Raw genomic sequence first — 437,899 nt, 5'->3', positions numbered from 1 at the left:
CGGCCTTCGAGCAGATCGTCGGCAGCCCGAACTGCGCCTCGAAGCGGTGGGTGTACCGCCAGTACGACCACGAGGTGCAGGTCCGCACGAGCGTCCTGCCCGGCGACGACGCCGCACTGCTTGCCGTCCGCGAGGCCGGGACGGGGCTGGCGTTCTCCGCCGGCGCGGACCCCAACTGGACCGACGCCGCACCGTACGAGGGCGCGCGCGCCGTGGCGCTGGAAAACGCCACCAACGTCGCCGCGAAGGGCGCGACGCCCCACGCGGCCGTCGACTGCCTGAACGGCGGTAACCCCGAGAAGCCCGACGTGTACGGCGGCTTCAAGGGCATCGTCGACGGGCTGGCGGACATGTGCAGCGACCTCGACGTGCCGGTCGTCGGCGGCAACGTCTCGCTGTACAACGACTCACAGAGCGGCCCTATTCCGCCCACGCCGACGCTCGCGCTGGTCGGGGTCAAGGACGGCTACGACGCCCCGCCGCTATCGCTGTCCGGCGAGGGAACGCTCGTCGTCGTCGGCGACACCGCACTGGAAGGCGAGGCCGACCCGCGACTCGGCGGCTCCGAGTACACCGCGCAGTTCGGCGGCACCGACCGCTTCCCCGACCTCCCGGCGGACGCGACGGGGCTCATCGAGACCATCGCCGCGGTCGCCGACGCCGACCACGTGCTGGCGAGCCACGACGTGAGCCACGGCGGGCTAGCGGTGGCACTGGCGGAGATGGTTCACGAGGACGCCGGCGCGTCGGTCGAGATCGAGACGGCCGAGCGCGGCACCCGGAAGCGGCTCCTGTTCAACGAGCGGCCCGGCCGCGTCGTGTTCGAGACGACCGATCCGGCGGCGGTCCGGGAGGCCTTCGACGGCGTCGCCCCGGTGACGGAACTAGGTGAGGCAAACGGCTCCGACCGGCTCGACATCACCGTCAACGACGAGACGCTGCAGTACGACGCCGCAGAGATCGGCGACCTGCGCTCCGTTATCGAGGACGAACTGGCCTGATTACCAGCGGATCTCGAACCGCGCACCGCCCGACTCGCTTTCTGTCACCGTCACCGTCCAGCCGTGGGCTTCGGCGATACTCTGGACGATAGAGAGCCCGAATCCCGTGCCGGAGGCGTTTGTCGTATAGCCGTGTTCGAACACCTGTGCTCGGTCGTCCTCCGGAATGCCAGGGCCGTCATCGGCGACGAAGACACCGTTCTGTCCGGTCGGACCCAGGTCGGCGACGACAACGGCAGTATCCGGTTCGGCGTGTTCCACGCTGTCGTCGGACCCCGTCCGACTGCTTGTGGAACCATGTTCGACACTGTTTCGAAACAGGTTCTCGAACAACTCCTGGAGCCGTTCCGAATCTGCCTCGACCGTCGCGCCGGCGTCGACCGTCAGCGTCGCATCGGCTGTCTCGACCTGGTCCCACGCATCGGTTGCAATCGTCGCCACGTCGACCGGAGCCGTCTCACCGACGACCTGTCCCTGGCGGGCCAGCTCCAGCGTGTCATTGAGCAGCCGTTCCATCCGGTCTTGGGCCCTGGAGATGGCATCCAGGCGCTCGCGGATTCTCTCGTCGTCGACAGTGTCGAGCAAGTGATCGGTCTGGCCCACTGCGACGCTCAGTGGATTCCGCAGGTCGTGACTGACGATGCTAACGAACTCATCGAGCCGTTCGTTCTGGTGTTTCAACTGCTGCTCACGACGCTTTCGCTCGGTGATGTCGGTGTATATACCGTACCCTTCCACCTCGCCACTCTCCCGAGTGACGATAACGCTCCGAAACAGGTACGTCCGCACCTCGCCGGATGCGGTCGCCCGCTTGACCTCCTGCTCGGACTGGCCGGTGTGTTCCCACCAGTCCGTCGCGATGGCTGTCGGGTCGGCCTTGGGTGGCGCAAGCAGCGCTTGAAGCTCCGTCCCGACCACGTCAGCCCAGTCGTAGCCGAACGCCGACTCGAAGGCCTCGTTGACCGACTTAACGCGAGGCTCCCGTTGGTCGAACTCGACGACGACGGCCGGGTTCGGGATATTCTCAAGCAGGGCGTCGAATCGGTCCTGGGCCGCGAGCTGTACGCGGAGTTCGCTTGCGACGAGGGCGATGTACCCGTCGTAGTCATGCTGGATGACCTCGCAAACATCACGGGCGTCCATGTTCGTCATCGCTCGGTCGTCCGCGAGCCCGAGGTCGCCCATCGCCTCGTCGACCATGGTCGATGCTTTCTCGACCCCGACCGTCTCCGCGAACTTTGAAACGAGGGTAGCCCGGTCCATCTGTTACTCCGGTAGTGCGAAAACGACGGTGGTCGTGTTGTGAAAGCCACTGAGCTGTCCGGTCTGCATGCACAGCTCCCCGTACGTCTCGAACCCGGCGAAGGGGGCGGCGAGTCCTTCTGTCAACTCGTCGACGGCGTCTGGGAACGCGTCTTGCAGGGAGACTCGCCGACAGGCACAGTCGTAGACGAACGCGCCGGCGATGTCGCCCGCACTCATCGCCAGCGTGTCGTCAGCGGCCCGCCTGGCGGAGGTTATCTGTTCCGCACGGCTCCCGTACATCACGCGGAGCACGGTGCCTTCGGGGATATCGACGGCGAACTGCAACGACCCCGTGGACTCGTTTGCAGCGCGTGGCCAGCGTATCTTGTAGCCGTCGCCCTGATCGATACCGAACTCGTATGCCGCCATCAGCATGGTCAGTTCCTCGGAGTCGGTCGACAGGTCGTCGACCGACGTGTCGAAGGTCTCTGCGACGGAGTCTCGAACGGCGTCTTTCCACACCTCGAAGGCCGGCTCACCGCCGAGTTCGTGGACCACGTTCCCGGATGCCTCTGTCACCTCCCATGGGTCCGAAATCGGTTCGTGACCATGGGAAACGGAGATGACTGCCCGTTTCGTTCCCGACACCTGTGTAAGTACCAGCGCGTCTTCGGCAACCGTCTCACCACAGAACACCGGTGTCGACTCCATCTGGTAGTTGTCCGAGGCCGCCCCGCCCGCGAACCCGACGTGTGGACCCAGCCGGCGCTGGATCGCAAGCGACAGGCGTTCGCCGACGCCGGAAAGCCCGTCATGGAGCACAAGCGCCGACTGGTACGGGTACTCGGTACCGTCCGGTAGCGCTCGGACCGCGTCTCTGACGGTCCCCTGGATGTTGTCGCCGAGACCGGTTGCCATAGCCGTATCGAACCGGAACGCGTCGCTCGTCACGAGCACAACGGCGACGCCGCTGTCCATCGTCCGCTCTTCGGTGAACGTGCCAGAGGCCGTACAGCCGATGACGGCTGTCTCGTCGTCGACAGCGTCGGTGACGGCTGCGAGAACGGCCTCAGGGTCCAACTCAGAGTCGGCGAACACCTGACAGAAATCCACCCGCTCGGCGTCCAGGCGTTCGCGGGCGGTCGTTGCCGCCGCACGGCCGGCGCGGCGTCCTGCCGTGGCGGTCGACGTGCCCGTCGCAATCGCCGTGCCGGCGTCCGATCCTGGCGACATATTATGCCCTGTTATTCACCGAGTAACTTATAGACTCCACCAAAACTGGTCCACGAAACGGCGACTCCGGTCCGTATACTCCTCGGTAATCGCCAGTTAACCATTTCGAACGAACCGGCGCTACAGAGTTCGAGCCGACTGCGGCAGTCTCAGGCCAGCGCCAGCGCGATACCGAACGTAAGCACCAGTCCGACCAGCAGTACGCCGAGCCCTGTGCCGACCTGGGACATGGTGAACGGGCTCTGTGGGGCCGTCGACCGAAGCGGCGGTTCTCGTGCGGGGAGTTCGACGTGTTCGGGGTCGTAGTCCGGCCGGTCCTCCTCGTGGTGGTCGTCTGCCATGGGCGATGGTTCTGGAGCGTTGTACGTGTAGCTGTCGGATTACCACTGACCAATTGCCCTCACGCTTGCACCAGTCGAAACGGTCAAACGGCGCTGTTGCGAAGCCCCGACCAAGAAATGACGCTCACGAAGCGAATCATCCCCTGTATCGACGTGGACGTGGACGAGAACGGGGACGCGGCGGTGTACACGGGAGTCAACTTCGAGGACCTGGAGTACACCGGTGACCCGGTGGAGATGGCCAAGGCCTACAACGAGTCCGGAGCCGACGAGTTCGTCTTTCTGGACATCACCGCCTCCGCCGAGGGGCGCGAGACGATGCTCGATACGGTTTCGGCGGTCGCTGACGAGGTGTTCATCCCGCTGACTGTCGGCGGCGGTATCCGAACCCGCGCCGATATCAAGGAGACGCTGCGAGCCGGCGCGGACAAGGTGTCGATCAACTCCGGCGCTATCGCCGAACCCGATCTGATCAATGAGGGCGCGGCAGCCTTTGGTAGTCAGTGTATCGTCATCTCCGTCGACGCCCGCCGGCGCTTCGACGAGGAGGGCGAGTACTACACCGAGGTCGACGGCGAGTCCTGCTGGTTCGAATGCACCGTCAAGGGTGGCCGTGAGGGAACCGGACTGGATGTCATCGAGTGGGCCACCGAGGCGGAGGAGCGCGGCGCCGGTGAACTGTTCGTCAACTCCATCGACGCCGACGGGACGAAAGACGGCTACGACATCCCGCTGATGACGGCCGTCTGTGACACCGTCTCGACGCCGGTCATCGCTTCTTCGGGCTGTGGCGGCCCGGGGGACATGGAAGAGGTGTTCGTCGATGCCGGTGCCGACGCCGGCCTCGCCGCCTCCATCTTCCACTTCGGCGAGTACTCCATCGCCGAGACCAAGGAGTATCTCGATAGCAAGGGGATCCCGGTCCGACTGTAACGCCGTCTCCGACTTAGGGTAGCAATATTAAACACACATACTTGTCAGTATACCTTCATGTAGAAGTTCGTTCGTAGCCTCGGATGTCTCGGTTTTCCCCGCGTCTCGACGTTCGATATCCGTTCTTGCTGTCAGCAGTCACGCCCATCCCAGCCCCTGGCAGCAGGTGTCAACGGGGTCGAACGGCCCGATGAATCAGCCTGTGACTGAGCGACCATGGGGGAACGTCTCCCCGGAACCGCAGCACTGCGGCTCGGCACCGGGCAGGTTTTATCCGCCCGACACGGAGAATCAGCAATGAAATGGCGGTGCGAATGGTGTGGCAAACCCCACGAGGAAGACGAGCCGCCGTGTGACAACTGCGGCCACGGCTCCTTCGAGGAGGCCGTGACGCAGGTCAACGAAGAGGTCGTCGAGGGCGGACCCAGATGGGTCTGTCTGGACTGCGGTCGCCAGCACCAGAAGAACTCCCCGCCGTGCAAGCGCTGTGGCGGGAGTAACTTCGAGCGACGGACGGGACCGCCGGAGGACGACCCGCTCGATGAGATCAAGACCGGCTGGCTGGACGTAGTAGAGACGAAGTACGTGATCGGCTACGCCGCCGTGGCGGTGTTGCTGGGCCTTATCGTGCTCGCTGCTGTGGGCAGTATCGCGCTGCCGGGCTTTGCCTCCGATACCCCTACTGGCCCGCCGCAGGTTGCGTCCCCGGCTGGGAGCGGTGACACTGTCAACTCGCTCTCGCTCGCCGGGGTTGAGGACACCTACCTCGACGTGTACAACGTCCGGCGGTCGGGCGTCGGCGGCGGGACGGTCTCTCGGAACGCGAGCATGGACGACGCCGCGGCCTACTACAACAAGGGCCGCGTCGACGCGCGATACGCCAACGCGGAGCCGCCCACGCGGGAGGGTGTCTCTCGGTTCCCCCTCCCCTGTGACCGTCCGACAGTGGTCAGCTACGAAGTGGCCTACGACCGAACGCCACAGTCACTCGACCAGTTCCAGAACGAGACGGCGCTGGCGACCGCGCTCGTCGACAGCTACCTCGAGCGGGGCGACAGGATTCGGAGGGCGGAAGCCGGGCTGATCGGTCTCGATATCCACGTCGGCCCGGACGAACGCGTGTTCGTCACGTACGTGCTCTGCTAGAAGTTACGCGGCGGCTTCGAACGCGTCAGTGAAACTGTCGGTCTTCTCGATGACGGCGTCGGTCCCGTCTTCGAGGGCCGCTAGCGCGTCGACGCCCTCCTCGGTTTTGATGGTCAGTACCGGGTCCGTCTGGCCCCCGGACTGTTCCGGGTTCACGTCGTAGGTCGCCGCCGTGACGCCTTCTGTCTCCAGTAGCGCCCCCTTGATGACGTTCATGAACGTGTGGTCCTCACCGGCGATTTCGATAGAGAGTTCCGTGTCGGATTTGTCGATAACGCGAAGGTCCATACCCACTGTTTGGTCGCCTCCGACCCATCAACGCTTCGCTTCCCGCCCGTTGTCGGTGCGGTCACCAGGCCGAGTGGCGCTCACACGAGCGCGTAGATCATCAGGAGACCGAAGTAGATGAGCACAAGCGCGCCCAGCGCCTGGAGTCGGAACGTCGAAAGCGACTCCTCCTCGTCGTCGTGAGCCGCCCGGAAGGCCTCGATCTCCGCGTCGTCGAGTTCGTTGGGATGGGCCAGACCGCGGTGGAGCGCGAGCCATGACTCGCGGGCGAACGGCCGGCCGCAGTACGCACAGGTGTAGGCCGTGGCGTCGGCCGGGACGTCGTAGGCTGCTCCGTCATCGGTGCTTGTCGCTGCCGTATCAGCCGCCGTCTGGGTTGCTGTGTCAGTCATAGATGGGGGAGTGCCACCTCCGGTTGGGAGACGACCCAGAGACTCGTCATGGTGTAGAACACCATAACCGCGATGAAGGGGTACTGCGACCGAATCGCCTGCAGCCGCGCGGGGAACAGGTCGTATGCGGCGGCGTGGGCCACCCAGATTGCGACCAGGTGGCCGGCGATAACCGACGTGAGCGCGACTGCGCCGAACCACTCCGGCAGTTCGACGGTCGGCACCGTCGCCGGATCCGCGAACGGCGACGCAAGCGCGACGGCCAGCGAGGGCGCGAGCACGAGGAAGTACCCGAGGTAGTGCGCGAAGTGGTAGCCGACGGCGATGGCGACGAGCGGCGGCGCGAACCGCTGTGCGAGAACCGCCGGAGACAGATACGTGTCCGACATGTCGCGGGAGAACCGGACCGCGAGCCGGTACACGCCGAGGAAGCCGGCGAAGCCGATCCCGAGCGCGACCGGATACAGGAGGTGCGGCGGGACGCCGGCGTCGACGAGTGGCGTCGTCAGGTCCCGCCAGGCCGGCGTCGTGACCAGCCCGTCGTAGGTCGTGACCCACAGCAGGGCGACCACGAACGCTACCTCGTCGGGGCCGTCGACCAGCCGCGGCGTCGAGAGGTCCATGCCGGGAAGCCGAAGTCGGAGTCCGTCCTCGTCGCGACCGATGGGCGCAAAGCGACCGTAGTAGCGGAACACCCGCTCCACCGGATCGGCGTGTGCGAACCAGTCGTCAGGTCCGAACACGAGCGCGCCCGTAAGCGTCAGCACGGCGTACCCGGCGACGACCGACGCGAGCAGTCGCGGCTGGTCGGCGAGCGGGCTGACGACCTCCAGCCACACCAGCACGAGCAGGCCGCCGACGGCGGGCCACGACCCGACGCGGGCGGGGTAGGGGCGGTCGAGCGTCGGGAGGAGTCCGGCGAGCGTCTTGAACGGATTGAGCGTCGCCCAGGCGTTGCCCACGAGATACGTCGTCATCGCCAGCCCGGCCCACCAGCCGACCCAGACGAGCAGTATCGCGAGGTTCGTCCGGGCGTTCGTCGGGCCGAGGAAGCCGACGACGAACACCGCGGCGAGTCCGGCGAGCCCGATGAGTTGGCCGGCAAGCCCCAGGACGCGCTCGAAGCCGCCCGACAGCGGCCGCCCCCAGTCGTGGATGCGCTCGATGAACGCCCGGTCGGTGACGAACGAGGCCAGCAGGAACGACGCGCCGACGGCCGCACCGCCGGTACTCAGGAAGAGCCACGTCGGTATCGTCAGCGATTCGCGACCGCCGCCGGCGAGACTGCCGCCGTGTGCGCTCGCCGTCCCCGTCGCGGCCAGCAATCCCAGCCCACACATCACCAGCGCGGCCGTGCGACGCCTCCCAGATGTCATCGTCGGCAGTTGGGCCTTCGCCCCCGTGTAGCTTCCGGGACGCCGCCGCGTCACGCGCTCGGGTACCGGGTTGGATGCGGAACACGCCGCAGGGAATTGGATGGGCTTTTAGTATTCCGTTCGCAAGGGCCCTAGTATGAGTGTCTCCGATGAACACGCGGACGACGGGCACGGGGAGCATCACCTCCCGGCGACGGAGGACTGGCCCCACGGGTTCGGCGAGGCCAGCTGGTGGCCCTTCGTGACGGCGATCGGTGGTTCGGGCATCTACATCAGCGCGGCCCTGCTCGTGCTCTCGATGGGCGAGAACGCACTTGTCAGCCAGACGGTCGGGGCGGGCGCGATGGCCGGGAGCGTCGGCATCTTCCTCGTCGGCCTCTACGGTTGGCTGTACCACGCCTTCGTTTCGGACTTCTGGGAGCGCGGCACGGACTACCACTCCGATAAGACGCTGAAGTTCGCGATGCTGTTGTTCCTGGGGACCGAAATCGCCACCTTCGGCGCTGGCTTCGTCTACTACTTCATCGTTCGCGGCGGCGAGGTCTGGACACAGGCGGCAGTGCCCGAGGTGTTCGGCTCGCTAGTGATCATCAACACGCTGATCCTAGTCGCCAGTTCGGTGACGCTTCACTTCAGTCACCTCGCGCTCCGGAACGGAAACCGGGGTCGGTTCCTGAAGCTCCTTGGCGCGACGCTGTTGCTTGGTATCGTCTTCATCGGCGGGCAGGTGTACGAGTACTACGAGTTCATCGTCCACGAGGGCTTTACCGTCGGTGGCGGCATCTACGGCTCCGCATTCTACGGCCTCACAGGGCTCCACGGACTCCACGTCACGATGGGCGCCGTGCTCCTGGGCATCGTCTTCGTCCGCGCGTACTACGGTCAGTACTCGGCTGAACGGCACACTTCCGTCTCCACGGCGTCGATGTACTGGCACTTCGTCGACATCGTCTGGATCTTCCTCGTCGTCGTGCTCTACATGGGCGCGAACCTGGTGTAAGCCGCCGACGAGTTTTAGACGGCCGACACTCGTTTCACACGCATGGACCAGCTAGACGTCAGCGGGAGCTTCGACGTACACGAGTACCGCCACGGGCTCAAGCTGCTGAAAGACGACCGCGGGACGATGACGCTGTCGAACCGGAAGGGGTTCGCCTGTCCGGCCTGTGGCGACGAGTTCGAGACGCTCTTCATCAGCGAGAAGCGGACGAACACCTTCGGAAACCCCGGTTCGCCCTTCTGTCTGGTCCGGACTGACGACCAGCTGCTGGTCCTGACACATTGAGCCGTCACGGTGCCGGTAACAAGGCTTATCCCACCTGATACGATTCGGTGAGGTATGGATCGGATCCTCCCCGCAGTCGGTCTCGCCGCCCTCGTCGTCCTGTCCGGCTGTGTGACAGCGACGGTCGACTCGACAGTGGCCGCCGACGGCACAGTTTCGGAGTACGACCTGACACTCGAGATGTCCCCCTCAGTGTATGACGGCCTCCAGAGCCAGGCCCAGCAGGAGGGCTATGAATCGGTCGAGGGGTATCTCCTGGCCGACGTGAACACCAGTCGGATGGAGAACCACACGTACGAACAGGAGCTAGAGGGTGAGAACGTCACCCTTTCGATGACGTTCACGAACTGGAACCCCGGCCCCGAAAGTGACGTGTCGACCAACGTCAGCGGGGGCAACGTCACGTACGAGGACCGGACGTTCGTCACTGCGAACGAGGACACCGACGTGGCCTTCGGCGACGGCGTCGCGGTCGAGTACCAGTTGACGATGCCCGCCGACATCACGTCCTCGAACGCTGACATCGTGCAGAACGAAACCGCAGTCTGGGAGTACGCGGCCGACGAACCGGTCGACGAACCGATCCGCGCGACCAGCCCCGCGCCGTCGTCGGCCTTCGGCCCGGGCATGGGGATTCCCGTCGCAGTCGTGGCACTGCTCGGGGCCGCACTGCTGGCCAGCCGAGACTGAGCAACTGGGATCGCCCCCGCACCTATAACTTCTTGCACCCGGACTCAGAGACGACAGACCCCGGCCGGGTGGCTGACACTTTGTGCGATAGCGGAAAGCGCGTCGTCGGAAATATATTCGATATTTTATAATGTGTGTTTATTGCTGTTTCGCGCGGACACAGAACGATGCGCGCAGCCAGACTCCACGAGTACACGCATGACATGTCGAACGGGCTCTCGATAGACGAGGTGGACGCACCACAGGTCGCGTCGGGGGACGATGTCGTCGTCGAGGTCGAAGGGGCCGGCTGGTGCCAGACTGACAATCACATCATCGAGGGTATGTGGGAGCAGTACGTCCCGCAGGACCTCCCGATGACACTGGGTCACGAGAACGCCGGGACAGTCGTCGAGACGGGTGACGACGTCGACATCGTCTCCGAGGGCGACCAGGTCATCTGTCATCCGGTCCAGACCTGTGGCACCTGCCGACCGTGCCGACAGGGCGAGACGATGTACTGCGAGAACGACGCGTTCAACGGCCTGACGACCGACGGCGGCTTCGCCGACCAGCTACTGACTAGCGACCGGTCGGTCATCCCGCTGCCGGAGGGCGTCGATCTAGCCGACATCGCACCGCACGCTGACGCCGGTATCACGGCCTACCACGCGGCGAAGAAGGCCGTCGACGGACTCAACCCGGGCGACACTGCGGTCGTTATCGGCATCGGTGGGCTCGGCCACATCGGTCTCCAGTGTCTCGACGCGATGTGTGCCGCCGACCTCGTCGCCGTCGACATCAAGCAGTCCGCCCGCGACCTCGCCGACGACCTCGGCGCACACTACACCATCGACCCCGAAAGCGAAGACGTAGCCAGCGAGGTCGAAGCCATCAGCGACGGCGTCGGCGCGGCGCAGGTGCTCGATTTCGTCGGGGCCGACGAGACGACGGCGCTCGCGCCCGATATCTGTGCCGCCGGCGGCGACCATCACATCATCGGCTACGGGGGTCACATCCACGAACCCGCGCAGGCACTCGTCAACGGCGAGTTCGCCTATCAGGGCAACATCGTCGGCCAGTACACCGAGCTCCAGGAACTGGTCGCGCTCGTCGAGCGGGGTGCGGTCGACCTCCACACGACCCAGTACGGCCTCAACGACGTGAACACCGTCGCACAGAAACTGGAAGACCGGGAGATCGACGGCCGAGCGGTCATCACGCCCTGAACCGTTCCCGAGACGGTATTCCATCGCCTGACGGGGTACCCACCGTCCGGCTCAGCGACCGTCGGCGCGGGTCTGTTCCGTTTCATCGGCCAGGTCGTGATAGCGTCCGAGGAACGCGTCCCGGCTCACGGTCCCGGCACCGGCCGATTCAAGCCGATCTTCTAGCCCGGTCCGGTCGAAGTGGCAGTACTCCCGGTAGCAGGGCTTGCACAGATACTCGAAGGACTTACCGTCGCGGTTCCAGCGGTCCCCGTACTTATCGTATTCTCGGGCGTCCGACCGGGCGACCGTTTCACCGCAGGCGATGCAACAGACGTCTTCATCGGTGGCGCGATGCCAGGCGTTTCTGAAATCCATCAGAACCACACTCCATCTGACCGCCCGCAAGTGTGTCCGTCGTGCCGCTCTCGCGGGCACACCGCAGTCCCCGCCGGTAATCCGTGCTGTGTGACCATCGTTTACGGCTAGAAGTTCCGCCCGGCAGCACGTTGCCGTATCGCATCACTGATGAGGGTGATTTTTATACCGGCTCGCGGAGCACCGCCGGGACAGCGACGCAGCACCTACGGCTGCCGACAAGTCGTCTTCGGTAGAGAACGCGGCTAACTCGTAGAACGGCATTCGAAAAGGGAAGCCGGTGGAGGGATTATGAACCACGGTCGGAGCAACGCTCCTCCCTGATTCAAATCCCTCATTGGCTTTCGCTCGTTACGCTCGTTCCTCGCAAAAAGCCGGTGGAGGGATTTGAACCCTCGGCCTAATCCTTACGAAGGATTCGCTCTGCCAGTCTGAGCTACACCGGCGCGTCGCTCGCGTACATCAGTTGTTGGACGCATAACCGCAATAAGGATTGCGAATCGGGGCCACCGAGAGGGACGTTCTCACTCCGCTCGGGAGCCGACGACGGTGACCGGGTCGTCCGCCTCGAGCAGGACTTGCTGGGAGACGCTGCCGAACACTGCTTTGCCGGTCGGCGACCGCTTTCTGGACCCCATAACGATCTGGTCGGCATCGAACTCGTCGGCCAGATCGATGATGCCGTCCGCGGGCGGTTGCGTCCCCTCGGCCAGTTCGACATCGACCTCGTGGTCTTCGAGGTAATCACGCACGAGGCGAACCGTCGAAATCCGCTCAACGTTGCGTAGCTCCTCGGGCGCTTCCGCCTCTTCCTTGGTCAGTGCGTGGGTGATGACGGCCTTGATCTCGGTGTCGGCGGACGGTAGCTCCGCGACGAAGGCAGCTTGGCCGCGGGCGCGGTCTTCGTCGGCGTCGACGGGAACAAGTATCGTGTACATGTGTTAGCCTCCTAGATACAGGCGTCCGACTTCCTCGTCGTTAAGCAGTTCGGTCCCCGTGCCGGTGAACTTGATTTCACCGCTCGCGAGCACGAAGCCGCGGTCGGCGATAGAGAGCCCCTTTTCGGCGTTCTGTTCGACGAGCAGGATGGTGGTTCCGAGGTCGTTGAGTTGCTCGATACGCTCGAACACGTCGTCGATGAACCGCGGTTCGAGCCCGATAGACGGCTCGTCGAGCATCATCACATCCGGTTCGACCATCAGCGCGCGGGCCAGTTCCAGCAGGCGACGCTGGCCGCCCGAGAGAGTACCGGCTGACTGGCTCCGGAGGTCGTTGAGCACCGGGAACTCCTCGTACAGTTCCTCCGCGCGGGCAGCGGCGCGGTCGTCGTCGTTGAACACGTAGCCGCCCATCAGCATGTTCTCGTGGACGCTCATCCCGGGGAAGACGCTGGCGTCCTGCAGCACGTAGCTCATCCCGTTGGCGAGGTTCTGCTGGGGCGACCGGCCAGTGATCTCCTGGCCGCGGAACGACACCGTCCCGGACTGGACGTCCGCGAACCCGTAGATGCTCTTCATCAGGGTGGACTTCCCGGAGCCGTTCGGGCCGATGAGACAGGCGACCTGTTCGTCCTCGACGGCGATGCTCACGTCGTGCAACACGGTGGTGTTGCCGTAGCCGGCCGTGACGTTCTCCATCCGAAGCACCGTGTCCCCGGTCGGTTCGCTCGTGGCGTCTGGTGTGGATGCCATACTCACTCCCTCCCGAGGTACGCGTCGAGCACGCGCTGGTCGTTCTGTATCTCTTCGGGCGTCCCGTTGGCGATGCGCTCGCCGTGGGCCAGGACGTAGATGCGGTCGGCGATGTCCATGACGAAGTCCATGTTGTGTTCGATGAGGAAGATTGTCGACTCCTGTTCCTCGTTGGCGTTACGGATGTAGTCGATGAGGTTCTCGAGCATCGAGGGGTTGATACCGCCGGCGGGCTCGTCCATCAGCAGGATTTCGGGTTCCGACATCAGCTCCATCGCGAACTCGAGCAGCTTCTGTTGGCCGAAACTCATCCGCCCGGCGCGGGTCTCTGCGAGTCCACCGAGATCGACGTAGTCCAGTAGTTCGTCCGTTCGAGCGAGCAGCGAACTATCGGGGCGGCGCATGAGACTGGAGACGTCGGCGCCCCCCTCCTGGGCCGCAAGCAGCAGGTTCTCGCGGACGGTCATGTCCCCGAAGATGCGAGTCTCCTGGAACATTCGCCCCAGGCCGGCCCGCGCGATTTTGTGCTCAGGCCAGTCCGTCACGTCCTCGCCCTGGAGGTAGACTCGGCCCTCGTCGGGCGTCAGCGTCCCGGTGATGCAGTTGAACAGCGTGGACTTGCCCGCACCGTTTGGCCCGATGAGGCCGACGATTTCGCCACTGTGGATCTCGATGTCCACGTCGTCGACGGCGGTCAGGCCGCCGAAGCGCTTCGTGACACCGTCGGTCCGCAGCACCGCACGGTCGCTGTCCGTGTCGGTCGCCGGGCCGCTCGTTGCCTTACTCATCGGCACTCACCTCCGATCCGTCGTCAGTGTCCGTGGCGGCCATGCCGCCGTGTTTGTAGTAGTCCATCTGGCTGGCGTATTCGCTGAGCGTTCCGACGACGCCCTTGGGGAAGCCGATGACCGTGATGATGACGGCTCCACCAAGCAGGACGAGTTGCCACCCGACTGCGAAGGTCTCAACGAGTTCGATGATGGTGTGGAGCCCGAACGCGCCGATGACCGGGCCGGCGACGGTGCCGGATCCGCCAAGCAGCGCCATCGCGATGAGTTCCACGTTCCACGCGCCGTTGTAGGCCGTCTGGGGGTCGATGAACGTGTTGAACAGACTGTACGCCGCACCGGCAAAGCCCGTGAACAGGCCGGCCAGCATCCACGCGGCCGTCTTGTAGTAGGTGGTGTTGAACCCCATCGCCGTGGCCTTCTCCTCGTCGTCGCGGATGGCGTTCAGAACGAAGCCGAATCGCGTCCCGGAGAGGTAGTAGACGAGCCCCATCTCGACGACGAGAACGCCGAGGAACAGGTAGTAGAAGGTCTCGGCGGACGGCGTCTCAAGCAGTATCTTCCCGCTGGCGCCACCGGTGATGTCGAGGATGCGGGAGACCTGCTGGGCGACCAGCAGGACGCCCAGCGTCGCGATGGCGAAGTAGTGGCCGCGGAGTCGGAGCACGACGATGCCGATGACGCCTGCGAAGGTGACGGCGAGCAAGCCGGCCAGCAGGAACGCGACCGGGAACGCGAGGGCGAAATCCTTCGTCAGGATGGCCGTCGCGTACGCGCCGATACCGAAGAAGGCCATGTTCCCGAAACTGGGATAGCCGGTCTGTCCGCCGACGATGTCCCAGGACAGCGCCAGGATGGCGAACAGGAACATCTCAGTGAGGACGGTCATGTAGTAGCCGCCCTCCAGTCCGAGAACGGGGAACGAAGCTGCAATCAGCGCCCCGAGACCGAGCAGCGGCCAGCCGTAGTCGTCACAGGTCCCGAGGAACCGGTCGACCTGTTCCGGTGGGAGAATCGACCGGAGGACGCCACCGGACTCCTCGTCGGTCGTGCTCATTGCTCAGCCCCCTGGCCGAACAGGCCCTTCGGTTTGAGGATGAGCAGGACGATGAGCAGCGAGAAGCTCACCGCGAGCGTCCACTGCGAGGAGGCGAAGCCGGCGACCAGTTCCTCGACCGACCCGAGCAACAGGCCGCCGATGAGCGCGCCGGGGATGCTCCCGACGCCGCCAAAGACCACGATGATGAAGCTCTTGAGCGTGTAGATGAGCCCCATCTGTGGCTGGATGTTCAGGATGACGGCGATGAACGCGCCGATACCACCGGCGATGGCCGAGGAGACGCCGAAGGTCACCGCGCGTGTGTGTTCGACGTCGATGCCGACCAGCGCCGCGGCTTCGGGGTTCTGCGAGACAGCCCGTATCGCTCGTCCGGTCCGTGTTTTCTGGAGGAACACGTACATGAGCGCGGTGAGGACGAGCGCGCCGGCGAAGGCGACGAGTTTCATCTTCGGGACGACGATGCCAGCGAGGTTCATCGACGGGTCCGCGAAGCTGACCTGAATCGACCGCGGGTTCGCCGACCACGCCTGTATCGCCAGTTGCTGGATGGCGATGCTCGCGCCGAAGGTCACCAGCAGGGTGAGGAAGATGTCGGTTCCGATGACCCGTGAAACCAGCGTCCGCTGGAGCGCGTACCCGATGCCGAACAGCACAGCGATGGCGACCGGGATGGTCGCCAGAAACAGGAGTGGTGACCCCTCCGCGTTCCCGGTGACCAGCGTCAGCACCCAGTAGGAGGTGTATCCACCGAGCATCACCATCTCGCCGTGGGCGAGGTTGATGATATCGACGACGCCCCAGATGAGCGCGAATCCGACCGCCACGCCTGCGAACAGCGCACCGACCAGCAGGCCGTTGACGACGAATTGGGTGGCAGCCATCGCTCTCAGCGCTCGCTCCAGTCAGGCATCGGGTAGATCGGTTCCGACTGTGCCACGTTCTCCGGGTACGTTATCTGGAGGCCAGGGTCGGGCTGCCACTGGTAGACTAGCATGTTCTTGTCGATGACGCCGCTATCGTCGAAGGCGACAGTGCCGTACACCGTCGAGAACTCGGCCTGCCGTATCTGGTCCCGAACCGCAGTCGGGCCGAGTTCGTCGACGTTCTGGAAGGCGTTCATATAGGTGAGGATGACCGCCTCGCCGGCCGCGCTGTGGTAGTCCGGCGTGTAGTCGTAGTTCTCCTCGATAGCCGAAACGAAGTCACCGGTCTTGCCGTACACCGGATCGTCGAAGTTCGCGTTGACTGCCCACGAGGACGGCCCATACATGTAGTCACCGTTCGCACCGGCCTCGTCCTTGAAGGAGTCGTTGAGGCTGCCGACGGTTCCCATCGCCGCGTCGACGTTGACGTTCTGGCTCTCCATCTGGTTGGCCAGGATGATGTTGTGCTTCTGGTGGGCACACAGTAGTAGAATGTCAGCGCCGCTGTCCCGAACCCTACCGAGATTCGTCGAGAGGTCAGACGTGTCCGACGGGAACGTCTGGTCGACGACCAGTTCCAGATCTGTGTTGCTGATTTTGTTACGTGCGCCCTCCGCGGTCGACTGGCTGAACGTGCCGTCTTCGGCAAGAATCGCGATAGACTCCGGTGCCGAGTCCTGCGCGAGGCACATATCGATGTAGCTCTTGGCGTACTTGTTCGCCGTCGGCAGGAGGCCGAAGATCCACTCGTTGCCCTGTGCGAAAATCTCCGGGCTCGCGCCGCCACCTTCGACCATCGGTTTCTGGTTCTGTGCGGCCACGGCGCTCGCGGGCAGGGTCACCGTACTGGAGTACGGTCCGAGCAGGTAGTCGATGCCCTCGCGGTCGATGAGTTCCTGATAGATGGATTTCGACTGGGAGGCATCGGTCCCGTCGTCCCGGAGAACCATCTCCAGTTCGTAGGTGTTGCCGTCGCCGGCCTCGACGCCGCCGGACTCGTTGATGCGCTGGATGGTCAGTTCGTAGGCGTCCTTGTACAGCTGCCCGAGGTCGGCGTTGTCCCCGGTGAGACTCATCGAACCGCCAAGGGTGATGACGTTCGTTCCACTGCCGCTTTCGCCGGTGGAGCCGCCGTCGCTGCCGCCGTCACTGCCACCACTTCCGTCGCCCCCGTCACTACTGCCGTCGCCACCATCACCCGAACAGCCAGCGAGGCCAGTCAGTCCGAGGACACCTGTGCTACCTGCCGCCTTCAGAAACGCGCGTCGGTCTTGTTTTCCAGTCATAGGTCGTTTTGCGCCCGTGTATCAATGATACACGGCCTGTACGGTCCGTTGTCACATACCCTATTAAATGTTAAGGATGTGCTGCCGAGATCGTGCGAATGGTTATAAGTACTCTCTTGCGAACGAGCCACATCAAAAAAGAGGCCTACCAGAGGACGCGCGGCCACAGGACTGCAAAGGAAACGAGGACGAGTCCCGTCAATACGAGCGTCATCAGGACGTTCAGCACGACACCGGCCCGAATCATGTCCCGTTGCTCCAGGTGGCCGCTGCCGAAGACGATAGCGTTCGGCGGGGTGGCGACGGGGAGCGCGAACGCGAAACTCGCCGCGATAGCCCCGGTAACGGTCAGCGTGACGGCTGCCTGTACCGGTTCGACGCCGAGTGTTCCGGCGAGCACGCTTCCGAGGCCGATGAGGACCGGGGCGAGTATCGTCGTCGTCGCCGTGTTCGAGGACAGCTCCGTCACCAGCACGGTGAAGACGATGACGGCGAGCACGACGAGGACCAGCGGCGCGCCGACCAGCGTGTCGAAGACAGTGCGTGCGAGCCACGTCGTCGCCTCAGTTTCGGCGAGCGCGTCCGCCAGCGAGATGCCACCGCCGAACAGGATGATGGTCCCCCAGTCGATGTCGACTAGGTTCTCCCAATCGTCGGCGCCGGAGAGGACGAGTGCCGGGATAGCGAGCAGTCCGACCACCACGAGGTACAGGACGCCGCGATGGCCCGTCAGGCCGAACACGGTTTCGCCCGCGCCGCCGAACAGCGTCACGAACACCGGCCCGGGGAGAAGTCCCTCGAACAGGAACCCGAGTCCGCCGAGAATCCACAGGCCCGCCGTGGCCGCGAAGATGTACGCCGCGCGCCGACCGCTCGGAGAGAGCGGCCCCTCCTCTTCGAGGTACGCGTTCGCCTGCGCTTTTGCCCCGCTCACGTCCTCGACCTCCGGGGGATACAGCCAGAACGTCAGGACGTACCACGTCAGCGGCAGGGTCAACACGACGATCGGAAGCCCGATGACCAGCCACTGCACGAACGATATCTCGACGCCGATGAGCCTGTCGAGAAACGCCACGGCGACGACGTTAGGCGGTGTCCCGATGAGGGTTCCAACCCCACCGACGCTCGCCGCGTAGGCCGTTCCGAGCAAGGTCGCGATTCGCATGTTCGATGCCTCGCCGTCAGGGACATCTCGGCCGACGACCTCGGCAAGCACACCCAGTGCGACGGGCGTCATCATCGCCGTCGTCGCCGTGTTCGACACCCACATCGAGAGAAACGCCGTTGCGACCATGATCGCCAGAATGAGCAGTCGGGGTGAGCGCCCCATCCAGCTAATGAGGTGCAGGGCGATCCGGCGGTCGATGTTGTGGGTCTGGAGCGCCTTCGCGAGCATGAACCCCGCCACAAAGAGGTAGATGAGCGGGTCGGCAAAGCCCGAGAGCGCGGCCTCCATCTCAGTGTAGATCCCGAACACCGTCAGCAACACCGGTATCAACAGCGCCGTCACTGGGAGCGGCAGCGCGTCTGCCACCCAGAGTATCGCCGCAAAGGCCATCGTCGCGAGCGCGTACTGGGCGGCGGTGTCGAGTCCGGGTGGCGTCGGGGCTGCGGCTATCGCGACCGTCGAGGCGAGCGCGACGACGATCGCCGCTGCCGTTCGCCGCGGTCGTGTTCGGCCCGACCAGCTCATGGCCGACCCCGCTGGTCGGTCGCCCCGTCTCGGCGTCCATTGAATGTCCGTTCGGTCATGGTTAGAAGTTCGAAACCAGCACGCGCACCTGCTCGTTGGTCAGCTCCGACCGGTACAGTTCGAACAACACTTCGAGTCGTTGCTCCGAGAGACTCCGGTTGTTGTTCTCCAGCATCGATATGTGTGCCTGCATGATGTCGTCGATTTCCACCTCGACCTCCCGCTGGCCGAACCCCGCCGCGACGCGGAGGAGTCGCCACGCTGTCGGCGAGATGTTGTGGATGTCGATGTCGTCATCCTCGCTCACCTCCATCTGCTACTATTCCCCACCATCAGACGAATGAACATAACTGTTCGTTTCAGCGTGTCAGTCGAACGTCGAGAACGACGTTGTGTTCCTTCGGGGCATACGACCGGACGGTGTGGCGCGTTTCGACCGTCACGTCGTAGGTCGGCTCCGCAGCCGCCCGAATCGCTCGCTCGCCGGGGCCAAACAGGTCGTCCTCGTGCTGGATGTCGTAGTAATGAAGAACGCACTCGTCGGCCGCCAGGCGGACGGCGGTCTCCAGAAACTCATCGGCGCTGTGGGGCAGGTTCATCACGACGCGATCGGCCCAGCCCTCGTACTCTCCAGCAACCTCACGTACGTCGCCGCAGATGCCCGTCACGCGGTCGGCGACGCCGTTACGCCGTGCGTTCGCCCGGAGGTATTCGATTGCCGTCTCGTTGATGTCCGTTCCGACGCAGGTCGCCCCGCGCTTGGCGAACGGAACCACGAACGGGCCGACGCCGGCAAACATGTCGAAAGCTCGCTCGCCCTCGCTGACTTGTTCGACGACCCGATGGCGCTCTGTCGCCAGCCGCGGCGAGAAGTACACCTCGGCGAGGTCGAGGTCGAACGTACAGCCGTACTCCCGGTGGGTGACTTCTGTCCCGTCGCCAGCGAGTACGTCCCAGTCTCGGACCCGCTGTTCGCCCTTGATCTTCGACGCGCGGTTCAACACCGCTCGTACGGGCAGGTCCGAGTCCATGATCGCATCGGCGATCAACCGGGCTCGCTCGTCGTCGTCCTCGTCGACAATCGCGACGTCGCCGATGCGCTCGTAGCTCGGGTCGAAGTCGAGTCCGTCCGCCGGCATCGTCTGGCCTTCGCGGACCGGCGGGTCCGCCTCCACGACGGTGAGGTCCGACGGCACCGCTGTGGGGTCAGTGACGGGGACGTACAGTTGTCCGTCGACGACCGTGATGTCGTAGCCGTCGTCGACGAGGTTTGCCTCGGCGAGGCGCTGGCGCGTCTCTTCGCCGGCCTCGCGGGAAACGCGAACGCAGGGAACGCCCATACTCTCACTCTCCGACCGCAGGCGGTAAGCCTGACGCTTCGCGCCCTTTATCCCCGATGGCGACCCACTCCGGATATGCTCACATTCGTCGGACTGGGCCTCTACGACGAGCGCTCGGTCACGGTCGCCGGCCGCGACGCCATCCGGGACGCCGACCGGGTGTTCGCGGAGTTCTACACGAGTCGGCTGGTCGGTACTGATCTCGAGAGCCTGGAGGACGCGCTGGAGACGACTATCGAACTCAGGGACCGGGCCGGCATCGAGCAGGACCCCGAGCCGATTCTCGCAGCCGCCGAGAGCGAAAACGTCGTTTTCTGCACCGCCGGGGATACGATGGTCTCGACGACACACACTGACCTCCGGCTTCGGGCCGCGGACCGCGGTATCGAAACCCGGATCATCCACGGAACGACCGCCCAGACGGCCGCTGGCTCGCTGACCGGCCTACAGAACTACCGCTTCGGGAAGGCGACGACGCTCCCGTTCGAGGACGCCCACGGCGGTGACGGCGTTCCGGACAGCGTCGTCGCCACCATCGAGGACAACCGGGACCGGGACCTGCACACGCTGGTCTACCTCGACATCAAAGTCGACGACCCTCACTGGGATGAGAGCGATGACACGTACATGACTGCCAGCCAGGCCGCCGCCATGCTGTCCGAGCCGCTCCCGGACACACTCGGCGTTGTCGTGGCCAGAGCCGGCAGTCCGGACCCGCTGATAGCGGCTGATACGCTCGACGACCTCGCCACGCAGACGTTCGGCGAACCGCTACATCTGCTCGTCATTCCCGGTTCGCTCCACCCGCTCGAAGCGGATGCGCTGGAGGCGATTGCTGGAGCAGCGTTAGAATAGCGCCCGTTCCTCCCGCAGCTCAGTTCAGTCGTCACCGGGCGTCGCGGGACTCGACTCCGACTGGTTCTTTTCGAACGCCGTTCCGAGGTCGTACTCCGTGCCCGTCACCAGAAAGAGGAGGTCCTCGACGATCACGGTGAGTTCCGGTAGCTCCCGCATCAGCACCCACGTAAGCCCGACGAGAACGATGACGGAGCCGAACTGCGCCAGCATTCGGTCGACGATGTAGTAGGACACGAGCTGTGCGTCGCTGAGACCGAACACCGTCATGACCGTTTCCGGGAAGAACTGCGCCTTCTGCAGCCCAAAGGCCAGAGCAATTCCGAGGTTCCGGATCAGATTCAGCACGTAGATGATGCTGACGGCCGCGACCAGCACGCGGAGCTTCCGCCGCCACGGTGCGTCGACGGCGAGTATCCCGCCAGCGAAGATGGAGATGCTTCCGATACCCGTACAGGCCAGAATGATGGTGTACGTTATCGGCCGCTCGTTGCTGTCGAACCAGAACGTGTTCTCGTAGGGATACTGCTTCGAGGCGATCTCGATACCGTTGTGCGAGAGCCCGTCGACCACCACCGGGTCGTAGCCCAGTACGGTCATGAGGAAGGCGACCTGCTCGGTGACAATCTCAATGATGGTCTGGCGGAGCGGCCCGATGGTGAGGAACGGCACGTAGATGACGCCCATGAGGCCGATGGCCCGGGTCAACACCAACAGGGACTCCCGGCCGTTCCAGAGCAGATAGCCGGTGTACAGCGACAGGGGGACGGCGACGACGCTTCCCAGGCCCTCGACGACGCTCTTCTGTATTAGAACGAAATGCGGGGCCAGAACGAGCCAGTACGCTGCGAACAGAACCCAGCCGACCGTCCCGACGGGACGGGCCAGCCGCTCGTCGTACTGGGCAACAGCCACGCTCCCCAGAAACGCCGCGAGAACGAGCCACATCAGTGGCTCCGAGACCGTGACCGGGTCGAACGACAGTCCAGCGATGTCGACGCCCGCTTGCAGGACTGTCTCTCTCATTGCTCGTACGTTAGCCAAACCGGCGTATATGTTTTGTCGTTGCGCTACTGTGCGGCGGCGTCGTCAGACCGACCTACCGGCAGCGCCGCCGCTACCAACGTAGCGCGCGAAAGAAAGAACGGTGTTCAGGGACCGGAAGTAGTCCGGTTAGTTGTCGCGTCGGACAGCGAGGAGCGCAGCGGCGACCAGCGCGATGAGCGCGATGGCTGCCGTGAAGCCGGGACCTTCTGCGGCGGTGGTCTCAGCTTCTTCAGTCTCGGTGTCCATTGCTTCGGTTTCCGTGTCCGGAGCTTCGGTTTCCGTGTCCGGAGCTTCGGTCTCGGTTTCCGTGTCCGGAGCTTCGGTCTGCGTTTCCTCGACGATGGTCACGTTCGCGCTGTCCGTGACAGCCGTGCCGTTCGAGGTGTACGGACCATCAGCGTCCGGGAAGTCGTACGCTTCGTTACCGTTGGTGTCGAGGTGCGGCATCGCGACCGCGGTGAAGTCCTCGTCCATCGGCTCGTCGAGCGTGATCGTGACGTCCTCGTGGCTGCCTGCCTCGAGGTAGTCGGAGTTGCCGACGACGTCGCCGGATGCGTTACCGGCGTGGACAGCGATGAAGCCACCCTCGGACAGCTGCGCGCTGTCGACGACGACTTCGCTACCGTCGGATTCCTGGTCACTGATGCTCACAGTGGCCGTGTCGGCCTGAACGATTCGTCCGTCTTCTTCGTCGCTGAAGTCGGAGCTACCGTCAACGTCCAGCGTCTGGACGGTGAAGTTCGTTCCAGCGGAGTAGTCGCTGAAGTCAGCCGTGGCGGTGTAGGTACCGTCAGCGGCGACATCAGTTTCCGGGCGGAGGACGAACGGGTTCGCATCGTTTTCGGACTCCATCTCGACTTCGAGCTCGGAGCCAGGTGCGACGTTCGTCGTACCGCTCACTTCCTGTCCGGTCGCGGCTGAGACCGTGACAACACCGCTGTCGTCAAGGTTCAGCGTTGCGTCGCGCTCGGCAGTGGTGTAGAGTGCGCTGGCACTCGCACTATCGTCGGACACCGGGCTGGAGTCCTTGATAGCGAAGGTAGCGTTAATGCTCGTATCTTCCTCATCGACGAGGTCTTTACCAGAGTCGGTGAATGTGACGCCGGTCGTATCGACAGCGACGAAGTAGGTGTTGTTGTCCGGGTCTTCGACAACATCTACGTTGGTGCTGTTGAGCTGTAGCGTGTCGGCGTCAGCGTTTGCACCGACGTCAGTCCGGTTGACATAGAGCGTCAGACCAGCGGTACCGACACCGTCAGAGGTGTCTCCATCGGCGTCAACAGCATTCAGGAACGCGTTCGTCGTATCACTGGCGCCGTTGTCTTCCTCGTACTCAACAGCACCTTCGACACCGGATGCCTGGATCTGGTGGACGACAACGTCCTCTGCTGCGACGTCGTCGGACTGCGTGAGGTTCACACCGATGCGGTCGTAGACGTCGACATCGTCATTGGTGATGTCGGCGTCGCTCGGTGCGGCCCACGTCTGGATGCTCTCGACAGAGTTCTCATTGAGTCGGAGCGTTCCAACAGAGTCAGGACTGTCAATATTGTTGATGTCGGTTCCAGCCGTCACGTTGATCGAGTAGGAACCAGGCTCAAGTGTATCTTGAGTCAGGAGTGCCTTACCGCTTCCGTCAGCTCGGTCGAAGCTGCCCTCTTCCCGGAGGACATCGATATCGTCGTCACCGGGCACGCTGAGGACGGTGTTACTGTTACTACTGACATCGCTGTTAGCGCTGGACGTTCCAGCGGTGTAGCTGTTGAACTGAACAGTGACTTCGCCGTCACCGTCGTCGTCCGTAACTTGGCCGATGATGGCGTAGTTGTCGTCGTTCGTGCTACCGACGCTGATAATTGCATCTTCGGTGTTGTCGACCTGGACCGTGATGTTGGTGACGTCACCAACTTCGTCCTGCACGGTCGAGGTTTCAAAGCTTGCCTCACCGTCGTCAGACTCGGAGACGTTGATCTGGTCGGATTCGGCCGTGATGCCAGTCGGCTGGTCCGTTACTTTAACGTAGTACGGACTATCGTCGGCACTCACGTTACCGAAGTCGAACACGACGTTTTTGTTGCTCGCCAGTGTATCGAACTGCGGGTTGTTAACGCCGCTATTGAGACTGCTCGTAGCGACCTTCTCATCGTCACTGTTGAACAGCGTCGCGTTGGCTGTTTCGCCACCGCGGTTGATGGACACGTTGACTGCGAGGGTGTCCGTGTCGTCGATGTTGGCGCCGTCGCCGACATCGTCGTCGATGTTCACCTGCATGTCGAGGTCGCTGACGGTGAAGGACTCTTCCTTCTGGTCGTCAACGGTAACGTTGTACGACTGCCCAGTGTCGAGGTCGGATGTCTCAACGACGTACACTTCGCTGTTGTCCGTGTACGTGTCGGATGAGACGATACCGGCATCGTCTTCTTCAACCTCGATGTCCGGGGAGTTGACATTGTCATCCGCGTCAATGTCTTCGACGGCGATGACTTCACCGCGGAAGACGTTCTCGTCACCACTGTAGGAACCAGACGTGGTGAACGTCTGGGTGGTTACGTCGATGTCCTCAGCGACGAGGTCTTCCGTCCCAGAACTCGAAGAGGTCGCTTCGACACCCTCGAGTTTGACTGTTAGATTCTGGCTCGGGCTGATATCGTCCGACAGGCCAATCACAACACGACCGTTTGTGCCGTCCTGAGCTGTACCGGACTCTGTTTGGATCCCAGCGTCGATGCCAGGGTCTGCTTCCCCATCGAGGTAGAGAGTGTAGTCAGCACCAGTGGTGCTTTCATCAATGCTGGCATCGGTCAGCTGATTATCAAGGGCAATCTCCACTTGGGAGGTTGTCCCACCATCATTCGCGCTATACTCTACGGCCTGTGTAATGCCCACGTTCGCGGCGGCGGCTGCGCCACCGGAGAACGCGATGGTCCCGGCGAATACCGAGAAGACCATCAGCGCCGTGAGGAACAGGCTGCGGATTTTTTCGTTTGTATCTGTCATAGTTTGTGTTTGCTATCGGGCGACCCCAGCAGTTTTCCGCGTGGTCGGAACGCGGTCACCGCGACCACGCATAGACCGAACCGGCGTACTCACTTCTGGCGTCATGGGTAGGGGTATCGGTACATTACCCGAAGTGTGGTAAATGCTTTGTGGAAAAGATCTGGTAAGTAGATTACAAGTAATAGTCAGCTAGTAATGCTTTACAGTAGACATGTACTATTAGATTGGAAACCTATTTGACTTGTTTGGAGATAGAGGACTGAATAGTTCGGATACGGAGACTCTCTACCCACCGATTCCAGCGGAATCCAGTTCTTCCGGTCGCCGCCGAAGAGCGAACTGTTCTGTGATTCCGGCGTGGCCAGCGGGCCACCTCCTCTGTTTCGCGAACGGGAACCAAGCCCAGCCATCGATAATTGGTAAGTAAGTAATATACAACTGAATTCTGAACGAGGGACATAAGAGATGACGCAGTTGTACGATAAGCTTCAGGAGTCGCCACAGACCGGCGTCTCTCGTGCAGAGTTGAACTTCGAAGAACGGGCCAAGGTACGGGCGATTCAGGTCACGGGGACAGCGGGGTTAACCCAGACCAACAATCCAGGGAAGTTCACCGACGTGTTCTATCTCGAAGGAGAAGAGAGGGCGGCCGCAGAGACGTTCGCGGATGTGAACGCCGAACTCTTGGACCAAGTCGACTTTGACGCTCGGAACGTTCTCCAAACGAGCCTCTCTCGGGAACTGTACGATCTGATCCTCGACGCTGCAGGCGACCGGGACATCACGAAGTTCCCGACCGTCGTCGTGGAAACACACGCCGATGGGGCACAGTGGGTTATCAACCGGAACCGCTACGAAACGCAGGTGGATCGACGATACACGACGAGCGAAACAGGCACTGCTCGTATCCCACCGACGTCGTCGGCACGAGCGATCTACGAACAGCAGAAGGAGACGATTGCCGAAGCCGACCTCACACCGACGGAAATTGAGGGGGATGTCCGGCAGGTGCTGGATTACTACCGCGTCGCTCCAGCGTTTGACTGTGACCCAGTCACGACTGACGACCAGCAACTAGCTGTTCAGAAACGAACGGAGTAGTACTCCGGCAACGAGCACCGAGTTGGTGTGGTGCTCTTTCTGCGAACTGTTGGCACTGCTGACGTGCGCGCGAAAGAAAGAACGATGTTCAGGGACCGGAGTTATCCGGTTAGTTGTCGCGTCGGACGGCGAGGAGCGCAGCAGCGATGAGCGCGATGAGCGCGATGGCTGCCGTGAAGCCGGGACCTTCCGCTGCCGTGGTCGTGGCTTCAGTCTCGGTGTCCATCGGTTCCGTTTCGGTTTCCGGCGGTTCCGTTTCGGTTTCCGGCGGTTCCGTTTCGGTTTCCGGCGGTTCCGTTTCGGTTTCCGGCGGCTCGGCGGAGACGGTCACGTTCGCACTGGCCGTCACGGCAGAACCGTTCTCGGTGTACGGACCGTCAGCGTCCGGGAAGTCGTACGCTTCGTTGCCGTTGGTGTCGAGGTGCGGCATCGCGATGGCCGTGAAGTTCTCGTCCATCGGCTCGTCGAGCGTGATCGTGACGTCCTCGTGGCTGCCTGCCTCGAGGTACTCGGAGTTCCCGACGACGCTACCCGCGACTTCACCCTCGAGAAGGGAGCCGTCGTGGATGACGATGAAGCCACCGTCGGACAGCTGCGCGCTGTCGACGACGACTTCGCTACCGTCGGATTCCTGATCACTGATGCTCACAGTGGCCGTCTCGGCTTCGACGATCCGGCCGTCTTCCTCGTCACTGAAGTCCTCATCACCGTCAACGTCCAGCGTCTGGACGGTGAAGTTCGTTCCAGCGGAGTAGTCGCTGAAGTCGGCCGTGGCAGTGTACGTGCCGTTGGGACCGACGGTGGCTTCTGGACGGAGGACGAACGGGTTCGCGTCGCTCTCAGACTCCATCTCGACTTCGAACTCGGAGCCAGGCGCGACGTTCGTCGTACCGCTCACTTCTTGTCCTGCAGCGGCTGAGACCGTGACGAACCCGTCCTCATCGAGATTCAGGGTTGCGTCGCGCTCGGACGTGCTGTAGAGTGCGGTGGTACTTGAACCGTCGTCGGTAATCGGGCCGCCTTCCTTGACCGCGAAGGTGGCGTTGAGTTGGGTGTCCTCTTCATCGGTGAGCTGGTCACCGGAGTCGGTGAACTCGACGTCGCTTGTATCGACAGCGACGAAGTAGGTGTTGTTGTCTGCGTCCTCAACAACAGTGAGTGGATCACCCACGCCGAAGTTAACGGGGTCGGCATCCGCGTTTGCACCGACGTCAGTCCGGTTGAGGTAGAGGGTCAGACCAGCGGTACCGGTGCCGTTACTGGTGCTACCGTCAGTGTCAACAGCCTGGCTGAACGCTGCTGTCGTACTACCGGCGCCGTTGTCTTCCTCTTCGTATTCGAGGGCACCTTCGATACCGGACGCCTGAATCTGGTGGACGACAACGTCTTCAACTGCGATGTTGTCCGACTGCGTGAGGTTCTCACCGATGCGGTCGTAGATATCGATATCTTCGTCGTCGATATCGGCGTCGCTCGGTGCAGTCCACGTCTGGATACTCTCAACGGAATTCTCGTTGAGGCGGAGCGTCCCGACCGAGTCAGGACTGGTGACGTCCGGGGAGGTCCCCGCAGTCACGTTCATCGAGTACGAGCCGGTTTCGAGTGTGCCGTCGCTCAGACCGCTTCTCGTGTAATCGCCGCCCTCTTCGAGAACGTCAATATCGTCATCACCAGGAACGCTGAGGACGGTACTGTTACTGTGGTCGCCAGCGGTGTAGCTGTTGAACTGGACAGTGACCTCGCCGTCACCGTCGTCGTCCTCAAGCTGGCCCTGGATGTAGTAGTTGTCGTCTTCCTCGTCGCCAACGTTGATGACGGCGTCTTCGGTGTTGTCGACCTGGACCGTGATGTTGACCACGTCACCGATTTCGTCTTGAACGGTCGAGCTCTCGAAGCTTGCTTCGCCTTCATCAGACTCGGAGACGTTGATCTGGTCGGATTCGGCGGTGACGCCGGTCTGGTTGTCCGTCACGCGGACGTAGTACGGGCTGTCGTCGGCGCTCTGGTTGCCGAAGTCGAACACGACGTTGTTGTTACCCTGCAGGTTCTTTATCTGCGTGGCAACCTTATCATCGTCGTCGTTGAACAGCGTCGCGTTAGCCGGCTCGCCACCACGGTTCGTCGAGACGTTGACCGCGAGAGTGTCATCCTCGTCGATGTTGGCACCGTCGCCGACATCATCGTCGATGTTCACTTCTAGGTCGAGGCTACTCAGCGTGAAGGACTCTTCTTTCACACCGCCAACCGAGATGTTGTACGACTGACCAGTGTCGAGGTCGCTTGTATCGACGGTGTACACTTGGCTGTTGTCGGTGTACGTGTCAGACGTGACAACGCCGCCATCGTCTTCTTCGACCTCGATATTCGGATCGTCGTCGGTGTCGTCAGCGTTAGGGTCTTCGACGGCGATGACCTCACCACGGAAGACATTGTTGTCGCCGCTGTAGCCACCAGATGTGGTGTAGGTTTGTGACGTCACATCGATGTCTTCAGCGATGACTGTACCGTCACCGCCGCTGAGATCTGTGACTTTGATAGTCAGGTTCCGGTTCGGCTGGACGTCCTGATCAAGACTAAATTCGAGGCGTCCAGTAGTCCCGTCGTCAGTCCCGTCAACTGATGTGACATTGTAATTGCCCGGGTTCTCGTTCCCGTCAACATAGACATCGATATTTCCTCTAACGACTGAACTACCAGTTGAACCGTTCAGTGCCAATTCGACTGTTCCATCATTATACTCCACTGCCTGTTCGACGCTGACGTTCGCGGCGGCTGCTGCGCCACCGGAGAACGCGATGGTCCCGGCGAATACCGAGAAGACCATCAGCGCCGTGAGGACCAGGCTGCGGATCTTGTCTGAGTTTCCTGTCATAGTTTGTGTTTGCTATCGGGCGACCCCAGCAGTTTTCCACGTGGTCGGAACGCGGTCACCGTGACCACATGTAGACCGGACCGGTGTACTCACTTCTGGCGCCATGGGTAGGGGTACAGTCGTAACGTTAGCTGTCTATTATAAATGTTTTGTGGTTAGGACATGCAGATGTCATGAACATCTATAATCCAAAACTGCCGTCAACGGCGACGAGAGAGCGATAAAAGTAGCCTGCGCCTCATAACATGCGATTGTCATTCGTCCGTCTGACGCCAGGGATTTACATAACGAGGATGCTGTCGCTGGCTTGAGACGCTAGACTTCCCGAAGGTAGGACTGTTGGCTCAGGAGCCACTTCCCAGAAGTATCGCTACCTGTGTAAAGAGATAGCGAGTTCGGCGGTTACTACGGATAAGTGCCCTCAGTTCGTCACAACTTCGATTTCGCGGCCGTCTGGGTCTTTGGTGAACGCATAGCGGTCGTCGCAGCTCTCGGGGTCGCGGTAGTCCTCGGCGTGACGGTCCATCAGCGTCTCCCACGCGCGATGAAGGTCGTCGGTGCGGACCGCGAGGTGTCCCCAAGCGTCGCCGAGTTCGTAGGACCGGCCGTCGTAGTTGTAGGTGAGCTCGACCGACATCGCCTCGTCGGGGGCGTCCTCGGGCTTGAGGAAGTACAGCGCGAAGTCGTCGAACTCCTCGCGGCGGAACAGGTCGTAGTCGAGCTTTCGGGTATACCAGCCGATAGCCTGCTCGGCGTCCTCGACGCGGATCATGGTGTGGTCGAGCGACCACTTCGCGCCGTGGTCTCGCTCGACGATCTCGATCTCGTGGCCGTCTGGATCTGTGACGAAAGCATAGGAGCCGCCACAGGAGTCCGGGTCGCGGTAGTCCTCGACGCCGGCGTCCATCAGTTCGTCGTAGGCCTCGTACACGTCATCACAGCGGACGGCGATGTGTCCCCACGCGTCGCCCATCGTGTACGAGCGTCCGTCGTGGTTATACGTCAGTTCGAGCAGCGCACCCTCCTCGTGCACGCCCTCCGGACCGAGGAAGACGTTTGTGAAGGTGTCGGCCTCCCAGCGGCCCTTCTCTTCGTAGTCAAGGTGTGTCGTGTACCAGTCCAGCGACGCGTCCAAGTCTTCGACGCGCATCATCGTATGATCGAGTGACCACATACACGGCACATGGTGCGAGCGAGCGAAAAGGCTACCGCCACAGGTGGTTCCGTCCGGATTCGATACCGCGGGTCACTTCGTCGCTGTGTCGGCCCGGATGGCCGGCAGGTAGTACCACCAGGCGACGGCGAGCAGGACGATGGAACCGACCGGGACAGCCACGTAGTTGAGTCGCCTGTTGAATCCCAGAACCACGGGAATCTGGGACAGGCCCGCACCTGCGAGGGCGAGGGCGGTGAGCCGAACGTCCTCGCGCCAGACAACACCGGCAACGGCGCTGGCCAGGGCAAAGGCATACAGCAGGACGCCCGAACCCCACGATTCGATAAACTGCGGGAGTACGCCGGTAAACCGGACGAAGTAGCTGTAGACCGAGAGCAGCTCTGGCGGGTTCGTGTTGAACAGCCCAAACGAGAAAACGAGCGTCAGTTCCGCCCCGATCAGCACCACTGTCCAGGGGACGAGGCCGGCAACGACGACGGCGATAAGACGGCGTCGGGGACCGCGGTCCATATCTGGTTGCGGGGTTCCACACGCATGAACGCATCTACTTTCCCCATGCGTAATTCCGGCGGCCGAGTGAGCTGCCGACGGCGGATTATTACTCGCGTGCACGCGGAGGCCGGCGCGCGACGATCACTAGCGGTTGGCGACAATGCGTAAGATGTCCTCGTCCGCGAGTTCGTGGTCGCGCCCGACCTGCTGTTCGTCGTGCTTGGCACTCGGGCCGGTCACGCGGGCGAAGCGGAACCGCTCGTCGAAGCTCCCGCCGAGTTTCTCGCAAGCGTCGTCGACGGTGTCGCCCTCGCGGAGTATCAGCGGTTCCTCGCGGTCGACACCCCGGCCCGGCTTGTCCATGTAGATCCGGATAAGGCCGAGTTCCTCCCAGATGCGCTCTTTGAGGCTGTCGAGCCCTTTCTCCTCCTCGGCGCTGATGAAGATTGCCTCGTCGGGATCGATGTCCCGCTCCCGGAGTTCGTCTTCGACTTTGGGCAGGTAGTCGGGCTCGATGAGGTCGGCCTTGTTGACGGCGACGAGGGAGGGCAGGTAGACGCGATTGTCCATCACGCCGTCGATGAGCTGGTCGATGTCGATCTGTTCGCCGATGGTCACGTCGGCGTTGACGTAGCCGTGCTCGCGCAGGACGGCTTTGACCGTCTCGTCGTCGAGTTCGACGCCGGAGGCCGTGTTGACTGAAATCCCGTCCTTGCCCTTTTTCCGGACGTTGACCCACGGCGGATCCTGGTCGAGTCGGATCTTGTTCTTGTACAGCTCTTCGCTGAGTCGGTCGTACTGGTCGATCTCGAAGACGGAGATGAGAAAGACGATGAGGTCCGCGGTCCGCACGACGGATAGCACTTCCTTGCCGCCACCGCGGCCGCCGGCAGCGCCCTCGATGAGTCCGGGAACGTCGAGTATCTGGATGTTCGCCCCCTTGTACTTGAGCATCCCGGGATACACATCGAGCGTCGTGAACTCGTAGGCTCCGGTCTCGGACTCGGCGTTGGTGAGGGCGTTCAGTAGCGTCGACTTCCCGACGCTGGGGAACCCGACGAGCGCGACGGTCGCGTCGCCGTGCTTCTCGACGCCGTAGCCACCGCCGCCGCCAGAAGAGGCCTGCTGTTCGAGCTTCTCCTTTTTTTCCGCGAGCTTGGACTTCAGCCGACCGATATGGGCCTCTGTAGACTTGTTGTAGGGAGTGCTGGCGATTTCGTCTTCGAGTTCCTGAATCTCCTCTTCGAGCCCCATTAGGTGTATGTCGGCCCCTCGCACCGAATAAGGCTTTCCTCCCTTGCCGACGCTCCCCCCTCGGTCCGTGTGAACGTTGTCGTCCTGCCGTTCAGAATGGACAAACGACACTCATGTAATTCGACACACCTATAGGCTACCCTCCGTCATGTGTCGATAATGGGAGCGGCGAGTCGGTTCCGCGACAGCACGCAGATACTGCTGCCAGTCGGTGCGCTCGACGGCATCCGCGAGGAGTTAGAACAGCGGTTCACCGTGAGCGTTCACCACGAAGGTGAACAGGTCCGGATACTCGGCTCCCCGGTCGAAATCAAAGATGCGAGCGATTTCCTCGCGCGGCACGGCGTGACGTTCGCCTGAGTTGGCGGCGATTTTATTCTTTGTCGCGCTGGCCGTTCTGTCGATAGGTTCCAAACGGTGAGCGTTCGTGCGTGTGGAGCCCTCACGGGGCGATCCGTGAAACGCAATCCTTTAAACCGCCGCGAGGATTCCACTATGTATGGCTGGAACTATCGAAGTCCTCGTTCCCGGTGGAGAGGCCAACCCTGGCCCGCCACTCGGTCCGGAACTCGGCCCGACACCGGTGGACGTGCAGGCAGTCGTACAGGAGATCAACGACCAGACGGCAGCGTTCGACGGCACCGAAGTCCCCGTGACCGTCGAGTACGACGACGACGGCTCCTTCGAGATCGAGGTCGGTGTCCCGCCGACGGCCGAACTCATCAAGGACGAGGCCGGCTTCGAGACCGGCAGCGGCGAACCGCAAGAGGACTTCGTCGCTGACCTCTCCGTCGACCAGGTCAAACAGATCGCCGAGCAGAAGCATCCCGACCTGCTCTCCTACGACCTGAAGAACGCCGCGAAGGAGGTCGTCGGGACGTGCACCTCCCTCGGTGTCACCATCGAAGGCGAAAACCCACGCGAGTTCAAGGAACGCATCGACGCGGGCGAGTACGACGACGTGTTCGCGGCCGAAGCACAAGCGTAAGTCGGACTGCTGTGCGACTGGCGTGTGTTTTCCCTTGCTTTCGACGCTGTTGAGCCACTGCACTGTCGGCGGGACCCCGATTGACGGCCGGACCCTGAGAACCGGAAACACGCCCGTCAGCGGTCCTTGGGCTGGTTCGACGGGTTTAAGTGTCGCATTGGCGTCTACCCGCACGAGACAGGCATCCGCCTGTTTCACTGACCCGTAGAAGCCGATTGGCGTACTACGGAGGTGAACAATGGCAGATCAGGAAATAGAGAACGCAGTCTCGCGCGCACTCGAGGACGCACCTGAGCGGAACTTCCGCGAAACGGTCGACCTCGCTGTGAACCTGCGCGACTTAGATCTTAACGACCCGTCGAACCGCGTCGACGAGTCCGTCGTGCTTCCTGCTGGCACCGGCCAGGAGACCACTATCGTGGTCTTCGCCGAGGGCGAAACCGCCCTCCGTGCCGAGGAAGTCGCAGACGACGTACTCGACGAGGACGAACTCGAGGAACTGGGTGGCGACGACGACGCCGCCAAGGACCTCGCCGATGACACTGACTTCTTCATCGCGGAGAAGGATCTGATGCAGGACATCGGTCGCTACCTCGGGACCGTCCTCGGTCCGCGTGGGAAGATGCCGGAACCGCTCGACCCCGACGACGACGTCGTCGAGGTCATCGAACGCATGAAAAACACCGTGCAGCTCCGCAGCGGGGAACGGCGAACGTTCCACACGCGGGTCGGCGCGGAGGACATGTCCGCCGAAGATATCTCGGACAACATCGACGTTATCCTCCGCCGTCTGCACGCGGACCTCGAGAAGGGCCCGCTCAACATCGACAGCGTCTACGTGAAGACGACGATGGGGCCTGCGATGGAGGTGGCCTGATATGAGCGCCGAATCCGAACGCAAGACCGAGACCATTCCCGAGTGGAAGCAGGAAGAGGTCGACGCCATCGTAGAGATGATCGAGTCCTACGAGAGCGTCGGCGTCGTCAACATCGCCGGGATTCCGTCACGACAGCTGCAGGACATGCGACGTGACCTGCACGGGACCGCCGAACTTCGCGTCTCCCGGAACACGCTGCTCGAGCGTGCGCTCGACGAAGTCGACGACGGACTCGAAGACCTCAACAGCTACATCACCGGGCAGGTCGGGCTCATCGGGACCGACGATAACCCGTTCTCGCTGTTTCAGGAACTCGAGGCCTCCAAGACGCCCGCACCCATCGGTGCCGGCGAGGTGGCCCCGAACGACATCGTGATTCCGGAAGGCGACACGGGCGTCGACCCCGGTCCGTTCGTCGGCGAACTCCAGAGCGTGGGTGCCGACGCACGCATCCAGGAAGGCTCCATTCAGGTCCTGTCTGACTCGACGGTGCTTGACACCGGCGAGGAAGTCTCCCAGGAACTCGCGAACGTGCTGAACGAACTCGGTATCGAACCGAAGGAGGTCGGTCTCGACCTTCGCGCCGTCTTCGCCGACGGCGTGCTGTTCGAACCCGAGGAACTGGAACTCGACGTCGACGAGTACCGGAGCGACATCCAGGCGGCTGCCGGCCGAGCGTTCAATCTCTCGGTCAACGCCGATTACCCGACCGCGACGACGGCCCCGACGATGCTCCAGTCCGCTCGTGGCAACGCCAAGAGCCTCGCGCTCCAGGCGGCCATCGAGGACCCCGAAGTCGTGCCTGACCTCGTGAGCAAGGCTGACGCACAGGTCCGTGCGCTCGCCTCGCAGATCGACGACGAAGAGGCGCTCCCGGAGGAACTCCAGGGCGTCGAGGCCAACGCGACCACCGAAGAACCGACTGACGACCAAGACGAGGACACCGCATCCGAGGACGAGGCGGACGCCGATTCCGACGCGGCCGAAGAGGCCGACGAGGACGACGATGACGGCGACGCCGGCGACGCACTCGGAGAGATGTTCTAACAACTCACACGACAACAATGGAATACGTATACGCTGCACTCATCCTGAACGAATCGGGCGAAGAAATCAACGAAGACAACCTCACAGACGTGCTCGACGCCGCTGGCGTCGACGTCGAGGAGTCCCGCGTCAAGGCCCTCGTCGCCGCCCTCGAGGACGTCGACATCGAGGAGGCCGTCGACCAGGCCGCTGCGGCACCGGTGCCGGCAAGCGGCGGCGCGGCCGCACCCGCAGAGGGTGACGCTGACGAGTCCGACGAGGCCGAGGAAGAAGCCGAAGAAGAGGCTGCCGACGACGGCGGCGACGACGATGACGACGAGGACGACGAGGCAAGCGGCGAAGGCCTCGGCGAACTCTTCGGCTAATTCGGTCACCACACAGCTCAGTTTTTCTTTCCGCACACCCGGTGAGAGACATCGCTAACGGTCGACTCCCTCGGAAGTCGTCGTGCTGCCCTCCCTGTGAAACGTCGGCGACGAAAAGCGACTGCAAAAAACAGTGCCGCTACGACCGCTTAGCCGCCGAGTGTCACCGTGTCAGAGTCAACCGTAATTGGCGAGTCGTTGCCAGTTGCACCGGTTTCGTCGACGTTCTTGAGGTATATTTCGCCTGTTGCGGTATCGGCCTCGGTGCCGCTAGCTGTCTCGTCGTACACAGTCACCTCGTAGGTGTAGTAGCCGGGGTCGAGATCGACATCGTAGCCCGCCCACGCCGGGTACGGATCGGTATTGGTCAAATCTCCGCTCCCGGCAGTGACCATCTTGGAGCCGGCGAAAACGGTCGACCCGTCGCTTTTGTTTTTGATGGTGAGGCTCACTTCCCGCTCGTCGCCGACAGTTCCGTTGTTTTGCACCTCGACGGTCATCCGTTGCGCGCCGCCGCGGCGTTCGATAAGCCCCGAGGTGTTGTAGGTCTCCGCGCCGATGTTGACTGACTGCGTGTCGTTGACGACGAAGTTCGATTGCCCCACGAAGAACGACTGTTCCGGGGACGTGGAGTTCGACGTTTCGACGTAGTAGGTGTAGTTGCCGCGGCTGGTGGGCATATCGAGCGTAAACTGCCGCGTGTCGCCAGGGGTGAGTATCGTCGACATGGTCTCCGAGTCGACGGTGGTGAACGACGGGCTGGGATCGTCCGTGTTTTTCGCTCGGAGGACAACCGTGTCCGTTCCACCCTTCCCACCGACGTTGGTGACGTTGACGGTTGCCGTCGCGGTGTCGTCGCTGTCGATGACTCTCGGCGCTCGGGCCGAGTCGACTTGCATGAACTGCGCGTCCAGTTCTCCGACGTAGATGTTCCCGCGCCAGCGCTCGTCAGTGTCGGTGAGAGCCACGTCGTACTGGTAGGACTGCTCCGCCGCTTTGCTATCGGTATCCAGTTCGAACGAGACCGTCGTCGTCTCGCCCGGTTCGATCCGCGCTGACTTGCTATCGACCACCGACCCGTCGAACGTGGTTTCGAGGGTTGTCGTTCCGGGGCTGTCGCCCACGTTCCGTACTTCGGCCGTCACATCCGCGTCGCTCGTCTCGTCGACCCGTGCCGGCGCTTCGACGTCGATGATCCGGTATTTCGGGCCGGTTTGGACGTCCTTCTCGATTGCGTTGACCGTGAACAGCACGACGGCGTCGTTGTAGTCCGGGTCGCCTTCGTCCCCAGCGTTCGCCGGGTCCGCGTTCTGTTTCGAGAGTTCGTAGAGGAACGCACGCTCGCCGTCGCCCAGTTGGAGGTACCCCGTGTCGTTCACGCGGCTTCCGAGCGTGTCCCGGATGTCTCGCTGGTACCACTGTGCCTGTTCGAACGCCGGGAGTTCGTCCCCGTCATTCAGGATGACGAGGTTCTGCGGGTTCTCTGTCTGACTGACGGTGGTAGTGTCGTAGCGGTCCCAGTCATTACAGTACATCGTGTCATAGCCAGCCAACTCAATAGAAGGAGAAGTATAGGCATACCTGTCGCAGCCATAGGACTTTGCGAAGACTGAAATTTCCGTTCCGGGTTCGAACGAGTTGGAGTACTGGTACGGGTTCCCGTGCTCGTCGGAGACAAGGCGCTGCTCCGCGTGCGGACCGTTGACATCGCCGTTGTTGTACTCCCGCCAGAGCCCAATCGATTGTGTTCCGGACTCGTTCCTAACGTACAGCGACATCTGCACTGGCGCGTGAATTATGTGTGACTCCCACATCCCTTCTAGATCCGCCCCCTTTAGCGAGACCGAGGCGTTGACAGACTGCTTGATGGTGATCGTCGAGCCGTTGCCCTCGACCAGTGAGTCCGGTTGGACGTTCAGTGTCAACCACCGCGAACGGTTCGCCGTCGAGAACGTCACCGGGTATTTCCCGGGTTCGGAAGGCGCGGTAACCGTCCGATTGAGCGTCACACTCTCGCCGGGGTCGAGCTGTTCGGTCTCTGTCACCATGGCCGTGCCGTTGCGCTTCACGCGCAGCGTCTGCTTCCCTTCGGTTCCACCGGTGTTCGTGACGGTGAACTCGACGCTCGTCTGGTTGCCCGGTGCGACTGGGTTTCGCACGTCCGCGGTAGTGATTTCGAACAGCGGCGGCGGCGATGCACCGACGACGAAGGACCCCGATTGGGTGGCGTCCGGGGTATCCACAACGTAGGTGTAGTGCTGTGGCGAAGCGACCGTTATCGGGCTACTGGTGACCGATGCGGTCCCCGACTCAACCCCCCGTCGTGTCCCATCGAGAGTAAGGCTCGTCGTCTGTGACGTGATGACACTCCCCGTCGAGGCGTTCTCGATACGTACCTCAACAGGGGCAGATTTCCGAATGTCGCCGGTGTTTTCGATTGTCGCCTCAACGGTCGCCGTATCACCACTCTCCAGCCCGCCCGGCGGCGAAACGGACGCTATTTCGAAGACACCTGCGTCGCCGACAACGAAGTAGTGCCCGTCGTCGCTGTATTGCGAGTACGTGTCGTCGTTCGTCTCGACTCCCAGTTCGTACGTTCCGTTCTCGTGGGTCGGCATCGACGGGCCGAAGTCGATGGTCCGACTCTGGCCCGGATCGACCATCACATTACGCGTCGCATTTACGGACCCGTTGACGAGGAATACGACCGCCTGATCCGCGGTCATCTCTCCGCTATTCGTGACCGTGACTGTCGCCGTGGGGACCTGATTCAATCTGGCTCTGGCCGGAATCGAGTTGCCGGTGATATCCAACGATGGGGTACCGGGAACGCTCGTATACTCGATGGTCTCGGCGGCCGTATCGTGATCTGACTCAACAGTGAAGTTGTGTGGTTTCGCTGCAGAGACATCGACCGTGTCGGTCACAGTGGTAGCTTCGCCACCGCCAAGCGTCACCGTCTGTGTCACCGCGCTCGGACTCCCCGAACGGTTGTGCTTCAACGTGATGCGTTGTGTGTCCTTCAGTCCGCCAGTGTTGGTAACAGTCGCCGAAACGGTTGCGTTGCTGGGATCCGATGGGTCCGGCTTCACAGTTATATTCTCGACGGCGAACTTCGAGTTCGACACATCACCGAGTGCAAAGCGGATACGGACGGTTTCGCCGCGATCAACTGTGTCTGGCGTCACGTTGACATACTTGTCATCGTAGGAGCTCCGTGCCCAGTCCGCCCATGCGCGAGCGTAGCTGCTGTTCTCGATAATCAACGTCGCGTTGGCGACCTGCGACGGAATGCACTCATAACTGGGTGACGAAATCGAACCGCTTCGCGCGTCCTCGTAAGACACGTCGGTGAACAGGGCCATCTGCAGTGCCGCCTGGTGTGACCGCTTGGCCGTCGCGTTCGACTGGATCGAAACCGACCCCCCCTCGATCTGCTGTCCCGAGATGTTCGCAAAGGATACCGACAGCGCCCCTTCGTCGTAGTTCACCGCTGGCGGCGACGACATCGTCGCACCCGAGTCGGTCATCCGCCACACGCCCCCGCCTTGGTAACCGACCTGCTGTCCGTTTTTCTGATACCGCATCGTCTGCAACGAGCGGTTCCCCGTCGAACAGGCCGGGCGTCCGTTCAGCGTCAGATTGTACGTCGCCTTGTTCGACACGCCAACGTCTGACCGCACTCGGTCGGGGATCTCGACTGATTCGTCGGTGTTCGACCGCTGGAAGCTCTGGTCAACCGACAGCATCACTTCCTCAGCAAGCTCGACGTTCGCGTCGTCGTTGACATCCCCGATAGTCTGCTGGCCCACTTGCACGATCAGCACGGCACCGACGATAACTACGCTTGCCAACAACACCACACCAAGAACGTGCGATACACCCCGGTCTCCAGCCCCCCGGCTGCCCCACTCGAACATACTCAATTACATACCAACTATTACACATAAATGTACTGTTCCACATTATTTTAATGAAACATCTACCATAGGCTACCAGTCTTGATCTATAGGTTCTCAATCCGGAAGCAGCGTTGCCTCCGGCGGAGGTAGCTGACTCTTCACATTATATTATATTTGTAATACACTATCGATTCGGCGCTAAAACTAAACCGTGGCTGCGATGGTCGAACTAGAGCCGACACAATCCCGGGTATCAGCTCCAGACGGACAAGGCTGCTATTCAGATAGCAGTTCCCTGCTTACGACGGTAAAATTAGGATGGACTCGCCGGGATTTGAACCCGGGGCCTCTCCCATGCCAAGGGAGTGATCTACCCCTGATCTACGAGCCCTCGCGTGCAATGACTGCTTTCCGATGGGATTGCTTAAACCCATCGAAGCACGGGGACATAGAGAACCGGCCCCACGGTCTCGATTCAAACCGGTAATGTGTCCGCCTACCAGAGAGTGCACAAATCCGGTAATCGGAGTTACAGTACGGCCACAATGGTTATAACGCCTGATACCATCCCTACAGTAATCTCAGTTTAGTGAATCAGGCTTATGAACCGTAGGAGAAACGAGACGCAGTCTAATAACCGGCTTGTCGGCGCGTCACTCCGGAGCAAAGAGTGCCGGCGCGGGCAGACGACACTGGATTTCGCAATCGGTATGAGCCTTTTTTTGAGCGTTGTAATTTTCATTTTCCTGTTCATTCCTGGGCTGTTGTCGCCGTTTTCTGCGGGGGTTCAGGAGGAGACAGTCACGACCGACAGAGTGGCTGATGGGCTCACAATGGGGATGCTCGGCTCGCCACAGCAGCCGTACGTTCTAGACGAACACTGTACTCGGGAGTTCTTCGCTGGGAACGCACCACCGTCAGGATGTGGCTACGACTCCGGTGGGAGTACGGAGGAACGGGTCGGGCTCGACCCGGTTCGGGAGAACGTTAACGTCACAATCCGGGGGAACGCGACGGGGACACCAGCCGCCGACGAAATTCTGTGCTGGGACGGAGCAACTGAGGAACTCGTTGCAGCCAGTGGTAGTTGTGGGACGGTACTCACTACTGGTGGGAACCCACCGACAAACAACGACGCCTCGGTCACTGCGCTGCGCGTGGTCTCGCTGAACGGGCAGGATGTCACAGTACGCGTGGTGATGTGGTAGTATGCGCGCGCAGGCACACACGCTCGAAGCAATCGTCAGCGGAATGCTGTTACTCGCAAGCCTGGTGTTCGCGCTGCAGATGACGGCGGTGACGCCGCTGTCCGCGAGCACGTCGAGTCAGCACATCGAGAACCAGCAGCAGGCAATCGGCCACGGCGTCCTCGCCTCCGCGGCGGCAGAAGACGCACTGAAACCGGCTGTGCTCTACTGGGACAACAGCACGGCGCAGTTCCACAACACGGCCGGTGGTCGGGAGTACTACACGAACGGGCCGCCGGACAATCGATTCGGGGAGTTGTTAGAACGCGCGTTCGACCGTCGCGGGATCGCGTACAACGTGTATCTCAGGTTCCAGAACACGCAGGAGAGAACCGTTACGACACGATACATCTACAGCGGCGAGCCGAGCGACAACGCGGTCCGTGCGAGCCATACAATCACGCTCATGGACGACGACCACCTGCGCGACGAGGACGGCACACGAAACAGCACACGGCTCGGCGACCCGACGACCGATTACACGGTTTCCGACACCGGGAAGAACGTCTACAACACGGTCAGCGTGGAGGTGGTCGCGTGGCGCATCTGAACGGCGACGAACGCGGACAGATAATCCTCATCGCCGCGTTAGCCCTGGCGGTGACGTTCATCGGGCTCGCGCTGGTCGTCAACTCCGCGATCTACACGCAGAACCTCGCCAGTCGGGGCGAGATCGCCGGGAGCAACGACGCGCTGGAGATGCGGGCGATGGTTGAGACGAATGTCGGACAAGGTGTCATCGCAGCTAACAGGTACAACCACTCGACCCAAACAACACTCGAAACCGGTGTGCGTGAGAGCATCCGGTCCGTCAGTACACAGACGGAACGCCAGCGGGTCACGAGCGGGACGCTGGTGAACGTCACACTCGCCGGCGCGCCGACCTACGGCACACGGATCGCCCAGACCAACACGTCGCTGTTCGAATCCGGCGAGGCGACACCGAGCGCCAATTGGATGGTCAGAGAGCGGGTCACGCGCCCGGGCGATGGAACGAACGCGACCAGACGGTTCGTCATCAACGCGACACAGCTCCCCAGTTCGGGGAGCGAGTTCGTCGTCATAGCGAACGGCACCGGCGGCAACCCGAAATGGACGATGCGGGTCTGGGGTGACGTCGGACCCAGCGGGACGGTCAACGTGGAAATCGACACACCGAGCGGCACACAGACGTGTGCCGTCCCTATCGAGGAACCGTACGCTCATATCGACGTGACCGGCGGAACAGTCCAGGGCGAACCGTGTCTCGCGCTCCAGGGCGGGAGCTTCGACGGGCGGTTCGCCCACGGCGTCGGCGACGAGTACAACATCACGTTCGAGTCGGGCAATCAGATCAAAGGGAACTACTCGATGGTCGTCCGCGATAGCACGCCGGCCAACACGCTCGATACAGCGCCCGCGTCGCCGTTCAGTACGACCGCGATATACAACGCGACCGTTCAGTACCGCTATGACACGTCGAACTTACGATACGAGGCAAAGATACGGGTGGCCCCGGGTGAGCCAGATGCGTCGTAACCGCGCCGTCTCGACGACGCTGAGCTACACGCTGAGCCTGGCCATCGCCTCGATTCTGGTCTCCGGACTCCTCATTGCCGGCGGCAACTTCGTCGAGAGCCGGCAGGAACAGGTCATCAGGGACGAACTCGAAGTCATCGGCCAGCAGGTCGCCGCCGACATCGCCCGTATCGACCGGCTGGTGGTCGCCGCTGACAACGACCCGACTGCGCGGCTGAACCACACGTTCCCAGAACGGGTGAGTGGCAGCACCTACCGGGTCTCGATTGACGCCGCCGCCGATGAACTCGCCCTCGAATCGACATCCCCTGACGTGTCGGTGACTGTTTCGCTCAAGAGCCGGACGGACCTGGGGGATTCCACCGCTGGCGGCGGTGTGATAACCGTGTTCTACGACGAATCGAGCGGGCAACTGGAGGTGCGAGATGGCTGACCGCGCCGTAAGTGAGGTGTTGAGCTTCGCCCTGGTGTTCAGTCTCATCGTCGCGTCGATCATACTCGTCTCAGTGAGCGGTCTGGGGGCGTTACAGAACGCACGGGACGCGGAGCAGATGGAGAACGCCGAACGGGCGTTCGACGTTCTCTCGGATAATATCGCGGATCTCCACAAACAGGGGGCACCGAGCCGCGCAACGGAGGTTAGTCTCGGCGAAGCCTCGCTCAGGACGGGCGAAAACACGACGATATCGGTGCAAGTCCACGACGGGACTGCCCCCAAAGATGTCGGGACCTGGGAGATACGACCGATCATCTACGCCGGCAATCAGGAGCGAGAACTCGTATACGAGGCAGGAGCAGTGTATCGAACGAACCGGGACGGTGGGGTGCAGAAACGGACACCGCCGATACTCGTCTCAGACGACCGCGTGCTCATCACCGTGGTCGGGACTACCGCCAGTAGCCAGCAGAGCCTGGGCGGGTCGACGGTGCTCGTCCGGACGAACCACCGAAACAGCAACGTCTCGTTCGCTGACACCAGCGGCAACATCGAACACGTCAACGTCAGTGTCGACTCGGACCCACAGCGCGAGGCGCTCTGGCAGTCGTACTTCGAGCGGAAAGGGTTCGCCTGTGGGGCCGACGGCTGGTGTAACTTCACGTCCCCCTCCGGCGGAATCCAACGGACATACGTCGTTTACCACGACATTGCAGTCGAGATTGACCAGTAACCGGTCGACTACCCGCTGGTCACGTTGATCCGGTTCTTCGAGACGTGGAGGTACGTCAGCCGGATGATGTTCGTGTTCTTCGGGACGGCTCGTTCGTTTCTGAGCGCCCGGTCGTAGTGGACCAACCCGCCGTTATCTACCGTGACTGACCCAGCGACGAGGCCGCCGTACAGCTCCGCCTTCTTGATCTGAACAGTGCTGGCACCGACACCGCCGGCGGGTGCGTAAATCACGCCCTCGAACTGCGGGGTATCGGTATCCCCTTCGATGAAGGCGTCGAAGTCCGACTGACCGTACATCCAGAACTGCTTGGAGTTGTTGGCGTTGTCAATGTCGACATTCCCGGTGCGATAGATGTGGAAGTGGTGGCCGCTGGCGGACGTGGCTTCGCCTTTGACGTAGAGGCGGACTTTCCCGTCGCCGTTGACTTTGATCTGCCCGTTGTTCTCGATGTAGACGTAGTCCCGGACGGCGATGGTCACGTCGTCACCACCCGTGTTAACCGTCAGCGTCTCGCCGCTTAGTGTCAGATCCTCCAGATAGTACGTGCCCGCGTCGAGCGTCTGGTCGCCGCTGTCGAGCTGATTCCCCGAAATACTCCCGGTCGCGCTATTGTTGTTGGTACTGCTCGCGTTGGCGACTCGCCGGTTCACCAGGCCGTCGATAGCGCCGGCTCCCTCGACGCCCGAAATCTGTCTGACGTCGCCGTTGACAGTGCCTTTGATGTGCTTCGTGGTCGAGTATTCCACGTCGCGGGTGACGACGCCGCTCCCCTTGACTTCGACCCGATCACCGGATCGAACGGAGCCGTCCACCTCGCTGTTCCCTTTCACGTACACGTCACCGGCTGTGGTGATCGTTCCGAACGAACCCCGTGAGGCCGAGTAGTCGCCAACAGACGAGTTGTAGCTGTCGGTTCGAGCGGGGTCAGTGCCGCTGCCGGAGAGCGTAATCTTTCCGCCGGCAGACGTGGCCGCGACGGCGCTCGTCACTTCTCGCGGCCCCGTCGGCACGACCAGCGTCGTCGTCACGCTGTCGTTTTCGTGGTCGTAGTACGCGTCGCCGTCAGTCCGCTCTTCGAAGTAGCGCCCCCAGGACCGGTAGTACTCACTCTGGACAGTGATGTTGACCGTCCCCGTATCCAGCGGATTGATGTTCCCAGCCGCCTGGTCAGGATACACCTGCGTCGTGCCGTCCTTCGAGATGCTCGCCCGTGAGCCAAGCGACCGGTCGCCACGGACGGTGATGAGTGGGAGCGTCAGCGTCGCGTCGCGGTAGTAGAACTCCGGCGGTGAAACCATGACACTGCCACTGTCGGAACGCCGCCACACCCCGCCGCCCTGATAGGCGACTTTCTGGTTCCCGTTTTCGTAGATGACCGCCCCGAGCCGCTCGTCCATCAGCGTGACTGTCGTCGGCGGCGAAGCCGAGTGGTTGGTGATATTGACGGTCATCCGACCGGCACTGTCGTCGATTCGGTACGAGGACCTGTCCGTCCCGACGAGAGACACCCGCTGGCTGTCAGAGTTCCCAAGCGCCACCAGGGCCGCCTGGGAGTCCAGTTGGGTCATCCCCGTCTCCGCCCGGGAGACGTCGAGCCCGGACTCGGTATCGACCAGCGCCGTCGCTCCCAGGCTGACAACGACGCTGGAACCGACGATGACGAGACTGAGGACCAGTATCAGCCCGAGCGGGGCTGATTGTGCCCGTTGCTGACCCCAGGGGACTTGCATTATCCGACAGTGGTTATCACAGCTGATAAGGTTGCCGGCCGACCGACCAACAGTCGCTACCAACGGCCTTCTATGGCGGCTACAGCGAAAACTGACCGGCGTCAGGTGCTACTAATTTTGATATTGATGCAGTGGGCGTGTCGGCTCTCAGTTGGACGTGATGTTGACGTCGTTCGTCGAGATGTGGAGGTAGGTGATGGCGACAACGCTCGTGTCCTTGGGAATCGTCCGCTCCTGTTTGAGGGCCTGGTCGAAATGGACCCTTCCGCCTTTTTCGAGTTCGACTTCGCTCGTGACCACACCGCCGTAGAGTTCGCTTTTCCATATCTCGAACCTGCTCGTTCCGGTCTTTCCCCCCGGCGCGTAGATGACGCCGGTGACTTTCGACTTATCTGACCCTTTCTTCTCCATCCGGGCTTGGAGGTCGTCTTTTCCGTAGATCCACACTTGCGTCGACCGCTCACTAACCGCACCGGTTGTCCTGATTTCGCTCGCCCGTGTGAAGAAATGATAACCGTCTGCGCTCCCACCCGACGCGGGCGATTCGCCTTTGATATATATCTTCACCTGGTTCGGGCCGGACACCGTGATGTCGTTCCCGGTGTTGAGGCTCACGTAGTTCTCGACGCCAATGATTACGTTTCCACCAGTCGTGTCGAACTCGACGTCGTTGCTCAAGTCGATCCTGTCGACGTGATAGCTGCCCGCAGACAGTGTCGTCGTTCCCTCTGTACCGTCGATAACGCCGTCGTCGGCTATCGTTCCCCCGTTGTCGTTCGACGACGATAGGTCGTCGACCTGTGTGTTGACATGGGAGTTGATATTGGTGGTATCTCCGAACGAGCTGATCTGCTCGTCGGAACAAGAGCCGGAACACGCTCCGTGTTTATCGTCGAACGCGTCCGCCCATTCTACCCGGTCACCGTTGAATGTCATCGAATTACTACTGAATTCGACGCGACCGCCCGAGGTGATGTTTCCATTCAGTTCCGCACTCCCGGTGACGATGACATCACCTGCCGTCGTGAGATTGCCGCCATCACCGGCCTCGGAGGCGTCATATCCGTCCCCGTCTGCCGAAGTATAGCTGTCGGTAAAGGCATCGTTCCCGCTCAGTTTGATCGAACCGGAGTCGCTTGTCGCGGCGACGGCGTTCTGGACCTTTCGCGGCCCCGCAGGGACCTTGAGAATGATCGAAACACGATTGCTATCCGGATGGTACGTCACGTCACCGTCCGTTCGCTCCTCGAAGTATCCTCCCCACGCGCGGTAGTACTCGCTCTGGACGGTAACGTTGACTTTCCCGTTTTCCAGCGGGTTCGTGAAGTTCTCGTTGCGCGTGCTGTTCGGAAAGTACGACCTCGTCCGGTTGTGAGAGATCGACGCGCCGTCTCTGATTGCCCCGGACCCGCTCACTGTCACGAGGGGAAGCGTTAGCGTCGCGTCCCGGTAGTGGAACTCGGGTGGAGAAACCATCACCGACGTTCCGTCGCCGTTGGCCCGCCAGACGCCGCCCCCCTGATACGCGAGTCGCGTCTCGTCACTGCCGTGATAGGCCACCTCGCCCATCGATTCATTGAACACAGTCATCCGGTTCCCGGACGTTGTATTCTGGTAGGAGACGTTCATCCACCCGGCGTCCTCGTCGATACGATAGGTGCTCGAACTGCTCGCGGGAAGAGAGACCTGCTGCACGTCCGTCTGTCCCAGCGCTACGAGCGCGGTTTTGGAATTGAGTTCCGTCAGCGACTTCTCAGTTCGTTCCACGTCAAGTTGCGTTTGCGTGCTCGTAATTGCGTCGGCACCCAGTGCGACCACCGCCGTCGTCGATACAATCATTACCGCAAAAACCAGCGCTAACCCGAGCGGAGCACTTTGCCCACGACTTCCGAGTCCCCGCTCAGCGCTACCCATACTACTCACATCTAACCCGACAAATTACTTAAAATAGATGGGCAAGTTATCAATTGTAATACTGCGAAGAGTTTCGGCTGTGGAGCGGCGTCGACGACGATGTCGGCACTTCCAGACGCGACCGGGAAGCGGAACGGTTTAGTCGCGCCCTCTCAGACAGGGAGATGGGAACAGCACGACCGCAAATCTGACTCGCTGTGGACTTTCACAGCTCGGGATTGCGGCCGTGTTCGGCACTGTACAGTGCCAATACGCCTCGTAACGAGAGCGGTTCGTGCGGTTCCAACCAGATTACAATGGCACGAATGCATACACGCCGCCGCGGTTCGTCCGACTCGGACAAACCGGCGGCAGACGAACCCCCGGAGTGGAGTGACGTCGACGAGGACGCCATCGAAGAGCGCGTCGTCGAACTGGCCGAACAGGGCCACTCGCCCAGCGAGATCGGCCTGAAGCTGCGCGACGAGGGCGTTCAGGGTACGCCGATCCCTGACGTCTCACTCGCGACCGGCAAGAAAGTCACCGAGATTCTCGAGGAGAACGAGGCCGAGCCGGACCTGCCGGAGGACCTTCGGAACCTGCTCGAGCGGGCCGTCCGCCTTCGCGACCACATGGACGAGAACCCCGGTGACTACCAGAACAAGCGCGCGCTCCAGAACACGCAGGCGAAGATCCGACGCCTCATCGACTACTACCGCGGCGACGAAGTCGACGAGGACTTCACCTACAGCTACGACAACGCTGTCGAAGCGCTGGGTCTCGAATAGATGTCGGCGACCGGTCGGGAACCGACACCAGCCACGTCCCCCAGCGACCTCGCCGGGTCGCTTCGCGAGGCCGCCTTCGTGCGCCTCGTCAGCGACGCGACCGGTGAGGCGCTGGCTGCGACTGGCCTGCTGGCACGGGCGCTCGATGACACGCCGTTCCAGGCGAGCGTCGTCCGCCCGTTCGAGGATCCCGACCGGACCACGGAGACGGATATCACTGTCGCCATCGGTCGCACGCAGCCGACCGCCGACGTGACGCTGACCGACCGCGCCGCCGCGACTGCCTTCGAGACCGCCCGCGAGCTTGGCGCGACGACCGATCCCGCGCTCGCCCTGGCCGGCACGATTGCCGCCGGGGCGGTCGACGGGACCGTCGCTGAAGCCGCCGAGCAGGCGGGGCTCGAACACCGGCCCGGGGTCGCCGTGCCGACGGCAGACCTCGCGGACGGGCTGGCCCACTCGACGCTGTTCGTCGCGCCCTTCTCGAGCGACGCCGACACGGCGCGGGCCACGCTCGCCGACCTGGGCCTCGACGCGGACCGGATTCAGTCTGCGGACCTCTCGGCCGACGACCACCGCCGCCTCGCGTCGCTGGTCGCGCTGGCCGTCACCGCGGACGCACCGCCACGGGCCGCCGACGCGGTCCACCGCGCGCTCCGACCAACGGTGGGCGGCCCCTTCGAGACGGTCGGCGGGTACGCCGACGTGCTCGACGCCGTCGCTCGGGAAGAGCCCGGCACTGCCGTCGCGCTCGCACTCGGCCACGAGGCCGTCCGCGAGGACGCCCTGGCCGCCTGGCGCAGTCACGCCACGCGCGCCCACGAAGCGGTGTCAGCGGCGACCACGGGCCGGTACGACGGTCTGTTCGTCGCCCGCGGCGACGCGATGCCGACCGGCACCGTCGCCAGACTGTTCGCGGACTACCGCGCACCGGAACCGGTGACGCTCGTCGTCACCGACACGGAGGCCGCGGCCCGGGCCACGGACGGCCGGGATATCTCCGAGACGATGCACGCCGCCACCGAGACGGTCGGCGGCGACGCTGTCGGGACCGGCAACCGGGCGCGCGCTCGGTTCGACGCCTCGACGGCCGACTTCATCGAAGCGTTCCGGGAGGCAGTATGAGACGGGCGGAGATTCGCACGACGCACGACTCGCCCGAACGCGTCGCACGCGCGGTGCGGCCGGACAACACCGACGAGATGACCACGCGCGTCGAGGGCAACGCCGTGGTCACGACCGTCGAGCGCGACTCGACCAGCGGCCTGCAGGCGACCGTCGACGACTACGTCGTCAACATCCGGGTTGCAGCACAGCTCGCAGACCAACACACACAATCCAACCATGAGTGAACGAAGCGTTTCCAAGCGCACAGAACAGAAACGGTGGTACACCGTGCAGGCTCCCGAGCAGTTCGACCGGGAGGTTCTCGGTAAGACACCGGCAGACGAACCGGACAAGGTGCTCGGACGCACCATCGAAACAACGCTCGGCGAACTGACCAACGACGCCAGCGAGAACAACACGAAGCTGACCTTCAAGATCAACGAGGTCGCCTCGGACACGGCGTACACGGAGTTCATCCGCCACGAACTCACGCGGGACTACCTCCGCTCGCTCGTCCGACGGGGCTCCTCGAAGGTCGAGGCCTACATCACCGTGCTGACCACGGACGACTACCGCGTCCAGATCCAGCCGGTCGCCGTGACGACGAAGAAGGCCGACGCCTCCCAGGAGAAGGCCATCCGCCGGACGATGATCGACCTCGTTCGGGAGACGGCCAAGGACCGTACCTTCGAACAGCTCGTCGACAGCGTCGTCGAAGGGCGCCTCTCCTCGGCCATCTACGGCGAGGCCAAGGACATCTACCCGCTCCGACGCGTCGAGATCAAGAAGACCACGCTCGAAGCGCGGCCGGAAGAAGTCGCCGCCGAAGAGGAGACGGCGGTCGACGTGGACGAGGAAGACGTCGACGTCGAAGCCTAACACGTTACAACACCGACGTTCGATTTTTTCGCCGCAGTGAGAGAACGAGCTCTAGCACGCGGCAAACGGAGCCGATTCTGCGACGTATGATGGGAGACTGTATTTTCGAGTCTGTGACCGATAACGGACAGTACCGCACCGAAAAAGTACGCAGCGCTGACGGAGAAACCGACAGAGAGAGCGCCGCTACTCGCTGCTCGTCGCCGTTTCCGGGTTCTCGGTCACGACGACGGTCCCGACCATCCCGGCTCGCTCGTGTGGGATACAGAAGTAGGGATATTCGCCGAGCACCTCGAAGGTGTGCGTGAAATCGTCACCCTCGAACATCGTCCCGCCGGAGGAACTCCCCCAGTTGTCGCGGGCCGCCTGCTCGGTGTCGAAGCCGCCGGAGGCGAAGTAGTCGGCCTCCTCGGGGATGTCGTCCTCGTAGGCCGTGACCGAGTGGCCCTGCTTGCTCGTGTTGAGCCAGCGGACGGTCGTCCCCGGTTCGACGGCGATGCGAACCGGGCGAAACGCCTTCGCGGACATCCCCACGTCGTAGTCGGTGTCAGCGCTCCCACCGCCGAGGCAGCCGGCGAGCCCTGCGACCGCCGCCGGGCCGGCCGCGCGGAGGAAATCCCGTCGGTCCATACCGTGACTCAGGACCGCATATTCAAAGGCCGCTCGGTTCCGGACTGCAGAAGACCCCGCGGTCAGTCCGTGTCGCTCACTCGAAGGTCAGTCCGTCACGGAGTTCGCGCGCGCCGGCGAGCAGCCTGTCGCGGTCGTCAGCCGTCAGCGTCACGTGCCCCATCTTCCGGAGTTCGTACACCTCGCGCTTGCCGTACCAGTGCAGGTGTGCCCGCGGCGTCTCCAGTACCCCGTCTTCGCCCCGCAATTCTGCCGACTGGCGCTCCGAAACGTCCCCGAGAATGTTGGTTGAGACGGTGGGGAACCGCTGGTCGGTCGACCCCAGCGGCCGGCCGGTGACGGCCCGCAGGTGTTGCTCGAACTGCGAGGTGTGACACCCTTCGATAGTCCAGTGGCCGGAGTTGTGCGGTCGCGGTGCGATCTCGTTGAGCAGAATCTCGCCGTCGGTCGTCTCGAACAGTTCGATGCCGAACACGCCGCGGCCGTCCATCACGTCGAGCACGTCGTGCGCGACATTTCGTGCGCGCTCGCGGACGGCTTCTGACGCTCTGGCCGGCGCGACGGACTCGCGGAGGATCTCCTCCCGGTGAATCGTCTCGGTGACCGGGAACGTGTCCCGTTCGTCCGCACCGCGACAGCCCATGACCGCGAGTTCGCGCTCGAAGTCGACCATCTCCTCGACCATCGCGGGGCCGGCGATGGCGTCGATAGCGTCCTCGACGTCTTCCGGGCCTTCGACGCGGATGTTTCCGCGGCCGTCGTAGCCGCCGGTCCGGGCCTTGAGCATCGCGGGGTAGCCCAGTTCCTCGCAGGCCTCGCGGAGGTCGTCGGCGGTGTCGACGGCGCGGAACGCCGGCACCGGGACGCCGGCCTCGGCCAGCCGGCGCTTCTGGACGAGCTTGTCCTGAATCGTCCGGAGCGTTTCGGGGGCGGGGTGAACCGGCGTCCCTGTCTCCTCGGCGACCCGTTCGAGAACGTCCGGGTCGGCCAGTTCGATCTCGAACGTGAGGTAGTCGGCGCGCTCGGCGAGCTCCCGCAGGGTCGCCTCCTCGTCGAAGTCGCCGACGAGCTGGTCGCGGACGACCGGCGCGGCCGGGCAGTCCGGCGTCGGGTCGGTCACGAGCAGTTCGAGGCCGAGCGGCGCGGCCGCCTCGCCCAGCATACGGCCGAGTTGGCCACCGCCGACAACACCGACAGTCGGTCCTGGTGACGTGAGCGTCATACCGCGCGCTTCCACAGCGTCGGGGTTAAGCGTTCGTTTCTCGGCCGTAGGACTCGTGAACCCACACCGTCATATCGTTCGAGCTGTACTTCGTCCGCATTCGGTGGGTTCGGGGCTCGTAGCCGGCGGCCTCAAGCCGCTCGACGGGGACCGTGCTGTCTATCTGCTGGGTGAGAATTATCGGCGGCTGTCCGTCCTGTGCCCGCTCGGCGAGCGCACCGGGTCGGTTCTCACAGGAGACGTTCACGTCGTCGGCCGCGTAGTACCACGGCAGCGGCAGCGAGTTGTACCACTGCAGACAGGTCGGTCTGGTGTTCCACCAGGAGTCGTTCCACTGGCCGCGGTTCTCCTTGACGTAGGCGTCGTCGCCGTCGTAGGCGTCGCCGCGCTCCCCGTGGTACATTACCACATCGGTGCCGTTTCCGTTGGCCGTCGCGATGCGGTCCATCTCCGCTAAGTCGGCACGGAGCGACTCCTGTGGCTGGGCGTACTGAACCAGCGGATTCCCCTCCAGGTGCTCGTTCGTGTACACCCGCGTTGCGGCGGTATTGACGACGAGTACAGTAACGAGCAGGACGATAGCGGCGGCGATGGCAGCGCCGGTCACGTCATCGGCCGACAGCGATTCGCTCCCCCACCGAATCACGGCGGCGAGTCCGACGGCGGCCGGAATCGACAGCGGGACGACGACGTGGACGGCGAGCCACGGCGCGCCGATGTCGGTCCCGATGGGGTAGCCCAGGATCGAGACGTAGCCGCCGTAGGCCGCGAACGGGACGAGGTGGCGCGGCTCGACCGCCCCAAGCCGGTCGAGTGCGTAACCGAACGCCGAGAACAGGAGCAGCGGCGCCGCGGTGTAGGCCAGCGCTTTCAACAGTATCTCGTAGTGGCCGTCGACGCTCTCGTAGAACGTCTCGATAGACTCGACGAGGCCCGTTTCAGTCGTCGTGGCCTTCTCCGAGGCCGGCGAGAACCACTCGCTGTACTGGTCGACGACCCGCTCCCAGGTGGTCTGGACGAGTTCCGGGAACAGCGACGGGTTCGTTACGCCGGACCAGAAGTTCACGTCGCCACTTGAGGCCGGCGCCGGCGGGTATTCGATGCCTGCGACACCGGCCCCGCGGGGCGCGTAGAAGAACAGTGAGACGAAGCCAAACACCAGCGCGGCGAGGACGATGTGGCTCGCGTACGCCGCGAGGACGGACCCGGCGCTGTCGTGGCGGTCGCGGAACGAGCGAACAGTGTTGACGACAAGCCCCACGTCCGCCCGGACGCGGCCCGACATCCGGCCCCAGATTGCGCCGGCGCTCGGGACGCGCCGGAGGAAGCCGAACGCGTCGCGGTAGCCGTTGGGGAGGACGAGCACCTTCGCCAGCATGAGGCCGGTCGCGCCGAGCCACGTCAGCACGTAGACGATGGCGTTCTCCTTCGAAGCGAAGCCAAGCGCCATGAACGCCCCGACGCCGTAGAGATAGCGCGCCTTGCGGGTGTCGACGAACCGGACGAGCAGGCCGAAGGCGGCGAACATGAACGCCGCGACCAGCACGTCGCTGCGCATGAACCGCGAGAAGTACAGCAGGACCGGATTGAGCGCGAGAAACGCGGCCATGAGGACAGTCTCGTCGGACCGGAGGTGCTCGCGAAAAAGCAGCGCCGTCAGCGGGAGCAGGCCGCCGATAATTGCGACCGGGAGCCGCATCGTGAAATCGGTCGGCGCGGCTACGGTGAACACCCAGCTATCGAAGTGCTGGATGAACGGTCCGTGGATGATGTAGCGGTAGGCGAACGAGCCGGAGTCGCGGAGATGTAGCGCCCAGTAGGCTACGCGGCCCTCGTCGAAGTGGGCGACGCGGCTGCCGAGCGCTGCGACTCTGAGGACGAGTCCGAGAAGCGTCACGGCGACGACGAGCTTCACGGTGGCGCGGGGGTCGTCCGCGAACCAGGACCGGCCCCGGTCCCGGATATCGTGGAGGGCAGACAGCAGGGACGACTCAGCCATACCTGGCTCAAGCACATGGGGCATTAGAATCCTTCTGGTTTCCAACAGATGTTGTACGGCTGACAGACTGTGGTTGACACCGGGGGGAGCAGGACGGAACGGTAGTTCTTTAGTCGCCCCTCCCCGGGTGTCAGGTATGGTGCAGCTCGGACTGGTTGTCGCCCAGTACGACAAACACGGGGCAGTTATCGAGGAGATGGAGCACGGGGCCCACGAGACCGCTGCCGACCATGACGCCGAGATTGTCGCGTCGATCGACGTCCCGGGGTCCTACGACACGCCGCTGGCTGCCGACCGGCTCGCGCGCCGGTCGGATGTCGACGCCGTAGCCGTCCTCGGTGCGATCATCAGCGGCGACACCGACCACGATCAGGTTATCGGCAACGCCGCCGCACAGGGGCTGACCGACGTGTCCCTCGACCGCGACACCCCCGTCACGCTGGGCATCATCGGCCCGGGCATGAGCCAGGACGAAGCCGAGGCCCGAACCGACAAGGGGGCCTCGGCCGTCCAGAGCGCGATCGAACTCGCCACCGAACTCGAACAATGACTATGGACTTCGCTTCCCGCGTCGAACGTGTAGAACCGAGCGCGACCCTCGCGATCAGCAACAAGGCCGCAGAGCTTGAGGCCGAGGGGAAAGACGTCGTCGACCTGAGCGTCGGCGAACCCGACTTCGACACGCCGGAGAACATCAAAGACGCCGCCAAGGACGCACTCGACGCCGGCCACACCGGCTACACGTCCTCCAACGGCATCCCGGAACTGAAAGAGGCCATCGCCGACAAGCTCCACGACGATGGGCTCACTCAGTACGGCCCGGACAACCTCATCGTCACGCCCGGCGGCAAGCAGGCGCTGTACGAGATATTCCAGACCGTCATCGACGACGGCGACGAAGTCGCCCTGCTGGATCCGGCCTGGGTATCCTACGAGGCGATGGCGAAACTCGCCGGCGGGACGCTGACCCGCGTCGACACCGCCGCCCACGACTTCCAGCTCGAAGGCGCGCTGGACGACCTCGCCGACGCCGTCTCCGACGAGACGGAACTGCTCGTCGTCAACTCGCCGGGTAACCCCCACGGCGCGGTGTACTCCCGCGAGGCGATGGAGGGCGTCCGCGACCTCGCTGTCGAGCACGACATCACGGTGATCTCCGACGAGATTTACAAGGAGATCACCTACGACGGCGTCGAAGCCATCTCGCTGGGCACGCTCGATGGGATGGAGGACCGAACCATCACGCTGAACGGCTTCTCGAAGGCCTACTCGATGACCGGCTGGCGGCTTGGCTACTTCGCCGGGCCGGAGGACCTCATCTCCCAGGCCGGCAAGGTCCACTCCCACTCGGTCTCGTGTGCCGTGAACTTCGTCCAGCACGCCGGCGTCGAGGCCATCACGAACACCGACGACGCCGTCGAGGAGATGCGCCAGGCCTTCGCCGAGCGCCGCGAGTTCCTCATGGGCCTGTTCGAGGACCACGGCGTCCACGTTCCCGAGCCACAGGGCGCGTTCTACATGATGCCCGAAATCGCCCCCGACGGGGATGACACGGAGTGGTGCGACCAGGCCATCTCGGAGGCCCAGGTCGCCACCGTCCCCGGGACCGCGTTCGGAACGCCCGGCTACGCCCGCATCTCCTATGCCAACAGCAAGGAGCGACTGCAGGAGGCCGTCGACCGCCTCGCCGAGGCGGACCTTATCTGAAGCGGGAACTGTCGTTTTGCGAACCGTTTTCCCCCGGCCGCTGGAACAGCCGGTATGCGAACCCGAAGAGCGATGCTCGCCCTGTCGGCCGGAACGCTCTGTCTGGCCGGCTGTGAGTCCCCCGGTGGCGGCTCGGACGGCAGTCTCGCCATCGAAACGTCGGACGCGACTGTCGCCCCCGGCGAGACAGCGAGAGTCGAGGTGCAGGCCTCGTCGGTGGGCGTCATGACCTGGCAACTGGCCGAGATCCCCGAGAGCTGGCAGGTGACACACGAGAGCTTCGAGCCGGAGCCGACCGCCGTCCGGGAGTCCTATCCCCCCGAACTGGTCTGGGACCCCGTCGCCGATTCGGTGACCGGCAGTCTGGCTATCGCCGTCCAGGACGACGCGTCGCCTGGCGAGTACGTGCTGGCGGTCGAGGCCGGGACGGACGCCTCGGACGAACGCGTCGTCTCCGAGGCGACGGTCACCGTCGAGGGCTGAAAGAGCGAGGTCGAGAGCGGTTCCGGCCGCGTGACTGTCGGGCGACACAGCCGCCCGGCTACAGGTCGGGCTGCTCCACGTGGCGCTCCCAGAAGGACGGCTGCGTGTACTTCGCGTATGCTCCCTGATAGCCGGCGAGTTCCGCGACTGGCGTGAGCAGGTTCGACAGCGGTTCGAGCCGTTCCTGTCTCGTGAAGACGGTGTTGCCGTCGAGGCGGTCCGCGATGAGGGCCTGCTGGAGCGGGTTCTCGGGGGCGCCGTCGGCGTCGTGAGCCAGGCCACCAAGGGTCGGCAGCACCTGACGGAGCCGGCCCGGCGAGCGAATATGTGTCGTGACGACGGTGCGTTCGTCGGTGTGGTTCTCGAAGGTGTGGGTCACGCCCGTCTCGACGGTGGCCGTCTCGCCCGCCGTCACCTCCCGGTCCGTGCCGTCGAGCGTCATCGTCAGCGAGCCGCGTTCGACCTCGAAGCGTTCGGGACTCTGTTCGTGGTAGTGTTCGGGCGGCCCGCCGTAGCCGGGTCCGAAGACGCTGAGCGTCCGGATGGTGTCGTCCGAGGACTCCAGCGGGATGCCCCACACGGGCCGCGTCGGGTGTGACGTGACGGGGCCGGTTCGCTCCCGGACCCGGTCGGCGAGCCAGCCGTCGGAGTCCAGCTCGAACCCGGTTCCCGGTACGGGGTTGCCACGTGCGTCCAGCGTCCGGCCTGTCGTGACAGTCGACATAGCCTCTAGTTGGGCTGAAACCACGAAAATATTGGCTTCTCAGCAGCGCTCGTCGATAATACGGTCGATGATGTCCCCCGTCGAGAGCAGTCGCTCGGACGCCCGAGCCTCCAGCGGGCTGGCCCGGCGGATGTCGCAGTCGATGCCGCGGGCTGACAGCGCCGCTTCGAGTTGCTCGTCGTCGTGATGCTGATCGTAGCCCAGCGCGATGATGTCCGGTTCGATGCGCTCGATGGGAACGAAGATGTCCTCGGGATGGCCGAGGTGCGCTTTGTCGACCGGTTTGAGCGCGCCGACCATCTCCCGGCGTTGCTCGTCCGGGACGACCGGCGGCTCCTTGTGGGTGACGTTGACCGAGCGGGCGACGATGACGTGCAGTTCATCGCCCATATCGGCGGCGTCTTGCAGGTAGTGGACGTGGCCCGGATGCAGAATGTCGAACGTTCCCTGTGCGACGACGCGGGTCACTGATCGAACTCCTCCTCGCGGAGCTCCGCGTCGATGTCGGCCTGGTCGAAATCGAAAAAGGACTCCTCCGGCGGCTCCACATCGAGCACCGGGAGGTCGACGACCGAGCCGTCGCTGTCAAAGGCCTTCCAGTCGTCGCGGCCGTACGGGTAGCCGACGATGATATGGACGTCGCCGCGACCGAACGTGGCAAGGTCGGCGTCGCTGGGCTTGAGAACGCCGTTCGGATGCGAATGAATTGACCCCGCTGCTCGCATGTCGTTTGGAACCATGCTCGTCTTGACGGTTGCGCTGACCGGGTTCGATTCCGTCCCCGGAATGACCAGTACGTCGGTCAGCACCGTGCCGTCGTCGTCGAGCCCGAGCTTGCTGGCGTCATCGCCCCGGAGAAAGCCCATATACTCGTTGGGATGGGCCTCTTCGGAGGCTGCGAGCGCGAACTCGAGTGCGGACTCCGCGATCCCGAGTATCCCGCTCGTTCGGAACAACCCCATACCACGGGGTCGGGCCGGACGCTTTTTACGCGTTGTGTTCGTCCCTCCGCGGATTCCGAAGAGTACAAACGGGGGAGCACCGAAGGATTGACAAATGTCTTCGCCAACTGGCACCGGTGACGGTGCCACGGTCCCCGACGGCGGGACCATCGTCTACGATCTCGCGGATCAATGCACGACCGATGATCTCGAGGAAGGCGCACTGTACCACGCAACCGTCAACGGCACTGTCGAATACGGCGTGTTCGTCGATCTCTCCGACGCTGTCTCCGGACTTGTTCACGACTCTAATCTCCTTGGCCAGTACGACGTGGGCGATGACCTCATCGTCGAACTCGGTGAGATCCGCCCCGACGGCGATCTGAGCTTCGAGGAAGTACGGGTCGCCGACTACGAGGAACAGCGCGTTGCCCACGGCAACGCGACCACTGTCGACGACCTCGCCGACGCCACCGGTGACACAGTCATCATCGAGGGCCAGGTCGTCCAGATCAAACAGACCGGTGGCCCAACCGTTTTCCAAGTCCGCGACGAGACCGGTATCGTCCCGTGTGCCGCCTTCGAGGAGGCCGGTGTCCGAGCGCACCCCGACGTTGAAATCGACGACATCGTCCGCGTCTCCGGGCGCGCAGAGGAGCGCGACGACGGTCTACAGGTCGAGGCCGAATCGCTGACCGTCCTCGACGGCGAGGCAGCCGACGATATCCAGAGCGACCTCGACACTGCACTGGCTGAGGCCGCCGAACCGGCCGATGTCGAGCCACTGGTCGAGTGGCCCGCCTTCGAGAAGCTGTGGGACGACCTCCGCGAAGTCGCGACCGAACTCCGGAAGACGGTGCTTTCGGGGCGCCCGATTCGCATGCGACACCACGCTGACGGCGACGGGCTCTGTGCGAGCGTGCCGCTGCAGGTCGCGCTGGAATCGTTCATCGCCTCCCAGTACGAGGACGCAAGCGCCCCCCAGCACCTCCTCAAGCGCCTGCCGAGCAAGGCCCCCTACTACGAGATGGAGGACGTGACCCGGGACCTCAACTTCGCGCTGGAGGACCGCACCCGCCACGGCCAGAAGCTCCCGATGCTGCTGATGCTCGACAACGGTTCGACCGAAGAAGACACGCCGGCCTATCGCAACCTCCGGCACTACGACATCCCGGTGGTCGTCGTCGATCACCACCACCCGGACCCCGAGGCTGTCGAGCCGCTCATCGAGCAACACGTCAACCCGTATCTCCACGACGAAGACTACCGCATCACCACGGGAATGCTGTGTGTCGAACTCGCCCGGATGATCGATCCCGATCTCTCGGACGACCTCAAACACGTTCCCGCGGTCGCGGGCCTCTCGGATCGTTCCGAGGCAGAGGCGATGCGCGATTACATCGACCTCGCCGCCGAGAAAGACTACGACGAGAGCGACCTGCGCGATATCGGCGAGGCACTGGACTACGCGACCCACTGGCTGCGCTACAACTCCGGCGAACAGCTGATTACAGACGTGCTGAACGTCGACTGCGACGACCGGGAGCGCCACGGAGAAGTCGTCGAATTCCTCTCCGAGCGCGCCGAACGCGATGTCGAGGACCAGCTCGACGCCGCCATGAGCCACGTCGAGCACGAGCGCCTCGACAACGGCGCGCACCTCTACCGCATCGACGTGGAGAACCACGCCCACCGCTTTACTTACCCCGCGCCGGGCAAGACGACCGGTGAAATCCACGACCGGAAGGTCGCCGAGACCGGCGACCCCGTCATCACCATCGGCTACGGCCCGGACTTCGCCGTCCTGCGCTCGGACGGCGTCCGCCTGGACATCCCGCGGATGGTCACCGAACTCAGCGAGGAGGTCGACGGCGGCGGCGTCTCCGGCGGCGGCCACCTGGTCGTCGGCTCCATCAAGTTCGTCAAGGGCCGCCGCGAGTCGGTCATCGACTCGCTCGTCGAGAAGATGGCCGAAGCAGAGATCGACGAGGAACTCGGCAGTTCGACGGCGCTGCCGGAAGAAGTGTAACGCCGCTCGACACGCGACACCCGTTTTTACGCCTCGAACGAAACCCGACGAGCGGCGAGCCCTGCGACTACGATGAGTCCGAGCAGGGCGACGAGGACCCCGACCGGCGTGTCGAACCCGCCGGCGTCCCAGTCGGTAGCGAAGACAGCGGCAAAATAGTCGGCCGCGTCGCTGCCGTGCAGCACCAGCACGACCTCCCGATTCTCGCTCGCCGCCTGTTCGTTCCAGTTGAGGCTGCCGACGACGACCCGTTCGTCGTCGACGACTGCGCCCTTCGCGTGGATCTTCTCGTAGCGGCCGTCGGGGTCCGCAACTTTCGCCGTCAGTGGTGCGTCGTTGCGGTCGGCCCACTCCCGAAACCGCTGTGCTGTCTGCTCGTTCTCCTCACGGACGTACCACGCGTCACTCAGCAGGAGACGGACCTCGACGCCGCGGGCTGCCGCTCGACGGAGCGCTCGAAGCAGCGGGCTTTCCCAGTTTCCGACCGTCGGCTGGATGACATCGATTGAGTCATTGGCGTCGTCTATTGTCTCCACAAGTTCGCCCTGGGCGTTCTCCGGGGTGACGAGCAAGTCTGTCCGCTGGACGGCAACCGGCTCCGTCTGGAACTCGCTCGGGTACGAGCCCGTCGCTGGCTCCCCTCGTTCGAACTGTCGACCCTGCCGGTACTCCTGCCATGGTTCGCTGTCCGCCCAGCCGGCATCAGATTGGAACGTCCGGTTCAACCCATCGACGACCCGCGACTGTGCCGTGACGACGCCCCAGCCTCGGCTGCTGTTGCCGCCGGTGCCGGCGGGCTTCCAGTTCTCCGTCAGCACGACGGCCCGCCCGTCGGCGACGGCGTACTTCGCGTGGTGGTAGCGGTATCTGGCGCGCGGGCCTGTCATCACTCGGACGGAGACGCCGGCGTCGGACAGTCGGTCGAGGGTGCGGGCTTCCGCGGCAGTGCGGCTACCGACCGGATCGCCTTCAAGCAGGACGCGGACCGTCGCGCCGCGGCGCTGGGCGGCGATAAGGGCGTCTGCGACCCTGGCCGAGGAGAGCGTGTAGCCGGCCAGGTACACCCGCTCGGTGGCGTTCCGTATCGGTCGAACCGGAGCGGCAGGTGCGTCCGGCAGCGCGAACGCGCGGACTTCGTCGCCGGCGGCCCTGACGACCGGGCGGTCCGTTGCACCTAGTGGCCGCCAGTGTATGACTGATCCGTTTACCTCGCCGAGTTCTCCCTCGACAGCGTCCGTATACCGGACGGCGTCGACAGTCTGATTGCCGCGCTGAAGGCGAACCCGCTCGCCGCCGTTTGCCAGGGCGAGATGACCGTCGAGGCCGACGACCGGCCAGTCGGTGAGCCCCCGTGTCTGGTTCGGTGCCGTCGAGAGAGCGACGCGCCCGCGTGCGGTGGTGTTCGGGATACCTGCAGTCCCGTCGCCGTCAGTAATCGCGTACTGCCCGATTTCGGTCCCGTCGGGGATGTCAAGGACGACGAACTCCCCCTCGTCGCCGCCGGTGACGGGGTCCGGATACACTGCGTGAATCGACGGTTCTGCGTGGCCGCTGGCTGTTGTTGCGGCTGAAGTCGCCTGTCCAGTGGCGACGTACGGTGTTGTAGCCACGAGGACGAGCAAGCAGCAGACGAGTGGGGCGAGCGACCGCATCGGGGCGTCTGGCCGCCCGTTCGTTTAAAAAGGTTCCCACACTCATACGGACTACTGTACGTCATTTCCGCAGCCACCGTCGAGACGCCGATGCCGACCGGAAACAGGTACAGCAGTCCGTATCAGGCGCTCGCTGCCTTCTCGGCTTCGGCCTGGACGAGATACGCGCGGTCGTCCGTGTAGCGGGCGGCCTCGTCGAGTGCCGCCTCGGTCCCGATCTGTCGGAGCGCCCACGCGGCGGAGGCGCGCACGGAGTCGCTGTCGTCGGATTTGAGAACGTCGCCAAGCGGCTCGATAGCACGGGTGTCACCGAGCAGGCCGAGGGCTCGGGCCGCGACCGAGCGGACTTCCTCGCTGTCGGCGTCGAGTCGGTTGGCGACCGGCTGGACCGATTCCGCGCTGCCGATAGCGCCGAGCGCGCGCAGCGTTACTTTCTGGAGTGCGGGGTCGCCGTCGCCGTCGATGTAGTCGTGCAGCGTCTCGGTTGCGCGCTCGTCACCGATCTTTCCCAGTACCTCGATTGGCCCTTTGTCGCGCTTCTGGGCGCGCTGGTGCATCGCGTCGAAGGCCGGTTTGGCATCGCTCCCGAGGTTGTACAGGAGGTCGACGATGTACCCGTCGAAGAACTCTGATCCGAGTTTGTCGTAGGCGAACAGGACCTGCTCGAAGTTCCCTTCCTCGGCGTGGAGCTTCGCGGCGTTCCACTCCGGCGGGAAGTCCTTCCGGTTCTCGTTGGTCAGGACGTCGTAGAAGCCGCGGGCGTCGAGTTGCTCCTGTACCGTCAGGTCGTCCCAGACTTCGGCCTCGTCGAGCCCAGTCTCCAGCGCCTCCGCCGCTTCGAGGAGCCCCTCGATGGTCTCCGTGTCTTCGTCGGGGTCGAGGTTCTCGGCCTCGATGGCGTCGGCGACCGTGTCCAGCGCGTCCCCGGCGGCGACGAAATCGCCGCCAGTATCGGCGTCGTGGTCGACGAACTCGGCGCTCTCATCGAGGAACGTCTCGACGGCCTCCTGGGCCTCCGCCTCGCCGTCGTCGGTCCACTCGCTGTCGGTGACGGTGTCCGCTGCGTCGGAAACGATGGTGACTACGTCCTCGGCGTAGGGGCCGCGCTGTGCTTCGAGGTCGTCGCGCAGGTCCGAGAGCTGAGACTCCAGTTCCTCGCGGGGGTCCTCGGCTTCGTCGTCGTCCTCGTCGGGTTCGGGCAGGTCGGCGGCTTCGAGGTCGCTCTCGATGTCGTCGAGGGACGACTCCACGTCGTCGAGGTCGGCCTCCGTCTCTGCGGCCTCTAACGCGTCGCCGGACTCGTTGAGACGCGATTCCAGTTCTTCGGCGGTCACGTCGATCTCGTCTGCTGCCTCGGCGTCGTCCGACGCGTCGGCATCGTCGTCCCCGTTGCTCATGTCGAAGACTGTGTCGGAGCGGGCCAAGAGCGTTTTCCTTTCGAGGCGGGCCCCGAACTGTCGCAGTGCTGTCGTCCGCTGGGCCAACGAGCAAAGAATATGTATCGGGAGTTGCAGTGCCATGGGTAGCGAGCATGACTGACGAGACACCGCCGGACGACGGACAAAACCCGACTGCACCGGAGGAACCGGAAACCGCCGGCTTCGTCGAGTACGGCATCGACGACAAGCCGCCGCGAAAGCAAGCGATACTGCTCGGCGTCCAGCACTACCTGACGATGATCGGCGCGTCCGTGGCGATCCCGCTCGGACTCGCGGGCGCGATGGGGATGTTCGAGGCCGCGCCGGACCAGGTCGGGCGTCTCATCGGGACGTTCTTCGTCGTCTCCGGCATCGCGACGCTCGCCCAGACGACGCTCGGAAACAGATACCCGATCGTCCAGGGCGGGACGTTCTCCATGCTCGCGCCCGGCCTGGCCATCATCGGCGTGCTCGCCCAGCAGGGCGCGGACTGGCAGACCATGCTCGTCGAGCTACAGGGGGCCGTCATTGTCGCCGGCGTCGTCGAGGTGGTGATCGGCTACAGCGGCCTCATGGGAAAACTGAAGCGGTACGTCGGGCCGGTCGTCATCGCGCCGGTCATCGCGCTCATCGGACTGGCGCTGTTTAATGTCCCACAGATAGCGAACCCGAACTTCGGCGACCCCGGGACCGGCCAGAACTGGTGGCTGCTCGGGCTGACGATGCTCTCGATTGTCGCGTGTTCGCAGTACCTCGACCGACGCCACCGCGCGTTCAAGCTCTTTCCCGTACTCTTGGGCATCCTGTTCGCGTGGAGCGTCGCGGCCGTCCTCTCGGTCACCGGCGTCTTCGCCGCTGGCTCGGTCAGCTACGTCTCGCTCGGTTCGGTCACGAGCGCACCGTTGGTCCAGCCCGTCTACCCGTTCCAGTGGGGGCTCCCGCAGTTCACGCCGGGCTTCATCGTCGGGATGTTCGCCGGGATGCTCGCCTCCGTCGTCGAGAGCTTCGGCGATTACCACTCCGTTGCCCGCATTGCCGGTCGCGGTGCACCGAGCAGTCGCCGAATCAACGACGGCATCGGGATGGAGGGTGTCGGTAACGTCTTCGCCGGCATCATGGGCACCGGCAACGGCTGCACCTCCTACACCGAGAACGTCGGGGCAATCGCTATCACCGGCGTCGCCTCCCGCTACGTCGTGCAGATCGGTGCCGCGGTGATGATTCTGGTCGGCTACTTCGGTCCGGCGGGCCAGCTGTTCGCGACCATCCCGTCGCCGATCATCGGCGGTCTCTACATCGTCATGTTCGGGCAGATCGCCGCCGTCGGGCTCTCACAGCTCAAGTACGTCGACCTCGATGCCAACCGAAACGTCTTCATCGTCGGCTTCGCGCTCTTTGCCGGCCTCGCAGTGCCCGAGTACATGAGCCAGGTCGGGCAGGGGATGGACGTCGGCGGTGCGACGGCGCTCCAGCAGGGCCTGGCGGCTGTCCCGGTGCTGGGCGGCGTCCTTGGAACCGATGTCGTTGCGACCACGCTGTTTGTCATGGGCGGCACCGGGATGGTCGTCGGCGGCATCGTCGCCTTCGTCCTCGACAACACCGTGCCGGGGACCCGCGAAGAGCGCGGCCTCGCGGCCTGGGCCGCGCTCACCGAGGACGACAGCGAATACGTCTCAGCGATGGACCGCATCCGCGGCCGCGGCGGCGACCGCCCGCCAGCCGTGAGCGACGACTGACCGTGGACGACGACAACGACGGCGCGACCGCAGACACCGCATCGCCTGTCAGCGACCAGCGGTACGCCGGCACGCTCCGGACCGGCGGGACAGTCGTCCTCGGTGCTGATCGCCTTGTGGTCGACCGTGGCGACAATCCGGTGGTTGTCGACCTCGACGACATCGTCGAGGTAAGTCTTCAGGACGTCGACTGGTTTCTCGCGGTGATGAGCGCCGCGCTGGTCGGGTTCGGTCTGCTGTCACTTGACCGGTCAGTCCTCCTCGGCGGGGCCTTCGCTGTCGCCGGTGCCGCCAGCCTCGCGCTCACCTACCGCAAGCGGTACGCGCTCAGGATACAGGTCACCGGTCGTACCGACCCACTCAGGTGCTTCCCTGCGGACCCACAGACGCTGCTTGCCGAACTGGAAGCGGCCCTAGCCGACTGAGCGGAAACCGCCTACACTTACGCCGGTCCCGGTTCCAGTCGGTCGTATGCCCGCAGACAGCGTCCAGTCGCTCATCGACCAGTTACGCGAAGAAGCCGAAATGGACCGGCCGAACGACCTGACGCCCGATGTCGGCATCGTCATGGGGTCGGACTCGGACCTGCCGACGATGGCCGGCGGGCAGGGCAAGCGGCCCGGGGCCTACGCGGCGCTCGCCGACGAACTCGGCTTCGAGGAGCAGACGGACTACACCAACGCGCCCGAGAGCCGCTTCACGTTCGAGACGTTCGTCTGCTCGGCCCATCGGACGCCGGACCTGATGTACGCGTACGCGGAGACGGCCGCCGACCGCGGCATCGACGTCATTATCGCCGGCGCTGGCGGCAAATCCGCGGACCTGCCGAACATGACCGCTAGCATCGCCTATCCGCTGCCGGTCATCGGCGTTCCCGTGCAGGAGAAATCAGTCGACTCGGTCATCGGGATGCCACAGGGCGCGCCGCTGACCGCGGTCGACGCCGGCAAGTCGTTCAACGCCGCGCTCTCCGCGGCGCAGATTCTCGCACGGCAGTACGACGAGCTCCGTGACCGCCTCGTCTCGTATCACGAGGGCCTCCAGACCGACGTTGGCGAGGCGTCGCGTGACCTCCACGAACTCGGGACGCCCGGATTCAAGCGCGAGTACTGGGACGAGTGATCACCGAGGGGCGTCACGCGTTAGGAGATGCGGCGGATGCAGGTCACTTTTCATCCGAGAGAGCGTCGGCTCTTAAACGACCCACAGGGCCGAAAAACCGAACAATGAACCCTTATATGCGAGTACTTCTAACCGGCAGACGATAGGAGATACCGGAATGAGTAATCCATGGATCGCCATCGGCGCGCTCGCGGTCGTGGCAGTTGCCATCCCAGTCAGCATGATGGCAGTTTCGAGCCTCTTGCGGCCCAGCGTGCCGGAACAAGGCAAACGCACCACCTACGAGTCCGGTGAAGTGCCCACTGGCAGCAGCCAGCAGATCAAGTTCAATATCCAGTACTACATGGTCGCGCTGCTGTTCGTCATCTTCGACATCGAAACCGTCCTCATCTTCCCGTGGACGGTCATCTACCGCGACGCCGTGTCTACGCCCGCGGTGGGGATGACGAAAGTGCTCTTGCCGATGGTCGTATTCATCGGCGTGCTCGTTGTCGGACTCGGTTGGGCCTGGCGTAACGGCGCAGTTCAGTGGGTGCGCAGTCCGCGCGCCACGAAGGGGGCAGACACATATGAGTAGTGACCAGACACCACCGGCCGTCGAAGACGTATCGACACAGGAGGCCCGCATGGGTGACGGGGCCGACGACCGCTTCAACTCGACGCTCCGCGAGGCGTTCGGGTCGACGCCGTTCATCCTGACCAAGTTCGACAAGTTCATGAACTGGGTCCGGGGCTCCTCGATGTTCATGCTGCAGTTCGGGATCGCCTGCTGCAGCATCGAGATGATCCATACCTACGCGATCAAGCACGACCTCGACCGCTTCGGTTCAGGGGTGCCACGCGCGTCCCCGCGCCAGGCGGATGTCATCATCGTTCCGGGGACCATCGTCTCGAAGTTCGCTCCGCGGATGAAGCGCGTTTACGACCAGATGCCCGAGCCGAAGTTCGTCGTTTCGATGGGATCGTGTACCATCTCCGGCGGCCCGTTCCAGGAAGGGTACAACGTCATCAAGGGCGCGGAGGAGGTCATCCCGGTCGACATCCACGTCCCGGGCTGTCCGCCCCGCCCCGAGGCACTCATCTACGGCGTCGCCAAGCTACAGGAGCGCATCGCCGAGGGCGAGTCCTCGCCGGTAACGGTCAAGCCATACGAACTGGAGCAGTTCGGCGACCTCGAACAGGACGAGCTCGTGGACAAACTCGCCAGCGAAATCGACGAGGAGGACCTCGTCATGCGGTACAACTGGAACGACTCTCCTTAAGCCATGAGTTTAGAGAAACCATCACGCGATACGGCGCTCGACGTCGGCGTCACGGAGGACGGCCTCGATTACGACGCGCTCGCGGACCTGCTCGGGGGCCACGTCCTCGACCGCGAACAGCACGTCAACGCGGAGGGGTTCGTCATCCGTCCCGACGAGGTGCAGGAAGTCCTCTCGACGCTGAAAGAGGAGGCCGGCTTCGACCACTGTGCCTGTGTCACGGCACAGGAGTACGACGACCGGTACGAATCCATCTACCACCTCCGGAAGTACAACGACCCGACACAGGAGCTGTCGGTCATCGTCCCGTCGCCGAAGGATGACCCGCACAACGAGTCGGCCGCTCGCGTCTACGACACCGCGGACTGGCACGAGCGGGAGGCCTACGACCTGGTCGGTATCGACTACGACGACCACCCGGACCTGCGTCGCATCCTCCTGCCCGAGACCTGGCAGGGCCACCCCCTGAGCCAGGACTACAACCAGGACCAGCCACAGATCGTCTCCCTGCGCGAGCACGCGAACCCGCTGCAGGACGACAAGCGCAGCGAAGACGATCCGGACACGATGTTCGTCAACATCGGTCCGCACCACCCGGCGACCCACGGCGTGCTCCACGTCGAAACGGTGCTCGACGGCGAGCAGATCGCCGACATCGAGCCGGACATCGGCTACCTCCACCGCTGTGAGGAGCAGATGTGCCAGCAGGGCACCTACCGCCACCAGATCATGCCCTACCCGGACCGCTGGGACTACATTTCCGCCGGTATCCTGAACGAGTGGGCGTACGCGCGCGCAGCCGAGGACCTCGCTGACATCGAGGTCCCCGAGTACGCACAGGTCATCCGGACAATGTCGGCGGAGATGTGCCGGATCGCCTCCCACGAGCTCGCGCTGGCGACGTTCGCGCTGGACGTGTTCGGCGACTTCACCGCCGTGTTCCAGTACGGCATCCGCGACCGCGAGATCGTCCAGAACCTGCTGGAAGACCTGACCGGCCAGCGGCTGATGTTCAACTACCTCCGACTGGGCGGGGTCGCCTGGGACCTGCCCGAGCCCCGCGAGGAGTACTTCGAGAAGATCCGCGACTTCCTCGACGACCTCCCGCACAAGCTCGAAGAGATTCACGACCTCGTCACCGGCAACGAGATCTTCCAGATGCGGTGTGTCGACACCGGCGTCCTCTCCCCGGAGCAGGTCAAGCAGTACGGCGCGACCGGTCCCGTGGCACGCGGCTCGGGCGTCGACTACGACCTCCGGCGTGACGACCCGTACGGCTACTACGACGAACTCGACTGGAACGTCGTCACCGAGCAGGGCGGCGACAACTTCAGCCGCGTCCTCGTTCGCCTCCGCGAAGTCGAAGAGTCGGCCCGCATCATCGAACAGTGTGTCGACCTGCTGGAGCAGTGGCCGGAAGACGACCGCGAGATTCAGGCCAACGTCCCGCGGACGCTCCGACCGGAGCCTGACCAGGAGATCTACCGCTCCGTCGAGGGCGCGAAGGGCGAACTCGGCATTTACATCCGCTCGGACGGAACGGACAAGCCGGCCCGGTTCAAGATCCGCAGCCCGTGCTTCTCGAACCTGCAGACGCTGCCGGAGATGTCCCAGGGCGAGTACATCCCTGACATGATCGCCTCGCTCGGGAGCCTCGACATCGTCCTCGGGGAGGTGGACCGGTAATGCAGTCGGCGCCGTTGCCCGAGACGCTCGCGAACCTGCTGGGACTTGATCCCAACAACACGGTTGTGATGATTGTGATGAGTCTCATCGGGGCCGCGCTCATCGGGGCGCTCATGATGACGAACACGGCGCTTGCCGGACCGTGGGCCAAGCGAAAGATCACCGCCGCGTTCACCGACCGCATCGCCGTCGATCGTATCGGTCCGTACGGCCTGTTCATTATCGTGGCCGACGCCGTTCGCCTGCTGTCGAAGGAACTCATCGTTCCTGAGGGCGTTGACCGGCCTGCGTGGGACCTCGCGCCGCTTGTTATTGCCAGCACTGCACTGCTTGGCTTCGCCGTGATCCCGATGGGGAACGGCATCCAGCTCGCCGACCCCGAGGTCGGCCTGGCGTACGTGTTCGCGACGGCCTCGATGGCCTCCGTCGGCCTCGTGATGGCTGGCTACGCGTCGAACAACAAGTACTCGTTCCTCGGCGGTCTGCGCGCGGTGGCGCAGAACCTCGCCTACGAGATCCCGCTCATCCTGACGGGCGCGTCGGTTGTCATCTTCGCCGGCTCGCTTCAGATGAGCGAGATCGTCGCGGCCCAGCAGCAGTCGCTGATCGGCCCGCTGCCGTCGTGGTACGCGTTCGTGAACCCGTTCGCGTTCGTCCTCTTTATGATCGCGAACCTCGCGGAGGTCGGCCGCAATCCGTTCGACATTCCGGAAGCGCCGACCGAGATTGTCGCCGGGTACCAGACCGAGTACTCCTCAGTGTACTTCGTCCTCGTCTACCTCGGGGAGTTCATCCACATCTTCCTCGGCGGGGCGATCATCGCCACGATCTTCCTCGGTGGGCCGGCCGGTCCGGTCCTGCCGGGTATCGTCTGGTTCCTCATCAAGATCTGGGGCGTCTTCCTGTTCACGCAGTGGGCCCGCTCGGCGGTCCCGCGCGTCCGGATCGACCAGCTTATCGAGATCGGCTGGAAGGGAATGCTGGTGCTCTCACTGGCGAACCTGCTGCTGACCGCGGTTATCGTCGGGGTGACCGTCTGATGACGGCCACACGAACCGACTCACGAGCGACCGGAGGTGACCTGTCATGATTGGAATCCTGAAATCAATGGCGACGACGATGAAACACGCCCTCGACGGGGAGACGTTCACGGTGGAGTACCCGGACGTCGCCCCCGAGGTGAGCCCCCGCTTCCGCGGCGTCCACAAGTGGAGCCAGGAGCGGTGTATCTGGTGTCGGCAGTGCGAGAACGTCTGCCCGAACAACACGATCCAGATCGTGATGGACGAGCAGCGCAACGGCGAGCAGTACAACCTCCACATCGGCCAGTGCATCTACTGCCGGTTGTGCGAGGAAGTCTGTCCGACTGACGCCATCCTGCTGACCCAGAACTTCGAGTTCACCGCGGACACGAAAGACGAGTTCGCTTACGACAAGGAGCAACTCAAAAACGTACCGTGGTACAAGGATATCGACCCGCTTGAGTCACGCGAACCCGACCGGGGCGCGTGGATCGGCGAGGGCGACGGCGAAGTCGACTACCAGTAACTCCTTTTGCGACGGCTTTCAGCGGTTCTCTGTCGGGTCAAGCGATGTTGCTGAACTGTCATCCGTACGTGACTCGCCGAAATGACCGTCCGCTCAGCGAGGTCGCCTTTCCAGTATCACTCCCTGGGTAGAGCTACGGACTCCACCGCTGCAACCTACCAGGTAATTGATGGGCTCTCGCCAGCAGGACGGAAGTGCCCCGAAATCTGGGGGGTCATACCGGCAAACAGTGGCTCTACTGGCGAGACGAAAGAGGAATCTTCAAAGGGACGCCGCAAAGAGTCTCCAAGTAAGATGGCACTGGCAGAGTCAATTGCGTTCGCGCTGTTCGCTATGGTAACGGTGGGCAGCGCTGCGGGCGTCGTGTTAGTCCGGGACGTCTGGCACTCGGCGCTGTTACTGGGCGTGTCACTCGTCAGCGTCGCAGTGTTCTACGTAATGAACCAGGCGGCGTTCGTCGCAACGATGCAGATCCTGGTGTACGTCGGCGGCGTCCTCGTCCTCATCACCTTCGCGGTGATGTTGACTCGTGAGGACGAGTCGGTGATCGAGGTGACACCATGACTACAAAACCCGAACTACAGACCGAGGGGAGTTTCGTTGCGGGACTAGCCGCTGTTGCCCTGTTTGTCGTCCTCGGGGCTGTGTTTATCGGCGTCTCGTTTCCAACACCAGCGGGCTTCGGTGAGGGAGCGGCGATAACCAAGAGCCTCGGCGCGGCACTGTTCGATATCGCCCCGAGCGCGATCATGGACGAGGGCGAGACGGCCGTTCCCGGTGAAGGGTTCCTCGTCGTCTTCGAGATCATCGACATCGTCCTGGTGGCCGCACTCGTCGGGGCCGTCATGCTCGCTCGACGCGAGGTTGCCGGCCAGTCAGTCACGCTCGGTGTCGAAACCAAAGAAGACGAAGAGATGGCCGTTGCCGCTGACGGCGGCCCGGGAGGTGACGACTCATGATTCCGGCCGAGACGTACCTCCTGCTTTCGGCGGCCGTGTTCTGTATCGGCCTGTTCGGCATCCTCACGCGACGGAACGCACTTATCTTCCTGATGTCCGTCGAGCTGATGTTGAACGCTGCGAACATCAACCTCGTCGCGTTCTCGCTGCAACACGGGAACCTCACCGGTCAGGTGTTCAGCCTGTTCACGATGGCACTCGCCGCCGCAGAGGTCGCCATCGGGATCGGTATCATCCTGGTTCTGTACCGCAACTTCTCAGACGTGGACGTGACGAAGGCGACGACGATGAGGTGGTAACAGATGGCTGCATTCACATACGCTCCGGCGATTGTCCTGCTGCCGTTCGTATCGTTCCTCGTCGCGCTGTTCGCCGGCGACCGCATGCCGAAAGGCGGCGCGCTGGCCGGCATCGCCGCGACGGGCGGATCACTTCTGCTATCGATCTGGGTCGCGCTGACGGTGGCCGGTGGTGAGACGTTCAACGAGTTCGTCTACACCTGGACGGCAAGCGTCGAGGCGCTGCAGTTGCGCTTCGGGCTGCTGCTTGACCCGCTGTCGGCGCTCATGCTGCTTATCGTCTGTCTGATCTCGTTCCTCGTTCACATCTTCTCGCTCGGCTACATGAACGACGAGGGCGAGACCGGACTCCCTCGCTATTACGCCGGGCTCGGCCTGTTCACGGCGAGTATGCTCGGGTTCGTCGTCGCCAACAACCTCCTGATGGCGTTCATGTTCTTCGAGCTGGTGGGCCTGTGTTCGTACCTGCTCATCGGCTTCTGGTTCCGCGACGACGGCCCGCCGAGCGCCGCGAAGAAGGCGTTCCTGGTCACCCGCTTCGGTGACTACTTCTTCCTCATCGGCGTCGTCGGCATCTTCGCCACCTTCGGGACCGGCCTCTTCGCCCCGATTACGGAGGGCGGCGAAGTGGTCGCCGAGAGCTTCCCGATGCTGGCCGAACACGCTGTCATCGACGGCGAAACTGCGGGCATCGCGATGCTGGAGACGGTCGGCATGGGCCCCCAGGCCTGGTTCACCGTTCTCGGCCTCCTTGTGCTGGGTGGCGTCATCGGGAAGTCCGCGCAGTTCCCGTTGCACACGTGGCTGCCCGACGCGATGGAAGGCCCGACGCCCGTCTCTGCACTGATTCACGCGGCGACGATGGTCGCAGCCGGTGTGTACCTCGTCGCGCGCATGTACGGCTTCTACGCCATCTCGCCGACGGCACTCGCCGTCATCGCGCTCGTCGGTGGCTTTACGGCGCTGTTCGCTGCGACGATGGGCCTAGTCAAACAGGAACTCAAACAGGTGCTCGCGTACTCCACCATCTCCCAGTACGGGTACATGATGCTCGCGCTGGGGTCGGGCGGCTACATCGCCGCCGTCTTCCACCTGACGACCCACGCCGTGTTCAAGGCGCTGCTGTTCCTCGGCGCGGGGTCGGTCATCATCGCCATGCACCACAACGAGAACATGTGGGACATGGGCGGTCTGAAAGACCGGATGCCGGTGACCTACTGGACGTTCCTCGCCGGGTCGCTCGCACTGGCCGGTATCGTCCCGTTCGCCGGCTTCTGGTCCAAGGACGAGGTGCTGTACGAGGCGCTCATCCACGGCTTCGGCACTGAGGGCGGCCTCGGAACCGCCTACCTCGCCGCGTACGCGATGGGGCTGCTGGCCGTGTTCTTCACCGGCTTCTACACCTTCCGGATGGTGTACCTGACCTTCCACGGCGACGCTCGGACCGACGTTGCACGCGACCCCGAGCCCGTCCACTGGAACGTCAAAGGCCCGCTGACGGTGCTCGGCATCCTCGCCACAACTATCGGGTTCATCAACATGGCCCCGGTCGCGAAGCTCACCGGTGCACCGATCGACTTCCTCCACAAGTGGCTGAACGGGCCGGAGGAGGGCGGCTGGCCCGCACTCCTCTCGACGGACCTCCATCACTACGAGGAACTGCTGCACGAGGTCCCACACGTTGACCCGGCCTACCCGCTGGGCGGTGAAACCGGCACACTGCTGGTCTCGGCGGGCGTCTCGCTCGGGCTGGCACTCGCCGGCGTGCTCGTCGCGCGGAGCCTCTACAGCGGTGCCGACCCGGTCGAGCATACCGACAAGCTTGGCGGTCTGAAGACGCTACTCATGCACAACTACTACCAGGACGAATATCAGGTGTGGCTCGCGACGGGCGTCACCTACCCGCTCGCCCGTGTGATGAACAAGTTCGACCAGGGTGTCGTCGACGGTGTCGTCAACGGCGTCTCCAGCGTGAGCCTGTTCGGCGGCAGCCGCATCCGACGCATCCAGTCCGGCGTCGTCAGCAACTACGCGACGCTGCTGACGCTTGGACTCGTGCTCTTGCTTGCTGCCTTCGGCATCATGGGAGGGTGGTTCTAGATGTGGGTCGCCGCGCTCCTGCTCGTGACCCTGCTGGGAACCGGTCTCGTGTTCCTCTCGCCGGACCGGTACGCCGGAAAGCTCGCCGCGGCTGTCAGTGCGGTTCCGGCGCTTGGCAGCATCTACATGTACTGGGTGTACCTCACGCAGTACGGCGGCACGGGCAACGCGCTGCTGTCGCCCGCCGACATCGCGTTCGGCCAGCAGATCCCCTGGATCACGCTGGGTGAACTGGAAGTGTCGTACTACGTCGGCCTCGACGGCATCAGCATGCCGCTGCTCGCGCTGACGACGGTGCTGACGACGCTCGCAATCGTGTCCGCGTGGACGCCCATCGACGAGCGCCAGTCCCAGTTCTACGGACTGATGCTGTTCATGGAAGTGAGCCTCATCGGTGTGTTCTCCGCACTCGATTTCTTCCTCTGGTTCGTCTTCTGGGAGGGCGTCCTCATCCCGATGTACCTGCTGATCGGTGTCTGGGGCGGACCGCGCCGGAAATACGCTGCCATCAAGTTCTTCGTCTACACGAACGTGGCGTCGCTGATCATGTTCGCGGGCCTGTTCGCGCTCGTGTTCAGCACCGACCTCACGTCGCTGTCCCTGCCTGCGATGGCCGAGGCGTTCCGCACCGCGAGCGGGCTGCCGACCATCGCCGGCGTGAACCTGATGACCATCTCCTTTATCCTGATGTTCTTCGGGTTCGCGGTGAAGGTTCCCGTCTTCCCGCTGCACACGTGGCTGCCCGACGCCCACGTCGAGGCCCCGACGCCGGTGTCGGTCATGCTGGCCGGCGTCCTCCTGAAGATGGGGACCTACGCGCTGCTGCGGTTCAACTTCACGATGCTCGCGGACACGGCGCGGGCGCTCGCGGTGCCGCTCGCCATCGTCGGCGTCGTCAGCGTCATCTACGGGGCGATGCTCGCGCTGGCACAGCGCGACCTCAAGCGCATCGTCGCCTACTCCTCCATCTCGTCGATGGGCTACGTCATCCTGGGGCTGGTCGCGTTCACGCCATACGGCATGGGCGGGGCGACCTTCCAGATGATCGCCCACGGCCTCATCTCGGGGCTGATGTTCATGTGTGTCGGCGTCATCTACAACACGACGCACACACGGATGGTCGGCGACATGTCCGGCCTCGCGGACCGCATGCCCTGGACGGTCGGCATCTTCGTCGCCGCCGCCTTCGGCTACATGGGCCTACCGCTGATGGCCGGCTTCGCCGGGGAGTACTTCATCTTCCAGGGCTCGTTCAACGCGCCGACGCTCGGCGGGGCCGCCCCGGTGCTGACCTCGCTGGCGATGTTCGGCATCGTCATCGTCGCCGGCTACCTGCTGTGGGCCATGCAGCGCACGCTGTTCGGTGCCTTCAGCCTGGAGACGGACTACGAGGTCAGCCCGGCCGCGTTCCACGACGTCGCGCCGCTGGCCGTGTTGCTCCTGCTGGTCATCGCACTCGGTGTCGCGCCGGACCTCTCCTTTGCCATGATACAGGACTCGATTTCACCGGTTCTCGAAATCGGAGGTGGTGCATAGATGGTCGCACTCCCCGACTGGATGGCGCTCGCCCCGGCACTCTCGCTGGGCCTCGCCTCCCTAGTATTGCTGCTGTCGGACTCGATTAACCCGGATACGACGAACACGGGGCTGCTGGCCGGCATCTCGGTGATCGGCTCCCTGGTTTCCTTCGGGTTCGCCGGCTGGTTCATCACCGCCGGGACCGGGATGGTCAACGACACCGGCGTCGCGCTGTTCAACAATCAGCTCGTCGTCGACCAGATGGCCCTGTTCTTCATGGCCATCGTCGGCAGCGTCACGACGCTGGTCGTGCTGGCGAGCTACGACTACGTCGCCGAACACAGCTACCAGGCCGAGTTCTTCGCGCTGGTCTTGCTGTCGGCGACCGGGATGAGCCTCCTGAGCGCGGCCAACGGCTTGGCGTCGGCCTTCGTCGCACTCGAACTGGTGTCCCTGCCGTCTTACGCGCTCGTTGCCTTCCTCAAGGAGAACAAGGGCAGCGTCGAGGCGGGACTGAAGTACTTCCTCATCGGCGCGGTGTCCTCGGCGGTGCTGGCCTACGGCATCTCGCTGGTGTACGCCGCGACGGGCGTCCTCCGGTTCGACGGCGTCGCGACGGCCATTTCCAGTGGCACGATCCAGACCATCGTCGACGGGTCGGTTCAGGCCCAGTCCGGTGAGCCCGCCGTCCCGATGGCTATCCTCGGCGTCGGTATCCTGATGATTATCGGCGGCGTCGCGTTCAAGACGGCCTCCGTGCCGTTCCACTTCTGGGCACCCGAGGCGTACGAGGGCGCGCCGGCTCCGATCTCGGCGTTCCTCTCATCGGCATCGAAGGCCGCCGGCTTCGTGCTGGCGTTCCGCGTCTTCGCCGTCGCCTTCCCGATCGGTGACCTGCTCGCCGCCGGCGGCGCGATCAACTGGGTGATGGCGTTCCAGATCCTCGCCATCGCGACGATGTTCATCGGGAACTTCGCTGCCGCGACCCAGGAGACGGTCAAGCGGATGCTAGCCTACTCCAGCGTCGGCCACGCCGGCTACGTCCTCATCGGACTCGCCGCCGTCTCCGGCTCCGGCGAGGGGCTGAGTCTCAGCCTGAGCGCCGGCATGTCCCACCTGCTCGTCTACGGCTTCATGAACACGGGCGCGTTCCTGTTCATCGCGCTGGCCGAGTACTGGGGCGTCGGCCGCCGCTTCGAGGACTACAACGGCCTCGGAAAGGAAGCACCGGTCGCCTGCGCGGCGATGACGGTGTTCCTGTTCAGCCTCGCCGGCCTGCCGATCGGCGGCGGGTTCTTCTCGAAGTTCTACCTGTTCTCGGCGACACTCAACGTCGGGGCGTGGTCGCTGGCCGCCGCGCTCATCATCAACAGCGCGCTCAGCCTGTTCTACTACTCCCGCGTCGTCAAGGCGATGTGGATCGAGGAACCGACCGGCAGCCGGACTATCGAGTCGTATCCGATGGGGCTGTACACCGCCGTGGTGGGCGCCGCCATCGTGACGGTGCTGCTCGTCCCCGGCTTCAACCGCGTCTCCGAGATCGCGTTCCAGGCCGCGCAGTTGCTGTAACGCGCTGGCTGTTTTCTGTCTTCCCCGAATGACCGGGCAGTGATTACGCTGCCTCGTAGACGAACACGCCGCCGCTCTCACGCTTCTCGACTCTGTCGGTGACTTCGAGCACGTCCAGGTGGCCGACGGCCTCGCTCATCCCGGCGAAATACTCCGTGGCCGGCAGGTCGCCGAACAGCGCCGTCATCACGTCGCTCGGCGTCGTCGCCCCGCCGGAGACGATGTCGGCGACCTCTGCGGTGCGCTGGTCGTGTTCCGCGAGGATGTCGTCAATGCGTTCCTGTGGGGAGTCGACGGGCTCGCGGTGGCCGGTGAGAAAGCGGTCGTGGCCCTGCTCGCGGAGCCACCGGAGGGAGTCGTTAAACGCCGGCAGCACCCGCGGGCGCGTCCCGCTCTCGTCGGGCACCTGGAGGAACGGATTGGGCGTGATGTCGCCCAGCACGTTGTCGCCGACGATCGCTTCACGGCGGCCCTGAAAGTCGTACGAGAAGATTATTTCGCCGGCGGAGTGGCCCTGTACGGTGTCGACGGTGAGCTCGGTATCGTCGACGGTGACGGTATCACCGGCCCCGAGCACGCGGTCGGTGTCGACGCTCTGGGCGTAGGGCAGGAACGCTTCCGGTAGCTGTGTGACCGTCTCGGCAGTCTCGCGTGAGACCCCACAACGCTCGAAGAAATCCGCGAAGTACGACTGCTCGGTGTGCAGTTGCGCCGCGAAATCGCGCATGATCTCCGCTGCCGGCTCGCTGGCGAGGACACGAGCCCCCCGCTCGGCGAACCGGTTCGCCATGCCGAAATGGTCCGGGTGCGGGTGTGTGACCAGGACTTGTTCGATGTCGGCCGGCGAGAGTTCACGAGCCTCGAGCGCCTCGACCAGACGCGACCACGCCTCTTCGCTGTCAGGCCCCGGATCGACGAGGGTTCGTCTCGCGATATATGCGTTAACTGCCCCGACCTGAAACGGCGTCGGAATCGACACCCGTGTGAACATGCCTCCCCATTGCAGGTGGGGGCGCAAAACAGTTCGTACCCGCGGTGCACGTTTACTGCTGTGGACGCCCGCCGTCCATCGGTCAGCCGTGGGGGTGTGCTGTTTTCCGGGCACAAGAGATATATTCGTCCTTCGCGTAAGGTCATATATGAACAAACACTTCGAAGACGCACGCTACTATCTGAAACGCGCCGGCAAGACCGCCACCAGGGGCGTCAAAGAGGAACTCGAACCGGTTGAAGAGCGGTTCCGCGAACTCACCGGGAAGGAAGCAGAGCCAGAACCCAGCCGACTGGAGGCCATCAAAGCAGACCTGAAAGAACTGCAGGGGAAAGCGGAAGGTGAAGCCGAGGAAGCGATTGCCGACGCCCGTGGAAAAATCAGCGAGTACCGCGGCAAGGAAGAGACAGAAGCGTAGTCGGAAAGCAATTCTTAAGGGATGCGCTCGAATAGAGTCGAGTGCGTCGGGTTGGTGATCTAGTTCGGTTATGATACCTCCTTCACACGGAGGAAGTCGGCGGTTCGAATCCGCCCCAACCCATTCTTGCGACGAACAGACCTGAGGAGCAGAATGGTCTGGCGGATTCTGAACCCTGAAAGACGAGCGAAACGAGTCTTTCTTCGGTGAGAAGCCGGCCCCCAACCCATCCGCTCGCTCGACGCTTTTGAACGACAGCGGACCACTGTCTGGGACACTTCCCGCAGTGAAAGTAGTCGCACGGGTCAGTCGTCAGTGTGTCTATGCAGACCCTGTTCTGGCTTCGAGTATGATAAATCCACCAGCAGCCGCCGTCAGCGAGGCTGAACTATGGATAGAGTTCGATTGTATCCGACAGTTTTTACCGCTCGGTAAACAAGGGGGAGTATGACCGAGAGCGAGTCGCGGGCGTCGGCTGACAGGCCGATGTCCGGAGAGATGGTCCGCCATGGGACGGGTGTGAATTCGAACCGTGCGTTTCCAACGGACAGCTATCCGCACAATCTGGACCCGTTCGTCCTGTTCGAGCGGTTCTATATCGACCCCGATAAGGGGTTCCCGATGCACCCCCACCGGGGGTTCGAGATTGTCTCGTACATGATCGAAGGCGGCATGGAACACGAGGACTCGCTCGGCGTCGCAAACACCGCATACGAGAACGATGCGATGCGAATCACGACCGGAAGCGGGATACGTCACTCCGAATTCCCCGCGGATGGGCAGGCCTGTACCGGACTACAACTCTGGGTGAATCTCCCGCAGGCGGAGAAGGACGCTGACCCGGACTACGTCGACGCGACGGCCGACGCGCTTCCGACGGAGGAACGGGACAGCGCGACGGTCACGACGGTTATCGGCGACGGTTCACCGATCAGCCTCTACACGCCGATGGAGTATCTGGATGTTTCCGTAACCGACGCGTGGACGTGGTCGGTTCCGACGGAGTGGTCCGGGTTCCTCTACGGTGTCGCCGGTAGCGGGACGGTCGAGGGACATTCGTTCACTGACGGTGATGTCCTGCCGGTCACTGACGCGCGGTCAGTGGCACTTCGCAGCGATGAATCACTCCGTGTCGTCGCCGTCTCGGGCCGCCCGCACGGCGAGCCGATCCGACAGCGCGGGCCGTACGTTCTGTAAGTGGGCGTCGTTACCTGGTTGAGAGCCACACGTGGGCTTCCGGCCGAATTTTACCAGATGGTAAGACTCTTTTATTGGCGGCCCCTGGCTTGAGACATGGCAGATGTAGCAGTTGTCGGCGGCGGCCCCGCCGGACTGAGTGCGGCACAGTACGCTGCGAAGAACGACCTCGAAACGATCGCCTTCGACACGGACGAGTCGTGGATGCACAAGGCACACCTGTTCAACTACCCCGCCGTGCGAAGCATCAGCGGCGAGGAGTTCCTCACCATCGCTCGCGGGCAGGCCCGCGACCGGGGCGCGACGCTGTACGAGACGGAAGTCACGGCTATCGAACAGACCGACGACGGGTTCGTCCTGACGACGGACGACGACGAGTACACCGCGGCGTACGTCGTCCTCGCAACCGGTGGCGACCGGAGCCTCGCTGAGGACCTCGGCTGTGCGTTCACCGATGAGGACGTCGTCGACGTGACTGTTGACATGGAAACGTCGGTCGAGAACGTGTACGCGACCGGTGCAATGGGTCGGGCGGAGAAGTGGCAGGCGGTCATCGCAGCCGGTGACGGCGCTGCCGCTGTTCTCGACATTCTCTCGAAGGAAAAAGGCGAGTACTACCACGACTTCGACATGCCGTCGGACGTGCCGGAACTCTAGCGATGCAGCCAGAATCTACTACAACAATGAATCCCGCTACTACTTCGATCCGAACTGTTGAAGCTGTCCGTACAGTCCCGGTGGTGAGTTTGTGATGGCACCCGAACTCAACGTCGTGTTGCTCGTCGTCGGCCGCGTCCTCTTCGGTGGCGTGCTCGCCTTCACCGGCCTGAGCCACTTCACACAGACAGAACAGATGGCCGGCTACGCCGAGTACAAGGGCCTCCCGGCCCCCAAATTCTCCGTCCTCGCGTCCGGTGGGCTCCTCATCCTCGGTGGACTCGGTGTGACCGTGGGCGTCTTCCCGGTCGTCGCGGCAGTCGCCCTCGCAGCGTTCCTCATCGTCTCGGCGGTTGCGATGCACGACTTCTGGGCCGTGCCGGACGAGGACCGACAGGACGAACTGAACAGCTTCCTGAAGAACGTGACGCTCGCTGGTGGGGCACTCGTCGTCGCGGCGTCCGCAACCGGAACGTGGGCGCTCAGCGTCGGTATCAGCCCCGTCTAACGCTGTCTTTTCCAGCCCCCGTCTACTGCGGGGGGTACAGCGAGTCCAGAATGAAGTCGTTGATGGCGCGCTTGGCCTCGTCGGGTGCGTCCTCGTGGCCGAGGGCGATCCGTCGCCCCCGGGCCGCGTGAATCACGTCCGTGATAAGCTGCCCCATCAGTTCGGCGTCGACATCGCGAAACGCGCCCTGCTCGATCCCGTCCTCGATGACCGTGGCGATGCTTTCGCGAAGCCGGTCGTAGTGCTCGTTGAACAGCGCCCGGTGCTCGTCGTCGTTTTGGGCGTAGGCGTACAGTTCGTGGTACACCTTCATCCGGTCCCAGTGCGAGAAGTCGTGGAACTCCGGGCCGAACAGGCACCGGTCGATGCGCACATCGAGCTCTGCGCGGGGATCGGTCTCGTCGTCGACTTCGACGCTGCCCTCGTACTGATCGATGATGTACTCCAGAAACGAAGAGATGAGGTCGTACTTGCCGTCGAAATGATAGTGAATCACCTGCCGGGACATGTCCATCTCCTCGCCGATGTCCCGGACCCGCAAGTCCTTGTAGCCGTGCTTGCTCAGCGCCCGAAAGGTGGCCTCCATGATGACCTCGCGGGTGTCCTGTGGCGTGGTCTGCCCGTCCGATTCGCTCATGGCCTATCTTATCGTGGTGGACACATATCCGTTTCTCCATCCGGCGGGGTTAGCGTGTCGCCATCGTCCGAGGTGCGCTCGCCTCAACCCTGTAACCGCTCCACCCTCGCTCACGCGCGTTCGACGAACCGAGCGTCGGCGGAGGTGTGATCTCGGTTGAACGACAGTACCTTCGCCCGGATCACGTCGCCGGCCGACACCGACGACGGCACGTCCTCGGTGAACAGGACGAACCCCTCAACCTTCCCGACGGCGACGCGGTCGCCGGAGTGGTGGTCGGTGAACTCGGCGACCCCGAACTCGTAGGTCTCGCCGAGTTCGACCGGCGGTTCTCGCTCCTGTGCGGCCTCGTGGGCTCGTTTCGATGCACTGCTGGACGAGCGGCGGGTGATCGCAAACGCCAGCGCGAGGCCCACGGCGAGGGCGGCCCCGCCGGCGGCGAGCCAGATCGGTTCCATGCCTGTGGTTGCAGGGCGAACGGATTAGTACCTTTCAAAGTCCCGCGACGGCGCTTACAATCCGAGACGGTCCCGAATACCGCCGCCGGAATCAGAATCCCCGCTCCCGGAGTCCCACTCCGTCGGTAGCTCGGCCGCGAGCGACGTGACCTCGTCGTCGCTGTAGCGGGGGTCCTCCGTCGCGTCGTCGAGCCAGTCCGCCCACTCCTCGGCCGTCATCCGGCCCTGCGAATCGACTTCCCACTGGTCGACGAGCGCCTCCCGGTCGCGGAACGGGATGTCCATGCCGCTGTCGCCCCAGTACAGCGGGGAGAGCGCGAACTCGTGGGTATCGTCCTCCAGCCAGACGAGCCGGTAGGGGTAGTCGTTGTAACAGAACACGTCGTCCGGCGAGACGACATCGCCGTTGGGGAGCTCCAGGGTCCGGGACATTGCGTTGCTGTAGGGGCTACCCACGTTTCAGAGTTATGCGTCGGTAGAAATACGGGAGCAGCCGGATACGCGCCGCTACACGAGCGGGTCACACAGCGCCCACTCGTCCGTCTCGGGATCGAGGTTCGAGGGCTCCGCGCCGCGGTCGGTCACGATGCCGGCGTGGTAGTAGATCGCCTTCAGTTGGAACACAGTCGGTGAGTGATAGACGCTGCCGTCGGTGAGTTCCGAGGGGCGGAGTTCGCCGTCGCCGGTCAGCACCCGCTGGCGGACGGTCTCGTCGCCGCGGAGGAACAGTTCGACGGTGAACTCGGGGTGGAGCGCGTGGAGGTACTCGACGAACTCGACGAGCGACGGGGCGGCGTAGCCGTCCCGGTGGCAGGCGTAGAGCCCGTCGACGAGCAGCTCCGTGGCCGGGTAGTCAGAAACGACGCGCCGGACGAGCTGACCCCACTGGGGCGCGATGTCGATGAACCGCTTCCGGGAGCGCTGCCAGTCCTCGAACCGCCGGAGGGCGGCGTCGAGGTCGCCAACCGTCCGGAGCGCGAAGCGGACGACTTCCCGACCCAGCGGCGTCAGCGTGAGCGACCCCTGGCCGGCGTCGACCAGATTCAGGAACGCTGCGCCAGCGATAGCGCCGTCGACGGCCCCGACGACGTGGCTGGCAAGCAGGTCCCGCGCGTCGCCGTCGTGGTAGACGGCCAGCGGGACTGCGACGTAGTTCTTCGGATGGTTGAGCCCGAAGTTCTGGTCGGCGACGCCCTGGGCACTGGCCTGGAACCGGATCGCCGAGGCGGCGTCCATCGACCCGTGACCGACCACGCGGGGCCGTTCCAGCACTGAGACCGTGCCGTCGGATTCGACGCCCAGCACGCCGACGTTCAGCTCGCGGGCCATCGTCCGCGCGGCGGTGGAGATGCCGCTCCGCGGGGCGGTCAGGAAGGCGACGTTCGCCTCGTTGAGGCGGTCGTGGGCCTGGACGACCCCGCGCTCGGCATCGACGCCACCGTTACCGGTGTACCCCTTCGCCTCGACGGCGATCAGCGGCGGCCGGTCGCCGAGCCGGTCGACGGACAGCAGGTCCGTCGAGAGCGTCTGTACGCCGACGAGGTCGGGATAGCCCGTTCCGACTCGAACGTGGTTGAACGGCGCGAGCGTCGCCTGCACGGACGCTTCGATGGGCGTGTCGTCCAGCCAGCGCCGCTGTGCGAACTGCGTGTCCGCGACGACGTAGGCGTCCTCGCGGTCCGCGAACAACCGGTCTTTCGTCCGGGCGAGTACCTGTGGCTCGGAGAGCCCCGACGCCGCTGTGGCCATAGGCGGCGTTCACACAGGGCGGACATGAGTGTTCTGTCCCCGGATAAGCAGATTGGCAAGCTTCGAGAGACACCTCGGTCTGCGGTAGTGTTATTATCTAACATGAGGAGCAGGGCATATGACAGCACCACTACCGAACAGCGTACGTAACTGGTTCTGGGCCCGGCATTCGAACCCCAAGAGTGGGTGGTCGCGGGTACCGACCGGCACTGTCATCGTGTACGCGGTGTATAAGCGCCGCTGGCGGCTCCTGGCCGCGGCGCTGCTGTGGACCGTTATCAATCCGATCCTGTTCGCACCGCCGGACACCGAGGACGCCTGGATGACCCGCGCCGTGCTGGCAGAGCGGTGGTGGCTCAGGGAGCAGGACAACGGAACGATGGGCCTCGATTATCCGAACGTCTGTAACACCGGCGGCGCGCTGGCGTCGGCCATCGCTCTGTACGCCGCCTGGCGTCGCCGACCGGTCAGCGCCGCGGCCGCCACGCTGGCGATGAGCGGGCTAAAGCTCTGGTGGCTCCGCGAGATCGTACAGCAGTACGACAAACGCGGCCCGGAGTGACCGGCGTTTGCGAAAGCGACAGGGCGTCGAAAAGAGGAATGTCTCTGTTGGTCGTCAGTACTGGTGGAGCGGCTGTTGGCGGATTTTCGCCCGCAACTCCCCGATTGAAGGGTCGCCGTCGCCGCCGAACTGCTGTGTCACGGAGTGGACCTCCTCGCGGGAGATCTTGACGTTCCCCTGCTCGATGACGTCGGCGGGCCGTTCGCGGAGTTCGCGGATCGTCCCGACGGCAAGCAGGAACGGAATCGCCCACGCAGAGAGCGTGTTGCCGCGGGTCTCCGGCATGGCTTCGAGCCACGCCTGCGCGTCGTCAAGGTACCCCTCGGCCCGCTCGGTGACCTGCTCGATGACGGGGACGAGCGACTCGACGTTGTCAGTGTTGCTCACGTCGCTGTGATCGAGCCCCTGCTCGTGGAGCAGTTCCAGCGGGAGGTAGACGTTGTTCTCCTCTTCCATGTCCGTCGCGGCGTCCTTGGCGACGTTGACGAGCTGGAGCAGGAGGGCAAACGAGCGGGCGTTTTCCTCCATCTGGGCCACCTGCTCGTCGGTGGCTTCGTGGGAGACCAGCCCGGTCACCAGCGTTCCGACGGTGCCGGCGGCGTACCAGCAGTACTCTTCGAGTTCGTCCAGCGTCTTGATTCGAAGCCCGCCGGCGTCGGCGTAGCGGTCGACGAACATCGCCATCCCGTCGACGAGTTCCCGGACCGGCCCGCGAATCGTCTGTGTGGAGTGGTCATCGAGGGTGTGAAACACATCGACGATGCGGCCCGCGTTCTCGACGACCTCCCAGTCTGCGTTCGTCGTTGTGGGAATCCACTCCTCGACAGCGTCGTGGAACGACGACACGGTCGTCCCGCTCGACGGTTCGAGCGAGCGGCTGTACGTCTGCAGGAGTTCGGTCTGTACCGCTGGAGGGAGGTGACCGGCGTCCTCGATCGTGTCAGCCACGCGGCAGAGAAGATAGCCCAGACAGATGTCCCGGGCCATCGGTTCGTTGAGTTCCGAAATTGTGAGACTAAACGTCCGCGACACACGATGGACGGCATCGTAGCACCACTCGATGTCTTCCGAAGACGACCGGTCTGTGTGGTTCTGAGACATTCCCGACATCCGGGGTAGGGCATACGATGATAAAAATGGGACGGCTACGGCGTCAGTCTCGTCCCGGTCACGGGTCGGTGTTCCGACAGACTCAGGAGTGTCCGAGCCTAATTTGCGGTATGAACGGCACAGCAACGTGGGGGCTGCGACCGTGAACAATCGGGACACAGCAGTCCTAGTGCTGACGGTTCTCGCTGCGATCATTCTCCCCGGACTCGCGAACTGGGGATTCAGCACGCTCGGCTACCCGTGGATCGGGAGCGCCGTCTGGGCGCTGGGGTACGGCCTCGGCGTCGTTTTCATCTGGTACGAGTGGGTCCGGCCACTCGATATCACCGGTCCAGAGGGTGTCAGCGGTAGCGAGGACTCAGGCGAATAACGCGCTGCTTGACCCCCTTGACTACCCACTATCAGTTTTCTCTGCTAGCGCCGTCCCGGCACTGTCGTATTGCATATATTTCATACAACACCCGTAGTACCCGCCTGGCAACATTTATACCCGTGGTCGGCCCAACGTGAGATATGACAAACGAGGCGCTCGGCGAGGGTCGTCCCGGAACGAAGGGACGCGCCGGGTGGACACGCGAGCAGGCGAGTCGGATCGAGCGGACCGACGACACGGTTGCCCCAATCGTCTACCCGCCCGCGACCGAACAGATTCCGGAGGTCCACATCTGGGATACCTGGTTCCTCCGGGAGCGCGACGGCACGCTGGCGACGGTCGACGGCTATCGGGTCTGTTTCTCGCTGACGGCTCCGTCCGACCTGTTGCCAGGCAAGCGCCACGACGTGGCGACCATCCGCTGCTTCTACTCCGACGACGGCCGCAACTGGCACAACGCCGGCCCGGTGTTCGAGGACGCGCTGGGCCAGCGCCAGTGGGCCGGGTCCGCGCTGTACGACGACGACGGCAGCGTCTATCTATTTTATACTGCAGCCGGCGAGGAAGGGGCTGAAGACCTGACGTACGCACAGCGTATCGTCGGCGCAGGCGGCGGCAGCATCGACACGACCGGCGGGTTCGAGCTCTCCGGTCCGTGGACCCACCACGAACTGCTCCACCCCGACGGCGACCGCTACGAGCGGGAGGACCAGTCCCGCGGGATGATATACACCTTCCGCGACCCGTGGTTCTTCGAGGACCCCGAGACGGCCGAGACGTGGCTCCTGTTCGAGGCGAACACGCCGGTTCCGGAGGGGAGCGACGTCTGCGGTGGCGACGCCGCGTTACAGGAGTTCAACGGGAGCGTGGGCGTCGCTCGCTCGCCGACGGGCGACCCGCTGGAATGGGACCTCGAAGACCCGCTGCTGGACGCTGTCGGCGTCAATCAGGAACTCGAACGGCCCCATATCGTGTATCGGGACGGCCTGTACTACCTGTTCATCTCCAGCCACCTCCACACGTTCGCGCCGGGGCTTGAGGGATTCGACGCGCTGTACGGCTTCGTCGCAGAGGATCTCCGCGGTGACTACGTCCCGATGAACGAGTCGGGGCTCGTCGCCACAAACCCCGAAAACGCGCCGTTCCAGTCCTACTCGTGGATGGCGTTTCCCCACGACGGCGAGGTCCTGGTCCAGAGCTTCTTCAACTACTACGATTTTGACGGCGAGACGCTGGACGAGATCGCCCACCTGCCCGAATCCGAGCAGATGCGCCGGTTCGGCGGCTCGCTCGGCCCGACGCTCCGGCTCGACGTCGAGGGAAGCCGGACGCGCATCATCGGCGCCCTCGGGCACTGGCACATCCCGCTGGCGGGCGAGATACTCCCGCCGACGGACCGCGAACTGATTCGGCGCGGGAAACGCGACGATACCGTTTCCGGGGGCTACGACGCCCGAACCGGGCCTGAGTCGAACTAACGAGTACCGAAACGGTCTTTTCGCAGGAATCCGGCTGGGGCTGTTTACCAGACAGAGTCCAGTTCCCAGATATCCAGCGACGCGATAGTGGCGCGACCGCCGTCGGCCGACAGCGAGATGCCGGTCGCATCATCGCGGGTCGGATATACGCGGCTGGTCAGGCAGTGCCGTTCGTTGGCGAACACCTCGACGACGCTCCCGTCGACGAAGACGCGAAGCGACAGCGGCGCGTCGTACGGTCGGACCCGCATCGTCTGGGTGTCGCCAGTCGCCTGGGGGTCGGTGCTCGACGCCGACCGGTCCACAGCGATTTCGCTCTCGTAGGAGTACCGGATGGGCGTCCGCTCCTCGCCGTCCGGCGATTCGAGGACGGACAGTTCGACGGCTTCGGCGTCCTCAAGTCGAACCGTGGCGCGGAGCTCGAACGACCGGCTCTCGACCGGCAACTGCTCGGTGTCGCCCGCGTCGAGGCGCACCACGTCGTAACTGGTGTTGTCGCCCCGTAGCTCGGTGAGTTCGGGGGCCGGCCGCTGGCACAGGCCGCCGTCGTCGGCCAGGGACAGCTCCCGGGGCAGCGACATCGCGCCGGACCAGCCGGCGTCCCACTGCCCGCTCACGTCGCGGGCTTCGGGGAGCCACCCCCAGGTCAGGATGCGGCCGTCGTCGGTCCACATCGACTGCGGGGCGTAGAAGTCGCCGTGGTCGAGCTTGTCGCGGCGGTCGGCGTCGAAATCGCCGTCCTCGTACGTCCCGAGGAAGTACACCACGTCCTCGTAGTTCGAGATGTGGAGGAGCTGTCGGTCGCCGAAGTCGAGCAGCTCCGGGCATTCCCAGACGGTCCCGGCGGTGTCGCGGTCGCCGGCGAGGATCGGGCCCTGATACTCCCAGTCCCGGAGATCAGCGGACTCGTACAGCAGCGCCGCCCCGCCGCCGCCCTCGATGCCGGCCCCGATGAGCTGGTACCAGGTCCCGTCCTCGCGCCAGACGCAGTGGTCCCGGAACTCTCCTTCCCAGTCCTCGGTCCGGAGCACTTCCGGTTCCGCCGGCAACTCCTCGATGATGGGGTTGTCCGGGTCCTTGTCCCAGGCCGCGAGGTCGTCGTCCGCGGCGGTGGCGATGCAGGGGAGCTGGCGCTTGTCGCGACCGCCCGTGTACAGCACGGTTGGGACGCCGCCGTCGTCGACCGCACAACCGGACCAGCAGCCGTCCCGGTCGGGGCCGTCGGGCGAAGGCGTGAGCGCGACCGGGCGGTCCTCCCAGTGGACGAGGTCGTCGCTGACGGCGTGGCCCCAGTGGATCGTGTTGTGGAACGGCCCGGCCGGGTTGTACTGGTAAAACAGGTGGTAGCGACCGTTCCAGTGGATGAGCCCGTTCGGGTCGTTGAGCCAGTTCGCCGGGGGCGTCACGTGATAGGACGGGCAGTGCGGGTCGTCGCCGAGTCGCTCGCGCAACTGGCCGAACGTGTCGACGTCCTTCGGACGGCCGGTCAGCGGATGTCGTTCGTCCGTCGCCAGGAATCCCAGCGCGTTCTCGATGAGCGTCTCGCGGTTGCCCCGACACACGTCGTGGGTCGGCTGGGCGAACGCCACGGACGATCCGACGCCGAGCACCTGCCCGTCCCCGGGCTCCCAGGAGAGAATCGACATCTGCTTGACCACGTCGGTATCGCCACGGACCGTGCTCGCGAGCACGTCCCCGGACTGGGGTGCGATGGACTCGTATCTGGCGTAGGGGATCGTCACGCCGGCCCCGCGGGTGTGGACGCGAAGGGTGTCGTAGTCCGCGTGGATTGGGTGGTCGGCGTACAGGGCCTGCCAGAGGTGTCCGGTCGGCTCCGGAATCTCCTCCCAGCCGACGGCGTCGGGCGCGACGTCGTCGAACCCGAGCGGTTCGACGGCGGACAGCGCGCTCAGTGTCAGCAGGAGCGAGCTGCCGTCGCGGACGTATGCGGCCAGCGCCGGGGCGTCGTCAAGGATTCGCTCGTCGAACAGTTCGTCCCGATGCCACCAGAGGATATCGTACTCGGTTGGATCGACCGACGAGAGCGCGCATCGCTCGGCATCGTCGACTGCCCCCTGACACCAGTCGTACGCCGCCGCCTGCTCGTCCGTACAGGTGTCGGCGTAGAGACAGCCGATGCGTGGCGAATTTCCCATTGCCTCGGTATCCCTTCCTGAAATATAAAAACATTCGGCAATCGTTTCTGAACGAATATGCACGCTCTTGTGGATTATGTCGTCGATGCGGTCAGCGGAGCGTCCGGCAACCTATCGACGTCGCATCAGCATGGGCCGTCGAAGATTCCGAGCAGTACTGGGAAGGGGCAATAGCCAGAGCAGTGGCTGAAAGCGGACTATCGGTGAGAAAGCGTCGGAACCGGTCAGTGAACGCGGGCGTTGCGGGCCTCGGCCTTCCAGTCGATGACGGTTTCGTGACAACTGGGACAGACGAACTCGGTGAGCTTTGTCGTCTGATCGTTGTATGACATCCGCGTGCCACAGTTGGTACAATCCATTATAATTGTATATATTCTACTGAAGGATATAAATTTTCTCCTGACCATAGTCGGCTCGGGCGGGAGACGGCCTGACACGGCTGAATTATGCTATGTCATTACATGGTGTTGATCAGAAACCCCCAGTCTGTGGCAATAGCGCCACCGCTACACAGTTTCTCCAGGGTGCGGACGGTCGCAGACAACGGACGGCGGGCCGAGAACGGATGGCTAGCGAGGACTACGACCCACCGTGTCCCGTCGGATCGATTTTCGGGTCGGTGCCGTCGATACCGCTCTCGATATCCGAGAGGTCAGTCGTGTCAGTCGGTGACGGCGAGGGTTCGTCGGCGGTCGTGATGTCCAGGTCCGGCGTTGTCCCAGTCTCGTCGAAGCGGTCGTCCACGTCGACGGGTTCGCCATCGAGTCTGGCCTCCGTCCGCGAGAGTCGCTGTTCCACGGCATCCAGTTCCGCTTCAAGGTGGTCGGTGGCGTCCGGATAACAATCCCTGGCGTCCGCCAGCGCGGTTTCGAACGCCGCCCGGGCCGTCTTGTACTCCTCTAACGCGGCGTCGGGCTGGCTGGCGTCGGCGTACCAGTCCCCTGCCTCCATCGCGTCCGTCGCGACCGTCCGCCGCGCGGCGACGAGGTTCTCCGCGACTGTTCCCAGTCGGTCCCGGACCTTCTCGGGGTCGCCGGCGAACCGCCGCTCCTCCGCGCCCCAGTCGAGTTCGAGGACGTCTCGGTAGGCTTCGAGCGCCTCGGCCCAGTGATCGGCGGCGACATCGGGGTCCTCTGCCGCGACAGCCTCGTTGTCGGCTGCAACCGCAGTGCGCAGCGGCGACTGTTCGAGGTCTTCGATGACGGTGTCGAGTCGATCCCGCTCGGCACGGATGTCGGCGAGTTCGGGGACGACCGCCGTCGGGAGCGAAAAGATCTCGTCGTACTCCGCCCGCGCCGCCTCGTAGGCGTCGTACGCCGCCTCGAAATCGTTCCCCCGCCAGTGCTTTTCACCGGTGTCGACCGCCCTTCGGGCACGGCTGCGGCGGACTTCCGCGAGTGTCGCGACGTGACGCTCCCGTACCGTCGCGACACGCCTTTCGAGCGCATTCGCGTCTCCGGGCGGCCCGAATTCGGTGGCCGTCTCGCCGGCCGCGTCGAGTCGGTCCCCGGCTTCCAGCACCGACTCCAGTGCCTGCTCGTGGTCCCCTCGGTCGCGCTGTTCGGTCGCCGTCACGAGGATCCGCTTGACCTCGTCCAGGATGTTCTCGACGCGGACCCACGCCTGTGACGCGTGCGAGAGATACGCCGTCAGGTCCACGAGTCCCTGCTTCCCACAGTGGACCTGCCACTCCGTGTCGCCACATCGCCGAAACGTGATCCGGCCGTGTCCCAGCGATCGGTCGCCCGCAATCTGATCGATATCGACGTGTGGGATGGCGAACCGCGTGTCGCCGTCGTCGTCGCCCACCAGCAACAGGAACCGCTTGTCAGTCACGATCCCGATCATCCGGTAGTTACTTCCTGGTCGCACCGTCTCGCCGGACTCCGACGTGCCGATTTCGATGCCGTGCTTGCGACTGGTGAGGACGAACTGCGCCGTCTCGTCGTCGTCGACGGCTCCCAGTGCCGGCCCGTCGTGGAGATACCCGGCCGAGAGGAGTCCGCCCGGGCCGGTGCCGGTGAGAACGTCAGGCGGATCACCCTCGAAATTATCTAAGTTGATAATTTTTCCCATTATCGGGTAGAATATGCCTGTGGACTTGAGATTCACTTATCTATTCTGATACCGGAGTAGTAAATTAATATGATTAGCGATTATATCATACTGTGATTCGCGGTCGCGGCCACATCCGTCGATTCCACCGTGTGTCGCGTAGGTCCGTCCGTCAGCCGGCAGACGGTTGTCTGACTTGGCTTTAGGTATCATGTCTCCGTAGTCGGCCACATGCCACGTACCCGTCTCGGCGGGGGGTCGTCCCAGGACCGACAGGGCGGTGAACTCTCAACCGACGCGACCCGCCTCGGAATCGATACCGACGTGTTCGAACTGCTTTCGACCGATCACGTTCACAAAATGGCACAGCCCGAGCCCAGAATCGAACAGTGGCTGAACTGCTGGCGGAATCCCTAGTTAGTCTCGACGAGACGCGCCGCGATCCGCTGTGCGCCGATGGTCGGCGCGACGTCCGGTTCGTCGGCGGCGATGACTTCGATGTCGCGGTTCAGCTCCGCGCTGAGTCGCTCCTCGAACTCGTCGACGATGCCGGGGATGCAGGCCATGCCGCCGGTGAGGGCGATCGGCCGGTCCAGTGCTAGCTGGTACACCTTCATGTAGTCGTTTGCCAGTTCCGGCAGGAACGTGTTCGCCAGTTCGTCGACGGCGTCGTCGAGGTACTCGTCGAGCGCATCCATCACCGAACGCTCGATGGTGAACTCGTGTGAGCCGCCGCCGGGCTGCTGGATGATGTCGGTGAACGGCTCGAAATCCACGAAGTCGGCGTGTTCCTCCTTGTATTCGCGGGCAGTCTGATTGTCGATGTTGACCCGGCCCTGGGTCTCCTCCTCGACGTAGTTGGCGATCATCCGGTCGACTTCGTTCCCGGTCACGGCTCCCGTGGTGAAGGGAGCGAGCTGCTCGCCGCGTCGATACGCGGAGGCTTCGAGGTTCGTCGACCCCATGTTGACGGCGACGAAGATCTCGTCGATGGCTTCCAGGTCGTCACCGAACGCCGGGATAGAGCCACACAGTGACTCCGGATAGCTCTCGACGAGTTCCAGCCCGATCGAGGAGTTCTCGATGACATTCTGCAGGTTCTCCAGCCCGGTCGGATTGTCGATAGTCGGGATAGCGTACACGACACCGCTGTTTGCCGGGATGTCGTGCTCCTCGATGATCGCCTCGAAGAACGTCTTGGTCATCTCGGCTCGGTCGGCGTCCTCGGGGAGTCCCGACCGAAGCATGTACTCGACGCGGTCCGGATACTCGCGGGCCGCTTCCTCGCCGTAGAGGATCTTCTCCTCGCCGGTCAGGGCGTCCTCGTACGTCGCCATGCACGTCAGTGTCTTGATAATTCGGTTCTCCGTGCCGTGTTCGCCCGGCAGGGCAATGACGGTCCGGGTGCTCCCGAGTTTGACCCCGACCGGAACAGCGGCAGCGCCGCCTGACGACACACCGGCGTCCGATTCGGACCCGGTGCCGTCGTCCGCATCCTCGTCACTCATATACGGTCGTCCTTGTCGACCGCCCGATATATATCCTCTCCCTAGTATTCAGGACTGATAGCTACCCCCTCGGGTAGCTGCCACTGAAACCCGTCGTTATCAGGGGGTTCGAGGCGAAGAATTGTTACTGAAAACGAAGATTACGTCATCTGGGTGAGCTTCGCGACGTAGACGAGACTCAGCATGTGGTCGTCGACGCTCAGGTCGTTGTCGTCGTTTGTCGCGGACTCGTCGATGCCGAGCAGGTAATCCGAGAGGTCGTCCTGTACGTCCTCGGTTATCCAGTCGATGGAGCGGTAGTAATCGAGCGCTTCGTCGGCCCCCTGATACCCGGAGTGCATCAGCAGGAACTCGAGCCACTCGAAGACCACGAACTCCGCGGCGTATGTCTCGGGCAGTGTCTCGAGGTAGGGCTTCTCCTGGGCGTCGCCACCGAGGAACGGCAGCAGTTCACGGTAGAGTCCGGAGCGGAACGAACTCCCCGCAAGCACCTCGTCGTCGGAGTCGTCCAGCCCCATGTCGAGGTCCGTCGGGTCCGGGACGTCCTCGTCGCTCATCCCGTTCCCCCGCTGACGAGCCATCTTCCGTAGCTCGTCGAGGTCGTAGTCGCGCGGGTTGATGGTCATGATACTGACCCTTCAATCTACACAATCATAAATCTTGCACACCGTCAGACGGCCGTCATGCACGCTTTCACGGGTGTTTCCGACTCGTCCGCGTTCCGTACCCGAGTTGCGACGTTGATAATCGGGACCACATTTTTATAGTGGCTCGGGGTCGACCTGTGGATACTTCGACGATGAACCGGCAATCAGAAACCGGTCCAGCCCGCTTTTGCGTGACCAACGCGAAAGGCGGGACCGGAAAGACGACAGTTGCTATCAACGTAGCCGGTGCACTGAATGACCGCGGCCGGGACGTCCTCTTTATCGACCTCGACCCCCAGGGCAACGCCACGGAAGGCGTCGGTCTGGTCGAGGCATACGACGCCGACCCGCCGACGCTGTTCGACGCACTGACCGGCGACCCATCGGCGCTGGGTGACCTTATCTGTGAGGGCGAGGAGATGGACGTGATTCCGTCGAGCATCGATATGCTCCAGGCCGAGCACGAACTGACCATCGCCGATCTCATCGCCCGGGTCAACACCCAGGGCGGGGATATCGACCAGGCCGCGCTGGCCTCGTTCGCTATCAACATCACGCCGGAGATGGTCACGGGGTCACACGCGCTCGACACGCTCGACCGGGCGCTGTCGACGCTCGATGCCGATTACGACTACGTCATCATCGACTGCCCGCCGTTCTACGGGAAGCTGACCGACACCGGCATGTACGCCGCACAGAACGTCCTCATCCCGGCACTGACTGAAGCCACTTCCGAGCGGGCCATCGAACTGCTGATGGACCAGATGGCCGCGATGGAGCGCCAGACCGACGCATCGATCAATACGCTCGGCGTCGTCGCCAACCGCGTCGAGACCACGTCCGAGGACGAGACGATGCTCGAATGGTTCAACATGGCGTTCCCGGACAGCCCTGTCTGGGAGGTCCGCAAGCGAGTCGCGCTCCAGCGCGCGTTCAGCGCCGGCCAGTCGATTTTCGCGACCGAGGAATCGTGTGACATGGCGGCTGTCTTCGAGGACATCGCCACGGAACTCGACGAGCAGTTCGGCTTTACCGACACAGAGGTACCAGCATGAGTGACGACGAACGCATGGACAGGGCGGAGCGCATCCGACAGATGCGCGAGGGGAACAAGGCAGAAACTACCGACGACACCGAGGAGACGGACGAAGCCTCGCCGGACGCGTCCGGTGAGCAACCCGACAACGAGGGCGAGAGCGGGGAGACAGCAACCGAGGCGACTGCCACGGAGTCAGCCACCGCCAACGAGGACGCGACTGGCGACGCGGCTGCTGCCGATGGACAGGCTGCCAACGACGGCGACAGTGACGCCGACACCGGCGACGCAGCCGCTGACCAGGGCGACACTGACGCGATGGCCGCCGCACAGCGAGCGGCCGAGGCCTCCGCACAGGTGACGACCAACGACACCGACACGGGTGCTGTCGACCAGCCGACGGACGACCTTTCGGCGTCGGCCAACCCGATGCAGGGGCCGACCGGCGTCGAACTGCCGGACCAAGAACTCATCGAGGAGGCGATGGAGGCGAACAACACAGCCAGGACCGAAGGCGGCGCTCGCGCCGCGGCGGTCGACGACGAGTCCACCCAGGCTGAAGAGATGGTCCGGGTGCTTGAGTTCGCTCTCGGCGACGAGTACTACTGTCTCGACATCGACTACGTCGAGGAGATTGTCAAACGCGAGACGGTCACCCGCGTTCCCAACACCGACGACTACGTCGAGGGCGTCGTCGACCTCCGGGGCCAGATCACGACGATTCTCAGCCCCAAGGTGATGATGGACATCGACAGCGACGGCACAGAGAACCTCATCGTCGTCTTCGACGCGGACGTGTTCGAAGAACAGGGCGCGATGGGCTGGATCGTCGACGAGGTCCGGCAGGTCGTTCCCGTCGCCGAATCCGAAGTGAACACCGCGCCGGTCGACGGCGAGTACATCAACGGCGTCGTCGACCGCGACGGCGAAGACGAGTTCGTCATCTGGATCGAGCCCGACGACGTGCTCGACAACGCAACTGCAGACGGCGAGGACTGACGCGCCGTTGTACTGTTTTCCTACTCTTTTCTCGCCGCCCCGTCGCCGAGGTCCAGTTCCTCGCTGACGAGGTCGACCGCGTTTTCGACGGCCCCCACTGTCCCCAGATAGCCCGCGCCGACAGTCGTCTTGAGCGCCAGCGCGGCCCGCCCGGTGAGGATAGAGGGGCCGACCTTCGCCACGGCGTCGTCGCCGACCGAGACGAGCCACCCCGGCACGTCGAACTGGTACTGGGTGAGCCGAGGCTGGAACTCGCCGGAGCCGCCCTCCCTGTTGTCGACGAGCGTCGCGATGTTGTCGGCGGCGACACGGGCCTCGCGGATAGCCGCCGACGCGCTCGCGGGCACGGCCTCGCCGTCGCTGTCGACGACCCGGGCAGCGTCGCCGACGGCGAACGTCGACTTGCCGAGTCGGAGGTCCGCCCGAACGACGGGGCGGTCGGCGTCGAGCGCCGGCGACCCCTCGATACCGCCGGTCCAGACGAACTGGTCCGTCGCTATGTCCGAGCCGTCCTCGAGCGTAATGATGTCGGCATCCGCTCCAGCCACGCCCGTTCCAGTCCTGATTGTCACGCCGACGTCCACCAGCGCGTCGTGGACGGCCGACTGGAACGACGCCGGGAACGACGGCGCGACGGCGTCCTCCTGTTCGAGCAACAGCACCTCGATATCGCTGTCCTCGCGCATCTCGGCCAGTTCGCCGGCCACCTGGACGCCAGACAGGCCCGCGCCGCCGACGACCACGCGGTCGCCGTCCCCGAGGTCGAGGAACCGCTCGCGGATCTCGCGGGCGTCGTCGAGGCGCTTCAGCGGCGTCGCGTGCTCGCGCACGCCCGGGAGGTCGTAGAAGGCCGTTTGCGCGCCGAGACACACTGCACCCACGTCGTAGGACAGGGTCTCGGAGCCGTCCAGCGTCGCAGTCCCTTCGTCAGGGTCGACATCCGTGACCCTCGCCTGTCTGACTTCGCAGTCGAGGACGGCGTCGAGGTCGACGGTGATCTCCTCGGCCAGCGACGGCCGCCGGACGACCCGATGGAGTTCGTGCTGAACGAGGTGGTCGGCCCCCTCGTTGACGACGACCAGCGAGACGCTATCGGGGAGGGTCTGTTCGAGCTTTCTGGCGAGCGTGAGCCCGGCGTATCCGGCTCCGAGAACGGCGACGCGCATACCGCTCGGTTGGGACTAGACGCTGATAGACCTGTCTCCGGAGAGACGCGAGTAGGCGACCATCGCACAATTTATGATCATGCATCCCCCTCGATTAGGCTAGCCTAAAATGGACGACGGCGCCGAGTTACTCGTTGGAGAGCTGTTCCAGTCGTTAGCTGAAGAGGGACGTACGGAGACGCGCGAAGCGCTGTTGGACGTGTATCAGAACAGCGCCGTCCGTGAGCGAGAGGCACTCTCCCGAACGTTGTTGTCCGAGCTGTTGGCCCTGCTAGATGCTCGACTCGACCGCGAAACGGAGGTCGAGATACTGGCGGATTCGGTCGGGTCGCTAACGGAGCGCTTCTCGGCCATGGTCCAGTCGATACCTGCCGCGGTGGTCGTACTGGACGCTGACCGGTCGATTCAGTTCTGGAACGACGGTGCCGAGCGGCTGTTTGGCTGGGACGAGAGCCAGGTAACCGGCCGCTCGTACGCCGACACGCTGGGCGAATCGCCGGAGCCGCTCGACAGGCTGCTGTCGTCACTTGTCGACGGTGAATCGCTCACCGGCGTTGAGTCCTGTCACCGTCACGCCAATGGGTCATCGCTCGACGTACGGCTGTGGGGTGCGCCACTCACCGGCGACAGCACGGACGGTGCATCGCTGTTCGTCCACGACATCTCGGAGCAGAAACAACGCGAGCAGCGGCTTACAGTCCTCAACCGCCTGTTCCGGCATAACATCCGCAACGACGTGACCGTCATCCGCGGCCATCTGGACATGCTCAGCGACGAACGACAAAGTGAGCATATCGACATCATTGCGGACCGTATCGAGGACATCCGTCGTTTGAGTGAGGCGGCACAGCAGATCGAGCAACTACAGCACAGCGACGAGACAGAACAGACCACCTTCGACCCGCGTGCAGTGCTCCGTGATCGAGTCGGCCGCCTACGAGCGGAGCACGCGGCCATCGAACTCCGACAGGACATACAAGTCGAGGGCCGCGTCGTTGGTCACGAACTCTTCCCGTACGCGCTCGATAACGTCCTCGACAACGCAGTGGAGCACAACGACGCTCCAACGCCTCGCATCGATGTGGTAGCCGAGCCAGCGGACCGAAGCAACTGGGTCGTCCTTCGGGTGGCCGATAACGGCCCGGGACTCCCTGAGACGGAGCAGTCGGTGCTGACAACTGGAACGGAGACGCCACTCGCTCACAGCACGGGCACGGGACTGTGGCTCACTCAGTGGATCGTCCGCGAGTCAGACGGGTCGGTTTCGGTGGCTGAGAGCCGGTTTGGCGGAACTGAGGTCGAGATCTACCTCCGGCGGCCAGTCGACTAGTTCAGAACAGCGCCTTGTCCTCGTCGAGAATCTGTGCGGGGCCGCCAACATCCCAGACGCGGGTGTCGACGCCGCAGTCGGCGACCGTCTCTTTGACGCGGCCGACGTACTCCTCAGTCGTATTGATGTAGACGCTCGCGCCGGTGTCGACGGAGAAGTACACCGGCACGTCCTCGGTGTTCCGGAGCTCCCGGACGGCGTTGAATATCTCGATGGTCCGCGGTTGCCAGTACACCCAGCCGGCGGGACCGGTCATCGTTGCGGCGGCCAGCGACAGGGAATCCTTTTCAGCGAGGTCGAAGACGGCGTCGAAGTCGGCCTCGTACAGCGCGTCGCGCATGTCCGAGATCTGGCCGTGGATGTGGGCCATCCGGGACTCGAACATGTGGCTCTCGGCGGCCTCCTTGTGGGCTTCCTCGGTTTCCTTGTATGAGGGGACCATGCCGGCGACGACTCGCAGGTCGTCTTCGAGGTCCGTCTCGATGCGCTCGCTCCGACAGTCCTTGTCGTTCATGCCGGTCCGCAGGTGGGAGAACGCCCCGGTCACCGCGCGGGCGGCCGAGGAAGAGCCACGGCGGGCGACAGTCGAGATTTCGGGTCGCGTCATGTCGAGCCCCGCTGCCTCAACGAGGGCCATCGCCGCGGCGGCAAAGCCCGATGAGGAGGAGCCAAAGCCGATGTTCGTCGGGAAGTTGTTCGCCGACTCGAATCGCACGCCGTGGTCGATCCCTGCGAGGTCGCGGACATGCTCTACGACGGCGTCGATACGTTCGGCTCCACGGCCGGTGACCTCCTCGCCGTCGATGACGTACACGTCTTCCTCGCGGTCCGGGTCGAAGGCGGCCGTCGTCTTCGAGTGGCTCGGCGCGGTACAGACGGAGATGCTGTCGTGATACGGCAGTCGCAGTTCCTCGTCGCGCATCCCGTGGTACTTGACCAGCCCCTGAATCGGATGTGCCTTCGCGGTCGCTTTCATACCTCACCCTTCCGGGCCGGTCACTTTGCTATTGCGAACCGCCGGCGCCGGCGTGGCGTCGAGTTTCAGACGGCCCCTGCTGAGCAGGAATCTTACAGCGTCAGTACTCTGGGTTCTCCTCGCGGATGCCCTCCCGCTTGTTGACGAGGCGGGCGAGCGTGAACAGGGCGTCAGAGAGCCGATTCAGGTAGATGATAGCCGTCTCGTTGACGCCGGCCTCCTCGGCGGCGAAAGAGACACAGCGGCGCTCTGCGCGCCGACAGACCGCGCGGGCGTGGTGGAGCTTCGCCCCGGGTTCCGACCCCGATGGGAGGATGAACGATTCGAGCGGGTCCAGCTCCGAATCGGCCTCGTCGATGAGATCTTCGAGCGTCTCGACGTGGGACTCCTGTATCCGCGGGTCGTCCTCCTCTGGGCTGGGGTTGGCGAAGTCGGCCTGAACGATGTGGAGGTGGTTCTGGATGACGCGGAGCTTTTCGTCGATATCGTCGTGGCCGGTCGGCCTGACGACGCCGACCAGCGCGTTCACCTCGTCGACGGTGCCGTACGCCTCGATGCGACGGCTGTCCTTCGACACCCGCTCCATGTTCCGGAGATCCGTCTGGCCCTGGTCGCCGCGACCGGTGTAGATTGTCATAGCTGAATCTGGAACTGCCAGCGTCTTATACCCGTGGGCGAATCGTTGGGGAGAGCGGCCCCGGGCTCGCAGCCCTCTCAGAGCCGGCGGCGCACTTCCGAGAGCGCAGCCGGAGAGATATCCAGTTCGGCAAACAGTGCCTCGCGTTCGTCGCTGTCCCCGTGACCGGCGACGAAGCCGTTGAGGCGGGCGGCGACCGTCGAATCGACGAACGCGTCGCCGTAGCTTCCTTCGAGTTCGTCGGCGACCACGGGCGTCGACCGGAGCTCGTACTTCTGGTGATACCCCTCCGCCAGGTAGAACCGGTCGAGGGCTTCGATTGCCGTCTCGACGGACTTCCCCGTCCGCGATTCGAGGTCGTCTCGTGTCCGCCGGGCGGCCTCGCGCTGCTGGTCGTCGTGTGTCAGCACCACGCCGCGGTACTGGCGTTTCCGTGCGGCGGAAAACGGCGTATGGTTCGCCCAGAACACGTCCAGCAGGTCCTCGTAGCTCACTGCATCGGGGTCGTACTCGATCTGGACGACCTCGGTGTGGTCGCCCAGCGAGTAGTAGCTGGGGTCCGGTTCGGTCCCGCCGGCGTAGCCGACGCGGGTCCGGACTACGCCCGGCGTCGCGCCGAACCGCGCGTCCGGCCCCCAGAAACAGCCCATGCCAAACGTCGCTGTCTCGGTCGCCGACGGCGGCGGCGATTCAGCGTCGACGGCCAGTTCGGTCGGATGGGTCGGCTCGTACGCGCTCGGAGTCATACTGGACTACAGGGGGCCTAGCGGTTTGCCTGCTTCGACGCCCCGAGTGGAACCGGGAAATTCAACTGTACCCCCGCGGAAACAACTGGATATGGGCCTCGAACTCGAACACTACTGCCCTGAATGCGAAGAGTACCGCGATTTCTGGAAGGTCGCGAGCACGACGATGCACCTGGGGACCAAGGTCAAGTGGCACTGCCCCGAGTGTGACTACGGGTTCGTCCGCATCGACGGCGAAGTCGACACCGGCCAGGCGGCATAGCTCTCCGGAGCGGTATAGAGACCTCTTAGCAGCCGTTTTACACCGCCCCTGAGAGGCATCTGCTACCGATGAGCCTCGACCCGGACGGTGCAGGGAACGCGACCACCGAGCGAACGCAAGCCCCGCGCGACCTGTCGATGACCGTGGTTGAGTACACCGGCGAACCGGACCGCTGTACCGTGTCGCCGCGAGGGCTCTCCGGCGTTGCCAAACTGTCAACGTGGATTACCGTGAACAGGGCGGTTGTTGTGGACCTGGATACGATGCGGTGACCGAGAGTTTTTATCGGGGAACCACGGACCTAGAACTGATGAGTATCGAGGTCCTACTCGTAGACGAGGACGTAGACGTTCTAGAAATCGTCGGTACGTTTCTGGGACAGGAAGACGGGTTCGAGATCACGACGGAGGCCGACCCAGAGGCGGCGCTGGACCTAGCAACTGAGGGTGATTTCGACGCCGTCGTCAGTGACTACAAGATGCCTCGGCTCGACGGAATGGAGCTGTGTGCTGCGCTCCGAGATAACGACGTCGACATCCCGTTCCTGCTGTTTACGGCCCGCGAGCACGACGACGTCGCAGATGCTGCTGCGGAACACGGCGTCACTGCCGTGGTCCAGAAAGGGACCGGCACGGAGCAGTACGGCGTGCTCGCCGACCGAATCCGCGACGCCATCTAGGTATCCATCCGAGGCAGTTCTAGCGTGACGACTGTCCCGCCGTCCCGACCGCTAGCGAAGTCGACGGTACCGCCGTAGGTTTCGGTCACCCAGACGACCAGCCACAGGCCGAGCCCGGTCCCGTGGTGCAGTTGCGTGATCGGTTCGTCGCCGGTCACAACGTCGAGTTCGTGTTGTGGAATCCCCGGACCGTCGTCGGCGACAGTGATCGAGACGGTTCGCGGGTCCGCCTGGACGTCGATGCGGACGGACGGGTCGTCGCCGGCGTGTTCGAGGCTGTTTTCGAGGAGTTCACCGAGGATTCGATGGAGCCGCCCGTCACCTGCCCTAACCGACGCATCCGGGAGGTCTGTCTCGATTTGGCCAGCGTAGCCGTCGCGATACGAGGACACGATATCCGAGATGGCGGTGTGCACGTCGACTGGGTCCGTGCCGTACTGGTCGCGACGAACGGAGCGCTCCATGTCACGTGCGCGCTCGCTCAGCGACGCCATCTCCTCTGCCTTCCGCTGGAGCCTCTGGAGAATAGAGCGGCGGTCCTCGTCGTCGATTCGCTCCTCTAGCGCGTCAGCCATCCCGAGGACGACAGTCAGATCGTTCCGGAGATTGTGCCGAAGGACGCGGTTGAGCAGCTTCAACCGGCGCTCGCGCTCCCGCTGGTCGGTGATATCGGTGTAGATACCGAACCCGCGGACGCTGTCGCCGTCCCGGCTGTACGGCACGCCCCGGAAGAGGAAGTCACGGAACCCCGTCTCGGTCATCAGTCGAAGTTCGGTCTGGAAGGGGTCGCCGTTCGTCCGCTTGTCGTCGAACCGGGGCAGTTCGTCGTGCGTGGTGTCCGGCGGCCGGAGAAGGTCGGAGAGTTGGCTGTCGACGGCCGTGTCCTGACCGTACCCGAACACGTCGGAGAACGCGGGATTGACGGATCTGACGACCGACTCGTCCGCGACCGTCTCGGTTTCGATGACGGCGTCGGGAAGCGTGTTGAACAGGTACGAGAACCGATCACGCTCGTCTTCCAGTTCTGCCCGCGCCTGCTTGAGGTCGGTCAGGTCCCGGACGACGCCGACGGTGCCGCGGAACTGGTCCGCATCAAGCAGCGAAACCTCTATTTCGGCCGGCCGCTGCTCCCCGGCGGCGGTTTCTAGCGTGGTTTCGAGCTGGACCGCGCCGGTTCCGCCCTGCCGGCAGAGGTCGCCGATACGACAGGCGAACTCGTCGATAGCGTCCTGGTCCAGAACAATTCGCGGATGCTGGCCCAGAAGCGACTCCTGCTCGTAACCGAGCCACTCTGCGAGGGGCTCGGTGACCAGCTGGAATCGCCCCTCGTCGTCGAGGACGTACATCATATCACGGACGTTCTCGACCACCGACTCGTACCGCAGCAGGCTCCGTTCACGCTCGACGCGGTCGAACGCCGCGGCCGCATTGGACGCGAGAATCTCCCCGACAGAGACGTCCGAGTCGGTGAACTCGTGGCCCTGTGGCGCGCCGATGCTCACGACCCCGTGGCCACCCATCGGGAGGTACATCACCGCCGTCAGAACGTCGGAGTCGTAGTTGTCGACCCGTTCGAACTCGTCAACGACCAGCGGGTCGTCGCGCTGGAACGCGTCGCCGGGGAACCCCTCGTCGGCGTCGTACACCGGACGTTCCGGGACTTTGTCGCTGGCGGCGGCCGGTCGGAGCGTGTCCGTCTCCTCGTCGTACAGCCTGACGAGCGAGTGGTCGAATCCGAGATCCGACTCGGTCGCTTCGATGACTGTCTCGGCGACCTCCTGGGGTGTCTGGGCCTGCATGAGCGACCGGGTCGTATCCAGGAGCCCGGACAGCGCCTCGTCACGGCGTTTCTGTTCCGTGATATCCCGGATGACGCCTGCGGTCCCGGCGAATCGCTCGTCATCGTCGTACAGCAGCGTCATGTGGTCCTGGGCGGGGAACGAGTTCCCCGATGCCTGCTGGATCTCCAGTTCGAACGATTCCTCGTCGTCGCGGTCCTCGAATATCATCTCCTGGACGATGGATTCGGCGCGCTCGACGACGGCGTCGTTCTTGATGAAGCCGGTGTACGAACCGAGCAGCTCCGCCTCGGAGTAGCCCGTGAGGTCAGTCATCGCCTGGTTGACGAACTCGAAATGGCCCTCGGAGTCGAGCGCGTACACGCCGTCGTCGACCGCTTCGATGATGTTCTCGTACCGTTCGAGTTCGTCCTCCCGACGGCGGCGTTCGAGTTCGCGGTTCACCCACTCGACCAGCAGTTCGAGAAACGCCCGCTCAGAGTCCGAGAACGGCTCCGAACGCGGGTCGCTGTCGGCGAAACACAGCGTTCCGTATGTCGTCCCGTTGACGCTGATCTCGCTCCCGATGTAGCAGGAAACCCCGGCTTCCTGTGCCAGGGTCGGACCGCTCTCCACGTCGGTAGCGTCGGGGACATCGTACATATCGTCGGTCTCAATGACCCGGTTACAGTAGGTGTCCTCGACCGGGGTCGTGGTCCCGGGCTCGAAGAGAGAGTGCTCGCCGGCCATCACCGCGATCTCATGGGTCCCGTCCGCGATCCGGTTCAGAAAGCCAAGCGACACGCCGAGCCGCTGGCATCCGATTTCGAGGACCCGTTCGATCGTTTCGGTCTCGGTGAGCCCCTCTTCGGTCGCGAGCTGCGTTAGCTCCCGCAGTGCGTTGTTCGTCTGTAGTTCGCGCTCCGTGCGATCAGCAGTACTGCCGGTACTCGCAGCGCGGGAGTCAGTCTGCGCCGGCGGGACCGTCGTTGTCGAATCCCCGGATTCAGCTGTCGGCTGTGACTGCGAGTCCTCGTCACGCGTGTCGGCCGCGGCCAGGATAGCAGACACGCGGTCGCCCAGGTCCACGTCGCTCCGGGGGACGTACTCAGTGGCGTCTAGTTGTGTTGCCCGCGCGGCGACGACGCCGTCGGGTTCGGTCGTGGTGAGGACGACCGGGAGCGCGTCTTCCTCCTCGCGTATCGCCGCCAGCACGTCCAGGCCGGTGTCCGCTCCCGGCAGGTGCTGTTCACAGACGACGGCCTCGTAGGCGTGGTCGGCCAGTTCCGACAGCGCGCCCGTCACGGTGGTGACTGTTGTGACCGAGACCGATGCATCAGGTGGGGCTGTGTCCGCGTCCTCGTCGGCAGGACCTACGTACAACAAGTGCGGCGTATCGGACATAGCGTTCCGTTGTAACTGCTATACAACGGGGTGGCATATACGCTCGGGCGGGAGTATCAAATGTCGAAACGAGCGGCTACGTGTCGTCAAGCGCCTGCCAGGAGAGCCGCGGGTTCCGGGCCGCAGTCACCTGGTCGATGCGTTTCGCCGCCGGTCGCGACGGCGCGTCGGCCAGTTCGGCGTCCGAATCACTGGCAACGGCGTTGAACGCGTCCGCCAGCTGATCCAGCGAGCGTTTGGTCTCGCCCTCTGTGGGCTCGGTCATCAGCGCCTCGTCGACGATTTCGGGCCACTTCGTCGTCGGCGGGTGGACGCCGTAATCGAGCATCCGCTTGGCCGCGTCGGCGGCGTCCTGGTCGCCCGCGCTGGCCACGAACTCGTGGTGGAACGGGCCGAAGGGCACCTCGTACTCGATCTGCTCGGCGAGGTAGTTGGCGTTCAGGACGGCCTTCGCGCTGGCGTCCCGCAGGCCCTCGTCGCCAAGCCTTGCGATGTACGCGAAGGTCTTGACTAGTACCGGCCAGTTGCCGTAGAAGCCATGGACTTTCCCGATTGAGTTCGCCGGCTCGTAGTGTTCGTAGTTGCCGTCAGTCTCTCTGACGTGTGGGTTCGGGAGGAACTGGGCCAGTTCCTCGCGGACGCCGACCGGGCCGGCCCCGGGCCCGCCCCCGCCGTGGGGTGTGGCGAACGTCTTGTGGACGTTGTAGTGCATCACGTCGAAGCCCATGTCGCCGGGGCGAGCGCGCCCGAGCAGGGCGTTGAGGTTCGCGCCGTCGTAGTACAGCAGGCCGCCGGCGTCGTGGACGATGTCGGCGATGTGCTCGATGTCGCGCTCGAACAGCCCCAGCGTGTTGGGGTTCGTGAGCATGAGCGCTGCGGTATCGTCGCCGACGGCCGCCTCCAGCGCCTCTATGTCGACGCGACCGTCGTCGCCGCTCGGGAGCTCGACGACCTCGTAGCCGGCCATCGCCGCCGTCGCGAAGTTCGTGCCGTGGGCCGAGTCCGGGATGACGACCTCCGAGCGCTCGTCGTCGTTGTGTTCGTGGTAGGCCTTCGCGATCTGGATCCCGGTGAACTCACCGGCCGCGCCGGCCGGCGGCTGCAGTGTCACGGCGTCCATCCCGCCGATGCGGCCGAGGGAGTCCTGCAGGCGGTGACACAGCGCCAGCGTCCCCTGGACCGTCGAATCGGGCCGGTCCGGGTGGATGGCGGCGTCGGCCCGTGCGGCCACGTCTTCGGTGAAGGAGGGGTTGTACTTCATCGTACACGACCCGAGCGGGAACGGCCCGCTCTCGACGCCGTAGTTCATCTGGGAGAGGCGCGTGTAGTGCCGGGCCAGTTCGGGCTCGGCCGGGTCCGGTAGCGAGAGGGAGTCCCGCGTCAGGTCGTCGGGCAGGGGGGAGTCCTCGATGTCGACCGTTTTGCTCGCCTTTTCGGAGAGTAGCGGTTCGTACAGGTCGTCGCTGTCGTCGGTCCAGCGGGCCTGGTCGTAGTTCACGCGAGACACCCCCGTGTCGAGCGTGAAGCTCGTGGGACGCGATTTGTCCCACGGTGGTTCGCCGAGTAGCGCGAGGCGAAGAGACACCCCCGTGTCGAGCGTGAAGCTCGTGGGACGCGGGGTGTCCCACGGCGGGTCGCCGAACACAGTGAGGCGAGAGTCACTTCGCCACCTCCCGGAACGCCGCGACGAACTCGTCTTCGGTTTCGGCGGTCGTCTCGGTCGCACACACCTGCACCAGGTGATCGTCGACCGCGTGGACCGCGAAGCCCTCGCTCGCGAGGTCGGCCACGATTGCGCTGGCCGGCTGGTCCGTGCGGGCGAGGAACTCCCGGAAGTGGTGGCGGCCGTGAATCGGGGCTTTCACCCCGACGATGTCGTCGAGGCAGCCGGCGAGATCCCGGGCGCGGGTGACACAGTCCTCGGCGAGGTCGACCAGCCCGTCCGGGCCGAGCCACGCGGCGTGCATCGCGGTCCGGAGCGCGACCCACGCCTGGTTCGTACAGATGTTGGAGGTGGCCCGCTCCTTGCGGATGTGCTGCTCTCGCGTCTGGAGCGTCAGCGTGTACGCGCGGCGGTCGGCGGCGTCTTCGCTGGCCCCGACCAGCCGACCGGGGACCTGCCGCAGGTACTCCTCGCGGGTGACGAACATTCCGAGGCCGAATCCGTAGGCGGTGCCGGTTCCCAGCGACGCGGCGTCGCCGACGACCACGTCGGCCCCGACATCGACCGGGCGTTCCAGCAGGGACAGCGCGATGGGGTCCGAGCCGAGACAGAACAGCGCCTCGTGATCGTGTGCCAGATCGCCGACAGCGCCGAGCCGCTCCTCGATGACGCCCCGGACCGTTGGCGACTCGGCGTACACCATCGCGGTGTCGTCGCCTATCTGGTCGGACAGCGCCGCCACGTCGGCGACGCCGTCGGTCATCGGGTAGGAAGCAACCGTGAGATCCGGTCCCTCGGCGTAGTTCGACAGAACGGCGCGCTTGCCCTCCCGGAGATGTTCGGGAACCAGAATCCGGTCGCCGGACACCGACCGGACTCGCTGGGAGAGCGTCGCCGCCTCGCCCAGCGCCGTCGCGTCGTCGTACATCGAGCAGTTGGCGACGTCCAGTCCCGTGAGTTCGACCAGCATCGACTGGAACTCGAAGAGGGCCTGGAGAAAGCCCTGTGCGACCTCGGGTTGGTACTGCGTATAGGAGGTCAGGAACTCCGAGCGGCCGGCGAGGTCGTCGACCACGCTCGGGACGTAGTGGTCGTAGTGGCCGCGGCCGAGGAACTCCGTGAGGTCGGCGTTGCGGCCCAGGAGACCGGCGACTTCCCGGCGCGTCGCACGCTCACTCCGGGCGTCGATACCGAACTCGCCGTCGAAGGCGACGGACTCGGGAACGTCGAACAGCGATTCGAGGTCGTCGGCCCCGACTGCATCGAGCATCGCCGCGGTCTCTGCGGGCGTCTGTGGTGCGTACGGGCTGCCTGTCGCGTGTGAGTCACTATCACTCATTGGAGAACCACCCAGTAGCGCCGGGGTGACATGATATCGGCAGCTAGCGACCGTGTCCACATTAGGTTACTCCTTTCACCCCCCGCAAGGGACCACTGCCACCGAGGGTTACTCGATCTGGTCGCGGTACGCGGCGGGTGAGAGCAGGTCGTCGACTTCGCTCTCGTCGGCGACCTCGACCTCGAGCATCCAGCCGTCACCGAACGGGTCCTCGTTCAGCAGTTCCGGCTCATCGCGGAGCCGGTCGTTGACTTCCGTGACGGTGCCGGAGATGGGTGCGTACACGTCGGACACAGCCTTGATCGACTCCACCACGCCGAAGTCCTCGCCGGCGGTCAGCTCCGCCCCTTCCTCGGGTAGCTCGACGAACACCACGTCGCCGAGTTCGTCCTGTGCGAACGCCGTGATGCCGACCTCGGCAGTGTCGCCGGAGACGCGCACCCACTCGTGTGACTCCAGATATCGCAGGTCGTCGGGAACGTCGAAGCTCATCTATCGAGGAATGGCGTGCTCCTGGTACGTGCTTTCTTCGGTTCGCCGCGGACGACGACGCGGACGGACTCGTCCGGCTCGGCGTACGCCGCCGGGACGTAGGCGAGGGCAATCGGCGCACCCAGCGTCGGACTCATCGTCCCGCTGGTGATGTGGCCGATCGGCTCCCCATCCGGCGTTGTCACGTCGTACCCGTGGCGCGGGACGCCGCGGTCGACGAGTTCGATACCGATGAGCTTCTCTTCGGGACCGTCCGCGGCGACGCCTTCCAGTGTATCCCGACCGACGAACTCCGTATCGAGCTTGACAGTCCAGCCGATACCGGCCTCGTAGGGCGTCCTGGGCTCGTCGACCGGGTGGAACTCCTGTCCGGAGAGCAGAAAGCCCATCTCCAGGCGGAGCGTGTCGCGCGCGCCGAGCCCGCAGGGCTGGCACTCCAGCGCGCCCCAGACCGCTTTCGCGTCGTCCCACGGGCAGAGGATTTCGAAGCCGGGTTCGCCCGTGTATCCCGTCCGAGCGATCAGCGAGTCGATGCCGGCGACAGCCCCGTCAGCCACCTCGAAGCGGGACAGGGCAGAGAGTGTGACATCCTCCGTTTCGGCCGCCAGCAGGTCCGGCGCGTCAGGCCCCTGGACGGCGATCATCGCGTACTCTTCGGTCCGGTTCGTCACAGTCGCGTCCAGCCCACGTTCGTCCCGCTCAGAGAGCCACCGTTCGGTCATCTCCCCGTCGTGCCCGGCGTTCGGAATGAACAGGAACTCGTCGGCCGCGCCTTCCGGCAACCGGTAGACGACCGTGTCGTCGAGCATGATCCCGTCCTCGTCTGTGATGGCCCCGTACTGGGCTTCTCCCGGGTCCAGCACCGTCACGTCGTTGGTGGTCAGCCGCTGTGTCAGCGTCGCCGCGTCCGGGCCGGCCACGGTTATCTGTCCCATGTGCGAAACGTCGAACTTCCCGACCTCGTTCCGGACTGCCTCGTGTTCTGTGCGAATCGACTCGAACTCGACCGGCATCTCCCACCCGCCGAAATCGGTGAACGAAGCGTCGGCTCGTTGGTGAACCGCAGAGAGCGGTGGTGACCGCAGTGACATACGCGGACCTCTCGTACCGCGCGGTCTTACCGTTTGGCCCTTCACCGTCCGCGGACCGTTGATAAATCACATACAGCGATATCAAATCGGCGAGGGAATAGATAGGGCGACGAGATCGGGACTGAAAACGAGCCCTCGCCCTCCGTCACTCGCCTCGCGCCAGCGGGAACGTCAGTTCGACTCGCGTTCCGTCGTCGGGGTCTTCGGCCAGCGTCACGGATCCACCGAGGCGTCGGACAAGCCACGTAACCGCCCACAACCCGAGGCCGCGACTGTGTGCTACTGGTCCCTCCGTCTCCGAAGCCAAGACCTTGCGCTCCATGTCGGGGATACCGGCCCCGTCGGTATCGACCCGGACCGTCACTTGACCTGTCGGTGTCTCTTCGGCCGTAAGTTCGATACTTGGGTCGGACAGATCGCTGTATTCCAGCGCGTTTTCGACAAGAATCTCCAGTATCAGGTCGATAGCCACCCTGTCACCCGATATCTCCGCGTCGGTGGGAGCGACGTCAATGGTGACCCCGGAATGCTGTTCTGCGAGGTCATCCCGGACATCGGTGAGTACCTGCCGGAGGTGGACTGTCCCGCTTCGAAGGTCGTGCTCGATGACCCGGTCGAACGTCCGTACTCGCTCGGCTAACGAATCGAGTTCTTTCGACGCCTTCTCGATTCTATCGATGTGCCCTCTGGCAGCGTCAACGGAGAAATCGGACGAGCTGAGCTCTTCCTTGAGGAGTCTCGAATTACCCCGTATCACGGTCAACTTGTTCCGGATATTATGTCGGAGAATCCGACTCATGACCATTATCCGCTGCTCTCGCTCCTTGTCCTGGGTGATGTCGCGAACGATACCTCGCAGTTTCGGTGTCCCGTCCCGGACGGTTTTTTCAGCCCGGAGACGGAACCAGCGCTCGGTTTCGTCCGCAGTCTGGCGGCGTGCCTCTAGCTCCATTGGTTCGCCGGTCTCACAGCAAGCGTCGATTGCATCGCGAAGGGCCGCTCTATCGTTAGGATGGTACTTCTCAAGCGCTTCCTCAAGCGTCGGGTTATACTCCGGTGTTCCGTAAAGACGCTTCATCCCCGCCGTCCCCTCAATCAGGCCCGTCTCCAGATCAAGCTCCCATCCGCCGACGTCGGCCAGCATCTCCGTCCCGACGAGCCACTCCAGTTCCTCCTCCCGCTGTTTCAATCTCGTTGCGTCGTCCAGGCCAACGACGACACGCTCGACGGTCCCGTCATCACCCAGTATTGGCGCAGCATTACTCGAAAGCCACCGCTCGGTCCCGTCAGCGAGCTCTATCCAGTGCTCGAACCCAAACACTGGGTCGCCGGATTCGAGCACCCGCGTAACCGGATGGTCCGACTCAGGGATCGGGGTTCCGTCTTCGTAGAAGATATTCCATTCCGGTTGGTCGTACCGTCTCCCCGTAATTTCGTCGCGTTCGAGGCCAAGCAGGTCTTCGGCGCGGTCATTGGCCAGCAAGATTTCGCCGGACGGCTCGACGACAACGAGCCCGACCGGACTGATTTCGAACACTCGTTCGATGAGGGCCTGCTTCTCCTCACGCCGCTTGCGCTGCGTGATATCTTCGGCCAGCCACAACACGCGCTCCGTGTCATCGCCGCCAACTGGCGTGACACGAGCCTCGAAGTACCTGTCCCCGTGGTCAAGCGATAGCTGGTACTCGATACGCTGTTGCTCACCTATCTTCAACGCGTCCTCGATGACTGTGTAAAACCGGTCTGCCTGTGCTGTCGAGAAGACCTCCCAGAGATCCGTTCCCAGCAGCGTTTCCGGCCGCTTGAAGAATAGTGCGCCGTTGTGAGCGTTGTGGATAACGTCGACGAAGACGCCGTCAGCATCTAATACGACTGCTGGGTCGGAAATGATCTCACAAAGCCCGTTTAGGACGTCTTGATCGGGAAGAGATTCCTTACTCATGGTGACGAATGTCGAGCAGTTGTTGCCGGTCGACTCTGCCTGGAATTACTATCCGGAACGTGAGGAAGGTACCCTCCTAAGTGTTGTGTAGTCGCGTTTGATATAGCGATCACTGATTTACGACGTGAAACGGCACGCATAAGCGGGGCGGGCGGGGAAAGGGGCGCATGGAGCTGTTTCGTCGGATATTCGGAGAGATAGACTCGCGGCAGCGAGTCGGACTGTTCGTTGACGGGCCGAATGTACTCAGATCGGAGTTCGATGTCGACCTCAACGAGGTCCGCGACATTGCAGCCGAATACGGCCCGCTGGCGTTGACTCGTCTCTATGTCGACCAGAACGCCTCGCCAGGACTCATTCAGGCTGCCGAGGCTCGCGGGTTCGAGGTCCGAACGACCAGCGGCGATGTGGACGTGCGGCTCGCCGTTGACGCGACGGATGCCGTCGCTTCGGGACAGATCGACGTACTTGTCGTCGCCTCGCGGGACACGGATTTCAAGCCGGCACTGGAAGTGGCCGCCCGGGAAGGAGTCAGAACGGTCGCCATCGCGCCAGGTGAGTACGGCCGCTCCGACGCGTTGCGAAACGCGGCGGAAGACGCAGTGACGCTGGATTAACCTCGAGAGCGAGCGAGTGCGATTAACAGTCCTGCAGTGGCTATGAGGGTCACCAGAACCGAAAAACCGGGTCCCGCCGCGTTGCTTGTAGCCGCCTCCGTCCGGACCGGAGTCGGGTCCGACTGTGTCGGTGTTGGTTCGGTCGGTGCTGCCACCTTCTCGACCGGGAGATCAGTATCGTCGAGGTAGTATGACGGGTTCGGATCGTCGGGGTAGCTCGGCGATGCCGCGGTCGTCACGTACCGGTCTAGCCAGTCGTCGAGATTCGTGCCCGCCACGTCGGCGACGATGCTTTTGAACCTTGCCAGCGTGACGGGCTTACTCTCGTCGTTCAGGCGGGCGAATACAGCCATTAACGTCCGTTTACCGTCAGTTTCGGTCCGAATTCGGTGATCCAGCGCCGCGAGGACACGACCGCCCTTGTCGTAATCAACCGTACGGCTCGTTTCCCCCCATGATTCGGAGTCAGCGAGGACGGCGTCCTCGTACCGTGTCGATGCGAACTCCCGTTCGAGCGTGTCGTACTCGATAACGCCTGTTCGAACCCCATACACCGTGTCGTAGTACTGTGCCCCACCTTCGAGGAGCCACTGAGTCTCGTTCGTCGTCCTGAAATCCTGACGAGTGTGGATGTACTCGTGAATGAGCGTCCGGGGGGTAGGGTTCGCCGCGGCGACCCAGAGATCCTGCTGACCGGCGAGTCGGACAGGGGTGGCCCGCCCACCACGGCGTACTGGATCTGGCGCGACGAACACGTTGATCTGTGAAGGCCGGGACCCGACCGAGTAGTTCCGTGCCGTGGGTCCGAGAACATCCATCGGGCCGCGGTCGGACACGGCCACTTCTGACTGGTCCGGAACGATGACATTGAACGTCTGACCGTTGACGAGCGTCGTCTCCTGCTCGTACGGGCCGAAGTATGCGTATCGGCTGCCGGCGTACCCCTCGCCGGCGACGGTGTTAGTTACGTCGACGCGGGAGCTTTCCCCCTCATTCTCCCACTGGCTGGTTACCTCACTCCAGTACCCGCTGTAGGTGTAGGCACTGACGAATGCCCAGTCCCCGGCGTCGACGAAGTCGGAGCCGCCGAACCGAGCGTTCGTTTCGTTGGCCGGAACCGACAGCGTGAGTCTGGGGTGCTGGTCGTTCCTGGCGATGAGGTTGCCGTTGTCGTCTCGCTCGAACCCGTCGTTTTTCTCAACAGTGACGTTCTCCGGCAGGTACACCCCGACGGCCCGCGAATCGAGTCCGGCATCGTATGCTATCGCTATTCGAATCTGACCGGGCTCATCAGGCGTCAGATAGTACGTCCGCGTTACCTCCATCCCGTACTCTGGCCCGCCAGACTGGGACGGGATAGCTGGCTGGTCCGCCGGGACACTGGCCGCGACTCCCATTGAGGCCCCAGCGAGAAGCAGCCAGGCAACTACAACGTAAGCAAAACGCATCGATACGATACGCCAGTTGGTACTACCAGATATGTATTGCGGGACGCCAACTGTTTTTTCCGCCAGTGCCATTGGCCATATATGGACATCAACGACACGCCGGTACTGGACAACCACCTCCATCTCGACCCGGTCAACGGCCGGAACGTCGCGGCAGCCGAGGAGTTCGCGTCCCAGGGCGGAACACACCTGCTGGTGCTCAACAAGCCGTCCTGGCACCTCGTCGAGAAGGCCACCGACGAGGCAATCTTCCGTGAGGTGTTCGACCTCACCGTCGAGGCCGCCCTCGCAGCCGCCGACGTGCTGGACGGCCGCACCTGGCCCGTCCTCGGGGTCCACCCGGCGCTGATTTCGAAGCTCGTCGGCGACGGCTACACGCCGCCGGAAGCGCGCGACATCATGCAGACCGGCCTCGACGTGGCCGCAGAGTACGTCGCCGACGGCGCGGCGCTGGCGATGAAATCCGGCCGTCCACACTACGACGTGGACGACGCCGTCTGGGAGGCCTCGAACGAAGTGATGTGTCACGGGTTCGAACGCGCCGCCGACGTGGGCTGTGCGATACAGCTCCACACCGAGGGCGGCGAAGATTTCGAAGAAGTCGCTCGCTGGGCCGAACAGCGCGGGCTCGACCGCACGCAGGTCGTCAAACACTACTCCGGCGGCCGACTCCGCGGCCCGGTCAAATCAGTACTTGCAGACAAGGACGAACTGGAGGTCGCGGTCGAGTCCGACGGGCCGTTCCTGATGGAGACCGATTATATCGACGACCCGGACCGCCCGGGAGCGGTGCTGGGGCCAAAAACGGTGCCACGGCGCGTCCGGTGGCTGCTCGAAAACGGCCACGAGGACGCAGTCAGAACGGCACACGTCGAGACGCCGAAGGCGGTGTACGGTATCGACACGGAAGCGACGCTGGAGCGGTGAGCGGCGATGGCCACGCGGGTGGAGACGGTTACCCGAACTTACCGGTGATGTAGTCCTCGACGCGCTGGCTGTCCGGGTTCTCGAAGATCTTGTCGGTGTCGTCGAACTCGACGAGTTCGCCACCGGTGAGGAAGACGGCCGTCTTATCCGAGATGCGGGCCGCCTGCTGCATGTTGTGTGTGACGATGACCACGGTGTACTCCGTGGCCAGGTCCTCGATGAGGTCCTCGATTTGTGACGTGGCAATCGGGTCGAGGGCGGATGCCGGCTCGTCCATCAGGACGACCTCGGGGTCGACGGCGATGGCCCGGGCGATACAGAGCCGCTGTTGCTGGCCCCCCGAGAGGTCCAGCGCGGACTCGTCCAGGCGGTCTTTGACCTCGTCCCACAGCGCCGCCTTCTTCAGGGACTGCTCGACGACTTCGTCGATGTTGTCCGTCTTGTCCTGAATGCGGAGGCCGTAGGCGACGTTGTCGTAGATGCTCTTGGGGAAGGGGTTCGGGTGCTGGAACACCATGCCGATTCGGCGTCGCAGGGCGACCGGGTCGACATCGGTGTCGTAGACGTTCTTGCCCTTGAACGTGAGTTCGCCCTCCACGCGGGCGATGTCGATGAGGTCGTTCATGCGGTTGATACACCGCAGGAACGTCGACTTGCCACAGCCCGACGGCCCGATCATGGCCGTCACCTGGTTTTCCGGAATGGCCAGGTCGATGTTCTGGAGCGCCTGCGTCTCGCCGTAGAACACGTCGAGGTCGCGGGACTCGATGACGGTCCCCGCGCTGGTCTGGCCGACCGACCCGCGCTCGCCGTTCTCGTCGAGCCCGCCCTTGCCGGGGTCGGTCGTCACGAGGGAGTCGTCGTCAGTCTCAACGTCGGTGTCACTGGCCATGTCCTGTGAAGTCATTAGTTTGCCTCCTGTTGATATTTGTTGCGCACGAGAATCGCGACGGAGTTCATCGTCAGCATGACGATGAGCAGCGTGACGACGCCGGCCGCGACGACGCCGTACCTGAACTCGTCGCTCGGTTCGAACGCCCAGGCGAATATCTGCATCGGCATCGCCGTGAGCTTCCCGAACAGCCCGCTGGGCGGGGAGAACTTCGTCGTCGCCGCGCCGATCATGATGAGCGGTGCGGTCTCCCCGATGGCCCGGCCGAGCGCGAGAATCGTCCCGGTCAGGATACCCGGCAGCGAGCGCGGGAGGACGACGTTCCGGATGGTCTGCCACCGGGTCGCGCCCATGCCGTATGAGGCCTGCCGCAGCGAGTCCGGCACGGACCTGATCGCCTCCTGTGCGGAGATAATAACGATGGGCAGGATGAGCAGGGAAAGCGTCATCGCGGCGGTGAGCACTGTCCCGACACCGAATCCGGCGTAGGTGAACGGGCCGAGCTGCGACTCGATATTGACGAAGATGCCCAGGCCGAGCAGGCCGTACACCACCGACGGGACGCCGGCGAGGTTCGAGATGTTCACCTTGATAATCCGCGTGATAGCTGCCAGCGGCCCGCTCCCCGGCGCGTATTCTTCGAGATAGATGGCCGCGCCGACGCCGAAGACGAAGGTGAACACGCTCACCAGCACGATGAGGAATATCGAGCCGATGATAGCGGGGTACAGTCCCGCCTCCGCCGCGGTCTGGGACGGACCGCTGGTGACGTACTGCCAGTCGAGCCACGGCGTCGGGGCCGTCGCGCCGATTGTAGTAACGACGGCCTCGCCCGCGAGGAAGCCGAGAACGAGGATCGCGGGGAACGCAAAGGCCGGCCAGCGGTCGCGGGTCCGGGCCGTGTTTGCAACCGTGAATCCGACCGGGAGGCCGAACAGCACGAGACCGATGAGCCAGACCGACCGCGAGATAGCCGGGACGGTGTCGACGAGCGGGACGGCGGCGATCGCCAGCACGGGGAGACCGACGCCGATCCCCAGGCTCCGACGCCGGGAGAAATCCAGCCGTTCAGTCGACAGATACGCGGCGACCGCGGCCGCAGGGACCACGAGCGACAGGAAGTAGACACCGGGTGAACCCAACAGTGCGCCGATAGTGGTCAACACTCCGAGTCCGAGCGTCCCGACGACCGGGCCCAGTAGCAACACCCCGAGCATCGCCAAGCCGACCCAGGTCGCCTTGCGGTCGTACTGGCCGTACACATACAGGCCGACAATCGGACCGACGACGGTGAGGAAGTACGCGAACCACACCTCAGGACTGGCGATGATCGAGAGGATGATGACGCCCGCACCGGTCAACAGCACACCGGCAAGCGTCATACTGAACAGTTCGAACGCCCCCGCGACCACCGCGGGACGAGTCCGGGCGTAGGCGAAAAACGCGAGCAGCGGGACGAGGAGCGTGCCCGTGTACGCCAGATACCACCCGGTTCCGGCGCTTTCCAGGCCGAGCGCGTCCCAGAACACGTAGGCAAGCAACGCGCCGAGCGCGAGGATACCGACGATGGACGCCACGAACGAGACGTATTTGAAAACGATGCCTTTGATCCGGCTGACTTCGCCGAACTCCGTTTCGGTTGGTGATGTCGTGGCCATTTACTCGTAAACCTCCCGGTAGCGACTCGCCACGAGGTCGCTGACGACGTTCATCGCCAGCGTGATGACGAACAGCGTGAGTCCGATAGCGAAAAGCGACTGGTAGGCGGTCGAGCCACCGGAGATGTCCCCCTGGGCGATGTTGACCATCGCAACCGTCATGGTCGCGGAACTCTCGGTAAAGAGGCCGATCACGTCCGCCGGGGCCACGTACGGGATGCCGAAGGCCTGCTGGACGGGTGGGATGTCCGGCGGCTGGGACCCCGCGGCCAGGACGACGGCCATCGTCTCGCCGATGGCCCGCGAGATTGCGAGGATGAACGACGAGGCGATACCCGAGACCGCCGCGGGAACGACGATGGTCAGCGAGACGTTGAACTTCGTCGCCCCGAGACCGTAGCCGGCCTCGCGCAGCGAGTCGGGAACCGAACTCATCGCGTCCTCGCTGATCGAGGAGACCATCGGGATGATCATGATGCCGACGACGATGGAGGCCGAGAGGCCGTTAAACAGCCCCAGCGTTCCGAACTCGGTCCCCAAAAAGCCGTTGAGCCCGGTAATCACGGTGTTCAACGCGGGTGTGACGTAGACGATAGCGAAGTAGCCGTAGACGACGGTCGGGACGCCGGCGAGCACTTCGAGCATCGGTTTGAGTATCGACCGCGTTCGGTCGCTCGCGTACTCACTGAGATATATCGCGGTCAGCACACCGGTCGGGAGCGCGAGCGCGCCCGCGCCGATGGTGATGAGAATCGTCCCGAGGACGAGCGGTAACACGCCGAACGAGACCGGTTCGAGGTTCGGGCTGAACGTCGTGCCGGTCAGGAACTCCAGGACCGGCACTTCAGCGAAGAACTGGGCGGCGTCCAAGACGAGCACCCCGATGATACTCACCGTCGTCAGCACGGACAGGACGGCACAGCCCGCCAGCGCGTATTTATATGCCGACTCACGGACTGACCTGAATCCCCGGTCGCCCGCCAGGTCCGGGGCCTGTCCTTCGTTGCTCATCGGTGTTGTTCGCTCATTCTGTGTATCTCGGGAAAAAGTACCCGGATTGTATCCGTAGTTCTCTATTGTCTATATATCCGACTCGTTACTGGACTTCGTCGATGACGCTGTTGAGGGCATCGAGTTCCTCCTGCATCGCCTCCTCGGTTCGAGGGACGTAGCCGATCTCCTCGGAGACGAGTTCGGTGTTGGCGCTCTGCTCGACGAAGTACCGAGCGAACTCGGCGACGTGGTCCTCCGCGAGCGCACTCTTTTGCGGATACGTAAAGAGGGGACGCGAGAGGGGCTGATAGTCGCCGGCTTTGGCCGTCTCCAGCGAGGGTTCGACGCAGCCGTCGCCGTTGTCGATGCTGAGTGCCTTGACCGCGTCCGTGTTGCTCTGGTAGTAGGCGAAGCCGAAGTAGCCGATGCCGTACTGGTCCTGCTGGACGCCCTGGAGGATGAGGTTGTCCTGCTCGGTGGCCTCGTAGTTACTGGTGTGGTCTGCCTCCTCGCCCAGAATCGCCTCGTTGAAGTAATCGAACGTCCCGGACGTGTCGGCAGCACCGAACCGGTTGATCGGCTCGTCGGGCCAGTCGCTGTTCACGTCGGCCCAGGTCGACGCGCCGTCCGCGCGCCACATCTGTCTGAGCTGGTCCGGCGTCACGCAGTCGACCCAGTCGTTCTCGGGGTTGACGATGACGGTCACTGCGTCCGTCGCGACGTTGATCTCGTGGAACTCGATGCCGTTGTCGGCACAGAGCTGCTCCTCCTCGCTGGTAATTGGCCGGGAGGCGTTGTTGAACTCGGCGTTGCCGACACAGAAGTGGTTGCTGAAGCCGCCACCGGACCCGGTCGAGGAGAGACTGATATCGACCTGATCGTGTTGCTTCTGGAACTCGTTTGCGACGGCCGTCGCCAGGGGGAACACCGTGCTGCTCCCCGTAATCGTGATTTCACCCGACAGCTGGCTGCTACCGCTGCCATCGGTACTGCCGCCGCTGTTGTCAGTGCCTCCGCCACTGCCACCATCGCCACCGGACGACTGCTCGGTACAGCCCGCCAGCGCCAGTGCGCCGATCGCACCGGAACTTGTCAGAAAACGACGACGCGAGAGACCACCGGTCGGTGAATCTGTCATCATCTGATGGAAGATGAAGCGCGGATAAGTACCCTACTATTAGCCCTATATGTGGATATAAATACTATATACTACTATATATTACTTCGAGCGGCCACCATCTCACACGGCTACGCCGGCACAGCGCGTGTCTGAAAGCGATAGACCTCCGATTTGACTGGCAGACCAACAACTATAATTGTGACATTAGTTCACACCCATCGAGCTTTTCGACCGTGTACCGAAATGCCATGGCGGGGGTCGGTCAGAACTCTGGCCGAGGTATATAGTTACGACACTATTTATAAACTATCAGCGTTCATTAGTAGTACTATGGAGACACGCAAAGTACAGCTGACTGGTGGGTCCACGTACACCGTCTCACTACCGAAGGAATGGGCGACGGAGAACGGCGTCGACAGCGGCAGTATCGTCGAGTTCTACGCCGAAGACGACCTACTACTAGTCTCGCCACAGCGCGGCGACGACCACGTCGAGGGGACGCTGGACGTGACCGGCCTCGAAAACAGGCACGAACTCACGCGGGCCGTGATGACGATGTACGTCAGCGGCTTCGACATCATTCGACTGGAAGCCTCGCGGATCACGGCCGAGCAGCGCCGCATCATCCGGGATGCGACACAGGGCCTGGTCGGCCTGGAGATGATCGAAGAGACAGCCGACCGGGTCGTCCTGCAGGACCTGCTTGACTCTTCGGAACTATCTGTTCTCAACGCCATTACGCGTATGCGGCTGGTCTCGTTGACGATGCTTTCCGACGCCGTCGAAGCGCTCATCGAGGACGACGACGACCTCGCAGAAGACGTGATGCAGCGCGACGACGACGTGGACCGCCTCTGGTACATGGTCTCGCGCGTGTTCCGTACTGTGCTCCGGAATCCGACGGCCGCCGACGAGATCGGGTTCCCACGCGAGACGGTGTTCGATTATCAGTCCAGCGCCCGCCAGCTCGAACGCATTGCCGACCACGCCACCAAGATCGCCGGCCTCTCGCAGGAAATCGGCGAGATCACCGGCGAAACCGCCGACCTCCTCGACCAACTGGAAGCCGAGGCCACCGCGGTCCCCGAAACCGCCATGGATGCGCTGTTAGCTGACGACAGCGACGAGGCCGTCGAATTAGCGAACGAAGCCCGCGCTCGGATTCCCGACGTGGACGAAACGGCCCGCGGGGTCGACGGGAAGGTCAGGGAGTTGGACCCACAGAGCGCACAACTGCTTGGCCGCGTCGTCGACTCCCTGTCACGGACTGCCGACTACGGCGGCAACATCGCCGAGAGCGCGCTCCAGAAAGCCGCACCGCGGCCCTGATCGGCGCTGTCGCTCCGCGTCGGTAACCAGTTGAAGAACTGATCGCTCGCCGGATTACTCGATCAGCACGGCGCTGACTTGCCCGTGTTGTCCGGGGCGGGAGGTCACGCGGGCCTGGCCCTCGGACGTGTCGATGATTGCGCCTTTCGTGATGATGTTCCGTCGGGCGTAGTTCGGGTTCGACGGGTTCTCGACCACGTTATCGATGGTCGCTTCGACGGTTTCCGCGCCGTCGGCGATGCTCGCGACGTTGGTCTGGACGGCTCGGACTTTCTGGGTGTTCCCGCGGGCGTCGACGGTCTTCAGTCGCTGCTCGCCGACCTGGGTCTCGACGGTGTCCTTACCGAGTTCGTGCTTCTTCTTCTTGTGGTTCGGTCGTCGGCGTCCGCCTGTCCGCTTGCGAGGGGAGCGTCCCTGGTCTTTCATACGGGAAGGAAGACCCAGCGGCTACTTGAACCGTTCGATGCCGACTCGCCATCGTAATCGTTACCCCCGCGCCGGCTGGTTACTCTGACGATGAGTCTGAAGACGGCCGTCGCCGCGCCGTTCCGCCAGCGTGGAACCGACCGAATGGCGGAGAGCGAGTTCGTCGTCGCGCTCTCGCTGGACCGGAACTGGTTCTCCCCCGACCAGGCCAAGTCGCTGGTCGACGTGGCCGCGAGCGAGGGACTGGTCGAGCGAGACGACGACGATCTGGTCGTCGGCTTCGACGCCACGCACACCGAGGTACCGGACGGGTTCGCGCCGGGCGAGGAAATCCTGCAGTCACGGTCGACGTTCGAGCGGGTGCTCGACGCGGTCGTCGAGGCCGGCATCGAGAAGCAGACCGCCGTCGCCGGTATCAACGCCCTCCAGTCCGACATCGGCGTCACGCTGGAGGCTGCTGCCGTGGTGTACGCGCGTAGCGAGGGTGTCGACGTCGGAGACATCGCTGCGGACGTTCGGGAGGAGCTCTAATGGTCAAAGACAGGATTTCCGACGGCCGGCGGATCGGCCAGTTGCTCGCCTCAGAGCTGACCGGCCTCCAGCGCGGGCCGCTCGCCGACGTGTCCGTCGTCGATGCGAACAGGGACGTAGAACCGACACCGGCGGGCGCGTTCGCCTACCGCGTGACAGCCGACAGTACCGAGGTCGCAGTCGTCGAGGTGACGCCGGAGACGGCCCGACTGGTCCTGGAGCAGGAGCCCGCAACCGTACCGGAACGTGACGATATCACCATCGACGGGACTACTGTCGTCGTTCACAGCGGCGCGGCGGTGAAAGCCGCGGTCGACGTGCTGGAGCAGTCCCTCTCGGGGTAAGACCGCTTTTTCGAACGAAGGAAACGATTGGACTGCGGCTTCGGCCTCAAACACCCGATATCAGTGGCGGCTCGGCTCGGCAATCGCTGCGGACATCCACGCGACGAAGCCGGTGAGGACGAGGACGGAACCGACGACCGCCGTCGCGGCAGCGATAGCAAGGACCAGCGTCGGGAGGCCGAGCGGCGTCCCGACGGCGATGACAATCGGCGTCACGGTGATACAGAGCGAGCCCAGCGCGACGGCCCGGCGCTGTGTCGCCGTCAGTTCGATACCGAGATGGAACAGCGACCCGGGCTCCGGGTCCGGGGCGGCGAGGCCGAGACACAGCAGCGGGACGCCGATAAACACCAGCGTCGCAGCGACGGCGTACGACCAGAACAGCCACTGCCCGGACGCGGGCGCGAGCGACAGCAGCGCACCGACGGCAACGAGTCCGACACCACCGACGAGTCCGAACTGTCGTAGCCGTGGGTCTTCCAGGGCTTCGCTCAGGTCCGGAAGGGTCTCGGCCACATGGCCGACATCCATGAGACGGTCCATGAGCGGGCTTCAACCTGCGGTGTGAAATAGACAGGGGAGAAAATATCAAATCTGATTCCGACGGAGTGACCCACGACGCGAGAAGGAAACGCTTGTGTCGCTGCCAACCGCCGCGGTATCTATGCACTTCTTCGACCGCCTCGCGGACCGCATCGCAGCCGCCGACAGCGTGGTGTCGGTCGGCCTCGACCCGGACCCTGACCGCCTCCCCGACAGCGTGCTGGACGCCGACCTGCCGCGCTGGCAGTTCAACCGCCGGATTATCGATGCGACCCACGAGCACGCCGCTTGCTACAAGCCAAACGCCGCCTTCTACGAGGACCCCGACGGCTGGCGCTCGCTGCAGGAGACCATCGCCTACGCACACGGGAAGGATGTCCCCGTGCTGCTGGACGCCAAGCGGGGCGACATCGGCAACACGGCGCGGCAGTACGCCCGGGTTCTGGACGATGAGGAGGGTCCGGCGGCCGACGCCATCACAGTCAACCCCTTCCTCGGCCGCGACTCGCTGGAGCCGTTCCTCCAGCGCGCGGACAAGGGCGTGTTCGTCCTCGGGCGCACGTCCAACCCCGGCGGTGAGGACCTCCAGGACCTCGAACTGGCCTCCGGCGAGAAACTGTACGAGCGGGTGGTCCACCTCGCGGACCTCTGGAACGGAAACGGGAACGTCGGCCTCGTCGTCGGCGCGACCAACCCCGACGAACTCGAAGAAATCCGCGAACTGGTCCCGGACATCCCGTTTCTCGTCCCCGGCGTCGGCGCACAGGGAGGCGACGCCGAGGCCGCCGTCGAGCACGGCCTCGCCGACGGCGTCGGTCTCGTCAACTCTTCGCGGGGTATCATCTTCGCCGGCGAGGACGCCGACACGCGGCGCGAGGACTCCAGCGATGCGTTCTTCAAGGCTGCCGGACAGTCCGCCAAACAACTCAAACAGCGACTGAACCAGTTCCGCTGATCAAAAGCGGTACGTGTCCACGCCGTCGGGCATGTCCTCCGGCGACGTCCGGTCGCTCGGCTGGCCGACCTCCGCACCGCACTCGACACACATGCCAATATCCGCGTCCCAGTGGCGGTCACAGACGAGTCGCCCGCATCTGTCGCAGGTGTGGTCCACGTCAGGGCGCTCGCAGATTTCACACAGTCCGGCTACACTCATGATATAGTATAGCATACCTGACTGTTTGAATCTTTGGCGGCGTGACTGCAGTAGTTAGTCCAGCAAGGACGGACGCAGATGGCCAGAGGCCCCCGAGACAGCCACGAAGTATTTCCCCGTGGACACTCCTATCTGTATTATGTTGCCACTCCTCCAACTCGGAGCGCTTCCCTCACCGCCGGCGATACTCGTCGGCTTGCTGGCTATCGCCGTCGTACTACTCGTCGGCCGGTTCGTGATGAAAGTGGCGTGGCGGCTCGTCATCATCGCGATCATCGCCGTCGCCGTCCTCTGGATACTCGGAATCCTCGGCTTTCAGGTACTCTAGAGTCCGGAGAGGAAGTTCCGGATCACGTCGTGACCGACCGCGGTCAGGACCGACTCCGGATGGAACTGGACGGCTTCGATGGGGTACTCGCGGTGGCGGACACCCATCACCAGTTCCGTGCCGTCCTCGGCCTCAGTTGTCGCGCTGACGACAAACTCGTCGGGAACGTCCTCGGCGATGAGCGAGTGATAGCGCCCGCCCTGGAACCCCTGTTCCAGTCCCGCAAAAACTCCCTTCCCGTCGTGGTCGATGGGGAACGCTTTGCCGTGAATCGGCTCCGGCGCGCGGCCGATGCTACCGCCGTAGGCGTACACCGCCGATTCGAGGCCCAGACAGACCCCCAGCGTCGGCACGTCGGGGCTGACCTCCCGGAGGACGTCCAGCGTGATGCCGACATCCCGTTCGTTCTTCGGGTGGCCCGGACCCGGCGAGAGGATGATCGCGTCGGGGTCGAACGCCTCGACGTCTTCGAGCGACGCCGTGTTCCGGACGACTTCAGTCTCAGCGTGTTCGGACACGTACTCGACGAGGTTGTACGTGAACGAGTCAAAGTTGTCGACGAACAGCACCCGGAGGTCGTCCCTGACGGCGTCCTCACCAGCCGGCTGTGACGTGCTCATCGGGGCACCTCCTCCGGGGCATCAGCGTCGGCGGACGACTGATCGCCACCGTCCTCGATCTCTTCCAGCGCCGTCAGCACGCCGTCCATCTTCTGCTCGGTCTCGATGTACTCGCTTTCGGGGTCCGAATCGGCGACGATGCCGGCCCCGGCCTGGACGGTGATGCGGTCCCGGTCGCCCTCGTCTTCGACCGTCGCCGAGCGGATGACGATGGCGAAGTCGGTGTCGCCGTCCCAGTCGAAGTAGCCGACGCCGCCGCCGTAGGGGCCACGCGGCGAGCGTTCGAGTTCGTCGATGATCTCCATCGCGCGGATCTTCGGCGCGCCCGAGAGGGTGCCGGCCGGGAACGTCGCGCGGGCGGCGTCGAAGGCATCCTTGTCTTCGGCGAGCCGTCCTGTCACCGTCGACTCGATGTGCTGGACGTGGCTGTACTTGAGGACGTTCATGAACTCCGGGACCCGGACGCTGCCGGCCTCGGCGACGCGGCGCACGTCGTTGCGTGCCAAGTCGACGAGCATGGTGTGTTCGGCCCGCTCTTTCCCGTCGGCGAGCATCTCGCCGGCGAGTCGCCGGTCCTCGACGGGGGAGTTCCCGCGCGGGCACGTCCCCGCGATGGGGTTCGAGACGACGTGGTCGCCAGCGACGGAGACGAGCGTCTCCGGGCTCGCGCCGACGATGGTCAGGTCGTCGTAACCGAGCAGGTACATATACGGCGACGGGTTCACCGCACGGAGCGCCTCGTAGAAGCCCAGCGGGTCGACCTCGCCGTACAGCTCCCGCGTTCGGGAGATGACGCCCTGGTAGATGTCTCCGGAGAGGACGTACTCCTTGGCGCGCTCGACGGCGTCTTCGTACTCGCCCTGCCGGCCGGCGACCTCGTCTTCGCGGCGGAAGCCGCCAGTCGAAAGCGGGGCGAGGTCCGAGAGGATATCTTCGACCCGTTCGGCCTCGGCGACCAGTTCGTCGTACCGCTCGCCGGCGTCCTCGTTCTGGCGGACGACCGGCGTGAACACGAGCGAGACGGTGTCCTCGACGTGGTCGAAGCGGACCGTCGACGTGGTGAGGACGAACTGGGCGTCCGGGAACCGCGAGTCCGGGCGGTCGAGGCCGACCTCGTCGAGCCAGAGGTCGTAGACGGCGTCGTACGAGAGGAAGCCGACGAGGCCGCCTTCGAGGTGCTGGCGGTCCATCTCCGGGAAGTTCCGCAGCGCCACGTCGGGCATCGCCGCCCGGAGATCGTCGACCACGTCGCCGCCGTCGGTCGTCACCAGGTCGGCGTAGCGGTCGTCGAACGCCTCGACCTCGCTCTCGTCGCCGGTCACGGTGACCACGGCGCGCGGGTCGTAGCCGACGAAGGAGAAGCGGGCGTGGCGGTCGTCCGTCTCCGGCGCGAACGCGCCGTCGGGGTCGCTGGAGGCGACCTTCTCGGCGCTCTCCAGCAGGAACGTGTAGTCGCTTGCCGCCACGTCGCTCGTGCGGCCGGTCAGGGCCGCGTACGCGGTCAGCGGCTCCACGTCGACGTCCAGTTCCGCGGCGGTGCGGACGACGACTGGACGGTCCGCCTTGGCGTGTTCGACGAACTCCTCGCGGGAGATGTCGAGGGTCATACCCCGCCCTCCGACGCTCGCGTGGCGTTCCGGACGAACCGGTCGACGGCGTCGCGGTCCTTCTTTCCGCCGGCAGACTCCACGCCGCTCGCCACGTCGACGGCGAACGGTTCGACCGTCTCGACGGCTTCGGCCACGTTCTCGGGGGTCAGCCCGCCGGCCAGCACGACGGGCACGTCCAGCGAGTCGACGAGGTCACGCGTGCGCTCCCAGTCGTGTGTCTCGCCAGTGCCGCCGCCGCCGTCGGCGTCGACCGAATCGACGAGCAGGGCGTCGGCGTGGCTGGCGTAGTCTTCGATGGCCGGCGCGTCACCCTCAACCACAGCGACGATGTCCTGTGTAATTCGGCTGTCGAGGGCCCCGAGTTCCGCCGGCGAGAGGCCGTCGTGGACCTGCACCGCGTCGGGTTCGATCCTGTCGGTGCGCCTGACGGCCTCCTGGACCGTCGTCGGCATCGTCACCAGCACGCTCGTCACGAACGGCGGGACGCCCCCGGCGAGCGTCTCGGCCGTTTCCTCGTCGACCTCGCGCGGTGTATCGACCGGGACACCGTGGATGATACCGACCGCGTCAGCGCCGGCCGCAACGACGGCGTCGCGGTCCGCACCGTCGGTCACGCCACAGATCTTCACGCGCGTCATGCCCCGATCAGGTCGTCGAGTTTGTCGGCCGCCGCGCCCGACTCGATGGCCTGCCGGGCGTGTTCGACCCCCTCTTCGTGCGTGTCGGCGACGCCGGCGACGTAGATGGCCGCGCCGGCGTTGGCGAGGATGATGTCCCGCTTCGCGCCGGTGACTTCGCCCGAGACGATTCCGCGAAGGTCGGCCGCGTTCTCTTCCGGCGACCCCCCGGAGATGGCCTCGATGTCGTGGGTCTCCAGCCCCATGTCCTCCGGCGAGATGGTGTACTCCGCGATCCGGTCACCGGTGACCTCCGCGACGGCCGTCTCGCCGTGGATGGCGATCTCGTCGAGGCCGTCGCCGTGGACGACCAGCGCCCGCTCGACGTCCAGTCGGGCCAGCGCCTCGGCCATCACAGGAACGAGGTCCGGGTCGTAGACGCCCAGTACCTGCGCGTCCGCGTCGGCGGGGTTCGTCAGCGGTCCGAGGATGTTGAAGACGGTCCGCATTCCGAGTTCCTGGCGCGGGCCGATGACGGCCTTCATCGCCGGGTGGAACACGGGTGCGAGCATGAAACCAATGCCCTCGCGCTCGATGGTCTCCTCGACCTCCGGCGGTTCGGCCTCGATATCGACGCCGACCTCTTCGAGCACGTCGGCGCTCCCCGAAGATGAAGAGACAGAGTAGTTGCCGTGTTTGGCGATTGGAACGCCAGCCCCGGCCGCGACGATGGCGCTCGTCGTCGAGACGTTGATCGTGTTGTAGTCGTCGCCACCGGTCCCACAGGTGTCGACCAGCCCCTCTCGCTCGGGCCGAATGGTCCGTGCGGCGTCGCGCATCCCCTCGGCGAAGCCGGCGATTTCGGCCTCCGTTTCCCCTTTCGCCCGGAGTGCCGTCAGGAGCGCACCGATCTGTGCCTCGGTCGCATCCTCGAAGACAGTCGTCGCAACGGCCCGAGCCTCGTCCTGTGTCAAGTCTTCACCGTCAGTGACGCGTTCGATATACTCTTTCATTGTATTCACCAATGGACTCTTTCGTGTTGTGATGTACAAATCCGTACATTGACTTAAGCCTATCGGGAGCCCTATCCACCGACGAACATGTGTGGGCAATCAACAGACAACGTGGCGATACGGAATCCGAAACCTTCAATTACACCCACCGGAAACAATGTGGTGTACCTCGCAGTGAGGGTTCGTGGTCTAGGTCGGTTATGACACCTCCTTGACATGGAGGAGGCCGGCGGTTCAAATCCGCCCGAACCCATCCTCTTAAGGCATTTTCATCCCGGAGCGACAGGTCACTTCGACACCGTCGTGTCACGTCGCTGGGAGGTGAGGGGGTGTGAGCCGGACTGTCGAACTCCGGCCGCCGATTTGCGACTACTGCGGGTGTTTCATCCACGACCGAGACCAGCAGTGTCCGGCTCGTGAGGAGGGGAGGCGGTGTTATCCATGACCGCCGAGTGCCACCTCTGCGGCGGTCCCCCCGACAACGTCGACGGGAACAGCTACCTCTGTGACGACTGTCTCGTCCGACTGGAGAGCCGTACATCGGACGAGACGGCCGAGGCCGACGTCGACGACGCTGACGCTTCCACTGTCGAGACGGGTGTTCTCCCCGAGGACCTCGAAGACCGTGAGCGCTGGATCGCCTGGAAGGAAACCGACGACGGGCGAAAGGTCCCCCGAGCCCCGTGGGAAACCGGCGGCGATGCGTTCGTCAGCGCCCAGGATCCCGCTGTCTGGGTCGACCTCGGAACCGCCGAGGCGTGGCTCGACAAACTCTCCGGGTTCGACCTCGCGTACAACATTCCCGACAGAGACGACCACGAGACGGACCTCGTGCTCATCGACTACGACGACGCACGGGACCCGGAAACCGGCGACATCCACACCACTGTTCGCGAGCACATCGACCGTGCCGACAGCTACGCTGACGTCTCGACGAGCGGGACTGGTGTGCACATTCTCTGTCGCGGGGAGCTGCCCGACGGTGTCAAATCCATCGAGGCGCACCTCCCCGAGGATCCAGACTTCCCCGACGCGGAGATTGAGGTGTACGACTCTGCCCGGTTCATCGCGATGACCGGCACGCACATCGCGTCGACGCCGGCGAAGACGACGCGGTGCCAGCAGTTCATCGACGACCTCGCCGACGAGTACACGACTGTCGCCGAGGGCACGCCCGACGAACTCATCGAAGAACCCGAGAAGACCGCCGCCGAAATCGCCGACGTCGAGACGACCAGCGACATGCAGGACGTGCTCGACGCGATCCAGCACACGGGCCCGCGGGACATCCGCCTGCGCTCGACGGTCACACAGGAGCGCTCCGATGGGACGACGTCGATGGATCCGTCCTGGGCCCAGAGTGAAAGTGGAACGCGACTCGCCCAAGTCGGCGACGGCTGGGTCTACCGCAAGGGTATGGTCGGCCTCGACGCCCTGCAGATCGTCGCCCTCGAAGAGCGCATCATCACCACCGAGACGGAGTATCCCAGTGGTGAGGCCTTCTGGCAGGCCGTCGAAGCGCTTCGCGGCCGGGGCGCGCACATCCCCGAGTTCGAACCCAGCGAGGGCGACATCGACCACACGGCCGTGCTGCCCGGTTCGCTGTCGATCGATACGGCACCGCCGACGTGGGACTGGCAGAACCCCGGCCACGACGACAGTCTCTCGATCGGCGACGCCCGCGCCCGGACGACGGAGAAAATCGCCGGCGCCTACCAGCGCAACGACCAGGTCCTCGTCGAGGCGCTGCCGACGATGGGCAAGTCCTACGGGTCAATCGCCGCCGCGGCTGAGACCGGCGAGCCCGTGACGGTCCTCACCGGGCGTGGCCGGAAAGAGCAGTACGCCCAGTTCAAGGAGTGGTGCGAGACACACGGACTGACGTACAAGGAACTCCCGTCGTTCACCCACGACTGCCCGACGGCCGCCGGCGACCACGGCGAGGAGTGGCGCGAGACGGTGATGGACTGGTATCGTCGCGGCGCCACGCCGAAGGCTATTCACAAGTTCGCCGAGGATGTCCTCGGGAAGCCGCTACCCTGCCAGGTCGATGACGAGGGCAATCACGTCGGCTGTCAGTACGCACACCTGTGGAACTTCGACCCCGAGACCGACGGCAGCGCCGATCCCGACGAGGATGTCCCGATCGACGTGCTCATCGGCCACTACACCCACGCCTACAAGGAGAAAGTCACGACCGGGCGCACGGTCGTCTTCGACGAGTTCCCCGATGGGGCCTACGAGACGACGCTCGCCGGCGACTGGCTCCAGGGCGCGGTGAGTTACTGGCTGTCTACGGTCGACGCCGTCCCGTTCGATGACTACACGGACCTCATCGAGCACCGCGATGACGAGGAGCGGCGTGCCGACGCGCTGGCATGGTTCCTCGACGATGGTGAGGAGGCCCTCGACACCGCCGAGTCGCTGGTGTTCGACGACGACAGCGCCCACGCCGCGGCCCCACTGGCCGCGTTCGCGATCCTCGCCGGCGACGACCTCGGCAACGGCTTCGAGGCCGCCGACCTGCAGGACGTCGGCGCCGCCACGTTCGACCGCGAGACGGGGCAGGTGTCGCTGCTCCAACCGCCGAGTCTCGACTACACGAGTGGCATCGTCGCTCTCGACGGGACGCCGACGAAGCAGATGTGGGAACTCTCGCTGGGGGTGCGGTTGCATCTCCGGCCTGTCCTCAGGGACGCCGAGCGGCGCGAGTACATCTCTGAGGTCCTGAATCTGAATCTCGTCCGGACGACCGATGCGGTCAAGCCCTACAACAGCGCCGACCACGTCACCACCGAGCAGGACGCCGCGCTGCTGGAGGGCATCGCCGAGGCCCACGACGAGCGGCCGTCGCTCATCACGTCCTCGACGGCCGAAGGTGAGTACGACACCGCCGGAGTGACCGACCTCGTCGACGAGACGAAACACTACGGGAACGTCCTCGGATCCAACGAGTTCAAGGAGACGCGACTAGGCGCGGTGATCGGGTCGAACCACTACGGCGACCGGTTCATCAAGAAGTGGGGTGCCTACGCCGGCGAGGCCGTCGAGCGCAACGCCGAGAAAGGCGCGGGGCTCTCCTACACCGGGTTCGGCGACCGCGTGCTGACGCACATGCGTGAGCACGACACGCTCCAGGCGGCGATGCGCTTCGGCCGGGACGGGAACGGCGCCGTCGTCTACGTCCATACGGACACGCTGCCCGACTGGGTGCCGATCGCCGACGAGGGGCGCGTGCTCACCACTTGGAGTGACGGGATGCGCCAGGTCGTCGCCGCAGCGGCAGACCTCCAGGAGTGGACGACTGCCGAGATCGCTGCCCATCCCGACGTCGATATCGGCGAGCGACAGGTCCGGGCCCACCTCACGACACTCGCTGAGAACCACGACGTCGTCGCCCGCGAAACCGACGGCTGTGGGTTCGTCTGGCGCGACGACGGTCTCCACCGCCTCGGGGACCACGGCGAGGTCGAGCTCACGCCCATCGACCTCGACGACCTCAGCGACGAGGAAAGTGCGGAACTCGCGCGTAGTAGTACCTATACGTGGCAGTTCCGCACTCCAGTTGAAACGGAGGGGTTGGTAACGTCTAACAAGGAGGAGACAACGGCGACGAGCGACGACAACGCCGCAGCAGGAGGTGGCCCACCGCCGAATGAGTCAGACTGACCCTGGCTCACGGGGGCATTCGGCCCCCGACGATGAGCCGCAGGACTCGGGCACCACCCACGGTAGAAAGAGAGACTTTTCGGACTTTTCGGACCGTATCGCGCGAGCGCGCGAGACCAGCGGCCGACAGTCGCCGACTGAGACCGCCGTCGCCCAGTGCCAGGCCATCGCCGTCTCGACAAGCCAGCAGTGTCAGCACGACGCACTATCGGGCATCAGGTACTGCGCCGACCACATCGAACTGGTTGACGACCTATTCACGCCCGGAGAATAGCGTAGCGCCCCTCTAAGACAACCTGACGAAAACGCTCACCGAACTATGCAGGTGTAGCCTGTATTTCCTGCCGGAGAGAACTATGAGCACACTCGTCCCGAAGCGGGTCAAGGAAACCCCTGCCAGCGCCCGGCTGGTCTACACCGCCCTCGACGTCAACGGCCCTCTGGAGAAGGAGGCCCTGATCGACGAGACGGGCATCGCCCGGCGCACCGTCAACAGCGCACTCGCCGAACTCCGCGACCTCGGACTCGTCGAAGCGCGGGAGCATCCGGCCGATCACCGGCGGCGACTGTACGCCGCCACGGGGCAATGACTACCCGTCACGACGCCCGTGGGAAGCCGAGCGCACGGCGTAGCCAAGAGCGCCCGGTCCACATGCAGAGCGGCCGCACGCCCCGGTTCCGGCCGAATATCCCGCGAAAAACCCGAGGTGACCGCCTGTGACCGAGGACGCGAGCGCCCACGCACGCGAAGAGGACGACTCCGGCAGCTACGATGACCTGCTCGCGACGCTCGACATGCTGGAACAGGAGGCCCTGCGGAAGGTTGAGAACGGCCGCGTGTACGACGCCGAGAATGAGCGGGTGCGCATCAAGTGGATCCGCATCACGAAGGACGTCATCGCGGAGAAGCGGAAGGTGATGGCCGACCGTGACCTCGAGGAGCTGACCGAGCGCATCGAGCAACTCGAAGAACGCGCCGACGGTGACGTCGTCGCCCCCGCCGGGGTGCGATCATGACCCGACGCTCAAAACGCGAACTGGAGCGAGCGGTTGATGACTTGGACGGCGAGGACGGCTCGTTCGGATTACAGGATCTGTTCTGGGCGAGTCTGAAGGACTACTACGACGGTCCGCTCACACCCGGCGAACAGCGACTTCTCGACAACCCGGAAAAACAGCTCTCGGCACCCGCGAAAGCCCACGCTGAGGCACTGGAGTTCGAACATATGGAGGGTGGTGACGCATGACCCGGCGTTCGAAGCGCGAACTGGAGCGCGCGCTCGAAGATCTCGGGGGTTCGTCGGCTGACGGTATCGACACCGTCACTATCCGCGAGTGGCGCTCCGATCCCGACACGGGCGAACCCGTTGAGTGCTACCGGGCGACTGAGTACCACATCGAAACCGGCGCGTCGCGAGACCTGGACGTCGACGACATCAACGCCCCGGCCGACCCGGAGGGGAGTCGATGACCCGGCGCTCGAAACGAGAGATCGACCGAGCGCTCGATGACCTGGGCCCGCCGCCCGGGGAGTCGACACTCCAGCAGTTGTGGATCGCGAGTCTGAAGCGAGGCGGCGGGGCCGAGCTGTCGGCGTACGAGCAGCGCCTCCTCGAGGAGCCAGAACAGCACCTCTCGGAGCAGGCGCAACGCCGTCTCGCACGACTCCGTTCGTCCAGGAACGGTGATTGCCGATGACGCGCCGCAGCCGTCGCGAGATCGAGCGCGCTATCGAGGATCTTACCGACACCCCGTCATGTGGTGGGGAGATCACCGATGCCGACCTCGGCGTCACTGCGGAGTTTGTCACCTACGAGGCTGACGTCGACGGTGTCGGGCCCGAGGCGCAGTTCCAGACAGTTGTGCCCGGTAAGGAGGATCAATGAGCCCCCGTTGCGATGACCCCAGGAGTCGCGCCCTGCGGCGAGCGAAAGCGGAGTCGTCAGGCCGGGTTGATCCCCTACCCTCGAAAATTTTCCATACTGCCCGCCGGCAAGCGGGCGTTCTCGTATCGCACACCAACCACACCCCGACGCACCAACAGATGAGTCAATCTGACACTAATCATCACCAACAGCGAATCGACTTTCTTGAGGGCCGCGTTTCCGACGAATACCTCAATAGCATCAAGACCGACACGGCCAATCCGAACGGCAGCGCGGAGGCTGACGCCCTGGCCACAAGCGATGCCGGGGCTGTGGAAGCGCTCCGAGCGTTCGACCGTTCCACGCTAGACGACGTCGAGGCGATGCAAGAGACGATCGAGCAGCTCAACACCAAGCTTGATCGGCTCGGTACTGCTCTCCCGAGCAACCGGCGAGAAGAGGTCAAAGCTCAAATAGAGGCACTATCGGACGCCATCGACGCCCACAGCAGCTACCGTAAGAATACCCCCGAAGCTCTCGCCGCTCGAATCGAGGTGAGCCGATGACGTTCGACCCCAAACATGAGCCCGCAAGTAGCCGGCGGCGCTCAAAGATCAAGAAGATGTACAAAAAGCTGGTCAACCGTGGCAATGAGGAGGCCGCTGAGGAACTACGGGACCAAGACTCGACGGCAGCACAGGTCCGTTACCTCAACGATGTCGACTCATTCGATCCAAAGTACGACGAAGACACCGACAACTCGGCAAAGGTCGCAATCAAGAACACCTACGATATCCTCCTCGAATTGGGTCATGACGAACTCGCTGAGGAACTGCGCAGCATCTCCTCTGTGAAGAGAGCGAGACGGTTCGTGATGTCCGAGATCGTCCCAGCCGTCGACGCCGAGATCGAGCCGATGACGGGACGGTTTGAGCCGGCCGAAGACGATAGCCCGTCTGAGGAAGAGGCCAGCGGGTAACGATGTCGCGCCCTGGATCCCGGGAATCGGCGGCCGTCCGGCGGGCGCTTGCCAGGCGCTGGAGCGGCGCACCCACAACGGTCGAGTCGGTGTACGGCGACAGCGACATCGTCACGGTGGTCTACGAGGTCTCCCGGCCGATGGTCGGCACTGTTCACGCGGAGTGTCTCGGCACCGCTGCGCATGCGCTGGCCGCCCTGGATTCGAAGGGCACTGCGCCTGAGGTCCTCCGCGGGGTCTGTCACCTCCCAGAGGCACCGCCCCCGCTCGTGTGGCTGCTCCGGCGTGAGTGGGCCAGTGCACAACAGGCTGGCGAGCTGGACGACGTCGAACTACTCGAGCGCGTCGCCGACACGTCACCGCTGTTCGCCGACGTCGTCGACAACGCACGGAAACACGGAGTCCCCTGACTATGGTATTCGATGAACTCGAAGTTGGCGCAGAGATCAGCAGCAAAGGTTTCACCTCCGGCATCGACCGAATGGAGGCGGCATCATCGGGTCTCAAGAACGCGATGGCGACGCTCTCGGCGTCGACTTCCAGCGCTGCGAGTGGGCTGAGCGATGTCGGCGACGAAGCGGTACAGTCCGCCGGTGAGGCAATGACAGCAGGGTCGAGTCTCGACAACCTCGGCGAAGAGTTGACCGATACGGCGACTGGAGCCGCACTCGCTGCGAACCGCCTCGACGCTGTCGGCGACGAGATGACCGAGGCGGGCGCGAAAGCAGCCACTGCCAGCGCCGGCGTGACCGGCCTTCGCGCGTCGATGTTCGGCCTATCTGGCAGCCTCACGACTGTCCTCCCGGCGGCAACGGGGCTCGCGGGGGCCTTCGCTGCTATCGGGACGGCCAGCGCGCCAGTCGTCACCGGTCTCGCTGGCGTCGCCGGCGGATTCGCCTCCGTCGCAGGCGTTCTCGGTGGCGGCCTGCTCGCCGGCGCGGTCACGCACATGGAGGAGTTGAAGACGGCTGTCAAGACGGCAAAAACGGAGGTGAAGACCGCGATCAAGCCGATCGGCGAATTGTTCGGCCCGGTGTTGCTCCAGGGCGTCGAGGCGCTGCCCACGCTCGCGAAGCGGATCGTCGCGACGACGGGCGACTTGCGCCCGTTCCGTGACGCCCTGCAGGAGATCGGGCAGACAGCGATGACTGCCATCCCCGAAGCAACGGCCGCGTTCGTCGATTTCGGCCGCCAGACGCTGCCAATCTTCACGGGTGTAACGAAGGCAATTCTTAACGGCCTGGCCCCGGCGATCCGGTTCCTGAGTGGGGAGCTGTCTGACCTGCGGTCCGGGTTTGCCGACGTCAGCGGCCCGCTGGAGCAGTTCTGGAAACGGACGGATGACCTGCGCGCGGCGGTTGCGCCGGTCGTTGACCAGATCCAGCGCTTCGGCAAGCTCGCTGTCATCGCGGGCGCAAAGGTTGGCGGGCGGTTGTTGCCGGTGTTCACGCCACTCGTCAAGGGACTGGGCAACGTGCTGACGGCGGTCAATGATACCATCGCCGCGCTGCTGGGTGTCGGCGATGCGACGGACAAAACCGCCACGAAAATCCGGGCGTTCGCCGGCACGCTCAAGACCGCGTTCCAGACGGCGGTCGAGAACGCAGCAGCCACGGCAAGGGGCTTCAAACAGCAGGCCGACAAGGCGTTCGGGAGCCTTCAACCGGTCGTCTCGGACGCCCTTGGGAAAGTACAAACCACGGTCGGGCGCATCACGGGGAAGATGGAGACGACTTGGGACAAGCACGGCGGCAAGGTGAAAGACGCCGTCCGCGACGCGTTCGACTTCGCCAAATCCCACCCGAAGAAGACGCTCACGACGCTGGCGACCGTCATCGTCCCCGGCCCGCTCGGAACGATCGTGCAGGCGTTCAAGGACAACTGGAATGAGGTTAAGCGAACGGTCCGGACAGCGCTGAACTCCATCGAAGACATCGCCCGAACGACGATGCAGTCGTTCAAAACGCAGATACTCACGCCGGCACGTAACACTGAGTCGGAGTTCCGAACCAACATCAATCAGATGCTGACGGAGGGCCGCCAGACGTTCAACACCATTCGCGATATCGTCGGCCGCGTCATGTCGACGTTTCTGACGAACGTTCGCGAAAACCTGCGGTCAGTCAAGCGAATCTGGAAAGCCAACCTCTCGGGCTCGGATGGCATCCTCGCCAACGCCCGGACGGCGTTCAACAGCCTCTGGAACAATATCATCAAACCGACGCTTGACCTCATTCAGTCCGGTTGGGATCTGTTCGGCGACGACCTGATCCGCATCTTCGACGGGGTTATCGGTACGATACAGGTTATCGCCCAGACGGGGATGGATGCGCTGTTGACGGGCATCAACGTCGTCCTCGATCTCATCAGCGGCGACTGGGAAGGGGCCTGGAACAATATCAAGGACTTCTTCCAGCGCACTTGGAACCGCATCGTCGACTGGGCCAAGGAGGATGGGAAGAAGCTCTTGTCTGGCGCGTTAGGTGTCATCATCGACGCGGCGAAAGGTGTCTTCAATTCGTTCTGGGACTGGCTGATTGGCAACTCCTTCTTCCCCGACCTCATCAACGCCGTTGCTGACTGGCTCGAATCGACGGGCGAATCGCTCGTCAGCGGCGCGTTCGACGCGATTGTCGGCGGCATCGAATCAGCACTGGGCAACATCGACCTGTCGAGTATCCAGGACGCCATCCAGAACATCATCGACAAGGCGTCGGAAGCGATTGATACCGTCAAATCCATCCCGAACAACGTCACCACGACCATCACGCGGACGATCAACGAGACGGTCAATGGGCCGGATGATGACGATGACGACGATGGCAGCAGCGGTGGTGGCAGTAACCCCGGTGCCGGTCGAACGGACAGCGGCGGCGGCACCAGCGGCACGTCTGGGTCGGGCGGCGGCGGATCGAACAACGCCTTCGCTGGCTACACCGACGACGCCGACACCGGCGGCGACAGTAGTGGCAGCGACCTCTATGGCGGCGACGACGCCCCCGGCCTTGCTCAGGGCGGGATCGTCACGGGCCCGACGAACGCGCTCATTGGCGAAGGCGGTGAGGACGAGTTCGTCGCGCCGCGCTCGACGATGCTCCGGGAACTCCGTGATGTCGCCGAGAAAGCGATGAGCGGCGGTGGCGGTGGTGACAGTATCGTCATCGAGGAGATCAACGTCGACGCGGACAGCGACATGTCCGAACAGGACCTCATCCGCGCCATCAAGCAGGATCTCACACGCGAACTCAAGCGACTCGAAACTCGCTGAGACACCGCCTCTATCCGTGGGGCCACGGCCGTCAGAAAGCTGTCGCTCACCGACGCCGCAGTGACGGTTAGGCTGATCCATCACCGGCGAACGACTGGAAATAGCGGAAACGGTGGTGTGTTCGCGAAGGACGGTCAGACGGTGGATAACGTGACGTAGTGGCGCTAATTTTTCAATCAGTCATTGACTAACAAAGATCCAGCATATAAAATCAGGGTTTGGACGAATGACAAGCCCTCAACTCCGATCGGTGAAGTCGTACGTGACCACCCCAATCCTGCTCGTTGGACTTATTGCTCTACTTGTGCTGGTCGGGTGGGCACTGAAGAGAAGGAAACCATCACCGTCCACGTCATCAGCACGACGGCCGAAGCCTCCCCGAAACCCCCCTCGCTCAAACTCGGTAAAAGCGGCTAGAAAATGAACACACCGTAGCCAACAGAAGTAGCGAGCAGTTGCCAGGAGGAGCGTCGCCGAACACTCCGAGAGCTTTGCGGGGGTGACGTGGCACTCGAAAACTGCGATGGGGGTTGGGGGGTGATGGCGGACACCACGGATGGGATTCAGGAGTGTCCGCGTTACCGACGAAACCGCACGAGGAAAAGGGTGTTTCGGTTCGTCAGCCGCCGTCTTTGTGGACGTGAATGTGGATATGGATTTCCTCGCCATCCGACGCCACGACGACACCATCGCCGCCGTCGCTCTCAACGCCAGCTCCGACATCGGCCTGGGTTCCACATTTCGGGCAACGGGTTGTATCCTGCCCGACGGCAACTGCGTCTCGGTCGGTATCGAACTCGCTCTCGCATCGGTCACAAGTGACACGCATGGTACAGGTTTTTCTATCGAAGTCGAGTATGGTAATTCTCCGCTCTGCAAGGCTTGCAGGCTGCAAGGCGGTGGATCTGGGAAATCCCCGTCTGGTCAGGATGGGCGCGCACGCCCGGCGATCGTCACCGCCGCGCTCCGATCGCGACAGACCGCCTCGACCGGGCAGTCGTCGGTCGTACACACGACGTCGCCGCCCTCGAGGCGCCCGAGTTCCAAACACTCGTGGCACTGCTGGGTCGTGTACTTCGGATTCACGTAGGTCACCGGCAGGCCGACCTCGAGCGCGACCTCGGCGATGGCCGTCTGGAGCGCCGGCAGCACCCACGCCCCCAGCTCGGTGGCCGTCCGCCAGTCCCAGAGGGGGCGGACGTCGTGTCCCAAGTCTTCGAGCACCAGCAGCGGCGTCGCGAACTCGTCGGCGTAGCGAACCAGCCGATGCGCGGCGTTGAACACCTGCGGCCGGAGCTGGTGGTACATCGCTGCGAAGAGCTGGGCCTCCCCTCTCGTCGTGTCGAACCACGCGCCCTGCAGCGCTCGGGTCGCCTCGACGAGGATATCGTAGCGCTCTCGCAACGGCTCGCCGTCGATCACGAACGCCTCGTCGGGGTCGGCGTCGGCCGGCGCCGCAGCGACGAGGCGCTTCTCACCGACGTCGACGCCGATCGGCGTGTAGCCAGTCGCCGAGACACGACTGCTGGACGGCCTGGGCGTGGAACTCATCGCGACCACGCCACCCAGTCCGCACGGTCGTCGGGGTCACACGCGGCCAGTTCCTTGAGCGTGTCCTCCAGCTCGCTCACCGTGCGGCAGGCATCGAGATTCAGCGTCTCGATGTAGGTGTCATCGGTGGTGTAGACGTCCCACACGCGCCCGGGACCGTCGACGAACTGACGCTGGAGCTGGAGGTCGTAGTACGTCAAGACGGTATCCGGCGTGTGGGCATTCACGAACATCTCCCGCAGCACATCCGCGGGCTCGAAGGCCTGGCCGTCACGCGGCGCAATCGTGTCGAACTCGTCGGGCAGCGTCATCGGGTCACCCCCTCCGCCGTGTCCGGAGCTATTGCGGGCACGTCCTCGTCGAGCGCGTCGGCAGTCGGGCGCCAGATCCAGCCCCGCGGCGTCTCGGCATTCGTGACAACGCCGGCGTCCTTGAGGTCGTTCAGGAGCTTGCGTCGCCAGCGCCGGGAATCACACTTCGAGGCCGTCGTCCCACGGTAGACGACGGGCGCGACGGCGTCGTACAGCAGTTGCAGGTCGGCGGTGCGGGCGCCTGGCGCGCCGATGACCAGCCGATAGAACACCCGGTGGTGGAACGACCACTCCTCGGCGTCGACCGTCGGCCCGGGCCTGTCAGGGAGGCTCACGCCGATCCCTCCAGTTCTGCCAGTCGCTCGTTTTCAGCCTCGATCAGGTCGCGGAAGGTCTGCTTTGACTCGGGGTCGGCATCGACGCTCCGGTACGCGATATCCGACGCGATCCAGGCCGCACAGTCGCCACACAACTGCCCGGTCTTCAGCGCTGGCAGGCCCGCCACTCCGAGCGGATACTCCAGTTCGAACGCAAACCCGGGGTCGACGGCGTCGCCGCACTGGTCGCAGACGCCGTCGGGCAGCGCGTGGTCCTGGACGAACTCGCAAACCGCACAAATAGACGCTTCGAGCGGCGCGATGGGCGCGACCGTCGTCTGGGTGACCATGCTCGCCGGTTTGTCGGCGCCACAGACGTCGCAGTGCTGGGTACCCTCGTCACCGTCGGCGGGCGCCACAGACGTCGCAGTGCTGGGTACCCTCGTCACCGTCGGCGGGCGCTGCGACGGCGCCGGGCAGCGGCGTGGCGGCGAGCGCGACACCTTCGAGGAACGCGCGGCGGTCAGGCATCCGCACCCTCCCACGGCATGCGTCCGTCCGCCCGCGTCACCTCATCGAGGGCGTCGACGAGCGGCACCCCGTCGACAGTGACACGGTTCGCGGCTGACGTATGGTTGTAGAGGAACGTCTCGAAGCCGTCGGTATAGCCGCGTTCACAGACAGCTTGGTAGGCGGCGTACGCGTCTCTCGCGGTCGCCTCGCTGACGTCGATGGTGACGACGGACTCGCCGAAGTCCTCGTATGGCGGACGCATCGGCGCCGGGGGCCAATCGCCAGTCATGCGTCACCCCGCTGAATCTGGGCGAGTGCCTCGGCGAGCGCGTCCAGGGCTTCGCCGTCGAGGTCGATGGTCACTCGGACATCGTCAGCAGCAGCGCGCAGCGTCAAGTGCGGCTCGTGAACGCTGAGTGGCTGGGTGTCTGGAACATCGAGACGCAGCGCAGTCGTCACTTGCGCCGACATTTCGACTCGACCGTCCGTGATGCTGGCCGTCGCGTCGATGTCGTCGACGGTGTCGACTTCGCTCCCGTGCATCAGTCTTCGTCCTCCGTCTCGGACGGCGTCTCGAACCCTTCGCGGTAGCACGGGAAGCATGGCAGGCCGCCCCGGGCGAGCGCGGGGGAGCACTGGCAGTCGTCAGGGCGGTCGTCACTGTCCGCGTCGAGAATCTCGCCGTCATCGTCGGCCACGATGATCCCACCGTCAGCGGCAGCGAAGCGCAGCTCGGCGTCACAGTGCTGCCCAAGATCGGGGTCGACGTCACAGGCAGCTGCGGCGTCGGCGGGGATCGCGTCGACACCCATCGCAAAGCGTGCGCGACGGATGTGCTTGCACTCGACGTCACGAAACTCCGCATCCCGGCACTCACACCGGCCTTCTTGAACGTCCACGACGTACTCGTTACCGGATTCGCTCGTCACCAGGGCGAGGCCCTCCGCACCGCGGGCCTGGCCGACGTCTGGCGTGACGGTGAGGTACTGCTCGAGGGCGCGGCGCGTTCGGTCGGCTATGCTGTCGGTCGATGGGGCAGTCTGAAGTGCCCCGGAATCGTAGGCTGACATGCTTGCTGTAGTCGGCAAGCACGGTCGAGGGCGTACCAGCGCCCGTCGGCCAGTTCTACGTGGCCGAACTCCCGTGCTTACCTACATGTACGTTCGTCACCAACATAAAACTATGGTTGCCATAGATTTATGTCAATGGCGGCCATAGAACTACGTGGAATTTATGACCATACCGGACACCGAAACCGCTATGGGCCGGACTACGATCCAGGTCAGCGACGAGTTAGCCGACGAGTTGCACGACCGGAAGAGCCGTGGCGACAGCTACGAGGATGTGATTTGGCGCCTCACCGACAGAAGCGAAGTCTGGAATGCTGCCCTATCTATGATCGGTGACAGCTTCACAGCTGCCGATGTCGTGGAGCAAGCCGAGTTAGAGATGGCAAACGTTGATGATGTCGAAGTTATTCTGAAAGAAATCGCTCAGAAGGGATGGATTCGTCGGAACAGAAATGAAGACGGTATCTATGAATGGTCCTTCGAAGATCAGAAATTGGACGACATCCGCGACGTCGTCTGTGAACGGAGCGGGAGTGATAGGTAACCAAGCATGAGCAACCCCCCAAAGGATACCGACTATCCCAACCGGAAAGACCCTGAGCAGATAATCGAGGAGAACCGCGACCTCCTCGAGAAAATCGCGGCCGCTGACTTACCGATATCGCAGCGGTGTCGTGATGCCCTGGAGAAATACGGAAGCGATGATGTTGAGTTGGACGTACAGCCACCAGCTGCGGGCGATGAAATTCAATACTGCCCACAGTGCGGCGACGGCGTCGACGTCGGGGATCAGTTCTGCCGGCACTGCGGACACGAGCTGCTGGGGGACTGACTCATGCCAGAAAGGGTCAGTACGAATCAATCCTCATCTGAACCCTGGTCCACTTCCCAGAATTCGCGTTCCAATTCTTCTACGGCTGTGTCATTGATTCGCAGCTCAACATTTACTTCAGAAATATCGCCATATCCGACATTTTCTTGCTCGGCGATTTCAGTCCGAAGAGCCAACTCAAACAGATGTTCAATGGCTTCTAAACGCATTGATGTACATAGGAGCCGAAATAGAGCGGCCAGGCCCCTCGTGTCAAGAAGATCGTCGGTCCCCCCAGGTTCAGAGGGAGTGTCTCGTACAAGATCACCGAGAAGGGCTTCTCGGTTGTCGAGATTGTCCCAATTGGCGAGCAACAAGAAGTCACGCAACGCGTGTCTGACCTCTTCTTGGACGCGCACATGGGTGTATTCGTGATGGGTAGCGCTACTGTCGTTGATCGAGTCAATGATCCGGCTCCGTTCGGTTTCAGCAAGAAAGCCAGTTGTCTCACGGCGGATTTCTTCCCGATCGACTTCGACATCGATCGGTTCAGCGCACGAGCTACAGTAGCGCTGCTTACCGAGTGCCTGAAGTTCGGAATGGCAGGCTGGGCAAGTTTGTCCCATACAGTGACAAGAATCGGGAGCTACGAAAAGCTACACCGCCAGGGCGGTGAGCGGGCATGGTGAAAGCAGTGGCCAGCGTGGATCAGTCTTCGTCTTCAGTTGACTCTACACGTTCCTGTTGTATCCGAACGAACTCAGCGAAATCTTCGTCGGAAATGACGCTGGATGAGAGCATATCGATCATTTGGTCTCGGGAGTATTTTGACGCTAATTCCTCGGGGGTGAGGTCGTCGATTTCCCCACCGATGTCAACATCGATTTTGACCTCCACCCGTTTTGGATCGACCCCTTCGCGGTTCAGGGCCTTGACGATGCCCGCTTCGATTTGGTTAGCGAACCCCTCGGTGGGCTCATCCCCGTCGCTATTCAATCGAAGACCCCGGTACACCAATGCAATAAGGCCGACGATGCCTTCTGCAATCTCTGGCCTTCCGAAAATATGGGACGGATCAACGCTGAATATCTCACGAACATCTTTGTCACGAAGCTGGTCTGATGCAAAAACCAACGGCGCATCAAGAATCCCCTCGCGGACACGGTCGCGGATCCGGACCTGGAGCTTCCGCTTGTACGAGTCAGATACTTGCTCACCGTTCAGAAATTCGCGTTGTTGTGGAGTCAATAGCGACGACGATTCTTTCCCTTCGTCTGCCATGAGACAGTATCTGTCCCGCCAGACTAAATATGTATCGGCGCATAGGGTGATACACACCATGGCACAAAGCGAGGCAACCACAATCCGAGTCAGTCGGGATTTTAAACAGAACCGGCTGGATTCGCTCAAGCCGTTTGAGTCGCTGACCTACGAAGAGTTCCTCGCCGAGATGGCCGATGTCTACGAAGAAAACCAGCAATGACTCTCACGAATCAGGAACAGAGCGACGACGCTGACACCCGCCCAAAGGTCAGTCAGCGACGTCGAACCCGAGCACCGACGACGACAGCGACGCGTGCTCGTCCGGAAATTCGGTCTCCGGCGGCAAAGTCTTTTCGTCGTCATGTTCGGGGCAACTGCGACCCCCAACATGAGTTCGGAGCATACTGACCAATCGAACCGCATCGACCGCGACCTACTCGAAGCCAGTCCCAGCACTGGGTGGGCTGAAACGTACGAAATTCTCAACGCACCGCCACAGATGGATCCCGATCGCCTCGCGGCGATGAACCGCGAGGATCGCACGGAGCGCTACCGCCGCAAACACCGCCATGGAGTGAGTTCATAGATGAGCCAACCCGACCAGTACGAAGTCCAGATCGCCGGAACAGCTGACGGCGGCGACCGCGTCCCCGACCTGTCGCCCCGTGAGGCCAGCGAGCGCTGGCTGAACAAACTCCGCGTCTCGAAGGCAGAGTCGACGGTGTCGTCGTACCACTACCGACAGAAGCACTTTGTCGAGTGGTGCGAGGCCCAGGGCATCGAGACGATCGACGAACTCACCGGCTGGGACATCGAGAGCTTCGAGACCCACCGCCGGGAGCAGGGGCTCTCGCCGCTGTCGCTGAACAAGGAACTCGGGACGCTCCAGAACTTCCTCGAGTACTGTGCACGCGTCGAGCTCGTCGACGAGAACCTGCCCGAGAAGGTCGACCCGCCGGACGTCCCCCGGGACGACCACGTCGACGAGACGCGGCTGCACGCCGATGACGCCGAGGCGCTGTTGGAGTACTATCGCAACAACGCCGACGACCGCGTCCGGTACTCACGCGACCACGCACTCCTCGCGCTTGCCTGGTACACCGGCGCGCGTCTCGGCGGCCTGCGGAGTCTCGACGTTGAGGACTACAACCGGGATGAGGAGTACGTCCAGTTCACGCACAACCCCGACCAGGACACGCCGCTGAAGAACGGTCGCGATGGCGAGCGGATCGTCGGCCTGCCGGGTCACGTCTGTGAGATTCTCAATGGCTACATCGCGAACGAGCGCCACGAGGTGTACGACGACTACGGCCGCGAACCGCTGCTCGCCAGTCAGCTCGGTCGCGTCTCGAAGAACGGACTCAGAGCGTGGATGTACCTCGCGACGGTGCCCTGCCTCCACACCGACTGCCCGCACGGCAACGAGCGCCCAACGTGTGACTTCGTCGACTACAGCGAGGCCAGCAAGTGCCCGTCGTCACGGAGCCCACACCAGGTACGGACGGGATCCATTACCTGGCAGCTAAACCGTGGCGTCCCGCCACAGGTGGTGGCCGACCGCGTGAACACGAGCGTCCGCGTCATCAAGCGCCACTACGACCAACCGACGAAGCTCGAAGAGATGCGAGAACGCCGCCAGGACCACCTCGAAAGTCTTGATTTCGACGATGAGGGGGGTGACGGCGAATGAAAGAAGCGCTTTCCGCCCGAACCCACTACTTCTGTTGCGACCAGTTCGGGAGCGACTGAACCGTCCGAGAGGGTGACTTGGGCCCAGGAAGACGCGCACAACGAAGGAGCACGCCTTCCTTCAGGTCACAACCCGGTTGGACCCGCTGCTACTTCCGTCAAGACAGTGTTTCCGACGCCGGTGTACATCTCGACACGGTCGAAGAAAAGTCAGCAAGCCAACAGACAGTCCAGTACTTTCTTGCCCCAACCGCGTTAGAGTCATCTATATGAGAGATCAGGTCCAGTCGGCTGACGCGTTCGAACAATTCGTGCTGCTGGCAGTCGCGGAACTCGAAACAGCCGGCGAAACACCGGCACACTCCTATCACGTGACGCAGACGGCGAAGGCGCATCTCGCAGATATCGACCGACAGCCGTTCGGCGGCGTCGAGCGCCAGAAGGTCATTTCGGCGCTGGGCCAGCTCGCCGACAAGGGGCTGCTGCTCAACGAGAAGACGGACTCACCGACGGGGAAAGGGCGGCCTGGGTACGAACTGGCTGGGGATCCCGAAGAAGTGCTCGAAGTGCTGTCAGAGACCGACGAGTTCGAACCGTACGTCGAAGCGGTCTGGTCCTCGTAACCGGTTCCCCTCGTTAGACGACGCTCACGCCGCCGCGCTCCTGATCGAGCGCGGGTGGTTGGCCCGCTTCGAGACGCTCGATCCGGTCCATGATCGTGTGGACGACCTCGTCCTTCGTACAGGGCGCGACGTGGACGAGTTCACTGCCGTCGTACTCAGCCAGCCCCATGACGGGCAGTGCCATGGCGTCGTACGCCGACTCCGCCACTTCTGAATCAACGGTCGTGTCCTGGTAGAACGATTCCAGCGAGACGTTGTTGGTCAGCGCCCACTGCTTGAACTCGGCGACGCGGTTCAGGATGTACTTCCCTTCCTCCGTCCGTGCGGCGGCCGACTGCGGTGCGATCTGCTTGCCCCAGACGATGACGTTGAACCCGTCGATCCGGTCGTTCTCGTCGAGTGTTTGGAGACGGTCAATGACCTCTTCCTGGCGTTCGTGTGCACCGGTGGGAAGCATCGACCGGACGTACAGCTCGATGTGAGGTGTCGGGACAGTATCACTCATAGCTATCGGACAGCACTCCCGGCTGACACATATAGATACTGTGAGAAATGTCTGCATAGTACAGATGCGGGCATCAAGGCTGAAAGCGCGTGAAATCAGCAGTTCTTGTGGGCGAGAGTACTTCCAGTTGTAAGACTGAAACAGAAGCAGTTAACAACTGAAACCAGTATACGGTTACTGACTATTCGGCGTTTGACTCGGACGAAAGACCGTGGAGGTTCTCGTGGATGCCGAGAATGAGCGCGGGAACGACAATCATGAAAATATGCTCCTCGATGGGAATCCCGAGCAAGTCGACACCGGTTCGGAGTTTGATCGCGAAGACACCGACGGTGAGCGTGTACCAGTCCCAGACGTAGGCAATCGGATAGAGCACCACAATCGTCTTGGCTGCCATCCGGAGGGCATTCGCACGCCAGAGTAACACGAGGGCAACAGTCCCCCAGACCACCTCTGTGACCAGATAGGTGTAGGGGCCAAAGACACCAATGTCGGGCAGCATACACCGACCTTAGACCCAAGGGCCTAAAGCTTAGTTCGTCTCCCGGTTCCCGGGGACTAAACCAACCTTGATAACCCCACACGTCGAATCTACGAACTGTGAAGAACGATGGATATTGCTGATATCGCCACCAGAGAGTTTGTCGAGGTTGACGCCAACAAGCGCCTGGGGAAAGTCCGGTCTATCTTCGAACGCGAGAACCCTAAGGGTATCATCGTCACGGAAGACGGTGACTACGCTGGCGTTATCACGCAGAAACAGCTGGTCCAGTCCCATGTCGAGGACAACGCGAAAGCGGGGGCGATGACGCGCTCGGCGCCGAAAGTCGAGCGCACCGACGACGTGCGCGAAGTCGCGCGCGTCTTGGTCGAGGGTGGAGTCAAGCTCGCGCCGGTGTTCGAGGCGGGCGAGCTCTGGGGTATCGTCACCGAGGACGATATCCTCGACGCGGTTCTCGACAACCTCGACGCGCTGAGCGTCGAGGACATCTACACGCGGGATGTCATCACGGTGTCCGAGGATACCAACGTCGGGCAAGTCGTCAATCTCCTCCGGAAGCACGGTATCTCCCGGCTTCCGGTGCTCGGCGACGACGATGGCCTGACCGGGATGGTCACGCGCCACGACATCGTCGATGTCGTCGTCCGGGACATGAACAAGACGACGCGGGGCGACCGCTCCGGCGAGATCGAGCGCGTGCTCGACATGCCCGTCTACGACGTGATGAGCAGCCCGGTGGAGACGGCGAAACTCGGCGATTCTGTCGAGGACGCCGTCGCGCGGATGCTCGAAAACGACTTCGCCGGGCTCGTCGTCACGCCGGAAGACGAGAACACCCACGTCGCCGGTATCCTCACGAAAACCGACGTGCTCCGCGCACTGACCTACACCGAGGAGGAACACATGGACGTCCAGATCACGAACATCAAACTGCTGGACACCATCTCCCGCGCGGACATCCGCTCTGACATCGAGCAAGTCGCGGACAAGTACGGGGCGATGCAGGTCCAGCACGCCCACGTCCGGTTCCACGAGCACAAGGAGAAGCTCCGTGGCACGCCGCTCATCCAGTGCCAGATCCGCCTGCGAACTAACAAGGGCCAGGCGGCCGGCTCCGGCGAGGGCTACGGCGCTGAAACCGCCTTCAACGTCGCGCTCGATAAGCTAGAGCGCAACGTTCTCGAACTGAAAGGCGTCCAGGCCGACGAGGAGTACCGCGGCCAGCTCCTCCGTAAACTCGGCGAACTATAACCGGATAATCGGTTTTTATCTACCGCTCGGCGACCTGCACGAGCTGCTTGCCGATGTTCTCGCCCTCGAACAGCCCGAGGAACGCGTCGGGCGCGTTCTCGATGCCGTCGGTGACGGTTTCTCGGTAAGAGATTTCGCCCGAGGCGACCCACTGGCCGAGCTGCTTCGTCGCTTCCTCGAACCGCGGCTCGAAGTCGGAGACGAGGAGTCCCTGGACGGTCGCCCGGGACTGGATGACCTGAGTCAGCTTGCGCGGCCCCATCGGAACGTCCTCGCTGTTGTACAGTGATATCTGTCCGCAGACAGCGACGCGTGCGTCAGTGTTGAGCCGCGTGAACACCGCGTCGGTGATCGGTCCGCCGACGTTGTCGAAGTAGGCGTCGACGCCGTCCGGCGCGGCCTCGTCCAGCGCGGCCTGGTAGTCGTCGGTCGTCTTGTAGTTGATCCCCACGTCGAAACCGAGGTCGTCTTCGAGGAAGGAGACCTTCTCGTCGGAGCCGGCGAAGCCGACGACGCGCGCGCCCTGGAGCTTGGCGAGCTGACCCGCCACGGAGCCGACGGCCCCCGCAGCGCCGGTGACGACGAACGTGTCGCCGGCCGCAGGCTGTGCCACTTCCCGGGTGCCGAAGTACGCTGTCAGGCCCGGCATCCCCAGAACGCCCAGAGCCGTCGAAATCGGTGCGAGTTCGGGATTGACCTGTGTGAGGGTCGGTCCCGGTGCTGTGGCGTACTCCGCCCACTCTAGCTCGCCGGTGACGATGTCGCCCTCGTCGAAACGCGCGCCGCTGGACTCAACGACTTCACCGACGACTGCACCCCGGAGCGCGTCGCCCACGTCCCACGGGTCCGCGTACGATTCGCCCGCCCGCATCCGGTCCCGCATGTACGGGTCGACAGAGAGGTACAGTGTCTTGATGAGCACCTCGCCAGGCCCCGGTTCGGGGACCGCTTCCTCGGAAAGCTCGAACGTATCGTGGTCAGGGGTCCCTTCGGGGCGCTTCGCTAGCCTGTAAACGCGGTTAGTGGTCGACATCACTCTCCGTACACTGGGAATCCGAAAGGGGGCTTCGAAAGGAGAAACAAACACCGGTTTTATAATTTATCTAATAATTATACACAGGTATTGCGTGACCAGCGGGCGATGCATCGCTGGTCGGGAGCGCCCGAATCACACGGCGTAGTGGAAAAACACGTTCGAATCGCAGCGAGGAACAGGAATTGAGCGCGCCGGAGTTACTGGAAGCCGATCCGGCCGCCGGTCCCGGCCTGACGCTGCGGGCTGGAGCCGCCTCTGAACTCCTCTTCCATCTGCTCGTAGTACTCCCGGATGTCGTCGGTGATGGTTGGCCGCACGCTGTCCATCGCCTGCCGGAAGTGGCGCATCTCGACTTCCTCCGCATCGTCGTCCTCACGGAGCGCCTCGATGGCGGCTTCCCGGGCGATGGATTCCAGATCAGAGCCGACGAACCCGTCGCTGACTTCGGCCAGTTCGCGCAGGCTCACGTCGGGCGACAGCGGCGTGTCGTCCGTGTGGATCTTCAGGATCTGCTCGCGGCCCTCGATGTCGGGCTCGCCGATCATCACCAGGCGGTCGAACCGGCCCGAGCGGATCAGCGCCGGGTCGATCATGTCCGGCCGGTTGGTCGCGCCGATGACCATCACGTCCTCCATCTCCTCCAGCCCGTCGAGTTCGGTCAGGAGCTGATTGACGACGCGCTCGGAGACGTTCGACCCCATCTCGCCGCCCCGACCCGGTGCCAGCGAGTCGAGTTCGTCGAAGAAGATGATGGTCGGGGCGACCTGGCGGGCCTTCCGGAACGTCTGCCGGATGGCCTTCTCGCTCTCGCCGACCCACTTGCTGAGCAGTTGCGGGCCACGGACCGAGATGAAGTTCGCGTCGGTCTCGTTGGCGACGGCTTTCGCCATGAGCGTCTTTCCGGTGCCGGGCGGGCCGTACAGCAACACGCCCGACGGCGGCGTCACGCCCATGCGTTCGAACTTCTCCGGGGAGTTCATCGGCCACTCGACGGCCTCCTGGACCTGCTCTTTGGGGCCGCTGAGGCCGCCGACGTTGTCCCAGGACATCTTCGGGAGTTCGACCAGCACTTCCCGCATCGCCGATGGACTCACCTCGTTGAGTGCGCCCTTGAAGTCGTCCCGTTTGATAATCATCCGGTCGATGAGGCTCGGCGGGATGTCCTCCTCGTCAAGGTCGATTTCGGGGAGGTAGCGCCGGAGCGCCTTCATCGCGGCCTCCTTCGTGAGGCTCTCGATATCGGCCCCGACGAAGCCGTGCGTGTCCGTCGCCAGCTTCGCCAGGTTCACATCGTCGGACAGTGGCATGCCGCGGGTGTGGATCTGGAGGATCTCCTCGCGACCCACTTCGTCCGGCACGCCGATCTCGATCTCGCGGTCGAAGCGGCCCGGGCGACGAAGCGCCGGGTCCACGCTGTCGACGCGGTTCGTCGCGGCGATGACGATGACCTGGCCCCGCGATTCGAGGCCGTCCATCATCGTCAGCAACTGGGCGACGACGCGGCGCTCGACCTCGCCGGTCACGTCCTCGCGCTTGGGCGCGATGGAGTCCAGCTCGTCGATGAAGATGATCGAGGGCGACTCCTCGCTCGCGTCCTCGAAGATCTCGCGTAACTGCTGTTCGGACTCGCCGTAGTACTTCGAGATGATCTCGGGGCCGGCAATAGAGAAGAAGCTAGCGGAGGTCTCGTTGGCGACGGCCTTCGCGAGCAGCGTCTTCCCGGTGCCGGGCGGCCCGTGGAGCAACACCCCTTGTGGCGGCTCGATGCCGAGCTTCTTGAAGATCTGGGGGTGTTTCATCGGCAGTTCGACCATCTCTCGCACGCGCTGGATTTCGTTCTGCAGCCCGCCGATGTCCTCGTAGGTGATGCCGCCGCCGGTCTTCTCGAAGCCGGAGATGGGTTCCTCGCGGAGTTCCACTTCGGTGTCTTCGGTGATGAGACAGACGCCCTCGGGCTCGGTCTCGACGGCGATGAGCGGGATGGCCTGTCCGGGCGAGCGCATGAACGGGTGGTTCGTCGAGGACATCACCGGGACGATGTCGCGCTCGACGACCGGCCGTTTCAGTATCTGCCGTTTAACCATCCCGGCGGCGTCGGAACCGAACTGGACCGACGCCTCCTCGGGCGGTGCGAGGACGAGTTTGTCGGCCTTCTCGGCCTCCGCCTTTCGGATGGTGACGCGCTCGCCGATCCCCACGTCGGCGTTCTGGCGCGTGAAGCCGTCGATGCGGACGGTGTCGGTGTTCCAGTCCTGCCGGTCGGCCCGCCACACCTTGGCCGCGGTCGTATCGCTCCCTTCGATCTCGATGATGTCGCCGGGGGAGAGCTTGAGGTGCAACAACGTATCGGGGTCGAGTCTGGCGATACCGCGGCCCGAGTCGTTCGGGTACGCCTTCGCCACTTCCAATTGGACTTCGTTCATAGTAGAGCCTGCTTACAACGAACTCGGGTAGCCCCGGAGATATGCTTTATGCTACCGGCGGGCAAGACGCACGGCGACGGGTTTATATGTTACCTAATAACACACCGCACAGCAGGGAGTAATAGCCCCCGGCCTGGGTGGCAGTGACACAGGCTGCCGCCATCGCCGCGTTTCATAAGGCTGGACGCGATAGCGCCGATATGGTATTTCTCGTTCCCTTCGACGGATCACCGCTCGCAGACGCCGCGCTCGACCGTGCCGTCGCCTACGCTGAAGCGCTCGGCGAGGACGTCGTCGCTGTCGCGTTCATCCCGACCGGGGCCGACTACGCCGAGCGCCGCCGCCGTGTCGACCCCACTGAGGACTTCGCCGCGGAAACCGCCGCAGACGACCTCCGGCGCAAAATCGAGGAGGCGACCGACGACTCCGAACTCCGCTACGACGACGTGAGCGCCCACTCCACCAGCGAACTGTCGACGACGATCAGACAGAGCGCCCGGGACGTCGATGCCAGCGTCGTGTTCCTCGGCAGCGACGACACCGAAGACATCGTCGTCCCCATCGGCGAAGTCACCGACGGCGAGGCCTACGATGTCCACATCGTCCGACAGGCCTGATCCCACCTAGTGGCGCGACCCACTCGGTGGAATCGCAGTATGAGGGCTTTTACTCGCGGGGCGCGACGCCCCGTGTATGCGAACACTCGCTTTCGACGGCCGGATGGGTGCCGCCGGCGACATGCTTCTGGGGGCGCTGCTAGCTGCCGGGGCCGACCGCGAGGCCCTGTCCCCGGTCGAGGACGCACCCTCTATCGAGTATGCCGTCTCCGATGTGGACCGCTGCGGAATTGCTGCGACGCGTGTCGAGGTACTGCTGACCGGCGCTGATAGCGACGGCGCTGGGGGCCACGACCACGCTCACGACGACCACTCACATTCTCACTCCCACGACCATGACGAGGAGCGCAGCCACGCTGAAGACGCCCACTCACATTCCCACGATCACGGCGACGATGAGCACGACCACACCCACGCCGAGGGCCACGGCCCGAGCCGAACGTACGCCGAGGTGGTCGAACTCGTCGAAGAGATGGACCTGCCGACGGCCGTCAGAGCGGACGCACTGGAGATTTTCGAGATACTTGGCGAGGCCGAGGCGTCGGTCCACGGGACGGACCTCGACGGGACGCACTTCCACGAGGTCGGGGCCGACGACGCCATCGCCGACATCGTCGGGGCTTGCCTCCTGCTCGATGACCTCGACGCCGAGCGGGTCGTGACGACGCCGCTGGCGACGGGCGGCGGGAGCGTGGAGATGAGCCACGGCACCTACCCGGTCCCGACTCCCGCGGTAGTCGAGATCGCCGAGCGGGCCGACTGGTCGCTGCAAGGCGGCCCTATCGACAGGGAACTCCTGACGCCGACCGGCGCGGCGATTCTCGCCCACGTCGCGGACGGCACCGAGTCGCTGCCGTCGCTCGACATCGACGCGTCGGGCTACGGCGCTGGCGGGTGGGACCTCGACGACCGTCCAAACGTCCTGCGGGCGATGGTCGGCGACGGCGCGGGGCGGCTCCGCCGCGACGAAATCACGGTGCTCGAAACGAACGTCGACGACGTCCCGCCCGAGGTGCTGGGCGACCTCCAGCGCTCGCTTTCGGAGGTCGGCGCACGCGACGTGTCGATAGTGCCGACGACGATGAAGAAGTCCCGGCCCGGCCACATCGTGAAGGTCATCTGCAGACCGGAAGACGCCGAGCGGGTCGCGCGCCGCCTCGCCGAGGCGACCGGGACGCTCGGCGTCCGCGAGTCCGGGGCCGGCCACCGCTGGGTCGCCGACCGCGAATACGAGACGGTCGCGCTCTCCGTCGACGGCGAGCAGTTCGAGGTGACGGTCAAGATCGCCAGCGACAGCGACGGCACGGTGTTCGACATGAGCGCGGAGTACGACGACGCCGCAGCCGTCGCGGACGCGACCGGACTTCCCGTCCGCGAAGTGATGCAGCGGGCCGAGCGGATGGTTTCGAGTTAACCGCTCCCGTCGGCCGTTTCGTGTTCTTCGTGGTCCGGGTCGTCGACGTCGCCCGTGCTTTCGTCGGTCGCAGTATCGCTGTCGTGTTCCGCCAGGGCCTCTTCGACGGTGAGCGCACCAGTCGCGACCTGCCGAGCCAGTCTCTCGCTGATCGCCCGGTTCGTGTCGCTTTCCTCCCGCGAGCGATCCTTTATCTTCTGGAGTTCGCCAGCCGTGGGCTCGATAGTCCGGCTCTCGATCTCCTCGCCGTCGAGGCGGGCGATGTTGACCGCGGCCAGCACGTCGCCCATGCCGCGCGCGCCGGAGCCGAGATACGGCGTCGTCCCCGTTTCGTCGACCAGCTCCACCGGCACGGACTGGATGTCGTCGATGAGGCGCGCGCCGACGAGCCGCGCACCATCGCCGATGCGAACGACCGGGTCGACGGCGTCCTCGACCTCCTCGCGGACGATTTCGCCGACCTCCGCCGCTGGCACCTGAAACGCTGCCACGACCATGTCGCCGTGAAGGATGGCGACACCCGGACGTTCGCCGGGGTCGATGCCGATGATGGTGCGACCGTCGCCACCGCGAAGCGCCGAGATAACGGCTTCGACGGCCCGCCGCGGCGCGTCCGGGTCCGCCTGCACGACGTCGACGCCGTCGGGGATTTCGACCGACTCCCCGACCGCGATGACCGCGACATCCGCCCCCTCGGGCCACTCGTCGCCCGGTTCGATAGTCGTAAAGGCCACGCCGCGGTCGCGGAGCTCGTTGACGACGCCGTGGTACACTTCGAAGTCCTCGGTGGCGACGACTATCACTAGCCGGCGCTTGGTCGGGCGTCTACTTACCGTTGTGGCCTCCGGCCCCGGAGGGCTTTGTACGAGCGTGCGGATTGTGGCGATATGCCGCCCTCCACCGTCGAGACCGCTGCGGAGCCGTCAGGCGACCCGCTCTTCGCTCTCGTCGTCGGTCTCTACGTCGCGTTGCTGGCGATAGCTCCGACTGTCTTCGGCGTCGCCCGTCTCGTCTCCGGGGACGCGGCCGTGCTGTACGGAACGGTGATAGCGACGGCCACTGTCGGGACTGGCCTCGGCTGGTGGGCGACTGAGCGGTTCGGGAGCCTCTCCCATCGTCTCGGAGCGACGCGGGCGCGCTGGGTCCCCGGACTCCTCGGTCTGGGGTATGCCTTCGCGGGCCTGCTCTCGCTCGACCGGGCCGGTGTTGTCGGCGTACTCGCCATGTTCTCGGGGATTGGCGCGATGGCCCTCGGGAGCGCGTTAGGTGTGATGGCCCGCACGCGATACACTGACGCCCTCCTGGCGGACAGCGAGCGCCACTGTGTGTTCACCGCTGGCTGGCCCAAGGCGGCACGGAACCGACTCTTGGCACTGGTGGTGCCGCTGTGGGCGGTCGGTGTCGCCGGGGTCGCCTCGGTGTACGTCGCACCGGAGCTCTGGCCGCTGACGGTCGCACAGATTCTGATTCCGGTGGGGATAGCTATCTTCATGCAGAGCGAGCCCAGAGAGTACGCCGTCACCGCCGAGGGGCTGGAACAGCGACTCCCCGTCGCTAGACGCCTGCTCCCGTGGACGCAGTACACGGGCTACACCCGCACTGCGGACGCGCTGGTCGTCCACCGGTCATGGTGGTTCGACAGCCGGTTCGCGCTTGAGGACTTGGACGACCCCGATGCGGTTGCGGCCGCTCTGGCCCGCTATCTCTCGGCGGCGTAGGTGCGAGCGTTTTTATCCGAACCTGACCAACCCCTGTCCGTGAGCGAGTACGTCCCGACTGGGTGTGACGCCATCGACGACCTCCTGGGTGGTGGGCTGGAACGCGGCGCGGTCACGCAGGTGTACGGCCCGCCGGCGGCCGGCAAGACCAACCTCGCGCTGTCGGCGGTGATGGAAGTCGCCGCCGCGGGCGACGCCGCGCTGTACATCGACACCGAGGGCCTCTCGGCCGACCGCATGGAGCAGGTCGCCAAGGGCCGCGCACGCGGGACGGCCCAGACCGTGGACGACCTCGCCGGCCGACTCATCATCACGGAGGCGCTGGACTACGACGAGCAGGCCGAGGCCGTCCAGGACGCCGCCGAGTTCGCCGCCGAGGTCGAACTCATCGTGCTGGACAGCGCGACCGGGTTCTATCGGCTCCGCCGGGACGACGAGGACGGCGGCGAGACGCTGCGGGACGTGGCCCGCCAGATCACTCACCTGCTCTCGCTGGCCCGCAAACACGACATTGCCGTCCTGTACACGAACCAGGTGTTCACCGACCCGGACAGCGACCGCTCGACGGCGCTCGGCGGCCACACCCTCAATCACTGGTCGGGCGCAATCGTCCGCCTGGACCGGTTCCGCGGCGGCAACCGCCGCGCCACGCTGGAGAAACACCGCGCCAAACCGGCCGGCGACACGGCCCAGTTCCGCATCACCGACTCGGGACTTGTAGGCGACGATACGCCCGAAAAACCGCAGTAGGCTTTTCATCGAGGGGCACTGCTGTCAGGCGCGCGCCGTCGCGGCGACGGCCGCGTCGCAAGTGCGAGGGACGAGTCGCGCAGGCGAGCGGAGCGAGCCGAGCAACGCAGTCGGCTGGGGAGGCGTGTGGTTGTCGCGGTTTTGTGGCTGTTGTGATTCATGCATACCGCGCGAGCGGAGCGAGCGCGGTTTCGCTCCGAGCGCGGCCGTGGCCGCGACTCGGAGGTCGTTTTTAGCGTAGATTTTTGCAAAGGGGGTTCCCGCAGCGCCGCAGGCGCGAGGAAACCCCCTGCAGTAAAAAGGTACTAGTAAATGAGGTCGTCGTCGTTCTCGACCATGTACAGCGTCCGCGCGGCGATGTTAACGGCGTGGTCGCCGACCCGCTCGATGTCCCGAATGGTCAGCAGGAGGCGGGACACGTCGGCCATCAGTTGCTCGATCTCGGCCTCGCTGGATTCGGCGTCGATCTCGCGCTCGATGAGGTCACGCACGACCGTCTCGGAGGCGGCCTCACAGCGTTCGTCCACCTCGTCGTCGATGTCGGCGATAGCGTAGCACTGGTCGGCGTTCTCGTCGCCGTAGGCTTCCATGGCGTTTTCGACCATCTCAATCGTCACATCGGCGACGTCCTGAATGTCGACCTCGGGGTACACATCGCGTTCAGCAGTGAGCGAGTACTCGCCGAGGTTCGTGGCGAGGTCACCGATACGTTCGAGGTCGGTGATGATTTTGAACGACGCGGCGATAAAGCGGAGGTCGGACGCGACCGGTTGTTGCAGCGCCAGCAGGTCGATACAGTCCTGCTCGAGGTCGAGATACAACTGATTGATCTCGTGGTCGCCCTCGATGACCTCCCGGGCCATCTCCTCGTCTTTCTGTTCGAGCGCGTCCAGGCCAAGCCGGAGCCGCTCGAGGACGATCTCTGACATATAGAGGACGTCCTCGCGAAGCGAGTTCAGCCCCTCCTGATAGGAATCGCGTGGCATAGTCCGGAATGTGCTGGTGGCATGCATCAGCCTTTCCCTTCTCCCAATATCTCCCGATACTGACCGGCGTGACGGTGGGGAAACGAGTGCTATTCAGGGAATAGCGAACTCGACGGCGAGAAACGCTACTGTGACACTGCCTCGGCGTCGTCACGGGGACGGATTTCCAGAGTTGTCGCGTCCCCGAGGGCCGTTCCGCCCGCGACGCGCTCGACGCGCAACACCACGTCCTGTGGCGTTGCGCAGCCACAGCTTACGAACTCGGCCCACTCCTCGCCGACGGCCACCGGTCCGCCGTGCGCGCGTCGGAGGTACTGTTGATAGGTGTCCCCGCGCAGTTCGTCGACTATCCACTCGGTATCGACGCCGGACCACGGGTCCCCATCGGCGACGCTGGGGGCAAACGAGAGCACGATACGGTCCGCAACAGAAGCCATAACTAGCTGAGGCGGGAGCCAGCCTTAGTCCCTTGGGCGCAACTGTGCTGTCTTGCTACAGTTTATTGTTGACCGCTTCCAGGCAGTCGGCCTCGACGAACACCACGACGTGATCGCCGGGTTCGATGACCGTGTCACCACGAGGGATGACCAGTTCGCCGCCGCGGCTGATGGCCCCGATGACCACGCCGGTCGGCAGTTCCTGCACCGATTCCTGGATCGGCCGGCCCGCGAGAATGCTGTCGGTGGATACCTCGATTTCCAGCACCTCGGCGCGGTCGGATTCGATGATGGCCACTTTCGTCGCGTCGTACTCCCGGGTGAACCGCGTAATCTCCTCGGCGGTCGTCTCGCGGGGATTGACGGCCACATCTACGCCGACGGCCTCGAACAGGTCGACGTACTCGCCTGAGTTAACGACAGCGACGGTTCGCTCTGCCCCGAGTCGCTTGGCCAGCAGCGTCACCAGGAGGTTCTTTTCGTCGCTGTCGAGCGTCGCAACCACGGCGTCGGCGTCGGCGACGTGTTCCCGTTCGAGGAACTCTCTGTCGGTCGCGTCGCTCTCCAGCACGGTGGTTCCCTGCAGGTCCTCCGCGAGTTCGCGTGCCCTGTCGTGGTCCTGCTCGACGAGCCGCGGTTTGATTCCGCGATCCTGGAGCAGTCGAGCGGTGTGGTAGCCGACATCGCTCCCGCCAATGATGAGGACGTTTTGGGTCGCATTCGACTCCGGCGCGATTTCGGTCGCGAACAGGCGGACACTCTCGCGGCTGCCGATGACGACGATATCGTCGCCTGCCTTGATGACCGTCTCCCCGCGCGGGATGATGACCTCGTCGTCGCGCAATACGGCGGCGAAGGTCAGGGACTCGTAGCGGTCGGCCTCTGCGACGGTCAGGTTCGTGATGGGACTGGATTCACGCACTTCGAACTCCCCCATCTGGACCTGCCCGTCGACGAACGTTTCCACGTCACGAGCGCCGGGAAGCCCGATGACACGGGCGATGTTCTCCGCGGTGAGCAGGTTCGTCGCGACCATGTGGTCCACACCGAAGGCCCCCCTGGATTTCTCCCAGGTCCGGAGGAACTTCGCGCTCTTGACGCGGGAAATCGTGAACGGGTCGGCGGCCGTTACCGCCGTTCCGCAGGTGACGATGTTCGTCTCGTCGTCGTCGGTACTGGCGATGAGTACGTCGGCTTTCTCGATACCGGCCTCCGAGAGCGTGTCGAGTTCCGCGCCATCCCCCTCGACACCGAGTACGTCGGCCTCGTACATCAGCGCTTCAACACGGTCAGGGTCGATATCCACGACGGCGACTTCGTGGCTTTCTGCGAGGCTCTCGGCGATGTTCGAACCGACCTCGCCCGCGCCGACGATTACGATATACACGGCTGCGCCTCCGCCTGGTACATGTGCATCTGCTTTCCACCGATGGGTCAAGTGTATTTTCATCCGGGCAGCGAACGGCGGGCCCGCCACGTCGCGGCAGACAAGCGCCTGAACCCGGTCGTGGATACGTACTAACGGGCCAAGTCGAGATGTAGCCGTCGAGCCTCTCAGGTCTCGTCTCGGAGCGGCACGTCTAACCAGGGACAGAGGGCTGACCGACGTTGGAACCGTTCAACCGCATCGAACGATTCTTTCGTCTCTTCGATTGCCTTTCGCATACTGGCATAGTCGGTCATACACACTTCGTCTGTCTCCCCACCGTTTGATTATGTGGTTCTTTACGCCCGCTATCTGTCCGGTAGACGCGCACTTCTGTCGGCCGCTCGTGCCGGTCTATTCGTCGACCCCACCTCGGCGACTGTGCCCCAACAGCTACTCCGATCTCTCGTCTGCGGCCCTCTCCAGCACGCAACGGGCGCTTGGCGGAACGCTCGCTGTGGTAGCAGGTGACTACTAACCCGTCGCTGTTGGATGTAACTGTCGCTTCCCGCTACACGGGCAGGCTTAGTAGCTAATTGTAGAGGTGGATGTGGACGCAAGCACGAGTACGAGAAGGTGAACCGCAACGAGTCCGAAAAGCAGTGCCGTCCTGACCGCCGGTGGACTCACAACTGCGACCGCACCTATCGCCACCGTCAGGATACTTGCGACGGTACCGGCTCGAATCCTATCGCTCGACTGTTCCTCGATTGTGCGGGACGCTTCGAACTGGTCTCTGATAGCGTCGAATCTGGGTCCCTGCCCGACCCGCTTTCGGTCTTGGTCGTACTTGACCAGCCCGACAGCGTCGAGCTTGGGCAGGTGTGTCTGGCAGAGTGAAATGTACACGCTGTCGTAGAGTTCGTCACTATCGGTCTCTACATCAGCGACCACACGCGCCACCTGCCGGCCCAGCGCACTGACAGACAACTCCGTCTCGTGTTCGGCGAGACAGTGCAGGCATGCGCGGCGGCGCTCATTCCCGAGGATATCGAAGACCGTCGCGTCGTTGAGGCCGTCCTTGTCTGGGGACACAGTCGTCTCCCCGTCGTCGAGAGTTGCGTCGAGTCCGACTGTCGGTAGCATGCGTTATCGCCCTCCGGATGTACCGCTGTGTGCACGCATCTGTCCAGTGCGAGCTTACGACTCTTGGGTGAGAGCGGTCCGTAGACGGTCAGCGAGCGATTGCGGGGTCAATGCGAGCCGATGGCTCAGCGCCAGCGCTACAAACACCACGCTCACGACGAGCGCGACTGCGACGCCTGGCACTGCGGCCCCGCTGAGTGCGAGGCCACCAACTGCTACCAACGTGGCGCACGCGGTCCCGAGATACCGTCTGGACCACCGTTCATCGACAGACGTGTGAGCCCCTGGTTGGTCGGAGTCAGTGACAGCCTCGGTCGACGGCCTCGACTCCGAAGCAGGCGTCGACAGGAGCGATGGTTCCTCGTCGAGATACCCGTCGAAGGAGTCCGCGAGTGCGGTCGCTTCGACGAGTCCGCGGTCCTGATTGTAGTTGATGACGCCCGCATCGTCCATTTTCGGGAGGTGGGACTGATACAGCGCGATGTAGACGCGCTGGCGCTGTTTCGAGCGGAGCGAGTCGACCGTCGTGTCGTGTTCCAGTGCCGCGATGTGTTCGGCGATATCGCTCATATCGGCCGGCTCATCGCCGGGGTGCTCGTGGAGGTACTTGAGGACCAGGCGGCGGCGACGACACTGGAGGACGTGGAAGAGGTCGTCGCGGGTGAGTTCGTCATCCGACGTGGACTCCGCAGACGACGACTCCTCTGTCGCGGACTCCTCGGTCTCCGTTGTCGTGGGTTCGGAAGTCGTTTCAGCTATCGACATGTTCGCTTCTCCCTTTTCCAGCATCCGACATATACCGGGTCGACTGTTCCGCCGATTGCGACTGTTTCACCGATTTAACGGGTCGATAATGGCCGACTTACTTCAGGACAGTGCACGATAAAACGGTGTTCTGAAGGGCTTTTACACCGATTTATCGGGATTCCGGGGCAGGAAACTTGTTCCATCACTGTTTCACACAGCATACCGAATTGTTTCATCACTACGACGCCGAATAATGTCTGCAGAAATACATATCCGCAGCTGCGGCAGGCGTTGTATATCGGGCTGCTTCTGCCGTTTGTTGGAGGTAGAACGCTCAGAAGGCGGAAAATATCGTTTCTCTGTGTCTGCCGACTATAGCTGTGGCTTCAGCCGCGACTGCTGTGACGGTGACGAACAGTTGCACTCGACGGAAACGCACCCCAGAAACGCCGGGAGTGAACAGTGATGTCACTACCGACCCCGCTATCTGGGCCGTGAGCCGGCTTATCCGCCGGGTGTCGGCGGCTTGATGTCGTCCGCGTGGGGCGAGTTCGCGGCTGCGGGTTTCGCCCGCTCCAGACAGATGAGGTTTTCACGGCCGAGACGGATCTTCACGACTTCGTCGTCGTCGACCATCTTCGAGAGGAGGCGGCTGACCTTCGCTTTCGACCAGTCCGTCGCCTCGACGATGTCGGTCTGGTGCATGCGGCCGCTCTCGGTTTGCAGCATCAGCTTCACGAGCCGCTCGTCGGGCATGAACTCCCGGTCGGCTTGCCCGAAGGCTTCAGCCGCGGTGTCCGCGCCGATACTCGCGCTATCGGACTTCGTCCCGTCCGTGGCTTCGATTTCACGGTTGACCTCGATGATCTCCCGATCCAGTTCGAGGCGGCGATAGATGAACAGTCTGGCCGCCGCGGAGAGCCCCGTGATCCAGCCACGCCTGATCCCCACAACTGTCAGTCCGATCCCGACGAGGAACCCGAGAAGCGAACTCGTGACCCACGCGGGCGTCAGCGCACTGTTCGGGTTCGTTCCCCAGGCGATTTCCTGCCGGTCGGTCAAGAAGTCACCGTCCGAATCGGCCGCGAGCGGGTCCGTTCCGAGGTCCGAAACCTCTCGCCCGTCGCTGAGACCGTCGGCGTCCGTATCAGCGGTGGTTGGAGACGTGCCAGCCGCCAGTTCCGTGCCGTCACCGAGGCCGTCACCGTCCGTATCGCTCTCTGTAGGTTCGGTCCCTGCCTCGAGCTCTGCCCCATCTGCTACCCCATCTCCGTCAGTGTCTGCGACCGTCGGGTCCGTGCCGAGGGACAGCTCCCGCCCGTCTGCGACTCCGTCCTCGTCAGTATCCGCCTGAACGGGGTTCGTGCCGATCTCCAGCTCTCGACCGTCGACGACCCCATCGTTGTCCGTATCCGCGTCGGTCGGGTCGGTCTCCCCGGACGCCTCTCGCTGGTCAGACAGCCCGTCGCCGTCGGTATCAGCGACAGTCGGGTTCGTCCCGAGAGCCAGTTCACGTTCGTCCGAGAGCCCGTCGCCGTCCGTGTCGACCTGTCGCGGGTCGGTGCCCTGTTGAATCTCGGTCCTGTCGGCGACACCGTCTGCGTCAGTGTCCACGGCCGTCGGGTCCGTCCCCTGCTGGTGGACCTCCGCACCGTCCGACAGGCCGTCGCCGTCAGTGTCGGCTTCAGTGAGGTTTATCCCCTGAGACACCTCGTTGCTGTTGTTGAGCCCGTCGCCGTCAACATCACCAGCGCGCTGAATCGGCTGCAGAGACACCGAACGCGTATCCAGCGTGGCGTCTGAGCTCGTGTTGTAGAGAGAGACAGAGAGATCATCGAGTCCCGCAGCTCCGGGGGTCGTGAGGGTTGCAGTCCCGTTCGGGCTGACTGGTGTACACGTCGTCGAACCGTTCGCGAGCGCACAGACCGAGAGATCTTCTTGCGGCGAACTAACGGCCACGGACAGTCGATAGGTACTGGCACGCTCGCCGTCTATTTGTTCCCAGACGTAGGCGGTCCCGTTCGGCCCGTTCCCGACTGCCTGGGTGGGTTCGGCCGACTCGATCACTGGCTCAGTTTCGTTGACTGTCGCCGTGTACTCAGCGTACTGCCCGCCGTCCGTTGCGGCAGCGACACCTACGGAGACAGACGCGACTGTCAACAAAAGCAGCAAAGCGCAGATCCCGCTCACGATTCGGTGTCTCATACAGTACGGGTGTCACAGCGGAGCAATATCCTTTTTGGCCCATAAATACATTGTCACTTCGTGGCACACTTGAAAATACAATGACACGCCCGCAGGTCCACCACTCACTCCTCGGACAGTCCGAGCTCCGACCCGATGACCTGGTCCATCCCGCGCCGAATCCGCTGTGACATCGCCGATGGGGAGATATCGAGCTGGTCCGCCAGTTCAGCCTGCGAGATCCCGCGAGGCACGTCAAAATACCCCTCCTTGTGGGCCGTCTCAAGCGCGACTTGCTGGTCTGCGGTCAGCCCGCACGCGCCGGCATTTGCTTCGCCGGTCGTCCAGTACAGCCGGTCGAGTCTAAACGTAATGTCCCGTTCCGAGCACTCGGAGCGGAACTGCGACAGCGCCGACCGCGACCGAAACTGTGCGTGTACCAGCCACTGCCCTCCCGTGCCTTCCATGTCGAACACCCGACCGCCAGCGCGGACGAGCGACGGCGTGACTCGAACTGCGCTGTCTGCCACCTCGATCCGGTAGACGCGGCTCGTCTCCGTCCAGTCTAATACGACCGGGTCACACACCGTGCTATCTCTCTCCAGTTCTGTCTCGAACTGATCGAGCGTCTCTCCCGCAACCGCTATGACTAGGAAGCTCGACGCCCCATCGTCGACCATTTGCTCCGGACGGACGGTCACGTCCGGACTGCTCTGGATCGCATCCGTCAGAATCAGCTCCGGATGACTCAGACACAGGTCGACGCCGAGGCTTTTCTCGCGTGCCGTCCCATCTGTCTCCGATGGGCTGGCCGGACCGTACCCGGCGCCATCGACTGGCTGGTCCGCCTCGGCCGTCGACCCCTGGTCGCCGGTGTTGCTCATACGGATTCTAGACGAATTGCGCACAAGGCCATTACCACTATACGGATAGTGTCTGAAAATCGAGAGGCTATACTGATAGCCACAGTACGGGTCGGTTATGCTTCACCCCTGCGTAAGTCTTTCATCGGAGGGTGAGCACAATCGGGGAAACGCTCTCACACCTCCGGAATATATCTGTAATATGGGCGACCCAGCGTGTTATCGCGACTACTGCCCGGCCTGTGATGCAGTGCTTACCATCACCGACGGTGAGTGTCCAGACTGTGGCACGAGACTAGAATCTCACGAGTCATAGAGACTATTGAAACGCGGATTGACGTTATCAATAGTCAGTAGGCAGCGGTTGATACAGAAACAACATAGCAATGAAACAGTTCCCGTCGATTCCACGCGCCGATGATGCTCCTGAGGATATCTTTGAAGAGGGCCACCTGTGGATTCTGGAGAAGGTCGACGGGGCGAACATGCGCTTTCAGTTGCAGCAGTCAGGCCTCCTTCGCTTTGGCGACCGGAGCCGCGTCTACGACGACCCCGATCTGATTCCAGAGCCGTACCGCCATGCTGTCCGACACATCCGCGACAACCTCGACCGAGACGCGCTCCGGCGGGCCGTCGACGACATCGAGGCGTACGTTTTCTTCGGCGAAGCGATGCACCACCATACAATCGACTACGACTGGGAGCGCACGCCGTCGTTTCTCGGCTTCGAGGTCTGGTCAACGGCGGACGGCCGGTTCCTCTCGCCGGACGTTGTCGAGGGGATTTTCGACCGCCTCGGTCTTCAGCCCATCAACGCCGTCGAACTCGAACGACGGGCTCAGGAGTTCGATCCGGCCAGCTACGAGATACCGCAGTCAGCGTGGTACGACGGGCCAGCCGAGGGCGTCGTGGTCCGGAACAAGCGCGGCGGCTGGGCAAAACTGCTTCATTCCGATTTCCAGGAGGTTGCGGGGGAGGTCCCGGTCGACGGCGAGGCTTCAATACTGGCCCGCCGGTACGCGACCCAGCAGCGGTTTCGAAAGATCACTGCCAAACTCGAAGACGACGAGCAGGCAGTCACCGTGGAGACGCTCTACGAGCGAACGATTGAGGACATTGTCCGGGAAGAGCACAAACGGCTCTACCACGGCTCGAACCCAGTCGATATGCAGGCGTTTCGCTCCGAAGTCGCGGCGCTGACGCGAGCGTTTCTCGATGAGTCATACGAATGACTGTTGTCGTGGCCCCCGGTGCTCTCGTATTTTCAATTGTGCTGTGCCAAACGCTTTTGCGACGGCTAATAGTACATGAGTGTCATGATTGACCTCCCGTGGGGCCGTGACAGCGACACCGACACAGGTACCGAACCCTCGGACGAGCATCCGGATGCAGACGTCGTCTGTGAGTTCCAGGACGGCACCCTCGCGGTCTACGACGATTATGTCGCGATTACGCGCGTCGATCGCTCGAATTTCGACGACCGAGAGATTCCAGTCGAGGAGATTACTGGCGTCGACTATGACGGTGGCATCACCATAGGTTACATCCAGATCGAGCAGGTCGACATCCCGGTCGAAAGCGGCGGCCTGCTGAGCGATCCGGTCAACCCAAACACGCTGCACTTTGACCGCAGTGGCCGGGAATGTGCAAAAAAGGCTCGTGATGCGATTCTGGAGCGAGCACAAGGGTAGTCTGCCTGCCTATCGTCGGTATTTTCCGACCATGTGATTGCCTGCGCAATCAGCGATTTGTGGCCGATATCGAAGTCGTCTCTCTGACTATTAAACGGAAACAAAAGCGAGGCGAGAAATGGAACACCAACTCACAATGACCTGCTCTGTGTCGGAGGGGAGTTAGCCGAACAGAACGGCCAGTGGCCGGTCACGGACGATCACATCGAGGCTGCACAGGAGCAAGTACAGCATGGTCGACCGGAGAGCAAGACCCGGGACTAATCCGAACGCGCACAGTATATCACTCAAATAAAGATTTGGACGATTTCTTTGAGAATTTCTCGATCAAGTTTACGTAAGATTCGGTGGTGAAGCTTGAATGTTCTAAAATACGGTGTGAGGTTGTCTTTTGAGACGCCTCGGTACAGCGAGAGCCATCGTCACACCGGCGGCGCGTAGCTCTCGCAGGTGTTGACACACGCATCACCACCGACGTATTCGCCCTCATCGTGAATGACCGCTTCTCGCTGCTAGGTCCCGTTGTTCTCGAGTGTATCAGGCGCTAAAAATCCGCCAGTGTAGACGGTCAGAGACCTCTCCTCGCTGTCAGCGAAGAGGAGTCGCACGGCGTTTCGTCAGCGGATTTCGCTGTCACGACGGATCGCTGACCGCTGCCACGGTTGACGGGTGGGAACACCGGTGACTTGTCCTCGGCATGACTTCTATGACCACGTTTCAAGAGATCACGCGAGCGCGACTGGGAGCCGCGCTCGCGGCCTATCAGGCCCGCAGTCATCTAAACCTCGTTGATTTTAACCGGGCCAACGAGGTTGATGGCTGGCACGTCGAGCGTGCTGACGAACTGCTTGACGCGCCGCCGAAGTGATCGGTACGAAACGGTGAGTTCAGCGTCCAATTGGTGGATACTCGGGTTGAAAAAAGAACGCGTAGAACGCGAACAAGAGTTTGTAGAGAGAGAGAAACACCAGTGCGTTGTGATGTAGTTCCGACCTGATCGTGGGTACTCTACTGATCTCCCCGGTACGAGCGGCCGCACTCTGACGGTCGATGTGACGTGACTATCTAGTCGTCCGTGTCGCCTAGCGGAAGAGTCGTCGTCACTGCGTAGCCGAATGCCAGCGCAAATACGGGCCCAAGGGGTGCCCGATACCGGAGGTCCCACGAAACGAACGTGACCGCTGTAACTCCTGCTAGCACGATGACAGGGGATGCCCACATACGAAATAGCCGGAAATCGTTCTTCCAGGCTTGTGCGAGCCCGACGAATCCGACCGCCGTTATCGGCAGATACGTAACGAGGTTGACAGCGATATGCACGGCTGAATGCCGGGGCAAGGCAGGGATAAAAAAGAGCCCCGTCTTGAGAATACCCATGACGAGGAGGTGATGCAGGTTTGACAGCACGAACCCGACAATCCCACCGGTTGCTTCAGAGACGTACGGATAAGCATAACCAGACTCGTAGATGATGAGTTCCCCCGACTCCCAGACATCTAAGAGATAGTACCGCTGAACGGCGTAGGGAATGGCTGCGACGAGGCTCGCTCCACCGAGCAACGGAATCCACCGGGTCGAAAACAGCCCGAGTCGTCGCTTGTCGCCTTTGGGGAAGAGGTCGTACAGGACCCACCCCATGACTATCGGGAAACCATGTGGCCGGGAGACGAGGAGATAGCCCATCGTAGCGAACACTGCTACTCGTGACGCCGTCGTCTCCTCGCGGTGGTGCCAGGCAAGTGCACCCAGAACAAGAACCATCCCGAAAGTGAACAGCGAGTCACTCAGAACGTACACGTCCCACTGGAACGTGTCCCAGAGGACTGCCATTGCGAGTCCGGACAATACTCCTGCCGGACGGTCTACGAGCTCAGTTCCGATTTTATAGATTAGGACGCTTCCGAGTGATGCAAGCAATATCTGGACTATGACCCACAGATCGAATGTCGCTCCCGGAATCGAGAGAACGCTACATAAGGGTACGGTGAATCCACTGTATAGTATCCCCTTGTGACCGAATACGAACGCTACAGGCCCCTCTGTTGCCAGTACCTCGCAGGCGCGGAGATAGCCGTTCGTGTCGGCTCCGACGGCTGTCCCTCCGTAGATCCAGTACGCGGTGCGTGCCAGAAGAGCAACGATGAAAACGAACAGCGGGGCCAATCGTCGATAACGCCGCAAAATTTTCATAAGTGAGTGCTATGATCGATAATAAAAATCCTGTCGATCGGTATTAGATCTCCTCTAAAACGGAGCACGACCGCTCTAATGTAACTACACGTCGGTCAGGTTAAATACCTTCAGATTGGAAAGAAGAACCACCGTAGCATGGTCCGTAACGTGGGTCAAACTGATTGTCGTCCACCGATCGATCGATGACCTCACACACCAGCCCTTGCGTGTTTCAGTTCATCACGCGGCTGCTTAACGGCGGTGCCGAGGCACACCTCATCGAGACCGTTCGTCGCTTGGACGAGTACGATGTCACCGTCGGCCACGGAGCATTCTACCACGATTCTCAGGTTAAGTGTCTCGAACGTGAGGGTATTACAACGAAGACATTTCCGCTCGTCCGCCACTACAATCCCGTGACTGCACCCTTTGCCGTCCTCTCTGTCGCCCGATATCTCCGTCGAAATGACTTCGATATCGTCCATACCAACAGCACAGAGGCAGGTATCATCGGACGGTTCGCTGCCGCCATCGCCGACGTTCCGGTCGTCGTCCACACAGTACATGGTGTTCCGTTTTCCGATGACCGTAACGTCCTGCTGAACCGGTTCGTGCTCGCGGGTGAGCGTCTCGCTGCACGCCACACTGACCGGATCATTACGAACGCGGACGTCATGGCCGAAGAGTACCTCGATCGAGGGATCGGCACGCGCGATCAGTACACGACGATCCCCAGTGGGATCGACCTCGAGCCGTTTCGGGAAGCGTCCCCGGCAGCGGACCTCCCAGGGGAGCGCCCGCGTGTCGCCATGATCGGCCGACTCGCCGACGGGAAGGGATTCGATGTCCTGCTCGATGCTGTAGCCGATATTCGCCAGGAAGCGTCGATCTGTATCGTCGGTGACGGGCCGCTATCCGACAAGCTCAAAAACGAAATCGAAACGCGTGGTCTCGCTGATCGCGTCTCTCTCACGGGCTACCGTGAGGACGTGCCACGTGTGCTCGCGGCCAGCGATGTCCTAGTGTTGCCATCATTCCGTGAAGGAACTCCCCGCGTGATTACCGAAGCAATGGCCGCCGGGCTTCCGGTCGTCGCGACGGACATCGCCGGAATCCCTGAGCAAGTTGAGCACGGCGAATCCGGCTACCTGATTCCCCCAGGTGACGCTGCTGCACTTGCTGATCGACTGAACGAATTGCTGGCCGACCCACGGCTGCGTGAGCGCTTCGGCCAGCGCGGTTCCGAACGGGCGAGCCAGTTGTCCGTCAAGGCGATGGTCGACACAACGACTGATCTGTACGAATCGTTGCTGTCGGAATCCCGGAGAGACACCGGACGCTGATCGCTGGTTCAACCGTCTTGGTCGGGTCTGATCAGTCAGACTCTGACGGTCGTGTGTTCTCACGGTGCTGCATCGCCGGTGTCCGGAACACGATCCGCTCGGACAGGCCGATCGCACCAAAGAGGAATATGACCCAGAGGAACATCTGGCGGTGTCGCATGCCGGTCCCGTAGTTGGCCGTCCCGACTCCGTATAGCGTTACCGCGACGATCAACCCGATCAAGAGACCGACAGTTATCGGGAACTCTCGCTGTGCCAGCCAGTGGACACCCCACACGGCCGCGATGGTGAACCCGATGTTGACGAGTCCCTCGACACTGACCAAAAGATCTGGAACGGTCTCGATCATCCACGGGAACGGTGCATACAGGAAATACGCAGCCCCGATCCAGCTAAACGCCAGCAATTCGAGAACAGTCCTGGGCACTACGTCTGGCAAGTACACGGTCCGACCAAACGCCCTCATATCCCGGATTCGAGCGAGCCGTTTGATTCCGTCCCGTACGAGTGGCAACGCGAGTACGAACCCCGCCACGGAAAGTGCGGTCCCGATCGAAACTGATCGGCTGGGATTCGATGTTCGCTCGATCGCGTGGGCAGCGAGCGCTGCCGCGATTGCCGCAACACATATAACAACGTTATCCGCTCGCATGATGTATGCGATGTACAGCGTAACGCCGGCGAGCGGATACGTGAGTCGGCGCGAATAGTATCGAGACGAAACGACCAGCAGGCGGGTCGCCGTCGTGATGCCGAACAGGACGATCGCCTCGCGCAACACCGTGCTATGGACGGCGACGAAGCTCGGATAGAAGATCATCGGCAAGGCGGCGAGCACACCCGCCTGATGGGAGTGGTACGTCCGGGCGATGAGATAGACGTTATAGATGGCAAACGCGGCTAGTAGCGCGTTCCCGAGGCGTGCATATAATCCACTCGGACCCGGTAACAACCAGAACGGGGCGAGGAAGGACCCCCAGAGGTCGTAAATGTATCCCGCGCCCGGCGTCGTCAGCTGTCCCTGCATGATATTTCCTGCAATAATGCTTGCGACCCTGACGAATCCACGCGCGTCCGCTGTCGAATCCGGGTTGAGCGTCGTGAAGGTCGTGATGACTGCTGCAACAGCCCGAACGAACAACGCGGCGATGAAGACGACAAGCCCTTGTCTCTGTCTCGTGGCCATCTCTCGAAACACTTGCCTGTTCCTGTTGTCCGACAACCCTGAGGCCTTCACTTCGACTATCCTCAGGTTTCCCCTCGACGCACATAAGTACTGTTTTGATCTCTGCGGGGTACTATAATGACCTGCCGGCGTGATCACTCGATATCGGGCGTCCCGAGCAGACTAATCGAGGTATCCTAGTTGCTCCAGTCGATCTGTTACTGTCCCTGCGCTATCGCCGACCATTCCAGACAGATAAGATCGCTCTCCGGGTTCCGGGGCTCGGGTTAGCGCCTTCGCATCACGTAGCTCTGGCGGAATGGTTCCGTCCATCACCGGGGCGGGCCGGTATCCGAACAGTTGCAGCACGAGCGGAGCGACCGCGGTCGCGTCCATTTCGACGTCATCGGCCGGATCGATCGACGGCCCTGCCGCGACGAACAGTCCCTCGTAGGTGTGACTGAACTCGTCTGTCCCCTCGAAAATCGGTTCACGAATGACGTCCGTCACCTTCCATGCCATGCGGTTCGGCCGAAACAAGATATCTGGGGCGGAGCGCTCGTTCGGAACGTCGCTTCCGTGGCGACCGTGTCTGTCGTAGACTGTTTCGAACACCGGCTCGCCGTCGGGTGTGCTGACCTCCCGGAGCGCGTCGACGAGTTCCCTTCGCACGTCTTCGAACTCTTCGGGTGGGATCACCCCGTCCGGGTCGCGCCCGTCGACGTTACAGCGGATCCCGAGCGACGAGACAGACCGGCAGTACGCCTCCGACGCCGACCAGTCGACGTGGTCTGCGGCCTCGAGTATCAGTTCGTCGGGAAACATTCGCCGGACCGGCTTCGCCAGCCCGACGACTGACAGCGCCTTCTCGGCACGCTGGGGCGTGAGACCGAAGCGACGAAACGCCGTCAGTGAGGCCCCGAGGAGCCGGTCGACGGTTGAGGAGTCTCCATCTCCCTCGTCAGCTATCGGCTTCGTCGTTTCGCCCCACGAATGCCGTTCCGATTCAGTAGCGGTCTGTAGCTGTCCCCGGTCTCGGAGCCAGGTATTACACCGGAACGTCCGCTCGTACTCGTGGATCCCGTGGTCGGAGACGACGATGACTGTCGTGTCGTCGTCAGCGAGTGCAAGCAATCTGCCGATCGCCCGATCGACAGCCCGGTACACACGTCGGACGGCGTCCCTGTCATGTCCCATCGTGTGGAATATCGCGTCGGTCCGTTGGAACTGGACCATCATGAACGACCAGTCGTGGCGGTCGGAGAGGGTCTCAGCTGCTGTCACCCGTGACTCGACCAGCCGTTCGTTCTCCGCGATCGTTTCCTCGCGAGTGTCGGTCTTTCGAGCATAAATCCGGTAATCCTCACCGAGTGTCGACTGTGGAGCCGCCTCGCCATCGAGCAAGATATCGCTATTCTCCGGTGCGAGATATCCCGGGACGATACTGCCTGAACTCCGATAGGCCGGGTGGGTCACGGGAACGTTAATCACGACCGGCGTCGCTCCCCCTTCGTCAAGGTAGTCCCAGAGATACGGTACATGAATATCTCTGGCGTTGACCAGCTGCGGTTGCTCACCCGTGTAGTCGTAGAAATCGTAGATGCCGTGGGTCCAAGGGCTCGTCCCTGTGGTGATGGACGGCCAAGCCGACGGCGTCCAGGGCGGGGTCGTTGTCACGAGCGGACCCGAGACGCCTCGGTCGAGTAGCATTTCGAGGTTCGGCATATCGCCCTGTTCCACCAACGGCGTGATCTGCTTGAAGCAGCCGGCGTCGAGACCTATACAGAGAACAGTGTTGTCTGTCATCGTGATAGGAGGGATACGCAGTCGTAGCGTGAGCGGTCCAAAATAGGTGCCGGTCCACCCGTGAGAAGGATCCATTTCGTTTACTGTTCGACACGAGCGGTCCGAAAACGCGTCTTCAAGCGGTGTGTTTTTTCGTAGGCGGCCTCAGATACATATTCGATGACCTCTGAGGAGCAAATCCGGGTCACGTATTTGATCAATACGCTCGGTGTCGGCGGTGCGGAGCGTGGTATGGCCCGCCTGTTTTCGAGTCTGTCGCCCGACCGGTTCGACATCAGGGTTATCGGGATTGCGACTCGCGGCGGGGGCATCGTCGACCTGCTCCCCGATCATGTCACGGTAATCGATCTCGGAATGGACTCCCCACGTGAGGCAACTCGTCTGTGGACTGTCTGGCGTGAACTCTCCGAGACAGATGTGCTCGTCACGTCGCTCTATCACGCGACCCAGGTCGGCCGCGTGCTCGGGACACTCCGCCGGGTTCCCGTCATCTTGAGTTGGCAACACAACGAACGCCTTGAGAGCTCGCTTCGGCAGCGACTGTTCGGCCTGCTGTCCGCTCTTGACACGGCTGTGCTGGCGGACTCGAAGGCGGCCGTGACAGGTGCTGTTGAATCGGGAGTCCCCCCCGAGAAGGTTCATCGCGTACCGATCGCGGGGATCGATCTTGATGAATACGATTCGGTCTCACACGGGCCCCGGGACACCGTCACGGTCGGGACTGTCGGGCGGCTGGCACCGCAAAAAAACATACATGCCGCCCTTGACGTGGCTGCGTCGTTGCAGAACGAGTCCATCGAGTTTCGGATCGCCGGCAAGGGCCCCCAGCGGGACGAACTTGAGAACCGGATACGTGCCGAGTCGATAGACAACGTCACGCTCGAAGGGTTCGTCGACAGTGTCCCGCACTTTCTGGGTGGTCTTGATGTCTACTTTCAGCCCTCTGTTCGCGAAGGGCTCTGTGTCACGGTCATCGAGGCGATGGCTGCTGGATTACCGGTCGTAGGGAGCGCAGTCGGCGGGATTACCGAAACCGTCGTGCCAGGCGAAACCGGGCGGCTCGGAGACCCGTCGTCGACGGACGCCTTCGCGGACGACATCCTCGAATTGAGTGGCGACCACGAGCTTCGGGCTATATTTGGGACTGCCGGGCGCGAGCGCGTTGCAGAACACTACTCTCGGGAGCGATTGGTCGAGGAGTTTCTGGACGTGGTTGAAGAAAGCATTTCAGACACTGGTATGTGACATCGTTCTCTAACCAAACCCATGTATACACTCCAGAGTGTAAAGAACGCGATCGAACAGCCACGATTAGCAATAGCGGAACTAAATCGCATATACCACCAGGGACTGGGCTTCAGGTCCCGTCCGGCCAACCCTGATGACGGCATCGATATCGTACGCGAAGACTGGGATACGCTGATTCTCCTCGACGCATGCCGATTTAATGCCTTCGATGAGTTACTCTCTGATCTTCCGGGAGAACTGACGAGAGTCGAGTCGAAAGCGTCGGCGACAGGTCAGTTCTTGCGTGCGAACTTCTCCGACCGAGAACTCCACGACACGGTGTACGTTACCGCGAATCCACAACTGTACCGGGTCCAGGACGGGACAGACGGTGCTGCGCCGATAAACGTCGATTTCCACGATCAGATCGAGGTCTGGCAGGACAACTGGCATGAAGAACACGGGACAGTCATGCCCGAGGAAGTTACCGAAGCGGCTCTTCGTGCCGCCGAACAGTATCCGCACAAGCGTCTGATTGTCCATTATTTGCAACCTCACACTCCGTACGTCGGGGAGACAGGTATCGGGAAGCTCCCTACGGAATACACAAGCCTCTGGGGTGCTTTCCGCAAGGGCGAGGTCGACGTGGAACTAGAGACAGCCAAAGTGGCTTACCGCGAAAACGTCGAGTTGTTACGTCCACACGTGGCGCGATTGCTATCTGAACTCAACGGGAAAACGGTCGTGACCGCGGATCACGGAGAGTTACTCGGAGAACGAGATTCCCCGATCCCGATCCGTCGTTTCGGTCATCCCGCACACACTGACCATCCGAAACTCATCAACGTACCGTGGCTAGTTCACGAACGAGGATCACGGAGGCGTATCGTTTCTGAACGGCCAAGTGGAGAGACGGACAACAGATCTGTCGATTCAGACGTCGTTGCGAACCGACTTCGAGACCTCGGATACGCCTGATCACAATCGGTAATCAATACAGCTTTCTATTAGGCAAGTTTTAGACGCGTCGTGAGCAAGGGGTTTACGCACGATGCGGGTCTGTTACATCACTAATGGATTAAAAATGGGGCACTACCACTACGCGCAAAACCTGCTTGACGGCCTCACCGACATCGATGACTTCACTATCGATGCGTTCTACCTGAATGAGGACGAAGCAGCGGAGTTCCCTGGCGCAGATTCGATACGAGCCCTGGCCACGACAACCAAACGCACACGTCTGTTGAATATTCTTGCCACGCTTTTTTATCATGTGCAATTTCTCATCTACCTGCTCACCTGTCGGCCTGACGTCGTCCATTTCAATACGGTTTTCCGGAATCAGTACCACACGTACGGATTGGCTCTCTTGGGAAAACTCAGTGGAACTCATGTCGTTCGGACGGTGCACGAAGTGACGGCTGAACGATTACGGGACGTGTCCCGCGTTGAGAGACGGACCGCTTATCGCCATCTCCGAGCATGTGATCATCTGATTGTCCACTCTGAAGACGTCAGAAGAGATCTGCAGTCCAGCGGCGTCGAAACACCAACCACAGTGCTGCCGCATGGCAACTACCTCTTTTTTAGAGAGCATCTAAACCCAGATGCTGACCCGCCACTTCCAATCGAGACTGGACCCGTAGTCATGTTTTTCGGGCCGAAACATCACAAAGGAATCGACCTCTTCGCGGACGCGTTGACGCAGGTCGACACGTCATTTACTATCTGGATCGCGGGGGCCATCGCGGATGATGCCGACGAATACGTTCAGCGAATCGAGTCGCTGCCGCGGACGCACGTCGATAGCGGGTACATTCCCGACGAAGCGATCCCAGACTACTTCCATCACGCGGATGTGGTGGTCTTGCCGTATCGGTCGGGGACCACTAGTGGTGCCGTACACCTCGCCCGTGCGTTCGAGACCGCTGTCGTCACGTCTCCCCTTACATGTTTAACTGATGTCATCGATCACCGTGTAGACGGCTATGTGCTGTCGGAGAACTCGTCGACCGCGCTCGCAGATACGCTCGACGTGCTCGTCTCGTCACCTGAACTGATGCGCGCGCTCGCCGAGACGGGACTCGAAACTGAACGGTCGTCACGATTCGATTGGAGGCGTATCGGAAAAGAAACTGCAAAGACTTATGTGTCAATTTCCTAACCTAGTAATCATCGGTGAGCAATCATAGACGTTTCCAACGTACAGTAAACAGAATCCTTGGTCCGAGCATCCTTGTAATCATGGTGTAAACTGTTTTCGACATAGACTATTTATACGAACGGAGTCTGAAGCTGATGTGAAACGGAAAGCATACCAGGCCCTCTCAAAACTAGGTCAAAGCGTGAGTGACTCTCGGTTGGCTAAAGTGCCACTTATAGAACAAGGATACAGATCGGCAAAAAAACGCTTAGATCCAGAATACATTCAATATGAGGGGTATACCCTACACATTCCTTCTTATGAAACCGTGGCACAGCGGATTTCGGAAGACGGTGCACACGAGAAGAGTGTTAGAGATGCTATTTCTCAGAACTTATCGCCAGGAGATACCGCCATTGACCTTGGAGCACACTACGGCAGTCACACCCTTTCAATGGCAAACTACGTTGGCCCAGGAGGGTATGTTATAGCATTTGAACCCTATCCACAAGCGGGAAAATACCTACAGCGGACCATTGATACAAACTCATTGAGGCAAGTTGAATTGGTCAATCGAGCAGTAGGCAATGATAACTCTTCCGAGGCCATGGTGGCCAATGATTCGAGCACATTTCGATCTATAGATAACTTCTCGGAAAATGGGACTGAAAAGATAGAAATCGATAAGATAAAGCTATCTGCCTTTATGGATAATAAAGAGATAGAGACAGTCGACCTTATGAAAGTTGATATTGAAGGAGGCGAAGGAGAATTATTTGAAGATATACACGACGTTATAGAGAAATTCAACGCAATTGTTCTAGAATATCATAACAATATCGTAAATGAAGAGAGTGGGCAGTTTATATTCAGAAACTTAGAACAGCATGGATCAATTGAAACGGTTTCAGGCCGTCCGATACAGACCCTGAACCAATTCCTAAATTGTGATGAGCACATGATCTGGAAATTAGGATAGATGGATGATTTGAATATAATAAAAAATATGAGGATACACCCCCACACGGACAAGCCGGGTTTATGCAGACATATCCCCGGAACCGGTTATTGTCTGAGTGAAGTTATTGATGTGATATACGACCTGGAATGTTCAATGAGTGGAGTGGTAGCGCTATCTGGAATATAAATATTCAACCAATAATAATGACAGATATAACAATATTACATTTGATCCCGAACTACTCACAAACGAACCTCAAGAAGGGAGTGAGCCAGTATGCTAAATCACTGAGCGAAATGGGACATGATGTAACACTGGTGATTTATGAAACAAAAAAGAACGAAGACGAGAATCTCGATATTCCGAATGTTGAGATAGACCGTATTTCGATACGTGACGAATCTAAGCTAATAAGAACGACTTCATACATATTATCATGCGATACAGATGTGATAATAAGCCAAAACGTACTGGAGAAGAGATATTTAATTTGGGTTGCCCTCGCGTGGGCACAAGGTATAGATTTTCTTATGAAGATCGATTATACACCCGGAATACCACCACTCACACCCAGTATCCGTATAAAGCATCGGGTAAAGTTACAAATTCTATCGGAATTTTGTCGGGGACTGTTTGTACCGACTCAAAACGCCGCCGACGAGTTGGTTTCAATATACCCAAAGTTAGATCATAGGGTTCAGTCACTACCATCTGGATATAATGACGAGTACTTTGTAGAGAGAAAGGAGTCTAATAAGTCCATATTATATGCAGGGCGTTTGGTAAGTGACAAGGGTGTTAGGGATCTTATATGTGGTTTCAATAAAATAAAAGATGAATATAGCAACTGGACGTTGGAAATCGCTGGTGATGGAAAAATATATGACGATATGAATAAAGAAAACGTACAATTCCATGGTCACGTTGAAACACAGGAATTGATCGATCTCTACGCCAAAGCGGAGATATTCTGCCTACCATCTCTCCACGAAAGCTTCGGGAATGTTCTAGTTGAGGCAGCAGGTGCAGAAACCGCAATCATATCAACAGAGGTGGGGGTTGCTCCCGAACTGTTGGACGGTGCAGGTTTGTTTATAAATAAAAGGGATAGTGATGATATAGCCGAGAAATTACGCACTTATATTGACAATGATGATAAAAGAAGGGCCGATGCAAAAAAGTTGAAGCAAAACGCGAAGAACTATAAGATAGAACGGGTAACAAAAATAATATCAGAATATTTATAATGTGGCTTTGTGCTCCTAACAAATCACAGTGCGTCAATAATTGCTACCAAATAAGTTATTTCTGAGTTCTGAGCTGACATATTATCAAGATTAAATGGAAAGGATACAAAATGACCACTGCAATTCTTCTATAATCTGAAGATGATGATCGCTGCAGTATTATATACGTTTCATGTATGGCACATTGTTGATTTCAGACTATTGATCGAAAAGTGTGTCTGAGCGTTTCACTACCCGGTTGTCGATACAGCACCCACCGTAGTTGGAACTCTATGGGATACTATGTCAACTTGCTCTTAGTGACGCCTCGGTAGGGCGAGAGGCGCCGTCATGTCAACATCGCTTGGCTACCGCAGGTATTGAGATGGACTTCGTCGTCGACGTGGACGACATATCTTCGGTTGAATGAGTCGCCCCTTCGGACGTTGGTACGCTCGAAACGTCAATATAGAAGGCAAACGACTCCTGATACCGGTCGAACGGTGGGAGTCGAATCATCGATTTATTTGCGGCTTTCATCAGAACCAGCACTGCTGTCCGTACTGCATTCGGAGTGATCATTACAGGTGGCTTGTCGCTACTGTAGTACGAGCTACACCCTACCGTAGACAGGCCACCCGAATACGCACAGAAGTCGCGCCCACAATCTTCCCTGCAGGGACGTACACTCGGTTGATTTCAACCGGTCCGACAAATCGAGAGAGTTGCATTGAGCGCTTCAGAGCGCTCGATACGCCGGTACGTTGTTTTGGGTGTAAACTCGTTTTCACAATGCAGCTGGCGAAAATTAATGATAGCACTAATAAATAATTAAATTGAGAATAGCTACCACCGGAGTGTAATCTCCGAATGAACGAAAATAGTGCCATCTTGTCGTTTGCTTGTGCGATCACAATTCACATGGGACTACCGCCGAAATTCTCTATGTCCGAGACTCTGATCAGACGGTCAGAACGTCAACTAGAACAGGAAAAACCGTCACGCCGGCGAATCCGATCCAAGAGATACGCTGCGGCTCATTCAGGGACAAATACATCGGGCAAAATCAGCCGTATCAGGCACCGTTGACGCGGTTCGCTTGTCCCATTCGACTCCACAACCACCGTTAACCAGTATCAGTAATCTCCTACACAGGAGCGTAATATTTTATTAATTTTTTACTCCCATTTTTCACGCTGTATTTAAATATGCAATTTTCACTCAATAATCAAGAGGATTAGAATGGACGTTTCGAAACAATTAGGGTGGGAAGATGCAAACCGGAAGGTGTGACTAATCGGATATTAGTTTCAGGCGGAGCGGGGTTTCTTGGCAGTCACCTCTGTGAACGGTTGCTAAATGAAGATCATGAGGTCATCTGTTTTGATAACTTTGGGAGCGGGCAATTGGATAATATTAGTGGTTACAAGGATCATCCCAAATTCACCATTAATGACCGAGATATTCGACTTTCGGGTTCGTTACCTCCGGTAGATCGGATATATCACCTTGCGTCTAGAGCATCGCCAGCTGATTTCACGGATTTCCCGGTTGATATTGCGTTAACAAACACACAAGGAACAAGACGATTATTAGATCACGCTCGAGCATGCGATGCGAGGATGGTTTTTGCCAGTACGAGCGAGGTTTATGGCAATCCAAAAGTCCATCCTCAACCCGAAACTTACACTGGGAACGTGGATATTCGCGGAATTCGGGGATGTTATGACGAATCCAAACGCTTTGGGGAGACATTAACTGTTGCATACCAGCGAAACTACGATATGGATGTTCGGACAATCCGAATTTTCAACACATACGGACCACGGATGCGACCTAATGATGGTCGAGTGGTTCCAACCTTTGTTACTCAAGCCCTTCGAGGTGAAGATCTCACTATCTACGGTGATGGTGAACAGACCCGTAGCTTTTGTTATGTAGATGATCTTATTGAGGGACTAGTTTCTGTCATGCGTGCTGAGGATCCCGAGTATGACGTATATAACATAGGGAAAGAAAATGAACTCACAATAAACGAACTTGCAGAGGAAGTGCTCCAGCTGACCGATACCGATTCTAACATCATATATAAACCCCTCCCTGAGGATGATCCTAACCAACGCCGGCCTGATGTCACTCGAGCCAAAGCAGAACTGAACTGGAATCCTAGGGTGCCACTTCATGACGGTCTAAAGCAAACGATTGACTATTACAAGATTAGCCATCAGATTGGCGACTGAACGCCTCTAATATGCTCGCACACAAAATCAAAAATGCATATTATCGAGGGGGATTAAAAGAAGTATTCCATGGAGCCTGCCGTTTAGGTATAGAAACGGCTATCGGACCTAGAGGGAATATATCGATCGATGGTCGTCAGTTTTTGTACAGGGACAAAATTTCAAATAGCACGGATGAAGTTGAAAATTACTGGGAGTTACCAGTGAAAGATGGACTTGAGCCTCTTCGTGAATCTGAGAGTAAAAATCCTTTTGATAGCACGCAAGAACAGATGGAGTTCGTCCAAACACGCCAGTACTCTTATCGCCCTGATTTTGTATGTGAAGTGAGTGATGTTCGGCTTCTAGGACCCAGCGGAATGGGCGTAACTAAAAATAAAAAAATCCTCTCTGATTCTATTACAATGCCTAACCAACCTAGTCGAATACAGGGTGCGATCCAGCGGGGATATATTCACAATCCATTACTGACTGCTGAAACTCTCCATACAACCTGGCGGTCATCTTGGAGATCTTCACAGACATTAGATTGTGCGTGCTCCCTATTTAATTCCTGGAATAACTATTACCACTGGATTCTTGAACACCTTCCAAAGCTACGAGCAGTTAAATTTTATAAGAAAAGAACTGGCACTATGCCTACACTTATCATCCCAGATAATCCTCCATCATTTATTACGGAGACTCTAGAAATGCTTGGATTTGATCCAGAAGACTGTATTCAATGGGATTCCCCAGCAATGGATATAGAGAGACTCATTTTGCCCGGCTTCCCCGAAGCAAATCCGATGAACCTACACTGGTTGCGAGAAAATCTTAGGACATATGATGGGTCATCTACTAACCTTCCGTCTCGAATCTATATATCTAGAAAAAAAGCTCCAAAAAGACGGATTGAAAATGAATCTGAGCTTGTAAGCCTCCTATCCAAATACGGATTTGAACGCGTGCTCGCAGAAGAGTTATCTGTCAAAGATCAAATTCGATTATTTTCTAACGCAGATGTAATAATAGGGCAGCATGGTGCTGGATTAACGAATATGTTATGGGCCGACGATGCAACTATTTTCGAAATGCACAACGAGGTTATTGTAGACCACTATTATGTACTGGCGAACAATCTCGGACATGAATATGTTCCAATTTCTGCTGAAAGTAAAAACCCGGATAATATTCACTCTGATATGGTCATCAATATTGAAGACATTAACCAGTCACTGTCAGGCCACGTGTGAGAATGTTTAATATTCTTATAATATTGTGTGGAGTTATCGTCCAATTATACATTCGTACTGAGAAGATGTTTTAGCTTTCCCTGCGAATGAATAACTCATTTCCCCGATAACCGGTCTAGAATGATCCTGAATGTCCGGAATCTACGCGTCCCAACCAACAATTAATCATAATAGCACTCTAATGCTGGTTAGCTGGTCAGTTTGACAGACTGTCAATACTACACTGTCCTTTCCTCGATAAGACTTGTCCCGTAGTCGATCCCTGGCACTATCCCGTGTATCAACTCTTCGTCACCCTCGTCGACAACAAGAATATCGGTTTAGACGATTTAAGAGTTGTCTCTCGGTCGTCACAATTACTCCCCATTCCCTATACCGACCGGTACCTGTTTTCACTTCCATGTGAATCGCCAGCCTAACGCTTATCCCACAATACAGCAAATAGAGGTAAGATCAATTCGACGCGTGACGGAGGTACCCACAAGGACGGGATCCGAATTCGGCGCGAGGGGACTGTAGGTTATCAAGGATATCAAAACTGGCGTCACCACACAGAGCAAGACTCGTCAGAAGGCTGTGAAAATGCTCGACGATATGGTCGTGGTGTAAGAGTGAAAGCGGCCGCGAGCCCACGGACGAGCAACTCAGAGACTTGTGGGATCGACCCCGATGACAACACGACCGGGATACCGAACTTTCCGGCTTGATGCAACAAATAGCGCAGGGTGCATCTTCCGGCAAAGACGGTTATCAAGCCGCTAATAAATGTCGGCGGCTTTGAGTGTCGTCGGACGACTGGCGGCCACGACCGAATCTACTACTAACATCTGATCAACAAGGGCAGTCAACGACAAGTTACCATCCCTCTGCACCCGTACAACGGTGCAACGACAGGCTCATCAAGCGGAATAATCCAGCCGCTGCCAAGGTGCTATTCCTTCCTTCGACTCCACAGCTCGTTCTCAGAGTGTCAACAATCTTTTACACAAGGAGATTCTTAAAATGGTGCGACATCATATAATGTGGGATATTCGAATAGTTAGCGGTCCTCACGGAAACCCGTTTGGGAGAACACTAACGAATCCAAATCATTCCAATTATTTTATATATACCCCAAAGCCTCCAACTGACTTTGTGACCCTTCCGATGATAATTGAGAACTCTCTCTGGGCTCTTCTGCTTCAATTACTTTCCGATGGTCTGAATCGGCGACCAGCCACGGTACCTTGACCAATTCTTCAGTGTATGTCTTCGCCGGATGTAAGTGTTCCACAACCGGAATAGGCGATGATCTATCGAATAGGAATTCTCCATGGTCTGCTGTGATTACTGTCTTACCGCGTAGTTGCTCTATAAGATAGCCAGCGGCCGAGACAGCGTGATCAACGTTCTCTCGGTACGCTTCAACCAACGTTTCGGTAGCGAACGAACAGTCACCAGTGAAAGTATCCTGCCATGGTGTAGCCGACTTCTGATGGATTTCCTGGCCAGTTGGGCCAAGATATGGGAGATGTGGAGGGACAATATGAACAATCAATCTTTTATTTGGGTACCTCGCTGCAATTTCGATGGCTTTCTCTGCTGTCGTGTCCGCAGGAATAACATAATCCGCAACGCGAGTGGTATTATGAACTTCGATTGCATCATCCGGTGGACTTTCCCAGAGGTTCTCCAAGTGATGAACATCTAAATTAAACGAATATTTCTTTTGAAATGTTGTGCCTTTGTCGAAGTCTTCCACACCCACGTGATATGGCACGACACTCGCCGAAACGTAGACTGTATCGTGAAGTTTTTCACCAGCGAAATTCGAGTTGAGCCACTCCGGAGTCTGAGACCCTCTAGAGATTTTGTATTCTAACTCGCCTGGTAATTCATGCCTTTTCATTGCCTCTTTGAAAAAGTCGAAGCGACACGAGTCAAGGATCACGAGGTTATCCCAGTCTTCCTCAAAGATGTGGACTCCCTTTTTATTATAGTCCCACCTTCCGTTTCTCGTATACCAAGCTTGGTTGAGACGCCGTCCGACGCTATGTCTGAGCGCATTATCGCTCACAAGCGATGGTAACCGTTTGATAGACCTGATGGGACGATCCAAGACCTCGTCGATGATGGTCTTCGTCATAATTGGTACACTCTCTGATCGAAATTGCTCATACCTTGGAATGGCTCCATTTGCCAACGAGTGGTTGCCGGTATAATTCCATTGTAAAATGTCTCATTCCGATCTTGACGCGGCGAACTTGGGATCACGCCATCTCTGGTTTCAAATTCATGTATCATCGTGTTTTTGTATTTAGCCATGTGTCAACTTGAGATTGGATTTCCGTGGTGAAGCGCTCGGGCCCATAACGTGATTTAGGATCTGGAAGCGATCTTAGTAACTCTTCCTGTCGAGCTTGGGATCGAATAACCTCTTCGATTATATTGATTGCCTCCTTCGGAGACGAATACGTCAAAGCAGTTTCTCTACCCACTATTTCGACCTGTCCCCCTGAGTTAGGAACGAATGGGATCATCCCACTAGCGACCATTTCTGCCACAGCCATGCCAAAGTGTTCGTGCTTTTTCGTATGTAGGCCATATCGAACCGAATTCAGTAGAGAAATTAATCTATCACGGGAAACTTCGCCATGAAATTCTACAAAGTTTAACTCTTTAGCACGGTTTTGAACTTCTAATGCGTATTCGCTACCATCAGGTTGTCCGATTAAGTGGAGAGTCAAATCGTTGCCTTTCTGATTTAGCTGTTTTACAATATCAATTGCCAACCCGGTCCGCTTGTCTGGTGCTATTCTTCCTACGGCCACAAAGCCATTCTCGCGCTCTGTCCATTTTTTTCCCGCTGATTCCCCAGCCTTTACAGGCGGATAGACGACACTGGGTTTGATTCCCCAGCAAGACTCTAGAATGGAGGCCATCCACTCTGAATTAGTTAACATAGGACCGCAACCTAGTTCAAGTCCTGCAATTTTTTTTGCGACTATATCTCGAGTGCATCCGAATAGTTCTTTTTCTTCTTCAGGAGACGATAAACACCGATACAATGGATGGTGAACATACTGTAGAGCCCCACCCGGAACAGTCAACTCATTAAATGCGCTGATTATCCCATCATAGTTCTCGGACCGTTTTCTGACGGCTCTAGCGAAGACTGCATGCCGAATTTTATACATACTCATCCCGTCAGCTAACTTCTCTGCTATGGTACCGAGAAGTTGGACATCCGTTCCACGTGTGTTCGTCATATAGTGATCATCTAGGGTAGTGAAGTCTGGCCGACTAGCAGTGAGGAGTGTCACATCATGTACCGAACACAAGGCATCTATCATATGGAGACATACTGCTTCGGCTCCCCCTCCACGTTCAACGTCTGGATGGTATATTCCAATTTTAGCCATCTTGGTAGAGCACCTCGTCGTAGAAGGATTCTAGTTCCGAAGCCACCTTCGAAGGAGCGAACGTAGCCTCAACCCGCTGGCGACCTGCTTGGCCAAGGTCAGTTCGCAATTCGGGATTAGTAATCAGCCGTTCAAGCGCATCAGCCAAGTCGTCGCTTGAGCGTTCATCAATGACAAGTGCTGTTTCACCAGGTTCGGTGACATGTGGGATTCCTCCTACATCTGTTACAACTGCTGGCAGACCGCAGGCCATCGCTTCCAAAAGTCCCATCCCGAATTGTTCTTCGTTATTCGTCATTGTGACACTCGGGAGAATAAAAATGTCTGAGATTGCATACAAGCCGGGCATCTGTTCGTGAGGAATTCGCTCAAGCCAATTAATCTGATCGTTCTGTTTTATCCGTTCTGTGAGATTTTCGCCCATCATATTTTCTCCAACGAGTATAAGACGAGTTTTATTATATTTGTCTTGTATATTGAAAAACGCCTCAAGGAGATACGGGGTACCCTTCTGTTCAGATGGCCTGTGAACGAATAGTATAGTCGTCTCGTTTGTCGTTGCGGTTGGCAGGTTATATTCTGTTGGAGTATTTTTGATATTTGGCTGAAATTTATCTATTGGTATCGTATTTGGTATGACATCAATCTTTTCGAACGTAACCCCTTCATGGATAAGTGCCCGCTTTCCAGCCTTGGTGGTTGTTGTGATGCCGTCTGCTGTACTGTTAACGAATTTCTTTAGCCACCATAATATGGGATTATGCTGAAATCGTGGATATGGGATGTTTTCGCCAGCAGTGAATGTGAACTTCACATCCTCGTTCCGGGCTGCTAGCGCTGCTTGGATGGAAAAAGCGTTAAAATTCTCATTAGCGTGCAAAACATCGAATTCCTCTACAAGAGATGAAATCCCATAGAGGTATCCTGCAGGTAGTCGTGCCTTCCTTAGGGCGGCAAATCCGAAGTGATCATAATCAAAAAGGTCGTATTTCCCATCAACCCAGGGAAACTTTCGAATAGGAAGGTCAATACCAGATGTGTCATATCGTGACGGATCACTCCCAAACGCGACCACATCGTACTTAGAGTTGCGGTTGAGTTCTTCCCAGACCAGCACGTTCCCATCATCACGAAGATTCTGGCCTTTTATTAATGCTATTTTAGTCATATTCTACGATTTTGAATTAACAAGCACCATAATAAGACAACCATTTGTAATATTGCACATATTCTATCTCCGTTGTATACGTTACACCTACCGTAGAGAATATTTATTCCTTCGATTGGATAGCATACAGTTCCGCATAGGGCCCGCCATTGTCGACCAGTTTAGCGTGCTCACCCTTTTCGACGATCTCCCCATCGTCAACTGAATAGATCCGATCAGCATTTTTTACTGTCGAGAGCCGATGCGCAATTCCGATCATCGCGTAGTCACGATCCATGTCCTCGATAGCGGCTTGCACCTCCCCTTCGAGGTGCGAGTCGAGGTCACTCGTCGCCTCGTCAAGCACCAGCACGTCGGCGTCTTTCAACAGTGCCCGAGCAAGCGCCACTCGCTGTCGCTGGCCACCTGACAGCCGAACGCCGTCGTCGCCGAGTTGCGTCTCGTACCCATCTGGCAGGTCGTTGAAGAACTCGTCTACCTTAGCGATCCGAACTACTCGGTCAAGCTCCGTTTCAGAGACGTCTCGGTTGCCGATTGTGAGATTGTACCGTAGCGTGTCATTAAATATGTGCGGGTCCTGTCGCACGACGGCGATCTTCGAGCGCCACTCGTCAATATCCATTTCGTGAATCCGGCGACCGTTTGCCCGAATCCTTCCCGAGTCGGGTTCGTACATCCGAACTAGCAAAGAGACGATTGTCGATTTCCCGGCCCCGGATTGGCCAACGAACCCGACAAATTCCCCTTTCTCGAACTCGAACGAGATTCCAGAGAGCGCCTGCTCGTCTTGGCCCTGGTACGAGAAATGTACGTCGTCGAATTCGACTGCCTGTATTTCCTCCGGGACAGGTTTCGTCTCTCTCATCGGTTCGGTATTGTGGTCGAGTTCGTCGAGAAACTCCTGTGTTCGAACGAGATGGGGGAGGTTGTTTTCCATCCGATAAAAATGAGTGTTCAACATGCTCGCTTTTGGACCGAGGCGGAACATCGCGAACAGGAACACGCCCAGTGCGCCGAGCGATAGGTTTGCGAACGTGAGTGCGAGATATATCAACACGAAGACTGAGATCGCGGTGAGGAGGTTGTAGAAGTTGTTAATCGCCTGTTCGTTGCGTTGAAGAACGATACTTGAGTCGGCCCACCGATCGGCGGCGTCAACGAAGTCGTCGATGAGTTCATTTTTCAGACCGAACAGTTTCGTGTCCCGGATGCCCTGCGTCCCAGCCTGTGCTGCTTGCTGAATTTGTTCGTTCGCGTCAGCGACCCGGTCCCCGAGTTCGTACCCCGGTTCGATGACGTATCGGAACAACACTGCGAACCCACCAAGAAAGAGAAGAGCAAACGCGGTGAGAGACGGCGAGATGACGAGCGCGACGACGAGATACATAAGCGCGATGAACCCCTGCTCGAACAGGTTTATCGCTATCCTGATCGTCTGGCCAGCGTACTCGGCCTGTGTGACGATCGCGTTCAGGATATGATCGGATCCCTCTCTGTCGAAGTACTCGATGCGCGCATCCAGTGCACTGTTGAACGACCGTATCTGTATGTGTCGCGTATAATCAGCGACGAGCGCGCTCCGGAGCCACCGAACAAAGAACGTCAGCGTCCACCGAACGGTCAGCACGGCGCTCACGCCGACGATGACCGAGCCTAGCGAGAAGGGGATCCCCAGAAACTCGTAAGCACGAACGAACGCCAGCATGACTCCGTCGGCCTGCTGGGCCGGATCGCCAGGCGATTGCACGACCTCGACAATCGGCAGGATGAACCCGAGGCCAACACCCTCGAGTAGCGCGGCGAAGATCCCACCAACAATGATCAGCGCAGTGAGGCGCGGTCGGTACCGGGCAGTCCTGAGCAGCGCCCGGAGTTGCTTGCGCCGACCGATGTCCTCGGTGTCACTCATTGGTAAATGGATTCCTCTCCCGGATTTTATACTCGTCGGTCGATCGCAGTCGTCACGCACAGAAACACCAGTGCGCTGTGGAGCAGAGACACACGATGCTCTGAAATCACGCGGAACGGCCCGGATTCAGGTGGTTCAAAGATTTTCCTAAAGATTCGAACCGAGCCACCCCGTTAGCACAGGACTTGATCGTAACACCGCCATATCTCACTATAATACAATCACTCGTGGACATCGAACACCCTCACGTGATTCGTTCCAAAGAGAGCAGTCACGACTCACTGGCCTCTCCCCCGAACACGAAGTGGAGGACACCGAATCGGAGTACGTCTATCATAGGACGAATACGGTGAGATTCTCGTTCTTGATTTTGTCGATACCGAGGCCACCCTGCTTGTCACTGACAAAGCTATCACTCTATAGAACTCACTCGCTGTCGATAGTGGTGTCTCAGCAGCCTCGCGTATGAGACAGTTGATGGCACCGTAGTGGTATTCTTCAGCGTATTCGCGTCACCGACACCTCTGTTCTGGAAGACAAGTATGGGTACGTATGGCGCATAGTCTTCCTCGACGAGGTCATAGCGGCCCAACGTGCAACGGGCGAAAAAACTAGGAAAATTACCCCGATGGCTGTGATAATTTTGCTATTACAGCTACCCAAACATCTGGCGCATCATCGGATGCATCTCCATGAGCTGCTCTTCGGCGATCTCCTCGTACAGTTTGTACGTAATGGAGACCGTCAGCAGCAGCCCGGTGCCGGAGACGCCGCCGATGGTACCCAGCATGTTGGCCATCACGGCGAGCAGCCCAACCAGGGCACCACCGATGACAGTCACTTGCGGGATATACCGCTCAAGGACCTTCTCGATGACACCGACGTTCTGACGGAAGCCGGGGATCTGCATCCCGGAGTTGTGGATCTGCTTGGCCGTCGCTTCCGGACCCATGTCGGTGGTCTCGACCCAGAAGACGGCGAAGATCGCGCCGCCGACCAGCATGACGAACAGGTCGATCCCGACGCGGGTCAGGATCTGCCACACGGGTTGGGCGGTCCCTTCAAGCCACCACATCCAGTCGCCACGGCTCTGGATGGGGGCGAGGAAGTAGAACAGGCCGCCCGTTGGCTGGCCGTTGGCGTACGTGCCGAGGAACGCCGGCATCGAGCCCAGCTGGGCGTTCAGGATCCGGCCCAGGAACTGGATGTTCGCCTGGAGCGCCCGGACGAGGATCATCGGCAGGACGCTCGCGTAGATGAGCTTGACCGGGAACCGGCCACGGGCCCCTTTGACGCGGGCGTTCGACAGCGGGATCTCGACGCGGACCGACTCGGCGTAGACGACCACCGAGAAGATAAGGACCGTCGTGAACAGCCCCAGCAGCTCGCCCTGGAGCAATACAGTCTGGAGCCCATCAGCAGCCAGCACCGGTCCGGTACCGCGCTGGCCGGTGATGAACAGGTACCAGGTGTAAATGATCCCTTCGCTGTTGCCGATAAACGGCGTCGTCAGGACGCCCCCGACGAGTCGCTGGCTCACGCCGGCGACAATGAACAGGCCGATACCGGAGCCGACGCCCCATTTGGAGATGACCTCGTCCATGAACAGGATGAGGACACCGCCGACGAACATCTGGGCGAAGATGAGCCACTGGACACCGGCCGTGCCGATACCCAGTGAGTTCGCGACCGCCGTGTCAGCCGGGAGGAAGCCGCCGGCAAACACCATCGGGAGCCCGGTGAGGCAGATCATCACGAGCACCAGCAGCTTCTGGAGCCCCTGATAGAGGATCTGGTCCCGCGGGTCGTCTTGGGTGTTCAGCCCGAGCAGGTCCGCCCCACCGAGGAGCTGTAACACGATGGACGCCGTGACGATCGGACCGATACCCAGCTGCATGATGCTCCCCTGGCCGGAGGCCAGAATCGAGGAGAAGCGCCCGAACACCTGTTGGCTGGCGTCGATGTCCAGCCCGAACAGCTTCACGTTCGTCAGGAAGAAATACAGCAAGAGCACGCCCCCTGTCCAGGTGAGCTTGCGCTTGAACGGGACGTGTCCTTCCGGCCGCTGGACTGCGGGCATCCGGACAAGCAGTGGTTCGGCGGTGTCCTTCCAGCTCATCGTTCGTTATTCCTCGTCCGCGTCCGCGTCTTCGTCTGTCTCGGCCTCGGCCTGGCGCTCCTGGCCGAGGTCGGTCAGTTCGACGCTCCCGCCTGCGGCTTCGACCTTCTCGCGAGCGCCCTCGGAGAAGTCGTCGGCGATGAGCGTGAGTTCGTGGCGGACCTGGCCGGCACCGAGTACCTTCACGTAGTCGGCGTCGTCGGCCCCGTCAACGACATCACGCACGTCGACGCGGAAGCCGCCGTCTTCGACTTCGGCGACGTCCTCGGCGGCCAGCAGTGTGACGTCCTCGTCGATCTCGCGGACGTCGATAGTCGCGGCCTCTTCCTGCACCTTCTGCGGGCGCTTGAAGCCGCTCTTGCCGAGCGGTTCGTGGTTGTGGAACTCGTGTTTGTCACGGCCTGCGGCACCGCGACCACCGCGGTGGCCGGCACCACGTCGGTTCTTGTGTGAGCCGCCGCCGTGCGTGCGCGAGCCGCGCTGTCGTTTCTTTTTACTCGTCATTATCGCATCGCCTCCAGGAGTTCGTCGATACCCTCGGTGTCGTGTTTCCCGAGCTGCCCGCCCTCCTTGACGGGGTGTTTGACGCCGTCGTGACCGCCGCGGGGCGGGTGCAGACGGAGCGTCGGGGACAGTCCCTGCTCGCGCAGCGTCGTCTCCTCGGAGAGGAGCGCGAACGCGAGCCCGGAGATGTCGTCGTAGTCCGTGTGCTCGGCGACCCATTCGTCGTCCACGTCAGCGTCGCCCTCGAGCGGCTCGGCGCGCGTCGCCAGGACTGTCTCCAGCGTCTCCTGGCTCGGCTCACCGAAGGCGACGAAGTCGTTGACCTTCGTCACCATGCCGCGGTAGGCGTCCGTCTCGGGGACGAGCGTGCAGTGGTTCACGTGGTGGATGTTGAGCATCTCCAGCGTGTCCTGAATGTCGGTGTGCATGTTGACTTCGCCACGGAGCTGGACGAGTGCGTGCATCACTCGATCACCTCTCGTTTCTCGAAGGTCCGTTCGGGGACGCGCGCCTCGGCCGTGTTCTGCAGGGCGTTGAACGTCGCCTTCGCGAAGTTGACCGTGGTGCGCGTGTTCCCGCTACTGCGTGTCCAGATGTCTTCGATACCGGCGAGTTCGAGCACCTTGCGGACGGTCTCCCCGCCCGCGAGGCCCAGCCCGCGCGGGGCCGGCTGGAGCTCGACCTCGACGCTCCCGGCCTTGCCCTTGGTGCGCAGCGCGACCGTGTGCGGACGGCCACAGCCACACTCCCAGGACCCACAGCCACGGGAGATATCGATGATGTTCAGCTTCGCGATGTCGATAGCTTTCTGGATGGCACCGCCGACCTGGTCGTCACGCCCCTCGGCGTAGCCGATGAGGCCGTCGCGGTTGCCAACGGCGACCACGCAGCGGAACTTCACGCGGCGGCCGGAGTCTGTCATCCGCTGGACCATGTTGATGTCCAGCACTTCGTCTTCCAGGTCAGGAACGAGCTGGTCGACGACTTCCGATTCTTTCAGCGGGAGCCCGGAGTTCAGCGCCTCCTGCATGGAGTCGATTTCGCCCTCGACGACCTGCTTGCCGAGGCGTGTCCGTGGCTCCCATCCGTTGTTAGCACTCATAGTTCGATGTCACCGTCCAGTAGGGTCTCTCGGAGCTCGTCGAAGTGCTCCGGGAGGTCTGCAGCGTCGAAGTCGCCGCTGTACAGCGGCTCCTCGAGCTGCTCGTCGTACTCGGCGATGTGGGCACCGCGCGTGCGCTGCCATTCGGCGAGTACGTCGTCGTTGTGCGGAATGTCCAGGCCGGCGTCGATTGCGCCTTCCTGTATTGCGAATACTTTGCTTCCGGGGGTCGGGCTGTTGAGTCCGATGTCGAGCACTGCCTCCTCGATGCCCGCTTCCTTCGCGCGAAGCCCGGCGAGCAGGCCGGTGAGGTAGGCCGAGGGCATGTTGCCCGTCGGGGCCTCCCAGCCGTACTCGGCGAGGTCGCTCGAGTGAGCGGACGCGAGGGTGTCGTCGCCGTTGGGGCCAAGCGTCACCAGCTGCGCCCTGACGTGTTTATTGCTCTTTCGAGCAACGAGACGTGGCTTACCGGATTTCAACAGGCGCAACCGCTGATGGTAATCGGTTCTGGCCTCGCGGCGTCGCCGCATCGGTACTTTGTATCGTGGTCCTGTCGCCATTATGCGTCACCGTGGTTTGCGTCGATGTAACGTTCGAGATCGGCAACGCTGTCGAACTCGCCACCGCCGGCCTTGTCGTACAGGTCGCGGTACTGCGAACTCGAAAGCGTTCCCTCGTCACGCAGTTCGCGCAGCTTCGTCCGCTGTGCGCGGATGCGTGACTCCCAGTCCTCCTTGGAGTTCTGTCGTGCGCCTGCCTTGCCCTTCCGGGAACCGGCTCCCTTCTGGTGGCCGTACGCACGCTTCTTCTGGCGCTCCCGGGCGCGTCCGCGGGAGTTGCCTTTCTTGTCTTTCGCCTGAACGGCGCCCTCATCGACCAGTTCGCGAACGTCCTCGCGGGTGATCGCGTCGGCGATATCGCCCTGTCTCTCGGGGTCGAACCAGACGCGGTTCTTCCCGACGTCGAGGACGTCAGCCGCGAGTCGCTTCTGTGCGGAGAGATCAGTCATCACTCACTCACCTCGACTTCGACGTAGGTGGGGTTGAGCACGCGGATGCCCGCGTCCTCGGCTGCCTCTTCGATTCGCTCGCGCTTGCGAGCGCCGACCTTCGAGGCGATACGGACGGCCTCGATGTCGCCGTCGACGCCTTCGAGGTCGTCCACGTTGTGCACGCGGACCTCCTCGAAGCCGGACGGGTGCTTGCCGCGAACCGCGGTCGGCGAGCGGAAGCCCGCCTCGACTGTGTCGCCCTTGCCCTTGATGCCGCGGCGCTGCTTCGAGAGCTGGCCGCGGGGCTTGCGCCACGAGGTCGAGACGCGCTTTTTCTTGTGGTGGTCCTGGCGGTTGAACTGCGGCTTGCCGACCCGGTGTCGCTGGGTCAGCAGCCGCGCCTCTTCGTCGGAAAGGTCCGGCGTCTTGTCGGAGAGCCCGCGGGCCTGGAGTTCCGTCTCCACGTCCTCGGCGGGCGCTTCCTCGCCGCCTTCCTCTTCGACTTCGGCTTCGGTCTCGGACTCGACTTCGAGTCCGCCGACGTCGGCCTTGATGCGGGCCGCCAGCGCGTTCCCGATACCGCTGACATCGGCGAGCTCGGACTGGTCGGCGCCGCGGACGGCGTCGACGTCCTCGAAGCCGGCCTCGCGGAGCGACTCCGCCTTGGATGGGCCGACACCGCTGATGTCTGTCAGTTCGGCGTGCTCGTCTTCGGCTTCCTCGGCCACCTGGTCGGGGTCCTCGGCGGGCTCGCCGCCGTGTGGCTGCTCGGACTCGATGTCCGCCTCGGGCGCGTCGCCCTGCGGAAGCCCTTCCTCGTTGGCGTCGGCGTCACTGCTCGTGTTGTCGGGATTGTCCGCCATCAGGCGTCACCTCGGTTCGGTTTTCGGGTGATGTACACCCCGTCCTGGAACACGCGCACGTCCTTGTCGTTGATGCGCGTGAGCTGTTCGATGTCCGCGGCGGTCTGGCCGACGGCCTCGATGTCGGGGCCGCTGATGGTCAGCTCCTCGCCGTCGATCTCGACGTCCGTGTCGCCGTGGATCGTCGTGCGGCGGGGGGCCTTCTCGCCGAGGAAGTTCTCGATGACGACTTCGTCACCCTCGACGTTGACCTGCATCGGGAAGTGAGAGTAGAAGACTTCCATCTCGTACTCCCAGCCCTCGGTCACGCCGTGGAACATGTTCTCGATGTGGCTCTGGAAGGTACCGATCGTCGACATCGTCTTGGCGTTGTCCTCATCGGATTCGATGACGACTGTGTCGCCGTCGACGGACACGTCGATGTCAGGGTACCAGAGCCGACGCGTGACGCTGCCGTTGTCCCCCTCGACGGTGATGTCAAGGTGGTCCTGCTCGGCGTCCACGTCCTCCGGAATCTCCAGTTCTACTCGTGGCATTGTTAGTATACGTACGCGATGACTTGGCCACCGACGCCCTGCTCACGAGCCTCGTAGTGGCTCATGATGCCGTGGCTGGTCGTGACGACGAGGGTCCCGTAGTCACGGGCGGGGAGGAACCGCTTCTCCCACTTCTCGAACTCGTCTGCGCCCGCGGAGTAGCGGGGCTTGACCGGGCCACACTCGTTGATGGCTCCTTTCAGTTCGACTTCGAACTCGCCGGCTTTGCCGTCGTCGACGAAACTGAATCCGTCGATGTACCCGCGGTCGTAGAAGACCTCGAGGACGCTGCCGATCTCGTTCGAAGCGGGCGATACTGTCTGCTCTAAGTGCCCGACGCTTTCGGCGTTGTTAAGCGCCGACAGTGCGTTGGCAAATGGGTCGTTCCCTGTCATTGTTAGCTGTACTTCTTGAAGCCCATACCCCGCGAAATCTCGCGGAAGCACTGGCGGCACAGCCAGATGTCGTACTTGCCGACGAGTCCCTGTTCGCGACCGCAGCGCTGACAGGACTCGAGCTGGCCAGTCCGCTCACTGGATGCCGTCTCGGAATCGGGCTCTTCTGTGGTTTCACTTTCGCTCATTCGCTCACCTCCACGTCGTAGGTCGACTCGATGAAGGCGACGGCGTCCGCCGGGTTGAGTCGATGCTTCGTCGGAATCGAACGCGACGCCTTGTCGCGCTTGGCGACGCGGTAGCCGGGGCGGACGAGGTTGACCGTCACGTCCAGCCCGTAGATTCCGATGCTCGGGTCGTACTCCTGGCTCGGGAACTCGGTGTGTTCCTCGACGCCGAAGCTGAAGTTACCGGTGTCGTCGAACTGGCTCGTCGCCAGCTCGGCGAGCGGCAGCGCTGTCTGGAGGAACTCTTCGGCCATCTCGTCGCGGAGGGTGACCTTCGCACCGATAGGGTCGCCCTCGCGGATGTCGAACTCGCCGACAGTCCGCTTGGCCTTCGTTCGGACCGGCGTCTGCCCGGTGATCTCCCCGAGTATGTCCTCCGCGTTGGCGAGGTCGCGGCCACCGTGGCCGATACCCATGTGAACGACGACCTTCTCGATACGCGGTTCGCGCATCTCGTGGAAGTCGCCGCCGGACTCACTCTCGGAGCTCATTCGTCATCACCCGTGAAGTTCTCGTCGATGACGACGACGTACTCTTCGACCGTCTCGAAGCCACCGGCGGCTTCGCCGCCTTCCGAGGCTTCGTCCGAAGCCTCGCTGCCCTCGTCCTGCGAGACGATCACGTTGTTCTGGGCCGAACCCGGCGTCACCTGAATCTCCTCGATCTCGCCGACTTCGCCCGCGTGGGCGCCGTCGACGGCGGTGACGAGCGCGCCCTCTTCGTACTCGAAGTGGGCCACGATTTCGCCGTCCTCGTTGCCGACGACGATGGAGTCACCGGCGTCGTAGGTCTGGTCGTCCTCGACGATGAGCGTCTCACCGTCGTGGAGGCCAAGCTGAACATCGCCACCGGAGACGTGGGTCTTAGTGACGATCTTGCCGAGCTTGGACTGGGCCGCGTCCGGGTCGATTGCGGTCAGCGCCAGCCGACCACCCTCGCCGGGGAACACGCGGTAGTACTCCTCGCGCTCGGTGAAGGCCAGGATGTCGAACATCCCGACGGGGCGTTCCTCGTCGGAGATGGCCTTCCCGTTGATGAGGACGTTGTCCTCGTTGAGGGCGTAGCGGGCTTCTTTGCGGTTGTCGGCGTAGCCGAGCACGTCCCGAAGAACGATGAGTAGGGGAACCCCGTCCTCACCGTGCGGGCCGGCGCCGGCTTTCACCGTAAACGTCGCGGTCTTGCGCTCTACGGGCCAACTGTTGGGCACCGAGAGTCGCTTCTGGTGGTTACTCATGCGGAATCATCCTCCGATTCGAGACGCGCCTCGCGCTTCTCGTCTTCGAGGTCCAGGTCCGTCACGCGGACGTTCGAGGTGTCAAGCGGTCGCGGGACTTCCTCGCCGTCCGTCTTTTCGAGCGTGACGTCTTCGACGTGGATGACGGCCTTGTCGAGATTGACCTCGAGGACTTCGCCTTCCTCGCCGGCGAAGTCGCCGCGGAGCACCTCGACGGTGTCACCAGCGTTGACGCGGACGTTGCGCTGGCCGTACTCCTCGCGGAGGTCGGCCGAAAGCGTCGCCCGGACCTGCTTGTGCCGCTCGTGAAGCGGGGCACGTCGTTGACTCTTGCGTTGTTTGTCTGGTTGCTTGCTCATGGTTCTATACGATCATCGTCGCTGCTGATGCCACACTGCCGAATCGCTGTGCGACTTCCCGTGCGATGGGACCTTTCAGCTCGGTCCCGCGCGGGTCCTCGTTCTCGTCGACGATGACGGCCGCGTTGTCTTCGAACTTGACGCGGGTGCCGTCGGGTCGACGGATCGGCTTTCGCTGGCGGACGACGACGGCTTCGAGCACCTGGCGACGCATTTCGGGCGTCCCCTTGGTGACCGAGACCGTGATCTTGTCGCCCAGCCCAGCTTTGGGGTGGCGGTTCTTCGTTCCCGAGTAGCCGTGGACGGAAATGACCTTGAGTTCGCGCGCTCCCGTGTTGTCCGCACACGTGATGAGCGAGCCCTTCTCCAGGCCTTGCGTGACGTCAGCACCGAGTGCTTCCATCAGGCATCACCGTCCTGTTCGTCGGCGACCACGCCGACGACGACGTGGCTTTTCGTTTTCGAGAGCGGTCGACACTCTGCTATCGTGACCGTGTCACCGACCGCGAGGTCGAGACAATCGGGTGCGTGAGCCGGAACGCGGCTCCGCCGCTTCATGAAGCGGTCGTATTTCGGCACCTTCACGTCGTACTCGCGCTCGACGACAACGGTCTTCTCCATGTCAGTGGAGGCTACCTCGCCGTTCAGTGTCTGTCCGCGCACGGAGAGCTCTCCGTGGAACGGGCAGTTCTGATCGGCACAGGTTTCCTCCGGTTCCTGTACGTTCAGTCCTAGCGCCATAGTGAATCTCCTGTGTTCTCTGTGCGACGAGCGGGACGCGCGACGAGTCGGTCGCCGTCGACCCGGACTCGCTGTCCGTCAACGGCGAACGAAAAGGTCGCGCTGTCCTTCGGCACGTGCCACACCCGGTCGGCCCCCTCGATTGTCAGCATCTGTGTCGTCTCCATGACGACAGTGCCGCTGATACCGACAGCGTCCGGATTGGACGCTGCGACGACCTCACAGTCGAGGCCGACGAGTTCGTGTCGTGGGAGCGTCTCGGGTGTCAGTGGCATTATTCGTTCTCCTGCAGGTCGCCTTCTTCGCCCTGAATCGTCTTGATGCGGGCGATGGCCTTCCGCAGCTCCTTGATGCGACCGGGGTTTTCCGGTGCACCACCCGCGGCCTGCACGGCCCGGGCGTTCAGCAGTTCGGTCTTCAGGTCGTCGAGTTCCGCCTCGCGCTCGGCGGGCGTCATGTCCCGAATCTCCTGGACGTGCAGGACGGTCATTCGTCGTCAGCCTCCTCGTCGTCCATTTCGTCCATCAGCTCTTCGGCTTCGGCTTCGACGTCCTCGTCGAGTTCCTCGTCGACAGCCTCTTCGAGTTCGTCGACGTCGACGTCCTCGACATCGTCGTCGGTCGGGACTTCGACGTCTTCCTCGACGATCTCCTCGTCGACGAACTCCTCGTCAGCCTCGGAGTCGTCGTCGGCCCCGGCGGCCACGTCTTCGTCGAGTTCCTCGGCCGTCTCGCTGTCTTCGGGCTCGCCTTCGAGGAGTTCCTCGACGGACTCGCCGTCGGTGTCGGCCACGTAGTCCTCGACGTCGACATCCTCGTAGATCTCGAAGTCGTCGGGGAGCTCCGCGTCCGGCGGGATGATCTTGACTCGGACCCCGATGGTACCGAGCTTCATCACGGCGACGCCGACACCGCTGTCGACGATCTCCTCTGCGGGTTCGCCGTTGTGCTTGACGTAGCCGCGGTTGAACTTCTCCACGCGTGAGCGTGCACCCGTGACCTTGCCGGAGAGGACGATCTCTGCGCCGAGCGCGCCCGACTCCATGATACGGTCGATGGTGGTGTGGCCCGCTTTGCGGAAGTACCAGCCACGCTCGAGTGCGTTGGCCAGTCGGTCCGCGACGATGCGGGCGTTGAGGTCCGGCTCGTCGACTTCCTGCACGTCGACCTGCGGGTCGTCGAGGTTGAATCGGTCCTCGAGTTCCGTCGTGATCTTCCGGATGTTCTTCCCGCCCTTGCCGATGACCATCCCTGGCTTCTCGGCTTTGAGCACGATCTGGGTCCCCATCGGCGTCTTGGCGACGTCCATGCCGCCGTAGCCGGCTCGACCGAGTTCCTCTGCGAAGAACTCGTCGATCTGGGTCCGCTGGAGTCCGTCCTCGATGAACTGTTGTTCGTCGGCCATTATTCTTCGACCTCCGGCTCTTCGAGGATGAGTTCGACGTCGACCTGCGGGCTGTTCCACGCCGAGGCACGCCCCATCGCGCGGGGCTTGCGACCCTGCTGCTCGCCGACCTTGTGGGCGGCGACGTGCTTGATGGTCATGGCCTCACCGTCGAAGCCCTGGTGGTCGGCGTTGCCGACCGCGTTCTCGAGCAGGTCGAGGAAGGCCTTGCTGGCCTTCTCCGGGTAGCGTCCGGCGTCCCAGCCGTCGACCTTGCTTTTGTGGCCGACGCCCGAGTTGTGCTGTTTGAACGGAACGGGCTGGTCGCCCTCGATAACCGCCTCGAGGTAGTCGACAGCCTCGCCGGCCGTTTTGCCCTTGATCTCGCGGGCGATGGCCTTGCTGTGCTTGAAGCTCATCTGCCGCTCCCGGAGCATCGCTTTGGCCGTCGTGTCCGGGTCGGCTTCGACTGAGTAACTGATTCCCATGATTATTTGAGCGGTACGAACTTCGAGGAGCGTGTCGCTCCGATACCGGCCTGACCGTGTTCGACACTACTCCGGGTGAGCTGGAACTCACCGAGGTAGTGGCCGAGCATCTCGGGCTCGACTTTGACACGCTCGAAGTTCTGGCCGTCGTGGACGGCGAAGGTCAGCCCGACCATCTCCGGCAGCACCGGCATGTCGCGCAGGTGCGTCCGGATCGGGTCGTTGGCTGTCTCCTCTTCGCCGGCCTCGCGGGCCTTTTCGAGGAGCTTGTGTTTCTCCTCGGTCAGGCCGCGTACGATACTTCGCCGCTGTCGAGCGGGGAGCAGTTCCGCGACTTCCTCGAGCTCCATCTCCTGCAGCTCGTCGAGCGTGTGGCCGCGGAAGGAGAACTCTCCTTCGTGGCCGATTTGATATTCTGAGCTCATTCGTTGCCACCTCGACCAGTTCGCTTCGAGGCGATGTCCCCGACCTTACGTCCTGGCGGGGCGTTCCGCGAGATGGACTTGGGCTTGCCGGGGTGCTGGCGGCCGCCGCCACCGAACGGGTGGTCGACGGCGTTCATCGCCACACCGCGGACGTTGGGCCACTTCGTCCCTCGCGCCTTCATTTTGTGATGCTTGTTGCCAGCCTTCACGAACGGCTTGTCAGTTCGGCCGCCACCGGCGACGACGCCGATGGTGGCACGACACTGCGGGTCAAGCCGCTTCATCTCTCCGGAGGGGAGCTTGACGACCGCGACGTTGCGGTCGTGGGTGAGCAGCTGGGCGTTGACACCCGACGCGCGGGCGAACTTCCCACCGTCACCGGGGCTGGATTCGACGTTGCACACCGGGACCCCCTCTGGGATCTCCGCCAGCGGGAGCGTGTTCCCGGGTGCGATCTCGGCGCTGACGCCGACCTGTAGCTCGTCACCCACCCCGACGCCTTCCGGCGCGAGGATGAGTCGTCGGTCGCCGTCTTCGAACTCGACGGCGGCGACCGGAGCCGAGCGGGCAGGGTCGTGCTCGATATCGACGACCGTGCCGGCGACGACGTCGCCGTCCTCGACCTTGCGGTGCTCCAGATCAGCCTTGTAACGGTGCGACGGAGCACGGAACGTGGAGGTCCCGCGGCCGCGCCGTTGTCCTTGGATTCGTCGTCCCATCGTTAGAACACCCCAATTCTGGAGGCGACTTCTTGGGCGTCGTCGTCCTCTGAGAGGCGAACGACGGCCTTCTTCTCGCCGTCCATCGTGTTCTGTGTGTTGACCTGTTCGACTGTCACGTCGTACTGCTCCTCGACGGCGTCGGCGACGTCGCCCTTGGAGGCGCGGTCGTCGACGGCGAACTGGAGCTTGTTCTGGAAGTCCATGTCGTTCATGGCCTTCTCGGTGACGTGTGGGTGTTTGATGACATCCCAGCTCATCGCTCGGCCACCTCCGCGAGTGCGGATTCCGTGAAGACGGTGAGTCGACCGGGCGCGCCGCCGGGCGCGAGGTCTTCCGTGTTGACCTCGCTTGCGGTCGCCACGTCGGCTCCCGCGAGGTTGCGGGCGGCCTTCGACGGCTCGTCGCTGGTCACGAAGAGGATCGAGGCGGGACGACGGTACTTCCGTCCGCGGGCCGAGCCCTGCCCAGCCTTGATCTTCGTCTCGTCGGCGCGGTCGATGTCAGCGTGGACGTCGAGCGCCTCCAGCAGCGAGACGACTTCCTGCGTCTTGACGAGGTCCTCGAAGTCGTCGGAGACGACGACGGGCACTTCGTCACGGTCGAACTCGTGGCCGCGGTCGGCGACGAGGTCGGCGTCGGCCGTCGCGGCCAGCGCCGAGCGAACGGCCAGCTGCCGTTCCTTGTCGTTGAGGTCGAGCGAGCGGTCCTTCTCGGCTTTCGGCGGGTGGGCGCTTCGCCCCTTGACCGCCTGCGGGACGCGGCGGGCACGGCCGTCCTGCTTCGGGACGTGTGCCTGGCCGCGGCCGCTACCGAAGGACTCCGCCGGCGTTCGGAGGCCGGCGTACTCGTCGGATCCGTAGTCCTGTTTTCGGTTGGCCTGTGCGGCACGTACAGCTTTGCCGATGAGGTCGGACCGAACCGGCGTCTCGAAGACGTCCGGCAGGTCGACCTCGCCGTCTGTGTTGCCGTCCAGGTCGTAGATTGTTGCCTGCATAGGTTATCCCTGGTTCGATTCGTTGGAGACGTAGCGCACCTCGGGGTCGAGGCGCGGCTGGTCGTTCGGACGCACCGCGGGCCGGAAGCGCACCAGGCGCTTGTCCGGACCGGGCACGGAGCCCTTCACGAGCGTGTACGGCCCATCGACTTCGCCGTAGTTGACGAAGCCACCGTCGACGGTCGGTTCGTCGCCGTCGCCGATGTCGATGAGGCGCTTGTTGAGCTCGGTGCGCTGGTGGTAGCCGGTCTGCCCCTGCTGGGGGACCGTCGAGCGCACACGGGACGGGTTCCACGGACCGAGGTTGCCGATCCGTCGACGCCATCCCTGGCGGGCGTGCTTGCCTTTCCGCTTCTGGACGCCCCATCGCTTGACGGGACCCTGCGTCCCTTTGCCTTTCGTGACACCGGCCACGTCGGCGTACTCGCCGGCGCGGAAGATGTCGTTCATGGCGTGCTCGCCACCGTCCTCGACGAGGTCGAGGGCGTGGTCGAGGCGGTCCGAAACGGACCCACCGCCGACGCGAGTCTCCATCACGTCGGGCTTTTTCTTCGGGACGCTCGGGACGGCGTCGGGGACGGTGTGCGTAATGAGTCGCACGTCCCCGAGGTCACCGGCCTCGAGTGCGTCGCGTACCTGTTCCTCAGCAGCGTCCGGGTCGTGGTCCTCCGGAACGTCCAGGGTCCGGTCGAGTTCCGAGTGGAACTCGTCGGTCCAGACTTCCGTCAGCGGACGCTGACCGTACGGCGTGTCTTCGTACGCTCGCAGGGCGACGGCGCGCATCGGCGGCGTCTCGATGACTGTCACCGGGACAGTCTCCTCCATCCCCTCGCGGGGGGAGTTGGGTTCGTCGTTGACGAGCACGACGTGTGTCATGCCTGCCTTGTAGCCGGCGAACCCTTGGACGCCCGGCTGCCCGTCGTCAGACGGCCAGCTGTTGAAGCGAGGCGTCTCGCTCGTCGAGCGCTTGCGCGGGCCGAAGCCCAGCGAGCCTTTGCGTGGTCTGCTTGGTTGTGGCATTCGTTTACTCCGTGAGGGTTAGACAGGTGAGGGAGGCGAACAGAGCTTCTTCCGTTCGCACGACCTCACTGCCCTGGTTCGGAACCGTATTCAGCCAGAGGTCGAACCCTTCTGGTTCGTCGCTCGTCTGGTCTCCCCCGACGGCGTCCGGGGCTACGTCGAGTATCGACGGTAACCCGCGCTCGGGTGCCCCGAAGGCGACGGTCATGCCGCCCTCGGCGTCGCGCCGCTCGGCCAACTGGCCGAGACGGGTCGACGTTACCGGCTCGCCGTATCGCGAGGACGCGATAGTGAGCCCGGCATCGTCGCGCGAGAGTGCCGCATCGAGGTCCGCGGCGACAACGTCGAACCCCGTTGTGGGGGCGTCGACGAGTTTCGCCCGGACCGGCCGTCGCGAAGAGACCCTGACGGTCACGCGCTCCCCCTGTTGCACGTCCATATCCGCTGGGACGGGAAGGGAGATCGGGTGTTGCATGCCGCAATTGACCCGGACGCGCCCATCAGCTCCGACCTCGGTCACGATTCCCTGTCTTAACGACCCCGAACCCTCAGATCCGGAGCCGGTCTGTGAACGCACGCGGAGCGGCGGCAGGACGCCGACGTACTCCAGTTCGTCCCGCTTACCCCACATCTCCTTTCGGAGGTGCGGGGGCGTCGCGGCGTACCGCAGCACGGTTTCGACGAACCCGTCTTCCCACTTGCCCGCCCCGTCAGGGTCGGGGTACACTGTCAGCCGATCAACCCGGTAGACCGCGGCCGCGCGGGCCACGTAACCGAGCTTGCGAGTTGCCTCGCGTCTGTCTTCGGCTTCCCGTGCGAGGGAAGACGGCACGAGTACGCTGGTCGTCATGCCGTGACGCTTCCACGTCGCGCCACTAGACTGTGCCGATATCTCCCCTTCCCGGCCTTAAAAAGACCCCGTTTCGTGATCGCGATGCGGCGCGTTCACATGGTCCGTCATGCCGGTTCGGAACCGATGCACCCATTCGCTGGATTGCCGCTTCCGAAAGCCCATGTCTCGTGACGCCATCACATGATCCACCTCTCAGACGGGCCGTCGATTGCCCTCACTTCCCACGGTTTTCCCCGGAAAACGGAAGGCTTTTTACTCTCACCCCCGCCAGATTTGATTGCAACGAGGCGTTGCGCGCTGGTACCGAGCGGCCGACGGCCGCGAGGGTCAGGGCAAACGAAGTGCGCGCTGGTAGTGTAGTTGGTATCACGTGACCTTGCCATGGTCACAACCTGGGTTCAAATCCCAGCCAGCGCATTTCTCTTCATCCAAACTCCCGAGCGGCGCGTTTTATCGCGCCGCGTACTGGATGCTGTGTAATCGCACTGGATTTGAGCCCTGCCAGTCGCAGCCCGCGAGCGACCACTGGGAGCGAGCGGGAACGTCTGGCTCCGGTTCAAATCCCAGCCAGCGCATTTCTACGACGAACAATTCCACCGAGCACCGCATACGTGTGCTCGTATACTGTGAGTCGTAAGGTCGAACTGGATTTGAAGCCTGTCAGTCGCAGCGCCCACAACGAGCGTAGCGAGTGAGGGCGACCGTCTGGCTCCGGTTCAAACACCGACGGACTTCGTCCGTCGTGACTCGCAATCGCGTCGCGACTGCTCGCTCCCAGCCAGCGCATTTCTGCCGACGCAAACCGATGAGCGGAGCGAGTCGCGTTTTGAGCCGAGATCGTCCTTGGATCTGAATTACGGAAACCTGAGCGGAGCAAGAGCCGCGGCCGCGAACGAGTGGGGATAAGGGTCTGTTTTTCCGCCCAACGCCCTCAACGAATGTCTGTCACAACCAATTTTGACCACCACCGTTTCGTGGGCCTCACCGTCTGTGCGTCCGAGTCTTCACTGTGTAGAGCTATCATCTATCCGCAACAAAACCCGGCAGTTAACAGTCTGCAAGCCAGTTAGAGGGTAAGATGGATTCTGCTGGGGATATCAGTGTACTCGTCGTTGATGACAGTGATTTCTTTGTCGAGATAGCGTCCGAAAAGCTCAGTGACGCACACGGCTTCACCACCAAAACGGCAAGTACAGGGCAGGAAGCGCTTGCATCGCTACGGGAGCAGCGCGTCGACTGTGTCGTCAGCGATTACAAGATGCCAGGCATGGACGGGCTGGAGCTGTGTACGGAAGTTAGTGAGGAGTTCGCCATACCGTTTATTCTACTAACCGGGCAAGGTGGGGAGGACGTGGCCAGTGACGCAATCGGGACCGGTGTCGATGATTACCTTCAGAAGCAGAAAATCATAGACGGGGAACGACTCCAGTTGCTCGCCACGCGGATACGCAACGTTGTCGGGCAACACCGTGCACAACAGAAGTACGAGCAACTGGTCGACAATACACCGGACGAAATCGTGGAGGTCTCCACCGATGGGCAAATCCGTGCAGCGAACAAGTCGATGGCGCGGGCACACGATACCACGCGTCCGGAACTCATCGACTCGCAGTTGTCGGACGCACTACCGGCCGAAATAGCGTCCGACCGCCTCGAATACGGCCAACGCGCCATTACCGCCGGGAGCGCGGTGACGTTTCAGGATTCCATTGGGGTACGTCACTTTCACAACATTGTCACGCCGCTCAGCGAGACTGGGGACACAAACACTGTCCAGTTCATCTCCAGAGAGATTACACAGCAGAAACACGACGAGCAGAAACTCAAAAAGACGAAGCGAGAGCTCGAACAGTCCAACGAGAAACTGGACCAGTTCGCGAGCGTCGTCTCGCATGACCTCCGGAACCCGTTGATGGTTACGAAGGCCAGAGTCGATTTCGTCCGAGATGATGCGCCCACGGAGCACGTCGAGACGATGGAGAGGAACCTCGACCGGATGGAAACGATGATAGACGAATTGCTGACACTCGCTCGTGTGGGCGAGAGCATCACCGACTTGTCTCGGGTCGCACTCGCTGCCGTCGCTGAGGACGCGTGGGAACACACCCAGACAGACGGCGGGACGCTCGAACTGAACCTTACAAGAGACGTCGTGATTGAGACAGACCGTGACCGCCTGCTACAGGTTTTCGAGAATCTCTTTCGGAACGCGTTCGACCACAACGACACGCCGCTGACTATTCGAGTTGGCACACTCGACGATGCGGACGGAACTGGGCTGTCGGGCTTCTATATCGAAGATGACGGCCGCGGCATCCCCCCAGAGGACCGGACGACTGTTCTTGAGCACGGGTACACGACGAGTAACGGCGGGTCCGGATTCGGACTCTCTATTGTCACGGACATCGTCGCCGCCCACGGCTGGGAAATCACCATCGGTGAGGGCCGCGACGGCGGGGCACGCTTCGACATTTCTCTCTGATTCTGCGATGCCCCACGTGACGGATTCGTCCCACAGGTGCCACTCGTTGTTATGCTATCGAAATCGACAGTGTCAGTGCCCGACGAGTAGCAGCGAATTCACACAGCGCACTTCTCTGCCCCGAATTGGAAGGGACCTGTCGCATGGGGTCGCGTAGCCCTTCGTACACACCGTCAGTCGTCGTTCCGGTTCGACGACCTACTACGTGCCGTCGCGGGATATCTGTCCACCAGAGGGTGCATCGTGCCAGCCGAGACCCTGTTATTTCGGTCAGCTGTTCTGAGCGAGACCCGGGCCGCTCTGAGTATGGAGTACCATTATTTGTTGTCCCATCGTCAGTGCGATTGCATGACAGACGAGACGGTCCACGAGTCACAGGAAACGCGGAGTCGAAGAGGGATCGCGTCGTATTTCCGGCGATTGGCGAACAGGCTCAGCCGCGGCGAGCCCGCGCCGGCTGACGAGGAACAGACTGTGACAGTCGACCCGCCGGCCGAATCCGACTTCGAGGTCGAAGTGGAACGCGAGGACGGAACGGTGAGCCTCGAAATCGACATGCAGTGGGAGGAAGCCGAGGGCGAGGTCGAGACCGATGTCGTCGCGAGCAAGGCGACCTTCGAGGTGTACGAAGACAGCGCCGAGCAGTACCGCTGGCGACTCGTCCACGACAACGGGAACATCATCGCCGACAGCGGCGAGGGGTACGCATCTAAGCAGAAGGCCAAACAGGGCCTCCAGAGCGTCAAAAACAACGCGCCCGGCGCGTACGTCGTCGACGAGTCCACGGACGATGAAGCGCCAGACGACGAGGGCGGCAGCAAAGCGACGTTCGAACTGTTCAAAGACAGCGAGGACAAGGCGCGCTGGCGGCTCCGCCACGACAACGGGGAGATAATCGCCGACTGCGGGCAGGGCTACGCCTCCAAGCAGAAGGCCAAACAGGGCCTCCAGAGCGTGAAGACGAACGCTCGCGGGGCACCAGTCGAAGAAGGCGAGTAACCGTTCCGAACAGCGGCGGCTTCGTTACTCCAGTCCGACAGCGATAGCAGCACGCGAGCACCACAGCGGTTAGGTCGCGGGCGCGCGTGGAGACCGATATGACCTGCATAGGGTTTCTCTCGGTCGCACCGGTCATCGAAGGCAGCATGTCCTCGTACGTCGCCGACGCCGTCGCGGCGCTGGAGGCGTTCGACGTCGACTACGAGACGACGCCGATGGGGACCATCATCGAAGCGGAGGACAGCGAGGAACTGTTCGCGGCCACCCACGCCGCACACGAGGCCGTCGGCGAGCAGACCGACCGCGTGAGCACGTTCCTGAAGATCGACGACAAGCGGACCGTCGACCAGCAGGCGCGGGACAAGGTCGACGCCGTCGAGGAGCACCTGGGTCGGGCGGCCAGAAGCGACGCGGCCGAAGGCGGAGACTAAAGGGAAGGGTACCAAAGACGGCGTATGGACAGTCTCAATCGGATGGCCACGGAACTCGTCGACGAGGCCATCGACTTCGCCGATGAGCTCACGATAGACGTACACGCACTGGAAGGCGACGCCGCGGTGCTGGACTTCGGCGTCGAGGTTCCCGGTGCTATCGAGGCCGGCATGCTGCTCGCGGAAATCCAGACGGCCGGGCTGGCGACGGTGCAGTCCACGATGGCCACCGTCGACGGTGCACCGCTGAACCACGTCGAACTGTCGACGGACCACCCGGCGCTGGCCCTGCTGTGCTCACAAAAGGGCGGCTGGGAACTGGCCGTCGACGACTTCCAGGCGCTCGGGAGCGGTCCCGCACGCGCGCTGGTCGCCGAGGAGGAGGCCTTCCAGCGTATCGGCTACCGCGAGGACGCCGACTTCGCCGTGCTGGCCCTGGAGACCGACGAACTGCCGGACGAGGACGTTGCGAGCCAGGTTGCCGAGCGAACCGGCGTCCCCGAAACCGGCGTGTTCCTGCCGTCGTTCGCAACCGCGAGTGTCACCGGGAGTGTCGTCGCCGCAGCACGGGCCGCCGAGCTGGCCGTCTTCAGGCTTGCCGAACTCGGCTTCGACCCGGTGTCGGTGCTGTCGGCCAGCGGCCGCGCGCCGGTCGCGCCGGTCGCCGGCGACGAAGCGACTGCGATGGCCCGGACCACGGACGCGCTCGCCTACGGCAGCGAGGTCCACCTCACTGTCGACGAGTCCTTCGACCGCTTCGACGAGGTCCCGTCCGTCGCAGCCGAAGAGTACGGCGAGCCACTGGAGGGCGTCTTCGAGGGCGTGGACTGGGACTTCGCGGAGCTCCCCGTCGAACTGTTCGGCCCCGCCGCGGTCACCATCGATGTCGTCGGTGGCGACACGCATGTCGTCGGCGAGACGAGCGAAGGCGTGTTAGCCGAGAGCTTCGGCCTGTAATCGGGTATGCGCTACAAGGTCGCGCCGCCGCCCCGCTCGCGCTCGTTTCTGGAGACTGCCAGAGACGCGATTCCGCTCGTCCCCGACAGCGAGGCCGACTGTTGCCGGGCGATACAGACGGCAACCGACGTGTCCAACCGCGAAACGGCCCAGAAGTACCTGGTGTTCCTGCAGGCGCTGGGATTGGTCGCCGAGAGCGACCGGGGCTACTACAGGACGAGGACCGACCCCGACCGGGCGGACCTCGTGACGGCCTTCGAAGAATCAGTCTTCGGCGTCGATGTGCTCCTCGCCGCTCTCAATTCGGAGCCGGTAGATACTGATGATGCGTTCGATGCCCTTCGGGCTGAGATTCCCCGCTGGGAGCGAGAGCGTCACGCTGACTGGGAAGCCGTCTGGCGGGAGCGCGTCGTGAATCTGTTGGAGTGGGCCGTGCTGTTCGGACTTGCCGAGAAGACGGACGACGGCTACCGACGATCAACCGGAAACAGCGAACAGCAGTGAAACGACGGGCCGCTACTCTGCCGGGTCGGTGTCGGTGACGGTCCCGACGCCCTTCGAACTCCCCTCGCGGAAGACGAACTTCTGGCCTTCCTCGACGAGGTAGGAACGGAACTTGAACCGAACCCGGGCCTTGCCGGCGTCGCCTGGAAGCAACTGCCCGCCCTCCGGATAGAAGGCCGCGGCCTCGCTGACTGTCTCGAGGTGGACCACGGGTTCGTAGCCGTCACCGATGCGGGTCGGATGGTTCAACACCATCACCTCGGCCTCGAACTCGCGGACCGGCGACGGGTCAGCGTCGGCCGGGAGCAGGACCATCCCGCGCTCGATGTCCTGCTCGCGGACGCCCTTCAGCGCGATACCGACGATGCGACCGGCCTTTGCCTCGTCGACCCGGTGGTAGTGCATCTCGATGGACCGGACCTCGACCTCGCGGAAGCTCCCGTCCTGCATCGGGCCGAGTAGCAGTTCGTCGCCGGCTTCGACCTCGCCGGACTTGATGGTGCCCGACGCGACCGCACCGACCCCCTGGACGTTGTACGTCCGGTCGACGTACATCCGGAAGTCGCCCACCTCCCCGGCGGTCTTTGGCAGCGCCTCGAACATCTCGTCTAAGTCGTCCAGCCCCTCCTTCGTGACGGCGCTTGTGGTGACGACGGGAACGACGGTCTCGGAGATTTCGTCGATGGCCGTGTCGACGCCGTGGCGCTCGACCCGAAGTGGCGTCTTGTCGACCTCTCGCAGTGCCTGTTCGACGTCGCGTTCGACTTCTGCGACCCGTTCCTCGTCCACCAGATCGGTCTTGGTGATGGCGACAATCGTCGGGAGGTCCGTCGCCAGCAGGATCCCGAGGTGTTCCCGCGTCGTCTCGGTCACCCCGTCGTCGGCCGCGACGGTCAGGAGGCCGTAGTCGAGTTTCTGCCCGACGAGGCCGCGGATCGTCGTCCGGAGCCACGGCTCGTGGCCCACAGTATCGACGAAGGAAACGAGCCGGTCTGATGCTTCGACGACCCGCGCTCGGTCGTCCTTCCGGTGCGGATTGTCCATGCGGATCGGCTCGCCGTCCTCATCGAAGCCGTAGACGCCGTAGGAGAGGTCCGCCGAGAGGCCTCGCTCGACCTCGTGTGGCTGGACATCCAGAAAGCCGCGTGTCCCGCCTTCGCCGTCGTCGGCGTCGCCGGTGACCAGCGACCCCACGAGCGTGGATTTGCCGTGGTCGACGTGGCCGGCGGTTCCGACGACGATGTGGTCGTCGTCCGCGAGGACCGATCCCTCCGAGACGGTCGCGACACCGACGATGCCATCGGAGGCTGTCGACTCGTTCTCCGAGACGCCGTCGACGCCCCACGTTTTCACCTCTTCAATGTGTGCACCGGCTTCCTCTGCCAGCAGGCTGAGTACGTCCATCGACTCGGAGAACTCCGCCGGTGAGATGCCGGCCAGACCGCCGTCGTCGGTGACGCCGACGACGTACGTCGCCTCCCCGTCCCCGGAGAGAACGCGATGGCGGAGCTGCGCTGCGAGGGATTCGAGTCGCCCCTCGGAGAGGTGGAGCTCTTCGGTGAGCCGTTCTTTGAACTCGACGCTGCCGCCCTCCCGCTCGCCGCGGTCAAGCGCGCGCCGGAGGACAGCCCGGTCGGGGCTCATATCCCCTCGTTACCGTGGGGCAGACATAAGCCTTCCCCGGATTTACGGCTCCAGAGCCCTCCTGAATCCAGTGGCTGAGTGTGTCTCTCACAGGAGACCTCGGGCGGATATTTATACGCGAGGACGCGGCCAGCACGGTCCGTGGACTGAGCCGCCACGCGGGGTTCGCGGTCGCGTGACGCCGCCCCGCGTGACTGGTGCTCTCGACGGCGTCACCTGTTCGCCAATCGGGTAGCGACCGTGCAGCGTGTCCGGCGACAATCACGCCTCACGAGAGCCACTCGCTCATCGACTGCTCCGCATACGCGATGCTCACGGTCAGTACAAACATCCCAGCCAGGAGGAGGTATACCGTTACAACGTACCGCGTGGAGTGGGCACCAACCTGTGTGGCGAACCCGCCTCCGGTGAGGAGTATTACCGAGAGGGCGACCGCGTACCGCGCCTTCCGAAACCAGTGCATCAGTCCGTTGTCGAAGGGCGACCGACATCAGGGCTCGGCTAGTGGCCGTGCGTGACGGGATGTCAGTCCCGGTACGGCGCGACCGCTTCGAGAAATCCGTCACCATAGCTCGCGTCCGTCACCCGGTCGGCCCGTTCGAGTGCCGTCTCGTCAGCATTGGCGACAGCCACGGCCTCACCGGCCAGGTCGAACATCTGGGCGTCGTTCGCCGAGTCGCCGACCGCGAGGAACGACTCCGGAGCGAGGTCCAGTTCAGAACACACCGCTTCGAGGCCCGTTCCCTTGTCGACGACCGGGTCCGTCACGTGGTAGGCGAAGCCGGTGTCGAGGACGACGAGCCCGCGCGCCGCAGCCAGTTCCTCTAGGGGTTCGAGCGGCTGGTCGAGCGACACGACGAGTTCCGTCTCGCGCCACCGGTTCGCCAAGTCGACCTGTCCGAAGCCGATGTCGTGGCCCAGGTCGCGATAGGCCTCACCGACCGCGAGCGCCGCCTCGTGGTCGCCCTCCAGCCTGAGTTCGTCGGTGGTCTCGACGAACACTACGCCGCCGTTCTCGGCGACGACTGTCCGCTCGATGCCGAGGAACTCACAGAGCGCAATCGGGAACGGCATCGCCTTGCCGGTGGCGATGACGACGCGTTCGGGCCACTCGCGGAGGACCGGGACAACTCGAGGGTCAAGCGCCCGGCTCTCGTCGGTTAGCGTCCCGTCGATATCAACGATAAGCGGCGGCGTATCGCTATCCATACCTCCGGGTTCGGAGCGGCGTATATGGGAATTGCGGTCAGTCGTCGGTCAGCGTCTCGTAGGCCGCCTGCACCTGCTTGAACTCCGTCTCGCTCCCGCTGTCGGTGTCGGGATGGACCTCTTTGACTTTCTCCCGGTAGGCCCGCTTGATTGTGCTCTGGTCGGCGCCCGGGTCGAGGCCCAGTCGCTTGTAGGCCTCCGCCGGATTCGGTCCCGACGACTGGACGCGCTGTCGGCGCTGCCGGCCGCCCGCTGCCTGGCGACGCTGTCGCCCCTGACGGCGGCGTTGGCCGCCCTGCGTCGCTCGGGAGCGGCGCGCTCGGCGGCCGTCCCGCGGCGGTTCCCACTCCTCCCGTGGGCCGGCCCCGAACCCACCGCGACGGGCGTTCCCCGTGTTCTGTGCCGCCTGTCGCTCGACCCGCTCGTAGAGGCTCGCGGCCATCTTCCCGCTGAGGTGGTAGTACATGAAATACGTCGACGCGCCGAACATGAGCGCCAGAAAGAGCACCGCGGGATTGATCAAGAGGCCCACCGCTGTCAGGACGACTGTCAGGCCTCCGAACACCACTGCGATTCCCTTGGTGAGCCCGTCGTACTGCACGCACGCTTCTTCGGTCCACAGGCCTGTAAGCGTCCCGCCTCTCGCACCCCATCCAGTCCGCCCGCGGACTCGATAGCGGGTATCCTCCCGGATGGGACGAGGGCGGAACAGAGCACAAGTACACGAGACTGGCACCGCACGGACTGATAGACTGGTTCTATCAAAACCGCACTACGGCGGCGTGTCTGACACACCCTTACTCCCTCCCTACGAATTGTTAGTAAGCGTATATCGCTACCCGCAAAACCCCCGCCAGTTTCTACTGGATATCTCGCTCACGTCTGGCGGTTCACGTGATCGGGTTTTCACTTTCACCTCGGTCTGGACAGTATTAAGGAGAATCGACGGCATCTATTCCGTTGTACGCGACTATCGTTTCACGCGTCACCAGCACAGTTCGTCGAGCACCGTAGCCGCGACTCCGGAAACCGCTACGGCCGCCGCCGAATCGCAGACAAGAAGGATTAAACGCTATCGATGAATACGTATTCGCCGCCAGAAATGACAGGATCACGGGTAGCTACGACGAGGGGTATCGACCGACAGACGGCCGCTGTCGGGAGGAGGAGCGGGCGATGAGTAACAGCGACCTTTCTGCCGACGAGATCACGCTCCCGATCAAACGTACCGAGGGTGATACTATCGAAGAGCGACTCACAGGCAACGCCTACCACAACATTCTCCCGGCTCGCTACCTCCGGAAGGATGCCAACGGCGACCTCATCGAGGAGCCCGAAGACCTCTTCGACCGCGTCGCGAAGAACATCGCGCTCGCCGAGGCCGTGTTCGAGGCCAACAAGCAAGGCGTCGATGTACACGTCTCACCCGACCAGCTAAAACCCGACCACCCACGCCGCGACGAGCTCGCCGACGAGGTGTTCGGTAAAGGAACGTCGGTCGACGACGACGTCGAGACCGAACTCTCTGTCTACAACGTCAACAAGTTCGCCTACGAGACGGTCGTGCCGGAACTGCCCGAGGGCGTCCGCGACCACGTCGAATCGACCGCCGACGCCTTCCAGGAGCAGATGGAGCAGCTCTCCTTCATGCCGAACTCGCCGACGCTGATGAACGCCGGCGACGAACTCCAGCAGCTTTCCGCCTGTTTCGTCGACTCACCGGGTGACGACATCGACGACATCCACCAGACCGCCAAGGAGGCCGCACAGGTCTTCCAGTCCGGCGGTGGCATGGGCTATGCGTTCTGGAAGCTCCGCCCGTACGGCGACCCCGTCGGCTCGACTGGCGGTATCGCCTCCGGTCCCATCACGTTCATGCGGACCTACGATCAGATGTGCGAGACCATCGCCCAGGGTGGCGCCCGCCGTGGCGCACAGATGGGCGTCATGCGCGTCTCCCACCCGGACGTCATCCAGTTCATCCACGCCAAGAACAAGGACGTCTCGCTGGCCGAGACACTGCGCCTGAACGACCCGGACGACTTCACGCACAACTCCTTCGCCGAGGCCCTGGAGGAGGCCCGCGACCTCATCGACGACGACGGGAAGGTCCCCAAGCACCTCCGCAACGCCGTCGAGGGCCACCTTTCGAACTTCAACATCTCCGTCGGCGTCACCGACGACTTCATGGAGGCGCTGAAGGCCGGTGAGGAGTTCACCTTCACGAACCCGCGAACGGGCGAGGCCCACATCGTCACCGAGGAGACGAAGGAGCTGTACGACATGTTCGGCCTCGGCGAGCACGTCGAGGTCGGCGAGGAGCTCTCGATTCCGGCCGAGGAACTCTGGGACGACATCGTCGAGGGTGCCCACGAGAACGGCGAACCCGGCGTTATCTACCTCGAACGGGTGAACAAGCAGCACTCCTTCGACGTGGAGGAGCACCCCGACCACGAGATTCTCGCCACGAACCCGTGTGGCGAACAGCCTCTCGAAGAGTACGAGGCCTGCAACCTCGGGCACATCAACCTCTCGACGCTGGCCGCCACGGACGCCCCAGACTGGCGCGTCTGGTCGGAGGCCCACGCCGACGAGTACGATTCGATGGAGGCAGCCATCGACGCGTTCCTCGAGGACGCCATCGACTGGGACGAGTTCGACCGACGCATCGAGCTCGGCACCCGCTTCCTCGAAAACGTCGTCACGATGTCCGACTTCCCGGTCGAGAAGATCGAGGAGAAAGTCAGGGAGATGCGCAAGATCGGCCTCGGTATCATGGGCCTCGCCCAGCTGTACATCCAGCTCGGCGTCGCCTACGGGACCGAGGAGGCCAACGAGATCGCCCGCCAGACGATGCGGCACATCAACCACGGGTCCAAGGCCACGAGCCACGAACTCGCCGAGGAACGCGGTGTCTTCTCCGAGTGGGAGAACTCCAAGTACGCGGACCCGACGGAGTACCCCGAGTGGTTCGAGAAGCAGACCGGCGAGGACGCCGAGGACTGGGCGGACGGCTACCCGATCCGCAACCACAACACCACGACCATCGCCCCGACTGGGACGACCTCGATGATCGGCAACACCACCGGCGGGTGTGAACCGATCTACAACGTCGCCTACTACAAGAACGTCTCCGACGACGTGCAGGGCGACGAGATGCTCGTGGAGTTCGACGACTACTTCCTCCGCGCGCTGGAGGACAACGACATCGACGTCGAGGCCGTCAAACAGGAGGCCCAGGAGCAGATGGCCAACAACGAGTTCGACGGCGTCGACGGGCTGACGACCGTGCCCGACGCTATCGGCGAACTGTTCGTCACCACTGGCGACCTCTCGGCGAAGCAGCACGCGGGTATCCAGGTGGCCTGTCAGGAAGGCGTCGACTCCGCTATCTCGAAGACGGTCAACGCCCCGAACGACTCCACCACCGAAGACGCCGCCGAAGTGTTCGAGTACATCTACGACCACGGCGGCAAGGGCGTCACCTACTACCGCGACGGCACCCGCAGCAAACAGGTGCTGACCACGCGTGCCCAGAACACCGAGTTCTCGGACATGGACGCCGACGAGATCGTCGCCCAGATCGAGGAGGTCTTCGGCGGCATCGAGGGCTTCCTCGAGGACGAGGCCGTCCAGGCTGCCATCGACGACTCCATCGAACAGGTGCTGGGTGTCGCCGACGGGGACGCCGAGTACGCCGAGAAGCAGACCCGCCCGGACGTGCTCCACGGCGTGACCCAGCGGATCGACACCGGCTACGGGAAGCTCTACGTCAACATCAACGAGGACCCCGAGGCCGACCGGCCGTTCGAGCTGTTCGCCAACATCGGCAACTCCGGCGGCTTCACCGCCTCGTTCACCGAGGCGCTGGCCAAGACCATCTCGACGGCACTGCGCTCCGGCGTCGACCCCGAAGAGATCGCCGACGAACTGCAGGGCATCCGGTCGCCGAAGGTCGCCTGGGACAAGGGCGAGCAGATCCAGTCCATCCCGGACGCCATCGGCACGGCCCTGCGTCGCTACCTCGACGGCGACGTCGACAAGGCCTACCCCGACCAGACCACGCTGGAGGAGACCGCGGAGAAGGCCGACCGGGAGACCGAGGCCAGCACGAAGACCCAGACCGACGGCGGCGCGGCCGCCGCATCCGACACGAGTGGCGACCAGCAGGACATCATCGACGCCGGCGAGAGCCCGGAGTGTCCTGACTGTGGCTCGCTGTCGCTGTACTACTCGGAGGGCTGCAAGACCTGCGAGTCCTGTGGCTGGTCCGAGTGCTGAACGCTACCGCCTGATACGCGGATTCGGGTTTCGACGCGCCTGAGACCGTTTCTTTTCCGTTCGTGCTGTATCGCCGCGTTCCGCTACCGGAATTCCGTGACGTTGTACACGCCGGTAATCGTCGTTTCCTCGACAGCCGCCGTGATTTCCGCGCCTTCCTCAGCCGCCGAGTCCGCGACGAGCGTCACCGGCTCGATAGGCTGGCGGCGCAGAAAGGCCGCGATCCGTTCGAGCCACGACGGCTTGCCGCCCTTGCGGCAGACGATGACGTAGCGTGAGTCCGCCAGTGACGCCATCTCGGGCTCGAAGTCGTAGTCCTCGTGGTCGGCCGGCGGGACGACATGGATGACCTCGCCCGCAATCGTCTCGTCCATACCCACGATAGCGACTACAGCGGTATGTGCCGCTCGCTTCGACCATACGCCACAGAAATATCAGCACAAGAACCTATTTATGCCATCTCCATCTCCCGGTGGTATGAGCAGGTCGGCAGCAGTGCAGTTCGCAGTGACGGTCGTGGCGGCGGTACTCATCGGCGTGCCACTCGCAACCGTCCTCACGCCGCCCGATCCGTACACGCAGCTACTCTCTCTGGGAGCGCTACTGGTGGTGACGCTGCCGGTCGCGTACTACCTCAGCTACAGGGGCGGCTACGAGTCGCTCAGGACGCGAGTCGACCAGTAGCGCGACTACGACGTGGTGATTACTCTGGCTACGAGTACTGCTTCGACACCCAACCCGAGGCACCACTGGGGTAGGAGTCGGTCTCCTCCTCGGGCTGGACCTCGCCGCGCTGGTCGACCATCCGGACGACGACGGTGTGGCCGCCCGACGGCGGGTCGTAGGTGTGTTCCCACTGCCGCCACGCGTCCTCGGCAGGGCCGTCGCCGTCGGCCGCCGGCAGTTGGTCCGAGAGCGTTGCGTCCGCCCACGTCTCGCCGCCGTCGGTGGAGACTTCGACGCGCTGGACGCCGCGCAGGCCGGCGTAGGCGTGGCCGCCGATGCGCCGGCGGCCGTCGGGAAGCGTCGATTCGTGATGGAGTTTGGCGACCGGATTCACGGGGCCGGTCCCCTGCCAACCGCGTTTCTCCCAGTAGCCGTCGGCCTCCTCGTCCAGCACCTCGATTTCCGAGAGCCACTTGACGTTTACCTCGCCCCAGTGGCCGGGAACCAGTGCTCGGACGGGGTAGCCGTGGCCGCGCGGGAGGACCTTCCCGTTCATGCCGTAGGCGAGCATCCCGCCCCGGAGCGCGTCGATTGGGAACTCCTCGTAGTAGTCGTCCTCGGCCCGGAGCATGACGCACTCACAACCGCTCTGAATGCCAGCCTCGTCGAGGAGACTATCGACGGGAACGCCGGTCCACAGTGCCGTGTCCGTCTTGTAGCCGTTGAGACTTTCACCGACACAGCGGAGGGTGACAAACCGGTTTTCGGCGTCCATCTCCAGGATGTCCTCGTAGGTGAGCGTGACCTCCTCTTCGACAGCGCCGGTGATGGAGAGCGACCAGTCCGCGGCCGAGAGTTCCGGATCGATGGAGTTGATGTCGACCTCGTAGAAGCTCTCGCTGACTAGCGGATCTATGTCGTCGAGGCCTAGGGAGTAGTCCGCTGCGACAGCGAGCTTTTCGTCGACATCGTTGAGATCGGCCCCCGGCGCATTGAGTGCGGGCGCATCGTCACCCGTCGCGACGACCGATCGTTGGTTGCCGGCCGCGTAGCCGACTGTTGCCGCACCGACGGCCGCGCCAACGGTCGAGAGGGCCCGACGGCGTTTCGAGGAGATGGGCGTCATCGGACCGCCGAGTCCGTCCAGCGCCTGCGCGAGGCCGACCACGGCAGCGGCGGGAACCGCCGGACCGGCCGCGAGGACGACCTCGCCGGTGAGAACGACACTCACGGCCCAAGTTACGACGGCCGTTCCGACGACCGGGAGGGCGCGATTGTTCGCCAACTGGCCGGTGAGGATGGCCGCTCTGGCCGCCAGCGCGATGAACAGCCCCGCGAGGCCAATCGCGAGCAGGAGATTGAGTTGCTGACCGAGGCTACCGAGCGTCGAGATGGCAGTCGAGACGACGACGCCGGGCATCGACCGCGCGAGCGTCCGTTCGATTGGCGAGGCGATGAATGTGGGTGCGTAGCCGGTCACAGCGTAGGAGCCCGCCAGGCCTGCGACGGCGGCGGCAACGCTAACCAGCAGCCGGCCGCCGGGCGAGTCGAGGAGGTCGTCAGTCATGGCTGAACCGACGGCCTACCCGGCAAAAGGGATTGTTCCAATTTCGTCCGGATTCCGTTCCGAAACTCCGGAAGACACAAGCGAGCGGCGGTTTTCTATGGCAACATGGACGAGCAGCCCGGTGGTCGGCCCTGCCCGCTCTGCGAACGGGCAATGTACCACCGCCACTGCAAGTACGTCTGTCCGGAGCACGGCGTCGTGTATGACTGCGCTGACACGTTCTACTGACGATACGCTCGCTGGTTTAATATCCGGGAACAACTAGATAGGTGATATGAGTGGCCACGGGGACGAGATTTCGGTGCTGCACGTCGACGATGACCCCGACCTTGGCGATCTCGTTGCGGTCCATCTGGAGCAAACTCACGGTGATATCTCTGTCTGTACCGAGCGAAGCGCGGCCGATGGGTTAGACCGGTTGTCCGAGCGCGCGTTCGACTGTGTCGTCAGCGATCACGACATGCCGGGTATGGACGGACTCGAATTTCTGAAGGTCGTCCGCGAAGAGTACGAGGAGCTACCGTTTATTCTCTTTACCGGCAAAGGAAACGAGGAAATCGCAAGTGATGCGATCTCTGCCGGCGTCACGGAATACCTTCAGAAGGGCGTCGGGACGGACCAGTACGCGGTGCTCGCCAATCGTATCGAACGGGCTGTGGGAGAGCGACGGGCTAAAACAGCACTCGAAGAGTCCGAGCGGATGCTGTCGACGCTCATCTCGAACCTGCCGGGGATGGTGTACCGCGCACGGAACGAACCCGATTGGCCGATGCAGTTCGTCAGCAACGGTGCAGCGGAGCTAGTGGGCTACAGTTCGGCGGCGTTCGAGAGCGGCGACGTGTCCTGGGGGTCGCTCATTAAGGATTCCGAGATAGAGCGTCTCTGGGAAACAGTCCAGGCCTGTATCGCCGCCGACGAACCGTTCGAAGTCTCCTACCAGATCGAGACGGCCGACGGTGAGACCCGCTGGATGTGGGAGCGCGGGCGCGTCGTCGGCACTGACGACGATGGCGTCGAAATCTTGGAAGGATTCATCACCGACGTAACCGCCCGCGAGGAGCGCGAGCGGGAACTCGCGAATCAACGGGCGTTTACCGAGAAGCTCATCGACTCCATCGACGATATGTTCTACGTCGTCGGTACCGACGGCAGCCTGGTCAGGTGGAACGACACCGTCTCGTCGGTGACCGGCTACACCAACGAGAAGTTGGCGTCGATGGACATTGGGGACATCGTCGCAGATTCCGACCACGAGAAATTATGGGAGGTATTCGAGGAGACGCTTGAAACTGGATACGGAACCATTGAGGCAGGAATCGAGACAGCTGACGGCGAGAGGCTCCAGTACGAATTTAAGGGATCGCTTATCGAAGACGGGCGTGGCGACCTGTTCGGGATTGCCGGTATCGGCCGGGATATCACCGAACGGAAACGTCGAGAGCGGGAGCTCAGGGAGTACCGCACGCTGGTCGAGAACGTCGGGGACCCGATGTATATCCTCGACACCGACGGTCGCATCGAAATGGCAAACGAGGCGATGGCCGCCCATCTCGGGTACGACCGCGCGGAGATCGTCGGCTCGGAGCCAGCCCGGTTCATGCCCGAAGCGGACGTCGAAAGAGGGACAGCACTCATCCGTGACCTGCTTGGCGACGACGAGCGAACGTGGGCTGCTTACGAGATGCGGACGATATCCGCGGACGGGACGGTCCGGATCAACGAGGACAGGATCGCGCCGCTGTTCGACGAGGAGGGGAACTTCGACGGCTCGGTCGGTGTGATGCGCGAGACGACGGAGCGCAAGCAACGCGAGCGGGAACTCGAACGCTACGAGACGATTATCGAGGCCGTCGGCGACCCGGTGTACACGCTCGACGACGAGGGTGTGTTCACCTACGTGAACGAGGCGATAGAGCAACTGACGGGGTTCGAACCGGACGAACTGATCGGCGAGCACATCTCGACCATCATGACCGGCGAGGACATCAACCGCGGAAGCGAGCTCATCCGGACCATCCTGTCTGACCCGACCCGACAGAACGTGACCTTCGAAACGGATATTGTCGACCAGACCGGGAACCACACGCCTATCGAGATCCATATCGCGTTGCTTCCAGCCACGGACGGGGAGTTCAACGGCACAGCGGGCGTCATCCGCGATATCAGCGACCGGAAAGACAGGGAGCGACAGCTCGCGGAGTTCGCCTCTGTCGTTAGCCACGACCTCCGAAACCCGCTGAACGTGGTCAAAGGGCGGATATCGGTCGCCCGGACATCGGGCGACGTATCACACCTCGAGGCGGCGGAGTCCGCGGCCGACCGGATGGACGAACTCATCAACGACCTGTTGACGCTCGCCAGGCAGGGCGAGACGGTCGGCGAGACGGCGATGGTGGATCTCGCTGCCCTCGCAGGTCAGGCCTGGATCGATGTCGAAACCGGCGAAGCCACGCTCGAAAAGATCGGGACAGCGACGATTGAAGCTGACGCGGCACGGCTCCGCGCGGTGTTCGAGAACCTGTTCTGCAACGCTGTGAAACACGGGCGTCGCGCGGACGGCGCCCCGATCACCGTCTCCGTCGGCACAACGGACACCGGGTTTTATGTCGCCGACGACGGCGTCGGAATCCCACCTGAAGAGCGAGATGACGTGTTCGAGCGCGGCTACACCACGAGCGACGCGGGGACCGGGTTCGGTCTGGCAATCGTCGCTGAGGTCGCACAGGCCCACGGGTGGTCGGTGTCGGTGACAGAGAGCGAGAGCGGCGGCGCGCGGTTCGAGTTCACGACGAGTTCGGAGCGCTGACGTGGCGATAGGCCGGCCCCGCAAGCACCAGCACGGCCAGCGCCGCGGAGAACAGCAGGACGTGTGGGAGCGCGTCGATGGTGAGGCCAGTGAGCGTCAGCGACCGCAGCGACGCGCCCGCAGTGACTTCGACCGCGACCCACGGAATCTCGCCGATGAACGTCCCGACAGCAAAGGAGCGCGGCGAGACGCGGGCGAACCCGGCCCCGTAGGAGACAGGGTCCGCGGGCACGGGTGAGAGCCGCGCCGCGAGGACGCCCCGCGTCTCGCCGGTCACCTCGATAATCCGGCGGCCCGAATCACCCAGCCAGCCGAACATCCCGCCCTGTTCGCCGGCACGGAGCGCGAACCGGTAGGGGATGAGGCAGGTGACGAGCGCGCCCATCAGCGCGACCGGGAAGCCGTATTTGATGCCGAGGACGAACCCGACGAAAGCCGACAGCGGCATCGTCGGCCACGCGAAGAACGGGCGAACCAGGTACAGCCCGACGATGACGCCCGCGAGGTAGACAGGGTGGTCGGCGAGATGCATCGTCTGGGCCACCACCCGCTCGGGTGTGAGTAGCGTCGTCGCGATAGCGACGACTGCCACCAGCCCGGCGGTTCCGACCAGCTGTCGCTTCGCGAGGCGGTCCATCTACCCAATCCAGCGGTAGCAATCGACAAACGCTTTGTGGTATCTTTTAGGTTGTTCGGGGTTGAAGCGGCGATTGTGTCCGAGACGCGAGACCCGGTCGAACTCGGCGTCGAGCTGCTCGCCCATCTGGAACACGGGGAGCTATCCGTCGCCGACGCGCTCGACCGTATCGAGACGGTGACGACCAACCCACAGGTCCAGCGCGAGATACTCGACACCGCAGTGATGCGCGGTCTCATCGAACGCGAGAACGGCGTCGTCCGCCCACGGTCACAGGGGTCGTACGTGAATTTCGACAGCGACGTGGTCGTCCGTGAGGGGGAGTTCTCGTGTCAGCGCTGTGGCGCAGCTATCAGTACGGGCCACTTCGTCCAGTTCGACGGCGGCGAACTGGGGCCGTTCGGGTCGACGTGTATTCGGAAAGTGTTGGGGAGAGAGTAGCGAGGTCGTGGCCGCGACCACGACCTCGTTGAGCTGAGCGGCGCAGCCGCGAGGGGCGCGAACGGAGTGGGCGGCCCTCGTTGCTGCGAACGGCGACGGAAGGAGCCGTGGGCAGCGCGATAGCAGGGAGCGGCCCCGGTGGCAGCGAGATCGTGGCTGCGGTCACGACTCGTTAGCCGAGCGGTCCGAAAAGTACGTCTTCAGTCAAAAACAGACGGGTCAGCGGCCCTGGCGGAGTTCTTTGATAAGCTGTTTGATCGTGCGCTCCTGTTTCTGGAGCTGTTCGTTCTGTGCCTCGACAGCGGCGGTCAGTTCGGCGACCTGCGCTTCGAGTTCAGCGATGTCCGGGTCTGCCGAGGTGTCCGGCTCGGCCGAGTCGGTGTCTATGCCGGATGTGTCACTGGATTGTGTCTCCGTTGTGGCTTCGACGGTAGTCCCCTGCTCACTGGTCGCTGCGGTCGCAGCCGGCGTGCTGGTGCTCGCGGATTCAGCTTCAGAATCGTCACCGCCCTCCTCGTCGTTGCTCACAAGCGGGTCGATACCGGATTCGAGACCGAGGCCGTTGCCGGCGTCGTCCGTGCTCTCCTCGGGGTCTGCCCCGACCTTGGCGTTGAGCTCAGCGAGCGAACTGACCTCGTGGTACGCGAAGAGGGATTCTTCGAGGGTTTTTCGGACCATCGGTGCCTGCTCGGACGGTGCTTTGATGCGTTCTGGGCGGTCATTGAACGAGAGCACGACAGCCGTAGCGACGCTGCCTTCCTCGAACTCCAGACCGGTCACGTCGTCGAAGGAGAACGCCTCGTAGTCGGCGTCCCAGGTGACGTTGCCGATGTGCTTGAGCAGCTGGCGGTCGGTAACGACCAGCGTGAGTTCGCTGAATCGGAACACGCCGGCGATGGTCTCGTCGGCGGCGATCCCCCCCGAGACGGTTAGCTTCCCTTCGAGCAGCCGTTCGAGGACGGCGTCGCCGCGGCTGCCAGGGACAGACAGTTCGAGCTTCTCGCTGGTGTATATGAGCGAGAACTTGGTCTTGCGTCGGCCTTCCGAAACGGTGAGCCGTTCGAAGTCGTGCGGATAGCTGGCGACCTTCTCGTCGCTGAGAAGGCCCTCGCCGCGGTAGACGAGCGTCCGGGTGGGTGTGAAACAGGCCGCGTCTTCGTCGCCGAGGTTGACACCGCCCCGGATCTCCTCGTCCCCGAGTTCCTGCTGGACGAGGTCTGGTATCTCCATACTGCCTGCATACCTGCGTGGTGGCTTAAATCCGCGGGTCGATTATCAGCGCCGACTAGAAGCGCACAGCGTGGGACTGCACCACAGTCCCGGTGGAGATGAGAACCTTCAAGACGGCTAACGGCCAACGGCTGAATGCACCCGCGCCCGGGTGGCTTAGCTGGACATAGCGCCGCACTCATAGGGTCTCTCGACTCATGCGGCAGTGCACCCGTCATGACCCCGGGGCGCTCGTCACGCCCCAGACCTGGGCCATGCGGAGATCGAGGGTTCGGAGCCCTCCCCGGGCATTTTCCGAATCACATCGCACCAGCCAGCAGTATCACCGGTCCGCACCCGGACAAACAGTACGTGACTAACCGAGCAGTGCTGCACCGAGCGAGCGGACTGCATCCTCGCCGAGTCACGCCTGAACGATGTCGCGTTTGTTACGACTGTTCGGAGGCTCACACGGTAGTTTCGAAGGAGCAGAATTGTCAGGATCAGCCCGATGAGAGGCCGCCGCCGGGGAACTGCTGAAACACGGCTTCGAAGTCGTCAATCTCTGCGGCCGTGGAGTCGGCTTTTTTACGGAGTTCTTCGAACCGCTCGTTAACGGTCTGGTATTCGGTGCTCGCTTCGAGTTGCGATGTGTTCTTCTGGGTTTCCAGGGTCGCCTTCTTCGAGGCCACCGCGAAGTACTCCTGAACCTGGTCGTCGTACGTGGTCCGGACGAGCATCTCCGAGACAGTGTCGAGGAGGTCCTCGCGGCTGACCGGCTTCGTCAGGTACTCGTCGAATGGCATCTCGACGATGTCGAAGTCAGGGTCGACGGCCGTCACCATCACCACTGCTGGGTCGATACCCTGTTCCGCGATGGTATCGAGGACCTCGTCACCACTCATGTCGGGCATCTGGCGGTCCAGAAAGACGACGTCGACGGACGCGTCGACTAACTGGAGCGCTTCCGTACCGCTGTGTGCGGTCCGAACGTCGTGTGCGGTCAGCAGCCACGTCGAATACAGATCCGCGATGTCTTGCTCGTCGTCGACTACGAGAACCGTTGCCCCTTCTGTCTCGACACTCTCTTTCATTTGTTGACCCTCCTGTCGGCCCACGTACTGCTCTCACTGTGATTTTCCCGAACAGTAAAATAAACCTAGCCAGCGGATTATCGACTCTGAGAATACTATGGTTGGATGGTTGACCGTTCTGCTGTGTGTCTGTTCTGTCACTGCCCAGTGACTCATCCCAGAGCTGTTAACATAGCGGCGACCGTACGCTGTGTGTATGGTGACCGTCTCCGGACCGTGGACGCGCGAGGAGATGGAACAGTTTCTCGATGCCGAAACTGTGCCACTCCGTCTCGGGTGCCGAACGCCCGCAGACAAGCCCTGGATGCTCTCGCTCTGGTATCGGTTCGTAGACGGTGCCTTCGAGTGTGCGACTGGAGCGGACGCGGCCGTTGTCGACTACCTCGACTATGACGACGCCGTGTCGTTCGAAGTCTCGACGAACGAGCCGCCGTACTGCGGCGTCAGGGGCAACGGAACAGCAACGATGACAGCGGACGACGACAAGACAGTGCTCACTGAGTTGTTGCACCGCTATCTCGGCGGAACCGACTCGCCGCTAGCCGAACGACTGCTCGCACCCGACCGCCGCGAGATACAGATTACGATCACGCCCGACCGTCTCCACACCTGGGACTACAGCAACCGGATGTAACAGCCTAGATAATGGGACCCACAGACTCAGCCATGGACACCGACCCGACAGACATCAAATCAATCGCGATAAGCGCGACCGACCTCGTCTCAGCCGTCGAAGCGACTGCGGACGGATCAGAGACCGTGTTACGTGTCACACCGCCGTTCAGCGGCCGGATGCGAGCGCGCCTCCACGTCGTCCAGCCCGACGACGACGATGGAACGATTCACATCGAGCCCGACTCGCTGCTGACCGCGGACGCACCGCCGTATCCGACGCCCGATGACACCGCCGACGAACTCCGGGACTCGGACGACGAGACGTACTCGGTGGAGCGCCATCGGCCCTACCACGAGCAACGACTCGCCGAGTGGCGGGAGTCGCTTCCGGACCACGTCGTCGATAGCACGACACTAAGCGATACAGAACACGACGTAACCGTGTCACTACTCGGTCCGTAATCATGCGTGCGCACCGAACAGAGATGTCAGCTAGAATTGAATTGGTACATCCACTCACACAAGAGCTACGCCGCCAATAAAACGTCTAAGCGACGCTCAGCCGATAGTGAAACGAACTAGTAGAAAACTGCTATGCGTGAAACGATGCGAAACGGGCGGAAACCTCTAGAGGTTATAAGATATCTCCAGTAGAAGCCGGGGATAGGTCCCCCACATGTCAAGTTCGTCCGCATACGAATTACTCGCCCAGTTTGATGAGTTCCTGCCTGAGTTCGACGAGTCACTCGTCCCCGCCGTTCGAGGTATCGCGTTCTGGACAGCAATCGCGCTCCCGTTTCTGTATCTCCCGCTGCTGATTACCGGTCTGAACTCCGGGGCGACGCGGGTCGCGTTCGTCGCGCTCGTCGTCTTCAACGCCGTGACACTGTTTATCGGCCACGCACACAGAGGAAACGACTGAAACGGAACCCTGCAGTGCCGGTCACCACCGTGGATATTGCGGCCCTCCACTCCGCATTGCCGCTGTGACCATACTTTCATCCACCCGGTAGCCGTTCGTGTGCGTATGTCACGGACAGCAGTTATCGCAGGTGTCGGTCCGGGCCTCGGGGAGTCACTGGCCAAAACGTTCGTCGACGAAGGCTGTCAGGTCGGCCTGTTCGCCCGGTCGGCGTCATATCTGGAGTCACTGTCGGCGGAACTCGGCGACGACGCGCTCGCGGTACAGACCGATATCACCAGTCCGGAGCAAGTAGCGGCAGGCTTCGAGCAGGTTCGGGACGAGTTTGGTCCCGTCGACGTGCTCGTGAACCACGCCAGCGGCGGCGCGTGGAAAGGCACGCAGGAAATTACCTACGACGAGTTCCAGCACGCACTTGCCGTCGGTCCAGCAGGCGGGCTGGCCTGTTCGCAGGAAGCCGTCGACGACATGCTGGCCGGCGACGGCGGGACAATCATCTTCACCGGTGCGACGTCTGCCATCCGCGGCCGCGACGGCGCGGTCGGATTCAGCGCCGCCAAGTTCGCCGTGCGCGGGCTGGCCGAATCGATGGCCCGAGAACTCGGACCCGAGGGCATCCACGTCGCCCACGTCGTCATCGACGGCCAGATTCTCCCGTCGAGCGCCGCGGACGCAGTCGACCGCGACGCGGAATCGTATCTCGATCCGGACGAGATCGCCCAGTCGTACTGGCATCTCGTCGAACAGGACCGCTCGGCGTGGACGCTGGAACTCGATCTCCGTCCCCACGTCGAGACGTTCTGAGCGCCTCGGCTCCGATGCCGGCTATTCTTCGAGGAGATCGACCCACTCTCTGAGCGGCCCCCGAATACCGTCGACTGAGATCGTCACGTCGCCGTCGAACCGCCACGTCGCTTGCGGGGAGTCCGAACCGAACCGCATTGGAACGGAGACCGACAGGTCATCGGCCGTGACGTGGAGCGCCTCGTCGCGGTCGACCGTCTCGTCGAGCAACCGTTCAACGGCCAGGCGGAGCTGTTCCGGGTCCGGGTCTGGAAGGTCCGTGGATTGACTCATACCTGTGGCTTGGAACCGAGGCTACCTCCGTGTTGCGTCGAACCGGTCGGTTTGACCCCGCTATTTACGGGTGTGTGGGCCTCAGACGGTTTCGATGGAGCTGGAAACGCCGTACGCCCTCGGGGGGACCTACTACGTCGAGACGGTGTCCGTGGGAAAGCGGACGGACGACGAGACGGTGCGCGATTGCGTTGTCTGTGGCGGCCACGTGTACGCCGACGACTGGCATCTCGTCGTCGGGATCCTGGATACAGACGGCGGTCGACAGCGCCACCACCACTGTAGCGACGACTGCCTGACCGAGTGGCTCAAGCTCATGACAGCTGCCTGAGCGGCGGTGAGTCCGCGGAGTCTTGACGGTGGAACCCGTCGGGAAGATATGGACGAGCGTACGGGCGTGTTCAGGGTCTACCGCGTCGTCGAAGCGGTCCCACACATCAACCTATTCGACACCGACGCGACGCGGCTCTACACCGTGTACCAGTCCGGCTACGGCGAGCGACAGCCGGCAGTCGACGACCTCAGAACGGGTGACCTCGTCGAGGCGACACTCGGCGGGGATCCCGACGACTCGGAGGAAGCCTGGTCGCTGCTTTCGTTCGAGCGCCGCGACCGTGTCGCGATGGACTTTGCAGTGGATGCCGAAGTCCCCGAAGTGGCGGCCGACCTCTGGGAACCGGGTCTCGAACGGCCGGCAAGCGCCGTGCTCGAAGAGGACGGCGAACCGGTCGCAGAGTGTTTCGTGCAGCCGCGCGCACCGCTGCCCGGCGGCGCGTTCGTCCCGAGCGTGCTCACTGGCCTCGTGCCGATGGAGTCGCTGCTGACCGAACTCCCCGGTATCGGTGAACCGCCGACAGATGCGCTCTTTCTCGACCCCGATGCGCCCGATGCCGACTCGTACTCCCGACCCTACGGCGTCGCCGTGCTGTTCACCGCTGGCGCTGAGGACCTACTCACTGAGTTCCGGGAGCGATACGATCTCCCTGCCGACGCCGACAACAGACCCGAGTACGATCCGTACGGGCTGTGAGGGGTCGGAAGGGCGGTCCACCGGAAGCCACTACATCGTGATGACGAGCGGCACCGGAACGAAACAGAGCATGCCCAGAACGAACGTGACCAGGCCGATAGCCCAGCGGCCCGGCCCCAGCGGTGTCTCATCCAGCGGCGTCGCCGACCCGAGCCGACCGAACACCAGCGCGAGGACCCCCCAGAACGCCCACAGTCCGGCCGCTCGGCCCCCCTCGAAGACGACGAGGTAGCCCGCGAGCCCGAACAGGGCGACGGGGACGGCTAGCTGGACCAGCGACAGTCGGTCGCCGAACAGCGACCGGGCGACGTGCGCGCCGTCGAGTTGGCCGACCGGCAGGAGGTTCAGGAAGGTCACGAACGCCCCTACCCAGCCGCCGATGACGACCGGGTTCGGGAGGAGCTGCGGGTTCGCGTACTCCAGCTGTTCACCCATGACTGCGGCGATACCCTGCAACAGGAGCGGATAGCCGAGTTCGATGTTCGTGACGATGCCGCGTGTCACCTCCACCGGCGGGAGCGTCACGCCGATTGCGGTCACGACCACCGTCGCGACGAGGCCCGCCAGCGGGCCGGCGACGCCGATGTCGAACAGCGCCTTCCGGTCGGGGATGTGGTCGTTCATGCTGATGACCGCACCCAGCGTCCCGAGCACGTTTGGGAACGGCAGGAAGTACGGCAGGCTCGCCTCAACCTCGTGGTAGCGGCTCATGATGTAGTGGCCGAACTCGTGAATCGCAAGGATCCCCAGTGCGGCGGCGGCGAAGGGCCACGCCTTGAGCAGCGCTGTCGGATCTTCGAGAACAGACAGCCCATACCAGCGGGTCCCGGCGTACAGCGTCGATAACAGCGTCAGGACGGCGAGCCCGACGTTCAGCCACGGGATTCCGTCGACGCCGAGCGACCGCTCCCGTGCGATCAGCACCCACTCACCCATCTCCCGTTTGAGCGCGACGCGGTACCCGCGCTGACGGAACGCCGGCGCAATGCTGTGGATGACCTGTTCGGACTCGGTCACCGGCTCGCCGTAATACCGGACGCCGTCTTCGGCGGTCCTATCGATCTCGTACACATGGAACGTGTCTGCGAGCGCTTCCGGATCCGGTAACTCCGGCGGCGAGGACTGGGTCGCCATTACTCACGTTTAGGGTTCGACCCGTTTGAACCTGTTTGCTGGCCCACTGCGCGCACGGAGAGCCGTGACCACAGCTGAACCAGTCAGTCCGCGACGGCCTCGTCCGATCCGGTCGCGGCGCCGGGGTCCTGAATCCAGAGGTCGCCGAAAAGGTCGTCCTGCTGGAGGCGGACCTGGCCGCGATGGGCAAGAAAGAGCAGTCCGAGGAACGTCTCGACGCGGGTCCCGCCGGCGGTGTCGACCTCGCGGTACAGCACCTCCTCGCGGCCCTGGTCGTACTGCTCGCGGACGGCGTCGTGTACGTCGGCGATGATGTCGTCGATGTTCTCGGCGTGGGCCGTCCCGGTCACGTCGGCAGCCGACGGCTCCTCGTCCAGTCGCATGTCGTCGGCCCCGCGGTAATCCAGTTCCTGCGTCCCGCGGTCGTACCCGCTCGGGGAGTCGCTGGTGTCGTATTCCCGGGACTCCTTCCACCACGATTCCCGCTCGGCGTCGCGGAGGTCCCGAACGAGTTCGTCGAGCGTTTGTGGCATCCCACGGGCACGCCGGCGTTCGAGCCGACGGTCCATCTCCGACTCCAGCGCGGCGAAGGGGTCCGGTTCCTCGATGGGGGCATCCTCGCTCATCGCCTGCTCCCACGGCTCGACCGGGTCCTCCTCGTCGTTGCCCTCGCCGAGCATCGCGTCGCTTTTCATCCGGATGAGGACGCTCGCGTAGAACAGCGCCCGGCCCGACGTGCGCAGGTCCGCGTCGTCGATGCGCTGGAGGAACTTGTCGGTGACCCGCACCACGTCGATGTCCCACGGGTCGATTTCGCCGTCGTCGGCAAGCTGGACTAGTACCTCGACCGGTTCGACGTCCTCGTCGTCGCTGTCGTCGTCGGTAGCGTCCGCACCTGTAGGTTCGGCTTGCTCCGGGCTGTCATCGTCCGCACCGTCGGACTCACCCAGCAGCGCCGCCGCGTCACCCGACTCGCCGGGCGGGTCACGGTCCTCATGGCCAGTGATGTTCAGCGGGATGTCATCTGCATCGTCTCGCGGGTCACTGCGCTCGCGGGTCACATTCGCTCCCCGCTCGCTACCCCGAGGCGCTTCCTCCGGGCGCGCCTCGCCCTCCCCGCTCGACTGTGCCGAGGAGCCTCCGTCGCGCTGCTCCGTCGGCTCCTCGTTAGTCATCGGCTGGCACCTCCTCGTCACCGTCGTCTGCGCCCTCACCGCTGAGGTCGATGCCGGTCACGGCGCTCACGTTGTCGCCCTGCATCATCACGCCGATGGCCCGCTCGGACCGCTCCAGCATGGCCGAGCGGTGCGAGACGACGACGAACTGGGCGTCGCCGGCGAGTTCGTCGACCAGTTCGCCGACGAGGTCGGCGTTGGCCGCGTCGAGGAAGGCATCGACCTCGTCGAGCGCGTAGAACGGCGCGGGGTTGTGCCGCTGGATGGCGAAAATAAAGGCCAGCGCCGTCAGCGACTTCTCGCCGCCGGACATCGCGTTCAGCCGCTGAATCGGCTTGTCGCCCGGCTGGGCCTTCATCGTCAGCCCGCCCTCGAAGGGGTCGTCCTCGTCTTCGAGGTGAAGGTGGCCGGTACCGTTCGAGAGCCGCTCGAAGATGTTCTGGAACTGGTCGTTGATCTCCGTGAACGACGCCATGAACGTCTCCTTCTTGCGCGCCTCGTAGGTGTCGATGCGCTCCCGGATGCCGTCGGCCTCCTCGACCAGCGTCGCCTTCTTGTCTTCGAGTTCCTGCAGGTCGTCGTTGACCCGGTCGTACTCTTCGATGGCGCGCATGTTGACCGGCTCTAGTTTCTCCATCTCCGTCTCCAGTCGGTCGATCTCCTGCTCGACCGTGTCGTGATCGGGCACGTCCTCGGGGTCGTAGTCGCCGACCTGCGCTTCGAGTTCGTCGATCTCCCACTCCAGGCGCTCCTTGGTCTCCTGCTCGGATTCGAGATCCCGCTCGATCTCGGAGACCGCGGCCTGTTGCTCGTCCCGGGCCTCCTTAGCCTCCTGCAGGTCGGCTTTCAGGTCCTCCCGCTCGGACTTGAGTTCGGCCAGCTCTTCTTCGAGGTCGGCGACGGCCTGCTCCTTCTCGGCTTTCAGCTCCTGTTTCTCGGCGACCTTCGCTTCGAAGTCGTCGATACGCTCCTCGTGTTCCGCCTTGCGGTTCTGGGCCGCCTCGATGTCGTCGTGGAGGTCCTCGATGGCCTCCTCGGCGTACTGCTTCTCGAGTTCGTACTCGTTGAGTTCGGCGTCGAGTTCGTCCTGTCGGTCTTCGAGCGCGTCGATGTCGTCCTTGATCGATTCGCGCTGGTCGGTCAGGTCGGGAAGTTCGGAGTCCTCGACCTCGGCTTCGAGATCGTCGATGTCGCTCTGGAGCGCGTCGATCTCCTCGGTCTTCGATTCGATATCGGCCTCCAGTTCGTCCATCTGGTCGGCGACCTCCTCGCGCTCCGCGGAGATCTCTTCGAGGTCGGCTTCCAGTTGCTCGATGCGGTCACGCGTGTCTTCGAGGGCAGTCTGCTTGCGCTCGATGCTCGTCTCGATGTCGCGGAGCTGCTCGGTCGCGTCGGACTCGCGGTCGCGGGCGTCGTCGAGGCGCTCCTCCACGTCCCGGAGGTCCTCACGCACGTCCGCACGCTCGTCTTCGAGTTCGTTGATGCGCGTGGCGACCCGTTCGAGCTTGCCAGCGCCGCCCGAAAAGGAGTAGCGCGTACCCGAGGACGAACCCCCGGTCATCGCCCCGGACTTCTCGACGAGGTCGCCGTCGAGCGTGACCATCCGGTAGTCGCCCATCAGGTCGCGGGCGGTGTCCATGCTGTCGACGACGACGGTATCACCGAGCACATACGAGAAGATGCCCGCGTACTCGCGGTCGAAGTCCACGAGGTTGTACGCGAAGTCGATGACGCCGTCGGCACTGGGCAGCGACCCCAGCGACCGGTTCTGCATCTGCGTGATCGGCAGGAACGTCGCTCGGCCGGCGCTGCGTGATTTGAGGTACTCGATACAGCGCTGACCGACGCTGTCGTCGTCGACGACGACGTGTGCGAGCCGCCCGCCAGCCGCCGTCTCACAGGCCGTGGCGTACTCGGGGTCAACGCCACCCAGTTGGCCGACGGTACCGTGAACGCCGTCCTGACCGGCGTTGAGAATCGCTGTCACGGCACGCCCGTACGAGGAGTCCCCGTCCTCGCCGGCCTTCGCCTCTAGCTGAGCGTACTCCTGCTGTTTCGCGCTGATTTCGTCTTCGAGTTCGTCGAGGTCAGACTGGAGTTCGCGCTTCTCGGACCGCAGGTCGTCGACGACCTCGCCGATGGTCGCCTTGTTCTGCTTTGCTTTCTCCAGTTCCGTCTGCAAGTCCTCGATGTCGGCTTCGAGGTCGGGAATCTCGGCTTCCGCGTCTTCGATGGCTTCGCGCTTCTCGTCCTCGGCGTTCGAGCGCCGCCGGGCCTCGTCGAGCAGGCGGTCCTGTTCGCGCTGGAGGTCGTTCTTCTCGCTTTTGAGCGTCTCCAGCCGCGAGCGCTTCTCCTCCAGTTCGTCCTTGACCTCCTGGAACTCCTCGCCGACCTCGTCGATGCGCTGCTGGACCTCGGCGAGTTCGGACTCCTTCTCGGCGATGTCGGCTTTGACGTTGGACTTGGCGACCTTCGTCTCGCGGATGTCACTTTCGAGGTCGTCGATGGTCTCCTGCTTGCGGTCGATCTGGACGAACGCCTGCCGGCGCTCGTTCTCGGCGGCCTCGACGGTCTCCTCGGCTGACTCGATCTTGTCCTCCAGCCGGGAGATGTCGCCTTTGATTTCCTCGATCTCGCGCTTGATGGCGAGCTGTTCGTCCTCGCCCTTGCGCTCGATCTCCTGATTGAGTTCGTGGAGTTCGTCTTCCAGCCGGATGACTGCGCCCTGACGCTCGTCGAGCTCCGTCTGGAGCTCCGTGAGTTCGGTTTCGAGCTCGTCGATGGTTTCCTCGACGGCCGCCAGTTCCTCGCGCTTGTCTTCCAGTTCCGCGGCCTTGCGGTAGCCCTCGTACTCCTCTTTCTCGTCGCGGAGGTCCTGATACTTGAGCGCCGTCTCGCGCTCGTCTTCGAGCTGGTCGAGGCGGTCCTGTTTCTCTTCGATGCGGAGTTCAGCCTCGTCGATGCGCTCTTGCACGACCTCCAGCTCGTCGAAGGCGTCGGCCTTCTTCGCGTCGAACTGGGCGACGCCGGCGATCTCGTCGATGATCTCCCGGCGGGAGCCGGCGGTCATGTTGATGATCTCGGTCACGTCGCCCTGCATGACCACGTTGTACCCCTCCGGGGTCACGCCGGCCTGGGCGAGCAGGTCCTGAATGTCCGAGAGGTTGACCGAGCGCCCGTTGATGTAGTAGTACGAGTAGTAGTTGTCCTCGGTCTCTTTGACCCGGCGCTTGATGGCGATTTCGTCCACGTCGCCCACGTCCTCCGTGCCGGCGGCGTTGACGACCTGTGAACGTGACAGCGTCCGGTCGTCGTTGGCCAGAATTACCTCGACGCTGGCCTGGCGTTCGCCGTCGTACTCGGCGTCTTCGTCGGCGTGGCCGGGGTTGTAGATGAGGTCAGTGAGTTTCTCGGCGCGGATACCCGAGGTGCGAGCGAGTCCGAGCGCGAACAAAATTGCGTCGATGATGTTGGACTTGCCCGAGCCGTTCGGGCCGCTGATGGTAGTGAAATCTTCGTAAAACGGGATTCGGGTCTTACGCCCGAAGCTCTTGAAGTTGTCGAGGACGAGCTCTTTGATATGCATGCGGTGGTGTGGCCGACAGCCCTACGCGACGATGATGTCGGACTCCGAGTCCTCTTCGGTCTCGGTCTCCGACGCGGCCTCGGTTTCCTCCCTGTTATCAACCTCGTCGGTATCCTCGGTGTTAGGTGTGTCGGCCTCCGCTGGGGTGGCCGGTTCCTCCGAGTCGGGGTCCTCGGCGCTGAATCCGTTGTCCTCATCGACACTGGCTTCGAGTTCCCGGATACGGACCTTGCATTCGACGAGTTCGTCGGTCAGTCCCTCGACCGACGCTTCCAGTTCTCTGACGCGCGTTTCGAGTTCCTCGACTCGGTTGCCGCACATACCCGTTACCCATCCATTCTGGACACTTATACCTACGTCAGACATTGGCAGTCCGACTGATACATCGTGTTAGATTACCGGGGGGAACAAAGCACGGACCGCACGAGAGAGTCACGTTGAGTAGCGGTTCTGGAGGTACGTCGAGATCTCCTCGACGCGGTCGGCGTCGAAGGTCCAGGAGCCGCGCCACTGGCTGGGGCCTGTCCGCTCCGCGAGGAGTGCCCCCTTCATATCGGCCTCACAGTCCGTGTTGACGACGAACCAGGACTCCCGCAGTTCGTCACTCGGTTCGGTATGGACGGTAGCCTCGGGCAATTCGGAGTCCCGGTCCGAGATGCCGTACAGGTGAACGTCGGTGTCACTGTCGGCCAGTCGGTCGTACACGCGCCGGGTCCCGCGCTCGTCGTTGATACGGGAGAGGTACTGAAATCCGGCATGCAGCGTGTTACGTTCCGCCTGCCACCCGAGCGACTCGACGTGTCGGGAAAGTTCGATGAGCAGCATCTTCTGCTTGCCCGTGACGGTAAACGGGACCTCGTCGAGATGCCGCAACACCGCCGGCGTGTCCACCTCGTCGATAGACCGGGTTCCAGTGACGTACAGGTCAGAATTGACGAGCAACACGGACGCACCGATCTCGCTGATCGACGAAACAGCCAGCTCCGTACCGTCTTCGTCCTCGACAACGACGGCGTTGTCGGGAGCTTCTGCCGATATCTCGCCGGTCTGAACGTCGACCGCCGGCGAATCCACCATCCGTGTGAGCATCCGCACCAGCGGTTCGGGTTCGTCGTCGTTGAACACTGTGAGCGTCTTCTGGCGCACCGGAACCGTCTCAATGAACGTCGAGAGCGCCACACTGTCTCACACAGGGTTATCTATATTGAAAGTGGTGGGGCCGTTATCGGCAGTGAATATCGGACTGGCTGGGCGAGTAGCCGCGGGCGGGGTCGTTAGCCTTTAGCCACGCGCCACCGAACCTCGGACAATGACTGCGCAAGCGTCCGAATCCCGCGAGCTCGCGGCCGTCATCGGGCTGGAGGTCCACGTCCAGCTCGAGACGGAGACGAAGATCTTCTGTGGCTGTTCGACCGACGTGGCCGACGCCGAACCCAACACCCACACCTGCCCGGTGTGTCTGGGCCTGCCCGGCGCGCTCCCCGTGGTCAACGAGGGAGCCGTCGAGGCCGCTGTGAAGGTCGGCAAGGCCATCGACGCCGATATCCCCGAGGAAACCACGTTCCACCGGAAGAACTACTACTACCCCGACCTCCCGAAGAACTTCCAGATCACCCAGTACGACTCGCCCATCTGCCAGGACGGGGAACTGGAGTTCTCCGTCGAGAGCGAGCGCCGCAGCGTCGACATCCGCCGGGCGCACCTCGAAGAGGACCCCGGTTCCATCAAGCACGTCCGTGAGGGCTCCGGCCCGCTGGAGTCCAGGACCTGTTCCATCGAGCGCGCGGACTACACGCTCATCGACTACAACCGCGCCGGGACGCCGCTGATGGAGATCGTCACCGAGCCGGACTTCCGCGCGCCGGGCGAGGTCCGGTCCTTCCTCGAAAAACTCGAAGAAGTCCTCGAATACCTGGGCGTGTTCGACGCGACGCGGGACGGAAGCCTCCGCATCGACGCGAACCTCTCGATGGTCGAGGCGAGCGAGGTAGACGACGCCGGCGACATCGACGAGTCCGTGCTCGAAGACGCCAACCGCACCGAGGTCAAGAACATCTCCAGTCACAAGGGCGCGGAGCAGGCGCTTTCCTTCGAAGCCTCCCGCCAGCGAAAGCTCATCCAGTCGGGCCGCGCCGTCGAGCAGGAGACCCGCCACTTCAACGAAACGCACGGCAACACGGTGTCGATGCGTTCGAAAGAAGAGGAGAAGGACTACCGCTACTTCCGGGAGGCCGACCTGCCGCCGCTTCGGGTCAGCCACTGGAAGGACGAGGTCCCGATTCCGGAACTGCCCGACGCCCGCCGCCAGCGGTTCGTCGAGGAGTACGGTCTCAGCGAGGAGGCCGCGTCGAAGCTCACGAGCACGAAGCAGGTCGCGGACTTCTTCGAGGACGTGGCCGAGCGCTTCGACGCCGACCTGGCCGCGACGTGGGTCGCTGACAACCTGCTTGGCGAACTGAACTACCGAGACATGGCTATCACCGACATCGACGACCGCTTCGACGAGGTGACCCGGCTCGTGGAACTCGTCGCCGAGGACGAGATCACGGCGAAAAACGCCCGCGAGACAGTGCTTCGGGAGATGCTCGACACCGACGACGGCCCCGATACGATTGTCGACCGCGAAGGCCTGGGCAAGACCTCCGGCGACGAGGTCCAGCAGGCTGTCGCGGAAGCCATCGACGAGAACCCCGACGCCGTCGAGGACTACCACAGTGGCGAGGGCGGCGCAATCAACTTCCTCGTCGGGCAGGTCATGCAAAAGACCGGCGGGAGCGCCGACCCCGGCGACGTGAACGGGTTGTTGCGCGAGGAACTGGAGAGCTAAATAGGTCCTCTCTTCTCCTGGACCGACGGGGATTCTGTCACGCTGCCGTCGGCGCTACGGCCAGTCGTCCGGAAGTTCGTCGGCGTGGTTCTCAAGCAGTTCGAGCATCGGTTCGATTTCGTCGAACCGCTCGCCTCGTGACACTTCGTCGGCGTCTCTATCCCAGTTGATGTACGCTAAACTGGCCAGACGTGGCAGGTCGTCGTGGCGGAGTTCGGTTTCAGTACTCCTGGCCCCGGCGCTTCTGGGCAGAAAGTCGACGATCGGCCGTGGACTACTTTGTTTCAACATGAATAGAATCATTCTACGGCGACGGGTAAACAACGCCTCAAACACCCGGTCCATCCCTGTGTCCCATATCGCGTCCGGGATAGAGGTTTCCATCCTGTAACAAGAGACACACTACTGATAATAAATGTCACGATACCGCCGCTCCCTTGCCGAGTTGGTCCTGAATGTCACAGGTGTGTTTAAGCTGGGACCCGTCCCGATAGCCGCTGTGCTACGACTCGCTCGATGCGTTCGATCCAGCGGTCTCACGTCGGTCGTCCGGAATGATAGCGGGGTCTTTCCACAGTAGCGTCACGAAGATCGCAGCAGCGAGCGTTTCGAGCGTTTTGATAGCGGATTCGGTCGGTTCCGTGTTGAAATGGTCCAGGATCAGCAGGGCGGTGCTCCCGCCGTGGTGGTGTCCGTTGCCGCCGGACGACGGCGCGGAGAACCCCTCGACGAGGAAGGCACCGTGCCCAGTGGCGTGCCAGAACACCCAGCCGGCGATGGATGCGACCATGAGGACTGTCCCGGCAATGTAGGCGTTGCGCAGGCCGATGACGCCACGAGTGATGAGATACGGGCCGGCGAGCAACACCGCGGCGAAGGCGACGAACAGGAACGGGCGAGGGTCCGGCGGGAGCCCCCGTCCGAAGAGTCCCTCAATCGCCTGCGCGTAGATGATGCTTCGCGGGAGTCCCCACCAGAGGTGAAACGCCGCCGTCGCGAAGACGAGTGCAGCGGCGGTTCCGCGGAGGAGTTTGGTCGTCCGACGGTTCATACCGACGGTCGGGGCGGCAGTGGCAAGAGTGCGTCGAAAGGGTGGGTTCCGCCGGAGCCGGTCCCGACCCGGCCGGAGTAGTAAGGGCTACCTTCGCGCGAGCGCGAGCGGCCCCGCAAGCGCCCGCACACCCGCGCTGTCGGCCGATTTTCCCGAAAGCCTTTAGAACACCTGACTCCGTAGCGACGGGTAATGACAGAGACAGGTGGTGTCCGATGCGGCTGATTATCACCGAGAAGGACAACGCCGCTCGCCGCATCGCGGAGATCCTCTCGGAAGGGGGGGCGTCCGCGAGCCGGCGGAACGGCGTCAACGTCTATCGGTGGGGGAACACCCGCGTGGTCGGCCTCTCCGGGCACGTCGTCGGGGTCGACTTCCCCGAGGAGTACAACGACTGGCGCGACGTTGAGCCGGTCGAACTCATCGACGCAGACGTGACCAAGGAACCGACGCAGGAGAACATCGTCACGACGCTCAAAGAACTGGCCCGCGAGGCCGACGAGGCCACCATCGCGACAGACTACGACCGCGAGGGGGAGCTCATCGGCAAGGAGGCCTACGAGCTCATCCGCGAGGAGACCGACGCGCCCGTCGACCGCGTGCGCTTCTCCTCGATCACCGAGCGGGAGGTCCGGGACGCCTTCGCCAACCCCGACGACATCGACTTCGACCTGGCGGCCGCGGGTGAGGCCCGCCAGATTATCGACCTCGTGTGGGGCGCGGCGCTCACTCGCTTTCTCTCGCTGTCGGCCCGGCAGTTGGGCGACGATTTCATCTCCGTGGGGCGGGTCCAGTCGCCGACGCTGAAGCTCATCGTCGACCGCGAGCGCGAGATCCAGGCCTTCGACCCCGAGGACTACTGGGAGATCTTCGCCGACCTCCAGAAGAACGGCTCGGGCTTCGAGGCCCAGTACTTTTACGACGACGACGGGAAAGAGGCCGAGCGGGTCTGGGTTGAGGACGACGCCGACGACGCCTACGCCGACCTGACGAGCGTCGACGCGGCGACGGTGACGAGCGTCCGCCGCCGGACCCGCACCGACAGCCCGCCGACGCCGTTCAACACCACCGCCTTCATCTCCGCCGCGAGTTCGCTGGGCTACTCCGCCCAGCAGGCGATGTCCATCGCCGAGGAGCTGTACACCACCGGCTACATCACCTACCCCCGGACCGACAACACGGTCTACCCGGACGACCTCGAAGAGGACGCCCTGCTCGACGAGTTCGTCGGTGCCGGCCACTTCGGCGAGGACGCCGAGAAGCTGCTGGAGCAAGACGACATCACCGCGACCGAAGGCGACGAGGAGACCACCGACCACCCGCCCATTCACCCGACCGGCGAGATTCCGCCGAAGGTCGACCTCTCGGACGACGAGTGGGAGATCTACGAACTGGTCGTCCGGCGGTTCTTCGCGACGGTCGCCGAGGCCGCCACGTGGGAGCACCTCCGCGTCGTCGCCGAGGCCGGCGGCCGCTCGCTGAAGGCCAACGGCAAGCGTCTGGTCGAACCGGGCTACCACGAGGTGTATCCCTACTCCAGCGCCAGCGAGAACCACGTCCCCGACGTGGAGGAAGGCGAGGAACTGGCCATCTCCGAGGTGCGGATGGAAGCCAAGCAGACCCAGCCGCCCCGCCGCTACGGCCAGTCGCGGCTCATCCAGACGATGGAGGACAAGGGGTTGGGGACGAAGTCGACCCGTCACAACTCCATCGAGAAACTGTACGACCGCGGGTACATAGAGGGTGACCCGCCCCGCCCGACGACGCTGGCGATGGCCGTCGTCGAGGCCGCCGAGGAGTTCGCCGACCACGTCGTCAGCGACGAGATGACCGCCCAGTTAGAGGCGGACATGACCGCCATCGCCAACGGCGAGGCGACGCTCGACGACGTGGCCGACGAGTCCCGCGAGATGCTCAAGCGCGTCTTCGAGGAGCTGCGGGACTCCCGCGAGGAGATCGGCGAGCACCTCCAGGAGTCGCTGAAGGCCGACAAGACGCTCGGCCCCTGTCCCAAGTGCGGTGAAGACATGCTGGTCCGGCGCTCGCGCCAGGGATCGTACTTCGTCGGCTGTGACGGCTTCCCCGAGTGTCGCAACACGCTTCCGCTGCCGTCGACGGGCGAGCCGCAGGTGCTCGAAGAGCACTGCGAGGAACACGACATGCACCACGTCAAGATGCTCGCCGGCCGGGACACCTTCGTCCACGGCTGTCCCCGCTGTGAGGCCGAGAAGGCCGACGAGAGCGAGGACGAGGTCATCGGGCCGTGTCCCGAGTGTGGCGTTGCTCCGGCGGAGCAACGAGGCGAAGGCGGCGAAGCCGCCGAAGCGGAGGGTGGCGAACTCGCCATCAAACACCTCCGTTCGGGCTCCCGGCTGGTCGGCTGTACGCGCTACCCCGACTGCGACTACTCGCTGCCGCTGCCCCGCAACGGCGATATCTCGGTGACCGAGGCGTTCTGCGAGGAGCACGACCTGCCCGAACTGGTCATCGACGCCGACAGCGACGACCCCTGGGAACTTGGCTGTCCCATCTGCAACTACGAGGAGTATCAGGCCCGCACCGCCGTCGAAGACCTAGAGGACCTGAACGGCATCGGCTCGGCGACCGCGGAGAAGCTCGCCGACGCCGGGGTGGACTCGCTGGCGGCGCTCCGGGAGGCCGACCCCGACATCGTCGCCACCGAGGTGCAGGGTGTCAGCGCCACGCAGGTCCGGGAGTGGCAGGACGAACTGGAAGCCTGAGATCCGGGCCGACGTGCCTCGGTCAGTCGGCGACGAACGTCACGCCGCCACAGACCGGACACTCGACGGCGTCCGCGTTGTCGGCTGTGACTGTGTCGACGGCACCGTAGACGACCGCGTGTGTGACCGGCTCGGGTATCTGGCGCTCACAGAGCGGGCACTCGACGACGCCGGCACGGAGTCGGTCACGGTCGATGCTGTTGCCGGCGGTCACAGCTGGAGGTGAGACGTGGAACTCGGGCCGTCGTCGTCATCGATACCGCCCTCGTGGGCGAACGTATAGTCGTCGTCCGTGAGGAACACGTCGCCGTGAGTCTCAGAGATCGCGACGCCAGGGAGTGTTGTCCCAGCGGCGTCGCCGTTGTCGCAGCCGCCGTCACAGGCGTCGAACAGCGAACCGTGTCGGGGACAGATGAGCTGGTCTCCCCGCATCGGGACGCCCCGTCCGGTGTCGAACCGCTGTGCTTCGTGCGTACATCGGTTCACCCACGCCTCGACGCCGTCGTCACAGGGGACGAGAACGACCTCCTCCAGGTCGCCGTAGGCGTCTTTGGCGGTGAACAGCCACGATCCGTCCTCGTGGACCGTCTCGACTGTGGTAAGTCGCTGCACGACTGGCGCGTTAGGTTGCTGCCGGTATCAGCGTTACCGTAGTGGCTAGAGCTGTGCGCGTCACTCGCCAGTCTCCGCGGCGATGAGGCGCACCAGTGCGGTAACGAATACTTCGAATAGTCGCCAAATCAGCACACAACTGACGACAAGCACGGCAGTGACGATGGCGACGAGCCAGAGAAGGAGGCCGAACTGCAACTCGGTGAGCAGTCCTGTCGCCAGTCCGACGACGAACCCGCCGACGAAGAGGCCGCCAGCGCCCTGGAGACAGCGGCGTTGCCAGCGGTCGAACGCCAGCGCGTCGTCGGCTCCCAGCAGCGATGGCAAGGCGATGCCGAGTCCGGCACCGCCCAGCGCAAGGACAAAGAAGACGCTGCCGAACAGATACGAGAGCCCGCGGACGAAGTCGTCGCCGGACGACGACGCTGTCGGCATCGCCGAAAAGGAGTACAGCACTGCCACCGTCACGACAGCGCCCGTGAGGACGAGCACGGCCCGAATGGCGGTGACGACGTACCGGCGCTTGTCCGCTGTCATTGTCTGACGATTGTAACATAGCCATCATAAATCTTCGGAGATGTATATATCGGGAGCCGACGCCGGGCGGGACCGCCGGCGCGACCCGCTATGATCGGCGTATCCGAAGCGGTTATACGGCCACGCGCAAGTCTGGCAGGTATGAGCGACTGGGCGGACTGGGACCACATCGTGAAGATAGACCCCGACAAGACGCTGGTCGACGGAGAAACGTTCGAAGACGTCGCGGCGACGGGGACCGACGCCATCGAAGTCGGCGGGACCACCGGGATGACAGAGGAGAAGATGAAGCGGGTCGTCGACGCCTGCGGGAAACACGACATTCCCGTGTATATCGAGCCGTCCAACCCCGCATCGGTCGTCCACAGCGACCGCCACGACGGCTATCTCATCCCGGTCGTGATGAACGCCGGCGACGTGGCATGGATCACCGGCGCGCACAAGGAGTGGATACGCATGGACGACGATATCGACTGGTCGCGGACCTTCACCGAGGCCTACATCGTGATGAATCCGGAGGCGTCGGTGGCGTCCTACACGCAGGCCAACTGCGACCTCGACGCGGACGACGTGGCCGCCTACGCCGAGGCCGCCGAACACCTCCTCGGACAGGAGATCGTCTACGTCGAGTACTCGGGGATGCTCGGGGACACCGACATCGTCGCTGCCGCCGCGGACATCCTCGACGACGCGACGCTGTTCTATGGCGGTGGCATCCACGACTACGAGTCCGCCCGCACGATGGCACAACACGCGGATACCATCGTCGTCGGCGACCTCGTCCACGACGAGGGCGTCGACGCGGTACGAGAGACGGTGAAAGGCGCGAAAGACGCGACGGCGACGGTCAAGTAGCTAGAACGCCAGCCGTTCGAGCAGTCGACCGACGACGCCGTCCGGATGCGTTCTGGTATCGACTTCCATCGATGCGTGGTCGCTGTCCTCGATTGCCGACCACGGTGTCACACCGCTATCTGACGCGCGAGCTGAAAGCCCACCGTTGTTTGCGTGTATGAGGAGGGTTCTGTCGCTGTCAGCCGCGTCTATCGCCGCTGAGAGGTCCTGCCGGTCGACAAAGGTCCGCTCCGTCGGTACGTCACAGAGGTCCAGCAGGTCGTCGTGGTACGCTTCGAGCTGCTGGCGTTCCTCGGCCGACTGGCGCTCGTTGACCGGGTAGAGGAACTTGAGGTCCGCCCCGGTCGCTGTCGCGACAGCGTTGCCGACGCGGACTTTCAGCGGGTCGTACGGGCCGCGGGTGGTGACAAGCGTGACCGTCTCCAGCGCGTCGAAGGGGTGTGCGTCGACAGCGATTGTGTCGCAGTCGGTCTGTTTTCGGATGCGGTCGATACTGTCGCCCAGCAGCGAGTCCTCGAACGACGCGCCCCGTTCCACCAGGAGCACGTCGACGTCCCGCTCGTCGACGGCGTTGGCGACGGCCCGCTCGGGATGGTGGCTCACGAGTTCGCCGTACTCGACGGGAACGTCGAAGTCGGCCGCCAGCGTATCGGTCCGGCATTCGAAGTCGAGATCGTCGGAGGACTGGACGCCCGAGGCGTAATCGAGGGGTTGCTGGTCGGGTACTTCGTCGAACTGGACGACTGAAAGACTGCTGCCGTCTGGCGAGAGCGCGGCCCCGATTTCGAGCAGTGTCGCTTCGCTTTGTCGCGAAGAGCCTTCGGGGAGCGCGACAAGCACGGCGGTTTCCCCCGTCTCGTCGAGTGTCTCTTCGGTCCGGTCGAGGGCACGGTCGCCGATGCTCCGGCGGACGGACTCTTTGATCGCTCCTTCTCTGGTGACCCGCGGTCGAACGTACCCCAGATACCAGATGACGCTACCGACGACGATACCGACGGCTCCCACTATCGCGATCAGGCCCATCTGCGTCAGCAAGGCGAAACCAGTCAGGGTGCCGAATATCGGCGTCCACGGATACAGCGGGACCTCGAAGGAGGGGTCGTAGTCGGGGGCGTCGCTCTCGCGGAAGCCGATGAGCGCGACGTTGATGAGCGCGAACACGAGTATCTTGAAGGCGCTCGCGAGCTTCGCGATCTCCAGAATCGGAACGAAGAGGATGAGGAGCAACATCACGCCGCCGGTCAGCGTGATCGCGGTCACCGGCGTGCCGAACCGGTCGCTGACCGTGCTGAGCAGCTCGGGTGCGAGCCCGTCACGGCTCATCGCGAACGGGTAGCGCGACGAGGAGAGGATACCGGCGTTGGCCGTGCTGACCAGCGCCAGAATCGCCGCGAGAACGACGGCCGCGACGCCGGCGGTACCCAGCGTCGCCTCGGCCGCGTCCGCGATAGGCGTCGTGCTCCCGGCGAGTTGGTCGAGCGGGATGACGCCGACGACGACGGCGACGACAAGGACGTACAGCAGCGTGGTGAACGCGAGCGAGCCGAGCATCCCGAGCGGGATGACGCGGTCCGGATCTTCGACTTCCTCGGCGATCGAGGCGATCTTTGTCACGCCGGCGAAGGAAACGAATACGAGGCCGGTCGCGGCGAAGATACCACTCGCGCCGTACTCCCACATCCCGCCGTAACTCGCGGTGTTGACAGCCGGGCCGCCACCGGCGACAAACCAGCCGATCGCCACGAGCATCACCGCGACGATGCCGATCTGGAGCCGGCCGGTCTGTTCCGCACCGAGGATGTTGACGAGAATGAGAACGGCGGCGAGCGTGATCGCGACCGGGCGGATCGGCAGGTCAAAGAGGAGGACGAGATACGGCACGCCACCGACGAGCGCGAGCGCACCTTTGAACGAGAGGGAGAACCACGTTCCGAGTCCGGAGACCGTTCCGAGTAGCGGCCCCATCGACCGCTCGATGTAAACGTAGGTGCCGCCGGCCTCCGGCATGGCAGTCGCCATCTCGGCCTTGCTGAGTGCGGCAGGGAGCACGAGCACTCCCGCAAGAAGATAGGCGGCGATGATACCGGCCCCGGCGTCTTTCACCGCCAACGCCGGCAGGATGAAGATACCGCTACCGACCATCGCCCCGATGGATATCGCTACCACTGACAGCAGCCCGAGATCGCGTTCCAGGTCCTTGGCCATGGCTACGCGGTTTCGGGCGTCTGGAGTGTCGTTTCGACAGCGCGTTCTAGCTCCGTCGCCAAGATCTGCGAGCTACAGACCACTTCAGAGGCGACTGACTCGAACGCCGATCGATGCTGTGGGTCGTTGAGCACGACGACCACGGTTTCGACATCGAACTGCGTCCGAAGGAGTTGTGTCACAAGGAAGGCACTGCGGTCCGTCTGCATCGAGACCAGGGCGATGTCGGTCGTTTCAGCCCCGCCGTCTCGGAGAACAGCACGTTCCCGCCCGTCACCGACTACCACGCGGGTGTCGTCGGGCGTTTGCCCGGCAACGCCGTCGTGGTCGGTGACGAGACAGGCATTGGCGTCCCGATCTAACGTCGTTACTACCTCGGACCCGACGTGGCGGTTACTGATGACCAGTACCGACGGCGGGTCGACATCGTCGTCCACTCGTTCGCGGAGGCTTGCAAGAGATATCATGGAGTTCGTGCGAGCCGGATATACCCGGCCGACACGACCCCATTAGTTCCGAAACCCGATAAATATCTAGGCTACAATTCCGATTCCGGATCTATATACGTATATAATCACCTTCCGGAAGGTTATACTACTTAGTTTCTGCATCGGGATCAGTGTGCCCGAACTGGTGGAACGGCCGGGTGTACTCGTTCCGGATGAGGTCCTCGTCGACGACTTCCAGTCCGATATCGTTGAGGTCCCTGCCGATGCGGCTCAGGTCGTTTCCATCGGTTCCGACCACCTCGACGTGGACGTTGTCGGCCCCGGTCATGACCTCCCGGATGGCGACGACGCCGGACACGTCAAGCGCCCGCTGTGCGATCTCCTCGCGCTCGTGGATTGGTGCCGTACAGACAATGAGCGTATGGAGTTGATACCCCGCGGCCTCGTAATCGACATCGACATCGTAGCCGGCGATGACGCCGGCCTCTTCGAGTTTGGTGATCCGGTTCCGGACAGTTCGTGCGGAGACGTCCAGTGATTCAGCGATCTCACTCGCTGCGGTGTGTCTCGCGTCCTGCTGGAGCGCGTAGATGATGTTCCGGTCCAGATCGTCGATAGGGTACTCCGGGTCGGCCATAACGGATGTTTTGACGGCAGTCAGTACAAAGGTTCAGGATTCGGCCCCCGCATCGATCCGTCGCGTTCTTGGCCGCTTCTTACCGGTTACTCCGCCACATTCGCAGTTCCGAAGTCCCTCACCGTCTCGCTCCTCGCGGGTCGTTCGTGCCCTCGCTGCTCACGGCTCCCGCCGGTCACCGTTCGCCATACCGAGGGCCGCTCACTACGTTCACGCCCCTCGCCCCGAAAGACTGTTCTTAAGTTACGCCCACAAGAACCAACGTCCATGGAAAACCGAACCTACACGGCGGACGCAACGCCGGGTGACACGGTCACCGTCGCCGGCTGGGTCCACGAGATCCGAGATCTCGGTGGAATTGCCTTCCTCATTCTTCGAGACACCACCGGAAAGATACAGGTCAAGTTCGAGAAAGACGAGATGGACGACGACCTCGTGGAAACAGGGTTGAACGTTCAGCGCGAGTCGGTCATCTCCGTCACGGGCGATGTCGAGGAGGAGCCGCGCGCACCGACCGGCGTCGAAGTCACGCCGGAGTCCGTCGACGTGATTTCGGAAGCCGACCCCGAACTGCCGCTTGACCCCTCGGGCAAGGTCGACGCCGAACTGCCGACCCGCCTCGACAACCGGACGCTCGACCTCCGCAAAGAGGAAGTGAAGGCCATCTTCGAGATCCGCGCGGAAGTCCTCCGCTCGGTCCGCGAGGCGTTCCGCGAGCTCGACTGCACGGAGATCAACACGCCGAAGATCGTCGCCACGGGGACCGAGGGCGGCACCGAGCTGTTCCCGATCACCTACTTCGGACAGGAAGCGTTCATGAACCAGAGCCCGCAGCTGTTCAAGCAGCTGATGGTCGGCTCCGGGCTGGAGCGGGTCTTCGAAATCGGCCCGATTTTCCGCGCTGAGGAGCACAACACGCCGCGGCACCTCAACGAGGCGACCTCCATCGACTTCGAGTCGGCGTTCTACGACCACACCGAGGCGATGGACGCCTGCGAGCACGTCGTCCAGTCCGCCTACGAGGGCGTCGCCGAGAACTGCGGGGACCAACTGGAGGCACTCGGCCTCGAAGACGAGTTCGCGGCCCCCGAGGGCGACTTCCCGCGACTCACCTACGAGGAAGCCCTGGACCGCATCAACGCCACCGGCGAACTCGACGAGCCGCTGGTGTGGGGCGACGACCTCTCCACGGAGGCCGAGCACGTCCTCGGGCAGGAAGTCGGCGAGCACTACTTCATCACCGACTGGCCCAGCGAGATCAAGCCGTTCTACATCAAAGACCACGACGACGACGAAGAGGTCTCGACGGGCTTCGACATGATGCACCCGTCGATGGAACTGGTCTCCGGCGGCCAGCGTGAGCACCGCTTCGACCACCTCGTCGAAGGGTTCGAACAGCAGGGCCTGGACCCGGAAGCCTTCGAGTACTACACCAAGATGTTCAAGTACGGCATGCCGCCACACGCCGGCTGGGGCCTCGGCGGCGAGCGCCTCATCATGACGATGCTCGGGTTGGAGAACATCCGAGAGGCGGTTCTGTTCCCGCGAGATCGTCAGCGTCTGTCTCCCTGAGACAGACAGCGACTCCCTCCGTAGGCGAGGGCCTGAAGGGAGTGAAGGGTCTCGAACCGCCGTAACGACACGCGAGCGCGCGTTTCACACCACTTTCATCCAACAACTGCTACAGTGGAGAGCTGTGGATCTGCGCACCATTCCGGGCCGACACAAGAAAGAGAACGTATTGTTTCTCCCGCTATGCGTTCGCCGCCGCCTGTTTCAGAATCTGTGGCGCAACCACAACTTCGAGCGCGGCGATCCCGAGTGCGACATACCGTATCGTCCCTTCCAAGAAGAGGAACGCGACAGCCGCGACGACCGTGGCGCTGACCAGTGGGATACCGTAGCGAAGGGCTGGGTTTTCGAATGGGGAGGGCATACAGACTAGTCGCTTGGCCGACATAACTTATCTTTTCTGCATCTGCTACTGTGCGGGCAGGGATGGAGAACGGTCAAAATATAGCTGCGGGGATGCAGACAGGACGAATACTGCTCACGTCTCGATACGCTACTCAGTCGTCAGCAGGAGCCGCGCCGCCGGAGCTGATACTCGTCCCGGACCCCGAGACGGTACCTTCGTTGGCGGCCACCCAGCGCAGGAGCAGGAACGCGAAGACGTACTTCGCGAGGATGTCAAGGCCGGAGTAGCCCCACGAGGTGACGCCGACGCTCAGGAGGGCTACACCTTCGGAGCCCAGCGCCCACAGAATCGGATACCCGAGCCACAGCACGACGGTCAGGAGCTTGAGCGTCCCGAATATCTCGCTCGTCCCGGCGGCCTCCGCATCGGCCGGCCACTGGACGAGCAGGACGTACAGCACCGCGACGAAGAACGCGCAGCTGATCCCGTAGAACACCCAGCGCAGCAGGTGCGAGGAGGTGATCAGCGCGGCGGCGAGGCCGGTGACACACATGCCAATGTCCATGGTGATGGCGGTGAACAGCGACGCGATATCCGTGTCAGCCAACAGGCCCAGCGCCAGGAGGATCATCGGCGTCGAGAACGTCCACGTCAGGTAGCGGCCCCACGGCGACAGGACTTCCTGGCCGGCGAGGGCATGGCCCGGCGGCATCTGCAGGAAGCCGACCGTCAGTCCGGAGGCCAGACCGGCGTAGCTGGAGATAGAAACCAGCGGAACCAGCATCGTCGCGACCCAGATGAGTTTCGCGCGCGGCGACTCGATATCCCGGCCCATGAACACGAACAACAGTATCGCAACCCCGGCGAGGGCAATGTTTGCCCACAGCGACGAGTTCAGGAGGAAACTCGACTGTATCTCCTGGAGCACGTCTGACTGTGACGCCTGGAGTACCGTCGTTGCGGTGGTACTGGCAGCTGTCATGTACACTGACTACGAAGAGCATACTTAAAGACGCGTAGCCAAACGGTATCGGTATCGGCCGTTAGATTCGGGTTTCGGAAGGGAGTGGCGGCCCCGGATGTTGCGGTGGACCACCACGCCGGACTGTCCCGGGTTACCCTGACCGTTCAGGTCGGACGCCGGGCATTCACTCCGGGAACAGTTCTTCCTTGCGTTCGATAGCTTCGATACGTGCGATCTCGGCGTCAGTCAGTTCCAGGTCGGCGGCGGCGAGGTTGGTTTCGAGATGCGGCCGCGAAGATGCCTTCGGAATCGTGACGACGTTATCGTAGTTGGTAACCCAGGCGATGCTGACGGCGGCCGGCGACGTATCGTGCTGGTCGGCGATGTCCACGATGGTCGGCTCCTCGAACACGCGGCCGCCGGCCAGCGGTGAGTAAGCGACCAGCGGGTAGCCGTGTTTCTGGGCGTCGGCGAGCAGCGACTCGCGCCAGAACAGCGGATGGAATTCGACCTGGTGTGCGGCAATCCCGTCGAGGTAGTCGCGCGCGACAGCCAACTGGTCCGGTTCGAAGTTCGAGAGGCCGACGTGGTCGGTCAGCCCCGCCTCGCGGACAGCCTCGACAGCGGGCAGCGTCGTTTCGGGGTCGTAGTCGCCACGTGGGCGGTGGACGTACAGGAGGTCGACGGCGCCCAGACCGAGTCGGTCGAGGCTGGCTTCCGCGCTTGGACGGACGGCGGTCGCCCCGAGCGCGTCGATCCAGAGTTTCGTTGCGACGGTCAGATCTGCCCGGTCGGTGTCGGCGGTGGCGATGCCCGCACCGACGACGCTCTCGTTGTCGTATATCTGAGCGGTGTCGAGATGGCGGTAGCCACAGTCGATGGCCGTCCGAACGACAGCCTCGTCCTCGATACCCATCGTGCCGAGTCCGACCGGTGGGAGATCCATGCTCCTGAGTTCGGACCCCTGTTAAAAAGCAGTAATGCTTCCGACAGCCCGCGTTTCCCCAGATGCGGCCTGTCAGTCGGTTAAAAGTCGGTACGCTGCGTGACCGCCTGGGCGTGGTTAGCCCACTTTTCGACGGTGGGTGACCCCCAGTACTTCACCGCGCCGCTTCGCTCGTCGTAGTCGATGAGTCCAATCCGGTGGAGCACCGGTAGGTGCTCCTCTTCGAGTTGTGTTTGGATAGTCGACGGTGACGTGTCTGCGACACCGGCCGTGCTCGCGTCCCTTTGATTCGAAATCGCTGTTGCCAGCGTCTTTACGTCGGTGGCGGTCAGGTCATCCCTCGCAAAGTAGTGACATACAGCACGCCGTCGCCAATCGGCCAGAGCCTCGAACACGTCGTCTACATCGGCCGTAGACAGTGTTCTGTCTGACGGCGTCATCCCACACCACTGGTCACTTCGTGGCCCGCCATTCCTTTGGTTGCCCATTTATGCGAATGAAATTAGTACTCCCCAAGATAGTCAACGCTGTACCTAGAGGGCTAGGTGGCAGCAGAAAACACCAGGCACATTTACCAACAATGTCGATTTAGCTACCTTACTGCATGTCAAATACAGCAGCAACGAGATTTCGCTGCGCTCGCCGGAGATGCTGATGGAGCGTCGGTGAGGCGATACCGAGCGTCTCAGCGAGTTGCTCGGCGTTTGTATCACGGGGCCAGGCGTAGTAGCCGGTCAAGAAGGCTGTGCGAAGGACCTCCTGTTGGCGGTCCGTCAGGTGCTCGCGTGGGTCTGTTTCGACGGCGACCGCACTGCGCTCCTGCTCGCACTCCTGTTTCGCCGTCAGCGTGAAGTCGGGCGTACAGGTGGTGAGTGCCTCCTGTATCGTTCGAGAATCGGCATCCAGCGGCGCCTCGACAGTTATCGAGAGCGTCCCGCCGTCGACGATCAGCGTCCGGCAGCGAGCGCCGACGTCCAGCAGGAGCGACTGGATGGTATCCGCGACTCGCAGTTCGAGAATGCCACCGTCGTCGTCCGCACGGACGACCCGCGAGTCAAGGATCTCCGCGTGAGAGCGGAGTTGCTCCGAGACCGAATCAGCCGGCCCCCCGTCAACAGAGAGATACAGGAGATGGTTCGGCCCGATGTCGACGGACCCGACGGCCTCGATTCGGCAGCCGTACGCGTTCGCCACCGAGACGAGAGGTGTGTCAGGATTTCGCGATTCGAACGTCAGTTCGAGCACGCTGTCGTGGGAGAGCAGCCGTCGGTTCTGGACGGCCGTGAACGCGAAGCCGATCATCTCGCCGAGGACAGCGAAGCTCTCTACGGCACGTGTAGTGAACGCATCCGGCTGGTCGGTGCATACGCACAGGACGCCATGGACGACATCGCCGTGAACCAGTGGGATCGCCGCAATAGACCGGAATCCCCGTTCACCCACAGCGGCTTCCCACGACGCCCCTTCGGACCCACTTTCGACCGTCGTCGTTTGGATCGTCCCTGTCCGGAGCGCTGTTTCGGCCGGCCCGGATTCAGTCCGCTCGTCGCTGGTAATGGCATCGAGACATCCGCCATCGTCGCCAGCAACCGTCTGCGGGATGAGGCTGTCGTTAGTCCCGGTCCGTTCCCCGATCCAGGCCAGGTCCCAGAGTTCGGAGTCGACGATTCGGTCGCATACCGTCTCGGCGATCTCGTCCTGGGTCGCCGTCGTTTCCAACGCACGGATGAGATCCTGAACCAGAACGTTGACTCGATCAAGCGTCACCAGTTCGTCGCGCTGTCGCTCGATTGCGTCCTGGCGTTTCCGTTCTTCCGTGATATCCTGGTGGATCCCGACGGCTCGGATCGCCTCGCCGTCGTCGTTCCACTCGAACACCTTGCCGATGTCCCGAATCCACCGCCAATCCCCGTCTTTTGTCCGCATTCGGAACTCGGACTGATACGTATCGATCTCTCCGGACTTCAGTTCCCCGAGCGCCTGTTCCGCTCGGGCAAGGTCGTCGGGATGGACGAGGTCGGCCCACGTCTCGTAGTGTGGGTCCAGTTCGTCTCTGCTGTAGCCGAGCATCCCGGTCCAGCGCTCATCGAAGGTGACGTCGTTGGTTTTAGGGTTCCAGTCCCAGACGCCGAGCTCCGCACCTTCGAGCGCGAAGTTCAATCGCTCCATCATCTCCTGGTACTCCCGCTCGCGCTCACAGCGCTCCGTGATATCCCGGGCGACGCCGATCAGCCCGTTGTAGTTGCCGTCTTCGTCTCGAATCAGCGTGTAGTTGATCGATACCTCCCGTTCGGTGCCGTCTTTCCGACAAAACGTCAGGTCGACAGTCGTACTTGCCTCCTCGGGCGCGTCGAGCAGCTCTTCGACGGTCGCCTGCCCCTTCGAGAGTTCACCGGGTGCAAGGACTGTCGAGGCGTGTTCGCCACACAGTTCGGCCGGCTCGTACCCGAGGTTCGCCGCAAACGACTCGTTACAGAAGTCGATGACGCCACGTTCGTCGAGCGTGTAGAGCCCGTCCTGTGCCTGCTCGACGAGGAGATCCAGCAACGCCGAGCGGGCATCACGCCGGGCGGTTTCGGTGACGTCTCGCAGCAGGACGAGCGTGAGTCCCCCAGCGGCGTCCGGTAGCTGATACCCGTCTCGAAGGAGATACTGGTCGTGTTCGCCACCGGGGACCCGGACGGCAACCGGTTCGGTCGGGGAACCCCGGAGTCGCTGTAGCTGCTGACGGCCGCCAGGCGTGTCGGGAAGCGCCGTGGCCATGGCGTCGTAGAAGCGCTCGACCCGGCAGGTATCGTCGATGCCGTCAACGAACGCTGACACCGCTTCGCTCGACCAGTGTACCGTCCCGTCGTCCGCCAGCAGGACAGCGATTTCGTCCGCTTCAGCACGCGATTCGATTCCGGACAGCGCGTCTCGGAGTGCGGACTCGGTCCTATCGACCGATGCCGACACGACGCTGACGACCTTCTCCGCCAGAAACGTCACCTGTTCGTTCCCCTGTTTCTTGACGACCGTCTCCGCATCGTCGAAGACAGTCGCAGCGCTGTCCGTCGCAGTGGCGTCGGTGTAGAGGACGACCGGATAGCGGTCGTTCGACACCAGTGGGTCCGGGATATCGTCCAGACCGGCCGGGTCGAGGACGAGACAGGAGACCGCTGTCGACGCGGCAGCCTCTAACGCAGCATCAGTCGTTGCCACGCTCGTCACCGTTATTTCGGCGCTGTGGTCAGCCAGAACCTCGTGTGTCCGCTCTCGTTCCGTCGCATCGGAATCGAGATACACGACTTCGATTTCTCGACTGGCAGTGTCGGTCTGTCTCGCTCCCGCAAACGCGACATCGTCGAGGCCATTCCCAATCATCACCCTGGTATGCTGTTCAATCACTTTACTGAGACGTAATAATTGTTCGGCGGCGACAACGGCGGCCGGACAGCGAACCCGGGCATTCAGCGGCCACGGTGACCGGATGATTGGGTGAGGAACACCGCTCCTGTCGTGGCCTATGGGACAGAACCACCGGCAACCGATGACGGACTGTGTCCAGCTACCACGCCCTCGCTGGCTGGCAGCCCGGCTTTCGGGTTCGGTGACCCGGTATCAGTCGACAACGAACAGCCGCTCTCGGAGGGTTTCAGCGACATCGGTGAGGTGGGCCTGTCCGAACACCGCGACCAGCAGCGCCCCGAGCGAGTTGAACATCGTGTCCCGAACCGTGTCGTCGAGGCCGTGTTGCGCCAGCGGCATCGTGACTCCCGTTTCGGTGGCGACGATATCGAGCGCGAACTCGAACAGTTCCCAGATCACGCCGAAGGAGAGCACGACGATGAAGATGTACACGAAGAAGACGCGCTTGGGGATGTGAATCGAATCGTTGTGGAGATCGATGGTCCGGGCCGTCGTGTACCCGAACGCGGCGATGAGCGAGGCTGACATCGCGTGGGTGAGGTGGTCCCACCAGCCGACCTGTCCGTAGAGCCCGGCCGAGCCGAGCGTGTGCAGGAACACCGCGGTCGTGATCCAGAGGGCGAGCCACGGGTCCAGGGCCAGATTGTAGTTCCGCCGCATCACCGCGGGGAGGAACGTGACGAGCAGGCCGATACCGCCGTTCGTGATCGGCTTCGGTTGGCCGGCGACGATGCCGTAGCCGACCAGCCCGAGCAAGACGAGTTGCATCGCGCGGGTGATCCGCCGCTGGTTTCGCATTGACGGCCGTGGCAGCCTCATCGCCACACCGTCCGTCGGATAGCGCGCCAGAGACGGCGGTCCCGCCGTCTGAAGTAGCCATCGAACAGGACGCCCGCGGCGAGTCCGGCGAGGGTGACGTACAGCCACTCGGTCATCAGCGCCTCGTTAGTCGTGAGATACGTCGTCCCGAGGTACTGGTCGGCGTTCCACCGGAACACCGTCCAGGCCGCCACTGCGGCGAGCGTCGTCAAAACGACGAGCCCAATGGCGAACCAGTGCGTGAGCGTGAGCTCGGTGAACATGTGAAGCTCAACGATGACGAGCAAGGCCAGCGCAGCGAGTGAGAGGTAGCTGGCGAAGGTGCCGACAGTGCCGCCGACGAGCCCGCGGGCCAAGACCGGGAGCAACGCGAGAACGAGCAACTCCCAGGGGAGCATCACGCGCCACTCGCGGAACGCTACCGGCGGCACGAGGACGACGAAGCCGACGACACTGACGAACAGTATCCACGGGTAATCAGCTTCGAGGACGCTTTCGACGAACACGGCCGTGAGAACCGCGACGAGCGCCCACGCGATGATTGCGTTGGTTCGCCCGTCACGAAAGAGCTTCTTGAACGTGTCCTCGAAGTCGATAGTCCCGAGACTACCGTCGGAACGGCCGGACCCATCGCTCATTGCAGTGAACTGCGGGACGACGGAGAATAAACCCAGCGACGTGTTTATACCGGCTACAGCCCCTTGTACAGGTATATGATGCTGCCGACGCATGCGATAGCGGGACTCGCCATCGCGACACCGCTGCTCGTCCTTGCGCCAGACCACGCCGCCGTAGCGCTCGCTGGCGGCCTCGTCGGTGGCGTCCTCCCCGACCTCGACCTGTACTCGGGCCATCGGCGCACGCTGCATTATCCCAGCGGGTACACCCTCGCGGTTCTCCCGGCTGCCGGCTTCGCCGCCATCCTCCAGACACCGCTGCTCATTGCGCTCACGTTCGTACTGATGGGCGCGGCCCTCCACTGCCGGATGGACCGGTACGGCGGCGGCCTCGAACTCCGCCCGTGGGAAGCTACCTCCGAGCGCGCCGTGTACGACCACGTCCGCGGGCGGTGGCGGCCGCCGAAGCGATGGATACAGTACGACGGTGCCCCGTCGGATGTGGGGCTGATGGTCCTCGTGGGTGCGCCGCTGTTCGTCGTTTTAGACGGACCCTTCCGGTGGGTCGTCGCCGCAGCCCTCGTCACCGGCGCGACGTACAGCCTCCTCCGTCGTCGCCTGGCAACTCTGGCGCCGGTCGTGTTCGGTACCGTCCCTGAGTCGATTGCGGCCCACGTCCCGGACCGCTACCGGCAGTAACGCTCGACTGACACGCCGCTTTCGTCACTTCCGCCCCGCCAGAGCGTCCTCGGCAACGCCACGCAGCGTCAGCCACGTGTTGATGCCGGCCCGCAGTGCAACGAGGTCAGACGCCTCGACAGTGAGTTCGACCCGCTGTCCGTCCCGACTGAGGCGCGCCGTCGTCCGGTCGCCCTCGATGTCGTCGATTTCAGGGCGGACGCTCCGAGCGATGGCGCGGGCCCGACCGGTGCTGTCGTACTCGGCGGTGAGGCGGGTCTGGTGTGGCGGAGTCATACTGTTCGAAATGAGTCGTCATCGTAGTAGTCCCCAGAAAAGCCGCGTTGCCGTGGCACAGGAGACTATCGGCCGCGTCACCGGACCGCCTCAGTTGACGTTGATCTCTTTGACGTCGGGCGACCGCTCCTTCAGCAGGACGCGGTGTCCGCAGTACGGGCAGCGAACGCCGCCGTACTCGTCCAGCGTCACGTCGCGCTTACAGCGTGAACACTTGTAGCTCATAGCTGAGAGATAGGGGTGGAGGTCCTTTACTCCTCGTCTTCGGACAGTGCGGCCCGAATGGAGCGTCGAACAGTCTTGCCGCCGGGCGTCTCCGGCTTGTAGCTGCCGCCGGTGAACTTGTAGTCACAGTAGCTGCACTGCCAGATGCCCGTCCCCTGGCGGTCGACACGGTCTTCGCCGCAGTTCGGACAGGCGTGGTCCTCGTTCATCTCCGATTCGATCTCCGCGACGCGGCGTCGGGACACGCGACCGTAGCGAGCGCCGAAACGGCCCGAGCTACCGGTCTTTCCGCTCTTGCTAGCCATAGTGGTCTGTTGTCCGCCGAGCGGCCACATAAGGCCTTCGAGATGCGGTCCGGTCGACCGACGGGCACAGGGATTAACAGGCTCCGTCGGCAACGGCCGACCGACATGGACGAGATACTCGACGTCATCGACCTCGTCGCGGACTCCGGCTTCGAGGGGATCGTCACGTGGCTCGTTCGACTCGTCGGTCTCGTCGCGCTACTGGGCGGCCTCGGTCTGTGGCTGTTCACGGACATGGGGCTGCTCGTCGTACCGGCGGTGCTGATACTCGTCGGCGTCGTCCTGCTCGTCGCCCCCAACATCCTCCTGCTGGCCGCCGAGATAGCCTAGGAAACTCCAAGGGGGAGACGGGCGAACCGCCGTTCGATGGCAGCGTTCGACGGACTCCGCAATCACCTCCAGCGGATCGCGCCGGCCACGAGCGGGCGGCTCACGGCCTTCGAGTTCCTGCTGTCGGGTGCAGCGGCCGGGCTGGTCGGCTGGGGCGGCACGCAGGCGATAACCTGGCTCGACCACGCCGACGGCGCGCTGCTGGCGACGGCCTTGTGGGCCGTCATACTCGGCGGCTTCGTCGGCCTGACGGTCCGTCACGCGCCCGACTCGGTCCGCTTTTCCGATGCGATGTTCGCCTGGGGAACCGTCAACACCGCCGCGATGGCGCTGACGGTCGGCGGCCTCCTCGGTGTCGTCCCCGAACAACTGGCGTTCTGGCACGCGTGGGTCGGCGCGACAGCTATCGGCTACTGCTGGACCGGCGGCGTCCTCGAAGGGGCTGGTCAGCCCGTGCGCGGACGTGGCTATCTTGGTGCGGGCGTTGTCGGCCTCGGTCTGCTAGCCGTCGGGGCCGTCGCGTTTCCGCCGATCGCCGCAACCGGATATCTCGCGCTCGCTGCGCTCCATGCGGGTCCGATGCTACTCGATGTGCAGACGGCGCTACCAGCTATCCACCGGACTGGTGCTGTCGGCGTCGCGGTGACCGCCGTGCTCGTTGCGGGCGTGGTAACTGCCTAACGCTGGGACCGACCGACTCTTGATTCACCATCATCAGGTTCCGGTATGGACATCTCACACCAAGACGTGTTCTGGGGGCTTGCGGCAGTGTTTCTGTTGTTCGGTGGCGGCTGGTTCCTCGTCTCGAATCAGCTACTGCTCGCCGCTTCGATGTTGTTGAACGGTGTCGTCGCCGTCGTCGTCTGGTGGTACACGCGGGGCCAGCCGGTGCAGGTCTGAGCCGCTAGGACAGAGACATTGCAGAAACTACGCGTTCGGTGCTCCCGTGTTGCTCTCCCCACCCAGTCTGTCGAAGGGCAGTACGTCCGGATTTGCGCAATCCCTCCGCGGGAAACAGCGGTCGAGCCGCCGGTCAGCTACTCCTGCAGTTCGGCTTCTCTGAGCGCCTCGTTCAGGTCGGCGCGAACGTGCTCGCCGAGTTCGCGGTCGCCGGCCGTCGTGACGACGCGATTCTCCTGTACGCTGGAGCCGTCGCGGATGAGTACCCGGACGTTGCCGTTGGCGTCGGCGCGGGTCGCCTTCGCCCGGACACCCGTCGGCGAGCTCGCGCCGCCGGCGTCGATTGGACCGGGGATGACCTTCTTGACGTGTGGGTGGCCGGCGACGGTCTGGATGACCCGCTGGCCCGACCGGCCGCCGATGAGCGTCGAGTGGCTCCCGCCGAGTTTCTCCGCGGGCGCGGCGTCGACCACTTCCAGGGCGGGCTCGCCCTGGCGGTCGATAACCCGCTGGACCGGGTCGTCGCCCTCGACGCGGAAGAACTCGTAGTGCAGTTGCGGGCGGACGGCGGCGATGACGTCGCGGTCGCCCGTGACGTACACCTCCTCGGGCCGCTTGCGCCGCACCTCGTCGGCGACGAGGCCGGCGAAGTTGCGGAGTTCGACGACGACAGTTTCATCGCTCCCATCGCCCTCCGGCGTTGTCGTCACCGTACGCTGGCCCACGACTGAGCCGTCCAGCAGCGAGGTCACCGTCGCCCGCTCGCGGTCGAGTTCGAGGACGACGGCGTCCGTATTGGCAGTGTGACAGACCAGGCAGTAATCGCCCGGTCGGTCGAGCGGCGTGGCACACTGCCGACAGTCCATAGCTGTGGCTACGGGTCCGCGCTGATAAGGAAGCCGGTTCGCCGGTTTCGCGACAGTTGGCGTCAGCCCTCGACTTCAATGGTCGCGCCGGGTGGGTAGATCGCGCAAACGTCGGCGTCATAGCCCGCATCGGAGAGGCCGGTCCCGAGCGCGAATACGGTCTCGCCGAGCATCGCCATCGCGGCGTCCCCGCCGGCTTCGGCCACGTCGTCGATGACGCCTTTCACCGCCGGCGTCAGCAGGTCCGCCTCGCGGGAGAACTGCCGGGAGGCCTGCACGAACGTCGACAGCGTCGGCTCCTTCACGACAGTTGAGAGCGCGCGCTCGCCGGCGGTCGTCAGGGTATCCGTGTCGCCGCCGACCACGTCCGCCGTCGATAGCTCGCCGAGCGTGACATACTCGACGCGGCTGCGGGCTGGGATGGCGTCGAGGTAGTTGAACTGCGGCCCGCCGGGTTCGAGTCGGAGCGGCACACCGCCGCGGGCCTGCGCGACAACGTCGCCGAGCCCGGAGCCGGCCTGGACCTCCGCGCCGTGGGCGATGGTCACCAGTTCGTTGTACGAGAGCCCGTGGCCGAAGACGGCGTTGGCCGCCAGCGCAGTGCCGAGCGCCAGCCCGCCGGAGACACCGAACCCGGACCCCAGCGGGAGCGGCGTCTCGGCGGTGACGGTGGCAGTGGTTCGCAGCGCGTCCAGCACTCGTTCGACGGCCTCGACCTCGATTTTCTCGTCGTTCAGCGTCACCTCGGTCTCCGCGCCGCGGCTGACGGTGACGGCAACGCCGTCAGACAGGGCCAGCCCGCCCCCGCGAGAGCCGGTCTCGACCGGGTCATCGCCCCGGTCAACGGTAAAAAAGCCAGTGATGTGGCCGGGAACGAACGCGTGTGCTTCGTCGCTCATTGCCTCCCCGTGGGACTCGGTGGCGTTAAGGATTGGTGGTCGGCCGGTCCGTCCTCACTGGCTGGCGGGCGTTCTCTCCGCTCGGAGCTTCAGGTCAACCGACAGGCGCTTCTCCGACCCGTAGTTTGATGTGTGTTTACACGAGATGACTGTGAAAACATGCCGACAATCAGCGCGCGGCTCCCGAGCGAAGAGAAAGACGAACTGGACGACGTAGCCGAACTGCTCTCCGAGGACCGGTCGACCACGATTCGGAAAGCCCTGCGGGAGGGACTGGAAACGCTCCGGCTTCGGGTCGCCGTCGAGCAGTACCAGTCCGGCGACGTGTCGGCGGCCGAAGCCGCACAGCTTGCGGACCTCTCCATCGCCGAGTGGCTCGACGTGGCCCGCGAGCGAAACCTGACGACGCAGCTTGAGCTATCCGACTTGGAGCTCGACGCCGACACGGCCGCGGAGCTATGACCCGCATCTACGTCGGGCCGACGTCGCTGTACTCGCTGGGCCAGGTGGGGGAACTGTCGCTGCTGGACGCGTTCGACGGCGACATCGTCATTCCCGAGCCCGTCATCGACGATGTCCAGGTCGAACCGACCGCGACGAACCTGACGGAGTACCGCGAGAACGGCATCGACACTGGCGTCGACGAGGCCCACGTCGACCAGGCCGAGTCACTGCTGGGCGAAAAAGACCTGGGGGCCGCTGTGACAGTGCTCGCCGGCGTGTTAGCCCACCGCGACAGCGACGACCGCTCCGCCGTGGCTGTCGTCTCCGAGGATCGTACTGTCCGCCGGATGGCACAGGGGCTGGGGGCGGAAGTGACGAGCAGTTTCGGCGTCGTGGTCCGGGCCGCTATCGAGGACAAGTACCTCAAACCGACCCAGGCGAAGCGGATCGTCAGGCGGATCGATCAACACGGGATGCACCTGACCGGGGAGTTGCGGGAGCGGGCAGTCGGAGAAGTCGCGTAGGTCTGAGAGGATTGTGCGGGAATGGCTTTCAGCGCCGTGTTTCGGACATGGCGGCCCATGGAGCAGCCCTCAGCTGTCCGGCTGCTGAACTTGAAAGCGTGGGTTTAACAGTGCGGCCCCCAACTCTGGAGGTATGCAGGGTAATCTTCCGCCTGAAGCACAGGAGAAGCTCGAGGAACTGCAGGACCTTCAGCAGACAGCACAGCAGGTCGCCGCACAGAAACAGCAGGCCGAGACAGAGCTCCAGGAGTCCCAGACGGCTCTGGACGAGCTCGACGACATCGACGAGGACTCGACCATGTACCGCGAGGTCGGCGAACTCCTCGTGAAGACCGAGTTCGACGAGGCGCAGGATGACCTCGAAGAGAAGGTCAACAGCCTCGAAGTCCGCGTCGAGACGCTCGAAAAGCAGGAAGAGCGCGTGCAGGAGCAGTTCGAAGAGCTCCAGAGCGAGCTCCAGCAGATGCTCGGCGGCGCGGGCGGCGCGGGTCCGGCCGGCGGTCCCGGCGCTGGCGGCGCATAAGGCGATGCCGACAGACGATGAGGTCGTCGAGACAGCCTCGACCGCAGCCGAAGACGTTGTCTTCTCGCGATACGATGTCAGCGCGGTCGAGGACCTCGACGTGACTGTCACCTTCGAAGACGGCGTACTAGACGTCGACGTGTACGTCAACGCGCCCGACAGTCGTCAAGACGAGGCACAGGTCGCGGACGACGCTGCCCTTGCCGCACGGGCCGCCGTCGACGACCTGTTCGAAGAATAGGGACCCGCAACGGAGCGGGCAGTCACTCGGTGTTCTACCGACGCCGCGACCCGTCAGTCGTGGCTGTCAACGGCTGGGTCCCCGGTCCGGTCGCTCGCGAACCCGGTTCGGAACGCAATCCAGCCGAGCACTGAGACGAACAGTATCGGCGGGAGAATCATGAACCCCCATAGCGGGTCCAGTCCCCAGCCAAGTAGCAGGGCCAGGTCGAACAGCCCGATAGCGAGAAACGGCGAGACGAACAGGAGAGCTCGCTTCCGGTTCATCCCGCCCGACGATTCCGACGCCGACGAGTCCTCGTCACCTGCAAGTAGGTCCGCAGTCGTGCGGTCACGGGTTCCATCGTCAGCGTGGACGTTGGACTCGGCGGTGTCATCCATACCCATCACTCGGAGTTCAGCAAGCAAAAAAACCGCGCTTGGTCAGTCGGTCGGGGGAGAGCCGTCAGGTCAGAGGGGATTACGCGTCGCTACCGTCGCCTTCGTCTTCAGTGGACTGTTCGTCGTCCGCATCGGTCTCGTCAGTGGAATCCTCGTTCGCATCCGCGTCGTCAGTGGACTCCTCGTCGGCGTCGTCCGCGTCAGCGTCCTCGGACGCCGATTCGGTTTCGTTCTCGGCCGCATCGCTCCCGTCACCGGGAGTCAGGTCGCTGATCTGTGCGCCCAGGTCACCCGTGAGTTCGCCAGCCTGTTTCTGCCCGATGAGCGTGTGGATCTCGCTGACGAAGTCAGGGACCTGTCCGGGGAGGTCCGACGGCGGGCCGCGCTGGTCGCCTGCCTGACCGGCGTCAGCCGGCGGGCCGCGGCGGTCAGCTGCCTCGGCAGCGCCGCCAGATTCGTTTTCGTCTCCGCTCGCTGTTTCGTTCGCTGCCTGCTCGGCCGCGTCGTTCGCCTGTGCGTTGTCCGCGTGGTCATCAGCCTGTGCGCCTGCTGCGCCGGGGAGTGCCGCCGCCGAGCCCGTGATGACGAGCACGGCAAGCAGGCCGCCGGCAATCGTAGTGAGTTTCATTGTGATCGTTGCCTCCGCTCGTCTCTCTGTCCCAGTGGCATATGAAGGGGGCAAGCCGAAAAGACGAATTAAGCCGAATTCACTCGAATTGAACGTTCTATCGTCCGTTTTAATTCGGTTTAATCCCGATTCAGGGTGGACTCGACGCCCCACCGCATCAAGTCTGGACTGCTGGGCAGGATGGCTGGCGTGCGCGTCGCGCAGTCGGTTAGATTGACGAGGACGGAGCCGGAGTCGGCCAGACGATAGCGGACGGGATAGACCCCTGAAACCGCCCCGGGGTAGCTTTTCATACCCGCGAACCCAACACTGGTCCATGGAACACGATGCCACGGTCGAAGGGGTCGGCGTCGGCGTCAACGAGGAGGGGGGCGGCACGCCGGTCGTCCTGCTCCGTGCACGCGAGGAGATCGTCCCCATCTTCGTCAGCAAGGACCAGGCCCAGTCGATGCAACTGGCGATGGCCGGCGAGCCCTTCGAGCGCCCGCTCACTCACGACCTGCTGGTCGAGATGGTGACGGAGTTCGGGGGGGCCATCGACCGGGTCCGTATCGACGACCTGGCCGACGGGACCTTCTACGGAAAAATTGACGCGGAGCAGTACACCGACGACCGGCGCAAGGACATGGTGTTCGACGCCCGCCCCTCGGATGCCATTGCGATTGCCCTTCGGGTGGATTGTCCGGTCGTCGTAACCGACGACGTCATCGACGAGGCCGGGCGACCGCCGGAACAGTTCGACCAAGGCGGGAGCGGAAGCGAAGACCTCGGGCTGTGAGAACGCGAAACCTTTCTGCGTCTGTCCGCCCTTAGTGCCGTTGATGGGCTACGAATCGGTCATCTTCGACAACGACGGCGTGTTGCTGACGCTGACTGACATGGACGCACACTACGTCGGCGCGCGCCGTGCCTTCGAGGAACTCGGCGTAGTTTCGCCGTCGACAGCCCACGTCGAGGCCATGAGTATCGGCGTGACTGTGCCCGAACTCACCGACATCTGTACCCAGTACGACATCGATCCCGAGCGGTTCTTCCGGGCTCGTGACGAGGCGCTGACCGCGGTCCAGCGGTCGCTTATCCGGGCCGGCGAGAAACGGCCATACGGCGACGTATCCATGCTCGGTCGACTGGACTGTCCGCTGGGCGTGGTCTCATCGAATCAACGGGACACCGTGGCGTTCGCGTTCGAGCACTTCGACATCGGCCACTACTTCGACAGCGTCTGGGCTCGTGAACCAACCGTGGTGAGCCTCCGCCGGAAGAAACCACGGCCGTACTACATCGAACGGGCGATGAGAGATCTCGGCGTCAGTGACGCCCTGTTTGTCGGCGACAACGAGTCTGATATCAAGGCGGCACACCGGGCCGGAATCGATTCGGCGTTCATCCGGCGACCACACCGGGTCGACACTCAGCTCGACGTGACCCCGGACTACGATGTGTCTGGCCTCGAAGACGTAGTTCGAATCGCCGGTCGGCGCAGCGGGAGCGACTGAGCCGTATCCGAACCCAACGGATACGCAGTCATCGCGTTCTGGTACGTATACTGAAAGCAACCTTTCCCATGGCAAGTGCCGTGAAACGGTATGGAGAAGCCGGTCGGTGGAACGGACGAGAACGAACAAGCGGCACGTGACACACCGGCACAGCAGTCTCCCCCTGTGCTGTTGGAGACTCTCGCCGCGCGAATGCCCGAGCCAGTGGTCGTTACCGCCGCTGACGGGGAGATACGGACCGGGAACGATCACCTCTGTGATCTCCTCGACTCGGACCCAGCGGACGTGTTTGGGAGCTCGATAGCTGAGTTCTTCCCGGGATTGAGTGATGTTGACCTCAGAGCCCACTGCAGTCAGTCAGCCGGAGTCCCGGTAACGTCGTCGTGTTCCGTCGGCGACACGGAGCGGTGGGTGGAAATCGCTTTCGAGCCCCAGCAGTGGGACGACGAGGAGTTGTATCTCGGTATCGTCCACGATATCACGGAGCGCCACGAGCGGACGGAGATGCTCGAGCAGTACGAGCGCATCGTCGAGACCATCGAGGACGGCATCTACACGCTCGACGAGTCGTTCACGATGCAGACGGTCAACAGCGCCGTCGAGTCGATGACCGGCTACGACAAGGACACGTTGGTCGGGTCGAACGCGACGCTGCTGGCGGACGAATCGGTCATCGAGGAGGCCGCGGAGATGTCGCGGCAGTTCATCGAGGGCGAACGTGACGTAGGGACGTTGACAACGGACCTCAGAACGGCTGACGGGGACACGCTCCCGATCGAGACCAAGTTCACGACCTACGACCGCAAAGACGGGAGCTACCGGCAGGTCGGCGTCGTTCGGGACATCTCGGACCGGAAGCGGTTCGAGGAGACGCTCGCGGCGCTGCACGAGTCGACCAGGAAACTGCTTCACACGGAAACCAAGACAGCCGTGGCCGAGCAGATACTAGAGACGGCCGTCGACGTGCTGGAACTCCCCGACGTGGAGATCTACCTGTTCGACCGAAGCGACAACACCCTCCGCAGTGTCGGCGACGCCGAAGCGGACCGAAGCGCGTCGGTCGGGCCGGGCCAGAGCACAGTGTGGGACGTGTTCGTGCAGGACAGCGCCGTCGAGGTCGCCCCCGGCGAGAGCATCGACCTCGGAGCGGGACCGGTCACGGCGGACGCGAAGCGGCTCTGCCTCCCGCTCGAAGACCACGGCGTGTTCTACATCGAACTGGGCGAGCAGCACAGCGACGCCAGGACCCGGGAGATGGTGGACCTGCTCGCCGCCAGCGCGGAAGCCGCGCTCGCGCGCGTCGACCGCGAAACGACGCTCCGCGAACGCGAGGCCGAGCGCCGCGAACAGAACCGCGAACTGCGGCGGCTCAAGCAAGTCAACGCGATCATCCGTCGTATCGATCAGGTGCTCGTCGAAGCGGAGACCACCGAAGAGATCGAGCAAGCGGTGTGTGACCAGTTGGCCGAATCCCAGTGGTTCTCCTTCGCCTGGATCGGTCGACAAGATGCGACGGAACTCGTCCCCAGAGCGTGGGCGGGCGACACCGCCAGCTATCTCGACGCCATCTCGCTGTCGCTGGAACGCGAGGGCGGACCGCCGGCCGTCCAGACTGCACAGTCCGAAGCGATGACTATCGTCCCGTCAGTGGCTGATAACCTCCGGGGCGACCACTGGCGGACGGAAGCACTCTCCCGTGAGTTCCAGTCGGCGCTCAGCATCCCGCTCGAATACGACGACTTCGTCTACGGCGTCCTGACGGTGTACGCCGAGCAGGAAGACGGGTTCGACGAGATGCTTCAGGAGGTGTTCGCCGAACTCGGTGAGACCATCGCGAACGCGATACGGGAAGTCGAATCCCGACAGCGACGGGCCGGCGACGGCACTGTCGAACTCGAACTATCACTGTCAGCCCCACAGTCGTTCCTGACCCACCTCTCGGACCGAGTCGGTGTCCCGGTTGTGTGTGAGGGGGCCGTACAGCGGAGCGACGGTACGATCCGTCTCTTCCTCGCTATCTCGGACTGTGACCCGGCTGTCGTCGAGGAGCAGGTGCTGTCGATGGCTCGTGTCGACACCGCACGGGCAATCTCGACCGACCAGTTGGACGGGCTCTACGAGGTTGTCGTGACGGGCCAGACCGTCGCGGAGACGCTACTGGAACGGGGCGGGCGGTTGAAATCGATTCGAACGTCGACAGGCGGACTCACCGTGACAGTCGTCGTCTCGGGTGAAACTGATGTCCGACAGTTCGTCGAACAACTCGGCGAGCGCTACGCGAACGTCAAGCTGATCGCGCGCCGTGACGGTACGCGTTCCGACGGTCAGCGGGATAATACAGTCCGGTCGGCACTGGAGGAGCAACTCACCGATAGACAGCTCGAAGTACTCCAGACGGCGTATCTGAGTGGCTTTTTCGACTGGCCCCGGGAGACGACTGGCCAGGAAATCGCGTCCAGTCTGGACGTGTCACAGCCAACGGTCAACCGGCACCTCCGCGTCAGCGAGCGAAAGCTGCTCGAACTCGTGTTCGGCGATAGCTGATCGGCTGTAATTCTACAGAGAGTGTCGCCACCCGGCGGTGGCGAATATCTTGCAATAGTTACAACCAACAGCATGAGTCGTCGCTATACTGTTAGTGGCCCATCCGACGGGCTGTATCTGTATAGCCACAATCACCTTTTCAATCACCCGTCAAGGGACAAACAGCGACGAACAATGTCCCAGGCAAAACTGGTCTACAGACCAACCCCCAACGAACCGCTGAGCGAAACCATCGTACACGCCGTGGCCGACACGCTGGGTATCGACCCTGTCGACCTCGACGACCGAATCAGTGATTGTATCGACCCTGATGCGCTGGACCGACTGTTCCGTCCCGATACGGACGGCAAGGATCCTGACGGGCTAGTCGTGTTCAGTATGGCCGGCTGTCGTATCGAAGTCGAGGGGAACCGTTCGGTGCTGGTGACACCGTCCCGTGACGTCTCGGTGGCAACTGGGCTCGAAGCGTAATTCGGCTCTGTGTGCGGCTGTTCTGCTAACACTGTCTGACCTTATTTAGAAGGGTCACTGCCGCTTGCGGAGGAGTTATTGTTACCTTATTTTCCTCTCTCGTTTAGGTATCGGCCGTAAATTTCAGTAAGTAGATGTTTATTTTCCGGTAGCACACGAAAAACTGGTACGTAAACTGGAGTAAAGAGATCCAAGTAATTTGTTAATAGTATATTACTAGCATCCTACGCGTCAGTACCACTATAAGCGCAACTTCGCCTCTCGATTGTATGGACCGCGGACAACAACTGATCGAAACCGGCTCGCAGGGCACGGGCAACGAGGCAGTAATCGTTCAACCGGAGGCAAAACCAATGGGTAAAGTCCAGTTAATCGGACATTATTCGGGAGGTGAGTCCGATGAGTGTTGAGTCACCTGCGGCTGATGCACAGGACCTCCTCGAAGAGGTTCGGACAACCAGCCTCCCGGACCGGGTTGTAGAACTTGCAGACGAGTACGAACGGGTCTGTGGCGAGCGTGACCGGTTCCTCTGGCAGTGGATCTACTCGCTGTTCCCCGAGTTCACGCTCTCCTCTGTCCACCCGGACCATGCCGACCACGTCCGGACACAGAAGACGATACTCACGATGTACGTCACGATTCTGGACGACATCGTCGAGAACGACGGGGACCGGGACACCTTCGAAGAGGCCCGACGACTCGTCCAGGACCCGTCGGCCGTGGACCCGAGCCGTGCGGCGGTAAGCGATGACTTCTTCTCCTTTATTCAGCGTGTGTGGCGGGAGTTCGAGGGAGGACTGACCGACGCCCCGCGTGTCGACGAGTTCTACGACGTGTTCACCTACGATATGCGACAGACGCTGAACGCGATGGACTACAGCGCGGTCGTCAACGAGAATCCCCGGATTGCGAACCTCAGCGGGGCCGAAACCTACGGGGCACATAACATGGTAATGTTCCCCTACGCGGCCGTTGACCTCATGTACTCGCCGGAGTTCGAACTCGCTGATTACGGCACGGTCCGGGATCTGATTTGGGACCTGCAGGAGATGGCCCGCATCGGCAACTGGCTCACAACCTGGGAACGAGAAATCAAGGAAGGAGACTACACTGCGGGAATCGTCGTGCTGGCACTTCAGGAAGGGTTTGTCACACCCGAAGAACTGGAAAACCCCGACGGAAAAGCCGAGCTCATCGACAAAATCAAAGCCGAGCAGTTCGAGGCCAGGTTCCGAGACCGGTGGGCTGACATCTACCAATCCGTGCGAAACCGCGAGTTCGACACGGAAAGCGTCGATCTCGACGCGCTGGTGCAGGGCATGGAAACCGTGTTCCAGTACCACGAAGCCAGCCGCGGACACAAGTAACGAAACGACGTTCCGTGGTCCGCGGAGAGGGCCAGACTGATTCTGCGTGCTTGAAACAGGTAGCTGCCGTGCCGTCAGTCGTCGGCGACGAGCGGTTCCTCGTCGTCGGCGACGAGGCGGTCCATCGCGTCGACCATCGCGCGCACGGACGCCCGGGTGATGTCTGAGTCACTGGCGGAGACGACGACGTGATCGTCGCCGCGTGACATCTCTATTTCGACGGTCACGAGCGCGTCCGTCCCGCCCGTGATGGCGTCGACGTGGTAATCTTCGAGCGTTGCGTCGGCGGTGTGAGACAGCGCCACCTCGGCGGCGTTCATCGCGGCATCGACCGGGCCGGAGCCGACTGCTGCTTCCTTGCGTTCCTCGCCGTCGACCGCGAGCCGGACGCTCGCCGTCGGCGTATCGGAGCCGGAAACGGCAGTCAAACCGAGCAGTTCGACACGGCGGTCGCGCGCGTCGCCGGTTACCTCGTCGGCGATGGTCAGCAGGTCGGCGTCGGTGACGCGCTTGCCGCGGTCGCCGATCTCCTTGACGCGGCTGACGATGTCCGAGAGCTGGTCATCGGTGACCTCGACGTCGTGCTCGTCGAGGGCAGCTTCGACGCCGGCTCGGCCCGCGTGCTTGCCGAGCGCGAGTCGGCGCTCGCGGCCCACCTTCTCCGGCGGGTACGGCTCGTACATCGAATCGTCCTTGAGCGTGCCGTCGGTGTGGATGCCGGACTCGTGGGTGAAGGCGTTCTCGCCGACGACTGCCTTGTTGGGCGCCAGCGGGATGCCGGTCCGGTTGGCGATGAGCTGGGCGAGATCGTACACCTCGGTGAGGTCCATCGACTCGACGCCGTAGCCGTGGTCGAGCGCGATGGCGACCTCTTCGAGGGCGACGTTGCCGGCGCGCTCGCCGATACCGTTTATCGTCCCGTGAACGAGGTCCGCACCCGCTGCGATGGAGACCAGAGCGTTGGTCACCGCGAGTCCCAGGTCGTCGTGGGTGTGGGTGCTGACCGGACCCAGATCCGAGAGCCGGGAGACGCATTCGAGGGCACGGTCCGGCGTGGCGTGGCCGACGGTGTCGGCCCAGCAGATGCGGTCTGCCCCAGCCTCGACTGCGGCCCCGAGCAGTTCTTCGAGGTAGTCCAAGTCGGCCCGCGAGCCGTCCTCACCGATTACCTCGACCCAGAGCCCGTGATCGGTGGCGTACTCCACCAGTTCGACGGTATTGTCGACGTTCTCGGCCTTCGAGGTGCCGACCTTCTGCTCGACGTGCTTGTCGCTCGCCGGGACGACGAGGTTGATGCCATCGACACCACACTCGAGCGCGAGGTCGATATCGTTCTGGATACCGCGACAGAAGCTGGTGACAGTGCTGTCGAGGTCGAGCCCCGCGACGCGGGAAATCGTCTCGCGCTCGCCGGGGCCGGTACAGGCGCTCCCGGCTTCGATGACATCGATACGCGCCGCATCGAGCGAACGGGCGATATCGGCCTTGTCATCCGGCGTCAGCGACACGCCGGGGGCTTGCTCGCCATCACGCAGCGTCGTGTCGAGAAACTGTACCTCACCGACGTCTGAGAGGGCACGCATAGCTGGGTGCCCCCCGAATAATGTGTTCTGACTCACAGAAGATGCTCCATCACGCGCCACGAATTTCGCGGCCAGCCGCCTCGCGGCGACTTCCTCTATCCTCCGTCGGGTGTTCCGACATAGTGGTGTCTACTCCAACCTTCATGGTCTAAAAGGTGACGGAACCGACTACCACGCCCCGTACGTGTCCCGTTCAGGATTCAAGACGGACGGTATCACCTTCGGAAACACCCGAAGCCGCGCCACCGGGCAGCTCGATGACGGTGTCCGCGTTCGCGTAGCCGACCGAGCGCCAGGGCTGGAGGGTTTCGACGGCCTGGACCTCTTCGTCGACGAGCCAGAGCACATCCAGCGGGAACCGGACGAACAACATGTGAATGAACTGTCTGCTCGCGCGGTCGAAGGGAAAGACGAGCGCGTAGTCGTCGGGAATCGACGACCGGAACATCAGCCCCCGGCCCTGTTCGAGCATCGACTCGGCGTGCTCCACCTCAGTCGCGAGGGGGCGAGCCGCGCCGTCGGGGTCGTGGACGAGCCGCATACCACCGCGGAAGTCGCAGATAGGGAAAAAGTCTTCTGTCGGAACGGAGGGTTTGAGGGGGCACGGGCATCCACTAGGTCGTATGGAAAAGGCTCCCGGGGGTACGTCCGTCGGCGTCGACGACCCGTACGACCACGTCCAGCGGTGTGACTTCGTCACAAGCGAGGGGAAGTGCCGCTGGGCGCGCGAACACGGCCACCACGACCCCGAGTTCGCCAACGCCCGAAGTGCCGACGACTTTCGCTGTCCGGCAGCAATCGCACCCGACGTCGCGGACGCGGATGCGGAGAAAGAATGGGACTGGGCCGACTGCCCGCATTTCCGTTCCCGGAACCACGACCGGGAGTGCGTCCGTTGCGGACTCGAAGAGCGGCGGATGGCCCACTCCGAGGACCGACCGCTGCTGGAAGAACACCACCTCTCGTACCGCGAGGGTGGCTCCGAGCTATCACACGAGATAACGGTGTTCCTCTGTCGGTGGTGTCACGCGAAGATTCACCAGTCGTGGGCGCGGATCGACGACGACGCGAACCCGGACCCCGAGGCCATCGCACAGCGCGAACAGCGCCGCTCTAAGGAGGAATCGGAGCTGGATTTCGAATCGGCTGCCGACCGCTACGACAATTCGTAGGCGACCTGCTATCAAAATTAATAATTGGTGGCAGACGGATAAGTAGGTACACAGTAACCGACTAGTATAGTGACCCCGCCAGCGCTCACGAAACAGTCGCTGGGGACGGGATATGTCGTCGCGACCGGCGTCGTGATTACCGGCGCATTGCTCGCCCACGGCATGGCTACCGTCCAGCCGTCCCTGATTGACCTGGTCATCCTCGGCGTGGGGTTGACACCGGCGCTAGCCCTGGTAGCGGCGAACTACTGGCTCCCAGTGAGTGGGCTGTCCGGCGATCAGATATGGACCGCCGCGGAGTGGTGCGGGCTTGGTATCGCGCTGTTCACGCTCGTCAAAATCGTCGTGTTGCTCGCCCCGGTACCGCAGTCCTCGATGGTCCCATCGATACTCGCAAGCGGGGTCGCCGTCGGCGGGTTTGGCGGCATTTTGTTCGGGTGGTTGCTCGAACTCCGGCGGTCCCGACGCCGACTCGCCCAGAGCAACGAGGTGTTGTTTCGGGTGCTCCGGCACGACCTCCGGAACGACCTCAACGTCGCGCTCGGACACCTCGGCGAACTGCAGCGGGAAGCAGCAGAGCGTGGAAGCCCCAAGTCGCGTGCACACGTTGAGCAGTTGAGCGACACCATCGACGATATCATCGGCACTACGGAGAAGGCGAGACAGATAGAGTTCGCCTTCGACGCGGACCGGCGCGCACAGCAGCCGATCGACCTCGTGCCGTGTATCAGGGAACAGGCGAAAAAGATCACGCAGTCGCATCCGGAGACGACTGTCGATCTCGACCTCCCGAACCAGTCGAAGGTGTACGCCGACTGGATGCTCGACATCGTGTTACAGAACGTCATCGAGAACGCGGTCGTCCACTGTGAGGCAACCCCGACACTGTACATCTCCGTCGAGGAGCACGGCCGAACCGTGTTCGTTCATATCGGCGATAACTGTCCGTCGATTCCACAGCACGAACGAGATGTCCTCGACAGCGGCGCGGAGACGCAACTGCGCCATTCAAAGGGAGTCGGGCTGTGGCTGACGACGTGGATCGTCGAGAGTTACGGCGGGGCGGTGCACCTCACGACGTCGGACGACGGCAACACCGTGACGCTGGAACTGTGCGGACCGACCGCTCTCGACGAGATTCGCCAAACCCTTCGAGAGTGGCCCTGAAGCCGGACGCGGGGGGAACCGTCGACCGCATCAGGAGATATATACGCCTTCGTAGCCTTCGCGTCAGTAATGACCCGAATCGACGTTATCGACAATCACGGACAGTTCACACATCTGGAGCAGCGCGCGCTCCGGGACATGGGCGTCGACGTCTCGCTCAGGGACAACACGACCCCGCCGGAGGAGATCGACGCCGACGGCATCGTCCTCTCGGGCGGCCCGGACATGGACGATATCGGGAACTGCCCCGCGTACCTCGACCTCGACGTTCCCGTGCTCGGCATCTGTCTGGGGATGCAACTCATCGCCGACGAACTCGGCGGCCGGGTCGGCGGCGGCGAGTACGGTGGCTATGCGGACGTGACGGTCGACATCCTCGACGAGGACGACCCGCTACTGGGCTCGCTGTATCCCGAAACGCGCGTGTGGGCCAGCCACGCCGACGAAGTGAAGGAGGTCCCCCCCGGATTCGAGCGAACCGCGACCTCCGACGTGTGTGGTGTCGAGGCGATGAGCAACACGGATGAGGCGATATACGGCGTCCAGTGGCATCCGGAGGTCGCCCACACCGAAGAGGGCGAGGAAGTGTTCGAGAACTTCCTGTCGGTCTGTGACCAGCAGTCTGTCGCCCGCCAGTGAATGGTAATGTAACTGGTTTTATATCCGCCCGTAGGGAGTGATACATAAATGACGGCGACACAGGGCAATCTCGCCAGCCTTTCGCGGTTTATTTTCCGGGCTCCAACCTGGTACACGAGCCTAGCGTTCGCGCTGGTCATCGCCGCGATGACTGGCATCGTTGCCTTCGACTCACGGTTCATCCTCGACGACGCCTGGCAGGGCGTGTTTCTCATCGGCCTTCCGACCTCAATCGCCAGTGCCGTGACGCCGTGGGTCGACCGGCAGCTGGGCGGGCAGCTAACGCCGAACCGTGCTACCCTGCTTGCGGTCATCTGTGAGCTCATCACAATCGCGATGCTGACCGTCGCCGGCCTTATCGCCATCTTCACCGTTCGCCTCGGACAGAACTTCGTCTTCGACGTGCTGTTGGTCGCGCTGGCCTCGATATTCGCCTTCCGGCTGCTGATACTGATGGCCGTCTCGCGGCACTCGCTGCTGAAAGCGGCGATTCCGGCGAGCGTCCAGACAGTCACTGCTGCAGTGTTACTGGCGATCTACAGCGGGGCCACCGCGTTCATCCTCGAAGACCCGATGCTCCGGGAGTACCTCTCCCGCCCGGAAGAGGTCCCGCCGCAGGTACAGGGATTTCTTCCACAGGATTTCATCATTCTCGCGGTTATCTGTATCATCTACGCGCTGGCAGTCTGGCTGTTCCTGGTCGTCATCGACCAGCCGTGGCGCTCCTCGCTCGGCGTTTCCGCGCTGGATTTCCTCCGTGGCTTCATCGGGCACATCGCCGAGGGCACGCGCGAACTGGAGGAGTTCTTCGAGGAGATCGGCGAAGAAGCCGTCGTCCCGGTCACCGTGTTGTCGGTCCGCCGGCCAGGCGGCGAGGAGAAAGCCCGGTTCGTCCTGCCGATGATTCACCCGGGGCCGATGGGTGAAATCGGTGGCGGCAACCTCCCTCGACGCGTCGCCGAGTCGGCCGACGGCCTGGCCTTTCCGCCACACGCGACCGCCGGCCACGACTTCAACCTCGTCACCGAGCGGGAGGTCGACAAAATCCTGTCGACGGCCGAAACAGCGTATCAGAACCTCGAATACGACGACCAAGCGACGACCGGCCATCGCGTCACCGAGGGCGAGGCCACGCTGACGGGACAGGCGTTTGGCTCCGACGCGCTCGTCGTGAACACGTACGCGCCGGGCTGTGCCGACGACGTGGAGTACGCCGTTGGCCTCTCAGCCATGTCGGAAGCGCGGGTCGACGGGCTGGACGACGTACTCCTGGTCGACGCGCACAACTGCAACGACGGGCTCGAAGGTGATGACCTCGGCCACGTCGTTCCCGGAAGCCAGCGGTCCTTCGATATGCTTCATGGGGCCGGACAGCTCGGACACCTACTCACAGACGCCGAAACCGGGCAACTCCGCTGTGGGGTCGCCTGGGACGAAACCCCCTGGGAACCCGAAGAAGGCGTCGGCCCGCTCGGAATCCGGGTCTGTGTCTTCGAAGTCAACGGCCAGCGGACGGCGTACGTACTCGTCGACGGCAACAACATGGAGCCGGGCCTCCGCCAACGCATCATCGACGCCGCTGAGGGTGTGGATCTGATGGAAGTGATGACCAGCGACACGCACATCGTCAACACCGTCGAGGCCGAGAACCAGGTCGGACAGGCGATCCCCGAGAAAGAGATCGTTGCGCTCATCGGAGACCTCGTCGACAGGGCCGTCGCCGACCTCGAACCCGTCGAGGCCGGGATAGCGAGCGAACAGGCGACCGTAACGGTGTTCGGCAACGACCGGACCGAGACGCTGGCATCGACCGCCAACGCGATGGTTTCGATGGGTGGCGCGCTGGCCGGGGCGTTTATTCTCGTCGTAATGACGGTCAGCGTGCTGATCTTCCTGTTGACCTGAAGGGGCGGCCGAACACAGTCCGTCCGGACCCATCGCTGTCGCTCGGCGAGTCGTTCTGTTAGAAGCGCCGAGGAGGAGATTTGAACTCCTGAGTCCGTGAGGACAGTTGCTCTCGAAGCAACCGCCTTGGCCAGGCTAGGCTACCTCGGCTCACTCGATAGTTCCGCTGTTTGCTCTTTAGGGGTTTCGATTTCGGTCTCGACACCCCTTTATTGGATGGGTAACATGACAGGCTATGGACGCTACCGAGGCAAGCGAGGTGTCGAATCAGATCCTCGACGAGATCGGGAGTGCCGTCATCGCCGACCGCGACTTCTTCGAGACGGTGCTGCTGGGGGTCGTCGCGAAAGGCCACGTCCTGCTCGAGGACGTTCCCGGCACGGGGAAGACGCTGACCGCCCGCAGTGTTGCGACCGCGCTGGGACTGTCCTTCTCCCGCATCCAGTTCACGCCGGACCTGTTGCCGGCCGATATCACCGGGACACACATCTTCAACGAGGAGTCCCGGAGCTTCGAATTCACTGAGGGGCCGGTGTTCGCCAACGTCGTGTTGGCCGACGAAATCAACCGCGCGCCGCCAAAGACCCAGTCCGCCCTGCTGGAAGCGATGGAAGAGGGGCAGGTCACCGTCGACGGCGACACGTACGACCTGCCGTCGCCGTTTTTCGTCATCGCGACGCAGAACCCCGTCGACATGGAGGGAACCTTCGAGTTGCCGGAAGCACAGGTCGACCGGTTCCTGGCCAAGACATCGCTCGGCTACCCTGACGACGAGGGGGAGGTCGAACTGCTCCGGCGCCGCGCCGGCCGGACGACACAGAGCCCGACCGTGGAACCGATACTCGACGCGTCGTCAGTCGAAGAACTCCAGGCGGTCCCGGAGACGGTCACCGTCGACGACGACCTGCTGCAGTACATGGCCGATCTCGTCCGGGCAACCAGGGACGACTACCGCGTGGACGTCGGGGTCTCACCCCGCGGGACCCAGCGGCTGTTCGAAGCGACGCGGGCGATGGCGACAATCGCCGGCAGGGAGTACGTTGCTCCGGATGACATCAAACGGGTCGCACAGCCGGTACTGGCCCACAGGCTCGTGTTGACGCCTGATGCGCGCGTCGAGCAGGTCGACAAGGCAACCGTCATCCAGAGCGTGCTCGATGAGGTCCCCGTTCCGACCGTCTAACCCCACGTCCAGTGGGCGTCCAGCGCGTACCGGTACAGGCCCGTGATGACGATAGCGCCGCCGTTCCCGATGAGGTATGCGACGCCGCCCCAGGTGACAAACGCGTAGAGAAGGCCTAACTGGAGCGGGATGGCCGTCCCGCGGACGAGGTTCGTCTTCCCCATCCCCACCATGTACTCCCTGAGCGTCGAGTGTTGTGAGCGGTGGAACGTCCAGGCGTTGTTGAGCACGTACTGGAACAGAATGGTGATCTCGATGGCGATAGCCGCCCCAATCAGGTAGTTCAGGCCGCCGACGTCGACGAACGACCACAGCAGCGCCGTCTGGACCGACGCCGCGACGACGCCGACGAGGAAGAAACGGACGAGTTGCTGTCGCCGGGCCGGTGTGACGACAGCGGACGCCATACAGCCTTACTGATAACCGAGCGCCTTTAGTCGTGCTGTTATCTCGTCGGACGCCTCGGTGTTTCCGGGCCCCGTCCCGTCGCTGTCGAGTTCGGCGAGGTGTTCGGCGACAGCATCCGAGAGCCGGTCGAGGACGGTCGAAGGCGGGGCGGTGTCCGTCGACTCCGAGCATAGATCGACCTGTTCCTCGGGGTCGTTCGTCCGGTCGTACAGCTCCTGTCGGCCGGATTCCGTGAACTCGATGTACGTGTATCGCTCGTCGCGTGCGCTGAGGAGGAGTTCCCCGTCCGCACGGCTCCGCGGAATCGGCTGGCTTGTCACGCTCTCACCCCGGACCGCTGCGGAGACGATGGGACCGCGGTCCTCGATATCCGCGCCGTGGATAGCTGGGGCGACGGAAGCCCCGTTCCACTCCTCCGCCGACGTGAGTGACAGCAGATCGCACACTGTCGGCGCGATTGTGTCGAGGCCGACCGGGGTCTCGACCGACTGGCCTTCGCTTTCCGGCGTCGAGACGATATAGGGAACGTCGATGAGTTCCCGATAGAGCTTGGGGTAGTGAGCGAGATGGCCGTGTTCGAGGAACTCCTCACCGTGGTCGCCGGCGACAACGACGGCCGTATCGTCCCGGTACCCCTCAGCTTCAAGCGTGTCGAGGAGCCGGCCGACACTGGCGTCGACCTGCCGGACTGTCGCCTCGTACAGCGTCCGGAGCGTCTCTAGCGTCCGGTTGTCGACTTCCCAGCCCAGCCCGGTTCGGAGGTGGGAGCTGAGCATCCGGAGGACGCCGAAGTGGTTGTCCGACACCTCTCGGATGTGCCGCGGGGCCGGCACGTACGGGGTGTGCGTGTCCATGTAGTGGACCCACAGGAAGAACGGCCCGTCGGTCGTCTCTATGAACTCGGTGGCGTGGTCTTCGAGGTCACCCATTCGGGACACGTCGGCGAAGGGCCGCTCGTCGGACCCGCCGCTGAGAACGGTCGCGGCGCGCCGGAACGGCGAGGTTCCCAGCTGGACCCACGCCTGAACGGTCGGATGGGCCGCCAGGTACTTGCTGTAGCCGCCGCTGTCGACGAAGGGCTCAAACTCGTCGAACCCGCGGTCGTACCCCCAGTGGTCGGTGAGAAAGCCGTTTGCGGCGTTGAACCCCGCCGTCTCGATACCGGCATCGGACACCTGCTCGGCCAGCGTCGGCGTCGATGCAAGGCCGATGTCCTCGCTTTCCGCAAACACCGGGCGTGACCCGTGAATGCTAGGGAACGAGAACGGCGTCCAGTTCCCCTGTGCAACAGCGTTTTCGAAGACGACGCCCGACTCGGCGAGCGAGTCCATGACGGGGGAGACGCTGTCAGTGCCACCCAGTGCGTCCGCCCGCAGCGAGTCGACCGTGACCAGCACCACGTTGTTCGTTGCTGGGGCTGTCATTGTCGACCCACACTCCACCCTGATCGTAAAGGTACCGACGTATCGCGTCCGCGAACCGGGGTTTGCACCCAGCACGTACCACCGAATTTTCTCATACCCCCTATACCAGACACTGAATACTGAACGTTCCGGATAAATTCAGGCGGCTATAATAGAACCATACTCTGATAGGGTAGAATTAAAGACTCTCTTCGACAATGGCCGTCCAGAACATATTCGATGACCGACCCGATTCAGTTTCGGTCCTACGACGACCGGGACGCCGACGCCGTCTGGTGTCTCCACGAGTGGGCCATGCGAGCGACCGGAAACGACCCCAGTGACATCCCCGGAACGTCGGACCTGCAAAACGTCGAGACGCGGTATTTCGACACCGGCGGCGCGTTTCTCGTCGGCGTCGTTTCCGCCGCTGACGACGAACTTCCTGAGACGTTCGACGGGAGTCTGGCCGCAATGGGTGGCTTCCTGCCGAACGAAGTCGGCCACGCGGACGAGCGAACCGTGCCCGGCGCGGCTGAACTCCACCGAATGCGGGTCGCCCCGTCCCGGCAACGGCGCGGCTACGGTCGCAGCCTCCTCCACAAGCTCGAACAACAAGTGGCCGCGCGGGGCTACGATGTCCTGCTTGCGACGACATCGCAGAGCCAGCCCGCCGCGGTCGCGTTCTACCGCGACGAAGGGTATCAGGAAGTCAGCCGGTCGACGCAGGGGGCGTACGAACTCGTCCACTTCGAAAAACGTCTCTGACCGTATAGCCGGAGGGCGTTCAGTCGCCGCTGTAGGCGTCGTCGGTGTCCTCGCCGAAGGAGGTGTTGAGCCCGCCCGGACTCTCCCGGTCTTGCTCGCGCATGCTCTGTCGCGTGAACTGTGGCTTGGCGCGGACGGCCTTCTTCGTACGGAACGACCACCACAGCGCCAGGGACAGGCCGACAGTTCCGGCGATGCCGACACCGGTGGCCGGCAGCGACGCCTGCGTGTACAGGAACGCTGTCGAGAACAGCGTGCTCGCGAGCAACATCCCGAGGATGAGTCGCTTCGTCATCGTCGCGAGCAGGCCGTCGGAGTCCTCGATATCGGCCTGTACGCGGAAGTCCTCCCGCTCGACCCTGTCGAGGGCGGACTCCAGTTTCGGCGGGATTCGGACGGCTGACCGGGTCGCATCGGAGACTTCGGTCGCCCGGTCCTCGATGAAGTTCCGGACGCCCTCGGCGAGGTACCCCTCTTCGCGGAGATAGTCGGTGGCGACGCCGATGAAGTCGAAGTCCTCGTCGAGCGTGACACAGACGCCTTCGACGACAGTGGCGACGCGCAAAACGAGCGCCAGGTTCGCCGGGAGCCGAAGCGGGAACTCGTAGATGGTATCCTCGACCTGCTGGATGATCTGCTGGACGCGGTACTGCTCGATGTCCTCGCCACGGGCGTCGGCGATGGCCAGTTCCATCACGTCGCCCATCACCTGCCGGTCGGCCTCCGGCGAGAGCGTCCCCATCTCGATGAGGGCGTCGAGGATGGCGTCGATGTCCTGGTCGGCGACGGCGGCGTAGAAGTCGATGATCTTGTCCTGCACGAACGGGTCGACCCGGCCGGACATCCCGAAATCGTAGAAGACGAGCGTCCCGTCGTCCTGGACTGCGAGGTTACCCGGGTGAGGGTCGGCGTGGAACACGCCGTCGTCGATTATCATCTGGAGGTACGCCCGCTGGAGCGTCTCGGCCAGTTCCGTCCGGTCGATACCGCCCGCATCGAGGCTGTCGATGTCGTTGATCTTCGTGCCCGGAACGTACTCCATCGTCAGGACGCGCTGTGTGGAGTGGGACTCCTTGACCTTGGGGATACAGATACGGTCGTTGTCCCTGAAGTTCTCCCGGATCTCGGTGAGCATGCGGCCCTCCCGCTGGTAGTCCATCTCCTCGCGGATGGTCTTCGAGAACTCGTCGGCCAGCGTCTCCAGCGAGAATGACCGGGAGTCGTCGATGAAATACATCAACAGCGGGAGCGACCAGCGGACGACCCGCAGGTCGGCCTCGACGAGCGTCTCGATACCGGGCCGGCGGATCTTGACGGCGACCTTCTCGCCGTCGACCTCCGCCAGATACACCTGGCCGAGCGACGCGCCGCTTATCGCCTCAGTCTCGAACTCGTCGAAGCGGTCGTCGACGGAGCCCAGTTCGTCCTCGATGACGAGCCGTGCCTCGTCCCAGTCCGCCGGTGGCACCCGGTCCTGCAACTTGGAGAACTCCTCGATGTACTCCGGCGGCAGGACGTCCGGCCGGGTCGAGAGGATCTGTCCGAGTTTGATGAACGTCGGCCCGAGCGTCAGCAGCGAGTCGAGCAGTTGCTGGGCGCGCTTGCGGCGCTGTTCAGGCGTGACGCGGCGCGATGAGCCGACCACGAAGAACCGCTTCCGGTCTCGTGCGTACGCGACCAACAGGGGCAGGAAGTGGCGAGCGACGACGAGGAACCGCCAGTACGCGCGAAGATTCACCGGCTTGCCACCTCTGGGTCAGTCCCCGTCGATCGGGATTGTAGTGCTCGGTGCGGCTGTCGCCTTCGGCAGGCGGAGCTCGAGGACGCCGTTTTCCACGGTCCCCTCCCCGCCCTGCCCGGTCGTGTCCGGCGGGAGCGGGAGCTCGGCGTCGAGGAACACGGAACGGTCCTCGCGGACGAACGTGAACTCCCCGGGCACGTCCTTGGTCCGTTGCCCGTCGATACGAAGACGGCCCCCTTCAACAGTCACGTCGATTGTGTCCGCGGTCACACCCGGCAGATCGAGCACGAGCAGGTATTCGTCCTCGGATTCGAGCACGTCCGCGAACACGGCTTCGGGAAGGTCCCGAAGCGCTTCACGCAGGGCTGGCATACGCCCGTCTAAGTGGTACGCAGTGGTAAACCCGACGGTCTCTGCTACTGCAGGATGACGGAGAGGAGGGCGGCGCTGCCGATCATAAGGGCGACAAGACCGAACACAGTTTCAGCGATAGCGCCGCGAACAATCCGCCGGGCAGTGCCACGCTCGCTGGTGTCGGAGATGACGAATACCGGCGTCCCGTCACCGTCTCCGACGACGGCGTCGACCAGATTGCTCCCCCACGCTGTTGCGGGGCCGCCCATCGCCTGGCCGTACACGTACACGTCTTCACCGACATCCAGCCGGCGCTCGGTGAAGCGCTGCTTGTTCCCCAGGCTGATCTCAGTGACGAGCAGATTCACGGAGCCGTCCTGTGCCTCGACGCCCTCCGTCCGCTCGACGTAGTCGGCCAGGCGCTCGGGGAGTTCAGTTCCAGGGGACACCGTCACCGACTGGGACTCGAACCGCACGTCCGCTCCGTCGGGATCTACTCGGACGCGAGCGTTCCCGTCGTCAACGATGAAATCGACGCCGGCCTGTCCCTCATCCAGCGTCTCCCAACTGGAGTGTTTCCCCGACGACCGGTACTCCTCGACCTCGTAGGTGTAGACCAGACACTCGCTGCCGGTGAAGGGGGCCGTGACTGTCCGGGCGTCCTCGTCGGCGATAGCTGTGCCGGTGATTTCGACGGGGCCCGTGTGCCCGTCGAGCGAGCGCACCGGGACCGGATCGTTCCGGAGGATGTGGAACACCGTTCGGAGTTCCCGGCCGCCGCGGACGAGGAGGAAACCGCCGATGGACAGGAACACGATGGCGACCAGTTGCGGGAGGACCATACGGCCACTCCGAATCGGACCGAACAAAAGCGTTCCCGGTCCATGTGGACAAGTGACAGATGGGCCGTGGCCACTCGGGGCGTTTTTGCCACAGTACCCACTAGCAAGGGTATGGCTGGCTCCCCGCCGTCGGAGGCCGAGTCGCTCGCGCTGGAGACTGCCCGCAGACAGCTCGGTAGCTTCGCCGTTCCCGTCGACCGGACAGACAGGATTCCGCTCTCCGTCGCTGTCGGACGAGTCCTGGCGACAGATGCGACGGCGAACAAACCCGTCGAGGAGGCAGGTATCTCGGTCGATGACACCGTCTTCGACCAGGGGCATCAGGTACGGCCCGGTGACGTGGGACTGCTGCGTGCGACCGGCGTCTCCGAGCTACTCGCCCGCCAGCGACCGCAGGTCGGAATCGTACCGACTGGCGACGAACTCCGGGCGGACGCCAGCGCAGCCCACGAGGTCGAGACAGCGGGGTTCACGCTGGCGCAGTACGTCGACCGGTGGGGCGGGAAGGTGACCTACCGGGACCCCGTCGCCGACGACGCACCGGCGCTCCGGATGGCCGTCCAGCGCGACCTCACCCGTGATGCGCTCGTCATCACCGGGACCGAGCCGGGGGACACGCTTCGAGAGGTAGTTGCGGACCTCGGCGAAGTGTTCACCGACTACGTCGATATCGACCCCGGCCAGCGGACGGGAGTCGCCGTCGTCGAGGACCGTCCGGTCCTGCTGTTGCCGGAGTCGCCGAGTGCAGCCCGTGTCGGTGCGGTACAACTCCTTCGTCCGCTACTGAAGGCGTTTGCCGATGCACCGCTGTCTGAGCATCCGGAGACACGAGCCACGCTGACGGAGCAGGTCGACAGTCAGGGCGCGGTCAGGACGTTTACTCCGGTCGCTGTGAACGACACCTCGGCGTCGCCACTTCCTGGCGTTGACCTCGCTACGGTGACCCGAGCCGACGGTTGGATATCCGTGCCTGCAGACGAAACTGGTATCGATGCCGGAACGACTGTTACCGTGGAAAACTGGGACTACCTCCCCTGAGACGACGCCAGATCGAGCAGCGAGGCGACGCGCCTGTCGCCGCGCACGCACCGACCCATCTCCGCCGGGGACCGCCGACCGACGTGGACCCCGTCGAGGCCCGCGTTCCACGCTGCACCGATGTCTGACGGATTGTCCCCGGCCAGCACGCCGCGGTGACCGCTGTACCAGACATCCATCTCCCGCATCGCCAACTCCACCGGCTTCGGGTCGGGCTTCCAGCCGATGTCGTCGTCACAGCAGACGACCGTCTCGAACCAGTCGGCGATGTCGAGGTGATCGAGCACCGGTTCGGTGAGGTACTGCTGGCAGTGCGTGACCAGTCCGACCGGTGTATCGAGGGTGGCGAGGAACGCCTCGGCGTCGTCGTAGAGATACGTCGCCTCGGCCCGGGAAATGGGGTCTTCCTCCTCGTGGAACAGCCGCCAGAACTCCTGCTGGTCGATATCGCGCTCCGCGAGTGTCTGTGACCGTGTCCCACCGAACCCGTACCAGAGCGCATCCCGCTCCCGGTCCGTGAACTCGACGCCGAGGCGGTCGCCGACGGCACCCATCACTTTCCGGGGGTAGGCTTGCTCGATATCGACGAGCGTCCCGTCGAGGTCGAACAGCCAGAAATCATAGTCGGTGGTCATGAGGGGTGATTTTATTGGGGATTTTCTAATAAAGTCTTTCGGGCCCTACTACCGGCGGTGTTTAGTTAAGGATGAAAAGTGAGGCGAGTGTGATTTCTGCTGTCCATGGCCGAAATCACACGCCTCAACGGTAGTAGCGAGTGGATTGATTTGGATTTTGTGGAGCGTGAGCGGACACCCGAGCGAGCGATGAAGCTCGGTATTCAGATGCACGTTGCGGGACTATCACTTTCGAATACAATATCTGTTCTTGATAAGTTGGGTGTCCAGCGCTCTCGAAAGGCCGTCCACGATTGGGTACAGAAAGCTGATTTACAGCCAGATAGCGGTGAAGCTCCGAATCAGGTTGCGCTTGACGAGAGCGTGATTCGCATCAACGATCAGCAGTACTGGCTGTACGCCGCCGTCGATCCTGACACGAACAGATTTCTCCATATCCGGCTCTTTACCACGTACACTACAGCGCTGACCGAAATCTTTCTCGGAGAACTCCGCGAGAAACACAGCGTCGACGACGCCGTGTTTCTCGTCGATGATGCGGACTGGCTCAAAACAGCACTGCAACGACACGGCCTCGATTTCAGATACGAACTCCACGGAAATCGGAATAGTATCGAACGTGTGTTTCGAGAGGTAAAACGACGAACGTCTTCTTTTTCAAACTGTTTTAGCCACGTCGAACCAGAAACAGCTGAAACATGGTTACGAACCTTTGCCGTCTGGCACAATGCTGCTAACTAAACACGACCCTACTACCAGTTTTGATGCGTATAACACCGCTGTAAACACTGACTACGCAGCGACGTTTCTTTTCACGCCACACGGATCGAGCTGCCGAGGTACTTGTTGAGCACTTCGCTGACCGAATCAGCGTTGAACAGAGCCAGGTCGTCGGCGATTTCGGCTTTTAGCGCGTCGAAGTACGCCTCCTCGGTCCGGAGTTCACGGAACGACGCCGAGACGACCGGGCAGCCGAGTTCGTCCTCGACAAGCCGACGGAAGTGCGGTTCGTCGGCCAGTTCGCCCCGCCAGAGCGTGTCCCGGAAGAACAGCCAGCCACCGGTCCCCGGGGTGTCGGCCGCTCGATACAGCGTCGTCTCGAACCGGTCGGGGTCAGTCCACAGCCCATCCGCGTCCGGCTCCAGCCGGATTTCGACCCGAAAGACGTACCGTGTGGTCGCCCCCTCGGGGTCGGTCGGCCGGAGCGACGCGAGTCCATCGGTGGTGTCCACGGTCACACCGTCAGTCGTGGATGCCGTTCAGCCGCTCGGCGAGATCGATGTCGTTCTCGGTGATGCCACCGGCGTCGTGGGTCGTGAGTCGGACTTCGACCTCGCCCCAGCGGATGGTCATCTCCGGGTGATGCCACGCGTCCTCGGCGAGGCCAGCGGCGGCGCTCAGAAAGCCCGACGCGTCCAAATAGCCGTCGAACTCGAAGACGCGCACGATTTCGTCGGCGTCGCGGGTCCACTCCTCGGGTAGCCGGTCGCTAATCTCTTCATCAGAGAGCAGGTCTGCCATATCGGATACGTCGGACGGCGTGGGCAAAAAGGTGGGCGTGGTCAGTCGTCGGAGAGCCGGTCGAGCATCGCGTTCGGGATCTCGTCGCGCATGCCGTCGGGGATGTCGTCGACCGACATGCCCTGGGTGAACTCGGGCGGGGTGGCCTGGTCCGGGCCGCCGAAGTCCGGGTCGAACAACTGGAGCGCCGTATGAATCGTCGACCAGTCGTCCTCCTCCGCGGCGTCGCGCAGGCTCTTGGTCGGCGCGGCGAGGATCTGCGAGACGATGGCGTCGGCCATCGCTTCGATGACTTCCGCCTGGTCATCGTCGAAGTCAGCCGCCGAGAGCGCGCTGTTTATCTCTGCCGCCTTGACCTGCTCGGCGCTCTCGTACATCGTCGAGATGACCCTGTCAGCGCGCTTGCGCTTGTACTGCGTGAGCAGCCGGTCGAACTCTTCGTCGACGATACGTTCGACCGCTTCAGCGGCTCGCTGCCGCTTGTTCCGCGTTTCGGCGGTCACCGACTCCAGCGCGTCGAGGTCGTACACCGTCACCGACGGGAGTCGGTCCGCGCCGGCCGGAACGTCACGCGGCTGGGCAATATCGACGATAGATACGTCACCAGCATCGCTGAAGGTCCCGATATCGAACACCTGGTCGCCGCTCCCCGTCGCCGAGATGACGGCACTGGCCTCGGAAACGGCCGCTTCGATCCCGTCGAGCGCAACCGCACTGGCGTCGATATCGACCGATTCGGCGACGTGCTCGGCGTGTGGCACTGTCCGATTAGCCACGAGCAGCCGGTCTACTTCCTCGCTGAGCGCCTTCGCGGCGAGTTGGCCCATCTCGCCGGCACCGACGACGAGCGCTGTCCCGTCCGTCAGCGAACACTCCTGTTTGAGCAGGCGAACCGCGGCGGAGGCAATCGAGACGACGCCCTCGTTGATTTTCGTCTCTGTGCGAGCGCGCTCGCCGACGTGGATCGCTTTCGTGACACCGTCTTCCAGCATCGGTCCGATGCCGCCGACACCGCGGGCGGTCTCGTAGGCGGTCCGAAGCTGGCCGAGGATCTGGTCCTCGCCCAGCACAATCGATTCGAGCCCGGCGGCCACCCGGAGCAAGTGGCGGAGACTCTCCTCGTGACCCATCTCGACGACGACATCATCGGGCACAGCGCGGGTAAACAGTTCGAGCGCGTCGAGCCCGTCCTCGTGATCAGAGACGACGACGTACCCCTCGGTGCGGTTACACGTCTGCAGGGCAATCGCTTCCTCGACCTCGGGGTTCGCGAGCAGGGATTCGACGGCGTGGCGCTCGCTGTCCGCCGCAGCGGTCTCTAGTTGGTCGACGCTTGCGCGCTCATGGGAGATACAGACCCCAACGATTGCACCAGTGTCCCCTCTCACGTTTGATCACCAGGTAACTCTCCGATCACGTCTCTAGCTACTTGGTGCCCTTTGTACCTGCCACTATCTAAAGCCTTCCAAACTTCCCGTGACCTGACAACGAGTCTAACGGCGTCACGCCGTTCGGCCGGCGGGACGCCCCGGTCACGGAGGTCCTCGCGGAGGTCGCCAACGAGCTCCGCCATCAAACCGGCGTTGTCGAACTCGTCTTCGACGCGCTCACGGAGGTGCTTCGACAGCGCCGGCGCGCGCCCGCCGGTCGCAACCGCCAGCGTCACGGGGTCGTCCCGCACCGTCGCCGGAACGACGACGCTGCCGAACGACTGGTCCCCGTGGTCGTCGGCTCGATTGACGAGTGCACCGTGGTCCTTGGCAGCCGCGGTGAAGGCGTCGTTCAGGGCCGAGTCGTCCGTCGCGGCGACGACCAGCGCCGGGTCGATCCGCTCGACCCAGTCTTCGGCATCCTCGGGGTCCGGGGCTGCCCGGACCTTTTCGGCGTCCGCGAACGCCCGGTCGGCGAACTCGGGACTGAGGACGACGACGCTCGCCTCCGTGGCGAACGTTCGGGCCTTGCGCGCACCGACCGGACCGCCACCGACGACGAGCACTGTCTCGCCCTCGAAGTCGTGCATGAGCGGAATCATCGGTGCTCCCCTCCTGATCTGGCGCTGCTACACCAAGCGGACACGGTCACGCCGTCTCTGTGTTCTGCCGCGCTCGTTCGTCCAGCCTGATTCCCGTCTTCTTCAGGATGCGCGTCGAGAACAGCGTGTCCCAGTCGTCCTCGGACACGTCCCAGTGGTCGGCCATCCGGTCGCGGACCTGCTGGATGCGCTCCTGGCTCTCCGCTTCGCTTCGCCCGTGGGTCATCGCGAAGAAGTTGTACGGCCAGACGCCGTCGTGGCGCGGCCGCTCGTAGCAGTGGGTCACGAAGTCGAACTCGGCGATGGCCGGCCCCACCTCGTCGATGACCTCGTCGGGCACGTCCCAGACGGTCATCCCGTTCTCGCTGTAGCCCAGCGCGTAGTGGTTCGGGATGACGCCGACGCGGCGGACCTTCCCTTCCATGTTGAACCGCTGTATCGTCTCCAGCACCCAGTCGACGTCGGCGTCGATTTCGTCGGCCACGTCGGCATACGGCGTGGCGGTAATCGGCAGGCCGTCCTGGATTTCCAACACGAGGTCCAGTTCGTCGGCGGTAAGGGACTGACTGTCAGTCGGCGTCACGTCCGGTCCCAGGTCCGAACAGTCGATGCCCTGGGTCTGTGGCCCCTCGACGGGGAACTTCGCGCCGACGTGGAACTCCTGCTGTTTCGGGAGGTTGTACGTCTCCTCGCCGGTTTCGGCCTCGATTTCTGCCAGGACCTCCTCGACCCGGCCTTCCTCTGCCACCGAGAGGACGAACCACATGTTCAGATGCGGGTGCTCGCGTTCGTAGTTGTGCGCGACCTCCGGGTGTGCGTTTATCATCTCGGCGTGTTCGTCGTAGCTGTCCTCGGGGGCGTGAGTTGCGACGAGCGTGGCGGTACCGCCGATAGCCTCGGCGTTGATGAGTGCCCCGAACCGCGTGAGCACGCCCGCATCGTCGAGTTCCTGTACGCGCGCTAACAGCTCGTCCGCGTCGATATCGACGCCGTGGTCGGCGAGGGCCGCCGCGGCCGGTCCGAACGGCCGTTCGACGACCGGGAAGCCGCCCTGGAAGGCGTTCAACACCGCCCGGTCAACTGTCCCGAGGTCTTCGCTCATGCTGGAATCTGGGGGGCCTGCGAATAAAAACAGTCCGGGACAGCCGGTACCAGTGTCCGGATCGCCGGAGCGTTTTACCCCCTTCCGCCCCTAACTCACGCGTGGCAATCTCGACAGCCGAACTGGCGGTCCGGCTGCTGGTCTACCTGTTCGTCCTGATAGGGGTGCCGCTGTGGTTTGTCCTCATGTTTCGGCTCATGGACTACGCCGCACACGACACGCTCGTCGAGCAGTTCAGTGGTCGACGTAACGGTCGCGACACCGGCCAGCTCAACGCCTACTTCGAACAGGCCGCCGTCGAGGCCACGACCTGTCGTATCTGTGGCGCAGCGAACGGCCCCGACTACACCTACTGTCACAACTGCCAGGAACGGCTGGCGACTGGCGACTGATACTGTTGGACGTAACTTCGTACAGCTATTCGCCACCCTGGGAGTGGCGACATTCTTGAAAGGCTTCCATCCGACAGTACGACGCGGTTACTCGCCTTCGACACCGGTGACCGCGTAGCCAGCGTCCTCGATGGCGGCGAGAATGCCGTCGTGGTCAGCGCTGGCCTCGTAGTAGAACACCAGATCGAAGGAGCCGTTGCGCAGGAGCTGCTGGCACTCCCAGACGAACTCCTCGCCGTCCAGCGTGAGGCCCTGGTGCTGGTTCGACGCGAACTCGGGGTCGTCGCTGCCGGAGTAGACGTACGTGTCCTTCGGGTCCAGGCCCGCGCCTTCGGCGATGAGTTCGCCGACCTCGATGGTGGCCTGCATCATCTCGATCTCGTCGCTGCCGTCGTACTCCGTGTGGACGACAGCGCCGTTGAGTTGAATCTCGCCGGGCTCAAGCAGTTGTTTGGTCCGGCGGTAGAGCTCCTCGTCGAGTGCGTCGGCCTCGCTCATACCATGCGGTCGGCATCGCTGTCCCTAAGACACTTCGGATTCGGAGCGCTGATCGGTCTACCCGAAGATATTCGGTTCGAGAGGCGGCGTGGCGACAGCGCCGCTGCGCTGTCGAGTAGCGCCGCTCAGTCGAGCACCAAACCCGTCGAAAAGCGAGCCGTCCTCGCTTACAGTCGCGTGAGGTTCTTCGCTCGCGGGCCTTTGTCTGCCTGTTCGATGTCGAATTCGACTTCTTGCCCTTCTTCTAAGTCCGGGCCGCCGACGTCTTCCATGTGGAAGAACACGTCTTCGTCGGCATCGTCGGTTTCGATGAAACCGTAGCCACCCGTATCGTTGAAGAAGTCTACAGTGCCTGTCGCCATGGTTACAGCCGCGTGAGGTTTTTCGCGCGCGGGCCTTTGTCGGCCTGCTCAATCTCGAATTCCACTTCTTGCCCCTCCTCGAGGTCAGGACCTTCGATGTCCTCCATGTGGAAGAAGACGTCCTCGTCGGAGTCTTCGGTATCGATGAAACCGTAACCGCCTGTGTCGTTGAAGAAGTCTACCGTACCGGTCGCCATTGCAATTCGAACGTTAAGCCGGGGTGTATTAAAACTATGCGGATATATTTCGACAGATTAGGCGGGAAATAACTGTACCCGGTCCCTTCCACAAAGCCCTTATTGAGTGGTTGAAATGTATACAACGATGCTATCGAGGGGGAAGCGATTGGGTTATGCGGCCTACGAGCGATTGCTCCAGTGGGAACTGTCAGGAACGCCGGACCACGTCGCCGTCATTCAGGACGGGAACCGGCGCTACGCCGAGAAACAAGGGGCCGAGAAGCAGGAGGGCCACACAGAAGGGGCCGAAACGACGGAGGCGCTCCTGAACTGGTGTGACGAACTCGACATTCGTGAGGTGACCCTGTACGCGTTCTCGACGGAGAACTTCGACCGCGACCCCGAGGAACGGGAGCACATCTTCGATCTCGTCGAACAGAAGCTCCGGACGTTTGCCGACGCTGACCGGGTCCACGAGGCCGGTGTGTGTATCCGCGCCATCGGCGAGACGGAGATGCTTCCCGAGCGAGTCCAGGACGCCATCGACTACGCTGAGGGGCGAACCGCCCAGTACGACCAGCTCAACCTCAACGTCGCGCTGGCATACGGCGGCCGGGCGGAACTGCTCGGTGCGGCCCGCGACGTCGCCGCTGCCGTCGAGAGCGGGACCCTCAATCCGACGGATGTCTCCGCGGAGACTATCGAGGAGCGGCTCTACGAAGGACCGACCCGCGATGTCGACCTCATTGTCCGGACGGGCGGCGACGAACGCACCTCGAACTTCCTGCCGTGGCACGCCAACGGCAACGAGGCTGCCACGTTCTTCTGTACCCCCTACTGGCCCGAGTTCCGAAAAGTCGACTTCCTGCGAGCGATCCGGACGTACCAGAACCGCGAGCAGTCCTGGCGGACGACCCGTGCCCGCCGCTCGCTGGCACTGGTTCGTGCCATCGAGCAGTCGGAACTCCCGACGGCCAAACGGATGCTCGGACGGTTCCGGGACGCGCTCCCGAGCGCCGAGCGTGAGCAACTTGAGGACGAGTACGAAATCGCAGACTGACCTCTTACCGACCGAACCGCCGCTGGCGCTCCTGGTAATCCCGCAACGCCCGCAAGTAATCTCGAAGCCTGAAGTTCTGCCAGTTCACGTCGGTGAAATACAGCTCCGAATAGACGGACTGCCAGATCATGAAATCGGAGAGCCGCTCGGCCCCGGTCTTGATGACGAGATCCGGGTCGGTCGGGAAGACGAGGTGCTCTTCGACCGCGGCCTCGTCGATGTCGTCCGGGTCGAGCGTACCCGCGTCGACGTTTTCCGCGAGTTTCTGGACGGCCGTCGCGAACTCCGACTGCCCGCCGAGACCGATGGAAATCTGAATCGGTGCGTCGGCCGTCGTTTCGTCGTCCGGTACTCTGACCGCTATCTCCCGTGGCGCGGTGACGTTTTCGAGTTCGCGCTGGAGCGTCGGGATCGCCTCCTCGTCGAGAACGCTTACGTAGACGACGACGGTATCGGCACCGTACTGGACGGCCCAGTCGAAGAAACGCTCTAGCGTCCGGTACGCACCGTCTCCCAGCAGATCCCGCTCCGTGATTACCAGCGCGACCGTCTCGGGCAGGTCGGCGTCGCTGCGCCGAACGCGCGCTGCGAGATATCGGTCGTATAGTCCCACGCCCGCCGGTATGCTGACAGCCCCGGTAAATCCCACGGTACCGTCCCCTGAAGTTCGGAAAGGGTAAGTGCCTCTCGGGGATACCGGTGGGACGTGACTGGCACAGTCCGTCGGGCAGGCGCGTTCGCCGCCGTGGGGACCCTCGCGGTCGTCGTCCCGGCCGCAACGGGCTTTCGCTCGCTCGAACTCGCGACTGTCGCCGCTATCGCGCCCTTCGTCCTCGTCGCCGCGCTCGGCGTGACGGTCATCGGGCAGGACTCGCCGCTGTTCGACCTGTTCGCGCGTCCCGGTGACTACGAGGACGGGAAACTGTACGGCCTGGCGGCCTTCTCGCTTGCCGCCGCCGGACTCGCACTCCTGGCCGTCCGGTTCAGCTTACCGGTCCCGGTGTTCGTCGGCGTCGTCGTCATCGTCGCCTACGGGAACCTCGGTCAGCGGCTCGCGTACACCGTCCGATCTGATGATGTCGTCGCGACCGCCGGCTTCGTGCTCGTCGGCTTCGTCGCCGGCGTCGCGGGGCAGGTGCTCGGAACGCAAGTCCTGGCCGCCGTCGGCGAGGGAGCGGCCGCTGTCGACCTTCCGCTCGTGCTGTTTCTTGCCGCCAGCGGTGCGTTCGTCGCCGCACTGCTTCGTTCGGTGCTGTTCGAGCGGGACGACCCGCTCGTGATGCTCACGGTGGGACTGCTGCTGTGGCTGTTTTTCGAACTCGACCCGTCGGTGACGGCACAGCGCGTCGTCATCGCGCTCGCCGTGACAGTACTGCTCGGCTATCTCTCCTACGCGCTCGACACCGCATCCCTTCCCGGGATGCTCACTGGCGTCCTCCTCTCATTTTTGACTATCGTGCTCGGCGGCTTCGGCTGGTTCGCGATGCTGATTTCCTTCTTCGGACTCGGTGGCCTCTCGACTAAGTATCGTTACGAGGAGAAACTGGATCGTGGCATCGCCGAGGAGAACGAGGGCGCACGCGGGAGCGGGAACGTGCTCGCGAACTCCATCATCGCGCTGTTCGCTGTCGTCGCTGCGGCAGCGAGCCCGAGCCACATCGCCGTCAACCCGCTGCTGTTCTTCTATGCGTTCGCCGGGGCCGTCGCCGCCGCGATGACCGACACGTTCTCCAGTGAGTTCGGCGGGCTCTACGACAACCCGCGGCTCATTACGACGCTCAAGCCCGTCGAGCCGGGCACTGACGGCGGCGTGACCTGGCAGGGCGTTGCCGCTGGAGCCGTCGGCGCGGGCATCATCGCCGGCATCGCCGCGCTCACCCAGGACATCGGCACGGTCGGCGGCGGCGTCATCCTCCTGTGTGGGCTGGTCGGTATGACTGTCGACAGCCTGCTGGGCGCGACCGTCGAGGGCTCGGTCGTCGGCAACCAGGGCGTCAACATGCTCGCGACCCTGGCGGCCGCGCTGACCGGGGCCGGCGCCGTGCTGGCCGTCGGACTCCTATGATCCGCGAGGCCCGCCCCGAAGACGAGGTTCGTCTCCGGGCCATCCAGGCGAACGCGCTCGACGAGCCGTGGCCGGAACTCCTCGGCGTCGGAATCGACGGTCCGCCGCTCGTGCTGGTCCTCGACATCGGCGAGCCGGTCGGCTACGCACTGGTGGTGCCGGACCGCCCGGTCGCGTACCTGGCGGAGTTCGCTATCGCGCCCGGAAAGCAGGGGCAGGGACTTGGGACGGTACTGATGGACGGGCTGCTCGACAGACTCCGGACTGGTGGGTTCGAGACGATCAGACTCACCGCCCGCGCGGACGACGAGCGAGCGCGCTCCTTCTACGACGGGTTCGAGTTCTCGGTCGCCGACGAGCTACCCGACCACTACAACGACGGCGACGGCGTGTTGCTCGTCCGGGACCTCTAGCCCTCGACGCGAACCTGCACGGCCGTCGGCTGTTTGACGTACTCGCCGTGGCCAGCGGCGACGACGACCCCGACGCCGCGCTGGGCAGCGACGTCAAGGAGCTTCTGCGTACAGTCGCTGTCGATGACGACGGTTCTGGGGACTTCTTCGGCCGCTTCCAGCAGCGAGACGACGTCGTCGGCGTCGCCCTCAGCGAGCAGCGTCGCGTCCTCGTCGACCAGCCTGGCCGCCCCGCTATGGTTCTGAATAACGGCTTCGATGTGGTCCGAAAGCGAGGGGATGATCTGTTCCTCGCCGCCTTCGGTCGCGCCCTCGTCTGTCGCGTCGTCAGCCACAGCGGTTGCGTTCGAGTGGTCCGTTACGCTCGTCGCCTCATCGGTTGTTTCGGCCTGCGCCGACCCGGCCTGCGGACCGGGTGCGGGCTGGCTGTCAGCGGTGTCCTCCGACATCGCGGCCGCCACGGCACCGCCGTCAGCGGTCGTCGACTCCCCGGGATGGGACATCTCCTCGCGGATGCTGTCGAGGCTCTTGGCGCTTGCGACCGTCTCGTACGGCACCTTGTCCCGGAGCGCCGACATCACCTCGCTGCGTGAGAGGTCCTCGACGGACTTGCCGGTGGGAGTGACAGCGACGTAGTCCACGTCGCCGACCTGCGCGAGCTCCTTCAGAATGAGGTCCCCGCCGCGGTCGCCGTCGAGGAACGAAGTCACTGTCCGGCCGGCCGTCAGGTCCGCGATAGCGTCAGGGACGTCCGTTCCCTCGACCGCGACGGCGTTTTTGATGCCGTATTTGAGCAGTTGCATCACGTCCGAGCGACCCTCGACGACGACAATCGCGTCGGAGTCGGCCACCCGCGGGCCGGCCGGGAGTCCCTCGTAGTCGGTCACATCGGCGACCCGGACCTGCTGTCTGACCGTCTCGACGATGTCTTCGGTCTGGATCGATTTCTCCTCGAAGTCATTCAGGAGTTCTGTCGCGCGCTCGACGACTTCGCGCCGCTTGGCGCTGCGTACGTCTTCTATTTCTGAGACCTCGATTTCGGCGCGACACGGCCCCACCTGTTCGATGGTCTCCAGTGCTGCGGCGAGAATCGCCGTCTCAACTCTGTCGAGGCCGCTCGCGACGGTGATCTCACCGAAGGACTGTCCTCCCTCAGAGCGTATTTCCACGTCGATGCGGCCGACCTTCTTCGAGTCCTGCAGGTCCCGCAGGTCCAGTTCGTCGCCGAGTAGCCCTTCCGTCTGGCCGAACACCGCGCCGACGACGTCGCTCCGCTCGACGACTCCCGCCGCCGTGATGTCGGCATGTATCAGATATTTCGCCGTATCTTGCATGATTGTCCTGTTTTCCAGCCCGTCGAACGATGTTCCGACGGACTGCTGTCACTATACTGATGTTGGGTAGTACAGCGGAATAACCTTGCGCACGCGAGTCGATAATGAACAAACCATAGCTCGGTGGAACTGCGAGCCGACATCGCCTGAGTTGAGCGGCGAGCCGACACTGCCTCTGTGGAACGTTCTATCCCCCGACAGGTCGGCCACTCACTCCAGTAGCGGACGCATGCCGTCGATACCCGCCTGGATGGCGTCGACCGGCTCCACGGGGTTGTCGTGTTCGAAAACGAGCCATTCAGTCCCGGCCTCGCGGGCCGCATCCACCACCGCCTGGAGCGGGACGACGCCGTCACCGAGGGCGGTTGGCTCCCCGTCCTCGGTCATGTCTTTGAGGTGGACAACTGGAACGCGCCCGTCGAGTCGCCGAATCAGTGCGACGGGGTCCTGGCCCGCCGCGTGCGCCCACCCGGCGTCGAACTCGAAGCCAATCGTCGTCTGATCGACGAGCGCGTCGAAGGCGGTGCCCTCGCCGAGCGGGACGAACTCGTGGTCGTGGTTGTGGTACAGCAGCGGTTGGTCGAAGTCCTCGTCGAGCTTTGTGAGTAGAGTCGCAGTCGACTGGATAGCGCTCTCGCTGGCGAAATGGTCGTCGTCGAGGTGCGGGAGAACGACTGACGGCGCGTCGAGCGTCCGAACCTGATTGCGAACGGTTCGGGGGTCGGACTGCAGCTCTTCCAGTTGGATGTGGACGCCGGCGATACCGAGCCCCGTTTCGTCGAGCGCGCGCCGGGACGCGTCCGGGTCGCCGATGCCGGCGAACTCCACGCCGTCGTAGCCGGCAGCCGCGATACGGTCGAGTACGTCCGATAGCGGCTCCCGGAGCTCTCGGAGCGTCCAGAGCTGGATCGCTGTTTCCATACCATTGCTGCGAACGCTGTCGTAAAATAACTGGACGGACTACCGGGGGGCATGGGATTCACTGAAACGGAGATCGACCCCGCACGGTTCCTCGAAGACGTAGAGATGCGTATCGGCGAAATCGTCGACGTCGAGCCGTTCCCCGAAGCCCGCAAGGACGTGTACAAGCTCGACGTGGATTTCGGCGACGAGACCCGTCAGTCCGCCGCGGGACTGACCGACGTGTACGATCCGGAGGAGCTGCTCGGCTCGCAGGTCGTCGCCGTCGTCAACCTCGGGACGGTCTCTATCGCCGGTTTCGAGAGCGAGTGTCTGGTCACCGGCGTCGACAGCGAAGAGGGCGTCGTCCACCTGACGCCCGAGCGGAACGTCGAGCCCGGGACGCGGGTGTATTGAAGGCGAATTCTGTGACGTGGGTGTATTGAAGAAGATAGTTCTTCAACGGGAGTTGGTGAAGATTCGTTACCCATTAGTACCGGCAGCGGCTAGCCTGTCGTAATATGAGTACGGTCAGGGCCGCTGGGTGGACAGTCGTCGCGCTCGTGTTGATGGCGCTGGCAGTGCCGTGGTTCCTCTGGGACACCAGCGCGATTGCCGCGGGGCTGCCGGTGTGGCTGTGGTGGCACATCGGGTGGATGGCGCTCGCGAGCGTCGTCTTCGCCGTGTTCGCGCGCACCGACTGGGGTCTCGGCGTCGAGGAGGTGCAGTAGCGTGGCCGACACCGCGCTCCAACTGGGCATCGTCGGCGCGTACATGGTCGTCGCGCTCGCGGTCGGCGTGGTCGCGTATCGCCTGACCGACCGGACCGCCGAGGACTACTACCTCGCGAGTCGGACGCTCGGCACGGTCGTCCTGCTGTTTACCACTTTTGCGACGCTACTGTCGGCCTTTACTTTCTTCGGCGGCCCGAACCTCGCGTTCAGCGCCGGCCCCGAGTGGATTCTCGTGATGGGGCTGATGGACGGCATCATCTTCGCTGTCCTCTGGTACGTACTGGGGTACAAGCAGTGGCTGGTCGGCAAGCGCCACGGGTACGTCACGCTCGGTGAGATGCTGGGCGACCGGTTCGGGTCGACGGCGCTCCGCGTCGTCGTTGCCGCTGTGAGCCTGTTCTGGCTGTTCCCGTACGTGATGCTCCAGCAGAAAGGCGCGGGCCAGGCCATCGTCGGCCTCACGAACGGCGCGGTCCCGTTCTGGGTCGGCGCGGGCGGGATCACGCTGTTCATGATTCTCTACGTCACGCTCTCGGGGATGCGCGGCGTCGCCTGGACGGACACGCTCCAGGGGCTGTTTATGCTCTCGCTGATCTGGGTCGCCGTCGCCTGGGTCCTGTCGGCCGTCGGCGGCGCGGGCGAGGCGACGGCCCTGCTGGCGTCCGAGGAACCCGCCTTCGTCGGTCTCGGCGGCGGCCTCTACACGCCGCAGTTCATCATCTCGACCGCGGTCAGCATCGCCTTCGGCGTGACGATGTTCCCGCAGATCAATCAGCGCTTCTTCGCCGCCGGCTCGAAGAAGGTTCTCAAGCGCACGTTCGCGCTCTGGCCGGTGCTGGTCCTGCTCCTGTTCGTCCCGGCGTTCATGCTGGGCGCGTGGGCGGCGGGCCTCGGTATCACGGTGCCGGAGGGCGGCAACGTCATCCCGGCGCTGCTGGGCGAGTACACGCCCACGTGGTTCACCGCGCTGGTCATCGCCGGCGCGATGGCCGCGATGATGTCCTCAAGCGACTCGATGCTGCTGTCGGGCTCGTCGTACCTCACCCGTGACCTCTACCGGCCGCTGACCGGCCGCGATGACGCCAGCGACCGGGAGACCGACCGCCGCGAGGCGCTCATCGCCCGCGTCGGCGTGGTCGCCTTCGCCACCCTCTCGTTCGTCGCGAGCCTCTACACGCCGGGGACGCTGGTCCAGATCGGCGACACCGCCTTCAGCGGCTTCGCCCAGCTAACTGTCCCTGTCGCGCTGGCGCTGTACTGGCAAGGGACGACCCGCTCGGGGATGTACGCCGGCGTGGTCGGGAGCCAGGTGTTCTACGGCCTGCACGTCTTCCCAGTGCTTGCGACGATTGGGGGACTGGTCGGTCTCGATGTCGCCCTGCCGACGGCCTACCTGGGCTGGACGCCCGGCATCGTCGGCATCTTGGTCGGTCTCGTGCTGACGGTCGCCGTCTCGCTGGTAACCGCTCCCGCCGCGACCGAGAATCGCACTGCCTACGCCGTCTCCGGCATCGAAAGCGACTGAGACGGTTCGGTCTGTGTCCTGGCCGTTCGGCGCAGCAACCACCGGACGGCAGCCGCCGGCGGACATGTAAACCTACAAAAGCGTCCAGACTAATGTCCCGGTATGGACTCCGACAAAAACGTCGGCGGTCGCGACCGCCTGATCCGAGCGGTGCTGGCAGTCGTCCTGACAATCGTCTCCCTGCGCTGGCTTCGCAGCGGGAAGCGCAAGCGCGGCCTGCTCGCCGGCATCGGCGCGCTCGGCCTCGGATTCAACGCTTCGACGGGCTACTGTGGCCTCAACGACACGCTCGACATCGACACGACGGCCGATGACGACGACGTGTTCGCACCGAGCGACGCGGGCGACGAACCGGCAGCCGACGAGTCGACAGACGTGAGCGTGGATTTCACTTCGTCTGACGACACCGAGGCCTCGAACGTCCACGCCAACGGCACGCTGACCTGCGCCGTCTGTGAGGACCCCATCGTGCCCGGGGAGCGCCGCGGACCGAACGACGAAGGCGCTATCGTACACGAAAGCTGCGAGTAACGGCTTGCTTGCCGCGGGCCCGCACCGGCCCCATCCTGGTTCTTTTCACAGGCGTCGCTCCGCCGTATCAGGCCGGTAGACACTCGTGCTGGTCGGCTTCTCTGCCGAAAGTGTAGGAAGCTGGCAACGTCCTATGGCCGTCGCCGTGCGAGGAATACCGCAAGCGACAGCGCGAGAACTGCCGAAACGACGCCGAACCCGGGTCCGTTCCTGGCTGACGTCGCGCCCGTGTCCGCGCTGTCACTCCCGTCGGCGCTGGCGGCGTCTTGGTCGGAGGCGACGCCATCGGCTGGTGTCGGTTCATCGCCACCCGGCGTCGCGGTGCGCACATCCGTTTGCGATTCGGGTGCGGTGTCAGTCATCACAGAAGTTTGGGTTTCTGTCCCAGTCTCAGTCGCCTCGGACTCCGGCGTGGACGTAACTGCCGGCGAGCTCGAGTCGTCACCGCCACCACCGCCGCTGTCGTCGCCCGAAACACTGAGAGTCGTGACTTCGGTCACCGTCTGCCCGTTGCCACCGGTGGCCGTCGACGTCAACGTGTACGAGCCACCGGAGTTGCCGGTCACTTCGTAGGTCAGTGTCCGAGTTTCGCCGCCCGCGATGTCGCTGTCGTCGGTCCCGGAAGTGAGGGTGGACGCGTAGCCATCGGCATCGCCGAGCGAGGCGTTGTAGCTCGTTGAGACGTCACCGGTGTTGTGGATGACAACGTCGAGTTCGGTGGTCTGGCCAGCGTCGACGGTGTCCGAGGAAATGCTGTGCGAGACGGTCAGGCTGGCGGGGCTCAACACCTGCAGACCGGTCTGGGTGGCGTCCGAGCGCGTGCTCGAGGAACTGGTCTCGTCCGCGGTGACAGAGGCGGTAATCTCACCGCTGTAGTCGCCAGTCGCGTCCGCGCTGCAGTCGAAGACCGCGCTGCCGCTCCCACCACTGATCGAAACGGACTGGGTGCCCGCAGGCGAGCAGGAGATGCCGTCCGGTAGCGTCAGCGATGCCGCGACGTTTTGCACGTCCTGCCCCGAGACGGACACCTCGATGTCGAAGGAGTCCCCCTGTGCGACACTGTCGGGGATCGCGACGCCCGTGATCGTCAGTGAGGCAGCGGCGACAGGCGTCACGGCGACGGACAGTGCGACTGCCAGCGTGATCAGCAGAGTGACCGCCGTAGGCATCCGTGTCATGGACCCACCTCAATGAGGGTCTCATTGACCGCAGTAGCCTGTGGCGTGTCAAGCCGGACGAGATACACGCCGTCCGACCGCTTCTCTGAGAGGACGCCGTAGTAGGTACTACCACGTTGCTGATTCAGCCGGACGGTGTAGCTTTCGTTTCCACTGACGACGGTCGCGGTCGCGCCCGGCCGGTCAGTCTGGATGACGAGGTCCTCGGTCGTGTTGAACGTCTCGTTGCCCTGCCCGATGCCCGTGCCCACCGTCAGCGCCGGCGAGCCGCTCGCAACCGGGGCGACGTTCCGCGACCTCGTGACGGTCCCGACGTCCGGCACCGAGAGCTTGAAGACGTAGGTCCCCGCCGATGGCAGCGTCACGGATTCCGTGCTGTTGGTGCCGGCCGAGAGGCTGACGCTCCGTTCGACTGCCGGTGAGGACGCCCCCGGCGAGAACACCGTCAGCGTCCCCTTTGCGTCAGTCGAAGAGGAGAGGGTGACATCAGTCGACTCTCCAGCGGTGACAGTTTCTGGCACGGTAATATTGGCAGACTCCTGCTCGCTGACCACTTCTGTCAACGTCGAGTCGACGGCAACCGCAGCGTCATTTTTGAGTCCCGCGGAGATCGTCACAGACCCGACGCTACTGCTATCGTCGGGAATCGTGAATGTGGGGGTGTACGGCGCCGTCCCGCTCGTGCTGAACGACTGCGTGATCTCGTTGCCCGATGGCATCACGACCCGGAGTTCGCCGCGGTCGGCGTCGACGTTGTTGCCGGCCGTGTCGACCGCGTCGACGGTCAACGAAATCGTATCACCCGGCGCGTAACTGCTCGCGTCGGCACTGATCGTCGTCTCTAGCGAGGTGACGAGGAAGCCGTTGTAATCCTGCGTGCGTCGTTTGTCCGTGATGTGTGTCTTGAGCACGTATTCACCGCTCGTGGCGTCACTGGCGAGGGTGTGATCGACCGATGCGGTCCCGTCAGCACCAGTCGTGGCCTCGCCGAGTTTCGTCTCTGCGGCTCCTTCAGTGTCGATTGTGAAGACGACCGTCTCGCCCGAAACCGGTGCGCCGCTGGCATCGGTGACCGACGCGGTGAACGTGCCCGTCTCACCGGGTTCGTACTGTCGCTGGCCCGGGTCGGCTTCGATCGATAGCGCGTTACCACCGGTGACGTTCAGCACCGCATCGGTCGTGCCGGCGTTGCCGTCAGTCGTTCGGACACGGGTCGCAAGCGTGTAGCTCCCTTTCGGGACGTCGGAGGGAACGTTGATATCCAGCGTGGCAGTGCCGTCGCCGCCGGAAACCTCACCGTTTGCCTCGTCGACGATTTCACCGTAGGCGAAGACACCGACGTCAACCGCCGCGCCGTCAGCGACATCGCTGCCGCCTGCAGTCGCCGAGACGTTCACAGTCTTGCTGTCGCCGGGCTCGACCTCGTACTCGTCGACAGCATTACCGTTGCCGTCCTCGAACGCGACTGAGAGATCGCTGACACCGAGGTACGTCCGTGCCGTCTGTCCGTCGACCTCGACTTCTACGAAGTGCGGGCCGGGACTGCTCGCTGACAGCCCGGTGATAGAAACCGTCCCGTCGCTGCCTGTCGTACCTGAAGCCGACGAACCGACCTGTCGGGGCGGCGACTCTGCCGCGTAGAGGCGTGCGGTGACGTCCTTGTTACTGACTGCGTTCCCGGACGTGTCACGGACAGTCACGTTCGTCGTGATGTCCTCGCTGGGGCTGTAACTGAACTTGTCCGTGTCGGCCGCGATCGAGGCGTCCCGGACAGCAAACGCAACGGTCGTCTCGACAACGTTGCCGTTCGAGTCGTTGATCGCGGCGATGGTGGCTCTGTGCTCGCCGACTGGCTGTGTGCCCAGATCGAGCTGATAGAAGCCACCGGGTTCCTGCGTGTTTGCGATCACGGGCGATTCGAGTTCTTCGCCATCGATCCTGCGTACTGCGACCGCATCAGCAGCGCCCGCGGGATTGCTCTCGACGTCGACGAGGACATTTTCGGAGGACGTGTACGTCCGACTCACCGGTTCGGCCCGCAGGTCGAACGATTGCACGCGGAAGCCGGTACCCGAGAACTTCCGGATGATGCCCGTGTCGGTGTCTTTGAGCACCTCGACCTCGACGAAGTTGTCACCGGACCAGCTCTGGCCGTCCTCCGAGAAGTTCGCCGGATCGAGAGTCGTCGTGAACTCACCACTCGCGTCGGTGGTGCCACCGATCCGGTTGTTGCCGACCGCCACCTCGACGCTTGCGTCCGTGACCGCTGAGCCGTCGCCGGAGTCGCGCGCCGCGACGGTCACCTCCACTGACTCGTCGGGCCTGTACGTCCGCTTGTCTGTCTCGACTGAGACCTGATACTTGCTGACACTGACCCACCTTTCCGCGATCCCCTGACTGGAGCCGCTGTCGACGAACGCGAGCACGCGGTAGTCGCCAACGCTATCGGGCATGGAGAGTTTGAACGTACCCTCGCCGTTCGACACGTCCGAACTCGGGTTCTTGTTGGTCACGACGTTGCCGTTCTCGTCGATCACCTTGATCTTGACATCGTTTTTGTTCGCGCTGATCGCACTCGGCGGGTCCTGGGTCGTATCGTAGGCGCTGATTCTCCCAAGGATCTGGTCACCGGGGCCGACCGAACTCGAACTCAGGTCGATGCCGGTCTGGAACCCACTGACCGTCACCCGTGTCTCCCAGGTCGTGTTGTACGTACGCGTCCCGTCTTCGTGGGTCGCGGTCACGATCAGGTCGTACGTCCCGGCGTCAGCACCCAGATCCGACGGCTTCAGGGTCTTCGTTTCGAACACGCCCTTCCCGGCCGTGCTGTTGTAACTCAGTGACGCGCGGTCGCTGACTTTCGTGCCGTTCGGGGCGGCGAAGTGGACCGTCGCCGAGCTGATTTCGGCGGCGGTGTATCCACGTTCGTCGACCGGGTCGGTGATGTTCACCGCGTACTCGTTGTTCGCACTCCGTGTCAGGGACGCCGGTGCACGGCTCCGGATCGGCGCGATGTCGAACTCCTTCCCGCGGTCGAGTGTCACGGTCGCCGTGGACCCCGAAGAGACGGACACCGACGTCGAGTCCTTGACCGTCGTCTGTCGGGTCCATTCGGTCGCAGGTCGGACTTCGAGTTCGTAACTGCCAGCCGGAACCGGTATCTTCGCCGTATCGGTACCGTCGAGGTTGAATGCCTGACTGCTACCGGGTCCGAGGTAGGTAACGACGTTGCCGGTTGAACTGTCCCGGATCACCACTTCGTTCTCGAAGAAGAACCCGAAGCTCCCGGTATCGGCACTGCGCGGCGAGTTGGCCTGGTCGACGATACTCTTGTACTCGTCGACCGAAACTTCGATGTAGCCGGCCTCTTCGAGCGAACAACTGGAACTCGTCGTCGACCCCTGGCTGACGGAGACGTCGTTCGTACAGAGCCACTTCGTCGGGGTGCCTACTCCCCAGACGTTGTAGTTGACGCGAGTGCTCGCGTCGGTCGTTGGCGAGACCAGTGACACTTTCGCGCTGCTTGGCTTGGACTTACCGAACGTCACCTGATTGAACGACTCGCTGGCCGCCGAGCGCGTCCGTGCCCCCGTTCGACTGGTGTACTTGCCGAGCGTCGTCTGCATGACACCGGTCTGGAGTGTACTGTATCCACCACCCTGCGTGACATCGATAGAAAGCTCGCCCCCGTCCTTGATCTGCATCTTGGGGATGACGGTCTTGGTGGATCTGATCTTGTAGCCCTCGCCGTTGTTGTCGTGGACCGTCGGGTAGTACTGCAGCGTCGACCCGTCGGTCTTGTCACTCACGAGGGTGAGCTTGTACCGCGTTCCCTGCCCCGGTTCAGGCGCGGTGGCCTCAGTCTGGGGCAGTCGCATCGAGAACAGCCCGTTCGAGTCCGTCGACGTCGAGTTGATCATCCGGAACCCGTTGCCCCCCGAGTACCTGTCCTCTGCGACGACTACAACATCCTCAACCGGCTCGCCGCTGGCGTTGACGATCTGCCCCGTCACCGTCGACTTCGAAGCTGTTGCGCCGACTTTTAGTCCGGTCTGGGTCATCCCCGCTGTCGGGACGGTGAGATAACGGGTCTCGGTGCCGTAACTCCCGCTGTTGGTTATCTCGATCTTGTACGGCGTCGCCGGCTTGAGGAAGACTGGCGCCTGTGGCTTCCCGTTTTTCTTGAATACGACGTTGCCGGTGTTGGTGTTGGTCACCGTGACGGAGTCGACGCTAACCGTATGTGTCCCCTGGGACGCATTCGATATCTCGAAGAACGCGGGTGCGTACGGTTCTGTGCTCTTTGCTGTGGTCGCGCCCGTCGAGTCGAGCCGCGTCGTCGCGTTCGACTCCGGCAGATTGTAGCCTCTGAGCGCGATAGAGGAACTGAACGATGGAGAACTGGGATTACTGATCGTGCCGCCGGCTGACCAGTCCTGTTTGGCGACGGTCACGGACGCCCCGTCTTTGGGTTCCGTACATGTGCCGTTCGACATCGCTCCGCGACAGGCGTAGACAAGTTTCGACTGGGACTGGCCGTCAAAGAACACGCTACCCACTGACTGGTTGGTTTGTGCGTCGAGAACCACAAACGGCATCACACCGGAGATCGCGTTCCCGGCGGAGTCCTGCGGGGTTATGTGCCGGTAGTTCGCCGTGACGACGTCCCGGTTTGCGGGAGCAGCGTTGCTGTATGACGTGCCGCCAGCCGTCACGTTGATCTCAATGGGGTCGTCGGTCTTTGGTGCCTCTGCGCTGTCGAGCGTGAACGTCGCCCGGGTCGGTTGCGAGTCAGACGTCGAGATCCCGTCCCAGGTACTCTGCTCCGAAAGCGGATAGGACCGGGCAGTGACACCACCATTGCTGTTCGTCAGTTTGTTCGTTCGGTCGGTCCCGTCACCGGAGGCGTTGTAGTAGAATCCGAAATTATCGAGCTTGGAACTCGTTTGTGCCTCCACGACGACTTTAACGCCGCCCGTGTTCCCAGCGGCTTGCACGTCAATGACCTCGAAGTTCGGACTGGTGTTACTCCCAGCCTGCGCGGTCCCGATGGCCGAACTGCCGCCATGCAACGCGACCGGTGCGAACGCGTACGAGGCGATCAGTAACCACGCGAGCACCACCGCGCGGAACTCGTTACTCATTCCGGTCCCCCCGCAATGTCGGGGTTCCATCCCGGAATGATATCTGTTCGCATGCACTCATCCATCCCAGTGGCATGCTGGCCACTTCACCGACAATCCGAGATATAGGCTTTGTCCCAGTTATCACTGATAGAAACATATTTGAGAGGGACTGAAACACGCATATAGGAGAGTTTCAACGGAACACCCGTTTCTATAGTTAACACTATATCGAATACTACCGTACAGGGTGAACAATCGTAGCCACTATCCTGTTTTGTAAACCACATCTGTTCACTTCTCGTTCGAGTGTCACCGCCCCCGATACTGATAGCCACGCTGGGATTGCCAGCGCTGGGTCGCTCGCCGCTGGCCGGCCGGTTACTGAAATCAGTAGTGCCGTGTTCGATCGTCGCTGTTCGGTCCAGCGTGGCTAGCACAGACGGTACCGTAGGACTCCGAACGGCCGGTGTACCCGCCGACTGGGGCGGATTCAGTTGGGAAACAGGCGTATCCAGTGACGACCAGCAAGTCCGGGTCCATGGCTAGCGCTCATCAGAGCAGTGTCGTTTAGCGCTGACCGGTCTGTGCTGTCGAGACGGTTTCTGTTAAAACAGGGCTATCGACGGGTAGCCACCCGTCGCCCACACGAAATCTCGGCGGAGAAAAGTCAGGGGTGTGCGTAGCAGCGCTCGCGAGACTGGTGCTTTTTATAAGCGGCAGCGTTACGCCTCACACATGCAGACCCACATCGTCCCGGTCGGGTTCGACTACGACCGGCTCATCGCGCCGCTCGTGCGCGAGCAACTCGACGTGGACCGCGTCATTCTGCTCGAGGGCGCGGTCGGTAGCGAGGCCAACGTCGAGTACTCGCGCAACCTCGCCGAAAAACTCGAAAAGGACTACCAGAACCTGCTCGGGGCGGAAACCGAGCGGTTCGTCGTCGCCGACGTGTACGACTACGACGAGGCCTTCGAGCAGGCCTTCGAACTCATCAACGCCGAGCTCGACGCGGGCAGCGAGGTGTGGGTCAACGTCTCCGCGATGCCTCGGACTGTCTCCTTTGCCTTTGCGACCGCGGCCCATTCGATTATGGTCGAGCGCGAGGGCGACCGGGACCGCATCCACACCTACTACACGGTCCCCGAGAAATATCTGGAGACCGAGCTTGCGGAGGAACTGCGCAAGCAGATCGACATGCTGGAGGACATGCGCACTGGGGAGGACGTCGACGAACGTGTCGATGAACGGCTCGAAACCGCACGGGATCTGCTGTCGGAGTTCGACGAGCGCGGGACGACCATCGGGGCGAAGGAGATCGACGGCTCCCACATCGTCGAACTGCCGGTCGCCTCCTTCTCGAACGTCAAACCCTTCGAGGAGGTCATCCTCTTCACGCTCGGCGAACACGGCGAGTTCGAGTCCGTCTCCGAGCTGGCCCAGCAACTGGCCCGGGACATGGGCGAGGAGTACACCGATTCCTTCCGCTCGAAGGTCATCTACAACGTCGACCGGCTCGGCCCCGGCGGGAAGGGGTACATCGAGCAGGAGGAACACGGGAAGTCCTACCGGACGACGCTCTCGCGCATCGGGCAGCTGTGGGTCCGTGCCCACTCCGCCGAGGATCGCGAGCACCGCGAGCCCGACCTGCCGTGAGTGGGATGTGGTGTTGTGAAGCCGCTGGGACGCCGCCGAAAACCGAAGTCATTAATTCTGCCGTTGGTCGAGTATTGTACAGATGGTGCGTCGACTCTCCCGAACGCTGGTTCTCGCGCCCGTCGGTGTAGGGGCCCCCACGCCCCACACCACCGCTCCAAATCGACGCACGCACCGCTGACAACCGCGCCGCAGTCCGATGCTACCCGGGTGTTACGCCCACAGTTTGAATATGAGTGATACACAGGACCCACCGCAGGACGAATCGACCGCAGACAAATCAGAAGACGCGCTCGACGGGGAGTACGATCCCCGCGAGGTAGAGCCGGAGTGGCAGGACCGCTGGGTCGCCGACGAGACTTACGCCTACGACGAGGACGCTGACACCCGCTTCACTATCGATACGCCGCCGCCGACGGTGTCGGGGAACCTCCACATGGGCCATCTCTACCAGTTCACCCTGCAGGACTTTGTCGCCCGCTTCCACCGGATGCGCGACGACACGGTCTACTTCCCCTTCGGCTACGATGACAACGGCATCGCCTCGGAGCGGCTCACCGAGCGCGAACTCGACATTCGACATCAGGATTACCCGCGCCGAGAGTTCCAGGAGAAGTGTCGCGACGTGTGTACACAGTTCGAGGACGAGTTCACCGAGGACGTGCAGTCGCTGGCGATCTCCATCGACTGGGACAACACCTACAAGACCATCGCGCCGGACGTCCAGCGGGTCTCCCAGCTCTCCTTCCTCGACCTCTACGAACAGGGTCGGGAGTACCGCCAGCGCGCGCCGACCATCTGGTGTCCGGACTGCGAGACCGCGATCTCGCAGGTCGAACAGGAGGACAAGGACAAGCACACGAAGTTCAACGACATCGCCTTCGATCTGGTCGAGACCGGCGAGGGGCCAGCAGACGAAAATGCAACCTTCACCATCTCGACGACCCGTCCGGAACTGCTGCCGGCGTGTGTCGCCGTCTTCGTCCACCCCGACGACGACGAGAACCAGCACCTCGTCGGTGGCTCCGCGCGGGTCCCGATCTTCGAGCAGGAGGTGCCCATCATCGCCGACGAGCGCGTCGACATGGAGACCGGCAGCGGCATCGTGATGTGCTGTACGTTCGGCGACCAGAACGACATCGAGTGGTACCAGGCCCACGACCTGCCGCTGCGACTCGCCATCGACGAGTCCGCGACGATGACCGACCTCGCCGGCGACTACGAGGGGATGCACACCACCGAGGCACGTGAGGCCATCATCGAGGACCTCGACGAAGAGGGCTCGCTGCTGGAAAGCCGCGACCACGACCACACCGTGCAGGTCCACGAACGCTGTGAGGAGGAGGTCGAGTACCTCGTCACCGAGCAGTGGTACATCGAGCTGCTAGACAAGAAAGAGGAGTACATCGCGGCCGGCCGCGAGATGGAGTGGTACCCCGAGAAGATGGCCACCCGCTACGAGCACTGGATCGAGGGCCTCGAATGGGACTGGTGTATCTCCCGCCAGCGCGACTCCGGTATTCCGATCCCGGTGTGGTACTGCGACGACTGCGGCGAGCCCGTGATGGCCGAGCGCGAGCAACTGCCGGTCGACCCACTGTCGGACGACCCCCCGGTCGAGGCCTGTCCCCACTGCGGCCACGACTCGCTGACGCCCGAGGAGGACGTGTTCGACACGTGGGCGACCTCGTCGCTGACGCCGCTCGTGAACGCCGGCTGGGACTGGGACGCCGACAGCGAGTCGTTCACGATGGAACTGCCGGAACTGTACCCCTTCGACCTGCGCCCGCAGGGCCACGACATCATCTCCTTCTGGCTGTTCCACACCGTCGTCAAGTGCTACGAGCACACCGGCGAGGTGCCCTTCGAGAACGTGATGATAAACGGGATGGTGCTGGACGAGAACCGGGAGGCGATGTCCAAATCCAAGGGCAACGTCATCCCGCCCAGCGAAGTGCTCGAGAAGTTCCCGGTCGACGCCACGCGCTACTGGGCCGCCGGCACCTCAATCGGCGACGACTTCCCGTATAAAGAGGGCGACCTGGAGGCCGGCGAGCGGCTCCTCCAGAAGCTCTGGAACGCCTCGCGGCTGGTCGATCAGCTTACGCCGGCCGCCCAGCCCGATGAGCCCGATGACCTGGCGGCGGTCGACGAGTGGCTGCTGGCCGAACTGGACGCGACTGTCGAGTCGGTCACGGCGAAGTTCGAGGACTACGAGTTCTCGAAGGCCCGGAACGAGCTCCGGTCCTTTTTCTGGAACACGTTCTGTGACGACTACCTCGAAATCGCCAAGCAGCGGTTGTCCGATGGTGGGGACACCTCCACGGAGTTCACGCTGCTGCAGGCCCACCGGACCTTCCTGCAACTGTTCGCGCCGTTCCTCCCGCACATCACGGAGGAACTGTGGGAGCGGTGCTATGACGAAGATAGCTCGATCCACACGACGGACTGGCCGACAGCGGGCGGCTACGACGCCGACCTCGAAGCGGGCGAGACGGCGATGGAGGTCGTCTCCGCGCTCCGGCGGTACAAGACCGAGAACGGGCTGCCGCTGAACGCCGACCTCGACCACGTCGAGGTGTTCGGCCACATCGCCGGCTTCGAGGACGCCGTCGCCGAGGCGATGCACGTCGCCCAACTGGACACCTACGATGAGACCCCGGACATCACGACCGAGGTCAGCGGCATCGACCTCGATTACTCGCTCGTCGGTCCCGAGTTCGGCAGCGAAGTCGGCGCTATCGACGCCGCTATCGAGGACGGCGACTACGAGATCGACGGCGACACGCTGCGGGTCGCCGGCGTCGAACTCGACGACGAGATGTTCGCCGTCGAGGAGTCCCGGACCTACTCCGGCGAGGGCGAGATGACCGAAACCGAGAGCGCCGTCGTCGTCGTTCGGTAACTCTGGGGAGCGATCACAGAAGCGAGATCCGAACGCCCGGACGTCATCACTGAAACCGGTTGGCGAATCCAGACTGAGGCGGGCTCTCTGACCGTCTGTAGGCACGCGACACAGTTCTGGATACCGGGGATACACTGATTATGTCTGGCAATCTCCAGTCGATAGTGCTTCAGTCACTCGCAGAGCCGAGGTTTGCGGTCCCGTTTCTCTTGCTGCTGGGAGGCGGTGGCATCAGTGCGCTGGTAGGTGTCGTGGTCGCAGCGTGGCCCCGCGCCCGGCCCATCGATGCCGAGGTGGAGCGAGTTGCGTATCTCAGTGGAGTCGCGTTTGCTGCGGCTGGCGGAGCTATCGCCGCTCTGGGGTTTCGGTATGCTGGCATGATGGCCGACCTTATTATTCTCAGCGGGGCAGACACCGCCGGGAGTCCGACCCTCATCGGAGGAATTGGGCGGGCTCTACCCTGGACCGGTGTCGCACTGGGACTCGGGCTCGTCGCAACGGCGGCGTTCGTCGGGGCTATCGGGGTCTCGCTGTCCGCGCAGGTCTGGTCCGATAGCTGAGCGAACGGACTCGGGACGGCTGTTACGGCCGGCCTGCGCCTATCGCCGCGACCAGTAGCATCAAGACCTGCGGGTCCCGTCATTCGAATCATGCGAACAGAGGAGACGATCCGGGATCGGATCGAGGCGCTGCAGGACGAGTACGACAAGCACGACCCGCCGTCGACCGAACTGGAAGACGAGGCCGAGGTCGCCATCTTGCGCGCTATCGAGGAACTGGAGTGGGTCCTTGACGAGCGCGAGGCCGAGGACGGATTCACGACCTGAGGCGCCGAAGGAACCACGGGCGCGAGACACCGGCGGTCACGCCTGCCGTTTCACTTTCTCTATGCGGGTCGCCAGCGCGAGAAACGTCGCCATGAGCGTCAGCACGACCGCCCAGCCCGCCGCGAGGTCGTGGGCCAGCACCGTGTGGTCGAACCCGCCGGCGACAATCGGTTCAGCGCGCAGCCAGGTGTGGTGTGGCCCGTCGAGAACCGGGACGAAGTAGTCTACCACGTCGTTGAAGCCGTACCAGCCGACGGCGACAGCGACGGACGCGACCGAAAAGCTCGCGTAGCGGTGGATGAGAAACGCCTCCAGCGCCATCGCGAGGTGGCTCAGGACCAGGAACCAGTAGAGCCAGAGCGGAATCCCGCCGGGGCCGTTGAGGACGAGCTGGACGTACGGCGTCCACAGGCCGAGTTTGATGCAGCCGAAGAATCCGAGCATGTGGAGCCACTCGGCGTTCCAGTCGAGCCGCCAGGCCGCCAGCGAGAGCCCGATGAACATCGTCGCCACGGGCGAGTCCGGGATCAGCGGATAGGCGGCAAGCGGGGCCGCGCCGAGCTGGCCCTCCACGAGCGGCGGGGCAGTGTTCAGCGGCCGGCCCGCGTAGTACCAGAAGCCGAACAGCGTGCCGACCAGATTGACGAGCGCGATGGGCCAGGCGAGCCGGAGGCCGACGTTCTCCAGCCACGCCGGTAGCGGCGCGACGTACCGCGGGAGCCCTTCGGCGTCGGGGAGCCGCCGGCTGAACACCCGCGCGACAGCAGCGTCGATGCGCCCGCCGACACCCTCGTCCGTAGCCATGTCGGTGCAGTGGGGAGACGCGATGAAAACGGTAGTGGTCTCAGACCCATCGCTCGGCAACCATCGCTGCCACCGGCCCGATGTTGAATCCCCTGTGAGCGGTCAAACGACGTTCTGTCCCTCGGAAGGACACGCGTTAAGTAAATCCAGTTCTAAGTCGGAGCAATGACTGAAGAAACTGATATCGAGGACCTCCGTCGCGGGACTGACCTCGTCAAGCGCGGCTTCGCGAAGATGCAGAAAGGCGGCGTCATCATGGACGTCGTCAACCGTGAGCAAGCCCGAATCGCCGAGGACGCTGGCGCGGTCGCCGTGATGCACCTGGAGTCGGTGCCGGCCGACATCCGCAAGCGCGGCGGTGTCGCCCGGATGGCCGACCCCAGCAAGCTCGAAGAGATAATCGAGGAAGTGTCGATTCCGGTGATGGGCAAGGCCCGGATCGGCCACACTGCCGAGGCCCAGATTCTGGAGGCCGCGGGCGCGGACATGGTCGACGAGTCGGAAGTGCTGACGCAGGCCGACGACCGCTACCACATCGACAAGCGCGAGTTCACCGCACCGTTCGTCTGCGGAGCGCGGAACCTCGCCGAGGCGCTGCGCCGTATCGACGAGGGCGCGGCGATGATTCGCACCAAGGGCGAGGCAGGCACCGGTGACGTGAATCAGGCCGTCACCCACCAGCGTAACATCCAGCGCTCCATCGGGATGCTCGAAGGGATGGCGTACGAAGAGCGCGACGAGTGGGCCCGCGAACACGGTGCCCCCCGGCGGCTCGTCCACGAGACAGCGGACCGCGGCCGGCTGCCGGTCGTCAACTTCGCGGCCGGCGGCATCGCGACGCCCGCCGACGCCGCCCTGATGATGCAACACGGCTGTGACGGCATCTTCGTCGGCTCGGGCATCTTCGGCGCGGAGAACCCCCAGGCGATGGGCGAATCCATCGTCGCGGCGGTCAACAACTACGACGACCCCGAACAGCTCAAGGAGATCGCGAAGAACCCCGGCAAGGGAATGAAGGGCCAGGCAAACGCGGATCTGGACGAGGAAGAGCAGCTGCAGGGCCGCGGCGTCTAACTGGAGCCGCGACCAGCCGTATTTTCTCCGGTGTCAGGTTCATTACAGACGGTCGCTCAAAGACGAAGACACAAGTTCCTACGGCGGCGATAGGTGGCTGTGCAGGGGACGGCCACGCCGACGCCAGCGGCCAACGAAACCGGTGAAGGGCTTTTGGAACTCTTTACCGTGTTACAGCGGTCGCTGGAACAGTTGGTCGCGACACAGGGGCGACTCGTCGCGACGCTCATCCTCCTGGTCGTCCTGCTTGTCAGTGTCGTCGTCGTTCCCGCAGCACTCTCCCGGCTTCGGTCTGCCACGTCGGACCGAACCGGCGACTGGCTGCAGGTCATGGCCGACTACACGCCGACGACTATCCGGGGCGTGTTTCTCCGGATCGCCCAGTTCTCGATGATCGTCCTTGTCGTCCTCTCATTTCTCATCGTCTGGGGCGTTCTCGATATCGTCCAGACGGTTGGACCGTACCTCAACGGAAGTGATCAGTCGGTGCTGGCGACGATACAGACGGTCGTCCTCGTCATGCTGGCGTTCGTCCTGTCCGACCAGATGCAGCGGTGGATCGGCCGGTTCAGCCAGGCCGTCACCGGCTTCACCGAGCACCAGGAAGAGATTCTCCTCCGACTCGGGCAGGTCACCGTCTTCGTCACCATCGGCGCGACGATCTTCGCAGTCTGGGGTATCGACCTCAGCGGCCTGCTGGTCGGGGCAGGGTTCCTTGGTATCGTCGTCGGTCTAGCTGCGAGACAGACGCTCGGGTCGCTCATCGCCGGCTTCGTCCTGATGTTCTCCCGCCCGTTCACTATCGGCGACTGGGTGCTCGTCGGCGATCAAGAAGGTATCGTGACTGATATCACCATCTTCAACACGCGGCTGGAGAACTTCGATGGCGAGTTCGTCATCATTCCGAACGACCGCGTGAGCGACCGCGCGGTGACGAACCGCAGCCGAAAGGGGCTGTTGCGCCTCACGGTGGACATCGGTGTGGACTACGACACCGACGTTGACCGGGCGATGGACCTCGCCCGCGAGGCGATGGCCGACATCGAACACGTCGTCGATTCGCCGACGCCGGACGTCGTCCCGAAGGATTTCGGGGACTCCGCTGTGGTGATGGAACTCCGGTTCTGGATCGACCACCCGACGCCACCGCGGAAGTGGCGCGCCATCTCGGCGGTCGTCCGGGGTGTGAAAGCCACCTTCGACGAGGAAGACATCTCGATCCCGTTCCCCCAGCGGACCCTCTCGAATCGTGTGGACGCAGCGGACGAGGAGTCGCCGGAACGCGGCGTGGAGATGCGTCCGGACGGCGACGGCTGACTTACAGGTCGAGGCCGTCGAGAAGGAGCCCCAGCCCGAGAACCCAGCAGCCCAGTGCGGTCCCGAGCGTGCCGACGTAGAACAGCCAGGACAGTCCCCGTCCCGTTGTCAGCCGCCCGCTCATCGCGGCGGTTGCGGCATCGGTCGCGGCCGGGAGCGACCCGGTGGTGAGAACCATACCGGCGAATGCGCCGACGGCGACCGGCAACGTCACGGCGACCAGCGCCAGACCGACACGTTCGGCCAGCGCGGCGACTGCAGCCGGGTCGAGCGGTCCGCTGTAGGTCGTGGCCGGCTGTCGCTGTGCCATGCTATTTCATAACATGTTCGTCTGACATAAAAGTACGCTCCTCGATGAAGACCGTGATCCGTGTTCGGAGTACGCAGTCGATCCGAGGACCCCACAGAACAGTTGTTTCAAGCGCTAAGATCAGGTTTGCTGTTCGCTCTGGGTGGTAGGGACTCCACGGCGGAGCGGCCGCCGGTCGAAACTACTATCCCCAACGGGACGAACGGAGTGATATGAGCACTCCGCCGGGGGAGTATTACACCGAAGAACGCTGGCAGAACTGGCTAGACCGTATCGAGGAAGAAGAAGTCGACCCTGAAGACGAGGATTCGGCGCGGCTCCTGTTGAACCTCCAGGACGACGCCGCGATCGCGGTCGCGAAGATCCTCACGGACTACGAGGACGGACCGCTCGACGAAGCGGCGACCATCGACGAACTCACTGGCGTCCGAGAGATCGTTCTCGACGATATCGACATCGACGATGAGGAGACCGTGATGCTGATCGACGGCGTCCAGACCTCGCTGCTGTGCGTGTTCTACGCGGCCGAAGAGTACGTCGCGGAAGGGGCCGCGGACGACGCGACGATCACTGATTACATCGAGGCCGCCGCGGACGCGGAAGCGGAGGAAGACCTCGATGCGGCGCTGGGCTACTGTGTGCAGGCCGGCACGCTGATCATCGACGGGTCGGAGCTCCCGATGGAGGTCGCTGAAGACCTCGAATACGGGCTCGTCTCCGAGTGGGTCAACGGACTCGACAGCCTACAGACCGCGATGAGCGACCCGGAAGTCGTCGAAGAAGACGAGAGTTGATAATTCGGCAGTCAGGTTTTTACCGCCGTCTCCGCAACTCATCGCCATGACTTTCACGGGCGATGAGCGCGCGCAGTCAGTACAGGTCGGGGCTGTACTGTTGTTCGGCGTGCTGATCATCGCCTTCTCCTCGTACCAGGCGTTTGCCGTGCCGGAGCAAAACCGGGAGGTGGAGTTCAACCACAATCAGCAGGTGCAGACGCAGCTCCAGGACCTGCGGAACGCCATCGTCTCCGTTCCGGGGCAGCCGAGCCAGCAAGCCGTCTCGGTCCAGTTGGGGACGCGATACCCGAGCCGGCTGGTGGCGACGAATCCCGGGCCGCCGTCGGGCCTGCTGTACACCGACGGGACGACCAACGAATCGCAGAACCTCACGGTCCGCAATGCCGAGGCGATTAACCCTGAGACGGCAGATTACTGGAACGGAACCGCATCGAGGCACTACAACACGGGAGCCATCGCCTACAAGCCGGAGTACAACGTCTACGGCGGAGCCCCGGAGACCGTCTACGAGCACTCGCTCGTCTACAACCAGTTCCGCGAGGGGAACATCACGCTCTCGAAACAGGCGATGGTCGACGGCCGCGACATCACGCTGGTCGCGCTCAACGGGTCGCTGAGCCGCTCGGCGAGCGACTCAGTCACGGTCGACGTGCGGCCGAAATCCCAGTCGTCCCGAACGGTCCGCGTACGGAACGCGACGGAAACCTCGAACGTCTCAGTCTCGTTTCTCTCCCGGCTCCCGGCGTCGAAGTGGAACGAGACGCTCGACGAGGAACTCGACCCGAATCCTGGCAACATGAGCAACGACCGGTACGTCGCGGACGTTACCGGTGTCGAGGGACCTGGCTCGCTCAACAGGGTTACAATCGTCTTCGAGCGAGGGGCGACCTACCGCCTGAAGATGGCGAAGGCGGGCGTCGGGACGCGCGTCACAGAAGAGCGCGAGGCGTACCTCACGACTGTCGACGGGGATGCAATCACCGTTGCGAGGGGCACCAGCGAGGAAATCGTCCTAGAGGTCCGGGACGCGTACAACAACCCCGAAAGCGGTGTCACGGTCAACGGCTCGGCCAGTGCGGGATCGCTCACGACGGGGACGGAGTCTTCCGACAGCGATGGTCGGGTGACGTTTGAGTATCAAGCCGATTCGAACACGCCGGTCGCTACGAATCAGGTGAACTTCAGCCTACAGCAGCTGGATTCCTCGTTCCGCGGGGAGACGCCGGAGAACGTAAGCGTCAGCGTGAAGGTGACTGCTGGGTCCGGGAGCGGTGGGAATAGCGGCAATAACGAGCGAATCGGGCTGGCGTACAACAACGATGCCTTGGCACTGGACAACGACGACCCTGATACGATTCCCGGTGGCATTCAGTACAGCTTCACGAATACACACGACCAGCAAGTCGAGATCACAGATATCAGTTTGACGAGTCAGAGCACGAACGTTGACCGTCTTTCGGATCAGGTGACACCCAACAATCAGCGGGAACGTACCGAACTGTACATTGACGGCGATATCCGTGACGGGTACACCGATATCGACGGTGGCACTGATCTTCCGGCGGACATAGATATCGACACTGATGGGTTCGCCAACAACGGCAACCCAGAGGTATCCGGACAGTCCGATGGAGTAGTGTATCTCTATGAGTTCCGACCGGACGGCTCCAATGATGCGGTCGATATGAGCGGCAAGAGCGTTACACAGACAATTACATACACCTTCCCGAATGGTGAGACACGAGCCACCGCATTCACCGTAACCGGAGACAACAGCGAGTCAGACCCGGATATCAGGCCACCGATAGCTGACTTCGGCACGGTGAAGCATAACACGAATGCTGGGTCCAACAACGACGATGTCCAGTTCACGTTTCGCGTCGCAGATAAGTCTGGAATTGACAGCGTGGAGTTGACTGCAACGGACGAGGACGGAACCGAGTTGAATTCGGCAACGAGAAACCCATCGAGCGGCTCACTGGTCGATTACTCGCTGGACCTCGGAAGCAAGAATGTTCTCAGCGGCAACAACAAAGAAGTCAACGTGGCAATCACCCTGGTGGACAACAGCGGGAATACACACATTTGTGAAGGAACGATTAGGAACGATGACACAGACCTGATAGATGCGAGGGGGCTTCGCTGTCGCACCCCCTGATGAACAGTTCTGGGTGAGCCAGCCCCGTTATAGTTCAGCAGAGATTCACGGTAATATAGACAACATCGTCAGCAGCCGCCGCACCGACGCCGATGTGGTTCGCGTTCGCTACATAAAGAGTATCGCGGGGACCGGAGAGGTCGAACCAGTGGTCGGCGACGGCGTCGGCCACCCGGGTCGCGTTCGCGCCGTTCGGGTCGACGCTCGTGACCAGTTCGAGGTCGGTCACCGGGCGGAAGTACGCGTTCCCCTCGTGACGGAGGCGACACTGCTCGGACAGTCCGGCAGTCGCGTACCGGTCTGTCGTGTCTGTCCCGTTCGCAATCGGGGAGGCCGACCCTTGTGCAGCCATCCGCTCGCTGTGGTTGCTAGCCATGGCCGACAACTTCTGCCCAGTTTTTGTCTTATCGGAAAGTGAGCCATCGAAGGCGTCGTTGGCAACCGGGTTCCCGCGTCGGTCGTTGATTGCCGCCACAAGCCGGTCTTCGACGCGGGCCGTGTCGATAGCCACCCCCGAGTCTGTGGGCGTACTCCGTGCCGCGTCCGGTGTCGGGGTGGGTTCCGCGGACTGCGTCACAGCGTCGGTGGTCTCCGAACTACTCGGCGTCGCCGGCGACGTACTGTCCGCGCTGGGGGTCGCTGCCGGTGGCGCCGCCGTGGTCACCGCCGGCGCTGGCTCGGTCGGGGGGGCTCCGGGTGACCCCTCGACCGCCACTCCCGCGAGTACCGAGACACTGACCGCCGCCAGAACCACTAGCCCGAACGTGATGACCGACCTGTTCATGTGAAGCGTTCCTGTCCCGTTCCGAGAAATGATACTTGGGTAACAGTTATCTCGGAACTGGCTCGAACGGCGTAGACTCGGCTTTCTCTCCACAAATATGTTTGGACGGGTTCGGGCCCCGATTACCAGCGACGAAAACCCGCCCGTAAACATCTTTACTATGCATGAGTGTCCTGAGGTATGGGTGACCTGTCGCGGCGCGGCTTCGGGGCCGCAGTGCTTGCCGCGCTCTCCGCCGGCTGTCTCGGGAATCGACCTGAAGAGGAATCCGAGACCACGCCGGTCCCGGAACCGACAGCGTCACAGCGGGCAGCCACAACTGATCGCGCCGGGGCTGCCTCGACGCCAGCGGCGGACAGTGCTGCGGCTCCAGCGAACACTCCGACGGCACAGCGCTCCGCTGCGTCTCGGACGAACAGCACGACGGAGACGTCAGCACGTCTCCAGGTCGAAACCGAGACCCCGACACCGACGCCTGAACCGAACCGCCGATCGGTCGATACGACGTTCCGGCTGGAGGAAAACGAGTACCAGGATTACACGGTCGAGGCGACCGGCCAGACGACGCTTACCTACGACCTCATTGTTCGGCGCGGCCCGGCCGTGGATGTGCTTCTGTTTACCGAAGAAGAGTATCGGGCGTTCCAGAGCCGTTACCGGGCCCGGCACGCCGGTGAGGTGTCGCGGTTTCACCAGACGAACATCCGCGACAATCGGATCACCATCGCGCCGGGGACGTATCGACTCGTGGTCAACAACACCGACTGGTCGCGGGCCGTTCCGTCACCTGATGAGCCGTACGATGTTCTCGAAGGCGAATGCATGGTCGATTTCTCTTTTAGCGCGGAACCGGCGACCAGCGAGTAGCTGTCTCACAAGTAGCTCGCATCCCGCCGCCACAATACTAGACAATCGTCGAAAGGCCAGTCGACAAGCCCATATACGTCCGTGCTGACGTTAGACCCATGACTGCAGTCGGTATCGACGCCATGGAGATATGGACCGGGAAGCTCAAACTCGACCTCGCGGAGACGTTCGCGCCGGCCCAGGGGGACGACCCGGGGAAGTACACCAAGGGGCTCGGCCTGCGCGCCTCGTCGTTCCCGGACGTGTACGAAGACATCGTCACGATGGGTGCGAACGCGGCCTATCGGCTGATGGATCGCAAGGGGCTGACACCCGAAGACATCGGCCGCATCGACGTGGCCACCGAGAGCGCCTTCGATAACTCCAAGCCCGTCTCGACGTACATCGCGGGCTGTCTCGAACAGGTGTACGACGAGAACTTCCACCACGCTAACAAGGGCGAGCGGAAGTTCGCGTGCATCTCGGGGACACAGAGCGTCGACGACGCCTACAACTGGATCCGCGCCGGGCGGAACCGCGGTCGGGCCGCGCTCGTCATCGCAACGGACACCGCCCTGTACGCCCGCGACGATCCCGGTGAGGCCACGCAGGGGGCCGGCGCGGTGGCGATGCTCATCGACGAGGACCCCAATCTGGTCGAACTCTCGACCGAGCAGGGGTACGGCAGCGCCGACGAGACTGACTTCCTCAAGCCCAATCAGCAGTTCCCGTCCGTCGACGGGAAGCGCTCGGTGAACGTCTACCTCGCCCGCATGCGCGAGGCGCTGGAAGACTTCGCCGAGGTGGCCGGCGACATCCACCCGGGCGACTACGAGATGATTCCGTTCCACACGCCGTTCCCGGGGATGGTCCGGAAGGCCGCAGCGCTGGGCTACCGACACATCATCCGCGGCACGGACGTGGGCGACCTGGTCGCCGAAGAAATCGGCCACCAGCCCGTGCGTGCGGATTTCGAGACCGACGACGAGTTCCACGCGGCGATCAAGGAGTACACCGACGCACTTACGGAAACCGAGCGCTACCAGGACTGGTACGCAAACACCATCGAACCGACGCTCGAAATCTCCCGCGAAGTCGGCAACTGGTACACTGGTTCCGTCCACATCGCTCGCGCCGCCGGCCTGAAACACGCCCGCGAGAACGGACTGGATCTGGACGAGGCACGGCTGCTGGTCGCCTCCTACGGCTCCGGTGCACAGGCGGAGGTCCACGCCGAGACTGTCGTGCCCGGCTGGGAGGAGGAGATCGGCGCACTCAGCATCGACGAGCAGATCCGGAACCGCCACGAACTCACCTTTGCGGAGTACGAACAGGTCCACGACGTCCACAATCACGAGACCGAGACCGATGTCGAGGAGTTCACCGCGCCCGAAGACGAGTTCGCCTTCGACGGCTGGGGCCGGATGGGTGAGCGGAAATACCGGTACGTGGAGTAACGAGGGCTCGACCGGGGTGAAGCCTCAAACTAGAGCGGCGACCGCAAGGAGCCGTAGAGAATTTCGAGAGCCTGAGCGAAGTGAGTGGTCTCGCGATGTGAATGGACAACGTAGTGACCCGTGAGCAGCGAGGGTCGAAGCGAACAGCGGAGCGAGAACAGACGGTAGCTTGCGCGAAATCGTCGCCATCGAATACGAGAGGGAAACCCCATGCCGAGGGCACCCGTAGACGGCCCCGTATGTCAACGAAGACTGGAGCCAGCGTTCAGTTGATTCGCAACGCCACTGTTCTCGTGAACGTTGGTGACGCGACGTTCCTCATCGATCCGATATTCTCACCGGCCGGTGAGAACCCGCCCGTATCGAATTCGCCAAACGACCGTCGAAACCCGCTCGTCCCGATGCCGGACGTCGACCTGTCCTACGACGCCGTGGTCGTCACGCACCGCCACCCCGACCACTGGGATGAGGCGGCAAAAGCGGAACTTGACGACGAGGTACCGCTGTTCTGTCAGCCCTCGGAGGCAGACGCCTTCGCTGAAGAGGGCGTTGCTGATGTGCGCCCAGTTGATGACGAGGTCTCGTTTGCGGGCGTCACCGTCCACCGGACACCCGGTCGGCACGGGCATGGGGAGTTAGCCGAGGAGATGGGGCCGGTTTCCGGGTTCGTCTTCGAAGCCGATGAGACGGTGTACGTTGCGGGCGACACGATCTGGTACGAGCCGGTCGAAGAAACGCTTGACCGGTTCGATCCGGATCTGGTCGTCCTCAATGGCGGCGAAGCACAGTTCGAGCAGGGCGATCCCATCACGATGGGCATCGAGGACGTCTCCGCCGTCCGTGACGCCACCGATGCCACGGTCGTCGTGGTGCATATGGAAGCGATTAACCACTGCTTGCTCACTCGCGAGGAGCTTCGGTCGGCGACAGAGGACGTCCACGTTCCTGAAGACGGCGAGCGCATTGACCTGTGAGATGAGAGTGCTCGACTGACGACAGGTGTCCGCTTCGGCTCTCGTCAGTTTGACCACGAATCTCTCTCTTCGCCCGAGCTTAGCAGTCCCACGGAGCGGCTGTTTCACTCCGCCTGGCGAATAAAGGGGACGTATCGGGGCAGCAGCCTGTTCCAAAACGACGCGCTCAGGGGAGCTCTCGCAGGCCGCCAAGCAGGTCTTCCAGGTCGGTGTCGGTGATCGCCAGCGAGAAGTCGTCGATGCGAGCGAGGTCCTGGGCGTGCTCCCAGACGGCCTCGTCGTCAAGCCCGTGCAGGATGACGGCGTTGGGCGTCGGCGAGACGACCCGGAGCGCGACCAGCGGCGACTCGCCGCGGGTCACGTTCGTGAACACGAGCGCGCGGTTGGTCGACTGGCCGTACAGCTGGTAGAACTCGTCGGAGGAGAGCCGCGTGATGGCGGCGATGGAGTTGATCACGGTGTGGCCCGCCACGGTGTCCTGGCTGCCGCGGAACAGCTCTGTCGCGTCGATGGCGTCGTAGACGCGCTCGACGCCGACGTTGGCCGAGTACTCCCGCAGGTCGTGGACCACGTCGCTGTCGAACCCGGCCGAGAGCACGCGGGCGTGCTGGCGGATGTGGTCGCCGCCGCGGTCCTCGTCGATATCGAGCAGCGCGACGACGAGCCGCCTGACGACGCCGATGCCGGGGTTGTCACGCCGGCCGCTTTCGTAGTCCGAGACCACGGACGGGGATACGTCGAGTTCGTCGGCGAGTTCGGTCTGTGCCACGTCGAAGTCAGTGCGCCACTTCCGCAGGGTCGCCCCCGGTTCGTCGCTCAGTGCCACCTCACCCGCCATCTTCTCCGCGAGATCCTCGCGTGCGCCCCCTGCCATTAGTTCACACGCTGGAGGGTCGCGAATAAAAGGGTATCGGAACCACAGGCGCTTACCGGCGAGCGGTCAGTTCGACTGCAGTAAGGACGCCGTTCGAGGGGGTGTGAACGACGCGCACCTCGATGCTGTCGCCCGGTTCGACGGTGCCGCCGCCAGCGTTCAGCTGAAAGGTGATCGTACGGCCGGCCGACCATCGCTGGCCGCCCGCGGCGATGACGCCGCCGACGCAGTAGTCGTAGACGACGTTGTCTGGGTCATCGGCGTTACTCGCTGAAAGCGCCGTCCCGGAGACCGGCAGGTCGACGAGGCGGGCGCGGGTGCCGGCGTCCGGAAGGCGGACAGCGACCTCGATCTCGTCCGCCGGGACCGAGTCGCCGCCGGCGTGTCGAATCACCACCGCGTTCTCACCGCAGCCGCCAGAAGGACCGGTGACGAAACTGCCCGTCGACCGGGCGACGGTAGGCGTCCGCTGGTCCAGTCCGGCAGTCGTATTCAGCGCATACCCGCCGACTGTCGCGGCCAGGAGGACGGTGACCGCGAGCATCAGAACGACGCCGATGACGGGGCTGACGCCGCGACGGCCGTGACTGGTGATGGGGAGGTCCACGCCTGTCGCTCTCTATGCCGCGCCTTCCGTCAAAAACCTCAGCAGCGAGTCCCTGCTACGATTCGTCGAGCGCGGTGGCGATTGCGGCTCCGACGGTCCCGAAGACGGCCGGGTAGACGACGCCGGCGAGGACGACCGCCGTCAGCAGCGTCGGTGCGCCCTGTCCCGGTTCGCCGGCGCTGACGGTGAACAGCACCGCCCCGAGGACCGCCAGCGGAAGATATCCAAGCACGACAGCGGGGCCGACGCGAACCGCGCGGCCGATGTCAGTCGTCCCGTCGATCCGAGCCGTCGCGATTCCCGCGGCCGTCAGCACTGCCGGCGGGAGCAGGTACAGGACCGCCGACAGCGACTCGTTCTCGGCGATGAAGTTGACCGCCGACGTGCCGCCGAGGAACGGAATGTTGACCGTGATCGTCGTCGTCACGAACTGGGCGTTGAAGAACACCCAGCCGACGATTTTCCAGGCCGCCCGGTCGTCGCCGAACGACTCGGCGATGTTCGTCAACAGGGCGTCCTGAACGGTGGAGATACTCAGGGCGTAGACGAGGATGTACGTCAGAACGAACGCCGCGGCACCGGCGAGGGCACCGACCGCGTAGCTCCGACGTGCTGTGTCACGCATGACGGTTAGCCCGCGGCCAGTGACGGGAATATGTCTTCTGGCTGGTAAGGGAAGTGCATAACTCAATGTCGACGACTGTAGTAGTAGGGACAACAGCGACAATTGTGGGTTCAGGCCTATTTCAGGGGAACTTTCTTTAGTATACCATCATCTAACTAAATATGTCTGAGGCGACGCTCGACGACCGCGGCCGCCTGACGCTCCCCAAAGAGTTGCGCGAGCGCTACGGTGACCGCTACCATATCGTCGAACTCCACGACGGAATCAAACTGGTTCCCGTTGCAGAGGAGCCGCTTGATGCACTCCGAGACGAGTTCGCAGATGTCGAAAAGACAGCGGATGAACTCCGTCAAGGAGCACGTGACGCGGCGCTAAATGAGGCCGGACGTTGAATGTACGTCGAGACTGATTTTTTGCTCGCCCTCATCAAGGACGAAGATTGGTTGGGTGATGCTGCCGAAGCAGTCTACCGGGACCACCGGGACGAACTGTGGACCTCACAGTTCACACTTATCGAACTCCTCATGGTCGCCTATCGGGAGGAGCGAGACACCGAGCGAGTCGTCACGAACGCTGCGGCGCTTGTAGAGGTGCGCGGTGACGTGGACACAGTGGTCGCAGCAGCGACGTACGTCGAGGACCACGGATTCACGCCCTTTGATGCGCTACATCTCGTCGAATCCGACGGCGATACAATTGTCTCCAGCGACGAGACGGACGAATCTGTCGCGCCGCATCTCGACCTCAAGACGGCGGACGGCGAGTAACGCTCCGCAACCACTAAACGCCGGTCGCGCCAATCACGATTCAATGGACTGGACGGAGAAGTACCGCCCGACGACGCTATCGGAGGTGCGGGGCAACGACAAGGCCCGCGACGCACTCAAGAAGTGGGCGGAGACGTGGGACGACCACCGCGAGGCGGTCATCCTCCACGGGTCCCCGGGCATCGGGAAGACCTCGGCCGCCCACGCGCTGGCAAACGATATGGGGTGGCCGACAATCGAACTCAACGCCAGCGACTCCCGGACGAAGGACGTCATCAATCGGGTGGCCGGCGAGGCGGCCAAGTCCGGGACACTGACCGCCGGCGGTGGCGGCCGCCGACTCGTCATCATGGACGAGGCGGACAACATCCACGGCAACGCCGACCGCGGCGGCGCGCGGGCCATTACGTCGCTGGTCAAGGAGGCCAGCCAGCCGATGATCCTCATCGCCAACGAGTACTACGAGATGTCGAACGGCCTCCGGAATAACTGCCAGGACATCGAGTTTCGCGACGTGTCGCCCCGTTCTATCGTCCCCGTCCTCCGCGATCTCTGTCGCCAGGAGGGCGTCGAGTACGAGTCCGACGCGCTGCAGGAACTCGCCGAGCAGAACAGCGGCGACCTGCGGGGCGCGGTCAAGGACCTCCAGGCCATCGCCGAGACGACAGAGCGGTTGACCGCCGACGACGTGGTGACCGGCGAGCGCGACACGACCGAGGGTATCTTCGAGTACCTCGATGTGGTACTCAAGGAGGCCGGCGCGCAGGAAGCCCTGGAGGCCAGTTACGACGTGGACGAGACGCCGGACGACCTCATCAACTGGATCGAGGACAACATGCCCAAGGACTACGAGGGGGCCGAACTGGCGCGGGCCTACGAGTTCCTCTCGAACGCCGACCAGTGGCTCGGCCGCGTCCGCGAGACACAGAACTACTCTTTCTGGCGGTACGCCGGCGACAACATGACCGCCGGCGTCGCCGCAGCGCGGGACGGGACCAAGGGCGGTTGGACCCGCTACGGCCCGCCAAGCTACTGGTCGAAGCTCGGTCGGTCGAAGGGAACCCGGAACACGCGGGACTACATCGCCCAGCAGATAGCCGCCATCGACGGCGTCTCGATGCGGACCGCCCGCCGGGAGATCATGCCCTTCCTCTCGACGATGACCCACCACTGCCGGAACCGCGACCTGACGGTGGCGATGGCGGCCACCTACGACCTTGACGCCGAGCACGTCTCGTTCGTCACCGGGTCGGGCAAGGACACGAACAAGGTGCAGGACATCGTCGCCGACGCCGAGGCACTCAAGGAGGAAGCCGCCGTCGAACACTCCGGCGGGGTTTTCGAGGGTGCGAGTGCGGAAGGCGGTGACGGAGAAAGCGATGCAGTTGACGATTCTGTCGATGCCGACGCTGGCGAAGAGAGCGGCGACCAGCAGGTAACGCTTGCGGCGGACGATGGCGCTGAATCCGACGCCGCCGGGGACGGCACCACTACCGGCGACGAGACAGAGTCCGCGAGCGAGGCAGCCGAAGACGACGACCAGCAGTCCGGCCTCTCTGACTTCATGTAGTCACCGGCCGGTCGTGCCGAGGCCGGGAATCGCGACCCGCTGTTCGACATACTCCATCAGGAGCGACGCCGAGATGACCAGCGCCAGGTACAGCAGGCCGGCGAGGACGAACAGCTCCGTGTACCGGTAAGTTTCGCTGGCGATGGCGTCGGTCCGCTCGAACAGTTCGCGGACGGTGATGAAACTCGCCAGCGACGAGTACTTGATGAGGTAGACGAGTTCGTTCGACCAGCCCGGAATCGCGTAGCGCAGACCCTGGGGCAGGACGACGTGCCGGATTCCATCGACCTTCGAGAGGCCGATTGAACGAGCGGCAGTGAGCTGGCCCTCCGGGACGGAGTTCAGCGCCGAACGGATGTACTCGGACTGGTAGGCCGCGCTGTTGAGCATGAACGCGATGACAGCCACCCAGAACGCCTGGGCGGGGATGAATCCGGTCCCGACCGTGGGGAGTTCGCGGATGACCGTCGTCAGCGGCGTCGCGAAGTAGAGGACGAACAGCTGGGCGAGCAGCGGCGTCCCGCGGAATAGTTCGGTGTAGCCCAGCGCAACCGAGCGAGTGGCGCTCCCGCCGTACACGCGGGCGACGCTGAGCGGGACGGCGATGACGAACCCGAGCGCGATACCCAGCACCGTCAGCAGTATCGTCGCCCACACGCCGGTCGCCAGCGGTGGCAGGTAGGGAATCGACGCCGCCAGGAACTCGAAGAAGCCGGCGACCCAGCCGACGGGGAACCCGACCGGACCGAGACTCGCCGCGAGACCGCCGAGCGCCGCTGCAGCCGCCTCAAACGGTGCAGTCGGGAAGAACGACGTGTTGCGCTCGATGAGCGCGCCGTCCAGCAGGAAGTCGTTCGTCCACCGCACGACGAGCCACATCCAGAAGACCGCGACGGTAAACAGTGTCAGCGGCTGGTCGGTCAGGCCGGCGGCACGGGCCCGAATCGTCCGGCCGGCGGTCGTGGACTCCGATGTTCCCATCGGTCACTCCCCCTCGTGGGTCGTCTCCAGGCGACTGAGGAACTCGCCGGTTCGGGCCGCCTGCGGGTTCTCGAACAGCTGTTTCGGCGGGCCGTGTTCGACGATACGCCCGTCGTCGAGGAAGATGATGTCCGACGCCGCCGACCGCGCGAACCCCATCTCGTGGCTGACGACGAGCATCGTGATGCCCTCGGCGGCGAGGTCGCGCATCACCTCGACCACTTCGCCGACGAGTTCCGGGTCGAGCGCGCTGGTCGGCTCGTCGAACAGCAGGAGCTTCGGGTCCATCGCGAGCGCACGGGCGATGCCGACCCGCTGTTTCTGGCCGCCCGAGAGTTCGGCGGGATAGGAGTCAGCCTGGTCTAACAGTCCGACCTGTTCGAGGTGTTCATAGCCCCGCTCTCGGGCCGCCTCTTTGTCCATACCACGGACCTTCCGCAGGCCGAGCGTGACGTTTCCGAGTGCCGTCAGATGGGCGAAGAGGTTGAAGTCCTGGAACACCATCCCCACTTGCTTTCGGAGTTCGTTCACGTCGGTGTCGGGGTCGGTGACGCAGTCGCCGTCGAGGTAGATGTCGCCGTCGTTGATCTCGGTGAGGCGGTTGACACAGCGCAGCATCGTCGACTTCCCGCTCCCGCTGGGGCCGATGACCACGTCGACGTCGCCGGCGTCCATTTCGAAGCTGATGCCGGAGAGCACCTGTTCCTCACCGTAGGACTTGTACACGTCGTCGAGTTCCAACAGCGGGTCGGTCACGCGCGCTCACCTCCGGGAATGCTGAAGTGGTCGTCGACGTAGTCGAGCGAGCGGTTCGTCACGAACGTGAGAACGAAGTAGATGAGGCTCACAGTCAGGAAAATCTCCAGTGCAGCCGTGCTTCGACCGCCCTGATAGAGGTTCTGTCCGACGGTCAGCAGTTCGCCGAGGCCGATGACGATGGCGATACTCGTGTCTTTCAGGACGATGGTGAACTCGTTTTGGAAGCCGGGGACGCTCCGGCGAAGCGCCTGTGGGACGACCACGCTGCGGATCGCCTGTAGCCGACCCATGCCGACGGCGCGAGCGGCTTCCAGTTGCCCCTCGTCGACGCTCTGGAGCGCGCCCCGGAAGATCTGTGACTGATAGGCGGCGCTCCGGAGACCAAGCGCGATGGTCGCCGTCACGAAGGCGCTGCTCGACACCGAGAGCCCGAAGAACAGCAGGATGATGATGACGAGCAGCGGCGTTCCGCGGAGGACGACGCCGGCCGTCTCGACGGCGCGTTTGAGCGGGCCGCGGCCGTACACCTCGACGGCTCCCGCCGGGAACCCGAGCAGAAAGCCCAGCAGGATGCTCGCCGCTGTCAGGGCGACCGTGACACCCGTGCCGACGAGTAGCAGGTCGAGGTTCCCGACGACGAACGCCCAGTCACTCTGCAACGGAAGGGGTGGCATCGGTTACTGCTGGCCGAACCACTTGTTCGTCAGGTCCTGGTAGGTGCTCCCGTCCTGTACCGTGGCCAGGCCGTCGTTGAGTGCCTGCGTGAACTCGTCGTCGCCCTCGCGGACGCCGAACCCGAAGTTCTCGCCCGTCTCGTACCTGAAGGCGATGGTGACCGGGCGCTGGGCGGCGAAGGTCTGAGCGACCGGCTCGTCGATGACGACCGCGTCGATGTTGCCGTTCTGGAGGTCCTCGACCGCTAACACGTAGTTGCCGTAGGAGTTGTAGTTTGACTCGTCGAGGTTGCCGGGTTCGATGAGCTCCGACTGAATCGTGCTCTCGCCGGTGGTCCCCTTCTGTGCACCGATGGGGCGTCCTGAGAGGTCCGACAGCGACGACGGCGAGAAGTCGCCGTCTTCACGGACGACAATCGCCTGGTTCGAACTGTAGTACGGATCGGTGAAGTCGATGGTCTCGTCGCGCTCGTCGTTGATAGTCATCCCCGCGGCGACCACGTCGATGTTCTCGTTTGTCAGCGCCGGAATCAGCGACTTGAACTCGAACTCCTCCCAGCCGGCCAGGGTGTAGTCGGTCTCGTCGACGACCGCCTCAAGTAGGTCGATATCAAACCCGACGAGTTCGCCGTCCTGCTTCATTTCGAACGGGGGGAAACCCGGTGCAGTTCCGGCAGTGATCTCGGTAGTGCCGTCATCACCGCCACTGCCACCGCCACCACCGAAACAGCCTGCGAGCGAGACAGTTACTGCAGTTCCACCGACCGTGGAGAGATACTGGCGTCGTGAAAGGCCGTCGTCTGACATAATCCCCACCACACGGCAGACCGGAATATATCTTACGTGTTAACCACAGGGGTGGTACACGTGTTCAATCGTCAGCGCGTGCCGTGTGCTGGCTGTCGGCCGATTGTACTGACGGGGACTCCGCCGTGTCGGTGTATGCCCATGCCGTCGCCGCAACCATCGCACCGAAGATGAGCTGTGCGGCCCCGTGGTGGAGCACCTGCGCCGTGGCACCGAAATTGAAGATGGTGTTCGCGCCGAGGAGGACCTGCACCGGGAGCACGACCGTGGCGACGCCTGTCGCGAGCTTGATCCGCCGGCTGTACTCACCGCGCCACGCGGCGATTGTCGAACCGAGGATTCCGAAGCCGGTAATCATTGCGACTAAACGGTGGAACCACTCGACGAAGCTCGCCCAGTTCGCGGGGAACAGCCCCATCCAGCCGTCACAGAACGGCCAGCGTGCCTCACAGGTCAGCCCGGCGCCGATAGCCCCGGTGTACACGCCAAGCAGGATGAGGGCGAACGTCAGCACCGTCGTCGTCGCCACCAGTCGGCGGAAACGGGTGGTCATACCTAGAGCTTCGGTTGCACGTACTTATGCTCTCTTTTCGCGACTTGCCGACGAGTACAATTATCTTTACTGATACTCTCGGAGTCATCTTTATCTACAGGTGTCATGGAATGGAACATAGCTACCTTATGTTCGAACAGATCCGCACCTACATCTACGGCCAGGGGTCCCGTTCCTCGGACGCTACGGCCCAACGGGCGGACGGAGGACTCGTCGCGAGCGACGGGCAGATTCGCTTTCTGACCGACGCTATTGACCCGGACTCGCCGCGACTCAGCGAGTGCTTCGACGACCCCGAGAGCGCCGCAATCGGGTCTCAACACGTCGAACGGCAGTTCGAACTCGATCCCGACGAGCTACGGGCGCTGATCGACGAGTACGAAGCCGCCGGAATCAGCCAGAGCGAGTTCGTCGCAACCCAGGGGTTCGTCACCGAATCGCTCGTCGAAGGTGCGTTCGATCAGCTTCGGGACGAACTCGGGCCGGAGGCACAGACCGCTATCGATTCTGTCGAAGCCGAACTCCAGGAGGGACTGGAAACGACCCAGTACGTCTCCCAGACCGGTGTCGACGCGTTCACCGGGTCCACGACGGACAGCGGCTCCGGCGCGGCACTCGACTACCACAGCGTGTTACATCACATCGGGACGCCGCTCTTTATTCTAGATACGAACGGCGACATCCTCACCTGGAACAGTTCGCTGGAGGAGCTCACCGGGGTCTCCGAATCCGAGGCCCAGGAGATGGAGATGGCGAGCATGGCGTTCTATCCGGACGGTCGACGCGGAAAGACGCTCGCCGACAAGGTCCTCGATGCACCGGAGACCACCCACACGGAGTACGACGTGCCGAAGGTCGAAGACGAGGAGTTCACGCTGTACCGCGATACGAGCGTGATGGCCGACCAGCACGGGAACGAACGCAATATCTCGTTCAGCGCCGCACCGATCTACGACGACGACGGCGAACTCATCGCAGTCGTCGAGATGGTCCAGGACCGGACCGACGAGGCCAATCGCCACGAGGCCGTGACGAGCCTGGTCGAAGAGGTCAAATCGACCATGGCTGCGCTCAAGAACGGCCGGCTCGACGCCCGGGCGTCGTTCGACCGGACCGACGGCGGCGAGTACGTCGACGACCAGCTGTACGAAGTCGTCGACTCGCTCAACGACATGGCCGAGCAGGTCGAGCAGTTGGCAGACCAGGTGGACGAACAGGCACAGCAACTCGCGGTGACCATTCAGCAGGCGAATTCGTCCGCCGAGACCGTCGAAAGCCGGGTGACCGAACAGACTGAGTCACTCACGAAGGCGGCCGACAACATCCAGAACATCGGGGCCGGGATGGAGGAAGTCGCTGCGACATCGAGCGAAGTAGCGTCGGCGGCGAAACGGGCGAAGGACGCCGCCGAAGACGGATCAGACGCCGGCGAGACAGTCATGGAGGTCACCGACGGCCTCACCGAGACGAGCGAAGACCTCGTCGACACCGTCACCGACCTCGACGACCAGATGGACGAAGTCAGCGAGATCGTCGAGATCATCGCCGACGTGGCAGAGCAGACGAATATGCTCGCGCTGAACGCCAACATCGAGGCGGCCCGGGCCGGCGAAAGCGGGAGCGGGTTCGCCGTCGTGGCCGACGAGGTGAAGACGCTCGCCAACGAGACGAGCGAGTACGCCTCCGAGATATCGACGAGTATCAACACCATTCAGGACCAGGCGACCCAGACGGCCGAGATGGTTGAGACGTCACACGAGCAGGTCGAGCACGCGGAGTCCGAGATCGCGGATGCGCTGGATGCGCTGGACGAGATATCCGACGCCGTCGAGGAAGCGACGAGGGGCATTCAGGAAGTCGCCGACGCCAACGACGATCAGGCGAGCGCTATCGAGGACGTGACTTCGATGGTCGAAGACGCGCAGAACCACGCCCAGGAGGCCGAAACGGCGACCAAGGAGATCGTCGAAGCCACCGACCGGCAGGAGGACGCTGTGACCGAGTTGACCGACCGAGTCGGCGAACTCACCAACACGAACTGAGACCCGAAGTCGGCCCATCACGGCGGTGTCCCGGCGACGGATGTTTTCCAATTGACGGGACACGCGCGGGCGAAAAACCGCCGCAAGCCGCCGATGTTCGACAAATGTCGTTGTACCGCTCGTCCGTTGACGGTAAACTTGTCTTTTTTACAGTTGGGTTCGACTTCGGGGTATGGGACTTGACGAGGACGCACTGGAGTACCACCGGAGTGAGCCGCCGGGGAAGATCGAGATCGCGACGACGAAACCGACGAACACCCAGCGAGACCTCTCGCTGGCGTACTCGCCCGGCGTGGCCGCACCGTGTAAGGAGATCGACGAAGACCCCGAGCGGGCCTTCGAGTACACCGCGAAGGGGAACCTCGTCGGCGTCGTCTCCGACGGGTCCGCCGTGCTCGGCCTCGGCGACATCGGCCCGGAAGCCGGGAAGCCGGTCATGGAAGGGAAAGGCGTACTGTTCAAGCGCTTCGCCGACATCGACGTGTTCGACGTGGAACTGGACACGGACGACGCCGAGGCGATGATACAGACGGTACAGGCGATGGAACCGACCTTCGGTGGCATCAACCTCGAAGACATCGCCGCCCCGGAGTGTTTCGAGGTCGAGCGCCGACTCAGCGAGGAACTCGACATCCCGGTGTTCCACGATGACCAACACGGGACCGCGATCATCTCCGGCGCGGCGATGGTCAACGCGGCCGACATCGCCGACAAGGAACTGGACGAACTGGATGTCGTCTTCTCCGGCGCAGGGGCCTCCGCTATCGCCTCGGCGAAGTTCTACGTCTCCCTGGGCGTCTCGAAGGACAACATCACGATGTGTGACTCCTCGGGGGTTATCACCGAGGAACGAGCGACTCACGAGGACCTCAACCGGTTCAAACAGGAGTTCGCCCGCGATATTCCGGAGGGGGACCTCGCCGACGCGATGGAGGGTGCCGACGTGTTCGTCGGGCTCTCCGTCGGCGGCATCGTCGATCAGGAGATGGTGCGGTCGATGGCCAGCGACCCGATCATCTTCGCGATGGCGAACCCGGACCCCGAGATCGCCTACGAGGACGCCAAATCCGCCCGCGACGACACGGTCATCATGGCGACCGGTCGGTCGGACTACCCGAATCAGGTCAACAACGTCCTCGGATTCCCGTTCATCTTCCGCGGCGCGCTCGACGTGCGAGCGACCGAAATCAACGAGGAGATGAAGGTGGCAGCGGCACGGGCACTGGCCAACCTCGCCAAACAGGACGTGCCCGACGAGGTCGTCAAGGCCTACGGCGATCAGCCGCTGCAGTTCGGCCCTGACTACATCATCCCGAAACCGCTGGACCCGCGGGTCCTGTTCGAGGTGACCCCCGCAGTCGCCGAGGCCGCCATCGAGAGCGGCGCGGCACGGACGGAAATCGATACGGAGGCCTACGTCGAGGAGCTCGAAGCGCGGCTGGGCAAGTCCCGCGAGATGATGCGCGTCGTGCTCAACAAGGCCAAGAGCGACCCCCAGCGGGTCGTACTCGCCGAGGGCCACGACGAGAAGATGATCCGCGCGGCCTACCAACTGGTCGAACAGGGCATCGCCGAACCGGTCCTCATCGGTGACGCCGACCGCATCGAGTCCACGCGCCGGAAGTTCGGCCTGGAGTTCGACCCCGCGGTCGTCGACCCCGAGACAGCCGACGTGGCCGACTACGCCGACCGCCTGTACGAAATCCGGCAGCGGAAAGGCATCACCCGCCGCGAGGCCGACGAACTCATCCGGGACGGGAACTACCTCGGCAGCGTGATGGTCGAGATGGGCGACGCCGACGCGATGCTGACCGGGCTCACCCACCACTACCCTTCGGCCCTGCGGCCGCCGCTGCAGGTCATCGGGACGGCCGACGACGCCGACTACGCGGCTGGCGTGTACATGCTGACGTTCAAGAACCGTGTCATCTTCTGTGCGGACACCACGGTCAATCAGGACCCCGACACGGACGTGCTGGAGGAGGTCACCCGTCACACCGGGGAACTGGCCCGTCGGTTCAACGTCGAACCGCGAGCGGCGATGCTGTCGTACTCGAACTTCGGCAGCGTCGACAACCCCGGAACGAAGAAGATCCGCCGGGCGGTCTCTCGCCTGCAGGACGACGACCGCGTCGACTTCCCGGTCGACGGCGAGATGCAGGCCGACACCGCCGTCGTCGAGGACATCCTGCAAGACACCTACGAGTTCTCCGAACTCGACGACCCCGCGAACGTCCTCGTGTTCCCCAACCTCGAAGCCGGGAACATCGGCTACAAACTCCTCCAGCGACTGGGCGGCGCTGAGGCCATCGGACCGATGCTCGTCGGCATGGACAAGCCGGTCCACGTCCTCCAGCGCGGCGACGAGGTCAAAGATATCGTGAACCTCGCGGGCGTCGCCGTCGTCGACGCACAGCAGGAGTAACCGACGCGAGCGTAGCGAGCGTTTTTCGCCGCCGAAAGACTCGCTGCCCTCGTCTTTCGAGCCCTCTTTCGCTCCGCTCACGAGAACCACGTTTTTCGAGGAGTGGTGTGCGAGTGCTGCGAGCACACCCGACGCTGAAAAAGGTGAGAGCGACATGGTGAACTTCGCGGGCGTCGCTGTCGTCGACGCTCAACAGGAGTAATCGACGCGACCGCCTTTTTCGGGCATCGACTACGGAACGCGCAGAGCGCGGTTCGTTCCGAAATCGGTTAAAAACTCAGCGTTCAGGCCTGTCGCCGGAACGCGATGTCACGTATCGCCTCGCCGTCGACCGCGGGTGGGTGGGTGAATGAAGAGCGCATCGATGACGGCCACTGCGCCGACGAGCGATGCGCCAGCGATTGCCGCCTGGATTGAGAGGCCCAGAACGACCGCGGCGACGAGCGTGAGGGCGAACACCGCGGGGATGACGGCGAGGACGAGGTCGTGCCGCGTCGGCGACTGACGCGGCAACAGTTGCTCGGCGTACTGTCCGCTGAAACCGTCCGGTCCGTTAGTTCTGGTACTCAACGTAGCTCACCTCCCACCGTATACTATCCTATTTCTAATACATAAAATTTGGTCTGTGTGACGTTCCCTGAACGTACGTGGTGACGGGGCTCATTATCTTCATAACTTATAGCGATTATCTGCTGTGAAACGCGACTGAAACAAAACGTCGAAGCCACTCGCTCCGATGGTTTCTACCCGTGGTTGTTGTTTCATACATATCCACAGCCACATGTGACAATGCAAACTGCTGTAGGCGTGTACTGAACGAGGAGTCGATGCGTCTACGCGGTGCTATCGGCGACGCTGGGAAAAATGCGATACCGCAGTCGGCGCGGCTGCCGGCTACGTTCCGTCAGTCAGATGCGCCGCCACGCTCCGCGCGTGACGGCGGCGGGACGCGTTCGTTTACGGTCGGCGCGTCAGGGAGGACACACCGGTCCGGCTCGCCGTTGACGTGTGCGTACTGGTCGGGTGCGTTCGCCAGCGGATGGGCGGGGTTACGGTCGCCGGAGATCCGTGCGGCACGGACCTCGCCGAACCCGTTGATACGAGCCTGGATTCCGCGCCAGTGCAGCCCTGTCGCCGGCGGGACCGACACGGAGTGTGGCGGGTCGTAGGCGGAGCCATGAGAGGCCAGCACCTCCGCGTTCACGTTCTCGGCGAGCTGGTCGTGGTCGATGAGCAGTCCGACGCGGGCGTTGGGCGGCGCCCGTCTCGCAAGCACGTCGAGTCCGAGATGGAGCGCCCGGTACTCCGCGACGTTATTGTCGGGGCAGGTGTCTGGGACTGACAGCCTGACGACGCGCTCACCGTCGAGAGTCTCGACGACGACACCCAGCCCGCCCGTCGGGCTGTCCGACCCGCTGTCGGGTGATGCCGTGCCGTTGTGGGGCCTGAACGACCCGTCTGTGGCAATGTAGAAGTCTCGATGGTGACTCCGCGGCGGGTGCGCGATGTGCGGCGTCGGTGATTCATCGAACAGGTCTCGAAGTGACGGCCGGCCGTAAGCGGCCATAGTTTCCGTTGGGTAAGCAGGGTATTAAATATATTCCCTCGATGGGGTCCTCGTCCCGGTACAGTGGTTTGGACGGGTTACTGGACAGACCACTTTCCATTTTAACCCTGTGTCCCACGCCGGATCTGTTAGCGGGTGAGAAAGAGTTATATCGACGTAGTTCCATGTTATCAATACACATGACTCCAACGAAAATTCGTGAACGACTCGAAGAGTCAGAGGGTCGGGTCGACAAGGAGCTGTTCGTCAGCGCGCTAGAGTACGTCCGGGACGACGGCCGTTCCCGTCGTTAACTGTATTTTTATTGTGGCTAGCGGAGGAGCACGGGGATAGCGAGCGGCGGGACTAGCGATTCAAGCGGCACCTGTCGGGCCACTCGGTGGAGCGGGTCAGTCGTCGGTGAGTTGCCAGCCGTCACCGGCCGATTCGACGACGCCGCGTCGTTCCATTTCGCTGGTTACCTCGCCCAGTCGGTTCGGCTGTGCGATTTCTAAATTCGTGCGGCTGACGCCGTGGTACTCCCGCAGTAGCTGGCGGATGTCGTCTTCGGTATGGGTCTGCTGGTCGCTCTTCGCCATCACGCCCGCGGTGAGTTCGATCATGTCTTCCACGAAGTTCCAGGGGTAGACGACCCAGGTCCACTCGTCGAGGCGTTCGCCGACGAACTCCGGCTCGTGGTCGCTGGTCTGGAGCAACTGGAGCGTCGCCGTCCGGACGCTGCTCGGGTTTCGGTCGCGGACGCACTCGGCGGCCGTCTCGATGGACTGGCCGGTGTCAGCGATGTCGTCGACGACCAGTACGTCCTTCCCCTCGACCGCGCCGTCGGCCAGCGGGTATTTGATCTGGGCCTCCTCACCTTTCGCCGCCGTGCCGACGTAGTGCTCGACTTTCAGACTCGCCAGGTCGTCCAAGCCGAGGAAGTCACAGAGACAGCGCCCGCCGAACCAGCCGCCCCGTGCCAGTGCGACGACCACGTCGGGCTCGAACTCCGCGGCTTTCACGTCGTCGGCCACGTCTCGACAGAGGCCGTAGATGTACTCCCAGTCGGTGATGGTACACGAGAACTCGTCCGGTAGCTCGCCCATACGAGATGGCGTGTGTGGCCGGACTTAACCGTTGCATATTCCGCATCAGTTGCCGAGCCCAGAACGGCCCGCTACGTGTCGGGGTCGCCCTTCCGGAACTCCCGCAGGAGGACCGTCGCGTAGCTCCCCTTCGGGAAGGAGAACGAGAACGTGAGGTCGGCGTTTTCTCGCTCAACACCGAGATCCGTCCGGAGCAGAATGGCCCGCCGCGTCCCGTCGCTGTCGAACGCGCCGGGGAGGTCGAAATCGCCCTGCTCGAGGCCGACGTCGTCGAGGACTTCACGGGCGATGTCGCCCGGCTCGCCGCTGCCGAGTTCGGTGTCGGTCCCGACCAGCGGCGCGGTGACGAACGCTCGGCCGCGCTCGCAGTGGCGCTCGACGGTCGACAGCCGCTCGGCAGTGACCTGCTGGGTGCGGTCGGCGTCCGGAATCGGGAAGTCCTCGGGCGCGTCGCTGTCCCGGAAACAGACCACGTCGCCCTCGACGGGTCGGTCGAAGGGGAGCCCACGGTCCAGCCGTTCCGAGAGGATCCGATTGAACACGTAGGACTGGGCGGCGTTGACGAACAGCGACTGGAGGTTCGACGGCAGCGCCTCCAGCGCCTCGCGGAAGTCCGCCGGCTCGTCGCCTCCGTTCTCGACCAGCCGGTGACAGATGGAGCGTTCGTAGCCCAGCGCGCCGGGTAGCTTGTCCAGCGCGCCGGCCCAGTCGTGGGTTTCGTCGACGTACGCGCGGGCCTCCTGCGTCGACTCCGGTTCGCGCTTGTTCGGGTTCCCGACGTAGGCGAGGACCGCCTCTTCCCACTCGCCGCGGGCGATTGCCAGCCCGACCTCGTGGGTGACCGGCCGGCGCGATCCGAACCGCTGCTGGCCGAAGTAGTTGGGCACACCGACCGTCGTTTCGCCGTCCGGCAGTGTGGGATCGCTAGAGCGGTCTTCGCCCGATAGCGGGTCGTCCCCGCTGGCGAACGCACGCAGGTCAGCCACCACGCTGGCGGCGTTATCGGTGTTCTCGGTGTCCCGGACGACGATCTCGAAGGCGTTGCCCGCCAGGTCGCCGAAGAGGATGGGGCGGCCGGCGCGGCCGATAACCTCGATGTCCGTGCCGCCGATCTCCGGCAGGTCCTCGGCCGCGACACCCTTCACTGAGAACAGTTGGGTCGTGACCGCACGCTTGTCCTTCGTCCCCGCCCACGACACCCGCTCGCGGGAGATGCCCAGCCTGTCGGAGAGTTTGCTGGCGAAGTCGTTGGTCTCCCAGTTGCGAAGCTCCGCCCGGAAGACGAGATGCGGATACGCCCCGGTGTCGGCGTCGACCGGCTCGGTGTCGAACGCCTCCAGTTCCCGCACGCGGAAATCCGCGGGCGACGAGCGGAGGCGGCCGCCCACCCCGTCGGCGTCGCTGACGTAGTACTCCATACCGACCGCCCGCTCGATTGGGTGGGCCTCTCGCATTGACTGAATGTTTGCGGGTCGGCGCTTAGGGTTGGCGCTTGCGGGCTCGGCACCCTCCCGCACCACTGCCGATACCTAGTGTTATCACGGCACACATACTACCTGTGAGTAGGTCGTGGCTATGCGGGCGACCGGAGAGCACCACGATGCCAAAGCTAGCATGTAAGAGCTGTGGACGGGAGATAACGTTCGACAGGGACGGCCAGGAGTCCCGCGCACCGATGCGGTACTGTCCACGCTGTGGCGACGAGTTCCCGCCCCGCGACGAGTGGTAGGCACAGCACGGCGGTTTATTTGTAGGCCTCGAACTCCCTGCCGAAGGCGATGAAGTAGGCCACACCGACGAGGCCGACGACCGTAGCGACGCCGAAGGCCAGTTCCGGACCGGCCTGTATGACGACATCGCCGACGGGCACTGCCCACTCGCTCCCGTAGAGCCAGCCGCCGAGCGCGGCGCTCGGGATGACCAGCGTGTTCCGAAGCAGGTAGTACGTCCCGGTGACGCGGCCGCCGGTGTCCTGTTCCGCCGGGCCGACGATGAGCGCCTTGTGGGCGGGCAGGCCGGCAAAGCGCAGGCCGGAGAACGCGAACAGCAACACCAGCACCCACTGGTTCCCCGGGGCGAAGATGAGCAGGAGCGGGAAGACGGCGTAGACCAGAAAGCCGAGCGCGACGGCGGGCTTGAGGCCGGCCCACTCGGTGAGCTTTGCGACGGGAGCCATCGAGAGGATGGCGACGACCATCTCGACGCCGAGCAGGACGCCGAAGAAGGCGTCGGGCCGTAGCTCCACGCCAAAGCCGGTGAACCCCACCGAGAGAAATTCCGTGACCACGATGACAAAAAACACGTACACCATACCGTTGGCGAAGCGGACGAACGTATCGGCGACCAGAAGCGGTCGGAGCGTCGGCGGCATCGTCCGCAGATCAGCGAGTATCTGGTCGATACCTTCGAAGGACTTCCCGAGCGTGTCCTCGCTCGCGTCGTAGAGGAAGTGCTGGGCGACGGTGGCGACGAGGCCACAGGCCAGCGCGACCAGGAGCACCCGCTGGAACCCATCGACGAAGGTTGCGGTCGTCGCGAGCAGCGCCGCGGCGGCGAGCGGCCCGAGTAGGAAGCCGAGGCGGCGGAACATCTCCGTACTGGCAAACCCCATCGCCAGCCGCCCCGGCGGGACGCTCTGCTTGACGATGGCGAAGGTCGCACCCAGCCCGAAGGACTTCCAGGCCTGTGCGAGAAAGAGGCCGACGAACACGAGCGTCCAGGCCGGCAGCGTCGTCGCGCCGAGCGTGATGTCGCCGACGACCGAGGCGAGATACCAGATGCCGAAACCGACCGTCGCAAGCGTCGCGAAAGCGGTCAGCGCCAGCCGCGAACCGATGCGGTCCGACACCGCGCCCCCGGGGTAGGGGTACACCGCGCTGATGAGGTTCCCGACGCTCCCGTACAGGCCGATGACGCCGGCGCTGGCCCCCAAAATACGCATGTACTCGGGGATATAGCGGCTGGTCATCTGGAACGCGAGGCTGAACGCTAGCATGGACAGCGACAGCACGAGCACGTCCCGCTCCAGCGCGAAGAACTGCCGGAAGGAGTCGAGCAGGTCCACGTCCTCCTCGGCTCCCGTCTCGGTTGCCATTATCCGAGTGCAGTTTCCCCAACAACTTAACGCTCGAAGAAGGGGCAATGAGCCATAGCTGTCCCGCCGGGCCCCTGCTCAGTACGGGAGCACGAACAGGACGACCGCCAGGAATGGTGTGAGAGCGAGCATCATCGCGATGGCGTAGCCGAACATCTCCCGGGCCTTGATGCGGGTGATAGCGAGCAACGGCAGCGCCCAGAAGGGGTTCAAGAGGTTCGTGTGGGCGTCGCCGACGGCGTATGCCATCGTCGCCTGGCCGGCCGGGACCCCAAGATTCTGAGCGGCTTCGAGAATCGGCGGGCCGAGGATGATCCACTCGCCGCCGCCGGAGGGGGCGAAGATGTTGACTGTCGCACCGGCGAGCCAGGCGATGACCGGGAACGTCTGGGGCGTGGACAGCGAGATGAGCCCGCCCGCCATCAACTGCGCCAGCCCGGAGGTGGCCATCATCCCCTGGATGCCGGCGAAGAACGGAAAGAGCAACACGATGCCCGACGCAGCGGTCGCCGCCTCGCCGAACTTCTCCCGGTAGGTCTGTGGGTCCATGTAGATGAAGATGCCAATCGTCAGGAAGCCGAAGTTGACGATGTTCAGTCCGAGCGCGTCGATGCCGGACTGGACGAACTGTGAGGCGACCAGCGCGATGCCGGTCAGGCCGATAATTCCCCCGAGAACGCGGCTGTGGTTGATGCGCTCGGCCGGGACCTGTTGGGAGGTCGCAGTCGCTTCCACGCCACCGTCGCTCGCGGACTCGAACAGGTCGTCTTCGGGGATGTAGTGCGTGATGCCCCGTGCCTGGTCGCCGGTCGGCGTGATGACGTAGAGGACGACGAGGGCGTAGGCTATCGAGAGGCCGGTCAGAATGAGGCCGTAGGGGTGGAAGATGGTCTCCGAGGCGGAGACGACGACGTCGATGACGCCCTGCTGGATGAACTCGTTGCCCTCGGTTGCGAGGAGGAGCGGCGCGGACCCGGACAGCCCCCAGTGCCAGGTGAGGCCGAGACCGAGATAGCCGGCCACACAGAGGACCGGATAGTGGACGGCGATGCCGTTTTCGTGGGCTGTCTTGCCCATCTCCCTGGCGAAGATCGCACCGAGGATGAGGCTCAATCCCCAGTGAATCCAGCCAAGCAGCATCGTCAGCAGGCCGACGAGAACGACCGCCTGTTTCCCGGTGTTGGGAATCTCCGTCAGTCGGCGGATGCCGGCGTTGATACGCGGATGGTACGCTACGACGAAGCCCGTCATCAGAATGAGGACCATCTGCATCGAGAACGTCAGGAAGGCCCAGAAGCCGTCGTACCAGAACCCGACCATCTCGACGGGGCCGGAGCCGGTGAGGCCGACGCCGGCCAGGAACACGACGTAGCTGAGGATGAGCGCGAACAGGAACGGGCTGGGCATCCACCGTTCTACCCACGCGGAGAGTCGATAGCCGATACGTTCGAGGGTAGTCTCACCTGTGTTACCAGCCGACATACTGTTACCACCTCCTCGCGAATATATCATAAAAGTTTGCTACTATTATGACAGTTCTGTGCTGATCACCGTCGCGCCGCGGCGGCACCGCGACTTAATGTCCGAACCAGCTCTGACGGATGATTTTATTCCGAGTGCACAGCAAGCTAGAGTATGACATATCGAATCGTCGTCTCGGACACCAAAGTGATGAACAGGGAGACACGGGCGGCGGTGCTGAACGCGGTCGACGCGACCGTCGAAACGACAGGGGCGAAAGAGCCAGCGGCCGTCGCACGCGCAGTGGAAGGCGCGGATGCGCTGATCGTCGACGCCGGGACGCAGGTCACGGCAGAGGTCATCGCCGCCGCCGATTCGCTCAAAGTGGTGGGCCGGGCCGGCATCGGCGTGGACAACATCGACGTGCGGGCGGCGGTCGCGGCCGGCGTGACAGTCGTCAACGTCCCCGAGTACTCCGTCGAGGAGGTGTCGACCCACGCGTTCGCGCTCATGCTCGCCTGCCTGCGGAAGATACCGACGTTCGACCGGTCGGTCAAGCGTGGCGAGTGGGAGTGGGCAGCCGGACAGCCGATGCATCGCCTCGCCGGCAACACCGTCGGCCTCGTCGCCTTCGGCAAGCTCGCCAGCCGGTTCGCCGCGAAGCTCCGGGGTTTCGACGTCGATGTCGTCGCCTACGACCCGTACGTTCCCGAGTACCGGATGGGCGACCTCGGCGTCGAGTCGGTCACGTTCGAGACGCTGCTGGCCGATTCCGACATCGTCTCGCTGCACGCGCCGCTGACCGACGAGACGCGAGGGATGGTTGATGCGGACGCGCTCGACCGAATGCGCGAGGACGCACTGCTCGTGAACACGGCCAGGGGTGGGCTCGTCGACGAGACGGCGCTGTACGACGCGCTCGTCAGCGGGAGCCTCGGCGGGGCCGGGCTGGACGTGCGCGAGTCGGAACCACCCGGGGAGTCGGCGCTACACGACCTCGACAGCGTCGTCTGTAGCCCCCACGTCGCGTGGTACTCCGAGGAGTCCCGGGTCGAGCTGACACAGACCGTCGCCGAAGACGTCGTCCGGGTACTGCGGGGCGAGGAGCCAGAGAATCCTATCGACCCCGAAACCGGCTGGTTCTGACGGTCTCAGCGGCCGAGACAGTTTACGTGTCGGCTCCGTCGAGGAGTTCGACCGCGAGTTCGGCGGCCTCGACCGCCGACTCGCCGAACACGTAGGTTATCGGTTCGATGCCGAACGCGCCGCTGTGGTAGATAACGCGGGGGACGTCGCAGCGTTCGCGGAAGGCCGCTTCGAGCCGTTCGTCCCGATCCTCGTAGCCGGCGTCGAACTCCAGCGGGTCGATGCCCCGTTCGCGGGCGGCATCGAGGAGCGCCTCGTCGGTCGTCAGATTGAGCGCCGCTCGGCGCGAGGAGTCGACCGCCATCGCGGCCAGTATCGTCCGTGCTACGTGTTCCGACGCGCCGAACTCGGGGTTCGACGGAACGTTGACCCGCCCCCGCAGATCGTGAATCCGGCCGGGGACCGCCGCCACGTCGAGCGCGTCCTCGGCGTCCGGCAGCGCCATGCCGACGTTCATCCCCACGTTCGGGATGGCGTCGACGACGACGGCGCTGTCCGCCAGCAGTCGCGTGGCTCGCCGGACCGACGACAGCACGGCCCGTTCCTCCAGCACCGCGGTGTCTGTCCCCCGAACGCAGAGGTCACAGCCCATCCCCTGCAGTGCCGGCATCTCCTCTTCGTGGACCGCACAGATCGGCCCCCGATCCTCGAACTCACGGACCAGGGCGAGCAGTTCGCCCAGCACCGCGTACTCGTCCATCTCGCCCGCGGCCAGCCCGTCGGCGATTCGCTCGATAGTCTGTTGCATCCGGGCGTCCTCACGGAACCGCTCCTCGATGGTGACCGACCCGCTGGCGTACTTGCTCACTGCGGCCTGTGTCACCCCGAGCTGGTCTGCGATATCCTGCTGAGTCCACCCCTTCTGGTCGAGTTCCGTGGCAAGCATCGCCCGGGCCGTCGGGAGAAATCGCTCGACCACGATTTCGCTCGGCAACTGCAGTGTCATTGCCAGACATGAGGGGCGTGGTTCGTTTAGCAGTTGGGACTACGAAAGATGCGGTCGACTGCATAGACGGGTGCAGACAGGCAAAAAGCTCCGAGACGGTCAGATCCCGCGGCTCGCTTTGCGCGTCACTCATCGCCCGAATACAACCTGGTTGTATTAGCAGAATATAATACGCCGGGGCGTGTTGTATCGACTACCAATGGCGTTCAGCGACCACCTGCTCGACATCGGTGAGGACATCTGGGACGCACAGAAGGACCACCCGTTCGTCCGCGAGTTGGCCGACGGGACGCTCGACGAGGCAGCGTTCGAACACTGGGTGAAACAGGACTACCGGTACCTGCAGGACTACGCGCGGCTGTTCGCGCTCGCCGGCGCGACGGCAAACGACGAGTCGACGATGACGCACCTGCTCGGGGTCGCCCATCAGGTGCTCGACACCGAGATGGACCTCCACCGGGAGTTCGCGGCGGAGTACGGTATCTCGGAGCGGGAACTGGAGTCGACGGCAAAAGCCCCGACCTGCCTGGCGTACACGAACTTCCTCGTCCGGACAGCCTACGAGGGCCACGAGGCGGAGATCGCTGCCGCGCTATACCCTTGCATGCAGGGTTACCTCGACGTGGCCGAACACATGGCCGACCTGGCCGACGGCGAGCACCGGTACACGCCCTTTATCGAGATGTACACCAGCGACGATTTCCGCGAGGCGACGGGCTGGTGTCGGGCGTACGTCGACCGCTGTGGCGAGCGCTATTCCGGGCAACGCGACGCCATGGAGAACGCATTTCTGACGAGCGCGAAGCTCGAACACCGGTTCTGGGAGATGGCCTACACGCAGGAGGGGTGGGAGCTATGACGACGGCCGAAACGTACTCGGCGTACGCCGACCGCGTCACGGACCCCCGATTCACCGAGTGGCTTCGCGAGCGGAGCCAGCCGACCTGGGACGCCGCCGTCGAGCACCGCTTTGTCGAGGAACTCGGAGCCGGCACGCTTGACGAGGACGTATTCGCGGCGTATCTGGTGCAGGACTACGCCTTCGTCGACGAACTCGTCGGGGCGTTCGGCCACGCGGTCGGGCAGGCCCCAGACATGGCCGCCAAACGGCGGCTTGTGGAGTTTCTCGATACCGTGACCGACGAGGAAGACGACTACTTCGAGCGCTCGTTCGACGCGCTGGGTGTCGCAGACGAGCGCTGGCAGGACCCCGAGCCGACGCCGGCGACGGCAGCGTTCATCGACCTGCTCGGTCGCGCCGCCCGGGAGGGCGGCTACGCCGAGACGCTGGCCGTGCTCGTCCCCGCTGAGTGGATATACGAATCGTGGGCGACGGCGGCCGCGGAAACACACGGCGACCCGAACAGCGACGGCCTCCCCAGCGCGGGGATGGGGCTGCCGTTCTACTTCGCCGAGTGGGTGGACCTCCACGCCGTCGACTCCTTCGTCGCGTTCGTCGACTGGCTCCGGGGCGAACTCGACGCCGTCGGGCCGACGCTTTCGCCCCGCCGGGAGGCCCGCGTCGCGTCGTTGTTCGACCGCACGGTCACACTCGAACAGCGGTTCTTCGAGACGGCCTGCGAGAACCCCCAAGCGACAGTCGACAGCGAGGTGAGCCCGTAGATGGTCTCCTCCGCTGTCGTTCTCGCCCTGACCGCGGCGACCGTCCTGGTGTTCACCGGCGTCGGCCTGCTCGCCGCTCGCGGCCGCATCGACTCGGTGGAGACGTACATCTCGGCCCGCGACTCGGCCGGCAGCGGGACTCTCGCCGCGACGGTCATCGCGTCGATGATGGGCGTCTGGATTCTGCTGAGCCCCGCCGAGGCCGGGGCCGCCTTCGGCGGGCTGCCTGCCGTGCTGGGCTACGCCATCGGCAGCGCGATTCCGCTCATCCTCTTTGTCCCGGTCGGCGCTCGCATCCGCGAGGTGATGCCCGCGGGCCACTCGCTGACGGAGTTCGCCTACGCCCGCTTTGGCTCCGGGATGTATCTGCTCGTCCTCCTCGTCTCGGTGTTCTACATGTTCATCTTCCTCGCCGCGGAGATGACCGGCATCGCCGGCGCGCTCGCGCTCGTCGCAGACGTGCCGCTCTGGCAGACCTCGCTACTCATCGGCGGCTTCGTCCTCGTCTACACGACCTACGGCGGCCTGCTCGCCAGCATCGTCACCGACACTGTCCAGACGCTGATCATCCTCCCGCTCTTAGCCGTCGGTTTCGGCGGCGCGCTTCTCTCGCTGGGCGGCGCGAGCGAGCTCCACGCGACGGTGGTGTCTGCCGACCCGACGCTGCTCGACCCGGGGTTCGGTCCCGGTCTGGAGTTCGGACTGTACGTCGCCTTCGCTCTCCTCGGCGCGAACATGCTAAACCAGGGCGTCTGGCAGCGGGTGTACGCCGCCGACGGCGAGCGCGCCTTGCGGCGTGGAATGGGTATCGCCGCCGTCGTCGTCGTGCCGATGCTCCTGCTCGCCGGCCTGTTCGGCATCGCCGCCGCGGGGCTGGGCCTCACAGAATCCGGCTCGGCGAGCATCGCCTTCTTCCTCGTGCTGGCGGAGGCGTTCCCGACGTGGGTGACCCTCGCCATCGTCGTCCTCGCGGTGCTCTTGGTGATGAGTTCGGCCGACACGATGTTCAACGCTATTGCCAGCGTCGTCACCGCCGACCTCGCCCGACTGCTCGACGACCCCGACCAGCGGACCCTGTGGCTCGGCGGCCGCGGGCTGACCGTCGCTGTCGCGCTCGCCGCGATTTTCATCGGCGCACAGGGGTACAGCGTCCTCCAGTTGTTCCTGACCGCCGACCTGCTGGCCGCCGGTGTCTTCGTGCCCTTCCTCGCCGGTCTCTACACCGAGCGGCTCACCGGGCCGGGTGCGTTAGTCTCCGGCATTGCGGGGCTACTTGTCGGGTTCGCCTACTTCCCGTCGCTCCGTGGCCTCGTCGCCGCCGTGCCAGGCGTCGGGAGTATGCTGCCAGCGCCGTCGTTCCTCATTGCTTTCGCCGGCGCGACGCTCGTCTCGGCCGCCCTCACCGTGGTTGCGACGCTTCTCGGCGGGGCCGACGCCGACCTCGAAAGCCTCGGGCGGGAGGTCCGCGCGCTCGACGATCCGGTGGCTGACGGGGGGTCCGAGCAATGACTCTACCAGCCGTCCTCCCCCTCGCCGCGCTCGGGTCAACCGCGTTCGCGGCGCTGGCCTGGGGGTCGATTCTGCTCGTGCTCGCCGTCTTCCTCGCCGTCGGCTGGCTTGTTCTGACCGAGTAGCCCGACCACGGTGAAAGCCTGAAGATGAGATTTTCATGGTAACAAGACACATACTTATCATGATGGGGTGCGGAGCATCGCACATGCAGACCTTCGTGCTTGCGACGAACTCCGAGACTGTCAGCCAGATACTGTGTTCGTACCTCGAAGGAGTCCTCGACCCGGAAGACAGCGTGTACGCGGTCAATTCTCAGCCGGGCGGGGACAGTACGCCATCTGACGCGGTCGCCGACGGGAAGGCTGCGCTCGAAGTCGTCTCGGACCGTCTGGGCGACCAGGTGTCCGTCGAGACGTACCAGATAATCCGGGGGAACAGCCCCGCTGAGGACGTGTTCGACATTGCCGAAGAGGTCGACGCCGACGAGCTCGTCATCGGCGTCCGCAAGCGGAGCCAGACCGACCGGCTCATCTTCGGCAGCGTCGCGCAGGACATCATGCGGCAGTCTGACTACCCGATGCGGGTCGTTCCACGAGAATAGGCGGTGACTGACGGAACGGCACCGCGGCTACTTGGGTACAAAAACGCAAAACGCCCCAGCCACCGGTGTGGCCGGGTTATTCGGCCGTCTCGTAGTCGTCGAAGGCGTCGATTTCGACGCCCTCGTCGGTGATTTCTGCGAGCACGACACCGTTGCCGGACCCGGTGTCACGCTCGGCTGCGGCGTTGACCGCCCGGATCGCCAGGTCGCGAGCCTCGCCGAGGCTCATCTCGGGGTCGTACTGCCCTTCGATGGTCCCCGTCGCGACCATCGTCCCGGAGCCGGTGACAGTGTAGTCGTCTTCGAGCACGCCGCCAGCGGGGTCGACGCTGTAGACGTGGCTGCCCTCTTCGTCGACGCCGCCGACGATCGGGTTGATGGCGAAGTACGGGCCGCCGCGGGCGAAGTTGCCCGCGAGCGTCGCCAGCGCGTGAATCGAGAGCGGTTCGTCGCGGCGGACCTCGTAGAGGTCGGCCTCGGCGCGCAGCGAGCGGATGAACGACTGGGCCCCGCCGACGCTGCCGACCAGCGTCATCGCGGCCGTCGGGTGGATCTGCTCGACCTTCTGGACCTGCTTGTTCGAGACGAAACGGCCACCGAGGGAGGCGCGGCGGTCCGTCGCGATGATGACGCCGTTTTCCGTCGAGATGCCGACGGTCGTCGTCCCGGTCTTGACGACGTTCTCCTCGTCACGGCCGCCGTCCTCGTTCGGAAGATTCCCGACCTCGGGTTCGTAGGCGTCGGTCAGTCGGTTCTCGGGGTCGTACATCAGTTCTCACCCCCGAGTTCGAACTCTTCCAGGCGCTCGGCGATGTCGTCCTCGGCGAGCTTTTCGAACTGCTCGCTTTCCACGTCGATGGTGGCGATGTCGACGCCGGTCGCGTCGAGGCCGTCCTCGTTGACCGAGGCCAGCGCCCGGAGCGCGAGTTCGATGCCGGCTTCGAGGTCCATCTCCTCGGCGTACTCGTCCTCGAGGAACGTCTGGATGTCCTCGCGGGAGCCGCCGATGGCGACTGCCTGCCACTCGTAGGGCGTCCCCGAGGGGTCCGTCTCGAAGAGGCGCGGTTCGCCGTCCTCGATACCGGCGACCAGCAACGCCACACCGAACGGGCGCGCGCCGCCTGTCTGGGTGTACTGCTGGATGTAGTCCGTGATCTCCTTCGTCAGCGACTCGACGGAGGCGGGCTCGTCGTAGCGCAGACGATTGACCTGGGCCTGGCGGCGCGCCACGTCGATGAGCTGGCGCGCGTCGGCCACGTGGCCCGCGCTGGCGACGCCGACGTGGGAGTCGATCTCGTGGATCTTCTCGATGCTGTCACGCTCGATGAGCGGCGACCGGGCGTGGCGGTCCGCGGCGATGACCACGCCGTCCTCGGTGCGGACCCCGACGCTCGCGGTTCCGCGCTTGACGGCTTCTCGTGCGTACTCGACCTGATAGAGGCGTCCGTCCGGGGAGAAGATAGTGATCCCGCGGTCGTAGGCCTGTTGTTCGTTTCCTTGCATGATGTATCGTGTTGTTGTTCACCTGAGGTTAGGGTTGCTCTTATATAACCGTATCGCGGGCCGCTGCCCTCAGAACAGCGGCAGGTCGCCGGTGACGCGGTCCACAATCTCGTCCTCGGCGGGGCCGACGGCGAGCGCCGTCACGGTCCCCGGATCGAGCTGTGTGTGGCCGGCGTCTCGGACGACCGCATGCGGCAGGCCTTCGCGCTCGGCCACGTCCGCGAGCTCGAACAGCTCGGACTCGCTGGTGGCCTTCAGGACGACTTTCTTCTGCCCCGCGCCCTTCCAGGCTTTGCGGGGTTTCGGGCCGGCGTCTTCGTAGGCCGACAGCGAGGCGTGGGCAACCTGGGCGGCGAGCTTGCCCTCGCCCATGCCGATGTCGGCCCGCGCGACGATAGCCTGCTTCATACGATTACATGGCCACCCGTACTTAAACTCCCGTCGGACTCCCTCCACGGTTGCACATACCACAGAGTACATACGCCGTGGCCGAGCACACCCCGGAGATGCCCTCCACCATCCGAACGTTCCTCCTGCGACCGGGTACGTTCTTCGAACAGCGACGTGACCAGCTGAACGGACTCCGTGGCGGCGGCCTCGCTCTCGGCATCGCCGTCGCCGTCACAGTCGTTCTCGGAATCGCACTCCGGCTGTTCGCCGCGCAGTTCACCGGCACTGTAGAGCGAGACAACCCCGCACGGCCGCCGGACCAGATGTGCGAAGACGGCGGTGTCGGCGGGATGACCGTCGCTGGCTGTGACGAACCGGCGACGAGAACTGTCGAAATCGGGTCACTCATCTGGGACTATGCGACCGAGGTCCTTCCGGGGCTGTTTGTCGGCTTCGTCATCGTCTGGATCGGATTGATGATCGGTCTGTACGTCGGGGCAAAGCTAGCCGGTGGCTCCGGTCAGTTCGGCGAGACGGCAGAAATAACCGCCTGGGGCCTGCTCCCGTCCGTTGTCGGCGTTGCCGCCGGCGGTGCTGCACTCGTCTTCTTCGCTGCCACCACCGATCTCTCCGCGTCCGCTCCGGAGCTGCTGCTCGAACAGGTTCGGCGTCTACAGAACGGGCTCTCTGGGCTCGTATTCCTCGCAATACAGGTCGGTACTGCAGCCTGGCAGGCGTACATCTGGGCTGGCGGGCTCCGAGTCGTCCACGAGATTAGCAGGTACGCGGCGGTCGCCATCGCCGTCATCGCCGCGACGCTCCCCGTGATAGCCTCCTGACACTGTCAGCTGTAAGTCTGTCAAGAATTACGCCACCGCGAATATCTTACAATAGTTACAGCCGACAGTATGAGAATCGGGGAGTTTAGGCTTCCGGCCGCACACGCCACTCTCATGATACTCTCTGATGCGGACATCCTCCGACGGCTGGAACAGGGTGACCTCGTCGTCGAACCGCTCGACGACCCGGACATCCAGATTCAGCCGGCCAGCGTCGACCTCCGTCTCGGCCGGGAATTCCTGGAGTTCCAGCACGCCAACATCCCCTGTATCCACCCGAACTCCGAGGACGAAGTCGCCGACTACGTCGAGGAGACGGTCATCGAGGAAGGCGGGGAGTTCATTCTCCACCCCGGCGATTTCGTGCTGGGGACGACCCACGAACGCGTCGCCATCCCCGACGACCTCATCGCCCACGTCGAAGGCCGCTCGTCGCTTGGCCGGCTTGCGATTGTGGTGCACGCGACGGCCGGCCTGTGTGATCCCGGGTACGAGGGCCAGATCACGCTCGAACTGTCGAACCTCGGCACCGCGCCCGTCGCGCTCACGCCCGGGATGCGGATCTCGCAGCTCACCTTCACGGAACTCAAGACCGCTGCAGACCGCCCGTACGGGGCCGAGCGCGGCTCGAAGTACCAGGGCCAGTCCGGGCCGCAGGCGAGCAAGATACAGGGAGATAGAGAATTCGGAGGCGACCAATAGATGCGGTTCATCGAGGAGATCGTCGTCGACGACTTTTTGCCGACGTTTCGCTCGCTGCTGGCCGACGCTCTCAGGGAGCGCGGGCTGACACAGTCCGAAGTCGCCGACCTGCTGGGAATCAGCCAGAGCGCGGTGTCGAAATACGTCCACGGCGACGTGGCGCGCCACGACGATCTGCTGGCCCATCGCGGGCTGGAGGAACTGGTCGAGCGACTGGCTGACGGGCTGGCCGATGGGGATATGAGTTCCGTCCAGGCGCTGGTCGAGACGGAAGTGTTCATCCGCGAACTCGAACAGGGCGGCGTGCTCGCGCAGTTACACGAGGACGCGGTTCCGGAGCTTGGCGACTACGACGACGAGTTCGCCGTCCACGACCCGGACTCACAGTTGCGGTCGGCCGAGCGGACGCTCGCGTCGGTGCGGCGCGGACTCAGCGTGCTGGAAAACACCAGCGGGTTCGCGACGCTCATCCCGGCGGTCGGGTCGAACCTCGTCCAGTGTCTCCCCGACGCCGACAGCATCGAGGACGTGGCCGCCGTCCCGGGGCGGATTCTCGACGTGAAGGGACGGGCGACGATTCCGGCGGACCCGGAGTTCGGCGTCAGCGAGCACGTCGCATCGCTGTTGCTGGCGGCGCGGGCTGCCGGGAGCGACGCCCGCGCGGTGTTGAACGTCCGGTACGACGACGGCGTCGTGACCGCGCTACGAGATGCCGGTCGGACCGTCGTCGAGTTCGACGCCGAAGAGAGCGTCGAGCCGGCCGTCGCGGCCGCGCTGGCCGACGACCCGGGGGCCGACGTGCTCTATCACACCGGCGCGATGGGTATCGAGCCGGTGGTGTACCTGCTCGGGGACGACGCTGTATCGGTCACCGAAACGGCACGCGAGATCCTGTGACCGACGCGCAGTCGTTTTACGGCCGGTGGGCGCGAGTGTACGACTGGGTAGCGAGTGCGCCCGGCGTGGCGTCCTGGCGCGACCGGACAGCGGACTCGCTGGCGCTCGCGCCCGGCGACACCGTCGTCGAGATGGGCTGTGGTACGGGCGCGAACGTGCCCCACCTCCGGGAGCGGGTCGCCCCGTCGGGCCGGGTCGTCGGCATCGATGTGACACGTGAGATGCTTGATCGGGCACGCGAACGGCCCGCGAGAACCGCCGAAGGCGTACACTACGTGCAAGCCGACGCTGCCCGTCCGCCAGTCCGAGAGGCGGACGCCGTCCTGGCGACGTTCGTCGCTGGCATCTTCGAGGACCCCGCGGCGGCCGTCGACGCGTGGTGTGACAGCGTCACCCCCGGCGGCCGTGTCGCCCTGCTGAACTTCCAGCGGAGCCCCAGCGCCCTCGCCGCGCCGCTGAACCTCGCGTTCGAGGGGTTCGTCCGCCTTTCCGCGCCGGGAGCGCGGCTATCCAGACAGTCACACGCCAGCGCGTTCGAGCGGCGAGTGCGGGCGGCCCGCGAGCGACTCACCGAACGGACGGTAGACAGACGGTACGAGGCTCTCGCCGGGGGATTCCTCGGTCTGCTGAGTGGGACTGTGCCGTAACGGGAGCGATGGGTCGAACCGCTATGGGCGATACCGTTCGGCGTGCTCCGGACAGAACTCGGGCTCTCGTAGCTGCGCAGTGACGACGCCGGGCTGGCGGTGCGCGTTGTGGAGCCGACAGCTCTCCTCGTCACAGAACGCCTCGCCCGTGTCGAGGTAGTGGTACGCCTGCAGGACGTACCCCTTGATAGCGGCGGTCGTCCGCGGGTCGTCCTCGACGAGGAACTCGCCCTCGACCTCGTTTTCGAGCACCTCCCGGGGCGGCGTTCCACCGGAGAGGAGAGCGTGTTTCTGCTGTTCCTTGTAGTACTGCTCCGGTTTTGCGGGGGCCTCGTAGAGCCCCGGCACGGAGACGACCGCGGGCTGCCCGAGGACGTTCACGCGCTTGTGCCAGCGGCCGTCGTGGTCGCCCCAGGTCCCGACGACGCGGTCCAGCAGCGGGACGTGAAGGTGGTCCAGCGACCGCTCGGACTCGGAGATTCGCTCGTGGAGCGCCCGCTGGACGGCCAGTCCGTCGTAGATGACGCCACCGGCCCGCTCGGGCGATTCCAGTGCTCGCTCTTCGTAGCGAACGATCCCCAGCATCGTGTTCCCGGTCTCGCGGTCGTACGGCGAGAACACCCGCGCCCGTGCGAACGACTCCGCTAGCTCCGAGTCGCCGTGCAGTGAGAGGAACCGGTCCCGGACGGCGATCTCGGCGTCAACCCGCGAATCGAGCCAGTCGGCGATGGCCTCGGCGTCGGCGACTGTCGTCGGGGCACGGTACAGCGTGACGGACTTCATAGTATTTGTGAGTGGTATCGGTCGGTAATACTATTTGTGTCTCGGGAACTATCGCGGATTGAGAGATGGGTCGTCGGAGTGAAGAAGGAGAACAGACGGGTTAGCGTGGCGCGCTCTCGGGCGAGAGACAGACATCCCACTGCAGTACCAGACAGGACGCCGCCACCGGACAGACTGAGCCGCTCCAGTGGGGAGTCACTGCTCCGGTTCGTGGGGGAGCGTCGTCGGGTCCGAAGTAAGCGCGTCGATGCAATCGGTGACGGACCATGTCGTCTCTCCATCGGTACACGGATACACGCCAACCAGCTCATCGTCCGCGTACACCGCGACAGCTATCATCGGGAGCCGCAGCACCTCCGTGCTTCCGCCGACCAGTAGCGACGACGTTCGCGTCTCGAACGGCGGTCGGAGACTGAGTCCCCGTTCGCTCGCCCACTGTTCGTACCGGTCGACGGTCGCCAGCACCTCACCGTGCTCGCCCTCCTGAGACACTGGAATTTCCTCGGGCCATGTCTGGACATCGAAATCGTCGATAGCCCCCGTTGTGGCGAGTTCCGTGAACTGGTCGATAGCTGTCGTTCGAGGGCCACAGACCGGCCGCCGACTCCAGAGCTGGACCGCGATCTCGCCGCCGACTGACTCGTCAGACCTGTGTTTGTCGCTCCGCTGCATCTCTTCTGACATTGGTTGTCAATCACTAACATCTTCACACTACTCTTGTTTAATTGTTGGTTTCAGCGCGATATTACGGCCTGAATGGGCAACTAAGTAGTGGAAAACTAGCCGGTTAAAAACCAGAGGGGCGTGGGTGGATTTCAGTCGTCGGCAGGGGATGCGGCGTCGCGGCTCGTGACGTCGACGGGGTCCGCATCGACCTCCAGTTCGTCTAGCGCGACCTGTGCGGCGCGCTTGCCGGAGACGAGCATGGCACCGAACGTCGGGCCCATGCGCGGGAGGCCGTAGGTGGTCGCCGTCGCCATGCCGGTGACGACGAGGCCATCGTGGGCAAGACCGGTGTGTTCGACGACAGCGTCCTCGCTTTCCCCGACCCACATCGAGTCGTGGCCGGGCGAGTCGTGACCGGGTGCGCCGTAAGTGTCGTCGTCGGTCTGGTCCATGCCGCTGGCTTCGTCTTCGAGGCCCGGTGCGTTGAGGACACCGCGCTCGTCGAGTTTCTTGACGGCCATCGCGTCGTGGCCGGTCGCGTCGATAACGAGGTCGGCCTCGACGGCGATGGGGTCGACGCAAGTGATTTCGCGGGGCAGTGCGTGGACCGGCGTCCAGTTCATCACGATGCCGCCGACGCGATGGTCTTCGCGGATGACGATATCGGTGAACTCCGTCATGTTCTGCATCTTCGCGCCGGCATCGCAGGCGGCCTTGATGAGGCCGGAACAGGCCTCCGGCCCGTTGGCGACGTAGAGGCCCTCGCTGTCCTTGGACTGCTTGTGGTCGACATCGAGTTCGTCTAGCACCTGCTGGGCCGGATCGCGGACGGTGACCTTGTTCATCAGGAAACCGCCGAGCCAGAAGCCGCCGCCGAGGTAGTTGTTCTTCTCGACGACCATCACCTGCACGCCGCGCTCGGCGAGTTCTTTCGCGGCCATCAGCCCCGACGGACCGCCGCCGACGATGATGACATCGGAGTCCGAGAAGTCCATGAATTCCTCGGTCCACTCCTGACCGATCGCGCGTGTGACTTCCGCCTCGCCGACATCGCTGAACTGTTCGAATGAATCGGAATCGCTCATACCACCTAGTAATATCTCTTGGTGGTACAAAGTCGTTCTGGTACTACGACTCGCGGGAAGAGTGGCTCGGACCAGCGATAGCGGTCAGTTCCAGGCCTGGAGACCCGCGTTGGTCAGCACGTCAGACCCGCCGTCCGGCTGACAAACTGCCCACCGGGTACGGTTGCTGTCTTCGGGAAACAGGTGTTCGGGGACGAGCGGCATCGGCACGGGCGGGTAGCCACCCCGGCGCATCGCCGTGGGGCCCGGGAACCGCGCGACAATCCCGTCGCCGTCGGTCACTTCGAACTGGCCGTCGTCGGCTCGGCGGTAGGCGTGCTGGAAGGCGTGGCGGCCGACGTCGGCCAGCGAATCGACGTGTTCGAGGACGGCGACCACCTCGGTCCCGACGCCCAGTTCGAGCCGGGAGCGGCTCTGGTCGATCTTCACTTCACGCCATTGCAGGTCGTCTGCGGGGGCTCGCGCGCAGGCGTACGTCCCGTCCGAGAGCGGAACGCGGTCGGGGCCGTTGTAGAACTGTCGCCCGTCAGGGCCGTCCGCGGCGAGACAGGCGGGATCTCCAAGCACCGTCGCGACCACCTGGGTCAGCGTCGTGCCCATCTCCTCCGTGGACGGGACGACGAACAGGCAATCGCGGCCCTCCCGCACTGCGTCGACGAACCTGGGCACGAGTCCCGACGGGCCAACGTCGGCTTCGGTTAACGGCTCGATGGCGATTGGCTTCGGGGACTCCCTGTCGACGAGACCGATCGCATCGTCGGTAGGTGTCGCAAGGGCCGGCGGCCCGCGGCTGTCGTCGCGCACTGTCACGTCGTAGCCGGCCCGCTCACACAGCGTGACGCCGTGGTCCCGGACCGATGGGTAAAGAAGCATTCGTCTGCAGTAGGGGCTCTCTACGCTTGAACCCTCACAGTCGGGGAGGATGTGCTGAGGCGACGAGAACGCCAGGGTATCGCCGGCTACGACCCGAGTCCCAGGTCCGCCGTCCCCTCTGCCCCCTGATAGCGGTCCCGGTCGTCCCAGTCGGCGATGCTCGAATGGGTCTCCCAGACCGCGGTTTCGAGATGCTCCCGCGTTATCTCCGACCCGTCCCGCAGGGCGTGGCGCGCTGCGTCCTCGGCGACGAGTGCGAGGTCGCTTGCGGCGTACCCCTCGGTCGGCTCGACGATGGCGTCCCAGTCGATGTCACCCGCGATGGGCCGGTCCTGCAGGTGGATCTCCAGGATCTGCTTGCGAGCCTCGGCGTCCGGTGGCGGGACCTCCACGCGCTCGTCGAACCGACCGGAGCGCCGGAGCGCCGCGTCGATGTCCTCGACGAAGTTCGTCGCGGCGACCACGACGATGTCGTCGGCCGCTGCGCCTTCGAGTTCGGTGAGCAGTTGGTTGACCAGTTGCTGCTCGCTCGTGTTCATCGAGCCACGCCGCGAGCCCGCGATGCCGTCGATCTCGTCGATGAACAGCACGCAGGGGGCGTTCGCGCGGGCCACCTCGAACACCTCGGCGACGTTGCGGGCCGGCTCGCCCATCCACTTACTGGTTACGTCCGCGGGGCTGATTTCGACGAAGCTGTGGCCGAGTTCGCCCGCAAGTGCACCGGCGAGGTGGGTCTTCCCACAGCCGGGCGGGCCGTACAGCAGTAGGCCCGACAGCACGTCGATGCCGTACGCTTCGTACTCCTCAGCGTTCTCAAGCGGGTCGAGGACCGTGTCTTCGAGTCGGTCCTTCAGTTCACCCATCCCGCCCACGTCGGCGAAGTCGCGTCCGGCGTCAGTCTCGACGAGCGAACTGGCCTGCAGGTCGACGCCGTCGGGCTGGACGACGCCGTTCTCGGCGACCATCTCGGGGTCGACCCAGTCCGGGATGCTGGTATCGGTTTCCGCGGCGGCCTGCATGAGATGCTCCGTCCCGATTGGGGCGTCGGCTCGCAACGCCTTTCGGGCGGCGTCCTCGGCGATTAGTTCGATGTCGCTGGCCGCGAAGCCGGCCGTCTCCTCGACGACGGGGCCGAGGTCGATGTCGGCCGCTGTCGGCCGGCCGGCGAGGTGAATCTCCAGAATCTGCGTTCGCGCCGCGGGGTCCGGCGGGGGGACCTCCACACGCTCGTCGAACCGGCCCGAGCGGCGGATGGCGTCGTCCACGTCTTCGACGAGGTTCGTCGCGCCCAGTACCACCACGTCCTCGTCGGCGATCCCTTCGAGTTCGGTGAGCAGTTGATTCACCAGTTGCTGCTCGCTGCTGTTCATGTTGCTGTCGCCGTCGCGTGCGCCGGCGATGCCGTCGATCTCGTCGATGAAGAGGATACAGGGCGCGTTCGCGCGGGCGATCTGGAACAGTTCCTCGACTTTCTGTGCGGGTTCGCCCATGTACTTGCTGGTCACGTCGGCGGGCGTGACCTCGATGAAGGCGTGGTCGACCTCGCCCGCGAGCGCGCCCGCGACGTGCGTCTTTCCACAGCCGGGCGGGCCGTGCAGCAGGACGCCGTTGACGACGCCGATACCGTACTCCTCGAAGGCGCTGGGGTCCTGCAGCGGCCGGACGACCTTGTGATTGAGCGTCTCCAGTAGCTCCGACATCCCGCCCACGTCGGCGAAGCTCCGGGACGGGTTCGGGTCGACCAGCCCGTCGGCCTGCATGTCGACGCCGTCGGGCTGGACAACCGATCCGTCGTCTGACGGTCGCTCGCGGTTTATCGAGGGCGCGCCGTCGTTGCTGTCGGAGCCGGAATCACCGCCCGTCCCGGCCGATCCGGAGTCGTCGGACTGGTCGATTCGCTCGCGGATGTTCCGTTCGAGCCGGTCGGGGTTGACCTCGTAGCCGTACTCGGCCAGCCGTCGGGGCTCGGCGCTGAGGAACTCCGCGAGCCAGCCGTGGAGTTTTAGCTCCTCAGTCGGGGCGTCCGGGTCCCGGAACGTGACGAGCTTGACGTCCGAGCTGTCCGGCGAGTGGTACTCGGCGAGCCAGAACGGGAGGTACAGGCGCTCGACGGCGGTCACGCTGTCGAACCCGTCGGGATCGAAGTCGCCGGGGAGCCCGTAGGACTCGCGCAGCTTCCGGAGGAACACGTTCGCCGCGCCCGAGGCGGAGTCGTGGCGCTGCTCGCGGTACTCAGCGACCCGCTGTGGCAGCAGCGACCGGGCGTCGTCGTCGGTGACCTGAAACTGCAACAGGACGGAGCGGCCAAGCGCGGGGTCGTCGCGGCCGAAGTCGTAGTCGCCCGTCGCCCGGCGGACCACCGCGTCGGTGTCGTCGACGTACTGCGCGACGGCCCGGTCGTTGTCCGCCCAGAGCCCGTCGAGAAACGCCGTCTCGGATTTCGTCGTCGTGCCGAACAGCTTCCCCTCGCCGGTCTCGTACTCGTAGTCGACCTTGAACACCGGATAGAACACCCGGTGGAGCCGTTCGAGTCGCTCGGCATCGCCGAAGGCCGTCATCGTCCGCTGGTCGAGGGTTTCTCTGACGGTCTCCTCGTCGGGTACCCGCCGGTCGGCGTAGATGTACGGCGGCAGGCTCATTCGAGGTCCCCCTCCCGAATCGTCCGCTCGGCGGCAGTCAGGGCGCTGTCGGCGTCGAACGCGTCGATGGCGTCCCGTTGAGCGTCGGGATCGCCCCGGAGGTTTCGGGCATGCTCGGTGATGTTCGGTATCGCGCGGATGATGTTGTCGATGATAGGCACCGTCGATACCTCAGCCGAGCGGCTCTGTGGGTTGAGGTCGATGACCAGTTCCGTCTTGCCCATCTCGCCCAGCGCCTCGGCGCGGTCACCGTCCTCCAGCGGGACGAGCACCACGTCCGCCGCGCCGATGCCGTCGGCGTCGACCTTGGCGCGCTCGTGGTCGAGGCCGGGGATGCGTCCGTCAGCGGTGAGCCCCTTCACGTCTGTCGCCCCGTGCTCGCGGAGGTACTCGGCTATGGCCTCGATTCGCTCCTCGGTCCGGTTGAACAGGTTCACTTCGAGGTCAGCGCCGGTCACCTCGGCCAGTTCGACGAGTTCGCCGGGCACGAGGGCGGCGGCGTTGCCGTTGACCGAGACGACGGCCTGCTCGGCGGACAGGAGGTGCGCCGCGGCGGCGCGCTCGGCGGCGTCGGCGCTGTCGATGGTGCGCTCGCCCAGCAGGTAGTCGAAGGCTTCGCCGCGGCCCTGTGCGATGAGGCCCTGTCGGGAGGTGATACCGCGGTCGACGCCCGCCTCGATCCGGTGGCGGGTCAAGAGCGACTCGTAGCGGGGGTGGCTTTCAGGGAGGTCGACGTCCTCGCTCATACGTTCCAGTGATAGCTCCCTGTACTAAAGTCGTCCGTCAGGGGCGCGGCTCGGTCGTCGTCGCGTGTCTCACCGGAACCGATCACCGGCCGACTCCAGCTAGCTCCGGAAAAGGTTATCTGCGGGTCAACACAACTCCGTGCCATGGATACCCGACAGGCGTTGCTTGTCGACGCGTTCGCCGCGGAACCGACGGCGGGCACGCCGACCGGCGTCGTGCCCGAAGCCGACGGACTGACCGCCGACCAGATGCAGGCCATCGCCAGCGAACTGGGGGCCACCGAGACGGCGTTCGTCCTGCCTTCGGCGGATGCCGACCGCCGGCTTCGCTGCTTCTCGCCGACCGAGGAACTGGAGCAGGCGGAGACGGCGACAGTCGCCGCGCACGCGGCGCTGTACGAACGTGGTTCGGTCGACGCCGCCGAATGGGCGGTCGCCACCGCTGGCGGCGAGGTCGCTGTCGAAACCAAACCGAACGGGATGGTCTGGGTCGAACAGGGCCGGGTTGACATCACCGAGGTAGAGATCCCATACAGCGATGTCGCGGACGCGCTCGGACTCGACGAGGCGACGCTCAAGGACGTGGGCGCGGACCTCCCGCTCGTGACGGCCGACGCCGGCGAGTCGTGGCTCGTGGTCCCGGTCAACTACTTCGAGCATCTGAGCAACCTCACCGTGGACGGGGCTGCCGTCGCCTCGCTCTGTGACCGCGCGGACGCGGCCGGCGTGTACCCGTTCACGTTCGACACGGTCGGCGGCGACGCGACCCGGCGGTCGACGCTGCACGGGCGAGCCTTCCGGGTCGGGAGCCGGACGGAGGAACCGGTAAGCGCCGCGGCGTCGGGGGCCTGCGCGGCGTTCGTTCGCCGCTACGGGGCGCTCGATGAGACCATCGAACAGATAACCGTCGAGGGTGGTCACTTCCGCGACCGACCCGGGACGGTGTCAGTCGATACCGACGGGACCGAGGTGTGGGTCGGCGGACGCGGCGTGACTGCGCTGGACGGTACAGTGACTGTCCCCGCTGTTGACGACGATGATATTATCGAAGCGTGACAGTCCACACCGCACCGGCAGGCTGAACCCCTAATTCACTCGAAATCGAGTGAAGAGCGATTGCTCACTGGCTGCAACCGGAACATCCTTACTTGTCGTTGAAGATGGTACGAATGAGTCCATGCCAACACTGTGGCTCGACGAAATCGGTGCCGACGACCTGGCGCGGGTCGGCGGCAAGGCGGCGTCTCTCGGAGAACTGACCGGAGCGGGCCTGCCCGTTCCGTCGGCGTTCGTCGTTACCGCCGACACGTATCGGTCGTTCATCGAAGCAACTGGAATCGACGAGCCGCTCTTCGAGGCCGTCGATGTCGACAGCGACGACTCGCAGGCGCTGGCCGAGGCGGCCGAACGCGCCCAGGAGTTGATCCTGGAAACCGACACCCCGCCGTCGGTCCGCGAGGACCTGCTAGCCGCATACGACGAGATGGGCGACGAGGACGTTGCGGTGCGGTCCTCGGCGACCGCAGAGGACCTCCCGGACGCCTCCTTCGCCGGCCAGCAGGACACGTACCTGAACGTCTCGCGTGCGGACCTCCTGCAGCGAGTCAAGGAATGCTGGGCGTCGCTGTTCACACAACGAGCTATCTACTACCGCAACGAGAACGACTTCGCGCACGACGCCGTTGACATCGCCGTCGTCGTCCAGCAGATGGTCGACGCGGAGAAGTCCGGCGTCATGTTCACCAGTCACCCCTCGACCGGCGGCCCGACGGCCATCATCGAGGCCGCGTGGGGACTGGGCGAAGCGGTCGTCTCCGGTGCGGTGTCGCCCGACAACTACATCGTCGACCGCGAGAGCGGCGCTATCGACGAGGTGACCGTCGCCGACAAGAAGGTGATGTGCGTTCGGGGTGAGGACGGGGAAACAATCGAACGCTCCGTCCCCGAGGAGAAGCGAAACGAGCGCGTCCTCTCGGAGGACGAGATTCATCGGCTCATCGAAATCGGTGAGCGCGTCGAGGACCACTACGATACTCCACAGGACGTCGAGTGGGCGGTCTACGAGGGCGAGGTGTACCTGCTGCAGTCCCGCCCGATCACCACGATTGACGACCCTGAAGGGAGTGCCGGCTCGGCCAACGAGGTCGAGAGTCAGCCGCCGGGTGCCAAATCGGGCGTCGCCGACGGCGGAGCGATGGAGAGCCAGTCGGAGTCGGTCCGACTCTCCGGAATCGGCTCCGCGCCGGGCCGGGTCACTGGCGTCGTCCGCATCGTCGACAAACTCGACAACCTCGACAAGGTCGAGGACGGCGATATCATCGTCGCCGAGATGACCACGCCGGACATGGTCCCGGCGATGAAACGCGCCAACGGCATCATCACCGACGAGGGCGGGATGACCAGCCACGCCGCTATCGTCTCCCGTGAACTCGGCGTCCCGGCCGTCGTCGGTGCCGAGGACGCGACGCAGAAGCTCCGAGACGGCGAGACGGTCACCCTGGACGGCGATAAGGGGACAGTCGAGAAAGGGGCCCAGGTCCCAGAAACGAGCGACGAGGAAAGAGACGCCGGGCCGGTGGAGGCACATTCGGCCGTCAAGCCGATGACCGGGACCGAAGTCAAGGTCAACGTCTCCATTCCGGAGGCCGCCGAACGAGCCGCCGCGACCGGAGCCGATGGCGTCGGCCTCCTGCGCATAGAGCACATGATCCTCTCGACGGACAAGACGCCCTCGCGCTACGTCGAGGACCACGGCGAGCGCGCGTACGTCGACGAAATCGTCGAGGGCGTCCGCTCGGTCGCCGAGGCGTTCTACCCGCGCCCGGTCCGCGTCCGGACCCTCGATGCCCCCTCCGACGAGTTCCGGCAGCTCCAGGGCGGCGAGGACGAGCCAAGCGAGCACAACCCGATGCTCGGCTATCGGGGCATCCGGCGGTCGCTCGACCGACCCGGCGAGTTCAAGCTCGAACTCCGCGCGTTCGAGCGCCTGTACGATCTGGGCTATGACAACGTCGAGCTGATGCTCCCGCTTGTGACCGACGCCGAGGACATCCTGCGGGCGAAGGCGCTGATGCAGGAGGTCGGCATCGACCCCGAGAAGCGCGACTGGGGCGTTATGGTCGAAACGCCGGCGAGCGCACTCTCCATCGAGGAGATCTGTGAAACGGGGATCGACTTCGTCTCCTTCGGGACGAACGACCTCACGCAGTACACGCTCGCCCTCGACCGCAACAACGGCAACGTCGCCGACCGCTTCGACGAACTCCACCCGGCCGTCCTCGAACTCATGAGCCAGGTCATCGGGACCTGCCGCGAGTACGACGTCGCCACGAGCATCTGCGGCCAGGCTGCCTCGAAGCCCCAGATGGTCGACTTCCTCGTCGACGAGGGGGTCACGTCCATCTCCCCGAACATCGACGCCGTCCGTGACGTCCAACACGAGGTCAAGCGCGTCGAACAGCGCCTGCTACTGGAATCGGTCCGCTGAGGCGCGGCCGCCTGACGTAGCCAGCAGGCTTTTTTGCTCCGTTCGCTTCGTTGCGGTATGGCACCCGAATCGACACCGGAAGCCAAGAGTATCAGTTCCGGTGTGTCGTACATCCCCTTCGGTATCCCTGGACTGGACGGACAGGTCCGCGGGATTCCGACCGGGAGCACGGTCCTGCTGGCCGGGGCGTCGGACGCGGGCGGCGATGCGTTCACCTATACGAGTCTCGCGACGCTGATGCTCGCGAAACACCGCCCGGAGATGGTCCCGAACGGCATCGCCCGCCGCAGCGAGGCGATCCCGGAGTCGGTGACCTACATCACGCTCTCGCACGACCGCGAACACGTCTACAGCGAACTCGACGCCGTGCTCGACGGCTACCAGTTCGACACGCTCACGGACAACATGACCGTCGCCGATTTCTCCCAGCGATTCATGGAGCTGTTGCCGGTTCCGGAGCCGCTGTTCGATGCTCGACGGAGCGACGACGAAATCGAACAGCCCGACGCGGAGCCGCCGGAACGAGAGCCCTCCGAGGGGACGTTCGAGAAACTCTTAGCCGACATCAGCGCACGGGTGAACGACGCCGCGGAGACGCTCATCGTCATCGACTCGTTGACTGACCTCGAACGGGCGACGGAGTTCGGCTTGCCCAAGAACCACGAGATCGCGTTCCTGATGGGGCTCCGGGAGGCGGTCGTCAACTGGGGGAACGTGGCCTTCGTCAAACTCGACCGGCCCGCGGGCGACGTGCGGTCAGACGAACTCATCCACGGCCTGCTGCACGGCAGCGTCTACTTCTACTCCAACGACAAGGGGTTCGAGACGTATCGGACGATGCGTGTCGGCTCCTTCGGCGGCGCGCTCGACACCGAACGCCAGACCGTCTTCGAGTCGCTGATCGGCCCCACGGGCTTTCGCGCGAAAGCGACGAAGAAGATCGGGCCGTCGAACTGGTAACCCGAGCACAACGGCTAAACCGCTCCCCCTCTATACTCGCGATAGATGCTCCAGCGGGCAGAGCCACAGGATTTCGAACGCGTCCTCTCGTCGATGTGCACCGTGCCACATCCGTCGGCACGCGAAGCGGCGGAACGCTTCCTCGCGACGAACCCCGGGGACCCGGGCACGTACGAGACCGTCGCCGACCTGGAACGCGAGGCCGTCGGCTATCTCGGCGAGATCACCGGGCTTTCCGACCCCGCGGGCTACGTTGCCTCGGGCGGAACAGAAGCGAACCTCCAGGCGATACGTATCGCCCGTAACCGCGCCGACACGGACGATCCGAACGTGGTCGCGCCCGTCCACGCGCACTTCTCCTTTACCAAGGCCGCTGACGTCCTCGGCGTGGAACTGCGGACCGCGCCGGCGACGGACTACCGCGCCAACATGGAGGCGATGGCCGAACTCGTCGACGAGGACACGGTGTGTGTCGTCGGCGTCGCCGGCTCGACGGAGTACGGCTACGTCGACCCGATTCCGGCCGTCGCCGACCTCGCCGAGACAGTCGACGCCCTCTGTCACGTCGACGCAGCGTGGGGCGGCTTCTATCTCCCGTTTACCGACCACGACTGGCATTTCGGCCACGCGGACGTGGACACGATGACCATCGACCCCCACAAGGTCGGGCAGGCGGCGGTCCCCGCGGGCGGCCTGCTGGCCCGCGACCGGACGTTGTTGGACGAACTCGCCGTCGAAACGCCGTATCTGGAGTCGACGGACCAACTCACGCTGACCGGCACGCGGTCAGGTGCCGGCGTGGCCTCCGCCGTCGCGGCGATGGAGTCACTGTGGCCGACGGGCTACGAGCAGCAGTACGAAACGTCGATGGCCAACGCCAACTGGCTGGCCGACCAGTTGTCGGCGCGTGGCCACGACGTGGTCGGCCCGGAACTCCCGCTGGTCGCGGCCGACCTCTCGATGCCGATGACCGACGAACTCCGGGACCGCGGCTGGCGGGTGTCGAAGACCGGGGCCGGCGAGATGCGCGTCGTGTGTATGCCCCACGTCACGCGGTCAATGCTGCGGTCGTTCGTCGCTGACCTCGACTGGTACTGAATCGCGGACATCGACCGTGACCGCGCGACGAATACACGGCTATTGAGTCCTCGTGAGGAAACATACGAAGGTTTAGAAGTGCCGGTTTGCTACAGGGGGGTGTGGACCTGGTAGTAACGACCCCGGTGCTCATTTCCTTCATCGGCGACTGCGCGACCGCCGGTACTCCTCTGTCTCCGCTGGAAGAGACCGTCTGTACGGCCACCGGTCCGACCGGACTGGGTATCATCGCGGTGTACTCGTTTCTGATCGCGTTCATTCTCCCGCTCCCGAGCGAAGTCGTACTCGTTCCGGCCGAAACCCTTCGGCTCGGGCTCTCTACGAACGGGAATCTGGTTGCGATCATCCTCGTCAGCGGCCTCGGGAAGGCCTTCGGGAGTCTCGTCGCCTTCCACATCGGCCAGGAGGCAAAGGAGTACGGCCCACTCGTTCGCTGGATCAAGCGATCACGGTTCAACATCATCGAATGGTCGGAAAAGAAGACGGTACAGCTCGCACAGAAGTACGGCTACGTTGGCCTGGCGCTTGCGCTCTGTGTTCCCTTCTTCCCCGATACGATCTCGATCTACGCGTTTACTGTCCTCGAACGCGACTACTATCGGTTCGGCGCGGCAACGTTCTTCGGCAGCGCCGGGCGGCTTGTGGTGACACTCGCACTCGCAGGCGGCACGCTCGCGCTGCTGTGACCGGGCAGACCCGGAGCGTGGCCGGCACGCCGAAACCAACCCCCTTTTGACCCGTCGGTGGCACACGAACAGGTATGAGCAACGACGAGTTTCCGACGGACCAGCCGGCGGTCGTGACCTGTGGGTTGCCATACGCGAACGGCGACTTGCACGTCGGCCACCTCCGGACGTACGTTGACGGGGACGCGCTGTCGCGCTCCCTCCGACGGATCGGCCAGCAGACGGCGTTCGTTTCGGGGTCGGACATGCACGGTACACCGGTAGCAGTCAACGCCGCCGAAGAGGGCGTCGAGCCGCGGGAGTTCGCGCTGGACTTCCACGAGACGTACGCCGAGACGTTCCCGCAGTTCAACATCGAGTTCGACAACTACGGGCACACCGACGACGAGACCAACGTCGAACTCACTCAGGAGTTCGTTCGTTCGTGGGTCGAAAACGATCACGTCCACGAGAAGGAGATCGAGGTCGCCTGGGACACCGAGGAGGACCAGCCCCTCCCCGACCGCTACGTCGAAGGGACCTGTCCCTACTGCGGGGAGCAGGCCCGCGGCGACGAGTGCGACGAGGGGTGCCAGCGCCACCTCGAACCCGGCGAGATCGAGGACCCGGTGTCGACGCTGACCGGGAACCCCGCCGAGTACCGCACCCGTGAACACAAGTTCCTCCGGCTCGCCGACTTCCAGGAGTACCTGCAGGGCTTCCTCGACCGCCTGGAAGGCACCGACAACGCCCAGAATCAGCCCCGCGAGTGGATCGAGGGCGAACTGCAGGACCTCTGTATCACGCGAGACATGGACTGGGGCGTCGATTACCCGGCAGATGTCGACGGTGGCGACGAACTGGTGCTGTACGTCTGGGTCGACGCGCCAATCGAATACGTGGCCTCGACGAAGCAGTACTCCGAGCGGGTCGGCGACGACGAGTACGACTGGGAAGAGGTCTGGAAGATCGACGGCGAGGAGCGCCACGCCACCGAGTGGGACGAGGAGTGGTCCGACGACAACGCCGAGATCATCCACGTCATCGGGCGTGACATCATCCAGCACCACGCCGTCTTCTGGCCGGCAATGCTCCGCGGCGCGGGCTACAACGAGCCCCGGTCGATTCTGGCGACCGGGTTCGTCGGCATCGACGGCAAGGCGCTCTCGACCTCGCGAAACCGCGCCGTCTGGGCCGACGAGTACCTCGACGCCGGCTTCCATCCCGATCTGTTCCGGTACTACATCGCGACCGGCGCTCAGATCGATACGGACGTGGACTTCTCCTGGGACCGCTTCCAGGAGCGGGTCAACGGCGAACTCGTCGGCAACGTCGGCAACTTCATCTACCGCTCGCTGCTGTTCGCCGAGCGCAACTACGACGGCACGCCTGACGCCGCCGTCAGCGACGACGTGCGCGACCGGATCGAGGCGGCCACCGATGACTTCGAGGCCGCCGTGCGCGAGTACGACGTTCGCGAACTCGCCGAAATCGCCATCGAACTCTCGAACTACGGCAACGAGTACATCCAGCGCAACGAGCCCTGGAACCTCGTCGACGACGACCCCGAGGAAGCCGAGCAGGTCATCCGTGACTGCGTCCAGTTGACCAAGGCCGTCGCGGTGCTCATGCAGCCCGTTCTGCCGGGCAAAGCCGAGCGCCTCTGGGGCCAGCTCGGCGAGCAGGGCTCCGTCGCGGATGTGACCCTCGACAGCGCGCTCGAAGCGCCGCCGGCCGAGTTCGGCGAGCCCGCGGAGCTGTTCGAGCAGGTCGAGGACGACCACATCGAGGCGCTGAATGAGGAACTGCAGGAGCGGGTCGAGAGCGAGGCTTCGACAGAAGCCTCGAACGGAGGCGGCGAAGCCGCCGGAGACGAAGGGGACGACGGCGATGCGGAGACCGCCGACCTCCAGCCGCTCGTCGAGGACCGCATCAGCTTCGAGGACTTCGAAGGCGTCGACATGCGCGTCGGCGAGATTCGCAGCGCCGAGCCGGTCGAGGGCGCGGACAAGCTCCTCCGCCTGGAGGTCGACATCGGCCACGAAGTCCGGCAGGTCGTCGCCGGCCTCCGACAGCTCCATGACGCCGAGGATCTCCCCGGAACGCGGGTCATCCTCCTTGCGAACATGGAGAAAGCCGAGCTGTTCGGGATCGAATCCAACGGGATGGTGCTGGCCGCCGGCGACGAGGCGGACCTGCTGACCACCCACGAGGACGCGCCGCTTGGAACCCGCATCAAGTAATCCCAGTCGCCAGCGCTTTTGTAGTCACGGCACGTATCGCGGAGCATGGATGACGACGGGGCCGCACAAGACGACGCGGCCGTTGCGGGTGACACCTTCACCGAGGAGTACGAACTGGCGACCGAAGCCGACGTAATCCAGGTCGAGGATGACCCCGACGACGAGGCGGCTGACGACGATGAGGGGGCAGTCGCTGGCTCGTTCGCCCCGGACCTGGAGGTGACACCCGACGCGCCGAAGCCTGAGAACGTTGTCTTCGTCGCTCTAGGGGTCTGCATCGCGATTCTCGCGCTCGGGCGGATGTTCCTCGGGGCGGAGATGTACGCGCCGTCCATACTCGGCGGCGTGGTCCTGTCCGTTGCACTCGGAACCGCAGTACTGTATGGGTTCTTCGTCCGGACGAGCGACGCGTAAGACTGCACCGGTGACTGTGGAGGGTGCCCGACCCCGACACTTAATCCTGCTCCGACACTAAGTGAGGGCATGGTGAACCCGCTGGCGGCAGTTGCCCCACTGCAGGCCGAACCACTGTTAGGTATGTCGCTCTCCATTCTGCTGTTTCTGGCCGGCGCGGGCCTCATCGTGGGCGAAGCGCTCGCCCCCGGGACCCACTTCTTCGTCCTCGGCGTGGCCCTGCTGACAGCGGGGCTGGTCGGGCTGTTCATCCCGGCGAGCCTGGGCATCCTCGCGCCGCTCATCCTCACCGTCGTCGTCCTGGCGACGACGGCGGTCACGCTCTGGGGGTATCGAAAGCTCGATTTCGCCGCGCCGGGCCGCGGCCAGACGCTCAGTTCCGACTCGCTTACGGGACAGTTCGGGACTGTTACCGAGCGCGTGACCAAGAGCGACGGCGAGGTTAAACTGGAGGACGGCGGTTTCAACCCCTACTACCAGGCCCGTTGCTCCGGCGACCCCATCGAGGAGGGGGCGGAGGTCATCGTCATCGACCCCGGCGGCGGGAACGTCCTGGAAGTCGAGGCGGTGGAGTCGGCGACTGACGAAATCGACCGCGCGCTCGAACGCGACCGGAGCCGGGGCGACGGGGATGCCGAACCGGAGCGCGACCGGAACCGGAGCGACAAGGATGCCGAACCGGAGCGAGAGTCGGAGCGGGCGTAGGTGTGTAATTCGGTAGTTTGTGACAGGGACACGGAAGCCTTTTCCTTGAGCGCTCCGGAGGTTTGACTGTCATGTTCCCCGCGACAGCACCGCTACAGCCTGGAGGACTCATCGGTTTCGTCACCGTAATCTTCCTCCTGATCGCCATCGCGCTGGTGTACTCCAGCGTCGTGATCATCCGCCCGTACCAGAAAGGTGCCTACACGGTCCTCGGCACCTATCGCGGCGTCCTTGACCAGGGGATTCACTTCATCTACCCCTTCGTCTCCGACGTGACGCGGTTCGACATGCGGACCCAGACGCTCGACGTGCCACGGCAGGAGGCTATCACCCGCGACAACTCGCCGGTGACCGCCGACGCCGTCGTCTACATCAAGGTGATGGACCCGAAGAAGGCGTTCCTCGAAGTCGACAACTACGAGCGTGCCGTCTCCAACCTCGCCCAGACGACCCTCCGTGCCGTGCTGGGTGACATGGAACTCGACGACACGCTGAACAAGCGGGGCGAGATCAACGCCCGTATTCGAAAGGAACTCGACGAACCAACCGACGAGTGGGGAGTCCGCGTCGAGAGTGTCGAAGTCCGCGAGGTCAACCCGTCCAAGGACGTCCAGCAGGCCATGGAGCAACAGACCTCCGCCGAGCGGAAACGCCGTGCCATGATCCTGGAGGCCCAGGGTGAACGGCGCTCCGCCATCGAGACGGCGGAAGGTGACAAGCAGTCCAACATCATCCGCGCACAGGGTGAGAAGCAGAGCCAGATTCTGGAAGCCCAGGGTGACGCGATCTCGACCGTCCTGCGTGCGAAATCCGCCGAATCGATGGGCGAGCGGGCTGTCATCGACAAGGGGATGGAAACGTTGGCCGAGATCGGCCAGGGCGAATCGACGAAGTTCATCCTCCCGCAGGAGCTCACCTCGCTGGTGGGCCGCTACGGCAAGCACCTCCAGGGCTCCGACGTGAAGGAGAACGGGCACGCGCTGGAAGCGCTTGACTTCGACGACGAAACCCGCGAGATGCTCGGCCTCGACGACATCGAGGAGATCCTCGGCCAGATCGACGAGGAAGCGCAGGTCGACGTCGAAGCCATGGAAGAAGAAGCCCAGAAGATCAAGGAAGGACAGGACACTGGCCTCGACAGCGCTGACGAGATGATCGAGGAGATGGACGCCGAAATCGACGACGACCCGGGCACGACGGACGTGGCCGGCGGCCCCGACGACACGACGCGAACGTCAGAAGTCGACAAGGACAACTAGTCCTGATAACCAGGCGAAGACGTTTTATTACCGACCCACCTTTTCGGTAGCAATGACACGTGAGGGCGACGTGGACGAGGACAAGCGAGCGACGCTCCGCCGCTTTGCCGCCCTCGGTGCAGCGAGCCCGTTTGCCCGCTTCGGCGACAGCGGGAGCGAGAGCGACGCGCCCGACGCCATCGCCGGGTACGTCTCGGCACATCCCGGGACCCACTTCTCGAAGCTTCGCGACGATCTCAAACTCGGGACCGGCGAGGCCCAGCACCACCTCCACCGGCTGGAAAACGAGAATATCGTCGTCTCACAGAAGGACGGTGACTACCGGCGCTACTTCCCGGCCGGCCAGTTCTCCGAGTTCGAACAGGCGGCGCTTGGCTACCTGCGCCGGTCGACCGCCCGCGGGATGCTCGTCACGCTCCTCCGCCGCCCGGACGTGACGGCGTCAGAACTGGCCAGCGAACTTGACGTGTCGCGACCGACAGTGAGCAACTACGCTGCCGATCTGGAGTCCGCCGGACTGCTGTCCCGAGAAGACGGATACGCGGTTACTGAACCCGAAACCGTGCTGACCCTGCTGATCCGGTATGCCGACTCGTTCGGCGACGATGTCGCCGCGCTGGCCGGCGAAGCCGACTCGCTGCTGCGATACGATCCGTGATGCCGGCGGCAGAAACCGCCCGCTGTCAGTCCGGTTGCGTCTGTGCTTCCCTTAGGTCTCTTTGTCGACGCCGGTGATTTCGAATCTGGCTCCGCCCGACTCGCTGTCGGTCACACTGACGTCCCAGCCGTGGACAGCGGCGATATCGGTGACAATTGCGAGGCCGAAGCCGGTGCCTTCGGACGCGGTCGAGTAGCCCGCTTCGAACACCGTGTCTCGCTCGTCTTCGGGAATCCCCGGGCCGTCGTCAGCGACGTAGAAGCCGTTGGCGTCGTCGATGTCGCCGACGGTAACCGTCACCCCGTCATCATCGGCGCTGTCTGACTGCATCGAACTGCCCGCAGAGCCCTGCTCAACGCTGTTTTCTTGCATCCGTGAGAGCGAGGGGGTCGACGCGTGTGTCACGCTATTCCGGAACAGGTTTTCCAGTAGACGCTGTAATCGGCGGGGATCGGCAACGACGACACTGTCCGTATCGGTCACCAGAGTCCCGTTCTCTGTCCCGATAGTCTCCCAGCACGCGCTTGCGGCGGTCTGTAAACTGACGGGCTCGGTGGTCGTCGCCTCGCGTCCGTCCCGTGCCAGCGTCAGGATGTCGTCAATGAGCGTCTGCATCCGCTCGTGGGCGCTGTCGATACTGTCGAGGTGGTCGCTGGTCACGTCCTGTTGAGCCAACTCCAGGTGGCCCTGTGCGACTGTCAGTGGCCCCTGGAGGTCGTGGCTGACGACGCTGGCAAAGGACTCCAATCGCTCGTTCTGAACGCGGAGTCTGCGTTCGCGCTCCTTCTGTTCGGTGATGTCCTGGATGAATCCCCGAACCGTTCGCTTCTCCCCGTCCTCGACTCGTTTGCCGTGGGTCCGGACCCACCGACAGTCGCCTGTCGCGGTGATGAGCCTGACCTCGAGGTCGTACGGTTCTCCGTCTTCGAGGGCCGCGTCGACGGCGTCCGCAACGGTCTCCCTGTCGTCGGGGTGGTAGAACGAGAGCCCGTCTTCGACTGTCGGGTCGAAGTCGTCGTCGACCTCGTGGATGCGACGGGTGCCCGCTGTCCAGGTCGACATCCCGCTTTCGTCGAACTCCCAGGCACCGAGGTCACCGAGCTCCTCCGCCTCGGCGAAGAAGTCCCGTAACTGGGCGAGGTTCTGTTCGTGCTCGATACGCTCCGTGACGTCCTGGCAGTGCGAGAAGATGGTGACAACGTCGCCCGAGTCGTCAGTGACGATGCGATTGTGCCACTCAACCACGATGCGGTCGCCGTCCTTCCGGACGTTCTCGTTGACGCTATGGTAGCCGCCACTGGCCTCGCTGAGAGCGGACGTGACTGCGTCGACGTTGTTGTAACTCTCGGGGCTGACGAACACTTCCCACGTTTCCCCGACCAGCTCGTCCTCGGTGTAGCCGAACATCTCTGTGAGAGTGTCGTTGACGCGGACGATTTCGAAGTCCTGATTATACTCGACGAACCCGAGCGGCGACTGGTCGATAAACAGCGAGAGCCGGTCTTTACTCGCTTCGAGGGCGCGCTGTGACCGGGACTGTTCGACGGCGTTGACGATTCGGTTCGCGAGGAGGGCGTAGTGGCTGGTATCGGACGTTTTCTGTAGATAGTCAGTGACACCTGCGGAGATCGCGTCACCGGCGACTGCCTCGCTTCCACGGCCGGTGTACAAAATAAACGGAAGGTCCGGATAGTCTTCGCGGACCGATTCGAGGAATTCGATGCCGTTCTCGCCGGGCATTTCGTAGTCGGAAACGATACAGTCGACAGATTCTGTCTCGAGCAGCCGCAAGCCCTCTGATGCACTCGTCGCGGTCTCGATGTCGAACTCGGCTCGCTCTCGCTCGAGGAACGCCGCTGCCGTCTCTGCGTACGGCAGGTCGTCGTCGACGTGAAGCACCCGGATGGCGGAACCAGCCTCGCCCATTGGTGTGTTCGATTATGGCACCAACTGTTATCAATATAAACATTCCGCGCTGGCAATAGGACTGTACAAATCAGGGAGAACGTGGCTGAAGCAAGGAGTGAGCGATCCCACCGAAATTTCGCTACGCAGGGCTACAATGTGGACCCGTTCGAAAGACCGGGTCGGGATTCCGCCGTATCCGCGTCCAAGCGGGCGGCCGGTTCAGGTCTCAACCATCCACGTCGTCGAGGAGGAGTACCCCCACTTCTCCACGGCCAAGTCGTGGTCACCGTCGGCGATGGCTGTCATGTTCGTCCCGACCTCCTTGGCCGAGAGACCGAGTTCGTCGCCGATAAGCCGCGATTTGAAATACGTCTGGTCGTCAGCATTGGAACGGAGATACTCCAGAATACGTCGCTGCTTGTCCGAGAGCGGACTGTCGGGGGTTTGCGCGGTGGCGCTCATTAGTACAGTTACGAACAGTACCGAGACACCCTTATGGGATTTGGTACAGACGGTTAACGGCTCGCTGTCTTGCGGTTTTCCCCTGCTCGAAGCAGGGATACGGCCGCGAGTTGGGCCACGCAGCAAGTAGTTGGTACAGCCGGGAAACACCGCGGGTGCCCGTCATCGCCCCGCAGTTGGAACGGTACCAGCCGTTCGCTCCGGCAGTTCTTTAGTAATGGCCCGTTTTGTGGCCGAACGGAGGTCTATCACATTGGAAATCTCGGATCAGCTGCTGTGTCTGTTCAGTGCCGATATCCGCGACGAGGGGGACCGGTACGTCGTGGAGGTACCGCGTCGAGAGGTCGAGACGGGCGCAGTCGACTCGGGCAGTACCTACCGTGTTGCGCTCATCTCCGCAGACGAGGGGACAGAAGCGGACGAGGAGACGGTGTCAGACACGCCACCGGACCAGCCACAGCCGCCGGTCGAACCGGGTGAGACGCGCTACGTCGAGATCGAGGACATCGGGAAGCAGGGCGACGGCATCGCTCGCGTCGAACGCGGCTACGTCATCATCGTTCCCGGGGCCGAAATCGATGAACGAGTCAAGATCGAAATCACCGAGGTCAAGTCGAACTTCGCGGTCGGCGAAATCATCGACGACGTTTGAACTTACTCGTAGGGACTTCCGTCGGGGCGCTTTGCCCCTTCGGAGTCGTGGACGACGACCTGTCCGGCTGACGGGTCGACGGGCCGATAGTTGTCGCGGACGCCGATGGCTTCCGTCAGTTCTCGAATGGCGCGTTCCTTGAGCGCTGCGGCTAGTTCCTCGGCATCGACTCTGGAGATATCCCGACCGAGCCCCTCGCATTCGTGGGCTCGAACCATCCCTTCCTCGCCGACGGCCTCGCCCATCGGCTGGCTCGTCCCGCCGAGCGCGACGCTGAAGGGGTAGGTCCGGCAGATGAGCGGGCGGTCGCCGTGGACCGTACAGGCACCTGTGCCGTCGTCGTCTTCGGCGTAGAAGGTACAGTCGCCGCAGTCGTCGGTCTGGAGCGCCCACTCGAACGTCTCGCCTTCGGGACCGTCCGGACCGTCAGCTAATCCGTACGGCATCGGCCGGGCCACGTCGCGGAAGTCGTACTCCCCGGCCGCCTGTAGCTGCCGGATTTCGTCGGGAAACACCGTCGCCGTGTGGGGTTCGGCGTCGGTCTCGGCGGAACCGTCGCTCCTTTCGGAGCCAGCGCTCTCGCTGGCACCGTCGGCGGTCTCGTCGGCGCTTTCGCCACCCTCACCACATGCCGACTCGGCCTTGCAGCAGGCCCCACAGCGGGTGCATTCGAACCCGATGGTCTCGATAGCGTCGGCCAGTTCCGACTCGTCGAGCGCACGGGCCCGTTCGAGTTCGGTTTCCAGGGAGTCCACAGCCGTGGTAGCGGTCCGACGGGCAAAAAGGGCGCGTCACTCCACTGGGTTCAGTGCGGCCCGCTCGCCGTCCCACGAAACGGAACCCTCGACGGCGAGCTTTTCGAGATGGGCCAGCACTGTCCCGCGGGCCAGGTCGCGAACGCCGGTCAGATCTTTCTCGTAGGCGGCGTCGAGGACTTCGTCGAGGGTGTCGGCCCCGTCGTTGACAGCCGCCCGAACACATCGCTCGCGCTCCAGTCGGTGGCCGATGAGGCGCGCACAGGTCTCCCGTGGGGCTTCGATACGCGGCCCGTGGCTCGGCAACAGTGCATCGGGGTTTCTGGCGTGGAGACGACGTAGCGACGCGAGATAGGCCCGAACGTCGCCCTCTGGTGCACCGACGACGACGCTGCCCTCGGCGACGGCGAGGTCACCGGAGACGACGGTGCCGTCGGCTGCGAAGGCGACGTGCTCCGGCGCGTGTCCCGGCGTGTCGAGGACGGTCACCGGGCCGGCGTCGGTCGGAATCGTCGTCCCGTCGCTGAACAGTTTGTCAGGGGTAATGCCGGTCGCAGCCTCGAATGCGGCCGCTCGGCCACGGCGCGCCCAGACCGTCGCATTCGTCTCTCTGGCGTAGTCTGCGACGGCACCGGCGTGGTCAGGGTGGTAGTGTGTGAGCGCGATGTGGGCGAGAGTGCGGTCACTGAGAAGCGAATCGAGCGCATCATCTGTATCCGCGGGATCCACGAGAAGGGCCGCCTCGTCGCCGCAAACGTATGCTGCCGTGCTGCCGGTCGGTGCCCGTGTCGGGACGGACACGTCGGCCCGCTGCCAGTCCATGCCGGCCGGTCAGACCGTGAGGAAATAAACCTGTTTGCGTGCGTCGGTGAAACTGTACCGCGAGTCGACCAGTTCTGACTCCTCCAGTCGGTTCAGGGCGTACCTGACAGTCCGGTCCGGGAGCAGCGAGTTCTCGGCTAGTTCGCCCTGTGACAGCGGGGCGTCGTCCTCCAGCACCTTCGCGACGAGCTTCGCGCTCGGCGGGAGTTCACGCAGGGTGTCGCGGAACTCCTCGTCGGTGAAAGGTGCTGGTGCAGCGTTTTCAGTTAATGCGCTCATAGTGGTGGATATTCAAGGCGTACTGGTAAAACTTGGCTATATGCATGACCAAACAATACAGATTCTATGAAGTGTTTAATGTATCCTTATACAGAACCGTCATCGTGCGGTTCCGGTCGCTATCCCGAAAACACGCCCAGAACTATCAAGCTCAAGAGCGCGACCGGACCTGGTCTGACTGGAAAACAGCCCGACTGATGAAAGGGGATTCCAGTATCGTTTTATCCCCCGCGGGGTGAGCAATACACCGTGAAAGGGCAGGAGTGGTATCAGGCCGACACCGTGGCCGAAGAGTACGAGGCCAAGCGGTTCTCCCGTGGCGGTCGGCTGATCGACCGACGTGAAAAGCAGGCCGTCCTCGACGCAATCGGCCCCGTGGCTGATAAGGACGTGTTAGAGGTAGCCTGCGGGACCGGACGGTTCACTGTGATGCTGGCCGAGCGCGGCGCGAACATCACCGGGCTGGACATCTCAGGACCGATGCTCCAGCAGGGCCGTGAGAAAGCACAGGCGACTGGCGTTGACGACCACGTCGAGTTCATGCGGGGCGACGCAGCCCGACTCCCGTTCCCGGACGACCATTTCGACACCGTGTTTGCGATGCGCTTTTTCCATCTGGCGGACACGCCGGCGGCGTTTCTCGCGGAGATGCGCCGCGTCTCGAAGGAGCAAGTCTTCTTCGACACGTTCAACCGGTTTTCGACCCGGTCGATATACAACTGGGCGCTCCCGATGGGGTCGCGGCTCTACTCCCGCTGGGAAATCGACCGGCTGTTAGACGGGGCTGGACTGGAACTGACCGACGCGAACCACGACTGGCTGCTGCCCTACGGGTTCTACCGGAAGATCCCGAACGAACTGGCCGCCTCGTTTCGCTCGCTCGATACGGCGCTTGGCGGCACGCCCCTCGGCGAGAAACTGGCCTCGGTGTCGTACTGGAACACCCACGTGTAGCGCACCGGCACTCGAAAGACCCGTTTTCCCCTGAATGGGAAGGTCGACAGCCGTCTCCCGCGACTTTTAAGCGCCTTCGCCGTCGTACCCAGAGGTATGGATATCTCGGTAGTGGTCCCGACGTTGAACGGCCGGGAGGAGCTGACCGGCTGTCTGGACGCACTCACCGAGCAGGTTCCCGATGCGGAAGTGATCGTCGTCAACGGCCCGTCGGCTGACGGCACGACGGGAATGGTCCGCGACCGGGACGACGTGTCTATCCTCGTCGAAATCGCCGACCGTTCGGTCACGGTCGCTCGAAACGCCGGGATCGACCGAGCGACGGGGGACGTGATCGCGCTCGTCCACCAGTCGCTCTCGGTCGAGTCCGGCTGGGCCGACGCCGTCAAGAGCGGGCTCTCGGGAGCAGCCCAGGCCATCACCGGGCCGACACACCAGCAACTGTGGGCCGGGATGACGACCGAAACGGAGGAGACACGGACGATAGCCGGCCGCGACGTGACGTATTTCAACCCCGGAAACGTCGCGTTCGACGCGGAGGTACTGGAAGCACTCGACGGGTTCGACGAGTACCTGAACGTCGGCAGCGCCCGGGACTTCGCACACCGGATGGCCGCCGGTGACTACGGTGTCGCCTGGAGCACGGAGATGTGCGTCAGCCGCGAGTTCGAGGCCGACGGCGGGATCGCGGAGACCGACTGGAACTGGAAGTACCGCTCGCTCGCCTATCGGTTGGTGAAAAACTACAACGTCCGACCGACCGTGGTGCGGCGAATCCTCAGCCACGCGGCGGGTGACGCGAAGGACGCGCTGATCGATGTCGTGCGCGGGGAGACGACGCCGTCGCAGTGGCTCGGCAACGGGCAGGACGTGTTCGGCGGCGTCGGGTCCGGAATCGTCGACGGCCTCCGCGCACGCGTGACCGACCGGACACCCTGTCGGAACCCGAACGGACGCTCCGCGCGCGCGGACCGCGCGGTGACTGTGTACGACTGGCGGTAGTAGCGGTAACCGGTACTGGCCGCAACCGTTCGACCGGAACAGGAGTTGTCGGCGGTCAGGGCGCCAGCGCCTCGATGACGCGGTTGGGATTGTTCGAGAACACCTTTCGCATCGCGTCTTCGGGAACATCCAGTGTCAGAATCTCCATCACGGCCACGTTCGGGTGGACGCTGGGGACGCCGCTCCCGAAGAGAACTCGGTCAGGATGTTCCAAGATGGCGCGCTCCATCGGCCGTCGATAGCGGACCGCGCTGGTGTCGAGATACAGTTGATCGTGCGTCTCCAGCAGATCGATAGCCTGGTCCATCAGATCCTGCCGGAGTGGGTGCGCGCCGAAGTGCGAGAGAATGACCGGGAAATCGTACGCTAACAGCGATTCGGCGACAGTTTCGGGCGGAAACCCTTCGCCGCCGTGGACGATGACGGGCAACGATACGGACTCCAGTTCTGCGAGGACTTCCTCGTCGGGCAGTCCGTCCGTCGGTGGATGGAGTTTGAAACCGTAGAACCGGTCGTCGTAGGCGTACTGCTCGATGTCTTCCGGCGAGGTGTGGTCCTCTGTGCGGCTGCTCGCGAGGTTGCGGAGGGTCGACCCGGGACCGCTCCCCGGGTCCCGAGCGCCGTTGACTCTGGCGAAGGCCACCATCGGTCGCTCGACGGTCATCCGGGCGACGGCGTTGTTCGCTTTCAGATACGAGCCGTCTCGCTCGCCGGGGAAGACGACGGAGCGGACGACGCCGGCCTGGTGCATCTCCCGTTCCAGTTGCTCCGGGTCACCCATGCCGTCTCGGGGTCGGCGCTGCTCGTCGGGTTCCAGCCGCGCGTGCACATCGACGACGCGAAACCCGTGCTCCAGCTCCAGCATCTACTATACGGTGTGTATACCCCTATATTAAAACATGTGCAGGTCCGGCCGATATTACGGGGACAGCACGGCGCTGTCGCCCAACGAGCGGTCCGCGGTGTTAGAAAGTTTTATATAGAACCGCTTGCCTTGTCTTAAGTGAGGTTCAACACATATGTCATCTGGCCAGCGACGCATGGGCGGCCAGCCTCTTTTCATCCTTGATGAGGACGCCCAGCGCACACACGGGAAGGACGCACAGTCATCGAACATCTCCGCCGGAAAGGCCGTAAGCGAGTCCGTACGGACCACGCTCGGTCCCCGCGGCATGGACAAGATGCTCGTCTCCGACGACGGTGATGTGGTCATCACCAACGACGGGGCGACCATCCTCTCCGAGATGGACATCGAACACCCCGCGGCCCAGATGATCGTCGAAGTCGCCCAGACCCAGGAGGACGAAGTGGGCGACGGAACGACGACAGCGTCCGTGCTGGCCGGGGAACTGCTGACGAAAGGCGAGGACCTGCTCGAAGACGACGTCCACCCGACGACAATCGTCGAGGGGTACTCCGCCGCCGCCGAACTCGCACGCGAGGCCATCGACGAGATCGTCCTCGACGTCGACCTCGACGACGAGACGCTCGTCGAAGTCGCCGAATCCTCGATGACCGGCAAGGGCACCGGTGACGTCGAGGCCGGGCGACTCGCCGAAGTCGTTGTCGACGCTGTCCGCCACGCCAAGAGCGACAACGGCGTCCGCCGGGACAACATCGAGGTCCACACCCAGACGGGTGCGGCTTCCTCCGCGACCAAGCTCGTCGAGGGCGTCATCGTCGACGAGACGGCCGTCCACGACAACATGCCGACGTCCGTCGAGGACGCGTCAATCGCGGTCATCGACACCGAGCTCGACGTCCGCGAGAGCAACATCGACGCCGAATACAACGTCTCCAGCGTCGACCAGCTCAACGCCGCGCTCGACGCCGAAGAGAGCGAACTGCAGGGCTACGCCGAGGAAGTCCTCGAAAGCGGCGCTGACGTCGCGTTCGTCACCGAGGACGTCGCCGACCGCGTCGCCTCCCAGCTCGCCAAGGAAGGCGTCTTCGTCGCTGACAGCATCAGCTCCTCGACCGCCAAGGATATCGTCGAGGCTACCGGCGCGAAGCGCGTCGGCTCGCTCGAAGCCCTTGACGAGGACGCGCTCGGCCACGCCGACAGCGTCGACGTCGAGAAGCAGGGCGACGACGACGTGACGTTCATCACCGGCGGCGCGACCGCCGAGTCCGTCACGGTCATCGCCCGCGGCTCCACCGAACACGTCGTCGACGAGCTCGAACGCGCGCTCAACGACGCGCTCGACACCGTCATCGCCGCGCTCGACGCCGGCGGTGTGGTCCCCGGCGCAGGCGCAACCGAGATCGCCATCGCCGACCACATCCGCTCCGAAGCGGCGTCCATCGAGGGCCGCAAGCAACTCGCCGTCGAAGCGTTCGCCGACGCCGTCGACGTGCTGCCCCGCACGCTCGCGGAGAACACGGGCCTCGACGCAATCGACGCGCTCGTCGACCTCCGTGCCGAACACGAGAGCGAGGGCATCGCCGGCATCATCAGCGAGGGCCAGACCGGCATCGTCGGTGACCCCGTCGACTACGGCATCCTCGACCCCGCCGCTGTCAAGCGCGAAGCGGTCGACTCCGCCACCGAGGCGGCGACGATGATCGTCCGGATCGACGACGTCATCTCGTCGAGCTAAGCGAGATAGCGGTACTGGCGCTCTGACCTGTTTTCTTTTGACTCCGCTGAATAGCCCCGCGACCGCCGACGGAGAAGACGTCGCTCAGTCGCTACTGGGCTCGACGGACAGCGTCAGCGTCGCATCACTGCCGTCGGCGAGCGTCGCAACGAGGTTCCGGTCCACGTCACCGGCCGCCGCGTCGGCGTTCACCATCACCGTGCGGTCGTCGACGTAGTCACTGGTCCGCAGGACGTGGCTCCGGTCGTTCTCGAAGGACAGGTCGGGATGGCCGGTCCCGGTCACAGTAACGGTGTGGTCGCCGGCCTCGATGGTCGCCGTAATCGTCGCGTCGGTGTCCTGGCAGGCCGCCACGAACTCGTCGTCGAAGTCGGCGGGGACGCGGTCGGCTTCGATGGCGAGGATGCAGTCGCCCGCGGGCGTCAGAAAGTCGTCGCTCGTCACTTCCAGCGTGCTCGCGTGCTCGCCGGTCACGTTCTCGTGGCCCTGTGCCTGGACCACTTCCTCGAGTGTCATACCTCCCGGTCACTGCCGGGCGTACTTCAGCGGGACGACTCCGACCGGACGACGGTAACCGTCACCGCACCGCAGGCGCACTCGTGGGCCTCGCGGCGGCCGGCGTCGGTCTCGAACACCAGGGCTGGCTCGCCGAGCGGGCGCTCGCAGTGCTGGGCCTCGCAGGTCGGTGTCGCCGCCTCGTGTAGTTCGGTGAGCATAGCTGGATAGTAGATGGCTACCTATGTCAAAGCGAGCCATCCCCGGAGTGAAAGTGAAAGTGAAGCCGTGGGGCAAAGGATATGCCCCCGCGGAACGGGCCACAAGGTATGTCGCTGGAGTGGCGCGGCGCGGCGGTTGCGCCGGACGACGAGATGCCGTCCCCGGAGTCGTGGGAACCGGTGTCAGTGCCCGGCCGGCCCGAGCAGTTCGCCGGCGCCGAGGCCGTGGCCTACGAAACGACGTTCTCGGACCCGCGGGACGAGAGCGACGCACACATCCTGCTTGTACTGAACGGGATGTACGCGCACACACGCGTCTGGTGCAACGGTGATCTGCTCACCACTCACGACGCCTACTTCGAACCGCTCCGGATTCGGCTCCCCGAGAGTGAGGAATACCGGGTCATCGTGGAGTGTCGGGCACCGGCGGACCGCTTCGGCGGCCTGCATGCGACCGACCAACTCCCGCCGGAGCGCTGTGTCCCGGGCATCTGGTGGGACGCGACACTCGAAACCAGACCGGACCCCTGTGTGAGCGAGCTTTCCGTCCAGCCACAGGTATCGGAAGAAGACGTAACCGACGCGACGGTGGAGGTCTCGGCGACCGTCCTGACAGAAGAGCCACTCGACGACCGGATAACGCTCTCGCTCCGGCCGGAGGGCGACGTGCGCGGCGGCGGGATGATGGACCGAGCCCGCGTCTCGACCGACGAGGAGACGGCGACGGTGACGTACACGATGGACGTTCGCGACCCGTCGCTGTGGTGGCCCCACGACCGCGGCGAGCAGTCCCGCTACGTCCTCAGGGCAAAACTCGGCGACGACGAGCACTCGGTGACGACGGGACTACGCACCGTTTCGTACGACGACGGTCTGCGGATCAACGGCGAGGACGTGCCGGTTCGCGGCGTGACACTGCTGGACCCAACTATAGAGGATATCACGCGAGCCGTCGACGCCAACGCGAACCTGGTCCGGATGCGTGCCCAGGGAACACCGCCCGAAGTAGTTCGCGCCTGTGACGACCACGGCGTCCTGCTCTGGCAGGACCTCCCGCTGTCCGGCCCTGGTTCGTTCGACAGCGACCGGGGGACCGACCTCGCGGCGCGGCTTGATGCGACCTACGCACAGCACCCCAGTTTCGCGGCCGTCGGCGTCCACGACGAACCGGTGTCGTCGTACGCCGATGGCCTTGGGTCCGGCTTTCTCGACCGACTGCGGTTCCGATGGCGGGCCTGGCGAGCTGGCTACGACAGCGCCGAGGCCGAGTCGGTGGCTGGGGCCGTAGACTCCGTGCCGACGTTCCCGGTCGTCGGGCCACCCGGAATCGACCCCGACGCGGCCACGCTGTACCCGGGGTGGCGGTACGGCGACACGGCCGACCTCCCGTGGCTCTGTTCCCAGTTCGGCGTCGGCGATGTCGTCGCCGGCTTCGGCGCCGGTGCGCTGGGAACGACGGAGCCCGACGGCAGCCCTGGATTCGATAGCGCCTGCCACGACCGCCACGTCGACGGCGGCCTCGATGCGTCACAGGCGTATCAGGCCGGCGTCGTCCGTGCGGTCGCTGAGACGCTCCGGCAGCGCAACGCGCCGCTCATCGTCGTGGACAGTCTCCGGGATGTCGGGGACGCCGGCATGGGGCTGCTCGCCGCTGACGGGACCGAGAAGACGGCGTTCGGTGTCCTCGCCGACAGCTACGAGCCCACACAAATAGTTCTCTCGGGCGCGACGCCCGGCGAGCAAGATATCGTCGTGCTCCACGACCGACCGAAGAAAGCGGACCTCACCGTGGAGTGGGACCGCAACGGTGACCGCGAACAGGCCGAGCACACTGTCGGGCCGTTCGCCCGCGTCACCGTCGACACGCTCACCCTTTCGGCCGGTGACGACGTGACGCTCGCCGCCACCGATGGCCAGACTGTCGTGAAAAACGAATATAGTATTAGCGAGTAATACACGGGCGTGATATGCCAGGGTAACTCGGTGCGACATTGACCCTCTCACCCCCGTAATAGGGCGTGTGAGACGTTGACGCGGTATTCGGTGCACCGGAATGTTTAAACAATATCCACCTCTATCTGTAGACACCAGAACGCTTCCGCGTTCAGGCAGTATCGCTTTCAGCCCAACATGAGAGGGAACCCTTGTTATTGGTGTCAGCCCCTCAGTAGTGGGCCGACTGTCTGTGCTGAAGCGGTGATGGCATAGAGGATTCAACAATGGCAGACTCGATAGACGAATCAAAGAACGTTACAGTAACAGAAGAGGATCTCGAAAACAAATCGAAAGGCGAGCTTATCAAACTCGCCGGCCAGCTCCGTGACCGACGGAACGAGCTGAACCAGATGGCGTCCGAGCGGGCCTCCGCCCGCGACGACCTGAACGCGAAGACTCGCGAGAAGGTCGACGAAGCGCAGGAACACCGCGAGAAGCGCGACGAGCTCAACGAGCAGGTTCAAGAGCACAAGGACCAGCGCAACGAGCTCAATGCGGAAGCAAACGAGCTGTTCGACAAGGTCGACAACCTGAAAAACGACCTCGAACTCGACGAGGGCACGTCGGTCGAACAACTCAAAGAGGAGATCGAAGACCTCGAGTTCAAGCAACAGACCGAAGTGCTCTCCTCGGAAGACGAGAAGGAGCTCATCGAGAAGATTGAGACCAAGCGCGAGAAGCTCCAGGAGAAACAGGAGAAGCTCGATCAGGGCGGCGACCTCGAAGAGCTCAAAGAGGAAGCAGAAGAGGTCCGTTCGGAAGCCTCAAAACACCACCAGAAGGTCACGGAACTGGCCGACGAGGCCCAGAAGCACCACAACGAGATGATCGAGGCCTACCGCGAGGCCGACGAGATCCGTGACGAGGCCGACGAGAAGCACGAGGAGTTCGTCGAAGCGCAGGAAGCGGCCGACCAGCACCACGAAGACTTCGTCCGCGTCCAGAAGCGCCTGCGCGAACTCGACAAGAAGGAAGAGGAACAGGAGCGCTCCCAACGCGAGGAGAAGCAGGAAGCCGCTCGCGAGGAAGCCGAGGAGATTTATCAGAAGTTCAAGGAAGGCGAGACCCTCGACACCGAGGACCTGATGAAGCTCCAGAAGGCCGGCAAGCTGTAAGTCTGCGGGATTTTCTCTCTGTTTTCACTGACAATAGATGCATCACCCATTCGGCCTGCTCCAGCTCGGTGCGCTCTCGCTCATCCCGACAGCTCTCGGTGGGGTCCTATTCGGCCTCGCGCTGGCCGCACCGCCGGGCCCAATGAACGCCGTTATCGCTGAGGAGAGCGCCTTGCGGGGCTGGCGGGCCGGCTTCTTCGCCGGCCTCGGCGCGATGACCGCTGACGCCTGTTTTCTCGTGCTCGCAGTGCTCGGCGTCGCCACGGTCATCACCGAGACCCCTGGCCTCCGACGCGTAATGGTCGGTGCCGGCGGGCTCCTGATGCTCTGGTTCGCTTACGGCGCAGTCCAGGACGCACACACCGTCGCCGGGACGGAGCCGTCGGTCACGTCCGGAGACAGTCGCGGCTTTCGCAAGGCGCTCGTGCTGGCACTGACGAACCCCTATCAGGTCGCCTTCTGGCTCACCGTCGGCATTGGCCTCCTCGAACCGGGCGTGGTCGACGTAGCGTCGTACGTGCCCGTGGTCGGGACTGACGCGCTAACCGTACAGACCGGGCATCCGGTGCTGCTGGGTGGATTCTTCGGCGGTATCGGCCTCTGGATTACGGGGTTCCCGGCGGCAATCGTCGCCGCGAGAGCGCGTATCGAGCGGCTCGCACCGCTCATCGCGTGGGTCAGCGCCGCCGTTCTCGCCGGGACCGGTATCCTGTTCGTGTTGCGGGCGCTATGAGTCGCCCATCCCGGTCGCCACGTCGTCGAGATCGTCTTCGACCGCCATTTCGGCAACTTCCATCGTCAGCCACTCCTGGAACCAGCGAGTCCGCTTGAGTCGCTGGTGGACGATGGACTCGGCCGTGTCGCTCTCGACGCGCTCGCGCGCGTCCTCGCCGCGCTCGATGACACGGTCGACCATCTCGGCCGCGTCCATGTGGGTCCGGGATTCGTAGCCCATGCGCAACAGCATCAGGGCAGTCCCGTTTGCACCGACCTTATCCAGGATATCCGCCTCAATGAGGCACTGGACCTCCAGAGGCAGGTCGTCCAGTGGCCCCTGGTACGAGTGGGCCTCAACGGCGGAGCAGACCTGTTCGATAAACGATTCGGGGTAGTCACCGTGTGCCGTCAGATACTCGCGCGCGATCCGAGCGCCGGCTTCCGCATGGAGGTCCTGTTCAGCTTCCAGTTTCGCGATGTCGTGAAACAACGCTGCCACGCGGGTCACGTCCACGTTCGCCCCTTCTTTGCGGGCAATTTTTGTCGCGATGTCGACGACGTTGAGGATGTGGTTGAAGCGGTACTCCGCGGAGTGCCACGGGTACCAGCGCATGCGGCCGCCCTCTTCTTCGTTTTCGACGCTCGCCGCGAGATAGTCGTGGACGAACTCCTTCATCTCCTCGAACGCGTCGGCTGAGACAGGTGACTCCCTAATCTCGACGCCCACAGCACCACCTCCAGAGACGGATTTCGATATTCATCTTACACATATAGACGTACGTTCGACTCTTTAGCGTTACGACAGGGAGAACGACTGCCACACCCGGCATTTCCAGCCGTAAACAGCGTCGCGAAACCGGTTTTCGGAACAAACTGTTCAGACACTGGACAACTCCCATCGCTATCCCGACTCTGTGTCAGGCGATTTCTGTGTCGGCCGGCAGCCGATTACTGGTTCCCAGCGGCTGGGAACATTAGTCCGGCTTTTTACATCTAATAAATAAATCGGTACATATGCCTCTCCAGCCACTTCACACGCCCGTCGGCGATGTGTCGATCGTTACCCACGCGATCAACGAACACGCGGTGACTGACGTGCTCGTCGGCGTCGGTATCGCCCTGTGTCTGTTCGGACTGTACTACAAGCTGATACTGCTCCCCGCGAATAGGCGGGAATCGTCACAACGCACGGGGGGCCAGTCGCCGCCGTAATTACAGGTAGGCGGCGTCCCAGCGCATCGGCTTGCGAACGTTCCCGCAGTTGTCACATTCAATACGACCCATCGAGTCCATCGCGTTTGCCAGCGTCTCGCAGTTACTGCAGTAGTAGCCGTAGCGGTCACTCCCCTCCTCTGAAACGTGGACCACGTGGAACGGCGCCATCGACCCGGACTCGTGGTTGTTGTGATCGACGTACACTGTCCGACCGTCATCAGTGATGGGCTCGCGACCGAGTTCGTCGGCGTCGGTGTAGAGGTTCTCGACGTAGGTCCGTCCGGCGATGTCGACTTCACCCGTGCCGGCGCGTTCGAAGCCGCGGTCCTCGTAGAAGCTGTTGCCCTCAACGTTGTCGGCGAGGACGCGCCCCTGAAGCGTCTCGGCACCGCGGTCATGGAGTTCCCGGTGGGTCTCGTCGAACAATGCCGACCCAATCCCCTCGCCGCGGTATGCTGGGTCGACGTGCAGCCAGAGGATCGTCCCGATACTATCTCCTGATAGAACACTCTCCGAGAGGCCGACCACCTGCCCGTCCTGCTCGCCGACGAGAATCAACCGATTACTCTCATCGTCGAGCACTTCCTCGATGCGCTCTTCGTCGTACCACTCCTCGATAGCGCTCGTAATCGCCTTCGGCCCCAGCGAATACGACGCCTCTAATGAGCGACGCGCCACGTCACGGATAGCCGGTCGGTCCGACGGTACTGCCTCCCTGATTTGCATATGGCACTAGTTGGCACGGAACATCATAAATCTACAGTTCGATGTCAGAATTTGGGACACTCGTTAGGCTATTCATACGGGGACACTGCGAATTGTGGCCTCGACCGGATTGTGGCCGACCCCTGTCCACTCGCTGCCGCGTCGTACAGGAATGCGGACGCTGTTCGCCTTCACGCCGTAGTACAGTCCGGGCGGATTCGAACCGCGAAGGCTCGAATCCTCTCGCCTTCTGGGCCGCGAATCCACCGTGCGCTATTCGTCCTCACTTCGTTCGGACAGAATAGTCCCGGGCGGATTCGAACCGCCGTCAAGGGCTCCAAAGGCCCTTATGATTGGCCACTACACCACGGGACTTCACTCGCTTTGTTCGTTCGTCCCGCGTACCTCGCAAATCCACAGGATTTGCTCACCACCACGGGACTGCGCTCACTGTGAGCAAGCTAACCGTATTCGGTGTAATCGACGGAACGCACTTGAACGCTTCGAGAGCGGGCGGTCAGTCGCTGGTGACTTCGGCCTCGACTTCGAGCAGGCCACAGACATCGCCCTCGGGGTCGAAACAGTCCGGACACTGCGGTTCGCGGTCGATGATCGTATCGAGGCGATCAGCGACCGTTTCGTCGATGACACCTTCCAGTTGCTTTGCCTCGGCCCGGAACTCCTCGACCTCTAGCACTTCGATGAGGAACCGCTCGATAATGCAGTAGTTCTGGAGCGCCTCGCGAGCCTGTGCGATGCCGTCGTCCGTGAGATCGACGCCCTTGTACTTCTCGTGGTTCAGCAGCCCTCGATTTTCGAGTTTGCCGATCATCTCGTTTGCGCTAGCCGGACTGACATCGAGCATGTCGGCCACATCACCGGTGGATGCCGGACCGTCTTCTTGCTGTTGCGTGAGATAGATCGCTTTCAGATACTGGGCCTGCGTGTTCATTGGTAGTCCTCCATCAGGTCGGTCACGTCTTCGACGCCCTCCGCCTCGTCCTCACGGATATCCGACAGCACGGCAAGCAACCGTTCACGGTCGATGGTAAATGTCACGTCGGACGCCTCGATTGCGTCGATGAGGTCGTCGTAGAACTTGTACGCCGTCTCTTCGTTACAGAGCTGGTCGTACAGCACGCCGTCGAAGTCCTTGTCGGCTTCGTACTGGGCCTCCACCAGCGTCTCGATTTCCTCGAACGGGACGGTGTCCGCTTCGAGGTCGTCGATGAGCGCCTCCAGTTGCCGGCGGTGCTCGGCCGACTCCGTCTCGGCGTGTTCGAGGAGGTCGAGTACCGCCTGCTCGTGCTCACCGCTCGTTTCCTCGGCGTGTTTCGCGGACCGTGCCTCGACGACCTCTTCGAGGACGATACCGATCTGTAGCAGCCGGGCGAGCTGATGGTCGGACGCGACCGGCTGTGTGAGACTCACGGCAACACCCCCGCTCGGCGCTGTGCTGCAGTCATACACGTAGTTCGGGGAGGGCCGGACTTAAGCGGTTCCCTGTCGTCGAGCCCGCGATGCCCTCCGGTCGGGGGACTCGCTCAATCACCGCCTGCTGCTTGCTCGTGTCAGGCGGACCGCAACGTTACCGGGGATTACCGAATTATCAGTGACGACGGGAGTGTGGGGCTGAAAACGGATTGTCGGGTTTCGTGAGCAGTTGCTCACTCACGAAGACGCCGCGGGAGCAAACTCCCGCGAGCCTGCGTTCATAGCCCTACAGGCTATTCACGCAACCGCTCGTAGATCAGCTGGTCGAGATCCTCGCGGAGTTCGTCGACCTGCACCTCTTCGAGCACGGGGACGTAGAACCCTTCGACGAGCATGTTCTTCGCTCGTTCCGGGTCGACGCCACGGGAGGTCATGTAGAACATGTCCTCTTCGTCGACCTGCCCGACCGTCGCGGAGTGGGAGGCCTCGGTGTCGTGGTTGTTGATGATGAGCTTCGGCGACGCGTCGGCCTCGGAGTCGTCAGAGAGCATGAGCGTGTTCTCACGCTGATACGACGACGTGTCCCAGGCCTCGCGGCCGACGTCCTGGACGCCTTCGTACACCGAGCGGGCGTCGTCGTCGAGGACGCCGCGGGTGACGAGGTCGGCGATGGTGTGTTCGGCCTCGTGCCAGACACGCGACGCGATGTCGAAGTGCTGGTCCTCGTGGCCGAAGAACGCACCCAGAATCTGCGACTCGGAGGAGTCACCCAGCAGTCGGGTCTCGACGCTGGACTTGGTCAGGCGGGAGCCGATGTTGCCGTCGATCCAGTTGACCGTGGCGTAGGTGTCGGCGTGGCCGCGCTTGACCTGGAAGTTGTAGGTCTCTTCCGAGAGGTTCTGGAGCGCGCCGTACTGGACGTAGGCGTTCTCCTCGGCGACGACTTCGACGACGCCGGAGTAGTACTGGTCGTCGTCAGTCGTCTCGCCGGTCTGCTGGCGTTCGAGAATCGTCACCGACGAGGACTCCTCGGCGAGGACGAGCGTGTAGTTGAACAGCGACTGGCTGTTCATCGTCGTCCGGATCTTCACGTCCTCGGCGTCGACGCCCTCGGGGACGTAGACGACTGTCCCGGCCGAGAACAGGGCCGTGGACAGCGCAGTGAGGTAGTCCCGCTGCGGATCGACGACGCTGCCGAAGTGTTCCTCGACGAGGTCCGCGTGCTCGTCGAGCGCCTCGCTCCAGGACAGCACCTCGACGCCCTCTGCGTCGACGCGGTCCTTGTCCTGGGCGTAGTCGAGGGGGTCGACCAGCGACTCGTATTCGAGCGCATCCAGGTTCGTCCAGGTGCGACCCGGCGTCCGGATGACGTCCGGCATGTCGAGCTCTTCGAGCGCTGCGAGCGCGTCCTTTCGCGTCTCGAGCAGCCACTCGGGCTCGCCGAGGTCGTCCGAAATCTGTTCCACCTGGGTCTCTGTGAGATTGGCGTGTACCTGCGTACTCATGGTTATCCGAGCGACCCCTCCATCTCAAGCTCAATGAGGCGGTTCAGCTCAACGGCGTACTCAATCGGCAGTTCTTCCGTGATCGGCTCGATGAAGCCGGCGACGATCATCTGCTTCGCGTCGTCGTCGTCCAGTCCGCGGGACTGGAGGTAGAAGACGTCCTCGTCGCCGATCTTGCCGACGGTCGCCTCGTGGGCGACGTCGACTTTGGACTCCTTGATTTCCATGTACGGCATCGTGTCCGACGTGGACTCGTTGTCGAACATCAGGGCGTCACACTCGACGGAGGTCGAGGAGTCCTCGGCACCGTCGGCGATGTGGACGAGGCCACGGTAGTTCGTGCGGCCGCCGTCCTTGCTGATGGACTTGGACTCGATGGTGGATTTCGTATCAGGCGCGTTGTGGTAGACCTTCGCGCCCGTGTCGATGTCCTGGCCCTCGCCGGCGAAGGCGATGGTGATGTGGTTGTCCGTCGCGCCGGGACCCTTGAGAACGGTGGAGGGGTACAGCATCGTGGCCTTCGAGCCCATGCTGCCCGAGACCCACTCCATCGTACCGTCGGCCTCGCAGATGGCGCGCTTGGTGTTGAGGTTGTACGTGTTCTTCGACCAGTTCTGCACGGTCGAGTACTGGACGTGTGCGTTCTCCTTGACGAACACTTCGACGCCGCCGGAGTGGAGGTTGAACTCGGAGTACTTCGGGGCGGAACAGCCCTCGATGTAGTGGACTTCCGAGTTCTCCTCGGCGATGATGAGCGTGTGCTCGAACTGGCCCATGCCGTCGGAGTTCATGCGGAAGTACGCCTGGACCGGCATGTCGACCGTGGTGTCCTCGGGGACGTAGACGAACGACCCGCCGGACCAGATGGCACCGTGCAGCGCCGCGAACTTGTTGTCGCTCGGCGGCACGGCCTTGGTCATGAAGTACTCTTTGAGGATGTCTTCGTGCTCCTGGACGGCCTTGTCCATGTCACAGAAGATGACGCCCTTCTCCTCCCAGCGCTCCTGCATGTTCTGGTAGACGATCTCGGACTCGTACTGCGCGCCGACGCCCGAAAGCGCGTTCTTCTCGGCTTCCGGGATGCCCAGTTTGTCGAAGGTGTCCTGAATCTCCTCGGGGAGATCGTTCCAGTCGTCGACGCCGCCGCGTGTCTCGATGTCGGGGCGGATGTACGGGACGATTTCGTCCACGTCGACCTCGGAGAGGTCGGGTGCGCCCGGCCAGCCGGTCGGCATCGGCATTTCCTGGTACTGCTCGAGCGCGCGCAGGCGGCGTTCGAGCATCCACTCGGGCTCGTCCTTGTCTTCGGAGATGACCCGGATGGTCTCCTCCGTGAGGCCCTTCTCGGCTTCGAAGGCGGACTTCTCCTCTTTCTTGAACTCGAAGCGCTTCTCGGTGTCGGTCTCTTTGAGGTGGTCTTGATCTGAACTCATAGTGTGTGTAGTGTTATCGCTGTGTACGGAAGGGCGTTACGCGGCCTCGTAGGCTTCCTCTCGGACCCAGTCGTACCCTTCGTCTTCGAGCTTTTCGGCGAGTTCAGCGCCACCGGAGGTGGCGATCTGGCCGTCGAGCATCACGTGGACGTGGTCGGGTTCGACGTAGTCGAGGATGCGCTGGTAGTGGGTGATCTGGAGGATGCCTGCGCCCTGCTCGTCACGGAGCGCGTTGATGCCGTTGGAGACGTCCTGCAGTCGGTCGATGTCCAGCCCGGAGTCGATCTCGTCGAGCACGGCGATCGAGGGCTCGAGGATCGCGGCCTGGAGGACTTCGTTCTGCTTCTTCTCGCCGCCCGAGAAGCCAGCGTTGAGATACCGGGACGCGAACTTCTCGTCCATGTCTAGCTGCTCCATCTTCTCCTGGAGGATCTCCTGGAACTCGGCGACGCCGATTTCGCCCTCTTCGACGTTGCCTTCCATCGGGGAGGTGTCGTAGCCGGCGGCGTCCTCGTTGGTGTCGCCGCCCTCTGCGTCGGCTTCTTCTTCCTCGTCGTCGTCCTCGAAGAGTTCCTCGCGCTCCTCGAGCTTGGCGTTGAGCGCGGTGCGGAGGAAGTTCACCATCGTGACGCCCTCGATCTCGGCCGGGTACTGGAAGCCGAGGAAGATGCCGAGCGCGGCGCGCTCGTTCGGTTCGAGGTCGAGCAGGTCCCAGGTGCGGAGTTCCTCCGGGATCTCCTCGTCACCGAACTCGTTCTCGTCGAGGTGGATGAGCACTTCGCCGTCGGTTACCTCGTAGGCGGGGTGGCCGGCGATGATCTTCGCCGTCGTCGACTTCCCCGAGCCGTTGGGACCCATCAGCGCGTGGATCTCACCGGACTCGACTTCGAGGTCGACACCGCGGAGAATCGTCTCACCGTCCTCTTCTGCGACTGCTGCGTGGAGATTGTTGATTTCGAGTGTAGCCATAGGTATCTCTTAGGTCAACCGAAAGAAGGTACGTTTCACCCATGAAGCTTTCGCATTGCCGTGAACTCAACTTCTGCATATAGAAACAATATTTCTTGCAGCGGTAAGCGGCTGCCTTCTGTGAGTTACATGAAACTCCCGAGTCCCGTCTGTTCCTGGCCGGACTTGACCTCTTCCCAGGAGATGTCCATGGCCTCCAGAATGCGGGCAATCGGGCCTTTCAGCGTCTTATCGAGCATCTTGTCCCAGTCGATCTCGAACTCCTCGGGTATCTGATCGGCGTACTCGAAGCAGATCACGTCGGGGTCCCGGCGGAACTCGCCGTACAGCGGGTCCCGCTGGGGGTCCAGTCCTTCTTCGTCCTCGATGCGCTGGAAGAAATCGGAGTGGACCCGGTCGAGGTACAGTCGCTTGGGCTTGGACCCGCTCTGGAAGTTCGTCCCCAGCAAGAGGTTGGCGTACTTCGCGCCCCGCACCTGCGCGGTGTCAGTGTCGTAGTTGTCGAGTTTCTTCCCGATGCCGCCGGGAATGCCCACGTCGTCGTAGTTGACGTTCCCGTCCTGGTAGTCTTCGATGACGTCGCTGACGTATTGCTTGATGGACTCAGCGTCCTCCCCGTGAACGATGCGGTCGATGACCTCCTTCTGGACCCGTTTCGTGATGGGGGCGATGTCGGACCGCTGGTACTCGAAGCCGGTGATGTCGATGTCGTCGACGTGCTTGCCCTCCTTCCAGACGATGTGACCCGCGTACCGTTTTTTCTTGCCCGCCTGGAAGAACCGGCGGTAGAGCTTCTCGAACTCGATCTGGAACCGGTGGTCGCTGGCGTTGAGTCGCTCCATCGCGAACTCGTCGTAGGATTCGTTGATCGTCTCCTCCAGTTCGAATCCTTTCTGGATGGTCGCCGCGAGTGTCTCCAGTTCGCCGTCGTCCATCTCGGGATGCTTCGCCCGAATCTCGTCCGTAATTTCCACGTCACCCTCGACGTCCGCGGCGGTTATATCGCCCAACTGCAGCATCACGGAGTCAGTGTCGCCGTAGACGACCTCGTACCCCTCGTCGGCGACGACTTCGTCAGTGTAGTCGATGACCTCGCGGCCGGTGGCGGTGACCGCCGCGCCCATCTCCTTGTCGTAGAGCCGGAAACGGTCCCATCCCAGTACGCCGTACAGCGAATTCATGATAACCTTGACGGCGGCCTGCTGCCTGTCAAAGCGCTCGTACTCCGGGTTATCGGGGTCGTAGCTGTTCCGCTCGGCCTTCTTCTCTTCTCGTTCTGACAGGAGTTCGTCGACCATCTCCCGGATGACGCCGTCCGGTTCCTTCCGGAAGTGGGTGCCGTTGGGCGCGCGGTAGGTGTCGCCGTCGTAGGTATCCGGGTCGACCTTCGTCTCCGGACTGGCGTTGGTCGTCACCATGCACATCGGGTACAGCGACTTCAGGTCCAGCACGGTGACGTTCTCGCGGACGCCGGTGATAGGGTCGAAAACGGCTCCGCCTTCGTAGTCCTCGCTCTCCTGTTGACCCTTCGACGGCAGTGCGAACTCCCCGTGGAGCTTGTGGAGGACGTACATGTCCACGGCGTCGCCGGGCGTCGTTGCGTCCTCCAGTTTGCAGCCGACGAAGGTGCGGACCTCGTCCCAGAAGTCGATGATATCCTGTTCGCGGTCGAGTTCGACACAGAGCTCCACGTCCCGAAGGTTGTACTCCAGCAACTGCTCGGGATCCTGTTCCCAGAGGTCGCCGATGTCGCCGGTGTAGCGCTCCTTGCCGACGCCGAGTTCCTGTTCGCCGACGGCGTCGAGCCGGTAGGATTCGAGTTCGGTGAACTGGGTGCGCTTGTAGGCATAGAGAAGGTCGAAGACGACCCGGCCCTTGATGTCCGGGCCGCCCCAGCCCGAGCGCCAGACCTCGTCGACCCGCGAGAGGCGGTCGATCTGCAGGTCGTAGTCGTGGGTGTAGCTCTGGAGTTCTTCCAGTCGGTCGAGGAAGTACGGCGCGTCGAAGTCGTCAAAGTTCCAGCCCGTCAGCACGTCCGGGTCGGTGTCGACGATGTAGTCGACGAACGCCTCCAGCATGGCCTCCTCCTCGTCGAAGACGCGCACGTCGGCTTCGAAGTCCTCCCGAATCGGGTCGTAGCCGGCCAGTGCCTCGGGGCCGTCGATGCCGTCGGGGGACTCGTACAGCCAGACGACATACTCGTCGCGGTAGGAGTCGTGAGAAGTGAGACAGATGATCGGCTCCTCGCCGTCCTCGGGGAAGCCGTGGCGGTCGTCGACCTCGATGTCGAAGGTGTTGACGCGCGGGTCGGCGTGGGCTTCGACCGGCTGGATCTCCTCGTGATGGACCTTCAGGCTGTCGTCGTCAAGCTCTCGGGCGGGGACGCGCACGCCGCTCGTGATGTCTTTGTCGATGAGCAGGCGGTTGGGGAAGAGGATGTCCGCCTCGTAGTGGTCGAAGTCGTCACGTATCTGGCCCACGTCGCGGGGCGTCTGACCGAATATCTTCGTCAGACGCTCGCCTCGGATGGACTCGTAGGGCTCACCGTCATCGCCGGCTTCCTCCCACCCGGTGATGCTGTCGTACTGGCGGAGTTCGTCCTCAGTGACGCTGTCGGTCGGTGCGTAAAAGTAGGGCTTGAAATCAAAGACGCGAGCGTGGACCGGCTCGTTGTCGTCGGTGCGGCCGAAGACGTGGACGACCGGAGACTCGTCGTCACCCTGGCCTTCGATGGTGTAGTCGACCTGCGTGACAACGAACTCAACGGTCTCCTCGACCGGTGGGAACTGGCGCTCGTCGAGGTCGACGACGCTCGTCCCGTCGGTATCGCTCCCACCGTTGCCCGCGATGGCTGCCGCTTCGTCGGCCACCGGGCGGTCCTCGTCCGCGCCTTGCTCGAAGTCCCCCAGCGTGCCCTGGGTCCCGTCACTCATTCTTGGCCATGCTTCGAGATGCCGCATAAAAACACCGACGGTCGACGGGGTATTGCCACAGGCAGAAAGTATATGCCATCGAGTACCATACCCAAGTTTGACGGCTAATGTCGCACCACGCATCCCCCCACGGCGAGGCGGATAGGTCCGAAGAACTGCGGTCGGAGCCGGCGCTCCCGGACGCCATCCAGACGACCGAGACCTACGAGACCGAGGAGGGGACAGTGTTCTACGACGCGGAGAACCCCCTCGCGTGGCTGCAGACCGATACGGCACTCACCTTACAGGAGATCGCCTGACACAGAGTCCTTTTATTTGCCGGACGACGTAATGCGCCTGTGATGGATATCCCCGGCGAGGACGACCCCAACCAGAGCCCGGGGGTTCTCTCCGAAAAGAGCGAGCACGAGCCCTCAGAGTTCGATCCGGAGAGCCTCGGCCCGGACGTACCCTCGCCGTCGGACGGCGATTACAACGGCGAGGCCACGGGGCTGTTCGTCAGGCTCGTCATCGTGTTCAACGTCGCGCTGCTGGCCCTCTCACTCGGACCGATGCTGGCCTACTTCGAGGGGCAGGTCGACCTCGGGATACGGATCTTCCTCGTCGGTGTCATCGCCTTCGGCTACGGAACGTTTCGGTACGTGAAGTTCGAGCGGGAGCGCAAATCGGACGACGACGGGGGCGAAACAGCCGAGACAACAGATACCCAGCCTGACGGCGCGGAGTCAGGCGACCACAACGGCTAACCGGCCCGGTCGGCTACGAACGGCCATATGCGTACTGTGCGGGACGACGACGGCACGCGGTACTTACTGCTAAAGGAGTCCACCGAGTCGAGTCTGGTCCGGGACCCCGAAACCGGCGAGCAGCGCCACGTCCCGAACGCTGATCTCGAACCCGTCGATGGCGAATCGCCCTTAGCCACGGCCGCCGAGGCCGTTCCCGACGCCGCCCGCCAAGTCATTACAGCGACCCACGACGACCGCGCGCTGGGTCTCCTCGTCGAACTCGACGAGCGCGGGCCGCTCTCTGTGGCGGAACTGCTCTCTGCGTACGACCTCTGTGAGAGCGACCTGCATGGCCTGCTGGCCGAGTTCCGCGCCGCCGGCCTGCTTACCGAGGCACAGATCCACGGCCAGCGGGGCTACGACACGACGGAAACAGCCCGTGATGGACTGGCTCACCTCCGCGACTGAGGCCGGGTCAACGCTGCGACTGTTTCAGGCCAGTTCTGCGACCGTCGCTTCGACCTGCTCGACCCGCGAGCGGTTGGTCGTGGCGTCCTTTTCCACACGGACGAGGTCGTCGGCCGCGCCGACCAGTTCTTCGTCGTGGCTGACCACCAGAATCTGCTCGACGCCGACCTCGTCGCGCATGTACTCGACGAGGTCGAGCAGTTGCGTGACGTGGCCCGAATCCAGGAACACCGTCGGCTCGTCGAGGATGAGCGGGGGCATCGGCGCTGCGCCTTCGATACCCTCCGCGAGCAACCGGTAGATGGCACACCGCAGGCTGAGGTTGAACAGCGCCCGCTCGCCGCCGGATAGCTGTTCGGGCTCCAGCGGCTCGCCGTCTTTCTGATACACCGTGAGCTGGTACTGCCCGTCGAGTTCGATGTGGGAGTACGAGTCGTTCTGGTACACCAGATCGAACGTCTGGTTGAGCATCCGTTCGAGCGTCTCGACGTTGCGCTGGCGCAGTTCCGCCCGGAGCGTGCCGTACATCTCCTGTAGCTCCTCGGTCTCGTCGTACAGCGTATCGAGCTGTTCGAGGGTCGCTTCCAGGTCCTCGCGCCGGTCCCGCAGCGACTCCAGTTCCTCGATCTCGTTCGTGACGCCGCCAATGGCGTTTTGCAGTTCGTCGCGCTTTTCGCGTTTCTCCGCCAGCGCCTCCTTGGCCTGGTCGATGTACTTTTTCGCGCGCTGCTTCTCATTGCGGGCTTCGTCGATTCGCTCCTCGTCGAACGACTCCGCGAGGTTCTGCTTGCGCTCGCGCTTCTCCGCTAGCTGTTCGCGGCGCTGGTCGTTCAGTTCGGCCTGCTGACTGCGCTTCTCCCGCAGACGCTCGATGTCGTCGTCGCAGTCGTCGATCTTCGCAAGCAGGTCTTCGACCCGCTCTAGGCGCTCAATTGACTGCTTGACCTGCTGGCGCTCCTGGTTGCATTCGGCGACGACCGAACGGCAGTCCTCGGCCTGTTCGCGGGCCTCGGCCGCCTTCTCGCGTTTCGTCTCGGCCTCGGACTCGTGTTCTGTTGCTTCCTCACGGAGCGTTTCGATGCGCTCCTGGTCCGCGTCCAGCCCGTCCGCCTTCTCTTCGACGAGCTGGACGATGTTCGAACGGTTGTTCTCTAACGTCGATAACTCGTCGGCGACCCCGACCAGTTCCGTCGCGGTTTCGTGTTTCGATTCGAGTTCCGAAACGTTCTCGCGGGCGTCCGCGAGTGTCTCCTCCAGCTCGGCGATCCGCTCGCGGTCGTCCTCGATGGAGTCGACGTGTGGCGACTCGCTCACGTCCTGGCCGCACTCGGGACATTTGCCTTCCTCCAGCAGCGCCTCGGCCTCCGCGAGCGACTCGCGCTCGGTCTCCAGTTTCGTCTCCAGTTCGGTCACCCGCTTCCGGGCCTCTTCGAGGTCACTGGCGACGGATTCCTTGTACGACTGTGCCCCCTCGCGGTCGGTCGGCGCGTCCTCGAATCTGGCTTCGAGGTCGGCGATCTGGTCGTCGATGTCGCTGATCTGCTCCCGACGCTGGGCGATGGTCTCCCGCGCCGCTTCGAGGTTGGCTTCCAGTTCGTCGGCCTCCTCGCGCTTGTCCTCGGCTCGGGATTCGAGGTCTTCGGCGCTGTCAGCTAGCGCGTCGGCGGTGCTGCTGTGTTCTTTCGCGTCCACGCGCTGGTCCTCGATTCGGCTCTGGAGGTCGTCGTCGCGGGACTGTAGTTCCTCCAGCCGTGCGTCGACGGTGTCCGGGTCCGGCTCTGAACTGTCGAGGTCGGTTTCGGCGGCCGTCTCCGAGAGGTCTTCCCGCAGCGACTCCCGGCGGTCCTGCAGGTCGCTGATCTGCTCTTTGAGCTCGGTTCGTTCCGTCTCCGTCTCGGTAATCGTCGTCTCCAGTTCCTCGATGTCGGCTTCCAGCGCCGACAGTTCCTCGCGTTTCTCCTCGTACTCTTCGAGGACGGACTCGGCCTGCGTGAGCGTCTCCTCGGCGGTAGCCTTCTGGTCCTCGATATGCTCGATTTCCTCCTGCAGATTGGACTCCTTCGTTTCGAGGCCGTTCAGGCGCTCGTGGAGGTCCTTCGCCTCTTTCTCCTGAATCTGCTCGTCGAGTTGTGAGAGCGCTCCCTGTTTGTCGTCGCGAACGCGACCCACGCCGACGCGGGCGTCGCTGGCCCGCTCGCGGTACTCCTCCAGTTTCCCCAGTTGCAGGAGGTCGTCGAGCATGTCCTGGCGATCGCCGGGGGAGGCGTTGATGAGCTTGTTCACCTCGCCCTGGCGGACGTAGGCGCAGTTGACGAACGCCTCGCTGTCCATCCGCAGGAGTTCGGTAATGCGCCGGCGTACGTCGCGGGCCCCTTCGTAGTTTCCTTCAGGTGTCTCCAGGACGCACTTCGCCGTCGTCGGTTGCGCCCCGGTCGCGCGGACCCGGCGCGTGAGGTGGTAGTCGCCGCCGGCGTGAGAGAACCACAGTTCGACGGTGCAGTCGTCGGCCCCGATGGTGACCACGTCGCCGAGATTCTCATCCAGCGCTTTCGAGCCGTACAGAGCGAAGAAGCAGGCCTCTAACAGGGATGACTTCCCGCTTCCGTTGAGCCCGTGGATGACAGTCACGCCGCTGTCCAGTCGCAGGTCGGCATCGTCGTAGCACTTGAAATTAGATAGTTTGACGCGTTGAAATTTCATCGTTGGCCCTCCATTACAGGAACTCCTCGACGCTCGCCTGGCCGTCGTCGTCTGTGCCGTCGGCCTCGTTCACCGCTGCTCCGCTGTCAGTTTCGTCCGTATCTATGTTCGCAGTCGCTTCCGTGTCGTCTGCGCTCGGAGGGCCATCAGCGTCGGCCGCGAGCGCATCCTCGGACAGCAGCTCGCGCACGTGCCGTTCGACCTCGTCTTTGACGTTCGCGTCGGCGACCTTCGAGGCACGAATCGTCTCGTCGATGTCGTGAGCGGCCTCGCTCAGCCCGAGGTCTCGAACGCGCTCGGTGACGGCGTCGTCGGGGTCGGCGAAGCTGATCTCCGTTTCTTGCTCTTCAGCCGTGATTTCACGGTGGTCGGTGACCCGAGCGACGAGCGCTCCCCGGTCCAGTGCGAAGGACTCGACGCTGGCCGGCGTGACCGGGTCGCCGTCGCCGCTGATGGAGACGATGACGACGGCGTCCTCCAGGTCGTGCTGGCCGACGCGGCTCCGGACGCGCTCGACGCCCTCCTCGGGCCCGAGGTCCACGTCGACGAAGACGAACTCGCGGGTGTCGAGACCGCGGCGGGTGATACGGACCTCGTCGTCGAAGGTGACGATGTTGTAGCCGCGGTCCTCGCGTTCGCTCGCACTCGCCCGCTCGGTCGACCCGCAGTAGGTGACCCAGGCGTCCTCGACCTGCTGTTTGCCGGGGTCGTGGTTGTCGCCGAGCAACATTGCGTCGAACGCGACAGACGACTCGGTGAGTATCTCCGCGGCGTCCCAGTCACCGTAATCGAAGGGCTGGAACAGACCGTGGGTGACCAGCGCGGCGCTGTCGGCGTCGTGCGGGGCGAAGTCGTAGTCGAGGTCGTCGCGCTGTGACCGGGGCACGAAATCGAGGCCGTAGAAAGCGGTGTCACCGATGACGGTCGGCTCGTCGTCGAGCCGCGTCGCCAGGCCCAGCGATTCGTACAGGTCGAGCCACTGGGCGTCCCGCTTTGCTTCGTGGTTTCCCACGATGGCAAGAAACGGGATGCCGGCCTCAGAGAGTTCTTCCAGAACGCTGAGCGTACCCATGATGTCCGCAAGCGCCGGGCGGCGGTCGTGAAAGAGGTCACCGGCGTGAACGACGGCGTCGGCGTCGTCCGCGATGGCGTCCCGGACCACCTGTCGGAACGCATCGAGGAAGTCGTCCCGTCGGTCGGGGACGTTGTACTGCTGATACCCGACATGGGTATCGCCGGTGTGTATCACCCGTGTCATTTGCCCACCCGTAAGCCAGCGCCACCTAAAGAGGTATCGTGACCGGAGTGAAAGTGGTCGACGGCAGTGCGGTCGGCCCGGTGGCTACGCTTCAGCGTCAGTCCCCGCCGCGGCATCCCGATACTGCTGGAACGCTCGCAAAGCCGCCCGCCCCTCGTCGGCCAGCCCACTCACTTCGTGTTCGGCCTGGTCGACAGCCGCTTCGAGTCGCCCGACGCCAAACGCCTCGACGAAGGCGACTGCTTCGCCCAAGTCGTTGGTCGCCCGAACTGCTCGTTCGATGACTGTCCAGTAGCCGGCGTCGTCATCCATCCCGTCGGTGGGCATCCGGCCCGCGACGGTATCGTCCCGGTCGGCCAGTTGGGTCGATCCGCCCTCGTCGCTGTCGTCCTCACCGTCAGCGAGCGCCGTGAGTGCCGCCTTCACTTGGTCGCTATTGGGCATAGAATGAGGTGGTCCCGGCATCCGGTATAAACGTTCAGTGGCTCTACTTCGACCGGTAGCACTACGAGATAGTCCCTCCAGATGGGATAGAAAAGAGCACAGTTTAGTGATATGACACGGTTGGTAGAACTAACGGCCCAGCGTCGATGCCATCAGACAAGAACCCATCACTGGACGTCCCTCACACCGTGCTTCGCAACAAATTCCTCGCGGACGACCGTTCGATTTCGTCGGCTACAGTCGTCGCACTGCTGATTCTGGCAACTCTACTTATTTCCATTGTCCTCGCGATGTTCATCCTCGGCATGGGTGGCTGAGGCGGGCGAGCCGTAACGAACGGTGACCGGATGTAGCCCCGGCCCCGGTCCGAGCGTTCAAATACCAGCACGGGACCAGAGCCGGGCATGACGGATATCGAGACGCTGGCTGAACGGCTACGCACGGTCGAACGCGCGGTCACGGACGGAACGATGGAGTTCCCGGAGGTGACCGAACTCGCGGGGTTGGAAAAGCGCGTGGAAACTGTCGAACAGCGCGTCGACGATATCGACGAGCGGACGGCAGAACTCGAAGCGGCCACGCAGGCCCTCCGCGGGTACGTTGGGAACGTCCGCTCGGTCAACGACGAGGTCGAACAGCGTGCCGACGCGGCGCTGGCAGCGACCGACCGACTTGAGGTGCGCCTCAACGAGGAGTTGTCGTCGCCGTCGGCATCTGACCCACCAGCAGGGGGAGCCGACCAGCGGCGGACGGAGACGGCACAGGGACGTCCAGGCCCGCCGGATGGCGGCAACCACACAGACCCCAGCGCCACGACCAGCCTCGCGGCCGAGGCGCAGACCGATTTCTCCGCCATCACCGACGGCGGTGGCCCGGACAACGACGAGAGCGAGACCACAGACACAGGCGTGTTCGGGCGCATCCGTGCGCTACTGTGATATACCGGCTGGTCATCGCCGTCGCGATTATGACCGCACTGTTTGGCGCGACGGCCCCGGCATTGTCGACGGCTCGGGCGGACGCGGCTAACAGTGCGATGGAGCGCCAGATGGGCGAACTGGCGGCCGAACTGGCGACGCTGGTCGAGACTAATGCGGCCACGCTGGACGGCGACGCACAGCGCGTGGTAGAGATACGGCTGCCCGCGCAGACGTACACAAGCGCCGGTGTGGACCACCTCGGGTTCAGCGCGCAGGCCGGTGTCGGCCTCGCAACGTGGCAAGTCGCATCTCAAAAGCAGACCGAGCAACTGGTCGATATTCCGCTCCGAACGACAGCGTCGACCGACCGGCTCAATGAACCCGGCACACATCGACTCGTGTTCGTGCTGACGCGGTCGGACGGCCGGCGAGTGCTGACGGTCCATCGATTTAAGTCCGATGCCGTGGCGAGGGGTGGCCATGCGTGAGTGGCTCTTCGGGTCATCGACAGCGGCGGACTGTCGCTGTGAGACGGCCATCGAGGGTGAGCGGCTGGTGGTGACCGCAGAGGACTGCCCGGGCGGGGGCGACCTCGCCGCGTCGGCTGACTGCCGGGCAACAGTCGTCGATTCGCTCTCCTCGACCGGTGTCGAGACTATCGTTACAGAACAGGCAGGACAGGAACGGGTGTACGTCGGTAGGGCCGCGGCGGTACTCATTGCTGCCGGCCGATTCGCGACCAGGGTCGCCTCGCTTGACGAGCGACTCGCTGAATGTGCCCGCCGTGACCCCGTCGCCGCTGCGACGGAGGCAGTCGGGCGGGCGGGGCCGGTCGCCGACCTGGCGGCGGAGACCGGGCTCGCAGTCGCTACCGAAGGATTCGACACTAGCGAGCAGGCGGTGACCGCCTACACCGGGCCGACGATCAGTGATGCCCGCGTCGGAGTAGCGCCACCAGCGGACGCAGCGCTTCGGGACCAGCGAACGCTCCGGACAGAGGCCCTCGTTCGACGATACGACAGGCCCGGCGACCACCTGCCGGTGTACCACATCGAGCCCCGCGAACAGCGGTTCGACGCGGCAATGATGGAGTCGCTCGTCGCGGCGTACGAGCGGATGGCGAACGCCGCCGTCGACGGTGGCTGTCACGCCTATGACGCGGCCGATGCGGCGGCCGACGACAGCACGACCGCAACAGCCGTCGGGGCCGTGCTGGAGAAACACACTGGCGGCCTCGGCGTTCTCGAAGACGTCTTCGCCGACGAGCGAGTGTCCGACGTGTTCGCGACAGCCCCTGTCAGTGACACGCGGCTCCGGGTTCACTGCGACGGCGAGACCATGCGGACCAACGTTCGCATGACACCATCGGGGGCGAACGCGCTGGCATCGACGTTCAGACGGTCGAGTGGCCGCGCCTTCTCGCGAGCAAACCCGACGCTGGATGCGACGGCGACGGTAGCCGACCGGCAGATACGCGTCGCTGGGGTGAACGAGCCAGTCAGTGATGGCCTCGCCTTCGCGTTCCGCGCCCACGACAGCGATGTGTGGCGGCTGACAGACTTCGTCGACAACGGGACGATGCCAGCCGCCGTCGCCGGACTGCTCTCCGTCGCCACGGAGCGGGGCGGGGCCTGCCTCATTGCTGGCCCCCGCGGCGCGGGCAAGACGACGACACTGGGTGCGCTGCTCTGGGAGATCCCCCGCGAGGTTCGAACTGTCCTCATCGAGGACACGCCGGAACTCCCCGCGTCGTCGCTCCGGGACGACAGCCGGGACGTGCAGGCGCTTCGGACCGCCCGCGGAGAGGGACCGTCGGTCGACGCTACCGAGGCCCTTCGAACAGCACTCCGACTCGGCGAAGGCGCGCTCGCCGTCGGAGAGGTCCGCGGCGAGGAGGCCGGCGTCCTCTACGAGGCGATGCGCGTCGGTGGCGGCGACGGTGCCGTGCTCGGCACGATTCACGGCAACGGCCCCGAAGCGGTTCGGGAACGGCTGGTGTCGGACCTCGAAATCACCGTCCAGTCGTTCGCCACGACGGACCTCGTGGTGACGCTGGCCTCGCCCACGTCAGAGCATGGCCGTGGCATCGCCTCCATCGCAGAAATCGTCTCCCACGGCGACGACGTTTCCTTCGAGTTGCTCTACGAGCGAGACGGGTCGACAGCGGCGGCTACCGGTCGCCTGGAGCGGGGCAGCAGCCGTCTAGTGGAGTCGCTTGCCGCACCGGGCGAGTCCTACGCCGAGGTACTCGAGACTATCGAGGCGCGAGCCGAACAGTTCGAAGAATCGTTAGCTGTCCAGACGCGAGGGAGCGAGGCGCCCACAGACGAGGTCCAGCCGTGAGCCACGCCAGCGGTTCAGACGACGACCCTGCTGACGCCAGCGCGGCACCAGCCACGACTTTCGCAACCGTGCTCGCAACAGCCTACCCAGGCACTGTCGAGGTGCCCGACGACTACCGCCGGGCGTGCCGACTACTCTCGATCCTGGCCCCGGCAGAGACAGTACTGACAGCCAGTTACGGCATCGCGCTGTATGGCTCCCTGCTCGCGACGGTCGCCGTCTTGGTGGTGCGCGGACAGCTGGCGACGACCGTCGGCCTCGGATTCGTCGTCCTGTCCCTGAGCGTCGCGGCGCTGGGACGATACGGCATCCCCTTCGCCGCAGAGGCGAAACGCATCCGAACGTTGGGAGCGGCGCCGTCACTCGTCACGACGCTGGTGCTCGGTGCGACGCTGTGGCCCAGCGCCGAGCGAGCGGCCGCGTTCGCCGGACGGGCCGGGAACGGGTTGCTCGCCGCACGCCTGGACCAGCAACGCCGGCGAGCCGCGGGTACACCGCGGAGCGGCCTGGAAACGTTCGCAGTTGCCTGGAACGGCCGGTTCCCGGCGCTTGAACGCGCAGTCGGACTGGTCGAAAACGCGACGGCTGCTCCGGCCGAGGAGCGGCCCGAAGTCCTGGAACGCGCACGGCGATGCATCCTCGACGGGACGCGTGACGAGATGGCGGCCTTTGCGGCCTCGCTCCGCGGCCCGGTGACCGGGGTGTACGCGTTCGGCGTCCTCCTGCCGTTGGCGATGGCGTCGCTGTTGCCTGCCGCCGCTGCCGCAGGCGTGCCAGTGACAGCGTCCGTGTTGATCGGAACTTACGGCGTCGTCTTGCCCGCCGCGTTGTTGATCGCCTGTTGCTGGCTGCTGGGCCGCCGACCAGTCGCGTTCCCGCCGGCGACGGTCCCTCGGAGCCACCCGAACGTCCCGGATACACCGCTGTACTCGGTCCTGATCGGTGTTGTCGCCGGAATCGGGGGGTGGCTGCTCGCTGGTGTCATCGTCGCTGAATGGGCCTCCCCTGTCGGTGCGCTCGGAGCGGGCGTCGGGAGCGCGCTCGCCATCAACTACCGACCCGTCGCCGAGGTCCGCGACCACGTCACCGACATCGAATCGGGCCTCCCCGACGCGCTGTCTGCCGCCGGTCGGCGTCTGGACCGCGGCCAGTCGGTCGAAGCAGCGCTTGTCGAGGCTGTCGACGAGGCTCCCGAACCCACCAGCGGCGTCATCGAAGCCGCCGTCGAGCGCCAGGAACGCCTCGGGACCAGCGTCGAGGGGGCGTTTCTGGGTCCCGGCGGCGCGCTCGCTGACGTTCCGAGCCACCGTACCCGTCGGGTCGCAATGCTACTGGACACGGCCGCGACGATCGGGCCACCGGCGGGCGAGCCGGTGACGACGATGGGTGAGCATCTGGACGCGCTCCGGGCCATCGAGCGCGAGACGCGCCGCGACCTTTCGCAGATAACCGAGACACTGTCGAACACCGCCGCGCTGTTCGGCCCGCTGGTCGGCGGCGCGACCGTCGCGCTGGCCGGGTCGATGGGCGGCGGTGAGCAGTTCAGCACTGTTTCCGACGCGCTGCTGGGGCCGGTCGTCGGCTGGTACGTCCTCGTCCTGGCTGTCCTGTTGACGGCGCTGTCGACAGGGCTTCACCGCGGACTCGACCGCGCACTCGTGGGTTACCGCGCCGGCCTGGCGCTCCTGTCAGCCACGGCCACCTTCCTCGTCGCCGTGGTCGCTACCGAGTTGCTGGTCTAGTGTTTAAATCGGAGAACGCAGCCAGACCAGTACATGTTCGAGACGCACGTCGACACGCTGTACCTCTGGGTCGGTCTGGGAACAGTGAGCGTGGCCGTCCTGGGAGTCGTCGTCGGCCTGCCGACGACCGCACCGCCGGACGCGACGGAGGCAGCGGCGACTATCGATGAGGTCACCACCAGCCCGTCCGGGTCTATTGCACACCGACGACTCATCGCCGAAGAGTGGGCGCTCGACGGCCGCGCAATCCGCCTTCGCAACGATGGTGGGACAGCCACCGCGCGGTTGGTTCGAGCGGCTGTTCCCGCACAGACTGACCGGCTACAGGCTGTAGTGAATGGGGAGCGGCCAAAGGCGGTGTACGACTCAGCAGGCGCGTTCCGTCGAGATACCCGTCAGGCTCGGGCCGCGGACAACAGGTGGCGACCGGCCCCCGACCGACTGACAGTCAGGCACGTCGCCTGGGGAGGGCTCGATGTCACCATTGTCGGATAAGGCGACGACGGAGCCGCTTGCCGCGCTCGTCGCTGTCTTCGCCGTCACGCTCGGCCTGGCGCTGTATGCCGGCGTGCTGAACGATGCGTTCGGCACGCTGGACGACGACCGCAACATCGCCACGCCGACCGCCGATGCTGTGGAACAGCGGCTCTCGTCAGCGGGCGTCGTTCAGCCCGAAAGACTCCACAACGCGCTCGATACGGTTCCGGCGAACTATCACGGGAACGCGACTATCACGGCGACGACCGGCGAGCGATGGAGTCGCGGCCGGAAGCCACCGAACAGCGCCGACACCGAAACCAGAACCGTGAGCGTGCGAGTCAGACCAGGGACGGTCCGGCGTGGAACGCTCACCACGCGGGTGTGGCGATGACCCGAGCAATGAGCACCGTCGCCGACGTGACGGTTTTCCTCCTACTCGTTGGAGTGGCCGCGGGAACAATCGTGGGCGGCATCGGTGTCGATAAGCCGGCGGCGATGACAAATCCTGCAGCCGAGCAAGCGTCGACGCTAGCGACGAGTACCGCGAGCGTCGAGTACGACCTGGTCGTCCCAGCGTCAGATCGCCGCAAGCCACCGGACCACGCCACGCGGCGACAGCGAACGAGTCACGGGACCGTCGCGGAACTGCTCGGCGAAGCGGCGATGAGTGGCGTCATCGTCGACGGAAAGCGGCTGTCGGCCGCCGGCACGGACTTCGAATCGAAAGTCAGGTCGACGACGCGTGACAGGCTCCACAGCCGGGGACACAAAACGTCTGTCCGTGTCACCTGGTCGCCGTATCCCGGTGCGCCAGTCAAAGGCGAGTACCGCGTCGGCGACCGGCCGCCCGATACCGTTGACGTTCGGGCGGCAACGGTGACGGTCCCGAGCGGGATGGAGAACGTCTCGGAGCCAGCCCGTGAAGCGGCGAGAATAAACGGCTACGACGGCACGGCGACGGTCGTGGCCCGGAGCGTCATCGACGGGCTGTTCCCGCCGGCGCAGTCGCGGTACGCCCTCCGCGGCGACTACCCCTCGGACGTGCTGATGACGGCACGGTACGAGCGCACGGCCGACTTGACGGGGGCGAGCGTTGCCGTTGAGCGGCAATCGACGACAGAAATGAACCGCGACCTGACCGCGGCGCTCGCCGCCCGGCTTCGGACCGACATGCGGTCGCAGTACAACTCGCCAGCAGACGCCGCTCGCGCCGTCCGAACGAGCCGTGTTCGCGTGACGGTCCGGACGTGGTCGCCGTGAGAGACGATACCCGCGGCCGGGTTCCGTTCGCGTTGCTCGGCGTCCTCTTGCTGGTGAGCAGCCTCACGCTGGCCCCGACGTTCGTCAGCGAGCCGGCCCCGAGCGAGACGGCGGTCGAGCAGGCGCTGAATCAGGCGACAGCGGAGACACAGGTCGCCATGCGGGACGGGGTTTCGACAGCCGGTCGGCAGGCAGCGGCGAATCCGGTCGTCACGCCGGCCGACACACCCCCCGGTCAGGTCCTGAACGACTCGACGGCGTTCCGCGACTCGCTCAGAATCCGTGCCTACCTCCGGATCGCGGATCGTCTAGAGGCGGTATCTACCCGGAGCGGTGACGTGACGGTGACCGCGAGGCTGCCAGCGGTCACGAACGCGAGTGATCTCCGGGCGGCGAAACACCGCGTCTCGGTGGAACGCGCCGGACCGAACGAGACTGCACTGCGAGCGACGGTCGAGAATATCGTGCTGACGGTTCGGCGCAACGGTGTGGTGGTCTCGACGCGGCAGGTTTCGCCGACCGTCGTCGTCCCGGCGCAGGCGCTCATGCTTCACGATCAGGTGTCGACCTACCAGACGCGGCTGAATAACGGCCTGGACAGGCCGGGGCTGAGCCGGCGGATGACGGCCCGGCTGTACCCGATGGCGTGGACGAGGGGATACGCACAATACGGCGGTGCAGGCATCGAGAACGTCGTCGCGAATCGGCACGTCTCGCTGGCGACGAACGGTGCACTGCTCGGCGTCCAGCGGTCGACCTTCGGCCGGAGCGACCCGGCCGGTCGCCGTGCCCTGACAGAGGCGACAGCGATGACGGGGATCGAGGACCTAGTGCGGGGTAGCCAGGGGACAGCGTACTCGAGTGCAGTGCTCGATCAAGCCCAGTACAAACCGGTCAGCGAGACGCCGCCACGTCTGAAATCCACAGCCAGTCCGAGCCCGGAGGACTCGATGACCGTCGGTGTCAACGGGACGGCCGACACCGCGTTCCGGTCCGTCACCGAACCGTCGACGCTCAACGAGACTCTTGAACACGCGTACACCGTCGAGGTAGCCCTGGAAGCCGACGAGCACCGGCTGGGCGGGGGACCGCCGGGCAAGCCGCCCTCACCGGGCCCCGAGTGGACGCTGGTCGCCGACCGGATGCCCACCTCTGTGGAGACGGTCGGGAACGCCAGCGGAAGTGTTGCGACGCCGGACGGCTGGCACGCGGTCGAGACGTTCAGCCGGACCGTCGAGCGCCAGTACACGCGGACCGCCGTCTGGCAGAACGGTGCGGACCGCCGACGCACCACCGCGTCGAGCACCGCGCGCTATCGCGTAACCGTCGCCGTCGTCGGCCGTCACCACGGCCGTTCGCCGGCACCGAACCGCACAATCCGGACCGCACACGACGCCAGCGCAAGTCCGCTGAACGGGTCGAACCTCGCCGACGTGAAGCCGAAAGCGATGGACACGCTTGTCGACCACGCTGGGGGGCGAGACGAAACCGCCGAGCGGGTCGTCGACGACAGCCTGGGCCGGACGGAGGCGACAGTAACGGCCGACCAACCGCCAGAACTGCACGACTGGGCGTATCGGGACCTGATGGGCCTTCGAACGGCGGTCCGCAACACGACGGTCACCGTCGAGCGCGGACGCGTCGGAACCTTCGAGACGAATCCACCGCGGGTACTCCGAGAGCGGGTCGCACAGCGCCGTGCCCGCCTCGCAGCCGTGCCGGACACCTACGACAGCACGGCCCAGAAGGCACGCGTGGCGGCCCGGCTGACCTATCTGAATGCAGTGTCGGCGGAGTTGGAGGAGCAGGCCTCGGCACGGGACGGCAACCGGGAGCGAATCGACGCGCAGCTAACGGAGCGCACCGAAGGGTCACTGCGTGACCTCCGCAAAGGGTTAACCGCCCGCGAGACGGCCGTCCCGCGGTCACGCCCGGTGCCAGTCAGTCCGGCCGGCCCCGTCAGAACGCGGATCGATACGCAGACCCCGTATCTGACGCTCGCCGAACTAGATGAGAGCCGATATCGCGCTCTCGACGGGCGCGAACACCCGCTGGTGGCGCGGAACACGAACGTGTTTACGGCCCCATACGGTGACGCCGCCGATGCCGTCGTTGACGGTGCGTTCGAAGGCGGCGACAGAGTACGCCTCGCAACGGCGGCGAACACACTCGCGGCCGCGAACGAGACCCTCGAAACCGAGTCAAGCTCGACGCTCGCCGCGGAACGCGACGCTCTCCAGCGAGAGGTACGGGCGGCAAACGGGGAGATGACGACCCAACTCCGGCAGTCAATCCACCGTCAGACCGACGCCGAAGCGGAAGCGAGCAAGGTCATCGTAACCGAGGGGATATCGGCGTGGGAGACACCGGAAGCCAGGGCGCAGGCGCTGACGAACGGTTCTGCCCAAGGACGAGTCGCCCGCGTCGCCGGGAACCGGCTGAACCTCACGCGAATCGAACGCGACCGGCTCCGCCTGACGCTGCTCTCGGTCGACACGCCAGCGACCAGACCGACACTGCACTCGACGAACGGGACAGCCTCGGCAGTCCGGACCGTCGCGAGGGACGAGCTGAGCAGCGCGCTGGCCGACAGCGGCAAAAAGAAGGCCCAACAGATCGCGAAGAATCGCCTCGGGACGGACAGGCTCCCGGCGGGACTACCGCTGGCACCGCCGGCTACCCCCTGGTACGCGACGGTGAACATCTGGTGGGTGACCGTCGAGGGCGAGTACGCCAGGTTCGCCGTCTCTGCGAGCCACGGCCCGCCGAGCGAGCCCGGCGCGCGGACCACTTACGCACGCGACGGCCACAACGTCACGCTCGACGTGGACGACGACGGAACGGCTGAACGATTGGGTACCGCGGACCGGGTCTCGTTCAGAGCCGATACTGGCGTTGCCGTCGTGGTGCCGCCCAAACCGCGCGGAGTCGGTGACAAGGGTGGCAACGCTGTGGAGGAATCGAGCGGGTGGCCGGACGCAGGCACCTGAACTCGGACCGCATAACCGAAGTAAAATACCCCGGGGCCGTACCGATGCCCATGCTTCGAGGCGAGTTTCCGGACGCGGGCGAGCAGTCCCCCGAGGAGTTACTGGCGGCCTACGGCACCGTGCTGGCCGAGACAGTCGAGACAGTCAGCGTCGAGGAAATCGCCGCCGAGACCGATCTCGACCAGGCGACTGTAGCAGCGTTCGCGGACGGCGATATCGCCGACCGGACGCTTTCGGAGGCGGTTGCCGTGCTGGCGACCGACCCGAACCGACCGGATGGCGACGCGTTGCAGGCCGAGGCGCAGGACATCCTCCTGATGGGGATGACGACAGCCGTGATGGACGTGGAATCGCTGGCCTCCGGCATCGATGACGAACTGGAGCCGAAGGAGATCCAGCAGAAGATCGAGGGCAGATACCCGGTGACACTGGCCGAGTACGCCCTCCTGCACAGCTACATCGAGGGGGAGAAGCGGTGACGGAACGCGTCGCCATCCTAGGCTGTGGCTACGTCGGCTTGGAACTCGGACGGCAGTTGCGGAGCAGCCACGAGGTCGTGGGCGTTCGCCGGTCCGACGACGGCATCGCAGCTATCGAGAACGCCGGCTTCGAAGCGGTCCGGGCCGACGTGACCGACCCCGAGTCGCTGTCGGCGGTGCCGGATGTCGACTGGCTCGTCTTCGCCGCGAGTTCCGGCGGCAGGGGAGCTGAGGCCGCCCGCGAAGTGTACGTTGAGGGACTCCGGACGGCAATCGACCACTTCTGGTCGCGGGCGGACCCGCCCGAGCGACTGGTGTACACCTCCAGCACCGGCGTCTACGGCGACCACGACGGCGCGTGGGTTGACGAGGAAACGCCGCTGGACCCACAGACAGAGAAGACCGAAGTGCTGGCCGAGGCGGAGCGCGTGGCCCGGGAGCGCCCCGTTGAACATGGCGGCCACGGCGCAGTCGCTCGCTTCGCCGGCCTGTACGGTCCGGACCGCTACCGACTGGAGCGGTATCTGGAGGGACCGGTGACGGCCGGCTACCTGAACATGGTCCATCGGGCTGACGCGGCTGGCGCGGTGCGACACCTGCTGACCGAGAATAATCGCGAGGAGATCGTCCTGGTCGTCGACGACGAGCCGGTCGAGAAGTGGGCGTTCGCCGACTGGCTGGCCGAACAGTGCGACGTCTCGTTCCCGCCAAAACAGACGACAGAGGAACGGCTGGCCGACGATAGCCTCTCGGAGACGGCGAAGCGCCGCATCCAGACGAGCAAGCGATGTTCGAACGACCGTCTCCGGGAACTGGGCTATGAATTCGAGTACCCGACGTTCCGGGACGGGTACCGCGACGCCGTCCGGGAATACCGGCAAAACTGACGCTTTCGGGGCGAACTTTATTACTGATAGGCTGGCGAACAGCGAGGTATGACACGCGTTGCCGCCGGCGGGCTGCAGGTCAACGCCGCCGCGGCGTACGCTAGCGAGAACCCCCTGTTGGTCGCTGGTGTCGCTGTGGCGCTTCTCGCCCTCCTCGGTGCCGGCATCTGGTTACGTCGGTATCTCAGCCGGACGCCCGCAGAGCGGTTGCGTCGGACGCTGACCGACTACGACCGGATCGCGGTGTTGATGCACCCGAACCCGGACCCGGACGCGATGGCCTCCGCGCTGGCCGTCAACCAGCTCGTCGCCGGCACCGACACGTCGGCGTCGCTGCTGTACTCCGGCGAGATACGCCGCCCCGAGAACCGGGCCTTTCAGACGGTCTTGGACCTGGATTTCGGTCACGTCGAGACTGCCGAGGACATCGACGCGGAGGCGGTCGTTCTCGTCGACCACAATACTGCACGTGGTTTCCCCGGTGCCGGGGATATCGAGCCGGTCGCAGTCATCGACCACCACCCCGGCGACGGCACCGGCGAGGCGTTCACCGACGTGCGGTCCGATTACGGGGCCTGTGCGACCATCTTCGCGAGCTACTTCAATCAGTTGGAGTTCGAGTTCAGCGACACGCAGGGAACCGCGAGTCTCGACGTCGACGCGGCACCGGCAGAAACCATCCCCTGTGCGCTCGCGACGGGGCTGATGTACGGTATCCAGTCGGATACCCGCTCGCTGACAAACGGCTGTAAGTCCGAGGACTTCGCGGCCGCCGCGTTCCTCTACGACGGGATGGACAGCGACCTGCTCAACCGCATCGCGAACCCCCAGGTCGACGCCGAAGTGCTCGACGTGAAATCCCGGGCCATCGGGAAACGAGAGGTGCGAGCGCCCTACGCGTTCAGCGACGTGGGTGAGGTGTCGAACACGGACGCGATTCCGCAGGCCGCGGACGAACTGGAGACGCTGGAAGGCGTCTCGGCGGTCGTCGTCGTCGGCGAGAAGGAAGGGACTATGCGCATCGCCGGGCGCTCGCGGGACGACCGCGTCCACATCGGCCGGGCGATAGAGGCCGTCGTCGACGATATCCCGATGGCTGAGGGCGGCGGCCACGCTCGGATGGGCGGCGGCAAGGTCCCGGTCGAACACATGGCCGGCCTCGGCCCCAGCGACGGCGTCTCGCGCGAAGACTTCCGTGAACGGGTGTTCGATGCCATGAGCGGCGAACTGTAACAGGGCTGGAACACAATCGCCGCACGCGGTGAATCTCTGGCCTTTTGTCACTCCCCGACCAACAGTCGGTATGGCCACACGGGAGGCGACCTGGGCGTACCGGGACGACCACGACGAGTTCGCGCGCACGTTCTACCGACGGTTCGGCGACGGCGTCGTCTCCAGCATCGGTATCGGCACGTATCTCGGCGACCCGACGGACGAGCGGGACGCGAGCTACCACGACGCAATCGTCACGGCGCTGGAATCCGGCATCAACGTCGTCGACACGGCGATAAACTACCGTCACCAGCGCTCCGAGCGGGTCGTCGGCGACGCCGTCGCGGACGCCGAGGTGGACCGCGAGGCTATCGCCGTTGCGACGAAGGGCGGCTTCATCCCGTTCGACGGGGAGCGTCCGGCGGACCCCGGCGCGTTCGTCCGTTCGGAGTACCTCGACACCGGCATCGTCGACCGCGACGACCTCGTTGCCGGCCAGCACTGCATCGCGCCCGACTACATCGACGACCAGCTCGACCGCTCGCTTACGAATCTGGAGCTGGACACCATCGATCTCTACTACGTCCACAATCCGGAAACGCAACTGAAAACGAACTCCCGTGAGGAGGTGTACGACCAGCTAGAGGCGACCTTCGAGCAACTGGAAGAGCGCGCTGCAGCCGGCGACATCAAGCACTACGGCGTCGCGACGTGGGAGGCATTCCGCGTGGCCGCCGACCACGACAGCTACCTCTCGCTTCCCGAGGTCGTCGAGCGCGCACGCGCCGCGGCAGAGACGGTCGGCAACGCGGCGACACATCTCCGCGCGATTCAACTGCCGTTCAACGTCGCGATGGCCGACGCGTTCACGGTCAAGTCCCACGACGGCGCGGAGGGGCCGCAGTCGGCGCTGTGGTTCGCTCACGAGGCCGGGCTGGACGTGTTCACCAGCGCGTCCATCATGCAAGGACAGCTAGCTGCAGCGGTCCCGGAAGACGTAGCCGCGAAGCTCTCGGGTGAGACGAGCGCACAGCGCGCCATCAACTTCGCACGCAGCGCGCCGGGGGTGACCTGCTCGCTGGTCGGGACTGGGTCGGTTGAGCACGCCCAAGAAAACGTCGATGCGGGTCGATACGAACCGCTCGGTGCTGACGCGTTCGACGCCGTCTTCGAGTAGCTAGCTGAGCTCTTTCCACTCGCTGCCACACTCGGGGCAGACGCGTACTTTCCCGACCTCGTCCGGGTCGTTCTCCGTCGCGAGCGGCTCGTCACAACTGGTACAGGAGAGCCGTCCGTAGTTGTCCTTCTCGACGTCGCCGGCTCGGAGGGCCTTCCTCACTGAGTCCATACCTGCCAGTGTGCTACCCGCGTGTAAAAACCCCGTGGCGGCGTTCCGGAACGTTGTTCAGGTTTTCCGACCTATCGCCGGTCGTGTCCCGTCGCCGCCTCTTTGGATCGCTACTGGGAATGGTGTTCTGCATCAACCTCGCCAGAGTCGTCTTTGCACCCCTTATCGAGCCGATCCGGGCGACGACGGGTGCGTCTGATGCGACGCTCGGACTGCTCGCAACGATGGTCTGGGCCGGGAGCGCCCTCCCGCGGCTACCCACCGGCGTCCTGTTGACCCGGATATCGCGGGCCAAGGTCATCTTCGGCTCCGGCGTCGTGCTGACGGTCGGGACGACGTTCACCGCGCTCGCGTTCGACCCGACGCTGTTGCTCGTCGGCGCGTTCGCCATGGGGCTGGCGAGCGGCGTCTACCTGACCGCGGCGAATACGCTGGTCAGCGAGCTGTTTCCCGACCGGCCCGGCCGCGCGCTCGGGCAACACGGCGTCGCCGCCCAGCTCGCCGCCGTCGGCGCGCCCGCGCTCATCTCGTTCGTGCTCATCGTCGGAACGTGGCGGACCGCACTGCAGGGGATAGCGGTCGCTGCGGGACTGGTAACTGTCGCTTTCACGCTCATCGCGAGACGCTCAACACTACCCGACGCCGGGAGCGAAGACAGCGACCTGCTCGGCGCGGCGCGCGCCCAGTGGCATATCATCGTCACCAGCGTCGCCACCATCGGCGTCGCGGGACTGGTCTGGAACGGGCTGTTCAACTTCTATGTCACCTACGCCACGAGCGTCGGCCTGTCCGCGGGATCTGGTCGGACGCTGCTCTTGCTCGCGTTCGGAGCCGGCGTGCCGGCCTTCTACGTCAGCGGTCGACTGGCCGACCGCCTCCCGTCGATTCCGTACCTCCTGACGATCCTGGCGACCTTTACCGGCTGTGTGCTGGTACTCCCGTCGCTGACCGGCTTCTGGTCGCTGGCCGCGTTCAGCGTCGTCGTCGGCTACGTCATCCACAGCATCTTCCCGGCGGTAGATGCGTACCTGCTGGGCTCGCTCCCAGATCGCCACCGCGCGAGCGCCTACGCCACCTACGGCGCGGGGATGATGCTAATGCAGGCCCCCGGGAGCGCGCTCGTCGGGAGCCTACTGGACGCCGGCGTCACGTTTCCGACGCTGCTTCGCGGCATGGGGCTGGCGTTGCTCGTCGTCCTCGTCGCGATGGTGTCGCTGCACCTCGACGGCCGGCTCCCGAGCGCCGCCCGAGCCTAAAGGCTGAAGCCGCTCCGTGCCGCGTCCCCTGTATGGACCTGCCACCGGACGAGCTGGCCGGCGTCGTCGACCTCTTCGGTTCGCTCACCAGAGCCGAACTCGTCGACGCTTGTGGCGAACTCGCCTTCAAGCAGGGCATCGACGCCGACCCGGACGCGGTCGTCGCAGCCATTGACGACGCTATCGACTCGTACCACCTCGTCGCCGTCGACGGCCACGCCGCAGACACCGACGAGACGCTGCTGGTGGTCGGCCCCGTCGCGTTCCCGGCTCTGCCCGACGGCGCGGCCGATCTCCCGCACATCATGGACGTACCGTCCCGCGACCTTGCGCGCGACGCCGTCATCGAGGCCGTCAAGTCCCGCTTCCGAGAAGACGCGGTAATGGCAGTGAAGAACAGCGACGAGGACCGCGTCGAGACACTGCTTGACGTGAGCTACGACATCGAAGCCTGGGAGAGCGTGGAGATGGACGGCCTCCGCGACCGTCTGGACGACATGTGAGCCCGGTTCCCGTATTCTACACTATTAAAGCAGATAGTTCGCGGGAGTGAGCCACCCGAATTAAGACGGCCCGTCACCTACCATGAGCTATGCAGTTCGACCGGGTCGCGGCTCACGAGCCAGTCGTCGTGGACGACGAGCCACAGGAGGCTGCCGTCATCGCCCCGGTCGTCACACAGCCCGAGGGCGAGGCGATACTGTTCACGAAACGAGCTGACCACCTGTCGGACCACCCCGGGCAGATGTCGTTTCCCGGCGGCGGCCGCGAACCCGAGGACGAGGACCTGCTGCGGACGGCGCTCCGTGAGGCTAACGAGGAGATCGGGCTCGATCCGATGGCGGCCAACGTTGTCGGGCGGCTGGACGACATCAGAACCATCACGCGCTACTCCGTACGCCCGTTCGTCGGGCGGATTCCGGACCGCGACTATCTGCCCTCGGACGAGGAAGTCGCGGAGATCGTCACCCTGCCCGTTTCGGAACTGACGAACCTGGACAACTACGAGTCCGAGCACCGCGATCACCCCCACTACGGCGAGATACGGCTCCACTTCTTCTACGTCGACGGCTACACCGTCTGGGGCGCGACGGCGCGGATGCTCGTCCAGTTGCTCGAACTCTCGACGGACTGGCGGATGCCGCCCGAGCCGGACCGGTATATGGGGCCGGACGACGACCTGCCGCCGAGCGTGCGCGACGAGGTTGAGTAAGCCAGAGCCCCTTACAGGTCGAGAGCGACAGGATTTTGCGACCCCGAGACCTTGGTCGCGTACTGGATGACCACGCTTACCGGTGCGACACTGGCGGCCGCCGGCATCGACGCGGTGGCGCTCAAGCCGACAGAAATGGACTTGTCGCGAGCGGCGGACCTCGACATCGGGACGCTCGCAATCGACTACGAGGGGGCGACCCACGTCCCGGCGACGGACATTATCGAGCGACTGGCGTCGACCGCCGACGTGCGCGTCACCACGCCAGTTCGAGCCGACGGCTTCGACCCGCTGGGCGACGACAGCAGATTCGACGCGTTGCCGGCCGGTGCGGGACACGTACTGGTCGCCGGCCACAGCGCGTATCTCTCAGAGAACGAGGCCGCGCGGGCCGTCGCACCGCGGTTGCGGGCGGCCGTCGACGACACCAGCGACCCCTGGGTCGGTACCGAGGGCATCGAGCGCCTCGCGCTGGCGGTCGGCGGCACGCAGTACGAACTCCTCTCACGGACGACGGCTCGCGACGTGCAGACGCTCCGAACGGCCGGCTTCGAGGGTTCGATCGCCGTCTACGCCCCGCTCGTGCTCTCGAACAGCGAGGACGCGATGCTCGACGCTGTCGGCGACTACGCGGCCCGACGTGGCCCGGTCCGGAACGCACTGCCCGAGGGCGCGCCGACGGACAGCCGTGCGACGGGTCGGGCCAGGGACGTACTCAAACAGGCCATCCGCGACTACGCGCTCGTCGGCTCCGTCGAGACGGTCGCGGAGCGAACCGAGCGGCTCCACGACATCGGCGTCGACACTATCGTCGGCTATCCGGCGCGTGGGCTCGACCCCTTCCTTTCGTAAATGAACGTCGCCGTCGTCGGCGGCGGGGCCGTCGGTCTGTCGACCGCAACAGCACTGGCCCGCCGCGGCGCGTCGGTGACAGTATTCGAACGCGACGCCCTCGGGAGCGGCGCGAGCGGCCGCGCCGCCGGCCTCTGCTACGACGCCTTCGCCGACGACGTGGACGCGGCCGTCGCCGCGAACGCGATCACTCGCTACCGCGACCTGGACCTGTTCGAGCCCCAGCCCTACGTCTGGGTCGCGCGCGACGAGAGCGACGCCGCGGCCGTCCGCGAGCAAATCGCGGGGATGCAGCGAAACGGCGTCGCGGTCGAGGCGCTCACGCCGGCGGAACTCGGCGACCGCTACCCGGCGCTGGGCAATAGCGGCATCGAGGTGGCCGGCCTCGCCCGCGACGCCGGCGTGCTCGACCCGGATGCCGTGGTGGCCACGCTCGCCGAGCGGGCCCGCGACGCGGGCGCAACCGTCGAGACGCACGCGCCGGCGTCGCTCGCCTCGCCGACGACCGTCGAAACGCCGGATGGAGCGCGGACGTTCGACGCGGTGGTCGTCGCAGCCGGCCCGCAGACGAAGCCGCTCGTCGCCGACGTCGACGTTTCGCTCGCGCTGAAGGCCTACCGGGCGCAGGCGCTCGTGACCGAGCCGGTCGACGCCGCGTTGCCATCGTTCTACGACGCGACGCGGGAGTTCTACTGGCGGCCGAAGGACGACGCGATACTGGTCGGCAATGGCGCACACGAGGTCGACCCGGCGAACTGGAACCCGGAGGCGGACGCCGAGTTCGTCACGCGGAGCCTCGACCGCGTCGAGCAAACGGTGGCGCTCAGTCCGACGTGTGCCCGGGCCTGGGCCGGCCTGTGTACCGCGACGCCGGACGGCGCGCCGCTGGCCGGGCAGGTCGCCGACGGACTCTGGGTGGCGACCGGCTGGCAGGGCCACGGGCTCATGCGCGCGCCGGCGATGGGCGACTTTCTCGCGGCGGACGTGCTCGGCCACCCGAACCCACACTCGGAACACCTGCCTGATCGCGTCGACCCGACGCGGTTCGACGGCTCTGAAGAATTCGCCGCACTGGACGACCCGACGCGTGGCTGGGACGTGTGAATTCGCTGTAAGAAGATGTATACACGCCGGTCAGGCGTCGTCGTCTTCGCCCTCGTCGGCTGATTCGGCCACGTCTTCGACATCGGCCGTTTCGCCCTCCGCGTCCGCTTCGCTCTCTTCGTCAGTCTCGCTGTCGTCGGTTTCAACGCTCACATTCGTCGTTTCGTCCTCTTCGTGGCCCGTCTCGGCTTTCGGGACGCGGACGTGGAGCGTGCCGTTGCTCTTGAGCGTGGCCTGGGCCGTCTCCGGGTCGACAGCGGCATCGCTCGGAAGGGTGACGCTCCCGTCGAGTGCGAGCCCGCGACCGGGATAGCGCATCTCGAAGCCCTCATAGAAGTCGCGGAAGCGGTCGATGCGGACCTCCACGCGGTCGTCGACGTACCGGACCTGAATGTCCGACGCCGTCGTACCCGGCGCGTCGAAGACGATGAGGTAGGCGTCATCCGACTCCAGCAGGTCGGACGCCAGTGGCTTGTTCTCCTGGACCCGGCCGGCGGCTCGACCGATGTTCTCGAAGATCGCGTCGCTGATAGAGGAGCCGATGTCCCGCATCATAGTTCCACTTCGTCGAGGCAGTCCGTCCCGCCACAGTACGGGCAGGAGAACGCCGCGAGTTCGACATCGTCCGGCATATCGTACGTGTAGTGCATCTCGAACATGTCGAGTTCGCAGCTGTCGTCCGTGCAGACGACCTCCATAGTGGCTGGCATACTATTCCGTTGGTCCGTCGGGGACAAACCCCTTACGGACGGGGAAGGGGTCACCCACTGCCTGCCAGTCCTAACATTGATGCCGCCGCCGCCGTACTCGGGTGTATGAGTGAACGCGTCCTCGGGGTGGATTTCAGCGGCGCAGCGACCGCTGGCGACGCGCTCTGGGTCACCGAAGCGATACCGACAGGAGACGGACTGAAGATTCAGCGGTGCTACCGCGGGACCGAGGAGTGGGGCCGGGACCGCGAGACAGTCCACGCCGGCCTCGTCGACCGGATCACGGACGGCGATATCAGAACGGTCGGACTGGATTTCCCGTTTAGCCTCCCCCAGGAACTCCTTGATGCACAGTGTGGGGGTACCTGGTCGGGCTTCGTGGACTGGCTGGCAAGCGGCAGCGGCCCGACCGACCCGGGGTCGCTCTCCGAAGCCTGCCGGCACACCGCGGAGATGGCGACCGGCAGCCGGGACCTGCGCCGGGAGACGGACTTCCGCCGCGGGGCGCTGTGTCCCTACACGAATCGGACGCGCAGCATGACCTTCTACGGCGTCCGTGACGTACTCGGGACACTGCGGGACGACGACGGCACGGCCGTCGTGCCGATGCAGGGCTGGGACGCCGACACGCTCGTCGCCGAGGTCTACCCCGCCGCGACGTTCGGCTGGCTGGGCTGCTACCGCGAGGGGTACAAGAACGTCGACGACCCCCGACAGCGCCGGGCGGAAAACGTCGCGGCGGTCGAAGCCTGCAGCGTCACCGTCGACGAGCACCGCGACACCTACCTCGGGAACCACGACGCGCTGGACTCGCTTGCTGCCGTGGTTTCGGCGGGCCGATTAGCCGACGGAACCAGACCGCCCGCAACCGGCCCCGAGAGCGAAGGCTGTATCTACGTCTGACGGCGCAGTGGCGTCACTGTCTCCGGGCCGAAGCCCGGCATATATCAGTTTCCGGACCAACTACCGTCTATGCCTGACGACCAGGGCGGCTTCGAGGGCGTCCGCGAGAACGTCGACGGCCACCCGATGGTCAACCTCGTCGGCTACGCCACGCCCTACTGGCTCCGGCTGCTTGTCGGCATTCTGGCGGCGTTCTGCACCCGGTTCGCCCGCCTCGTGCCGCCGATAATCGTCGCCGCAGCCATCGACCGGGTCGTCCTCAGCAGCGGCGAACCGGGGCTGCTGACCGACGCCGGCCTGTTGCCGCCTGGCGAAATCGTTGGTGAGGCCGCCCGTATCGCGTTCCTCCAGCGGCTCGTCGTCATCGCAGCCATCGCCTACCTGCTCCGGTCGGCGGCGCGTTTCGCCTCCAGATATCTCCTGCAGTCGAGCGCCCAGAAGATACAGCGGGACCTCCGGAACGATACCTACGACCACCTCCAGCACCTTTCGCTGTCCTTCTTTGCGAACCACCAGACCGGCGGGATGATGTCGATACTCAACAGCGACATCAACCGCCTGGAGTCGTTCCTCAACACGGAGTTCCGCCAGATGATTCGGGTGGTGGCCACCGTCGGCGGGATCGCGGTCATCCTCTACACCTACTCGCCGAAACTGGCGCTCATCGCGCTCGCGCCGGTCCCGGTCATCGGCGTCGCCAGCGGCTTCTTCCTCACGTGGATCGAGCCACGGTATCGCTCTATCCGCCAGACGGTGTCGCGCCTCAACACGCGGCTGGAGAACAATCTCAGCGGCGCGCCGGTCATCAAGGCCTTCGACCGGTACGACTTCGAGCGTGAGCGGGTGACAGATCAGAGTCAGGAGTACCACGACGAGAAGGTCGCCGCCCTGCGCATCCGCCGGGCCTTCTTCGCCGGCCTTCGGCTGCTGACCGGTATCGTATTCGTCCTGATTCTGTACGTCGCCGGGATGGATTTCATCACGAACCCGCAGGGCGAGGCGGCGCTGTCGGCGGGGGCCTTCACCGCCTTCTTCCTCTACATCCGCCGGCTGTACTCGCCGATGCGCCGGGTCGGGAAGTCGGCCAACAAGTATCAGCTCGCCAAGTCAAGCGCCGAGCGCGTGTTCGGCCTGCTGGGCCAGGAACCGGAAGTCACCGACCCCGAAGACCCGTACGAACCCGAGCGCATCGACGGGTCAGTCGAATTCGACGGCGTGACCTTCGGCTACGGCGACGAACCGCCGGTGGTTCGGGACGTATCGCTGGACGTGCCCGACGGGGCGACAGTCGGCCTCGCTGGGGCGACCGGAGCCGGCAAGTCCACCCTGCTGAAACTGGTGCCGCGATTCCACGACGTGGACGAGGGCACGGTCCAAGTCGACGGCGTCGACGTGCGCGAGTACGGCCTCCAGAGTCTCAGAAGCGAAATCGCCATCGTGGAGCAGCAGCCGTACCTGTTCTCGGGGACGGTGGCCGAGAACATCGCTTACGGCGACCGCGAGGTGCTTGATGCCGAGCAGGCGGACAGCGAGGCGCGAGAGACTGGCTGGGAGACAGCCCGCGACCGCGTCCGCGAAGCGGCGGAAGCCGCACAGGCCCACGAGTTCATTCAGGACCTGCCGGAGGGGTACGACACCCAGATCGGCGAGCGCGGCATCAAGCTCTCGGGCGGCCAGCGCCAGCGGGTCGCCATCGCCCGTGCCCTGCTGAACGACCCCGAAATCATCATCTTCGACGAGGCGACCAGCGACGTTGACACCGAGACGGAGGACCGCATCCAAGAGAGCATCGAGCAACTGGTCGCCGACCGCACTGCCTTCGTCATCGCCCATCGCCTCTCCACGATCCGGGACGCGGACCGCATCGTCGTGATGGACGACGGGGAAATCGTCGAACGCGGCAGCCACACCGACCTGCTCGCGGCCGATGGCGACTACGCCGACCTCTGGCACGCCCAGGCCGACGACCGGGCGGTCAGCGCCGACGACTGAGCGTGTGTGGTTCGGTGACGACTTATCACCCACCCAACACGCCCATTAGGCCCCCATTCGTGTGTCAGCTATGGACACGGAACCGGCGGCGCTGGGCCGCATCCGAGCCGTCGCCCACCTATTAGACGAGAGCATCCGCGTGCCCGGGACCTCGTTCCGGGTCGGCATCGACCCGATAGTCGGCCTGCTCCCGATCGCAGGCGACCTCGCGACTGCGGTGTGTTCGCTGTACATCGTCGCTGAAGCCGTGCGACTGGGCATCCCAAAACGCACCGTGGTCAGGCTGCTCGCGAACATTGCGGTGGACGCCGCACTCGGGAGCGTTCCGATGGTCGGCGACCTCTTCGACGCCTACTGGAAAGCAAACGTCAAGAACGCCGAACTGATCGCCACCGCGGTTTCGGATAGATAGTCGTCCACGGCGGCCGTATTCAGTTGGACGGTCATTTTCACGGGCGTTCGATCACCGCGGGACTGCGCTGGCGTGTCCTCTAACACGGCACCCGACTCGGCTCCGGGCCGGTGTGGACATCGACGGACGGGGCACGGACCGGTCGCCACCCGCGCTATCGCACGTCCCAGGGACGACTGCGACGGGTGGGGCAGATGGGCCGGTGACCGGTGTTTGCGTCGCCGCGACTGCCCGCAAGCCGTCAGTTCACTGGGATTTTTGTTCGTCGGAGCCTTTGTGAGCGCATGGCAGACGTGCCACGGCTTCTGAGCACGCAGCACCCGGACAACGCCACGCTTCCCTTCTTCACCGCCGGCGACGTCATCGAGGGCGAGGACGAGATTCAGGAGGCGTACTACGTCGCGTCACATCTCGGCTGTGACGAGCAGATGTGGGATTTCGAGGGGAAAGAAGGCGACGAGTACGCCGTCAAGAAGCTCCTGTCGCGGTACGACAACTTCTTCGCCGACACGCGGCTGGGCGAGGACTTCCGGTTGACCGTTCGCGGACCAAATCCGGACGTCGAGGCGTCTGAGGCGAAGGTGCTGCTCGAAATTCTCGAGAGTATCCCGCGGTCGTTCGACGCCGCTCGTCTGTTTGCAGCGGACCACGGTATCGAGGTCACGCCGCCGATTTACGAGGTCATCATCCCGATGGTAACAGACGCCGACCAGATCAACGCTGTCCACGAGTACTACACGTCGTACGTCACAGGCAAGGCGGATGAACTCGTGTGGGGCAACCGGACGGTCAGCGACTGGGTCGGTGAGTTCCAGCCCGACAGTATCAACGTTATCCCCCTCATTGAACAGCGCGACGCCATGCTCCGGGCCGACGAGATCGTCCGCGAGTACGCGACGGCGCAGGACCTCGACAGCGTCCGGGTCTTTCTCGCTCGCTCGGACCCCGCGCTGAACTACGGGTCGTTGGCTGCCGACCTCATCAACAAAATCGCGCTTCAGCGGTTGTATCAGACCGCCGAAAAGATAGACATCGACATCCATCCAATGCTCGGCAGCGGGTCGGCGCCGTTTCGTGGGAATCTGACGCCGGACCGCGCAGCGGCAGTCGCCGACGCGTACGCCGAGGTGGAGACGTTCACCATCCAGTCGGCGTTCAAATACGACTACCCGGTCGAGACCGTCCGTGACGGGCTCGAGACGCTGAAAACAGCGGACCTCGGGGCGCCGCCGTCCGCCATCGACGAGGAGCGTGCGCTGTCGATTATCGACCGGACTGCTGACGCGTACACCGCTCAGGTCGACGCCATAGCGAAAACGGTCAATCGGTTGGCTACTGCGGTTCCGGACCGGCGGGCACGGAAACTCCACGTCGGTCTGTTCGGCTACTCACGAGAGGTCGGCGAGAACGCGCTTCCCCGGGCAATCGGCTACACGGCGTCCCTGTACAGCGTCGGCTGTCCCCCGACGTTGCTCGGCGTGCACGCGCTCGACGATGCTGACAGGGCATTCGTCGAGGACGCCTTTCCGGCCTTCTTCGACAACCTTCGCGACGCCGCTCGCTACTACAATCCGCGGTGTACGGACGTCCTTCCGCTGTCGGCGGACGCACTCGAAACCGCGACGGCGATGGTCGACGTGGCGCACAACGAGGAACACCGTGCAGCGACCGACGCAGCAATCGACGCGTTCGAGCGGGGCGACGAGGAGGCGCTCCGGACGGCAATCAGACGGGGCGCACGCGAGCGGCAGTTCCTGGGCTAATGCATCTCGGTCCCGAACCGCGAGAGTCCGGGGCGTGTTCGATTTCGTGAATCAGTCGATGGGCGCTCGTGTACTCTACTCGTCAGATCTGCGCACCCTATCGCGCTTCCATGGCCGCCCGGATAGCTGTCGCGCCTGTCGCCATGCTAATACTTAAACCGTAACATATCATTAATTAGTATGGATACTGATGACACGAAACATCGTTATTGTCGGCGCCGGTCGCGTTGGCAGGCACGTCGCGGAGCAACTCACGGCGGAGCGAAACGTGGTTACCGTCATCGAACAGGACCCGACAAACTGCGAACAGGTGGCTGCAACGGTGAATCGTGTTATCGAGGGAGACGGCTCGGACCCCGAGATCTTCGGGCAGATCGACCTGTCCGCAGTCGACGTTGTCGCGGCGCTCACCGATAACACCGACGTGAACCTCGACATCTGTGAAATGACGTCGGAGAAAAACGCAGATATCAAAACGATTCTTCGTATCGCACAGGACGGCGAGCAAGACCTCGCACACCGACACTTCGTCGACAGCGTCGTGTACCCCGCGGCGGCCGGGGCCGACGTCGCTCTGGACCGAATCACGTCTGCCTGATTGAATCAGAACGATACAGCGGGCGGGCGCCACAGAACGTGTTGAGACTGAGCGGCTCCATCCACGCCGCGTTCTTCGGTCTCTGCACAGACAGGCCATGGATAACCAGACACGGTTTTAGGCATCGAACGTCAAGCGACGGGTATGACTGACCCCGAGACGCTCGACGTGACCATCGTCGACGGCTACGTCGACGAGCCCGCACACTTCGGGGTGCCGCCGTACATCTCGACGTACCCGCGGTACGCCGCCGGCGCGCTCGTCGATGCCGGCGTCCCCCGCGAGCAGATAACGTATCACACTATCGACGAACTCCGAGAGGACAACGCTGTCTGGCGGGACATCGAGGCCGCCGACCTCATGGTGTACGTCGGCGGCATGACCGTCCCCGGCAAGTACGTCGGCGGGACGCCGGCCGAACCCGACGAGGTGCGCGAACTCGCCTGGACGGCCAACGGCACGTCCATTATGGGCGGCCCCGTCCGCTTCGGCGTCGGCGAGGCAAACGAGGGCGCGAGCGAGACAGCGCGTGACGACCTGGACTTCGACTTCCTGGCGATGGCGGACGTCGAGGCGGCGGTGTTCGACCTCGTGGAGTCCGGCCTGGAGGGGTTCAACGACCGCTACCGGGACATCGAGGAGGAGACGCGCTGGGCTCGTTCCGGTGCCTTCATCGTCGAACAGCACCCGAACCATCCCGACTACCTCATCTGCGAGATGGAGACCTCCCGGGGCTGTCCGTACCGGTGTTCCTTCTGCACGGAGCCGATGTACGGCAACCCGGACTTCCGGCCCCCAGAGAGCGTCGTCGACGAGGTCGACGCCCTCTCTGACCGCGGCGTGAAGCACTTCCGCTTGGGCCGGCAGGCCGACATCCTGGCCTACGGCGGCGACGGCGAAGCACCGAACCCCGACGCCCTGCGGCGGCTCTACGGCGGCATCCGCGAGGTCGCGCCGAATCTGGAGACGCTGCATCTCGACAATATGAACCCCATCACGGTCGTGAAGTGGCCCGAAAAGGCCCGTGAGGGGATCCGCATCATCGCCGAGCACAACACGCCAGGCGACACGGCCGCCTTTGGCCTGGAGTCGGCCGACCCCGACGTGATGAGCGACAACAACCTCAACGTCACCGCCGACCAGTGTTTCGAGGCGGTGAAAATCGTCAACGAGGTGGGTGGGTGGCGTCCGGGGGGAGACAAGGATACCGCCCCCAACTTCGGCGACGACGCCGCCCGTCGGCTCCCCAAACTTCTGCCCGGAATCAACCTCGTCCACGGTCTGAAAGGCGAGACCCGAGAGACCTTCGAGCACAACAAGCGGTTCCTCCAGCGGGTCTACGACGAGGGACTGATGCTCCGGCGGGTGAACATCCGGCAGGTGATGGCCTTCGAGGGGACCGACATGGCCGACACCGGTGCGGAGATCGCCAAGGACCACAAGCAACTGTTCAAACAGTACAAACAGGAGGTCCGGGAGACCATCGACAACCCGATGCTCCAGCGGGTCGCGCCGCCGGGGACGATACTGCCCGACGTGCATCTGGAGTACCACCAGGACGGCAAGACATTCGGTCGCCAACTGGGGACCTACCCGCTCCTCGTGGGTATCCCGGGCGAGCGCGAACTCGGCAGCGTCGTCGACATCGCGGTCACCGACCACGGCTACCGGTCGGTCACCGGCGTCCCCTATCCGCTCGACCTCAACAGCGCATCGATGAACGAGCTCACCGCGATTCCCGGCATCGGCCGGAGCACCGCCGGCGACGTGGTGGTAAACAGACCCTACGAGTCGGTCGGGGACATCGACGTTGCATCCATCGAACGGTTCGCGACCGCCAAGTCACAGGAAGGCGCTGACTAACGGTCGGCTCGGTCCCGTCAGCGTATCGAACGGAAAGTACTTTTCACTCCGGGGACGACCAAGAGCGTATGACTGCGGTCGAGGTGAGCGTCGTTCTCCCTGCCTACAACGAGGCAGACACCATCGAGCAGACGGTCTCGATAACGCTGGAGACGCTCGCCTCGTTTCTTCCCGAAGACGCGTATGAAGTGATCGTCGCGGAGGACGGCTGCTCGGACCGCACGCCAGAAATCGCGACGCGACTCGCGGACGAGGACAGCCGGATCCGACACGTCCACAGCGACGACCGTCTCGGCCGGGGCGGCGCGTTAGAGTACGCCTTCGATCAGGCCGACGGCGAGACGCTGGTGTATTTCGATACGGACCTGGCGACGGATATGTCACATCTGGAAGAACTCGTCAACGCCGTCCGCGTCGACGGCTACGACGTGGCGACAGGGTCGCGCTGGATGCCCGAGAACCGCGCCGACAGACCCGCGAAGCGCGGGATTCCGAGCTTCGGCTACAACACGCTCGTCCGAACGGTCCTCCGGTCCGACCTCAAGGACCATCAGTGCGGATTCAAAGCCTTCGACCGGCAGGCACTGGAGGCACTGTTGCCCCTCGTCCAGGACGAGCACTGGTTCTGGGACACGGAACTGCTGGTGAAGGCCCAGCGCAACGGCTACCGGGTCAAGGAGTTCGCCGTCGACTGGACGCCGAAGGGCGATTCGAAGGTCGACATCGTCCGGGACGTGTTTGGCATGGGCAGTCAGATACTCCGGACCTTCTGGGAGCTGTCGGTTAGCCCCCGGATTACCCGCGAGGTATCGCTCGGCGCGGGGACGATGCTGGTCGTCGTTGCACTCCTGTTGATGACACAGTATCTCGACCCTGACCGCGTCCTCGCGGAGATGGCGGGCGCAGCACCGGAAATCGTCGCGCTGAGCGCCGTCGTCTATGCCGTCTCGTGGCCGCTTCGCGGTATTCGCTACCGGGACATCCTCGTCTCGATGGGGTATCGGGAGCGGTGGGGCTTCCTGACGGGGGCGATATTCATCAGCCAGACCGGGAACCTCGTGTTCCCGGCCCGGGCCGGCGACGCCGTCCGTGCGTACGTCATCAAGGCCCGCCGCTCGATTCCGTACCCCTCCGGGTTCGCCTCGCTGGCCGTCGAGCGGGTGTTCGACCTGCTAACGATCACACTGCTCGCCGGCGTCGTCATGATGGGGCTGGCCGTGACAGGATCGGCCGAGCAGTTGCTGACCGCACTGACGGGCGATACCATCGGTGGTGACGCGGCCAGCAGCGGACGAACGGCTGTCGCCGTGGCAGCCGGTGTCGGCCTCGCCGCTATCGGTGCCGTGGTGGCGATTGTCGCCAGCGCCCGCACTGACCGGAACTTCGTCCGGGCGGTCATCGGCCGACTGAGCAGCGACTCCTACGCCGACTACGTCGCCGGCGTCATCGAGCGATTCGTCGGGGACGTGCAAACCGTCGCCGCCGACGGGCCGGCCTTCGCCCGCGTCGGCGTGGGAAGCCTCCTCATCTGGACGTTCGACGTGATAACGGCCCTAATCGTCTTCGAAGCCTTCGGCTACGGCCTGACCCCGTCGCTGGTAGGCGTCGGCTTCTTCGCGGTCAGCGTGGGGAACCTCGCCAAAGTTCTGCCCCTGACGCCCGGCGGGGTCGGTCTCTACGAGGGCGCGTTCACCGTCATCGTCGCGTCGCTGACGCCGGTCGGCGTCGCCGCTGCAATCGGCGTCGCCATCGTCGATCACGCGGTCAAGAACGTCGTGACCATCATCGGCGGCGTCGCGTCGATGGCCTGGCTCAACGTCTCGCTGACGACCGCCGTCGAGGAGTCCCAGTCCGCCGAGGCCATCGAGCCTGAGACGAACGACTGATTCGGACTGTTGTCGCGGTTTACCGGTATGGCCGACCCGGGGGCCGACACTATCGGAAAGTTACCGGCAACAATCCGTGCTGTCACCCGTTTTGCAGCCGTCAGAATTCCGATAGTAACGGCCACCGAACGACCCGTTTTATTCGATACCCAGGTTGCCACCGGAGAAATATCCGATTTCGGTTATATGAATGGTCATGCGACTAATGCACAAACGTGGGTTTCGTGACGTGTATCGGCGGTCTCTATCACAATACCGGAATATTTTAATAACTTTCGTTCGAATACAGTGTTACCGACTGCCTCCGGGTTCTGTGATGTCTCTCGCCCGGTGAGCACCCGCCTTCGCAACCAATGAGTGAACACACACGGACGCGACAGCAGCGTGAGGAACAGACGACGGAGTCGACGGAATCGGAGAGCACAGCGTGCCCGGAGTGCAGTGGCTCGCTCGTTATCGACGACGAACACGGCGAAACGGTCTGTGAGGACTGTGGCCTGGTCGTCGAATCCGACGAAATCGACCGCGGCCCCGAGTGGCGTGCCTTCGACTCCAGCGAGAAAGACGAGAAGTCCCGCGTTGGCGCGCCGACGACGAACATGATGCACGACAAGGGGCTCTCGACCAACATCGACTGGCGCGACAAGGACGCCTACGGCAACTCCCTGTCGGGCAAACAGCGCCAGAAGATGCAACGCCTGCGCAAGTGGAACGAGCGCTTTAGAACTCGGGACTCCAAGGAACGCAACCTCAAGCAGGCCCTCGGTGAGATCGACCGGATGGCGTCCGCGCTTGGCCTGCCTGAAAACGTCCGCGAGACGGCCAGCGTCATCTACCGCCGCGCACTGGACGAGGATCTGCTGCCCGGGCGCTCCATCGAGGGTGTCTCGACGGCCTCCGTTTACGCCGCCGCGCGGCAGGCCGGCGTCCCGCGGAGCCTCGACGAAATCACCGAGGTCTCCCGCGTCGAGAAGAGCGAGATCGCCCGCACCTACCGCTACGTCGTCCGCGAACTCTCGCTCGAGGTTCGCCCCGCCGACCCCGAGAGCTACGTCCCGCGCTTTGCCTCCTCGCTGGAACTGTCCGACGAGGCCGAGCACCGCGCCCGCCAGCTCCTCCAGAACGCCAAAGAGCAGGGTGTCCACTCCGGGAAGTCGCCAGTCGGCCTCGCTGCCGCCGCGGTGTACGCCGCTGCCCTGCTGACCAACGAGAAAACGACGCAGGCCGCGGTGTCCGAGGTGGCCGACATCTCCGAGGTCACCATCCGCAACCGCTACCACGAACTGCTGGAAGCCGAACAGGACCTTCCAGTCGCATAAGCCCGCCCAGGCGTGAATAGGGGGCGACGAGAAGAGATTTTTTCACGTATCAGCCGCCCAGTGGGATGTCTCCCGACCGACAACCGCAAGACTAGAGTCGTCTCATCCGCTGGGACCGGTATGGAGACGACACACCGGGTTCGAACCGGTGACGCCCGCACGCTCGACTGTCCCGACGACAGCGTCGAACTGGTGGTCACGTCCCCCCCGTATCCGATGATCGAGATGTGGGACGACATCTTCACCGAACTGGACCCCGACATCGGTGAGGCCCTGGACCGCGGCGACGGCGACCGGGCGTTCACGCTGATGCACGACGTCCTCGATTCGGTGTGGGCGGAGATAGAGCGCGTGCTCGTCCCTGGCGGCATCGCCTGTATCAACGTCGGGGACGCGACGCGGTCGCTTTCGGACGGGTTCCGCTCCTATCCCAACCACGCCGAGATAACCGACCGGCTGACCGACCACGGGTTGCGTGCGCTGCCCGATATCCTGTGGCGCAAACCGACCAACAGCGGCGCGAAGTTCATGGGTTCGGGGATGGTCCCACCCAACGCCTACCCGACGCTGGAACACGAACACATCCTCGTGTTCCGCAACGGGGAGCGCCGCCGTCTCGAACCCGGTGCTGACCGCCGCTACGAGAGCGCGTACTTCTGGGAGGAGCGCAATGAGTGGTTCTCCGACCTCTGGGAACTTCCCGGCGAGACACAGGACCTCGACGACGGGCTCCGAGACCGTTCGGGTGCCTTCCCGCTGACCGTGCCGTACCGACTCATCTCGATGTTCTCGGTGTACGGCGACACCGTGCTCGACCCGTTTCTCGGCACCGGGACGACGACGCTGGCGTCGATGGTCGCGGGCCGGAACTCGGTCGGGGTGGACCGCGACCCGGACCTGCTGTCGGCGCTGGAAGACCGGGTCGCCACCGCCCCGGAACGCTCCCGGACCATCGCCCGTGACCGCCTCGCCGACCACCGCTCGTGGGTCGAGCAGCGACGGGCCGAGGGCAAGGAACCGGGTTACGAGGCCGAGCAGTACGACTTCGCCGTCAACACGAAACAGGAGCAACGGATTCAGTTCTACGCGGTCGAAGCCGTGACATCGACTGATGACGGCTTTCGGGCCGTCCACGAGCCGGTCGAGTAAGCACGGGTTTTTGTGCGGCTTCGCCGAAGCCGGCGTATGGACTTCGAGTCGTTCACCCTGCTGGCGGCCACCGACGGCCTCGGGGTGGAGCCGGCCGCCCGCGCCGATGCCGACGGGCTGGAACTCCGGATGGACTTCGCCGACGAACCGCTGGCACAACTGGACACATACAGCGGCGACCTCCCGATACTCGTCACCAACCGGCCGACGTGGGAGGGCGGCGAGGCCGCCGACACCGCACGCCGCCTCGATGTGCTGGAAACCGCGCTCGAACACGACGCCGTGACAGCCGTCGACCTCGAACTCGCGGCGCTGGAGGGGGCCGGCGACCACGACGCCAGCCGTGTTGCCGACGTTGCCCGCGACCACGACGCATCGGTGGTCGTCTCGACGCACAACTTCGAGTCGACACCCGACCGCGAGGCGATCGTGGATCGCCTCGAACGGGCCTGCGGTCACGGCGACGTAGGGAAGATGGCAAGCACGGCCCAGTCGCCGGACGACGTGCTGGCGATGCTCGGAGCGACCCGCGAACTGACTGCCGGAGGCGAGCAGGTCGCCACGATGTGTATGGGCTCAGCCGGTCGCCACTCCAGGGCCGTCGCCCCGCTATACGGCTCCTGTATCGGCTATGCACCGGTCGACCCCGCTGACGCGACTGCGCCGGGCCAGTACGACCTCGCGACGCTCCGGAGGCTGGTCGGACAGCTACAGAGCGACGCCTGATTGCCGGCGTGCGCCCGTCGCGGGGTTTTCCTCCGGACAGTGATCCTTCGGAAGATATAGGGGTATGCGAGACGCATTCGCGGAGTATGACTGACACAGGACGCAAGCGGCCGTTACTGGCCGTGGTGCTTGCGTTCATCTTCCCTGGGTTGGGACACTTCTACCTCCGTAAGTGGGTGCGGGGACTGCTGTGGCTCGGGCTGTTGTTCGCGCTGTCAGTGTTGTTCGTCGTCACTGGCGCTATCGACCCCGTGACCCAGCTAAGCATAGAGGCTATCTCGTCGTCGTATCAGTCCAGACCCACCGAGGTGACAATCGGTTCGGTCGTGATTACGACGCTCAACGTCGTCGACGCCTACTGGGTCGCCGTCAACGAGAACCAGACACGGGAAGTCGAATCCGGCACGACGTGTCCGAACTGCGGCAAGGAACTCGACCAGGACATCGACTTCTGTCACTGGTGTACGACGCAACTGGAACCGGTCGAGGCGGACCAGCAGTAATCTTCAGGCTGCGGTCGACCCCGAACCGAATCGGCTTACTTTTCGATGATACTTTCTTCGATCCGCTCGCCGAAGTGCGTCGCCGTGTCCTCGTGGTAGATCAGGATCTCGTCGCCGGGCTCGAGGTCCGTGACGGCGGTTCGCCCGTCCTGGGTGTGGACCTTGATCGTCTCGGCGTTCTGGAGCAGCGTCTCGATGCGGTCGCCGTCCTCGGTTTCGGCCTGCACGCGGAACATCGGGCGCTTCTCGATCTTCGCACGGCCGACGATGGCCTCGCGGGTCCGGCCGTTCGCATCGACGATCTGGACCTCGTCGCCGGACTGGAGTTCCGAGAGGTACTTCGTGCCGCCGTCAGGTGTTCGGACGTAGGCGTGGACCGCGCCGGCGTTGACCCGGAACGGCCGGGAGGCGACGTAGGGTGACTCCGCCGTCTCAGCGTGGACGAAGAAGAGTCCGCGGGCCATCGAGCCGACGAGCATCCCCTCGTCGTGTTCCATCAGACTGCCCGTGTCGATGCAGACGCGGTCGGCGGAGCCGGTCTGCTCGACGGCGGTGACCTCGGCGTACTCGAGGTCGAGCGATTCTCGCCCCATCTCGTCGCGGACCTCGACCGTCTTGCGTATCTCGTCTACGTCGTCGGTGTCCAGCAGGACGCCGTCGGCGCCGAGTTCCAGCGTCTCGTAGGCCGTCCGGGCGTCCTCGGCGGTTCTGACGCCGGCGATGAGATCCGTCTCCTCGCCGACGCGGGCGATGAGGTTTTCGAGCGGAATGATCTGCCAATTCTCGCCGATGACGATAGTGAAGTCGGCTTCGGCGGCGACCGCTTCGGCGAACGCCTCGTAGTCCTCGTCGAAGATTCGGACGTAGCCGCCGTCGGGGGCGGCCCCGTTCTGCCGGAGCGTCGAGAGGTCCGCGGAACCGGAGAAGTCGGACGGGAGGTCGACCGTGCCGTCGCCTTCGCCGTCTTTTCCGACGATGGTGGCGTCGGCCTGTGACTCCTCGGCCTCGGCCTCCATCACGTGGACGTCGCCGTTGGTGAACGCGGCGATATTTATCTCGCCGAGTTCCGAGACGCGGTCGACGTCTTCCTCGTCGACCAGTACCCAGTCGACGCCGGCCTCGATACCGGCGGTTATCCGGCGTTTCCGTGTCTCCCAATCGCCGACCTCGCTGTCGGCTTTGAGCCAGACGCTTCGAGTCATACGCCCACGTCCGCAACGGCGGGGCTTGAACGTGGCGGAACCCGGGTCGGTCTGTCGGCTGCCAGACAATCCGGGGCGAGACGCCATATGCGTATCGCAGGGGCGATATCCATTGGATTTCCTGAATGTAGTGACCGCGTACTACGACGATTGTTATTTATCTGTGCCCAATTATCGTAATTAAATGTTGGCCAGCAGACTTATCAATGAATATTACAAACTGTTAGACTGCATAATACTTTCCAATTACAGATGGTTACCAACCACGTTTATACAATCGCCGGGGCGAAAGGGGGGGTCGGAAAAACGACGTCTAGCATCAACCTCGGCACGCTGCTGGCGGAGGCTGGCTACTCGACCGTCGTCGTGGAGATGGACCTCGCGATGGCGAACCTCGTCGATTTTCTCGATGTGGACGTTGACACCGACGAGGACACCACGTTTCACGACGTGCTCGCTGGCGACGCGTCAGTAACAGACGCGATGTACGAAACCGACGTAGACCTATCAATTGTTCCGAGCGGGACCACGCTCGAAGGCTACGCGGACACTGACCTCGACCGGCTTCCCGACATCGTCGAAACCCTCCGGTGGCACCACGACGTCGTCCTGTTGGATACGCCGGCGGGATTGAGCGAGGAGACGATTCGGCCGCTCCAGCTCGCCGACGACGTGTTGCTCATTTCGACACCGCGGGTGGCGTCGATCCGGAACGTTTCGAACACGAAAGAGCTCGCCGAGCGAGTCGACGCGCCGGTTCGGGGCCTCATCCTCACGAAATCCGGGACGGGAGCGTCGCCGGGTGCCGACGAGATCGCGGAGTTCCTCGACGTCGAACTGCTCGGACACGTCCCGGAAGACGACGCCGTTCCGCATTCACAGGACGGCGGCACGCCGGTCGTTCAGAACGCGCCCAGCAGCGGCGCTGCGATCGCCTACGAGCGGATCTCGGAGCAGCTCGTCGATACCGAAAAGGCGTCGACTGATTCTACAGCGAGTGTGAACACTCCGGCGGACCCACCCACCTCGGAAGACACGGTGCCGACGCCTCGGCGAACGGAGCAGCGAGCACAGGAGCGGCCAGCCGAGTCTGTCGGAACAACTGACGGGGGCCGGAAAATCCACTCCCCGGACGCAGTCACTGACGACGGCGACCTGATCGGCCCGTCGCCGGCCGGTCAGAAAGACGGTGTCGACCGACCGGTGGATGACGCGGCTGAATCGGCCGATGCCGACGACTCCCCCGCCGCAGAGTCCCAGCTATCGGACTCCGAGGATGAAGCCGGAACCGCCTCGATAATTGACGGCACTGAGCTGGTCGAATCCCAGTCAGCACTGTCCAGCAGGCCGGAACGGGATGATACGCCGGAGCCGACCGGTGACACGCCGCAGTCCGATACTGACGGTCAGGCCCGAGATGCAGATACACCGCAGTCCGAAACCGGAAGCTCAGCCCAAGATGCCGACCCACCGATGCACGACACTGACTCGGCAACCGACTCGCCGTCAGACTCTCCAAGCGAAAGCGATTCCGAGACCACCAGTGACGGCGGCGATCCTGACGGTCTCGGCGCGCGAGTGCGGTCGCTGTTTGGCCTCTAGGCCTCGACAGCCAGTCCAGCCTCTCGGAGCGCCTCCTCGGTGGTGGCGTCGTCGTGGACGACGGCTGAGACGGCACGGGCAATCTTCTCCGGTTCGTCGTGCTGGAAGATAGAGCGTCCCATCGAGACGCCGGAGGCCCCGGCGTCCATCGTCCCCCGGACCATTCGGACGGTCTCTTCGTCGGTGCCCTTCGAGCCGCCGGCGATAACCACCGGCAGCGACGTGGACTCGACGACGTGCTGGAAGGTTTCGGCGGAGCCGGTGTAGCCGGTCTTGACGATATCCGCGCCCAGTTCCTCGGCCAGTCGGACGGCGTGGCCGACGGACTTGTTGTAGTCCTCGTTCTCGGAGTCGATGTCGGGGCCGCGGGCGTAGGCCATCGCCAGTACCGGCAGGCCGTACTGGCTGGCCTCGGTCGTCAGTTCCGAGAGCTCCTCGATCTGTTCGGGTTCGTACTGGCTGCCGACGTTGATGTGGAACGAGACGGCGTCGGCCCCGGCGCGGATGGCGTCCTTGACCGTCCCCGTGGTCCGCTTGTCCTGCTCGTCCGGGCCGATGGTGGTAGAACCGTTGAGATGCGTGATGTAGCCCGCGTCGTTCTTGTTCGGATGGACGCGCCCGGCGATGCCTCGCTGGGTGAGGACGGCGTCCGCGCCGCCGCTGGTGACCGCGTCGATAGTTGATTCGATGTCTTTGAGGCCCTTTACGGCCCCCATTGTGATGCCGTGGTCCATCGGGACGATGACGTATGTGTCGTCTGTCCCGATGCGTTCGAGTCGTGCGCGTTTTCCTGCAGTCATGATATGAGACAGTGTGGCAAGTACGATTATGTGCGTTCCGGTTGCGGTCGTTCTGACGCCCCCCGGAGCGCGCCGTCTTTGAGCTCGCGAGCCTTCGCTTCGAGCCGGTCAGCCACTTCGTCGACTGGGTCGCCGTTCTCGTGACCCTCGGCCACGATATCGACCAGCGCGGAGCCGACGATAACACCGTCGGCTCCGGCGTTGACGATGCGTTCGGCGTGGTCGCCCGTCTTGATGCCGAACCCGACGGCCTTGGGCACGTCCCAGTCGGACAGCCGGGCCAACGATTCCTCGGTGGCGTCGTCCACGTCCTCGCGCGCGCCGGTGACGCCCAGGCGCGCCTGGACGTACACGTAGCCCGACACCTGTTCGAGCATCCGTTCGAGTCGGTCGCCTTTCGTCGTCGGCGCGACGATGAACACCAGGTCGAGACCGAACTCGTCGCAAGCCCGGCGGAGCGGGGCAGCCTCCTCGGCGGGGAGGTCCGGAACGACGAGGCCCTCGATGCCGACCGCGGCGGCCTTCTCGACGAACGGCCGGGGTCCCTGTCTCGCGGTTTCACCGCTCGCGTTTTCCGAGTCGCTTCGCGACTCGCTATCACCCTCACCGTACTGGTAGATGAGGTTGTAGTAGGTCATACACACCAGCGGCACGTCGACGTCGAGGTCCTCGACGAACTCGAAGAAGCGGTCGGGCGTCATCCCGGCTTCGAGCGAGCGGACGATGGCGTTCTGGATGGTCTTGCCCTCGGCGATGGGCTCGGAGAACGGCAGGCCGAGTTCGATGACATCTGCCCCGCCGCGGGCCAGCGCCTCGACGTATGAAAGCGACGCCTCGTAGCTCGGGTCGCCGGCCGCGAGGTAGGGGACGAAGGCGGGCTCGTCGGCGAAGGCGCGTTCGAGGCCCATCAGAGGCCACCTCCGCCAACCCGCTCGAAGATGGACATGTCCGGCGCGATGTCGAGGTCGCGCTTGCTGGTCTCCTCGATGACCGTTTCGAGGTCCTTGTCGCCGCGGCCGGAGACGTTGACGATGACGGTGTCACCGACCTCGTCGTGGTGCTCTTCGAGATAGCCGAAGGCGTGGGCCGTCTCCAGGGCCGGGATGATACCCTCGTCCTGGGAGAGTCGGTGGAACGCCTCCAGCGCGGCGTCGTCGTCGACGTTGACCGGCGTGACGCGGTCCTCGTCGACCAGGTGGGCCAGTTCCGGCCCGACGCCGGCGTAGTCCAGCCCCGCGGACACGGAGTGGGATTCCATGATCTGGCCGTCCGAGTCCTGCAGGAGCTTCGTGCGCGCGCCATGGAGCACGCCCTCGTCGCCGGTCGAGAGGGTGGCGGAGTTGGGCGCGACGCCCTCCTCCTCGTCGACCTGCAGCGAGGAGCCGCCGGCCTCGACGGCGTAGAGGTCGACACGGTCTCGCGGCTCGTCGCCGCTCGACTGTTCCGGGGAGCGTGGCTCCCCGTCATCGTCGACGAAATGGGCAAACGTGCCCATCGTGTTCGACCCGCCGCCGGCGCAGGCGAGGACCGAATCGGGCAGCCCGCCGGTCTTCTCGATGGCCTGCTCGCGGGCCTCCTCGGAGATGACCGCCTGGAAGTCCCGAACCATCTTCGGGAACGGGTGCGGCCCGACGATGCTCCCGATGACGTAGTGGGTGTTCTCGACGGTGGTCGCCCAGTCCCGCATCGTCTCGGAGATGGCCTCCTTCAGCGTGCCGCGGCCGACCGTCACCGGATTCACTTCGGAGCCGTTGATGCGCATCCGGAACACGTTGGGGCGCTGGCGCGCGATGTCGGTCTCGCCCATGTAGATCTCGCAGGGCATGTCGAGGTGGGCCGCCGCCATCGCCGTCGCCGTGCCGTGCTGGCCGGCCCCGGTCTCGGCGATGATGCGCTCCTTGCCCATGTACTTCGCCAGCAACACCTGGCCCAGCGCGTTGTTGAGCTTGTGCGCGCCGCCGTGGAGCAGGTCCTCGCGCTTGAGATACACGTCCGTGTCGTACCGGGCCGAGAGCTGGTCCGCGTACTGTAGGGGCGTCGGTCGGCCGCCGAAGTCGGCCAGCCGCTCCCGGAACTCGTCCATGAAGCCGTCCTCGTTTTCGAGCACGTACCGCTGGTAGGCGTCTGTCAGCTCCTCGATAGCTGGCATCAGCGCCTCGGGCACGTACTGTCCACCGTACTCGCCGAACTTGGGGTCGTGTGCGTCGTCAGTACTCATGTGTCTGTAGTCGTCGTTTCAACCGCATCAGTGTCTGCATCTGTTAGTCGCCGCGTGTTCGCTTCCACGTCCGTCGCCGCGTCGTGGTCCATGATCGCCGAGCCGATCAGCAGGGCGTCCGCGCCGGCGTCGCGCATCCGCGTGACGTCGTCTGGTGTCTGTATGCCGCTTTCCGCAATGAGCGTGACGCTCTCGGGGACCTCGGGGGCGACGGACTCGAACGTGCCGAGGTCGACGTCGAGTTCGGCGAGGTCGCGGTTGTTGACGCCGACGATGTCCGCGCCCGCCTCCAGCGCCGTCTCGACCTCCGCCGCGGTGTGGGCCTCGACGAGGACCTGGAAGCCACGGTCGCGCGCCGCCGCGAGCAGGTCCGCCAGGTCGTCGGTCCCCTCGGCCTCGAGAAAGCGGACGATGAGCAGGACGACGTCCGCTTCGACGACGTCCAGTTGCTCCTCGTGGAGGATGAAGTCCTTCCGCAGGACGGGCACGTCGACGGCATCTCGTACCCGTTCGAGCGTCGTCGCCGATCCGCCGAAGTGGTCCGGTTCGGTCAGCACCGACAGCGCCGCCGCGCCGCCCTCGACCATCCGGGTTGCGAGGTCGACCGGGTCGTCGGACCGCTCGCCGTCCGCGGTCGGGCTCGTGGGCTTGATTTCGGCGATGACCGGCGTTCGCCCGTCGGCCGCCGCCGCGTCGAAGGCGTCCGACAGCGACCGGGGCGACACCGACACCCGGTCGTCGCCGCCACCGCGCTCCCGCGCCGCGTCGAGAATCGACTGAACCGCTGGGTCTATCTCCTCACTGTCGTCCATTACTGAACACTAACGTACAGAAGTGTACATAAGAGTTCCCCTCTCGTCCCGGCGAAAGCGTGCCTGGGCCGGTCGGCTCGGTGTCAAGCGGACAATAGCTCTATGGTGTATCGCGTTACATGTTCACATATGTCGTTCCAGACGTCCATCCGACCGGCTGAATCAGTGGATATCGCGGACATCCGCCGGGTCGCCAGGACCACGTGGCATACCGTGTACGACGACATCCTTGGGGCAGAGACAGTGGAGGAGCACCTCCAAGAGGGGTATGCGCCGCCGCTACTGGAGCAGATGATCGAGCTCGAAGAGGTCGGCCTGTTCGTCTCGACGGCCGACGACGACGTGGTGGCGTACATGAGCTGTGGGATGACGGACGCGACCGGCTTCGGCGACCTCGACATATACGTCCACCCGGATTACTGGGGGGAAGGTATCGGGACGGAGCTGCTGCACCGCGGCGAACAGCACTTACACGAGCTCTCCGTACGGAAAATCCGCGACGAGGTACTGGCCGAGAACGAGGTCGGGAACGCGTTCTACCGGAGCCACTTCGAGAAGGTCGGCGAGCGGACGACCGATGTCGGCGGAGAGGAACACCCGGTCAACGTGTACGAGCGGCGATTGTAAACGCCGACCTGATTCGATCCAACAGTACGTGTGTGACTCACACGCTCTCGTAGCTCGTGTAACAGCGTTTAAGCCGCTGAAACCGCTTCATCGGTGCAATGAGCTACAAGATCGGACTCGTCGGCAAGCCCTCTGTCGGCAAGTCCACGTTTTTCAATGCGGCGACGATGAACGACGTGCCCGAGGGCGCGTACCCGTTCACGACAATCGACCCCTCGATGGGCGAGGCGTACGTCCGCGTCGACTGCGCGGCCCCGGAATTCGATCACACCTGCACCCCGAATCACGGCTACTGTACCGAGGGCGTCCGGTTCGTCCCGACGAAACTCGTGGACGTGGCCGGCCTCGTCCCCGGCGCACACGAGGGGAAGGGGCTGGGGAACCAGTTCCTCACGGACCTCAACGAGGCCGACGTGCTCGTCCACGTCGTCGACTTCACCGGCGAGACGGACCTGGAAGGGGAACCCACCGAGGACCACGACCCGCGCGAAGATATCGATTTCCTCGAAGACGAACTGGACATGTGGTACCTCGATATTCTGGAGAAAGGCATCGAACGCTACCGCTCGGGCTACCACGGCGAGGACAAGGCCATCGAGGACGACCTCGCCGAGCAGATGTCGGCGTTCAAGATCAACGCCGACGAGATCAAACAGGTCGTGCTCGCCCTGGACCTGGAACTCGACCCCGACACCTGGGACGACGAGGACAAACAGGCCCTGGCCCGGGAGATTCGCATCCGAACCAAACCGATGCTCATCGCGGCGAACAAGATGGACACCCCGGAAGCCCAGGCGAACTGGGAGACCGTCACCGAGGACCCGGCGTACGAGCACCTCACGTTCGTCCCCGTCTCGGCCCACGCGGAGAAGGCGCTGAAAAACGGCAACGAACAGGGCGTGCTTGACTACCGGCCGGGCGACGAAGACTTCACCGTAACGGCGGACCTCCCCGAGGAGAAGGCCGCGGGGCTGGAACAGATCCGGGACTTCGTTACGGAGTTCGGCGGCACCGGCGTCCAGCAGGCGCTGGAGACCGCGCTGTTCGAGGAACTGGGGGCTATCGCCGTGTTCCCCGGCGCTCGCAAGCCCCAGGAAGACGGCACCTTCCTGCAGGACTGTTTCGTCCTCCCCGACGGATCGACCGCCGAGGACTTCGCGTACTTCCTGCATACCGACATCGGCGAGGGGTTCCTCCACGCTCACGACGTGCGCACCGAGCGACAGATCGGCGCTGACACCGAACTGGACCACCGCGACGTGGTCGAAATCACGACGACGAACTGATACTGTCGGCTGTAAGTCTGTGAATGATTTCGCCATCTCGGGGTGGCGAATATCTTGAAATAGTTACAGCCGACAGTATGAGCGGGTCGCTATCAGGCGCTCTGTCGGCGCTGTTTTCGTACTCAGCGACAGTCGGACTACAGCAGGAGGTGCGCCAGCAACACGATGATGGCAACTTTCTTGACGAGGATGACGCCGATAATCAGTTGCGTCGTCGATAGTCCACGGACGCGCTCGATGCCCCGCCGGAGGAACGCGGGCGACTGGGCGAGTTCAGCCACCAGTAACCGCCACTCCGCGCGGAACGTCTCGACCGCCGACCCCTCACCGTCGGTGTATGCGGCTTCCGGCCGTGGCAGCCACTGCGACCCCGTGTATTCGAGTTCGACCAGCGACCCCTCTAAATGACTGGCCTGCTCGAACTGCAGGCCGTTCGCTTCACAGAGCCGCTCGACCTTGGCGATGTCGCGGTCGCTGTCCAGGTCGTAGCGCCGCTGTATCGTGTCGGTCGCCCAGTCGAACTGGAACCGACAGACGAGTTCGCTCTCGCCGACCCACACGTCGACGACCTCGGCCAGTTCGACCGTGCCGGCCGTCTCTTTCCGCTTCCGGTGGAGTTGCTCGTACTCGGCGGGGGACTCCGTCGAAGCCGTCACCTGGGACTCCGTCTCGGGCATGCCTTCTCGATACGGGTGTTCGTCTGACGACACTATACGTTTTCTCCCACTGGAACGGCTGCTATCCTGAGGGAGTCGGAAAGGCGACTGCCAGCGACACGTTCAGAGGTCGACCGGACAGCCGTTGATCTCGCCGCCGCGCATCCCCTCGGCGAGCCAGTAGATAGAGAGAGTCAACACAGCGAGCGCCAACAGCGCGAACTCCAGGCCATCGAGGGGCAGAAACAGCAGCGAGGTCGAGACGCCGAGCAGCGACAGCAGTCCCAGCAGGACCGCCGATCCGCAGGCCGCACAGCCCGCGCCGAGCGTTCCGAGGACGACCCCCGCGACGCCCGCGCCGCCCTGCTGGAGGTCGAGGCCGTGCTCGCGGAAGTGGTAGGTCGCCAGGCCGATATCGACGCCGGTGAGGACGGCGACGACGACCAGCAGGACCCCCTGTGCGGGGTTGAACGACGTGCCGATAAACGGGTACAGTTCCCCGAGCACGCGCAGTCGGCTGGCGAGCGGGAGCGACCCGCCGACCACGAGGTCCAGCACCAACGGGACGTTCAGCGAGACGACGAACAGCGTCAGCGAGACGACTGCAGCAATCGCGGCGACCGCCGCATAGACCGGCAGCGTGAGCACGAGCCTGACCGTCCGGCCCATGAGCCGCCAGTCCCCGCGCGTCGTCGGCAGGCGGAGCCCTTCTGCGGTGCTCATCCGTCGCGCTCTCCCAGCGCCTCCGCGATGAGTTCGTAGCTGACGCTCCCGTTGACCTTCGTCACGAACTCGCCGTCCTCGAACAGCAGAATAATCGGCGTCGTCTCACCCAACCCGGCGTCCTCGGCCGCCCGGATGTCGGCCTGGACAGCGTCGTCGTGTGCCCTGTTCCGGGCGTCGCTTGCGACCGCCTCGCCGTCTACCTCGGTCTCGTCGGTGAGAAACGTCGCCGTTCGCTCCAGGACGTTGTCCGGATCGAACGACGACTGCTCGGCGAAATAGTGATCGAACAGCGACCAGTACGCCTCGCTGTCGCGGGCGAACGTCGACTCCAGCGCCTGCGTCGCCGGTTCACCCCAGGGGTAGATGACTGGGTATGTCCGGACGACATACGCTCCTTTGCCCGTGTCCACGATGTTCTCTCGAATGTCTGGCAGCGTGTTCTCGTGGAAGCGGCGACACGTGGGGCAAGAGGGGTCTTCGAACGCCAGAACGACGTGGCCGCCGAGTTCACCGCGGCGGGGCTG

464 protein-coding genes, 8 tRNA genes and 1 pseudogene (2 of these 473 only partly in view) are annotated in these 437,899 nt (G+C 63.6%); 230 read left to right on the top strand and 243 right to left on the bottom strand.

What is annotated here, in order from left to right; all coding sequences use genetic code 11:
- A protein-coding gene (purL, locus tag ACOZ4H_RS07925) for a phosphoribosylformylglycinamidine synthase subunit PurL (RefSeq protein ID WP_424328760.1) crosses the window boundary here: on the top strand, positions 1-1,001 show its 3' end. It extends 1,216 nt beyond the left edge of the window; 1,001 of the gene's 2,217 nt are visible here — the last part of the coding sequence; the start codon falls outside the window, past its left edge; the stop codon is at positions 999-1,001.
- On the opposite strand, the gene ACOZ4H_RS07920 is transcribed toward purL, so the two are convergent.
- The 3 genes from ACOZ4H_RS07920 to ACOZ4H_RS07910 form a co-directional block, all read right to left on the bottom strand.
- Positions 1,002-2,264 (bottom strand): sensor histidine kinase, encoded by a 1,263-nt coding sequence (locus ACOZ4H_RS07920; protein WP_424328759.1) that lies wholly within the window; start codon positions 2,262-2,264, stop codon positions 1,002-1,004. It lies immediately after the preceding gene.
- A gap of 3 nt (positions 2,265-2,267) precedes the next feature.
- Positions 2,268-3,479 carry an FIST signal transduction protein gene (locus ACOZ4H_RS07915; protein WP_424328758.1) on the bottom strand — a complete coding sequence of 404 codons (1,212 nt, stop codon included), beginning with the start codon at positions 3,477-3,479 and terminating at the stop codon, positions 2,268-2,270.
- 149 nt (positions 3,480-3,628) lie between these two features.
- Positions 3,629-3,820 carry a DUF7550 family protein gene (locus ACOZ4H_RS07910; RefSeq protein WP_004591771.1) on the bottom strand — a complete coding sequence of 64 codons (192 nt, stop codon included), beginning with the start codon at positions 3,818-3,820 and terminating at the stop codon, positions 3,629-3,631.
- Positions 3,821-3,937: 117 nt separating this feature from the next.
- Here ACOZ4H_RS07910 and hisF point away from each other — a divergent pair, with 117 nt between their 5' ends.
- Complete coding sequence (gene hisF / locus ACOZ4H_RS07905; RefSeq protein ID WP_424328757.1) at positions 3,938-4,753, top strand: imidazole glycerol phosphate synthase subunit HisF; 816 nt, start codon at positions 3,938-3,940, stop codon at positions 4,751-4,753.
- A gap of 297 nt (positions 4,754-5,050) precedes the next feature.
- On the top strand, positions 5,051-5,899 hold the full coding sequence (locus ACOZ4H_RS07900; RefSeq protein WP_424328756.1) for a hypothetical protein: 849 nt from the start codon (positions 5,051-5,053) through the stop codon (positions 5,897-5,899).
- A 3-nt stretch (positions 5,900-5,902) separates the two neighbouring features.
- On the opposite strand, the gene ACOZ4H_RS07895 is transcribed toward ACOZ4H_RS07900, so the two are convergent.
- The 3 genes from ACOZ4H_RS07895 to ACOZ4H_RS07885 all read right to left on the bottom strand — a co-directional run bounded on the left by ACOZ4H_RS07895 (position 5,903) and on the right by ACOZ4H_RS07885 (position 7,922).
- Positions 5,903-6,187 carry a DNA-directed RNA polymerase subunit L gene (locus ACOZ4H_RS07895; protein ID WP_424328755.1) on the bottom strand — a complete coding sequence of 95 codons (285 nt, stop codon included), beginning with the start codon at positions 6,185-6,187 and terminating at the stop codon, positions 5,903-5,905.
- A gap of 80 nt (positions 6,188-6,267) precedes the next feature.
- Positions 6,268-6,579, bottom strand: a complete 312-nt coding sequence (locus tag ACOZ4H_RS07890; protein ID WP_129755314.1) for a DUF7410 domain-containing protein — start codon at positions 6,577-6,579, stop codon at positions 6,268-6,270.
- Positions 6,576-7,922 carry a hypothetical protein gene (locus ACOZ4H_RS07885; protein WP_424330352.1) on the bottom strand — a complete coding sequence of 449 codons (1,347 nt, stop codon included), beginning with the start codon at positions 7,920-7,922 and terminating at the stop codon, positions 6,576-6,578. Before ACOZ4H_RS07885 ends, ACOZ4H_RS07890 begins: the two co-directional genes overlap by 4 nt.
- A 169-nt stretch (positions 7,923-8,091) precedes the next feature.
- Between ACOZ4H_RS07885 and ACOZ4H_RS07880 the strand changes: the two genes are divergently transcribed.
- The 4 genes from ACOZ4H_RS07880 to ACOZ4H_RS07865 all read left to right on the top strand — a co-directional run bounded on the left by ACOZ4H_RS07880 (position 8,092) and on the right by ACOZ4H_RS07865 (position 11,138).
- Positions 8,092-8,955 carry a cytochrome c oxidase subunit 3 gene (locus ACOZ4H_RS07880; protein ID WP_424328754.1) on the top strand — a complete coding sequence of 288 codons (864 nt, stop codon included), beginning with the start codon at positions 8,092-8,094 and terminating at the stop codon, positions 8,953-8,955.
- A gap of 42 nt (positions 8,956-8,997) precedes the next feature.
- Complete coding sequence (locus ACOZ4H_RS07875) at positions 8,998-9,240, top strand: DUF7385 family protein (protein ID WP_424328753.1); 243 nt, start codon at positions 8,998-9,000, stop codon at positions 9,238-9,240.
- A gap of 54 nt (positions 9,241-9,294) precedes the next feature.
- Entirely contained in the window at positions 9,295-9,930 is a 636-nt protein-coding gene (locus ACOZ4H_RS07870) for a PGF-CTERM sorting domain-containing protein (protein WP_424328752.1), read from the top strand.
- Between the two features lie 167 nt (positions 9,931-10,097).
- The gene (locus ACOZ4H_RS07865) at positions 10,098-11,138 is read left to right on the top strand and encodes an NAD(P)-dependent alcohol dehydrogenase (RefSeq protein WP_424328751.1); all 1,041 of its coding nucleotides are present in this window, start codon (positions 10,098-10,100) and stop codon (positions 11,136-11,138) included.
- Between the two features lie 51 nt (positions 11,139-11,189).
- On the opposite strand, the gene ACOZ4H_RS07860 is transcribed toward ACOZ4H_RS07865, so the two are convergent.
- From ACOZ4H_RS07860 to ACOZ4H_RS07810, 11 genes are all read right to left on the bottom strand, one after another.
- Positions 11,190-11,495: a DUF7562 family protein gene (locus ACOZ4H_RS07860; RefSeq protein WP_424328750.1), complete on the bottom strand. Its 306-nt coding sequence runs from the start codon at positions 11,493-11,495 to the stop codon at positions 11,190-11,192.
- A gap of 372 nt (positions 11,496-11,867) precedes the next feature.
- Positions 11,868-11,941: transfer RNA gene (locus ACOZ4H_RS07855), tRNA-Thr, on the bottom strand.
- Positions 11,942-12,019: 78 nt separating this feature from the next.
- Entirely contained in the window at positions 12,020-12,433 is a 414-nt protein-coding gene (locus ACOZ4H_RS07850) for a universal stress protein (protein WP_424328749.1), read from the bottom strand.
- Positions 12,434-12,436: 3 nt separating this feature from the next.
- On the bottom strand, positions 12,437-13,186 hold the full coding sequence (locus tag ACOZ4H_RS07845; RefSeq protein WP_424328748.1) for an ABC transporter ATP-binding protein: 750 nt from the start codon (positions 13,184-13,186) through the stop codon (positions 12,437-12,439).
- A gap of 2 nt (positions 13,187-13,188) precedes the next feature.
- Positions 13,189-13,974, bottom strand: coding sequence for an ABC transporter ATP-binding protein (locus ACOZ4H_RS07840; protein ID WP_424328747.1), 786 nt, complete (start codon positions 13,972-13,974; stop codon positions 13,189-13,191).
- Positions 13,967-15,031 (bottom strand): branched-chain amino acid ABC transporter permease, encoded by a 1,065-nt coding sequence (locus ACOZ4H_RS07835; protein WP_424328746.1) that lies wholly within the window; start codon positions 15,029-15,031, stop codon positions 13,967-13,969. Before ACOZ4H_RS07835 ends, ACOZ4H_RS07840 begins: the two co-directional genes overlap by 8 nt.
- Positions 15,028-15,915, bottom strand: a complete 888-nt coding sequence (locus ACOZ4H_RS07830) for a branched-chain amino acid ABC transporter permease (protein ID WP_424328745.1) — start codon at positions 15,913-15,915, stop codon at positions 15,028-15,030. The genes ACOZ4H_RS07835 and ACOZ4H_RS07830 overlap by 4 nt, the downstream gene beginning before the upstream one ends.
- Positions 15,916-15,920: 5 nt before the next feature.
- Positions 15,921-17,243 (bottom strand): amino acid ABC transporter substrate-binding protein, encoded by a 1,323-nt coding sequence (locus tag ACOZ4H_RS07825; protein ID WP_424328744.1) that lies wholly within the window; start codon positions 17,241-17,243, stop codon positions 15,921-15,923.
- Positions 17,244-17,388: 145 nt separating this feature from the next.
- A complete protein-coding gene (locus ACOZ4H_RS07820) occupies positions 17,389-18,936 on the bottom strand; it encodes an SLC13 family permease (RefSeq protein WP_424328743.1) in 1,548 nt (515 codons plus the stop codon).
- A gap of 61 nt (positions 18,937-18,997) precedes the next feature.
- A complete protein-coding gene (locus ACOZ4H_RS07815) occupies positions 18,998-19,249 on the bottom strand; it encodes a hypothetical protein (RefSeq protein WP_424328742.1) in 252 nt (83 codons plus the stop codon).
- A 46-nt stretch (positions 19,250-19,295) separates the two neighbouring features.
- Entirely contained in the window at positions 19,296-20,276 is a 981-nt protein-coding gene (locus ACOZ4H_RS07810) for a class I SAM-dependent methyltransferase (RefSeq protein ID WP_424328741.1), read from the bottom strand.
- 75 nt (positions 20,277-20,351) lie between these two features.
- On the opposite strand from ACOZ4H_RS07810, the gene dph5 reads away from it, so the two are divergent.
- Entirely contained in the window at positions 20,352-21,131 is a 780-nt protein-coding gene (dph5, locus tag ACOZ4H_RS07805; protein WP_424328740.1) for a diphthine synthase, read from the top strand.
- Between the two features lie 24 nt (positions 21,132-21,155).
- On the opposite strand, the gene artA is transcribed toward dph5, so the two are convergent.
- Together artA and ACOZ4H_RS07795 are read right to left on the bottom strand one after the other, a co-directional pair.
- Positions 21,156-22,157 (bottom strand): archaeosortase A, encoded by a 1,002-nt coding sequence (gene artA, locus ACOZ4H_RS07800; protein ID WP_424328739.1) that lies wholly within the window; start codon positions 22,155-22,157, stop codon positions 21,156-21,158.
- 147 nt (positions 22,158-22,304) lie between these two features.
- Positions 22,305-25,175: a DUF7282 domain-containing protein gene (locus tag ACOZ4H_RS07795; protein WP_424328738.1), complete on the bottom strand. Its 2,871-nt coding sequence runs from the start codon at positions 25,173-25,175 to the stop codon at positions 22,305-22,307.
- Positions 25,176-25,640: 465 nt separating this feature from the next.
- Between ACOZ4H_RS07795 and ACOZ4H_RS07790 the strand changes: the two genes are divergently transcribed.
- On the top strand, positions 25,641-26,276 hold the full coding sequence (locus ACOZ4H_RS07790) for a hypothetical protein (RefSeq protein ID WP_424328737.1): 636 nt from the start codon (positions 25,641-25,643) through the stop codon (positions 26,274-26,276).
- A gap of 109 nt (positions 26,277-26,385) precedes the next feature.
- Here the strand turns inward: ACOZ4H_RS07790 and ACOZ4H_RS07785 are convergent, their stop codons facing one another.
- The 4 genes from ACOZ4H_RS07785 to ACOZ4H_RS07770 form a co-directional block, all read right to left on the bottom strand.
- The gene (locus ACOZ4H_RS07785; protein ID WP_424328736.1) at positions 26,386-29,148 is read right to left on the bottom strand and encodes a DUF7282 domain-containing protein; all 2,763 of its coding nucleotides are present in this window, start codon (positions 29,146-29,148) and stop codon (positions 26,386-26,388) included.
- 421 nt (positions 29,149-29,569) lie between these two features.
- The gene (locus ACOZ4H_RS07780; protein ID WP_424328735.1) at positions 29,570-30,322 is read right to left on the bottom strand and encodes a VOC family protein; all 753 of its coding nucleotides are present in this window, start codon (positions 30,320-30,322) and stop codon (positions 29,570-29,572) included.
- A gap of 72 nt (positions 30,323-30,394) precedes the next feature.
- Complete coding sequence (locus ACOZ4H_RS07775; RefSeq protein ID WP_424328734.1) at positions 30,395-30,835, bottom strand: TIGR04206 family protein; 441 nt, start codon at positions 30,833-30,835, stop codon at positions 30,395-30,397.
- Between the two features lie 126 nt (positions 30,836-30,961).
- Positions 30,962-32,071 carry an OBG GTPase family GTP-binding protein gene (locus tag ACOZ4H_RS07770; protein WP_424328733.1) on the bottom strand — a complete coding sequence of 370 codons (1,110 nt, stop codon included), beginning with the start codon at positions 32,069-32,071 and terminating at the stop codon, positions 30,962-30,964.
- A 159-nt stretch (positions 32,072-32,230) separates the two neighbouring features.
- Between ACOZ4H_RS07770 and ACOZ4H_RS07765 the strand changes: the two genes are divergently transcribed.
- The 5 genes from ACOZ4H_RS07765 to rpl12p all read left to right on the top strand — a co-directional run bounded on the left by ACOZ4H_RS07765 (position 32,231) and on the right by rpl12p (position 35,349).
- A complete protein-coding gene (locus ACOZ4H_RS07765) occupies positions 32,231-32,431 on the top strand; it encodes a hypothetical protein (RefSeq protein ID WP_424328732.1) in 201 nt (66 codons plus the stop codon).
- Between the two features lie 139 nt (positions 32,432-32,570).
- Positions 32,571-33,059, top strand: coding sequence for a 50S ribosomal protein L11 (locus ACOZ4H_RS07760; protein WP_004591731.1), 489 nt, complete (start codon positions 32,571-32,573; stop codon positions 33,057-33,059).
- 238 nt (positions 33,060-33,297) lie between these two features.
- A complete protein-coding gene (locus tag ACOZ4H_RS07755; protein WP_008313127.1) occupies positions 33,298-33,936 on the top strand; it encodes a 50S ribosomal protein L1 in 639 nt (212 codons plus the stop codon).
- A 1-nt stretch (position 33,937) separates the two neighbouring features.
- Complete coding sequence (locus tag ACOZ4H_RS07750; protein WP_424328731.1) at positions 33,938-34,984, top strand: 50S ribosomal protein L10; 1,047 nt, start codon at positions 33,938-33,940, stop codon at positions 34,982-34,984.
- A gap of 17 nt (positions 34,985-35,001) precedes the next feature.
- Positions 35,002-35,349 carry a 50S ribosomal protein P1 gene (gene rpl12p / locus ACOZ4H_RS07745; protein WP_424328730.1) on the top strand — a complete coding sequence of 116 codons (348 nt, stop codon included), beginning with the start codon at positions 35,002-35,004 and terminating at the stop codon, positions 35,347-35,349.
- Positions 35,350-35,498: 149 nt separating this feature from the next.
- On the opposite strand, the gene ACOZ4H_RS07740 is transcribed toward rpl12p, so the two are convergent.
- Together ACOZ4H_RS07740 and ACOZ4H_RS07735 are read right to left on the bottom strand one after the other, a co-directional pair.
- Positions 35,499-39,269: a DUF7289 family protein gene (locus ACOZ4H_RS07740; RefSeq protein ID WP_424328729.1), complete on the bottom strand. Its 3,771-nt coding sequence runs from the start codon at positions 39,267-39,269 to the stop codon at positions 35,499-35,501.
- A gap of 301 nt (positions 39,270-39,570) precedes the next feature.
- Positions 39,571-39,642: transfer RNA gene (locus tag ACOZ4H_RS07735), tRNA-Ala, on the bottom strand.
- A gap of 211 nt (positions 39,643-39,853) precedes the next feature.
- Here ACOZ4H_RS07735 and ACOZ4H_RS07730 point away from each other — a divergent pair.
- The 5 genes from ACOZ4H_RS07730 to ACOZ4H_RS07710 are packed head-to-tail and all read left to right on the top strand — an operon-like array spanning position 39,854 to position 43,185.
- Complete coding sequence (locus ACOZ4H_RS07730; protein WP_424328728.1) at positions 39,854-40,459, top strand: DUF7287 family protein; 606 nt, start codon at positions 39,854-39,856, stop codon at positions 40,457-40,459.
- A 1-nt stretch (position 40,460) separates the two neighbouring features.
- A complete protein-coding gene (locus tag ACOZ4H_RS07725; protein ID WP_424328727.1) occupies positions 40,461-41,048 on the top strand; it encodes a DUF7288 family protein in 588 nt (195 codons plus the stop codon).
- Positions 41,036-42,016, top strand: a complete 981-nt coding sequence (locus ACOZ4H_RS07720; RefSeq protein WP_424328726.1) for a DUF7261 family protein — start codon at positions 41,036-41,038, stop codon at positions 42,014-42,016. Before ACOZ4H_RS07725 ends, ACOZ4H_RS07720 begins: the two co-directional genes overlap by 13 nt.
- Entirely contained in the window at positions 42,006-42,449 is a 444-nt protein-coding gene (locus ACOZ4H_RS07715) for a DUF7266 family protein (RefSeq protein ID WP_424328725.1), read from the top strand. Before ACOZ4H_RS07720 ends, ACOZ4H_RS07715 begins: the two co-directional genes overlap by 11 nt.
- The gene (locus ACOZ4H_RS07710; protein ID WP_424328724.1) at positions 42,442-43,185 is read left to right on the top strand and encodes a DUF7289 family protein; all 744 of its coding nucleotides are present in this window, start codon (positions 42,442-42,444) and stop codon (positions 43,183-43,185) included. Before ACOZ4H_RS07715 ends, ACOZ4H_RS07710 begins: the two co-directional genes overlap by 8 nt.
- A gap of 8 nt (positions 43,186-43,193) precedes the next feature.
- Here the strand turns inward: ACOZ4H_RS07710 and ACOZ4H_RS07705 are convergent, their stop codons facing one another.
- Together ACOZ4H_RS07705 and ACOZ4H_RS07700 are read right to left on the bottom strand one after the other, a co-directional pair.
- Positions 43,194-44,918, bottom strand: coding sequence for a polymer-forming cytoskeletal protein (locus ACOZ4H_RS07705; RefSeq protein WP_424328723.1), 1,725 nt, complete (start codon positions 44,916-44,918; stop codon positions 43,194-43,196).
- Positions 44,919-45,065: 147 nt separating this feature from the next.
- Positions 45,066-46,832: a DUF7289 family protein gene (locus ACOZ4H_RS07700; RefSeq protein ID WP_424328722.1), complete on the bottom strand. Its 1,767-nt coding sequence runs from the start codon at positions 46,830-46,832 to the stop codon at positions 45,066-45,068.
- A gap of 296 nt (positions 46,833-47,128) precedes the next feature.
- Here ACOZ4H_RS07700 and ACOZ4H_RS07695 point away from each other — a divergent pair, with 296 nt between their 5' ends.
- The 4 genes from ACOZ4H_RS07695 to ACOZ4H_RS07680 are packed head-to-tail and all read left to right on the top strand — an operon-like array spanning position 47,129 to position 49,585.
- Positions 47,129-47,599 carry a 30S ribosomal protein S15 gene (locus ACOZ4H_RS07695; RefSeq protein WP_424328721.1) on the top strand — a complete coding sequence of 157 codons (471 nt, stop codon included), beginning with the start codon at positions 47,129-47,131 and terminating at the stop codon, positions 47,597-47,599.
- Positions 47,600-48,724, top strand: coding sequence for a hypothetical protein (locus ACOZ4H_RS07690; RefSeq protein WP_424328720.1), 1,125 nt, complete (start codon positions 47,600-47,602; stop codon positions 48,722-48,724). It abuts the gene before it with no gap.
- Positions 48,721-48,951, top strand: a complete 231-nt coding sequence (locus ACOZ4H_RS07685; protein WP_127014758.1) for a KEOPS complex subunit Pcc1 — start codon at positions 48,721-48,723, stop codon at positions 48,949-48,951. The genes ACOZ4H_RS07690 and ACOZ4H_RS07685 overlap by 4 nt, the downstream gene beginning before the upstream one ends.
- Complete coding sequence (locus tag ACOZ4H_RS07680; protein WP_424328719.1) at positions 48,944-49,585, top strand: 30S ribosomal protein S3ae; 642 nt, start codon at positions 48,944-48,946, stop codon at positions 49,583-49,585. The genes ACOZ4H_RS07685 and ACOZ4H_RS07680 overlap by 8 nt, the downstream gene beginning before the upstream one ends.
- Before the next feature lie 186 nt (positions 49,586-49,771).
- Here the strand turns inward: ACOZ4H_RS07680 and ACOZ4H_RS07675 are convergent, their stop codons facing one another.
- From ACOZ4H_RS07675 to ACOZ4H_RS07665, 3 genes are all read right to left on the bottom strand, one after another.
- A complete protein-coding gene (locus ACOZ4H_RS07675) occupies positions 49,772-50,083 on the bottom strand; it encodes a plastocyanin/azurin family copper-binding protein (protein WP_424330351.1) in 312 nt (103 codons plus the stop codon).
- A gap of 208 nt (positions 50,084-50,291) precedes the next feature.
- Positions 50,292-51,437, bottom strand: a complete 1,146-nt coding sequence (locus ACOZ4H_RS07670) for a 5-(carboxyamino)imidazole ribonucleotide synthase (protein WP_424328718.1) — start codon at positions 51,435-51,437, stop codon at positions 50,292-50,294.
- A 25-nt stretch (positions 51,438-51,462) separates the two neighbouring features.
- The gene (locus tag ACOZ4H_RS07665) at positions 51,463-53,436 is read right to left on the bottom strand and encodes a flippase activity-associated protein Agl23 (protein ID WP_424328717.1); all 1,974 of its coding nucleotides are present in this window, start codon (positions 53,434-53,436) and stop codon (positions 51,463-51,465) included.
- A 136-nt stretch (positions 53,437-53,572) separates the two neighbouring features.
- Here ACOZ4H_RS07665 and ribH point away from each other — a divergent pair, with 136 nt between their 5' ends.
- Genes ribH through ACOZ4H_RS07650 form a run of 3 tightly spaced genes read left to right on the top strand, consistent with a single transcriptional unit; the run spans position 53,573 to position 55,626 of the window.
- The gene (gene ribH, locus ACOZ4H_RS07660) at positions 53,573-53,986 is read left to right on the top strand and encodes a 6,7-dimethyl-8-ribityllumazine synthase (protein WP_424328716.1); all 414 of its coding nucleotides are present in this window, start codon (positions 53,573-53,575) and stop codon (positions 53,984-53,986) included.
- Complete coding sequence (locus ACOZ4H_RS07655) at positions 53,983-55,143, top strand: pyridoxal phosphate-dependent aminotransferase (protein WP_424328715.1); 1,161 nt, start codon at positions 53,983-53,985, stop codon at positions 55,141-55,143. The genes ribH and ACOZ4H_RS07655 overlap by 4 nt, the downstream gene beginning before the upstream one ends.
- Before the next feature lie 54 nt (positions 55,144-55,197).
- Positions 55,198-55,626: a hypothetical protein gene (locus tag ACOZ4H_RS07650; RefSeq protein WP_424328714.1), complete on the top strand. Its 429-nt coding sequence runs from the start codon at positions 55,198-55,200 to the stop codon at positions 55,624-55,626.
- 58 nt (positions 55,627-55,684) lie between these two features.
- On the opposite strand, the gene ACOZ4H_RS07645 is transcribed toward ACOZ4H_RS07650, so the two are convergent.
- From ACOZ4H_RS07645 to ACOZ4H_RS07635, 3 genes are read right to left on the bottom strand one after another with little or no spacing between them, the layout of a single operon-like run.
- Positions 55,685-56,350 (bottom strand): cupin domain-containing protein, encoded by a 666-nt coding sequence (locus ACOZ4H_RS07645; protein ID WP_424328713.1) that lies wholly within the window; start codon positions 56,348-56,350, stop codon positions 55,685-55,687.
- 39 nt (positions 56,351-56,389) lie between these two features.
- Positions 56,390-56,818, bottom strand: a complete 429-nt coding sequence (locus ACOZ4H_RS07640) for an adenylyltransferase/cytidyltransferase family protein (RefSeq protein WP_424328712.1) — start codon at positions 56,816-56,818, stop codon at positions 56,390-56,392.
- The gene (locus ACOZ4H_RS07635; protein WP_014040778.1) at positions 56,815-57,312 is read right to left on the bottom strand and encodes a Mov34/MPN/PAD-1 family protein; all 498 of its coding nucleotides are present in this window, start codon (positions 57,310-57,312) and stop codon (positions 56,815-56,817) included. Before ACOZ4H_RS07635 ends, ACOZ4H_RS07640 begins: the two co-directional genes overlap by 4 nt.
- Before the next feature lie 94 nt (positions 57,313-57,406).
- Between ACOZ4H_RS07635 and ACOZ4H_RS07630 the strand changes: the two genes are divergently transcribed.
- Positions 57,407-59,320 carry a DHH family phosphoesterase gene (locus tag ACOZ4H_RS07630; RefSeq protein WP_424328711.1) on the top strand — a complete coding sequence of 638 codons (1,914 nt, stop codon included), beginning with the start codon at positions 57,407-57,409 and terminating at the stop codon, positions 59,318-59,320.
- 26 nt (positions 59,321-59,346) lie between these two features.
- Here the strand turns inward: ACOZ4H_RS07630 and ACOZ4H_RS07625 are convergent, their stop codons facing one another.
- Complete coding sequence (locus ACOZ4H_RS07625; protein WP_424328710.1) at positions 59,347-60,972, bottom strand: phospholipase D-like domain-containing protein; 1,626 nt, start codon at positions 60,970-60,972, stop codon at positions 59,347-59,349.
- A 122-nt stretch (positions 60,973-61,094) separates the two neighbouring features.
- Positions 61,095-62,369 (bottom strand): HEAT repeat domain-containing protein, encoded by a 1,275-nt coding sequence (locus ACOZ4H_RS07620; protein ID WP_424328709.1) that lies wholly within the window; start codon positions 62,367-62,369, stop codon positions 61,095-61,097.
- A 134-nt stretch (positions 62,370-62,503) separates the two neighbouring features.
- On the opposite strand from ACOZ4H_RS07620, the gene ACOZ4H_RS07615 reads away from it, so the two are divergent.
- The 14 genes from ACOZ4H_RS07615 (at position 62,504) to ACOZ4H_RS07550 (ending at position 76,189) form a co-directional block, all read left to right on the top strand.
- Positions 62,504-64,126 (top strand): uracil-xanthine permease family protein, encoded by a 1,623-nt coding sequence (locus ACOZ4H_RS07615; protein WP_424328708.1) that lies wholly within the window; start codon positions 62,504-62,506, stop codon positions 64,124-64,126.
- Between the two features lie 2 nt (positions 64,127-64,128).
- A complete protein-coding gene (locus tag ACOZ4H_RS07610) occupies positions 64,129-64,551 on the top strand; it encodes a hypothetical protein (protein ID WP_424328707.1) in 423 nt (140 codons plus the stop codon).
- Between the two features lie 46 nt (positions 64,552-64,597).
- Positions 64,598-65,248, top strand: a complete 651-nt coding sequence (locus ACOZ4H_RS07605) for an AIR carboxylase family protein (protein ID WP_424328706.1) — start codon at positions 64,598-64,600, stop codon at positions 65,246-65,248.
- A 157-nt stretch (positions 65,249-65,405) separates the two neighbouring features.
- On the top strand, positions 65,406-65,825 hold the full coding sequence (locus ACOZ4H_RS07600; protein WP_424328705.1) for an NADH-quinone oxidoreductase subunit A: 420 nt from the start codon (positions 65,406-65,408) through the stop codon (positions 65,823-65,825).
- Positions 65,818-66,510, top strand: coding sequence for an NADH-quinone oxidoreductase subunit B (locus ACOZ4H_RS07595; protein ID WP_004957101.1), 693 nt, complete (start codon positions 65,818-65,820; stop codon positions 66,508-66,510). Before ACOZ4H_RS07600 ends, ACOZ4H_RS07595 begins: the two co-directional genes overlap by 8 nt.
- A gap of 3 nt (positions 66,511-66,513) precedes the next feature.
- A complete protein-coding gene (locus tag ACOZ4H_RS07590; RefSeq protein ID WP_424328704.1) occupies positions 66,514-68,196 on the top strand; it encodes an NADH-quinone oxidoreductase subunit D in 1,683 nt (560 codons plus the stop codon).
- Positions 68,196-69,236 carry a complex I subunit 1/NuoH family protein gene (locus tag ACOZ4H_RS07585; protein ID WP_424328703.1) on the top strand — a complete coding sequence of 347 codons (1,041 nt, stop codon included), beginning with the start codon at positions 68,196-68,198 and terminating at the stop codon, positions 69,234-69,236. The genes ACOZ4H_RS07590 and ACOZ4H_RS07585 overlap by 1 nt, the downstream gene beginning before the upstream one ends.
- A gap of 46 nt (positions 69,237-69,282) precedes the next feature.
- On the top strand, positions 69,283-69,744 hold the full coding sequence (locus ACOZ4H_RS07580) for a NuoI/complex I 23 kDa subunit family protein (RefSeq protein WP_004518194.1): 462 nt from the start codon (positions 69,283-69,285) through the stop codon (positions 69,742-69,744).
- A gap of 294 nt (positions 69,745-70,038) precedes the next feature.
- Positions 70,039-70,308, top strand: a complete 270-nt coding sequence (locus tag ACOZ4H_RS07575; RefSeq protein WP_004591678.1) for an NADH-quinone oxidoreductase subunit J — start codon at positions 70,039-70,041, stop codon at positions 70,306-70,308.
- Positions 70,305-70,703, top strand: coding sequence for a proton-conducting membrane transporter (locus ACOZ4H_RS07570; RefSeq protein ID WP_424328702.1), 399 nt, complete (start codon positions 70,305-70,307; stop codon positions 70,701-70,703). The genes ACOZ4H_RS07575 and ACOZ4H_RS07570 overlap by 4 nt, the downstream gene beginning before the upstream one ends.
- Complete coding sequence (gene nuoK / locus ACOZ4H_RS07565) at positions 70,700-71,002, top strand: NADH-quinone oxidoreductase subunit NuoK (protein WP_424328701.1); 303 nt, start codon at positions 70,700-70,702, stop codon at positions 71,000-71,002. The genes ACOZ4H_RS07570 and nuoK overlap by 4 nt, the downstream gene beginning before the upstream one ends.
- 3 nt (positions 71,003-71,005) lie before the next feature.
- The gene (gene nuoL / locus ACOZ4H_RS07560; protein ID WP_424328700.1) at positions 71,006-73,102 is read left to right on the top strand and encodes an NADH-quinone oxidoreductase subunit L; all 2,097 of its coding nucleotides are present in this window, start codon (positions 71,006-71,008) and stop codon (positions 73,100-73,102) included.
- Positions 73,103-74,638: a complex I subunit 4 family protein gene (locus ACOZ4H_RS07555; RefSeq protein WP_424328699.1), complete on the top strand. Its 1,536-nt coding sequence runs from the start codon at positions 73,103-73,105 to the stop codon at positions 74,636-74,638. It abuts the gene before it with no gap.
- Positions 74,639-76,189 (top strand): NADH-quinone oxidoreductase subunit N, encoded by a 1,551-nt coding sequence (locus ACOZ4H_RS07550; protein WP_424328698.1) that lies wholly within the window; start codon positions 74,639-74,641, stop codon positions 76,187-76,189.
- Between the two features lie 43 nt (positions 76,190-76,232).
- Here ACOZ4H_RS07550 and ACOZ4H_RS07545 read toward each other — a convergent pair whose 3' ends face one another.
- Positions 76,233-77,180 carry an MBL fold metallo-hydrolase gene (locus ACOZ4H_RS07545; protein WP_424328697.1) on the bottom strand — a complete coding sequence of 316 codons (948 nt, stop codon included), beginning with the start codon at positions 77,178-77,180 and terminating at the stop codon, positions 76,233-76,235.
- Between the two features lie 148 nt (positions 77,181-77,328).
- Between ACOZ4H_RS07545 and ACOZ4H_RS07540 the strand changes: the two genes are divergently transcribed.
- The 5 genes from ACOZ4H_RS07540 to ACOZ4H_RS07520 all read left to right on the top strand — a co-directional run bounded on the left by ACOZ4H_RS07540 (position 77,329) and on the right by ACOZ4H_RS07520 (position 79,960).
- Positions 77,329-77,598, top strand: a complete 270-nt coding sequence (locus tag ACOZ4H_RS07540; RefSeq protein WP_424328696.1) for a DUF7553 family protein — start codon at positions 77,329-77,331, stop codon at positions 77,596-77,598.
- 48 nt (positions 77,599-77,646) lie between these two features.
- Positions 77,647-77,721: transfer RNA gene (locus ACOZ4H_RS07535), tRNA-Val, on the top strand.
- 324 nt (positions 77,722-78,045) lie between these two features.
- Complete coding sequence (locus ACOZ4H_RS07530; RefSeq protein WP_424328695.1) at positions 78,046-78,795, top strand: pirin family protein; 750 nt, start codon at positions 78,046-78,048, stop codon at positions 78,793-78,795.
- 96 nt (positions 78,796-78,891) lie between these two features.
- On the top strand, positions 78,892-79,452 hold the full coding sequence (locus ACOZ4H_RS07525) for an FAD-dependent oxidoreductase (RefSeq protein WP_424328694.1): 561 nt from the start codon (positions 78,892-78,894) through the stop codon (positions 79,450-79,452).
- Positions 79,453-79,546: 94 nt separating this feature from the next.
- Positions 79,547-79,960: a DoxX family membrane protein gene (locus ACOZ4H_RS07520; RefSeq protein WP_424328693.1), complete on the top strand. Its 414-nt coding sequence runs from the start codon at positions 79,547-79,549 to the stop codon at positions 79,958-79,960.
- Positions 79,961-79,982: 22 nt separating this feature from the next.
- On the opposite strand, the gene ACOZ4H_RS07515 is transcribed toward ACOZ4H_RS07520, so the two are convergent.
- The 4 genes from ACOZ4H_RS07515 to ACOZ4H_RS07500 all read right to left on the bottom strand — a co-directional run bounded on the left by ACOZ4H_RS07515 (position 79,983) and on the right by ACOZ4H_RS07500 (position 82,804).
- Positions 79,983-80,597 carry a TetR/AcrR family transcriptional regulator gene (locus tag ACOZ4H_RS07515; protein WP_424328692.1) on the bottom strand — a complete coding sequence of 205 codons (615 nt, stop codon included), beginning with the start codon at positions 80,595-80,597 and terminating at the stop codon, positions 79,983-79,985.
- Between the two features lie 110 nt (positions 80,598-80,707).
- Positions 80,708-81,055: a TRAM domain-containing protein gene (locus ACOZ4H_RS07510; RefSeq protein ID WP_014040796.1), complete on the bottom strand. Its 348-nt coding sequence runs from the start codon at positions 81,053-81,055 to the stop codon at positions 80,708-80,710.
- Positions 81,056-81,109: 54 nt separating this feature from the next.
- Positions 81,110-81,487 (bottom strand): hypothetical protein, encoded by a 378-nt coding sequence (locus tag ACOZ4H_RS07505; RefSeq protein WP_424328691.1) that lies wholly within the window; start codon positions 81,485-81,487, stop codon positions 81,110-81,112.
- A gap of 75 nt (positions 81,488-81,562) precedes the next feature.
- Positions 81,563-82,804, bottom strand: coding sequence for a hypothetical protein (locus ACOZ4H_RS07500; protein ID WP_424328690.1), 1,242 nt, complete (start codon positions 82,802-82,804; stop codon positions 81,563-81,565).
- A 118-nt stretch (positions 82,805-82,922) separates the two neighbouring features.
- Between ACOZ4H_RS07500 and ACOZ4H_RS07495 the strand changes: the two genes are divergently transcribed.
- Positions 82,923-83,366: a DUF6653 family protein gene (locus ACOZ4H_RS07495; protein ID WP_424328689.1), complete on the top strand. Its 444-nt coding sequence runs from the start codon at positions 82,923-82,925 to the stop codon at positions 83,364-83,366.
- Positions 83,367-83,420: 54 nt separating this feature from the next.
- Here the strand turns inward: ACOZ4H_RS07495 and ACOZ4H_RS07490 are convergent, their stop codons facing one another.
- Complete coding sequence (locus tag ACOZ4H_RS07490; protein ID WP_424328688.1) at positions 83,421-84,467, bottom strand: phytoene/squalene synthase family protein; 1,047 nt, start codon at positions 84,465-84,467, stop codon at positions 83,421-83,423.
- A gap of 151 nt (positions 84,468-84,618) precedes the next feature.
- On the opposite strand from ACOZ4H_RS07490, the gene ACOZ4H_RS07485 reads away from it, so the two are divergent.
- A complete protein-coding gene (locus ACOZ4H_RS07485; RefSeq protein WP_424328687.1) occupies positions 84,619-84,846 on the top strand; it encodes a hypothetical protein in 228 nt (75 codons plus the stop codon).
- A 143-nt stretch (positions 84,847-84,989) separates the two neighbouring features.
- Positions 84,990-86,327 carry a glycoside hydrolase family 68 protein gene (locus ACOZ4H_RS07480; RefSeq protein ID WP_424328686.1) on the top strand — a complete coding sequence of 446 codons (1,338 nt, stop codon included), beginning with the start codon at positions 84,990-84,992 and terminating at the stop codon, positions 86,325-86,327.
- Positions 86,328-86,371: 44 nt separating this feature from the next.
- Here the strand turns inward: ACOZ4H_RS07480 and ACOZ4H_RS07475 are convergent, their stop codons facing one another.
- From ACOZ4H_RS07475 to ACOZ4H_RS07465, 3 genes are all read right to left on the bottom strand, one after another.
- Positions 86,372-88,483, bottom strand: coding sequence for a GH32 C-terminal domain-containing protein (locus ACOZ4H_RS07475; RefSeq protein ID WP_424328685.1), 2,112 nt, complete (start codon positions 88,481-88,483; stop codon positions 86,372-86,374).
- A gap of 224 nt (positions 88,484-88,707) precedes the next feature.
- Positions 88,708-88,842: a hypothetical protein gene (locus ACOZ4H_RS07470; protein WP_023843340.1), complete on the bottom strand. Its 135-nt coding sequence runs from the start codon at positions 88,840-88,842 to the stop codon at positions 88,708-88,710.
- A gap of 220 nt (positions 88,843-89,062) precedes the next feature.
- Positions 89,063-90,559 (bottom strand): hypothetical protein, encoded by a 1,497-nt coding sequence (locus tag ACOZ4H_RS07465; protein WP_424328684.1) that lies wholly within the window; start codon positions 90,557-90,559, stop codon positions 89,063-89,065.
- 210 nt (positions 90,560-90,769) lie between these two features.
- Here ACOZ4H_RS07465 and ACOZ4H_RS07460 point away from each other — a divergent pair, with 210 nt between their 5' ends.
- Positions 90,770-90,955, top strand: a complete 186-nt coding sequence (locus ACOZ4H_RS07460; protein WP_424328683.1) for a hypothetical protein — start codon at positions 90,770-90,772, stop codon at positions 90,953-90,955.
- Here ACOZ4H_RS07460 and ACOZ4H_RS07455 read toward each other — a convergent pair.
- Both ACOZ4H_RS07455 and ACOZ4H_RS07450 read right to left on the bottom strand, forming a co-directional pair.
- Positions 90,952-92,046: a hypothetical protein gene (locus ACOZ4H_RS07455; RefSeq protein ID WP_424328682.1), complete on the bottom strand. Its 1,095-nt coding sequence runs from the start codon at positions 92,044-92,046 to the stop codon at positions 90,952-90,954. The two genes, ACOZ4H_RS07460 and ACOZ4H_RS07455, sit on opposite strands and share 4 nt — an antisense overlap.
- A gap of 140 nt (positions 92,047-92,186) precedes the next feature.
- Complete coding sequence (locus ACOZ4H_RS07450; RefSeq protein ID WP_424328681.1) at positions 92,187-92,672, bottom strand: FlaD/FlaE family flagellar protein; 486 nt, start codon at positions 92,670-92,672, stop codon at positions 92,187-92,189.
- 173 nt (positions 92,673-92,845) lie between these two features.
- On the opposite strand from ACOZ4H_RS07450, the gene ACOZ4H_RS07445 reads away from it, so the two are divergent.
- Together ACOZ4H_RS07445 and ACOZ4H_RS07440 are read left to right on the top strand one after the other, a co-directional pair.
- The gene (locus ACOZ4H_RS07445; RefSeq protein WP_424328680.1) at positions 92,846-93,748 is read left to right on the top strand and encodes a ParA family protein; all 903 of its coding nucleotides are present in this window, start codon (positions 92,846-92,848) and stop codon (positions 93,746-93,748) included.
- Positions 93,745-94,728 carry a chemotaxis protein CheW gene (locus ACOZ4H_RS07440; protein ID WP_424328679.1) on the top strand — a complete coding sequence of 328 codons (984 nt, stop codon included), beginning with the start codon at positions 93,745-93,747 and terminating at the stop codon, positions 94,726-94,728. The genes ACOZ4H_RS07445 and ACOZ4H_RS07440 overlap by 4 nt, the downstream gene beginning before the upstream one ends.
- Before the next feature lie 20 nt (positions 94,729-94,748).
- Here the strand turns inward: ACOZ4H_RS07440 and ACOZ4H_RS07435 are convergent, their stop codons facing one another.
- The gene (locus ACOZ4H_RS07435) at positions 94,749-95,894 is read right to left on the bottom strand and encodes an NAD(P)/FAD-dependent oxidoreductase (protein WP_424328678.1); all 1,146 of its coding nucleotides are present in this window, start codon (positions 95,892-95,894) and stop codon (positions 94,749-94,751) included.
- 109 nt (positions 95,895-96,003) lie between these two features.
- Here ACOZ4H_RS07435 and ACOZ4H_RS07430 point away from each other — a divergent pair, with 109 nt between their 5' ends.
- Complete coding sequence (locus tag ACOZ4H_RS07430; protein ID WP_424328677.1) at positions 96,004-97,224, top strand: PAS domain S-box protein; 1,221 nt, start codon at positions 96,004-96,006, stop codon at positions 97,222-97,224.
- Position 97,225: 1 nt separating this feature from the next.
- Here the strand turns inward: ACOZ4H_RS07430 and mvaD are convergent, their stop codons facing one another.
- The 3 genes from mvaD to msrA all read right to left on the bottom strand — a co-directional run bounded on the left by mvaD (position 97,226) and on the right by msrA (position 99,583).
- The gene (mvaD, locus tag ACOZ4H_RS07425; RefSeq protein WP_424328676.1) at positions 97,226-98,200 is read right to left on the bottom strand and encodes a phosphomevalonate decarboxylase MvaD; all 975 of its coding nucleotides are present in this window, start codon (positions 98,198-98,200) and stop codon (positions 97,226-97,228) included.
- A 100-nt stretch (positions 98,201-98,300) separates the two neighbouring features.
- A complete protein-coding gene (locus ACOZ4H_RS07420) occupies positions 98,301-98,837 on the bottom strand; it encodes a cob(I)yrinic acid a,c-diamide adenosyltransferase (protein WP_053968960.1) in 537 nt (178 codons plus the stop codon).
- Between the two features lie 77 nt (positions 98,838-98,914).
- Positions 98,915-99,583 carry a peptide-methionine (S)-S-oxide reductase MsrA gene (msrA, locus tag ACOZ4H_RS07415; RefSeq protein WP_424328675.1) on the bottom strand — a complete coding sequence of 223 codons (669 nt, stop codon included), beginning with the start codon at positions 99,581-99,583 and terminating at the stop codon, positions 98,915-98,917.
- Positions 99,584-99,674: 91 nt separating this feature from the next.
- Between msrA and ACOZ4H_RS07410 the strand changes: the two genes are divergently transcribed.
- The 3 genes from ACOZ4H_RS07410 to ACOZ4H_RS07400 all read left to right on the top strand — a co-directional run bounded on the left by ACOZ4H_RS07410 (position 99,675) and on the right by ACOZ4H_RS07400 (position 100,524).
- Positions 99,675-99,845: a hypothetical protein gene (locus tag ACOZ4H_RS07410; RefSeq protein WP_312620507.1), complete on the top strand. Its 171-nt coding sequence runs from the start codon at positions 99,675-99,677 to the stop codon at positions 99,843-99,845.
- A 68-nt stretch (positions 99,846-99,913) separates the two neighbouring features.
- Complete coding sequence (locus ACOZ4H_RS07405; protein ID WP_424328674.1) at positions 99,914-100,117, top strand: DUF7511 domain-containing protein; 204 nt, start codon at positions 99,914-99,916, stop codon at positions 100,115-100,117.
- 38 nt (positions 100,118-100,155) lie between these two features.
- Positions 100,156-100,524 (top strand): response regulator, encoded by a 369-nt coding sequence (locus tag ACOZ4H_RS07400; RefSeq protein WP_424328673.1) that lies wholly within the window; start codon positions 100,156-100,158, stop codon positions 100,522-100,524.
- Here the strand turns inward: ACOZ4H_RS07400 and ACOZ4H_RS07395 are convergent.
- The 6 genes from ACOZ4H_RS07395 to ACOZ4H_RS07370 all read right to left on the bottom strand — a co-directional run bounded on the left by ACOZ4H_RS07395 (position 100,521) and on the right by ACOZ4H_RS07370 (position 110,233).
- The gene (locus ACOZ4H_RS07395) at positions 100,521-103,706 is read right to left on the bottom strand and encodes a PAS domain S-box protein (protein ID WP_424328672.1); all 3,186 of its coding nucleotides are present in this window, start codon (positions 103,704-103,706) and stop codon (positions 100,521-100,523) included. The two genes, ACOZ4H_RS07400 and ACOZ4H_RS07395, sit on opposite strands and share 4 nt — an antisense overlap.
- A gap of 76 nt (positions 103,707-103,782) precedes the next feature.
- Positions 103,783-105,204 (bottom strand): aminomethyl-transferring glycine dehydrogenase subunit GcvPB, encoded by a 1,422-nt coding sequence (gcvPB, locus tag ACOZ4H_RS07390; RefSeq protein WP_424330350.1) that lies wholly within the window; start codon positions 105,202-105,204, stop codon positions 103,783-103,785.
- A gap of 160 nt (positions 105,205-105,364) precedes the next feature.
- Positions 105,365-106,708: an aminomethyl-transferring glycine dehydrogenase subunit GcvPA gene (gcvPA, locus tag ACOZ4H_RS07385; protein ID WP_424328671.1), complete on the bottom strand. Its 1,344-nt coding sequence runs from the start codon at positions 106,706-106,708 to the stop codon at positions 105,365-105,367.
- Between the two features lie 108 nt (positions 106,709-106,816).
- A complete protein-coding gene (gene gcvH, locus ACOZ4H_RS07380) occupies positions 106,817-107,200 on the bottom strand; it encodes a glycine cleavage system protein GcvH (RefSeq protein WP_424328670.1) in 384 nt (127 codons plus the stop codon).
- Positions 107,197-108,291 (bottom strand): glycine cleavage system aminomethyltransferase GcvT, encoded by a 1,095-nt coding sequence (gene gcvT, locus ACOZ4H_RS07375; protein WP_424328669.1) that lies wholly within the window; start codon positions 108,289-108,291, stop codon positions 107,197-107,199. Before gcvT ends, gcvH begins: the two co-directional genes overlap by 4 nt.
- A 145-nt stretch (positions 108,292-108,436) precedes the next feature.
- Positions 108,437-110,233: a PAS domain-containing protein gene (locus tag ACOZ4H_RS07370; protein WP_424328668.1), complete on the bottom strand. Its 1,797-nt coding sequence runs from the start codon at positions 110,231-110,233 to the stop codon at positions 108,437-108,439.
- Positions 110,234-110,400: 167 nt separating this feature from the next.
- Here ACOZ4H_RS07370 and ACOZ4H_RS07365 point away from each other — a divergent pair, with 167 nt between their 5' ends.
- Positions 110,401-110,850 carry an NYN domain-containing protein gene (locus ACOZ4H_RS07365; RefSeq protein ID WP_424328667.1) on the top strand — a complete coding sequence of 150 codons (450 nt, stop codon included), beginning with the start codon at positions 110,401-110,403 and terminating at the stop codon, positions 110,848-110,850.
- On the opposite strand, the gene ACOZ4H_RS07360 is transcribed toward ACOZ4H_RS07365, so the two are convergent.
- Positions 110,847-112,247: a hypothetical protein gene (locus ACOZ4H_RS07360; RefSeq protein ID WP_424328666.1), complete on the bottom strand. Its 1,401-nt coding sequence runs from the start codon at positions 112,245-112,247 to the stop codon at positions 110,847-110,849. The genes ACOZ4H_RS07365 and ACOZ4H_RS07360 overlap by 4 nt on opposite strands.
- A 132-nt stretch (positions 112,248-112,379) precedes the next feature.
- On the opposite strand from ACOZ4H_RS07360, the gene ACOZ4H_RS07355 reads away from it, so the two are divergent.
- A complete protein-coding gene (locus ACOZ4H_RS07355) occupies positions 112,380-113,225 on the top strand; it encodes a TatD family hydrolase (RefSeq protein WP_424328665.1) in 846 nt (281 codons plus the stop codon).
- A 28-nt stretch (positions 113,226-113,253) separates the two neighbouring features.
- Here ACOZ4H_RS07355 and pstB read toward each other — a convergent pair whose 3' ends face one another.
- The 4 genes from pstB to ACOZ4H_RS07335 form a co-directional block, all read right to left on the bottom strand.
- Positions 113,254-114,132 carry a phosphate ABC transporter ATP-binding protein PstB gene (gene pstB / locus ACOZ4H_RS07350; RefSeq protein ID WP_424328664.1) on the bottom strand — a complete coding sequence of 293 codons (879 nt, stop codon included), beginning with the start codon at positions 114,130-114,132 and terminating at the stop codon, positions 113,254-113,256.
- Positions 114,132-115,775, bottom strand: coding sequence for a phosphate ABC transporter permease PstA (gene pstA, locus ACOZ4H_RS07345; protein WP_424328663.1), 1,644 nt, complete (start codon positions 115,773-115,775; stop codon positions 114,132-114,134). The genes pstB and pstA overlap by 1 nt, the downstream gene beginning before the upstream one ends.
- Positions 115,776-116,786 carry a phosphate ABC transporter permease subunit PstC gene (gene pstC, locus ACOZ4H_RS07340; protein WP_424328662.1) on the bottom strand — a complete coding sequence of 337 codons (1,011 nt, stop codon included), beginning with the start codon at positions 116,784-116,786 and terminating at the stop codon, positions 115,776-115,778.
- Positions 116,787-116,871: 85 nt separating this feature from the next.
- Entirely contained in the window at positions 116,872-117,906 is a 1,035-nt protein-coding gene (locus tag ACOZ4H_RS07335) for a phosphate ABC transporter substrate-binding protein PstS family protein (protein WP_424328661.1), read from the bottom strand.
- 312 nt (positions 117,907-118,218) lie between these two features.
- Between ACOZ4H_RS07335 and ACOZ4H_RS07330 the strand changes: the two genes are divergently transcribed.
- On the top strand, positions 118,219-119,217 hold the full coding sequence (locus ACOZ4H_RS07330) for a PhoU domain-containing protein (RefSeq protein WP_424328660.1): 999 nt from the start codon (positions 118,219-118,221) through the stop codon (positions 119,215-119,217).
- Positions 119,218-119,271: 54 nt separating this feature from the next.
- On the opposite strand, the gene ACOZ4H_RS07325 is transcribed toward ACOZ4H_RS07330, so the two are convergent.
- Positions 119,272-119,643: a 30S ribosomal protein S8e gene (locus ACOZ4H_RS07325; RefSeq protein WP_424328659.1), complete on the bottom strand. Its 372-nt coding sequence runs from the start codon at positions 119,641-119,643 to the stop codon at positions 119,272-119,274.
- Between the two features lie 90 nt (positions 119,644-119,733).
- Here ACOZ4H_RS07325 and ACOZ4H_RS07320 point away from each other — a divergent pair, with 90 nt between their 5' ends.
- Together ACOZ4H_RS07320 and ACOZ4H_RS07315 are read left to right on the top strand one after the other, a co-directional pair.
- Positions 119,734-120,174 carry a DUF2240 family protein gene (locus ACOZ4H_RS07320; RefSeq protein WP_424328658.1) on the top strand — a complete coding sequence of 147 codons (441 nt, stop codon included), beginning with the start codon at positions 119,734-119,736 and terminating at the stop codon, positions 120,172-120,174.
- Positions 120,174-120,518, top strand: a complete 345-nt coding sequence (locus tag ACOZ4H_RS07315; RefSeq protein WP_424328657.1) for a hypothetical protein — start codon at positions 120,174-120,176, stop codon at positions 120,516-120,518. The genes ACOZ4H_RS07320 and ACOZ4H_RS07315 overlap by 1 nt, the downstream gene beginning before the upstream one ends.
- Before the next feature lie 60 nt (positions 120,519-120,578).
- Here ACOZ4H_RS07315 and ACOZ4H_RS07310 read toward each other — a convergent pair whose 3' ends face one another.
- Entirely contained in the window at positions 120,579-121,061 is a 483-nt protein-coding gene (locus tag ACOZ4H_RS07310) for a hypothetical protein (protein ID WP_424328656.1), read from the bottom strand.
- 121 nt (positions 121,062-121,182) lie between these two features.
- On the opposite strand from ACOZ4H_RS07310, the gene pyrF reads away from it, so the two are divergent.
- Entirely contained in the window at positions 121,183-122,016 is an 834-nt protein-coding gene (gene pyrF / locus ACOZ4H_RS07305; protein WP_424328655.1) for an orotidine-5'-phosphate decarboxylase, read from the top strand.
- On the opposite strand, the gene ACOZ4H_RS07300 is transcribed toward pyrF, so the two are convergent.
- Positions 122,017-122,217 (bottom strand): hypothetical protein, encoded by a 201-nt coding sequence (locus ACOZ4H_RS07300; RefSeq protein ID WP_424328654.1) that lies wholly within the window; start codon positions 122,215-122,217, stop codon positions 122,017-122,019.
- 139 nt (positions 122,218-122,356) lie between these two features.
- Between ACOZ4H_RS07300 and ACOZ4H_RS07295 the strand changes: the two genes are divergently transcribed.
- On the top strand, positions 122,357-122,545 hold the full coding sequence (locus ACOZ4H_RS07295; protein ID WP_424328653.1) for a hypothetical protein: 189 nt from the start codon (positions 122,357-122,359) through the stop codon (positions 122,543-122,545).
- Here the strand turns inward: ACOZ4H_RS07295 and trpG are convergent.
- From trpG to trpD, 4 genes are read right to left on the bottom strand one after another with little or no spacing between them, the layout of a single operon-like run.
- Positions 122,542-123,165, bottom strand: a complete 624-nt coding sequence (gene trpG, locus ACOZ4H_RS07290; RefSeq protein ID WP_424328652.1) for an anthranilate synthase component II — start codon at positions 123,163-123,165, stop codon at positions 122,542-122,544. The two genes, ACOZ4H_RS07295 and trpG, sit on opposite strands and share 4 nt — an antisense overlap.
- Positions 123,162-124,772 carry an anthranilate synthase component I gene (trpE, locus tag ACOZ4H_RS07285; protein ID WP_424328651.1) on the bottom strand — a complete coding sequence of 537 codons (1,611 nt, stop codon included), beginning with the start codon at positions 124,770-124,772 and terminating at the stop codon, positions 123,162-123,164. Before trpE ends, trpG begins: the two co-directional genes overlap by 4 nt.
- Entirely contained in the window at positions 124,769-125,413 is a 645-nt protein-coding gene (locus ACOZ4H_RS07280) for a phosphoribosylanthranilate isomerase (RefSeq protein ID WP_424328650.1), read from the bottom strand. The genes trpE and ACOZ4H_RS07280 overlap by 4 nt, the downstream gene beginning before the upstream one ends.
- Positions 125,410-126,405 (bottom strand): anthranilate phosphoribosyltransferase, encoded by a 996-nt coding sequence (gene trpD, locus ACOZ4H_RS07275; protein ID WP_424328649.1) that lies wholly within the window; start codon positions 126,403-126,405, stop codon positions 125,410-125,412. The genes ACOZ4H_RS07280 and trpD overlap by 4 nt, the downstream gene beginning before the upstream one ends.
- Before the next feature lie 178 nt (positions 126,406-126,583).
- On the opposite strand from trpD, the gene ACOZ4H_RS07270 reads away from it, so the two are divergent.
- The 13 genes from ACOZ4H_RS07270 (at position 126,584) to ACOZ4H_RS07210 (ending at position 136,186) form a co-directional block, all read left to right on the top strand.
- Positions 126,584-126,658: transfer RNA gene (locus ACOZ4H_RS07270), tRNA-Val, on the top strand.
- Positions 126,659-126,846: 188 nt separating this feature from the next.
- Positions 126,847-130,074: a hypothetical protein gene (locus ACOZ4H_RS07265; protein WP_424328648.1), complete on the top strand. Its 3,228-nt coding sequence runs from the start codon at positions 126,847-126,849 to the stop codon at positions 130,072-130,074.
- Positions 130,061-130,348 (top strand): hypothetical protein, encoded by a 288-nt coding sequence (locus ACOZ4H_RS07260; protein ID WP_424328647.1) that lies wholly within the window; start codon positions 130,061-130,063, stop codon positions 130,346-130,348. The genes ACOZ4H_RS07265 and ACOZ4H_RS07260 overlap by 14 nt, the downstream gene beginning before the upstream one ends.
- Before the next feature lie 82 nt (positions 130,349-130,430).
- Positions 130,431-130,664, top strand: a complete 234-nt coding sequence (locus ACOZ4H_RS07255; protein ID WP_424328646.1) for a MarR family transcriptional regulator — start codon at positions 130,431-130,433, stop codon at positions 130,662-130,664.
- Between the two features lie 127 nt (positions 130,665-130,791).
- The gene (locus ACOZ4H_RS07250) at positions 130,792-131,091 is read left to right on the top strand and encodes a hypothetical protein (RefSeq protein WP_424328645.1); all 300 of its coding nucleotides are present in this window, start codon (positions 130,792-130,794) and stop codon (positions 131,089-131,091) included.
- Complete coding sequence (locus ACOZ4H_RS07245; protein WP_424328644.1) at positions 131,088-131,321, top strand: hypothetical protein; 234 nt, start codon at positions 131,088-131,090, stop codon at positions 131,319-131,321. Before ACOZ4H_RS07250 ends, ACOZ4H_RS07245 begins: the two co-directional genes overlap by 4 nt.
- Positions 131,318-131,545 (top strand): hypothetical protein, encoded by a 228-nt coding sequence (locus ACOZ4H_RS07240; RefSeq protein ID WP_424328643.1) that lies wholly within the window; start codon positions 131,318-131,320, stop codon positions 131,543-131,545. The genes ACOZ4H_RS07245 and ACOZ4H_RS07240 overlap by 4 nt, the downstream gene beginning before the upstream one ends.
- Positions 131,542-131,772 (top strand): hypothetical protein, encoded by a 231-nt coding sequence (locus ACOZ4H_RS07235; protein WP_424328642.1) that lies wholly within the window; start codon positions 131,542-131,544, stop codon positions 131,770-131,772. Before ACOZ4H_RS07240 ends, ACOZ4H_RS07235 begins: the two co-directional genes overlap by 4 nt.
- Positions 131,769-131,960, top strand: a complete 192-nt coding sequence (locus ACOZ4H_RS07230; protein WP_424328641.1) for a hypothetical protein — start codon at positions 131,769-131,771, stop codon at positions 131,958-131,960. The genes ACOZ4H_RS07235 and ACOZ4H_RS07230 overlap by 4 nt, the downstream gene beginning before the upstream one ends.
- 158 nt (positions 131,961-132,118) lie before the next feature.
- Positions 132,119-132,505, top strand: a complete 387-nt coding sequence (locus ACOZ4H_RS07225) for a hypothetical protein (RefSeq protein WP_424328640.1) — start codon at positions 132,119-132,121, stop codon at positions 132,503-132,505.
- The gene (locus ACOZ4H_RS07220) at positions 132,502-132,918 is read left to right on the top strand and encodes a hypothetical protein (protein WP_424328639.1); all 417 of its coding nucleotides are present in this window, start codon (positions 132,502-132,504) and stop codon (positions 132,916-132,918) included. The genes ACOZ4H_RS07225 and ACOZ4H_RS07220 overlap by 4 nt, the downstream gene beginning before the upstream one ends.
- A 2-nt stretch (positions 132,919-132,920) precedes the next feature.
- Positions 132,921-133,328, top strand: coding sequence for a hypothetical protein (locus ACOZ4H_RS07215; RefSeq protein ID WP_424328638.1), 408 nt, complete (start codon positions 132,921-132,923; stop codon positions 133,326-133,328).
- A 2-nt stretch (positions 133,329-133,330) separates the two neighbouring features.
- The gene (locus ACOZ4H_RS07210) at positions 133,331-136,186 is read left to right on the top strand and encodes a phage tail protein (RefSeq protein WP_424328637.1); all 2,856 of its coding nucleotides are present in this window, start codon (positions 133,331-133,333) and stop codon (positions 136,184-136,186) included.
- Between the two features lie 619 nt (positions 136,187-136,805).
- Here the strand turns inward: ACOZ4H_RS07210 and ACOZ4H_RS07205 are convergent.
- The 9 genes from ACOZ4H_RS07205 to ACOZ4H_RS07165 all read right to left on the bottom strand — a co-directional run bounded on the left by ACOZ4H_RS07205 (position 136,806) and on the right by ACOZ4H_RS07165 (position 139,948).
- The gene (locus ACOZ4H_RS07205; protein ID WP_424328636.1) at positions 136,806-137,015 is read right to left on the bottom strand and encodes an MJ0042-type zinc finger domain-containing protein; all 210 of its coding nucleotides are present in this window, start codon (positions 137,013-137,015) and stop codon (positions 136,806-136,808) included.
- A 95-nt stretch (positions 137,016-137,110) separates the two neighbouring features.
- The gene (locus ACOZ4H_RS07200) at positions 137,111-137,737 is read right to left on the bottom strand and encodes a zinc ribbon domain-containing protein (protein ID WP_424328635.1); all 627 of its coding nucleotides are present in this window, start codon (positions 137,735-137,737) and stop codon (positions 137,111-137,113) included.
- On the bottom strand, positions 137,734-138,048 hold the full coding sequence (locus ACOZ4H_RS07195; protein ID WP_424328634.1) for a hypothetical protein: 315 nt from the start codon (positions 138,046-138,048) through the stop codon (positions 137,734-137,736). The genes ACOZ4H_RS07200 and ACOZ4H_RS07195 overlap by 4 nt, the downstream gene beginning before the upstream one ends.
- Positions 138,045-138,383 carry a hypothetical protein gene (locus ACOZ4H_RS07190; protein ID WP_424328633.1) on the bottom strand — a complete coding sequence of 113 codons (339 nt, stop codon included), beginning with the start codon at positions 138,381-138,383 and terminating at the stop codon, positions 138,045-138,047. The genes ACOZ4H_RS07195 and ACOZ4H_RS07190 overlap by 4 nt, the downstream gene beginning before the upstream one ends.
- Positions 138,380-138,784 carry a hypothetical protein gene (locus ACOZ4H_RS07185; protein WP_424328632.1) on the bottom strand — a complete coding sequence of 135 codons (405 nt, stop codon included), beginning with the start codon at positions 138,782-138,784 and terminating at the stop codon, positions 138,380-138,382. The genes ACOZ4H_RS07190 and ACOZ4H_RS07185 overlap by 4 nt, the downstream gene beginning before the upstream one ends.
- Entirely contained in the window at positions 138,765-138,896 is a 132-nt protein-coding gene (locus tag ACOZ4H_RS07180) for a hypothetical protein (protein WP_424328631.1), read from the bottom strand. Before ACOZ4H_RS07180 ends, ACOZ4H_RS07185 begins: the two co-directional genes overlap by 20 nt.
- Positions 138,889-139,167 (bottom strand): hypothetical protein, encoded by a 279-nt coding sequence (locus ACOZ4H_RS07175; protein ID WP_424328630.1) that lies wholly within the window; start codon positions 139,165-139,167, stop codon positions 138,889-138,891. The genes ACOZ4H_RS07180 and ACOZ4H_RS07175 overlap by 8 nt, the downstream gene beginning before the upstream one ends.
- Positions 139,164-139,421 (bottom strand): hypothetical protein, encoded by a 258-nt coding sequence (locus ACOZ4H_RS07170; RefSeq protein WP_424328629.1) that lies wholly within the window; start codon positions 139,419-139,421, stop codon positions 139,164-139,166. Before ACOZ4H_RS07170 ends, ACOZ4H_RS07175 begins: the two co-directional genes overlap by 4 nt.
- Complete coding sequence (locus ACOZ4H_RS07165; RefSeq protein ID WP_424328628.1) at positions 139,421-139,948, bottom strand: hypothetical protein; 528 nt, start codon at positions 139,946-139,948, stop codon at positions 139,421-139,423. Before ACOZ4H_RS07165 ends, ACOZ4H_RS07170 begins: the two co-directional genes overlap by 1 nt.
- Positions 139,949-140,138: 190 nt before the next feature.
- Here ACOZ4H_RS07165 and ACOZ4H_RS07160 point away from each other — a divergent pair, with 190 nt between their 5' ends.
- Together ACOZ4H_RS07160 and ACOZ4H_RS07155 are read left to right on the top strand one after the other, a co-directional pair.
- A complete protein-coding gene (locus tag ACOZ4H_RS07160) occupies positions 140,139-140,492 on the top strand; it encodes a hypothetical protein (protein WP_424328627.1) in 354 nt (117 codons plus the stop codon).
- Between the two features lie 6 nt (positions 140,493-140,498).
- Complete coding sequence (locus ACOZ4H_RS07155) at positions 140,499-140,780, top strand: zinc ribbon domain-containing protein (RefSeq protein WP_424328626.1); 282 nt, start codon at positions 140,499-140,501, stop codon at positions 140,778-140,780.
- 26 nt (positions 140,781-140,806) lie between these two features.
- Here ACOZ4H_RS07155 and ACOZ4H_RS07150 read toward each other — a convergent pair whose 3' ends face one another.
- Both ACOZ4H_RS07150 and ACOZ4H_RS07145 read right to left on the bottom strand, forming a co-directional pair.
- Complete coding sequence (locus ACOZ4H_RS07150) at positions 140,807-141,385, bottom strand: hypothetical protein (protein WP_424328625.1); 579 nt, start codon at positions 141,383-141,385, stop codon at positions 140,807-140,809.
- 82 nt (positions 141,386-141,467) lie between these two features.
- Positions 141,468-142,040 carry a hypothetical protein gene (locus ACOZ4H_RS07145; RefSeq protein WP_424328624.1) on the bottom strand — a complete coding sequence of 191 codons (573 nt, stop codon included), beginning with the start codon at positions 142,038-142,040 and terminating at the stop codon, positions 141,468-141,470.
- 58 nt (positions 142,041-142,098) lie between these two features.
- On the opposite strand from ACOZ4H_RS07145, the gene ACOZ4H_RS07140 reads away from it, so the two are divergent.
- The 4 genes from ACOZ4H_RS07140 (at position 142,099) to ACOZ4H_RS07125 (ending at position 144,334) form a co-directional block, all read left to right on the top strand.
- Positions 142,099-142,242 (top strand): DUF7557 family protein, encoded by a 144-nt coding sequence (locus tag ACOZ4H_RS07140; RefSeq protein ID WP_424328623.1) that lies wholly within the window; start codon positions 142,099-142,101, stop codon positions 142,240-142,242.
- Between the two features lie 168 nt (positions 142,243-142,410).
- Positions 142,411-142,608 carry a hypothetical protein gene (locus ACOZ4H_RS07135; RefSeq protein ID WP_424328622.1) on the top strand — a complete coding sequence of 66 codons (198 nt, stop codon included), beginning with the start codon at positions 142,411-142,413 and terminating at the stop codon, positions 142,606-142,608.
- Positions 142,609-143,712, top strand: coding sequence for a tyrosine-type recombinase/integrase (locus ACOZ4H_RS07130; protein WP_424328621.1), 1,104 nt, complete (start codon positions 142,609-142,611; stop codon positions 143,710-143,712).
- Between the two features lie 268 nt (positions 143,713-143,980).
- A complete protein-coding gene (locus ACOZ4H_RS07125; RefSeq protein ID WP_424328620.1) occupies positions 143,981-144,334 on the top strand; it encodes a hypothetical protein in 354 nt (117 codons plus the stop codon).
- Positions 144,335-144,347: 13 nt separating this feature from the next.
- On the opposite strand, the gene ACOZ4H_RS07120 is transcribed toward ACOZ4H_RS07125, so the two are convergent.
- Together ACOZ4H_RS07120 and ACOZ4H_RS07115 are read right to left on the bottom strand one after the other, a co-directional pair.
- Positions 144,348-144,839 (bottom strand): HTH domain-containing protein, encoded by a 492-nt coding sequence (locus ACOZ4H_RS07120; RefSeq protein ID WP_424328619.1) that lies wholly within the window; start codon positions 144,837-144,839, stop codon positions 144,348-144,350.
- Between the two features lie 181 nt (positions 144,840-145,020).
- On the bottom strand, positions 145,021-145,341 hold the full coding sequence (locus tag ACOZ4H_RS07115; RefSeq protein WP_424328618.1) for a lycopene cyclase domain-containing protein: 321 nt from the start codon (positions 145,339-145,341) through the stop codon (positions 145,021-145,023).
- A 108-nt stretch (positions 145,342-145,449) separates the two neighbouring features.
- On the opposite strand from ACOZ4H_RS07115, the gene ACOZ4H_RS07110 reads away from it, so the two are divergent.
- Positions 145,450-146,592 carry a CBS domain-containing protein gene (locus ACOZ4H_RS07110; RefSeq protein WP_424328617.1) on the top strand — a complete coding sequence of 381 codons (1,143 nt, stop codon included), beginning with the start codon at positions 145,450-145,452 and terminating at the stop codon, positions 146,590-146,592.
- Between the two features lie 19 nt (positions 146,593-146,611).
- Here the strand turns inward: ACOZ4H_RS07110 and ACOZ4H_RS07105 are convergent, their stop codons facing one another.
- Positions 146,612-147,625, bottom strand: a complete 1,014-nt coding sequence (locus tag ACOZ4H_RS07105; RefSeq protein WP_424328616.1) for an NADP-dependent oxidoreductase — start codon at positions 147,623-147,625, stop codon at positions 146,612-146,614.
- Between the two features lie 200 nt (positions 147,626-147,825).
- Positions 147,826-150,051: a CDC48 family AAA ATPase gene (locus tag ACOZ4H_RS07100; protein WP_004518130.1), complete on the bottom strand. Its 2,226-nt coding sequence runs from the start codon at positions 150,049-150,051 to the stop codon at positions 147,826-147,828.
- Between the two features lie 200 nt (positions 150,052-150,251).
- Here ACOZ4H_RS07100 and ACOZ4H_RS07095 point away from each other — a divergent pair, with 200 nt between their 5' ends.
- Both ACOZ4H_RS07095 and larC read left to right on the top strand, forming a co-directional pair.
- Positions 150,252-150,668 (top strand): universal stress protein, encoded by a 417-nt coding sequence (locus tag ACOZ4H_RS07095; RefSeq protein WP_424328615.1) that lies wholly within the window; start codon positions 150,252-150,254, stop codon positions 150,666-150,668.
- A 76-nt stretch (positions 150,669-150,744) separates the two neighbouring features.
- Positions 150,745-152,082: a nickel pincer cofactor biosynthesis protein LarC gene (gene larC / locus ACOZ4H_RS07090; RefSeq protein WP_424328614.1), complete on the top strand. Its 1,338-nt coding sequence runs from the start codon at positions 150,745-150,747 to the stop codon at positions 152,080-152,082.
- Here the strand turns inward: larC and ACOZ4H_RS07085 are convergent.
- Positions 152,079-152,885: a hypothetical protein gene (locus tag ACOZ4H_RS07085; protein ID WP_424328613.1), complete on the bottom strand. Its 807-nt coding sequence runs from the start codon at positions 152,883-152,885 to the stop codon at positions 152,079-152,081. The genes larC and ACOZ4H_RS07085 overlap by 4 nt on opposite strands.
- A gap of 84 nt (positions 152,886-152,969) precedes the next feature.
- Between ACOZ4H_RS07085 and ACOZ4H_RS07080 the strand changes: the two genes are divergently transcribed.
- Both ACOZ4H_RS07080 and radB read left to right on the top strand, forming a co-directional pair.
- Positions 152,970-153,800 (top strand): hypothetical protein, encoded by an 831-nt coding sequence (locus ACOZ4H_RS07080; RefSeq protein ID WP_424328612.1) that lies wholly within the window; start codon positions 152,970-152,972, stop codon positions 153,798-153,800.
- 39 nt (positions 153,801-153,839) lie between these two features.
- Positions 153,840-154,550, top strand: coding sequence for a DNA repair and recombination protein RadB (gene radB, locus ACOZ4H_RS07075; RefSeq protein ID WP_424328611.1), 711 nt, complete (start codon positions 153,840-153,842; stop codon positions 154,548-154,550).
- Between the two features lie 24 nt (positions 154,551-154,574).
- On the opposite strand, the gene ACOZ4H_RS07070 is transcribed toward radB, so the two are convergent.
- The 9 genes from ACOZ4H_RS07070 to ACOZ4H_RS07030 all read right to left on the bottom strand — a co-directional run bounded on the left by ACOZ4H_RS07070 (position 154,575) and on the right by ACOZ4H_RS07030 (position 162,300).
- Positions 154,575-154,715: a hypothetical protein gene (locus ACOZ4H_RS07070; RefSeq protein WP_424328610.1), complete on the bottom strand. Its 141-nt coding sequence runs from the start codon at positions 154,713-154,715 to the stop codon at positions 154,575-154,577.
- 140 nt (positions 154,716-154,855) lie between these two features.
- On the bottom strand, positions 154,856-155,536 hold the full coding sequence (gene phoU / locus ACOZ4H_RS07065) for a phosphate signaling complex protein PhoU (RefSeq protein ID WP_424328609.1): 681 nt from the start codon (positions 155,534-155,536) through the stop codon (positions 154,856-154,858).
- Between the two features lie 125 nt (positions 155,537-155,661).
- On the bottom strand, positions 155,662-155,973 hold the full coding sequence (locus ACOZ4H_RS07060; protein ID WP_424328608.1) for a hypothetical protein: 312 nt from the start codon (positions 155,971-155,973) through the stop codon (positions 155,662-155,664).
- A gap of 55 nt (positions 155,974-156,028) precedes the next feature.
- Positions 156,029-157,360 (bottom strand): Trk system potassium transporter TrkA, encoded by a 1,332-nt coding sequence (gene trkA, locus ACOZ4H_RS07055; protein ID WP_424328607.1) that lies wholly within the window; start codon positions 157,358-157,360, stop codon positions 156,029-156,031.
- Positions 157,361-157,527: 167 nt separating this feature from the next.
- Positions 157,528-157,656, bottom strand: a complete 129-nt coding sequence (locus tag ACOZ4H_RS07050; protein WP_424328606.1) for a hypothetical protein — start codon at positions 157,654-157,656, stop codon at positions 157,528-157,530.
- Positions 157,657-157,924: 268 nt separating this feature from the next.
- Positions 157,925-158,485, bottom strand: a complete 561-nt coding sequence (locus ACOZ4H_RS07045) for a DUF7344 domain-containing protein (RefSeq protein WP_424328605.1) — start codon at positions 158,483-158,485, stop codon at positions 157,925-157,927.
- A 54-nt stretch (positions 158,486-158,539) separates the two neighbouring features.
- Positions 158,540-159,250, bottom strand: coding sequence for a DUF7344 domain-containing protein (locus ACOZ4H_RS07040; protein WP_424328604.1), 711 nt, complete (start codon positions 159,248-159,250; stop codon positions 158,540-158,542).
- A gap of 486 nt (positions 159,251-159,736) precedes the next feature.
- A complete protein-coding gene (locus tag ACOZ4H_RS07035) occupies positions 159,737-161,437 on the bottom strand; it encodes a DUF7343 domain-containing protein (RefSeq protein ID WP_424328603.1) in 1,701 nt (566 codons plus the stop codon).
- A gap of 104 nt (positions 161,438-161,541) precedes the next feature.
- The gene (locus ACOZ4H_RS07030; protein ID WP_424328602.1) at positions 161,542-162,300 is read right to left on the bottom strand and encodes a helix-turn-helix domain-containing protein; all 759 of its coding nucleotides are present in this window, start codon (positions 162,298-162,300) and stop codon (positions 161,542-161,544) included.
- A 365-nt stretch (positions 162,301-162,665) separates the two neighbouring features.
- On the opposite strand from ACOZ4H_RS07030, the gene ACOZ4H_RS07025 reads away from it, so the two are divergent.
- Together ACOZ4H_RS07025 and ACOZ4H_RS07020 are read left to right on the top strand one after the other, a co-directional pair.
- A complete protein-coding gene (locus ACOZ4H_RS07025; protein WP_424328601.1) occupies positions 162,666-163,511 on the top strand; it encodes an RNA ligase family protein in 846 nt (281 codons plus the stop codon).
- Positions 163,512-163,595: 84 nt separating this feature from the next.
- The gene (locus tag ACOZ4H_RS07020) at positions 163,596-163,970 is read left to right on the top strand and encodes a hypothetical protein (RefSeq protein ID WP_424328600.1); all 375 of its coding nucleotides are present in this window, start codon (positions 163,596-163,598) and stop codon (positions 163,968-163,970) included.
- Positions 163,971-164,257: 287 nt separating this feature from the next.
- Here the strand turns inward: ACOZ4H_RS07020 and ACOZ4H_RS07015 are convergent.
- Positions 164,258-164,932: pseudogene (locus ACOZ4H_RS07015) on the bottom strand (IS1595 family transposase); the annotation flags it as partial.
- 103 nt (positions 164,933-165,035) lie between these two features.
- Positions 165,036-166,133: a hypothetical protein gene (locus ACOZ4H_RS07010; protein ID WP_424328599.1), complete on the bottom strand. Its 1,098-nt coding sequence runs from the start codon at positions 166,131-166,133 to the stop codon at positions 165,036-165,038.
- A 212-nt stretch (positions 166,134-166,345) separates the two neighbouring features.
- Between ACOZ4H_RS07010 and ACOZ4H_RS07005 the strand changes: the two genes are divergently transcribed.
- Positions 166,346-167,485: a glycosyltransferase family 4 protein gene (locus ACOZ4H_RS07005; protein ID WP_424328598.1), complete on the top strand. Its 1,140-nt coding sequence runs from the start codon at positions 166,346-166,348 to the stop codon at positions 167,483-167,485.
- A gap of 31 nt (positions 167,486-167,516) precedes the next feature.
- Here ACOZ4H_RS07005 and ACOZ4H_RS07000 read toward each other — a convergent pair whose 3' ends face one another.
- The gene (locus ACOZ4H_RS07000) at positions 167,517-168,809 is read right to left on the bottom strand and encodes a glycosyltransferase family 39 protein (RefSeq protein WP_424328597.1); all 1,293 of its coding nucleotides are present in this window, start codon (positions 168,807-168,809) and stop codon (positions 167,517-167,519) included.
- A 24-nt stretch (positions 168,810-168,833) separates the two neighbouring features.
- Complete coding sequence (locus tag ACOZ4H_RS06995) at positions 168,834-170,456, bottom strand: alkaline phosphatase family protein (protein WP_424328596.1); 1,623 nt, start codon at positions 170,454-170,456, stop codon at positions 168,834-168,836.
- 159 nt (positions 170,457-170,615) lie between these two features.
- Between ACOZ4H_RS06995 and ACOZ4H_RS06990 the strand changes: the two genes are divergently transcribed.
- The 8 genes from ACOZ4H_RS06990 (at position 170,616) to ACOZ4H_RS06955 (ending at position 180,097) form a co-directional block, all read left to right on the top strand.
- Positions 170,616-171,701, top strand: a complete 1,086-nt coding sequence (locus tag ACOZ4H_RS06990) for a glycosyltransferase (RefSeq protein WP_424328595.1) — start codon at positions 170,616-170,618, stop codon at positions 171,699-171,701.
- A gap of 21 nt (positions 171,702-171,722) precedes the next feature.
- A complete protein-coding gene (locus ACOZ4H_RS06985) occupies positions 171,723-172,661 on the top strand; it encodes a hypothetical protein (RefSeq protein WP_424328594.1) in 939 nt (312 codons plus the stop codon).
- Between the two features lie 73 nt (positions 172,662-172,734).
- Positions 172,735-173,847: a glycosyltransferase family 4 protein gene (locus tag ACOZ4H_RS06980; RefSeq protein ID WP_424328593.1), complete on the top strand. Its 1,113-nt coding sequence runs from the start codon at positions 172,735-172,737 to the stop codon at positions 173,845-173,847.
- Between the two features lie 136 nt (positions 173,848-173,983).
- A complete protein-coding gene (locus tag ACOZ4H_RS06975) occupies positions 173,984-174,805 on the top strand; it encodes an FkbM family methyltransferase (RefSeq protein ID WP_424328592.1) in 822 nt (273 codons plus the stop codon).
- Between the two features lie 185 nt (positions 174,806-174,990).
- Positions 174,991-176,034, top strand: coding sequence for a glycosyltransferase family 4 protein (locus tag ACOZ4H_RS06970; RefSeq protein ID WP_424328591.1), 1,044 nt, complete (start codon positions 174,991-174,993; stop codon positions 176,032-176,034).
- Positions 176,035-177,302: 1,268 nt separating this feature from the next.
- Positions 177,303-178,253, top strand: a complete 951-nt coding sequence (locus tag ACOZ4H_RS06965) for a UDP-glucuronic acid decarboxylase family protein (protein WP_424328590.1) — start codon at positions 177,303-177,305, stop codon at positions 178,251-178,253.
- Positions 178,254-178,264: 11 nt separating this feature from the next.
- Positions 178,265-179,488 carry a glycosyltransferase family 61 protein gene (locus tag ACOZ4H_RS06960; protein ID WP_424328589.1) on the top strand — a complete coding sequence of 408 codons (1,224 nt, stop codon included), beginning with the start codon at positions 178,265-178,267 and terminating at the stop codon, positions 179,486-179,488.
- A gap of 522 nt (positions 179,489-180,010) precedes the next feature.
- Positions 180,011-180,097 (top strand): type II toxin-antitoxin system HicB family antitoxin, encoded by an 87-nt coding sequence (locus ACOZ4H_RS06955; protein ID WP_424330349.1) that lies wholly within the window; start codon positions 180,011-180,013, stop codon positions 180,095-180,097.
- Between the two features lie 493 nt (positions 180,098-180,590).
- On the opposite strand, the gene ACOZ4H_RS06950 is transcribed toward ACOZ4H_RS06955, so the two are convergent.
- From ACOZ4H_RS06950 to ACOZ4H_RS06810, 29 genes are all read right to left on the bottom strand, one after another.
- Positions 180,591-181,613, bottom strand: coding sequence for a hypothetical protein (locus tag ACOZ4H_RS06950; protein ID WP_424328588.1), 1,023 nt, complete (start codon positions 181,611-181,613; stop codon positions 180,591-180,593).
- A gap of 154 nt (positions 181,614-181,767) precedes the next feature.
- Positions 181,768-182,889: a glycosyltransferase gene (locus ACOZ4H_RS06945; protein ID WP_424328587.1), complete on the bottom strand. Its 1,122-nt coding sequence runs from the start codon at positions 182,887-182,889 to the stop codon at positions 181,768-181,770.
- Positions 182,882-184,057: a glycosyltransferase family 4 protein gene (locus tag ACOZ4H_RS06940; RefSeq protein WP_424328586.1), complete on the bottom strand. Its 1,176-nt coding sequence runs from the start codon at positions 184,055-184,057 to the stop codon at positions 182,882-182,884. Before ACOZ4H_RS06940 ends, ACOZ4H_RS06945 begins: the two co-directional genes overlap by 8 nt.
- Before the next feature lie 103 nt (positions 184,058-184,160).
- The gene (locus tag ACOZ4H_RS06935) at positions 184,161-185,966 is read right to left on the bottom strand and encodes an ABC transporter ATP-binding protein (RefSeq protein ID WP_424328585.1); all 1,806 of its coding nucleotides are present in this window, start codon (positions 185,964-185,966) and stop codon (positions 184,161-184,163) included.
- A 655-nt stretch (positions 185,967-186,621) separates the two neighbouring features.
- Positions 186,622-188,085 (bottom strand): preprotein translocase subunit SecY, encoded by a 1,464-nt coding sequence (gene secY / locus ACOZ4H_RS06930; RefSeq protein ID WP_424328584.1) that lies wholly within the window; start codon positions 188,083-188,085, stop codon positions 186,622-186,624.
- A gap of 6 nt (positions 188,086-188,091) precedes the next feature.
- Positions 188,092-188,589 carry an uL15m family ribosomal protein gene (locus ACOZ4H_RS06925; RefSeq protein WP_424328583.1) on the bottom strand — a complete coding sequence of 166 codons (498 nt, stop codon included), beginning with the start codon at positions 188,587-188,589 and terminating at the stop codon, positions 188,092-188,094.
- Entirely contained in the window at positions 188,589-189,053 is a 465-nt protein-coding gene (rpmD, locus tag ACOZ4H_RS06920; RefSeq protein ID WP_129755370.1) for a 50S ribosomal protein L30, read from the bottom strand. The genes ACOZ4H_RS06925 and rpmD overlap by 1 nt, the downstream gene beginning before the upstream one ends.
- Positions 189,053-189,691 (bottom strand): 30S ribosomal protein S5, encoded by a 639-nt coding sequence (locus ACOZ4H_RS06915; RefSeq protein WP_424328582.1) that lies wholly within the window; start codon positions 189,689-189,691, stop codon positions 189,053-189,055. The genes rpmD and ACOZ4H_RS06915 overlap by 1 nt, the downstream gene beginning before the upstream one ends.
- Positions 189,688-190,251 (bottom strand): 50S ribosomal protein L18, encoded by a 564-nt coding sequence (locus ACOZ4H_RS06910; RefSeq protein ID WP_424328581.1) that lies wholly within the window; start codon positions 190,249-190,251, stop codon positions 189,688-189,690. The genes ACOZ4H_RS06915 and ACOZ4H_RS06910 overlap by 4 nt, the downstream gene beginning before the upstream one ends.
- Positions 190,251-190,700: a 50S ribosomal protein L19e gene (locus ACOZ4H_RS06905; protein WP_008312924.1), complete on the bottom strand. Its 450-nt coding sequence runs from the start codon at positions 190,698-190,700 to the stop codon at positions 190,251-190,253. Before ACOZ4H_RS06905 ends, ACOZ4H_RS06910 begins: the two co-directional genes overlap by 1 nt.
- Complete coding sequence (locus ACOZ4H_RS06900) at positions 190,700-191,545, bottom strand: 50S ribosomal protein L32e (RefSeq protein WP_424328580.1); 846 nt, start codon at positions 191,543-191,545, stop codon at positions 190,700-190,702. The genes ACOZ4H_RS06905 and ACOZ4H_RS06900 overlap by 1 nt, the downstream gene beginning before the upstream one ends.
- The gene (locus ACOZ4H_RS06895) at positions 191,545-192,081 is read right to left on the bottom strand and encodes a 50S ribosomal protein L6 (protein WP_424328579.1); all 537 of its coding nucleotides are present in this window, start codon (positions 192,079-192,081) and stop codon (positions 191,545-191,547) included. Before ACOZ4H_RS06895 ends, ACOZ4H_RS06900 begins: the two co-directional genes overlap by 1 nt.
- A gap of 2 nt (positions 192,082-192,083) precedes the next feature.
- Positions 192,084-192,476 carry a 30S ribosomal protein S8 gene (locus ACOZ4H_RS06890; RefSeq protein WP_004516956.1) on the bottom strand — a complete coding sequence of 131 codons (393 nt, stop codon included), beginning with the start codon at positions 192,474-192,476 and terminating at the stop codon, positions 192,084-192,086.
- A gap of 2 nt (positions 192,477-192,478) precedes the next feature.
- Positions 192,479-192,664: a 30S ribosomal protein S14 gene (locus ACOZ4H_RS06885; RefSeq protein WP_424328578.1), complete on the bottom strand. Its 186-nt coding sequence runs from the start codon at positions 192,662-192,664 to the stop codon at positions 192,479-192,481.
- Complete coding sequence (locus ACOZ4H_RS06880; RefSeq protein WP_004591562.1) at positions 192,661-193,194, bottom strand: 50S ribosomal protein L5; 534 nt, start codon at positions 193,192-193,194, stop codon at positions 192,661-192,663. Before ACOZ4H_RS06880 ends, ACOZ4H_RS06885 begins: the two co-directional genes overlap by 4 nt.
- Positions 193,191-193,937, bottom strand: a complete 747-nt coding sequence (locus tag ACOZ4H_RS06875; protein WP_424328577.1) for a 30S ribosomal protein S4e — start codon at positions 193,935-193,937, stop codon at positions 193,191-193,193. The genes ACOZ4H_RS06880 and ACOZ4H_RS06875 overlap by 4 nt, the downstream gene beginning before the upstream one ends.
- On the bottom strand, positions 193,934-194,296 hold the full coding sequence (gene rplX / locus ACOZ4H_RS06870) for a 50S ribosomal protein L24 (RefSeq protein WP_014040872.1): 363 nt from the start codon (positions 194,294-194,296) through the stop codon (positions 193,934-193,936). Before rplX ends, ACOZ4H_RS06875 begins: the two co-directional genes overlap by 4 nt.
- 4 nt (positions 194,297-194,300) lie before the next feature.
- Positions 194,301-194,699 carry a 50S ribosomal protein L14 gene (locus ACOZ4H_RS06865; protein ID WP_004516961.1) on the bottom strand — a complete coding sequence of 133 codons (399 nt, stop codon included), beginning with the start codon at positions 194,697-194,699 and terminating at the stop codon, positions 194,301-194,303.
- Entirely contained in the window at positions 194,699-195,037 is a 339-nt protein-coding gene (locus ACOZ4H_RS06860) for a 30S ribosomal protein S17 (RefSeq protein WP_004591559.1), read from the bottom strand. The genes ACOZ4H_RS06865 and ACOZ4H_RS06860 overlap by 1 nt, the downstream gene beginning before the upstream one ends.
- Positions 195,028-195,312, bottom strand: a complete 285-nt coding sequence (locus ACOZ4H_RS06855; RefSeq protein WP_424328576.1) for a ribonuclease P protein component 1 — start codon at positions 195,310-195,312, stop codon at positions 195,028-195,030. Before ACOZ4H_RS06855 ends, ACOZ4H_RS06860 begins: the two co-directional genes overlap by 10 nt.
- Entirely contained in the window at positions 195,312-195,527 is a 216-nt protein-coding gene (gene rpmC / locus ACOZ4H_RS06850) for a 50S ribosomal protein L29 (RefSeq protein WP_004516964.1), read from the bottom strand. The genes ACOZ4H_RS06855 and rpmC overlap by 1 nt, the downstream gene beginning before the upstream one ends.
- On the bottom strand, positions 195,524-196,441 hold the full coding sequence (locus ACOZ4H_RS06845; RefSeq protein ID WP_424328575.1) for a 30S ribosomal protein S3: 918 nt from the start codon (positions 196,439-196,441) through the stop codon (positions 195,524-195,526). Before ACOZ4H_RS06845 ends, rpmC begins: the two co-directional genes overlap by 4 nt.
- Positions 196,441-196,908 (bottom strand): 50S ribosomal protein L22, encoded by a 468-nt coding sequence (locus ACOZ4H_RS06840; RefSeq protein WP_424328574.1) that lies wholly within the window; start codon positions 196,906-196,908, stop codon positions 196,441-196,443. Before ACOZ4H_RS06840 ends, ACOZ4H_RS06845 begins: the two co-directional genes overlap by 1 nt.
- Positions 196,909-196,910: 2 nt before the next feature.
- Entirely contained in the window at positions 196,911-197,333 is a 423-nt protein-coding gene (locus tag ACOZ4H_RS06835; RefSeq protein WP_121303385.1) for a 30S ribosomal protein S19, read from the bottom strand.
- A complete protein-coding gene (locus tag ACOZ4H_RS06830; RefSeq protein ID WP_004516968.1) occupies positions 197,330-198,052 on the bottom strand; it encodes a 50S ribosomal protein L2 in 723 nt (240 codons plus the stop codon). The genes ACOZ4H_RS06835 and ACOZ4H_RS06830 overlap by 4 nt, the downstream gene beginning before the upstream one ends.
- Before the next feature lie 2 nt (positions 198,053-198,054).
- Positions 198,055-198,312: a 50S ribosomal protein L23 gene (locus ACOZ4H_RS06825; RefSeq protein WP_424328573.1), complete on the bottom strand. Its 258-nt coding sequence runs from the start codon at positions 198,310-198,312 to the stop codon at positions 198,055-198,057.
- Positions 198,309-199,049 (bottom strand): 50S ribosomal protein L4, encoded by a 741-nt coding sequence (gene rpl4p / locus ACOZ4H_RS06820; protein ID WP_191449875.1) that lies wholly within the window; start codon positions 199,047-199,049, stop codon positions 198,309-198,311. The genes ACOZ4H_RS06825 and rpl4p overlap by 4 nt, the downstream gene beginning before the upstream one ends.
- A gap of 3 nt (positions 199,050-199,052) precedes the next feature.
- Entirely contained in the window at positions 199,053-200,069 is a 1,017-nt protein-coding gene (gene rpl3p / locus ACOZ4H_RS06815; protein WP_008312890.1) for a 50S ribosomal protein L3, read from the bottom strand.
- Positions 200,070-200,073: 4 nt separating this feature from the next.
- Entirely contained in the window at positions 200,074-200,919 is an 846-nt protein-coding gene (locus ACOZ4H_RS06810) for a putative RNA uridine N3 methyltransferase (RefSeq protein WP_424328572.1), read from the bottom strand.
- Positions 200,920-201,267: 348 nt separating this feature from the next.
- On the opposite strand from ACOZ4H_RS06810, the gene ACOZ4H_RS06805 reads away from it, so the two are divergent.
- The 6 genes from ACOZ4H_RS06805 (at position 201,268) to ACOZ4H_RS06780 (ending at position 206,295) form a co-directional block, all read left to right on the top strand.
- Positions 201,268-201,339, top strand: a tRNA-Gly gene (locus tag ACOZ4H_RS06805).
- A 661-nt stretch (positions 201,340-202,000) separates the two neighbouring features.
- Positions 202,001-203,404, top strand: a complete 1,404-nt coding sequence (locus ACOZ4H_RS06800) for a response regulator (RefSeq protein ID WP_424328571.1) — start codon at positions 202,001-202,003, stop codon at positions 203,402-203,404.
- Positions 203,405-203,752: 348 nt separating this feature from the next.
- Positions 203,753-204,403, top strand: a complete 651-nt coding sequence (locus tag ACOZ4H_RS06795) for an HVO_2922 family protein (RefSeq protein ID WP_424328570.1) — start codon at positions 203,753-203,755, stop codon at positions 204,401-204,403.
- A 98-nt stretch (positions 204,404-204,501) separates the two neighbouring features.
- Positions 204,502-204,834: an MTH1187 family thiamine-binding protein gene (locus ACOZ4H_RS06790; protein WP_101350592.1), complete on the top strand. Its 333-nt coding sequence runs from the start codon at positions 204,502-204,504 to the stop codon at positions 204,832-204,834.
- 24 nt (positions 204,835-204,858) lie between these two features.
- Positions 204,859-205,791, top strand: coding sequence for a methenyltetrahydromethanopterin cyclohydrolase (gene mch / locus ACOZ4H_RS06785; protein ID WP_424328569.1), 933 nt, complete (start codon positions 204,859-204,861; stop codon positions 205,789-205,791).
- Positions 205,792-205,797: 6 nt separating this feature from the next.
- Positions 205,798-206,295 (top strand): hypothetical protein, encoded by a 498-nt coding sequence (locus ACOZ4H_RS06780; RefSeq protein ID WP_424328568.1) that lies wholly within the window; start codon positions 205,798-205,800, stop codon positions 206,293-206,295.
- Between the two features lie 12 nt (positions 206,296-206,307).
- Here ACOZ4H_RS06780 and ACOZ4H_RS06775 read toward each other — a convergent pair whose 3' ends face one another.
- From ACOZ4H_RS06775 to ACOZ4H_RS06760, 4 genes are all read right to left on the bottom strand, one after another.
- Positions 206,308-207,939, bottom strand: coding sequence for a GTPBP1 family GTP-binding protein (locus tag ACOZ4H_RS06775; protein ID WP_424328567.1), 1,632 nt, complete (start codon positions 207,937-207,939; stop codon positions 206,308-206,310).
- Between the two features lie 268 nt (positions 207,940-208,207).
- Positions 208,208-208,402: a hypothetical protein gene (locus ACOZ4H_RS06770; protein WP_424328566.1), complete on the bottom strand. Its 195-nt coding sequence runs from the start codon at positions 208,400-208,402 to the stop codon at positions 208,208-208,210.
- Between the two features lie 62 nt (positions 208,403-208,464).
- Positions 208,465-209,148, bottom strand: a complete 684-nt coding sequence (locus tag ACOZ4H_RS06765; RefSeq protein ID WP_424328565.1) for a phosphoglycolate phosphatase — start codon at positions 209,146-209,148, stop codon at positions 208,465-208,467.
- 37 nt (positions 209,149-209,185) lie between these two features.
- Positions 209,186-209,749 (bottom strand): DnaJ domain-containing protein, encoded by a 564-nt coding sequence (locus ACOZ4H_RS06760; protein WP_424328564.1) that lies wholly within the window; start codon positions 209,747-209,749, stop codon positions 209,186-209,188.
- 575 nt (positions 209,750-210,324) lie between these two features.
- Here ACOZ4H_RS06760 and ACOZ4H_RS06755 point away from each other — a divergent pair.
- Positions 210,325-213,429 carry an adenosylcobalamin-dependent ribonucleoside-diphosphate reductase gene (locus ACOZ4H_RS06755; RefSeq protein ID WP_424328563.1) on the top strand — a complete coding sequence of 1,035 codons (3,105 nt, stop codon included), beginning with the start codon at positions 210,325-210,327 and terminating at the stop codon, positions 213,427-213,429.
- A gap of 83 nt (positions 213,430-213,512) precedes the next feature.
- Here the strand turns inward: ACOZ4H_RS06755 and ACOZ4H_RS06750 are convergent, their stop codons facing one another.
- Positions 213,513-213,803, bottom strand: coding sequence for a DUF7526 family protein (locus ACOZ4H_RS06750; RefSeq protein ID WP_424328562.1), 291 nt, complete (start codon positions 213,801-213,803; stop codon positions 213,513-213,515).
- A 103-nt stretch (positions 213,804-213,906) separates the two neighbouring features.
- Here ACOZ4H_RS06750 and ACOZ4H_RS06745 point away from each other — a divergent pair, with 103 nt between their 5' ends.
- Complete coding sequence (locus ACOZ4H_RS06745; protein WP_424328561.1) at positions 213,907-214,113, top strand: DUF7534 family protein; 207 nt, start codon at positions 213,907-213,909, stop codon at positions 214,111-214,113.
- A 28-nt stretch (positions 214,114-214,141) separates the two neighbouring features.
- On the opposite strand, the gene ACOZ4H_RS06740 is transcribed toward ACOZ4H_RS06745, so the two are convergent.
- On the bottom strand, positions 214,142-215,662 hold the full coding sequence (locus ACOZ4H_RS06740) for a sulfite oxidase (protein ID WP_424328560.1): 1,521 nt from the start codon (positions 215,660-215,662) through the stop codon (positions 214,142-214,144).
- Between the two features lie 105 nt (positions 215,663-215,767).
- On the opposite strand from ACOZ4H_RS06740, the gene ACOZ4H_RS06735 reads away from it, so the two are divergent.
- Both ACOZ4H_RS06735 and ACOZ4H_RS06730 read left to right on the top strand, forming a co-directional pair.
- Complete coding sequence (locus ACOZ4H_RS06735; protein WP_004591539.1) at positions 215,768-215,890, top strand: HVO_2523 family zinc finger protein; 123 nt, start codon at positions 215,768-215,770, stop codon at positions 215,888-215,890.
- A gap of 46 nt (positions 215,891-215,936) precedes the next feature.
- Positions 215,937-218,468, top strand: coding sequence for a PAS domain S-box protein (locus ACOZ4H_RS06730; protein ID WP_424328559.1), 2,532 nt, complete (start codon positions 215,937-215,939; stop codon positions 218,466-218,468).
- On the opposite strand, the gene ACOZ4H_RS06725 is transcribed toward ACOZ4H_RS06730, so the two are convergent.
- The gene (locus ACOZ4H_RS06725) at positions 218,446-219,105 is read right to left on the bottom strand and encodes a TVP38/TMEM64 family protein (protein WP_424328558.1); all 660 of its coding nucleotides are present in this window, start codon (positions 219,103-219,105) and stop codon (positions 218,446-218,448) included. The two genes, ACOZ4H_RS06730 and ACOZ4H_RS06725, sit on opposite strands and share 23 nt — an antisense overlap.
- A 51-nt stretch (positions 219,106-219,156) precedes the next feature.
- Between ACOZ4H_RS06725 and ACOZ4H_RS06720 the strand changes: the two genes are divergently transcribed.
- Complete coding sequence (locus ACOZ4H_RS06720) at positions 219,157-219,546, top strand: DUF5830 family protein (RefSeq protein WP_424328557.1); 390 nt, start codon at positions 219,157-219,159, stop codon at positions 219,544-219,546.
- Positions 219,547-219,765: 219 nt separating this feature from the next.
- Here ACOZ4H_RS06720 and ACOZ4H_RS06715 read toward each other — a convergent pair whose 3' ends face one another.
- Complete coding sequence (locus ACOZ4H_RS06715; RefSeq protein WP_424328556.1) at positions 219,766-220,776, bottom strand: DUF7115 domain-containing protein; 1,011 nt, start codon at positions 220,774-220,776, stop codon at positions 219,766-219,768.
- 145 nt (positions 220,777-220,921) lie between these two features.
- Here ACOZ4H_RS06715 and ACOZ4H_RS06710 point away from each other — a divergent pair.
- A tRNA-Met gene (locus ACOZ4H_RS06710) sits at positions 220,922-221,066 on the top strand.
- A gap of 192 nt (positions 221,067-221,258) precedes the next feature.
- On the opposite strand, the gene ACOZ4H_RS06705 is transcribed toward ACOZ4H_RS06710, so the two are convergent.
- Entirely contained in the window at positions 221,259-221,849 is a 591-nt protein-coding gene (locus tag ACOZ4H_RS06705; RefSeq protein ID WP_424328555.1) for a HalX domain-containing protein, read from the bottom strand.
- Positions 221,850-222,045: 196 nt separating this feature from the next.
- On the opposite strand from ACOZ4H_RS06705, the gene ACOZ4H_RS06700 reads away from it, so the two are divergent.
- The 4 genes from ACOZ4H_RS06700 to ACOZ4H_RS06685 all read left to right on the top strand — a co-directional run bounded on the left by ACOZ4H_RS06700 (position 222,046) and on the right by ACOZ4H_RS06685 (position 224,190).
- On the top strand, positions 222,046-222,483 hold the full coding sequence (locus tag ACOZ4H_RS06700; protein WP_424328554.1) for a pyridoxamine 5'-phosphate oxidase family protein: 438 nt from the start codon (positions 222,046-222,048) through the stop codon (positions 222,481-222,483).
- A gap of 32 nt (positions 222,484-222,515) precedes the next feature.
- Positions 222,516-222,926, top strand: a complete 411-nt coding sequence (locus tag ACOZ4H_RS06695) for a hypothetical protein (RefSeq protein WP_424328553.1) — start codon at positions 222,516-222,518, stop codon at positions 222,924-222,926.
- A gap of 214 nt (positions 222,927-223,140) precedes the next feature.
- Positions 223,141-223,386, top strand: coding sequence for a hypothetical protein (locus ACOZ4H_RS06690; protein ID WP_424328552.1), 246 nt, complete (start codon positions 223,141-223,143; stop codon positions 223,384-223,386).
- A gap of 105 nt (positions 223,387-223,491) precedes the next feature.
- Entirely contained in the window at positions 223,492-224,190 is a 699-nt protein-coding gene (locus ACOZ4H_RS06685; protein WP_424328551.1) for an SDR family NAD(P)-dependent oxidoreductase, read from the top strand.
- A 21-nt stretch (positions 224,191-224,211) separates the two neighbouring features.
- On the opposite strand, the gene ACOZ4H_RS06680 is transcribed toward ACOZ4H_RS06685, so the two are convergent.
- The gene (locus ACOZ4H_RS06680; protein ID WP_424328550.1) at positions 224,212-224,463 is read right to left on the bottom strand and encodes a hypothetical protein; all 252 of its coding nucleotides are present in this window, start codon (positions 224,461-224,463) and stop codon (positions 224,212-224,214) included.
- 94 nt (positions 224,464-224,557) lie between these two features.
- On the opposite strand from ACOZ4H_RS06680, the gene ACOZ4H_RS06675 reads away from it, so the two are divergent.
- Positions 224,558-224,794: a DUF7576 family protein gene (locus tag ACOZ4H_RS06675; RefSeq protein ID WP_424328549.1), complete on the top strand. Its 237-nt coding sequence runs from the start codon at positions 224,558-224,560 to the stop codon at positions 224,792-224,794.
- A gap of 48 nt (positions 224,795-224,842) precedes the next feature.
- Positions 224,843-225,493: a hypothetical protein gene (locus ACOZ4H_RS06670; RefSeq protein ID WP_424328548.1), complete on the top strand. Its 651-nt coding sequence runs from the start codon at positions 224,843-224,845 to the stop codon at positions 225,491-225,493.
- A 30-nt stretch (positions 225,494-225,523) separates the two neighbouring features.
- Here ACOZ4H_RS06670 and ACOZ4H_RS06665 read toward each other — a convergent pair whose 3' ends face one another.
- From ACOZ4H_RS06665 to ACOZ4H_RS06645, 5 genes are all read right to left on the bottom strand, one after another.
- On the bottom strand, positions 225,524-226,627 hold the full coding sequence (locus ACOZ4H_RS06665; RefSeq protein ID WP_424328547.1) for a site-2 protease family protein: 1,104 nt from the start codon (positions 226,625-226,627) through the stop codon (positions 225,524-225,526).
- 83 nt (positions 226,628-226,710) lie between these two features.
- Complete coding sequence (locus tag ACOZ4H_RS06660) at positions 226,711-227,802, bottom strand: segregation/condensation protein A (protein WP_424328546.1); 1,092 nt, start codon at positions 227,800-227,802, stop codon at positions 226,711-226,713.
- Entirely contained in the window at positions 227,795-231,388 is a 3,594-nt protein-coding gene (gene smc / locus ACOZ4H_RS06655) for a chromosome segregation protein SMC (RefSeq protein ID WP_424328545.1), read from the bottom strand. The genes ACOZ4H_RS06660 and smc overlap by 8 nt, the downstream gene beginning before the upstream one ends.
- 21 nt (positions 231,389-231,409) lie before the next feature.
- Positions 231,410-231,709 (bottom strand): DUF7518 family protein, encoded by a 300-nt coding sequence (locus ACOZ4H_RS06650; protein WP_424328544.1) that lies wholly within the window; start codon positions 231,707-231,709, stop codon positions 231,410-231,412.
- 111 nt (positions 231,710-231,820) lie between these two features.
- On the bottom strand, positions 231,821-232,567 hold the full coding sequence (locus tag ACOZ4H_RS06645) for a DICT sensory domain-containing protein (RefSeq protein ID WP_424328543.1): 747 nt from the start codon (positions 232,565-232,567) through the stop codon (positions 231,821-231,823).
- Positions 232,568-232,697: 130 nt separating this feature from the next.
- On the opposite strand from ACOZ4H_RS06645, the gene gatB reads away from it, so the two are divergent.
- Entirely contained in the window at positions 232,698-234,215 is a 1,518-nt protein-coding gene (gatB, locus tag ACOZ4H_RS06640) for an Asp-tRNA(Asn)/Glu-tRNA(Gln) amidotransferase subunit GatB (protein ID WP_424328542.1), read from the top strand.
- A gap of 54 nt (positions 234,216-234,269) precedes the next feature.
- On the opposite strand, the gene ACOZ4H_RS06635 is transcribed toward gatB, so the two are convergent.
- Together ACOZ4H_RS06635 and ACOZ4H_RS06630 are read right to left on the bottom strand one after the other, a co-directional pair.
- Positions 234,270-234,506 (bottom strand): hypothetical protein, encoded by a 237-nt coding sequence (locus ACOZ4H_RS06635; RefSeq protein WP_424328541.1) that lies wholly within the window; start codon positions 234,504-234,506, stop codon positions 234,270-234,272.
- Between the two features lie 211 nt (positions 234,507-234,717).
- Entirely contained in the window at positions 234,718-235,266 is a 549-nt protein-coding gene (locus ACOZ4H_RS06630; RefSeq protein WP_424328540.1) for a hypothetical protein, read from the bottom strand.
- Between the two features lie 215 nt (positions 235,267-235,481).
- On the opposite strand from ACOZ4H_RS06630, the gene ACOZ4H_RS06625 reads away from it, so the two are divergent.
- Complete coding sequence (locus tag ACOZ4H_RS06625; RefSeq protein ID WP_424328539.1) at positions 235,482-238,007, top strand: DNA topoisomerase I; 2,526 nt, start codon at positions 235,482-235,484, stop codon at positions 238,005-238,007.
- Positions 238,008-238,029: 22 nt separating this feature from the next.
- Here the strand turns inward: ACOZ4H_RS06625 and ACOZ4H_RS06620 are convergent, their stop codons facing one another.
- Genes ACOZ4H_RS06620 through ACOZ4H_RS06610 form a run of 3 tightly spaced genes read right to left on the bottom strand, consistent with a single transcriptional unit; the run spans position 238,030 to position 239,156 of the window.
- On the bottom strand, positions 238,030-238,221 hold the full coding sequence (locus ACOZ4H_RS06620) for a hypothetical protein (RefSeq protein WP_424328538.1): 192 nt from the start codon (positions 238,219-238,221) through the stop codon (positions 238,030-238,032).
- Positions 238,218-238,619: a Rieske (2Fe-2S) protein gene (locus ACOZ4H_RS06615; RefSeq protein WP_424328537.1), complete on the bottom strand. Its 402-nt coding sequence runs from the start codon at positions 238,617-238,619 to the stop codon at positions 238,218-238,220. The genes ACOZ4H_RS06620 and ACOZ4H_RS06615 overlap by 4 nt, the downstream gene beginning before the upstream one ends.
- 60 nt (positions 238,620-238,679) lie before the next feature.
- Positions 238,680-239,156, bottom strand: coding sequence for a hypothetical protein (locus ACOZ4H_RS06610; protein WP_424328536.1), 477 nt, complete (start codon positions 239,154-239,156; stop codon positions 238,680-238,682).
- A gap of 141 nt (positions 239,157-239,297) precedes the next feature.
- Here ACOZ4H_RS06610 and ACOZ4H_RS06605 point away from each other — a divergent pair, with 141 nt between their 5' ends.
- Positions 239,298-240,011: a phosphoglycerol geranylgeranyltransferase gene (locus ACOZ4H_RS06605; RefSeq protein WP_008312737.1), complete on the top strand. Its 714-nt coding sequence runs from the start codon at positions 239,298-239,300 to the stop codon at positions 240,009-240,011.
- Here the strand turns inward: ACOZ4H_RS06605 and ACOZ4H_RS06600 are convergent, their stop codons facing one another.
- The 3 genes from ACOZ4H_RS06600 to ACOZ4H_RS06590 all read right to left on the bottom strand — a co-directional run bounded on the left by ACOZ4H_RS06600 (position 240,012) and on the right by ACOZ4H_RS06590 (position 243,302).
- The gene (locus ACOZ4H_RS06600; protein WP_424328535.1) at positions 240,012-242,216 is read right to left on the bottom strand and encodes an APC family permease; all 2,205 of its coding nucleotides are present in this window, start codon (positions 242,214-242,216) and stop codon (positions 240,012-240,014) included. It lies immediately after the preceding gene.
- Positions 242,217-242,218: 2 nt separating this feature from the next.
- The gene (locus ACOZ4H_RS06595) at positions 242,219-242,683 is read right to left on the bottom strand and encodes an NAD-binding protein (protein WP_424328534.1); all 465 of its coding nucleotides are present in this window, start codon (positions 242,681-242,683) and stop codon (positions 242,219-242,221) included.
- A 127-nt stretch (positions 242,684-242,810) separates the two neighbouring features.
- Positions 242,811-243,302, bottom strand: a complete 492-nt coding sequence (locus tag ACOZ4H_RS06590) for an Lrp/AsnC family transcriptional regulator (protein WP_424328533.1) — start codon at positions 243,300-243,302, stop codon at positions 242,811-242,813.
- A 267-nt stretch (positions 243,303-243,569) separates the two neighbouring features.
- On the opposite strand from ACOZ4H_RS06590, the gene aspS reads away from it, so the two are divergent.
- The gene (gene aspS, locus ACOZ4H_RS06585) at positions 243,570-244,874 is read left to right on the top strand and encodes an aspartate--tRNA(Asn) ligase (protein ID WP_424328532.1); all 1,305 of its coding nucleotides are present in this window, start codon (positions 243,570-243,572) and stop codon (positions 244,872-244,874) included.
- A gap of 181 nt (positions 244,875-245,055) precedes the next feature.
- On the opposite strand, the gene ACOZ4H_RS06580 is transcribed toward aspS, so the two are convergent.
- The 7 genes from ACOZ4H_RS06580 to ACOZ4H_RS06550 form a co-directional block, all read right to left on the bottom strand.
- The gene (locus tag ACOZ4H_RS06580; RefSeq protein ID WP_014040916.1) at positions 245,056-245,238 is read right to left on the bottom strand and encodes a hypothetical protein; all 183 of its coding nucleotides are present in this window, start codon (positions 245,236-245,238) and stop codon (positions 245,056-245,058) included.
- A gap of 133 nt (positions 245,239-245,371) precedes the next feature.
- Positions 245,372-246,202 carry a halorhodopsin gene (gene hop / locus ACOZ4H_RS06575; protein WP_424328531.1) on the bottom strand — a complete coding sequence of 277 codons (831 nt, stop codon included), beginning with the start codon at positions 246,200-246,202 and terminating at the stop codon, positions 245,372-245,374.
- 166 nt (positions 246,203-246,368) lie between these two features.
- Positions 246,369-247,130, bottom strand: coding sequence for an aldo/keto reductase (locus ACOZ4H_RS06570; protein ID WP_424328530.1), 762 nt, complete (start codon positions 247,128-247,130; stop codon positions 246,369-246,371).
- A gap of 80 nt (positions 247,131-247,210) precedes the next feature.
- Positions 247,211-247,570 carry a DUF7344 domain-containing protein gene (locus tag ACOZ4H_RS06565; protein ID WP_424328529.1) on the bottom strand — a complete coding sequence of 120 codons (360 nt, stop codon included), beginning with the start codon at positions 247,568-247,570 and terminating at the stop codon, positions 247,211-247,213.
- A 157-nt stretch (positions 247,571-247,727) separates the two neighbouring features.
- Positions 247,728-250,493, bottom strand: coding sequence for a PAS domain S-box protein (locus tag ACOZ4H_RS06560; protein WP_424328528.1), 2,766 nt, complete (start codon positions 250,491-250,493; stop codon positions 247,728-247,730).
- Positions 250,494-250,730: 237 nt separating this feature from the next.
- A complete protein-coding gene (locus ACOZ4H_RS06555) occupies positions 250,731-251,336 on the bottom strand; it encodes a hypothetical protein (protein WP_424330348.1) in 606 nt (201 codons plus the stop codon).
- A gap of 17 nt (positions 251,337-251,353) precedes the next feature.
- Positions 251,354-251,995, bottom strand: a complete 642-nt coding sequence (locus ACOZ4H_RS06550) for a hypothetical protein (protein ID WP_424328527.1) — start codon at positions 251,993-251,995, stop codon at positions 251,354-251,356.
- Positions 251,996-252,070: 75 nt separating this feature from the next.
- Here ACOZ4H_RS06550 and ACOZ4H_RS06545 point away from each other — a divergent pair, with 75 nt between their 5' ends.
- A complete protein-coding gene (locus tag ACOZ4H_RS06545) occupies positions 252,071-252,673 on the top strand; it encodes a metal-dependent hydrolase (RefSeq protein ID WP_424328526.1) in 603 nt (200 codons plus the stop codon).
- 24 nt (positions 252,674-252,697) lie between these two features.
- Here ACOZ4H_RS06545 and ACOZ4H_RS06540 read toward each other — a convergent pair whose 3' ends face one another.
- The 3 genes from ACOZ4H_RS06540 to ACOZ4H_RS06530 form a co-directional block, all read right to left on the bottom strand.
- Entirely contained in the window at positions 252,698-252,949 is a 252-nt protein-coding gene (locus ACOZ4H_RS06540; protein ID WP_424328525.1) for a KEOPS complex subunit Pcc1, read from the bottom strand.
- 90 nt (positions 252,950-253,039) lie between these two features.
- Positions 253,040-253,174: a DNA-directed RNA polymerase subunit P gene (locus ACOZ4H_RS06535; protein WP_004517024.1), complete on the bottom strand. Its 135-nt coding sequence runs from the start codon at positions 253,172-253,174 to the stop codon at positions 253,040-253,042.
- Positions 253,175-253,200: 26 nt separating this feature from the next.
- Positions 253,201-253,509: a 50S ribosomal protein L37ae gene (locus ACOZ4H_RS06530; protein WP_004591489.1), complete on the bottom strand. Its 309-nt coding sequence runs from the start codon at positions 253,507-253,509 to the stop codon at positions 253,201-253,203.
- Between the two features lie 75 nt (positions 253,510-253,584).
- Between ACOZ4H_RS06530 and ACOZ4H_RS06525 the strand changes: the two genes are divergently transcribed.
- From ACOZ4H_RS06525 to ACOZ4H_RS06515, 3 genes are read left to right on the top strand one after another with little or no spacing between them, the layout of a single operon-like run.
- Entirely contained in the window at positions 253,585-253,809 is a 225-nt protein-coding gene (locus ACOZ4H_RS06525; RefSeq protein ID WP_424328524.1) for a hypothetical protein, read from the top strand.
- Between the two features lie 36 nt (positions 253,810-253,845).
- Complete coding sequence (locus ACOZ4H_RS06520; protein WP_424328523.1) at positions 253,846-254,490, top strand: hypothetical protein; 645 nt, start codon at positions 253,846-253,848, stop codon at positions 254,488-254,490.
- A gap of 45 nt (positions 254,491-254,535) precedes the next feature.
- A complete protein-coding gene (locus tag ACOZ4H_RS06515; protein ID WP_424328522.1) occupies positions 254,536-254,709 on the top strand; it encodes a hypothetical protein in 174 nt (57 codons plus the stop codon).
- Between the two features lie 137 nt (positions 254,710-254,846).
- On the opposite strand, the gene ACOZ4H_RS06510 is transcribed toward ACOZ4H_RS06515, so the two are convergent.
- Together ACOZ4H_RS06510 and ACOZ4H_RS06505 are read right to left on the bottom strand one after the other, a co-directional pair.
- Positions 254,847-255,575, bottom strand: coding sequence for a DUF2103 domain-containing protein (locus ACOZ4H_RS06510; RefSeq protein ID WP_424328521.1), 729 nt, complete (start codon positions 255,573-255,575; stop codon positions 254,847-254,849).
- A gap of 62 nt (positions 255,576-255,637) precedes the next feature.
- Positions 255,638-256,474: a pantoate kinase gene (locus ACOZ4H_RS06505; protein WP_424328520.1), complete on the bottom strand. Its 837-nt coding sequence runs from the start codon at positions 256,472-256,474 to the stop codon at positions 255,638-255,640.
- Positions 256,475-256,633: 159 nt separating this feature from the next.
- Between ACOZ4H_RS06505 and ACOZ4H_RS06500 the strand changes: the two genes are divergently transcribed.
- From ACOZ4H_RS06500 to ACOZ4H_RS06485, 4 genes are all read left to right on the top strand, one after another.
- Positions 256,634-256,936 (top strand): UPF0175 family protein, encoded by a 303-nt coding sequence (locus ACOZ4H_RS06500; RefSeq protein WP_004517029.1) that lies wholly within the window; start codon positions 256,634-256,636, stop codon positions 256,934-256,936.
- On the top strand, positions 256,933-257,442 hold the full coding sequence (locus ACOZ4H_RS06495) for a hypothetical protein (protein WP_424328519.1): 510 nt from the start codon (positions 256,933-256,935) through the stop codon (positions 257,440-257,442). Before ACOZ4H_RS06500 ends, ACOZ4H_RS06495 begins: the two co-directional genes overlap by 4 nt.
- A 133-nt stretch (positions 257,443-257,575) precedes the next feature.
- Positions 257,576-257,965: a prefoldin subunit beta gene (locus tag ACOZ4H_RS06490; protein ID WP_004591484.1), complete on the top strand. Its 390-nt coding sequence runs from the start codon at positions 257,576-257,578 to the stop codon at positions 257,963-257,965.
- Positions 257,966-257,969: 4 nt separating this feature from the next.
- A complete protein-coding gene (locus ACOZ4H_RS06485; RefSeq protein ID WP_005537965.1) occupies positions 257,970-258,206 on the top strand; it encodes a hypothetical protein in 237 nt (78 codons plus the stop codon).
- A gap of 53 nt (positions 258,207-258,259) precedes the next feature.
- Here ACOZ4H_RS06485 and ACOZ4H_RS06480 read toward each other — a convergent pair whose 3' ends face one another.
- Positions 258,260-258,586 (bottom strand): hypothetical protein, encoded by a 327-nt coding sequence (locus ACOZ4H_RS06480; protein ID WP_424328518.1) that lies wholly within the window; start codon positions 258,584-258,586, stop codon positions 258,260-258,262.
- Between the two features lie 79 nt (positions 258,587-258,665).
- Positions 258,666-259,214 carry a hypothetical protein gene (locus tag ACOZ4H_RS06475; protein WP_424328517.1) on the bottom strand — a complete coding sequence of 183 codons (549 nt, stop codon included), beginning with the start codon at positions 259,212-259,214 and terminating at the stop codon, positions 258,666-258,668.
- 316 nt (positions 259,215-259,530) lie between these two features.
- Between ACOZ4H_RS06475 and ACOZ4H_RS06470 the strand changes: the two genes are divergently transcribed.
- The 5 genes from ACOZ4H_RS06470 (at position 259,531) to ACOZ4H_RS06450 (ending at position 265,093) form a co-directional block, all read left to right on the top strand.
- Positions 259,531-259,992 (top strand): bifunctional nuclease family protein, encoded by a 462-nt coding sequence (locus ACOZ4H_RS06470; protein ID WP_424328516.1) that lies wholly within the window; start codon positions 259,531-259,533, stop codon positions 259,990-259,992.
- Between the two features lie 43 nt (positions 259,993-260,035).
- Positions 260,036-260,710, top strand: coding sequence for an HAD family hydrolase (locus ACOZ4H_RS06465; protein WP_424328515.1), 675 nt, complete (start codon positions 260,036-260,038; stop codon positions 260,708-260,710).
- Between the two features lie 90 nt (positions 260,711-260,800).
- Positions 260,801-263,254 carry a bacterio-opsin activator domain-containing protein gene (locus ACOZ4H_RS06460; RefSeq protein WP_424328514.1) on the top strand — a complete coding sequence of 818 codons (2,454 nt, stop codon included), beginning with the start codon at positions 260,801-260,803 and terminating at the stop codon, positions 263,252-263,254.
- Positions 263,255-263,428: 174 nt separating this feature from the next.
- Complete coding sequence (locus ACOZ4H_RS06455; protein ID WP_424328513.1) at positions 263,429-263,725, top strand: HalOD1 output domain-containing protein; 297 nt, start codon at positions 263,429-263,431, stop codon at positions 263,723-263,725.
- 399 nt (positions 263,726-264,124) lie between these two features.
- Positions 264,125-265,093 (top strand): terpene synthase family protein, encoded by a 969-nt coding sequence (locus ACOZ4H_RS06450; RefSeq protein ID WP_424328512.1) that lies wholly within the window; start codon positions 264,125-264,127, stop codon positions 265,091-265,093.
- A gap of 74 nt (positions 265,094-265,167) precedes the next feature.
- Here the strand turns inward: ACOZ4H_RS06450 and ACOZ4H_RS06445 are convergent, their stop codons facing one another.
- Both ACOZ4H_RS06445 and ACOZ4H_RS06440 read right to left on the bottom strand, forming a co-directional pair.
- On the bottom strand, positions 265,168-266,676 hold the full coding sequence (locus ACOZ4H_RS06445) for a (R)-citramalate synthase (protein WP_424328511.1): 1,509 nt from the start codon (positions 266,674-266,676) through the stop codon (positions 265,168-265,170).
- A 193-nt stretch (positions 266,677-266,869) separates the two neighbouring features.
- Positions 266,870-267,217: a DUF192 domain-containing protein gene (locus ACOZ4H_RS06440; protein ID WP_424328510.1), complete on the bottom strand. Its 348-nt coding sequence runs from the start codon at positions 267,215-267,217 to the stop codon at positions 266,870-266,872.
- Positions 267,218-267,299: 82 nt separating this feature from the next.
- Between ACOZ4H_RS06440 and ACOZ4H_RS06435 the strand changes: the two genes are divergently transcribed.
- From ACOZ4H_RS06435 to ACOZ4H_RS06420, 4 genes are all read left to right on the top strand, one after another.
- Positions 267,300-267,848: a DUF7097 family protein gene (locus tag ACOZ4H_RS06435; protein ID WP_424328509.1), complete on the top strand. Its 549-nt coding sequence runs from the start codon at positions 267,300-267,302 to the stop codon at positions 267,846-267,848.
- A gap of 69 nt (positions 267,849-267,917) precedes the next feature.
- Positions 267,918-269,015 carry an ATP-binding protein gene (locus ACOZ4H_RS06430; RefSeq protein WP_424328508.1) on the top strand — a complete coding sequence of 366 codons (1,098 nt, stop codon included), beginning with the start codon at positions 267,918-267,920 and terminating at the stop codon, positions 269,013-269,015.
- Positions 269,016-269,084: 69 nt separating this feature from the next.
- Complete coding sequence (locus ACOZ4H_RS06425; RefSeq protein ID WP_424328507.1) at positions 269,085-269,654, top strand: GMP synthase subunit A; 570 nt, start codon at positions 269,085-269,087, stop codon at positions 269,652-269,654.
- A gap of 48 nt (positions 269,655-269,702) precedes the next feature.
- Positions 269,703-271,559 carry a DUF2070 family protein gene (locus ACOZ4H_RS06420; protein WP_424328506.1) on the top strand — a complete coding sequence of 619 codons (1,857 nt, stop codon included), beginning with the start codon at positions 269,703-269,705 and terminating at the stop codon, positions 271,557-271,559.
- Between the two features lie 65 nt (positions 271,560-271,624).
- Here the strand turns inward: ACOZ4H_RS06420 and ACOZ4H_RS06415 are convergent.
- A tRNA-Ser gene (locus ACOZ4H_RS06415) sits at positions 271,625-271,709 on the bottom strand.
- An 85-nt stretch (positions 271,710-271,794) separates the two neighbouring features.
- On the opposite strand from ACOZ4H_RS06415, the gene ACOZ4H_RS06410 reads away from it, so the two are divergent.
- On the top strand, positions 271,795-272,742 hold the full coding sequence (locus tag ACOZ4H_RS06410; RefSeq protein WP_424328505.1) for an AAA family ATPase: 948 nt from the start codon (positions 271,795-271,797) through the stop codon (positions 272,740-272,742).
- On the opposite strand, the gene ACOZ4H_RS06405 is transcribed toward ACOZ4H_RS06410, so the two are convergent.
- A complete protein-coding gene (locus tag ACOZ4H_RS06405) occupies positions 272,739-273,149 on the bottom strand; it encodes a GtrA family protein (RefSeq protein WP_424328504.1) in 411 nt (136 codons plus the stop codon). The genes ACOZ4H_RS06410 and ACOZ4H_RS06405 overlap by 4 nt on opposite strands.
- Before the next feature lie 6 nt (positions 273,150-273,155).
- Positions 273,156-274,574, bottom strand: a complete 1,419-nt coding sequence (locus tag ACOZ4H_RS06400; RefSeq protein WP_424328503.1) for a sulfatase-like hydrolase/transferase — start codon at positions 274,572-274,574, stop codon at positions 273,156-273,158.
- Positions 274,575-274,793: 219 nt separating this feature from the next.
- Between ACOZ4H_RS06400 and ACOZ4H_RS06395 the strand changes: the two genes are divergently transcribed.
- Positions 274,794-275,321, top strand: coding sequence for a GNAT family N-acetyltransferase (locus tag ACOZ4H_RS06395; RefSeq protein ID WP_424328502.1), 528 nt, complete (start codon positions 274,794-274,796; stop codon positions 275,319-275,321).
- A gap of 19 nt (positions 275,322-275,340) precedes the next feature.
- On the opposite strand, the gene ACOZ4H_RS06390 is transcribed toward ACOZ4H_RS06395, so the two are convergent.
- The 3 genes from ACOZ4H_RS06390 to ACOZ4H_RS06380 are packed head-to-tail and all read right to left on the bottom strand — an operon-like array spanning position 275,341 to position 278,258.
- Positions 275,341-277,059: an ABC1 kinase family protein gene (locus ACOZ4H_RS06390; RefSeq protein ID WP_424328501.1), complete on the bottom strand. Its 1,719-nt coding sequence runs from the start codon at positions 277,057-277,059 to the stop codon at positions 275,341-275,343.
- An 18-nt stretch (positions 277,060-277,077) separates the two neighbouring features.
- The gene (locus ACOZ4H_RS06385; RefSeq protein WP_424328500.1) at positions 277,078-277,434 is read right to left on the bottom strand and encodes an Hsp20/alpha crystallin family protein; all 357 of its coding nucleotides are present in this window, start codon (positions 277,432-277,434) and stop codon (positions 277,078-277,080) included.
- A gap of 44 nt (positions 277,435-277,478) precedes the next feature.
- Entirely contained in the window at positions 277,479-278,258 is a 780-nt protein-coding gene (locus tag ACOZ4H_RS06380) for a GIDE domain-containing protein (protein ID WP_424328499.1), read from the bottom strand.
- A gap of 111 nt (positions 278,259-278,369) precedes the next feature.
- Here ACOZ4H_RS06380 and ACOZ4H_RS06375 point away from each other — a divergent pair, with 111 nt between their 5' ends.
- Positions 278,370-279,296 (top strand): molybdopterin-binding protein, encoded by a 927-nt coding sequence (locus ACOZ4H_RS06375; protein WP_424328498.1) that lies wholly within the window; start codon positions 278,370-278,372, stop codon positions 279,294-279,296.
- On the opposite strand, the gene ACOZ4H_RS06370 is transcribed toward ACOZ4H_RS06375, so the two are convergent.
- Complete coding sequence (locus tag ACOZ4H_RS06370; RefSeq protein WP_424328497.1) at positions 279,284-279,931, bottom strand: HAD family hydrolase; 648 nt, start codon at positions 279,929-279,931, stop codon at positions 279,284-279,286. The genes ACOZ4H_RS06375 and ACOZ4H_RS06370 overlap by 13 nt on opposite strands.
- Before the next feature lie 105 nt (positions 279,932-280,036).
- On the opposite strand from ACOZ4H_RS06370, the gene ACOZ4H_RS06365 reads away from it, so the two are divergent.
- On the top strand, positions 280,037-280,672 hold the full coding sequence (locus tag ACOZ4H_RS06365) for an IS6 family transposase (RefSeq protein WP_424328496.1): 636 nt from the start codon (positions 280,037-280,039) through the stop codon (positions 280,670-280,672).
- A 71-nt stretch (positions 280,673-280,743) separates the two neighbouring features.
- Here ACOZ4H_RS06365 and lwrS read toward each other — a convergent pair whose 3' ends face one another.
- Genes lwrS through ACOZ4H_RS06340 form a run of 5 tightly spaced genes read right to left on the bottom strand, consistent with a single transcriptional unit; the run spans position 280,744 to position 284,586 of the window.
- Complete coding sequence (gene lwrS / locus ACOZ4H_RS06360; protein ID WP_424330347.1) at positions 280,744-281,163, bottom strand: LWR-salt protein; 420 nt, start codon at positions 281,161-281,163, stop codon at positions 280,744-280,746.
- 10 nt (positions 281,164-281,173) lie between these two features.
- Complete coding sequence (locus ACOZ4H_RS06355; RefSeq protein ID WP_424328495.1) at positions 281,174-281,452, bottom strand: 4a-hydroxytetrahydrobiopterin dehydratase; 279 nt, start codon at positions 281,450-281,452, stop codon at positions 281,174-281,176.
- A 41-nt stretch (positions 281,453-281,493) separates the two neighbouring features.
- The gene (gene hemA, locus ACOZ4H_RS06350) at positions 281,494-282,840 is read right to left on the bottom strand and encodes a glutamyl-tRNA reductase (protein WP_424328494.1); all 1,347 of its coding nucleotides are present in this window, start codon (positions 282,838-282,840) and stop codon (positions 281,494-281,496) included.
- On the bottom strand, positions 282,837-283,484 hold the full coding sequence (locus ACOZ4H_RS06345; RefSeq protein WP_424328493.1) for a precorrin-2 dehydrogenase/sirohydrochlorin ferrochelatase family protein: 648 nt from the start codon (positions 283,482-283,484) through the stop codon (positions 282,837-282,839). Before ACOZ4H_RS06345 ends, hemA begins: the two co-directional genes overlap by 4 nt.
- 46 nt (positions 283,485-283,530) lie before the next feature.
- Positions 283,531-284,586 carry an Lrp/AsnC family transcriptional regulator gene (locus ACOZ4H_RS06340; protein WP_424328492.1) on the bottom strand — a complete coding sequence of 352 codons (1,056 nt, stop codon included), beginning with the start codon at positions 284,584-284,586 and terminating at the stop codon, positions 283,531-283,533.
- 101 nt (positions 284,587-284,687) lie between these two features.
- Here ACOZ4H_RS06340 and ACOZ4H_RS06335 point away from each other — a divergent pair, with 101 nt between their 5' ends.
- Positions 284,688-284,978, top strand: coding sequence for a DUF7577 domain-containing protein (locus ACOZ4H_RS06335; protein ID WP_008312651.1), 291 nt, complete (start codon positions 284,688-284,690; stop codon positions 284,976-284,978).
- Between the two features lie 87 nt (positions 284,979-285,065).
- On the opposite strand, the gene ACOZ4H_RS06330 is transcribed toward ACOZ4H_RS06335, so the two are convergent.
- The 3 genes from ACOZ4H_RS06330 to ACOZ4H_RS06320 all read right to left on the bottom strand — a co-directional run bounded on the left by ACOZ4H_RS06330 (position 285,066) and on the right by ACOZ4H_RS06320 (position 286,035).
- Entirely contained in the window at positions 285,066-285,476 is a 411-nt protein-coding gene (locus ACOZ4H_RS06330) for a DUF5778 family protein (RefSeq protein ID WP_424328491.1), read from the bottom strand.
- A 167-nt stretch (positions 285,477-285,643) separates the two neighbouring features.
- A complete protein-coding gene (locus ACOZ4H_RS06325) occupies positions 285,644-285,838 on the bottom strand; it encodes a cold-shock protein (protein ID WP_004591449.1) in 195 nt (64 codons plus the stop codon).
- 2 nt (positions 285,839-285,840) lie between these two features.
- Entirely contained in the window at positions 285,841-286,035 is a 195-nt protein-coding gene (locus ACOZ4H_RS06320) for a cold-shock protein (RefSeq protein WP_008312646.1), read from the bottom strand.
- Between the two features lie 115 nt (positions 286,036-286,150).
- Here ACOZ4H_RS06320 and uppS point away from each other — a divergent pair, with 115 nt between their 5' ends.
- Entirely contained in the window at positions 286,151-287,077 is a 927-nt protein-coding gene (uppS, locus tag ACOZ4H_RS06315) for a polyprenyl diphosphate synthase (RefSeq protein ID WP_424328490.1), read from the top strand.
- A gap of 4 nt (positions 287,078-287,081) precedes the next feature.
- Here the strand turns inward: uppS and ACOZ4H_RS06310 are convergent, their stop codons facing one another.
- On the bottom strand, positions 287,082-287,690 hold the full coding sequence (locus ACOZ4H_RS06310; RefSeq protein WP_424328489.1) for an undecaprenyl diphosphate synthase family protein: 609 nt from the start codon (positions 287,688-287,690) through the stop codon (positions 287,082-287,084).
- Between the two features lie 93 nt (positions 287,691-287,783).
- Between ACOZ4H_RS06310 and ACOZ4H_RS06305 the strand changes: the two genes are divergently transcribed.
- Together ACOZ4H_RS06305 and ACOZ4H_RS06300 are read left to right on the top strand one after the other, a co-directional pair.
- Positions 287,784-289,142, top strand: coding sequence for a DUF92 domain-containing protein (locus ACOZ4H_RS06305; RefSeq protein WP_424328488.1), 1,359 nt, complete (start codon positions 287,784-287,786; stop codon positions 289,140-289,142).
- Positions 289,139-289,555, top strand: a complete 417-nt coding sequence (locus ACOZ4H_RS06300) for a GNAT family N-acetyltransferase (protein WP_424328487.1) — start codon at positions 289,139-289,141, stop codon at positions 289,553-289,555. Before ACOZ4H_RS06305 ends, ACOZ4H_RS06300 begins: the two co-directional genes overlap by 4 nt.
- Here the strand turns inward: ACOZ4H_RS06300 and dnaG are convergent.
- Both dnaG and ACOZ4H_RS06290 read right to left on the bottom strand, forming a co-directional pair.
- Complete coding sequence (gene dnaG / locus ACOZ4H_RS06295; protein ID WP_424328486.1) at positions 289,552-290,889, bottom strand: DNA primase DnaG; 1,338 nt, start codon at positions 290,887-290,889, stop codon at positions 289,552-289,554. The two genes, ACOZ4H_RS06300 and dnaG, sit on opposite strands and share 4 nt — an antisense overlap.
- A 210-nt stretch (positions 290,890-291,099) precedes the next feature.
- The gene (locus tag ACOZ4H_RS06290) at positions 291,100-291,810 is read right to left on the bottom strand and encodes a sugar phosphate isomerase/epimerase family protein (RefSeq protein ID WP_424328485.1); all 711 of its coding nucleotides are present in this window, start codon (positions 291,808-291,810) and stop codon (positions 291,100-291,102) included.
- A 51-nt stretch (positions 291,811-291,861) separates the two neighbouring features.
- Here ACOZ4H_RS06290 and ACOZ4H_RS06285 point away from each other — a divergent pair, with 51 nt between their 5' ends.
- From ACOZ4H_RS06285 to ACOZ4H_RS06270, 4 genes are all read left to right on the top strand, one after another.
- Positions 291,862-292,206 (top strand): tRNA-binding protein, encoded by a 345-nt coding sequence (locus ACOZ4H_RS06285; RefSeq protein ID WP_424328484.1) that lies wholly within the window; start codon positions 291,862-291,864, stop codon positions 292,204-292,206.
- Positions 292,207-292,310: 104 nt separating this feature from the next.
- On the top strand, positions 292,311-292,520 hold the full coding sequence (locus ACOZ4H_RS06280) for a DUF3311 domain-containing protein (protein WP_424328483.1): 210 nt from the start codon (positions 292,311-292,313) through the stop codon (positions 292,518-292,520).
- 1 nt (position 292,521) lies between these two features.
- On the top strand, positions 292,522-294,048 hold the full coding sequence (locus ACOZ4H_RS06275) for a sodium:solute symporter family protein (protein ID WP_424328482.1): 1,527 nt from the start codon (positions 292,522-292,524) through the stop codon (positions 294,046-294,048).
- A 102-nt stretch (positions 294,049-294,150) separates the two neighbouring features.
- Complete coding sequence (locus tag ACOZ4H_RS06270) at positions 294,151-294,579, top strand: YgaP family membrane protein (RefSeq protein WP_424328481.1); 429 nt, start codon at positions 294,151-294,153, stop codon at positions 294,577-294,579.
- A gap of 131 nt (positions 294,580-294,710) precedes the next feature.
- On the opposite strand, the gene ACOZ4H_RS06265 is transcribed toward ACOZ4H_RS06270, so the two are convergent.
- Both ACOZ4H_RS06265 and ACOZ4H_RS06260 read right to left on the bottom strand, forming a co-directional pair.
- Positions 294,711-295,757: a PGF-CTERM sorting domain-containing protein gene (locus tag ACOZ4H_RS06265; RefSeq protein ID WP_424328480.1), complete on the bottom strand. Its 1,047-nt coding sequence runs from the start codon at positions 295,755-295,757 to the stop codon at positions 294,711-294,713.
- The gene (locus ACOZ4H_RS06260; RefSeq protein WP_424328479.1) at positions 295,754-300,901 is read right to left on the bottom strand and encodes a hypothetical protein; all 5,148 of its coding nucleotides are present in this window, start codon (positions 300,899-300,901) and stop codon (positions 295,754-295,756) included. Before ACOZ4H_RS06260 ends, ACOZ4H_RS06265 begins: the two co-directional genes overlap by 4 nt.
- A 717-nt stretch (positions 300,902-301,618) precedes the next feature.
- Between ACOZ4H_RS06260 and ACOZ4H_RS06255 the strand changes: the two genes are divergently transcribed.
- The 4 genes from ACOZ4H_RS06255 to ACOZ4H_RS06240 all read left to right on the top strand — a co-directional run bounded on the left by ACOZ4H_RS06255 (position 301,619) and on the right by ACOZ4H_RS06240 (position 306,268).
- The gene (locus tag ACOZ4H_RS06255; RefSeq protein ID WP_424328478.1) at positions 301,619-302,536 is read left to right on the top strand and encodes a DUF6293 family protein; all 918 of its coding nucleotides are present in this window, start codon (positions 301,619-301,621) and stop codon (positions 302,534-302,536) included.
- Between the two features lie 232 nt (positions 302,537-302,768).
- Complete coding sequence (locus ACOZ4H_RS06250) at positions 302,769-305,441, top strand: valine--tRNA ligase (protein ID WP_424328477.1); 2,673 nt, start codon at positions 302,769-302,771, stop codon at positions 305,439-305,441.
- A 140-nt stretch (positions 305,442-305,581) separates the two neighbouring features.
- Positions 305,582-306,001: a hypothetical protein gene (locus ACOZ4H_RS06245; RefSeq protein ID WP_424328476.1), complete on the top strand. Its 420-nt coding sequence runs from the start codon at positions 305,582-305,584 to the stop codon at positions 305,999-306,001.
- Between the two features lie 90 nt (positions 306,002-306,091).
- On the top strand, positions 306,092-306,268 hold the full coding sequence (locus ACOZ4H_RS06240) for a hypothetical protein (RefSeq protein WP_004957739.1): 177 nt from the start codon (positions 306,092-306,094) through the stop codon (positions 306,266-306,268).
- Between the two features lie 36 nt (positions 306,269-306,304).
- Here the strand turns inward: ACOZ4H_RS06240 and ACOZ4H_RS06235 are convergent, their stop codons facing one another.
- Positions 306,305-307,072, bottom strand: a complete 768-nt coding sequence (locus tag ACOZ4H_RS06235; protein WP_424328475.1) for a DUF1405 domain-containing protein — start codon at positions 307,070-307,072, stop codon at positions 306,305-306,307.
- A 165-nt stretch (positions 307,073-307,237) separates the two neighbouring features.
- Here ACOZ4H_RS06235 and pdxS point away from each other — a divergent pair, with 165 nt between their 5' ends.
- Entirely contained in the window at positions 307,238-308,146 is a 909-nt protein-coding gene (gene pdxS / locus ACOZ4H_RS06230) for a pyridoxal 5'-phosphate synthase lyase subunit PdxS (protein WP_424328474.1), read from the top strand.
- Positions 308,147-308,245: 99 nt separating this feature from the next.
- A complete protein-coding gene (locus ACOZ4H_RS06225) occupies positions 308,246-309,463 on the top strand; it encodes a mechanosensitive ion channel family protein (protein WP_424328473.1) in 1,218 nt (405 codons plus the stop codon).
- A gap of 1 nt (position 309,464) precedes the next feature.
- Here ACOZ4H_RS06225 and ACOZ4H_RS06220 read toward each other — a convergent pair whose 3' ends face one another.
- A complete protein-coding gene (locus ACOZ4H_RS06220; protein ID WP_424328472.1) occupies positions 309,465-309,773 on the bottom strand; it encodes a hypothetical protein in 309 nt (102 codons plus the stop codon).
- A gap of 212 nt (positions 309,774-309,985) precedes the next feature.
- On the opposite strand from ACOZ4H_RS06220, the gene ACOZ4H_RS06215 reads away from it, so the two are divergent.
- Entirely contained in the window at positions 309,986-310,567 is a 582-nt protein-coding gene (locus tag ACOZ4H_RS06215) for a DUF2150 family protein (RefSeq protein ID WP_424328471.1), read from the top strand.
- 46 nt (positions 310,568-310,613) lie between these two features.
- Positions 310,614-312,728, top strand: coding sequence for an Ig-like domain-containing protein (locus ACOZ4H_RS06210; RefSeq protein ID WP_424328470.1), 2,115 nt, complete (start codon positions 310,614-310,616; stop codon positions 312,726-312,728).
- Between the two features lie 34 nt (positions 312,729-312,762).
- Here the strand turns inward: ACOZ4H_RS06210 and ACOZ4H_RS06205 are convergent, their stop codons facing one another.
- Complete coding sequence (locus tag ACOZ4H_RS06205) at positions 312,763-313,305, bottom strand: CAP domain-containing protein (protein ID WP_424328469.1); 543 nt, start codon at positions 313,303-313,305, stop codon at positions 312,763-312,765.
- Between the two features lie 7 nt (positions 313,306-313,312).
- On the opposite strand from ACOZ4H_RS06205, the gene ACOZ4H_RS06200 reads away from it, so the two are divergent.
- From ACOZ4H_RS06200 to ACOZ4H_RS06185, 4 genes are all read left to right on the top strand, one after another.
- A complete protein-coding gene (locus tag ACOZ4H_RS06200) occupies positions 313,313-313,516 on the top strand; it encodes a hypothetical protein (RefSeq protein WP_424328468.1) in 204 nt (67 codons plus the stop codon).
- Between the two features lie 176 nt (positions 313,517-313,692).
- The gene (locus ACOZ4H_RS06195) at positions 313,693-314,379 is read left to right on the top strand and encodes a hypothetical protein (RefSeq protein ID WP_424328467.1); all 687 of its coding nucleotides are present in this window, start codon (positions 313,693-313,695) and stop codon (positions 314,377-314,379) included.
- A 98-nt stretch (positions 314,380-314,477) separates the two neighbouring features.
- Positions 314,478-315,815, top strand: coding sequence for a hydroxymethylglutaryl-CoA synthase (hmgB, locus tag ACOZ4H_RS06190; protein ID WP_424328466.1), 1,338 nt, complete (start codon positions 314,478-314,480; stop codon positions 315,813-315,815).
- A 239-nt stretch (positions 315,816-316,054) separates the two neighbouring features.
- Positions 316,055-316,789, top strand: coding sequence for an MBL fold metallo-hydrolase (locus ACOZ4H_RS06185; protein WP_424328465.1), 735 nt, complete (start codon positions 316,055-316,057; stop codon positions 316,787-316,789).
- A 166-nt stretch (positions 316,790-316,955) separates the two neighbouring features.
- On the opposite strand, the gene ACOZ4H_RS06180 is transcribed toward ACOZ4H_RS06185, so the two are convergent.
- From ACOZ4H_RS06180 to ACOZ4H_RS06170, 3 genes are all read right to left on the bottom strand, one after another.
- Complete coding sequence (locus tag ACOZ4H_RS06180; RefSeq protein WP_424328464.1) at positions 316,956-317,663, bottom strand: helix-turn-helix domain-containing protein; 708 nt, start codon at positions 317,661-317,663, stop codon at positions 316,956-316,958.
- A gap of 52 nt (positions 317,664-317,715) precedes the next feature.
- Positions 317,716-318,258 carry a type IV pilin gene (locus ACOZ4H_RS06175; RefSeq protein WP_424330346.1) on the bottom strand — a complete coding sequence of 181 codons (543 nt, stop codon included), beginning with the start codon at positions 318,256-318,258 and terminating at the stop codon, positions 317,716-317,718.
- 67 nt (positions 318,259-318,325) lie between these two features.
- Positions 318,326-318,895: a hypothetical protein gene (locus tag ACOZ4H_RS06170; RefSeq protein ID WP_424328463.1), complete on the bottom strand. Its 570-nt coding sequence runs from the start codon at positions 318,893-318,895 to the stop codon at positions 318,326-318,328.
- 161 nt (positions 318,896-319,056) lie between these two features.
- Between ACOZ4H_RS06170 and ACOZ4H_RS06165 the strand changes: the two genes are divergently transcribed.
- The 3 genes from ACOZ4H_RS06165 to ACOZ4H_RS06155 are packed head-to-tail and all read left to right on the top strand — an operon-like array spanning position 319,057 to position 321,232.
- Entirely contained in the window at positions 319,057-319,287 is a 231-nt protein-coding gene (locus ACOZ4H_RS06165; RefSeq protein ID WP_424328462.1) for an AbrB/MazE/SpoVT family DNA-binding domain-containing protein, read from the top strand.
- Positions 319,288-319,662, top strand: coding sequence for a type II toxin-antitoxin system VapC family toxin (locus ACOZ4H_RS06160; protein ID WP_424328461.1), 375 nt, complete (start codon positions 319,288-319,290; stop codon positions 319,660-319,662).
- A gap of 43 nt (positions 319,663-319,705) precedes the next feature.
- A complete protein-coding gene (locus ACOZ4H_RS06155) occupies positions 319,706-321,232 on the top strand; it encodes a replication factor C large subunit (protein WP_424328460.1) in 1,527 nt (508 codons plus the stop codon).
- Here ACOZ4H_RS06155 and ACOZ4H_RS06150 read toward each other — a convergent pair whose 3' ends face one another.
- From ACOZ4H_RS06150 to ACOZ4H_RS06130, 5 genes are all read right to left on the bottom strand, one after another.
- Complete coding sequence (locus ACOZ4H_RS06150) at positions 321,233-322,213, bottom strand: amino acid ABC transporter permease (protein WP_424328459.1); 981 nt, start codon at positions 322,211-322,213, stop codon at positions 321,233-321,235. It lies immediately after the preceding gene.
- Positions 322,214-322,216: 3 nt separating this feature from the next.
- A complete protein-coding gene (locus ACOZ4H_RS06145; RefSeq protein WP_424328458.1) occupies positions 322,217-322,969 on the bottom strand; it encodes an amino acid ABC transporter ATP-binding protein in 753 nt (250 codons plus the stop codon).
- On the bottom strand, positions 322,966-323,646 hold the full coding sequence (locus ACOZ4H_RS06140) for an amino acid ABC transporter permease (RefSeq protein ID WP_424328457.1): 681 nt from the start codon (positions 323,644-323,646) through the stop codon (positions 322,966-322,968). The genes ACOZ4H_RS06145 and ACOZ4H_RS06140 overlap by 4 nt, the downstream gene beginning before the upstream one ends.
- Before the next feature lie 3 nt (positions 323,647-323,649).
- On the bottom strand, positions 323,650-324,453 hold the full coding sequence (locus tag ACOZ4H_RS06135; RefSeq protein ID WP_424328456.1) for a basic amino acid ABC transporter substrate-binding protein: 804 nt from the start codon (positions 324,451-324,453) through the stop codon (positions 323,650-323,652).
- A 64-nt stretch (positions 324,454-324,517) separates the two neighbouring features.
- A complete protein-coding gene (locus ACOZ4H_RS06130; RefSeq protein ID WP_014040985.1) occupies positions 324,518-325,006 on the bottom strand; it encodes a COX15/CtaA family protein in 489 nt (162 codons plus the stop codon).
- 128 nt (positions 325,007-325,134) lie between these two features.
- Here ACOZ4H_RS06130 and ACOZ4H_RS06125 point away from each other — a divergent pair, with 128 nt between their 5' ends.
- The gene (locus ACOZ4H_RS06125) at positions 325,135-327,048 is read left to right on the top strand and encodes a methyl-accepting chemotaxis protein (RefSeq protein ID WP_424330345.1); all 1,914 of its coding nucleotides are present in this window, start codon (positions 325,135-325,137) and stop codon (positions 327,046-327,048) included.
- Between the two features lie 172 nt (positions 327,049-327,220).
- Positions 327,221-329,473, top strand: coding sequence for an NADP-dependent malic enzyme (locus ACOZ4H_RS06120; protein WP_424328455.1), 2,253 nt, complete (start codon positions 327,221-327,223; stop codon positions 329,471-329,473).
- A gap of 309 nt (positions 329,474-329,782) precedes the next feature.
- Here ACOZ4H_RS06120 and ACOZ4H_RS06115 read toward each other — a convergent pair whose 3' ends face one another.
- From ACOZ4H_RS06115 to truD, 4 genes are all read right to left on the bottom strand, one after another.
- The gene (locus ACOZ4H_RS06115; RefSeq protein ID WP_424328454.1) at positions 329,783-330,043 is read right to left on the bottom strand and encodes a hypothetical protein; all 261 of its coding nucleotides are present in this window, start codon (positions 330,041-330,043) and stop codon (positions 329,783-329,785) included.
- Positions 330,044-330,377: 334 nt separating this feature from the next.
- Positions 330,378-331,040, bottom strand: coding sequence for a ribonuclease H (locus ACOZ4H_RS06110; RefSeq protein WP_424328453.1), 663 nt, complete (start codon positions 331,038-331,040; stop codon positions 330,378-330,380).
- 389 nt (positions 331,041-331,429) lie between these two features.
- On the bottom strand, positions 331,430-332,125 hold the full coding sequence (locus ACOZ4H_RS06105; protein WP_424328452.1) for a phosphoribosyltransferase: 696 nt from the start codon (positions 332,123-332,125) through the stop codon (positions 331,430-331,432).
- Positions 332,126-332,196: 71 nt separating this feature from the next.
- On the bottom strand, positions 332,197-333,579 hold the full coding sequence (gene truD, locus ACOZ4H_RS06100) for a tRNA pseudouridine(13) synthase TruD (RefSeq protein ID WP_424328451.1): 1,383 nt from the start codon (positions 333,577-333,579) through the stop codon (positions 332,197-332,199).
- Positions 333,580-333,725: 146 nt separating this feature from the next.
- On the opposite strand from truD, the gene ACOZ4H_RS06095 reads away from it, so the two are divergent.
- Positions 333,726-333,854 (top strand): hypothetical protein, encoded by a 129-nt coding sequence (locus tag ACOZ4H_RS06095; protein WP_312619959.1) that lies wholly within the window; start codon positions 333,726-333,728, stop codon positions 333,852-333,854.
- Between the two features lie 15 nt (positions 333,855-333,869).
- Here the strand turns inward: ACOZ4H_RS06095 and ACOZ4H_RS06090 are convergent, their stop codons facing one another.
- A complete protein-coding gene (locus ACOZ4H_RS06090; protein WP_424328450.1) occupies positions 333,870-335,219 on the bottom strand; it encodes an MFS transporter in 1,350 nt (449 codons plus the stop codon).
- 78 nt (positions 335,220-335,297) lie between these two features.
- Positions 335,298-336,701, bottom strand: coding sequence for a short-chain fatty acid transporter (locus ACOZ4H_RS06085; protein WP_424328449.1), 1,404 nt, complete (start codon positions 336,699-336,701; stop codon positions 335,298-335,300).
- Between the two features lie 153 nt (positions 336,702-336,854).
- On the opposite strand from ACOZ4H_RS06085, the gene ACOZ4H_RS06080 reads away from it, so the two are divergent.
- Complete coding sequence (locus ACOZ4H_RS06080) at positions 336,855-337,826, top strand: C-terminal binding protein (protein ID WP_424328448.1); 972 nt, start codon at positions 336,855-336,857, stop codon at positions 337,824-337,826.
- Between the two features lie 22 nt (positions 337,827-337,848).
- On the opposite strand, the gene ACOZ4H_RS06075 is transcribed toward ACOZ4H_RS06080, so the two are convergent.
- Entirely contained in the window at positions 337,849-338,772 is a 924-nt protein-coding gene (locus ACOZ4H_RS06075) for a thiamine-phosphate synthase family protein (protein ID WP_424328447.1), read from the bottom strand.
- Between the two features lie 199 nt (positions 338,773-338,971).
- On the opposite strand from ACOZ4H_RS06075, the gene tenA reads away from it, so the two are divergent.
- The 5 genes from tenA to ACOZ4H_RS06050 all read left to right on the top strand — a co-directional run bounded on the left by tenA (position 338,972) and on the right by ACOZ4H_RS06050 (position 342,508).
- Entirely contained in the window at positions 338,972-339,631 is a 660-nt protein-coding gene (tenA, locus tag ACOZ4H_RS06070; RefSeq protein WP_424328446.1) for a thiaminase II, read from the top strand.
- Entirely contained in the window at positions 339,628-340,395 is a 768-nt protein-coding gene (locus ACOZ4H_RS06065) for a TenA family protein (RefSeq protein WP_424328445.1), read from the top strand. The genes tenA and ACOZ4H_RS06065 overlap by 4 nt, the downstream gene beginning before the upstream one ends.
- Complete coding sequence (locus ACOZ4H_RS06060) at positions 340,396-341,904, top strand: sodium:solute symporter family protein (protein WP_424328444.1); 1,509 nt, start codon at positions 340,396-340,398, stop codon at positions 341,902-341,904.
- Positions 341,901-342,029 carry a hypothetical protein gene (locus tag ACOZ4H_RS06055; RefSeq protein WP_004957827.1) on the top strand — a complete coding sequence of 43 codons (129 nt, stop codon included), beginning with the start codon at positions 341,901-341,903 and terminating at the stop codon, positions 342,027-342,029. Before ACOZ4H_RS06060 ends, ACOZ4H_RS06055 begins: the two co-directional genes overlap by 4 nt.
- 83 nt (positions 342,030-342,112) lie before the next feature.
- Positions 342,113-342,508: a universal stress protein gene (locus ACOZ4H_RS06050; protein ID WP_424328443.1), complete on the top strand. Its 396-nt coding sequence runs from the start codon at positions 342,113-342,115 to the stop codon at positions 342,506-342,508.
- Positions 342,509-342,584: 76 nt separating this feature from the next.
- Here the strand turns inward: ACOZ4H_RS06050 and psmB are convergent, their stop codons facing one another.
- The 3 genes from psmB to pth2 form a co-directional block, all read right to left on the bottom strand.
- Complete coding sequence (gene psmB / locus ACOZ4H_RS06045) at positions 342,585-343,277, bottom strand: archaeal proteasome endopeptidase complex subunit beta (RefSeq protein WP_424328442.1); 693 nt, start codon at positions 343,275-343,277, stop codon at positions 342,585-342,587.
- Positions 343,277-344,011: an archaeal proteasome endopeptidase complex subunit alpha gene (gene psmA / locus ACOZ4H_RS06040; protein ID WP_007188840.1), complete on the bottom strand. Its 735-nt coding sequence runs from the start codon at positions 344,009-344,011 to the stop codon at positions 343,277-343,279. The genes psmB and psmA overlap by 1 nt, the downstream gene beginning before the upstream one ends.
- Before the next feature lie 69 nt (positions 344,012-344,080).
- Positions 344,081-344,419, bottom strand: coding sequence for a peptidyl-tRNA hydrolase Pth2 (gene pth2 / locus ACOZ4H_RS06035; protein WP_424328441.1), 339 nt, complete (start codon positions 344,417-344,419; stop codon positions 344,081-344,083).
- Positions 344,420-344,496: 77 nt separating this feature from the next.
- On the opposite strand from pth2, the gene ACOZ4H_RS06030 reads away from it, so the two are divergent.
- The 4 genes from ACOZ4H_RS06030 to ACOZ4H_RS06015 all read left to right on the top strand — a co-directional run bounded on the left by ACOZ4H_RS06030 (position 344,497) and on the right by ACOZ4H_RS06015 (position 347,486).
- Positions 344,497-345,240, top strand: a complete 744-nt coding sequence (locus ACOZ4H_RS06030; protein WP_424328440.1) for a YIP1 family protein — start codon at positions 344,497-344,499, stop codon at positions 345,238-345,240.
- Between the two features lie 114 nt (positions 345,241-345,354).
- The gene (gene dcd / locus ACOZ4H_RS06025) at positions 345,355-345,942 is read left to right on the top strand and encodes a dCTP deaminase (RefSeq protein ID WP_007188837.1); all 588 of its coding nucleotides are present in this window, start codon (positions 345,355-345,357) and stop codon (positions 345,940-345,942) included.
- Positions 345,943-346,839 carry a thiamine-phosphate synthase family protein gene (locus tag ACOZ4H_RS06020; RefSeq protein WP_424328439.1) on the top strand — a complete coding sequence of 299 codons (897 nt, stop codon included), beginning with the start codon at positions 345,943-345,945 and terminating at the stop codon, positions 346,837-346,839.
- Positions 346,836-347,486, top strand: coding sequence for a class I SAM-dependent methyltransferase (locus ACOZ4H_RS06015; RefSeq protein ID WP_424328438.1), 651 nt, complete (start codon positions 346,836-346,838; stop codon positions 347,484-347,486). Before ACOZ4H_RS06020 ends, ACOZ4H_RS06015 begins: the two co-directional genes overlap by 4 nt.
- 21 nt (positions 347,487-347,507) lie before the next feature.
- Here ACOZ4H_RS06015 and ACOZ4H_RS06010 read toward each other — a convergent pair whose 3' ends face one another.
- The 6 genes from ACOZ4H_RS06010 to ACOZ4H_RS05985 all read right to left on the bottom strand — a co-directional run bounded on the left by ACOZ4H_RS06010 (position 347,508) and on the right by ACOZ4H_RS05985 (position 354,278).
- Positions 347,508-348,269 carry a DUF7001 family protein gene (locus ACOZ4H_RS06010; RefSeq protein WP_424328437.1) on the bottom strand — a complete coding sequence of 254 codons (762 nt, stop codon included), beginning with the start codon at positions 348,267-348,269 and terminating at the stop codon, positions 347,508-347,510.
- Positions 348,270-348,464: 195 nt separating this feature from the next.
- On the bottom strand, positions 348,465-348,953 hold the full coding sequence (locus tag ACOZ4H_RS06005; RefSeq protein ID WP_424328436.1) for an HTH domain-containing protein: 489 nt from the start codon (positions 348,951-348,953) through the stop codon (positions 348,465-348,467).
- Between the two features lie 131 nt (positions 348,954-349,084).
- On the bottom strand, positions 349,085-350,020 hold the full coding sequence (locus tag ACOZ4H_RS06000) for a sulfide-dependent adenosine diphosphate thiazole synthase (protein WP_424328435.1): 936 nt from the start codon (positions 350,018-350,020) through the stop codon (positions 349,085-349,087).
- Between the two features lie 84 nt (positions 350,021-350,104).
- Entirely contained in the window at positions 350,105-350,893 is a 789-nt protein-coding gene (locus ACOZ4H_RS05995) for a hypothetical protein (protein WP_424328434.1), read from the bottom strand.
- Positions 350,894-350,979: 86 nt separating this feature from the next.
- Positions 350,980-353,532, bottom strand: coding sequence for an AAA family ATPase (locus ACOZ4H_RS05990; protein ID WP_424328433.1), 2,553 nt, complete (start codon positions 353,530-353,532; stop codon positions 350,980-350,982).
- Positions 353,529-354,278: a 4-phosphopantoate--beta-alanine ligase gene (locus ACOZ4H_RS05985; RefSeq protein WP_424328432.1), complete on the bottom strand. Its 750-nt coding sequence runs from the start codon at positions 354,276-354,278 to the stop codon at positions 353,529-353,531. Before ACOZ4H_RS05985 ends, ACOZ4H_RS05990 begins: the two co-directional genes overlap by 4 nt.
- Positions 354,279-354,422: 144 nt before the next feature.
- Between ACOZ4H_RS05985 and ACOZ4H_RS05980 the strand changes: the two genes are divergently transcribed.
- The 10 genes from ACOZ4H_RS05980 to ACOZ4H_RS05935 all read left to right on the top strand — a co-directional run bounded on the left by ACOZ4H_RS05980 (position 354,423) and on the right by ACOZ4H_RS05935 (position 365,767).
- Positions 354,423-355,334 (top strand): PhzF family phenazine biosynthesis protein, encoded by a 912-nt coding sequence (locus tag ACOZ4H_RS05980; RefSeq protein WP_424328431.1) that lies wholly within the window; start codon positions 354,423-354,425, stop codon positions 355,332-355,334.
- 121 nt (positions 355,335-355,455) lie between these two features.
- A complete protein-coding gene (ppsA, locus tag ACOZ4H_RS05975) occupies positions 355,456-357,765 on the top strand; it encodes a phosphoenolpyruvate synthase (protein WP_424328430.1) in 2,310 nt (769 codons plus the stop codon).
- 57 nt (positions 357,766-357,822) lie between these two features.
- Complete coding sequence (locus tag ACOZ4H_RS05970; RefSeq protein WP_424328429.1) at positions 357,823-358,725, top strand: RAD55 family ATPase; 903 nt, start codon at positions 357,823-357,825, stop codon at positions 358,723-358,725.
- 45 nt (positions 358,726-358,770) lie between these two features.
- Positions 358,771-359,823 (top strand): tyrosine decarboxylase MfnA, encoded by a 1,053-nt coding sequence (mfnA, locus tag ACOZ4H_RS05965; RefSeq protein ID WP_424328428.1) that lies wholly within the window; start codon positions 358,771-358,773, stop codon positions 359,821-359,823.
- A 101-nt stretch (positions 359,824-359,924) separates the two neighbouring features.
- Positions 359,925-360,509, top strand: a complete 585-nt coding sequence (locus ACOZ4H_RS05960; protein WP_424328427.1) for a YqaA family protein — start codon at positions 359,925-359,927, stop codon at positions 360,507-360,509.
- 74 nt (positions 360,510-360,583) lie between these two features.
- Complete coding sequence (gene metG / locus ACOZ4H_RS05955; RefSeq protein WP_424328426.1) at positions 360,584-362,731, top strand: methionine--tRNA ligase; 2,148 nt, start codon at positions 360,584-360,586, stop codon at positions 362,729-362,731.
- Between the two features lie 45 nt (positions 362,732-362,776).
- Positions 362,777-363,145, top strand: a complete 369-nt coding sequence (locus tag ACOZ4H_RS05950; RefSeq protein WP_424328425.1) for a DUF7312 domain-containing protein — start codon at positions 362,777-362,779, stop codon at positions 363,143-363,145.
- 69 nt (positions 363,146-363,214) lie between these two features.
- The gene (locus tag ACOZ4H_RS05945; protein ID WP_424328424.1) at positions 363,215-363,850 is read left to right on the top strand and encodes an NfeD family protein; all 636 of its coding nucleotides are present in this window, start codon (positions 363,215-363,217) and stop codon (positions 363,848-363,850) included.
- A gap of 71 nt (positions 363,851-363,921) precedes the next feature.
- Positions 363,922-365,109, top strand: a complete 1,188-nt coding sequence (locus ACOZ4H_RS05940; protein WP_424328423.1) for an SPFH domain-containing protein — start codon at positions 363,922-363,924, stop codon at positions 365,107-365,109.
- Positions 365,110-365,161: 52 nt separating this feature from the next.
- On the top strand, positions 365,162-365,767 hold the full coding sequence (locus tag ACOZ4H_RS05935; protein WP_424328422.1) for a winged helix-turn-helix transcriptional regulator: 606 nt from the start codon (positions 365,162-365,164) through the stop codon (positions 365,765-365,767).
- A gap of 51 nt (positions 365,768-365,818) precedes the next feature.
- Here the strand turns inward: ACOZ4H_RS05935 and ACOZ4H_RS05930 are convergent, their stop codons facing one another.
- Together ACOZ4H_RS05930 and ACOZ4H_RS05925 are read right to left on the bottom strand one after the other, a co-directional pair.
- Entirely contained in the window at positions 365,819-367,693 is a 1,875-nt protein-coding gene (locus ACOZ4H_RS05930) for a PAS domain S-box protein (RefSeq protein ID WP_424328421.1), read from the bottom strand.
- 201 nt (positions 367,694-367,894) lie between these two features.
- A complete protein-coding gene (locus tag ACOZ4H_RS05925) occupies positions 367,895-368,137 on the bottom strand; it encodes a DUF7123 family protein (protein ID WP_424328420.1) in 243 nt (80 codons plus the stop codon).
- 253 nt (positions 368,138-368,390) lie between these two features.
- Between ACOZ4H_RS05925 and ACOZ4H_RS05920 the strand changes: the two genes are divergently transcribed.
- Positions 368,391-368,789: a TRAM domain-containing protein gene (locus ACOZ4H_RS05920; protein ID WP_424328419.1), complete on the top strand. Its 399-nt coding sequence runs from the start codon at positions 368,391-368,393 to the stop codon at positions 368,787-368,789.
- Positions 368,790-368,791: 2 nt separating this feature from the next.
- Here the strand turns inward: ACOZ4H_RS05920 and ACOZ4H_RS05915 are convergent, their stop codons facing one another.
- The 3 genes from ACOZ4H_RS05915 to ACOZ4H_RS05905 are packed head-to-tail and all read right to left on the bottom strand — an operon-like array spanning position 368,792 to position 370,645.
- A complete protein-coding gene (locus tag ACOZ4H_RS05915; RefSeq protein WP_424328418.1) occupies positions 368,792-369,544 on the bottom strand; it encodes a YkgJ family cysteine cluster protein in 753 nt (250 codons plus the stop codon).
- Between the two features lie 36 nt (positions 369,545-369,580).
- Positions 369,581-370,366 carry an MBL fold metallo-hydrolase gene (locus ACOZ4H_RS05910; protein ID WP_424328417.1) on the bottom strand — a complete coding sequence of 262 codons (786 nt, stop codon included), beginning with the start codon at positions 370,364-370,366 and terminating at the stop codon, positions 369,581-369,583.
- Between the two features lie 9 nt (positions 370,367-370,375).
- Entirely contained in the window at positions 370,376-370,645 is a 270-nt protein-coding gene (locus ACOZ4H_RS05905) for a MarR family transcriptional regulator (RefSeq protein WP_004591318.1), read from the bottom strand.
- 249 nt (positions 370,646-370,894) lie between these two features.
- Here ACOZ4H_RS05905 and ACOZ4H_RS05900 point away from each other — a divergent pair, with 249 nt between their 5' ends.
- Both ACOZ4H_RS05900 and ACOZ4H_RS05895 read left to right on the top strand, forming a co-directional pair.
- Positions 370,895-371,599: a class I SAM-dependent methyltransferase gene (locus ACOZ4H_RS05900; RefSeq protein WP_004517150.1), complete on the top strand. Its 705-nt coding sequence runs from the start codon at positions 370,895-370,897 to the stop codon at positions 371,597-371,599.
- Positions 371,600-371,695: 96 nt separating this feature from the next.
- Positions 371,696-372,601 (top strand): glycosyltransferase family 2 protein, encoded by a 906-nt coding sequence (locus ACOZ4H_RS05895; protein WP_424328416.1) that lies wholly within the window; start codon positions 371,696-371,698, stop codon positions 372,599-372,601.
- A gap of 55 nt (positions 372,602-372,656) precedes the next feature.
- On the opposite strand, the gene ACOZ4H_RS05890 is transcribed toward ACOZ4H_RS05895, so the two are convergent.
- Positions 372,657-373,466 (bottom strand): amidohydrolase family protein, encoded by an 810-nt coding sequence (locus tag ACOZ4H_RS05890; protein ID WP_424328415.1) that lies wholly within the window; start codon positions 373,464-373,466, stop codon positions 372,657-372,659.
- Positions 373,467-373,641: 175 nt separating this feature from the next.
- Between ACOZ4H_RS05890 and thsA the strand changes: the two genes are divergently transcribed.
- Entirely contained in the window at positions 373,642-375,201 is a 1,560-nt protein-coding gene (thsA, locus tag ACOZ4H_RS05885; protein WP_424330344.1) for a thermosome subunit alpha, read from the top strand.
- An 84-nt stretch (positions 375,202-375,285) separates the two neighbouring features.
- Here thsA and ACOZ4H_RS05880 read toward each other — a convergent pair whose 3' ends face one another.
- Together ACOZ4H_RS05880 and ACOZ4H_RS05875 are read right to left on the bottom strand one after the other, a co-directional pair.
- A complete protein-coding gene (locus ACOZ4H_RS05880) occupies positions 375,286-375,717 on the bottom strand; it encodes a DUF371 domain-containing protein (RefSeq protein ID WP_424328414.1) in 432 nt (143 codons plus the stop codon).
- Positions 375,718-375,743: 26 nt separating this feature from the next.
- Positions 375,744-375,917: a hypothetical protein gene (locus tag ACOZ4H_RS05875; protein ID WP_004517155.1), complete on the bottom strand. Its 174-nt coding sequence runs from the start codon at positions 375,915-375,917 to the stop codon at positions 375,744-375,746.
- A 108-nt stretch (positions 375,918-376,025) separates the two neighbouring features.
- On the opposite strand from ACOZ4H_RS05875, the gene ACOZ4H_RS05870 reads away from it, so the two are divergent.
- From ACOZ4H_RS05870 to ACOZ4H_RS05860, 3 genes are all read left to right on the top strand, one after another.
- The gene (locus ACOZ4H_RS05870; protein WP_424328413.1) at positions 376,026-377,870 is read left to right on the top strand and encodes a hydrolase; all 1,845 of its coding nucleotides are present in this window, start codon (positions 376,026-376,028) and stop codon (positions 377,868-377,870) included.
- Between the two features lie 266 nt (positions 377,871-378,136).
- Positions 378,137-379,027, top strand: a complete 891-nt coding sequence (locus ACOZ4H_RS05865; RefSeq protein ID WP_014041042.1) for a coiled-coil protein — start codon at positions 378,137-378,139, stop codon at positions 379,025-379,027.
- A gap of 37 nt (positions 379,028-379,064) precedes the next feature.
- Positions 379,065-379,760, top strand: coding sequence for a LysE family translocator (locus ACOZ4H_RS05860; RefSeq protein ID WP_424328412.1), 696 nt, complete (start codon positions 379,065-379,067; stop codon positions 379,758-379,760).
- Here the strand turns inward: ACOZ4H_RS05860 and ACOZ4H_RS05855 are convergent.
- Positions 379,755-380,471: an HD domain-containing protein gene (locus ACOZ4H_RS05855; protein WP_424328411.1), complete on the bottom strand. Its 717-nt coding sequence runs from the start codon at positions 380,469-380,471 to the stop codon at positions 379,755-379,757. The two genes, ACOZ4H_RS05860 and ACOZ4H_RS05855, sit on opposite strands and share 6 nt — an antisense overlap.
- Positions 380,472-380,758: 287 nt before the next feature.
- Here ACOZ4H_RS05855 and ACOZ4H_RS05850 point away from each other — a divergent pair, with 287 nt between their 5' ends.
- Positions 380,759-380,956: a hypothetical protein gene (locus tag ACOZ4H_RS05850; RefSeq protein WP_424328410.1), complete on the top strand. Its 198-nt coding sequence runs from the start codon at positions 380,759-380,761 to the stop codon at positions 380,954-380,956.
- Here the strand turns inward: ACOZ4H_RS05850 and ACOZ4H_RS05845 are convergent, their stop codons facing one another.
- The 8 genes from ACOZ4H_RS05845 to ACOZ4H_RS05810 all read right to left on the bottom strand — a co-directional run bounded on the left by ACOZ4H_RS05845 (position 380,957) and on the right by ACOZ4H_RS05810 (position 389,938).
- Entirely contained in the window at positions 380,957-381,685 is a 729-nt protein-coding gene (locus ACOZ4H_RS05845; protein ID WP_424328409.1) for a GNAT family N-acetyltransferase, read from the bottom strand. It abuts the gene before it with no gap.
- Between the two features lie 281 nt (positions 381,686-381,966).
- Positions 381,967-382,039: transfer RNA gene (locus ACOZ4H_RS05840), tRNA-Gln, on the bottom strand.
- A 142-nt stretch (positions 382,040-382,181) separates the two neighbouring features.
- Positions 382,182-382,616 carry a metal-dependent transcriptional regulator gene (locus ACOZ4H_RS05835; RefSeq protein WP_004591305.1) on the bottom strand — a complete coding sequence of 145 codons (435 nt, stop codon included), beginning with the start codon at positions 382,614-382,616 and terminating at the stop codon, positions 382,182-382,184.
- A complete protein-coding gene (locus ACOZ4H_RS05830) occupies positions 382,613-383,095 on the bottom strand; it encodes a ferritin-like domain-containing protein (protein WP_424328408.1) in 483 nt (160 codons plus the stop codon). The genes ACOZ4H_RS05835 and ACOZ4H_RS05830 overlap by 4 nt, the downstream gene beginning before the upstream one ends.
- A 296-nt stretch (positions 383,096-383,391) precedes the next feature.
- Positions 383,392-384,603, bottom strand: coding sequence for a Fe-S cluster assembly protein SufD (sufD, locus tag ACOZ4H_RS05825; RefSeq protein WP_424328407.1), 1,212 nt, complete (start codon positions 384,601-384,603; stop codon positions 383,392-383,394).
- A gap of 2 nt (positions 384,604-384,605) precedes the next feature.
- Positions 384,606-386,036: a Fe-S cluster assembly protein SufB gene (sufB, locus tag ACOZ4H_RS05820; RefSeq protein ID WP_424328406.1), complete on the bottom strand. Its 1,431-nt coding sequence runs from the start codon at positions 386,034-386,036 to the stop codon at positions 384,606-384,608.
- Positions 386,037-386,072: 36 nt separating this feature from the next.
- Positions 386,073-387,005: an ABC transporter ATP-binding protein gene (locus ACOZ4H_RS05815; protein WP_424328405.1), complete on the bottom strand. Its 933-nt coding sequence runs from the start codon at positions 387,003-387,005 to the stop codon at positions 386,073-386,075.
- A gap of 125 nt (positions 387,006-387,130) precedes the next feature.
- Positions 387,131-389,938 carry a DNA-directed DNA polymerase gene (locus ACOZ4H_RS05810; protein WP_424328404.1) on the bottom strand — a complete coding sequence of 936 codons (2,808 nt, stop codon included), beginning with the start codon at positions 389,936-389,938 and terminating at the stop codon, positions 387,131-387,133.
- Between the two features lie 107 nt (positions 389,939-390,045).
- On the opposite strand from ACOZ4H_RS05810, the gene ACOZ4H_RS05805 reads away from it, so the two are divergent.
- Genes ACOZ4H_RS05805 through ACOZ4H_RS05795 form a run of 3 tightly spaced genes read left to right on the top strand, consistent with a single transcriptional unit; the run spans position 390,046 to position 391,134 of the window.
- Complete coding sequence (locus tag ACOZ4H_RS05805; protein WP_004517169.1) at positions 390,046-390,237, top strand: DUF7331 family protein; 192 nt, start codon at positions 390,046-390,048, stop codon at positions 390,235-390,237.
- Positions 390,238-390,279: 42 nt separating this feature from the next.
- Positions 390,280-390,684 carry a DUF7322 domain-containing protein gene (locus ACOZ4H_RS05800; protein WP_424328403.1) on the top strand — a complete coding sequence of 135 codons (405 nt, stop codon included), beginning with the start codon at positions 390,280-390,282 and terminating at the stop codon, positions 390,682-390,684.
- Between the two features lie 27 nt (positions 390,685-390,711).
- Positions 390,712-391,134 (top strand): DUF7346 family protein, encoded by a 423-nt coding sequence (locus ACOZ4H_RS05795; RefSeq protein ID WP_424328402.1) that lies wholly within the window; start codon positions 390,712-390,714, stop codon positions 391,132-391,134.
- A 24-nt stretch (positions 391,135-391,158) separates the two neighbouring features.
- Here ACOZ4H_RS05795 and rad50 read toward each other — a convergent pair whose 3' ends face one another.
- From rad50 to ACOZ4H_RS05780, 3 genes are all read right to left on the bottom strand, one after another.
- Positions 391,159-393,834, bottom strand: coding sequence for a DNA double-strand break repair ATPase Rad50 (gene rad50, locus ACOZ4H_RS05790; protein ID WP_424328401.1), 2,676 nt, complete (start codon positions 393,832-393,834; stop codon positions 391,159-391,161).
- A 13-nt stretch (positions 393,835-393,847) separates the two neighbouring features.
- Positions 393,848-395,092: a DNA double-strand break repair protein Mre11 gene (mre11, locus tag ACOZ4H_RS05785; RefSeq protein WP_424328400.1), complete on the bottom strand. Its 1,245-nt coding sequence runs from the start codon at positions 395,090-395,092 to the stop codon at positions 393,848-393,850.
- An 84-nt stretch (positions 395,093-395,176) separates the two neighbouring features.
- A complete protein-coding gene (locus ACOZ4H_RS05780) occupies positions 395,177-395,536 on the bottom strand; it encodes a hypothetical protein (RefSeq protein ID WP_424328399.1) in 360 nt (119 codons plus the stop codon).
- Positions 395,537-395,682: 146 nt separating this feature from the next.
- On the opposite strand from ACOZ4H_RS05780, the gene ACOZ4H_RS05775 reads away from it, so the two are divergent.
- The 13 genes from ACOZ4H_RS05775 (at position 395,683) to ACOZ4H_RS05715 (ending at position 409,026) form a co-directional block, all read left to right on the top strand.
- Positions 395,683-395,853: a hypothetical protein gene (locus ACOZ4H_RS05775; protein WP_424328398.1), complete on the top strand. Its 171-nt coding sequence runs from the start codon at positions 395,683-395,685 to the stop codon at positions 395,851-395,853.
- Between the two features lie 87 nt (positions 395,854-395,940).
- A complete protein-coding gene (locus ACOZ4H_RS05770; protein WP_424328397.1) occupies positions 395,941-396,474 on the top strand; it encodes a DUF7310 family coiled-coil domain-containing protein in 534 nt (177 codons plus the stop codon).
- Positions 396,471-396,944, top strand: a complete 474-nt coding sequence (locus ACOZ4H_RS05765; protein ID WP_424328396.1) for a DUF7311 family protein — start codon at positions 396,471-396,473, stop codon at positions 396,942-396,944. Before ACOZ4H_RS05770 ends, ACOZ4H_RS05765 begins: the two co-directional genes overlap by 4 nt.
- Positions 396,937-398,799 carry an ATPase, T2SS/T4P/T4SS family gene (locus ACOZ4H_RS05760; RefSeq protein ID WP_424328395.1) on the top strand — a complete coding sequence of 621 codons (1,863 nt, stop codon included), beginning with the start codon at positions 396,937-396,939 and terminating at the stop codon, positions 398,797-398,799. Before ACOZ4H_RS05765 ends, ACOZ4H_RS05760 begins: the two co-directional genes overlap by 8 nt.
- Positions 398,796-400,541 (top strand): type II secretion system F family protein, encoded by a 1,746-nt coding sequence (locus ACOZ4H_RS05755; protein WP_424328394.1) that lies wholly within the window; start codon positions 398,796-398,798, stop codon positions 400,539-400,541. Before ACOZ4H_RS05760 ends, ACOZ4H_RS05755 begins: the two co-directional genes overlap by 4 nt.
- A 33-nt stretch (positions 400,542-400,574) precedes the next feature.
- Positions 400,575-401,036 (top strand): DUF7283 family protein, encoded by a 462-nt coding sequence (locus ACOZ4H_RS05750; RefSeq protein ID WP_424328393.1) that lies wholly within the window; start codon positions 400,575-400,577, stop codon positions 401,034-401,036.
- Positions 401,017-401,412 carry a DUF7285 family protein gene (locus tag ACOZ4H_RS05745; protein WP_424328392.1) on the top strand — a complete coding sequence of 132 codons (396 nt, stop codon included), beginning with the start codon at positions 401,017-401,019 and terminating at the stop codon, positions 401,410-401,412. The genes ACOZ4H_RS05750 and ACOZ4H_RS05745 overlap by 20 nt, the downstream gene beginning before the upstream one ends.
- A gap of 8 nt (positions 401,413-401,420) precedes the next feature.
- Positions 401,421-402,281 carry a DUF7284 family protein gene (locus tag ACOZ4H_RS05740; protein ID WP_424328391.1) on the top strand — a complete coding sequence of 287 codons (861 nt, stop codon included), beginning with the start codon at positions 401,421-401,423 and terminating at the stop codon, positions 402,279-402,281.
- Complete coding sequence (locus ACOZ4H_RS05735) at positions 402,269-405,271, top strand: DUF7286 family protein (RefSeq protein ID WP_424328390.1); 3,003 nt, start codon at positions 402,269-402,271, stop codon at positions 405,269-405,271. Before ACOZ4H_RS05740 ends, ACOZ4H_RS05735 begins: the two co-directional genes overlap by 13 nt.
- 50 nt (positions 405,272-405,321) lie before the next feature.
- Positions 405,322-405,750: a DUF5791 family protein gene (locus ACOZ4H_RS05730; protein ID WP_424330343.1), complete on the top strand. Its 429-nt coding sequence runs from the start codon at positions 405,322-405,324 to the stop codon at positions 405,748-405,750.
- A complete protein-coding gene (locus ACOZ4H_RS05725) occupies positions 405,747-406,637 on the top strand; it encodes an SDR family oxidoreductase (RefSeq protein ID WP_424328389.1) in 891 nt (296 codons plus the stop codon). Before ACOZ4H_RS05730 ends, ACOZ4H_RS05725 begins: the two co-directional genes overlap by 4 nt.
- A 48-nt stretch (positions 406,638-406,685) precedes the next feature.
- Positions 406,686-407,870, top strand: coding sequence for a DHH family phosphoesterase (locus ACOZ4H_RS05720; protein ID WP_424328388.1), 1,185 nt, complete (start codon positions 406,686-406,688; stop codon positions 407,868-407,870).
- 70 nt (positions 407,871-407,940) lie between these two features.
- Positions 407,941-409,026, top strand: a complete 1,086-nt coding sequence (locus ACOZ4H_RS05715) for an aldo/keto reductase (protein WP_424328387.1) — start codon at positions 407,941-407,943, stop codon at positions 409,024-409,026.
- Here ACOZ4H_RS05715 and ACOZ4H_RS05710 read toward each other — a convergent pair whose 3' ends face one another.
- Positions 409,027-409,197 (bottom strand): HVO_0758 family zinc finger protein, encoded by a 171-nt coding sequence (locus ACOZ4H_RS05710; protein WP_424328386.1) that lies wholly within the window; start codon positions 409,195-409,197, stop codon positions 409,027-409,029.
- A gap of 119 nt (positions 409,198-409,316) precedes the next feature.
- Between ACOZ4H_RS05710 and ACOZ4H_RS05705 the strand changes: the two genes are divergently transcribed.
- The 5 genes from ACOZ4H_RS05705 to ACOZ4H_RS05685 all read left to right on the top strand — a co-directional run bounded on the left by ACOZ4H_RS05705 (position 409,317) and on the right by ACOZ4H_RS05685 (position 413,622).
- Positions 409,317-410,453, top strand: a complete 1,137-nt coding sequence (locus ACOZ4H_RS05705) for an MFS transporter (protein WP_424330342.1) — start codon at positions 409,317-409,319, stop codon at positions 410,451-410,453.
- Between the two features lie 32 nt (positions 410,454-410,485).
- Complete coding sequence (locus tag ACOZ4H_RS05700; protein ID WP_424328385.1) at positions 410,486-410,956, top strand: DUF7109 family protein; 471 nt, start codon at positions 410,486-410,488, stop codon at positions 410,954-410,956.
- Between the two features lie 89 nt (positions 410,957-411,045).
- Positions 411,046-411,666, top strand: coding sequence for an NUDIX hydrolase (locus ACOZ4H_RS05695; RefSeq protein WP_424328384.1), 621 nt, complete (start codon positions 411,046-411,048; stop codon positions 411,664-411,666).
- Between the two features lie 66 nt (positions 411,667-411,732).
- Positions 411,733-412,518, top strand: coding sequence for a DUF7388 family protein (locus tag ACOZ4H_RS05690; protein ID WP_424328383.1), 786 nt, complete (start codon positions 411,733-411,735; stop codon positions 412,516-412,518).
- Complete coding sequence (locus ACOZ4H_RS05685) at positions 412,519-413,622, top strand: NAD(P)/FAD-dependent oxidoreductase (protein ID WP_424328382.1); 1,104 nt, start codon at positions 412,519-412,521, stop codon at positions 413,620-413,622.
- 30 nt (positions 413,623-413,652) lie between these two features.
- On the opposite strand, the gene ACOZ4H_RS05680 is transcribed toward ACOZ4H_RS05685, so the two are convergent.
- A complete protein-coding gene (locus ACOZ4H_RS05680; RefSeq protein WP_424328381.1) occupies positions 413,653-414,177 on the bottom strand; it encodes an Hsp20/alpha crystallin family protein in 525 nt (174 codons plus the stop codon).
- Complete coding sequence (locus tag ACOZ4H_RS05675; RefSeq protein WP_004517194.1) at positions 414,174-414,332, bottom strand: DUF7559 family protein; 159 nt, start codon at positions 414,330-414,332, stop codon at positions 414,174-414,176. Before ACOZ4H_RS05675 ends, ACOZ4H_RS05680 begins: the two co-directional genes overlap by 4 nt.
- Positions 414,333-414,437: 105 nt before the next feature.
- Here ACOZ4H_RS05675 and ACOZ4H_RS05670 point away from each other — a divergent pair, with 105 nt between their 5' ends.
- The 11 genes from ACOZ4H_RS05670 (at position 414,438) to ACOZ4H_RS05620 (ending at position 427,446) form a co-directional block, all read left to right on the top strand.
- Complete coding sequence (locus ACOZ4H_RS05670) at positions 414,438-415,235, top strand: DUF429 domain-containing protein (RefSeq protein WP_424328380.1); 798 nt, start codon at positions 414,438-414,440, stop codon at positions 415,233-415,235.
- 69 nt (positions 415,236-415,304) lie between these two features.
- Positions 415,305-417,227, top strand: a complete 1,923-nt coding sequence (locus ACOZ4H_RS05665; protein ID WP_424328379.1) for an ABC transporter ATP-binding protein — start codon at positions 415,305-415,307, stop codon at positions 417,225-417,227.
- Positions 417,228-417,297: 70 nt separating this feature from the next.
- On the top strand, positions 417,298-417,639 hold the full coding sequence (locus tag ACOZ4H_RS05660; protein WP_424328378.1) for a DUF4112 domain-containing protein: 342 nt from the start codon (positions 417,298-417,300) through the stop codon (positions 417,637-417,639).
- 284 nt (positions 417,640-417,923) lie between these two features.
- Positions 417,924-419,402, top strand: coding sequence for a phosphoenolpyruvate carboxylase (gene ppcA, locus ACOZ4H_RS05655; protein ID WP_424328377.1), 1,479 nt, complete (start codon positions 417,924-417,926; stop codon positions 419,400-419,402).
- Positions 419,403-419,592: 190 nt separating this feature from the next.
- Positions 419,593-420,000, top strand: a complete 408-nt coding sequence (locus ACOZ4H_RS05650; protein WP_424328376.1) for a potassium channel family protein — start codon at positions 419,593-419,595, stop codon at positions 419,998-420,000.
- Positions 420,001-420,144: 144 nt separating this feature from the next.
- Positions 420,145-421,863 (top strand): radical SAM protein, encoded by a 1,719-nt coding sequence (locus ACOZ4H_RS05645; protein WP_424328375.1) that lies wholly within the window; start codon positions 420,145-420,147, stop codon positions 421,861-421,863.
- A gap of 68 nt (positions 421,864-421,931) precedes the next feature.
- Positions 421,932-423,749 (top strand): flippase-like domain-containing protein, encoded by a 1,818-nt coding sequence (locus ACOZ4H_RS05640; RefSeq protein WP_424328374.1) that lies wholly within the window; start codon positions 421,932-421,934, stop codon positions 423,747-423,749.
- Between the two features lie 353 nt (positions 423,750-424,102).
- On the top strand, positions 424,103-425,068 hold the full coding sequence (locus tag ACOZ4H_RS05635) for a transcription initiation factor IIB (protein WP_004591241.1): 966 nt from the start codon (positions 424,103-424,105) through the stop codon (positions 425,066-425,068).
- Positions 425,069-425,188: 120 nt separating this feature from the next.
- Entirely contained in the window at positions 425,189-426,217 is a 1,029-nt protein-coding gene (locus tag ACOZ4H_RS05630; RefSeq protein ID WP_424328373.1) for a DNA-methyltransferase, read from the top strand.
- Between the two features lie 36 nt (positions 426,218-426,253).
- On the top strand, positions 426,254-426,943 hold the full coding sequence (locus ACOZ4H_RS05625; protein ID WP_424328372.1) for a type I 3-dehydroquinate dehydratase: 690 nt from the start codon (positions 426,254-426,256) through the stop codon (positions 426,941-426,943).
- An 86-nt stretch (positions 426,944-427,029) separates the two neighbouring features.
- Positions 427,030-427,446, top strand: coding sequence for a DUF6677 family protein (locus tag ACOZ4H_RS05620; RefSeq protein ID WP_424328371.1), 417 nt, complete (start codon positions 427,030-427,032; stop codon positions 427,444-427,446).
- A gap of 35 nt (positions 427,447-427,481) precedes the next feature.
- On the opposite strand, the gene ACOZ4H_RS05615 is transcribed toward ACOZ4H_RS05620, so the two are convergent.
- Positions 427,482-428,648, bottom strand: a complete 1,167-nt coding sequence (locus tag ACOZ4H_RS05615; protein ID WP_424328370.1) for a 3-dehydroquinate synthase II — start codon at positions 428,646-428,648, stop codon at positions 427,482-427,484.
- Positions 428,649-428,900: 252 nt separating this feature from the next.
- Between ACOZ4H_RS05615 and ACOZ4H_RS05610 the strand changes: the two genes are divergently transcribed.
- Positions 428,901-430,250, top strand: a complete 1,350-nt coding sequence (locus ACOZ4H_RS05610) for a P-loop NTPase (protein WP_424328369.1) — start codon at positions 428,901-428,903, stop codon at positions 430,248-430,250.
- Here the strand turns inward: ACOZ4H_RS05610 and ACOZ4H_RS05605 are convergent.
- Genes ACOZ4H_RS05605 through trpC form a run of 4 tightly spaced genes read right to left on the bottom strand, consistent with a single transcriptional unit; the run spans position 430,247 to position 434,080 of the window.
- Positions 430,247-431,050, bottom strand: coding sequence for a 2-amino-3,7-dideoxy-D-threo-hept-6-ulosonate synthase (locus ACOZ4H_RS05605; RefSeq protein WP_424328368.1), 804 nt, complete (start codon positions 431,048-431,050; stop codon positions 430,247-430,249). The genes ACOZ4H_RS05610 and ACOZ4H_RS05605 overlap by 4 nt on opposite strands.
- Before the next feature lie 26 nt (positions 431,051-431,076).
- Positions 431,077-431,958, bottom strand: a complete 882-nt coding sequence (gene trpA, locus ACOZ4H_RS05600) for a tryptophan synthase subunit alpha (RefSeq protein ID WP_424328367.1) — start codon at positions 431,956-431,958, stop codon at positions 431,077-431,079.
- Positions 431,958-433,268 carry a tryptophan synthase subunit beta gene (gene trpB, locus ACOZ4H_RS05595; RefSeq protein ID WP_424328366.1) on the bottom strand — a complete coding sequence of 437 codons (1,311 nt, stop codon included), beginning with the start codon at positions 433,266-433,268 and terminating at the stop codon, positions 431,958-431,960. Before trpB ends, trpA begins: the two co-directional genes overlap by 1 nt.
- Complete coding sequence (gene trpC / locus ACOZ4H_RS05590) at positions 433,265-434,080, bottom strand: indole-3-glycerol phosphate synthase (RefSeq protein WP_424328365.1); 816 nt, start codon at positions 434,078-434,080, stop codon at positions 433,265-433,267. Before trpC ends, trpB begins: the two co-directional genes overlap by 4 nt.
- Before the next feature lie 129 nt (positions 434,081-434,209).
- On the opposite strand from trpC, the gene ACOZ4H_RS05585 reads away from it, so the two are divergent.
- Both ACOZ4H_RS05585 and ACOZ4H_RS05580 read left to right on the top strand, forming a co-directional pair.
- Positions 434,210-434,707: an N-acetyltransferase family protein gene (locus tag ACOZ4H_RS05585; protein WP_424328364.1), complete on the top strand. Its 498-nt coding sequence runs from the start codon at positions 434,210-434,212 to the stop codon at positions 434,705-434,707.
- A gap of 98 nt (positions 434,708-434,805) precedes the next feature.
- Positions 434,806-435,993 carry a redox-regulated ATPase YchF gene (locus ACOZ4H_RS05580; protein ID WP_424328363.1) on the top strand — a complete coding sequence of 396 codons (1,188 nt, stop codon included), beginning with the start codon at positions 434,806-434,808 and terminating at the stop codon, positions 435,991-435,993.
- A gap of 137 nt (positions 435,994-436,130) precedes the next feature.
- Here the strand turns inward: ACOZ4H_RS05580 and ACOZ4H_RS05575 are convergent, their stop codons facing one another.
- The 3 genes from ACOZ4H_RS05575 to ACOZ4H_RS05565 form a co-directional block, all read right to left on the bottom strand.
- Positions 436,131-436,670 (bottom strand): hypothetical protein, encoded by a 540-nt coding sequence (locus ACOZ4H_RS05575; RefSeq protein ID WP_424330341.1) that lies wholly within the window; start codon positions 436,668-436,670, stop codon positions 436,131-436,133.
- Positions 436,671-436,772: 102 nt separating this feature from the next.
- Positions 436,773-437,372: a hypothetical protein gene (locus tag ACOZ4H_RS05570; protein ID WP_424328362.1), complete on the bottom strand. Its 600-nt coding sequence runs from the start codon at positions 437,370-437,372 to the stop codon at positions 436,773-436,775.
- Positions 437,369-437,899, bottom strand: the 3' portion of a protein-coding gene (locus ACOZ4H_RS05565) for a thioredoxin domain-containing protein (RefSeq protein WP_424328361.1). 126 nt of this gene lie beyond the right edge of the window; the window shows 531 of its 657 coding nt (coding positions 127-657); its start codon lies off the right edge, out of view; the stop codon is at positions 437,369-437,371. Before ACOZ4H_RS05565 ends, ACOZ4H_RS05570 begins: the two co-directional genes overlap by 4 nt.

Origin of the sequence: Haloarcula amylolytica (genome assembly GCF_049705545.1) — an archaeon.
Classification (GTDB): Archaea; Halobacteriota; Halobacteria; order Halobacteriales; family Haloarculaceae; genus Haloarcula; species Haloarcula amylolytica_B.
This window is presented reverse-complemented; position numbering and strand designations above follow the sequence as displayed.

Bases quoted from the DNA above. Each gene is read 5' to 3' on its own strand.
- ACOZ4H_RS07920 (WP_424328759.1), bottom strand. From the start codon at position 2,264: ATGGACCGGGCTACCCTCGTTTCAAAGTTCGCGGAGACGGTCGGGGTC.
- ACOZ4H_RS07915 (WP_424328758.1), bottom strand. From the start codon at position 3,479: ATGTCGCCAGGATCGGACGCCGGCACGGCGATTGCGACGGGCACGTCG.
- ACOZ4H_RS07910 (WP_004591771.1), bottom strand. From the start codon at position 3,820: ATGGCAGACGACCACCACGAGGAGGACCGGCCGGACTACGACCCCGAA.
- hisF (WP_424328757.1), top strand. From the start codon at position 3,938: ATGACGCTCACGAAGCGAATCATCCCCTGTATCGACGTGGACGTGGAC.
- ACOZ4H_RS07900 (WP_424328756.1), top strand. From the start codon at position 5,051: ATGAAATGGCGGTGCGAATGGTGTGGCAAACCCCACGAGGAAGACGAG.
- ACOZ4H_RS07895 (WP_424328755.1), bottom strand. From the start codon at position 6,187: ATGGACCTTCGCGTTATCGACAAATCCGACACGGAACTCTCTATCGAA.
- ACOZ4H_RS07890 (WP_129755314.1), bottom strand. From the start codon at position 6,579: ATGACTGACACAGCAACCCAGACGGCGGCTGATACGGCAGCGACAAGC.
- ACOZ4H_RS07880 (WP_424328754.1), top strand. From the start codon at position 8,092: ATGAGTGTCTCCGATGAACACGCGGACGACGGGCACGGGGAGCATCAC.
- ACOZ4H_RS07875 (WP_424328753.1), top strand. From the start codon at position 8,998: ATGGACCAGCTAGACGTCAGCGGGAGCTTCGACGTACACGAGTACCGC.
- ACOZ4H_RS07870 (WP_424328752.1), top strand. From the start codon at position 9,295: ATGGATCGGATCCTCCCCGCAGTCGGTCTCGCCGCCCTCGTCGTCCTG.
- ACOZ4H_RS07865 (WP_424328751.1), top strand. From the start codon at position 10,098: ATGCGCGCAGCCAGACTCCACGAGTACACGCATGACATGTCGAACGGG.
- ACOZ4H_RS07860 (WP_424328750.1), bottom strand. From the start codon at position 11,495: ATGGATTTCAGAAACGCCTGGCATCGCGCCACCGATGAAGACGTCTGT.
- ACOZ4H_RS07850 (WP_424328749.1), bottom strand. From the start codon at position 12,433: ATGTACACGATACTTGTTCCCGTCGACGCCGACGAAGACCGCGCCCGC.
- ACOZ4H_RS07845 (WP_424328748.1), bottom strand. From the start codon at position 13,186: ATGGCATCCACACCAGACGCCACGAGCGAACCGACCGGGGACACGGTG.
- ACOZ4H_RS07840 (WP_424328747.1), bottom strand. From the start codon at position 13,974: ATGAGTAAGGCAACGAGCGGCCCGGCGACCGACACGGACAGCGACCGT.
- ACOZ4H_RS07835 (WP_424328746.1), bottom strand. From the start codon at position 15,031: ATGAGCACGACCGACGAGGAGTCCGGTGGCGTCCTCCGGTCGATTCTC.
- ACOZ4H_RS07830 (WP_424328745.1), bottom strand. From the start codon at position 15,915: ATGGCTGCCACCCAATTCGTCGTCAACGGCCTGCTGGTCGGTGCGCTG.
- ACOZ4H_RS07825 (WP_424328744.1), bottom strand. From the start codon at position 17,243: ATGACTGGAAAACAAGACCGACGCGCGTTTCTGAAGGCGGCAGGTAGC.
- ACOZ4H_RS07820 (WP_424328743.1), bottom strand. From the start codon at position 18,936: ATGAGCTGGTCGGGCCGAACACGACCGCGGCGAACGGCAGCGGCGATC.
- ACOZ4H_RS07815 (WP_424328742.1), bottom strand. From the start codon at position 19,249: ATGGAGGTGAGCGAGGATGACGACATCGACATCCACAACATCTCGCCG.
- ACOZ4H_RS07810 (WP_424328741.1), bottom strand. From the start codon at position 20,276: ATGGGCGTTCCCTGCGTTCGCGTTTCCCGCGAGGCCGGCGAAGAGACG.
- dph5 (WP_424328740.1), top strand. From the start codon at position 20,352: ATGCTCACATTCGTCGGACTGGGCCTCTACGACGAGCGCTCGGTCACG.
- artA (WP_424328739.1), bottom strand. From the start codon at position 22,157: ATGAGAGAGACAGTCCTGCAAGCGGGCGTCGACATCGCTGGACTGTCG.
- ACOZ4H_RS07795 (WP_424328738.1), bottom strand. From the start codon at position 25,175: ATGACAGATACAAACGAAAAAATCCGCAGCCTGTTCCTCACGGCGCTG.
- ACOZ4H_RS07790 (WP_424328737.1), top strand. From the start codon at position 25,641: ATGACGCAGTTGTACGATAAGCTTCAGGAGTCGCCACAGACCGGCGTC.
- ACOZ4H_RS07785 (WP_424328736.1), bottom strand. From the start codon at position 29,148: ATGACAGGAAACTCAGACAAGATCCGCAGCCTGGTCCTCACGGCGCTG.
- ACOZ4H_RS07780 (WP_424328735.1), bottom strand. From the start codon at position 30,322: ATGTGGTCACTCGATCATACGATGATGCGCGTCGAAGACTTGGACGCG.
- ACOZ4H_RS07775 (WP_424328734.1), bottom strand. From the start codon at position 30,835: ATGGACCGCGGTCCCCGACGCCGTCTTATCGCCGTCGTCGTTGCCGGC.
- ACOZ4H_RS07770 (WP_424328733.1), bottom strand. From the start codon at position 32,071: ATGGGGCTCGAAGAGGAGATTCAGGAACTCGAAGACGAAATCGCCAGC.
- ACOZ4H_RS07765 (WP_424328732.1), top strand. From the start codon at position 32,231: ATGGGAGCGGCGAGTCGGTTCCGCGACAGCACGCAGATACTGCTGCCA.
- ACOZ4H_RS07760 (WP_004591731.1), top strand. From the start codon at position 32,571: ATGGCTGGAACTATCGAAGTCCTCGTTCCCGGTGGAGAGGCCAACCCT.
- ACOZ4H_RS07755 (WP_008313127.1), top strand. From the start codon at position 33,298: ATGGCAGATCAGGAAATAGAGAACGCAGTCTCGCGCGCACTCGAGGAC.
- ACOZ4H_RS07750 (WP_424328731.1), top strand. From the start codon at position 33,938: ATGAGCGCCGAATCCGAACGCAAGACCGAGACCATTCCCGAGTGGAAG.
- rpl12p (WP_424328730.1), top strand. From the start codon at position 35,002: ATGGAATACGTATACGCTGCACTCATCCTGAACGAATCGGGCGAAGAA.
- ACOZ4H_RS07740 (WP_424328729.1), bottom strand. From the start codon at position 39,269: ATGTTCGAGTGGGGCAGCCGGGGGGCTGGAGACCGGGGTGTATCGCAC.
- ACOZ4H_RS07730 (WP_424328728.1), top strand. From the start codon at position 39,854: ATGAACCGTAGGAGAAACGAGACGCAGTCTAATAACCGGCTTGTCGGC.
- ACOZ4H_RS07725 (WP_424328727.1), top strand. From the start codon at position 40,461: ATGCGCGCGCAGGCACACACGCTCGAAGCAATCGTCAGCGGAATGCTG.
- ACOZ4H_RS07715 (WP_424328725.1), top strand. From the start codon at position 42,006: ATGCGTCGTAACCGCGCCGTCTCGACGACGCTGAGCTACACGCTGAGC.
- ACOZ4H_RS07710 (WP_424328724.1), top strand. From the start codon at position 42,442: ATGGCTGACCGCGCCGTAAGTGAGGTGTTGAGCTTCGCCCTGGTGTTC.
- ACOZ4H_RS07705 (WP_424328723.1), bottom strand. From the start codon at position 44,918: ATGCAAGTCCCCTGGGGTCAGCAACGGGCACAATCAGCCCCGCTCGGG.
- ACOZ4H_RS07700 (WP_424328722.1), bottom strand. From the start codon at position 46,832: ATGGGTAGCGCTGAGCGGGGACTCGGAAGTCGTGGGCAAAGTGCTCCG.
- ACOZ4H_RS07695 (WP_424328721.1), top strand. From the start codon at position 47,129: ATGGCACGAATGCATACACGCCGCCGCGGTTCGTCCGACTCGGACAAA.
- ACOZ4H_RS07690 (WP_424328720.1), top strand. From the start codon at position 47,600: ATGTCGGCGACCGGTCGGGAACCGACACCAGCCACGTCCCCCAGCGAC.
- ACOZ4H_RS07685 (WP_127014758.1), top strand. From the start codon at position 48,721: ATGAGACGGGCGGAGATTCGCACGACGCACGACTCGCCCGAACGCGTC.
- ACOZ4H_RS07680 (WP_424328719.1), top strand. From the start codon at position 48,944: ATGAGTGAACGAAGCGTTTCCAAGCGCACAGAACAGAAACGGTGGTAC.
- ACOZ4H_RS07670 (WP_424328718.1), bottom strand. From the start codon at position 51,437: ATGACGCTCACGTCACCAGGACCGACTGTCGGTGTTGTCGGCGGTGGC.
- ACOZ4H_RS07665 (WP_424328717.1), bottom strand. From the start codon at position 53,436: ATGGCTGAGTCGTCCCTGCTGTCTGCCCTCCACGATATCCGGGACCGG.
- ribH (WP_424328716.1), top strand. From the start codon at position 53,573: ATGGTGCAGCTCGGACTGGTTGTCGCCCAGTACGACAAACACGGGGCA.
- ACOZ4H_RS07655 (WP_424328715.1), top strand. From the start codon at position 53,983: ATGACTATGGACTTCGCTTCCCGCGTCGAACGTGTAGAACCGAGCGCG.
- ACOZ4H_RS07650 (WP_424328714.1), top strand. From the start codon at position 55,198: ATGCGAACCCGAAGAGCGATGCTCGCCCTGTCGGCCGGAACGCTCTGT.
- ACOZ4H_RS07645 (WP_424328713.1), bottom strand. From the start codon at position 56,350: ATGTCGACTGTCACGACAGGCCGGACGCTGGACGCACGTGGCAACCCC.
- ACOZ4H_RS07635 (WP_014040778.1), bottom strand. From the start codon at position 57,312: ATGGGGTTGTTCCGAACGAGCGGGATACTCGGGATCGCGGAGTCCGCA.
- ACOZ4H_RS07630 (WP_424328711.1), top strand. From the start codon at position 57,407: ATGTCTTCGCCAACTGGCACCGGTGACGGTGCCACGGTCCCCGACGGC.
- ACOZ4H_RS07625 (WP_424328710.1), bottom strand. From the start codon at position 60,972: ATGCGGTCGCTCGCCCCACTCGTCTGCTGCTTGCTCGTCCTCGTGGCT.
- ACOZ4H_RS07620 (WP_424328709.1), bottom strand. From the start codon at position 62,369: ATGAGCAACGGGGACGACGATGCCGACGCGTCGGACGACGCCGAGGCA.
- ACOZ4H_RS07615 (WP_424328708.1), top strand. From the start codon at position 62,504: ATGACTGACGAGACACCGCCGGACGACGGACAAAACCCGACTGCACCG.
- ACOZ4H_RS07605 (WP_424328706.1), top strand. From the start codon at position 64,598: ATGCCCGCAGACAGCGTCCAGTCGCTCATCGACCAGTTACGCGAAGAA.
- ACOZ4H_RS07600 (WP_424328705.1), top strand. From the start codon at position 65,406: ATGAGTAATCCATGGATCGCCATCGGCGCGCTCGCGGTCGTGGCAGTT.
- ACOZ4H_RS07595 (WP_004957101.1), top strand. From the start codon at position 65,818: ATGAGTAGTGACCAGACACCACCGGCCGTCGAAGACGTATCGACACAG.
- ACOZ4H_RS07590 (WP_424328704.1), top strand. From the start codon at position 66,514: ATGAGTTTAGAGAAACCATCACGCGATACGGCGCTCGACGTCGGCGTC.
- ACOZ4H_RS07585 (WP_424328703.1), top strand. From the start codon at position 68,196: ATGCAGTCGGCGCCGTTGCCCGAGACGCTCGCGAACCTGCTGGGACTT.
- ACOZ4H_RS07580 (WP_004518194.1), top strand. From the start codon at position 69,283: ATGATTGGAATCCTGAAATCAATGGCGACGACGATGAAACACGCCCTC.
- ACOZ4H_RS07575 (WP_004591678.1), top strand. From the start codon at position 70,039: ATGGCACTGGCAGAGTCAATTGCGTTCGCGCTGTTCGCTATGGTAACG.
- ACOZ4H_RS07570 (WP_424328702.1), top strand. From the start codon at position 70,305: ATGACTACAAAACCCGAACTACAGACCGAGGGGAGTTTCGTTGCGGGA.
- nuoK (WP_424328701.1), top strand. From the start codon at position 70,700: ATGATTCCGGCCGAGACGTACCTCCTGCTTTCGGCGGCCGTGTTCTGT.
- nuoL (WP_424328700.1), top strand. From the start codon at position 71,006: ATGGCTGCATTCACATACGCTCCGGCGATTGTCCTGCTGCCGTTCGTA.
- ACOZ4H_RS07555 (WP_424328699.1), top strand. From the start codon at position 73,103: ATGTGGGTCGCCGCGCTCCTGCTCGTGACCCTGCTGGGAACCGGTCTC.
- ACOZ4H_RS07550 (WP_424328698.1), top strand. From the start codon at position 74,639: ATGGTCGCACTCCCCGACTGGATGGCGCTCGCCCCGGCACTCTCGCTG.
- ACOZ4H_RS07545 (WP_424328697.1), bottom strand. From the start codon at position 77,180: ATGTTCACACGGGTGTCGATTCCGACGCCGTTTCAGGTCGGGGCAGTT.
- ACOZ4H_RS07540 (WP_424328696.1), top strand. From the start codon at position 77,329: ATGAACAAACACTTCGAAGACGCACGCTACTATCTGAAACGCGCCGGC.
- ACOZ4H_RS07530 (WP_424328695.1), top strand. From the start codon at position 78,046: ATGACCGAGAGCGAGTCGCGGGCGTCGGCTGACAGGCCGATGTCCGGA.
- ACOZ4H_RS07525 (WP_424328694.1), top strand. From the start codon at position 78,892: ATGGCAGATGTAGCAGTTGTCGGCGGCGGCCCCGCCGGACTGAGTGCG.
- ACOZ4H_RS07520 (WP_424328693.1), top strand. From the start codon at position 79,547: ATGGCACCCGAACTCAACGTCGTGTTGCTCGTCGTCGGCCGCGTCCTC.
- ACOZ4H_RS07515 (WP_424328692.1), bottom strand. From the start codon at position 80,597: ATGAGCGAATCGGACGGGCAGACCACGCCACAGGACACCCGCGAGGTC.
- ACOZ4H_RS07510 (WP_014040796.1), bottom strand. From the start codon at position 81,055: ATGGAACCGATCTGGCTCGCCGCCGGCGGGGCCGCCCTCGCCGTGGGC.
- ACOZ4H_RS07505 (WP_424328691.1), bottom strand. From the start codon at position 81,487: ATGTCCCGGACCCTGGAGCTCCCCAACGGCGATGTCGTCTCGCCGGAC.
- ACOZ4H_RS07500 (WP_424328690.1), bottom strand. From the start codon at position 82,804: ATGGCCACAGCGGCGTCGGGGCTCTCCGAGCCACAGGTACTCGCCCGG.
- ACOZ4H_RS07495 (WP_424328689.1), top strand. From the start codon at position 82,923: ATGACAGCACCACTACCGAACAGCGTACGTAACTGGTTCTGGGCCCGG.
- ACOZ4H_RS07490 (WP_424328688.1), bottom strand. From the start codon at position 84,467: ATGTCTCAGAACCACACAGACCGGTCGTCTTCGGAAGACATCGAGTGG.
- ACOZ4H_RS07480 (WP_424328686.1), top strand. From the start codon at position 84,990: ATGACAAACGAGGCGCTCGGCGAGGGTCGTCCCGGAACGAAGGGACGC.
- ACOZ4H_RS07475 (WP_424328685.1), bottom strand. From the start codon at position 88,483: ATGGGAAATTCGCCACGCATCGGCTGTCTCTACGCCGACACCTGTACG.
- ACOZ4H_RS07470 (WP_023843340.1), bottom strand. From the start codon at position 88,842: ATGGATTGTACCAACTGTGGCACGCGGATGTCATACAACGATCAGACG.
- ACOZ4H_RS07465 (WP_424328684.1), bottom strand. From the start codon at position 90,559: ATGGGAAAAATTATCAACTTAGATAATTTCGAGGGTGATCCGCCTGAC.
- ACOZ4H_RS07460 (WP_424328683.1), top strand. From the start codon at position 90,770: ATGCCACGTACCCGTCTCGGCGGGGGGTCGTCCCAGGACCGACAGGGC.
- ACOZ4H_RS07455 (WP_424328682.1), bottom strand. From the start codon at position 92,046: ATGAGTGACGAGGATGCGGACGACGGCACCGGGTCCGAATCGGACGCC.
- ACOZ4H_RS07450 (WP_424328681.1), bottom strand. From the start codon at position 92,672: ATGACCATCAACCCGCGCGACTACGACCTCGACGAGCTACGGAAGATG.
- ACOZ4H_RS07445 (WP_424328680.1), top strand. From the start codon at position 92,846: ATGAACCGGCAATCAGAAACCGGTCCAGCCCGCTTTTGCGTGACCAAC.
- ACOZ4H_RS07440 (WP_424328679.1), top strand. From the start codon at position 93,745: ATGAGTGACGACGAACGCATGGACAGGGCGGAGCGCATCCGACAGATG.
- ACOZ4H_RS07435 (WP_424328678.1), bottom strand. From the start codon at position 95,894: ATGCGCGTCGCCGTTCTCGGAGCCGGATACGCCGGGCTCACGCTCGCC.
- ACOZ4H_RS07430 (WP_424328677.1), top strand. From the start codon at position 96,004: ATGGACGACGGCGCCGAGTTACTCGTTGGAGAGCTGTTCCAGTCGTTA.
- mvaD (WP_424328676.1), bottom strand. From the start codon at position 98,200: ATGAAAGCGACCGCGAAGGCACATCCGATTCAGGGGCTGGTCAAGTAC.
- ACOZ4H_RS07420 (WP_053968960.1), bottom strand. From the start codon at position 98,837: ATGACAATCTACACCGGTCGCGGCGACCAGGGCCAGACGGATCTCCGG.
- msrA (WP_424328675.1), bottom strand. From the start codon at position 99,583: ATGACTCCGAGCGCGTACGAGCCGACCCATCCGACCGAACTGGCCGTC.
- ACOZ4H_RS07410 (WP_312620507.1), top strand. From the start codon at position 99,675: ATGGGCCTCGAACTCGAACACTACTGCCCTGAATGCGAAGAGTACCGC.
- ACOZ4H_RS07405 (WP_424328674.1), top strand. From the start codon at position 99,914: ATGAGCCTCGACCCGGACGGTGCAGGGAACGCGACCACCGAGCGAACG.
- ACOZ4H_RS07400 (WP_424328673.1), top strand. From the start codon at position 100,156: ATGAGTATCGAGGTCCTACTCGTAGACGAGGACGTAGACGTTCTAGAA.
- ACOZ4H_RS07395 (WP_424328672.1), bottom strand. From the start codon at position 103,706: ATGTCCGATACGCCGCACTTGTTGTACGTAGGTCCTGCCGACGAGGAC.
- gcvPA (WP_424328671.1), bottom strand. From the start codon at position 106,708: ATGAGTGATAGTGACTCACACGCGACAGGCAGCCCGTACGCACCACAG.
- gcvH (WP_424328670.1), bottom strand. From the start codon at position 107,200: ATGAGCTTCGACGTTCCCGACGACCTGCGATATCTGGAGTCACACGAG.
- gcvT (WP_424328669.1), bottom strand. From the start codon at position 108,291: ATGTCACTGCGGTCACCACCGCTCTCTGCGGTTCACCAACGAGCCGAC.
- ACOZ4H_RS07370 (WP_424328668.1), bottom strand. From the start codon at position 110,233: ATGAGTAAGGAATCTCTTCCCGATCAAGACGTCCTAAACGGGCTTTGT.
- ACOZ4H_RS07365 (WP_424328667.1), top strand. From the start codon at position 110,401: ATGGAGCTGTTTCGTCGGATATTCGGAGAGATAGACTCGCGGCAGCGA.
- ACOZ4H_RS07360 (WP_424328666.1), bottom strand. From the start codon at position 112,247: ATGGGAGTCGCGGCCAGTGTCCCGGCGGACCAGCCAGCTATCCCGTCC.
- ACOZ4H_RS07355 (WP_424328665.1), top strand. From the start codon at position 112,380: ATGGACATCAACGACACGCCGGTACTGGACAACCACCTCCATCTCGAC.
- pstB (WP_424328664.1), bottom strand. From the start codon at position 114,132: ATGACTTCACAGGACATGGCCAGTGACACCGACGTTGAGACTGACGAC.
- pstA (WP_424328663.1), bottom strand. From the start codon at position 115,775: ATGGCCACGACATCACCAACCGAAACGGAGTTCGGCGAAGTCAGCCGG.
- pstC (WP_424328662.1), bottom strand. From the start codon at position 116,786: ATGAGCAACGAAGGACAGGCCCCGGACCTGGCGGGCGACCGGGGATTC.
- ACOZ4H_RS07335 (WP_424328661.1), bottom strand. From the start codon at position 117,906: ATGACAGATTCACCGACCGGTGGTCTCTCGCGTCGTCGTTTTCTGACA.
- ACOZ4H_RS07330 (WP_424328660.1), top strand. From the start codon at position 118,219: ATGGAGACACGCAAAGTACAGCTGACTGGTGGGTCCACGTACACCGTC.
- ACOZ4H_RS07325 (WP_424328659.1), bottom strand. From the start codon at position 119,643: ATGAAAGACCAGGGACGCTCCCCTCGCAAGCGGACAGGCGGACGCCGA.
- ACOZ4H_RS07320 (WP_424328658.1), top strand. From the start codon at position 119,734: ATGAGTCTGAAGACGGCCGTCGCCGCGCCGTTCCGCCAGCGTGGAACC.
- ACOZ4H_RS07315 (WP_424328657.1), top strand. From the start codon at position 120,174: ATGGTCAAAGACAGGATTTCCGACGGCCGGCGGATCGGCCAGTTGCTC.
- ACOZ4H_RS07310 (WP_424328656.1), bottom strand. From the start codon at position 121,061: ATGGACCGTCTCATGGATGTCGGCCATGTGGCCGAGACCCTTCCGGAC.
- pyrF (WP_424328655.1), top strand. From the start codon at position 121,183: ATGCACTTCTTCGACCGCCTCGCGGACCGCATCGCAGCCGCCGACAGC.
- ACOZ4H_RS07300 (WP_424328654.1), bottom strand. From the start codon at position 122,217: ATGAGTGTAGCCGGACTGTGTGAAATCTGCGAGCGCCCTGACGTGGAC.
- ACOZ4H_RS07295 (WP_424328653.1), top strand. From the start codon at position 122,357: ATGTTGCCACTCCTCCAACTCGGAGCGCTTCCCTCACCGCCGGCGATA.
- trpG (WP_424328652.1), bottom strand. From the start codon at position 123,165: ATGAGCACGTCACAGCCGGCTGGTGAGGACGCCGTCAGGGACGACCTC.
- trpE (WP_424328651.1), bottom strand. From the start codon at position 124,772: ATGACCCTCGACATCTCCCGCGAGGAGTTCGTCGAACACGCCAAGGCG.
- ACOZ4H_RS07280 (WP_424328650.1), bottom strand. From the start codon at position 125,413: ATGACGCGCGTGAAGATCTGTGGCGTGACCGACGGTGCGGACCGCGAC.
- trpD (WP_424328649.1), bottom strand. From the start codon at position 126,405: ATGAAAGAGTATATCGAACGCGTCACTGACGGTGAAGACTTGACACAG.
- ACOZ4H_RS07265 (WP_424328648.1), top strand. From the start codon at position 126,847: ATGACCGCCGAGTGCCACCTCTGCGGCGGTCCCCCCGACAACGTCGAC.
- ACOZ4H_RS07260 (WP_424328647.1), top strand. From the start codon at position 130,061: ATGAGTCAGACTGACCCTGGCTCACGGGGGCATTCGGCCCCCGACGAT.
- ACOZ4H_RS07255 (WP_424328646.1), top strand. From the start codon at position 130,431: ATGAGCACACTCGTCCCGAAGCGGGTCAAGGAAACCCCTGCCAGCGCC.
- ACOZ4H_RS07245 (WP_424328644.1), top strand. From the start codon at position 131,088: ATGACCCGACGCTCAAAACGCGAACTGGAGCGAGCGGTTGATGACTTG.
- ACOZ4H_RS07240 (WP_424328643.1), top strand. From the start codon at position 131,318: ATGACCCGGCGTTCGAAGCGCGAACTGGAGCGCGCGCTCGAAGATCTC.
- ACOZ4H_RS07235 (WP_424328642.1), top strand. From the start codon at position 131,542: ATGACCCGGCGCTCGAAACGAGAGATCGACCGAGCGCTCGATGACCTG.
- ACOZ4H_RS07230 (WP_424328641.1), top strand. From the start codon at position 131,769: ATGACGCGCCGCAGCCGTCGCGAGATCGAGCGCGCTATCGAGGATCTT.
- ACOZ4H_RS07225 (WP_424328640.1), top strand. From the start codon at position 132,119: ATGAGTCAATCTGACACTAATCATCACCAACAGCGAATCGACTTTCTT.
- ACOZ4H_RS07220 (WP_424328639.1), top strand. From the start codon at position 132,502: ATGACGTTCGACCCCAAACATGAGCCCGCAAGTAGCCGGCGGCGCTCA.
- ACOZ4H_RS07215 (WP_424328638.1), top strand. From the start codon at position 132,921: ATGTCGCGCCCTGGATCCCGGGAATCGGCGGCCGTCCGGCGGGCGCTT.
- ACOZ4H_RS07210 (WP_424328637.1), top strand. From the start codon at position 133,331: ATGGTATTCGATGAACTCGAAGTTGGCGCAGAGATCAGCAGCAAAGGT.
- ACOZ4H_RS07205 (WP_424328636.1), bottom strand. From the start codon at position 137,015: ATGCGTGTCACTTGTGACCGATGCGAGAGCGAGTTCGATACCGACCGA.
- ACOZ4H_RS07200 (WP_424328635.1), bottom strand. From the start codon at position 137,737: ATGAGTTCCACGCCCAGGCCGTCCAGCAGTCGTGTCTCGGCGACTGGC.
- ACOZ4H_RS07195 (WP_424328634.1), bottom strand. From the start codon at position 138,048: ATGACGCTGCCCGACGAGTTCGACACGATTGCGCCGCGTGACGGCCAG.
- ACOZ4H_RS07180 (WP_424328631.1), bottom strand. From the start codon at position 138,896: ATGCCTGACCGCCGCGCGTTCCTCGAAGGTGTCGCGCTCGCCGCCACG.
- ACOZ4H_RS07175 (WP_424328630.1), bottom strand. From the start codon at position 139,167: ATGACTGGCGATTGGCCCCCGGCGCCGATGCGTCCGCCATACGAGGAC.
- ACOZ4H_RS07170 (WP_424328629.1), bottom strand. From the start codon at position 139,421: ATGCACGGGAGCGAAGTCGACACCGTCGACGACATCGACGCGACGGCC.
- ACOZ4H_RS07165 (WP_424328628.1), bottom strand. From the start codon at position 139,948: ATGTCAGCCTACGATTCCGGGGCACTTCAGACTGCCCCATCGACCGAC.
- ACOZ4H_RS07160 (WP_424328627.1), top strand. From the start codon at position 140,139: ATGGGCCGGACTACGATCCAGGTCAGCGACGAGTTAGCCGACGAGTTG.
- ACOZ4H_RS07155 (WP_424328626.1), top strand. From the start codon at position 140,499: ATGAGCAACCCCCCAAAGGATACCGACTATCCCAACCGGAAAGACCCT.
- ACOZ4H_RS07150 (WP_424328625.1), bottom strand. From the start codon at position 141,385: ATGGGACAAACTTGCCCAGCCTGCCATTCCGAACTTCAGGCACTCGGT.
- ACOZ4H_RS07145 (WP_424328624.1), bottom strand. From the start codon at position 142,040: ATGGCAGACGAAGGGAAAGAATCGTCGTCGCTATTGACTCCACAACAA.
- ACOZ4H_RS07140 (WP_424328623.1), top strand. From the start codon at position 142,099: ATGGCACAAAGCGAGGCAACCACAATCCGAGTCAGTCGGGATTTTAAA.
- ACOZ4H_RS07135 (WP_424328622.1), top strand. From the start codon at position 142,411: ATGAGTTCGGAGCATACTGACCAATCGAACCGCATCGACCGCGACCTA.
- ACOZ4H_RS07130 (WP_424328621.1), top strand. From the start codon at position 142,609: ATGAGCCAACCCGACCAGTACGAAGTCCAGATCGCCGGAACAGCTGAC.
- ACOZ4H_RS07125 (WP_424328620.1), top strand. From the start codon at position 143,981: ATGAGAGATCAGGTCCAGTCGGCTGACGCGTTCGAACAATTCGTGCTG.
- ACOZ4H_RS07120 (WP_424328619.1), bottom strand. From the start codon at position 144,839: ATGAGTGATACTGTCCCGACACCTCACATCGAGCTGTACGTCCGGTCG.
- ACOZ4H_RS07115 (WP_424328618.1), bottom strand. From the start codon at position 145,341: ATGCTGCCCGACATTGGTGTCTTTGGCCCCTACACCTATCTGGTCACA.
- ACOZ4H_RS07110 (WP_424328617.1), top strand. From the start codon at position 145,450: ATGGATATTGCTGATATCGCCACCAGAGAGTTTGTCGAGGTTGACGCC.
- ACOZ4H_RS07105 (WP_424328616.1), bottom strand. From the start codon at position 147,625: ATGTCGACCACTAACCGCGTTTACAGGCTAGCGAAGCGCCCCGAAGGG.
- ACOZ4H_RS07100 (WP_004518130.1), bottom strand. From the start codon at position 150,051: ATGAACGAAGTCCAATTGGAAGTGGCGAAGGCGTACCCGAACGACTCG.
- ACOZ4H_RS07095 (WP_424328615.1), top strand. From the start codon at position 150,252: ATGGTATTTCTCGTTCCCTTCGACGGATCACCGCTCGCAGACGCCGCG.
- larC (WP_424328614.1), top strand. From the start codon at position 150,745: ATGCGAACACTCGCTTTCGACGGCCGGATGGGTGCCGCCGGCGACATG.
- ACOZ4H_RS07080 (WP_424328612.1), top strand. From the start codon at position 152,970: ATGCCGCCCTCCACCGTCGAGACCGCTGCGGAGCCGTCAGGCGACCCG.
- ACOZ4H_RS07070 (WP_424328610.1), bottom strand. From the start codon at position 154,715: ATGCATGAATCACAACAGCCACAAAACCGCGACAACCACACGCCTCCC.
- phoU (WP_424328609.1), bottom strand. From the start codon at position 155,536: ATGCCACGCGATTCCTATCAGGAGGGGCTGAACTCGCTTCGCGAGGAC.
- ACOZ4H_RS07060 (WP_424328608.1), bottom strand. From the start codon at position 155,973: ATGGCTTCTGTTGCGGACCGTATCGTGCTCTCGTTTGCCCCCAGCGTC.
- ACOZ4H_RS07050 (WP_424328606.1), bottom strand. From the start codon at position 157,656: ATGACCGACTATGCCAGTATGCGAAAGGCAATCGAAGAGACGAAAGAA.
- ACOZ4H_RS07045 (WP_424328605.1), bottom strand. From the start codon at position 158,485: ATGCTACCGACAGTCGGACTCGACGCAACTCTCGACGACGGGGAGACG.
- ACOZ4H_RS07040 (WP_424328604.1), bottom strand. From the start codon at position 159,250: ATGTCGATAGCTGAAACGACTTCCGAACCCACGACAACGGAGACCGAG.
- ACOZ4H_RS07035 (WP_424328603.1), bottom strand. From the start codon at position 161,437: ATGAGACACCGAATCGTGAGCGGGATCTGCGCTTTGCTGCTTTTGTTG.
- ACOZ4H_RS07030 (WP_424328602.1), bottom strand. From the start codon at position 162,300: ATGAGCAACACCGGCGACCAGGGGTCGACGGCCGAGGCGGACCAGCCA.
- ACOZ4H_RS07025 (WP_424328601.1), top strand. From the start codon at position 162,666: ATGAAACAGTTCCCGTCGATTCCACGCGCCGATGATGCTCCTGAGGAT.
- ACOZ4H_RS07020 (WP_424328600.1), top strand. From the start codon at position 163,596: ATGATTGACCTCCCGTGGGGCCGTGACAGCGACACCGACACAGGTACC.
- ACOZ4H_RS07005 (WP_424328598.1), top strand. From the start codon at position 166,346: ATGACCTCACACACCAGCCCTTGCGTGTTTCAGTTCATCACGCGGCTG.
- ACOZ4H_RS06995 (WP_424328596.1), bottom strand. From the start codon at position 170,456: ATGACAGACAACACTGTTCTCTGTATAGGTCTCGACGCCGGCTGCTTC.
- ACOZ4H_RS06990 (WP_424328595.1), top strand. From the start codon at position 170,616: ATGACCTCTGAGGAGCAAATCCGGGTCACGTATTTGATCAATACGCTC.
- ACOZ4H_RS06985 (WP_424328594.1), top strand. From the start codon at position 171,723: ATGTATACACTCCAGAGTGTAAAGAACGCGATCGAACAGCCACGATTA.
- ACOZ4H_RS06980 (WP_424328593.1), top strand. From the start codon at position 172,735: ATGCGGGTCTGTTACATCACTAATGGATTAAAAATGGGGCACTACCAC.
- ACOZ4H_RS06970 (WP_424328591.1), top strand. From the start codon at position 174,991: ATGACAGATATAACAATATTACATTTGATCCCGAACTACTCACAAACG.
- ACOZ4H_RS06960 (WP_424328589.1), top strand. From the start codon at position 178,265: ATGCTCGCACACAAAATCAAAAATGCATATTATCGAGGGGGATTAAAA.
- ACOZ4H_RS06950 (WP_424328588.1), bottom strand. From the start codon at position 181,613: ATGACGAAGACCATCATCGACGAGGTCTTGGATCGTCCCATCAGGTCT.
- ACOZ4H_RS06945 (WP_424328587.1), bottom strand. From the start codon at position 182,889: ATGGCTAAAATTGGAATATACCATCCAGACGTTGAACGTGGAGGGGGA.
- ACOZ4H_RS06940 (WP_424328586.1), bottom strand. From the start codon at position 184,057: ATGACTAAAATAGCATTAATAAAAGGCCAGAATCTTCGTGATGATGGG.
- ACOZ4H_RS06935 (WP_424328585.1), bottom strand. From the start codon at position 185,966: ATGAGTGACACCGAGGACATCGGTCGGCGCAAGCAACTCCGGGCGCTG.
- secY (WP_424328584.1), bottom strand. From the start codon at position 188,085: ATGAGCTGGAAGGACACCGCCGAACCACTGCTTGTCCGGATGCCCGCA.
- ACOZ4H_RS06925 (WP_424328583.1), bottom strand. From the start codon at position 188,589: ATGACGAGTAAAAAGAAACGACAGCGCGGCTCGCGCACGCACGGCGGC.
- rpmD (WP_129755370.1), bottom strand. From the start codon at position 189,053: ATGCACGCACTCGTCCAGCTCCGTGGCGAAGTCAACATGCACACCGAC.
- ACOZ4H_RS06915 (WP_424328582.1), bottom strand. From the start codon at position 189,691: ATGAGTGCTAACAACGGATGGGAGCCACGGACACGCCTCGGCAAGCAG.
- ACOZ4H_RS06910 (WP_424328581.1), bottom strand. From the start codon at position 190,251: ATGGCGACAGGACCACGATACAAAGTACCGATGCGGCGACGCCGCGAG.
- ACOZ4H_RS06905 (WP_008312924.1), bottom strand. From the start codon at position 190,700: ATGACTGATCTCTCCGCACAGAAGCGACTCGCGGCTGACGTCCTCGAC.
- ACOZ4H_RS06900 (WP_424328580.1), bottom strand. From the start codon at position 191,545: ATGGCGGACAATCCCGACAACACGAGCAGTGACGCCGACGCCAACGAG.
- ACOZ4H_RS06895 (WP_424328579.1), bottom strand. From the start codon at position 192,081: ATGCCACGAGTAGAACTGGAGATTCCGGAGGACGTGGACGCCGAGCAG.
- ACOZ4H_RS06890 (WP_004516956.1), bottom strand. From the start codon at position 192,476: ATGACAGGGAACGACCCATTTGCCAACGCACTGTCGGCGCTTAACAAC.
- ACOZ4H_RS06885 (WP_424328578.1), bottom strand. From the start codon at position 192,664: ATGAGCGAAAGTGAAACCACAGAAGAGCCCGATTCCGAGACGGCATCC.
- ACOZ4H_RS06880 (WP_004591562.1), bottom strand. From the start codon at position 193,194: ATGAGCTCCGAGAGTGAGTCCGGCGGCGACTTCCACGAGATGCGCGAA.
- ACOZ4H_RS06875 (WP_424328577.1), bottom strand. From the start codon at position 193,937: ATGAGTAACCACCAGAAGCGACTCTCGGTGCCCAACAGTTGGCCCGTA.
- rplX (WP_014040872.1), bottom strand. From the start codon at position 194,296: ATGAGCAAGCAACCAGACAAACAACGCAAGAGTCAACGACGTGCCCCG.
- ACOZ4H_RS06865 (WP_004516961.1), bottom strand. From the start codon at position 194,699: ATGGAAGCACTCGGTGCTGACGTCACGCAAGGCCTGGAGAAGGGCTCG.
- ACOZ4H_RS06860 (WP_004591559.1), bottom strand. From the start codon at position 195,037: ATGGCGCTAGGACTGAACGTACAGGAACCGGAGGAAACCTGTGCCGAT.
- ACOZ4H_RS06855 (WP_424328576.1), bottom strand. From the start codon at position 195,312: ATGCCACTGACACCCGAGACGCTCCCACGACACGAACTCGTCGGCCTC.
- rpmC (WP_004516964.1), bottom strand. From the start codon at position 195,527: ATGACCGTCCTGCACGTCCAGGAGATTCGGGACATGACGCCCGCCGAG.
- ACOZ4H_RS06845 (WP_424328575.1), bottom strand. From the start codon at position 196,441: ATGGCCGACGAACAACAGTTCATCGAGGACGGACTCCAGCGGACCCAG.
- ACOZ4H_RS06840 (WP_424328574.1), bottom strand. From the start codon at position 196,908: ATGGGAATCAGTTACTCAGTCGAAGCCGACCCGGACACGACGGCCAAA.
- ACOZ4H_RS06835 (WP_121303385.1), bottom strand. From the start codon at position 197,333: ATGAGCTCAGAATATCAAATCGGCCACGAAGGAGAGTTCTCCTTCCGC.
- ACOZ4H_RS06830 (WP_004516968.1), bottom strand. From the start codon at position 198,052: ATGGGACGACGAATCCAAGGACAACGGCGCGGCCGCGGGACCTCCACG.
- ACOZ4H_RS06825 (WP_424328573.1), bottom strand. From the start codon at position 198,312: ATGAGCTGGGATGTCATCAAACACCCACACGTCACCGAGAAGGCCATG.
- rpl4p (WP_191449875.1), bottom strand. From the start codon at position 199,049: ATGCAGGCAACAATCTACGACCTGGACGGCAACACAGACGGCGAGGTC.
- rpl3p (WP_008312890.1), bottom strand. From the start codon at position 200,069: ATGCCACAACCAAGCAGACCACGCAAAGGCTCGCTGGGCTTCGGCCCG.
- ACOZ4H_RS06810 (WP_424328572.1), bottom strand. From the start codon at position 200,919: ATGACGACCAGCGTACTCGTGCCGTCTTCCCTCGCACGGGAAGCCGAA.
- ACOZ4H_RS06800 (WP_424328571.1), top strand. From the start codon at position 202,001: ATGGATTCTGCTGGGGATATCAGTGTACTCGTCGTTGATGACAGTGAT.
- ACOZ4H_RS06795 (WP_424328570.1), top strand. From the start codon at position 203,753: ATGACAGACGAGACGGTCCACGAGTCACAGGAAACGCGGAGTCGAAGA.
- ACOZ4H_RS06790 (WP_101350592.1), top strand. From the start codon at position 204,502: ATGACCTGCATAGGGTTTCTCTCGGTCGCACCGGTCATCGAAGGCAGC.
- mch (WP_424328569.1), top strand. From the start codon at position 204,859: ATGGACAGTCTCAATCGGATGGCCACGGAACTCGTCGACGAGGCCATC.
- ACOZ4H_RS06780 (WP_424328568.1), top strand. From the start codon at position 205,798: ATGCGCTACAAGGTCGCGCCGCCGCCCCGCTCGCGCTCGTTTCTGGAG.
- ACOZ4H_RS06775 (WP_424328567.1), bottom strand. From the start codon at position 207,939: ATGAGCCCCGACCGGGCTGTCCTCCGGCGCGCGCTTGACCGCGGCGAG.
- ACOZ4H_RS06770 (WP_424328566.1), bottom strand. From the start codon at position 208,402: ATGCACTGGTTTCGGAAGGCGCGGTACGCGGTCGCCCTCTCGGTAATA.
- ACOZ4H_RS06765 (WP_424328565.1), bottom strand. From the start codon at position 209,148: ATGGATAGCGATACGCCGCCGCTTATCGTTGATATCGACGGGACGCTA.
- ACOZ4H_RS06755 (WP_424328563.1), top strand. From the start codon at position 210,325: ATGAGTAACAGCGACCTTTCTGCCGACGAGATCACGCTCCCGATCAAA.
- ACOZ4H_RS06750 (WP_424328562.1), bottom strand. From the start codon at position 213,803: ATGGACGAGACGATTGCGGGCGAGGTCATCCATGTCGTCCCGCCGGCC.
- ACOZ4H_RS06745 (WP_424328561.1), top strand. From the start codon at position 213,907: ATGAGCAGGTCGGCAGCAGTGCAGTTCGCAGTGACGGTCGTGGCGGCG.
- ACOZ4H_RS06740 (WP_424328560.1), bottom strand. From the start codon at position 215,662: ATGACTGACGACCTCCTCGACTCGCCCGGCGGCCGGCTGCTGGTTAGC.
- ACOZ4H_RS06735 (WP_004591539.1), top strand. From the start codon at position 215,768: ATGGACGAGCAGCCCGGTGGTCGGCCCTGCCCGCTCTGCGAACGGGCA.
- ACOZ4H_RS06730 (WP_424328559.1), top strand. From the start codon at position 215,937: ATGAGTGGCCACGGGGACGAGATTTCGGTGCTGCACGTCGACGATGAC.
- ACOZ4H_RS06725 (WP_424328558.1), bottom strand. From the start codon at position 219,105: ATGGACCGCCTCGCGAAGCGACAGCTGGTCGGAACCGCCGGGCTGGTG.
- ACOZ4H_RS06715 (WP_424328556.1), bottom strand. From the start codon at position 220,776: ATGGAGATACCAGACCTCGTCCAGCAGGAACTCGGGGACGAGGAGATC.
- ACOZ4H_RS06705 (WP_424328555.1), bottom strand. From the start codon at position 221,849: ATGAAAGAGAGTGTCGAGACAGAAGGGGCAACGGTTCTCGTAGTCGAC.
- ACOZ4H_RS06700 (WP_424328554.1), top strand. From the start codon at position 222,046: ATGGTGACCGTCTCCGGACCGTGGACGCGCGAGGAGATGGAACAGTTT.
- ACOZ4H_RS06695 (WP_424328553.1), top strand. From the start codon at position 222,516: ATGGACACCGACCCGACAGACATCAAATCAATCGCGATAAGCGCGACC.
- ACOZ4H_RS06690 (WP_424328552.1), top strand. From the start codon at position 223,141: ATGTCAAGTTCGTCCGCATACGAATTACTCGCCCAGTTTGATGAGTTC.
- ACOZ4H_RS06685 (WP_424328551.1), top strand. From the start codon at position 223,492: ATGTCACGGACAGCAGTTATCGCAGGTGTCGGTCCGGGCCTCGGGGAG.
- ACOZ4H_RS06680 (WP_424328550.1), bottom strand. From the start codon at position 224,463: ATGAGTCAATCCACGGACCTTCCAGACCCGGACCCGGAACAGCTCCGC.
- ACOZ4H_RS06675 (WP_424328549.1), top strand. From the start codon at position 224,558: ATGGAGCTGGAAACGCCGTACGCCCTCGGGGGGACCTACTACGTCGAG.
- ACOZ4H_RS06670 (WP_424328548.1), top strand. From the start codon at position 224,843: ATGGACGAGCGTACGGGCGTGTTCAGGGTCTACCGCGTCGTCGAAGCG.
- ACOZ4H_RS06665 (WP_424328547.1), bottom strand. From the start codon at position 226,627: ATGGCGACCCAGTCCTCGCCGCCGGAGTTACCGGATCCGGAAGCGCTC.
- ACOZ4H_RS06660 (WP_424328546.1), bottom strand. From the start codon at position 227,802: ATGACTAACGAGGAGCCGACGGAGCAGCGCGACGGAGGCTCCTCGGCA.
- smc (WP_424328545.1), bottom strand. From the start codon at position 231,388: ATGCATATCAAAGAGCTCGTCCTCGACAACTTCAAGAGCTTCGGGCGT.
- ACOZ4H_RS06650 (WP_424328544.1), bottom strand. From the start codon at position 231,709: ATGTGCGGCAACCGAGTCGAGGAACTCGAAACGCGCGTCAGAGAACTG.
- gatB (WP_424328542.1), top strand. From the start codon at position 232,698: ATGACTGCGCAAGCGTCCGAATCCCGCGAGCTCGCGGCCGTCATCGGG.
- ACOZ4H_RS06635 (WP_424328541.1), bottom strand. From the start codon at position 234,506: ATGTTGAAACAAAGTAGTCCACGGCCGATCGTCGACTTTCTGCCCAGA.
- ACOZ4H_RS06630 (WP_424328540.1), bottom strand. From the start codon at position 235,266: ATGAACCGTCGGACGACCAAACTCCTCCGCGGAACCGCCGCTGCACTC.
- ACOZ4H_RS06625 (WP_424328539.1), top strand. From the start codon at position 235,482: ATGCGGCTGATTATCACCGAGAAGGACAACGCCGCTCGCCGCATCGCG.
- ACOZ4H_RS06610 (WP_424328536.1), bottom strand. From the start codon at position 239,156: ATGACAGCGGACAAGCGCCGGTACGTCGTCACCGCCATTCGGGCCGTG.
- ACOZ4H_RS06605 (WP_008312737.1), top strand. From the start codon at position 239,298: ATGAGCGACTGGGCGGACTGGGACCACATCGTGAAGATAGACCCCGAC.
- ACOZ4H_RS06600 (WP_424328535.1), bottom strand. From the start codon at position 242,216: ATGGCCAAGGACCTGGAACGCGATCTCGGGCTGCTGTCAGTGGTAGCG.
- ACOZ4H_RS06595 (WP_424328534.1), bottom strand. From the start codon at position 242,683: ATGATATCTCTTGCAAGCCTCCGCGAACGAGTGGACGACGATGTCGAC.
- ACOZ4H_RS06590 (WP_424328533.1), bottom strand. From the start codon at position 243,302: ATGGCCGACCCGGAGTACCCTATCGACGATCTGGACCGGAACATCATC.
- aspS (WP_424328532.1), top strand. From the start codon at position 243,570: ATGGAAAACCGAACCTACACGGCGGACGCAACGCCGGGTGACACGGTC.
- ACOZ4H_RS06580 (WP_014040916.1), bottom strand. From the start codon at position 245,238: ATGCCCTCCCCATTCGAAAACCCAGCCCTTCGCTACGGTATCCCACTG.
- hop (WP_424328531.1), bottom strand. From the start codon at position 246,202: ATGACAGCTGCCAGTACCACCGCAACGACGGTACTCCAGGCGTCACAG.
- ACOZ4H_RS06570 (WP_424328530.1), bottom strand. From the start codon at position 247,130: ATGGATCTCCCACCGGTCGGACTCGGCACGATGGGTATCGAGGACGAG.
- ACOZ4H_RS06565 (WP_424328529.1), bottom strand. From the start codon at position 247,570: ATGACGCCGTCAGACAGAACACTGTCTACGGCCGATGTAGACGACGTG.
- ACOZ4H_RS06560 (WP_424328528.1), bottom strand. From the start codon at position 250,493: ATGATTGGGAATGGCCTCGACGATGTCGCGTTTGCGGGAGCGAGACAG.
- ACOZ4H_RS06555 (WP_424330348.1), bottom strand. From the start codon at position 251,336: ATGCGAAACCAGCGGCGGATCACCCGCGCGATGCAACTCGTCTTGCTC.
- ACOZ4H_RS06550 (WP_424328527.1), bottom strand. From the start codon at position 251,995: ATGAGCGATGGGTCCGGCCGTTCCGACGGTAGTCTCGGGACTATCGAC.
- ACOZ4H_RS06545 (WP_424328526.1), top strand. From the start codon at position 252,071: ATGATGCTGCCGACGCATGCGATAGCGGGACTCGCCATCGCGACACCG.
- ACOZ4H_RS06540 (WP_424328525.1), bottom strand. From the start codon at position 252,949: ATGACTCCGCCACACCAGACCCGCCTCACCGCCGAGTACGACAGCACC.
- ACOZ4H_RS06535 (WP_004517024.1), bottom strand. From the start codon at position 253,174: ATGAGCTACAAGTGTTCACGCTGTAAGCGCGACGTGACGCTGGACGAG.
- ACOZ4H_RS06530 (WP_004591489.1), bottom strand. From the start codon at position 253,509: ATGTGGCCGCTCGGCGGACAACAGACCACTATGGCTAGCAAGAGCGGA.
- ACOZ4H_RS06525 (WP_424328524.1), top strand. From the start codon at position 253,585: ATGGACGAGATACTCGACGTCATCGACCTCGTCGCGGACTCCGGCTTC.
- ACOZ4H_RS06520 (WP_424328523.1), top strand. From the start codon at position 253,846: ATGGCAGCGTTCGACGGACTCCGCAATCACCTCCAGCGGATCGCGCCG.
- ACOZ4H_RS06515 (WP_424328522.1), top strand. From the start codon at position 254,536: ATGGACATCTCACACCAAGACGTGTTCTGGGGGCTTGCGGCAGTGTTT.
- ACOZ4H_RS06510 (WP_424328521.1), bottom strand. From the start codon at position 255,575: ATGGACTGTCGGCAGTGTGCCACGCCGCTCGACCGACCGGGCGATTAC.
- ACOZ4H_RS06505 (WP_424328520.1), bottom strand. From the start codon at position 256,474: ATGAGCGACGAAGCACACGCGTTCGTTCCCGGCCACATCACTGGCTTT.
- ACOZ4H_RS06500 (WP_004517029.1), top strand. From the start codon at position 256,634: ATGCCGACAATCAGCGCGCGGCTCCCGAGCGAAGAGAAAGACGAACTG.
- ACOZ4H_RS06495 (WP_424328519.1), top strand. From the start codon at position 256,933: ATGACCCGCATCTACGTCGGGCCGACGTCGCTGTACTCGCTGGGCCAG.
- ACOZ4H_RS06490 (WP_004591484.1), top strand. From the start codon at position 257,576: ATGCAGGGTAATCTTCCGCCTGAAGCACAGGAGAAGCTCGAGGAACTG.
- ACOZ4H_RS06485 (WP_005537965.1), top strand. From the start codon at position 257,970: ATGCCGACAGACGATGAGGTCGTCGAGACAGCCTCGACCGCAGCCGAA.
- ACOZ4H_RS06480 (WP_424328518.1), bottom strand. From the start codon at position 258,586: ATGGATGACACCGCCGAGTCCAACGTCCACGCTGACGATGGAACCCGT.
- ACOZ4H_RS06475 (WP_424328517.1), bottom strand. From the start codon at position 259,214: ATGAAACTCACTACGATTGCCGGCGGCCTGCTTGCCGTGCTCGTCATC.
- ACOZ4H_RS06470 (WP_424328516.1), top strand. From the start codon at position 259,531: ATGGAACACGATGCCACGGTCGAAGGGGTCGGCGTCGGCGTCAACGAG.
- ACOZ4H_RS06465 (WP_424328515.1), top strand. From the start codon at position 260,036: ATGGGCTACGAATCGGTCATCTTCGACAACGACGGCGTGTTGCTGACG.
- ACOZ4H_RS06460 (WP_424328514.1), top strand. From the start codon at position 260,801: ATGGAGAAGCCGGTCGGTGGAACGGACGAGAACGAACAAGCGGCACGT.
- ACOZ4H_RS06455 (WP_424328513.1), top strand. From the start codon at position 263,429: ATGTCCCAGGCAAAACTGGTCTACAGACCAACCCCCAACGAACCGCTG.
- ACOZ4H_RS06450 (WP_424328512.1), top strand. From the start codon at position 264,125: ATGAGTGTTGAGTCACCTGCGGCTGATGCACAGGACCTCCTCGAAGAG.
- ACOZ4H_RS06445 (WP_424328511.1), bottom strand. From the start codon at position 266,676: ATGCGTGCCCTCTCAGACGTCGGTGAGGTACAGTTTCTCGACACGACG.
- ACOZ4H_RS06440 (WP_424328510.1), bottom strand. From the start codon at position 267,217: ATGCGGCTCGTCCACGACCCCGACGGCGCGGCTCGCCCCCTCGCGACT.
- ACOZ4H_RS06435 (WP_424328509.1), top strand. From the start codon at position 267,300: ATGGAAAAGGCTCCCGGGGGTACGTCCGTCGGCGTCGACGACCCGTAC.
- ACOZ4H_RS06425 (WP_424328507.1), top strand. From the start codon at position 269,085: ATGACCCGAATCGACGTTATCGACAATCACGGACAGTTCACACATCTG.
- ACOZ4H_RS06420 (WP_424328506.1), top strand. From the start codon at position 269,703: ATGACGGCGACACAGGGCAATCTCGCCAGCCTTTCGCGGTTTATTTTC.
- ACOZ4H_RS06410 (WP_424328505.1), top strand. From the start codon at position 271,795: ATGGACGCTACCGAGGCAAGCGAGGTGTCGAATCAGATCCTCGACGAG.
- ACOZ4H_RS06405 (WP_424328504.1), bottom strand. From the start codon at position 273,149: ATGGCGTCCGCTGTCGTCACACCGGCCCGGCGACAGCAACTCGTCCGT.
- ACOZ4H_RS06400 (WP_424328503.1), bottom strand. From the start codon at position 274,574: ATGACAGCCCCAGCAACGAACAACGTGGTGCTGGTCACGGTCGACTCG.
- ACOZ4H_RS06395 (WP_424328502.1), top strand. From the start codon at position 274,794: ATGACCGACCCGATTCAGTTTCGGTCCTACGACGACCGGGACGCCGAC.
- ACOZ4H_RS06385 (WP_424328500.1), bottom strand. From the start codon at position 277,434: ATGCCAGCCCTGCGTGAAGCGCTTCGGGACCTTCCCGAAGCCGTGTTC.
- ACOZ4H_RS06380 (WP_424328499.1), bottom strand. From the start codon at position 278,258: ATGGTCCTCCCGCAACTGGTCGCCATCGTGTTCCTGTCCATCGGCGGT.
- ACOZ4H_RS06375 (WP_424328498.1), top strand. From the start codon at position 278,370: ATGGCTGGCTCCCCGCCGTCGGAGGCCGAGTCGCTCGCGCTGGAGACT.
- ACOZ4H_RS06370 (WP_424328497.1), bottom strand. From the start codon at position 279,931: ATGACCACCGACTATGATTTCTGGCTGTTCGACCTCGACGGGACGCTC.
- ACOZ4H_RS06365 (WP_424328496.1), top strand. From the start codon at position 280,037: ATGGCCGAAATCACACGCCTCAACGGTAGTAGCGAGTGGATTGATTTG.
- ACOZ4H_RS06355 (WP_424328495.1), bottom strand. From the start codon at position 281,452: ATGGCAGACCTGCTCTCTGATGAAGAGATTAGCGACCGGCTACCCGAG.
- ACOZ4H_RS06345 (WP_424328493.1), bottom strand. From the start codon at position 283,484: ATGATTCCGCTCATGCACGACTTCGAGGGCGAGACAGTGCTCGTCGTC.
- ACOZ4H_RS06340 (WP_424328492.1), bottom strand. From the start codon at position 284,586: ATGAGCGAAGACCTCGGGACAGTTGACCGGGCGGTGTTGAACGCCTTC.
- ACOZ4H_RS06330 (WP_424328491.1), bottom strand. From the start codon at position 285,476: ATGAGCGAGGCCGACGCACTCGACGAGGAGCTCTACCGCCGGACCAAA.
- ACOZ4H_RS06325 (WP_004591449.1), bottom strand. From the start codon at position 285,838: ATGGCGACAGGCACTGTAGACTTCTTCAACGATACGGGTGGCTACGGT.
- ACOZ4H_RS06320 (WP_008312646.1), bottom strand. From the start codon at position 286,035: ATGGCGACCGGTACGGTAGACTTCTTCAACGACACAGGCGGTTACGGT.
- uppS (WP_424328490.1), top strand. From the start codon at position 286,151: ATGTATACAACGATGCTATCGAGGGGGAAGCGATTGGGTTATGCGGCC.
- ACOZ4H_RS06300 (WP_424328487.1), top strand. From the start codon at position 289,139: ATGATCCGCGAGGCCCGCCCCGAAGACGAGGTTCGTCTCCGGGCCATC.
- dnaG (WP_424328486.1), bottom strand. From the start codon at position 290,889: ATGCAAGATACGGCGAAATATCTGATACATGCCGACATCACGGCGGCG.
- ACOZ4H_RS06290 (WP_424328485.1), bottom strand. From the start codon at position 291,810: ATGGAAACAGCGATCCAGCTCTGGACGCTCCGAGAGCTCCGGGAGCCG.
- ACOZ4H_RS06285 (WP_424328484.1), top strand. From the start codon at position 291,862: ATGGGATTCACTGAAACGGAGATCGACCCCGCACGGTTCCTCGAAGAC.
- ACOZ4H_RS06280 (WP_424328483.1), top strand. From the start codon at position 292,311: ATGAGTACGGTCAGGGCCGCTGGGTGGACAGTCGTCGCGCTCGTGTTG.
- ACOZ4H_RS06270 (WP_424328481.1), top strand. From the start codon at position 294,151: ATGGACTCCGACAAAAACGTCGGCGGTCGCGACCGCCTGATCCGAGCG.
- ACOZ4H_RS06265 (WP_424328480.1), bottom strand. From the start codon at position 295,757: ATGACACGGATGCCTACGGCGGTCACTCTGCTGATCACGCTGGCAGTC.
- ACOZ4H_RS06260 (WP_424328479.1), bottom strand. From the start codon at position 300,901: ATGAGTAACGAGTTCCGCGCGGTGGTGCTCGCGTGGTTACTGATCGCC.
- ACOZ4H_RS06255 (WP_424328478.1), top strand. From the start codon at position 301,619: ATGCAGACCCACATCGTCCCGGTCGGGTTCGACTACGACCGGCTCATC.
- ACOZ4H_RS06250 (WP_424328477.1), top strand. From the start codon at position 302,769: ATGAGTGATACACAGGACCCACCGCAGGACGAATCGACCGCAGACAAA.
- ACOZ4H_RS06245 (WP_424328476.1), top strand. From the start codon at position 305,582: ATGTCTGGCAATCTCCAGTCGATAGTGCTTCAGTCACTCGCAGAGCCG.
- ACOZ4H_RS06240 (WP_004957739.1), top strand. From the start codon at position 306,092: ATGCGAACAGAGGAGACGATCCGGGATCGGATCGAGGCGCTGCAGGAC.
- ACOZ4H_RS06235 (WP_424328475.1), bottom strand. From the start codon at position 307,072: ATGGCTACGGACGAGGGTGTCGGCGGGCGCATCGACGCTGCTGTCGCG.
- pdxS (WP_424328474.1), top strand. From the start codon at position 307,238: ATGACTGAAGAAACTGATATCGAGGACCTCCGTCGCGGGACTGACCTC.
- ACOZ4H_RS06220 (WP_424328472.1), bottom strand. From the start codon at position 309,773: ATGGCACAGCGACAGCCGGCCACGACCTACAGCGGACCGCTCGACCCG.
- ACOZ4H_RS06215 (WP_424328471.1), top strand. From the start codon at position 309,986: ATGAGCACTCCGCCGGGGGAGTATTACACCGAAGAACGCTGGCAGAAC.
- ACOZ4H_RS06210 (WP_424328470.1), top strand. From the start codon at position 310,614: ATGACTTTCACGGGCGATGAGCGCGCGCAGTCAGTACAGGTCGGGGCT.
- ACOZ4H_RS06195 (WP_424328467.1), top strand. From the start codon at position 313,693: ATGGGTGACCTGTCGCGGCGCGGCTTCGGGGCCGCAGTGCTTGCCGCG.
- hmgB (WP_424328466.1), top strand. From the start codon at position 314,478: ATGACTGCAGTCGGTATCGACGCCATGGAGATATGGACCGGGAAGCTC.
- ACOZ4H_RS06185 (WP_424328465.1), top strand. From the start codon at position 316,055: ATGTCAACGAAGACTGGAGCCAGCGTTCAGTTGATTCGCAACGCCACT.
- ACOZ4H_RS06180 (WP_424328464.1), bottom strand. From the start codon at position 317,663: ATGGCAGGGGGCGCACGCGAGGATCTCGCGGAGAAGATGGCGGGTGAG.
- ACOZ4H_RS06170 (WP_424328463.1), bottom strand. From the start codon at position 318,895: ATGCGTGACACAGCACGTCGGAGCTACGCGGTCGGTGCCCTCGCCGGT.
- ACOZ4H_RS06165 (WP_424328462.1), top strand. From the start codon at position 319,057: ATGTCTGAGGCGACGCTCGACGACCGCGGCCGCCTGACGCTCCCCAAA.
- ACOZ4H_RS06160 (WP_424328461.1), top strand. From the start codon at position 319,288: ATGTACGTCGAGACTGATTTTTTGCTCGCCCTCATCAAGGACGAAGAT.
- ACOZ4H_RS06155 (WP_424328460.1), top strand. From the start codon at position 319,706: ATGGACTGGACGGAGAAGTACCGCCCGACGACGCTATCGGAGGTGCGG.
- ACOZ4H_RS06150 (WP_424328459.1), bottom strand. From the start codon at position 322,213: ATGGGAACATCGGAGTCCACGACCGCCGGCCGGACGATTCGGGCCCGT.
- ACOZ4H_RS06140 (WP_424328457.1), bottom strand. From the start codon at position 323,646: ATGCCACCCCTTCCGTTGCAGAGTGACTGGGCGTTCGTCGTCGGGAAC.
- ACOZ4H_RS06135 (WP_424328456.1), bottom strand. From the start codon at position 324,453: ATGTCAGACGACGGCCTTTCACGACGCCAGTATCTCTCCACGGTCGGT.
- ACOZ4H_RS06130 (WP_014040985.1), bottom strand. From the start codon at position 325,006: ATGACCACCCGTTTCCGCCGACTGGTGGCGACGACGACGGTGCTGACG.
- ACOZ4H_RS06125 (WP_424330345.1), top strand. From the start codon at position 325,135: ATGTTCGAACAGATCCGCACCTACATCTACGGCCAGGGGTCCCGTTCC.
- ACOZ4H_RS06120 (WP_424328455.1), top strand. From the start codon at position 327,221: ATGGGACTTGACGAGGACGCACTGGAGTACCACCGGAGTGAGCCGCCG.
- ACOZ4H_RS06110 (WP_424328453.1), bottom strand. From the start codon at position 331,040: ATGGCCGCTTACGGCCGGCCGTCACTTCGAGACCTGTTCGATGAATCA.
- ACOZ4H_RS06105 (WP_424328452.1), bottom strand. From the start codon at position 332,125: ATGGGCGAGCTACCGGACGAGTTCTCGTGTACCATCACCGACTGGGAG.
- truD (WP_424328451.1), bottom strand. From the start codon at position 333,579: ATGCGAGAGGCCCACCCAATCGAGCGGGCGGTCGGTATGGAGTACTAC.
- ACOZ4H_RS06095 (WP_312619959.1), top strand. From the start codon at position 333,726: ATGCCAAAGCTAGCATGTAAGAGCTGTGGACGGGAGATAACGTTCGAC.
- ACOZ4H_RS06090 (WP_424328450.1), bottom strand. From the start codon at position 335,219: ATGGCAACCGAGACGGGAGCCGAGGAGGACGTGGACCTGCTCGACTCC.
- ACOZ4H_RS06085 (WP_424328449.1), bottom strand. From the start codon at position 336,701: ATGTCGGCTGGTAACACAGGTGAGACTACCCTCGAACGTATCGGCTAT.
- ACOZ4H_RS06080 (WP_424328448.1), top strand. From the start codon at position 336,855: ATGACATATCGAATCGTCGTCTCGGACACCAAAGTGATGAACAGGGAG.
- ACOZ4H_RS06075 (WP_424328447.1), bottom strand. From the start codon at position 338,772: ATGACACTGCAGTTGCCGAGCGAAATCGTGGTCGAGCGATTTCTCCCG.
- tenA (WP_424328446.1), top strand. From the start codon at position 338,972: ATGGCGTTCAGCGACCACCTGCTCGACATCGGTGAGGACATCTGGGAC.
- ACOZ4H_RS06065 (WP_424328445.1), top strand. From the start codon at position 339,628: ATGACGACGGCCGAAACGTACTCGGCGTACGCCGACCGCGTCACGGAC.
- ACOZ4H_RS06060 (WP_424328444.1), top strand. From the start codon at position 340,396: ATGGTCTCCTCCGCTGTCGTTCTCGCCCTGACCGCGGCGACCGTCCTG.
- ACOZ4H_RS06055 (WP_004957827.1), top strand. From the start codon at position 341,901: ATGACTCTACCAGCCGTCCTCCCCCTCGCCGCGCTCGGGTCAACCGCG.
- ACOZ4H_RS06050 (WP_424328443.1), top strand. From the start codon at position 342,113: ATGCAGACCTTCGTGCTTGCGACGAACTCCGAGACTGTCAGCCAGATA.
- psmB (WP_424328442.1), bottom strand. From the start codon at position 343,277: ATGTACGACCCCGAGAACCGACTGACCGACGCCTACGAACCCGAGGTC.
- psmA (WP_007188840.1), bottom strand. From the start codon at position 344,011: ATGCAAGGAAACGAACAACAGGCCTACGACCGCGGGATCACTATCTTC.
- pth2 (WP_424328441.1), bottom strand. From the start codon at position 344,419: ATGAAGCAGGCTATCGTCGCGCGGGCCGACATCGGCATGGGCGAGGGC.
- dcd (WP_007188837.1), top strand. From the start codon at position 345,355: ATGATACTCTCTGATGCGGACATCCTCCGACGGCTGGAACAGGGTGAC.
- ACOZ4H_RS06020 (WP_424328439.1), top strand. From the start codon at position 345,943: ATGCGGTTCATCGAGGAGATCGTCGTCGACGACTTTTTGCCGACGTTT.
- ACOZ4H_RS06010 (WP_424328437.1), bottom strand. From the start codon at position 348,269: ATGAAGTCCGTCACGCTGTACCGTGCCCCGACGACAGTCGCCGACGCC.
- ACOZ4H_RS06005 (WP_424328436.1), bottom strand. From the start codon at position 348,953: ATGTCAGAAGAGATGCAGCGGAGCGACAAACACAGGTCTGACGAGTCA.
- ACOZ4H_RS06000 (WP_424328435.1), bottom strand. From the start codon at position 350,020: ATGAGCGATTCCGATTCATTCGAACAGTTCAGCGATGTCGGCGAGGCG.
- ACOZ4H_RS05995 (WP_424328434.1), bottom strand. From the start codon at position 350,893: ATGCTTCTTTACCCATCGGTCCGGGACCACGGCGTCACGCTGTGTGAG.
- ACOZ4H_RS05990 (WP_424328433.1), bottom strand. From the start codon at position 353,532: ATGAGCCTGCCGCCGTACATCTACGCCGACCGGCGGGTACCCGACGAG.
- ACOZ4H_RS05985 (WP_424328432.1), bottom strand. From the start codon at position 354,278: ATGAGCGAGGACGTCGACCTCCCTGAAAGCCACCCCCGCTACGAGTCG.
- ACOZ4H_RS05980 (WP_424328431.1), top strand. From the start codon at position 354,423: ATGGATACCCGACAGGCGTTGCTTGTCGACGCGTTCGCCGCGGAACCG.
- ppsA (WP_424328430.1), top strand. From the start codon at position 355,456: ATGCCAACACTGTGGCTCGACGAAATCGGTGCCGACGACCTGGCGCGG.
- ACOZ4H_RS05970 (WP_424328429.1), top strand. From the start codon at position 357,823: ATGGCACCCGAATCGACACCGGAAGCCAAGAGTATCAGTTCCGGTGTG.
- mfnA (WP_424328428.1), top strand. From the start codon at position 358,771: ATGCTCCAGCGGGCAGAGCCACAGGATTTCGAACGCGTCCTCTCGTCG.
- metG (WP_424328426.1), top strand. From the start codon at position 360,584: ATGAGCAACGACGAGTTTCCGACGGACCAGCCGGCGGTCGTGACCTGT.
- ACOZ4H_RS05950 (WP_424328425.1), top strand. From the start codon at position 362,777: ATGGATGACGACGGGGCCGCACAAGACGACGCGGCCGTTGCGGGTGAC.
- ACOZ4H_RS05945 (WP_424328424.1), top strand. From the start codon at position 363,215: ATGGTGAACCCGCTGGCGGCAGTTGCCCCACTGCAGGCCGAACCACTG.
- ACOZ4H_RS05940 (WP_424328423.1), top strand. From the start codon at position 363,922: ATGTTCCCCGCGACAGCACCGCTACAGCCTGGAGGACTCATCGGTTTC.
- ACOZ4H_RS05935 (WP_424328422.1), top strand. From the start codon at position 365,162: ATGACACGTGAGGGCGACGTGGACGAGGACAAGCGAGCGACGCTCCGC.
- ACOZ4H_RS05930 (WP_424328421.1), bottom strand. From the start codon at position 367,693: ATGGGCGAGGCTGGTTCCGCCATCCGGGTGCTTCACGTCGACGACGAC.
- ACOZ4H_RS05925 (WP_424328420.1), bottom strand. From the start codon at position 368,137: ATGAGCGCCACCGCGCAAACCCCCGACAGTCCGCTCTCGGACAAGCAG.
- ACOZ4H_RS05910 (WP_424328417.1), bottom strand. From the start codon at position 370,366: ATGGACTGGCAGCGGGCCGACGTGTCCGTCCCGACACGGGCACCGACC.
- ACOZ4H_RS05905 (WP_004591318.1), bottom strand. From the start codon at position 370,645: ATGAGCGCATTAACTGAAAACGCTGCACCAGCACCTTTCACCGACGAG.
- ACOZ4H_RS05895 (WP_424328416.1), top strand. From the start codon at position 371,696: ATGGATATCTCGGTAGTGGTCCCGACGTTGAACGGCCGGGAGGAGCTG.
- ACOZ4H_RS05890 (WP_424328415.1), bottom strand. From the start codon at position 373,466: ATGCTGGAGCTGGAGCACGGGTTTCGCGTCGTCGATGTGCACGCGCGG.
- thsA (WP_424330344.1), top strand. From the start codon at position 373,642: ATGGGCGGCCAGCCTCTTTTCATCCTTGATGAGGACGCCCAGCGCACA.
- ACOZ4H_RS05880 (WP_424328414.1), bottom strand. From the start codon at position 375,717: ATGACACTCGAGGAAGTGGTCCAGGCACAGGGCCACGAGAACGTGACC.
- ACOZ4H_RS05875 (WP_004517155.1), bottom strand. From the start codon at position 375,917: ATGCTCACCGAACTACACGAGGCGGCGACACCGACCTGCGAGGCCCAG.
- ACOZ4H_RS05870 (WP_424328413.1), top strand. From the start codon at position 376,026: ATGTCGCTGGAGTGGCGCGGCGCGGCGGTTGCGCCGGACGACGAGATG.
- ACOZ4H_RS05865 (WP_014041042.1), top strand. From the start codon at position 378,137: ATGGCAGACTCGATAGACGAATCAAAGAACGTTACAGTAACAGAAGAG.
- ACOZ4H_RS05860 (WP_424328412.1), top strand. From the start codon at position 379,065: ATGCATCACCCATTCGGCCTGCTCCAGCTCGGTGCGCTCTCGCTCATC.
- ACOZ4H_RS05850 (WP_424328410.1), top strand. From the start codon at position 380,759: ATGCCTCTCCAGCCACTTCACACGCCCGTCGGCGATGTGTCGATCGTT.
- ACOZ4H_RS05845 (WP_424328409.1), bottom strand. From the start codon at position 381,685: ATGCAAATCAGGGAGGCAGTACCGTCGGACCGACCGGCTATCCGTGAC.
- ACOZ4H_RS05835 (WP_004591305.1), bottom strand. From the start codon at position 382,616: ATGAACACGCAGGCCCAGTATCTGAAAGCGATCTATCTCACGCAACAG.
- sufD (WP_424328407.1), bottom strand. From the start codon at position 384,603: ATGAGTACGCAGGTACACGCCAATCTCACAGAGACCCAGGTGGAACAG.
- sufB (WP_424328406.1), bottom strand. From the start codon at position 386,036: ATGAGTTCAGATCAAGACCACCTCAAAGAGACCGACACCGAGAAGCGC.
- ACOZ4H_RS05815 (WP_424328405.1), bottom strand. From the start codon at position 387,005: ATGGCTACACTCGAAATCAACAATCTCCACGCAGCAGTCGCAGAAGAG.
- ACOZ4H_RS05810 (WP_424328404.1), bottom strand. From the start codon at position 389,938: ATGAGTGACGGGACCCAGGGCACGCTGGGGGACTTCGAGCAAGGCGCG.
- ACOZ4H_RS05805 (WP_004517169.1), top strand. From the start codon at position 390,046: ATGTCGCACCACGCATCCCCCCACGGCGAGGCGGATAGGTCCGAAGAA.
- ACOZ4H_RS05800 (WP_424328403.1), top strand. From the start codon at position 390,280: ATGGATATCCCCGGCGAGGACGACCCCAACCAGAGCCCGGGGGTTCTC.
- ACOZ4H_RS05795 (WP_424328402.1), top strand. From the start codon at position 390,712: ATGCGTACTGTGCGGGACGACGACGGCACGCGGTACTTACTGCTAAAG.
- rad50 (WP_424328401.1), bottom strand. From the start codon at position 393,834: ATGAAATTTCAACGCGTCAAACTATCTAATTTCAAGTGCTACGACGAT.
- mre11 (WP_424328400.1), bottom strand. From the start codon at position 395,092: ATGACACGGGTGATACACACCGGCGATACCCATGTCGGGTATCAGCAG.
- ACOZ4H_RS05780 (WP_424328399.1), bottom strand. From the start codon at position 395,536: ATGCCCAATAGCGACCAAGTGAAGGCGGCACTCACGGCGCTCGCTGAC.
- ACOZ4H_RS05775 (WP_424328398.1), top strand. From the start codon at position 395,683: ATGCCATCAGACAAGAACCCATCACTGGACGTCCCTCACACCGTGCTT.
- ACOZ4H_RS05770 (WP_424328397.1), top strand. From the start codon at position 395,941: ATGACGGATATCGAGACGCTGGCTGAACGGCTACGCACGGTCGAACGC.
- ACOZ4H_RS05760 (WP_424328395.1), top strand. From the start codon at position 396,937: ATGCGTGAGTGGCTCTTCGGGTCATCGACAGCGGCGGACTGTCGCTGT.
- ACOZ4H_RS05750 (WP_424328393.1), top strand. From the start codon at position 400,575: ATGTTCGAGACGCACGTCGACACGCTGTACCTCTGGGTCGGTCTGGGA.
- ACOZ4H_RS05745 (WP_424328392.1), top strand. From the start codon at position 401,017: ATGTCACCATTGTCGGATAAGGCGACGACGGAGCCGCTTGCCGCGCTC.
- ACOZ4H_RS05740 (WP_424328391.1), top strand. From the start codon at position 401,421: ATGAGCACCGTCGCCGACGTGACGGTTTTCCTCCTACTCGTTGGAGTG.
- ACOZ4H_RS05730 (WP_424330343.1), top strand. From the start codon at position 405,322: ATGCTTCGAGGCGAGTTTCCGGACGCGGGCGAGCAGTCCCCCGAGGAG.
- ACOZ4H_RS05720 (WP_424328388.1), top strand. From the start codon at position 406,686: ATGACACGCGTTGCCGCCGGCGGGCTGCAGGTCAACGCCGCCGCGGCG.
- ACOZ4H_RS05715 (WP_424328387.1), top strand. From the start codon at position 407,941: ATGGCCACACGGGAGGCGACCTGGGCGTACCGGGACGACCACGACGAG.
- ACOZ4H_RS05710 (WP_424328386.1), bottom strand. From the start codon at position 409,197: ATGGACTCAGTGAGGAAGGCCCTCCGAGCCGGCGACGTCGAGAAGGAC.
- ACOZ4H_RS05705 (WP_424330342.1), top strand. From the start codon at position 409,317: ATGGTGTTCTGCATCAACCTCGCCAGAGTCGTCTTTGCACCCCTTATC.
- ACOZ4H_RS05700 (WP_424328385.1), top strand. From the start codon at position 410,486: ATGGACCTGCCACCGGACGAGCTGGCCGGCGTCGTCGACCTCTTCGGT.
- ACOZ4H_RS05695 (WP_424328384.1), top strand. From the start codon at position 411,046: ATGCAGTTCGACCGGGTCGCGGCTCACGAGCCAGTCGTCGTGGACGAC.
- ACOZ4H_RS05690 (WP_424328383.1), top strand. From the start codon at position 411,733: ATGACCACGCTTACCGGTGCGACACTGGCGGCCGCCGGCATCGACGCG.
- ACOZ4H_RS05685 (WP_424328382.1), top strand. From the start codon at position 412,519: ATGAACGTCGCCGTCGTCGGCGGCGGGGCCGTCGGTCTGTCGACCGCA.
- ACOZ4H_RS05680 (WP_424328381.1), bottom strand. From the start codon at position 414,177: ATGATGCGGGACATCGGCTCCTCTATCAGCGACGCGATCTTCGAGAAC.
- ACOZ4H_RS05675 (WP_004517194.1), bottom strand. From the start codon at position 414,332: ATGCCAGCCACTATGGAGGTCGTCTGCACGGACGACAGCTGCGAACTC.
- ACOZ4H_RS05670 (WP_424328380.1), top strand. From the start codon at position 414,438: ATGAGTGAACGCGTCCTCGGGGTGGATTTCAGCGGCGCAGCGACCGCT.
- ACOZ4H_RS05665 (WP_424328379.1), top strand. From the start codon at position 415,305: ATGCCTGACGACCAGGGCGGCTTCGAGGGCGTCCGCGAGAACGTCGAC.
- ACOZ4H_RS05660 (WP_424328378.1), top strand. From the start codon at position 417,298: ATGGACACGGAACCGGCGGCGCTGGGCCGCATCCGAGCCGTCGCCCAC.
- ppcA (WP_424328377.1), top strand. From the start codon at position 417,924: ATGGCAGACGTGCCACGGCTTCTGAGCACGCAGCACCCGGACAACGCC.
- ACOZ4H_RS05650 (WP_424328376.1), top strand. From the start codon at position 419,593: ATGACACGAAACATCGTTATTGTCGGCGCCGGTCGCGTTGGCAGGCAC.
- ACOZ4H_RS05645 (WP_424328375.1), top strand. From the start codon at position 420,145: ATGACTGACCCCGAGACGCTCGACGTGACCATCGTCGACGGCTACGTC.
- ACOZ4H_RS05640 (WP_424328374.1), top strand. From the start codon at position 421,932: ATGACTGCGGTCGAGGTGAGCGTCGTTCTCCCTGCCTACAACGAGGCA.
- ACOZ4H_RS05635 (WP_004591241.1), top strand. From the start codon at position 424,103: ATGAGTGAACACACACGGACGCGACAGCAGCGTGAGGAACAGACGACG.
- ACOZ4H_RS05630 (WP_424328373.1), top strand. From the start codon at position 425,189: ATGGAGACGACACACCGGGTTCGAACCGGTGACGCCCGCACGCTCGAC.
- ACOZ4H_RS05625 (WP_424328372.1), top strand. From the start codon at position 426,254: ATGGACTTCGAGTCGTTCACCCTGCTGGCGGCCACCGACGGCCTCGGG.
- ACOZ4H_RS05620 (WP_424328371.1), top strand. From the start codon at position 427,030: ATGACTGACACAGGACGCAAGCGGCCGTTACTGGCCGTGGTGCTTGCG.
- ACOZ4H_RS05615 (WP_424328370.1), bottom strand. From the start codon at position 428,648: ATGACTCGAAGCGTCTGGCTCAAAGCCGACAGCGAGGTCGGCGATTGG.
- ACOZ4H_RS05610 (WP_424328369.1), top strand. From the start codon at position 428,901: ATGGTTACCAACCACGTTTATACAATCGCCGGGGCGAAAGGGGGGGTC.
- ACOZ4H_RS05605 (WP_424328368.1), bottom strand. From the start codon at position 431,050: ATGACTGCAGGAAAACGCGCACGACTCGAACGCATCGGGACAGACGAC.
- trpA (WP_424328367.1), bottom strand. From the start codon at position 431,958: ATGGGCCTCGAACGCGCCTTCGCCGACGAGCCCGCCTTCGTCCCCTAC.
- trpB (WP_424328366.1), bottom strand. From the start codon at position 433,268: ATGAGTACTGACGACGCACACGACCCCAAGTTCGGCGAGTACGGTGGA.
- trpC (WP_424328365.1), bottom strand. From the start codon at position 434,080: ATGGACGACAGTGAGGAGATAGACCCAGCGGTTCAGTCGATTCTCGAC.
- ACOZ4H_RS05585 (WP_424328364.1), top strand. From the start codon at position 434,210: ATGTCGTTCCAGACGTCCATCCGACCGGCTGAATCAGTGGATATCGCG.
- ACOZ4H_RS05580 (WP_424328363.1), top strand. From the start codon at position 434,806: ATGAGCTACAAGATCGGACTCGTCGGCAAGCCCTCTGTCGGCAAGTCC.
- ACOZ4H_RS05575 (WP_424330341.1), bottom strand. From the start codon at position 436,670: ATGCCCGAGACGGAGTCCCAGGTGACGGCTTCGACGGAGTCCCCCGCC.
- ACOZ4H_RS05570 (WP_424328362.1), bottom strand. From the start codon at position 437,372: ATGAGCACCGCAGAAGGGCTCCGCCTGCCGACGACGCGCGGGGACTGG.